Origin of the sequence: Enterobacter sp. DTU_2021_1002640_1_SI_PRY_ASU_LCPMC_013 (assembly GCF_032389435.1) — a bacterium.
GTDB lineage: Bacteria > Pseudomonadota > Gammaproteobacteria > Enterobacterales > Enterobacteriaceae > Enterobacter > Enterobacter hormaechei_C.
On the sequence record NZ_CP135594.1, the window covers coordinates 1,949,819 to 2,411,191 of the forward strand.

At 55.9% G+C, this 461,373-nt stretch carries 429 protein-coding genes and 5 pseudogenes (2 of these 434 only partly in view); 210 read left to right on the forward strand and 224 right to left on the reverse strand.

Annotated elements, in window-relative coordinates; all coding sequences use genetic code 11:
- The 3 genes in view from RS584_RS09320 to eptA are tightly spaced (at most 53 nt apart) and all read right to left on the reverse strand, a layout consistent with a single transcriptional unit that may run on beyond the window.
- Positions 1–946 carry the 5' portion of an alkene reductase gene (locus tag RS584_RS09320; RefSeq protein WP_015570682.1) on the reverse strand. 152 nt of this gene lie to the left of the window's left edge, so 946 of the gene's 1,098 nt are visible here — the first part of the coding sequence; the start codon lies at positions 944–946; the stop codon falls past the left edge of the window.
- A 53-nt stretch (positions 947–999) separates the two neighbouring features.
- A complete protein-coding gene (locus RS584_RS09325) occupies positions 1,000–1,599 on the reverse strand; it encodes a TetR/AcrR family transcriptional regulator (RefSeq protein ID WP_017384602.1) in 600 nt (199 codons plus the stop codon).
- Between the two features lie 41 nt (positions 1,600–1,640).
- Positions 1,641–3,266, reverse strand: coding sequence for a phosphoethanolamine transferase EptA (gene eptA, locus RS584_RS09330; protein ID WP_315749465.1), 1,626 nt, complete (start codon positions 3,264–3,266; stop codon positions 1,641–1,643).
- 147 nt (positions 3,267–3,413) lie between these two features.
- Here eptA and RS584_RS09335 point away from each other — a divergent pair, with 147 nt between their 5' ends.
- The 3 genes from RS584_RS09335 to sodC all read left to right on the forward strand — a co-directional run bounded on the left by RS584_RS09335 (position 3,414) and on the right by sodC (position 5,198).
- Positions 3,414–3,653 carry a DUF1289 domain-containing protein gene (locus RS584_RS09335; protein WP_017384600.1) on the forward strand — a complete coding sequence of 80 codons (240 nt, stop codon included), beginning with the start codon at positions 3,414–3,416 and terminating at the stop codon, positions 3,651–3,653.
- A gap of 48 nt (positions 3,654–3,701) precedes the next feature.
- Positions 3,702–4,598: an aldo/keto reductase family oxidoreductase gene (locus tag RS584_RS09340; RefSeq protein WP_015570678.1), complete on the forward strand. Its 897-nt coding sequence runs from the start codon at positions 3,702–3,704 to the stop codon at positions 4,596–4,598.
- Positions 4,599–4,679: 81 nt separating this feature from the next.
- Positions 4,680–5,198, forward strand: a complete 519-nt coding sequence (sodC, locus tag RS584_RS09345) for a superoxide dismutase [Cu-Zn] SodC (protein ID WP_315749468.1) — start codon at positions 4,680–4,682, stop codon at positions 5,196–5,198.
- On the opposite strand, the gene RS584_RS09350 is transcribed toward sodC, so the two are convergent.
- The 3 genes from RS584_RS09350 to RS584_RS09360 are packed head-to-tail and all read right to left on the reverse strand — an operon-like array spanning position 5,177 to position 8,309.
- Positions 5,177–7,210, reverse strand: coding sequence for an FUSC family protein (locus RS584_RS09350; RefSeq protein WP_165468462.1), 2,034 nt, complete (start codon positions 7,208–7,210; stop codon positions 5,177–5,179). The two genes, sodC and RS584_RS09350, sit on opposite strands and share 22 nt — an antisense overlap.
- Positions 7,210–8,070, reverse strand: a complete 861-nt coding sequence (locus RS584_RS09355) for an HlyD family secretion protein (RefSeq protein WP_047737727.1) — start codon at positions 8,068–8,070, stop codon at positions 7,210–7,212. The genes RS584_RS09350 and RS584_RS09355 overlap by 1 nt, the downstream gene beginning before the upstream one ends.
- Before the next feature lie 2 nt (positions 8,071–8,072).
- Positions 8,073–8,309 carry a DUF1656 domain-containing protein gene (locus tag RS584_RS09360; protein ID WP_180240328.1) on the reverse strand — a complete coding sequence of 79 codons (237 nt, stop codon included), beginning with the start codon at positions 8,307–8,309 and terminating at the stop codon, positions 8,073–8,075.
- 187 nt (positions 8,310–8,496) lie between these two features.
- On the opposite strand from RS584_RS09360, the gene slyA reads away from it, so the two are divergent.
- Positions 8,497–8,937 carry a transcriptional regulator SlyA gene (slyA, locus tag RS584_RS09365; protein WP_006808997.1) on the forward strand — a complete coding sequence of 147 codons (441 nt, stop codon included), beginning with the start codon at positions 8,497–8,499 and terminating at the stop codon, positions 8,935–8,937.
- Between the two features lie 35 nt (positions 8,938–8,972).
- On the opposite strand, the gene RS584_RS09370 is transcribed toward slyA, so the two are convergent.
- On the reverse strand, positions 8,973–10,337 hold the full coding sequence (locus RS584_RS09370; RefSeq protein ID WP_315749473.1) for a GGDEF domain-containing protein: 1,365 nt from the start codon (positions 10,335–10,337) through the stop codon (positions 8,973–8,975).
- Positions 10,338–10,530: 193 nt separating this feature from the next.
- Entirely contained in the window at positions 10,531–10,998 is a 468-nt protein-coding gene (slyB, locus tag RS584_RS09375; protein ID WP_003857604.1) for an outer membrane lipoprotein SlyB, read from the reverse strand.
- A 255-nt stretch (positions 10,999–11,253) separates the two neighbouring features.
- Between slyB and anmK the strand changes: the two genes are divergently transcribed.
- From anmK to pdxY, 5 genes are all read left to right on the forward strand, one after another.
- Positions 11,254–12,378, forward strand: coding sequence for an anhydro-N-acetylmuramic acid kinase (anmK, locus tag RS584_RS09380; RefSeq protein WP_315749475.1), 1,125 nt, complete (start codon positions 11,254–11,256; stop codon positions 12,376–12,378).
- A 93-nt stretch (positions 12,379–12,471) separates the two neighbouring features.
- Entirely contained in the window at positions 12,472–12,795 is a 324-nt protein-coding gene (mliC, locus tag RS584_RS09385; RefSeq protein ID WP_047737586.1) for a C-type lysozyme inhibitor, read from the forward strand.
- Between the two features lie 57 nt (positions 12,796–12,852).
- Positions 12,853–13,509 carry a pyridoxamine 5'-phosphate oxidase gene (gene pdxH, locus RS584_RS09390; protein WP_232945304.1) on the forward strand — a complete coding sequence of 219 codons (657 nt, stop codon included), beginning with the start codon at positions 12,853–12,855 and terminating at the stop codon, positions 13,507–13,509.
- 125 nt (positions 13,510–13,634) lie between these two features.
- Positions 13,635–14,909 carry a tyrosine--tRNA ligase gene (gene tyrS / locus RS584_RS09395; RefSeq protein ID WP_017384594.1) on the forward strand — a complete coding sequence of 425 codons (1,275 nt, stop codon included), beginning with the start codon at positions 13,635–13,637 and terminating at the stop codon, positions 14,907–14,909.
- Between the two features lie 66 nt (positions 14,910–14,975).
- Positions 14,976–15,836, forward strand: coding sequence for a pyridoxal kinase PdxY (gene pdxY, locus RS584_RS09400; RefSeq protein WP_315749479.1), 861 nt, complete (start codon positions 14,976–14,978; stop codon positions 15,834–15,836).
- Between the two features lie 90 nt (positions 15,837–15,926).
- Here the strand turns inward: pdxY and gstA are convergent, their stop codons facing one another.
- The 12 genes from gstA to blr all read right to left on the reverse strand — a co-directional run bounded on the left by gstA (position 15,927) and on the right by blr (position 26,111).
- Positions 15,927–16,532, reverse strand: coding sequence for a glutathione transferase GstA (gstA, locus tag RS584_RS09405; RefSeq protein ID WP_003857598.1), 606 nt, complete (start codon positions 16,530–16,532; stop codon positions 15,927–15,929).
- A gap of 105 nt (positions 16,533–16,637) precedes the next feature.
- Positions 16,638–18,146: a dipeptide/tripeptide permease DtpA gene (gene dtpA, locus RS584_RS09410; RefSeq protein ID WP_003857596.1), complete on the reverse strand. Its 1,509-nt coding sequence runs from the start codon at positions 18,144–18,146 to the stop codon at positions 16,638–16,640.
- Between the two features lie 613 nt (positions 18,147–18,759).
- The gene (nth, locus tag RS584_RS09415) at positions 18,760–19,395 is read right to left on the reverse strand and encodes an endonuclease III (protein WP_015570668.1); all 636 of its coding nucleotides are present in this window, start codon (positions 19,393–19,395) and stop codon (positions 18,760–18,762) included.
- Positions 19,392–20,078 carry an electron transport complex subunit E gene (locus RS584_RS09420; protein ID WP_193041993.1) on the reverse strand — a complete coding sequence of 229 codons (687 nt, stop codon included), beginning with the start codon at positions 20,076–20,078 and terminating at the stop codon, positions 19,392–19,394. The genes nth and RS584_RS09420 overlap by 4 nt, the downstream gene beginning before the upstream one ends.
- A gap of 2 nt (positions 20,079–20,080) precedes the next feature.
- The gene (rsxG, locus tag RS584_RS09425; protein WP_315749481.1) at positions 20,081–20,701 is read right to left on the reverse strand and encodes an electron transport complex subunit RsxG; all 621 of its coding nucleotides are present in this window, start codon (positions 20,699–20,701) and stop codon (positions 20,081–20,083) included.
- 10 nt (positions 20,702–20,711) lie between these two features.
- Entirely contained in the window at positions 20,712–21,764 is a 1,053-nt protein-coding gene (rsxD, locus tag RS584_RS09430) for an electron transport complex subunit RsxD (RefSeq protein WP_315749483.1), read from the reverse strand.
- Entirely contained in the window at positions 21,765–23,786 is a 2,022-nt protein-coding gene (gene rsxC / locus RS584_RS09435; protein ID WP_315749485.1) for an electron transport complex subunit RsxC, read from the reverse strand. It lies immediately after the preceding gene.
- A complete protein-coding gene (gene rsxB, locus RS584_RS09440) occupies positions 23,779–24,357 on the reverse strand; it encodes an electron transport complex subunit RsxB (protein ID WP_193041996.1) in 579 nt (192 codons plus the stop codon). Before rsxB ends, rsxC begins: the two co-directional genes overlap by 8 nt.
- Positions 24,357–24,938: an electron transport complex subunit RsxA gene (gene rsxA / locus RS584_RS09445; protein ID WP_193041997.1), complete on the reverse strand. Its 582-nt coding sequence runs from the start codon at positions 24,936–24,938 to the stop codon at positions 24,357–24,359. Before rsxA ends, rsxB begins: the two co-directional genes overlap by 1 nt.
- Positions 24,939–25,014: 76 nt before the next feature.
- Entirely contained in the window at positions 25,015–25,455 is a 441-nt protein-coding gene (locus RS584_RS09450) for a DUF2569 domain-containing protein (protein WP_315749488.1), read from the reverse strand.
- Positions 25,456–25,540: 85 nt separating this feature from the next.
- A complete protein-coding gene (gene ydgT / locus RS584_RS09455; protein WP_000217941.1) occupies positions 25,541–25,756 on the reverse strand; it encodes a transcription modulator YdgT in 216 nt (71 codons plus the stop codon).
- Positions 25,757–25,985: 229 nt separating this feature from the next.
- Positions 25,986–26,111 carry a division septum protein Blr gene (gene blr, locus RS584_RS09460; protein ID WP_151884424.1) on the reverse strand — a complete coding sequence of 42 codons (126 nt, stop codon included), beginning with the start codon at positions 26,109–26,111 and terminating at the stop codon, positions 25,986–25,988.
- A gap of 239 nt (positions 26,112–26,350) precedes the next feature.
- Between blr and RS584_RS09465 the strand changes: the two genes are divergently transcribed.
- The gene (locus RS584_RS09465) at positions 26,351–27,391 is read left to right on the forward strand and encodes an oxidoreductase (RefSeq protein WP_315749490.1); all 1,041 of its coding nucleotides are present in this window, start codon (positions 26,351–26,353) and stop codon (positions 27,389–27,391) included.
- A gap of 56 nt (positions 27,392–27,447) precedes the next feature.
- Here the strand turns inward: RS584_RS09465 and add are convergent, their stop codons facing one another.
- The 3 genes from add to malX form a co-directional block, all read right to left on the reverse strand.
- Complete coding sequence (gene add / locus RS584_RS09470) at positions 27,448–28,446, reverse strand: adenosine deaminase (protein ID WP_015570661.1); 999 nt, start codon at positions 28,444–28,446, stop codon at positions 27,448–27,450.
- Between the two features lie 96 nt (positions 28,447–28,542).
- Entirely contained in the window at positions 28,543–29,715 is a 1,173-nt protein-coding gene (locus RS584_RS09475; RefSeq protein WP_315749492.1) for a MalY/PatB family protein, read from the reverse strand.
- A 49-nt stretch (positions 29,716–29,764) separates the two neighbouring features.
- Positions 29,765–31,357, reverse strand: a complete 1,593-nt coding sequence (gene malX / locus RS584_RS09480) for a maltose/glucose-specific PTS transporter subunit IIBC (protein WP_315749494.1) — start codon at positions 31,355–31,357, stop codon at positions 29,765–29,767.
- A 179-nt stretch (positions 31,358–31,536) separates the two neighbouring features.
- Between malX and RS584_RS09485 the strand changes: the two genes are divergently transcribed.
- Entirely contained in the window at positions 31,537–32,565 is a 1,029-nt protein-coding gene (locus RS584_RS09485; protein ID WP_017384586.1) for a Mal regulon transcriptional regulator MalI, read from the forward strand.
- A 101-nt stretch (positions 32,566–32,666) separates the two neighbouring features.
- On the opposite strand, the gene RS584_RS09490 is transcribed toward RS584_RS09485, so the two are convergent.
- The gene (locus RS584_RS09490; RefSeq protein WP_315749496.1) at positions 32,667–34,193 is read right to left on the reverse strand and encodes a YdgA family protein; all 1,527 of its coding nucleotides are present in this window, start codon (positions 34,191–34,193) and stop codon (positions 32,667–32,669) included.
- A gap of 99 nt (positions 34,194–34,292) precedes the next feature.
- Positions 34,293–35,468, reverse strand: coding sequence for a mannose-6-phosphate isomerase (gene manA, locus RS584_RS09495; RefSeq protein ID WP_315749498.1), 1,176 nt, complete (start codon positions 35,466–35,468; stop codon positions 34,293–34,295).
- A 199-nt stretch (positions 35,469–35,667) separates the two neighbouring features.
- Between manA and fumA the strand changes: the two genes are divergently transcribed.
- Together fumA and fumC are read left to right on the forward strand one after the other, a co-directional pair.
- Positions 35,668–37,314 (forward strand): class I fumarate hydratase FumA, encoded by a 1,647-nt coding sequence (gene fumA / locus RS584_RS09500; protein WP_315749500.1) that lies wholly within the window; start codon positions 35,668–35,670, stop codon positions 37,312–37,314.
- Positions 37,315–37,496: 182 nt separating this feature from the next.
- Positions 37,497–38,891, forward strand: a complete 1,395-nt coding sequence (gene fumC / locus RS584_RS09505; RefSeq protein WP_017693543.1) for a class II fumarate hydratase — start codon at positions 37,497–37,499, stop codon at positions 38,889–38,891.
- Here fumC and tus read toward each other — a convergent pair whose 3' ends face one another.
- The 3 genes from tus to RS584_RS09520 all read right to left on the reverse strand — a co-directional run bounded on the left by tus (position 38,892) and on the right by RS584_RS09520 (position 41,703).
- Positions 38,892–39,821 (reverse strand): DNA replication terminus site-binding protein, encoded by a 930-nt coding sequence (gene tus, locus RS584_RS09510; protein WP_315749502.1) that lies wholly within the window; start codon positions 39,819–39,821, stop codon positions 38,892–38,894.
- A gap of 74 nt (positions 39,822–39,895) precedes the next feature.
- Positions 39,896–41,194, reverse strand: a complete 1,299-nt coding sequence (gene rstB / locus RS584_RS09515; RefSeq protein WP_193042001.1) for a two-component system sensor histidine kinase RstB — start codon at positions 41,192–41,194, stop codon at positions 39,896–39,898.
- 281 nt (positions 41,195–41,475) lie between these two features.
- A complete protein-coding gene (locus RS584_RS09520; RefSeq protein WP_315749504.1) occupies positions 41,476–41,703 on the reverse strand; it encodes a hypothetical protein in 228 nt (75 codons plus the stop codon).
- Positions 41,704–41,855: 152 nt separating this feature from the next.
- Between RS584_RS09520 and RS584_RS09525 the strand changes: the two genes are divergently transcribed.
- Positions 41,856–42,020: a YnfU family zinc-binding protein gene (locus RS584_RS09525; protein ID WP_213083756.1), complete on the forward strand. Its 165-nt coding sequence runs from the start codon at positions 41,856–41,858 to the stop codon at positions 42,018–42,020.
- A 161-nt stretch (positions 42,021–42,181) separates the two neighbouring features.
- On the opposite strand, the gene RS584_RS09530 is transcribed toward RS584_RS09525, so the two are convergent.
- From RS584_RS09530 to rstA, 3 genes are all read right to left on the reverse strand, one after another.
- Positions 42,182–42,400: a cold shock domain-containing protein gene (locus tag RS584_RS09530; RefSeq protein ID WP_017384577.1), complete on the reverse strand. Its 219-nt coding sequence runs from the start codon at positions 42,398–42,400 to the stop codon at positions 42,182–42,184.
- 387 nt (positions 42,401–42,787) lie between these two features.
- Positions 42,788–43,207, reverse strand: a complete 420-nt coding sequence (gene iraM / locus RS584_RS09535; protein WP_315749507.1) for an anti-adapter protein IraM — start codon at positions 43,205–43,207, stop codon at positions 42,788–42,790.
- A 390-nt stretch (positions 43,208–43,597) separates the two neighbouring features.
- On the reverse strand, positions 43,598–44,314 hold the full coding sequence (rstA, locus tag RS584_RS09540) for a two-component system response regulator RstA (RefSeq protein WP_015570649.1): 717 nt from the start codon (positions 44,312–44,314) through the stop codon (positions 43,598–43,600).
- A 127-nt stretch (positions 44,315–44,441) separates the two neighbouring features.
- Here rstA and RS584_RS09545 point away from each other — a divergent pair, with 127 nt between their 5' ends.
- Positions 44,442–44,777 carry a GlpM family protein gene (locus RS584_RS09545; protein ID WP_032670034.1) on the forward strand — a complete coding sequence of 112 codons (336 nt, stop codon included), beginning with the start codon at positions 44,442–44,444 and terminating at the stop codon, positions 44,775–44,777.
- Here RS584_RS09545 and folM read toward each other — a convergent pair.
- The 3 genes from folM to ydgH form a co-directional block, all read right to left on the reverse strand.
- Positions 44,774–45,496: a dihydromonapterin reductase gene (gene folM / locus RS584_RS09550; protein ID WP_003857550.1), complete on the reverse strand. Its 723-nt coding sequence runs from the start codon at positions 45,494–45,496 to the stop codon at positions 44,774–44,776. The genes RS584_RS09545 and folM overlap by 4 nt on opposite strands.
- Before the next feature lie 39 nt (positions 45,497–45,535).
- Entirely contained in the window at positions 45,536–46,918 is a 1,383-nt protein-coding gene (locus tag RS584_RS09555) for an amino acid permease (RefSeq protein WP_315749509.1), read from the reverse strand.
- A 185-nt stretch (positions 46,919–47,103) separates the two neighbouring features.
- Positions 47,104–48,048, reverse strand: coding sequence for a DUF1471 family protein YdgH (gene ydgH, locus RS584_RS09560; RefSeq protein WP_000769339.1), 945 nt, complete (start codon positions 48,046–48,048; stop codon positions 47,104–47,106).
- Between the two features lie 535 nt (positions 48,049–48,583).
- Here ydgH and pntA point away from each other — a divergent pair.
- The 3 genes from pntA to RS584_RS09575 all read left to right on the forward strand — a co-directional run bounded on the left by pntA (position 48,584) and on the right by RS584_RS09575 (position 52,729).
- Positions 48,584–50,113: a Re/Si-specific NAD(P)(+) transhydrogenase subunit alpha gene (gene pntA, locus RS584_RS09565; protein ID WP_017384575.1), complete on the forward strand. Its 1,530-nt coding sequence runs from the start codon at positions 48,584–48,586 to the stop codon at positions 50,111–50,113.
- Positions 50,114–50,123: 10 nt separating this feature from the next.
- On the forward strand, positions 50,124–51,512 hold the full coding sequence (gene pntB / locus RS584_RS09570) for a Re/Si-specific NAD(P)(+) transhydrogenase subunit beta (RefSeq protein ID WP_003857541.1): 1,389 nt from the start codon (positions 50,124–50,126) through the stop codon (positions 51,510–51,512).
- 107 nt (positions 51,513–51,619) lie between these two features.
- Positions 51,620–52,729 carry a mechanosensitive ion channel family protein gene (locus RS584_RS09575; RefSeq protein WP_017694101.1) on the forward strand — a complete coding sequence of 370 codons (1,110 nt, stop codon included), beginning with the start codon at positions 51,620–51,622 and terminating at the stop codon, positions 52,727–52,729.
- 41 nt (positions 52,730–52,770) lie between these two features.
- Here RS584_RS09575 and uspE read toward each other — a convergent pair whose 3' ends face one another.
- The 6 genes from uspE to RS584_RS09605 all read right to left on the reverse strand — a co-directional run bounded on the left by uspE (position 52,771) and on the right by RS584_RS09605 (position 59,643).
- Positions 52,771–53,721 (reverse strand): universal stress protein UspE, encoded by a 951-nt coding sequence (uspE, locus tag RS584_RS09580; protein WP_006808916.1) that lies wholly within the window; start codon positions 53,719–53,721, stop codon positions 52,771–52,773.
- A gap of 137 nt (positions 53,722–53,858) precedes the next feature.
- Positions 53,859–54,611, reverse strand: coding sequence for a fumarate/nitrate reduction transcriptional regulator Fnr (fnr, locus tag RS584_RS09585; RefSeq protein ID WP_000611906.1), 753 nt, complete (start codon positions 54,609–54,611; stop codon positions 53,859–53,861).
- A 183-nt stretch (positions 54,612–54,794) separates the two neighbouring features.
- Entirely contained in the window at positions 54,795–55,310 is a 516-nt protein-coding gene (gene ogt, locus RS584_RS09590; protein WP_015570643.1) for a methylated-DNA--[protein]-cysteine S-methyltransferase, read from the reverse strand.
- Positions 55,311–55,319: 9 nt separating this feature from the next.
- Positions 55,320–56,846 carry a p-aminobenzoyl-glutamate transporter gene (abgT, locus tag RS584_RS09595; RefSeq protein ID WP_022651040.1) on the reverse strand — a complete coding sequence of 509 codons (1,527 nt, stop codon included), beginning with the start codon at positions 56,844–56,846 and terminating at the stop codon, positions 55,320–55,322.
- A 41-nt stretch (positions 56,847–56,887) separates the two neighbouring features.
- The gene (locus RS584_RS09600) at positions 56,888–58,333 is read right to left on the reverse strand and encodes a M20 family metallopeptidase (protein WP_032653378.1); all 1,446 of its coding nucleotides are present in this window, start codon (positions 58,331–58,333) and stop codon (positions 56,888–56,890) included.
- Positions 58,333–59,643, reverse strand: a complete 1,311-nt coding sequence (locus RS584_RS09605) for a M20 family metallo-hydrolase (protein ID WP_096205761.1) — start codon at positions 59,641–59,643, stop codon at positions 58,333–58,335. Before RS584_RS09605 ends, RS584_RS09600 begins: the two co-directional genes overlap by 1 nt.
- 175 nt (positions 59,644–59,818) lie before the next feature.
- Between RS584_RS09605 and RS584_RS09610 the strand changes: the two genes are divergently transcribed.
- Both RS584_RS09610 and smrA read left to right on the forward strand, forming a co-directional pair.
- A complete protein-coding gene (locus RS584_RS09610; RefSeq protein ID WP_315749514.1) occupies positions 59,819–60,724 on the forward strand; it encodes a LysR family transcriptional regulator in 906 nt (301 codons plus the stop codon).
- Between the two features lie 350 nt (positions 60,725–61,074).
- A complete protein-coding gene (smrA, locus tag RS584_RS09615) occupies positions 61,075–61,638 on the forward strand; it encodes a DNA endonuclease SmrA (protein WP_015570640.1) in 564 nt (187 codons plus the stop codon).
- 32 nt (positions 61,639–61,670) lie between these two features.
- Here the strand turns inward: smrA and tcp are convergent, their stop codons facing one another.
- Positions 61,671–63,332, reverse strand: a complete 1,662-nt coding sequence (gene tcp, locus RS584_RS09620) for a methyl-accepting chemotaxis citrate transducer (protein ID WP_017384568.1) — start codon at positions 63,330–63,332, stop codon at positions 61,671–61,673.
- A 145-nt stretch (positions 63,333–63,477) separates the two neighbouring features.
- On the opposite strand from tcp, the gene RS584_RS09625 reads away from it, so the two are divergent.
- Positions 63,478–64,344: an aldo/keto reductase family oxidoreductase gene (locus RS584_RS09625; protein ID WP_315749517.1), complete on the forward strand. Its 867-nt coding sequence runs from the start codon at positions 63,478–63,480 to the stop codon at positions 64,342–64,344.
- A gap of 46 nt (positions 64,345–64,390) precedes the next feature.
- On the opposite strand, the gene RS584_RS09630 is transcribed toward RS584_RS09625, so the two are convergent.
- Positions 64,391–64,591, reverse strand: a complete 201-nt coding sequence (locus RS584_RS09630; protein WP_003857516.1) for a hypothetical protein — start codon at positions 64,589–64,591, stop codon at positions 64,391–64,393.
- A 327-nt stretch (positions 64,592–64,918) separates the two neighbouring features.
- Here RS584_RS09630 and RS584_RS09635 point away from each other — a divergent pair, with 327 nt between their 5' ends.
- Complete coding sequence (locus RS584_RS09635; RefSeq protein ID WP_003857514.1) at positions 64,919–65,338, forward strand: translesion error-prone DNA polymerase V autoproteolytic subunit; 420 nt, start codon at positions 64,919–64,921, stop codon at positions 65,336–65,338.
- Between the two features lie 346 nt (positions 65,339–65,684).
- Complete coding sequence (locus tag RS584_RS09640) at positions 65,685–68,114, forward strand: glucose/quinate/shikimate family membrane-bound PQQ-dependent dehydrogenase (protein ID WP_315749519.1); 2,430 nt, start codon at positions 65,685–65,687, stop codon at positions 68,112–68,114.
- An 86-nt stretch (positions 68,115–68,200) separates the two neighbouring features.
- Here the strand turns inward: RS584_RS09640 and pqqF are convergent, their stop codons facing one another.
- From pqqF to RS584_RS09680, 8 genes are all read right to left on the reverse strand, one after another.
- Entirely contained in the window at positions 68,201–70,477 is a 2,277-nt protein-coding gene (gene pqqF, locus RS584_RS09645; protein WP_315749521.1) for a pyrroloquinoline quinone biosynthesis protein PqqF, read from the reverse strand.
- 3 nt (positions 70,478–70,480) lie between these two features.
- Entirely contained in the window at positions 70,481–71,623 is a 1,143-nt protein-coding gene (gene pqqE, locus RS584_RS09650) for a pyrroloquinoline quinone biosynthesis protein PqqE (RefSeq protein ID WP_315749523.1), read from the reverse strand.
- Complete coding sequence (gene pqqD, locus RS584_RS09655; protein WP_003857508.1) at positions 71,610–71,888, reverse strand: pyrroloquinoline quinone biosynthesis peptide chaperone PqqD; 279 nt, start codon at positions 71,886–71,888, stop codon at positions 71,610–71,612. Before pqqD ends, pqqE begins: the two co-directional genes overlap by 14 nt.
- Positions 71,889–71,890: 2 nt before the next feature.
- Positions 71,891–72,646: a pyrroloquinoline-quinone synthase PqqC gene (gene pqqC / locus RS584_RS09660; RefSeq protein ID WP_003857506.1), complete on the reverse strand. Its 756-nt coding sequence runs from the start codon at positions 72,644–72,646 to the stop codon at positions 71,891–71,893.
- A gap of 2 nt (positions 72,647–72,648) precedes the next feature.
- Positions 72,649–73,566, reverse strand: coding sequence for a pyrroloquinoline quinone biosynthesis protein PqqB (gene pqqB / locus RS584_RS09665; protein WP_045344727.1), 918 nt, complete (start codon positions 73,564–73,566; stop codon positions 72,649–72,651).
- A gap of 55 nt (positions 73,567–73,621) precedes the next feature.
- Positions 73,622–73,693: a pyrroloquinoline quinone precursor peptide PqqA gene (pqqA, locus tag RS584_RS09670; RefSeq protein WP_002905689.1), complete on the reverse strand. Its 72-nt coding sequence runs from the start codon at positions 73,691–73,693 to the stop codon at positions 73,622–73,624.
- Between the two features lie 138 nt (positions 73,694–73,831).
- Positions 73,832–74,851: a dipeptidase gene (locus RS584_RS09675; RefSeq protein ID WP_315749526.1), complete on the reverse strand. Its 1,020-nt coding sequence runs from the start codon at positions 74,849–74,851 to the stop codon at positions 73,832–73,834.
- A 104-nt stretch (positions 74,852–74,955) separates the two neighbouring features.
- On the reverse strand, positions 74,956–76,221 hold the full coding sequence (locus tag RS584_RS09680) for a Y-family DNA polymerase (protein ID WP_032609083.1): 1,266 nt from the start codon (positions 76,219–76,221) through the stop codon (positions 74,956–74,958).
- 317 nt (positions 76,222–76,538) lie between these two features.
- Between RS584_RS09680 and RS584_RS09685 the strand changes: the two genes are divergently transcribed.
- A complete protein-coding gene (locus RS584_RS09685; RefSeq protein WP_193041902.1) occupies positions 76,539–76,985 on the forward strand; it encodes a hypothetical protein in 447 nt (148 codons plus the stop codon).
- A 67-nt stretch (positions 76,986–77,052) separates the two neighbouring features.
- Here RS584_RS09685 and yajD read toward each other — a convergent pair whose 3' ends face one another.
- Positions 77,053–77,400 (reverse strand): HNH nuclease YajD, encoded by a 348-nt coding sequence (gene yajD, locus RS584_RS09690; RefSeq protein WP_006808895.1) that lies wholly within the window; start codon positions 77,398–77,400, stop codon positions 77,053–77,055.
- A 207-nt stretch (positions 77,401–77,607) separates the two neighbouring features.
- Here yajD and RS584_RS09695 point away from each other — a divergent pair, with 207 nt between their 5' ends.
- Positions 77,608–78,642 carry an LLM class flavin-dependent oxidoreductase gene (locus tag RS584_RS09695; RefSeq protein WP_017384559.1) on the forward strand — a complete coding sequence of 345 codons (1,035 nt, stop codon included), beginning with the start codon at positions 77,608–77,610 and terminating at the stop codon, positions 78,640–78,642.
- Complete coding sequence (locus RS584_RS09700) at positions 78,635–79,582, forward strand: zinc-dependent alcohol dehydrogenase family protein (RefSeq protein WP_017384558.1); 948 nt, start codon at positions 78,635–78,637, stop codon at positions 79,580–79,582. Before RS584_RS09695 ends, RS584_RS09700 begins: the two co-directional genes overlap by 8 nt.
- Here RS584_RS09700 and RS584_RS09705 read toward each other — a convergent pair.
- A complete protein-coding gene (locus RS584_RS09705; RefSeq protein WP_003857467.1) occupies positions 79,579–80,619 on the reverse strand; it encodes an AI-2E family transporter in 1,041 nt (346 codons plus the stop codon). The genes RS584_RS09700 and RS584_RS09705 overlap by 4 nt on opposite strands.
- Before the next feature lie 421 nt (positions 80,620–81,040).
- Here RS584_RS09705 and mdtJ point away from each other — a divergent pair, with 421 nt between their 5' ends.
- Both mdtJ and mdtI read left to right on the forward strand, forming a co-directional pair.
- Positions 81,041–81,403: a multidrug/spermidine efflux SMR transporter subunit MdtJ gene (gene mdtJ, locus RS584_RS09710; RefSeq protein ID WP_015570633.1), complete on the forward strand. Its 363-nt coding sequence runs from the start codon at positions 81,041–81,043 to the stop codon at positions 81,401–81,403.
- Positions 81,390–81,719, forward strand: a complete 330-nt coding sequence (gene mdtI, locus RS584_RS09715; protein ID WP_003857463.1) for a multidrug/spermidine efflux SMR transporter subunit MdtI — start codon at positions 81,390–81,392, stop codon at positions 81,717–81,719. The genes mdtJ and mdtI overlap by 14 nt, the downstream gene beginning before the upstream one ends.
- A gap of 5 nt (positions 81,720–81,724) precedes the next feature.
- Here the strand turns inward: mdtI and RS584_RS09720 are convergent, their stop codons facing one another.
- From RS584_RS09720 to RS584_RS09735, 5 genes are all read right to left on the reverse strand, one after another.
- The gene (locus RS584_RS09720) at positions 81,725–82,546 is read right to left on the reverse strand and encodes a trypsin-like serine peptidase (RefSeq protein WP_003857461.1); all 822 of its coding nucleotides are present in this window, start codon (positions 82,544–82,546) and stop codon (positions 81,725–81,727) included.
- A gap of 102 nt (positions 82,547–82,648) precedes the next feature.
- Positions 82,649–82,732, reverse strand: a complete 84-nt coding sequence (locus tag RS584_RS23385) for a hypothetical protein (RefSeq protein ID WP_057979992.1) — start codon at positions 82,730–82,732, stop codon at positions 82,649–82,651.
- 92 nt (positions 82,733–82,824) lie between these two features.
- Complete coding sequence (gene asr, locus RS584_RS09725; protein WP_017694089.1) at positions 82,825–83,130, reverse strand: acid resistance repetitive basic protein Asr; 306 nt, start codon at positions 83,128–83,130, stop codon at positions 82,825–82,827.
- Positions 83,131–83,279: 149 nt separating this feature from the next.
- The gene (locus RS584_RS09730; protein ID WP_032619769.1) at positions 83,280–84,764 is read right to left on the reverse strand and encodes a carboxypeptidase M32; all 1,485 of its coding nucleotides are present in this window, start codon (positions 84,762–84,764) and stop codon (positions 83,280–83,282) included.
- A gap of 74 nt (positions 84,765–84,838) precedes the next feature.
- Positions 84,839–86,092 carry an MFS transporter gene (locus RS584_RS09735; protein ID WP_017384556.1) on the reverse strand — a complete coding sequence of 418 codons (1,254 nt, stop codon included), beginning with the start codon at positions 86,090–86,092 and terminating at the stop codon, positions 84,839–84,841.
- Between the two features lie 121 nt (positions 86,093–86,213).
- Between RS584_RS09735 and RS584_RS09740 the strand changes: the two genes are divergently transcribed.
- The 3 genes from RS584_RS09740 to bioD all read left to right on the forward strand — a co-directional run bounded on the left by RS584_RS09740 (position 86,214) and on the right by bioD (position 89,286).
- Entirely contained in the window at positions 86,214–87,119 is a 906-nt protein-coding gene (locus RS584_RS09740; protein ID WP_165729922.1) for a LysR family transcriptional regulator, read from the forward strand.
- A 121-nt stretch (positions 87,120–87,240) separates the two neighbouring features.
- Positions 87,241–88,461, forward strand: a complete 1,221-nt coding sequence (mlc, locus tag RS584_RS09745) for a sugar metabolism global transcriptional regulator Mlc (protein ID WP_003857451.1) — start codon at positions 87,241–87,243, stop codon at positions 88,459–88,461.
- A 129-nt stretch (positions 88,462–88,590) separates the two neighbouring features.
- The gene (gene bioD / locus RS584_RS09750; RefSeq protein WP_015570628.1) at positions 88,591–89,286 is read left to right on the forward strand and encodes a dethiobiotin synthase; all 696 of its coding nucleotides are present in this window, start codon (positions 88,591–88,593) and stop codon (positions 89,284–89,286) included.
- Here the strand turns inward: bioD and clcB are convergent.
- From clcB to RS584_RS09790, 8 genes are all read right to left on the reverse strand, one after another.
- Positions 89,221–90,531 (reverse strand): voltage-gated ClC-type chloride channel ClcB, encoded by a 1,311-nt coding sequence (clcB, locus tag RS584_RS09755; protein WP_315749531.1) that lies wholly within the window; start codon positions 90,529–90,531, stop codon positions 89,221–89,223. The two genes, bioD and clcB, sit on opposite strands and share 66 nt — an antisense overlap.
- 105 nt (positions 90,532–90,636) lie before the next feature.
- A complete protein-coding gene (osmV, locus tag RS584_RS09760; RefSeq protein WP_003857446.1) occupies positions 90,637–91,785 on the reverse strand; it encodes an osmoprotectant ABC transporter ATP-binding protein OsmV in 1,149 nt (382 codons plus the stop codon).
- Positions 91,785–92,432 (reverse strand): osmoprotectant ABC transporter permease OsmW, encoded by a 648-nt coding sequence (gene osmW / locus RS584_RS09765; protein ID WP_006808875.1) that lies wholly within the window; start codon positions 92,430–92,432, stop codon positions 91,785–91,787. Before osmW ends, osmV begins: the two co-directional genes overlap by 1 nt.
- Before the next feature lie 8 nt (positions 92,433–92,440).
- Positions 92,441–93,340 (reverse strand): osmoprotectant ABC transporter substrate-binding protein OsmX, encoded by a 900-nt coding sequence (gene osmX, locus RS584_RS09770; RefSeq protein WP_017694085.1) that lies wholly within the window; start codon positions 93,338–93,340, stop codon positions 92,441–92,443.
- An 18-nt stretch (positions 93,341–93,358) separates the two neighbouring features.
- Positions 93,359–94,069 (reverse strand): osmoprotectant ABC transporter permease OsmY, encoded by a 711-nt coding sequence (gene osmY / locus RS584_RS09775; protein ID WP_032648184.1) that lies wholly within the window; start codon positions 94,067–94,069, stop codon positions 93,359–93,361.
- A 250-nt stretch (positions 94,070–94,319) separates the two neighbouring features.
- A complete protein-coding gene (locus tag RS584_RS09780; protein ID WP_047056363.1) occupies positions 94,320–95,069 on the reverse strand; it encodes a YoaK family protein in 750 nt (249 codons plus the stop codon).
- Between the two features lie 146 nt (positions 95,070–95,215).
- Positions 95,216–96,400 (reverse strand): MFS transporter, encoded by a 1,185-nt coding sequence (locus tag RS584_RS09785; RefSeq protein WP_017384552.1) that lies wholly within the window; start codon positions 96,398–96,400, stop codon positions 95,216–95,218.
- A gap of 57 nt (positions 96,401–96,457) precedes the next feature.
- Complete coding sequence (locus tag RS584_RS09790; protein ID WP_045907541.1) at positions 96,458–97,585, reverse strand: alpha/beta hydrolase; 1,128 nt, start codon at positions 97,583–97,585, stop codon at positions 96,458–96,460.
- Positions 97,586–97,699: 114 nt separating this feature from the next.
- Between RS584_RS09790 and RS584_RS09795 the strand changes: the two genes are divergently transcribed.
- The 3 genes from RS584_RS09795 to RS584_RS09805 all read left to right on the forward strand — a co-directional run bounded on the left by RS584_RS09795 (position 97,700) and on the right by RS584_RS09805 (position 99,700).
- Entirely contained in the window at positions 97,700–98,584 is an 885-nt protein-coding gene (locus RS584_RS09795) for a LysR family transcriptional regulator (RefSeq protein ID WP_017384550.1), read from the forward strand.
- 85 nt (positions 98,585–98,669) lie between these two features.
- A complete protein-coding gene (gene catA, locus RS584_RS09800) occupies positions 98,670–99,347 on the forward strand; it encodes a type A chloramphenicol O-acetyltransferase (RefSeq protein WP_315749537.1) in 678 nt (225 codons plus the stop codon).
- A gap of 38 nt (positions 99,348–99,385) precedes the next feature.
- Positions 99,386–99,700: a nitroreductase gene (locus RS584_RS09805; protein ID WP_315749539.1), complete on the forward strand. Its 315-nt coding sequence runs from the start codon at positions 99,386–99,388 to the stop codon at positions 99,698–99,700.
- 114 nt (positions 99,701–99,814) lie between these two features.
- On the opposite strand, the gene RS584_RS09810 is transcribed toward RS584_RS09805, so the two are convergent.
- From RS584_RS09810 to RS584_RS09840, 7 genes are all read right to left on the reverse strand, one after another.
- A complete protein-coding gene (locus tag RS584_RS09810; protein WP_017384548.1) occupies positions 99,815–100,126 on the reverse strand; it encodes a YebG family protein in 312 nt (103 codons plus the stop codon).
- 109 nt (positions 100,127–100,235) lie between these two features.
- Positions 100,236–100,850, reverse strand: coding sequence for a Tat proofreading chaperone DmsD (gene dmsD, locus RS584_RS09815; RefSeq protein WP_315749540.1), 615 nt, complete (start codon positions 100,848–100,850; stop codon positions 100,236–100,238).
- A gap of 44 nt (positions 100,851–100,894) precedes the next feature.
- Positions 100,895–101,749 (reverse strand): dimethyl sulfoxide reductase anchor subunit family protein, encoded by an 855-nt coding sequence (locus tag RS584_RS09820; RefSeq protein WP_045339614.1) that lies wholly within the window; start codon positions 101,747–101,749, stop codon positions 100,895–100,897.
- Between the two features lies 1 nt (position 101,750).
- The gene (locus RS584_RS09825) at positions 101,751–102,368 is read right to left on the reverse strand and encodes a DMSO/selenate family reductase complex B subunit (protein WP_315749543.1); all 618 of its coding nucleotides are present in this window, start codon (positions 102,366–102,368) and stop codon (positions 101,751–101,753) included.
- A 10-nt stretch (positions 102,369–102,378) separates the two neighbouring features.
- A complete protein-coding gene (gene ynfE, locus RS584_RS09830; RefSeq protein WP_315749545.1) occupies positions 102,379–104,817 on the reverse strand; it encodes a selenate/tellurate reductase subunit YnfE in 2,439 nt (812 codons plus the stop codon).
- A 130-nt stretch (positions 104,818–104,947) separates the two neighbouring features.
- Positions 104,948–105,253, reverse strand: coding sequence for a DUF1161 domain-containing protein (locus tag RS584_RS09835; RefSeq protein ID WP_003857424.1), 306 nt, complete (start codon positions 105,251–105,253; stop codon positions 104,948–104,950).
- 102 nt (positions 105,254–105,355) lie between these two features.
- A complete protein-coding gene (locus RS584_RS09840; protein ID WP_003857421.1) occupies positions 105,356–106,210 on the reverse strand; it encodes a benzoate transporter in 855 nt (284 codons plus the stop codon).
- Positions 106,211–106,402: 192 nt separating this feature from the next.
- On the opposite strand from RS584_RS09840, the gene RS584_RS09845 reads away from it, so the two are divergent.
- Positions 106,403–107,113: a YnfC family lipoprotein gene (locus RS584_RS09845; protein WP_315749547.1), complete on the forward strand. Its 711-nt coding sequence runs from the start codon at positions 106,403–106,405 to the stop codon at positions 107,111–107,113.
- Between the two features lie 17 nt (positions 107,114–107,130).
- Here RS584_RS09845 and speG read toward each other — a convergent pair whose 3' ends face one another.
- On the reverse strand, positions 107,131–107,691 hold the full coding sequence (gene speG / locus RS584_RS09850; protein WP_003857416.1) for a spermidine N1-acetyltransferase: 561 nt from the start codon (positions 107,689–107,691) through the stop codon (positions 107,131–107,133).
- Positions 107,691–108,029, reverse strand: a complete 339-nt coding sequence (locus RS584_RS09855; RefSeq protein WP_006808856.1) for a DUF1283 family protein — start codon at positions 108,027–108,029, stop codon at positions 107,691–107,693. Before RS584_RS09855 ends, speG begins: the two co-directional genes overlap by 1 nt.
- 150 nt (positions 108,030–108,179) lie before the next feature.
- Here RS584_RS09855 and RS584_RS09860 point away from each other — a divergent pair, with 150 nt between their 5' ends.
- From RS584_RS09860 to RS584_RS09890, 7 genes are all read left to right on the forward strand, one after another.
- Positions 108,180–108,506, forward strand: coding sequence for a YnfA family protein (locus tag RS584_RS09860; protein ID WP_003857412.1), 327 nt, complete (start codon positions 108,180–108,182; stop codon positions 108,504–108,506).
- A 111-nt stretch (positions 108,507–108,617) separates the two neighbouring features.
- Positions 108,618–109,832, forward strand: a complete 1,215-nt coding sequence (manD, locus tag RS584_RS09865; RefSeq protein ID WP_017384541.1) for a D-mannonate dehydratase ManD — start codon at positions 108,618–108,620, stop codon at positions 109,830–109,832.
- Positions 109,833–109,846: 14 nt separating this feature from the next.
- Positions 109,847–110,866 (forward strand): Zn-dependent oxidoreductase, encoded by a 1,020-nt coding sequence (locus RS584_RS09870; protein WP_023296536.1) that lies wholly within the window; start codon positions 109,847–109,849, stop codon positions 110,864–110,866.
- 73 nt (positions 110,867–110,939) lie between these two features.
- Positions 110,940–112,325 carry an MFS transporter gene (locus RS584_RS09875; RefSeq protein WP_017694076.1) on the forward strand — a complete coding sequence of 462 codons (1,386 nt, stop codon included), beginning with the start codon at positions 110,940–110,942 and terminating at the stop codon, positions 112,323–112,325.
- A complete protein-coding gene (gene uxaC / locus RS584_RS09880) occupies positions 112,322–113,728 on the forward strand; it encodes a glucuronate isomerase (RefSeq protein WP_315749549.1) in 1,407 nt (468 codons plus the stop codon). Before RS584_RS09875 ends, uxaC begins: the two co-directional genes overlap by 4 nt.
- 27 nt (positions 113,729–113,755) lie before the next feature.
- Positions 113,756–115,294 carry an MFS transporter gene (locus RS584_RS09885; protein ID WP_015570613.1) on the forward strand — a complete coding sequence of 513 codons (1,539 nt, stop codon included), beginning with the start codon at positions 113,756–113,758 and terminating at the stop codon, positions 115,292–115,294.
- A gap of 223 nt (positions 115,295–115,517) precedes the next feature.
- Positions 115,518–116,981 (forward strand): mannitol dehydrogenase family protein, encoded by a 1,464-nt coding sequence (locus tag RS584_RS09890; RefSeq protein WP_315749552.1) that lies wholly within the window; start codon positions 115,518–115,520, stop codon positions 116,979–116,981.
- Positions 116,982–117,025: 44 nt separating this feature from the next.
- Here the strand turns inward: RS584_RS09890 and ydfZ are convergent, their stop codons facing one another.
- Entirely contained in the window at positions 117,026–117,229 is a 204-nt protein-coding gene (gene ydfZ, locus RS584_RS09895) for a putative selenium delivery protein YdfZ (protein WP_003857405.1), read from the reverse strand.
- A gap of 287 nt (positions 117,230–117,516) precedes the next feature.
- On the opposite strand from ydfZ, the gene RS584_RS09900 reads away from it, so the two are divergent.
- Positions 117,517–117,948: a universal stress protein gene (locus RS584_RS09900; RefSeq protein WP_032104056.1), complete on the forward strand. Its 432-nt coding sequence runs from the start codon at positions 117,517–117,519 to the stop codon at positions 117,946–117,948.
- A gap of 35 nt (positions 117,949–117,983) precedes the next feature.
- Here RS584_RS09900 and RS584_RS09905 read toward each other — a convergent pair whose 3' ends face one another.
- Together RS584_RS09905 and ydfG are read right to left on the reverse strand one after the other, a co-directional pair.
- Positions 117,984–118,670 carry a GntR family transcriptional regulator gene (locus RS584_RS09905; protein ID WP_003857403.1) on the reverse strand — a complete coding sequence of 229 codons (687 nt, stop codon included), beginning with the start codon at positions 118,668–118,670 and terminating at the stop codon, positions 117,984–117,986.
- 90 nt (positions 118,671–118,760) lie between these two features.
- The gene (gene ydfG, locus RS584_RS09910) at positions 118,761–119,507 is read right to left on the reverse strand and encodes a bifunctional NADP-dependent 3-hydroxy acid dehydrogenase/3-hydroxypropionate dehydrogenase YdfG (RefSeq protein WP_315749555.1); all 747 of its coding nucleotides are present in this window, start codon (positions 119,505–119,507) and stop codon (positions 118,761–118,763) included.
- A 143-nt stretch (positions 119,508–119,650) separates the two neighbouring features.
- Between ydfG and dcp the strand changes: the two genes are divergently transcribed.
- Positions 119,651–121,684 carry a peptidyl-dipeptidase Dcp gene (gene dcp, locus RS584_RS09915; protein ID WP_315749557.1) on the forward strand — a complete coding sequence of 678 codons (2,034 nt, stop codon included), beginning with the start codon at positions 119,651–119,653 and terminating at the stop codon, positions 121,682–121,684.
- A 260-nt stretch (positions 121,685–121,944) separates the two neighbouring features.
- On the opposite strand, the gene RS584_RS09920 is transcribed toward dcp, so the two are convergent.
- On the reverse strand, positions 121,945–123,003 hold the full coding sequence (locus RS584_RS09920) for a YncE family protein (protein WP_017384534.1): 1,059 nt from the start codon (positions 123,001–123,003) through the stop codon (positions 121,945–121,947).
- Between the two features lie 164 nt (positions 123,004–123,167).
- On the opposite strand from RS584_RS09920, the gene fhuE reads away from it, so the two are divergent.
- Positions 123,168–125,336, forward strand: a complete 2,169-nt coding sequence (gene fhuE, locus RS584_RS09925) for a ferric-rhodotorulic acid/ferric-coprogen receptor FhuE (RefSeq protein WP_315749952.1) — start codon at positions 123,168–123,170, stop codon at positions 125,334–125,336.
- Between the two features lie 5 nt (positions 125,337–125,341).
- On the opposite strand, the gene RS584_RS09930 is transcribed toward fhuE, so the two are convergent.
- A complete protein-coding gene (locus tag RS584_RS09930; protein ID WP_033486756.1) occupies positions 125,342–125,587 on the reverse strand; it encodes a hypothetical protein in 246 nt (81 codons plus the stop codon).
- A gap of 327 nt (positions 125,588–125,914) precedes the next feature.
- Between RS584_RS09930 and RS584_RS09935 the strand changes: the two genes are divergently transcribed.
- Positions 125,915–126,829 (forward strand): extracellular solute-binding protein, encoded by a 915-nt coding sequence (locus tag RS584_RS09935; protein WP_045348166.1) that lies wholly within the window; start codon positions 125,915–125,917, stop codon positions 126,827–126,829.
- A 14-nt stretch (positions 126,830–126,843) separates the two neighbouring features.
- Entirely contained in the window at positions 126,844–127,590 is a 747-nt protein-coding gene (locus tag RS584_RS09940) for a molybdate ABC transporter permease subunit (protein ID WP_315749559.1), read from the forward strand.
- Between the two features lie 320 nt (positions 127,591–127,910).
- On the opposite strand, the gene RS584_RS09945 is transcribed toward RS584_RS09940, so the two are convergent.
- Both RS584_RS09945 and RS584_RS09950 read right to left on the reverse strand, forming a co-directional pair.
- Positions 127,911–128,150 (reverse strand): DinI family protein, encoded by a 240-nt coding sequence (locus RS584_RS09945; RefSeq protein WP_003857390.1) that lies wholly within the window; start codon positions 128,148–128,150, stop codon positions 127,911–127,913.
- An 87-nt stretch (positions 128,151–128,237) separates the two neighbouring features.
- Entirely contained in the window at positions 128,238–129,500 is a 1,263-nt protein-coding gene (locus RS584_RS09950; RefSeq protein WP_254309797.1) for an amino acid permease, read from the reverse strand.
- A 632-nt stretch (positions 129,501–130,132) separates the two neighbouring features.
- On the opposite strand from RS584_RS09950, the gene RS584_RS09955 reads away from it, so the two are divergent.
- Both RS584_RS09955 and RS584_RS09960 read left to right on the forward strand, forming a co-directional pair.
- Positions 130,133–130,498: a hypothetical protein gene (locus tag RS584_RS09955; protein ID WP_032104048.1), complete on the forward strand. Its 366-nt coding sequence runs from the start codon at positions 130,133–130,135 to the stop codon at positions 130,496–130,498.
- Positions 130,499–130,508: 10 nt separating this feature from the next.
- A complete protein-coding gene (locus RS584_RS09960; protein ID WP_315749561.1) occupies positions 130,509–132,605 on the forward strand; it encodes a pyrroloquinoline quinone-dependent dehydrogenase in 2,097 nt (698 codons plus the stop codon).
- 73 nt (positions 132,606–132,678) lie between these two features.
- Here the strand turns inward: RS584_RS09960 and RS584_RS09965 are convergent, their stop codons facing one another.
- Positions 132,679–133,269, reverse strand: a complete 591-nt coding sequence (locus RS584_RS09965; RefSeq protein WP_017694065.1) for a DUF4142 domain-containing protein — start codon at positions 133,267–133,269, stop codon at positions 132,679–132,681.
- Between the two features lie 227 nt (positions 133,270–133,496).
- Between RS584_RS09965 and RS584_RS09970 the strand changes: the two genes are divergently transcribed.
- Positions 133,497–133,775, forward strand: coding sequence for a DUF1471 domain-containing protein (locus RS584_RS09970; protein ID WP_315749564.1), 279 nt, complete (start codon positions 133,497–133,499; stop codon positions 133,773–133,775).
- Between the two features lie 292 nt (positions 133,776–134,067).
- A complete protein-coding gene (locus RS584_RS09975) occupies positions 134,068–134,241 on the forward strand; it encodes a GnsA/GnsB family addiction module toxin (RefSeq protein WP_006808842.1) in 174 nt (57 codons plus the stop codon).
- A gap of 178 nt (positions 134,242–134,419) precedes the next feature.
- Here RS584_RS09975 and RS584_RS09980 read toward each other — a convergent pair whose 3' ends face one another.
- Positions 134,420–135,409 carry a 2-hydroxyacid dehydrogenase gene (locus RS584_RS09980; protein ID WP_017384525.1) on the reverse strand — a complete coding sequence of 330 codons (990 nt, stop codon included), beginning with the start codon at positions 135,407–135,409 and terminating at the stop codon, positions 134,420–134,422.
- A 210-nt stretch (positions 135,410–135,619) separates the two neighbouring features.
- Between RS584_RS09980 and RS584_RS09985 the strand changes: the two genes are divergently transcribed.
- Genes RS584_RS09985 through RS584_RS09995 form a run of 3 tightly spaced genes read left to right on the forward strand, consistent with a single transcriptional unit; the run spans position 135,620 to position 138,772 of the window.
- Positions 135,620–138,259 carry a YdbH family protein gene (locus RS584_RS09985; protein WP_315749566.1) on the forward strand — a complete coding sequence of 880 codons (2,640 nt, stop codon included), beginning with the start codon at positions 135,620–135,622 and terminating at the stop codon, positions 138,257–138,259.
- Positions 138,256–138,447: a YnbE family lipoprotein gene (locus tag RS584_RS09990; RefSeq protein WP_003857369.1), complete on the forward strand. Its 192-nt coding sequence runs from the start codon at positions 138,256–138,258 to the stop codon at positions 138,445–138,447. Before RS584_RS09985 ends, RS584_RS09990 begins: the two co-directional genes overlap by 4 nt.
- Before the next feature lie 7 nt (positions 138,448–138,454).
- Positions 138,455–138,772 (forward strand): YdbL family protein, encoded by a 318-nt coding sequence (locus RS584_RS09995; RefSeq protein WP_006808832.1) that lies wholly within the window; start codon positions 138,455–138,457, stop codon positions 138,770–138,772.
- Here the strand turns inward: RS584_RS09995 and feaR are convergent, their stop codons facing one another.
- Complete coding sequence (feaR, locus tag RS584_RS10000; protein WP_315749568.1) at positions 138,773–139,681, reverse strand: transcriptional regulator FeaR; 909 nt, start codon at positions 139,679–139,681, stop codon at positions 138,773–138,775. It abuts the gene before it with no gap.
- A gap of 241 nt (positions 139,682–139,922) precedes the next feature.
- Here feaR and RS584_RS10005 point away from each other — a divergent pair, with 241 nt between their 5' ends.
- Entirely contained in the window at positions 139,923–141,422 is a 1,500-nt protein-coding gene (locus RS584_RS10005) for an aldehyde dehydrogenase family protein (RefSeq protein WP_315749570.1), read from the forward strand.
- Positions 141,423–141,520: 98 nt separating this feature from the next.
- Here the strand turns inward: RS584_RS10005 and RS584_RS10010 are convergent, their stop codons facing one another.
- The 4 genes from RS584_RS10010 to paaZ form a co-directional block, all read right to left on the reverse strand.
- Positions 141,521–142,627 carry a GGDEF domain-containing protein gene (locus RS584_RS10010; protein ID WP_315749572.1) on the reverse strand — a complete coding sequence of 369 codons (1,107 nt, stop codon included), beginning with the start codon at positions 142,625–142,627 and terminating at the stop codon, positions 141,521–141,523.
- Between the two features lie 51 nt (positions 142,628–142,678).
- Complete coding sequence (locus RS584_RS10015; protein WP_315749574.1) at positions 142,679–144,652, reverse strand: alkyl/aryl-sulfatase; 1,974 nt, start codon at positions 144,650–144,652, stop codon at positions 142,679–142,681.
- A gap of 168 nt (positions 144,653–144,820) precedes the next feature.
- A complete protein-coding gene (gene tynA / locus RS584_RS10020; protein WP_315749576.1) occupies positions 144,821–147,094 on the reverse strand; it encodes a primary-amine oxidase in 2,274 nt (757 codons plus the stop codon).
- A 196-nt stretch (positions 147,095–147,290) separates the two neighbouring features.
- Positions 147,291–149,330 (reverse strand): phenylacetic acid degradation bifunctional protein PaaZ, encoded by a 2,040-nt coding sequence (gene paaZ, locus RS584_RS10025; protein WP_315749578.1) that lies wholly within the window; start codon positions 149,328–149,330, stop codon positions 147,291–147,293.
- 285 nt (positions 149,331–149,615) lie between these two features.
- Here paaZ and paaA point away from each other — a divergent pair, with 285 nt between their 5' ends.
- The 13 genes from paaA (at position 149,616) to paaY (ending at position 160,801) form a co-directional block, all read left to right on the forward strand.
- A complete protein-coding gene (gene paaA / locus RS584_RS10030; RefSeq protein WP_023296558.1) occupies positions 149,616–150,545 on the forward strand; it encodes a 1,2-phenylacetyl-CoA epoxidase subunit PaaA in 930 nt (309 codons plus the stop codon).
- A 12-nt stretch (positions 150,546–150,557) separates the two neighbouring features.
- On the forward strand, positions 150,558–150,845 hold the full coding sequence (gene paaB / locus RS584_RS10035) for a 1,2-phenylacetyl-CoA epoxidase subunit PaaB (RefSeq protein ID WP_003857353.1): 288 nt from the start codon (positions 150,558–150,560) through the stop codon (positions 150,843–150,845).
- 8 nt (positions 150,846–150,853) lie between these two features.
- Positions 150,854–151,600: a 1,2-phenylacetyl-CoA epoxidase subunit PaaC gene (gene paaC / locus RS584_RS10040; protein ID WP_045342856.1), complete on the forward strand. Its 747-nt coding sequence runs from the start codon at positions 150,854–150,856 to the stop codon at positions 151,598–151,600.
- Positions 151,601–151,611: 11 nt separating this feature from the next.
- Positions 151,612–152,109 carry a 1,2-phenylacetyl-CoA epoxidase subunit PaaD gene (paaD, locus tag RS584_RS10045; RefSeq protein WP_015570596.1) on the forward strand — a complete coding sequence of 166 codons (498 nt, stop codon included), beginning with the start codon at positions 151,612–151,614 and terminating at the stop codon, positions 152,107–152,109.
- A 7-nt stretch (positions 152,110–152,116) separates the two neighbouring features.
- A complete protein-coding gene (gene paaE / locus RS584_RS10050; RefSeq protein WP_315749582.1) occupies positions 152,117–153,187 on the forward strand; it encodes a 1,2-phenylacetyl-CoA epoxidase subunit PaaE in 1,071 nt (356 codons plus the stop codon).
- Positions 153,184–153,951 (forward strand): 2,3-dehydroadipyl-CoA hydratase PaaF, encoded by a 768-nt coding sequence (paaF, locus tag RS584_RS10055; RefSeq protein ID WP_023303680.1) that lies wholly within the window; start codon positions 153,184–153,186, stop codon positions 153,949–153,951. The genes paaE and paaF overlap by 4 nt, the downstream gene beginning before the upstream one ends.
- On the forward strand, positions 153,951–154,739 hold the full coding sequence (gene paaG, locus RS584_RS10060) for a 2-(1,2-epoxy-1,2-dihydrophenyl)acetyl-CoA isomerase PaaG (protein ID WP_086523888.1): 789 nt from the start codon (positions 153,951–153,953) through the stop codon (positions 154,737–154,739). Before paaF ends, paaG begins: the two co-directional genes overlap by 1 nt.
- Before the next feature lies 1 nt (position 154,740).
- Positions 154,741–156,165 carry a 3-hydroxyacyl-CoA dehydrogenase PaaH gene (gene paaH, locus RS584_RS10065; protein WP_315749584.1) on the forward strand — a complete coding sequence of 475 codons (1,425 nt, stop codon included), beginning with the start codon at positions 154,741–154,743 and terminating at the stop codon, positions 156,163–156,165.
- Positions 156,155–156,577 (forward strand): hydroxyphenylacetyl-CoA thioesterase PaaI, encoded by a 423-nt coding sequence (gene paaI / locus RS584_RS10070; RefSeq protein WP_315749586.1) that lies wholly within the window; start codon positions 156,155–156,157, stop codon positions 156,575–156,577. Before paaH ends, paaI begins: the two co-directional genes overlap by 11 nt.
- Complete coding sequence (pcaF, locus tag RS584_RS10075; protein WP_315749588.1) at positions 156,577–157,782, forward strand: 3-oxoadipyl-CoA thiolase; 1,206 nt, start codon at positions 156,577–156,579, stop codon at positions 157,780–157,782. The genes paaI and pcaF overlap by 1 nt, the downstream gene beginning before the upstream one ends.
- A 26-nt stretch (positions 157,783–157,808) precedes the next feature.
- Positions 157,809–159,125 carry a phenylacetate--CoA ligase PaaK gene (gene paaK, locus RS584_RS10080; RefSeq protein ID WP_315749590.1) on the forward strand — a complete coding sequence of 439 codons (1,317 nt, stop codon included), beginning with the start codon at positions 157,809–157,811 and terminating at the stop codon, positions 159,123–159,125.
- A gap of 134 nt (positions 159,126–159,259) precedes the next feature.
- Positions 159,260–160,195 carry a phenylacetic acid degradation operon negative regulatory protein PaaX gene (paaX, locus tag RS584_RS10085; RefSeq protein WP_032103751.1) on the forward strand — a complete coding sequence of 312 codons (936 nt, stop codon included), beginning with the start codon at positions 159,260–159,262 and terminating at the stop codon, positions 160,193–160,195.
- 9 nt (positions 160,196–160,204) lie between these two features.
- Positions 160,205–160,801: a phenylacetic acid degradation protein PaaY gene (paaY, locus tag RS584_RS10090; RefSeq protein ID WP_315749592.1), complete on the forward strand. Its 597-nt coding sequence runs from the start codon at positions 160,205–160,207 to the stop codon at positions 160,799–160,801.
- A gap of 223 nt (positions 160,802–161,024) precedes the next feature.
- On the opposite strand, the gene RS584_RS10095 is transcribed toward paaY, so the two are convergent.
- Together RS584_RS10095 and catA (RS584_RS10100) are read right to left on the reverse strand one after the other, a co-directional pair.
- Entirely contained in the window at positions 161,025–162,002 is a 978-nt protein-coding gene (locus RS584_RS10095; RefSeq protein WP_315749594.1) for a hypothetical protein, read from the reverse strand.
- Between the two features lie 411 nt (positions 162,003–162,413).
- Positions 162,414–163,091 (reverse strand): type A chloramphenicol O-acetyltransferase, encoded by a 678-nt coding sequence (gene catA, locus RS584_RS10100; protein ID WP_315749596.1) that lies wholly within the window; start codon positions 163,089–163,091, stop codon positions 162,414–162,416.
- Positions 163,092–163,311: 220 nt separating this feature from the next.
- Between catA (RS584_RS10100) and RS584_RS10105 the strand changes: the two are divergent.
- Positions 163,312–163,389 (forward strand): annotated as a pseudogene (locus RS584_RS10105) (YebG family protein); the annotation flags it as partial.
- A 128-nt stretch (positions 163,390–163,517) separates the two neighbouring features.
- On the opposite strand, the gene RS584_RS10110 reads toward RS584_RS10105, so the two are convergent.
- Entirely contained in the window at positions 163,518–163,985 is a 468-nt protein-coding gene (locus tag RS584_RS10110; RefSeq protein ID WP_032669963.1) for a DUF1348 family protein, read from the reverse strand.
- A 103-nt stretch (positions 163,986–164,088) separates the two neighbouring features.
- Between RS584_RS10110 and RS584_RS10115 the strand changes: the two genes are divergently transcribed.
- The 3 genes from RS584_RS10115 (at position 164,089) to RS584_RS10125 (ending at position 165,226) form a co-directional block, all read left to right on the forward strand.
- Complete coding sequence (locus tag RS584_RS10115; RefSeq protein ID WP_315749598.1) at positions 164,089–164,673, forward strand: TetR/AcrR family transcriptional regulator; 585 nt, start codon at positions 164,089–164,091, stop codon at positions 164,671–164,673.
- 111 nt (positions 164,674–164,784) lie between these two features.
- Positions 164,785–164,982 (forward strand): GNAT family N-acetyltransferase, encoded by a 198-nt coding sequence (locus tag RS584_RS10120; protein WP_032669957.1) that lies wholly within the window; start codon positions 164,785–164,787, stop codon positions 164,980–164,982.
- A 16-nt stretch (positions 164,983–164,998) separates the two neighbouring features.
- Complete coding sequence (locus tag RS584_RS10125; RefSeq protein WP_071993554.1) at positions 164,999–165,226, forward strand: DUF1272 domain-containing protein; 228 nt, start codon at positions 164,999–165,001, stop codon at positions 165,224–165,226.
- A 1-nt stretch (position 165,227) separates the two neighbouring features.
- Here RS584_RS10125 and RS584_RS10130 read toward each other — a convergent pair whose 3' ends face one another.
- Entirely contained in the window at positions 165,228–166,001 is a 774-nt protein-coding gene (locus RS584_RS10130; protein ID WP_315749602.1) for a hypothetical protein, read from the reverse strand.
- 1 nt (position 166,002) lies between these two features.
- Positions 166,003–166,200 (reverse strand): hypothetical protein, encoded by a 198-nt coding sequence (locus tag RS584_RS10135; protein WP_032669954.1) that lies wholly within the window; start codon positions 166,198–166,200, stop codon positions 166,003–166,005.
- A gap of 258 nt (positions 166,201–166,458) precedes the next feature.
- Between RS584_RS10135 and RS584_RS10140 the strand changes: the two genes are divergently transcribed.
- The 3 genes and pseudogenes from RS584_RS10140 to RS584_RS10150 form a co-directional block, all read left to right on the forward strand.
- The gene (locus RS584_RS10140; protein ID WP_315749606.1) at positions 166,459–166,893 is read left to right on the forward strand and encodes a nuclear transport factor 2 family protein; all 435 of its coding nucleotides are present in this window, start codon (positions 166,459–166,461) and stop codon (positions 166,891–166,893) included.
- A pseudogene (locus tag RS584_RS10145) lies at positions 166,890–167,138 on the forward strand (SDR family NAD(P)-dependent oxidoreductase); the annotation flags it as partial. The gene RS584_RS10140 and the pseudogene RS584_RS10145, both read left to right, overlap by 4 nt.
- Before the next feature lie 185 nt (positions 167,139–167,323).
- Positions 167,324–167,572 (forward strand): annotated as a pseudogene (locus RS584_RS10150) (DUF3833 family protein); the annotation flags it as partial.
- 43 nt (positions 167,573–167,615) lie between these two features.
- On the opposite strand, the gene RS584_RS10155 reads toward RS584_RS10150, so the two are convergent.
- Positions 167,616–168,074: a DMT family transporter gene (locus RS584_RS10155; RefSeq protein WP_032669947.1), complete on the reverse strand. Its 459-nt coding sequence runs from the start codon at positions 168,072–168,074 to the stop codon at positions 167,616–167,618.
- Between the two features lie 4 nt (positions 168,075–168,078).
- Entirely contained in the window at positions 168,079–168,513 is a 435-nt protein-coding gene (locus RS584_RS10160) for a DMT family transporter (protein WP_315749609.1), read from the reverse strand.
- 99 nt (positions 168,514–168,612) lie between these two features.
- On the opposite strand from RS584_RS10160, the gene RS584_RS10165 reads away from it, so the two are divergent.
- On the forward strand, positions 168,613–169,545 hold the full coding sequence (locus tag RS584_RS10165) for a LysR family transcriptional regulator (protein ID WP_062937754.1): 933 nt from the start codon (positions 168,613–168,615) through the stop codon (positions 169,543–169,545).
- Between the two features lie 68 nt (positions 169,546–169,613).
- The gene (locus RS584_RS10170) at positions 169,614–170,558 is read left to right on the forward strand and encodes a LysR family transcriptional regulator (protein ID WP_315749612.1); all 945 of its coding nucleotides are present in this window, start codon (positions 169,614–169,616) and stop codon (positions 170,556–170,558) included.
- Here RS584_RS10170 and RS584_RS10175 read toward each other — a convergent pair.
- Positions 170,555–171,613 carry an ABC transporter substrate-binding protein gene (locus tag RS584_RS10175; protein WP_315749614.1) on the reverse strand — a complete coding sequence of 353 codons (1,059 nt, stop codon included), beginning with the start codon at positions 171,611–171,613 and terminating at the stop codon, positions 170,555–170,557. The genes RS584_RS10170 and RS584_RS10175 overlap by 4 nt on opposite strands.
- Positions 171,614–171,835: 222 nt before the next feature.
- Here RS584_RS10175 and RS584_RS10180 point away from each other — a divergent pair, with 222 nt between their 5' ends.
- The 3 genes from RS584_RS10180 to RS584_RS10190 are packed head-to-tail and all read left to right on the forward strand — an operon-like array spanning position 171,836 to position 175,955.
- Positions 171,836–173,404 (forward strand): ABC transporter permease, encoded by a 1,569-nt coding sequence (locus tag RS584_RS10180; RefSeq protein WP_315749616.1) that lies wholly within the window; start codon positions 171,836–171,838, stop codon positions 173,402–173,404.
- Positions 173,401–174,144, forward strand: coding sequence for an ABC transporter ATP-binding protein (locus RS584_RS10185; RefSeq protein WP_315749618.1), 744 nt, complete (start codon positions 173,401–173,403; stop codon positions 174,142–174,144). Before RS584_RS10180 ends, RS584_RS10185 begins: the two co-directional genes overlap by 4 nt.
- Positions 174,145–174,167: 23 nt before the next feature.
- Positions 174,168–175,955: an aryl-sulfate sulfotransferase gene (locus tag RS584_RS10190; RefSeq protein ID WP_315749620.1), complete on the forward strand. Its 1,788-nt coding sequence runs from the start codon at positions 174,168–174,170 to the stop codon at positions 175,953–175,955.
- A gap of 42 nt (positions 175,956–175,997) precedes the next feature.
- Here RS584_RS10190 and RS584_RS10195 read toward each other — a convergent pair whose 3' ends face one another.
- Complete coding sequence (locus RS584_RS10195) at positions 175,998–177,029, reverse strand: methionine synthase (RefSeq protein ID WP_062937758.1); 1,032 nt, start codon at positions 177,027–177,029, stop codon at positions 175,998–176,000.
- A 25-nt stretch (positions 177,030–177,054) separates the two neighbouring features.
- Entirely contained in the window at positions 177,055–178,029 is a 975-nt protein-coding gene (locus RS584_RS10200) for a DUF1852 domain-containing protein (protein WP_315749623.1), read from the reverse strand.
- Positions 178,030–178,306: 277 nt separating this feature from the next.
- On the opposite strand from RS584_RS10200, the gene RS584_RS10205 reads away from it, so the two are divergent.
- Positions 178,307–178,846, forward strand: coding sequence for a DUF2058 domain-containing protein (locus RS584_RS10205; RefSeq protein ID WP_315749625.1), 540 nt, complete (start codon positions 178,307–178,309; stop codon positions 178,844–178,846).
- A gap of 7 nt (positions 178,847–178,853) precedes the next feature.
- On the opposite strand, the gene RS584_RS10210 is transcribed toward RS584_RS10205, so the two are convergent.
- Positions 178,854–179,540, reverse strand: coding sequence for an RluA family pseudouridine synthase (locus RS584_RS10210; protein ID WP_315749627.1), 687 nt, complete (start codon positions 179,538–179,540; stop codon positions 178,854–178,856).
- 90 nt (positions 179,541–179,630) lie between these two features.
- Positions 179,631–180,236 (reverse strand): FMN-dependent NADH-azoreductase, encoded by a 606-nt coding sequence (azoR, locus tag RS584_RS10215; RefSeq protein ID WP_315749629.1) that lies wholly within the window; start codon positions 180,234–180,236, stop codon positions 179,631–179,633.
- Positions 180,237–180,439: 203 nt separating this feature from the next.
- On the opposite strand from azoR, the gene hrpA reads away from it, so the two are divergent.
- Positions 180,440–184,342: an ATP-dependent RNA helicase HrpA gene (hrpA, locus tag RS584_RS10220; RefSeq protein WP_315749631.1), complete on the forward strand. Its 3,903-nt coding sequence runs from the start codon at positions 180,440–180,442 to the stop codon at positions 184,340–184,342.
- 186 nt (positions 184,343–184,528) lie between these two features.
- Here the strand turns inward: hrpA and RS584_RS10225 are convergent, their stop codons facing one another.
- The 3 genes from RS584_RS10225 to RS584_RS10235 are packed head-to-tail and all read right to left on the reverse strand — an operon-like array spanning position 184,529 to position 188,662.
- On the reverse strand, positions 184,529–185,908 hold the full coding sequence (locus tag RS584_RS10225; RefSeq protein ID WP_193041947.1) for an efflux transporter outer membrane subunit: 1,380 nt from the start codon (positions 185,906–185,908) through the stop codon (positions 184,529–184,531).
- Entirely contained in the window at positions 185,905–186,987 is a 1,083-nt protein-coding gene (locus RS584_RS10230; RefSeq protein WP_017693458.1) for an HlyD family secretion protein, read from the reverse strand. The genes RS584_RS10225 and RS584_RS10230 overlap by 4 nt, the downstream gene beginning before the upstream one ends.
- A gap of 22 nt (positions 186,988–187,009) precedes the next feature.
- Complete coding sequence (locus RS584_RS10235; protein WP_017384496.1) at positions 187,010–188,662, reverse strand: MFS transporter; 1,653 nt, start codon at positions 188,660–188,662, stop codon at positions 187,010–187,012.
- Positions 188,663–188,876: 214 nt separating this feature from the next.
- On the opposite strand from RS584_RS10235, the gene RS584_RS10240 reads away from it, so the two are divergent.
- The 3 genes from RS584_RS10240 (at position 188,877) to cybB (ending at position 191,927) form a co-directional block, all read left to right on the forward strand.
- Positions 188,877–189,671, forward strand: coding sequence for a YdcF family protein (locus tag RS584_RS10240; protein WP_017384495.1), 795 nt, complete (start codon positions 188,877–188,879; stop codon positions 189,669–189,671).
- Positions 189,672–189,869: 198 nt separating this feature from the next.
- Positions 189,870–191,309 carry an aldehyde dehydrogenase gene (gene aldA, locus RS584_RS10245; protein ID WP_023296575.1) on the forward strand — a complete coding sequence of 480 codons (1,440 nt, stop codon included), beginning with the start codon at positions 189,870–189,872 and terminating at the stop codon, positions 191,307–191,309.
- A gap of 87 nt (positions 191,310–191,396) precedes the next feature.
- On the forward strand, positions 191,397–191,927 hold the full coding sequence (gene cybB, locus RS584_RS10250) for a cytochrome b561 (protein ID WP_015570570.1): 531 nt from the start codon (positions 191,397–191,399) through the stop codon (positions 191,925–191,927).
- 41 nt (positions 191,928–191,968) lie between these two features.
- On the opposite strand, the gene RS584_RS10255 is transcribed toward cybB, so the two are convergent.
- Positions 191,969–193,036, reverse strand: coding sequence for an oxidoreductase (locus RS584_RS10255; RefSeq protein ID WP_315749635.1), 1,068 nt, complete (start codon positions 193,034–193,036; stop codon positions 191,969–191,971).
- A gap of 13 nt (positions 193,037–193,049) precedes the next feature.
- Positions 193,050–193,793: a DeoR/GlpR family DNA-binding transcription regulator gene (locus RS584_RS10260; RefSeq protein ID WP_315749637.1), complete on the reverse strand. Its 744-nt coding sequence runs from the start codon at positions 193,791–193,793 to the stop codon at positions 193,050–193,052.
- Between the two features lie 732 nt (positions 193,794–194,525).
- On the opposite strand from RS584_RS10260, the gene RS584_RS10265 reads away from it, so the two are divergent.
- The 4 genes from RS584_RS10265 (at position 194,526) to RS584_RS10280 (ending at position 217,504) form a co-directional block, all read left to right on the forward strand.
- Positions 194,526–195,863 (forward strand): TolC family outer membrane protein, encoded by a 1,338-nt coding sequence (locus tag RS584_RS10265; RefSeq protein ID WP_023303703.1) that lies wholly within the window; start codon positions 194,526–194,528, stop codon positions 195,861–195,863.
- A gap of 121 nt (positions 195,864–195,984) precedes the next feature.
- Positions 195,985–213,990 carry an Ig-like domain-containing protein gene (locus RS584_RS10270; protein ID WP_315749640.1) on the forward strand — a complete coding sequence of 6,002 codons (18,006 nt, stop codon included), beginning with the start codon at positions 195,985–195,987 and terminating at the stop codon, positions 213,988–213,990.
- A 176-nt stretch (positions 213,991–214,166) separates the two neighbouring features.
- Positions 214,167–216,332, forward strand: a complete 2,166-nt coding sequence (locus RS584_RS10275; RefSeq protein WP_315749642.1) for a type I secretion system permease/ATPase — start codon at positions 214,167–214,169, stop codon at positions 216,330–216,332.
- The gene (locus RS584_RS10280; RefSeq protein WP_032648254.1) at positions 216,329–217,504 is read left to right on the forward strand and encodes an HlyD family type I secretion periplasmic adaptor subunit; all 1,176 of its coding nucleotides are present in this window, start codon (positions 216,329–216,331) and stop codon (positions 217,502–217,504) included. The genes RS584_RS10275 and RS584_RS10280 overlap by 4 nt, the downstream gene beginning before the upstream one ends.
- Positions 217,505–217,537: 33 nt before the next feature.
- Here RS584_RS10280 and RS584_RS10285 read toward each other — a convergent pair whose 3' ends face one another.
- Entirely contained in the window at positions 217,538–218,422 is an 885-nt protein-coding gene (locus tag RS584_RS10285) for a hypothetical protein (RefSeq protein WP_032655601.1), read from the reverse strand.
- Between the two features lie 285 nt (positions 218,423–218,707).
- On the opposite strand from RS584_RS10285, the gene RS584_RS10290 reads away from it, so the two are divergent.
- Entirely contained in the window at positions 218,708–220,165 is a 1,458-nt protein-coding gene (locus RS584_RS10290; protein WP_315749645.1) for an EAL domain-containing protein, read from the forward strand.
- Positions 220,166–220,249: 84 nt separating this feature from the next.
- Here RS584_RS10290 and RS584_RS10295 read toward each other — a convergent pair whose 3' ends face one another.
- The 6 genes from RS584_RS10295 to RS584_RS10320 all read right to left on the reverse strand — a co-directional run bounded on the left by RS584_RS10295 (position 220,250) and on the right by RS584_RS10320 (position 223,112).
- Positions 220,250–220,528 carry a biofilm development regulator YmgB/AriR family protein gene (locus RS584_RS10295; protein ID WP_044596271.1) on the reverse strand — a complete coding sequence of 93 codons (279 nt, stop codon included), beginning with the start codon at positions 220,526–220,528 and terminating at the stop codon, positions 220,250–220,252.
- A gap of 23 nt (positions 220,529–220,551) precedes the next feature.
- A complete protein-coding gene (locus tag RS584_RS10300) occupies positions 220,552–220,851 on the reverse strand; it encodes a hypothetical protein (RefSeq protein WP_032669919.1) in 300 nt (99 codons plus the stop codon).
- A gap of 119 nt (positions 220,852–220,970) precedes the next feature.
- Complete coding sequence (gene ycgZ / locus RS584_RS10305; protein WP_003857265.1) at positions 220,971–221,210, reverse strand: regulatory protein YcgZ; 240 nt, start codon at positions 221,208–221,210, stop codon at positions 220,971–220,973.
- 186 nt (positions 221,211–221,396) lie between these two features.
- Positions 221,397–221,669, reverse strand: a complete 273-nt coding sequence (locus RS584_RS10310) for a YqjD family protein (protein ID WP_003857263.1) — start codon at positions 221,667–221,669, stop codon at positions 221,397–221,399.
- A gap of 168 nt (positions 221,670–221,837) precedes the next feature.
- Positions 221,838–222,461, reverse strand: a complete 624-nt coding sequence (locus RS584_RS10315; RefSeq protein ID WP_032104107.1) for a hypothetical protein — start codon at positions 222,459–222,461, stop codon at positions 221,838–221,840.
- A 339-nt stretch (positions 222,462–222,800) separates the two neighbouring features.
- Complete coding sequence (locus RS584_RS10320; RefSeq protein ID WP_047062800.1) at positions 222,801–223,112, reverse strand: hypothetical protein; 312 nt, start codon at positions 223,110–223,112, stop codon at positions 222,801–222,803.
- Between the two features lie 606 nt (positions 223,113–223,718).
- On the opposite strand from RS584_RS10320, the gene RS584_RS10325 reads away from it, so the two are divergent.
- The 3 genes from RS584_RS10325 (at position 223,719) to RS584_RS10335 (ending at position 226,996) form a co-directional block, all read left to right on the forward strand.
- Positions 223,719–223,994, forward strand: a complete 276-nt coding sequence (locus tag RS584_RS10325) for a metal/formaldehyde-sensitive transcriptional repressor (protein WP_003857256.1) — start codon at positions 223,719–223,721, stop codon at positions 223,992–223,994.
- 32 nt (positions 223,995–224,026) lie between these two features.
- Positions 224,027–225,145: an S-(hydroxymethyl)glutathione dehydrogenase/class III alcohol dehydrogenase gene (locus RS584_RS10330; RefSeq protein WP_315749649.1), complete on the forward strand. Its 1,119-nt coding sequence runs from the start codon at positions 224,027–224,029 to the stop codon at positions 225,143–225,145.
- 159 nt (positions 225,146–225,304) lie between these two features.
- Entirely contained in the window at positions 225,305–226,996 is a 1,692-nt protein-coding gene (locus tag RS584_RS10335; protein ID WP_315749651.1) for a methyl-accepting chemotaxis protein, read from the forward strand.
- Between the two features lie 41 nt (positions 226,997–227,037).
- Here RS584_RS10335 and RS584_RS10340 read toward each other — a convergent pair whose 3' ends face one another.
- Positions 227,038–227,961: a LysR substrate-binding domain-containing protein gene (locus RS584_RS10340; RefSeq protein ID WP_015570563.1), complete on the reverse strand. Its 924-nt coding sequence runs from the start codon at positions 227,959–227,961 to the stop codon at positions 227,038–227,040.
- 227 nt (positions 227,962–228,188) lie between these two features.
- On the opposite strand from RS584_RS10340, the gene RS584_RS10345 reads away from it, so the two are divergent.
- Together RS584_RS10345 and RS584_RS10350 are read left to right on the forward strand one after the other, a co-directional pair.
- The gene (locus RS584_RS10345; protein WP_017384005.1) at positions 228,189–229,532 is read left to right on the forward strand and encodes a VOC family protein; all 1,344 of its coding nucleotides are present in this window, start codon (positions 228,189–228,191) and stop codon (positions 229,530–229,532) included.
- A gap of 42 nt (positions 229,533–229,574) precedes the next feature.
- Entirely contained in the window at positions 229,575–231,080 is a 1,506-nt protein-coding gene (locus RS584_RS10350; RefSeq protein WP_315749653.1) for a carboxylesterase/lipase family protein, read from the forward strand.
- Here the strand turns inward: RS584_RS10350 and RS584_RS10355 are convergent.
- A complete protein-coding gene (locus tag RS584_RS10355) occupies positions 231,067–231,909 on the reverse strand; it encodes a LysR family transcriptional regulator (RefSeq protein WP_315749655.1) in 843 nt (280 codons plus the stop codon). The genes RS584_RS10350 and RS584_RS10355 overlap by 14 nt on opposite strands.
- Positions 231,910–232,022: 113 nt before the next feature.
- Between RS584_RS10355 and RS584_RS10360 the strand changes: the two genes are divergently transcribed.
- The 4 genes from RS584_RS10360 to rimL all read left to right on the forward strand — a co-directional run bounded on the left by RS584_RS10360 (position 232,023) and on the right by rimL (position 236,497).
- Entirely contained in the window at positions 232,023–233,192 is a 1,170-nt protein-coding gene (locus tag RS584_RS10360; protein WP_315749657.1) for a pyridoxal phosphate-dependent aminotransferase, read from the forward strand.
- Positions 233,193–233,202: 10 nt separating this feature from the next.
- Positions 233,203–233,976 carry an ABC transporter substrate-binding protein gene (locus RS584_RS10365; protein WP_315749659.1) on the forward strand — a complete coding sequence of 258 codons (774 nt, stop codon included), beginning with the start codon at positions 233,203–233,205 and terminating at the stop codon, positions 233,974–233,976.
- A gap of 230 nt (positions 233,977–234,206) precedes the next feature.
- Positions 234,207–235,862, forward strand: coding sequence for a glucan biosynthesis protein (locus tag RS584_RS10370; protein WP_315749661.1), 1,656 nt, complete (start codon positions 234,207–234,209; stop codon positions 235,860–235,862).
- A gap of 95 nt (positions 235,863–235,957) precedes the next feature.
- Positions 235,958–236,497, forward strand: a complete 540-nt coding sequence (gene rimL, locus RS584_RS10375) for a 50S ribosomal protein L7/L12-serine acetyltransferase (RefSeq protein WP_017384000.1) — start codon at positions 235,958–235,960, stop codon at positions 236,495–236,497.
- Here rimL and ydcK read toward each other — a convergent pair.
- Positions 236,492–237,472, reverse strand: coding sequence for a YdcK family protein (gene ydcK / locus RS584_RS10380; protein WP_315749663.1), 981 nt, complete (start codon positions 237,470–237,472; stop codon positions 236,492–236,494). The two genes, rimL and ydcK, sit on opposite strands and share 6 nt — an antisense overlap.
- 121 nt (positions 237,473–237,593) lie before the next feature.
- Here ydcK and tehA point away from each other — a divergent pair, with 121 nt between their 5' ends.
- Positions 237,594–238,589: a dicarboxylate transporter/tellurite-resistance protein TehA gene (tehA, locus tag RS584_RS10385; RefSeq protein ID WP_045906709.1), complete on the forward strand. Its 996-nt coding sequence runs from the start codon at positions 237,594–237,596 to the stop codon at positions 238,587–238,589.
- The gene (gene tehB, locus RS584_RS10390; protein ID WP_015570555.1) at positions 238,589–239,182 is read left to right on the forward strand and encodes a tellurite resistance methyltransferase TehB; all 594 of its coding nucleotides are present in this window, start codon (positions 238,589–238,591) and stop codon (positions 239,180–239,182) included. Before tehA ends, tehB begins: the two co-directional genes overlap by 1 nt.
- Here the strand turns inward: tehB and pepT are convergent.
- Entirely contained in the window at positions 239,179–240,408 is a 1,230-nt protein-coding gene (pepT, locus tag RS584_RS10395; protein ID WP_015570554.1) for a peptidase T, read from the reverse strand. The two genes, tehB and pepT, sit on opposite strands and share 4 nt — an antisense overlap.
- A 111-nt stretch (positions 240,409–240,519) precedes the next feature.
- Here pepT and RS584_RS10400 point away from each other — a divergent pair, with 111 nt between their 5' ends.
- Together RS584_RS10400 and RS584_RS10405 are read left to right on the forward strand one after the other, a co-directional pair.
- Positions 240,520–242,115 (forward strand): ABC transporter substrate-binding protein, encoded by a 1,596-nt coding sequence (locus RS584_RS10400; RefSeq protein WP_315749961.1) that lies wholly within the window; start codon positions 240,520–240,522, stop codon positions 242,113–242,115.
- Between the two features lie 134 nt (positions 242,116–242,249).
- Complete coding sequence (locus RS584_RS10405) at positions 242,250–242,924, forward strand: DUF3313 domain-containing protein (protein ID WP_111962067.1); 675 nt, start codon at positions 242,250–242,252, stop codon at positions 242,922–242,924.
- A gap of 33 nt (positions 242,925–242,957) precedes the next feature.
- On the opposite strand, the gene RS584_RS10410 is transcribed toward RS584_RS10405, so the two are convergent.
- The gene (locus RS584_RS10410; protein ID WP_315749669.1) at positions 242,958–243,854 is read right to left on the reverse strand and encodes a DMT family transporter; all 897 of its coding nucleotides are present in this window, start codon (positions 243,852–243,854) and stop codon (positions 242,958–242,960) included.
- A gap of 174 nt (positions 243,855–244,028) precedes the next feature.
- Here RS584_RS10410 and RS584_RS10415 point away from each other — a divergent pair, with 174 nt between their 5' ends.
- Positions 244,029–244,901, forward strand: a complete 873-nt coding sequence (locus tag RS584_RS10415; protein ID WP_315749671.1) for an AraC family transcriptional regulator — start codon at positions 244,029–244,031, stop codon at positions 244,899–244,901.
- On the opposite strand, the gene RS584_RS10420 is transcribed toward RS584_RS10415, so the two are convergent.
- Complete coding sequence (locus RS584_RS10420; protein ID WP_315749673.1) at positions 244,881–246,047, reverse strand: benzoate/H(+) symporter BenE family transporter; 1,167 nt, start codon at positions 246,045–246,047, stop codon at positions 244,881–244,883. The genes RS584_RS10415 and RS584_RS10420 overlap by 21 nt on opposite strands.
- Positions 246,048–246,139: 92 nt before the next feature.
- Here RS584_RS10420 and RS584_RS10425 point away from each other — a divergent pair, with 92 nt between their 5' ends.
- Both RS584_RS10425 and RS584_RS10430 read left to right on the forward strand, forming a co-directional pair.
- Positions 246,140–246,667: a helix-turn-helix domain-containing protein gene (locus RS584_RS10425; protein WP_015570550.1), complete on the forward strand. Its 528-nt coding sequence runs from the start codon at positions 246,140–246,142 to the stop codon at positions 246,665–246,667.
- Between the two features lie 80 nt (positions 246,668–246,747).
- Positions 246,748–248,712 (forward strand): U32 family peptidase, encoded by a 1,965-nt coding sequence (locus RS584_RS10430; protein WP_315749675.1) that lies wholly within the window; start codon positions 246,748–246,750, stop codon positions 248,710–248,712.
- Here the strand turns inward: RS584_RS10430 and RS584_RS10435 are convergent.
- Positions 248,709–248,942, reverse strand: coding sequence for a DUF2554 family protein (locus RS584_RS10435; protein WP_015570548.1), 234 nt, complete (start codon positions 248,940–248,942; stop codon positions 248,709–248,711). The genes RS584_RS10430 and RS584_RS10435 overlap by 4 nt on opposite strands.
- A 243-nt stretch (positions 248,943–249,185) precedes the next feature.
- Between RS584_RS10435 and RS584_RS10440 the strand changes: the two genes are divergently transcribed.
- Entirely contained in the window at positions 249,186–249,548 is a 363-nt protein-coding gene (locus RS584_RS10440; RefSeq protein ID WP_015570547.1) for a hypothetical protein, read from the forward strand.
- Between the two features lie 148 nt (positions 249,549–249,696).
- Here RS584_RS10440 and ftrA read toward each other — a convergent pair whose 3' ends face one another.
- A complete protein-coding gene (gene ftrA, locus RS584_RS10445) occupies positions 249,697–250,695 on the reverse strand; it encodes a transcriptional regulator FtrA (protein ID WP_315749677.1) in 999 nt (332 codons plus the stop codon).
- 73 nt (positions 250,696–250,768) lie between these two features.
- Here ftrA and RS584_RS10450 point away from each other — a divergent pair, with 73 nt between their 5' ends.
- The 8 genes from RS584_RS10450 (at position 250,769) to zinT (ending at position 258,777) form a co-directional block, all read left to right on the forward strand.
- A complete protein-coding gene (locus RS584_RS10450) occupies positions 250,769–251,179 on the forward strand; it encodes a rhodanese-like domain-containing protein (RefSeq protein WP_023300088.1) in 411 nt (136 codons plus the stop codon).
- 156 nt (positions 251,180–251,335) lie between these two features.
- Positions 251,336–252,439 carry a cobalamin-independent methionine synthase II family protein gene (locus tag RS584_RS10455; RefSeq protein ID WP_193042170.1) on the forward strand — a complete coding sequence of 368 codons (1,104 nt, stop codon included), beginning with the start codon at positions 251,336–251,338 and terminating at the stop codon, positions 252,437–252,439.
- 200 nt (positions 252,440–252,639) lie between these two features.
- The gene (urtA, locus tag RS584_RS10460; RefSeq protein WP_315749682.1) at positions 252,640–253,911 is read left to right on the forward strand and encodes an urea ABC transporter substrate-binding protein; all 1,272 of its coding nucleotides are present in this window, start codon (positions 252,640–252,642) and stop codon (positions 253,909–253,911) included.
- A 22-nt stretch (positions 253,912–253,933) separates the two neighbouring features.
- The gene (gene urtB / locus RS584_RS10465; RefSeq protein WP_015570543.1) at positions 253,934–255,508 is read left to right on the forward strand and encodes an urea ABC transporter permease subunit UrtB; all 1,575 of its coding nucleotides are present in this window, start codon (positions 253,934–253,936) and stop codon (positions 255,506–255,508) included.
- Complete coding sequence (urtC, locus tag RS584_RS10470) at positions 255,508–256,581, forward strand: urea ABC transporter permease subunit UrtC (RefSeq protein WP_048973870.1); 1,074 nt, start codon at positions 255,508–255,510, stop codon at positions 256,579–256,581. Before urtB ends, urtC begins: the two co-directional genes overlap by 1 nt.
- Positions 256,581–257,378 (forward strand): urea ABC transporter ATP-binding protein UrtD, encoded by a 798-nt coding sequence (gene urtD / locus RS584_RS10475; protein WP_315749686.1) that lies wholly within the window; start codon positions 256,581–256,583, stop codon positions 257,376–257,378. Before urtC ends, urtD begins: the two co-directional genes overlap by 1 nt.
- A gap of 9 nt (positions 257,379–257,387) precedes the next feature.
- Complete coding sequence (gene urtE, locus RS584_RS10480; protein WP_315749688.1) at positions 257,388–258,086, forward strand: urea ABC transporter ATP-binding subunit UrtE; 699 nt, start codon at positions 257,388–257,390, stop codon at positions 258,084–258,086.
- Positions 258,087–258,138: 52 nt separating this feature from the next.
- On the forward strand, positions 258,139–258,777 hold the full coding sequence (gene zinT, locus RS584_RS10485) for a metal-binding protein ZinT (protein ID WP_315749690.1): 639 nt from the start codon (positions 258,139–258,141) through the stop codon (positions 258,775–258,777).
- Between the two features lie 46 nt (positions 258,778–258,823).
- On the opposite strand, the gene ydeE is transcribed toward zinT, so the two are convergent.
- Positions 258,824–260,041, reverse strand: a complete 1,218-nt coding sequence (ydeE, locus tag RS584_RS10490) for an efflux MFS transporter YdeE (RefSeq protein WP_315749692.1) — start codon at positions 260,039–260,041, stop codon at positions 258,824–258,826.
- A 193-nt stretch (positions 260,042–260,234) separates the two neighbouring features.
- On the opposite strand from ydeE, the gene eamA reads away from it, so the two are divergent.
- Positions 260,235–261,134, forward strand: a complete 900-nt coding sequence (gene eamA / locus RS584_RS10495; protein WP_017693436.1) for an O-acetylserine/cysteine exporter — start codon at positions 260,235–260,237, stop codon at positions 261,132–261,134.
- A 38-nt stretch (positions 261,135–261,172) separates the two neighbouring features.
- Here eamA and marB read toward each other — a convergent pair whose 3' ends face one another.
- The 3 genes from marB to marR are packed head-to-tail and all read right to left on the reverse strand — an operon-like array spanning position 261,173 to position 262,256.
- Positions 261,173–261,388 (reverse strand): multiple antibiotic resistance protein MarB, encoded by a 216-nt coding sequence (gene marB, locus RS584_RS10500; protein WP_015570538.1) that lies wholly within the window; start codon positions 261,386–261,388, stop codon positions 261,173–261,175.
- A 32-nt stretch (positions 261,389–261,420) separates the two neighbouring features.
- Complete coding sequence (gene marA, locus RS584_RS10505) at positions 261,421–261,801, reverse strand: MDR efflux pump AcrAB transcriptional activator MarA (protein ID WP_001303241.1); 381 nt, start codon at positions 261,799–261,801, stop codon at positions 261,421–261,423.
- A 20-nt stretch (positions 261,802–261,821) separates the two neighbouring features.
- On the reverse strand, positions 261,822–262,256 hold the full coding sequence (marR, locus tag RS584_RS10510) for a multiple antibiotic resistance transcriptional regulator MarR (RefSeq protein ID WP_017383983.1): 435 nt from the start codon (positions 262,254–262,256) through the stop codon (positions 261,822–261,824).
- A gap of 256 nt (positions 262,257–262,512) precedes the next feature.
- Here marR and RS584_RS10515 point away from each other — a divergent pair, with 256 nt between their 5' ends.
- The gene (locus RS584_RS10515) at positions 262,513–263,178 is read left to right on the forward strand and encodes a MarC family NAAT transporter (protein WP_058700939.1); all 666 of its coding nucleotides are present in this window, start codon (positions 262,513–262,515) and stop codon (positions 263,176–263,178) included.
- Positions 263,179–263,415: 237 nt separating this feature from the next.
- Here RS584_RS10515 and RS584_RS10520 read toward each other — a convergent pair whose 3' ends face one another.
- Complete coding sequence (locus tag RS584_RS10520) at positions 263,416–264,612, reverse strand: sugar transporter (protein ID WP_017693434.1); 1,197 nt, start codon at positions 264,610–264,612, stop codon at positions 263,416–263,418.
- Positions 264,613–264,788: 176 nt separating this feature from the next.
- Here RS584_RS10520 and RS584_RS10525 point away from each other — a divergent pair, with 176 nt between their 5' ends.
- Together RS584_RS10525 and RS584_RS10530 are read left to right on the forward strand one after the other, a co-directional pair.
- Positions 264,789–265,601 (forward strand): PhzF family phenazine biosynthesis protein, encoded by an 813-nt coding sequence (locus RS584_RS10525; protein WP_315749697.1) that lies wholly within the window; start codon positions 264,789–264,791, stop codon positions 265,599–265,601.
- A 62-nt stretch (positions 265,602–265,663) separates the two neighbouring features.
- Positions 265,664–266,146: a GNAT family N-acetyltransferase gene (locus tag RS584_RS10530; protein ID WP_315749699.1), complete on the forward strand. Its 483-nt coding sequence runs from the start codon at positions 265,664–265,666 to the stop codon at positions 266,144–266,146.
- Here the strand turns inward: RS584_RS10530 and ptrR are convergent.
- On the reverse strand, positions 266,100–266,978 hold the full coding sequence (gene ptrR, locus RS584_RS10535; protein WP_315749701.1) for a putrescine utilization regulator PtrR: 879 nt from the start codon (positions 266,976–266,978) through the stop codon (positions 266,100–266,102). The two genes, RS584_RS10530 and ptrR, sit on opposite strands and share 47 nt — an antisense overlap.
- 99 nt (positions 266,979–267,077) lie before the next feature.
- On the opposite strand from ptrR, the gene sad reads away from it, so the two are divergent.
- The 8 genes from sad to RS584_RS10575 all read left to right on the forward strand — a co-directional run bounded on the left by sad (position 267,078) and on the right by RS584_RS10575 (position 275,847).
- Positions 267,078–268,460, forward strand: a complete 1,383-nt coding sequence (gene sad / locus RS584_RS10540) for a succinate-semialdehyde dehydrogenase (protein ID WP_315749703.1) — start codon at positions 267,078–267,080, stop codon at positions 268,458–268,460.
- A gap of 127 nt (positions 268,461–268,587) precedes the next feature.
- Positions 268,588–270,177 carry a methyl-accepting chemotaxis protein gene (locus RS584_RS10545; protein WP_315749705.1) on the forward strand — a complete coding sequence of 530 codons (1,590 nt, stop codon included), beginning with the start codon at positions 268,588–268,590 and terminating at the stop codon, positions 270,175–270,177.
- A gap of 86 nt (positions 270,178–270,263) precedes the next feature.
- Positions 270,264–271,166, forward strand: a complete 903-nt coding sequence (gene glsB / locus RS584_RS10550; RefSeq protein ID WP_015570529.1) for a glutaminase B — start codon at positions 270,264–270,266, stop codon at positions 271,164–271,166.
- On the forward strand, positions 271,166–271,528 hold the full coding sequence (locus RS584_RS10555) for a DUF4186 domain-containing protein (RefSeq protein WP_003857163.1): 363 nt from the start codon (positions 271,166–271,168) through the stop codon (positions 271,526–271,528). The genes glsB and RS584_RS10555 overlap by 1 nt, the downstream gene beginning before the upstream one ends.
- A gap of 58 nt (positions 271,529–271,586) precedes the next feature.
- Positions 271,587–272,552, forward strand: a complete 966-nt coding sequence (locus RS584_RS10560) for a sensor domain-containing diguanylate cyclase (protein ID WP_032669890.1) — start codon at positions 271,587–271,589, stop codon at positions 272,550–272,552.
- Between the two features lie 82 nt (positions 272,553–272,634).
- A complete protein-coding gene (locus RS584_RS10565) occupies positions 272,635–273,162 on the forward strand; it encodes a GNAT family N-acetyltransferase (RefSeq protein WP_315749707.1) in 528 nt (175 codons plus the stop codon).
- Between the two features lie 117 nt (positions 273,163–273,279).
- Positions 273,280–274,731: a tagaturonate reductase gene (locus RS584_RS10570; RefSeq protein ID WP_315749709.1), complete on the forward strand. Its 1,452-nt coding sequence runs from the start codon at positions 273,280–273,282 to the stop codon at positions 274,729–274,731.
- 201 nt (positions 274,732–274,932) lie between these two features.
- A complete protein-coding gene (locus RS584_RS10575) occupies positions 274,933–275,847 on the forward strand; it encodes a bestrophin family protein (RefSeq protein ID WP_315749711.1) in 915 nt (304 codons plus the stop codon).
- Here RS584_RS10575 and RS584_RS10580 read toward each other — a convergent pair.
- Positions 275,835–276,383, reverse strand: coding sequence for a GNAT family N-acetyltransferase (locus RS584_RS10580; RefSeq protein ID WP_022651192.1), 549 nt, complete (start codon positions 276,381–276,383; stop codon positions 275,835–275,837). The two genes, RS584_RS10575 and RS584_RS10580, sit on opposite strands and share 13 nt — an antisense overlap.
- Before the next feature lie 303 nt (positions 276,384–276,686).
- Between RS584_RS10580 and RS584_RS10585 the strand changes: the two genes are divergently transcribed.
- From RS584_RS10585 to RS584_RS10605, 5 genes are all read left to right on the forward strand, one after another.
- Positions 276,687–277,127 (forward strand): GNAT family N-acetyltransferase, encoded by a 441-nt coding sequence (locus tag RS584_RS10585; protein WP_315749713.1) that lies wholly within the window; start codon positions 276,687–276,689, stop codon positions 277,125–277,127.
- 145 nt (positions 277,128–277,272) lie between these two features.
- Positions 277,273–278,268 (forward strand): alpha/beta fold hydrolase, encoded by a 996-nt coding sequence (locus tag RS584_RS10590; protein WP_047056769.1) that lies wholly within the window; start codon positions 277,273–277,275, stop codon positions 278,266–278,268.
- A gap of 44 nt (positions 278,269–278,312) precedes the next feature.
- Positions 278,313–279,053 (forward strand): response regulator, encoded by a 741-nt coding sequence (locus RS584_RS10595; protein WP_022651194.1) that lies wholly within the window; start codon positions 278,313–278,315, stop codon positions 279,051–279,053.
- Positions 279,050–280,345, forward strand: a complete 1,296-nt coding sequence (locus tag RS584_RS10600; protein ID WP_315749716.1) for an ATP-binding protein — start codon at positions 279,050–279,052, stop codon at positions 280,343–280,345. Before RS584_RS10595 ends, RS584_RS10600 begins: the two co-directional genes overlap by 4 nt.
- Positions 280,346–280,480: 135 nt before the next feature.
- Positions 280,481–281,671: a cytochrome c biogenesis protein/redoxin gene (locus tag RS584_RS10605; RefSeq protein WP_315749717.1), complete on the forward strand. Its 1,191-nt coding sequence runs from the start codon at positions 280,481–280,483 to the stop codon at positions 281,669–281,671.
- Positions 281,672–281,677: 6 nt separating this feature from the next.
- Here RS584_RS10605 and tam read toward each other — a convergent pair whose 3' ends face one another.
- Both tam and RS584_RS10615 read right to left on the reverse strand, forming a co-directional pair.
- A complete protein-coding gene (tam, locus tag RS584_RS10610) occupies positions 281,678–282,436 on the reverse strand; it encodes a trans-aconitate 2-methyltransferase (protein WP_315749719.1) in 759 nt (252 codons plus the stop codon).
- 84 nt (positions 282,437–282,520) lie between these two features.
- Positions 282,521–283,105: an NUDIX domain-containing protein gene (locus RS584_RS10615; protein WP_017382349.1), complete on the reverse strand. Its 585-nt coding sequence runs from the start codon at positions 283,103–283,105 to the stop codon at positions 282,521–282,523.
- A gap of 86 nt (positions 283,106–283,191) precedes the next feature.
- Here RS584_RS10615 and RS584_RS10620 point away from each other — a divergent pair, with 86 nt between their 5' ends.
- From RS584_RS10620 to RS584_RS10640, 5 genes are all read left to right on the forward strand, one after another.
- Entirely contained in the window at positions 283,192–283,950 is a 759-nt protein-coding gene (locus tag RS584_RS10620; protein ID WP_015570520.1) for a DeoR/GlpR family DNA-binding transcription regulator, read from the forward strand.
- 104 nt (positions 283,951–284,054) lie between these two features.
- Positions 284,055–285,347 (forward strand): glycoside hydrolase family 28 protein, encoded by a 1,293-nt coding sequence (locus RS584_RS10625; protein WP_315749721.1) that lies wholly within the window; start codon positions 284,055–284,057, stop codon positions 285,345–285,347.
- A gap of 68 nt (positions 285,348–285,415) precedes the next feature.
- Positions 285,416–285,871: a hypothetical protein gene (locus tag RS584_RS10630; RefSeq protein ID WP_315750048.1), complete on the forward strand. Its 456-nt coding sequence runs from the start codon at positions 285,416–285,418 to the stop codon at positions 285,869–285,871.
- A gap of 126 nt (positions 285,872–285,997) precedes the next feature.
- Positions 285,998–286,963, forward strand: a complete 966-nt coding sequence (locus RS584_RS10635) for a hypothetical protein (protein ID WP_063134590.1) — start codon at positions 285,998–286,000, stop codon at positions 286,961–286,963.
- 15 nt (positions 286,964–286,978) lie between these two features.
- On the forward strand, positions 286,979–287,548 hold the full coding sequence (locus RS584_RS10640; protein WP_063847895.1) for a hypothetical protein: 570 nt from the start codon (positions 286,979–286,981) through the stop codon (positions 287,546–287,548).
- A 50-nt stretch (positions 287,549–287,598) separates the two neighbouring features.
- Here RS584_RS10640 and RS584_RS10645 read toward each other — a convergent pair whose 3' ends face one another.
- The 3 genes from RS584_RS10645 to RS584_RS10655 all read right to left on the reverse strand — a co-directional run bounded on the left by RS584_RS10645 (position 287,599) and on the right by RS584_RS10655 (position 289,331).
- A complete protein-coding gene (locus tag RS584_RS10645) occupies positions 287,599–288,084 on the reverse strand; it encodes a GNAT family N-acetyltransferase (protein WP_315749725.1) in 486 nt (161 codons plus the stop codon).
- Positions 288,072–288,338 (reverse strand): DUF1778 domain-containing protein, encoded by a 267-nt coding sequence (locus tag RS584_RS10650; protein WP_003857131.1) that lies wholly within the window; start codon positions 288,336–288,338, stop codon positions 288,072–288,074. The genes RS584_RS10645 and RS584_RS10650 overlap by 13 nt, the downstream gene beginning before the upstream one ends.
- 63 nt (positions 288,339–288,401) lie before the next feature.
- Positions 288,402–289,331, reverse strand: a complete 930-nt coding sequence (locus RS584_RS10655; protein ID WP_315749727.1) for a LysR family transcriptional regulator — start codon at positions 289,329–289,331, stop codon at positions 288,402–288,404.
- Between the two features lie 129 nt (positions 289,332–289,460).
- Here RS584_RS10655 and RS584_RS10660 point away from each other — a divergent pair, with 129 nt between their 5' ends.
- Positions 289,461–290,843: an MFS transporter gene (locus RS584_RS10660; protein ID WP_315749729.1), complete on the forward strand. Its 1,383-nt coding sequence runs from the start codon at positions 289,461–289,463 to the stop codon at positions 290,841–290,843.
- Positions 290,844–290,864: 21 nt separating this feature from the next.
- Here the strand turns inward: RS584_RS10660 and RS584_RS10665 are convergent, their stop codons facing one another.
- Genes RS584_RS10665 through RS584_RS10675 form a run of 3 tightly spaced genes read right to left on the reverse strand, consistent with a single transcriptional unit; the run spans position 290,865 to position 293,575 of the window.
- Entirely contained in the window at positions 290,865–291,860 is a 996-nt protein-coding gene (locus RS584_RS10665; protein ID WP_315749731.1) for a DUF2891 domain-containing protein, read from the reverse strand.
- 9 nt (positions 291,861–291,869) lie between these two features.
- Positions 291,870–292,856: a DUF979 domain-containing protein gene (locus RS584_RS10670; RefSeq protein ID WP_315749732.1), complete on the reverse strand. Its 987-nt coding sequence runs from the start codon at positions 292,854–292,856 to the stop codon at positions 291,870–291,872.
- Positions 292,853–293,575: a DUF969 domain-containing protein gene (locus RS584_RS10675; protein ID WP_003857121.1), complete on the reverse strand. Its 723-nt coding sequence runs from the start codon at positions 293,573–293,575 to the stop codon at positions 292,853–292,855. Before RS584_RS10675 ends, RS584_RS10670 begins: the two co-directional genes overlap by 4 nt.
- 224 nt (positions 293,576–293,799) lie before the next feature.
- Here RS584_RS10675 and RS584_RS10680 point away from each other — a divergent pair, with 224 nt between their 5' ends.
- On the forward strand, positions 293,800–294,348 hold the full coding sequence (locus RS584_RS10680) for a winged helix DNA-binding protein (RefSeq protein ID WP_063924228.1): 549 nt from the start codon (positions 293,800–293,802) through the stop codon (positions 294,346–294,348).
- Here the strand turns inward: RS584_RS10680 and glgX are convergent.
- The 3 genes from glgX to treZ are packed head-to-tail and all read right to left on the reverse strand — an operon-like array spanning position 294,345 to position 300,688.
- Positions 294,345–296,420: a glycogen debranching protein GlgX gene (glgX, locus tag RS584_RS10685; RefSeq protein WP_315749737.1), complete on the reverse strand. Its 2,076-nt coding sequence runs from the start codon at positions 296,418–296,420 to the stop codon at positions 294,345–294,347. The two genes, RS584_RS10680 and glgX, sit on opposite strands and share 4 nt — an antisense overlap.
- A gap of 15 nt (positions 296,421–296,435) precedes the next feature.
- The gene (treY, locus tag RS584_RS10690; protein WP_315749739.1) at positions 296,436–298,904 is read right to left on the reverse strand and encodes a malto-oligosyltrehalose synthase; all 2,469 of its coding nucleotides are present in this window, start codon (positions 298,902–298,904) and stop codon (positions 296,436–296,438) included.
- Positions 298,901–300,688, reverse strand: a complete 1,788-nt coding sequence (gene treZ, locus RS584_RS10695) for a malto-oligosyltrehalose trehalohydrolase (RefSeq protein WP_315749741.1) — start codon at positions 300,686–300,688, stop codon at positions 298,901–298,903. Before treZ ends, treY begins: the two co-directional genes overlap by 4 nt.
- 131 nt (positions 300,689–300,819) lie before the next feature.
- Between treZ and RS584_RS10700 the strand changes: the two genes are divergently transcribed.
- The 5 genes from RS584_RS10700 (at position 300,820) to RS584_RS10725 (ending at position 305,323) form a co-directional block, all read left to right on the forward strand.
- A complete protein-coding gene (locus RS584_RS10700) occupies positions 300,820–301,347 on the forward strand; it encodes a GNAT family N-acetyltransferase (protein ID WP_032653615.1) in 528 nt (175 codons plus the stop codon).
- 111 nt (positions 301,348–301,458) lie between these two features.
- Complete coding sequence (locus RS584_RS10705; protein WP_017382335.1) at positions 301,459–302,343, forward strand: SDR family oxidoreductase; 885 nt, start codon at positions 301,459–301,461, stop codon at positions 302,341–302,343.
- Between the two features lie 107 nt (positions 302,344–302,450).
- Positions 302,451–303,428 (forward strand): MBL fold metallo-hydrolase, encoded by a 978-nt coding sequence (locus RS584_RS10710; protein WP_315749744.1) that lies wholly within the window; start codon positions 302,451–302,453, stop codon positions 303,426–303,428.
- Between the two features lie 310 nt (positions 303,429–303,738).
- Complete coding sequence (locus RS584_RS10720) at positions 303,739–304,026, forward strand: VF530 family protein (protein WP_315749746.1); 288 nt, start codon at positions 303,739–303,741, stop codon at positions 304,024–304,026.
- A gap of 7 nt (positions 304,027–304,033) precedes the next feature.
- Positions 304,034–305,323 carry a glycoside hydrolase family 10 protein gene (locus RS584_RS10725; RefSeq protein ID WP_315749748.1) on the forward strand — a complete coding sequence of 430 codons (1,290 nt, stop codon included), beginning with the start codon at positions 304,034–304,036 and terminating at the stop codon, positions 305,321–305,323.
- A gap of 38 nt (positions 305,324–305,361) precedes the next feature.
- Here RS584_RS10725 and dsbG read toward each other — a convergent pair whose 3' ends face one another.
- The 11 genes from dsbG to RS584_RS10780 all read right to left on the reverse strand — a co-directional run bounded on the left by dsbG (position 305,362) and on the right by RS584_RS10780 (position 318,284).
- Positions 305,362–306,138, reverse strand: coding sequence for a thiol:disulfide interchange protein DsbG (dsbG, locus tag RS584_RS10730; RefSeq protein WP_315749750.1), 777 nt, complete (start codon positions 306,136–306,138; stop codon positions 305,362–305,364).
- Positions 306,139–306,179: 41 nt separating this feature from the next.
- Positions 306,180–306,737: an RNA polymerase sigma factor gene (locus RS584_RS10735; protein WP_172821117.1), complete on the reverse strand. Its 558-nt coding sequence runs from the start codon at positions 306,735–306,737 to the stop codon at positions 306,180–306,182.
- A 5-nt stretch (positions 306,738–306,742) separates the two neighbouring features.
- Positions 306,743–307,156 (reverse strand): hypothetical protein, encoded by a 414-nt coding sequence (locus RS584_RS10740; protein WP_032609233.1) that lies wholly within the window; start codon positions 307,154–307,156, stop codon positions 306,743–306,745.
- Positions 307,157–307,301: 145 nt separating this feature from the next.
- Positions 307,302–308,852 carry a methyl-accepting chemotaxis protein gene (locus RS584_RS10745; RefSeq protein WP_315749752.1) on the reverse strand — a complete coding sequence of 517 codons (1,551 nt, stop codon included), beginning with the start codon at positions 308,850–308,852 and terminating at the stop codon, positions 307,302–307,304.
- Between the two features lie 95 nt (positions 308,853–308,947).
- Complete coding sequence (locus RS584_RS10750; protein ID WP_017693400.1) at positions 308,948–309,964, reverse strand: LacI family DNA-binding transcriptional regulator; 1,017 nt, start codon at positions 309,962–309,964, stop codon at positions 308,948–308,950.
- A gap of 28 nt (positions 309,965–309,992) precedes the next feature.
- A complete protein-coding gene (locus RS584_RS10755) occupies positions 309,993–311,399 on the reverse strand; it encodes a sucrose-6-phosphate hydrolase (RefSeq protein ID WP_315749755.1) in 1,407 nt (468 codons plus the stop codon).
- On the reverse strand, positions 311,399–312,769 hold the full coding sequence (locus RS584_RS10760; RefSeq protein WP_315749756.1) for a sucrose-specific PTS transporter subunit IIBC: 1,371 nt from the start codon (positions 312,767–312,769) through the stop codon (positions 311,399–311,401). Before RS584_RS10760 ends, RS584_RS10755 begins: the two co-directional genes overlap by 1 nt.
- Before the next feature lie 66 nt (positions 312,770–312,835).
- Positions 312,836–314,353: a carbohydrate porin gene (locus RS584_RS10765; protein WP_315749758.1), complete on the reverse strand. Its 1,518-nt coding sequence runs from the start codon at positions 314,351–314,353 to the stop codon at positions 312,836–312,838.
- A 171-nt stretch (positions 314,354–314,524) separates the two neighbouring features.
- Positions 314,525–315,421 carry an aminoimidazole riboside kinase gene (locus RS584_RS10770; protein WP_315749760.1) on the reverse strand — a complete coding sequence of 299 codons (897 nt, stop codon included), beginning with the start codon at positions 315,419–315,421 and terminating at the stop codon, positions 314,525–314,527.
- An 88-nt stretch (positions 315,422–315,509) separates the two neighbouring features.
- The gene (locus RS584_RS10775) at positions 315,510–316,721 is read right to left on the reverse strand and encodes a diguanylate phosphodiesterase (RefSeq protein ID WP_032671162.1); all 1,212 of its coding nucleotides are present in this window, start codon (positions 316,719–316,721) and stop codon (positions 315,510–315,512) included.
- Positions 316,722–316,808: 87 nt separating this feature from the next.
- Positions 316,809–318,284 (reverse strand): alpha/beta hydrolase, encoded by a 1,476-nt coding sequence (locus RS584_RS10780; protein WP_315749762.1) that lies wholly within the window; start codon positions 318,282–318,284, stop codon positions 316,809–316,811.
- Positions 318,285–318,551: 267 nt separating this feature from the next.
- Between RS584_RS10780 and RS584_RS10785 the strand changes: the two genes are divergently transcribed.
- From RS584_RS10785 to RS584_RS10815, 7 genes are read left to right on the forward strand one after another with little or no spacing between them, the layout of a single operon-like run.
- Positions 318,552–319,406 (forward strand): MurR/RpiR family transcriptional regulator, encoded by an 855-nt coding sequence (locus tag RS584_RS10785; protein WP_003857080.1) that lies wholly within the window; start codon positions 318,552–318,554, stop codon positions 319,404–319,406.
- 12 nt (positions 319,407–319,418) lie between these two features.
- A complete protein-coding gene (ddpX, locus tag RS584_RS10790) occupies positions 319,419–319,991 on the forward strand; it encodes a D-alanyl-D-alanine dipeptidase (RefSeq protein ID WP_017382319.1) in 573 nt (190 codons plus the stop codon).
- Between the two features lie 15 nt (positions 319,992–320,006).
- Positions 320,007–321,539, forward strand: coding sequence for an ABC transporter substrate-binding protein (locus tag RS584_RS10795; RefSeq protein ID WP_315749764.1), 1,533 nt, complete (start codon positions 320,007–320,009; stop codon positions 321,537–321,539).
- Positions 321,540–321,562: 23 nt separating this feature from the next.
- Positions 321,563–322,585, forward strand: coding sequence for an ABC transporter permease (locus RS584_RS10800; RefSeq protein WP_315749766.1), 1,023 nt, complete (start codon positions 321,563–321,565; stop codon positions 322,583–322,585).
- A complete protein-coding gene (gene ddpC, locus RS584_RS10805; protein WP_006810694.1) occupies positions 322,582–323,478 on the forward strand; it encodes a D,D-dipeptide ABC transporter permease in 897 nt (298 codons plus the stop codon). The genes RS584_RS10800 and ddpC overlap by 4 nt, the downstream gene beginning before the upstream one ends.
- Positions 323,475–324,461 (forward strand): ABC transporter ATP-binding protein, encoded by a 987-nt coding sequence (locus RS584_RS10810; RefSeq protein WP_315749768.1) that lies wholly within the window; start codon positions 323,475–323,477, stop codon positions 324,459–324,461. Before ddpC ends, RS584_RS10810 begins: the two co-directional genes overlap by 4 nt.
- Positions 324,454–325,380, forward strand: a complete 927-nt coding sequence (locus RS584_RS10815) for an ABC transporter ATP-binding protein (protein ID WP_015570491.1) — start codon at positions 324,454–324,456, stop codon at positions 325,378–325,380. The genes RS584_RS10810 and RS584_RS10815 overlap by 8 nt, the downstream gene beginning before the upstream one ends.
- Here RS584_RS10815 and RS584_RS10820 read toward each other — a convergent pair.
- Positions 325,377–326,126, reverse strand: a complete 750-nt coding sequence (locus RS584_RS10820) for an SDR family oxidoreductase (RefSeq protein WP_315749771.1) — start codon at positions 326,124–326,126, stop codon at positions 325,377–325,379. The genes RS584_RS10815 and RS584_RS10820 overlap by 4 nt on opposite strands.
- Before the next feature lie 136 nt (positions 326,127–326,262).
- Between RS584_RS10820 and RS584_RS10825 the strand changes: the two genes are divergently transcribed.
- A complete protein-coding gene (locus RS584_RS10825) occupies positions 326,263–327,168 on the forward strand; it encodes a LysR family transcriptional regulator (RefSeq protein WP_017693392.1) in 906 nt (301 codons plus the stop codon).
- Between the two features lie 23 nt (positions 327,169–327,191).
- Here RS584_RS10825 and RS584_RS10830 read toward each other — a convergent pair whose 3' ends face one another.
- Positions 327,192–327,620, reverse strand: a complete 429-nt coding sequence (locus RS584_RS10830) for an OsmC family protein (protein WP_003857069.1) — start codon at positions 327,618–327,620, stop codon at positions 327,192–327,194.
- Positions 327,621–327,689: 69 nt separating this feature from the next.
- Positions 327,690–328,577, reverse strand: coding sequence for a LysR family transcriptional regulator (locus RS584_RS10835; RefSeq protein WP_023303768.1), 888 nt, complete (start codon positions 328,575–328,577; stop codon positions 327,690–327,692).
- Between the two features lie 111 nt (positions 328,578–328,688).
- Between RS584_RS10835 and RS584_RS10840 the strand changes: the two genes are divergently transcribed.
- The 7 genes from RS584_RS10840 (at position 328,689) to adhP (ending at position 335,837) form a co-directional block, all read left to right on the forward strand.
- Entirely contained in the window at positions 328,689–329,540 is an 852-nt protein-coding gene (locus RS584_RS10840) for a Vmh family MBL fold metallo-hydrolase (RefSeq protein WP_023296660.1), read from the forward strand.
- Between the two features lie 51 nt (positions 329,541–329,591).
- On the forward strand, positions 329,592–330,113 hold the full coding sequence (locus RS584_RS10845) for a VOC family protein (protein ID WP_315749773.1): 522 nt from the start codon (positions 329,592–329,594) through the stop codon (positions 330,111–330,113).
- Between the two features lie 141 nt (positions 330,114–330,254).
- Entirely contained in the window at positions 330,255–330,470 is a 216-nt protein-coding gene (gene bdm / locus RS584_RS10850) for a biofilm-dependent modulation protein (RefSeq protein WP_015570485.1), read from the forward strand.
- Between the two features lie 95 nt (positions 330,471–330,565).
- Complete coding sequence (gene sra, locus RS584_RS10855; RefSeq protein WP_000841561.1) at positions 330,566–330,703, forward strand: stationary-phase-induced ribosome-associated protein; 138 nt, start codon at positions 330,566–330,568, stop codon at positions 330,701–330,703.
- Positions 330,704–330,879: 176 nt separating this feature from the next.
- Positions 330,880–332,577 carry an NAD-dependent malic enzyme gene (locus RS584_RS10860; protein WP_006810704.1) on the forward strand — a complete coding sequence of 566 codons (1,698 nt, stop codon included), beginning with the start codon at positions 330,880–330,882 and terminating at the stop codon, positions 332,575–332,577.
- 343 nt (positions 332,578–332,920) lie between these two features.
- Positions 332,921–334,630, forward strand: a complete 1,710-nt coding sequence (locus RS584_RS10865) for an ABC-F family ATP-binding cassette domain-containing protein (protein WP_315749775.1) — start codon at positions 332,921–332,923, stop codon at positions 334,628–334,630.
- A 196-nt stretch (positions 334,631–334,826) separates the two neighbouring features.
- Positions 334,827–335,837 carry an alcohol dehydrogenase AdhP gene (adhP, locus tag RS584_RS10870; RefSeq protein ID WP_006810706.1) on the forward strand — a complete coding sequence of 337 codons (1,011 nt, stop codon included), beginning with the start codon at positions 334,827–334,829 and terminating at the stop codon, positions 335,835–335,837.
- Between the two features lie 39 nt (positions 335,838–335,876).
- Here the strand turns inward: adhP and RS584_RS10875 are convergent, their stop codons facing one another.
- Complete coding sequence (locus tag RS584_RS10875; protein WP_015570482.1) at positions 335,877–336,386, reverse strand: RrF2 family transcriptional regulator; 510 nt, start codon at positions 336,384–336,386, stop codon at positions 335,877–335,879.
- A gap of 130 nt (positions 336,387–336,516) precedes the next feature.
- Between RS584_RS10875 and RS584_RS10880 the strand changes: the two genes are divergently transcribed.
- A complete protein-coding gene (locus RS584_RS10880) occupies positions 336,517–337,719 on the forward strand; it encodes an NAD(P)/FAD-dependent oxidoreductase (RefSeq protein WP_315749778.1) in 1,203 nt (400 codons plus the stop codon).
- 39 nt (positions 337,720–337,758) lie between these two features.
- On the opposite strand, the gene araJ is transcribed toward RS584_RS10880, so the two are convergent.
- On the reverse strand, positions 337,759–338,934 hold the full coding sequence (araJ, locus tag RS584_RS10885) for an MFS transporter AraJ (protein WP_252011925.1): 1,176 nt from the start codon (positions 338,932–338,934) through the stop codon (positions 337,759–337,761).
- Between the two features lie 161 nt (positions 338,935–339,095).
- On the opposite strand from araJ, the gene ppk2 reads away from it, so the two are divergent.
- The 3 genes from ppk2 (at position 339,096) to RS584_RS10900 (ending at position 340,528) form a co-directional block, all read left to right on the forward strand.
- Positions 339,096–339,914, forward strand: a complete 819-nt coding sequence (gene ppk2 / locus RS584_RS10890) for a polyphosphate kinase 2 (protein ID WP_032671172.1) — start codon at positions 339,096–339,098, stop codon at positions 339,912–339,914.
- A 102-nt stretch (positions 339,915–340,016) separates the two neighbouring features.
- Positions 340,017–340,205 (forward strand): hypothetical protein, encoded by a 189-nt coding sequence (locus RS584_RS10895; protein WP_049017617.1) that lies wholly within the window; start codon positions 340,017–340,019, stop codon positions 340,203–340,205.
- Positions 340,205–340,528: a CcdB family protein gene (locus RS584_RS10900; RefSeq protein ID WP_315749784.1), complete on the forward strand. Its 324-nt coding sequence runs from the start codon at positions 340,205–340,207 to the stop codon at positions 340,526–340,528. Before RS584_RS10895 ends, RS584_RS10900 begins: the two co-directional genes overlap by 1 nt.
- 72 nt (positions 340,529–340,600) lie before the next feature.
- Here RS584_RS10900 and fdnI read toward each other — a convergent pair whose 3' ends face one another.
- From fdnI to fdnG, 3 genes are read right to left on the reverse strand one after another with little or no spacing between them, the layout of a single operon-like run.
- Positions 340,601–341,257: a formate dehydrogenase-N subunit gamma gene (gene fdnI, locus RS584_RS10905; RefSeq protein ID WP_032102982.1), complete on the reverse strand. Its 657-nt coding sequence runs from the start codon at positions 341,255–341,257 to the stop codon at positions 340,601–340,603.
- A complete protein-coding gene (gene fdxH, locus RS584_RS10910) occupies positions 341,250–342,134 on the reverse strand; it encodes a formate dehydrogenase subunit beta (RefSeq protein WP_003857048.1) in 885 nt (294 codons plus the stop codon). Before fdxH ends, fdnI begins: the two co-directional genes overlap by 8 nt.
- A gap of 11 nt (positions 342,135–342,145) precedes the next feature.
- Positions 342,146–345,193 (reverse strand): formate dehydrogenase-N subunit alpha, encoded by a 3,048-nt coding sequence (gene fdnG, locus RS584_RS10915; RefSeq protein WP_121363381.1) that lies wholly within the window; start codon positions 345,191–345,193, stop codon positions 342,146–342,148.
- A gap of 220 nt (positions 345,194–345,413) precedes the next feature.
- On the opposite strand from fdnG, the gene yddG reads away from it, so the two are divergent.
- Both yddG and ompC (RS584_RS10925) read left to right on the forward strand, forming a co-directional pair.
- The gene (gene yddG / locus RS584_RS10920) at positions 345,414–346,292 is read left to right on the forward strand and encodes an aromatic amino acid DMT transporter YddG (RefSeq protein ID WP_032102980.1); all 879 of its coding nucleotides are present in this window, start codon (positions 345,414–345,416) and stop codon (positions 346,290–346,292) included.
- A gap of 619 nt (positions 346,293–346,911) precedes the next feature.
- The gene (gene ompC / locus RS584_RS10925; RefSeq protein ID WP_017382300.1) at positions 346,912–347,985 is read left to right on the forward strand and encodes a porin OmpC; all 1,074 of its coding nucleotides are present in this window, start codon (positions 346,912–346,914) and stop codon (positions 347,983–347,985) included.
- Between the two features lie 45 nt (positions 347,986–348,030).
- On the opposite strand, the gene RS584_RS10930 is transcribed toward ompC (RS584_RS10925), so the two are convergent.
- Positions 348,031–349,521: an MFS transporter gene (locus tag RS584_RS10930; RefSeq protein ID WP_315749789.1), complete on the reverse strand. Its 1,491-nt coding sequence runs from the start codon at positions 349,519–349,521 to the stop codon at positions 348,031–348,033.
- A 116-nt stretch (positions 349,522–349,637) separates the two neighbouring features.
- Between RS584_RS10930 and RS584_RS10935 the strand changes: the two genes are divergently transcribed.
- The gene (locus RS584_RS10935) at positions 349,638–350,213 is read left to right on the forward strand and encodes a TetR family transcriptional regulator (protein ID WP_015570471.1); all 576 of its coding nucleotides are present in this window, start codon (positions 349,638–349,640) and stop codon (positions 350,211–350,213) included.
- 79 nt (positions 350,214–350,292) lie between these two features.
- On the opposite strand, the gene RS584_RS10940 is transcribed toward RS584_RS10935, so the two are convergent.
- A complete protein-coding gene (locus tag RS584_RS10940) occupies positions 350,293–350,547 on the reverse strand; it encodes a hypothetical protein (protein WP_315750049.1) in 255 nt (84 codons plus the stop codon).
- Here RS584_RS10940 and RS584_RS10945 point away from each other — a divergent pair.
- The 5 genes from RS584_RS10945 to narI all read left to right on the forward strand — a co-directional run bounded on the left by RS584_RS10945 (position 350,460) and on the right by narI (position 358,530).
- Positions 350,460–351,809, forward strand: coding sequence for a NarK family nitrate/nitrite MFS transporter (locus tag RS584_RS10945; protein WP_315749967.1), 1,350 nt, complete (start codon positions 350,460–350,462; stop codon positions 351,807–351,809). The two genes, RS584_RS10940 and RS584_RS10945, sit on opposite strands and share 88 nt — an antisense overlap.
- A gap of 67 nt (positions 351,810–351,876) precedes the next feature.
- Positions 351,877–355,617 (forward strand): nitrate reductase subunit alpha, encoded by a 3,741-nt coding sequence (locus tag RS584_RS10950; RefSeq protein ID WP_315749791.1) that lies wholly within the window; start codon positions 351,877–351,879, stop codon positions 355,615–355,617.
- The gene (gene narH / locus RS584_RS10955) at positions 355,614–357,158 is read left to right on the forward strand and encodes a nitrate reductase subunit beta (protein ID WP_315749793.1); all 1,545 of its coding nucleotides are present in this window, start codon (positions 355,614–355,616) and stop codon (positions 357,156–357,158) included. The genes RS584_RS10950 and narH overlap by 4 nt, the downstream gene beginning before the upstream one ends.
- Entirely contained in the window at positions 357,158–357,853 is a 696-nt protein-coding gene (gene narW, locus RS584_RS10960; RefSeq protein ID WP_315749795.1) for a nitrate reductase molybdenum cofactor assembly chaperone, read from the forward strand. The genes narH and narW overlap by 1 nt, the downstream gene beginning before the upstream one ends.
- Positions 357,850–358,530 carry a respiratory nitrate reductase subunit gamma gene (gene narI, locus RS584_RS10965; protein ID WP_063138338.1) on the forward strand — a complete coding sequence of 227 codons (681 nt, stop codon included), beginning with the start codon at positions 357,850–357,852 and terminating at the stop codon, positions 358,528–358,530. The genes narW and narI overlap by 4 nt, the downstream gene beginning before the upstream one ends.
- Before the next feature lie 88 nt (positions 358,531–358,618).
- Here the strand turns inward: narI and RS584_RS10970 are convergent, their stop codons facing one another.
- Both RS584_RS10970 and nhoA read right to left on the reverse strand, forming a co-directional pair.
- The gene (locus RS584_RS10970) at positions 358,619–359,068 is read right to left on the reverse strand and encodes a hypothetical protein (protein WP_047365085.1); all 450 of its coding nucleotides are present in this window, start codon (positions 359,066–359,068) and stop codon (positions 358,619–358,621) included.
- Between the two features lie 94 nt (positions 359,069–359,162).
- Positions 359,163–360,008, reverse strand: coding sequence for an N-hydroxyarylamine O-acetyltransferase (gene nhoA / locus RS584_RS10975; protein ID WP_315749799.1), 846 nt, complete (start codon positions 360,006–360,008; stop codon positions 359,163–359,165).
- A gap of 105 nt (positions 360,009–360,113) precedes the next feature.
- Between nhoA and RS584_RS10980 the strand changes: the two genes are divergently transcribed.
- A complete protein-coding gene (locus tag RS584_RS10980; RefSeq protein ID WP_017382293.1) occupies positions 360,114–360,686 on the forward strand; it encodes a flavin reductase family protein in 573 nt (190 codons plus the stop codon).
- Between the two features lie 48 nt (positions 360,687–360,734).
- Here RS584_RS10980 and fusA read toward each other — a convergent pair whose 3' ends face one another.
- Positions 360,735–362,834 (reverse strand): elongation factor G, encoded by a 2,100-nt coding sequence (fusA, locus tag RS584_RS10985; protein WP_315749802.1) that lies wholly within the window; start codon positions 362,832–362,834, stop codon positions 360,735–360,737.
- A gap of 161 nt (positions 362,835–362,995) precedes the next feature.
- Here fusA and RS584_RS10990 point away from each other — a divergent pair, with 161 nt between their 5' ends.
- Positions 362,996–363,295 (forward strand): ArsR/SmtB family transcription factor, encoded by a 300-nt coding sequence (locus RS584_RS10990; RefSeq protein ID WP_111962547.1) that lies wholly within the window; start codon positions 362,996–362,998, stop codon positions 363,293–363,295.
- Here RS584_RS10990 and RS584_RS10995 read toward each other — a convergent pair.
- From RS584_RS10995 to RS584_RS11055, 13 genes and pseudogenes are all read right to left on the reverse strand, one after another.
- On the reverse strand, positions 363,288–363,929 hold the full coding sequence (locus tag RS584_RS10995) for a DNA-binding protein (protein ID WP_032669835.1): 642 nt from the start codon (positions 363,927–363,929) through the stop codon (positions 363,288–363,290). The two genes, RS584_RS10990 and RS584_RS10995, sit on opposite strands and share 8 nt — an antisense overlap.
- Positions 363,930–364,020: 91 nt before the next feature.
- On the reverse strand, positions 364,021–365,022 hold the full coding sequence (locus tag RS584_RS11000; protein ID WP_047732036.1) for a Kdo(2)-lipid IV(A) acyltransferase: 1,002 nt from the start codon (positions 365,020–365,022) through the stop codon (positions 364,021–364,023).
- A 186-nt stretch (positions 365,023–365,208) separates the two neighbouring features.
- A complete protein-coding gene (gene pptA / locus RS584_RS11005; RefSeq protein ID WP_003857012.1) occupies positions 365,209–365,439 on the reverse strand; it encodes a tautomerase PptA in 231 nt (76 codons plus the stop codon).
- Positions 365,440–365,476: 37 nt separating this feature from the next.
- Positions 365,477–366,094 (reverse strand): glutathione S-transferase family protein, encoded by a 618-nt coding sequence (locus RS584_RS11010; protein WP_006810732.1) that lies wholly within the window; start codon positions 366,092–366,094, stop codon positions 365,477–365,479.
- A gap of 41 nt (positions 366,095–366,135) precedes the next feature.
- The gene (locus RS584_RS11015; RefSeq protein ID WP_315749809.1) at positions 366,136–367,023 is read right to left on the reverse strand and encodes a transporter substrate-binding domain-containing protein; all 888 of its coding nucleotides are present in this window, start codon (positions 367,021–367,023) and stop codon (positions 366,136–366,138) included.
- A 9-nt stretch (positions 367,024–367,032) separates the two neighbouring features.
- Positions 367,033–367,806, reverse strand: a complete 774-nt coding sequence (locus RS584_RS11020; RefSeq protein ID WP_017693375.1) for an amino acid ABC transporter ATP-binding protein — start codon at positions 367,804–367,806, stop codon at positions 367,033–367,035.
- On the reverse strand, positions 367,790–368,716 hold the full coding sequence (locus RS584_RS11025; protein ID WP_315749811.1) for an amino acid ABC transporter permease: 927 nt from the start codon (positions 368,714–368,716) through the stop codon (positions 367,790–367,792). Before RS584_RS11025 ends, RS584_RS11020 begins: the two co-directional genes overlap by 17 nt.
- Before the next feature lie 9 nt (positions 368,717–368,725).
- Positions 368,726–369,235 carry a GNAT family N-acetyltransferase gene (locus RS584_RS11030; RefSeq protein ID WP_003857004.1) on the reverse strand — a complete coding sequence of 170 codons (510 nt, stop codon included), beginning with the start codon at positions 369,233–369,235 and terminating at the stop codon, positions 368,726–368,728.
- A 9-nt stretch (positions 369,236–369,244) separates the two neighbouring features.
- Positions 369,245–371,508, reverse strand: a pseudogene (locus RS584_RS11035) (NtaA/DmoA family FMN-dependent monooxygenase).
- A gap of 16 nt (positions 371,509–371,524) precedes the next feature.
- Positions 371,525–372,646 carry an amidohydrolase gene (locus tag RS584_RS11040; protein ID WP_017382285.1) on the reverse strand — a complete coding sequence of 374 codons (1,122 nt, stop codon included), beginning with the start codon at positions 372,644–372,646 and terminating at the stop codon, positions 371,525–371,527.
- Complete coding sequence (locus RS584_RS11045) at positions 372,643–373,644, reverse strand: LLM class flavin-dependent oxidoreductase (protein WP_193042547.1); 1,002 nt, start codon at positions 373,642–373,644, stop codon at positions 372,643–372,645. The genes RS584_RS11040 and RS584_RS11045 overlap by 4 nt, the downstream gene beginning before the upstream one ends.
- A gap of 109 nt (positions 373,645–373,753) precedes the next feature.
- The gene (locus RS584_RS11050) at positions 373,754–374,293 is read right to left on the reverse strand and encodes a shikimate kinase (protein ID WP_017693371.1); all 540 of its coding nucleotides are present in this window, start codon (positions 374,291–374,293) and stop codon (positions 373,754–373,756) included.
- 71 nt (positions 374,294–374,364) lie between these two features.
- The gene (locus RS584_RS11055) at positions 374,365–374,763 is read right to left on the reverse strand and encodes a cupin domain-containing protein (protein ID WP_315749814.1); all 399 of its coding nucleotides are present in this window, start codon (positions 374,761–374,763) and stop codon (positions 374,365–374,367) included.
- A 112-nt stretch (positions 374,764–374,875) separates the two neighbouring features.
- Here RS584_RS11055 and RS584_RS11060 point away from each other — a divergent pair, with 112 nt between their 5' ends.
- Both RS584_RS11060 and ansP read left to right on the forward strand, forming a co-directional pair.
- Positions 374,876–375,766, forward strand: a complete 891-nt coding sequence (locus RS584_RS11060; protein WP_315749816.1) for a LysR family transcriptional regulator — start codon at positions 374,876–374,878, stop codon at positions 375,764–375,766.
- Between the two features lie 327 nt (positions 375,767–376,093).
- Positions 376,094–377,590 (forward strand): L-asparagine permease, encoded by a 1,497-nt coding sequence (gene ansP, locus RS584_RS11065; RefSeq protein ID WP_045339855.1) that lies wholly within the window; start codon positions 376,094–376,096, stop codon positions 377,588–377,590.
- Positions 377,591–377,682: 92 nt separating this feature from the next.
- Here the strand turns inward: ansP and RS584_RS11070 are convergent, their stop codons facing one another.
- Entirely contained in the window at positions 377,683–378,744 is a 1,062-nt protein-coding gene (locus RS584_RS11070) for a YncE family protein (protein WP_017382280.1), read from the reverse strand.
- Positions 378,745–378,990: 246 nt separating this feature from the next.
- On the opposite strand from RS584_RS11070, the gene pqqU reads away from it, so the two are divergent.
- Positions 378,991–381,108, forward strand: coding sequence for a TonB-dependent receptor PqqU (pqqU, locus tag RS584_RS11075; protein WP_017382279.1), 2,118 nt, complete (start codon positions 378,991–378,993; stop codon positions 381,106–381,108).
- Between the two features lie 122 nt (positions 381,109–381,230).
- Here pqqU and RS584_RS11080 read toward each other — a convergent pair whose 3' ends face one another.
- The 3 genes from RS584_RS11080 to RS584_RS11090 form a co-directional block, all read right to left on the reverse strand.
- Positions 381,231–381,899 (reverse strand): GntR family transcriptional regulator, encoded by a 669-nt coding sequence (locus tag RS584_RS11080; RefSeq protein WP_315749819.1) that lies wholly within the window; start codon positions 381,897–381,899, stop codon positions 381,231–381,233.
- 259 nt (positions 381,900–382,158) lie between these two features.
- Positions 382,159–383,193 carry an NADP-dependent oxidoreductase gene (locus RS584_RS11085; protein ID WP_315749821.1) on the reverse strand — a complete coding sequence of 345 codons (1,035 nt, stop codon included), beginning with the start codon at positions 383,191–383,193 and terminating at the stop codon, positions 382,159–382,161.
- A gap of 66 nt (positions 383,194–383,259) precedes the next feature.
- Complete coding sequence (locus RS584_RS11090; RefSeq protein ID WP_017382277.1) at positions 383,260–383,835, reverse strand: helix-turn-helix domain-containing protein; 576 nt, start codon at positions 383,833–383,835, stop codon at positions 383,260–383,262.
- Between the two features lie 148 nt (positions 383,836–383,983).
- Here RS584_RS11090 and RS584_RS11095 point away from each other — a divergent pair, with 148 nt between their 5' ends.
- Both RS584_RS11095 and RS584_RS11100 read left to right on the forward strand, forming a co-directional pair.
- Positions 383,984–384,502: a GNAT family N-acetyltransferase gene (locus RS584_RS11095; protein WP_315749823.1), complete on the forward strand. Its 519-nt coding sequence runs from the start codon at positions 383,984–383,986 to the stop codon at positions 384,500–384,502.
- Positions 384,499–384,948 carry a DMT family transporter gene (locus tag RS584_RS11100; RefSeq protein WP_015570448.1) on the forward strand — a complete coding sequence of 150 codons (450 nt, stop codon included), beginning with the start codon at positions 384,499–384,501 and terminating at the stop codon, positions 384,946–384,948. The genes RS584_RS11095 and RS584_RS11100 overlap by 4 nt, the downstream gene beginning before the upstream one ends.
- A gap of 3 nt (positions 384,949–384,951) precedes the next feature.
- On the opposite strand, the gene RS584_RS11105 is transcribed toward RS584_RS11100, so the two are convergent.
- Positions 384,952–385,185, reverse strand: a complete 234-nt coding sequence (locus tag RS584_RS11105) for a YdcY family protein (RefSeq protein ID WP_017382275.1) — start codon at positions 385,183–385,185, stop codon at positions 384,952–384,954.
- A gap of 101 nt (positions 385,186–385,286) precedes the next feature.
- Positions 385,287–386,885, reverse strand: coding sequence for an ABC transporter substrate-binding protein (locus RS584_RS11110; RefSeq protein ID WP_032669815.1), 1,599 nt, complete (start codon positions 386,883–386,885; stop codon positions 385,287–385,289).
- A 282-nt stretch (positions 386,886–387,167) separates the two neighbouring features.
- Here RS584_RS11110 and RS584_RS11115 point away from each other — a divergent pair, with 282 nt between their 5' ends.
- Genes RS584_RS11115 through RS584_RS11125 form a run of 3 tightly spaced genes read left to right on the forward strand, consistent with a single transcriptional unit; the run spans position 387,168 to position 393,662 of the window.
- Complete coding sequence (locus RS584_RS11115) at positions 387,168–388,505, forward strand: SrfA family protein (protein ID WP_315749826.1); 1,338 nt, start codon at positions 387,168–387,170, stop codon at positions 388,503–388,505.
- Between the two features lie 4 nt (positions 388,506–388,509).
- Entirely contained in the window at positions 388,510–391,491 is a 2,982-nt protein-coding gene (locus tag RS584_RS11120) for a virulence factor SrfB (RefSeq protein WP_315749828.1), read from the forward strand.
- Positions 391,488–393,662 (forward strand): virulence factor SrfC family protein, encoded by a 2,175-nt coding sequence (locus tag RS584_RS11125; protein ID WP_315749830.1) that lies wholly within the window; start codon positions 391,488–391,490, stop codon positions 393,660–393,662. The genes RS584_RS11120 and RS584_RS11125 overlap by 4 nt, the downstream gene beginning before the upstream one ends.
- A gap of 33 nt (positions 393,663–393,695) precedes the next feature.
- On the opposite strand, the gene RS584_RS11130 is transcribed toward RS584_RS11125, so the two are convergent.
- Entirely contained in the window at positions 393,696–394,454 is a 759-nt protein-coding gene (locus RS584_RS11130) for an alpha/beta hydrolase (RefSeq protein WP_315749832.1), read from the reverse strand.
- Positions 394,455–394,540: 86 nt separating this feature from the next.
- Entirely contained in the window at positions 394,541–394,714 is a 174-nt protein-coding gene (locus RS584_RS11135; RefSeq protein ID WP_003856960.1) for a GhoT/OrtT family toxin, read from the reverse strand.
- A gap of 243 nt (positions 394,715–394,957) precedes the next feature.
- Here RS584_RS11135 and RS584_RS11140 point away from each other — a divergent pair, with 243 nt between their 5' ends.
- Genes RS584_RS11140 through RS584_RS11150 form a run of 3 tightly spaced genes read left to right on the forward strand, consistent with a single transcriptional unit; the run spans position 394,958 to position 395,851 of the window.
- On the forward strand, positions 394,958–395,284 hold the full coding sequence (locus tag RS584_RS11140) for a DUF1971 domain-containing protein (RefSeq protein ID WP_023303799.1): 327 nt from the start codon (positions 394,958–394,960) through the stop codon (positions 395,282–395,284).
- 27 nt (positions 395,285–395,311) lie between these two features.
- Positions 395,312–395,665, forward strand: coding sequence for a DUF1971 domain-containing protein (locus tag RS584_RS11145; RefSeq protein WP_315749969.1), 354 nt, complete (start codon positions 395,312–395,314; stop codon positions 395,663–395,665).
- A gap of 3 nt (positions 395,666–395,668) precedes the next feature.
- Positions 395,669–395,851: a DUF1869 domain-containing protein gene (locus tag RS584_RS11150; protein ID WP_315749834.1), complete on the forward strand. Its 183-nt coding sequence runs from the start codon at positions 395,669–395,671 to the stop codon at positions 395,849–395,851.
- 35 nt (positions 395,852–395,886) lie between these two features.
- Here RS584_RS11150 and patD read toward each other — a convergent pair whose 3' ends face one another.
- From patD to RS584_RS11165, 3 genes are all read right to left on the reverse strand, one after another.
- Positions 395,887–397,311: an aminobutyraldehyde dehydrogenase gene (gene patD, locus RS584_RS11155; RefSeq protein WP_017693362.1), complete on the reverse strand. Its 1,425-nt coding sequence runs from the start codon at positions 397,309–397,311 to the stop codon at positions 395,887–395,889.
- Positions 397,312–397,450: 139 nt separating this feature from the next.
- Positions 397,451–398,875 (reverse strand): PLP-dependent aminotransferase family protein, encoded by a 1,425-nt coding sequence (locus tag RS584_RS11160; RefSeq protein WP_017693361.1) that lies wholly within the window; start codon positions 398,873–398,875, stop codon positions 397,451–397,453.
- Positions 398,876–398,957: 82 nt separating this feature from the next.
- Entirely contained in the window at positions 398,958–399,146 is a 189-nt protein-coding gene (locus tag RS584_RS11165) for a hypothetical protein (protein WP_017693360.1), read from the reverse strand.
- A 393-nt stretch (positions 399,147–399,539) separates the two neighbouring features.
- Here RS584_RS11165 and RS584_RS11170 point away from each other — a divergent pair, with 393 nt between their 5' ends.
- From RS584_RS11170 to hslJ, 4 genes are all read left to right on the forward strand, one after another.
- Positions 399,540–400,934: a cytochrome ubiquinol oxidase subunit I gene (locus tag RS584_RS11170; protein WP_315749837.1), complete on the forward strand. Its 1,395-nt coding sequence runs from the start codon at positions 399,540–399,542 to the stop codon at positions 400,932–400,934.
- 5 nt (positions 400,935–400,939) lie between these two features.
- Positions 400,940–401,950, forward strand: a complete 1,011-nt coding sequence (gene cydB / locus RS584_RS11175) for a cytochrome d ubiquinol oxidase subunit II (RefSeq protein ID WP_045329916.1) — start codon at positions 400,940–400,942, stop codon at positions 401,948–401,950.
- Positions 401,950–402,078 carry a DUF2474 domain-containing protein gene (locus RS584_RS11180; protein WP_017693358.1) on the forward strand — a complete coding sequence of 43 codons (129 nt, stop codon included), beginning with the start codon at positions 401,950–401,952 and terminating at the stop codon, positions 402,076–402,078. Before cydB ends, RS584_RS11180 begins: the two co-directional genes overlap by 1 nt.
- A 123-nt stretch (positions 402,079–402,201) precedes the next feature.
- Positions 402,202–402,639, forward strand: coding sequence for a heat shock protein HslJ (gene hslJ / locus RS584_RS11185; RefSeq protein WP_015570436.1), 438 nt, complete (start codon positions 402,202–402,204; stop codon positions 402,637–402,639).
- 1 nt (position 402,640) lies between these two features.
- Here the strand turns inward: hslJ and RS584_RS11190 are convergent, their stop codons facing one another.
- Entirely contained in the window at positions 402,641–402,907 is a 267-nt protein-coding gene (locus RS584_RS11190; protein WP_003856935.1) for a DUF333 domain-containing protein, read from the reverse strand.
- 270 nt (positions 402,908–403,177) lie between these two features.
- Here RS584_RS11190 and nifJ point away from each other — a divergent pair, with 270 nt between their 5' ends.
- A complete protein-coding gene (nifJ, locus tag RS584_RS11195) occupies positions 403,178–406,702 on the forward strand; it encodes a pyruvate:ferredoxin (flavodoxin) oxidoreductase (protein WP_315749840.1) in 3,525 nt (1,174 codons plus the stop codon).
- A 385-nt stretch (positions 406,703–407,087) separates the two neighbouring features.
- On the forward strand, positions 407,088–408,203 hold the full coding sequence (gene ompC, locus RS584_RS11200; RefSeq protein ID WP_315749841.1) for a porin OmpC: 1,116 nt from the start codon (positions 407,088–407,090) through the stop codon (positions 408,201–408,203).
- A gap of 33 nt (positions 408,204–408,236) precedes the next feature.
- Here ompC (RS584_RS11200) and RS584_RS11205 read toward each other — a convergent pair whose 3' ends face one another.
- From RS584_RS11205 to RS584_RS11215, 3 genes are all read right to left on the reverse strand, one after another.
- Positions 408,237–408,659: a GFA family protein gene (locus RS584_RS11205; RefSeq protein WP_032669728.1), complete on the reverse strand. Its 423-nt coding sequence runs from the start codon at positions 408,657–408,659 to the stop codon at positions 408,237–408,239.
- Positions 408,660–408,661: 2 nt separating this feature from the next.
- Entirely contained in the window at positions 408,662–408,859 is a 198-nt protein-coding gene (locus RS584_RS11210; protein ID WP_000790642.1) for a hypothetical protein, read from the reverse strand.
- A gap of 219 nt (positions 408,860–409,078) precedes the next feature.
- Entirely contained in the window at positions 409,079–409,210 is a 132-nt protein-coding gene (locus RS584_RS11215) for a hypothetical protein (RefSeq protein ID WP_017693355.1), read from the reverse strand.
- A 70-nt stretch (positions 409,211–409,280) separates the two neighbouring features.
- On the opposite strand from RS584_RS11215, the pseudogene RS584_RS11220 reads away from it, so the two are divergent.
- Both RS584_RS11220 and ttcA read left to right on the forward strand, forming a co-directional pair.
- Positions 409,281–409,478, forward strand: a pseudogene (locus tag RS584_RS11220) (tyrosine-type recombinase/integrase); the annotation flags it as partial.
- Positions 409,479–409,527: 49 nt separating this feature from the next.
- The gene (gene ttcA, locus RS584_RS11225) at positions 409,528–410,463 is read left to right on the forward strand and encodes a tRNA 2-thiocytidine(32) synthetase TtcA (RefSeq protein WP_001186974.1); all 936 of its coding nucleotides are present in this window, start codon (positions 409,528–409,530) and stop codon (positions 410,461–410,463) included.
- A 43-nt stretch (positions 410,464–410,506) separates the two neighbouring features.
- On the opposite strand, the gene dbpA is transcribed toward ttcA, so the two are convergent.
- The 7 genes from dbpA to RS584_RS11260 all read right to left on the reverse strand — a co-directional run bounded on the left by dbpA (position 410,507) and on the right by RS584_RS11260 (position 417,344).
- Complete coding sequence (gene dbpA, locus RS584_RS11230; RefSeq protein WP_315749843.1) at positions 410,507–411,880, reverse strand: ATP-dependent RNA helicase DbpA; 1,374 nt, start codon at positions 411,878–411,880, stop codon at positions 410,507–410,509.
- 57 nt (positions 411,881–411,937) lie between these two features.
- Complete coding sequence (locus tag RS584_RS11235; protein WP_275427718.1) at positions 411,938–412,084, reverse strand: hypothetical protein; 147 nt, start codon at positions 412,082–412,084, stop codon at positions 411,938–411,940.
- A 280-nt stretch (positions 412,085–412,364) separates the two neighbouring features.
- On the reverse strand, positions 412,365–413,348 hold the full coding sequence (gene zntB, locus RS584_RS11240) for a zinc transporter ZntB (protein WP_017382256.1): 984 nt from the start codon (positions 413,346–413,348) through the stop codon (positions 412,365–412,367).
- A gap of 90 nt (positions 413,349–413,438) precedes the next feature.
- The gene (locus RS584_RS11245) at positions 413,439–414,569 is read right to left on the reverse strand and encodes a methyl-accepting chemotaxis protein (protein WP_315749845.1); all 1,131 of its coding nucleotides are present in this window, start codon (positions 414,567–414,569) and stop codon (positions 413,439–413,441) included.
- 297 nt (positions 414,570–414,866) lie between these two features.
- On the reverse strand, positions 414,867–415,355 hold the full coding sequence (locus RS584_RS11250; protein WP_315749847.1) for a hypothetical protein: 489 nt from the start codon (positions 415,353–415,355) through the stop codon (positions 414,867–414,869).
- A 28-nt stretch (positions 415,356–415,383) separates the two neighbouring features.
- Positions 415,384–415,470 (reverse strand): hypothetical protein, encoded by an 87-nt coding sequence (locus RS584_RS23390; protein ID WP_410493174.1) that lies wholly within the window; start codon positions 415,468–415,470, stop codon positions 415,384–415,386.
- Between the two features lie 257 nt (positions 415,471–415,727).
- A complete protein-coding gene (locus RS584_RS11260; protein ID WP_045343273.1) occupies positions 415,728–417,344 on the reverse strand; it encodes an ABC transporter substrate-binding protein in 1,617 nt (538 codons plus the stop codon).
- A 183-nt stretch (positions 417,345–417,527) separates the two neighbouring features.
- Between RS584_RS11260 and mpaA the strand changes: the two genes are divergently transcribed.
- A complete protein-coding gene (gene mpaA, locus RS584_RS11265) occupies positions 417,528–418,241 on the forward strand; it encodes a murein tripeptide amidase MpaA (RefSeq protein ID WP_126495496.1) in 714 nt (237 codons plus the stop codon).
- Here mpaA and ycjG read toward each other — a convergent pair.
- Complete coding sequence (ycjG, locus tag RS584_RS11270) at positions 418,232–419,197, reverse strand: L-Ala-D/L-Glu epimerase (protein WP_193042483.1); 966 nt, start codon at positions 419,195–419,197, stop codon at positions 418,232–418,234. The genes mpaA and ycjG overlap by 10 nt on opposite strands.
- A 106-nt stretch (positions 419,198–419,303) precedes the next feature.
- Between ycjG and tpx the strand changes: the two genes are divergently transcribed.
- Positions 419,304–419,810: a thiol peroxidase gene (tpx, locus tag RS584_RS11275; protein WP_003856889.1), complete on the forward strand. Its 507-nt coding sequence runs from the start codon at positions 419,304–419,306 to the stop codon at positions 419,808–419,810.
- A 34-nt stretch (positions 419,811–419,844) separates the two neighbouring features.
- Here the strand turns inward: tpx and tyrR are convergent, their stop codons facing one another.
- The 3 genes from tyrR to RS584_RS11290 form a co-directional block, all read right to left on the reverse strand.
- Entirely contained in the window at positions 419,845–421,386 is a 1,542-nt protein-coding gene (gene tyrR, locus RS584_RS11280; RefSeq protein WP_003856887.1) for a transcriptional regulator TyrR, read from the reverse strand.
- A 111-nt stretch (positions 421,387–421,497) separates the two neighbouring features.
- A complete protein-coding gene (locus tag RS584_RS11285; protein ID WP_023296694.1) occupies positions 421,498–422,550 on the reverse strand; it encodes a YcjF family protein in 1,053 nt (350 codons plus the stop codon).
- Entirely contained in the window at positions 422,547–423,944 is a 1,398-nt protein-coding gene (locus tag RS584_RS11290) for a YcjX family protein (protein ID WP_315749854.1), read from the reverse strand. The genes RS584_RS11285 and RS584_RS11290 overlap by 4 nt, the downstream gene beginning before the upstream one ends.
- A 155-nt stretch (positions 423,945–424,099) precedes the next feature.
- Between RS584_RS11290 and RS584_RS11295 the strand changes: the two genes are divergently transcribed.
- The gene (locus RS584_RS11295; protein WP_193042485.1) at positions 424,100–425,110 is read left to right on the forward strand and encodes a LacI family DNA-binding transcriptional regulator; all 1,011 of its coding nucleotides are present in this window, start codon (positions 424,100–424,102) and stop codon (positions 425,108–425,110) included.
- A 33-nt stretch (positions 425,111–425,143) separates the two neighbouring features.
- Here the strand turns inward: RS584_RS11295 and RS584_RS11300 are convergent, their stop codons facing one another.
- From RS584_RS11300 to pspA, 15 genes are all read right to left on the reverse strand, one after another.
- Complete coding sequence (locus tag RS584_RS11300) at positions 425,144–426,058, reverse strand: OmpG family monomeric porin (protein WP_023303821.1); 915 nt, start codon at positions 426,056–426,058, stop codon at positions 425,144–425,146.
- Positions 426,059–426,123: 65 nt separating this feature from the next.
- Complete coding sequence (locus RS584_RS11305; protein ID WP_017383091.1) at positions 426,124–427,206, reverse strand: ABC transporter ATP-binding protein; 1,083 nt, start codon at positions 427,204–427,206, stop codon at positions 426,124–426,126.
- Between the two features lie 13 nt (positions 427,207–427,219).
- A complete protein-coding gene (gene pgmB / locus RS584_RS11310) occupies positions 427,220–427,885 on the reverse strand; it encodes a beta-phosphoglucomutase (protein ID WP_026080595.1) in 666 nt (221 codons plus the stop codon).
- Positions 427,875–430,154 carry a glycoside hydrolase family 65 protein gene (locus RS584_RS11315; protein ID WP_315749858.1) on the reverse strand — a complete coding sequence of 760 codons (2,280 nt, stop codon included), beginning with the start codon at positions 430,152–430,154 and terminating at the stop codon, positions 427,875–427,877. The genes pgmB and RS584_RS11315 overlap by 11 nt, the downstream gene beginning before the upstream one ends.
- The gene (locus tag RS584_RS11320) at positions 430,148–431,206 is read right to left on the reverse strand and encodes a Gfo/Idh/MocA family oxidoreductase (protein ID WP_315749860.1); all 1,059 of its coding nucleotides are present in this window, start codon (positions 431,204–431,206) and stop codon (positions 430,148–430,150) included. The genes RS584_RS11315 and RS584_RS11320 overlap by 7 nt, the downstream gene beginning before the upstream one ends.
- An 11-nt stretch (positions 431,207–431,217) precedes the next feature.
- The gene (locus RS584_RS11325) at positions 431,218–432,006 is read right to left on the reverse strand and encodes a sugar phosphate isomerase/epimerase family protein (protein WP_315749862.1); all 789 of its coding nucleotides are present in this window, start codon (positions 432,004–432,006) and stop codon (positions 431,218–431,220) included.
- Positions 432,007–432,023: 17 nt separating this feature from the next.
- On the reverse strand, positions 432,024–433,076 hold the full coding sequence (locus tag RS584_RS11330) for a zinc-dependent alcohol dehydrogenase (protein ID WP_315749864.1): 1,053 nt from the start codon (positions 433,074–433,076) through the stop codon (positions 432,024–432,026).
- 28 nt (positions 433,077–433,104) lie between these two features.
- A complete protein-coding gene (locus RS584_RS11335; protein ID WP_015570402.1) occupies positions 433,105–433,947 on the reverse strand; it encodes a carbohydrate ABC transporter permease in 843 nt (280 codons plus the stop codon).
- Entirely contained in the window at positions 433,934–434,815 is an 882-nt protein-coding gene (locus RS584_RS11340; protein ID WP_003856862.1) for a carbohydrate ABC transporter permease, read from the reverse strand. Before RS584_RS11340 ends, RS584_RS11335 begins: the two co-directional genes overlap by 14 nt.
- A gap of 21 nt (positions 434,816–434,836) precedes the next feature.
- Complete coding sequence (locus RS584_RS11345; RefSeq protein WP_094089563.1) at positions 434,837–436,129, reverse strand: ABC transporter substrate-binding protein; 1,293 nt, start codon at positions 436,127–436,129, stop codon at positions 434,837–434,839.
- 13 nt (positions 436,130–436,142) lie between these two features.
- On the reverse strand, positions 436,143–437,840 hold the full coding sequence (locus RS584_RS11350) for a sugar phosphorylase (protein ID WP_315749869.1): 1,698 nt from the start codon (positions 437,838–437,840) through the stop codon (positions 436,143–436,145).
- Between the two features lie 195 nt (positions 437,841–438,035).
- Positions 438,036–438,260: a phage shock protein PspD gene (gene pspD, locus RS584_RS11355; protein WP_003856857.1), complete on the reverse strand. Its 225-nt coding sequence runs from the start codon at positions 438,258–438,260 to the stop codon at positions 438,036–438,038.
- A gap of 12 nt (positions 438,261–438,272) precedes the next feature.
- Positions 438,273–438,632 carry an envelope stress response membrane protein PspC gene (pspC, locus tag RS584_RS11360; protein ID WP_006810819.1) on the reverse strand — a complete coding sequence of 120 codons (360 nt, stop codon included), beginning with the start codon at positions 438,630–438,632 and terminating at the stop codon, positions 438,273–438,275.
- The gene (pspB, locus tag RS584_RS11365) at positions 438,632–438,856 is read right to left on the reverse strand and encodes an envelope stress response membrane protein PspB (RefSeq protein WP_003856853.1); all 225 of its coding nucleotides are present in this window, start codon (positions 438,854–438,856) and stop codon (positions 438,632–438,634) included. The genes pspC and pspB overlap by 1 nt, the downstream gene beginning before the upstream one ends.
- 49 nt (positions 438,857–438,905) lie before the next feature.
- Positions 438,906–439,574, reverse strand: coding sequence for a phage shock protein PspA (gene pspA, locus RS584_RS11370; protein WP_022651342.1), 669 nt, complete (start codon positions 439,572–439,574; stop codon positions 438,906–438,908).
- A gap of 151 nt (positions 439,575–439,725) precedes the next feature.
- Here pspA and pspF point away from each other — a divergent pair, with 151 nt between their 5' ends.
- The 6 genes from pspF to sapF all read left to right on the forward strand — a co-directional run bounded on the left by pspF (position 439,726) and on the right by sapF (position 446,086).
- A complete protein-coding gene (gene pspF / locus RS584_RS11375; RefSeq protein ID WP_161799647.1) occupies positions 439,726–440,718 on the forward strand; it encodes a phage shock protein operon transcriptional activator in 993 nt (330 codons plus the stop codon).
- Positions 440,719–440,806: 88 nt separating this feature from the next.
- The gene (sapA, locus tag RS584_RS11380) at positions 440,807–442,447 is read left to right on the forward strand and encodes an ABC transporter substrate-binding protein SapA (protein WP_017383082.1); all 1,641 of its coding nucleotides are present in this window, start codon (positions 440,807–440,809) and stop codon (positions 442,445–442,447) included.
- A complete protein-coding gene (sapB, locus tag RS584_RS11385; RefSeq protein ID WP_033486861.1) occupies positions 442,444–443,409 on the forward strand; it encodes a putrescine export ABC transporter permease SapB in 966 nt (321 codons plus the stop codon). Before sapA ends, sapB begins: the two co-directional genes overlap by 4 nt.
- Complete coding sequence (gene sapC, locus RS584_RS11390; RefSeq protein WP_003856843.1) at positions 443,396–444,286, forward strand: putrescine export ABC transporter permease SapC; 891 nt, start codon at positions 443,396–443,398, stop codon at positions 444,284–444,286. Before sapB ends, sapC begins: the two co-directional genes overlap by 14 nt.
- Positions 444,286–445,278, forward strand: a complete 993-nt coding sequence (gene sapD / locus RS584_RS11395; RefSeq protein WP_193042494.1) for a putrescine export ABC transporter ATP-binding protein SapD — start codon at positions 444,286–444,288, stop codon at positions 445,276–445,278. The genes sapC and sapD overlap by 1 nt, the downstream gene beginning before the upstream one ends.
- A 1-nt stretch (position 445,279) precedes the next feature.
- A complete protein-coding gene (gene sapF / locus RS584_RS11400) occupies positions 445,280–446,086 on the forward strand; it encodes a putrescine export ABC transporter ATP-binding protein SapF (protein WP_003856838.1) in 807 nt (268 codons plus the stop codon).
- Here the strand turns inward: sapF and RS584_RS11405 are convergent.
- A complete protein-coding gene (locus RS584_RS11405; RefSeq protein ID WP_015570397.1) occupies positions 446,083–446,673 on the reverse strand; it encodes a TetR/AcrR family transcriptional regulator in 591 nt (196 codons plus the stop codon). The genes sapF and RS584_RS11405 overlap by 4 nt on opposite strands.
- A gap of 132 nt (positions 446,674–446,805) precedes the next feature.
- Here RS584_RS11405 and RS584_RS11410 point away from each other — a divergent pair, with 132 nt between their 5' ends.
- The 5 genes from RS584_RS11410 (at position 446,806) to pdeR (ending at position 453,636) form a co-directional block, all read left to right on the forward strand.
- Positions 446,806–447,207: a RidA family protein gene (locus tag RS584_RS11410; protein WP_062938837.1), complete on the forward strand. Its 402-nt coding sequence runs from the start codon at positions 446,806–446,808 to the stop codon at positions 447,205–447,207.
- A 280-nt stretch (positions 447,208–447,487) separates the two neighbouring features.
- Complete coding sequence (gene fabI, locus RS584_RS11415; protein ID WP_315749874.1) at positions 447,488–448,276, forward strand: enoyl-ACP reductase FabI; 789 nt, start codon at positions 447,488–447,490, stop codon at positions 448,274–448,276.
- Positions 448,277–448,430: 154 nt separating this feature from the next.
- Positions 448,431–449,417: a CMD domain-containing protein gene (locus tag RS584_RS11420; protein ID WP_193042496.1), complete on the forward strand. Its 987-nt coding sequence runs from the start codon at positions 448,431–448,433 to the stop codon at positions 449,415–449,417.
- 88 nt (positions 449,418–449,505) lie between these two features.
- Entirely contained in the window at positions 449,506–451,440 is a 1,935-nt protein-coding gene (locus RS584_RS11425; protein WP_047725973.1) for an exoribonuclease II, read from the forward strand.
- 204 nt (positions 451,441–451,644) lie between these two features.
- A complete protein-coding gene (gene pdeR / locus RS584_RS11430; protein WP_032672072.1) occupies positions 451,645–453,636 on the forward strand; it encodes a cyclic di-GMP phosphodiesterase in 1,992 nt (663 codons plus the stop codon).
- On the opposite strand, the gene RS584_RS11435 is transcribed toward pdeR, so the two are convergent.
- Positions 453,633–454,502: a crotonase/enoyl-CoA hydratase family protein gene (locus tag RS584_RS11435; protein WP_017384209.1), complete on the reverse strand. Its 870-nt coding sequence runs from the start codon at positions 454,500–454,502 to the stop codon at positions 453,633–453,635. The genes pdeR and RS584_RS11435 overlap by 4 nt on opposite strands.
- Before the next feature lie 191 nt (positions 454,503–454,693).
- Here RS584_RS11435 and RS584_RS11440 point away from each other — a divergent pair, with 191 nt between their 5' ends.
- The 3 genes from RS584_RS11440 (at position 454,694) to osmB (ending at position 456,147) form a co-directional block, all read left to right on the forward strand.
- Entirely contained in the window at positions 454,694–454,876 is a 183-nt protein-coding gene (locus RS584_RS11440) for a hypothetical protein (protein WP_003856825.1), read from the forward strand.
- 37 nt (positions 454,877–454,913) lie between these two features.
- A complete protein-coding gene (locus RS584_RS11445) occupies positions 454,914–455,666 on the forward strand; it encodes a DNA-binding transcriptional regulator YciT (protein WP_017384211.1) in 753 nt (250 codons plus the stop codon).
- 262 nt (positions 455,667–455,928) lie between these two features.
- A complete protein-coding gene (gene osmB / locus RS584_RS11450; RefSeq protein ID WP_017384212.1) occupies positions 455,929–456,147 on the forward strand; it encodes an osmotically-inducible lipoprotein OsmB in 219 nt (72 codons plus the stop codon).
- A gap of 103 nt (positions 456,148–456,250) precedes the next feature.
- Here osmB and yciH read toward each other — a convergent pair whose 3' ends face one another.
- The 5 genes from yciH to pgpB form a co-directional block, all read right to left on the reverse strand.
- A complete protein-coding gene (yciH, locus tag RS584_RS11455; protein ID WP_047740452.1) occupies positions 456,251–456,577 on the reverse strand; it encodes a stress response translation initiation inhibitor YciH in 327 nt (108 codons plus the stop codon).
- On the reverse strand, positions 456,577–457,314 hold the full coding sequence (gene pyrF, locus RS584_RS11460; protein WP_315749878.1) for an orotidine-5'-phosphate decarboxylase: 738 nt from the start codon (positions 457,312–457,314) through the stop codon (positions 456,577–456,579). Before pyrF ends, yciH begins: the two co-directional genes overlap by 1 nt.
- A 184-nt stretch (positions 457,315–457,498) precedes the next feature.
- The gene (lapB, locus tag RS584_RS11465; RefSeq protein WP_003856819.1) at positions 457,499–458,668 is read right to left on the reverse strand and encodes a lipopolysaccharide assembly protein LapB; all 1,170 of its coding nucleotides are present in this window, start codon (positions 458,666–458,668) and stop codon (positions 457,499–457,501) included.
- A 6-nt stretch (positions 458,669–458,674) separates the two neighbouring features.
- The gene (locus RS584_RS11470) at positions 458,675–458,983 is read right to left on the reverse strand and encodes a LapA family protein (protein ID WP_003856817.1); all 309 of its coding nucleotides are present in this window, start codon (positions 458,981–458,983) and stop codon (positions 458,675–458,677) included.
- 148 nt (positions 458,984–459,131) lie between these two features.
- Positions 459,132–459,899, reverse strand: coding sequence for a phosphatidylglycerophosphatase B (pgpB, locus tag RS584_RS11475; RefSeq protein WP_003856815.1), 768 nt, complete (start codon positions 459,897–459,899; stop codon positions 459,132–459,134).
- 197 nt (positions 459,900–460,096) lie between these two features.
- Here pgpB and ribA point away from each other — a divergent pair, with 197 nt between their 5' ends.
- Positions 460,097–460,687 carry a GTP cyclohydrolase II gene (gene ribA / locus RS584_RS11480; protein WP_003856813.1) on the forward strand — a complete coding sequence of 197 codons (591 nt, stop codon included), beginning with the start codon at positions 460,097–460,099 and terminating at the stop codon, positions 460,685–460,687.
- A gap of 37 nt (positions 460,688–460,724) precedes the next feature.
- On the opposite strand, the gene acnA is transcribed toward ribA, so the two are convergent.
- On the reverse strand, positions 460,725–461,373 hold the 3' portion of the coding sequence (gene acnA / locus RS584_RS11485) for an aconitate hydratase AcnA (protein WP_017693321.1). Its footprint extends 2,027 nt past the window's final position; only the last 649 of its 2,676 coding nucleotides appear in the window; its start codon lies beyond the right edge, outside the window — the gene reads right to left on this strand; the stop codon is at positions 460,725–460,727.

A 461,373-nucleotide genomic window follows, 5' to 3' on the forward strand; every position in this document is an offset into this window, starting at 1 on the left:
CTTTACCGATCAAATCCTCGGCTTTCTCTGCCGTATACGCACCCGCCCCGATAATCACGCCGTGGAAGCGCTCGCGCACTTTCTGACGGAAGGCTTCACTGTAAGGCTTGCCGCCTGCCCAGTCCGGCTCGGACATGTGCAGATAGGCGATACCGCGTTTCGCCAGCTCTTCAATCAGATACAGCGCATCTGCTTCTTCGTTCGGACCGTTGTCGACGTTCTGGAAAGTACCGATCGGGGAGACACGAATACCAATGCGGTCTGCGCTCCACTCATTACAAACAGCATCAACCACTTCAAGCACCAGACGCGCGCGGTTTTCAACGCTGCCGCCGTACTGGTCGGTACGCTGGTTGGAAGACGGGGACAGGAACTGATGCAGCAGGTAACCGTGCGCAGAGTGCAGCTCAACCAGGTCGAAGCCCGCTTCACGGGCGTTGGCGACGGCCTGACGGAAATCATTCACGATACCCGGGATCTCGTCCAGCTCCAGCGCGCGTGGCGTGGTGGTGTCGACGCGGATCGCATTACCGTTTTCATCGCGCAGGGAAGTGCGGGTATTGGCGTTCAGGGCAGAGGCAGAAACCGGCGCCTGACCGCCAGGCTGGATGCTGCTGTGTGAGATACGGCCGGTGTGCCACAGCTGAACCGCAATACGGCCATCTTCAGCATGCACGCCTGCGGTGATTTTTTTCCACGCGGCGATCTGTTCCGGGCTGTGCAGACCCGGTGCACCGGCGTAGCCTTTTGCCTGAGCAGAAATCTGCGTGGCTTCGGAGATAATCAGGCCCGCGCTGGCGCGCTGGCGGTAATACTCACCCATCAATGGCGTTGGGATATCGCCCGGCTCGATGCTGCGCAGACGGGTAAGTGGGGCCATAAACACGCGGTTTGGGGCAGTAACGGCACCCACTTTCAGTGGGGTAAACAGCTTTTCAGCGGACATAACGGCTCCTGAGTAGACCAGTCGACTAGTAAAAGGGTAAATAAAAACGCCGGCTACACGCCAGGCGCGGTAATACAGTTTTTCACATGCGCCAGCGCGCTTTCGAGCGGCACGGCGCTGCGAGACATTTTTGCTTGCAGGTTGGCGCCTAACCAGAGGGAATAGAGCACCTGTGCCTGCGTGAGCGGATCGCCGGAGAAGGAGAGCGTTTTTTCATTGCGCCCGCTCTCTAGCGCCTGAGCCAACAGGGCAATAACGCCGCTGGCCCCTTTATCCATTGCGGTGCGCATATCTTCGGAGAGATCGCACACTTCGGCAGACAGTTTTACCGTCAGGCAGCCGCTGATGATGCCCTGCTGACAGAACTGCGTCAGCGTTTCCTGATAGTAGTTCAGAACACGATCCCGGTAGTCACCTTCACCGCTGGCGAAGTGGGTTGCCAGGCGCTGATGGTAGCTGGCGTAGTGCCGCTCCAGCATGGCAACGCCAAACGCCTCTTTGGATCGAAAATAGTGATAAAACGATCCCTTAGGTACTTCAGCGGTTTTTAACAATTCGCTCAGCCCCATACCGGTAAACCCGCGATGCATGCAAAGGCGCTCGCCGGTAGCCAGCAAATGTTCTCGTGTATCGTGTTCTGTGTGTCTGCTCATGCCCTTACTCTAATAGACCGTTCGGTCTAATGCAAGCCCGCTTAGCGACGACATTGCGACAGAATATCCAGCTGCGGTTGATAAACCGCTGATTTCACGTCCATCATGCCCAGAACGGTGGCGAATAAATTGTCCTGTGAAACCGCCTCTTTTGCGGCATGGTCACGCAGGCAATCCGTGTTTACGCCGAAGTTTTTCGCATAATCCGGGGAGAGCCAGAACATAAACGGAATGTGCGTTTGCTGCTCAGGGGCCAGCATATATGGCGTACCGTGCAGGTAAATTCCGCTTTCGCCCAGCGATTCACCGTGATCGGAGAGGTAAATCAACGCCGTGTTCATGGTGGCCTGCCGGGCTTTCAGCGCGTCGATGGTTCGGCTGACCACGCTGTCGGTATACAAAATCGAGTTGTCATAGGTATTGATCAGCGACTGATGATCGCAATCCTGAATTTCATTGGTATCGCAGGTTGGGGTGAACTTGCGAAAGCTGTCCGGATAACGGTTGTAGTAGGCCGGACCGTGGCTGCCCATCAGATGAATAACCAGAACCGTATCCTGCTTTATTCCATCCAGTACGTTGTCCAGACGGTAGAGGTTGACGTCGTCGATACAGGATTTGTCCTTACAGAACTGATCCAGTTTCCACTGGGTCATGTCCGTGTGTGGCACGCGGTCGCAGGCGCCTTTACACCCGCCGTCGTTGTCGCGCCACAGCAGGTTGAATCCGGCATGGTTAAGTACATCGAGCAGACCTTCCTGGTGATGGGCGAGGTCCGCGTCATATTTTTTCCGCGTCATGCCAGAGAACATGCAGGGGACGGAAACGGCGGTTTCCGTGCCACAGGAGGAGGCCTGTGGGAAGTTGATGACATCCTGCTTTTTCAGCTCGGGGTTAGTTTCACGCGGGTAACCATTTAATGCGTAGTTTGCGGCGCGGGAGGCTTCGCCCACCACCACAACCAGCACGGTTTTCTTGTGTTGGCTGGAAATCAGCGCCCCTTTATGAGCATCCTCGCCAATGCGGACCAGCGTCTGGTCGCCGGCAAACCAGCGCATTTTGCTGTATTTCACCACGGCGCTCACGTAATTCGCCGGGGTAACCATTTTGACGATGCTTTTGTTATTGCGGAACAGAGAAGCATAGTCTTTATAAAACACCGCCGCGATCAGGATGATCACCAGCAGCGCACCCAGCATAGCGGCGACACGCGTCAGGAGGGCATACCACCATTTTCCGGTGCGAATGCGCGTCAGGGCTAAAATAATCGATGGAACCAGACCCGCAACGACCAGCCACAGGATCATCTGCGGCGTCACCAGGGCAGTCGCTTCCTGGGAATTAGTTTCGAACACGTTCACAATCATGTTCTGATCGATAACCGTGCCATAGGTATACATAAACCAGGTCGCGGCGGCGCATCCCAGGGTCAGGACAATCATGAGCGGCTTGCGAATAAAGGGAATATTCAGCAGGCTGAAGACAATCACCCAGCCGCAGAACAGCACCAGCGGCACGCTGGCAGCAAACAGGAGATCGTGCAGATGCGCAGGCGCAATGATTGACCAGCTGCGCTGGATAAACAGTGCATTCAGTACGGTGAAGAAAAGTGCACAGCCCAGAGTAAATTTTATATCGTTACAGTGTAACTTTTTAGTGAACCACATGATGACCAGACCATTCGTTATATCAATGCGGCGAGTATAAGAAGGGAAGATTAGCGAAACCTTAATGCTCTGTTTGTGGCGGACATCCTTGCATGCAAGCCATTTAGGGTCTTCACTGTAGGGAATAATGACGTTCTGGAGGTGGGTGTGGCAGAGCAACTGGAGTTTTTCCCTGTCCAGAGCCCGTGCCGGGGTATTTGCCAGGTAGATGAACGAGGATACTGTCGTGGCTGCATGCGCACGCGCGATGAACGTTTTAACTGGCAAAATTTCAGCGACGCGCAAAAGCAGGAGGTCTTACGGCTCTGTCGACAGCGTCTGCTGCGTAAAATTCGTGCAAACAAAGCGGTTGAAAGCGAAGAACCTCAGCAACCTTCACTGTTTTAGCAGGGTAATTGCGTATACTGGTGACATGACTTCCTTGAGGAAAATGTTATGGTTCAGCGTATTACCCTTGCCCCGCAGGGCCCGGAGTTCTCCCGATTTGTTATGGGCTACTGGCGCCTTATGGACTGGAATATGTCTCCGGTCCAGCTGGCGGACTTTATAGAAGAGCATCTCGATCTCGGGATCACCACCGTCGATCACGCTGATATTTATGGCGGCTATCAATGCGAGGCTGCCTTTGGCGAAGCGCTGAAGCGTGCGCCGGCGCTGCGTGAACGTATGGAGATTGTGACCAAATGCGGTATTGCCACCACAGCAAAACCGGAGCATGCGCTTGGGCATTACATCACTGACAGCGCGCATATCGTTAAAAGCGCCGAGCAGTCACTGATTAACCTAGCCACCGATCGTATCGACCTGCTGCTGATCCACCGTCCCGATCCGTTGATGGATGCGGATGAGGTCGCGGAAGCCTTCCTGACGCTGCACCAGAGCGGCAAAGTGCGCCATTTTGGCGTGTCTAACTTCACCCCGGCACAGTTTGCGCTATTGCAGTCTCGCCTGCCGTTTACGCTGGCGACGAATCAGGTGGAGATCTCGCCTGTTCATCAGCCGCTGCTGCTGGATGGCACGCTCGACCAACTGCAACAGCTGCGCATCCGTCCAATGGCATGGTCCTGTCTGGGAGGCGGCCGCCTGTTTAACGATGAGGCATTCCAGCCGCTGCGCAACGAGCTTGAAACGGTGGCGCGCGAACTGAATGCGGAGAGTATCGAGCAGGTGGTTTACGCCTGGATCCTGCGCCTGCCGTCTAAACCGCTGCCAATTATTGGCTCCGGCAAAATTGAGCGCGTCCGCGCTGCGCTTGTGGCTGAGGAGCTGGATATGACGCGTCAGCAGTGGTTCCGCATCCGTAAGGCGGCGCTGGGCTACGACGTACCCTGAGCACGCCTGAACCTGACTTTCCGGTGAAATCTGCGCCGCTGGTATAGACTTAAGGTGCAAAAAATAACCCGTGGAGGTCTTATGAAGCGTTTTGCTCTGGCAATGGTCACGCTGGTTGTTTGCGCAGGTGCGCATGCAGCCAGCGAGGACGTTGAAATGAATCTCGTCACTTCTCAGGGGGTAGGTCAGTCCATCGGGACGGTGAAAATCACCGAAACCGATAAAGGGCTGGAATTTGCTCCCGATCTCAAGGCTCTTCCACCCGGCGAACATGGTTTTCACGTTCATGCCAAAGGCAGCTGTCAACCCGCAATGAAAGAGGGGAAACCAACAGCTGCGGAAGCCGCAGGGGGGCATCTCGACCCGCACAACTCCGGTAAGCATGAAGGCCCGGAAGGGATGGGGCATCTCGGCGATCTGCCGGTGCTGGTGGTGAATAACGACGGTAAAGCCACCGATCCGGTTGTGGCGCCACGACTCAAAAAGCTTGACGAGGTCAAAGGCAAGGCGCTGATGATCCATGTGGGCGGCGATAACATGTCCGATCAGCCTAAACCGCTTGGCGGCGGCGGGGCGCGCTATGCCTGCGGGGTGATCTGATCGCCAATTGTTCCGGGGGGCGGCGCCTGTTCAAGCTGTGACAGGGAGCAGTGCAGCCGCCAGATAATGGACGCCAGATCGCGGGCCGCAGGCTGATGATGGTGCGCCAGCGTATCGCAAATACGCTGAAGCTCGGCGAGCGTGACGCTCAGGGGGCGCTGCTGCACCCCGCGCTCGCTCATCACATCGCGGAGCATAGAAATACAGTTATCACGGACCTGCGACAGCGGATCGGAACGCGTCTCCCAGGCGCGCAACTGCCACACCACGTGCGAACAGTTTAACAGCACCACGCCCCAGCGCAGTAGCCAGCGACGGGAGAGTGAATCCTGGCTGTTGTTCAGCTGGCTGACATGATGGTAAACCAGCGACTCATACTCGCTTTCGCGCAGATGCGGCCTGCGGCTCAGCTGATCGACAAAACCCCTGCGCAACTCCCGAATATGCCTGCGGCTTTTACGCGCGTCCGAGCCCGGGCGTAGCACAGCGAAAGCCAGCCACGCCAGCCCCACGCCGAGGATCTTCGCCAGATTGTCGTTGAGAAAATCAGCGTAATCGTAAACCGGTGGATTCGTTACAGAGATAAATGAGCCCATAAAAACAATCAACTGACCCCACAGACCGGCCAGTTTAGGCATTTGCAGTTTGAGCAACTGCATGGTGGTTAATAGCGGGAAGAGAAACAGCAGAAATTGCCAGAGGTCGGTTATCTGCACCATCAAACCAAATTTCACCACGAAGCTGAACAGCGACAGCAGTACCAGCGTACGCAGCAGAAGCGTCAGGGAATTAAAGGGGGAAGCGGCGACGGAATAGAGCACGCAGCTGATTGCCGCAAGCGTCAGGGCCGCACTGCCCGCATCCCATTGCGTGGTGATGGCCCATGCGCCCACGGCCGTCAACGCGCAAAACGTACGAAAACCGCTCCACAGCGCCTCCATTGCGTCGGTATGCCGCGCCAGAGCAGGACTACCGGGAACGGAAAATTCGGTGACGGGCGTGGCATTCTCGACGGCTTTTAACCAGCGGCTGCTGCGCAGATACAGGCGGCAGAAATAGTTCAGACGCTGCCAGAAGGCACGGTGCCGGTAGTCATATTCATCCGTCGGGGCGAGCGGCGCGATAATGCGCGCAACGGTATAGATATCGGCATCCGGACGCGCAAGGGCGGCGAGCAGCGCCTCGATAATCTCCCGGGTATGGGCTGGCGGTGCAGGCCAGTTCAGCAACATCCGACGAAGGCTTGAGATCGCACTCGTCATCCGCAATTGCTGGTGCAGTAAATAGTTCAGGAGCGTGTTCTGGCGACGAAAACGGTAGTGGCTCCAGAAAGCCTGGATGCGCAGCAGGTTCATGGTCAGGATCTGGCCGATGACCTTTTCGTGCGCGAGGCGGATATCATCGCTGCTGTCAGGCTGCCAGAGCAGGCTGGCATGTTCCAGCAAACGTGCGTGCATCGTTTTAAGGGCGGTGATAAGCGTAGTGCCATCTGAGGTACTGGGCAGGATCATCATCATGACGCCCCCGCACAGAATGCCGACCATCACTTCACACACGCGTGCCTGGGCGATATCCCATAGCTCGGTGGTGTCCAGCACGTTGACGACCGGAAAGGCGATAATGGCCGCGGTGTAACCCGCCAGTTGAAACGCATAGGCAACGTTATTGGTAAAATGGGCGCAGGCCCAGGTACACAGCCCCAGCCATGCCGACATGCTTAACAGAAAGAGCCAGGGATCGTTCAGGGTATGGCCGGCAAGAAGCAGTGCGGCGGTTGCCCCCAGCAGGCTACCCGCCACGCGCCCGAGGCTTTTGCTGATAACGCCCCCGACGGTAGGGAAGCTGACGACCGCCGCAGAGGTCATCGCCCAGTAAGGCTCGTCCAGATTCAGATAATAGGCAACCGTAAGCGCAAGGCACATGGCGATGCCGTTGCGCAGCGCGTAACGCCACTGCGGCCGTGTCGCTTTTATCCACGGCGTATTGCGCCAGGAGAAAGCCCCCAGGTTCATCATCGCGATCCGATGGCGACGGTGCAGGTTGTGCCAGAGACCAGGGTAATGTCTTTCGGCAGTTGATCAAACTCGACGCGAACAGGCACCCGCTGAGCCAGGCGCACCCACGGGACGTTGGGTTTGATGTCAGGCACCAGGCCAGAATCGGTTTCCACGCTCTGATCGTATATTGCCCGACCTATGCTGCTAACGTGACCCTGTAACGTTTCTGCGCCGCTGTAAAGCGTGATCCGGGCAGGCGCACCCTCGCGGATATGGCGCAGCTTGGTCTCTTCAAAATAACCTACAACATAGAAAGAGTGGCTATCGACCAGGGCGAAGACCGGCTGGCCTGTGGTGGCGTAATCACCCACACGGGTAGACAGGCTCGTGATCCATCCATCCACCGGGGCTTTGACCACGGTCTGGGTCAGTTGCCATTCGGCCTGTTTCAGCGTTGCCTCAGCAACCTTCAGGCTGGCCTGCATGGCTTTTACATTGATATTGGCGGTATCGAGATCTTCCGCAGAGATGTAATTTCTCGACAGATGGCGGCGGCGTTCGGCTTCGTTATTGGCTTTTGCCAGATCTGATTGAGCTTTTGCAAGCTGAGCCTGGGCATTAAGCACCGCAATGTGGAAAGGGGTCTCATCGATATGGAATAGCACATCGCCCGCATGAACGTACTGGTTGTCCTTCACCAGAAGCGCGCTGATACTGCCGGACACCTGTGGCGTGATGCTGACCTGTTCCGCGCGGATCTTGCCGTCACGCGTCCAGGGCGACTGCATGTAATAATTCCAGAGCCACCAGCCGGCCATCACCGCCAGCGCTAAAACGAAAAGAGTGGAAAAATATTTTAACGTTTTCAATGCTATTCTCACCACACGGTTAACACGGCAAGGCCAATACAGACGGAGAGGGTAAACAGGGAGAGATCCATTAACATCGGGTGCCAGATTTCACCGGAATACATCCAGTCGCGCAGCAGACGATGCGCAATGAGCCAGATTACAAAACCGACCATCACGGCTTTAAACAGTGGCGGAAAGTAGACCGATGCGCCAACAATCAAATCCTGGAGGGGCAACCCTGCGGAGAAGGAAAACAACGTCACAAGCAGCGATCCTTTGCGGTGGAATGAGGGCCACAATGGCATATTTCAATGCGATGGCGCATTACCGTTCAGTGTAAATCATCCTTTAAGGAATGATGAATACCGTGATTGCATTTGTTTTGGCAATACAAATACTGCAAACTATTCTAAAATCACTATAATCACTTAGCAAGCTAATTATAAGGAGATGAAATTGGAATCGCCATTAGGTTCTGATCTGGCAAGGTTGGTACGCATCTGGCGTGCTCTGATTGACCATCGCCTGAAACCTCTGGAACTTACGCAGACGCACTGGGTTACGCTGCATAACATTCATCAGCTCCCGCCCGATCAGTCACAGATCCAACTGGCAAAAGCGATTGGTATTGAGCAGCCTTCTCTGGTGCGTACCCTTGACCAGCTGGAAGAGAAGGGACTCATCTCCCGACAAACCTGCGCCAGCGATCGTCGCGCCAAGCGGATTAAATTGACGGAAAAAGCGGCCCCGATTATTACTGAGATGGAAACCGTCATCAGTAAAACGCGAGGGGAGATCCTGGCCGGTATTTCCCCCGCTGAGCTGGAGATGCTGATCGGACTCATCGCCCGTCTTGAACAAAACATCCACGATTTACAGTCACGCGACTGACGTTGTTCACAGGCCTTGCTGGTGCAAGGCCTTTGTCATGTTCTGAATACCACCACCCGGTTGCGGCCCGTCTCTTTTGCCTCGTACATGGCTTTATCCGCGCTTTCCACACAGGTTTCAGCGCTGGTTTCCGGCGAGGTGGCGGTGAATACCCCCATACTAATGGTAATCGGTTCCGGGAGATAACCGCCGCTGCTGACGTTGTCGAAACCGCTCAATTTGAGACGTATGCGTTCGGCAACCTGTTGCGCAAGATCGGAAGAGGTATTTGTCAGCATGAGCACAAATTCTTCGCCGCCGATCCGCGCCGCGATATCCTGCGGTCGCACTGAATCGGTCAACAGGTTTGAGACAAACTGTAAAACCTTATCCCCCTGCAAATGGCCGTAGCAGTCGTTAATGCGTTTGAAACGGTCAAGATCGCTCACGATTACCGATACCGGGTGCGCCATCGATGCTGTACTCAGCGCCTGATTTAATGAATCATAGAAATAGCTGCGATTATACAGACGGGTGAGGGGATCGCGGATCGAGTTTTGATAAGACTGCTGATATTTAACATGCGAGTCACGATACAAATTAAATACGTCGGAAAGTAAGATGAAAATAATCATCAGCGTAGCGACAGTTTCGAATAACCGTGCGCGGTACCATGAAACATCTTCTGCATGTCCGCCTAATAAAAGCATTAGCAGAGTGACGATATAACAGACGCATAAAAAATTGCCGCCGACCCAAAACAAATTCCTTACGCGGGTAATGGCCATCAGGGTGATTAACGTTACTACCCACAGGACGATCAAAATGATATTAATCGCCTGGCTCCAGAGAACCATAAACTGTCGGGTTTCATTGTCCACCAGGTCCAGTGTGAGCAGGGTTGAATGGCTGGAATAGAACAATGCCAGCCCAAGCATACTGCCCGTAAAGAGCGAGGCGCCGACAACGATACCGATGTGGGTGCTTCGTGAGAGAGCGGACGTACGCAGGGTATACAGCAATGCCGAGATGATTATCAGCACCGCCATTAAAAAGTGGCGGAACATATAGAAAATCATGGCGTCATTATAGTTCGCCACGTTGAACTGATAGAGATCAAGCCAGGCCGGGAAGCTGGACAGTGTCCCCACCATCAATAACGCTGAGCCGGCAAAGGCCAGGGCAATGGGAACAAGATATAATCGCCTTCTGTCGCACCAGTATTTCATTGCCATAAAACAGGCAATAAACAGATGAAACACCAGAAGAAATATCGTCAGCGTAGGGAAAAACAAAGGTGAAAACGAAGGAACCCATTCAACAAGTTTTATAAAAAAAGCTTGTAATATGGCAACGATAACAATGCACCCAAGCGCGAAGACCACAAAGCGGTTCTTTACAAATCGACAGATCGCAAGCATAGAGAACTTAAAAATTAAAAAAGAAAAAGAGATTGCGAAGAGTCTAAGCGAGGGAAATAAAAAATACTTTGCGCACGGACAAGAACAGATGAAATGAATAATTCACCATGTGAATGTATTGTGCAAATATATTGTTGGAAATGATGATTTTGTTAAATGGATGCGGTCTGAACAGACCACATCCATCAGGATATTAGCGCGGGGAGACGGTAACCTGGCTGCCGTTGCTTGCCAGTACAACACGCTGGCCAGCAGAGAAGCGGGTGTTACCCTGTTTCTGCACAACCATAATGGTGCTGCCATCGTCTTTACGGATTTCCAGCTCAACGCCCTGAGTTTTGTTCATCGCACCCTGAACGCCCTGACCCGCTACGCCGCCTGCAACTGCACCCGCTGCGGTAGCCAGAGAACGTCCGGTGCCGCCGCCAATGGTATTACCCAGGAAACCACCCAGCACAGCACCACCGATTGCGCCCACCACGTTCGTGTCATCGCCACCCTGAATCTGAACAGGACGGGCATTAACGATAGTACCGTATGTCACGTTCTGTACCTGTTTAGCTTCAGAAGCACTATATACGTCGCCGGAGAGTGAACTGTCATTCACACAACCCGCCAGTGTTAAACCAATCAGCGAAACGCCCAGTACACGTAAAATCATTTGACTCTCCTGTTCACCAAAAAACGCCCGGTTGGGGCATCCGTTATGGCTAAATTATATGGCATTCCTGACCACAGTTCATATCTTTGCATGCCGAATAGATAAATTTTACTTGAACAGGGCTTAACGGGACATAAACAAAAACCGTCTGTGCTACAGGTCTGAGATTGTTAAAAAATATTATCACCGCATAGCAAAGCCGCGTTATTTATGATGGAGTGTTTGCACTTAGCCCATGTAACGTAAGGAAAGCGCATGAAATCGGGTCGCTATATCGGTGTGATGTCTGGTACCAGTCTTGACGGTGTGGATGTCGTTCTGGCCGCCATTGATGAAAACATGGTGGCGCAGCAGGCAAGCCTGACCTGGCCTATTCCTGTCTCGTTAAAAGAAGAGATCCTGAGCATCTGCCAGGGGCAACAGCTGACGCTTTCCCAACTGGGCCAACTGGATGTGCGTCTGGGGGCGCTGTTTGCTGAGGCGGTACTGGCCCTGATGCAGCAGGAAAGACTCCACCCGCAGGATATCGTGGCAATAGGCTGCCATGGGCAGACCGTCTGGCATGAACCTGTCGGCGAGGCGCCGCACACAATGCAAATTGGCGATAACAACCAGATTGTGGCAAAAACCGGCGTGACGGTGGTGGGTGATTTCCGTCGTCGCGATATGGCCCTCGGCGGGCAGGGGGCGCCGCTGGTTCCGGCATTTCATCAGGCGCTGCTGGCGCACCCGGTAGAGCGCAGGATGGTCCTGAACATCGGCGGGATCGCCAACCTGTCGATGCTTATTCCCGGGCAGCCCGTGCGGGGGTACGATACCGGACCCGGTAATATGCTGATGGATGCCTGGATTTGGCGTCAGAGCGGTAAAGCCTATGACAAAGACGCGCAGTGGGCCAGCCAGGGGAAGGTGATCCTTCCCTTGCTGCAAACCCTGTTAAGCGATCCTTTCTTTGCCCTGCCCGCGCCGAAAAGCACGGGGCGGGAATATTTCAACTACGGCTGGCTTGAACGTCAGCTGGCGCGCTTCCCCGGCCTTGCGCCTCAGGATGTGCAGGCTACGCTGACGGAGCTCACCGCGGTGTCGATCTCTGAACAGGTGTTGCTGAGCGGCGGATGTGAGCGCTTGCTGGTATGCGGAGGCGGAAGCCGCAACCCGCTGGTGATGGCACGCCTCGCCGCCTTGCTGCCAGGCACCGAAGTCACGACCACAGATGAAGCCGGGATCAGCGGAGACGACATGGAAGCGCTGGCCTTCGCCTGGCTTGCCTGGCGTACGGTTGCCGGTCTGCCGGGGAATTTACCCTCCGTAACCGGTGCGCGGGAGGCGAGCGTCCTCGGGGCCATTTTCCCCGCAAACCCGCGCCATAATCAGAGTTAACTGAAATTCAGCGGGAGGCGTAACCCGTAAAATAGGGAAAAACAGGAGGGCGGTTAGGCCCTCCAGGACCAGGATAGTCTTCGGAATCTGCCCATGAAAAAACTTCTTCTCATTGCTGTACCTTTTCTTATGACCGGATGCAGCGTCTATAACCAGTTCGTTGAGCGTATGCAAACCGATACGATGGAATATCGTTGTGATGAAAAACCGCTGACGGTGAAGCTGAACAACCCGCGTCAGGAAGCCAGCTTTGTTTATGACAATAAGTTGTTAACGCTGAAGCAGGGAATGTCGGCCTCCGGTGCGCGCTACTCGGACGGGATCTACGTCTTCTGGTCAAAAGGCGACAGCGCCACCGTCTACAAGCGTGACCGCATTGTGCTGAACAATTGTCAGCTTGAAAATCCGAAGCGTTGAGATTTTTGAAGGGGGCGCGCACAATAGCGCCACCCAATCTCACTTTCAGCTAACGCCATGTCAGATAACGACGAACTACAGCAAATTGCGCATCTGCGCCGTGAATACACCAAAGGCGGTCTGCGCCGCCAGGATCTTCCCGCCGAACCGCTGGTGCTTTTTGAACGCTGGCTGAAGCAGGCCTGCGAAGCGAAACTGGCTGACCCGACGGCAATGGTCGTTGCCACGGTTGATGAAAATGGTCAGCCGTATCAACGCATCGTTCTTCTCAAGCATTATGACGAGAAAGGGCTGGTGTTCTACACCAACCTTGGCAGTCGTAAAGCGCATCACCTTGAAAATAATCCGCGTATTAGCCTGCTCTTCCCGTGGCATATGCTGGAGCGCCAGGTGATGGTCACCGGCAAGGTGGAGCGCCTCTCTACGCTCGAAGTGGTGAAATATTTCCACAGCCGCCCACGCGACAGTCAGATCGGTGCCTGGGTCTCTAAACAGTCCAGCCGAATCTCAGCCCGCGGCGTGCTGGAGAGTAAATTCCTCGAACTCAAACAGAAGTTTCAGCAGGGTGAAGTACCGCTGCCGAGTTTCTGGGGCGGGTTCCGCATCCCCATTGAGCAGATGGAATTCTGGCAGGGCGGTGAACACCGCCTGCACGACCGCTTTTTATACCAGCGCGACAACGGTGGCTGGAAAATCGACAGACTGGCACCGTAATCCCCAAAATTTGTTGATTTAAGCGCTAGCGCACACTGCGCTGGCGCTTTATTCTATGGTCCTTTCGCATCAGGCGAAAAGTCGTGTACCGGCAAAGGTGCAGTCGTTTATACATGGAGAATTTGATGGCAAGCAGTAACTTGATTAAACAATTGCAAGAGCGGGGCCTCGTGGCCCAGGTGACGGACGAGGAAGCGTTAGCAGAGCGACTGGCGCAAGGCCCGATCGCGCTCTATTGCGGCTTCGATCCCACCGCTGACAGCTTGCATTTGGGGCATCTTGTTCCATTGTTATGCCTGAAACGCTTCCAGATGGCGGGCCATAAGCCTGTTGCCCTGGTGGGCGGCGCGACCGGTCTGATTGGCGACCCAAGTTTCAAAGCCGCTGAGCGTAAGCTGAATACTGAAGACACCGTGCAGGAGTGGGTGGATAAGATCCGTAAACAGGTTGCACCGTTCTTGGATTTCGACTGCGGTGACAACTCTGCGATTGCGGCGAACAACTACGACTGGTTTGGTGGCATGAACGTGCTGACGTTCCTGCGTGACATCGGCAAACACTTCTCTGTTAACCAGATGATTAACAAAGAAGCAGTGAAGCAGCGTCTTAACCGTGACGATCAGGGTATCTCTTTCACCGAGTTCTCCTACAACCTGTTGCAGGGGTATGACTTCGCCTGCCTGAACAAGCTGCACGGCGTCTCTCTGCAAATTGGCGGTTCCGACCAGTGGGGTAACATCACCTCCGGTATCGATCTGACCCGTCGCCTCCACCAGAATCAGGTGTTTGGTCTGACCGTGCCGTTGATCACCAAAGCCGACGGTACCAAGTTCGGTAAGACCGAAGGCGGCGCGGTATGGCTGGATCCGAAGAAAACCAGCCCGTACAAGTTCTACCAGTTCTGGATCAACACGGCGGATGCCGATGTTTATCGCTTCCTGAAGTTCTTCACCTTTATGGATATCGAAGAAATCAATGCGCTCGAAGAAGAAGACAAGAACAGCGGTAAAGCACCACGCGCCCAGTACGTGCTGGCGGACGAAGTGACCAAACTGGTTCACGGCGAAGAAGGTCTGGCGGCGGCGAAGCGCATCACGGCGAGCCTGTTCAACGGGACCCTGAGCGATTTAAGCGAAGCGGATTTCGAACAGTTGGCGCAGGATGGCGTGCCGATGGTAGAGATGGAAAAAGGCGCCGATCTGATGCAGGCGCTGGTGGACTCCGAGCTCCAGCCGTCTCGCGGTCAGGCGCGTAAAACCATTGCCTCTAACGCGATCACCATTAATGGCGAAAAACAGGCCGATCCGGAATACACCTTTACCGAGAACGACCGTCTCTATGGTCGCTACACGCTGCTGCGTCGCGGTAAGAAAAATTACTGCCTGGTCTGCTGGAAGTAATTAAAAGTATGCAGGGGCGTGGGAAACCACGCCCCTTTTGTTTTGACAGGGTTTGGTAAGTACAACATGAAGAACATCCTCGCCATTCAGTCCCACGTTGTGTTTGGACATGCTGGCAACAGCGCTGCGGAATTCCCGATGCGCCGCCTCGGCGTTAACGTCTGGCCCCTCAATACCGTCCAGTTCTCGAATCACACCCAGTACGGTAAATGGACCGGCTGCGTGATGCCGCCGTCGCATCTGACGGAAATCGTTCAGGGGATTGCGGATATCGACCAGCTCAAACGCTGCGATGCCGTACTGAGCGGCTATCTGGGTTCGGCGGAGCAGGGGGAGCATATCCTCGGCATTGTGCGCCAGGTGAAAGCGGCAAACCCCGCGGCGAAATATTTCTGCGATCCGGTCATGGGGCATCCTGAAAAAGGCTGCATCGTAGCGCCGGGCGTTGCGGAGTTTCATGTCCGTCATGCATTGCTCGCCAGCGATATTATTGCCCCCAACCTGATTGAACTTGAGATCCTGTGCGAGCATCCGGTCACCAGCGTAAAAGAGGCTGTAAGCGCCTCTCGCGAGCTGATCGCCCAGGGGCCAGAGATTGTGCTGGTTAAGCACCTGGCACGCGCAGGGTTGAGCCAGGACCGTTTTGAAATGCTGCTGGTGACGAAGGATGAAGCCTGGCATATCAGTCGACCGCTGGTGGATTTCGGTGCACGTCAGCCTGTCGGGGTCGGGGATGTGACCAGCGGTTTGCTGCTGGTGAAGCTATTGCAGGGCGCGAGCCTGCGCGATGCGCTGGAGCACGTCACCGCAGCCGTTTATGAAATCATGATTGCGACGAAGACGATGCAGGAATATGAGCTCCAGGTCGTCGCGGCGCAGGATCGCATCGCGAAGCCGGAGCACTATTTTAGCGCAACACAGCTTTAGAAAACGCCCGACGGCGCTGCGCTTGCACGGGCCTACGGAATTTGTAGGCCGGGTAAGCGTCAGCGCCACCCGGTAACCCAGGCCTTTCGGTTAATTCAACCCTTCCGCTTTCAGCGCCGCCGCCACCGCAGGACGCTCCGCCACGCGCGTCATATACGATGCGACATGGTCTAATCCTTCCATGTTCAGCTTAACCGCGCGCGCCCAGCGCAGAACGGTAAACAGATAGGCATCGGCGATGGTGAAACGCGAGCCACAGATCCACTGGTCGTCTTTCAGCGCGTCGTTAACGTACTGCAACTTTTTCTCCAGCAGCGCGCGCACGGTAGGTTTGTACTCTTCCGGCGTGTCCGGGCGGAACAGGGGCGTAAAGCCTTTGTGCAGTTCGGTGGCAATATAGTTCAGCCACTCCAGCGTTTTATAACGCGCAATGCTGCCGGTGGGGGCAAGGAGCTGACGATCCGGTACGTTGTCCGCCAGGAATTGCATAATCGCCACCCCTTCGGTCAGCAGGGTGCCATCATCCAGCAGCAGGGCCGGAACCTGGCCTTTTGGGTTAATCGCAAAAAAGTCATCCCCGTTTTCCAGGCGCTTTTTCATCAGGTCAACGCCGTCCAGCGTGAAATCTTTACCGCTCTCGCGAAGCGTAATATGGGAAGCAAGAGAGCAGGCGCCCGGTTTATAGAACAGTTTCATCGGTAACTCCTTTTTGCTGAGGTTCAAGCTATGTTAGTGCGCGCTCGGATAAAAAAAAAGCCGCTAATTACTTAGCGGCTTCTGTTCAGTCGTTTCCCGATGACATTACGCGTTCGCGGTTTTAATCGCTTTAGCGGATTTGTCGTCGTCCTGCGTCATACGATTCAGTTTAGGTGCGGTCAGCAGCATCAGCACGGCAATCACGGCGGTCGCGATACCAATTTGCATGAACACGGTGCCGTAGACATTCAGGGAAACCAGCGGGTCGGTAACGTTGTCTGGTACCGCCATCAGGTTCGCAATCTTACCTGCGATGATAGCCGCGCCAGCGGTGGTCAGGAACCAGCTGCCCATGATGAAGCCCATCAGACGCTGAGGGACCAGCTGCGCAACCATCGCCAGGCCCAGACCGGAGATCATCAGTTCACCGATGGATTGCAGCGCATAGCTCAGGATCAGCCAGTTAACAGACACGATACCCGCGTCGGTCGCGAATTTCGTCCCCAGCGGCAGCACCAGGAACGCGCCAGAGCACAGCACCATACCGATAGCGAACTTGTGCGGCATAGGCAGACGGTCGCCCATCTTGTTATAGATAGCGGCCAGAATCGGGCTACCAATCATGATCCAGAACGGGTTCAGGGCCTGATACTGCTCCGGCTCGAACGCGATACCAAGGATGGAGTGCTCAACGTTGCGGATAGCGAAGAAGTTCAGAGACGTTGGCATCTGGCTGTACAGAACGAAGAAGATGATCGCTTCCAGCATCAGGATGAACGCCACAATCATCTTACGACGTGCCGCACCCTGCATCGCAAAGGCTTCTTTCGCGAAGATGATCACGATACCCAGCGCAACCACGCCCAGTACGGCACGTGCAACGCCCTGGTTGTGCAGCAGCCAGGTGGCGACAGCGGCCAGGATCACGATGCCGACGATGGTTGCCAGCAGTTTGCCCATGTGCACGGGTTCGAAGTCTGGTTTTGAACCATAGTCTTTAACCCAGCTACGGCAGAACAGGAAGTTCACAACGGTGATCAGCATACCCACGAAGCTCAGCGCAAACGCTACGCTCCAGCCGAATTTTGCGGCCAGCCATGGGGTTGCCAGCATAGAGAAGAAGGAACCGATGTTGATGGACATGTAGTACATGGTAAATGCACCGTCCAGACGTGGGTCATCTTTGCTGTAGCAGGTAGAGAGCAGGGAAGACGGGTTCGCCTTGAAGAGGCCGTTACCTACCGCGATGGTAGCCATGCCCATGTAAACCACACCTGCATCGTGCCCGGACCAGGCAACCAGCCCATAGCCAATCGCCAGAACAACGGCACCCAGCATAATGACTCGTTTAGTACCGAGGACTTTATCGCCTAACCAGCCGCCGATAGCAACCAGGCCATACACCAGGGCGCTGAAGGAAGAGAACAGCGTGATGGAATCGGCTTCAGACATACCCAGCTGTTTAACCAGGTAAACCGCCATGATCCCTTGCAGGCCGTAGTAGCCAAAACGTTCCCATAATTCGATAGAGAAAATGAGATAGAACGCTTTAGGCTGTTTGAAAGCGTTAAGACTTACGCTCTCATCTGTTGGTTTATTGTTTGCAGTAGACACATATACCTCTTTTTTTACATCCCATATTAACGGGGGTGTTCATAGCGTGATGACCGTAGTCCATCCGCTTTATAGTTATATTGGGAGGGGAAACGGCGGGTAATGTTCACTATCCAGTCCCATCTGGCAATACGTTTGTAATAATCTGTTACATTTAACTCTGGCGGTATAATCATCGGTTCACGCAAATGTTATGCAGCGTTAAATTTCATTGGTTGAAAATAAGTGGTTTTTTTCACTGTAAAAGACCCTGTTCAACGGCTGTATGGCGATATGTTCTGCTATTTTGGGTGATTGGCAGTGATATAGCCCATATTCTGAAAAATGACTGGTCTTATGTGCGGTATGGAATCGATGAAATCTTGTCTGACAAAGGGGTTGAGCGGGTTTTAACAACAAAAATCCAACATCAAGTTATCAGAGTGATCGCGATCACAGATGTATAGAAATTTTTGGTGATGAAAAAACTATTAACCTGTTTGAGTGTTAAATGACCGAAGAATCGACAATCCGTAAAGGAGAAAGAGAGGGCAATTTATGGTCAATCGGGAAGATATCAGAGCCCTTGTTAATTTTAAGGGCTTAAACCGATAAGAAGTAAGATGGTTTACGCTCAGGGATAGACTTTTTCTTTGTATTCGCAGAGATCTTCGATAATGCAGGAACCGCAGCGTGGCTTACGGGCAATACAGGTATACCGTCCGTGCAGGATCAGCCAGTGGTGGCAGTCCACCTTAAATTCCGCCGGGACCACTTTTAACAGCTTCTCTTCCACCTCTTCCACGTTTTTACCCGGCGCGAACCGGGTACGGTTAGAGACGCGAAAGATATGGGTATCCACGGCGATAGTCGGCCAGCCAAACGCCGTGTTCAGCACCACATTTGCCGTTTTACGCCCGACGCCCGGCAACGCTTCCAGCGCAGCGCGGTCTTCCGGGACTTCACCGCCGTGCTGCTCCAGCAGGATCCGGCAGGTCTTAATGACGTTTTCGGCCTTGCTGTTAAACAGGCCAATGGTCTTGATATAGGATTTCACACCTTCAACGCCCAGCTCCAGCATGGCCTGCGGCGTATTGGCGACAGGGTAGAGCAGGGCCGTGGCTTTGTTGACGCTCACGTCCGTCGCCTGTGCAGAGAGCAGCACCGCGATCAACAGTTCAAACGGCGAGTTAAAGTTCAGCTCTGTCGTAGGATGAGGATTCTCATCGCGCAGGCGCGTCAGGATCGCAATGCGTTTCTCTTTATTCATACTGCTTTCTCGGGGATCCCTTCCTGTACGCTGCGCTCAGCGGCGCGGCGTTTACGTTTTTCATCAATCAGGTATTTTAACGCCAGCATCATTCCAAGGCCAATGAAGGCGCCAGGCGGCAGCATGGCCAGCAGGAACGGAGTGTCCGTATGGAACACCTCAATACGCAGCGACTTCGCCCAGCCGCCAAGCAGCGCATCTGCGCCGTCAAACAGCGTGCCGTTGCCTAATATTTCACGCAGCGATCCCAGCACGAACATCGCGCAGGTCGCGCCCATTCCGATAGCGAAACCGTCCAGGGCAGACATAGCAGGGCTGTTTTTTACCGCAAAGGCTTCTGCGCGGCCAACGACGATACAGTTGGTGACGATCAGCGGAATGAAGATCCCAAGCGATTGATAAAGCCCAAACGCATAGGCGTTGATCAGCATCTGTACCACGCTCACCACCGAGGCGATGATCATGACATAAATCGGAATGCGGATCTCCGACGGCGTCCAGCGGCGCAGGGCGGATATGGACAGGTTTGTCAGGGTCAGCACCAGTGTGGTTGCCAGCCCCAGACCCAGTGCGTTGGTGGCGGTCGATGTGACGGCCAACAGCGGACACATCCCCAGCAGCTGAACCAGCGCAGAGTTGTTTTTCCATAGCCCCTGAACGATAACCTCTTTAACCTGGTTCATGATTACTCCTCGCAGGCCTGAAGACCGTTGATCTGCGCGGGCAGCGTTTGTGCATACAGCCCGGCTCGTTTTACGGCGTTAACCACGGCACGCGGGGTAATAGTCGCGCCCGTGAACTGGTCAAATTCGCCGCCGTCTTTTTTTACCGCAAAGGCAGCATCGTCTTCACCGTGGATAACTTTACCGGCAAAGTGCAGTATCCAGTCGCTTAGACGTGTTTCAATTTTGTCCCCCAGGCCCGGCGTTTCGTGGTGTTCAGTCACGCGGGTGCCCAGTACGGTACCTGAGAAATCAGCCCCTACGAGCAGCTGAATGGCCCCTGAATAGCCATCCGGCGCAGTCGTTTCCAGCACTGCGCCCACTGCGTTATCCCCTTTACGGGCAATGAAGACGCGATGCATGCCATTGCCAAGCTCCGGTGCGTCTACAACAAAGCAGCTTTTTTGCAGGTCATTATCGTAGAAGTCGGATGGGATCACCTGATCGAACAGCGCCTTTTGCTGCTTCATTGCCTGCTCTGCAATGGTTGTTTTCGTCAGTTCATTTACCAGCGCGGTCAGCCCGGTGAGGGCGGCAGCGAAGATCGCCAGCGTAACGCCGTGTTTTTGCATTGTTTTTAGCATGGCGTGATCCTTAGCGATGACCGTACACGCGTGGCCGCGTGTAGTAGTCGATGAGCGGAACGGTGATGTTAGCCAGCAGCACGGCAAATGCCACGCCGTCCGGATAACCGCCAAAGCTGCGAATAAGCCAGACCAGCAAACCCGCCAGCGCGCCGAAAATCAGGCGGCCTCGGTTGGTGGTAGACGCGGTGACCGGATCGGTCAGAATAAAGAATGCCCCGAGCATGGTCGCGCCGGAGAGCAGATGGAGCTGCGGGCTGGCCAGTGACTCTGGTGAGATGACCCAGCCGAGCGTCGAGCAGATGGCCAGCGTCACCAGGAAGCTCACCGGAATATGCCAGCGGATCGCCTTCTGTTGCAACAGGAACGCGCCGCCCAACAAATAGGCCAGATTGACCCACTGCCAGCCAGCACCCGCCAGTACGCCGCTGTAAATAGACGATTTCATCACCTGCTCCACGCTGTGTCCGGCACGCAGGGAGGTTTTGAAGGTATCGAGCGGGGTGGCCTGGCTGATGCCGTCCACGCCCATGCGAAGCGCGTTCATATCTGCGCCCAGCGCGGTGTGGCCGGTAAAGATAACGTGCAGGGCATCCATAAAGCCGGGGACGGTGGCGGCGATCTCATGCGGCGGCAGCCAGCTGGTCATCTGTACCGGGAAGGAGATCAGCAGTACCACGTAGCCAATCATCGCCGGGTTAAACGGGTTATGGCCCAGCCCGCCGTACAGCTGCTTGGCGATGATCACCGCAAACACCGTTCCCAATACCACCATCCACCACGGGGCGAACGGGGGAATGCTGATGGCCAGCAACAGGCCGGTCAACAGGGCGGAGTTATCGCTCAGGATGCGAGTCACTTCCATTTTGCGCAGCTTCAGGATCGCTGCTTCCGCTGCGACGGCACTGGCGCAACCCAGAACTAACTGGAAAAGCGTACCCCAGCCGAAAAACCAACACTGTACGGCAATACCTGGCAGCGCGGCCAGGCACACCAGCATCATAATACGCGATGTCTGGCGCTGGTTATGGGTATAAGGGGAACTTGCAATTCTGAAAACCATTTAATCCTCGTTAACGGCTTGCTGCGCGGCTTTCTTTGCCTGAACGCGCGCAATCGCGGCGGCGACTGCGGCTTTGCGTGGATCGTCGTTGGCGGCCGCAGGCCGTTCGTCCTGCTGTGCCGCTTTTCGTGCTTTGGCACGGGCGATGGCCGCTTCAACGGCGGCTTTACGCGGGTCGACAGGCGCTTCACTCTCTTCGGCTGGCTGAACCTGTGCCGCTTTTCGTGCTTTGGCACGGGCGATAGCGGCTTCAACGGCCGCCTTGCGCGGATCCGTCGCTTCCTGTTCAACCACCACTGTCTGCTGACCGGCCTTACGGGCTTTTGCCCTGGCGATAGCCGCTTCCACTGCCGCTTTACGCGGGTCGATATCGGCTTCCGGTTTGGCGTGTTGCGCTTTCTCCGCCTGACGCGCGCGAGCTTCGGCTTTACGCGCTTCGCGGGCCGCAATCGCTTCGCTGTTGTCCGGTCTTTCTCCCGGAGCGATCACAACCGTCTGGGCGGCGGTGGCTTTCTTCTCGCGCACGCGGGCCAGGGCTGCGTTAATGGCATCCTGATCTTTCGCCGCAGGCTGCACGGCAGCCTGCTTATGGCGTTCCTGACGGGCTTGTTTCTCGCGCTCCAGTCGCGCCTGACGTGCTTCAAAGCGGGCCTTCGCTTCAGCGGCACGTTTTTCTTCCATGGAGATGGCGTAGATTTCGGCTTTCTCCTGACGGAAGTATTGCACCAGCGGAATATTGCTTGGGCAGACCCAGGCGCAGGCACCGCATTCAATACAGTCAGCCAGGTTATGCGCCTGGGATTTATCGTGCAACTGGCCTTTGCTGTACCAGTACAACTGCTGCGGCAGTAAATCTGCCGGGCATGCGTCCGCACAGGCGCTACAGCGTATGCAGCCTTTCTCTTCCTGCGTTTCGCCCATCTCCGTTGGGGAAGGGGCGAGCAGGCAGTTGGTAATCTTCACCACCGGCACATCCAGCCACGGCAGGGTAAAGCCCATCAGCGGGCCACCCATAATGACCAGTTGATCGCTACCCGGGCAGAAGCCAGCCTGTTCCAGCAGATGACGCACCGGCGTACCCAGACGCGCCCAGACGTTGCCGGGACGGGAGACGGACTCGCCGGTCAGCGTGACGACGCGCTCGGTCAATGGCTCGCCGTCAATCACCGCACGTTTCACCGCGTAGGCGGTTCCCACGTTTTGCATCAGCACGCCGATGTCGGACGAACGGCCCCCGTGGGGGACCTGTTTGCCGGTCAGGATCTGCGTCAGCTGTTTTGCCCCGCCGGACGGGTATTTGGTCGGGATCACGCGCAGGGCGATATCGTGGCTGTCTGCCAGTACCGCACGCAGCATCGAAATGGCCTGCGGTTTATTGTCCTCAATACCGATCAGCACTTCGCGGGGTTGCAGAATATGCGCAAGAATGCGAATCCCTTCCACCACCTGCGCGGCACAGTCCTGCATCAGACGGTCATCGGCGGTGATGTACGGTTCGCACTCGGCGGCGTTGATGATCAGCGTTTCGATTTTATCGCCGCCGCCGTGAAGCTTAGCGCCGGTCGGGAAGCCTGCGCCCCCCAGACCCGCCACGCCGAACTGATGAATGCGTTCAATCAGCGCTTCACGGCTGTGGGAACGGTAGTCGCTCCAGCCGTCACGATCGATCCAGCGGTCTTCACCATCGGCTTCAATGATCACGCTCAGCTCAGACAACGCCGACGGATGGGCAACGGTATGGGGGGCAACAGCTACCACCTTACCGGAAGTCGGGGCATGTATCGGCAACATCCGCCCGCGACCAAAGGTCAGCGGCTGGCCGCGAAGAACGCTATCGCCTTCTTTCACGCACAGTTCACCTTCCTCGCCGATATGCTGTTTAAGGGGCATAACGTAACGGGTCGCCAGCGGGATCTGGCGCAGCGGCGTGCCGTTAGACTGCGATTTCATCTCAGGCGGATGAATGCCGCCGTCGAAATCCCAGATCTTCTCTTTTCTGAAGGCAGAAAATAACTTAAGCATGTTGTTCCACAGGAATATTGCGAACCGGAATGGTCTGAAGGTCCCACTTCCAGTTTTCGGTAGTCGTTTCAACCGGGCGTAGTTCTATACACTGCGTCGGGCAGGGCGCCACGCAGAGATTACAGCCAGTGCACAGATCCGCCACAACGGTGTGCATCGCGCGCGTTGCGCCCACGATGGCGTCAACAGGACACGCCTGAATACATTTGGTGCAGCCAATGCAGTTGGCTTCGTCGATGACAGCAAGGGCACGAACGGGCTCTTGCGCCTGTTCATCGCCGTCGACAGGCTGGGGATCGACGTTCAGCAGGGCAGCTATTTTAAGCATGACCGCTTCTCCACCCGGCGCGCAGCGGTTGATCTTTTCTCCCTGCACGCCCACCGCCTCAGCGTAAGGGCGGCAGCCAGGGTAGCCGCACTGCCCGCACTGGCTCTGCGGTAAAAGTTCATCAATTTTTTCAACCACCGGATCGTCCTCCACCGCAAACCGGCGGGAGGCATAACCCAGAATGATGCCAAAGACGAGTCCCAGAACGCTGATGGACACGATGGCAATCCAGATAGCACTCATTACAACTTCACCAGACCACTAAAGCCCATAAAGGCCAGAGACATTAAACCTGCGGTCACCAGAGCGATGGCGTTACCGCGAAACGGCGCGGGAATATCCGCCGCGGCCAGACGCTCGCGAATCGAGGCGAACAGGACCATAACAAAAGAGAAACCGACCGCCGCGGAAAAACCGTACAGCGCCGATTGCAGGAAGTTATGCCCGAGGTTGATATTCAGTAGCGCCACGCCCAGCACCGCACAGTTGGTGGTGATGAGAGGCAGAAAAATACCCAACAGGCGATACAGGGCAGGGCTGGTTTTCCGCACCACCATTTCGGTAAATTGCACCACGACCGCAATGACCAGAATAAAGGCCAGGGTGCGCAGGTAGAGCATGTCGAGCGGGATCAGGATCCAGGTATCAATCAGCCATGCGCAAATGGAGGCTATCGTCATCACGAAGGTGGTGGCTAGCCCCATGCCCATTGCCGTCTCCAGCTTTTTGGAGACGCCCATAAACGGGCACAGGCCAAGGAACTTCACCAGTACGAAGTTATTAACCAGCACAGTTCCGACAAAGAGCAGTAAGTAATCGGTCATTATTTAGCCTGAAATAAAATAGCTGCCTATTATCGGATAAACAACAACAGGCCACAACAGGTTAACTGTAAGGTTATTACGGGTTAACGAAGGTCTTTTTAACGCGCGTCGAACGCTTGAAATAAGGGACCAGAAGCGCCGTCGCCAGTAGCGGAAACAGTAACTGTCTAACCGCCAGTGCGTCAGAGACCGGCGAGAAAGCGAATGCTTTGACGGCCAGCAGCACGGAGACCAGCAGCCAGATAATGTAATGTTTTGGCACGCTTTTGCGGCGTTTGAAGAAGGCGATGGTCAGCCACAGCGTGTAGTACCACATCGCGATCGCGAAAACGAACGACACAAACCACGTCGCAATATTGAGCGCCCTCTGGGACATCAGTGTCTGGATAGCATGAGGCGTAACCAGTGCAGTGGTGTAAAGCAACAGCGCCAGCGAAGCGCTTAATAATGCCACCAGCAGCCATGCCAGCGGGGCGATTAACCAGCCCCCAATCCTCTCTCCAGGCAATGCGGTCATACGCTCTCCCATAGTCTGCGCGAAATGTTATACAGAAATTTGCAGGGCGGAGAGTATATAACATTTCACGCCGAAGGCTACTTACTTATACAACGTAACGCCATACGGATTTAGGCACTTCCCCAACATTGAACAGACGACCGCCAGAGACCAGTTCGGCGCGACGATGGTCCGCAGCGCGGTACATGTTGATGATGTCCTGATTATCCGACAGCGTGTAGTTCAGATGGTCAAACAGTTTTTCCAGGCTTTCAAGGGAATTGATCTTGCGAAATTTTAATAAATAGTCCTGAACTGTCATATTAATAAGTTTCCATATAAAAGGGTAATACCCATAAAGGTAATGCGTTCGAATAATAAACGGATTAATAAAGACGTAAACTGTCCACTCGGGTAACGCGACGAAATTAGGAGTTTTCTTTGCGAAGAATCAGGCATCAGCAGATGCCTGGAAGAGAAGGGTAACCCCGTTCATTACGGCTGGCAATACGTTCCATGACGTAATGTGTCACGCTTTATGACGATGCGGCTTACTTTTGTTGTGCGACAGTAACAGGCTCCGGCGGCTGGTAGTTATCGATATGGCTGGCAATGCCGAGCAACACGACTGAAACGCCAAGGACAATCCATCCCGCTAATTCAATGATTCGATTAATTATTGACGACATAATTTGTGTTTGTAATTTATCCATAAATACAGATTACAAATGTTACAGCGCCCTTTTCGCCAGAGCAAGTGCTTTGGGAACGATTCCCCGGACCCACATGCACACTTTAATGCGAGGTAACAAAAAACGCTGTCGCGAGATGCTATTTTAGCGCACAGGGCACATTATTAATGTGTGCGTTAAGCACAAGGCCAGTGATAAATAAGCGCACAGCGAGGGGGCACACGATGAGTGAAAACATCCGCGTCGGTCTTATTGGCTACGGGTACGCAAGTAAAACCTTTCATGCACCGCTGGTTGTCGGCACGCCGGGAATGGAACTGGCGGCTATCACAAGCAGCGATGAGACTAAGGTCCACGCCGACTGGCCAGCCGTGCCGGTGGTAACGGAGCCTAAGCATCTGTTTAACGATCCTAATATTGACCTTATTGTCATTCCTACCCCTAACGACACTCATTTCCCCCTGGCGAAAGCGGCGCTGGAGGCAGGGAAACATGTTGTTGTCGATAAGCCCTTCACCGTGACGTTGTCACAGGCGCGCGAGCTGGATGCGCTGGCGCGAAGCCTGGGTCAGTTATTGTCGGTCTTTCACAACCGGCGCTGGGACAGCGATTTCCTGACGGTCAAAGCGCTGATAAACGAAGGTACGCTCGGTGAAATTGCCTTTTTTGAGTCGCACTTCGATCGTTATCGTCCGCAGGTGCGAGATCGCTGGCGCGAGCAGGCGGGACCGGGTAGCGGCATCTGGTATGACTTAGCGCCGCATCTTCTCGATCAGGCCGTTCATCTGTTTGGTTTGCCCGTGAGCATGACGGTCGATTTAGCGCAGCTCAGGCCGGGGGCGCAGACCACCGACTATTTCCATGCCATTTTGAGTTATCCGCAGCGGCGCATTGTGCTGCACGGGACAATTCTTGCGGCGGCGGAATCGGCGCGCTATATCATTCACGGGGCGCGCGGCAGCTATGTGAAGTTCGGCCTGGATCCGCAGGAAGAGCGCCTCAAAAATGGCGAATGCTTACCGCAGGAGGACTGGGGCTACGACATGCGGGATGGGGTGGTGACGCGTGCGGAGGGTGAGGTACTGGTTGAAGAGACGGTATTGACCCTGCCGGGGAACTATCCGGCGTATTACGCCGCAATTCGTGACGCGCTGAACGGTTCAGGTGAAAATCCGGTTCCCGCAAGCCAGGCAATCCAGATTATGGAGCTCATCGAGCTGGGGATCGAATCTGCCAAACATCGTGCAACGCTCTGTCTGGCATAAGTGCCAAACGCTTTCGTAGGCCGGGTAAGCGCAGCGCCACCCGGCAGTAAAGAGGACTACTGAGCAACTTTATCGCGCAGCGCCTGTTTCTCTTCAGGCGTCAGGAAGGCGATCTCCAGCCCGTTGATTTGCGCCTGACGGATCTGCTCGCGGCTCAGCCCGGCCTGTGGTGCGGCGATGTTGTATTCGTGAATAATATCCACGCCCTGAACCGCCGGATCGTCCGTGTTCAGCGAAGCCAGCACCCCGTGTTCGAGGAAGGTTTTCAGCGGGTGTTGCGCCAGCGACGCCACTGTACTGGTCTGAATATTGGAGGTCAGGCAGGATTCGATTCCAATACGTTGTTCGGCGAGGAAATCCATCAGCGCGCGATCTTCAATGGCTTTCACGCCATGACCTATACGTTCCGCACCCAGCTCACGAATGGCCTGCCAGATGCTTTCCGGCCCCGCGGCTTCCCCCGCATGAACGGTAATATGCCATCCTGCATCACGTGCGCGGTTGAAATGAGACAGGAACAGACTGCCCGGGAAGCCCAGCTCGTCACCGGCCAGGTCGATGGCGGTGATCTGGTCGCGATGCGCCAGTAATGCTTCCAGTTCCTGAAGACAGGCCGCTTCACCGAAGGTACGGCTCATAATGCCGATCAAACGCGCCTGAACGTCAAAGGTTTTGCAGCCTTCGCGCACGCCTTCAATGACCGCTTCAACCACGCCCGCTACGGGGAGGTTGTGGGTCATCGCCATATAGCCCGGGGAGAAACGCAGTTCAACATAGTGCAGGCCGTTACGCGCGGCATCTTCGATGTTTTCAAAGGCGACACGGCGACAGGCATCGACCGAGGCGAGCATCTTCACGCCCCAGTCGAGCTTGCTCAGAAAACTCACCAGATCCGGTTCGTTCGACGTGACCTGAACATGCGGGATCAGGGTTTCAAGCGTTTCGGCAGGGAGGGTTAAATTGAACTGGCGACCAAGATCGAGAATGGTTTGGGCACGAATGTTTCCGTCGAGGTGGCGGTGAATATCAGTTAAAGGCAGGCGTGTATCAATCATGGTCGCACTCTTTGCTGGTTAAAGTGCGCCATATTATAAAAACAAAACGGGGTAAAAAGCTATTTGCGCAAGGGAATATTCCGTTGCGCAAATGATTTACAGCAGAGTGTTGATGCCGGCGATAAGGCGTTGAACGCCCTGTTCAAGCTTACTACGCGGACAGCCAGCGTTCAGACGCACATACCCTTTACCTTCATCCCCATAGGTATATCCCGGCATGATGGCCACTTTTTGCTGATCAATCAGCACGTTTTGCAGCGTATTGTCATCAATGCCAAGCGGGCTGAGATCGATCCATGCCAGATAGGTGGCCTCGGGCGGTTGCCAGTTGAGTGCCGGAAATGCAGTATTCAGTTCGTCAGCAATGTAGCGCAGGTTTTCTTCGAGATAGGTCCGCAGCGCGTCCAGCCAGGGTTCTCCCTGTCGGTAGGCAGCAATGTGCGCGGTCAGCGCCAGCACGGAAGGGGAAGAGAGTCCGTCCCGACCTTTTAATGCATTCAGATAGGCGTTACGGCTGGCGTCATCGGCGATAAGCCCCCAGGCACCCGTCAGCGCCGGAATGTTGAAGCTTTTGGAACCCGAGGTCAGCAGCGCCCATTTACCGCGCGCAACCTCATTCCACGGGGTATGACGATGCGTGCCCCATACCATGTCCATATGAATTTCGTCGCTGATCACCGCTACGTCATAACGTTCACACAGGGCCGCCATTGTGGTCAGCTCCTCCCGCGTCCAGACTTTGCCGGTCGGGTTTTGCGGGCTACACAGCAGCAGCACCTTGTTTTCCGGTTTTGACAGCGCCGCTTCCAGCGCGGCCATATTGCCCTCCCAGCCATGCGCTGTTTTCTGCATCGGCACGGAAACAACGGTACGCTGGTTGCCGTCGATGGCTTTATAAAAGGCATCGTAAGCCGGGGTATGAACCACCACGCCGTCGCCAGGCGAGGACCAGAGGCGGATCAGCTCCGAGACCATATAAATGACCGACGGCCCATACACCACGGTTTCGGTATCAATCTGACTGTTAAAGCGTTGCCGGAACCAGTGCGCCACGGCGGCCAGAAATTCGTCATTTTTCCAGCGACTGTAGCCAAACACCCCGTGGTTTATTCGCTGGTGCAGCGCATCGGTAATGCAGGGGGCAGTGGCGAAATCCATATCAGAGATGGTGAAGGGCAGCAGGTCGGCGGCGCCAAAACGGTCAGCGACATAATCCCACTGGGTACACCAGGTGCCGTGTCGATCCACGACGGTTGAAAAATCAAACATGACGGTGCTCCGTAAAGTAAAACCCCCTCATGACGAGGGGGGCGAGGCATCAGGCTTCGACGGTTCGCATCAGGGTTGCCAGCTCATCCTTCACTGACTGTACCTGCGGGCCAATGACGACCTGCAAATTGTGTTGATTTAACTGTACCACGCCGATAGCCCGGTTAGCTTTAAGTGCGTTGGTATCCACTTTGGACATGTCCGCCACCGACAAACGCAGGCGGGTGATGCAGTTATCCAGAGAGGTAATGTTATCCGCACCGCCCAGCGCCGCCAGAATAGCCGGCGTGTTATATCCGGATTTCCCAACGGTACCGGCTACCGCCTGTTCAACGCTGGTGGCCGTATCGGTATCGCGGCCAGGCGTTTTCAGGTTAAAGCGGGTGATGGCGAAGCGGAAGATCCCATAGTAAACCGCGAACCAGATGGCGGCCACAACCGGCACCAGATACCACTTGGTGGACAGGCCGTGCAGGATACCGAAGACCACGAAGTCAATCACGTTACCGTCGGTGTTACCGATGGTCACACCGAGCACAGCCATCACGGTAAAGCCCAGGCCCGTCAGTACGGCGTGGATGAGGTACAGTACCGGCGCTACGAACAGGAACAGGAATTCGATAGGTTCTGTCGTACCGCCCACCACGCAGGCAATAACGCCGGAGATCAGCAGACCTTTAATTTTATGACGATTTTCCGGACGGGCACAGTGGTACATCGCCAGCGCTGCGCCCGGCAGGCCGCCGAGGAAGGCAGGCATTTTACCCTGAGAGAGGAAACGCGTCGCACTTTCAGAGAAGCCGTGAGTGGCCGGGCAGCTCAGCTGGGCCTGGAAGATGGTCAGCGCGCCGCTAACGGAATGACCGCAAACGTCCATGGTGCCGCCGGCTTCCGTAAAGCGGATCAGGGCAACCAGGATGTGCTGTAAACCAAATGGCAGCAGCAGACGTTCACCCGTACCGAAAATCATCGGGCCGAAATCACCCGCGCCGTTGATAATGCGGCCGATACCGGTGATCCCCATGGCAAAAATCGGCCAAATCAGAGGGATGATCAGACCAAACAGACCCATCACAACCAGCGTAATGATTGGCACAAAGCGGGTCCCGCCGAAGAAGGCCAGCGCATCGGGCAGGCGGATGTTGTGGAAGCGCTCGTGCAGCATCCAGATAATCACCCCCGCGATCACGGCTCCAAGGATCCCGGTATCGATGGACTGAATACCGAGCACGCTCTGAATGTTATTGGCTTTCAGTACTGCCGCGTCGGTCGTCGGCAGGATCCCTTTGGCAGTCAGCCAGAAGTTAACCGCAAGGTTCATCACCGCATAGCCAACGAAGCCCGCAAACGCCGCCACGCCTTTGTTTTCGCGCGCCAGACCCAGAGGAATGGCGATACAGAACATTACCGGCAGGAAGCTAAAGGCAAAAGAGCCGACCTTGCTCATCCAGATGAAGATCGCCTGAAGTACCGGATTTCCGAGGAAAGGGATCAGGGTAATGACGTCGTGGCTGCTTAACGAGCTGCCGATCCCCAGCATGATCCCGCAAAAAGAGAGAAGTGCCACGGGCAGCATAAAGGTTTTACCCAGTTGCTGGAAAAACTCCCACAGCGATATTTTCTGTGCTGCTTTCGTCGTCATAAAACGACTCCTTAAATGGTAGAAAGAGATTTAACGACCTCGATGGGGCGAGAAGATAAAACGTTTTATCAAACTTTAGTGCGCGCTAAATCACATTCTCAGGCTTTTACTGGTAGTATAAAGATAACGTATTGATAAAACGTTTTAGCGATCTCATTATCAAGGAGTCACGCCACCACATGGCTGTAGCGAAAAAGATCACCATCAACGATGTCGCGCTGGCGGCGGGGGTTTCCGTCAGCACCGTTTCGCTGGTATTAAGCGGGAAGGGGCGCATCTCTCCTGCAACGGGTCAGCGCGTCAACGAGGCCGTTGAGCAACTGGGCTTTGTGCGTAATCGCCAGGCGTCGGCGCTGCGCGGTGGACAAAGCGGGGTGATAGGGCTGATCGTTCGCGACCTCACGTCGCCGTTTTATGCAGAACTGACCGCCGGGCTTACCGAGGCGCTTGAAGCACAGGGGCGAATGGTTTTCCTGCTCCACGGTGGGCGCGAACCGGAGCAGCTGCTCTCCAGGCTGGATATGCTGCTGACGCAAGGGGTGGATGGGGTGATCGTGGCCGGCGCGTCCGGCGTGGGCAGTGAATTGTGTGAGCGCGCGGCGCAGAAAGGCGTACCGCTGGTGTTTGCGTCGCGCGCCAGCTATCTCGACGAAGCCGATACCCTTCGGCCGGATAACATGCAGGCCGCGCAAATGCTGACCGAGCATCTTATTCATCGCGGCCATCAGCGCATCGCCTGGCTCGGCGGTAAAAGCTCGTCCCTGACGCGTGCCGAGCGGGTGGGCGGTTACTGCTCCACGCTCATCAAATACGGTCTGCCGTTTCACAGCGAATGGGTGGTGGAGTGTGAATCCAGCCAGAAAAAAGCCGCGGAAGCCATCGGCACGCTGCTTCGCAACAGCCCGACGATCAGCGCGGTGATTTGCTATAACGACGTCATTGCGATGGGGGCGTGGTTCGGTTTGATCCGCGCCGGACGCCAGAGCGGTGAGGGCGGGGTAGAAACGTTCTTCGGCCATCAGGTGGCGCTGGGGGCGTTTGCGGATGTCGGTGAAAATGCATTAGACGATCTCCCCATCGTCTGGGCGACGACGCCGGCTCGTGAAATGGGGTACACCCTGGCAGACAGGATCATGCAGCGCATTGAAAATACGGACGTGCAGGCCGGGCATCAGATTGTGGCTGCGCGGTTAGTGACGGTGAAGTAAACGCTTTGCTTCCACGGGCCTACAACGACTCAGGATCGGAGGCCGGGTAAGCGTCAGCGCCACCCGGCAATAAAAAACCCCTCATGCGAGGGGTTTTTCGTTTACTGCTGCGGTACTGCCGGCGGCGCTGCCGGTTCAGCCGGTGCCGGAATGCCCAGCGTCGGCATACCAAACATACCGACAAACTCTTCCAGCGGCATTTTGTCGCCGTTGAGCGTCACCTGGCCATTAGCATATTGCAGGCTGGTGGAAATGGTGTTGTCTTCCACCTTCGTGATGCGGAACATCTGGCCCATCGCCGCCAGGCCTTTCACCTGTTGGTTTGCCAGTTTCCCTGCATCTTCTTCACCATACCCTTCAAGTTTCGCAATCTGCGTCATGAACTCGGTCGCCATATCCATCGGGATGGTCAGCTTGCTGTCGAGCGATTTCACGCTGCGGTCAACTTCCTGCGCCAGGGTCTGCGGTTCGTCGGTCGCAGCGGCCGGATCCTTCAGGAACAGCGACAGGTTGAAGTTGGTTTCGCCTTTGCCGTTTTTCCAGCTCAGTGGCGCAACGGTAATCACCGGCTCGCCCTTCAGCAGGATCGGCAGGTTATTAAACAGCACCGTCATCGCCTGCTGCTGGTACGCCTGCGGGTTCTGTTGCAGGGCGGCATCGGTCAGCAGAGCCTGGCTCTCTTTACTGTATTTCTGACTGAATTCATGCCACGCCTGGCCGTCAATGTTGCCGATTTTCAGAGACAGCTTACCGGTACCCAGATCCTGATTCTGTACTTTCAGGCTTTTCAGGCTGTAATCCAGCTGGGTGTTGATGCTTTTACCGTCTTTGGACACGTCAGACTTACCGTCCAGATCCATGCCTTCAAGCACCGCCATCTCTTTACCTTCGATCGCAATGGCGATCTTATCGAGGCTCAGTTTCTGGTCGCCGATACGCTCATCAAAATCGGTCATACGGCTATTGCCGCTGGCTTTCAGGTTGTTGAAGGTAAGCTGAACCTTCTGGTTATATTCATTGACTGAATTCACCAGGCCGCTGGCGGCATCGCCGGTCAGTGAGACATTCTTGCCGTCGCGATCGGCATCAAGCTGGAAATTACCGCCGCTGAAGGCGACTTTGTCGGTGCCTTGTTCGTAATTCAGGGCTTTCAGGTCGATGTCGGAATGCGTATCACCGGCATAGCTGATGCGGGTATTGATCTCAAACGGCGACTCATTTTTCGCCATATCGAAAATCGGCTTCGTCACCTCGTTGTTCACCAGTACGGTTCTGGCGGATGCCATAGAGGGGATCAGGTTAAACTTTTTCAACTGCGCCAGCGGGAACGGACCGTGGCTGACCACTTCATCCAGCACCACACTCTGGCCCGGTTTCAGCCAGGCGTTCTGATTACCCGCAACCGGCTTCACCACCACCTGCATATGGCTGGTAAACACGCCACGCTGGTAGTTCTGATAGCTCAGCTCCAGACCTGCTTCAGGCGCGCTGCGCTTAATCTCGCTGTTTGCCTGCGCCATCATCTCTGCCAGACGGCTTTCCAGCTGTTTCCCGGTATACCAGGAAGCACCCGTCCAGATCACGCCTAAAGCAACAATCACTCCTACCGCTACGACCGATTTTTTCATTGCGATTATCCCTAAAATGAAACCAGGCGGTTAAAACCGCCTGGTGTTACAACGCCTGTTACTAGCTTAGCAAGAGTTGTTAAAAAATTCAGTAAGTCCCTAAAGCTTATTAAAAACACGCGCCAGGCGACCGGTGCCGCTCACCCGGACAGGCGACTCGTTTGCCGCGACAAAGGCGGATTCACCCGGTTTAAGCACCAGACGCTCGCTATCTTTATGCAACGTCGCTTCGCCTTCTACACAGAACAGGATCGCGGCGCTCTCCTGTGCAATGGCGGTTTCGCCTGCGCTGAGGTCGTGCAGCGAGAAGGCAAAATCGTCAACCGGAATCGGGAAGTCCAGCTCTGCGCCGTTTTTCACCGGCTGAGTAAGCAGCTCCGCAGCAGGTTTTGCCACGAACTTAACGTTGGCAACCAGCTCAGGGATGTCGATGTATTTTGGCGTCAGGCCCGCGCGCAGTACGTTATCGGAGTTAGCCATCACCTCCAGTGCCACGCCGTTCAGGTAGGCGTGCGGGGTTTCAGCGAACAGGAACATCGCTTCGCCCGGGTTGAGCTTCACCACGTTCAGCAGCAGCGGAGAGAAGAGGCCGCTGTCGTCCGGATAAAACGCGGAAATTACGCGAATGGTGTCCCATGGCTCACCCTGCTGGCTGTTCAGCGCGGCTTTCAGCACCGCCAGCGCGTGGGATTTTTCCTCGGCCTGCATATTCAGCAGGCTGGCAAACAGCTCGCTCAAGGCTTCTGCGTTCGGGTTTTCCAGGAAATGGGCGATCGCGTTGTGAGCCCCGGCGACAGGTTGCAGCAGGGAGATGATTTCGGAAAACTCGCGGAAGGCATTCATCGCCAGGAAAGGGGTAAGGGCGAAAACCAGTTCTGGCTTGTGGTTAGGATCTTTGTAGTTACGCTCTGCGGCGTCTAACGGAATACCGGCGGCATTTTCTTTGGCAAAGCCCAGCTCAGAGGCTTTTTTGTTCGGGTGAACCTGAATGGAGAGCGGCTGGTCGGCGCACAATACCTTGAACAGAAACGGCAGCTCACCAAAACGATTCGCCACTTTATCGCCGAGCAGTGCGGCTTTGTCGGCGTCGATGACGTCACGCAGGCTGCGAACCTGGCCGCTGGCATCTTCAATTTTTGAGCTGCTCTTCGGATGCGCGCCCATCCACAGCTCTGCCATCGGCAGGTTGTCCGGGTTGGCGATACCGTAGAGATCCGTTAACGCAGTTTTACTTCCCCAGGCGTAGTTTTGCACTGAGTTGATGAGTTTTTGCATTATCAAGCCCTGATTCATATGTGGAATTAACTCCGCGTATTAAAGCAATAAACCGAATGGAAGTAACCTGCGGATGTAAAAAGTCGTACTAGTCTCAGTTTTTGTTAAAAAATTGTGTAGGATAAGCTGACTCGCTTTTAAGCCGGGCAGCGGAACATCTGCCCTGAATAAACAGACCGAAGCAGTAAGTGAGAGAACAATGTCGAATAAACCCTTCCATTATCAGGATCCTTTCCCCCTCAGTCAGGATCGGACCGAGTATTACCTGTTAACCCGCGATTACGTTTCTGTCTCTGAGTTTGAAGGGCAGGAGATCCTCAAAGTTGACCCGCAGGCGCTGACGTTGCTGGCGCAGCAAGCCTTCCATGATGCTTCCTTTATGCTCCGTCCGGCGCATCAGCAGCAGGTTGCTGATATCCTGAGCGACCCGGAAGCCAGTGAGAACGATAAGTACGTTGCCCTGCAATTCCTGCGTAACTCTGATATCGCGGCGAAAGGCATTCTGCCGACCTGCCAGGACACTGGCACGGCGATTATCACCGGTAAAAAAGGCCAGCGCGTCTGGACTGGCGGCGGTGACGAAGCGGCGCTGGCGCGCGGCGTTTACAATACCTACACCGAAGACAACCTGCGCTATTCGCAAAACGCGGCGCTGGATATGTACAAAGAGGTGAACACCGGCACCAACCTGCCTGCGCAGATTGACCTCTACAGCGTCGACGGTGACGAGTACAAATTCCTCTGCATCGCCAAAGGTGGCGGTTCAGCCAACAAAACCTATCTTTACCAGGAAACCAAAGCGCTGCTTACCCCGGGCAAGCTGAAGAATTATCTGGTCGAGAAGATGCGCACCCTCGGCACCGCGGCCTGCCCGCCGTACCATATCGCGTTTGTGATTGGCGGTACGTCTGCCGAAAGCACCCTGAAAACCGTTAAGCTGGCCTCAACCAAATACTACGATGGCCTGCCAGCGGAAGGTAACGAACATGGTCAGGCGTTCCGGGACGAGCAGCTTGAGCAGGAACTGCTGGCCGAAGCGCAGAATCTGGGCCTGGGCGCGCAGTTTGGCGGCAAATACTTCGCGCATGACATTCGCGTGATCCGCCTGCCGCGCCACGGTGCTTCCTGTCCGGTGGGCATGGGCGTCTCATGCTCGGCGGATCGCAACATCAAGGCGAAGATCAACCGCGACGGCATCTGGATCGAGAAGCTGGAGAACAACCCGGGCAAATATATTCCTGAAGAACTGCGTAAAGCGGGCGAGGGGGAAGCGGTTCGCGTGGACCTGAATCGTCCGATGAAAGAGATCCTCGCGCAGCTTTCGCAGTATCCGGTTTCAACGCGCCTTTCCCTGAACGGGACGATTATCGTGGGCCGCGACATCGCCCATGCGAAGCTGAAAGAGCGCCTGGACAACGGCGAAGGGCTGCCGCAGTACATTAAAGATCACCCGATCTACTACGCAGGCCCGGCAAAAACGCCTGACGGGTATGCTTCCGGCTCGTTAGGCCCAACCACAGCGGGCCGTATGGACTCCTACGTCGACCAGTTGCAGGCCAACGGCGGCAGCATGATCATGCTGGCGAAAGGCAACCGCAGCCAGCAGGTGACGGACGCGTGCCACAAGCACGGCGGCTTCTACCTCGGCAGCATAGGCGGCCCGGCAGCGGTGCTGGCGCAGGGCAGTATCAAGAGCCTGGAGTGCGTGGAGTACCCGGAACTGGGTATGGAAGCGATCTGGAAAATTGAAGTGGAAGACTTCCCGGCGTTCATCCTCGTGGATGACAAAGGTAACGACTTCTTCAAACAGATCCAGTCTTCCCAGTGTTCGGCGTGTGTGAAGTAATTCTGTAAATTGCCGGGTGGCGCTGACGCTTACCCGGCCTGCATTCTCGTAGGTCGGGTAAGGCGCAGCCGCCACCCGACATCAAAAAGAGCGCACAAAGCGCCATAACGTTTCTCAGAAGTCATCAATACTTATCTCTTAAGCATGTGAGCAATCCCATCTTTGTTATCAAGGAGTAAGTAATGACAATGCATCGCCGCGAGAAAGACTCCATGGGCGCCATCGACGTCCCGGCCGACAAGCTATGGGGCGCACAAACCCAGCGTTCGCTGGAGCATTTCCGCATTTCGACAGAGAAAATGCCCGTCTCGCTAATCCAGGCGCTGGCGTTGACCAAACGCGCTGCCGCCAAAGTCAATCAGGATCTGGGCCTGCTGGATGCCGATAAAGCCACCGCCATCATCAATGCCGCCGACGAAGTGCTGGCGGGCAAACATCCCGACGAATTCCCCCTTGCCATCTGGCAGACCGGCTCAGGCACCCAGAGCAACATGAACATGAACGAGGTGCTGGCGAACCGCGCAAGCGAGCTTCTTGGCGGCGTGCGCGGCATGGAGCGCAAGGTCCACCCGAACGATGACGTGAACAAAAGCCAGAGTTCCAACGACGTGTTCCCGACGGCCATGCACGTGGCGGCCGTCATCGCAATCCGCGAGCAGCTTATCCCGCAGCTCAACGTGCTTAAATCTACGCTTAACGAGAAAGCGCAGGCCTTCCGCGACATCGTTAAAATTGGTCGTACGCACCTTCAGGACGCCACGCCGCTGACGCTTGGTCAGGAGATCTCCGGCTGGGTGGCAATGCTGGAGCACAACCTTAAGCATATCGACAACAGCCTGCCGCATCTGGCGGAGCTGGCGCTCGGCGGGACGGCGGTGGGCACTGGCTTAAACACCCATCCCGAGTACGCGGTGCGCGTGGCCGAAGAGCTGGCGAAGATCACCGGGCAGCCGTTTGTTACCGCTCCGAATAAATTCGAAGCGCTGGCGACCTGTGATGCGCTGGTGCATACCCATGGCGCGCTGAAAGGGCTGGCGGCCTCGCTGATGAAAATTGCCAACGACGTGCGCTGGCTGGCCTCCGGCCCGCGCTGCGGCATCGGCGAAATCAGCATTCCGGAAAACGAGCCGGGCAGCTCCATTATGCCGGGCAAAGTGAACCCGACGCAGTGCGAAGCCATGACCATGCTGTGCTGTCAGGTGATGGGTAATGACGTGGCGGTTAACATGGGCGGCGCGTCGGGTAACTTCGAGCTTAACGTCTATCGCCCGATGGTGATCCACAACGTACTGCAATCGATTCGTCTGCTGGCCGATGGCATGGAGAGCTTTAACGAGCACTGCGCGGTGGGCATTGAGCCTAATCGCGAGCGAATCAGCCAGCTGCTGAATGAGTCTCTGATGCTGGTAACGGCGCTGAACACCCATATTGGTTATGACAAAGCGGCCGAAATCGCTAAAAAAGCGCACAAAGAGGGGCTTACCCTGAAAGCCTCTGCGCTGGCGCTGGGCTACCTGACGGACGCCGAGTTTGATGCCTGGGTCCGCCCGGAAGCGATGGTGGGCAGCCTCAGATAATCACTGCGCCACATACAGGTGCAGCCGCGGAATAATCAGCTGTAGCGGCTGCGCCTGGGGTTTATAGCGATGCTGAACGTTTTCAGCATCGTAATTCAGCAGTTCCCCGATATCCGGCACCACCGCACCCTGATCGGCATCGTAGAGCGCAATCAGCGGCGTCGGGCAGGCGTATTGCACCTGCTTTTGTTGTCCGGCGTACCAGACGCGGGCGATAGGCTGTACCTTCACCGGACGCTTTATTTTAAGACGGGTATCAGCTGGCAGGGAGGCAATGCTGTGGTACTCCTGCTCCAGCCGTTCAATCCACTGTTCCCGCGACCACGGGGCGACCGTTCGCGGCGATTTCAGGCTTTTCTCCAGCTGAGCGAGGATCTCATCGCGCGTGAAATTTTTAATGATGTGCTTGTTGGCCCAGCCGAAGCGCAGCGTGGCGGGGTGGCGCAGTACCGTCAGCGTGCGGTAAGCATTCAGGGTGATCAGCCCCGGAAGCTGGCGATGCACCCATTCAAAACGGGCAGCCGGCGCCAGCCCGGACTCAACGGTTACAATCTTCTCAAAGGCGGCTTTCAGCGTATTGATACGCGTAATCTGCGCCTCAATTCCTTCACGCGTTGCGGCATCCGTTTGCAGACAGATGACGCCGGGCAGGCGAACGGCGGCCTTACTGCTGCGATTTTCGGACTGCTGCTGGATAAAAAGGCGACGATAGTGCTGTAACGTCATTTCCAGCGCCGCCTTGCCAATATGCTGCGACACCTCAATGGTGTTCAGCGGGTCGTGCTCCGCACCTTTCGCCACCTCGGGCAGAGAAAAGACGCGGGCGGCCAGCAGGCGGCAGTCCTGAAGTTGCCCCGTGAGGGTCAGTAACGCCTGCTCTATTTCCCGAAATGTGGTGTTAAGCCTTTCGATGAGATCGTAAGTTGCCATGGCAGCCCTTAATTAGTTACAACATACTTTTGATATAGCACAACACGCCGGGTCAGGCCAGCGTGCGGTTTAGGTCAGGCAGGTACGGGAAGGGGAATATTGTGATAGATCGGCCAGCTAAAGACGAACCGGGCCCCACCCAGCTCGCTCGCTTCGCAGCGAACCGAACCGCCCATCGCCTGGGCAATAGAACGGACAATTGCCAGCCCCAGACCACAGCCGCCGGTAGCCCGATCGCGGCTGGGATCGAGGCGCACAAACGGCTCAAAAACTTTTTCACGCTCCGCCGGCTCAATGCCGGGGCCATCGTCTTCCACACACAGAATCGCCTGGCTTCCCTGCAAATCTAAACCTATGCGCAGCGTCGTTTCGCTGTAGCGCATGGCGTTGTTCATCAGATTATCCAGCACGCGTTCCATCAGCCGCATGTCCAGTGCGCCGTACGCGCCGGGGGTAATGGCTGTCAGCAGTTTTCGCTGAGGGTTAACGCTCTGCACATCGTTAATATGCGTCTGTAGCCAGACGGGGAGATCCGGTGTACTGAGGTGCAACTCCGTCTGAGGCCGATCGAGGCGGGCATAGGTGAGCAGCTCTTCAATCAGCGCTTCAAGCTGGCCAATATCCCGATTGAGCGCCTGCGATTCCGCACTGGTGAGGTTCTCGCTCATCTCCAGGCGATAACGCAGGCGTACCAGCGGAGTGCGCAGTTCATGCGCAATGCCATCGATCAGCTGCTTCTTGCTGGCAATCAGGGCATTAATGTTATCGGCCATCTGGTTGAAGGCAATACCGAGCCGGTCAAAACTGGAACCGCTGTCGAAATGTATTCGTTCAGTTAAATGACCCTCCCCAAAACGCTGTGCGGCGGATTCCAGTTTCAGCATGTCCTGCCAGTGCGGTCGCATCCAGATGAACACAGGTAAAGCGAGCGAAATGGCAATAAAGCCCAGCAGAGCGAGATCCAGCAGGCGCATCTGGTGCAGGTAATAGAGATAGGGCACTGGCCCGACGGCCAGAACATAATGGCTGCGTGGAATACGCTGAATGAAGGTATATTTCTCGTCCAGTGCGACGATGTCTCCGTCGCGCAGACGCTGCATCGCAGGCGGCGCTAAGTCAAAATCCTTCATGGGTTCGATACGCAAATCAAACGACAGATTCAGATCCAGCTCTTTTAACGTGCGCGCCCAGTCATGAGGAGGAATTTCTCGCAGCTCGCTACGCATCAGGTAGAGCGAGCTTTTCATCAGATCGTCCAGGGATTGCCTGCCCGCGCGCTCTGCGGTGAATTTGTAGACCAGCCCGACCAGCATGGTCATCACCAGAAAGCAGACAAACAGCAGGAGATAAAACTGTACAAACAGCTTTTTCATTGGATAGCACCGCTAAATCAATCAATTAAGAACCTGGCTTTACTTCGTCAGCCCTGCGTGGACATCCATATCACCACAGGAGTGAAGAAGGTTGATGATACACTTTCTTCGGAAACAGAGGGAGCAAAGTGAACAGCACGATTATGCGGAATCGTTAAATTTAAAGGGCAATGTCGTAAAAAAGCCTGCATTTTGCAGGCACTAATAATGATGGATTGTAATTTTTCTCATTCTGAGTGAAATAAATGCTGTGTTGTTAACCGGACTAGTGACAGAAAATATTATAAATATTGTTTGGCAGCATCAGATATTTCCTGAGAGGTAAGTTCTCTGTCTGAAGCAACATAGATAGAATTATGATCTCCCGTCAACGACGGAAAGCTTGCAGTCATGATCTGAAGATTAATGTCTTCACCATCTGGATATGTCTGGCGTACAGACATTATGCCCTTAAGCACGATAATGACTTTGCTGGGGTTGGCATTAAAAAAAACGATCACCTTTTTCATATATCACTCTATATCTCTTTGTGATTGTGCAAGGTAAGAATGTTCCAGAAGCGTGGCTCCTTTCCATTTTTTTGCGCGCTTTGGGAAATAAAAGCAAGCAATATCCTGCCTTAACGTGTATGGTGGCAATCCTTTTCATTCAGGAGCAGCCTATGTCGGGACGTAAAAACTCGCAACTTCGTCGCAATTATTTAGTCAAATGTTCATGTCCAAACTGCGCTAAAGAGTCAGAGCACAGTTTCACTCGCATACAAAAGGGGGCCCAACTTGTCTGTCCCTACTGTAGCGCTTTGTTTAAATCCTCTCAGCGTCTCTGAAGAAATACTCATACAAGAAGTGGAAGAGACGATGTTTTTCGCGGCCGCCTGACCTCAATAACACTTTAATGATTTACAAGCAGTTAGCATCGGATTGTAGACTGCTTGTGCAGTCCACGAGCCAGAAGCAACATCATCGTCAACGCGGCTGTGTGCTGATATTATTTATCGCAAAGCGTTACATTCGCAGCAGCAGGGCCTTTATCGCCGCTTACGATGATAAATTCGACTTTCTGACCTTCAAAAAGTGTTTTGAAGTTCTCTCCCTGAAGGGCAGAGAAATGCACGAAAACATCTTTGCTGCCATCTACAGGGGAGATAAAACCAAAGCCTTTATCTTCCTTAAACCACTTAACCAGACCTAAAATTTTTGATGACATAAAGACTCCATTTGAACATTTCCGAAGTGATATAAAAGCTAATAAACATATAATGCTAAGGTGTGGACTCAAAAGGAGGGGATATCAGCGATAGCGCCTGGTTATGAGAATTGTCATGCAACTTGTCCAACTATTATTGGATCGGACTAACGAGACCATTAATGCACGGGCAGGGTTAATTAGCAATTTTTATTTTAGCCTTCCGGATGGCTTGCTTAAAATTGCACGATAAAAATTAATTTGGTACAAGAAGCCAGAGTTGCCAGGCGTGACTACAGCCCAAATGTCCCCACAGGAGCATTTGGGCTGTAGTCACGGAGATTTATCCGGACAAAGGCGGTGCAGCAGAAATATTAATTATGTTGATCTCAATATTTCCGATTTTCGCTAATGTCTGGATTTACCTGTGCTGACAATCAGTGGGTTGGTGGCAAACCCATGCGGGCATTTCCGCGCGTTGCAATGCACCGCGTAAGTGCATATCTCCTCGTGCTGGTTTCGATTGTATGGGCAGGCCATCTTGTTTTTAATTTCACTCCACAACATTTCGTTGTAAGGTGATATGTTGTATATCGATATAGGCTTGAAAATACCATTTATGAAGACGCCATTTTTTGTCGGATATATCCTGTCACCGGGGTACAAATAGACATCGCTTTCATACCAAATGATGAGTTTCAAGAACTTGAGTCCCAAGATGCTTGAATAAACGATTCCCGTGTTAGGACAAATTACCGAGCTAATGACTCTCCATGACATTGCTACACCTCTTTCATTAAATAATTGAGAGAGTATAAGGTTTAGCATGAGAATTAGATTTCTGCAAACACGTAAGCTATTGAAAAAGATCGATATTATTTATATGTTCGCCATTATCCCCTTTGTTTTCATAAGGATAAGATAATGATTAAGTCAATTGTAAAGATCATTTTTAGCCTAATGTGCATTTAAGTGACGGATTTTTGATCGATGATGGTGCCTGCTCTGCTGAATATATATTGTACTATAGCAATCAAATACATTAGCGCTACTTTTGTTTACGCGAAAAATGCACATCGAAATAGAACTGGAGAGAGGAATCAGACCAGGGGATATTTCATAACTGACGATGCATATAATCGATAACTTTCGACGAACCCCGATAACAATTCCGATGCATCGTCAGTTATTTTTCGAATATTCCTGTTTGCTCCTTTTTCAGGTTTCCCAGGCGTGCGGTGCAAACAGATAGCCCTTATTGCGTACGGTTTTGATGCGGTAAGGTTCCGTGGCGTTATCCAACAGTTTTTTACGCAGTCGTGAAATCGCCACATCAACGCTACGATCCATTCCGTCGTAACTTACGCCGCGCAGATTTTTCAGTAATGCATCCCGGTCCATAATTTGTCCGGCATGGGTTGCCAGCTCCCATAGCAGGTCAAAATCTGCGGTTGAGAGCGCAATCAGCTCCCCGGAAAGCATAACCTGTCGGTTGACCGGGTCGATAGAAAGTGTGCCGAAACGCATCGCTTTATGCGGCGTTAAAGAGGGCGCAGGCGCTTCACGCTCAGCGCTGGCACGCTGACGCAGATGGAGGCGCAAACGGGCTAGCAGAACCGCCGGCGGCGTGGTTTTCAGGATGTAGTCGTTTGCGCCCATCTCAAGCGACAGAATATGATTCATATCGCTGTCGAGAGAGGTCAGCAGCACGATCGGGCCGTCCCACTTCGCGCGCAGATCCCGGCAGAGCGTCATACCATCTTTCCCGGGCAGCATGATGTCCAGCAACACCAGATCCGGATTTTCGCGGTTGACGACGTCTTCAGCGCGATCGCCACGAGGTTCGACAACCACTTCCATATCATGTTTACCCAGATAAGCGGCGATTAATTGCCCCACCTCGGGTTCATCTTCAACATAAACAATCTTATTCATACAACGTCTGTCATCGCGAAAAACGTCAACATACACCGCGCAACCTTAACCTTCCATTAATCTTTCAAAATTAGCCGGAGTTCCGTTATCCTGCACGGGAATGTTATTTGATTGTTAAGGGAAAATAATGGGGCTGGTGATAAAAGCCGCGCTGGGTGCGCTGGTCGTGCTGCTGATTGGGGTGCTGGCTAAAACGAAGAACTACTACATTGCCGGGCTGATCCCGCTGTTTCCCACCTTTGCGTTAATCGCGCACTATATTGTGGCCTCTGAGCGGGGCATTGAGGCGCTGCGCGCCACCATTGTGTTCGGGATGTGGTCGATCATCCCGTATTTTATTTACCTGCTGTCGCTGTGGTACTTCACCGGTTTTCTGCGTCTGCCCCTGGCGCTGGGCGGGGCGGTGGTCTGCTGGAGCCTCAGCGCCTGGGTGCTCATCTTCTTCTGGAGCCGCTTTCACTAGCGCAGCGGGCGGCCACCATCCACGGCAAACGTTCGGCCCGTGACGTAACAGCTGGTCAGCAGATAATCGATCAGGTCGATCACCTCTTTCTCGCCGGGCGCAATTTTCATTAGCGACTTATTGAGCGCCTGCTGACGATACTCGGCATCATCGCCTTCGTTAAATAAAATCATCGCTGGAGCAATCGCGTTGACCTTTACCTCGGGCGCCAGCTTGCGTGCGAAAGAGCGGGTCATATTATCCAGCGCGGCTTTGCTGGCCGCATAGGCGATGTGTTTGTCGCTTCCTCGTTCCACCACGTAATCGGTGAAATGGATAATGTCGCCTGCGGCATGGCCGTGTCCGCGCAGCAGATCCTGTAGGGCATGGTTGAGAAGATAAGGTGCATTAACGTGGATCTGCATCATGCAGGCGAGCGTTTCGCTGAGTGAATGTCCTGCTTTTTCGGGAAGCCAGGTACTGGCGTTGTGAATAACCGCTCGCAGTCCGTGGGTGGTCGACTTCACTTTGTCCGCGAAGGCGAGAATACCTTCATCTGTGGAGAAATCCGCCTGAATGCAGACTGCTCCGGCATTTCGTAGCCCTTCAATGGAAGGATATTCTGTGCGGTAACTGACGATAACCGGATGGCGAAGATTGAGAAAGTGATGGGCGAGGGCGAGGCCAATGCGACGGCCAGCGCCAGTGATCAATATTGGGCGTTGCTGCGTGTGTCCCATCGTAATCTCCTTTTCAGTTCAACAATGGGACAGGCGGCGCTATCCCATTAACATCCACGTTGCCGGTACGGCAGCGACTAACAGCAAACCTATCAATGCCATTTCGCGGCGCTTAAGGGCATTATCAAGCTGATGTGTACGGCGAGCGTAGATAAACACCAGCAGGCCCGGCGCGTAGAGCACCACGGACAGCAGCAGATGCATCGGTCCGGAAGCATACAACAACCATAGACCGTAAATACAGGCGCCGACGCCTACCGCATAGTGTGCCGGGCGGGTCGCAATTTTTAACAGATATGCGCCCACTAAGAAATAGGGTACCAGAATCATCTCGGAGGCGATGGTCAGCAGCGTGTTATAGTCCGATCCTGTGAGCCAGATCAGCACCAGACAGACCTGCACGCTGATGTTGGTGAGCCACAGAGAGGCCGATGGCGCACTGTTTTTGTTCTGACGGGCAAACAGGCGCGGGAACGCTTTGTGCGTGGCGGCCAGGAACGGGACTTCCGCTGCCATAATGGTCCAGCTCAGATAGGCGCCGCAAACGGAAACAATCAGACCCGCCGCGATAATCACGTCCCCCCAGGGACCCAACATTTTCACCATCAGCCCGGCCATGGACGGGTTACGCATTTCCGCAAGTTCAGGGCGAGCTACCACGCCGAGCGACAGCAGCGTCACCAGCAGATAAACGCCCAGCGCCGCCAGTACGGCCAGCAGCGTGGCGCGTCCCACATCGCGCTTGTTACGCGCGCGGGCAGAGACCACGACGGCACCTTCAACGCCGATGAACACCCACAGGGTGATCAGCATGGTATTTTTCACCTGTTCCCAAACGGGGACGCCCAGCGCAATGCCGCTGAAATCGAGCGTAAAGACATCGAGACGGAAGGCGAGGAAGGCCAGCACGACGAACAGGCCAAGCGGCACCAGCTTGGCCAGCGTCGCCACCAGGTTAATGCTGGCTGCGGTCTGGACGCCACGCAAAATCAGCCAGTGAACTATCCACAGCAGGACCGAGGCGCCGACGATGGACTGCCAGGTATTGCCGTCGCCAAACAGGCGCAGTTGGGGCGTATCGGTAAAGAAGCTGAGCGCCGAGAAGACGATAACCAGATAGGAGACGTTGGCGATCACCGCGCACAGCCAGTAACCCCAGGCGGAGCAGAAGCCGATCAGCTCGCCGAAACCTTCCCGGGCGTAAGTGAATATTCCGCCGTCCAGATCCGGTCGGATACGGGTCAGCAGCAGCATGGCGAACGCCAGCAGCAAAATCCCGACACCGGTAATGCCCCAGCCAATCAGTAATGCGGCCGGGCTGGCGACGGCCGCCATGTTCTGCGGCAAACTGAATACGCCCGCGCCCAGCATTGAGCTCAATACAAGTGCAGTTAAAGCACTCAGGCCAAGTTTCTTTTCCATTGGCTTCCTGTTATGAAAAGTCCAAATCCAGAATAATTATTTCGCTAAGGCGCATAAAAATGGTGGATCACGCTAAGGCGCGGGATTTTACGGAGTGTGAAGGGTGCATGCAATGACGTGTGGCAGAAATCAGAAAAAAAGTAACAAAAAAGGCGGCACTGCGCCGCCTTTATGAAACCGTTTTGTTACTTGTACAGATCGGCGCTGATGGTCAGGTTGTTACCACGTTCCTGCCACTGGCGGGTGATGTGGTAATACTTCGCGCCTTTCTTCGCAGCACGCTTCGCCACCTGATAGGAGATTTCCGTCATGTTGCCATAGTTGCCCGTAAACTTGATGCTGTCGAACGGAACCATCTGCGCGGCAGTGGCTTTGTTCAGCTCTTCAATTTTCGTGCCGTCTGGTAACGTAACGGTATAACGACCGCCTTTGGTGGATTGGGTTTCAAAGAAACGACCCACTTCAGCGCTTGGTGCCGCCGAGGTTGCAACGCCCGGAATTTCCACTTTCTTCGCTTCTTCACCGCCTTTCGCTAACGCGGCACGTCCCGCATCTGAATCCGCTGGAATGGCATCCGGGCTTTGTACTACGCGTTTTTTCGCATCTTGCTTATAGATGAAGGCGGTGATGCGCTGGTTTCCGCCCTGGTTGGCATCAACCTGACGCACGATATAGAACGCGTAAGCGCCTTTTTCTCTCGCGGCTTTGGTGATGGCATCGTTAACTTCAGGCTGGCTGCGGTAGAAGCCCTGAACGGTCACGGTGTCATACGGTTCCAGCTGAACAGCCTGATCTTTCGGCAGTTCAACAATGCCGTTAATCACGCGGTTTTTCTGTTCATCTGCTTTTGGGGCATTCTCTTTGTACAGCGCAATCGTCACGCGCTGGTTGCCGCTGTTGCCCTGATCGGACTGGTCAACAACGTAAAACGAGGCAGCGCCGTTTTTATCGGCGGCTTTTGATGCGGCGGCGACGGCATCGCCAATAGAGTTATAGCGACCCACAATGACCGTATGGTCAAAAGGTTTTAACGCTGCCGCTTGCTCCGGCGTCAACTCTGTCGCGGCATTCGCAGACAGGGCGGTCGCGGAAAGAAGTGCGGACGCCAGGAGTGTGTTCTTAAGCTTCATAAAAATAATCCTTCGCCTTGCGCAAACCATGTACTGGTGTTGTTGTTAATTTGAGACGGTCCCGATTATGGCATTTAACACCCGTCGCTGTCTGCGGCATTTTTCACAGCCTGTGCTCACCAAAGGACCTGATTCGATAACATTTTGTGATATGTGGAAAAAACAGGCGTTTCACAAGCAAAACTGATTAAGCATATGACTTTTACAAGTTAATTTAATGTTAATGAGTTGTTCTTTTATGGCGCTATATCATGTTTTTACCGCTTCGCTTGCGCGATTTATCGGTCCTGAAGGCGAATTTAAGGTAAATATCTCTGTCAGTGACCCCGATCGCTTATTTTTCACAGATAAAGTAAGAAATAGTGTTTTCTGGCGGTAGATCACGGGCGCTATTTTCAGTAGGTTATAGAAAGTTTGTTACTGTTTTATTTTCCGGGGTTAATCATTCTCCGTCGATATCTCGATGGTGAAAATTGATACAAACCGTGGGCAATTATCGACAAACCATCATCAAAAACCGATGGAAGGGAAAACTATGCGTATTGGGGTACCAAAAGAACGGTTAGCCAATGAAACCCGCGTAGCGGCAACACCAAAAACGGTGGAGCAACTGCTTAAACTGGGTTTTACCGTCGCGATTGAAAGCGGCGCGGGCAAACTGGCGAGTTTCGATGACGAGGCCTTTACTCAGGCTGGCGCGGACGTAGTGGACGGTGCTGAGGTCTGGCAATCACCCATCATTCTGAAGGTCAACGCACCGGAAGAGAGTGAAATTGAACTGCTGAACGCGGGCACGACGCTTGTGAGCTTTGTCTGGCCAGCCCAAAACCCGGAGCTGATGGAGAAGCTGGCAGCACGCGGTGTCACCGTGATGGCGATGGACTCCGTGCCGCGTATATCGCGCGCGCAGTCTCTGGATGCGCTGAGCTCCATGGCGAACATTGCCGGCTATCGCGCCATTGTCGAAGCTGCGCATGAGTTTGGTCGCTTCTTTACCGGTCAGATTACGGCGGCAGGTAAAGTACCACCCGCGAAGGTGATGGTGATTGGTGCCGGTGTGGCAGGTCTTGCCGCTATCGGGGCCGCAAATAGCCTGGGCGCTATTGTTCGCGCGTTTGATACCCGGCCGGAAGTGAAGGAGCAGGTGCAGAGTATGGGCGCCGAATTCCTTGAGCTGGACTTCAAGGAAGAAGCGGGCAGCGGTGATGGTTACGCGAAGGTCATGTCTGAAGCCTTTATTAAGGCGGAAATGGCGCTCTTTGCGGCGCAGGCAAAAGAGGTGGACATCATTGTCACCACCGCGCTTATTCCGGGTAAACCGGCGCCGAAGCTGATCACCCGTGAGATGGTGGATTCCATGCAGCCGGGCAGCGTTATTGTCGATCTGGCGGCGCAAAACGGCGGTAACTGTGAGTATACCGTGCCAAACCAGGTCACGACGACCGCGAACGGCGTGAAGGTGATCGGTTATACCGACCTGCCAGGGCGTCTGCCAACCCAGTCCTCTCAGCTGTACGGCACGAACCTCGTTAACCTGCTGAAGCTGCTCTGCAAAGAGAAAGACGGCAACATTACCGTTGATTTTGATGATGTGGTGGTGCGTGGCGTTACCGTGGTGCGTGAAGGGGAAATCACCTGGCCTGCACCGCCGATTCAGGTTTCCGCTCAACCTCAGGCTGCGCCGAAAGCGGCGCCAGAGCCCGCGGAGCCCGCAAAACCTGCGTCGCCGTGGCGCAAATACGCCATCATGGCGCTGGTTATTATCCTGTTTGGCTGGCTGGCGGATGTCGCGCCAAAAGAGTTCCTTGGCCACTTCACCGTCTTCGCGCTCTCCTGCGTGGTGGGTTACTACGTCGTGTGGAACGTTTCTCATGCGCTGCATACCCCGCTGATGTCGGTCACCAATGCCATCTCCGGGATTATCGTGGTCGGGGCATTGCTGCAAATTGGTCATGGCGGCTGGATCAGCTTCCTGAGCTTCATTGCGGTGCTGATCGCCAGTATCAATATTTTCGGTGGTTTCACCGTGACTCAGCGCATGCTGAAAATGTTTCGTAAAGGCTAAGGGGTAGCATATGTCTGGAGGATTAGTTACAGCCGCATACATTGTTGCTGCAATCCTGTTTATTTTCAGTCTGGCGGGGCTTTCCAAACACGAAACGTCTCAGCAGGGAAATAACTTTGGTATCGCCGGGATGGCGATTGCGCTGATTGCCACCATCTTTGGGCCGGACACCGGCAACGTGGCGTGGATCCTGGTGGCGATGATCATCGGCGGCGCGATTGGTATTCGTCTGGCGAAACGCGTTGAAATGACCGAGATGCCGGAGCTGGTTGCCATTCTGCACAGCTTCGTGGGTCTGGCGGCGGTGCTGGTGGGCTTCAACAGCTACCTGTACCACGAACCGGGCCTGGAGCCGATTCTGGTGAACATCCACCTGACCGAAGTGTTCCTCGGCATCTTCATCGGTGCGGTGACCTTCACCGGGTCGATTGTGGCGTTCGGCAAGCTGCGCGGGAAGATTTCTTCCAAACCGCTGATGCTGCCTAACCGCCACAAGCTGAACCTGGCGGCGCTGGTCGTTTCCTTTGTGCTGCTGGTGGTCTTCGTACGTACCGAAAGCGTAGGCTTGCAGGTGCTGGCGTTACTGGTGATGACCATCATCGCGCTGGCCTTCGGCTGGCATCTGGTGGCGTCTATCGGCGGGGCAGATATGCCGGTGGTGGTTTCCATGCTGAACTCCTACTCCGGTTGGGCGGCTGCGGCGGCAGGCTTTATGCTGAGCAACGACCTGCTGATTGTCACCGGTGCGCTGGTCGGTTCTTCCGGTGCGATCCTGTCTTACATCATGTGTAAGGCGATGAACCGTTCGTTTATCAGCGTCATCGCGGGTGGCTTCGGTTCTGACGGCTCATCAACCGGTTCTGATGAGGAAGTGGGTGAACACCGTGAAATCAGCGCGGAAGACACCGCAGAGATGCTGAAAAACTCGCATTCCGTCATCATCACCCCAGGCTATGGCATGGCGGTGGCGCAGGCGCAGTACCCGGTGGCGGAAATCACCGAGAAACTCCGCGCGCGCGGCATCAAGGTTCGCTTTGGTATTCACCCGGTGGCGGGGCGTCTGCCAGGCCACATGAACGTGCTGCTGGCGGAAGCGAAGGTGCCTTACGACATTGTGCTGGAAATGGACGAGATCAACGATGATTTCGCCGACACCGACACCGTGCTGGTGATTGGCGCGAACGACACCGTTAACCCGGCGGCGCAGGACGACCCGCGTAGTCCGATTGCGGGTATGCCTGTTCTCGAAGTGTGGAAGGCGCAGAACGTCATTGTCTTCAAACGCTCTATGAACACCGGCTATGCTGGCGTGCAGAACCCGCTGTTCTTTAAAGATAACACCCACATGCTGTTTGGCGACGCCAAGGCCAGCGTGGATGCGATCCTGAAAGCGCTGTAATTGCGCTTCATCCTGACAAACCGCCCCCTGGGGCGGTTTTCTTATTTCTGCGGCCAGCTTTTCTCCTCTGTCTATACTTTACCCTTTGTGTAATACGAGGAGGTGTAATGCGATTTTTGTCCCGCTTCGACATCATCGAGCTGATGATGACGCCATCTTTCTGGATCGGCGTCGCCACGGTGGTTTTTGTGACTCTGCTGGTGTACTGGCTGCTGACGCGTCTGATCGCCTTCGTTAAGAAAGGGATCACTACCTGGGGCGACAAGCACCCCACCACCAACCGGATGCGTTTTATCCTGACGGATATGCTTAACCGCACCAGCCGCTTCCTGCTTTTTGTCGTGGCGCTGTTGTTCAGCCTGCGTTTCGTCGACTTACCGGATCATCTCTTTGGTACCGTGAGCCACGCCTGGTTCCTGGTCTTCGCTATCCAGGTGGCGCTGTGGATGGATCAGGGGGTGGTGTCGTGGCTTCGTCACGTCATGCTGGCGCCGGGAAGCCATAAAAACCCGGTGACGCTGGTGATCACGGGGCTTATCCTCCGTGCCATAGTCTGGTCAGTGATGCTGCTGTCTATTCTTGCTAACGCGGGCGTCAACATCACTGCTCTGGTTGCCAGCCTTGGGGTAGGGGGTATTGCTATCGCCCTCGCGGTGCAAACGATCCTGAGCGACGTGTTTGCATCGCTTTCCATCGGTTTTGATAAGCCGTTCGAAATTGGCGATTTTGTGGTGTTTAACGATGTCGCAGGGACAGTAGAGCACATTGGCCTGAAAACCACCCGTATCCGCAGCCTGAGCGGGGAGCAGATTGTCTGCGGGAACGCCATTCTGCTGCAACAGACGCTGCATAACTACAAACGGATGCAAACGCGCCGGATCGTCTTTACCTTCGGGGTTGCCAGCGACACGGCGCCGGATAAACTGCGTTCAGTGGGTGATATGGTCAAACAGATCATTACCGACGTCGGGGAAACGAAGTTTGACCGCGCCCATTTCCTGGGCTTCGATCGCGATCGCCTGACCTTCGAGGTGGTCCATATCGTTAATACGGCGGACTACAACAAGTACATGGATATTCAGCAGGAGATCAATATCCGTATTCTGGAGGGGCTGAACCAGCAGGAGATCAAGCTGGCGCTGCCGAGCATGGTTCTGCACGCGCCCTGGATGAATGCCGGCGACGAGGCACCGACGCAGCGGTTGAGCGAAGCGTAAAAAAAAAGCCCGCCGTTACCGGCGGGCTTTTATTTTGGGGGTCAATCGTCTTCCTCATCGTCCAGTTCAACCGGCGTTTGATACTGATCCGGTTTGATGACCAGAAGGTCGCAGCGCAGATGGTCGATCACCTGCTCGGCGGTATTTCCCAGGAACGCGGCAGAAATACCGGTCCGGCCAATGGTGCCCAGCACCACAATCCCGGCCTGCAAATGCTCCGCCAGATCCGGAATAACCTCTTCCGGTAACCCTTTTTCTACGTGCGTCATATTCTCATCGATACTGAATTTCTGGCGCAGCGCTTTCATGGCCAGCAGATGCTGACCGCGAATCGCGTCGTTATACACGCTCGGGTCAAATTCAGGCAGCTCGATGGCGATATTGATTGGCGTAACCGGATAGGCACCCACCAGATGGACTTCGGTGTGGTTAACCTGGTCGGCAAGCTGGATGGTTTCCTTCACCAGCTTCTCGTTCAGCGAATTGTGATAATCCTCTTCGCTGGCCAGATTCACCGCTACGACGGCTTTCCCGCCCTCAGGCCATGGCTGATCTTTCACCATCCATACCGGACAAGGGCATTTGCGCAGCAGGTGCCAGTCGGTTGGAGTGAAAATCACGGATTCCAGTTTGTCATGCTGGTGCGCCATTTTCAGCAGCAGGTCATGCCCACCGGCCACCACTTCCTGAATAATGGCTTCGAAAGGTCGGTTGTGCCAGACCACTTTGATATCAATCGGTACGCCCGCTTCCAGGTAATATTTCGCCTGCTCGCGGATCCACGCGGTACGCTGGCTGATCACTCCCTGACGCATAGCGGTGCGCTCGTCAGGCGACAGAAGGGTGGTCATCTCGTATGAGAAGTCATAAATCGGCAAAAAGGCTTTAATTTTGCCACCAATCCGTTGATGTAAATACACAGCACGTCGTAATGCCGGCTGATCGTCCTGATTAGGATCGATAGCCACCAGCATGTTTTGATACTTTGCCATACAGGTCTCCTTACTACTGTCACCACAGTCTGTAAGTAAAAGAGTAACCTATATATCTTGAATGAAACAGGGGGGAAGTTTTTGCCAGATCAATAATCATGAAAATTTATCGACCTGGCATAAGATATCCGGGAGAGTTATGCCACGTTACGTGAGTGACCCGCCAGAATGGCCAGCGCTTCACCGTTTTCGATGGTGATGTACTTTCCTTTAACCGCCAGCATTCCGCTCTTCTGGAAGCGACCCAGCAGACGGCTGATGGTTTCCACGGTCAGGCCCAGATAGTTGCCAATATCACCGCGCGTCATGGTCAGACGGAATTCACGCGGGGAGAAGCCACGCTCCGCGAAACGGCGGGAGAGGTTATAGATAAAGGCGGCCAGACGCTCTTCGGCATTCTTTTTGGAAAGCAGCAGGATCATATCCTGATCGCCTTTAATCTCACCGCTCATCAGACGCATCATCTGCTGACGCAGGTTCGGCATCTTACCGGACAGATCGTCCAGCGTCTCAAACGGGATTTCGCAGACCATAGAGGTTTCCAGCGCCTGAGCAAAGCTCGGGTGATGGCCACTGCCGATGGCGTCAAAGCCGACTAAATCGCCTGCCAGATGGAAGCCGGTGATCTGCTCGTCGCCCTGTTCGGTAATGGTGTAGCTTTTGATGGTGCCAGAACGGATAGCATAGAGCGATTTCAGTTCGTCTCCCGCCTTAAACAGCGTCTGCCCTTTCTGAATAGGCTTTTTGCGCTCGATGATATTGTCAAGCTGATCGAGTTCGTGCTCATTCAGAGTAAACGGGATACAGAGCTGGCTGATGCTGCAATCCTGGCAATGGATAGCACAACCGCCAGACTGAATGCGTCGTATAATTCGCTTTTCCGGGATCATAGGTTTGCTCAAGCCTTAATTGATATTGGTCAATTTTAACATCTTTTTGGTAAGGACGTAAGTCTGGCAAACCCCCAATAAAGACAAGAGACGGCAGCGTGTTGCCATCTCCTTGAAATTCCACAGAATGATTAAGGATTATGAACCTAACAGGAAGAAAATTAAGCACAAAAAGCCTGGGAATTACAGCAGAAAATACCCTTCGTGACGCAGCAGCCACTCTTTGCGCTGTACGCCCCCGGCATAGCCGGTGAGGGTGCCGTTGCGCCCGATCACGCGATGGCAAGGCACCACAATGCTGACGGGGTTAGAGCCATTTGCCGCACCGACCGCGCGCGCCGCGCCGGCACGGCCAAGCTGTTCTGCCAACTGACCGTAGTGCATCACCTGCCCGCAGGGAATATTACGCAGCGCCTGCCACACCTCGCGCTGGAAAGGGGTGCCCGCCGTGGCGGTTGGCAGGGTATTAATAATGCTGAGATCGCCCTCGAAGTAGGCCGTCAGTTTATCGCTCAGCCCGCCAGGATTACGGGCAGTAATACGCTCGTAACCCTCGGCGCGATAATGGATGTTGAGCAGCTCAACCATCCGGTCGCTGTGCTCTTCCCATTCAACCGCGCGCAGATTGAACGCTTCATCCGCGATAACCCACAGCGGCCCCAGCGGCGTCGCAATCTTATCTTCGAGTAATCTCAGCATCAGTACTCCTTAGTTCAGCCTCGGGTAAACACCCGGTCCAATCGGCAGGCCGACAAGATACCACGCCACCAGCATCACCAGCCATACCCCTAAGAAGATAAGCGGATAGGGCAGAACCAGCGAATAATAGGTACCCAGCTTAGCCTCCGGTCTGTAGCGTTGCAGGAAGCCTAAAAACAGCGGAACGAAGGGTGACACGGGCGCCAGCGGGATCACCGAGGAATCGGCGACACGGAACAGGATCTGGGCGAACGCCGGATGGAAGCCGAGCATCATAAACATGGGGACAAAGATGGGCGCCAGAATTGACCAGATGGCCGACCCGCTGGCAATAAACATGCACAGCAGGGACGACAGCAGCGCCAGGCCGACAAACGCCGGAACACCGCTCAACCCCGCCGCCTCCAGCGCGTCCGTCAGGCTCACGGCCATAAACTTGCCCATGTTGCTCCAGTTAAACATGGCGACAAACTGCGCCAGCGGGAACACCATCACGATAAAACCCGCCATCTCCTTCATCGGCTCGATCATCAGGTGCGGCAGATCTCCCTGACGGCGGATTTTGCCGGTGGCAATGCCGTACGCGAGCGAAACGACGAAGAAGAAGAGAATTATCAGCGGCACAATGCCCTGAATAAACGGCGAGGGCAGTACGGTGTGTTTGATCGGATCGCGCAGCACGCCATTCTCCGGCACCACCATCAGCGCCACCACCGCAATGAACGCCAGCGAGACGATCCCGGCTACGCGCAGGCCGAACTGCTGCTCTTTGCTCAGCGTCTCCAGCTTTTCATCGCTCCGGCCTTCCCATTTACCCAGGCGCGGCTCAATGATCTTATCGGTAATCAGCCCCCCGACAATCGTCAGGACAATCACCGAACTGGCCATAAAGTACCAGTTGTCGATCACGCTGACGTGCATAGTCGCATCGATGGTGCTGGCTGCCTCCGTACTGATGCCGGAGAGCAGCACATCGGTGGTCACGATAAGCAGGTTAGCGGTAAACCCACAGCCGACGCCCGCAATCGCCGACAGCAGACCCGCAACAGGATGACGGCCAACGGCGAGGAAAATCAGCGCCCCCATCGGCGGCATGATCACCAGCGCCGCGTCGGACGAGATATGGCTGAAGAAGGCAATAAACAGCACCATATAGCTGGCATAACGCGCGCTGACGTGCGAGGCCATTTTCACCATCAGCGCGGGCAGCAGACCCACGCGTTCGGCCAGTCCCGCGCCTAACACCAGCGCCAGGATGGCGCCCAGCGGCGCAAAACCGCTGAAGTTTTTAATCACGTTCGGCAAAAACCAGTGCAACCCTTCAACGCTGAGCAGGTTTTTCACTGCTACCATACTGCCGTCGGCCGGGCTGCGCACGCTCACCTCAAAGGCGGACAGCACGGCCGTCGCGACCATCAGGATGACAATTAAATAGATAAAAAGCAGGAAAGGGTGCGGCACTTTATTGCCGATCCTTTCAACCCAGCCATAGAGCTTACCGGATGGGGAATGCGAAGGTATGGAAGACATACTCATGGGCGTTCCTCGGGACTGTTGTTGTGTTGTGTTGTGTTTTTTTATTTTAAAGGTGACGGTGTCACGCCCTGCGGGATCGGACACTCGTACGGTTTTTCTGTTATGTGTTGTTCGAACTCTTCCCGGCATTTTCGCAACAGGTCGGCATCCTGAAGCAGATGCAGCGCGGTCGCGCCCATCACTTTTCCGGCCAGCAACATGCCCTTATGGGCAATTGAGGTACGCCCCTGCGCCACTAATTGCCAGGTATGCAGTGGGGTGCCGACGGTAAAACAGGGGCTAAAGCACTGTGCGACAGGCATCTTCCAGCTGACATCCCCCACATCGGTGGAGCCTGCCAGCACGTTATCGGTGATGGCGTAAGGGGCAACTTCATCCACCAGCAGCGTCTCCTGATGGCGTCGGGCAAACGCTTTTCCCTCTTCGCCCCCCGTTGCGGCAATGTTTTTCAGGCTGTTTTGCAGGTCGTTTGCCGTGAGCGTGGCGCGGATTTCACGGGCAAATTCGCGTTCCTCTTCCGTCCAGGCCGGCGTGCCATAATGCTGCAATGCGCGGTACATCGCCGCTTCGAGCGTACGGTTCGGCAGATAGCTGGAGCAGGCTTTATCAAAGCGGCACTCGACGGTGGTTTCGGTCATCATCGCCGCACCCTGGGCGATTTTCTCGATGCGCGCGTAGATCTGCTGCGCATCGGCCATCTCCGGGGCGCGGATCAGGTACAGCACCTCGGCCTGGGCCTGTACCACGTTGGGCGAAATCCCGCCGGTATCGGTGATGGCGTAATGAACGCGCGCTTTTTCAATGATGTGTTCGTTGAGGAAATTTGTACCGGTGGTCATCAGCGTCACGGCATCCAGCGCGCTGCGCCCCAGATGTGGGGAGTTTGCGGCATGAGCGGCGATCCCCTTAAACCGCCAGGCGGCCTGAATATTGGCCAGCGTGCTGACGTTAAACATCCCGGCAAAGGCTTCCGGGTGCCATGTCACGGCAGCGTCCACGTCGTCAAACAGACCTTCACGCACCATAAAGGTTTTACCGGAGCCGCCTTCCTCGCCGGGACAGCCGTAAAATCGTACCGTTCCGCTGCCGCCGTGCTGCTCCAGCCAGCTTTTCACCGCCACCGCACCGGCGAAGGCAGCAGTGCCTAACAGGTTATGCCCGCAGCCGTGGCCGTTCGCCCCCGGGGTGGCGGATTGCGCCGTCGCGCAGTGCGCCTGCTGGCTTAGCCCGGCCAGGGCATCGTATTCGCCCAGAAGGGCGATAACGGGCTTGCCGCTACCGTAGCTGGCAATAAAGGCATTGGGAATGCCTCCGGCTTCCCGCGTCAGGGTAAAGCCCTCGGCTTCCAGCGCGCTGGCGAGCCGTTCGGCGGACCAGAACTCTTCGAAGCGCGTTTCGGGATGATCCCAGATGTCGTCGGCAATATCGGTAAACGTCTGACATCGCGTGTCGATGGCATCGGCGATAAAAGCGTAGTTCTCCTGCATTACACACCTCGCGTCCACGGGAAATTAAGCGCAGTTCGCGCCAGCGTTTCGATGGCAACGTTCATCACCTGCTCATCAAAATCGAATTTTTCGTTGTGATGTCCGGCGCTCAGTTCCGTGCCGAAGACCATATACGACGCCATGCCGCCGTTCTGCTGAACGCGGGCCATCATTAGCGTGGCGTCTTCGGAGCCTGCTGGCGCTTTGACCTTATCAATGGCATGAGTCACGCCGGGCACCTGGCTTGCCTGTTCGCGCAGATAATCGACCCAGGCCGGGGAAGGGGCGCTGGAGGTCGCCGCCCCCATCAGGTTTATCCCGGCTGTTACGCCGTAGAGCGCCGCCGCGCCGGTAATTACCGCCTGCGCGCGATCGAAGACATACTGATTAATGGCCTCGCTTTCGCCGCGGGTTTCAACCTTAAGTAACGCATCAGCCGGAACCACGTTGCGTCCGCTGCCCGCCTGCATGACCCCGACGTTAACCCGGGACGCGCCTTCGCTGTGTGGCGCGATGCCATGCAGCGCGATGGCGGCCTGGGCAGCCGCGAGCAGGGCGTTACGGCCCTCTTCTGGTTTACCGCCAGCGTGTGCGGCGACCCCGGTAAAGCGCACGTCAAATTTGGTGGTCGCCATGAAGTTATCGCTGCCGCAGATCACCGTCCCTTCCGGAACGCCGGTCCCAATATGAATGGCGGTAAAGTAGTCCACGCCGTCCAGCGCGCCTGCGGCGACCATAGCCCGCGCGCCGCGGGTGCCTTCTTCGGCAGGCTGGAAAATTAGCTTGATGGTGCCGTTGAGCTGCGCTTCATGCTGCTTAAGCACCTGCGCCAGCCCCAGACCAATGGTGGTATGGCCGTCGTGCGCGCAAGCATGCATCATTCCCGCATTGCAGGAGGCAAAACCGTCGCGGAAGGGGCGATGACTTTCGTCAAGCGCTTCGCTTAAATCAAGTGCATCCATGTCTACCCGAAACGCCAGCGTCGGGCCGGGGCGGCCGGTATTCAGGGTCGCGACAATGCCGGTGAACCCGCCCTCAAACGGCGCCAGCCATTTCTCCGGCGCACCCTGCGCCCGGGCGCGGGCAAACTCTCGTGAAAGGGTGGCGTCATCGGGCAGTCCCATACGGCTTTCGGCATCGACCACGTCGCGCCCCATCGCCAGTTCGTAGCCCAGCGAGTCGAGGATCTCCGCGACTTTCGCGGCTGTTCGAAACTCCACCCAACCGGATTCCGCGAAATGGTGGAAATCGCGACGCCATGCGCTCAGTTGTGGAGCTAATGTCTGAATGTACTGCGCCAGTGCGTTCATATCTTTTCCTGTCATCATTAAAATATGTGAACTGCTTCACGCTGTGATAGTTTTTACTTATCACTAATCGTTTTTTCACAGTTTTAACCGTTCAGGAATTACCCTCGCACATCCGTTTCCATTAAAGTAGATGACAGTTTCTTTACTCTGATAAACAACGGTTATCGGTCTCGTTATGTCATTTCAGATTAAATTTCATCAAATCAGGGCGTTTGTCGAAGTGGCGCGACAGGGCAGTATTCGCGGCGCCAGCCGGACGCTTAATCTTTCGCAGCCCGCGCTGACCAAATCCATTAAAGAACTGGAGGAGGGTATGGCGGCCCAGCTGTTTGTGCGCCGGAGTAAAGGCGTCGCGCTGACCGAGTGCGGGGAAGGGTTTTTTCACCGCGCTAATTTGATTCTGGAAGAGCTGCGTGCAGCGCAGGATGACATCCGCCAGCGACAGGGCGAGCTTGCCGGGCAGATCAATATTGGGATGGGGGCCAGTATTTCACGCAGCCTGATGCCGGCCGTCATTACGCGTTTTCATGCGCAGCATCCTCAGGTCAACGTCCGGATTATGGAAGGCCAGCTGGTGTCGATGATTAATGAATTACGTCAGGGTGAGCTGGACTTTACCATCAATACCTATTATCAGGGGCCGTACGATCATGAATTTACCTTTGAAAAGCTGTTCGAAAAGCCTTTTGCCGTATTTTGTCGGGCAGGTCATCCGGCGACAGGGGCGACCTCAATTAATGAGCTTCTGCAATATAACTGGACGATGCCTACGCCCCGGGGAAGTTATTATAAGCAGTTGCAGGATACTTTTAACCACCGCTCTCAAATACCGCGAATTGGCGTTGTCTGTGAGACCTTTTCCTCCTGTATTAGCCTCGTCGCACAAAGCGATTTCATCAGCATTTTACCGCAGGAGCTGGGCTGCGATCCGCTTCTGGCGCACCGTCTGATAATGGTGCCGGTTGTCGAAACCCTGCCTAAAGCAGCATATTATTTAATTCAGCGTCGTGATTCTCGCCAGACACCGCTTGCCGAATCATTAATCACGCAGTTTCGAAGGGAAGCCAGGAAATTAATTTAATAAAAATAACAACAATAAAAAAATAGAGTCTGCCCGACATCAGACAGACTCCACAGTACACACAGTCGTGCATCCTTTCGCGGATCCTACATGCATTATCCATTGGGCAGGTTTATTAAGTTATAACAGCTTTTTCTTAAAAGAGAAGGACGTGGAGTGATTGATTTCACGATTTTTTAACGTAAATTATTTAATTAATTACGGCTGAAATTTAAGTTAAGGTTAGATTAAATTTATTGCGTCTGCGATTATCTGTTCCTTAAGCCATTATTTGAACCTGTGCCTGGATGATTGAGACCCGCAACGGGCGCAGGTATAGTACATCACTCAGATGTAGCCGGAGGATTTCCATGAACCCTGACGACAAATCACTTTTTCTTGACGCCATGGAGGATGTCCAGCCGCTCAAACGCTGCGCGGATATTCACTGGCAGCAGAGCCGCAACACGCGGGCGCGTCAGGAAATAGATACTGAGCAGCTCGATAACTTTCTGACGCTGGGGTTTCTGGAACTGTTGCCCCTTGCCGAGCCGCTCATGTACCAGCGCGAAGGGGTACAGCAGGGGGTATTTGATAAGCTGCGTTCCGGCAAATATTCCCGTCAGGCCAGCTTAACGCTGTTACGCCAGCCTGCGGAGCAATGCCGCCAGCTGGTCTATTCCTTTATTCGCCAGGCCGGACGTGACGGGCTACGCAACCTGATCATCGTGCATGGTAAAGGGCGTGAACAGCAGTCGCATCCTAACGTGGTGCGCAGCTATCTTGCGCGCTGGCTTACCGAGTTCGACGAAGTACAGGCCTTTTGCGAAGCGCAGCCGCATCACGGCGGCAGCGGAGCATGCTATGTCTCGTTGCGTAAGTCAGAGGATGCGAAGCGAGATAACTGGGAGCGCCACGCCAAGCGCAGCCGCTAATCAGGAAGGCGGGCGAGATGCCCGCCTGTCACTCAGAAGGTTTCCCAGTTCGCGTCAGCTGTATTCGCGCCTGCCGCTGACGGGCGCAGCAGTACGGGCGTTTTCACGTTTTTAGGGCGAGCCGCCAGCGATGCCTGAGCGTTCAGCCGGAATGCCGCCACGGCCTGACGCAGCTGTTCAGACTGATCTTCCAGCGCTGCCGCCGCCGTTGCCGACTCCTGTACCAGCGCGGCGTTTTGCTGCGTGACGCTGTCCATCTGCGAGACCGCCAGGCTGACCTGCTCTATACCGCGGCTCTGCTCGTCAGACGCCGAGGAAATCTCAGCCATAATATCGGTTACGCGCGTCACGGCCGCGACGATCTCTTTCATGGTCGCACCCGCCTCGCTCACCTGTTCCGAGCCGGTATTCACCCGGCTGACAGAGTTCTCGATAAGCCCTTTGATCTCTTTTGCCGCCTGCGCGCTGCGGCTGGCCAGCGTCCGTACTTCACCTGCCACGACCGCAAAGCCGCGACCTTGTTCCCCGGCACGGGCGGCTTCAACCGCCGCGTTGAGCGCCAGAATGTTGGTCTGGAAGGCAATGCTATCGATAACGCCGGTGATGTGCGCAATTTGCTGAGAACTGTCGGCAATGTCATTCATGGTACGCACCACGTTATCCACCACCTGACCGCCGCGTGCGGCGGTTTCAGACGCATTCTTCGCCAGCAGCGTCGCCTGACGGGCGTTATCCGAGTTCTGTTTCACCGTGGCAGTCAGCTCTTCCATACTGGCGGCGGTCTCTTCCAGCGAGGCTGCCTGCTGCTCGGTTCGCGCGGAAAGGTCGTTACTCCCGGCGGCAATTTCTCCTGCGCCCGTGTAGATCGAATCGGTGCTGCCGCGCACGGCGCTGACGGTGCTCACCAGCGACTGCTGCATCTCGTGCAGACCAGCAGCCAGCTGGCCCATCTCGTTGCGCCCGGTAATCGCGACATTTTGCGTCAGATCGCCGCTCGCAATGGTGCGAATATGGTTCATGATGGCGTTGAGCGGTTTCAGGAGCAGGTGCTGTAAACCCTGCCAGATCACCACCAGCACGGCGATCACAGTCAGGAAGATCGCCGCCAGCGTCCACTGCATCTGGGTAAAGCTGCTCTGATTCTCTTCGGCGGCGGCTTTCAGCAGCACGTTGTTTTCAGCGCGCCAGCGGGTATAGACCGCCTCCATCTCATCCTGCGCCTGTTGGGCATCCAGGTCGCCATAGGCCTGATAGTTATCGGCGCGCAGATACTCAATGGACAAGCGCATCACCTCGTGCATTTGCTTCCAGGCTTTCTGCATCTCTTCGGTGAGCGCGGCATTCTGGCCCTTCACCTGCGAAATCGCCTGCCAGTTTTTGTAATAGTCTTCGGCTTTGGTCAGCGAACCGTTCGCGGTGCCCAACAGCGTGTTGATTGCTGCGAGAGAGGCCGGATCGCGCTGGTTTTTCAGGTAGCGGATCGCCACGCGGGTGACGGTAACGCGCGTTTTCACCAGCGTGTTCACGCTGTCGCTCAGGCTCTCCTGTTGGGCATTGAGTAACCCGGAGTTCTGAAAGTTGTGACGATCGTTGTTAACGGCAGAGTAGAACAACCCTCCCGTGACAACTTGCAGCAGACAGAATATGGTGAGGGCAAAGATAATACCGGTAATCACGTGCAGATTTTTCAGCATGGCGGTCATCCGTAAGAGAAGAGGCAGGGTTACATCAATACTATCGTCGTAGCGAATTTAAACTTTAATTTTACTATTGCTTAACTAATGGTTTCGTTGCGGAACCTGTTGTAAATCCGGATCATTTTTTATGAGGAAGGTCAGCATGAGCAGCATAGATAAAAGCGGAACGTTCACGCTCGGAACGCGTACGGTTAAACGATTTGGCTATGGCGCGATGCAGCTTGCCGGGCCTGGCGTTTTTGGTCCGCCAAAAGACAAAAATGCGGCGCTGGCGGTGCTGCGTGAAGCGGTGGCGTCGGGTGTGAATCACATTGATACCAGCGATTTTTACGGACCTCATGTGACCAACCAGCTTATCTGCGAGGCGTTTCATCCGTACCGGGACGACCTTACGATTGTGACCAAGATCGGCGCCCGACGCGGCGAGGATGCCTCCTGGCTGCCGGCGTTTTCCGCGCAGGAGCTGACGCAGGCGGTGCATGACAACCTGCGTAACCTGAAGCGGGATGTGCTGGACGTGGTTAACCTGCGGATCATGTTTAGCACCCACGGACCGGCGGAAGGCTCGATTGCCGCGCCGCTGAGCACCCTTGCGGAGCTGCAACAGCAGGGGCTGGTTCGCCATATTGGGCTGAGCAACGTCACCGCTTCGCAGGTCGCTGAAGCGCAGAAGATGGTTTCCGTGGTGTGCGTACAGAATATGTACAACGTTGTGAATCGCGGTGACGATGCGCTGGTCGATTCGCTGGCGCAGCAGGGGATTGCCTGGGTGCCGTTCTTCCCGCTGGGTGGTTTCACGCCACTGCAATCTTCCGGACTACAGGCGGTGGCGGATTCACTGGGCGCGACGCCGATGCAGGTGGCGCTGGCATGGCTGCTGCAACGCTCGCCAAATATCCTCTTGATCCCGGGAACCTCGTCGGTGGCGCATCTGCGTGAAAACCTGGCGGCAGCCGATCTGGTATTGCCGCCTGAGGCGCTGGAGACGTTAAATTCGCTGGTGGGGTAATCCCGATGGCAGCAAAAGCCCGGAGGATTTTTCGGGCTTTTGCTGTTTATGATCCAATCTGACTTCTTTGGCGGTGAAGCGCTAATGCTTCCGCCACAATTTCCTGCTTACTTTTCCGTGTTTCATACGCAGTAATGCGGATGTACTCCATCAGCGCAGGATCGATGCGCGCGCTTAACATCCTGAGTTCGGCCTCCTTTGCGACACCGCGAGCAACACGCTTATCGGGATAATCACGGGCGGGCATAGAAAACGTCCTCCAAAAATTGTCTTGTTAATTTGTGCTGTAAAATATGCGCCAGTCTAAATAGAAAGTCAACGGATAGTGATTATGCAGTGAGGCTAAGTTGTGTTTTGTGTATTTAGAAGTCATCAGTAAGTGATTTAATAGTGATGTTTTATGACGCGTTAAGCTTGCCCATACGTAAAAATTTACAAAGCAAATAATCTTCATTGCTATAGGGGGTTATAAGCGAAGCGGTTAAGGCGTAGCCAGCCGCTTACGCTGACATGGCTTGATCGATACCTCAGTTAAAACTACTGTATATAAAAACAGTATGGGGGGGTATTTATCATGATCTTTTTCAGACCCGCAGAGTTGCGTGAAATCGTTGCTATTCCACTTTTCAGCGACTTAGTACAGTGCGGCTTCCCCAGCCCGGCAGCGGATTATGTAGAGCGGCGTATCGATTTAAACGAGTTATTAGTCGCCCATCCCAGCTCCACTTACTTTGTCAAAGCCGCCGGTGACTCGATGATAGAAGGGGGGATCAATAACGGTGATTTGCTGGTGGTGGACAGTTCCCGCAAGCCTGAGCATGGCGATATCGTGATTGCGGCGGTAGAGGGCGAATTTACCGTGAAGCGCCTCCAGTTGCGTCCCAATATTCAACTCAACCCCATGAACAGCGCCTATTCACCGATTATTGTCGGCAGCGACGATACGCTCGATATCTTTGGTGTAGTGACGTATATCGTGAAATCCGCGAGCTGATCGCGTTTGTGAAGCTTAATTAATAGGCAATAAGTTAATTCTCATCATGCAAAAATCTTACGTTATCGGGGCTGTCTTGTCGGCAAACCTGATATTCATCGCATAAGCCGGAACTGACTGGTCAAATATTCTGGTATTGGCGAATTACAGAGTGATATCCCATTTTTTTATTTTGTTATGTTCCTGCACTTTAGTGAGTTTTCTTTTCTTCCGACAGAATACATTTTGTCTACATTATAATTTTAATTTATGATTCGCACACGAACAATTGATGTTATGCAGGGTTTTAGCATCGTGGCAGTCAATAAAACCCTGCTGTTATAAAGTAATCAGGAGATTCATTTTTATGTCAGACAATAATCCCCGCCCATCCGGCTGGTTAGGCCCGTGGTGCCTGCTGGTGGGTGTGATACTTCTTGTAACGGGGCTCTTTTTTGCCATCGGCGGTTTTAAACTGGTTTCCCTGGGGGGGAGTTGGTATTTTCTCATCGCCGGGGTTATCACTCTGCTCTCTGCGATTCAGTTCTTCCGCCGCAAGTCCTCTGCCGTGGGGCTGTTTGCCCTGGTGTTTCTTGGCACCCTGATTTGGGCATTTTTCGATGCCGGGCTCGACTTCTGGCCGCTGGTTTCCCGTTTAATGGTACCCGCCGGGCTGATGGTGCTGGCAGCCGCCACCTGGCCTGCATTGCGTAAACGTGAAGGAAAACCGTCCTGCGCAAAAGGGGCCCTGGGGGTCTGCGCGGTCCTTATTATCGCCATGGGCGTCACCTTTGTTCAGATGTTTCAACCCCATCCGACCGTGCCGTTTAGCGGTGAAAAACGCCCGCTGGTGCCGGTAAAAGATGATGCGAAACAGCAGAACTGGGATCACTACGGTAATACGGCTGGCGGTAGTCGCTTTGTGGCGCTGGACCAGATAACCCGTGACAACGTGAAAAACCTGAAACCGGTCTGGACCTACCATACCGGTGACGTACCGGAAAGTCCGGACGGCAATGGCGCAGAAGATCAGCAAACGCCGCTACAGGTTGGTGATCGTGTCTTCCTCTGTACGCCGCATAACAACGTGATCGCCGTGGATGCCGATAGCGGGAAAGAGATCTGGAAAGCGGAAATCAACGCCAAGTCTGCAATCTGGATGCGCTGCCGTGGTCTGGCGTACTTTGATGCCACCAAACCGCTGGCGCAGCCAACGGTAGCCGGCTCCACGCCGGTTCTGCCAGCGCAGGTGGCACCGGGCGCTGCATGCCAGCGCCGTATCCTGATGAACACCATCGACGGTAAGCTGATCGCGTTAGACGCCGATAACGGCAAGTTCTGCCCGGACTTCGGTACTAACGGCAGCGTTAACCTGCATGAAGGGATGGGCGACGCGTCAGATCCCACCTACGTGCTGACGTCGGCCCCGACGCTGGCGGGTACGACGGTTGTCGTTGGCGGCCGCGTTGCGGATAACGTCAGCACCGATATGCCGGGAGGCGTTATACGTGGTTATGACGTGATCACCGGCCAGCTGCGCTGGGCGTTCGACCCGCGTAATCCGGATCCGAACTATGTTCTGAAGCCGGGTGAACACTACAAACGTAGCTCTGCAAACTCCTGGGCCCCTATGTCCTGGGATGCGTCGATGAATACCGTGTTTATCCCGATGGGAAGTTCCTCTGTCGACCTGTGGGGCGCTGACCGTATTCCGGAAGATCATAAATACGCCACCTCAATCCTCGCGCTGGATGCGACTACCGGGAAAGAGAAGTGGGTATACCAGACCGTGCATAACGACCTCTGGGATTTCGATATCCCGATGCAGCCGAGCCTGGTTGATTTCCCGACGAAAGAGGGCAACAAGCCCGCGGTGGTGGTGGGCACCAAAGCGGGGCAAATTTACGTTCTTGATCGCCTGACGGGTAAACCGCTCACTGAAGTGAAAGAGGTTCCGGTAAAACCAGCGGATATTCCACGTGAACAATACCCGGCAACGCAGCCGCGCTCTGTGGGAATGCCGCAGATTGGCGCGGAAACCCTGAAAGAATCGGATATGTGGGGGGCGACGCCGTTTGACCAGCTGGCCTGCCGTATCAGCTTCAAATCAATGCGTTATGACGGTCTGTACACGATGCCGGGAACCGATATTTCCCTGAGCTTCCCGGGCTCGCTGGGGGGAATGAACTGGGGCAGCTTGTCCACCGATCCGAACAACCAGTACATCTTCGTCAACGACATGCGTCTGGGTCTGTGGGTCCAGCTGATTAAACAAGATCCGCAGAGCGCGGTGGCAAACACGGGCGGTGAAGCCGTGAACGCCGGGATGGGCGCCGTTCCGATGAAAGGAACGCCGTATTCGGTCAACAAAAACCGTTTCATGTCACCGCTGGGCATTCCGTGCCAGAAACCACCGTTTGGCTCCCTCTCCGCCATTGACCTGAAAACGCAGAAAATCGTCTGGCAGGTGCCGGTCGGTACCGTTCAGGATACCGGTCCGTTTGGGGTAAAAATGCGCATGCCAATGCCTGTCGGTATGCCGACGCTGGGCGGTACGCTGGCCACGCAGGGCGGTCTGGTCTTCATTGCGGGAACCCAGGATTACTACCTGCGCGCCTTTGATTCCTCTACGGGGGAAGAAGTGTGGAAAGCGCGTCTCCCGGTGGGTAGCCAGGGCGGACCTGTCAGCTATGTATCACCGAAAACCGGCAAACAGTACATTCTGATCTCTGCCGGCGGTGCACGCCAGTCGCCGGATCGTGGTGACTACGTGATTGCCTACGCGCTGGATAAATAACAGCGAAATAAGCAGCCCGGCCCCGTCGTAGTACGGGGCTTTTTTTTGACTAAAAACCACGCACAGGAAGAAAGCGCCGGTTCCGGTCAGCCCGTGAAAAGCACCCGCCAGCGTCGGCGACGGCGAGTCATCTCGCGCCATAGCGCGATTATCTCGTCAGGTTGCAGGGCATCAATAGCCTGCGGCGTTAACACCGGCAAACCATAGCGCTGGCGCAGGGCGGCCACTGCCGTGGCGCTGGCATCCATCGGTGAGCGGATCTGCGTCGCCAGCTGCTGTCGCAACACGCTGAACGCTGCCTCATCGCACGGCGTCAGCTCACGCAAAAATCGTTTGCAGCAACCCAACAGGTTCACGGGAGAACGGTCAGGCGACTGTAACGCCAGCAGCAGGCCATCGCGATCGGCAATACGCTGATAACGACAGCTGACAACATAGCCAATCTGCTGTTCCACGCGCAGGCGCTGGAAAAATTGCGGTTCGCAGCATAACGCCAGCAGCCGCAGCGCGGCGAGCGACGCGCCCGGCGGCAGGGGAATAAACACCAGCAGCGCCGAATCCGCGCTGGCGTGCGGAATGTGTTCGATCCCGCCGGGACAACCGCTTAACGGCAACGGCTTAGCGTTAACCGGCGTCCGGAGCAGGCCAAGTTGCCGGGCTAACCCGTGCGCGTGTCCGGTGCGGCCGCCAACTAACGCCGCCAGCCAGCCGTCCCGTGGCGGATCCGAGGCCAGACGTTCAGGCAATTGCTGAAGCAGCTCACGGATGGCAATGCCTTCTGGCACTGACGTAGTAGCCGGAGCAGGGTGGGAGAGGCGATCGATTATCGCCCCGATGATGGGTTCCGCCGTCACCATGGCGTCAGGAAGCCGCAGGGTGAGCTGCCAGCTACCGTCAACCGTTTGCCACTCGCCGCTGCCGTCGATATGGCGCAGTTCAGCAAGAAGAGGGCGTAACTGTTTGCCCATCGCCACCCCCTGAGACCTGTCCACGCGCGAATAAAAAGGCCTGCGCAGGATCAGCGTCGGCGGTTGTGTCTGCGCCGACAAATGCAGCAGTGGAGCGGCTTCTGACGTCGGGGCTGGCGCAGCATACCTGGCAGTCTGCGGGTAGAAGGAAAACGCGATGGGGCTATCATCTGCAACCGGCTGGCGACGCCAATGGCTAAGCGGCAGGGCAAAACCCTGGCTGGCAATAATTTCAGCGGTTTCCATTTTTTTGCAGGCCAGATACGAGACTGGCGCCGCCAGTAAGTCAGCACAGAAGGCGGAAAAACCTACGGGCGCCGCGCCGGGCGCAAAACCAAATGCCCGCTGGCGCAGCTGCTCCAGCGTCGGCAGGGCGCTGAAACGCTGCTGTGCCAGCCGATAATAATGCCGCTGCTGCTCATCCGTCGTTTGCTGTAGCGCCCGTAGCCAGTGGGTAATATGCGGGTCAATGTCCTCGGGCTGTTCGCTATCAACCGTTAGCGCCAGCCAGCCGTAATCGTTATCCTGATAAAGCCAGTTCAGGGCTACTTCTTCAGCCAGCCCGCGCGCCCGTAGCCCGGCAATCAGGCTTCCGGGGGCGTCGTCCAGTAAAAACTCCCGAAACAAAGTGACGTTGTCACTTTTTCGAATTAACGGACAACGCCACAGTGCAGGTCGCTCCGTCACCGCCAGCTGATAATCAGCTTCAGCGCTAAGACGCAACGGGGAAGCGGTTTCAGGCATGCCGCCTGACGCAAAACCTGACGCAAACGTATGGGCAAGCTCGGCCAGCGCATCCAGCGTTTGCGGCCCTTGCAGCCACAATTGCAGGTGTCCGGCCACATAATAGCGACGATGAAAGTCGCGCAACGCGGCTGGCAGCGATCCCGGGTCCTGCCCGAGAGACTCCTTGCTACCCACCTGAAAACGGCGAAAAACCGCAGGTTCTTCCATCGCGTGGCGCGCCGCCGCTTCGCGCCTGGCGGAATCATGTTGCTGGATGAGCCGGTTTTCCGCATCAATGACCGCCACCTCGCGCTGTATGTCATGCGGTGAAAGCAGCGGCGCCTGCAACATATCCCGCAGCCGCGCGACACCGTCGGACAGGTTATCGGCGGCAACGTCGAAGAAAAAAGCGCTGTGGCGAGCCAGCGTGGTGGCATTGACGCTGCCGCCCTGGCGCTGGACCCAGGCCATGAGTCGATCATCGCCCTGATAGCGCTGGCTACCGCGGAACAGCAGGTGCTCAAGCAAATGCGCAAGACCGGCGAAGCGCGGTGGCTCGTGATGGCTTCCGGCACTCACGCGCGCCAGCGCCGCCGCGCGTGTCGCCTGCGGCTGATGCACCAGCGTTGCGCGTAAACCGCCTGCCAGTTCCACGATGCGGGTGGTCATTATCTACAGTTCCCGGGTTTTGTAGATAAGCTGAGAACGGGTACGGTTGCGGAACTGAAGTTGACCGATCTTCATATCACTACAGGCTGCTTCGCGTCGCGCCTCGAGGATTTTATGATGATGCGGCGATTTGCTGCACACCGGATCGGCGTTATCCGCATTCCCGGTGAGCATAAAGGCCTGACAGCGGCAGCCGCCGAAGTCCTTCTCCTTTTCATCGCAGGAGCGGCACGGCTCCGGCATCCAGTCAAACCCGCGATAGCGGTTGAAGCCGAAAGAGTCATACCAGATGGATTCCAGACTCTGCTCAAGCACCGACGGGAAATCCACCGGCAGCTGGCGCGCGCTGTGGCAGGGCAGCGCCGTGCCTTCCGGGGTCACGCTGAGGAAAATCGACCCCCAGCCGCCCATACAGCCTTTTGGTCGCTCTTCGTAATAATCGGGGGTGACGAACAGCAGGTTGGCCAGATTGCCGCTGGCGGCCATTTTTTGCCGATATTCGGCAACCACGCGTTCCGCGCGGGCGATCTGTTCCCGCGTCGGCAGAAGCCCCTGACGATTAAGGAACGCCCAACCGTAGAACTGGCAGGTGGCAAGTTCGACATCGTCGGCGTCCAGTTCGATGCACAGCTCGATGATTTTATCGATCTGATCGATATTATGCCGGTGCAGGACGAAATTCAGCACCATCGGGTAATCACGGGCTTTGACCGCTTTGGCCATCGCCAGCTTCTGCTGGAAGGCTTTTTTATTCCCCGCCAGCGCAGCGTTGAGCACTTCATCGCTGGCCTGGAAGCTAATCTGGATATGGTCCAGACCGGCCTCGCTGAACGCGTCGAGCTTGCTTTCCGTCAGGCCAATTCCCGAGGTGATCAGGTTGGTATAAAAACCGAGATCGCGGGCGGCGCGGATCAGCTCCGGCAGATCTTTACGCGTCAACGGTTCGCCGCCGGAAAAACCTATCTGCACGCTGCCCATCGCCCGCGCCTGGCGGAAAACCTCAATCCACTGTTCGGTGGTCAGCTCCTGATCCTGCCGGGCGAAGTCCAGCGGGTTAGAGCAGTAAGGACACTGTAGCGGACAGCGATAGGTCAGCTCCGCCAGCAGCCACAGCGGTGGATTGACGGCGGGTTTATTCTGGCTCACGGAAAATAATCCACTTCTGTTGATAAGCGATTTGCAGGAATTCTACGACATCGTCATCCACGCCGCCGGCTTCCGGGAACCGTTCGTTGAGTATGGCAATGATGGCCGCCGCGTCGCGTTGGCCATCGACCAGTTCGAGGATCGCGGCCGCGGTCTCATTGAGTTTAGCCATGCCTTCCGGATAGAGGATGACATGGCTGTCCTGAGCGGCTTCCCATTGCAGGCGATAGCCGCGACGAAAGGCGACGATGGAGTTTTTTTGCATGCTTATACCAGTCGGGTTGTGTGCCAGGCCGCTTTGTCGGTGACCGTGTGATAAGGCGGACGCTGTAGCGCGTAGGCCATGGTCATCGCGTCGAGCATCGACCACAGGATATCGAGTTTGAACTGAAGGATCTCCAGCATCCGATTCTGCTTTTCCGCGCTATCGCAGTAACGCTTCGCCAGCTCCAGACCGTGTTCAACGTCGCGGCTGGCCTGGCTGAGGCGGCTGCGGAAATAAAAATAGCCTTCCTCTTTGATCCACGGGTAGTGCTGTGGCCAGCTGTCGAGACGCGACTGATGGATTTGCGGGGCGAACAGTTCGGTGAGCGAGCTGCATGCCGCCTCCTGCCAGTTGGCACGGCGGGCGAAGTTAACGTAAGCGTCGACGGCGAAACGGACGCCGGGCAACACGTGGCGTTCGCTGATTAAGTCCTCGCGGCTGAGCCCCACGGCTTCGCCCAGCTGTAGCCAGGCTTCGATACCGCCGTCATGACCGTTGCTGCCGTCGTGATCGAGGATCCGCTGCACCCATTTGCGACGCGTGTGCGGATCCGGGCAATTCGCCATAATTGCCGCGTCTTTCAGCGGGATCGTCGTCTGGTAGTAAAACCGGTTCGCCACCCAGCCCTGGATCTGCTCGCGGCTGGCCTCGCCGTTATGCATCGCGATATGGTACGGATGGTGAATATGATAGTAGGCGCCTTTCGCCCGAAGGGCGTGCTCAAACTCTTGCGGCGAGAGCGTTTCGCGAATGTGCATAGTTAGTCCTGAAGCGTGATGTTCATCCCGTCCCAGCTCACTTCTATTCCCTGCTGCGCGAGGGCGTGACGCTGCGGCGACTGCTCGTTAAGGATCGGGTTGGTGTTATTAATGTGGATCAGAATCTTGCGCTTTGCCGGCAGCGAGGCCAGCAGCGCCATCATGCCGTGTTCATCGCCGAGCGCCAGATGGCCCATGTCGCGGCCGGTATTGCGCCCGACGCCGGTGGCCTGGAGTTCATCGTCCTGCCAGACGGTGCCGTCAATCAGCAGACAGTCCGCTTTTTTAAGCCACGGCAGGATGGTGTCATCGGGTTCACCGAGACCCGGTGCGTAGAACAGCGTCTGACCGTTGCGGCGGTTTTCGATAAACAGCGCCACGTTATGCCCCGGCAGCGGGCGGTCGCGCCACGGCGAATAGGGCGGTGCGTTACTGGCGATGGGGACAGCGGTAAACTGCAAATCAGGGCAGGCTTCCACGCTAAAGGCGGTGAGCGGCGCGATCGGGTGATGAATCAGGCCACCGTTCCAGTGCCGGAGCATGGTAAAAATCGGGAATCCGCTGGAAAGATCTTCATGCACCTCCGGCGTACACCATACCTGATGCGGGCACCCTTCGCGCAGGCTGAGCAGCCCGGTGGTGTGGTCAATCTGGCTATCGGTGAGAATAATGCCGCCAATATGTGTGCCGCGCAGAACCTCTTTCTTATTCAGTTCTGGCGTATGGGCAATCTGCTGGCTGATATCGGGGGAGGCGTTACACAGCACCCACTCTTTGCCGTTATCGCTGACGATGATCGACGACTGGGTGCGAGGGGTCGCCTGAAGGGTACCGTTGCGCAAACCCTGACAGTTGGCGCAGTTACAGTTCCACTGGGGGAAACCACCGCCAGCGGCGGAACCGAGGACTTTAATAAACATGAAGATGGGCCAGGTAGTCAAACAAAAATGCCCGCACGGATGGCGGGCAGAGCGATTAGCGGTTGGAAATGTACAGGGTCACTTCCAGGCCAAGACGTAAATCAATAAAAGCAGGTTTCTTCCACATCGTTTTTTCCTCTTTAAAAAAGCAGCACCAACGCCATTGTTTGTGCCAGTTTTGTGATGGTCATCAAATAATGCGTCACAGGAGGGCAAAGCTCAACCCGAAAGATGTAAGGAATTAACTTAATGTTTACAACGTAACCTATTGTTGCCAAACATTTTGCAATACCTTTTGCCAGTTGCCCCACAGCAGCTTATTCAGCACAAATTGATCATAGCCGCTGTCACGCAACGCGCTGATTAGCCGCGGTAAACCACTCACATCGTGTAAGTCATCAGGCAACGTAATGCCGTCAAAATCGGACCCCAGCGCGACATGATCGTCACCCATGATATTAATAAGATAGTCGATATGGCGAACAATCGTACTCAGCGGGGTATCGCTATCGCGTTTACCGTCGGCGCGCAGAAACGCGTTGCCGAAATTGATGCCTGCCACGCCGCCGCTGTCGCGGATAGCCAGTAGCTGCCGATCGGTCAGATTGCGCGGTTGCGGGCACAGCGTATGGGCGTTGGAATGGGTGGCGACCAGCGGTGAAGAGGAATGACGAGCGGTATCCCAGAACGCTTTTTCATTCATATGCGAAACATCAATCAGCATGTTCAGGACGTTAGCGTGCTTAATGAGGGCGATACCCTCAGCGGTAAGCCCTGGGCCGCTGTCCGGGCTGCCGGGAAACGCCCCGTTAACGCCGGTGCCAAAACGGTTAGCAATGTTCCAGAAAGGCCCAATGCTGCGCACCCCGGCGGTATAGAAAGCCTGTAGATCGTCTCCCTCGCCGTCAAAACCGCCCGCGCCCTCAATATGCGCCACCATCGCCAGCACCTTATCCTGACGGCAGCGTTCGATATCCGCCGCGCTCAGGCACAATCGCGCCCGACCATCGGAGTGGGCGACAAGCTGCTTAAGGATCGTCAGCTGCTGCCAGAGAATGTCGACCGGCTGCCACGGCTCGCTGGCGTATTGTGGCGCCATGCGGGCGATATACTCCTGCGGCGGCACGAACAGCGCGAACAGCCCGCCGGAAAATCCGCCTTGCTGCATGCGTGGATAATCGAGGTGTCCCTTCTCAATGCCGGAGAAGAAGGCCGTTACCGGATCCTGGCGATGGTGAAGCCATAAATTAAGCAACAGGTCATTGTGACCATCAAAAATCGCCATAGCGCATCCCACTGTCTTTTATTGCTGCGAAAGTTGCCTGGCACGATAACCGATTTGTCCGGTCCGGCAAGGGGAAAATTACAACTTAGCAGCAATTGTTAATATCACTTAACAGTGAGGAGATCCGCAAAGCGGGTGGTGTAGCGGGGTGAAAGCATTTCCCGTTTCATCTGCCACGGCTGCTGTATACCCTGTCCCGCGAAGTAAAGCGTGCCACGGCCATTTTCAGCATTCAGATGGTCTAATACATCCATTAACTTTTGGCTGTTTTTCCTGGGTGCGTTGTCGTCAAACAGATTAAGTTGCGCGACGCCCTGGCTATAAAAATCTCCCAGCATCACTCCGGCTTTCTGGTACCGATGGCCGTTCTTCCAGACCGCATCCAGACAACGAACTGATGCGCCGATAATATCCCGGCTATCCTGGGTTGGGGTGAGCAGTTTTACCGACGCGCTATTGCCATAATATGGCTCGTTAAGCGCGAAGGGCGAGGTTTTAACAAATACGGAGATAAAGCGGCAATGCTGATGCTCATTGCGAAGTTTTTCTGCTGCCCGGGCGGCATAACTACAGATGGCCTGGCGTACATCGTCATATTCGGTGATGCGTTCGCCAAACGAGCGCGAACAGACGATTTCTTGCTTTACCGGGGCAAACTCTTCCAGTTCAAGACACGATTCGCCCCGTAATTCACGCACCGTTCTCTCCAGCACGACATTGAAATGTTTTCTTATGAACCGGATATCGGTGTCTGCCAGTTGCAGGACGGTCTTAATCCCCATCATCTCAAGCTTCTTCGCTATGCGACGTCCTACACCCCAAACGTCTTCGACGGGTAGCGCCGCCATCAGCTTTCTCTGACGATCCACATTGGATAAATCAACAACTCCTCCCGTCTGGCGCTGCCAGCGTTTCGCCGCGTGATTTGCCAGTTTCGCCAGCGTCTTTGTGGGTGCGATGCCCACTCCGACGGTCAGATGGGTGCGTTGCAGTACGGTCGCTCTCATTTCATGCCCAAAGTCGGAAAGATCGCGACAATTACGCACCCCGGTAAGATCGCAAAAGATCTCATCAATTGAGTATATTTCGCTACGAGGCGACATCTCTTCAAGCGTGTTCATTACCCGGTTGGACATATCCGCGTAAAGTTCATAATTACTGCTGAAACAAACCACGCCATGATGCCTGAAGAGATCTTTCTGTTTGAAGTACGGTTCACCCATTTTCACAAAGGGTTTGGCTTCAGCGGAGCGAGAGATGACGCACCCATCGTTATTGGACAACACGACCACCGGTCGTCCCTTCAGGTCCGGGCGAAAAACCGTTTCACAGGAAGCATAGAAAGCGTTCACATCACACAGTGCAAACATGGTCAGCTCGCAGATGTCACGATACAGGTCACTACGCCGCGAGCCTTCGTGGGCGCGCTTATACGTTCATTCAGAACGTAAGGAACAGGGTCATTGAATAGGGGAAGGGCCACGCTCCGGCGTCGCTCTGATGGCGTGAAAAACTGCATGATGATCACCGTCAATTAATACTGTATTTATATACAGTATTGTATGTCGATAGCAAAGATCAAGGGTAACAAGGCATCATGGCGTACGGGCGTAGAAGGGCAATTATCACGACCAGACTATTTGGGTATACTTCTTCACTTATAACTATGCATGTCAGGTAACGAAATATGCGGGAGAGCATTAACGTTCTTTTTGTGGTGCTGTCTTTTGTGGCACTGATTATGCTGATACGCTTTTTCGTCAGGCGTATTCGGCATCCAACGCGCATCGTTGCCGACAGCCGGGGAATGAAAAAAATCTCAACCCATCCTGTCTGGTTTGGCGGCTCGTCAGGTAAAACCTACTTTTATGATGAGCAGTATTTATACGAGGTTATAAAGAGCAGCACCCGTAAAATTGAGCTGGCGGCTATCATAAAAATTAAACCAGGCTCGATAGTGATAAATAACAGGCGGATCTGGTCTGTGAGTTATCTTGAGGGAACCCGTGAAAAACAGGTGCAATTTTATAATAATCTGACGGTGTTTAATCAAAACTTCGCTGCGTTTTTAGAGGCAGTAAAACGCGTGAACCCTGAGGCAGATATTAAAGCCGTGTCATTGTTCAACCTGTGACTGGAATACAACATATGTGGCTTTCTGACTGCCCATACGACAGGTATGGGCAGTGAAGCCGTCGATATTACTTCTTCTTGTTCATCATCGCCTTGAGATCGGCAAAGGGGTTAAACGTGGCGACACCCACGTCTTTTTGCGCATCCTCACCCGCAACAACGGTGGTGCCATACTGATCCGCTTCGGTGTACTTTGAGTGTTCGTGATCGTGACAAAACAGGCACAACAGCTCCCAGTTACTGCCATCTTCCGGGTTATTGGTGTGATCGTGGTCGATATGGTGAACCGTGAGTTCACGAAGATTTGAATAAACAAACTCACGCGAGCAGCGTCCACAAACCCAGGGGTAGATTTTTAGCGCTTTTTCACGGTAGCCGCTTTCCAGCCGTGCGTAGTTTTTAGGGATCAGAGCCATTGCTGATGTTACCTGTTAAAAAGAGAATAGTTCACACTATATCCCATTATGAGATGTCAGGAGAATGCCTCCTCTGCGGGAAGGCAGCGTGCGATTTGCGTATTTCTGTCAGTTTATTTGAAGCATTCCGTTAAATAATCACCATTTATTCTCATCCGTTAATGCGTAGAGTAGGGATAACGCAATGCTTTATCAGGATACTCCACTATGAAAAAGATCGGATTTTTGTCGTTTGGTCACTGGACGCCGTCACCCCAGTCCGGCACGCGAACCGCGGCTGACACACTGCTACAGTCCATCGATCTGGCGGTCGCCGCCGAAGAGCTGGGCGCGGACGGGGCTTATTTCCGTGTGCATCACTTTGCCCGCCAGCTCAGTTCGCCATTCCCCTTGCTGGCTGCAATAGGCGCGAAAACCAAACGCATCGAAATCGGGACGGGCGTGATCGACATGCGGTATGAAAATCCGCTGTATATGGCGGAAGATGCTGGCGCGGCAGATCTCATCTCCGGCGGGCGATTACAGCTTGGTATCAGCCGGGGTTCCCCGGAGCAGGTGATTGATGGCTGGCGTTATTTTGGTTACGTGCCGCAGGAAGGGGAAAACGAATCAGATATGGCGCGCCGCCACACTGAGGTACTGCTTGATGTATTACGCGGTGAAGGGTTTGCAAAGCCTAACCCACAGCCGATGTTCCCAAACCCGCCGGGATTGTTGCGTCTGGAGCCGCATTCAGAAGGCTTACGCGATCGTATCTGGTGGGGGGCTGGCTCTAATGCAACGGCAGTATGGGCGGCAACACTGGGGATGAACCTGCAAAGCTCAACGCTGAAAGATGATGAAACCGGCGAGCCGTTCCATATTCAGCAGGCAAAACAGATCCGTGCCTACCGACAGGCCTGGGCTGAGGCAGGGCATACCCGTCAGCCACGCGTTTCGGTCAGCCGCAGTATTTTTGCCCTGATGGACGATCGCGACCGGATGTATTTCGGCTCAAGCCGCAATGAAAGCGACAGCGTGGGCTATCTGGATGAGAAAACGCGGGCCATTTTCGGACGCAGCTATGCCGCAGAGCCAGACAAGCTGATTGAACAGTTGAAAAAGGATGAAGCGATCGCGGAAGCGGATACGCTGTTACTTACCGTGCCGAATCAGCTGGGCGTGGAATACAACGCACATGTGATCGAGTCCATCCTGAAACATGTCGCACCGGAAATGGGATGGCGCGATCGCAATGCTTAATCTGGCTCTCTGGTATCGCCGGTTTGGTGAGCCTGAATCGGTACTGCAAGCGGAAACTACACCATTGTCGCCGCGACAGCCGGGAGAGATACGTGTGCGCATGCTTTTTTCCCCGGTGAACGCCTCCGATCTCATCCCCATCACCGGAGCATATCGCCATCGCACGCCGCTGCCTGCGATAGCCGGTTATGAAGGGGTCGGAATAGTGACCGAAACGCCCGCCGCTTATCCGGCGCTGCTGGGCAAGCGGGTCCTGCCGTTACGGGGGCAGGGAACCTGGCAGCGCTATGTCGACTGCCCGGCGGCGTATGCGGTTCCCGTCCCGGACGACGTCGACTCGCTACTTGCCGCGCGGGCGTATATCAACCCGCTTGCCGCACAGATGATGCTGGACCGCTATCCTCCGGTCGGGAAAACGGTGCTGCTCACCGCTGCCGGTTCTGACTGCGCCGTTCTGCTCGGGCAATGGGCACGCCAGGCGGGTGCGGAGGCGGTTTACGGGATCCATCGCTCGCCCGTGCACGCTCAACGTCTGGCTGAAATGGGGATCGTCCCGATTGCGCAACATGATACGACCGCCGTCAACGCTGCCGCCGCGCAAGCGGAGGTGGTGTACGACGCCACGGGCGGCAGCCTGGCGGAGACGATCCTGAGCGTGATGCCCGAAACCGGCACCTTTGTCTGCTACGGGCTACTCTCCGGGCAGACCTTCCGGCAGCAGCGGCCGTTGCCGCGCGTGGCGTGGTTTCACATTCGTAACTATCTGGACGCGCTGAGCGCTGAGGCGTGGCAGGCGGAGTTTCGGCGCATCTGGCCTAAACTGCGCGCCAGCCAGTGCAGCGATGTCACCCTCTACCCGCTGTCGGAATGGCAGCGGGCAGTGGGCAACTATCGCGAAGCGGGAAGAACGGGCAAGCCCATGCTGTCGATGGACAATTAATCGGCCTTATGGCTCATGTCGCTCAGCAGTACAGCGATACTTTGTCCACCGGCGGTCTGCTCCAGGCCAATTTTGACAATAATTGTCAGCGGAACGGAGAGCAGCATGCCGACAGGCCCGAGCAGCCAGCCCCAGAAAATCAGGGACAGGAACACAACAAGGGTTGAAAGCCCCAGCCCGCGTCCCATTATCCGTGGTTCGAGAATGTTCCCGAAGACAAGGTTAATCACCAGATAGCCTGCCAGCAGAATCAGGGCATCATACAAACCGCTGAAAACCAGCACCTGAAGGATAGGGGGGATCGCCGCCAGCACGGAGCCGATGTTAGGAATATAGTTGAGCGCAAAGGCCAGCAGCCCCCAGACAAAGGCAAAACGCACATCCAGCGCGGCGAGCATCCCCCAGACCACTAATCCCGTCACCAGGCTGATGGCCGTTTTCAGCACCAGATAGCGTGAAACGCTGTCGAGCGCGCGCTGAATGGCGCCCATTCCCTCTACCGGACGCACCATGATGTGCTGGAGCTTTGCAGGCAGCTGTGGAACTTCCAGCAGCATAAACACAACCGTCAGGAACAGCAGGAAAATCGAGGTCATGGCGTTGGAGAGTTGTGCCAGCAGGCTGGTGACAATCGTCATGGCGGCATTCGGATCGATGTATTTAAGCAGTTCCTCAACCGAGACTTCGATACCCGCGCGTTGCAGCCAGGGTTCAATTTGCAGCAGCGGGGTCGCCAGGGAAGAGCGGTATGTCGGTAGCGTCCGCGCCAGCTCGTTCAGGGAGGTTCCCAGATAGGCGACTAACAGCACCATCGCAACGATAATAATACTGATAAGCAGGCTTATCGCCAGCACACGCGGGATGCGCAGCCGCACCATTCGCTGCACCAGTGGATTGAGGATCACCGCGATAAAAAGCGCCAGGATAAAAGGCACGATGATATCGGCCGCAAAACGAACGCCGGTCAGAATGATCACCAGCATGCCCAGCATGATGACGATCTTAAGCCCGTTGAGGGTGATAATAGGTTTGGCCATGGACGTTCCTGAACAGTTTTTTATTTATAATAGAGGGGAAAGCGGATTAAAAAAACTAACCAAAATCAAACAGACTGGGTAAAGAAATGAAAAGGCTTTGAGTAAATTCCTGGCTTATGATACAAATCAGGCGTGTTCAACTACCGAGGACAATTTTCATCCGCAAAGACGAGAAGCAACACCGCGGATAATTGTAATTTTATGGACAATTTGTTCAGGACGTATTTTTCAAACAACTCTGCTCTGTTTTCAACCTCCCTCTGCCTGCTTTCTGGTGAGCAACACTGGCGTTCCGCGCTATAGTCACGTCTTCTGCCTGAGCTGGCGCTATGCGCTTAGCTAACTGATTTAATTCCCAATTTTTTGGTTTGCTGTCCGCAGCGAGCCTCGATGGATTATATTCTCAAGCAGGAGAAAAAACATGTTTTACTGGATTTTATTAGCTCTGGCGATCGTCGCTGAAATTACCGGCACCTTGTCGATGAAATGGGCAAGCGTGAGTGATGGCAGCACCGGTTTTATTTTGATGCTGGTCATGATTACGCTTTCCTATATTTTCCTCTCTTTTGCGGTTAAAAAAATCGCGCTGGGCGTGGCATACGCATTGTGGGAAGGTATTGGTATTTTATTGATTACGCTGTTTAGCGTCATGTTATTTGATGAAACCCTGACGACAATGAAAATTGCCGGGCTGACGACCCTGGTCGCAGGTATCGTGCTGATTAAATCGGGTACACGCAAACCGGCAAAACAGCAGAAGGAGCAGACCCATGCAGCAGTTTGAATGGATCCACGCGGCCTGGCTGGCTTTCGCCATCGTTCTGGAAATTATTGCCAACGTCTTTCTGAAGTTCTCCGACGGTTTTCGTCGCAAAGCCTACGGCCTGTTATCGATTGCCGCGGTTCTGGGGGCGTTTAGCGCCCTGTCGCAGGCGGTGAAAGGCATCGATCTGTCCGTGGCCTATGCGCTGTGGGGGGGCTTCGGTATTGCCGCCACCCTGGCGGCAGGCTGGATTATGTTCGGGCAGCGTTTAAACAATAAAGGCTGGATAGGGCTGGTATTACTGCTCGCCGGCATGATCATGATTAAACTGGCCTGAGTGACCTACTGCTGCGCCAGGGCTTCCAGCCGGTCGCGAAAACCGGTCACCGACAACGCCCGGTTATCGGCGCGCCAGCGGTCTTTCGCCGCTGGCGCAGAACTCTGAACGCCAATCAGCTGCCAGCCGTTATCGGTTTTTAACATCAGGGGCGATCCGCTATCACCCGGTAGCGTATCGCACTGATGCGACAGTACGCTGTTTTGCGCCCAACCCGTCACCACGCAGTCCGTATGGGTGTACAGCGAATCGAGGTGATCAACAGGATAACCTGATTGCGTCACTTTTCGATCGGCGGCTTTCAGGGCGGCGGTGAGCGCGGCCTTATCGCCATCAAAGAGCGGCAGCGGGGTGATCCCGGACGGCGGATAACGTAAAACGATCAGCCCGAAATCCCAGGAGGCCGCCCCGGGCGGCACAATCCAGCCATCGCCATCCGGTTTCAGGCGTTTGCCAAGCGACGGATCCACTCGCCCCTCAATACCGTGAATTTCGTAGCGCCATATTCCTTTTTGCGACACAAAGCGCAGGGCGATCGCTTTATCCGGTTTGCCTTCAGGCGGCATTAACAGGCAATGACCCGCCGTCAGCGCAAGGCGTGGCGTAATGAGGGTTGCGGTACATAAATTGCCGCTGGCGGTTTCCAGTTGCCCGATGGCATCCCAGGGCGATTCGGTAGGATCGGTGACACGCGTACGATCGTCATGACCAAAAAACAGCGTCTTTACCTCTTTGGCGCTAATGGCGTCATCGTCGCCATCATCCGCATGTGAAAAGCCAGCAAAAAGGCTAAACGTTCCCAGTAACAACACAACAGATTTACGCATATCACACTCTGGTGGGGGTAATTATGATTATTAAAAGTGAACCCTATGAAAATACTATAGACGCGACGGCGAGAAAGTGGGAGTAAAATCAGCGTGCTACATTCAGGAAAGATAAAAGTGGCTGGCGATGAGCGCGCATAAAATTAGCAGGATAAGAATGAACTCAAACCGATAGCGCCGCAGCATACGCCCTCCGGATAAAAAAACGGCGCTGACCGCAAACCCGTTCAGCGCCGGTTTACCAACGTGCCCCGAAGGGCACGGTTAAGCTTGTACTCTTACGCTGCTGGCTGTGCAGCAGGTTTAGTCGCTTCGTGTTTTGCTGCTTTTTTGTGATGCTTTTTAGCCGCCTGGGCTTTCTGCTCTACCGCAGGTTTTGCCGCTTTTTTGTGGTGCTTTTTCGCGGCCTGCGCTTTCTGTTCTGCCGCTGGTTTAGCCGCTTTGTGATGTTTTTTATGGTGAACCGTTTTGGCCGGAGCAGCGGTGGATGCCGCAGGCGCTGCGGTGGCGGTAGTTTCAGCCGCGAATGCAGCGGAAGACAGACCCATAGCAGCGGCAACAACCAGAGCTAATACTTTTTTCATTTTCATACCCTCGAATTTGGTTTCTCATTTAACCCCACTGCGGGGCCGTTGAAATAACTATATCCCTGTAAATTCGGGGTTTCCGTGAGTGATTGGTATCGGCGTGTAACCATATGTACAACGCCGGGGTGGGCCCCCGGCGCGTTCGGTTACAGGTAGCGGGACGTCAGGTGTTCGCGGAAGTAGCGGATATTCAGATCTTCACCCGTGGCCTGGGTGATGAGCTGCGATGTGCTGAAACGGCTGCCGTGCTGCCAGATATTCTGACGCAGCCAGTCAAACAACGCCGAGAAATCGCCCCCGGCGATGGATGCCTGCAACCCGGGCAGCGCAGTTTTGGCGGCATGGAACAGCTGTGCCGCATACATTGCCCCCAGCGTGTAAGACGGGAAGTATCCAAAACCGCCGTCGGTCCAGTGGATATCCTGCATACAGCCGTTGCGATAGTTATCTTTGGTGGATAACCCAAGCCACGCCTGCATTTTCTCATCCCATAACGCGGGAATATCATCGACTTCAATTTCGCCATTGATTAGCGCACGCTCGATCTCATAGCGCAGCACCACATGCGCCGGATAGCTCACTTCATCCGCATCAACGCGGATATAGCCCGGCTTCACGCGCTGGTTCCAGGCAATAAAATTCTCTTCGCTGAATGCCGCCTGGCTGCCGAAACGGGCATGAACCGCCGGAAGCAGATGCTTCAGGAAAGCGTCGCTGCGGCCCAGTTGCATTTCAAAGAACAAGCTCTGGGATTCATGGATCGCCGTAGAGCGCGCCAGCGCAACGGGCTGGCCGGCCCACGCTCGCGGAAGGTTTTGCTCGTAGCGGGCATGTCCGGTTTCGTGGATCACGCCGAAAAGCGCGCTGAGCAGTTCATCTTCATCGTAACGCGTGGTGATACGCACATCTTCCGGCACGCCGCCGCAGAACGGGTGAGCGCTAACGTCCAGACGACCGCCATTAAAATCGAAGCCAAGCATTTTCATCGCTTCCAGGCCCAGCTCGCGCTGCGTGGCGGTCGGGAAGGGACCCTGTGGCGGAACGAACGATCGTTGAGCCTGTTTTTCCACAACCTTTGCCAGCAGCTCCGGCAGCCAGGACTTCAGATCGCCGAACAGCACATCCAGGCGAGCGCTGGTCATGTCGGGTTCAAAGATATCCAGCAGCGCGTCGTAAGGCGTGCAGCCTTTAGCCTCAGCGCGCAGGCGGGCCTCTTCACGACTGAGTTTCACCACCTCTTTCAGGTTGGCTGAAAAGCCCTGCCAGTCGTTGGCCGGACGCTGAGTGCGCCAGGCGTGTTCACACCTGCTGCCCGCCAGCGATTTGGCCTCCACCAGCGATTCCGGCAGTAAAGTGGCCTGCTGGTAGTGGCGTGTCATTTCACGCAGGTTGGCTTGCTCAACGTCATTCAGATCTTCGTCTGCCGCCGCCGCCAGCCATTCACCCATTTTTTTATCGGTCAGGATCTGATGTTGTAGGACGCTCATCTCCGCCAGCGCTTCACCGCGCGCGGCGCTGCCGCCTGGCGGCATCATGGTGAACATGTCCCAGCTGGCGATAGAGGAGAGGTGCGAGAAGCGGGAGAGGCGCTGGAAGGTGCGGGTGAGTTGTTGATAGTTATTGTTTTTCATGAAGTCCTCGTGTCTGAATCAGCCGATGACAAAAATTAGCATCGGCTCGATTTAAACACGAAGAGGGCTGAATGTTAATGCAGTCGTTTATGCAGGCTCGCGCCCACCAGCAGTGCCGCGCACAACATCAGCGCGATAAATCCGCCCACGCCGTTCCAGCCGTAGTTATGCCAGAACACCCCGCCGAGCGTACCGGCTATGCTGGAACCGAGATAGTAACTGAACAGATACAGTGACGAAGCCTGACCTTTGGCGCGGCGCGCGCGTGGGCCAATCCAGCTGCTGGCAACGGAATGCGCGGCAAAGAAGCCCGCAGAGAAGAGCAGCATTCCGGCAAAAATCAGCCACAGGGAAGAGAAAAGCGTCATCAGCAGTCCGAACAGCATCACGGCGGTGGAAACCAGCATCACCGGACCACGACCGAAGCGCGCGGTCATGGCGCCCGCTTTTGGCGAACTCCATGTCCCGGTGAGATATGCCACAGAGAGCAAACCCACCAATGCCTGACTAAGATGCCACGGTGAAAGCATCAGACGATAGCCGATGTAGTTAAACAGCGTCACGAACGAGCCCATCAGCAGGAAACCGGTCAGGAACAAACGGGGCAGCCCTTGATCGCGCCAGTGCAGACGAAAGTTGATAAATAACGTTTTCGGACGCAGGGAGGTCGGGCGGAAATGGCGCGATTCCGGCAGGATTTTCCAGAACATCAGCGCCGAAGCGAGGGCGAAGCAGCCGATAACGGCCAGCGCAATGCGCCAGTTAAAGAAATCAGTAAACACACCGCTGAGCAGGCGTCCGCTCATCCCGCCGATAGAGTTCCCGCTAATGTATAGCCCCATGGAGAAGGCCACGAAGCTCGGGTGGATCTCCTCGCTGAGATAGGTCATCCCGACCGCCGCCACGCCGCTGAGGGATAACCCAATCAGCGCGCGCATGACCAGAATGCCGTGCCAGCTGGTCATCATGGTGGACAGCAAGGTACACACGGAGGCCAGCATTAACGCCGTTACCATGACCTGCTTACGTCCGATGGCATCCGAAAGTGGCCCGGTGAACAGCAGACCGATCGCCAGCATCCCGGTTGAAATGGAGAGCGAAATACTGCTGCTGGCTGGCGACACGCCAAATTCATGCGACAGGACCGGCAGGATCGGCTGAACGCAGTAGAGCAGGGCAAAAGTGGCGAGACCCGCTGAGAAGAGCGCCAGCGTGACGCGCATAAACTGGGGGGTACCACGTTTAATAAACTGAACCGGCTGCGGTGCTGCGGGTAAATCATCAATGTCGCTGGCCGGCGCGATATCAACGGTCGTTGTACGGCTCACACATAATCCTTGCTTAAACATCCCCGTGGTTTCTGGTGACGGGTATGACCACAAGATTAGGGTAGGAAAATGTAAATATTCTGTCTAATATATTAATAATCTCAAATGATACTTTAAAAATATGAATATCGAGCTGCGCCATCTGCGCTATTTTGTCGCCGTCGCCGAAGAGCTGCATTTTGGTCGTGCGGCGGCAAGGCTGAATATCTCTCAGCCACCGCTAAGCCAGCAGATCCAGATCCTGGAGCAGCAGGTCGGGGCGCGTCTGCTGGCGCGAACCAACCGCAGCGTGAGCCTGACGGCGGCGGGAAAACAGTTTCTCGCCGATAGCCGGCAGATCCTGAGTATGGTGGAGGACGCCGCCGCCAGAGCGGAACGGCTTTATCTTGGGGAGACGGGGGAGCTGCGCATCGGGTTTACCTCATCGGCCCCCTTTATCAGCGCTGTTTCACAAACGCTATCCTCGTTTCGCCGTAATTTTCCGGATGTGCATATTCAGACGCGCGAAATAAATACCCGGGAGCAGATATCGCCGCTTAACGAAGGATCGCTCGACCTGGGGCTGATGCGTAACACGCAGTTGCCTGATACCCTGGCGTGGCAGGCGATCCTCCGCGAACCGCTGATGGCGATGATCCCCCGGGATCATCCGCTCGCCGCGCAGCACAGCGTCACGCTGGCTGAACTGGCGAAAGAGCCGTTTGTCTTTTTTGACCCACAGGTGGGTACCGGGTTGTATGACGATATTCTTGGTCTGATGCGGCGATATGGCCTTGTCCCGACTATCGCGCAGGAGGTGGGGGAAGCCATGACGATCATTGGTCTCGTTGCCGCAGGGCTTGGCGTGTCGATTCTCCCCGCCTCATTTAAACGGGTACAACTGGCGGAAATGCGCTGGGTGAAGATAGCCGAGCAGGATGCAGTCTCAGAGATGTGGCTGGTGTGGTCTAAACATCATGAACAGAGCCATGCGGCACAGCGTTTCAAAGAACAATTAATTACCGCTTCTCGCGGGCGTTATTTATAGGGAAAAGTGGGCGAAAATGTGCAGTAAATCACATGGCTAAGTAAAAATTTGACGTCAGCCATTGAAGTGCTTCACCATAGCCCTCAGTTTATTTCGAAGCTCGAAAATAAGGGAGTACGAGGTGGTTGCTGATAGTCAGCCAGGGCATATCGATCAAATCAAGCAGACCAACGCGGGTGCCGTTTATCGCCTGATTGATCAGCTTGGTCCGGTTTCGCGTATCGATCTTTCGCGTCTGGCACAACTGGCACCCGCCAGTATTACCAAGATTGTCCGCGAAATGCTGGAAGCCCATCTGGTTCAGGAGACAGAAATTCAGGAGCCGGGCAGCCGTGGCCGTCCGGCGGTAGGGCTGGTGGTGGAAACGGAAGCCTGGCACTACCTGTCGCTGCGGATTAGCCGCGGGGAAATCTTCCTCGCGCTGCGCGACCTCAGCAGCAAGCTGGTGGTGGAAGACCGGCTGGAACTCCCGCTTAATGCAGAGCAACCACTTCTCGATGCCATTCTGACCCACATCGACCAGTTCTTTATTCGTCACCAGCAGCGTCTTGAACGTTTAACGGCGATTGCGATCACCCTGCCGGGAATTATTGATACCGAAAATGGCATTGTTCACCGCATGCCGTTTTATGAAAACGTCAAAGAGATGCCGCTGGGCGACGTGCTGGAAAACCACACCGGTGTGCCGGTCTACATTCAGCATGATATCAGCGCCTGGACGATGGCGGAGGCATTGTTTGGTGCCTCCCGGGGCGCGCGCGACGTAATTCAGGTGGTGATTGATCATAACGTTGGCGCAGGTGTGATCACCGACGGGCGTCTGTTGCATGCTGGCAGCAGTAGCCTGGTGGAGATCGGCCATACGCAGGTCGATCCGTACGGAAAACGCTGCTACTGCGGTAACCATGGCTGTCTGGAGACGATTGCCAGCGTCGAAAGCGTGCTGGAGCTGGCGCAGGTGCGGCTCAGCCAGTCGATGAGCTCCACGCTGCACGGTCAACCGTTAAGCGTCGAGGCACTGTGCGCTGCGGCAAGGCAGGGCGATCTGCTGGCGAAGGACATTATTACCGGCGTGGGCAATAATGTCGGGCGCATTCTGGCCATTATGGTGAACCTGTTTAACCCGCAAAAAATACTGATCGGCTCCCCGCTCAGCCAGGCGGCGGATATCCTCTTTCCGGCGATTTCCGCCTGCATCAATCAGCAGGCGCTTCCCGCGTACAGTAAAAACATCGTGGTCGAAAGTACGCAATTTTCCAACCAGGGTACGATGGCCGGCGCCGCGCTGGTAAAAGATGCGATGTACAACGGCTCGTTACTGATTCGTTTGCTACAGGGCTAACTCTTTTCCAGAGATGTACGAAAAATTGCGCTATCTCAAGCCCGGTAGCGCACGCATCCCGTAGACTTTCCCCACTGAATTATTTACCTGGTTTATATTTTGAAGCATACCCAAGAGGTGGAATGAGTCATGCTTAAGCGTTTCTTTATTACTGGTACGGATACGTCTGTCGGGAAGACAGTCGTATCCCGCGCGTTACTTCAGGCCCTGGCGGCAAGCGGTAAACGCGTTGCAGGATACAAGCCGGTTGCAAAAGGCAGTAAAGAGACGCCAGAAGGGCTGCGCAATAAGGATGCCCTGGTTCTGCAAAGCGTCTCGTCTCTGGAACTGCCTTATGATGCCGTTAATCCTATCGCCTTAAGCGAAGAGGAAAGCAGCGTCGCTCACAGTGGGCTTATCAACTACAGCCTGCTTTCTGATGGCCTGGCAAATCTGAGTGAAAAGGTTGACCACGTTGTCGTTGAAGGGACCGGCGGCTGGCGCAGCCTGATGAACGATTTACGTCCCCTTTCCGAATGGGTGGTGCAGGAGCAGTTGCCGGTGATTATGGTCGTGGGCATTCAGGAAGGGTGCATCAACCATGCCTTGCTGACGGCGCAGGCTATCGCTAATGACGGCCTGCCGCTGATTGGTTGGGTGGCGAACCGTATTAACCCGGGCCTTGCGCACTACGCTGAAATCATCGATGTGCTGAGCAAAAAGCTGCCTGGCCCGCTGGTGGGCGAACTGCCTTATCTGCCCCGCGCCGAGCAGCGCGAATTAGCGCACTATATCGATCTCTCGGCTTTCGGCGGTATGCTGGCCGTAGATCGAGTCGTGGCGTAGCGTTCTCGACAATACCGACGCCACAACACAGGCAACCAGCAAACCGGGAAGTAAAAAATACAGCCCGGTCATCTCACATACCATCAAGGCCGACATGATTGGCGCATGCGTTGTGGCGGCGAGCAGCGTCGCCATACCCGCCAGCCCGAGCAGGATCGCCGTCTCAGAGCCAGGAAACCACAGCGCAAAGATCTGCGCAAACAGCATTCCCGTTGCCATACCGACGAACAAGGTTGGCGTGAACACGCCTCCCGGCGCGCCGGACCCGCTGCTTGCCAGCACCGCCAGCAGCTTGCAAATAAAGACGCCAGCAATCACCGACAGCAGCGGCGGCGACTGCAAAAACGCCTGAACCACGCTATAGCCATTCCCCCATACCTTCGGCGTTAGCAGCGACAGCAGCCCGACGATCAGACCACCCAGCGCCAGCTGCCACGGCGGTGAAAGTTTGAGACGCAGAAACAGCCTGTGGCTGGCCGCCATCAGCCACATCAGCAGCGGGCCGCAAACGCCAGCCAGCAGACCCACGCCAACGATCAGGAAATAATCCACCGCCGTAAGCATCTCGCTGAGATGGACATCATATAGCGTATTCGCGCCGGGACTTAACAGGCGCGTGGTCAGCAGGGCCACTACAGCAGCAATCACCACCGGGCCGAGGGAGGCCAGCATCAGCGTGCCAAACAGGATCTCTGCGATAAACAGGCTGCCCGCCAGCGGCGCATGATAGGCGCTGGCCATCCCGGCGGCGGCACCGCAGGCGATCCACAGTTTCCATTCGGATTTCGGCGTACAACGTTGTGCAAAAAAGGAGGCGGCGAGGGCGGCGAGCAGGATCATGGCGCCTTCACGGCCGATGGCGCTGCCGCTGGCAACCACCAGCAACGACGCGAGGGATTTCACCAGGCTGGCGCCGTAATCAAACTGGCCGTCACCCGTCTCAAGCGCTTCCATATAATCGGTGGGGGCGTGGGGACGTTGTGCCGTCATGCGCTGCCATCCCCACAGTAGCATTCCCGCGGCCAGACCACCCAGCGCAGGCGTCAGCGCCCGCCGCCAGGGCGATAACGCGGCTGCGGCGTTCACCAGACTTCCGCTTTCGTTGCTGAGAAATAGCCACTCCAGCAGATACATGCTGTGGCGGAACACCGCAACGGCCAGCGCCGCCAGCACGCCGGTGACGGTAGCAATCAGGAGACGACGAAACATCGCGCGGATGTCGGGGTAAGCGTGAAGACGTTGCATGAAGTCGTGATTTAACGGGGACGATACAATATTGTGGCGGTAAATCGGGAGGTTAGCAAAAGGTATGCGTGCGGAAAAAGGCCGGGCAGTACCCGGCCTGAATGCTTAACTCTCGCTATGAATATTCAACGCCCGGCGCGTACGCCCTGAGCTCAAATATTCCGCAATATAATCCTGGGATATTTCGCCGTTATAGCGTCCGTCCTCGTCCACAATCGGCATCCAGCTGGTGTTGCTCTCATACAAGCGAGAAAGCACCACGCGCAGGTTATCCTCGGCCTTACCGGTCATGCGGAACGGATGCAGAATATCCCCGCAGCTGCCGCTGGCGTTACGCGCTTCGCGGCGCTTCACAAAGCCGAGCGGTTTGCCGTGCTCATCAACCACGGTAATGGCGCGAATATCGTTGTCATCCATGGTGGCGAAGGCCTCCGGCAGCGGCGTCGATTCGCGTACCGTAATGGTAGGCTGCTGGTCGGTGACGTCGCCCGCCGATACCAGCAGCAGGCGTTTCAACGTCCGGTCCTGGCCAACAAACGAGCCAACAAACTCATTCGCGGGTTTCGCCAGCAGCTCGTCCGGGCTGGCGCACTGCACGATACGTCCCTGACGGAAGACGGCAATACGGTCGCCCAGCTTCAGCGCTTCGTCAATATCGTGGCTCACCAGCATCACGGTCTTTTTCAGCTTGCGCTGCATCTCCAGGAACTGGTTCTGGATCACCTCACGGTTAATCGGGTCGACCGCGCCGAACGGTTCATCCATCAGCAGGACCGGAGGATCCGCTGCCAGCGCGCGGATGACGCCGATACGCTGCTGCTGACCGCCGGACATTTCGCGCGGATAGCGGTGAAGGAATTTATGCGGATCCATTGCCACCATATCCATCAGCTCCTCGGCACGGGATTTACAGCGCGCTTTATCCCAACCCAGCATGCGCGGCACGACGGTAATGTTCTCTTCGATGGTCATGTTGGGGAACAGGCCAATTTGCTGGATCACGTAGCCAATGTTGCGACGCAGGGTCACGGTGTCCATTCCGCTGGTGTCTTCGCCGTTAATCAGGATCGTCCCGCTGCTTGGCGTAATGAGACGGTTGATCATCTTCAGGGTAGTGGTTTTCCCGCAGCCGGACGGGCCGAGCAGCACGCACATTTCCCCTTCAGGCACGTTCAGGTTGACGTTGTCGACGGCCTTAAACGTCTGGCCGTGTTTCTGTGAAAATTGTTTGGTGAGGTTTTCCAGTTTTATCATTATCGAATCCCCTTCGGAGTCAGTACCACCTGCAAACGGTGCAGCAACCAGTCGAGCACAATCGCTAAAAGACAAATCATCAGCGCGCCCGCAATCAACATACGAATATCACTCCCGCCAATACCGTTAAGCAGCAGCAGGCCCAGCCCGCCCGCGCCGATCACGGCGGCAATCGCCATGACGCCGATGTTCATCACCACGGCGGTGCGGATGCCGCCAAAAATCACCGGCAACGCCATCGGGATTTCCACCCAGCGCAGACGCTGCCAGAAGGTCATGCCGATGCCGCGTCCCGCTTCACGCAGGCCCGGCGGCAGGCTGTCGAGCGCCGTGTGGGTGTTACGCACAATCGGCAGCAGCGAATAGAGGAACACCGCCGTAATCGCGGGCAGGGCGCCAATGCCCTGACCGATCAGCGAAAAGAGCGGGATCATCAGGCCGAAAAGCGCAATTGACGGGATGGTGAGCACAATGGTGGCAATTCCCAGCACCGGCGTTGCCAGCCATTTATGGCGGACAATTAAAATGCCCAGCGGCACGCCAATAATAATCGCCAGGCCCACGGCGAGCGCCACCAGCCACAGGTGTTGCAGCGTCAGGGTTAAGAGATAGTCCCAGTTGTCGAGAATATAGTGAATCGTCTCCATAGCGCCTCCTACAGCAACTGTTTGCTACGCAGGAAATCACGGGCGACCTGCTGCGGTGACTGATGGTCGATATCCACCTTCTTATTCAGTTCGGTGATAACGTCGTTATTGAGCTGGGCTGAAAGGGTGTTCAGCGCCTCCTCCAGCCCCGGATTAGCCTCCAGCGTGTCTTTCCGAACAACTGGCGTCACGGCATAACTCGGGAAGAAGCCTTTGTCATCTTCCAGCACTTTAAGATCGAAGCCCTTTACGCGCCCGTCGGTGGTGTAGATCAGCCCCGCATCGACAAACCCGTCGCGCACCGCGTTATAGACCAGGCCCGGATCCATCTGGCGGATCTGCGGGCGGTCCAGCTCCATGTTGTAGGCTGCCTGCAACGGTTTCATCCCGTCGCTGCGCCCGGCAAATTCCAGGTCAAGGCCCAGCAGCCAGTTGTTATCCGGATCGGTTTTACGGATCTGCTCAATCTTTGCCACCATCTCAGACATGGTATTGATATGTTCAGCCTCGGCGCGTTTGCGCTGCATGGCAAAGGCATAGGTATTGTTCATATCGGCAGGTTTAAGCCACACCAGACCGTGCTTCGCATCGAGGCGTTTGACCGTCTCGTACGATTCCTGCGGCGACATGCGTTTGTTGATGTGGTTGAAGATGATCAGCGAGGTGCCGGTATACTCCCAGGTCATATCAATCTGCTTGTTGATCATCGCGTTACGGGAAATCACCGTTGCAATATTGGTCTGAGGCTGTACCTGAAACCCTTTCTTTTGCAGATACTGCACGGTCATGGCCGAGAGAATGTGCTGCTCGGTAAAGCTCTTGGTGGCCAGGATCAGCGGCGCGGCGAGCGCCTGGCTGGTGAAGAGCGCGGCGGCGCATAGCGCCGTCAGCCCGGAAAACAGTCTCATAGAAGCTCCTTGTTATAATTATCGCGCGAGATGCGGGCTCAGTAATCGGCCCAGTGCCGCCAGCAGCGTATCCAGAATCAGGGCGAACAGAGCGGTGGCCGCCGCGCCCAGGATCAGCGTCGGGAAATCATTCAGATAGATCCCCGGGAAAATCAGCTCGCCGTAGCTGCTGGCGCCAATCAGGAATGCCAGCGGTGCGGTACCGACGTTAATCGCAGTGGCAATGCGAATACCGGAAAGCATCACCGGCCAAGCGTTTGGGATCTCAACCTGACTCAGGCGCTGCCATTTGGTCATGCCGATACCGTTTGCCGCTTCCAGCAACGACGCGGGAACAGAGCACAGCCCGGCATAGGTGTTACGCACAATCGGCAGCAGAGAGGCCAGAAAGAGGGCGATAATGGCCGGTTTATCACCGATGCCAATCACCACCATCGCCAGCGCCAGAACGGCCAGCGGCGGCAGGGTGTTGCCCACGTTAAAGATTTGCATCACATATTCGGCGATACCACGTGCGGCCGGACGGCTCAGCAGAATACCGCTTGGAATGCCCACCAGCAGGGCAAAGAACATGGATGAAAAGACCAGAATCAGGTGCTGTTGCCCGAGGTAAATCAGGTCAACCTGGCGCGCCTTAATCGTTTCCAGTCCTATTCCCCAGGTGAGGAGAGCGAGAACCACGATAATCGCGCCGACAAAAAGCAGCGAACGTTTAAGTAATGGGTGCATTGCGGTGTGTCTCCCTGTGCGCATGCGTTATAGCAACCACCGGTTGCCTGTTGTTATGCCATGTTTCGGCAGGGGTACTTCACCTATAGCAAGCGAAACGGAAGGGTTCCAGCGAAGGGGGTAAATCAGTAACCCTATGAAATTAGTGACAACCTGAGTGAAGCCTTATGGCATAAGGGCTGTCAGTGGGAAGGCAGAATAGTCTTAAAGAAGTATGCCTTACGTGACAACGTCACATAAAGCGTGCTGATTATATCTGTCGACTGAGCGCGGCGCGCACCTTGCGTACGCGCCACGAGATGCGGACGATAGAGAAGGCGGCGACGATTACCAGCAACAGGCCCAGCGCCAGCATCGCGTGGAATCCAAACTCTCTGAACAGGATCAGCCCCGCGATCCCGCCGCTGATAAAGGAGAAAAGGGTAGTTAAATGGGTTTTGAGCTGACTCTTTTGCGCGGCCGTATCTTTGGAGTAATCCCGGCGCAGCATGGCGACCATAACGGAGGCCAGCGAAATGCCCGCATCGGTCAGCGTGCCGGTGATGTGCGTGGATCTCACCCGACCGCCGGATAGTTGAGTGGAGGTGGAATTATGAATTCCCATCAACCCGCACAGGAAAATAATAATCTCCTGATTCGTGGCGAAGGAGTGAAAATACATTTCGTACAGGGATACCCCGGCCAGTAATAGCCCTTCAACAAACAGAACCTGGCTGAATACCAGCCTGACGTTATGGATAATCCCCCAGATAACAATAATCCGCGCAGCGATGGCACCTGAGACAAACGAAAGAATAATGGCACCAAAGAAAAGAATATCGCTGAGATCGGTGGAGGAAACTTCGCTGGATAGCTGCGAGGTATTGCCCGTCATATGCGAGGGAAAAAAACCGAACGCGCCCAGCGCAATGGCATTCAGCAGTCCCGCGGAGGTCGCCAGCCAGAGGGCAAGACGACGATCCTCCTGATGCGTTCGTTCTTTCTTTAATTTAATCAGCAAAGAATACCTCCGGTTTGAGCTTTGCCTGAACGCTCAAGCTAACAAAGCGATGTCGCTGGCTGACCAGGATATTGCTTAATTATTATTTCAACGGGAGGTGAGCGAGGTTTTGTAATTAAATAAAACAACCCTGTTAATATAATGCCTTATTTCCGATGGCGCGACGTCGTAAAAGTCAGCACCCCTGCACTCAGGAGTAATATGCTGCTTAAAGCGAAGGTGCTCTGCCAGCCAAAGGTATCAAACACCACGCCACCCGCCGTTGAGCCAAGCGCAATGGAGAGTTGGATCACCGCGACCATTAGCCCGCCGCCAGCCTCGGCATCTTCCGGTAACGTACGGGCGATCCACGTCCACCAGCCGGTGGGGGCCGCAGTTGCCAGCATTCCCCAGAAACCTAACAGCAGGGCCACGATCCACAGGCTGTCCCCGGTGAGCATTAATACCCCTGCAATCAGCGCCATAAGCAGCGGTATGGCCATTAAGGTGAGGTAAAACGCGGCATTCAGGACCAGCGCGACGATCAGCGTGCCGATGAAACCTGCGATACCGATAGTGAGCAGGATCAGCGATAAGCCGGAAGGACTGACGTGGGTGACGGTTTCGAGGAAGGGGCGCACATAGGTAAATAACGCAAACTGTCCCATGAAGAACAGGCCGCACGCCATCAGACCCACCGAAACCGCAGGCTGGTGGAGCAGGCGAAATACGCTTTTACGTGGCGACGGCCGCTGGTTCCCGCCCATGTTGGGCAGGCTAAAATATTGCCAGATGAACGCCACAATCGCCACGGGAACCAGGCAAAGAAACGCGCCGCGCCAGCCAATGGTCGAGCCGAGATAACTGCCCAGCGGGGCGGCGACCACCGTCGCCAGCGCGTTGCCGCCGTTAAAAATCGCCAACGCACGAGAGACCTGATGCTGAGGCACCAGCCGAATGGCGGTGGCAGCAGACATCGACCAGAAACCGCCGATGGCGATGCCGATCAGTGCCCGGCCTGCCATATACATCAAAGCGTTTGGGGCGAAGGCGATAATGATCCCTGACAGCGCCATCAGGACGGTCATGCCTGAAAGAAGATGTTTGCGATTCATATTCCCGGCAAGCCGGGAAAGAAAAAGGCTGGTCAGGACAGCCAGCGCACCAGAGAGGGCGATCCCCTGGCCAGCCGTCCCCTCTGTCACCCCTAAATCTCTGGCGAGGGGCGTGAGCAGACTGACGGGCATAAATTCCGAGGCAATGAGGACAAAAACGCACAGGGTCATGGCAAAAATACCGCCCCAGTGTGCACGCTCAGCATCACGGGATGAGGTTTGATTCAGTGTGGACATAGGTGTAATTCACGGCGAAGAGAAGATAAGCCCCCTGATTGCCGGGGGCTAAGAGAATTAATCCAGACTGGTTTTGAAAAACTGCCCGAACTGCGCGAACGGGATTTTCCCTGCGACGTTATCGTAGAGATCAACGTGATTCGCACCGGGAACAATCACCAGTTCCTTCTGTTTGCTGCCGACAGCTTTAAACGCATCTTCCGCAAAATAACGTGAGTGCGCGTTTTCACCGGTCACAATCAGCGTTGGGATGGTGATCTCCCCGGCATAGCTCAGCAGCGGCATATTCATAAAGGACAACGGCATGGTCGCGGTCCATGCGCCGGTGGAGTTTACGGAACGGGCATGGAAGCCGCGCGGCATACGGTAGTAATCATAGAACTCTTTCAGTACCGGATGCGGATCGGCGGGCAATGCTTCCGGCAGAATACGCCCGGCCGCCGTTACCTTACCGTTTTCATCGACATAAATATCGTGGCCGCCATGGGCGAAGGTGCCGCTTTCAGCATCTTTCCAGCGTTGCGCGTTCAGATACTGCAACACGGCCCGGCGATCGGCCGCTGAATAACGATCTCTCCCGTCGCCCACGCCGTGACCCATCGCGCGGCTCATATCGTACATTACGCTGGTGGCGACCGCCTTCACGCGGGTATCCATGGATGCCGCGTTCAGCGCCATACCGCCCCAGCCGCAGATCCCGAGAATGCCGATACGGTTACGGTCGACTTCTTTCTGTAATCCGAGGAAATCCACTGCGGCGCTAAAGTCTTCGGTGTTGATGTCAGGGGAGGCAACGTTACGCGGCTGGCCGCCGCTTTCACCCGTGTAGGATGGGTCGAAGGCCAGGGTCACGAACCCCTGTTCAGCCAGAGTCTGGGCATAAAGACCACTGGATTGTTCTTTAACCGCACCGAATGGTCCACTGACGGCAATCGCCGCCAGCTTCTGGTCGCCGCTGTTCCTGGGAATGTACAGATCGCCGACCAGGGTGATCCCGTATCGGTTCTCGAACGTCACCTTGCGGTGGTCGACTTTATTGCTCTCGACGAAGGTCTTATCCCAGGTTGTCACCATCGAAACGGGGGCGGCAGGATTTCGTGTTTCTGCATAACTCATTGTTGTCACTCCACTTAATGATGCGCATAGCAGCAGCGCAACGGACAGTTTTTGGGTGAATGTTTGCATAAGAGGTACCGTGTGTTGTTGTAATGCGGTCATTATAGTTAGCAGAAATAGTGCTGATTAGAGGCCAAAGGCTGCTAGGATTAATATCATATTGTTATGAATTGATGAGGCATGATGGCGAAGCGGGAAAACTACAATGAGCTGTATCTGTTTATCCAGGTGGTGCGGGAGGGAAGCTTCACGGCAGCCGCGCAACGGCTCGGGCTGGCACAATCCGGGATCAGTCGATCGGTTCGCGAGCTGGAAGAGCGGCTGGGCGTTCGGCTTCTGGTGCGTACAACGCGCAAACTGTCGCTGACCCACGCCGGGGAGCAACTTTACCAGACCGCTGGTTCAGCCTTTGATGCGCTCGATACCGGGCTGACCAGACTGGCGCATTACCGCCAGACGCCATCCGGCACGGTGCGTATTAATGCCAGCCAGCACGCCATCGAAAAATGCCTGCTGCCAAAGCTCGCTATCTTCAAACAGCGTTACCCGGATATCCGTCTGGAATTGATGAATGAGAGCCGGTTCGTGGATATCATTGCCGAGCGATTCGACGCGGGCGTCCGGCTTGGGCCGGAGGTGGGACAAGGAATGATTGCCGTGCGCATCACGCCCGATATGGAGATGGCTGTGGTTGCCGCTCCGGCGCATTTTCGGCGCTATGGTTTCCCGCAGACGCCCGCCGATCTGGATGCTCATCCCTGCATTGCCTACCAGTTTGCCGACGGTAACCACTATCAATGGGAGCTTGTTCAGGACGGGAAGCATGTTACTCACCGCCCGGAGGGGCAATGGGCCTTTTCCGACAGCTACATGGAGGCCGAAGCGGCCCGGCTGGGACTCGGGCTGGCCTATGTCCCGGTTGAGCTGGTGGCTGACGATCTGGAGCGTGGCACGCTTATACGCGTCTTACAGCGCTACAGCCTGCGGATGGACGGACTGTACCTCTATTATCCACACCGCAACGTATCCCCGGCGCTGAGAGCGGTGATTGATACGCTGAAAATTTAGGGTGCCTCTTCGCTACGGTCTATACAGCCCCTACGTTTGTGATACGCTACTATTTTATATAGCGCAGCTCAACTAAGGCTCTGAAATGACAAAAATAATGCCAGAATATACGGTAGTTGACTTATCACGTTGGGCAAGAAAGGAACACTTTGAAGTATTTCAGGGCTTTGCTCAATCTACATTTAACCAAACGGTTCAGCTGGACATTACCGTGCTGCTAAAGCATATCAAAGAGGTTGGCTGGAAATTTTATCCTGCGATTATTTCCCTTATTTCTGACGTCGTAAACCGGCATCCGGAATTCCGTATGGCCATGAAGGATGATGAGCTTGTAATATGGAATGAGGTTCATCCAAGCTATACCCTTTTCCATAAAGAAACGGAGACATTTTCATCGTTATGGAGTCATTACGATGGAAATATTCACCATTTTCAGCGCGTTTATGCAGAAGATGTTGCCCGCTATGGCAATATCCTTGCTTACTGGCCTAAAGAAGAGTCCTGGGAGAATATATTCTTCATATCGGATATTCCGTGGGTCAGTTTTAGCAGTTTTAACGTCAACGTCGCTAACATGCGGAATTTTTTTGCGCCCATGTTCACGTTTGGAAAATACTATAACCAGGATGGAAAGGTCTTGTTGCCTTTCGCCGTTCAGGTCCATCATTCTGTCTGTGACGGTTTCCATGTGGCCAGGCTGATCAACGAGTTACAAGAGTTGTGTGATAATTTACCGCACCATTCAGAGGCGCTCAACGTGTGATTCACGTGTTTTTAACATACGCCTGACGAGGGGAAATAATGGAACCGAATTTTACGCCAGAACAGATTGAAATGATTAACCGCATTGTTTTCGAGCAGATCGAGATCATGCATGAGAAAGTAGCTGAAATAATCGCAGATACAGAGACGGTGGCGCATCAGCGCCTGAAGGATAACGGGATCACTATGACAGATTTCTACCCTGCGAATAAAAACTTCCTGATGATGGCCCTTGTACAGGATCTGATAGATAAAGTGCACGGGGGCGATAAGGACCTGGCCAAAACAATGATAACCATGGAAGCAAAAAGGCTGAATATCAGCGTAAACGTTGAGGCGGACAAATCAAGATAACAGGACGTATTTTCAGGGTTACGGTTGATGAATATAAGGTTCAGCCGACCTTAATAAAGCCGCGAGCCGTTTCCGGCCCGCGGCGGCAGGACAGGTGATCAGACGTTCTGACGATCAGGCGGCTTTGACGGCCCGGATTTTTTTGCTGCTGTCCGCATCTGATGCTGTTTTATCCGTTTCAGCATTGAGCTCGGGAAGCTTGCTGGTACGCAGGATATGCTGCACGGACTCTTTCTGCTCGGCGAGATAAAGACCAAGGTTCTCCGCCTGCGTTTCATCCATCTGCATTCCGCTTTGCAACAGCCAGTCGGTAAACGCTTCTGCCATATCGAGCAGCTTGTCGTGAGCGTCAGCCTCTTTCTTACTGGCAAATGTCATTTTTTCTTCACCTTTTCTTACGACAACAAATTTTGTTTCAACAGCCATTGTGCATCCTCGTATACTGTAATTATATACAGTATAGCAGTTGTGACGTTGTGTTGCAGCAAAAATGTGCGAGCCTGGCCTGCACAACGGGTGGACAAGCCAGGTGCTGTTATCGGTACAGCGTTTTTTCGACAATCGGGATCAGCAAAGTGGACTGCCATTCCGCCAGCGTCAGCTGGGCAAGTTTACCCAGCGCGGTGTAGAACGGATGGGCCGCGTTTTCAACGAATACGCTAAGGAAACGCGTGCTCCATGGCAGCAGATGCCAGGCAAGAAGCTGGTCGCGGTCTGTTTCGCGACCGTTCTCGGCAAGCCATGCCGCCAGCATCAGCAACGTTCCGAAATGATCTTCGGGCTCATTCTGCTGCATCTCAAAGGCGATATGGTTTTCACGCATCCACTGACGCAACGCGAGGGTCGAATCGCCAAACAGCACGGACTCGCGATCAAGCCAGACCGAGCCCCACGGGGGGGCGGGCAGGGCATATGGGCCAATAAACAGACGCTGCCAGGCGTCTTTCAACGCTTCATCCGATGGGGTCTTAAACATACTGGCGACAGGCAGCAGATTTTCCTCCGCCAGCGGCCAGTCCTGAACCCAGTCACCTGCGGTCAGGGCACCCACCAGCGGCGCGGTCTGCTCGCTGTCTGGAGCGAAATAAAACAGCGCGCCCAGTACCCGGGCGCTGAACGCGAACGATTCGCGGCGTGAGACGTCATTCATTACAACTTTCCTTACTTGCGCGCGGGTAGCCCCGCGCACCTGTGTTAACCTGCAATTGCTAACCCTGCGGTCATATGCAGACCATAAAATAGCCCACGGCCAATCAGTTCACCCAGCGCCACCAGCACGACACCTGCAAACAGGCCGAGCGTTTTTGGCTCCTGACGACGAATCAGCGGGCAGATCCAGCAGCCTAAACCCGCCGCCAGCAACGCGATGCGCCATACCTGAAGCGAACCATAATCCGGAAGCAGGGCGTTAGCCTGCTGGATGGAACTCTGTATTGTCCCCAGCGTATTGCTTTGCAACACGACGACCGCCACGCAGACGATGAGTGCCAGTACGCTGACTGACGCAGCAAGAGTACCTTTGAATGTCACGTTTGCAACGCGCAGCAGCAGCGCGGCCAGCAGAGGACCAGCCAGAACCATCGTCAGGAAGAAGCTCAGCGTGGTGTAACCCGTATACCAGGTCGGGACAGTCTCAATCTGATAGACCCGGGTCATCGCCCAGACAAAAACGATGCCCAGGATCTGGCTGACAACCAGCCAGATTTTGCCCAAAGCTGGGGGCATTTTACCGATAACCGACACCAGCCACCAGAAACCGCCCACGGCAAAGAAGATCGAACCCGCCGCGATCTCATTACTCAGCGCTGACGCGCCCACGCGGTTAAGCGAGTTGAAGGCACGCAGCGGGGAGCCAAGATGCAGTACCGAGGCCATAAACCCAATACCCATTACCAGCCAGAGAAAAAACAGGCTGCGCACGATGCGCATTCTGGCCTTGTCATCATTTTCCTTAAGCCAGACGAAGCCCATCACGATTAACGCGCCGGCCACGCACTGCCCGAAAACGGTGAAGATCACCAGCGGCCATTCATGCCATCCACTTCCCATCTCACACCTCCTTCGGGTTTGCCAGGTAGCCGGTGGTGTCACCCGTCGGACGGCTGTTGGCGTTAGGTTTAATCACAATACTCGGCTTCGTGAAGTGCGTAGACGGCAGCGGCGCGACGGCAGCAAGTTGACCGTGTTTTTTGCGCAGCTCTTCAATCGGGCCAAAGTCCAGCGCGCGCAGCGGGCAGGATTCGACGCAGATGGGCTTTTTGCCGTCCGCCACGCGGCTGTGGCAGCCGTCGCACTTGGTCATGTGGCCTTTGGCGGCATTGTACTGCGGCGCGCCGTACGGGCAGGCCATGTGGCAGTAGCGACAGCCGATGCAGACATCCTCGTCCACCACCACAAAACCGTCGTCGCGCTTGTGCATTGCCCCGCTCGGGCAGACCTTGGTGCAGGCCGGATCTTCGCAGTGGTTGCAGGCAATCGACAGGTAATAGGCGAAGACATTCTGATGCCAGACGCCGTTGTCCTCCTGCCAGTCGCCGCCCGCATATTCATAAATACGCCGGAAGCTGACATCCGGGGTCAGGTCTTTGTAATCCTTGCAGGCCAGCTCGCAGGTTTTACACCCGGTGCAGCGGCTGGAATCAATAAAAAATCCATACTGGGTTGTCATCGGTTAATCCTTATGCCTTTTCGATCTGCACCAGGTTCGTGTGCTGCGGGTTGCCTTTCGCCAGCGGTGACGGGCGGTGCGTGGTCAGGGTATTGATGCAGGAGCCGTGATCGACACGATCGCCGTTCATGTTGGCGTCATGCCAGGCGCCCTGGCCCATCGCGCTTACGCCGGGCATGATGCGCGGGGTGACTTTCGCGGCAATACGCACTTCGCCGCGGTCGTTGAAGACGCGCACCATATCCCCGTTTTTGATTCCACGTTGCTCCGCATCCACAGGGTTAAGCCACACCTCCTGGCGACAGGCGGCCTGGAGCACATCCACGTTGCCGTAGCTGGAGTGGGTACGGGCTTTAAAGTGGAAACCGAACAGTTGCAGCGGGAACTTGCTGCGCTCGGGCGCGTCCCAGCCTTCAAAGGTTGAGGTATAGACCGGCAGCGGGGTGATGGTTTCGTCTTTTTGCAGTTCCCAGGTTGCCGCAATATCCGCCAGCTTGCTGGAGTAGATCTCGATTTTGCCCGACGGGGTTTTCAGCGGATTGGCATCCGGATCGTCACGGAATTTTTTATAGGCCACAAAATGTCCGTTAGGATCTTTGCGCTTATAAATACCCATTTTTTTCAGCGCATCGTAGGATGGCAGCAGCGGATCTTTGGCGACCATTTTGGCGTACAGGTAGCGCAGCCACTGCTCCTGCGTACGGCCTTCGGTGAATTTCTGATGGATATCCGGTCCGAGGCGTTTCGCCACTTCACTCATGATCCAGTAGATGGGCTTGCGCTCGAACTTCGGGGCGGTAACCGGCTGGAGAAAAATCAGGTATCCCATGTTGCCGGCGTAATCGTTGGGGATGATATCTTCCTGCTCGACGGTCATCAGATCCGGCAAAACAATATCGGCATACTTCGCGGACGAGGTCATAAAGTTGTCGATGACGACGATCGTTTCGCACTTGCTCTCATCCTGCAAAATGTCGTGAGTTTTGTTGATATCGGAGTGCTGGTTGATGATGGTATTACCCGCGTAGTTCCAGATGAACTTGATCGGCACATCGAGCTTATCTTTGCCGCGTACGCCGTCGCGCAGGGCGGTCATCTCCGGTCCACGCACGATGGCATCCGTCCAGCTGAAGCAGGAGATTTGCGTTTTCACCGGATTTTCCGGCAGCGGCATGCGTTCGATGGTGATGGTGTAGGTCGATTCGCGCGCGCCGCTGTTGCCGCCGTTAATGCCGACGTTGCCGGTCAGGATCGGCAGCATGGCGATGGCGCGGGACGTTTGCTCCCCGTTGGCCTGGCGCTGCGGGCCCCAGCCCTGGCAAATGTAGGCCGGTTTCGCCGAACCGATTTCACGGGCCAGCTTAATGATGCGATCGGCAGGGATGCCCGTTATGCGAGACGCCCACTCCGGGGTTTTCGCGGTTTTGTCATCACCCTGGCCGAGAATATAGGCTTTGTAATGACCATTAGCCGGTGCGCCTTCCGGCAGGGTTTTTTCGTCATAACCCACGCAGTATTTATCGAGGAAAGGTTGATCGACCAGATTTTCATTAATCAGCACCCACGCAATACCTGCCACCAGCGCGGCATCGGTGCCCGGACGAATCGGGATCCACTCGTCTTCACGCCCTGCGGCAGTGTCGGTATAGCGCGGATCGATAACGATCATCCGCGCGTTTGACCGTTCGCGCGCCTGCTCAAGGTAGTAAGTGATCCCGCCGCCGCTCATGCGCGTTTCCGCCGGATTATTACCGAACATCACGACCAGTTTGGTGTTTTCGATATCCGATGTGCTGTTGCCGTCGTTGCTGCCGTAGGTGTAGGGCATTGCGCAGGCGATCTGCGCGGTGCTGTAGGTGCCGTAGTGGCTGAGGAAGCCGCCGTAGCAGTTCATCAGGCGCGCGACCAGCGAGGCGTAAGGGGAGGAGCGGGTGATGTTGCCACCTACAATTCCGGAGGAGTAGTTAATGTAGACCGCTTCATTGCCGTATTTTTCGACCACGCTTTTCAGGCTCACGGCGATGGTGTCCAGCGCTTCTTCCCAGGTGATACGCTCAAACTTGCCTTCTCCGCGTTTGCCCACGCGTTTCATCGGATAGTTCAGACGGTCTGGGTGATTAATGCGACGGCGAATTGAACGGCCTCGCAGGCAGGCGCGAACCTGATGGTTGCCGTAAATATCCTCGCCGGTATTATCCGTTTCAACCCAGTAGACTTCGTCGTCGCGAACGTGCAGACGCAGGGCGCAGCGGCTACCGCAGTTCACCGAGCAGGCGCCCCAGACAACTTTGTCTTCTGCGGGCTGAATAGCGGTCTGCACAGCGGCGGCGGCACTTTTCAGACCAAAAGGTAATGCGATCCCACCGGCGGCAAGCGCCAGGGATCCTATGGCAGTCGATTTAACCAGAGTTCGACGGCTTATACCGCCGTGATGTTCAACTTCGGACATAACTCACCCCATCATTGTTAATAATTATTTTCACCCGTGACTACAACCGGGCTAATGATGGGGGGAGTGTTACTTATTTAGAGGTATTAAATATTAATCCTCGTCAAATCAGGGGAATTGAGTGGGAAAATCATTGCGGCTCAGCGGGCGCATTCTCTTGCGTACCTGCGCCGCTCACCGGGTAGTTGCCGCTACTGGTGCGGGTGTACAAAATTTTGAAAGTATCGTTGGCACAATGCCCAACGACCTGCGCATCCGGCTGATCGGCCTGATCGTTCGGGACGATGTTCAGGGTAAAGCCAGACTCCGGTACGCCGTTGTTGATAATCTTCTGCTGAATGTCGCTTTTCACGCGCTCGCAGGAGTCCGGGGCCGCAAGAAGAGCGGGTGAAGCACTCATTAACAGCAGGGCGGTAATCCAGGGTAACCGTTTCATCTGTAGCTCCTTTTCACTGTGTGGACTGTAAGCATAGCAGGGTTAGGGTAAGCTTTTGTTTTTGGACCTGTCTTTCTGAATTGTCCTGGAGCCCTGCCTGCGTCATAAAATAAATTGCGAATAATGGTGCTGATTGTCTACCAGATAAGAAGGCAGGGTGCGTTTTGATACCTCTTGCCTGACCAGTTTTCGGTCTCGTCCCCAGATATCTTCGGCGTTGGTAATAACCTTCATAATATGTTCCGGGTTATTAAATTCCGGCAGATCGTATTCGGTATGAGAAATGGTAGACATTTTTTCGGAAATTCTTTCTGGAGTCATTACCCATGAGAAATGCCAGCCGCCATCTTTCACAATTTTATTATTGATTTTTAGCCAGTTCCATTTAAACCATGACCAGTTTTTATCTTTGCGCGCACGCTTCCAGTTTCTGAAAGATTCAGGCTCACCGTGGAAGAAATGCTTAAGGTTGTAATAGGACGTCGCGCGGGGCAAGGTACATTTTCTCGGCGTACCATCCGTGTTGTGAACCTGGAGATTAAACTGATAGTTGAACACGTTTTGATGAATAGTCGTGCAGAGCGCGCGCGGATTAATGGCCCTGACCGTGTCGGGAGAGAAGATTTCGTCAACGTCTGACACCAGAATCAGATCGTCGTCTGCCGCGTCTTTTAACCCGTTCATAATGGAGTTGCGCAGCGCTGCTTCATTTGCCCATGCATCAACCTGGTTATTATCCGCACGGTTTAAAATAGGCTGCGCGTCAAAAGGCACGTAAATGATTTTGTCTTTGAATTTGGCAAACTTTGTAATATCGAAATGCAATTCTCTCGGTATGCCCGTAAAAGAGTGTGTTGCTTCTACAATGACAAAACGGTCAACGACATCAGCGAGAGTATGTAATCTGATGTCGAGCAACATATCTTCGTCATAGTATAAAAAACAGTCGTAAATCATGATGTTAACCCGAAAATTTAAAAATCTAATTTTATAATAGTGTGGAATCTTCCGCGCCCAAAGTAGCCACTTTGGCAGGTCTCGTCAATGCAAACGACGGATTTATACAGCGCAAAGAGTCAAATGAAGTGCTGTTATGTAAGTTGCTGTATTTGCTAATATGATTGTATCTCTCTTTGAACGGTAAATGATGTGAACAAATACGCAGCGATAACGCTACTGGCAACGGTACTGGTGGGATGCGACAACAACACCGCGCCGCTGTCATTTACGCCGGAGATGGCGAGTTTTTCGAACGAGTTTGACTTTGATCCTCTGCGCGGGCCGGTGAAGGATTTTACCCAGACGCTGTTCAACGATAAGGGTGAAGTCTCTAAACGTGTGACCGGCACGATGTCAACGGAAGGGTGTTTCGATACGCTTGAACTGCACGATCTCGACGCTAATACGGGCGTTGCGCTGGTGCTGGATGCTAACTACTACGTCGATGCGGAAACCCAGCAGCAGAAGGTAAAGTTGCAGGGAAAATGTCAGTTGGCGGAACTGCCGTCTGCCGGCCTGACGTGGGACACCGACGATAACGGGTTTGTGGTTGCCGCGCACAGCAAAGAGATGGAAGTGAAGTACCAGTATGACGCCGACGGCTACCCGCTGGGTAAAACTACGGTTTCCGGCGACCAGCGTTTATCCGTCAAGTCGGTGCCGTCGAAAGATCTGCGCAAGCGCATGGATTATACGGCGGTAAGCCTGTTGAACGATAAACCGATGGGCAATGTAAAGCAGAGCTGTGATTACGATCGCCACAATAACCCGGTGAGCTGTGAGCTGGTGATCACCGATGACAGCGTCAAACCTGCCGTTGAGCACAACTACACCATCAAAAACAGCATTGAATATTATTGAGAATAAAACCGCGCAGGTTACTGCGCGGTGGGTTTAAGCAGGCTGGCGGAGGAGGACTTATGCCCGGCCAGATGCTGATGCTGGAAAATGCACATGCGGATGGTGTTACGGTATTCGCCGTTAATAAAGAACTCATGGATCAGTTCACCTTCCACCATAAAGCCCAGCTTACGGTAGATATGAATCGCTTTTTCGTTCTCTTTGTCGACGATAAGGTAAAGCTTGTAGAGATTCAGGACGTTAAACCCGTAATCCATCGCCAGCTTTGCCGCCCGCGACGCAAGACCTTTCCCCTGGTGCTCCGGTGAAATAATGATCTGAAATTCCGCCCGACGGTGAACGTGGTTGATCTCAACCAGTTCAACCAGCCCGGCTTTCTCACCTTCGCACTCCACCACAAACCGGCGTTCACTCTGATCGTGGATATGCTTGTCGTAAAGATCGGACAGCTCGACAAACGCCTCATAAGGCTCTTCAAACCAGTAGCGCATCACGCTGGCATTGTTGTCGAGCTGGTGAACAAAGCGTAAATCTTCGCGCTCCAGCGGACGGAGCTTAACGTCACACGGCGTCGACATTACGGTGCTACCGTGCGGCCAGTGCGACGATCCAGACAGCGCAGGGTGTTAGGCTCCCAGTAAGCGTTGACGTTGGCACTTTGCTGGCATTTGTCGCGGGCATCAAACGCGACGTCTTCTTTATCCCACTCTTTTTCCACGCGCTTATTCACTTTCTGACGCAGGCTGCGGGTGTCATTCCATTGTTCTTTGTCCATGGCGGCGTTCTGACGGCTTTGCGCGCTGTCACCAGACTCAATGATGAGTTTGCTGGTTTCGGCTGATGCCGTTGCGGCGAAGGCGAACGATGACAGCGCCAGTACGGCTGTCAGACAAAGGCGTTTGCTTAATGTAGTCATAGCGTTTCCTTTAAACGGGTGCAGACAATCGGATTACCCCGTTGGATTCTACACCAATCCGAAAGGGTGTCATACCCGCGCGGCAGGTATGGGAACGATGTGAACATTATCGCGTATGATGTATAAATCAATCCTCACGAAACGAGAAAAATGTTCAAAACGACGCTGCTTTTTTTCGCGACCGCGCTGTGCGAAATCATCGGATGCTTTTTGCCGTGGCTCTGGCTAAAGCGGGGCGCTTCCGCGCTGCTGCTGATCCCGGCGGGTGTGTCCCTGGCCCTTTTTGTCTGGCTGCTCACCCTGCATCCGGCCGCCAGCGGGAGGGTATATGCGGCCTACGGCGGAGTGTACGTCTGTACCGCGCTGCTGTGGCTGCGCGTTGTCGATGGCGTCAGGCTAAGCCTGTATGACTGGGCAGGCGCGCTGATTGCCCTGTGCGGCATGTTGATCATCGTGGCCGGTTGGGGACGCGCATAAGCGTCCTTATAGTGTGATCGCCCGCTGATTTTACGATCATTATACTTGTATGGTAGTAGTGTAGTTGCGTAAATTTCCTGCATCACAACGAGCGATGTAAGGAAATGGATTATGAAGATTGTCGGGGCTGAAGTATTTGTCACCTGCCCGGGGCGTAACTTTGTCACCCTTAAAATCACCACCGATGAGGGCATTGTCGGCCTGGGTGATGCCACGCTGAACGGACGTGAACTTTCCGTTGCCTCCTACCTGAAAGATCACCTGTGCCCTCAGCTGATTGGCCGCGATGCGCACCGCATCGAAGATATCTGGCAGTTCTTCTATAAAGGCGCTTACTGGCGTCGTGGTCCGGTCACCATGTCAGCGATTTCTGCCGTGGATATGGCGCTGTGGGACATTAAGGCGAAAGCCGCGAACATGCCGCTCTATCAGCTTCTGGGCGGAGCCTCCCGGGAAGGGGTGATGGTTTATTGTCACACCACCGGGCACACCATTGACGACGTGCTGGAAGATTATGCCCGTCATAAAGAGATGGGCTTCAAGGCAATTCGCGTGCAGTGCGGCGTGCCGGGAATGAAAACCACCTACGGCATGGCAAAAGGAAAAGGGCTGGCGTATGAGCCAGCGACCAAGGGCGCCTGGCCGGAAGAGCAGCTGTGGTCCACTGAAAAATACCTCGACTTCACGCCGAAACTGTTCGACGCAGTGCGCAGTCAGTTCGGCTTCAATGAACATCTCCTTCACGACATGCACCACCGTCTGACGCCCATCGAAGCGGCGCGATTCGGCAAAAGCATTGAAGAGTACCGTCTGTTCTGGATGGAAGATCCGACTCCCGCTGAAAACCAGGAGTGTTTCCGCCTGATCCGCCAGCACACCGTCACGCCAATTGCGGTGGGGGAAGTGTTCAACAGCATCTGGGACTGCAAGCAGCTGATTGAAGAGCAGCTCATTGACTATATCCGCGCCACCATAACCCATGCGGGCGGCATCACCGGGATGCGTCGCATTGCGGACTTTGCCTCACTTTATCAGGTGCGTACCGGCTCACACGGCCCGTCGGATCTGTCGCCGATTTGCCACGCCGCGGCGCTGCATTTTGACCTGTGGGTACCGAACTTTGGCGTGCAAGAGTATATGGGGTATTCGGAGCAGATGCTGGAAGTGTTCCCGCACAGCTGGCGCTTCGATAACGGCTATATGCACCCGGGCGACAAGCCAGGGCTGGGCATTGAGTTTGATGAGAAGCTGGCGGCGAAATACCCGTACGATCCGGCTTATCTGCCGGTGGCTCGTCTGGAAGACGGCACCCTCTGGAACTGGTAAACGAGGAGCGAATGATGAAAAGCGTAGTGATCCAACAGCCGGATGTGCTGGTGATTGAAGAGCGTCCTCTCCCGTTGCCGGGCGCAGGCGACGTCCGCGTCAAAATTAAGCTCGCCGGTATTTGCGGTTCAGACAGCCATATCTATCGCGGGCATAACCCGTTTGCAAAATACCCGCGGGTAATCGGTCACGAGTTCTTTGGCGAAATAGACGCGGTTGGCGAAGGCGTGGAGGGCACCCGACTGGGCCAGCGCGTTTCGGTTGATCCGGTGATCAGCTGCGGGCACTGCTACCCGTGTTCCGTTGGAAAACCGAACGTTTGTACTTCGCTGGTGGTGCTGGGCGTCCACCGTGACGGCGGCTTCAGCGAATACGCCGTGGTGCCGGCGAAAAATGCCTGGCGCATTCCGGATGCGATCCCTGACCACCACGCGGTGATGGTTGAGCCATTCACCATTGCCGCCAACGTAACGGGGCAGGCGAAACCCACCGAACAGGACGTAGCGCTGATTTACGGCGCAGGCCCGATGGGGCTGGTCACCGTGCAGGCGCTGAAGGGCGTTTACAAGGTGAAGCAGGTCATCGTGGTGGATCGCATTGATGAGCGGCTGGAGATGGCGCAACGCAGCGGCGCAGACTGGGTCTTCAACAACGGCGAGCATTCTTTACAGGCCGCGCTGGATGAAAAAGGCATCAAGCCGACGTTAATCATCGATGCTGCCTGTCATCCGTCCATTTTACAGGAAGCGATTACGCTGGCGTCTCCGGCGGCGCGCATCGTGCTGATGGGCTTCTCCAGTGACCCGAGCCAGATCGTGCAGCAGGGGATCACCGGCAAAGAGCTGTCGATCTTCTCTTCACGCCTGAATGCCAACAAATTCCCGGTGGTCATTGACTGGCTGGAAAAAGGGCTGATCGACCCTGAAAAACTGGTCACCCATACTTTTGACTATCACCACGTTACAGACGCCATCGAACTGTTTGAAAAAGACCAGCGGCAGTGCTGCAAAGTCTTGCTCACGTTCGACCAATAATAATTCACGCGGTTAAGAGCCTGCGAAGACAGGCTCTCAGTGGTACGCATCTTACCTTGCAGAGATAGCCATTATGACTCAAGCACAACCTCAAAGAAGTACGTCAGATCTGGTGAAAGCCGCCGTATCTGGCTGGCTGGGCACCGCCCTGGAGTTTATGGATTTCCAGCTCTACTCCCTTGGCGCCGCGCTGGTGTTTCATGAAATTTTCTTCCCTGAGCAATCGGCGGCCATGGCGCTGATCCTGGCGATGGGCACCTACGGCGCAGGCTACATCGCGCGTATCGTCGGGGCATTTATCTTCGGCAGAATGGGCGACAGAATTGGCCGTAAAAAAGTGCTGTTTATCACCATCACCATGATGGGGATCTGCACCACCTTAATCGGCGTCCTGCCAACCTACGCGCAGATCGGGATTTTCGCACCGGTGCTGCTGGTGACGCTGCGTATTATTCAGGGGCTGGGCGCGGGGGCTGAAATCTCCGGCGCAGGCACCATGCTGGCCGAATACGCCCCGAAGGGTAAACGCGGCATCATCTCCTCGCTGGTGGCCATGGGCACCAACTGTGGAACGCTGAGCGCCACGGCGATCTGGGCCGTGATGTTCTTTGCCCTCGATCGTGAAGAACTTATTGCCTGGGGCTGGCGCGTGCCGTTCCTCGCCAGCGTGGTGGTGATGATCTTCGCCATCTGGCTGCGTATGAACCTTAAAGAGAGCCCGGTGTTTGAGAAGGTAAACGATGCCGAAGCCGTTGCGCCGGTTGCTGCGCAGGATACCTCGGTCGGCGCGATGTTTAAGAGCAAATCGTTCTGGCTGGCGACGGGGCTGCGCTTTGGTCAGGCCGGTAACTCTGGGCTTATCCAGACCTTCCTTGCCGGGTACTTGGTACAGACGCTGTTATTTGATAAGGCGATCCCAACCGATGCGCTGATGATCAGTTCGATTCTTGGCTTCGTCTCCATCCCGCTGCTGGGCTGGCTGTCCGATAAAGTGGGGCGCCGTCTGCCATATATCATCCTTAACATTTCAGCCATTATTCTGGCTTACCCGATGCTGTCGATTATCGTCGATAAGAGTTACGCGCCGGGCGTGATTATGCTCTCTATCATCGTTATTCATAACTTTGCGGTGCTCGGGCTGTTTGCGCTGGAAAACATCACCATGGCGGAGATGTTTGGATCGCGGAACCGCTTTACCCGCATGGCGATCTCCAAAGAGGCGGGCGGTCTGGTGGCGGTAGGCTTTGGTCCGGTGCTGGCGGGGATCTTCTGCAATATGACCGGGTCCTGGTGGCCGATTGTGGCGATGCTGGTGGCGTACTCGCTGATTGGGCTGGTCTCCGCTTTGCTGATGCCAGAAGTGCGCGACCGCGATTTGAGCCTGGTGGAAGATGCAGCTGAACCCCTGCGCCAGAGCGATACCGCAGCGAAGCAGCGGAAATATGGAGCCCTGTCATGAGTTTTATTAACGATAACTTTATGATTGGCAATGCGAGAGGTGTTGAACTTTATCGTAACGTCGCGAAAGCGCTGCCAATTATTGATTATCACTGTCACCTGGACGCGAAAGATATCTTCGAGAATAAAAATCTCGATAATATTACCGAACTCTGGCTGGCTGGCGATCATTATAAATGGCGGGCCATGCGCGCCAACGGTATTGACGAAAAATACATTACGGGCGATGCCCCGGCGGAGGATAAATTTGCGGCATGGGCTGAAACGGTCGAAGCGAGCTATGGAAATCCTCTCTATCACTGGACTCATTTAGAACTTCACCACTATTTTAACTGTGACGAACCGCTGGGCAGGCATAACTGGCGTGAAATAATGGAGCGCTGTAATCTGCTATTGCAGCAGCCTGATTTTACGCCGAGGGAACTCATTAAACGCTCCAGGGTAGAAGTTATTTGTACGACAGATGCTCCGCTTGATGATTTACGCTACCATCAATTATTGCGTGATGACGCGACGTTCAACGTTAAGGTATTACCGACCTTTCGTCCGGACGATGTTTTTGCGCAAAACGCGGAACAGTTTGCCGACTTTATCGATCGATTAGGTGAGACGACAGGATCTAAAATCCAGTCATTCAGCGATTTTGTCAAGGGAATGAGCCAGCGTATTGCCTGGTTCCACGAAATGGGGTGCCGAATTTCCGATCACGGACCCGTGGAGATCCATTTTCAGTCAGCAGATGAAAGACAGGTGGAATCCGTGTTTGCCCGAAAGCGCCGGGGTGAAAATCTGGACGCCCGTAATAATGCGATTCTTGACAGTGCCATTTTTATTATGCTGGCGCATAATTACAGGCAGCATAACTGGGCAATGCAGATACACTTCGGTGCGATTCGCAATAATAATTCCCGCATGTACCGTTCTTTGGGTAGTAATACTGGTTTTGACTCGCTGACCGATCAGTCGAATCTTGCGGCCAATCTCAACCAACTCCTGGATGCAATGGCGCAGGCTGAAGCTTTGCCCAAAACCATTCTATATAACCTCAACGCCAGCTATAACGATATTGTCGCGACGACTATCGCTAATTTTCAGACTGCGGAATTGGGCGTTAAATCGCCGATACAGTTTGGCTCCGGATGGTGGTTTAACGACACTCAACGCGGAATGGAAAACCAGCTACATAGCCTTGCGGATCAGGGGCTATTAATGAATTTTGTCGGTATGTTAACCGATTCCCGTAGTCTGGTTTCGTATACTCGCCACGATTATTTCCGTCGTATTTTGTGCAATATCATTGGTGGCTGGGTGGAGCGTGGTGAAGTTCCGGATAATAACGCCATCCTAACGAAGATGGTTAAAAATATTTGCCATGATAATGCTGAAAACTATTTCAGATTCTAAATTCTACTCACTGAGTGGGGATGGAACATGTCTCGTACTGCAAAAAAAATTACTATTCCGGTTAGTATCGGCTACGGACTAACGGATATTATGGGCGGCGGTGCCTTTACCGTTATCGGCGCCTGGTTATTATTCTTCTATACGACATTTGTTGGGTTGTCACCGGTTGAAGCGGCGTCTATTGTTGCTATAGCGCGCATTGTCGATGCTATCGTTAGTTTGTTTATGGGAAGTTTCACTGATCATTTTTACAAAAACTATTTTGGTAAAAAATTTGGTCGCCGACGTTTCTTTTTGCTGATCGGTGCACCGTTGATGCTGGTCTATGCATTGCTGTGGCTTGATGGTATGACATACGGCTTTTATCTCGCCGTCTATCTTGCATTTGAAATTATTGCTGCAATGGTACTGATCCCCTGGGAAACGTTACCGTCAGAAATGACAAAAGACTTTAACCAGCGGACCAAACTCTCTACCTGTCGCATGTTTCTTTCAGCGTCCGGGACGTTTCTGGCGACATTTATTCCCGGATTACTGATCGGCTATTTCGGGGAAAACAGCGCCCATGCCTACCTCATAAACGGCGTTATTTTTGCTGTACTGTTTATGGTATGTGTATTCATCTCGTGGAAAGTGACCTGGGAACGCGAGTTGACGCCGGAAATGCTCTCCGGGCTAGAAAAAAACACACGCCCACAAACAGCAGGGGAGAAGCTGGCTGCCTTTGGACGACTTTTTAAGGAGTATGGTTCCACCCTGAAAATCCGGGCCTTCAGGAAACATCTCGCCATCTATCTGCTGTCGTTTACCGGCAAAGATGTCTACAACACGGTATTTGTATTTTTCTGCGTCTACTGTCTGAATGTCTCTTCCTCACTGGCAGGCACGCTGCTGTCGATGAGTATTGTGGGGCTGCCCGTCACGTTAATTGCGGGTATAGGGATCATCAGATATGGGCCATCAAAGCTATATGTATTTGCCTATTCACTGATGTTGCTCTGTTTGGGGGGCTTCTTTGCCGTGTACCAGATCCCTGCGCTGAATACCGTCGCGACGCTGGTCATTCTGGCCGGGGTGTATCAGGTGGGGCGCTGCGTCCTTGAGTTTACACCGTGGAACGTGTTCCCGTTCATTCCAGATATCGATGAAATGGTCAGCCGTCAGCGTCGTGAGGGACTGTTTGCCGCGGTAATGACATTCTCCCGAAAAACCACGGTCGCTATTGCCACCTTTATTGTGGGTCTCCTGTTACAAAGCGGCGGATTTGTAAAAGGGAGCCAGACGCAGCCAACCGAAGCCATCCACACCATCGCAATGCTGATGTTCATCGGCACTGCTGCCTTGCTTATCCTGGCCCTGTGGCAGGCTCTGACATTCAACCTTAACAAGCGTACGCACAAAATCTTTGTGGATGAGCTGGATCGCCTGAAAGCCAACGGCTCTCCCCAACGCGTATCCGCCGAAGCTCGCCGGGTCGTGGAAGATTTAACAGGCTATTCCTACGACAGGTTGTGGCGTGAGCCGACGGTCCGGTCCGGCGAGCAGACGGTGCGCACCCCTGTATGAGCTGGTTTATATCTTTTGCCAGATGTCACACAACTTGATTTTTATATCACACCACTTGGCCGAAAGTTAATGTAAATCAATGTTCATGGCAGCATAACCAGTATTGTGATCGGCAGGATAAAGTAATGACACTGCCATTCTAGTTGGTTTAGTCAACCGGCGCAGCCGCACTGTCACCAGAGCGGCTGCGGATCTCAGCGTTCATAATTAACGAGTCTCAATCATGGAAAACCGTTTATTACAGGCGAAGGCAACGCGTCCTCAGTACGATCGCGACAGCCTCAAGGCACGCATTGTTCATTTAGGGTTTGGCGCGTTTCACCGTGCGCACCAGGCGGTGTACACCGATATACTCGCCGCAGAACAGGGCAGCGACTGGGGTTACTGCGAAGTTAACCTGATTGGCGGCGAACAGCAGATCGCCGATCTGAAGGCACAGGATAACCTTTATACCGTAGCAGAGATGTCTGCCGATGCGTGGACGGCGCGCGTGGTCGGCGTCGTCAAAAATGCGCTGCATGCGCAGGTCGACGGCCTTGAAACCGTGCTGGCGGCGCTGTGCGAGCCGCAGGTCGCCATTGTTTCCCTGACCATCACCGAGAAAGGGTATTGCCACTCCCCGGCAACCGGACAACTGATGTTCGATCATCCGTTAATCGTTGCCGACCTGCAAAACCCCCATCAGCCGAAATCTGCGCCGGGCGTAGTGGTTGAAGCGCTGGCGCGGCGTAAGGCGGCGGGGCTGCCAGCATTCAGCGTGATGTCATGCGATAACATGCCGGAAAACGGCCACGTGATGCGCAATGTCACCTGCGCCTACGCGCGCGCTGTTGATGGCGAACTGGCCGACTGGATTGAAGCGAACGTCACCTTCCCGTCAACCATGGTGGACCGTATTGTGCCCGCCGTCACGGCTGAAACGCTGGATAAAATTGAACAGCTGACCGGCGTACGCGATCCGGCAGGTGTCGCCTGCGAGCCGTTCCGCCAGTGGGTGGTTGAAGATAATTTCGTCGCCGGACGTCCACAGTGGGAAAAGGCCGGTGCGGAACTGGTTTCTGATGTCATTCCGTTTGAAGAGATGAAGCTGCGTATGCTTAACGGCAGCCACTCGTTCCTGGCCTATCTCGGCTACCTGGCCGGTTATCAGCACATTAACGACTGCATGGAAGATGAACATTATCGCGCAGCCGCGCATGCGCTGATGCTGAAAGAGCAGGCGCCGACGCTGAAAGTGAAGGGGGTGGATTTAGCTCACTATGCCGACCAGCTGATCGCACGTTACAGCAATCCGGCCCTGCGTCACCGCACCTGGCAAATCGCCATGGACGGTAGCCAGAAATTGCCGCAGCGGATGCTCGATTCCGTGCGCTGGCACCTTGTCCACCAGAAACCCTTCCCGCTGCTGGCCCTCGGTGTTGCGGGCTGGATGCGTTATGTCGGCGGTGTGGATGAGCAGGGTAACGCGATTGAGGTGAGCGATCCGCAGCTGGCGGTGATTCAGGCGGCGGTAAACGGTAGCGCTGAAGGCGAAAGCCGCGTTAGCGCGCTGTTGGGCATTGAGGCTATTTTCGGTAACGAGCTGCCGAAGGACGCGGTGTTTGTGGCTGCGGTCATGCAGGCCTATCAAACGTTGCTGCAAAAAGGCGCGAAGGCCACGGTTGCTGAGTACGCCTCCCGGCTTTAACACGATGACATGCCGCCGTCCGCGGCGGCATGTCGGGGCGCAGCTTAGTGCATCCCCAGGCGAATCAGCTCAATCGGTTCGAACTTACCTTCGCATCCCTCGACTTCAACCGTTTTACCACGGCGCACCTGCTCGGCATTAAGGCCGTCGCTGTGGATCGCTTTAATCACGCCGAACTGGCCTGTGCCGCTAATCATGACGCGGCTGCCAGTGGTGATTGCATTTCGGTTACGGTCGTATGTCATCATGGTATTTTCTCCTCTCGTACTTATCCGTTACGGCGCTAATTCAACGGCTGCCGTTCACGGGGCACTATTAATACGCCTCTCTTTAACGAAATTATTTGCTTTTGATCAAGCTCACACTTTTTTCTTATTTCATGCAGGCGTTGACGGTTCAGGACACCACTTTACAAAGCGGACAGTTATTTTCCTTAACTGATAGTTTCCAGGAGCAAGTGTTTAGGTTTTGTTTATATGCACAATGTCATTCTGGAGGCAGAAAATAACCCTTCATCGGAAAAGGAGTCAGGCTTATGTATAAGAAAATTTTGATGCCTGTTGATGTGTTTGAAATGGATTTGAGCGATAAAGCGGTACGCCACGCGGTCAACCTCGCGAAGACGGAAGGCGCGACGATCACCCTGGTCAACATTCTTCCTAACAGCAGCCGTTCGTTACTGCGGGGGTTCAATGCCGATATTAAAAAGTTCGAAGAGTATATGACCGCCGAGTCTGATAAGAAGATGAAGGCGCTGAAACGGCTCTTTGATATGTCCCCGGACAATATTGACTGTGAAGTTCGCTTCGGCAACGTACGCGATGAAATCATCAAGCTCAGCAAAGAGGGGAAATATGATGTCATTGTTATCGGATCAAAAAATCCGAGCATTACAACCCATCTGCTGGGTTCGAATGCTGAAACTATTCTGCGCTACGCCACTATTCCGGTATTAGTGGTCCGCTAACTACTTCGCCGCAACCGAAAGGGGGCGGCGAAGTTTTATTCTTCGCTGAACCACTCGCGGTTTTCCTGGCGAATTAACTGAACTGACTCACTAATTTCCTGAAGGTGAAGCGTCATCGCTTTATCTACGGCTTCCACGTCGCGTTTTTCCAGCGCGCTGAAAATATCATGATGCTGGCGCAGCAACATCTCTGGCGGAGAAACATGGTCGAGGCTCATGTAGCGCACGCGGTCGATGGTAGCTTTGATGTTTTCGACGGTATCCCACGCGAGCTGGCACTCGGCGATCTGCGCCAGTTTCTGGTGAAACTCGTCGTCCAGCTGGAAAAAGTCGTTTAGCTGTTTGCGGTCGATGGCGATTCGTTGCTGATGCAGGTTTTGCTCCAGCAGGTAGCACTGGTTATCGTTGATGAGCGATGCGGCGCGACGCACCACGGCGCACTCGATGGCCTGGCGAACAAAACAGCCATTCCGTACCTGCGAAAGCGAAATTTTATTTACATAGCTGCCGCGCTGAGGGCGGATCTGAATAAGGCCGTTTTCTGCAAGCTTAATAAACGCCTCACGTACGGGCTGACGGGAAACGTCAAAACGTACCGAAACCTCTTTTTCTGAGAGTGGCGTTCCCGGTGGGATCAGGCAGCGAACAATATCACGGCGTAAGATGCGATATATTTGCTGATTAACGGGCTGGGTAGGATTAAGTTGCGATTCAGCGGCCATGGGTTGTGATTTCTCAGAGAGTTAACCTGAACATACTACCATTCTTTTCCCTGCCATCACATACCCGGCCCGCAGGCCGGGTGGGGTAAATTAACCGCGATGCACGCTGAGTCCGGCATAGGTCTGGCTGACGGGCATCATCTCAACCGTATTGATGTTGACATGCTTCGGCAGATTCGCGACCCACCAGACGGTTTCGGTGATATCTTCCGGCGTCAGCGCATTCGCGTTTTCATAGGTTTTATCCGCTTTGGCGTCGTCGCCTTTGAAACGCACGTTGGAGAATTCAGTTCCGCCTACCAGACCCGGTTCAACATCGGTCACGCGGATCGCGGTTCCGTGCAGGTCGGTGCGCAGGTTCAGGCTGAACTGGCGGACAAAGGCTTTGGTCGCGCCATAGACGTTGCCGCCCGCGTAAGGCCAGCTTCCGGCGGTGGAACCGATGTTAATGATATGGCCACGGTTACGTTCAACCATGCCCGGCAGCACGGCGCGGGTCATGTACACCAGCCCTTTGTTGTTGGTGTCGATCATGTTTTCCCAGTCTTCCACGCTGGCTTTGTGGGCAGGCTCCATGCCCAGTGCCAGGCCAGCGTTATTGACCAGCACGTCAATTTCACGCCATTCGGCAGGCAGGTTGGCAATCATCTCTTCAATGGCGGCGCGGTTGCGCACGTCCAGCTGTGCGGTCAGGACGCTGTCACCCAGCTCGTCTTTTAGCTCCTGTAAACGCTCCTGACGACGCCCTGTTGCAATCACTTTGTGTCCGTTGGCGACGAAGCGACGCGTGATGCTTTCACCAAAACCCGCTGTCGCCCCGGTAACTAAAATAATCATCTCACTGTTCCTCAACGCTTTTTGTGTTGTACTAACATAGCACGCTCTCCGGCACGTCGTTAAGGCAACATTTGTATGACGCCATTGCAGGCCGGCGCAGGCTGGCCTACTCTGGGGAGAAATACCGTGCTCAGGAGTAAACGATGTCGGTCAACAATCCTTTTTTTGAAATTAGCCTGTTGCCTTATCAGGCGCCACGTTTTGATGCGATTAACGACAGCCATTATCGCCCGGCGTTTGATGAAGCAATGCGCCTGAAGCGTGCAGACATTGACGCGATTATCGCGCAGCGCGCCGCGCCGGACTTCGACAATACCGTGCTGGCGCTGGAAAAGAGCGGGGCCATGCTGTCGCGCGTGAGCAGCGTGTTCTTCGCCATGACGTCCGCACACACCAACGATGATCTTCAGGCACTGGACGAGCAGTTCTCCACCGAACTGGCCGGGCTGGCGAACGATATCTGGCTGAACGATGCGCTTTTCGCCCGCGTGGAAGCCGTCTGGCAGGATCGCGAGGCGCTGGATGCCGAATCCCGACGACTGACGGAGGAGATGTATCAGCACTTTGTTCTTGCGGGCGCGCGTCTGAACGCCGATGAAAAAGCCGAGCTGAAAGCCCTGAATACCGAAGCCGCCACCCTGACCAGCCAGTTCAACCAGCGCCTGCTGGCGGCGAACAAGGCGGGAGGGCTGGTGGTGGACGATGTTCACCAGCTTGACGGGCTCAGTGCGGAGGAGGTGGCTGCCGCGGCTCACGCTGCCGCAGAAAAAGGGCTGACGGATCGCTGGCTGATCCCGCTTTTGAATACCACGCAACAGCCCGCGCTGGCGGCGCTGTCGTTGCGTGAGACCCGTAAAAAGTTGTTCAGCGCGGGCTGGGAACGCACTCAGAAAGGCGACGAAAACGATACGCGCGAGCTGATCCGCCGGCTTACCGCGTTGCGGGCAAGACAGGCGCAGCTGCTCGGCTTTGACAACTATGCGAGCTGGAGCATTGCCGATCAGATGGCGAAAACGCCTGAAGCCGCGCTCGAATTCATGCGCGGGATAGTTCCTGCGGCACGCGGCAGGGCCGCGCTGGAGCAGGCGGATATTCAGAAGGTCATCGACGACGAGCAGGGTGGTTTTACGGTACAGGCCTGGGACTGGGCGTTTTATGCCGAACGCGTGCGCTCAGCGAAATACGCGCTGGATGAGTCGCAGATCAAACCCTATTTCGCGCTCAATACCGTGCTGGAAGATGGCGTATTCTGGACCGCCACGCAGCTGTTCGGTATCCGCTTTGTCGAGCGTTTTGATATTCCGGTTTACCACCCGGATGTTCGCGTGTGGGAGATTTTCGACCACACGGGTGAAGGCATGGCGCTGTTCTACGGCGACTTTTTCGCGCGTGATTCCAAAGCGGGCGGCGCGTGGATGGGGAATTTTGTTGAGCAGTCTTATGAGTTTGCCGCGCGTCCGGTGATTTATAACGTCTGCAACTATCAAAAACCGGCGAACGGGCAGACCGCGCTAATCTCCTGGGATGATGTGATTACCCTGTTCCACGAGTTTGGCCATACCCTGCATGGCCTGTTTGCCAGCCAGCGCTATGCCACGCTTTCAGGCACCAACACGCCACGTGATTTCGTTGAATTTCCTTCGCAAATCAATGAACACTGGGCCAGCCATCCCCAGGTGTTTGCGCACTTTGCTCGTCACTATCAAACAGGCGAACCGATGCCGGATGCGCTGCGGGAAAAAATGCTCAATGCGACCCAGTTTAATAAGGGTTATGACATGACGGAGCTATTGAGCGCCGCGCTGCTGGATATGAACTGGCACGGCATTCAGGAGCCCATTGAAGACGTGGAAGCCTTTGAAGCCGCCGCGTTGAAAAAAGAGGGGTTGGATCTTCCAGCCGTACCGCCGCGCTATCGCAGCAGCTATTTCGCCCACATCTTCGGCGGCGGCTACGCGGCAGGGTATTACGCCTATCTCTGGACGCAGATGCTGGCGGACGATGGATATCAGTGGTTTGTCGAGCAGGGCGGTTTGACGCGCGTGAACGGACAGAAATTCCGCGAGGCGATTTTGTCCCGCGGCAACAGCACTGATTTAGCTGAACTTTACCGGAACTGGCGCGGGCACGATCCGAAGATCGAACCGATGCTGGAGAATCGCGGATTGAGTGCGTAAGGCTTTTTAGTGTGGGAACAGAACCGGGCGCGAGGCCCGGTTTTTTCTTTCCCAAAATGAATCCTTAATTCTGCGAAATTTGCAGGAGGATAGGGGCCAGCTTCACGTAGCTACACCTTTACTTTTACCCAGTAAGGATCCCCGCGACTTTAGAACATCTGGCGCTTTAACCCGACTTTATCCGTTGGCCGGACTAAAGATACTGCTTCAGCGTTCACGTTTATAAGTCAGCCATCCCTCACAGGATGGCTGTATATTGTTTAATTTAATGAAATACGAACCACACTATCCGGGCCTTTCGTCGTGTTGTCGTCATTGAAGTCCTGCTTCACGGTTACGTATAACGTTTTACCGTCCGGTGTTACCAGAAGACTGTTGGGATGGCTGGTGAACGTCCAGCTGTTTTTCACAGCATAGCTCCCGGCGTCAAGCTGCAACACCTTCCTGGATTCGCGCTGAGTGATGAAAATTTCGTTGCGCTCAGCGTTAAACTTAATTCCCAGCGCATCGCCTTTAAGACGCTTGATAACTTTCCCGCTGCGCTCATCAAATACCAGTGTGGTTTTGGCTTTTGAATCATCAGTCACGAACAGGCGCCCGGTGGCCGGATCTTCTGCCATATTCAGGAACAAATACGCTTTTTTATCTCCCGGCGTCCAGCGCTGTTCGATTTTATACGTCTCCGGGTTAATCACCAGAATTTCACCGCCGCCATTGGCGGCATAAAGGCGGTCTGTCAGCGGCGAATAAATAATCCCCGTCACCCATTTCCCGGCATTTTCGATTCGGGCTTTTAGCGTCATGGTGTTGGCATCAACCACGGAGATAAACCCAGGGTCGGCAACGCCGCCGATAAACAGTTGTCCCTTGTGGAAGAGGATTTCACGCGCACCAACCGGGTCGCCATCCTTGTCTTTGCCTTCAAACATCAGGCGCTGTAGCACCTTGCCGCTTTGCACGTCCACTTTCGATACCCCGCCATCAAGGGTGTTGGTGGTGTAGTAGACCTTGCCATTATCGTCCGCTGCCATGCCGAAGTTTTTCAGGTCGGTGTGGGTTTCACCTTGCGTGGCAAGCGTTGTGGGATCCAGTTTATAGAGCACCCCGCCGTTGACGTTTTTGAAACTCTGCGCGCTCGCAACGTACAACGCGTTTGCCGTTGGGGAGTAAACCATCTCATACAGACCGTCAGCGAGTTCGCGCTGCTTGAGCTCAGCCGAATCCGGGAGGGCTGCTGACGCCGTTGCGCTCAGGGTTAACGCCGCGGTAAGAATGCTTAAGCCCCATGTCTTTCCTTTTAGCCAATGGAATGTGTTCATTTTTTGTTCCTGTCATGCGCGAGCCGCGCTGATTTTGATAAATATACATTTATTTACATTTAACTTACAAAATTACCTGTGCATAATAAAGCAAATAATTATCATTTCCATTCTTATTTGGATGAATGATTTGCACATAACGACAACAACAGACAGGTAACATGATGATTTTTGAAGGCAGGGCTAATCGCGCGAAAGCGCCCGCAGGGTTAATTCCTGCTCCTTTATCACTTTCACTGCTTGCGCTGGCAATGTCCGCCGTCATGCACCCGGCACAGGCGGATGAAAATACGCAAGAACAAGAGATGGTTGTCTACGGTGACGGGAACGGGAGCGCCGACTCGCAGCAGGATTATGCGGTAAAAACCACGCGTTCAGGCACCAAAATGCTGCTGACCCCGCGCGATATCCCCCAGTCAGTCAGCGTCGTGACGCGCCAGCGTATGCAGGATCAAGACCTGCAAACCATTGACCAGGTACTTACCAATGCCACCGGCGTTTCGTCGCAGCAGGTTGATAGCGAGCGTTCCAGCTACTTTTCCCGCGGATTTGAAATCACCAATTTCGCCTACGACGAGATCCCCACATCAATGGGCGACGCGTGGAACTTTGGCGATGCGCAGGAAGATACTGCCATTTATGATCGTATAGAGATTGTGCGTGGCGCAAACGGCCTGATGACCGGCGCTGGCGATCCGGGAGCAACGGTGAACATGGTGCGTAAACGTGCCGACAGTAAAACCTTCAGGGGCAACGTCAGCGCAAGTTACGGAAGCTGGAACAAACAGCGTTATGTGGGCGACATCTCCGCGCCCCTCAATTCCGACGGCAGCCTGCGTGGGCGCGTCGTGGCAGGTTATCAGGATCAGGACAGCTGGCTTGACAGATATGGCAAGCGCAAGAAATTTCTCTATGGCGTCATTGAAGGCGATGTAACGGAACACACGACGGCCTCGCTGGGCTGGGACTATCAGCAAACAAACACAGCCAACCCGACCTGGGGCGGATTACCCAGCCTGTACAGTAACGGCAGCCGTACCCATTACGATCGCAACGTCAATACCTCGGCAGACTGGACGGGATACTCCGTTGAGTCGCGTAAAGTTTTTGCTAACCTCACCCACAACTGGGATAACGGCTGGTCGGTGCGTTTCAATGGAACCCACGGCGAGCAAACGTTCAATGATACCCTGCTTTATGTGATGGGCAATCCGGACGCCACCACCGGAGAAGGCGCATCAGGCTGGGGTAGTAAGGATCGCGGCAAGCGCACTCTGGACGCCTTTGATGCCTACGCCAGCGGGCCTTTTGAACTTCTCGGGCGTCAACATCAGCTGATGGTCGGAGCCAACTATAGCCGACAGCACAATGCTACCTTCAGCAAAGACGGGCCAATGGACAGTGCTCAGATTGGCATCTTCAACAACAGCTGGGACGGCAGCGTGGCCGAGCCGGAGTGGGGCGACTGGTATCAAAATGCGGATGATATCGTGCGGCAAAAATCGGCGTATACGGCGGCACGCCTGTCGCTGGCGGATCCGTTGTCGCTAATCGTTGGCGCACGTTATACCCAGTACAGCTCAGATGGCAGCAGCGGCGATATGCGTAAATACAACACCACCCCTTACGGCGGGCTGGTGTATGACATCAACGACAGCCTTTCCGCTTACGCCAGCTATACCTCAATTTTTGCCCCGCAAACCAAACGCACGAAAGAGGGTGCATGGCTCTCTCCCGTCACCGGTAAAAATTATGAAACCGGCCTGAAGGCAGACTGGATGGACGGTCGACTGACCACCAACGTTGCCGTATTCCGCATAGAACAGGAGAACGCGGGGGAGGAAATCAGCGGGGTATTCGTTAATGGATCCAGCGAACAAGCTTATCGCGCAACCAAAGGCGCAGTGAGCAAAGGGGCGGAATTTGAGGTGAACGGTGCCGTTACCGACAATCTACAGCTTACCTTCAGCGCGACCCGCTATGTTGCCCGTGATTCAGATGGCCGCTTCAACAGCTTTGCGCCGCAGACGCAGCTTAAGCTGTTCAGCCGTTACCGCGTCCCGGCGCTTCCGGATCTGACCGTAGGCGGCGGCGTGAACTGGCAGAATCAGGTGTACAAAGATGTCACCGGTCCGGACGGCGAGACGCAGCGCCTCTATCAGGGCAGCTATCCGCTCGTCGACTTGTTCGCGCAGTATCAGCTGACGAAACAGCTGGCGGTGCAGGTAAACGTTCGTAACCTGTTCGACCGCGAATACTACTCATACCTTGATGACTCTGCCGTCTATGGCGAACCGCGTAGCGTCTCGGTAAGCATGAGTTACACATTCTGATCTAATCAGCTTATCGCTATCCTGGCCATCACCTGTTCCGAAATGCGCTTCGGCCCCACCAGCGGCAACGACACGGCGATGGCCGCCATGCCATTGCCATCCTGGTAACGAATAATATGCCGGTTTGAACGGGTGACGAGCCAGGTGCCGGAAACATTGGTCCAGTTAAAGAAGACGTATGTTGGATAGACGCAAAAGCGTAAATATTCAATGAACAGGACGCCCTCAGACTCGAGGGTAATCCTGAGCAATACACAACTCCTCAAGTTATTTAATCACTATGTATCTATCTATATAGCGAGTTGGGCTACAACTGTGCAAAAGACATTGATGACAATGAGTTCAAGATTCTTCTACGCAAAGCCACGAGGAGTTTACGCAGCATGTTTCATGAATAATTGCCCACATTTGGATGACAACATCTGACTAAGTCGACCATGCACCACCCAGACCGATTTCCTTTAATTCAACCTTGCATCAACGGCGCGCTTGAGGAGGTTGTCATTGCGGTGATTTTTCTGGAAAATTCGATATATAAAAGAATACATAACGAGAGGGTGTTTATGGCCAGGAAACGAATGCAGGTTGCGCTGGTGGCGGTTGCGCTGCTGCAAATGCCATCCATGGCGCTGGCAAAGGATATCAGGGTGACTTATGCCGGTTCCATGGGCAAAGTAATGGACCAGGGGTTAGGTCCGGCTTTTTCCAGAGCAAATAACGACGGCTATCAGGGGCAGGGCCAGGGTGCATACGGGATGGCACGCCTGCTTGCAAGCCACAAAATTGAGGCCGATGTGTTTGTCTCCATCACCCCGGGGCCGATGCAAATTCTCAAAGACGCCGGGCTGATAGATGAGGCGGTCCCTGTCGCCAGTACCAGCATGGTGGTCGCTTACAGTCCTGAGGGTAAATATGCAGCGCAGTTTGAACAGGCCAACAGAAAGAAAGACGGCTCGTGGCTGACTCTGCTGACGCAGAAAGATGTCTTATTTGGCCGCACCGATCCTTATGTCGACCCAAAAGGCCAGAATATTGTGTTTAGCCTGATGCTGGCGGAAAAGTATTACAACAAGCCGGGCATCACCGATAAAATTTTAGGCTCGCTGCAAAACCCACAGCAGACTCATCAGGAAGGAGGGCTGCTGGCGCGTCTGGAAAGCGGTCAGGTGGATGCAGCAGCGGGATACGAGAGTGAAGTTCGCTCAGCGCATTTGCCGTATGTCGCGCTGCCGGATGAAATAAACCTCAGCAACCCGGCGATGACGAAACAGTGGTATGACACCGTCAGTTTTACCATTAAAGACAGCAAAGGCCAGGATCAAATTCTGCACACTCAACCAATGGTGTTCTATGCGGCGGTGCTGAAAAACGCGCCGAATGGTGTAGAACAGGGACAAAAGTTCGTATCGTTCATGCAAAGCGCCGAGGGGCAGAAATTGTTCAAAGCGTTTGGCTACGCCGAACCTAAAGGAGACAGCTTATACGCCCGCTAAGAAAACCGGTCTGGGTGGCGGGGTGGTTATCTCTGCCCGCTATCCTGCTGTTAAGTATCCCCTTTATCACGCTGATTAGCGTCACGCCCTGGCATCATCTGAAGCTGGCCTGGCGCGACGACAGCGCCATTGCCGTCTCAATGGGACTGGGTGTACTGGCGCTCGGAATTATCATTCTTATCGGCATGCCAGTGGCATGGTGGCTGTCACAAGCCACGGGTCGAAAACGATTGATCGGTGAACTGCTGGTGATGATCCCTCTGCTGACGCCACCGCTGGCAATGGGGATTTTGCTGGTTTCGGCTTTCGGGCCTTATGGCGTGATTGGCCGCTGGCTTTCACTGTTGGGAGCTACGCTGGTAAATAATCCGGCGGCGTTTGTGCTGGCTCAGGTTTACGGCGCTTTGCCTTATTTTATCGTGGTGTCACGTTCGGCGTTTGCCACTGTTCCCAAAAATATTCTTGAAGCGGGACAAACGTTGGGAGCTTCTCCCTGGAACCGCTTTCGTTTTCTTACATTACCCCTGGCATTGCCTGGGCTGGCTTCTGCCGTAACACTCGCCTGGGTTCGCGCGGTAGGCGAGTTCGGGATCGTGATGATCTTTGCTTATTTCCCGCAGGGTATACCGGTAAAGCTGTATACCAATCTGCAAAATGACGGGGTGGACACAGTATATACTTTGCTATGGATGCTGCTGGTAGTGACGCTTCCCCTGCCAATGGTCTGCTTTACTCTTGGCAAACGAATGGACAGGAAATGAACATCCCTTAGATCGTCCGTTCCTCGTTCATAGCGGATGAGCTTGCTCACGTTTCCATTTCAGCGGGCTACCTCGAATAACCCCAAACCGGATTCTTCATAAAAGGCCACACACAGAAACCTCCAGTCAGTCAGGCTGAATGTACAGGGCAGGAAGAAAATGTGGCGCGCGCTGGATATGTCTTACAATCGGATCGGTGGGATTATGCTGGGGGAACCATAGAGGCGTAAATCGGTACGTCGCGATAGCGGAAGAAATTACGCAAAGTTAACGTTGTATGCTCTTTGTCTCCCGAAGCCAGAACCGGGCTTTGCGCCCGGTTACTCTTGTATTAACCACATGTCCGACTCTTCGAACATCTCCTCAAGCATGCGGTTGAGCTTTTCACGGTCGCTTTTGCTGGCGTCGCTGTTCAGGCCGTTCGCCTGCATTGGCTTAACCGTCACGCTGGCATCAGGAAAAATCCGGTGCACGCGTTTTGTCAGTTCAGCCAGAATGATTTCCCTGGCTCCCTCCAGCCCCTGTACGTTTCGCTTGTCATAAACCAGTTCCACAAACATGATTGTTTACCTTATGGATATTACGCATGTGATTCAGCCTGAACGTAAAATACTACTGTATATGGGTACAGTCAAACGACGTTCAGACTAAAGCATTGTCCAGAGCAATGCAGACAGCGTTGCCAGCCCCCCCAATACGACCAAAAACACCGTCACGCCGCGAAGCTCTGCCAGCGAGGGGCGGGTGTATATGAGGTACGCCGGGATAAGGAACAGGATCACCGCGATCAGTGGTCCGCAGAACATTTCAATCAGGCTGAGCACATCCGGATTGGCATAAACAATGCCATAGGTCAGCAGGAACAGCGCCAGAGAGGCCAGCCGCTTGCTGGCGTTGGCCTTTTTGCCGGATACGCTGGCAGCCAGCTGACCAAACGTTTGTGCGACCGACAGACCTACGCCGAGGAAGGATTTCGTCATACCGATGATAGCGATGAGCGGGGCAATGTGGTAAATCAGGCTGAAATCACCGTTTCCCTTCATCACCGACAGCACATTCAGGTTTTCCGCCTTCGCTCGCACAAAGTTGTCATGGGGGATCCCCAGCACGCAGCTCAGCACGAAAAAGAGGATACTGGCGAAGATAGCTAAGTAGGCGATACGGATCACGAACAGTGCCTTTTTCTCACCCTCCGCTTTCCTCTCCCGGTAGTAAGAGCTCAGCGGGGAGACCATAGGCGCACAGCAAAACGAGAAGGTAATAAGCGGCAGCGTCAGCCAGATATTTTTCAGCGTTACCGGCAGCGGCGTGGCGTTCATTTCAGCGGCCGTATCGGTCAGGTTAGACAGATGCCATCCCGGGATAAGTGATACGGCGATCAGCAGTACAGATGCCGCGAACGGCAGCGCCAGTGCGCTCATAATGGCCACGACCCTGTCCCGACCCTTGCTCAGTACCACATACAGTGCAGCAACCACGATAAACGACAATGGCCCACGGCTGAGGGCGGTAATATGCAGATGCTCCACCAGTAAATTATCCAACGCATTAATCAGCGCCACCCCGTAAACCAGGGTTACCGGGAAGAAGGTCACACAATAGAACAGGGTGATCAGCTTTTCACCCCGTCCGCTGAAGAAGGAGCCGAAGATTGGCAACGTGCCGTTTTCAGTCTTCTCTTCTCGCATATACACACGACAAAGGAGTAAATGGGGGATCAGGGATAACGGCAGCCCCAGCAGGAGCATAACCAGAAAAATAACCGGACCACGGGTGCCGATTTCCACGGGAAGGAACAGTGTTCCCGCTCCGACGGCTGTACCATAAAGGCCCAGCGTCCAGATATTATCCTGCCAGTGCCAGTTAGAGCGTGTTGTAATATTAGCTGAGAGAGTTGTGGCTTTATTCATCATATTTTACCGTGTTGTTAGAGGGGCGACGACTTATTTAGTTTTTATCTGTCTGTAGTCGTCGCTGCGCCATTACGTCACGGGTGGGAGGGGTTTGATGTTGCATACCGAAAACCTTATGTGTATGCCTGCAATAACTCTCGTTATTCTTTGACGATGCTTTAACAGGCGGTTAATTAAGAAAGGGATTTGTTAAATTAACGAACAAATAACGACTGACTTTCCCTGCCTGCACGTCTGTTAATTAAAGAATAAACACCCTGTTTTATTAAGTACCATAAGGCGCCATCATATTGAAGGGGGGCTTATTTAATTATTTTATTGGGCGTGAAATTATCCCGTTATGCCTGAAATTAAAAAACAGAATGTAGACAATCGTGTAACCCGCTCGTAGCTTTCGAACCGTCTTGTAACATAACGCTCTCTTTATGGTGGCGAAGGGGTTCAGGATGTCGTATGCCTGCTATTAAACGCCCCATAAGAAAATCCTCTTCTATACTCAGTTACGTTTAGTGAAATATGCCGCCGCTCCACACGTCGCGTTCTCTTAATAGCGGCGGGCAGCAGGGGTATATATTCACGAAAACGCCTTAATAATGGTCAATTTTGCATTTTAGAGGGGGTTTCCTGGTATGTTGCATTCTCAATCCTCGCGGGTCGGCAGCATTTTGCTGCTGCTGACCGCGATAATAGCCTTCGCGGTAGCGCTATACGCCTGGTGGACGCCGCTTACCGGCGTCACTGGCACCATTGGCGCACTGGGCGTGGTCATTGCCAGCGTAGTGCTGGCGATCCTGACCTTTATGTTACGTGCGGCATCGCGTCGCGGGGCGCGCGTTTTTCTGATTATTGTCACCCTGGTGGTGTTGGCGGGTATTGCTTTCGCCGCCGCGCTGCTGCACCAGTACATCATAACGGCAGCCATGGTGGTCGGCCTGATTGGTCTGATTATGCTGAGCAGCCATTCCGCTCGTTACAACCATCCCGTCAGAAGCTGAGGAGCCGCCCGTGCACAACGATAAGCATTATCCCTTCATAAAAGTCAGCATGACGGCGCTGGCGCTGCTGGTCGCTCCGCTCGCGCTACAGGCGCAGGATAAGGCCGCTGAAGCCTCGCAGGGGACCCAGGAATCACTGAACATTGATGCGGCCGATCAGCAGGCGCCCGGAACCACAAAAACCACCGACGATGCCTCAACCGGCAACGGTGATGGAAAGAAAGTCGCCTCGGCCAGCCAGCCAGCGACGCCGCTGGTGCCCGGCACCGCCACCTGGGACAGCTTCCACGGCCAGCTTAACGCGCAGAAATACAGTCCCCTGACCCAAATTACGGCGGATAACGTCGGGAAATTAACGAAAGTCTGGGAGTTCCATACCGGCGACGTCTCGGACGGTAAAGGCGATACGCCAGCTACCGTCTGGTCCGCAACGCCCATTTTCGCCAACGATACGCTCTACATCGGCACGCCATTCGATCGCCTGATTGCGCTGGATCCGGGGACGGGTAAAGAGAAGTGGCACTATGACACCAAATCGTCGCGCAAGGCGCTGACCCAGCCGGTGCTGAAAAATCGCGGCGTTTCCTACTGGCAGGCCAAAAATCCGGTGACAGGTGAGGCTTGCCAGAAGATGGTCTATATGGGCACCGTTGACGGCAAGCTTTTTGCGCTGGACGCCGATTCAGGCAAACCGTGCAGCGGCTTTGCGAACAACGGCGTGCTGGATCTGAACCAGTGGAACACCGTTAATGCGAAGTATCCGCTCTCTGTCCTGCAACCGCCAACCGTTGTCGGCAACCATCTGCTGATCGGCTGGGCCGGGAAGGACTGGGCCTACGCCGAAGCCCCTCCGGGCACCGTATTTTCAGTCAACGCCCAGACCGGTAAGCTTGAATGGACCTTTGAGGCGATCCCGGCAGAGATCCGCAAGCGTACCGGTACCGCCAACGTCTGGACGCACATGTCCGCCGACGAGGCTAACGGGCTGGTCTATCTCCCGGTCTCATCGCCGTCTCCCAACTATTGGGGCGGCAACCGCGTAGACGCTATTCCGCTTGGCACCTCGACCACCGCGCTGGACATCAACACCGGTAAAGTGGTCTGGTCCCGTCAATGGGTACACCACGACGTCTGGGATTACGATATCAACTCCGCCCCGACGCTGATGGACATCACCGTAGACGGCAAGCAGATCCCGGCGCTGATTCAGGCCACCAAGCAGGGTTTCCTGTTTGTGGTTAACCGCCTGACGGGGGAGGACGTATGGCCAATCGAAGAACGTCCGGTTCCGCAGGGTGATGGGTCGGTCCAGGGCGAAGTTCTCTCGCCCACGCAGCCATTCCCGACCAAACCCGCGCCGCTGCTCGACCAGTCGAAAAAACCGGAAATCTGGAAGCTGGCGGATATCGTCGGTGGCGGCCAGTGCTCCCGCCTGTGGGATAACCTGACCTATGAAGGAATGTATACCCCGCCGACCACCAAAGGCGAAGGCACGCTCACCTATCCCGATAGCGCCGGCGGCGTCCAGTGGGGCGGGGTAGCGTTCGATCCGCAAAAACAGATCGCCATCGTCAACACCTCGCATATCGTCCAGTACGTGAAGCTGTACAGCCGTGAGGATTACGATAACGCAGACAAAGACTCCGGCAACGAAAGCGGCTTTGCCCCACAGGAAGGCGCCCCGTACGGTATGCGTCTGCTGGTGGCGAGCAACTGGCTTGGCATGCCGTGCTGGCAACCGCCGTTTGGTGAAATCGTGGCGCTGGACATGCACACGGGCGATGTGAAATGGCGTCGTCCGGTTGGCGCCTCCCAGCAGTATGGCTTCTTCATGCCGGAAAGCTGGGGGTCGCCTACCATTGGTGGTCCGGCAGTGACGGCGGGCGGCGTGATCTTCATCGGTGCTTCAATGGATGCCAAAGTGCGTGCCTACTCGGTAGAGAGCGGTGAAGAGCTGTGGTCCGATCAGGCCGAAGCTCCGGCGGTAGCGAACCCGTCCGTCTATGAATATAAAGGTCGCCAGTATGTGGCCTTCGTGGCAGGCGGGAATACGATCCTGAAGGATCAGGTGGGCGATCAGGTGGTGGTCTACGCCTTGCCGGAATAATTCATCAGGAAGGGGAAATAAAGTGGGGCCTGCGGGCCCCACTTTATTTTGCAGTAGTCGTTTTACCGACGCGTTATTTATCGGCTGATGCGCCTGCACGCGTTGACATCTGCTCGGCGGACTTCAGATGCTGCTCAACGACCGGAGTGTGCTCGTTGGCCAGAGCCTTCACATCCGGATCGTCGATTTTACTGGCGTCGCTCTTAAGCTTCGACAGCACCTTCTCGTGGTCCTTCACGCCAGCATATTCCATATACATCTTGTCAAAAGCGTCACCGCGCTGGTTTTCCAGCCTTGAGTTCAGGGCTTTATGCGCGGCGTCTGGTTCGGTCGGCAGCTCCACGCCCTTTTTCTGGGCAACGGTCTTGACTTTGGTCAGCGCGGCGCCGTGATCGTCGACCATTTTCTGGGCGAATGTTTTCACTTCACTGGTTTGGGCCTTGTCCAGGGCGAGCCTGGCGGCGGCAACTTCGTTGATATTGGCCTGCGCCATGTCCTTCAATGCTTTCTCGTCGCCGGAGCTGAGTCTGGCGTCCGGTTGAGCCTGGCCCGCAGTTTGAGTTTGCGCGGCGCTGGTTGTCTGGGCTTGTACGCCAACGGTGCTGAACATTGCTGCAACTGCTGATACGGCTAGCAGCCTTTTCAGGGTTTTACTCGTGTGCATATTGTTCTCCTGATGGTCATGGTACAGGTAAGTTTCAATTGCTTCAGGCGCAACCGGCAGATAAATGACGACTGCACAGGTCAGTATAGTAGATGAACCTGCTGCACCCGCTGTTCAGGTCAGTGATGGCTGGTCGTGATGCTCAATCCTTCTACAATATTGATACGCATCATTTACATATTTGCTGCTAATGTTAAATATATAGATTCATCAACAGGAGGAATGATATGAAAAAAGCACTATTAGGGAGTGTATTGGCTTTAACAGTAGCAAGCTTCGGCGCATCTGCGGCAGATATGATTTCCAAGGATGAAGCGCACCACTTCAAGCTTGAATACCTTGGTAATGTATCTGTAGGGGCTTCAGGTGGACAAATTTCTTCACCTTCAGATCTTCATCAAAAACTCTCAAAACTGGCAGACGAGAAGGGCGGGAAATACTACGTCATCATCGCTGCCCGCGAGCATGTCCCTAACTTCCAGGCCGTCGCAGAAGTCTTTAAATAATTTTCTCGGATAACACAAAAACCCGCTTATGGCGGGTTTTTGCTTACAGACAGCCAAAAAAATGCCCCTGATGCGGGGCGAGTGTGAGTCAAAACTTTTCTTATGTTTATCTGTTTTGTGCTCTAAGGCTTTGGGACAATAACACCCTGTTCAAATAATGCAATCTAAATGCGACGGCAGCATACGTTACACAGATAGTCTACTCTTTACATACAGTTATGGTGAAAGGCAGTTAATCGTTAGCTGTCGCCTGCTGGAGAATGGAAACAGTAAACGGTTGCAAGAGGTAAACATGAACGTTGACGCACTGACGCAAAAGGCAGAAGAAGAAATTTCAGCGCTTATAACCAAAAAAATTTCAGAGTTACGTAAAAAAACAGGGCAGGAAGTGTCTGAAATTGAGTTTATCGCTCGTGAAGCCATGACAGGCCTCGAGGGATATGAGGTAAAAATCAAACTTATTTAATCAAAATTATTACCTGTTTCGGGACACTGGATAAAGCAGAGCGGCAAACGTCAGCTAAGACTATCCTGCGCGTGGCAGGATTGAAGCCAAAAAGCCCGGTGACGCTGCGCTTACCGGGCCTACAATTAACGCAATCCACAGGCCGGGCAGGGCGTAGCCGCCACCCGGCTTACCAGGCTTACACTATCGCGTTCGGGCACGCTTCGCCCTTTTCGAGTTGACGCAAATTCCCCAGCGTGGTTTCCGAAATGCTGATCAGCGCTTCGGCGGTCAGGAACGCCTGGTGTCCTGTGAACAACACGTTGTGACAGGCAGACAGGCGACGGAACACGTCGTCCTGGATCACGTCATTAGATTTATCCTCAAAGAACAGATCGCGTTCGTTCTCGTACACATCCATACCCAACGCGCCGATTTTTTGCGTTTTCAACGCTTCGATAGCCGCCTGAGAGTCGATCAGCCCGCCGCGGCTGGTATTGATGATCATCACGCCGTCTTTCATCTGGTCGAACGCCGACTGGTTAAGCAGATGATAGTTCTCCGGGGTCAGCGGACAGTGCAGGGAGATAACGTCAGACTGCGAGAAGAGCGTTTTCAAATCGACATACTCCACGCCCAGCTCCAGCGCAGCGGCGCTTGGGTACGGATCAAACGCCAGCAGGCGCATGCCAAATCCTTTCAGGATGCGAAGGGCGGCCACGCCAATTTTGCCGGTACCGATCACGCCTGCGGTTTTACCGTACATGGTAAAGCCGGTCAGCCCTTCCAGAGAGAAGTTAGCATCACGGGTTCGCTGATAGGCACGGTGAATACGACGGTTGAGCGACATCATCATCCCGACCGCATGTTCTGCCACGGCTTCCGGAGAATAGGCCGGGACGCGAACGACCTTCAGACCCAGCTCTTTGGCGGCATCGAGATCGACGTTGTTAAAGCCCGCGCAGCGCAGGGCAATGTATTTCACGCCCTGTTTTTTTAACTCTTCCAGCACCGGTCGGCTACCGTCGTCGTTAACGAAGATACACACGCCTTCGCAGCCGTGGGCGGTTTTAGCCGTCTTTTCAGTTAGCAGAAAGTCGAAAAATTCAAGATCGAAACCGTACGTCTCGTTAACATGTTGCAGATACTTTTTGTCGTACTGCTTTGTGCTATATACCGCGAGTTTCATAAGACTTTCTCCAGTGATTTTGGAACCACGTTAGCATGTTTAAAATTATCTTACAATTTTTCAAAATTCATTGAAATCAATAAGTTCTATGAATTATTGTAGAGCATCTACTCTTAAAAATGGCATTACCTTCAACTGACTGGCTAAACATGCGACAATGAGCGGCAAGAACGGCTTATTTTTTTCGCAAAATCAGGATATTAACTGCCCATGAAGGGTAAATACAAAGCCGCAATCGCGCTATTACTGCTGCTATTTCTTGTGCCGCTGACGCTGCTGATGACGCTCGCCCAGTGGGTACCCACGCTCGCCGGGATCTGGCTCCCCGTTGGAACGCGCATCGCGTTTGAAAAAAGCCCACGGCTCACGCGTCACGCCCTGATCATCCCCGATCTCCGCTATCTGGTAGAAGAGTGTGAAATTGCCCGCGTGGAAAACGTGACTCTGTCACACCCCAGCCGCTGGGATCTGGATATTGGCGCACTTGAACTTAACTCTGTCTGCCTGAGCAAATTACCGCAATCGGCGCCATCTACGGTGGCGCCGAAAACGCTGGCGCAGTGGCAGGCCATCCTGCCCAACACCTGGCTGACCATCCATCGCTTTACCCTTTCTCCCTGGCAGCAGTGGGAGGGTGAACTGCAAGCTTCTCTGACGCCAGCCCGCCAGGACATCACCTATAACGGCGAGCAGGTGAGCATTAAGGGGCAGTTGCGCGGCCAGACCCTTTCCATCAGCCAGTTCGATGTGCAACTGCCGGATCAGCCGCAGCCCGTGAAGCTGGTTGGTGAATTTACCCTGCCGCTGGTGCCGGACGGCGTGCCGGTGAAAGGGCATACGGTCGCGACCTTTAACGTGCCACAGTTATCCTCGCTGGTCGATGCCGATCTGGACTGGGAGGACAATCAGGGCCAGCTGGTGGTCATGACGCGGGACAACCCCGATCCGCTGCTCGATTTACCGTGGCAGATCACCGCTCAGCAGTTGACCATCAGCGACGGACGCTGGAACTGGTTAGCCTCCGGCGTGCCAATGAGCGGACGCGTCGGGCTGAAAGTGGATAACTGGCAGCAGGGGCTGGAGAAAGCCACCTTCACGGGGCGGCTCAACGTGCTGACCCAGGGGGATGCGGGGAAGGGCAACGCGGTGCTGAATATCGGTCCCGGCTCGCTCAGTATGGATAACAGCGCTATGCCACTGCACCTGAGCGGGGAAGCCAAGCAAAACGATCTGATCCTGTATGCCAGGCTCCCGGCGATGCTGACCGGCAGCCTTTACGATCCGCAGCTTACGTTTGAACCCGGCGCTTTATTGCGCTCGCGCGGGCGCATCATCGACTCGCTGGATATCGATGAGATCCGCTGGCCGCTGGCGGGCGTGAAGCTCACGCAGAAGGGCGTGGACGGCCGCCTGCAAGCCATTCTGCGGGCTCATGAAAACGAAATGGGCGATTTTGAGCTGCATCTGGACGGCCAGGCTAACGACTTTTTACCGGACAACGGTTTGTGGCAGTGGCGCTACTGGGGTAAAGGGAATTTCACGCCAATGAACGCGCGCTGGGATGTCCGGGGAACCGGGGAGTGGCGCGACAACGTTATCGAACTGACCGATCTTTCCACGGGGTTCGACAAATTGCAGTACGGTACGATGCTGGTCAGCAAGCCGCGCCTGGTGCTGGATCACCCGGTGCGCTGGTCGCGGGACCCGGATAACCCCACCTTTAGCGGCGCGCTCGCGCTTAACGCCGGGCAAACAAGCTTTTCAGGCGGAAGCGTGCTGCCGCCGTCCGTTTTGACCTTCAGCGTTGACGGGACAGACCCGACGGTGTTCCAGTTTAAAGGGAACCTGCATGCGGACGACATCGGCCCGGTCCAGGTGAATGGACGCTGGGACGGCGAACGCCTTCGCGGTCAGGCCTGGTGGCCAAAACAGTCTCTTACGGTGTTTCAGCCGCTGATCCCGCCAGACTGGAAAATGACCCTGCGCGGCGGCGAAATGTACGCGCAGGTGGCTTTCTCCGCGGCCCCCGATCAGGGGTTTGAGGCCGGGGGGCACGGGGTGCTGAAAGCGGGCAGCGCGTGGATGCCGGATAACGAGATCAACGGCGTGGATTTTGTTCTTCCGTTCCGCTTAAGCCAGGGTACCTGGTCGCTGGGCACGCGCGGGCCGGTAACGTTACGAATCGACGAGGTGAAAAACCTGGTCACAGCCCGAAATATCACCGCGGATCTCCAGGGCGATTATCCCTGGACCGAAGCGAACCCGCTCCTGCTCACCAACGTGAAGGTGGAAGCGCTCGGCGGGAAAATCACCATGCAGCAGTTGAGAATGCCGCAGCACGATCCGGCTTTACTGCGCGTGGATAATATATCCTCCAGCGAACTGATAAGCGCGGTGAATCCGAAGCAGTTTGCCATGTCCGGCCCGGTGAGCGGCGCGCTGCCGTTCTGGCTGAACAATGAAAAATGGATCATTAAAGATGGCTGGCTGACCAACCCGGGGCCGATGACGCTGCGCATCGACCAGGACACGGCGGATGCCATTGTGAAAGACAACATGGTTGCAGGGGCGGCGATCAACTGGCTCCGCTATATGGAAATTTCGCAGTCGTGGACAAAACTCAATGTAGATAATCTGGGTGTGTTAACCATGCAGGCGGCCATTAAAGGCACCAGCCGCGTCGAGGGCAAAAGCAGTTTCGTAAACCTGAATTACACCCATGAAGAGAACATTTTTACCCTCTGGCGCAGCCTGCGCTTTGGGGACAATCTGCAAACATGGTTTGAGCAACATGCGGCGATACCCCTTCTCCGCGGTTCGACAGGCAAGGAAAGTGAGGAACAACAATGAAAAAGAGGGCTGGTGTACTCACCGTGGCCGTCGTCGCGCTGCTGTCAGGCTGCACGCCGCGCATTGAAGTGGCGGCGCCCAAAGAGCCGATCACCATCAACATGAACGTGAAAATCGAGCATGAAATCCATATCAAGGTGGATAAAGACGTTGAAGCCCTGCTGAAATCCCGCAGCGATCTGTTCTGAGGATGTCATGAAACGATTAGCTCTGATGTTACTGGCGCTGGGGATGAACGTTCACGCCGCCACGCTTACGCTCAACGATGCGCGTGCCCAGGGGCGCGTAGGGGAAACCCTGAGCGGCTATCTTGCGCCCGTTCAGCACGACGCTGAAACCCTGGCGCTGGTGAACCGTATCAACGCCGCACGCACGGAAAGTTACCAGCAGCTGGCTGACAGTAATAATTTACCCGTCGACGAGGTGGCGAAAATGGCGGGACAAAAGCTGGTGGCCCGCGCGCAGCCGGGTGAGTACGTGAAGGGAATTAACGGCAAGTGGCTGAAAAAATAGCTAGCGATAACGCCTGCGGTATTCGCCCGGCGAAACCCCGAAACGCTGCTTAAAGGCGGTGGAAAAATGGCTATGGTCGGTGAAACCCCAGCTGTAGCCAATCCCCGCCAGCTTTTCGTCATCCCTGATGGAACGCAGCGCCTGAGCGCATAAATCGAGGCGACGGTTCTTAATATACTGCGCTACCACCAGCCCTTTCCCGGCAAACATGCGGTACAAGCTACGCACGGACATGCCGCTCTCTGAAGCTATCCACTCCGGTCTTAACGCCTCCGACTGAATATGATCATCAATCAGGGACAGAACGTGGCGGAACTGACGCTCCTTGCGCGGCAGCACCTCGTCACGCTGCTGGAAGGCCGGACGCAGCAGACACACCATCGCCTCAAGCGCCGCTTCGCTTTCACTGGCGCTGAGATCGGCATTGCCCATGCTCTCCTGTAGCAGTCGGTAGCTCAGCTGTACGGTAGGCAGACTGCGGGAGAGGGGCAGCGCGCATCTCACTTCCTGAAAACGCGCGTGTTGCTCAATGATTTGTCGCGGGAGCAGGAGCGAAATCTGGCGGGAACGCTCCTGCCAGTAAATGGAGCACGGGCGGGAGGCGTCAATCAGCGTGATATCCCCGGCTTTCAGCATCGCGCGCTGGTCGTCCTGTTCGATTCCGGCGCTGCCTTCCAGCTGAAACACGGTGTAGAACCAGGCGTCGTTGCCGTTTTTGATCTCCTGACGGGTGCGAAACAGGTTAACGCCTGCGGCGGTCACCGTGCTCAGCTTCAGACTTTGGGTGTAGCTGGTTTCCAGCTCGCCGAGAAACGCCCCCTCTAACGGACGTGCCGCAAAGCGCCCACAAACCTGGTTAATTTGCGCCAGCCACTGCTGAAAATTGTCCTGTTCGCTTGCACACGCCATTGATGTTCTCGCTGCACCGTCACTGTTTTCGCATTGTTGCATTTATGTTGCATTTTGTCAGGGCCACGAGGCTGACTATAGGAAAGAACACTCAACGGTTACAGCGATATAAGCGGGAATTATCACGATTTGCGGACCCTGTCACAGCTGGCAAAGCGAATGTCACACAGACAAAAGCAGGAATGCGAATCCCCTCTTAGACTGCATACACACCCTGCGAAGCATAACGAAGGAGTATCCTATGTCCGAATCACACGTCGCCATCCTGCCAGGCGTGCAGCAGTTTTTAGATCGCCAGCACGGCCTGTGGATTGAAGGGCGTCAGGCGGCATCCGATAGCGAAAAGCGTCTGAACGTCTACAACCCGGCGACCGGAGAGGTTATTGCCTCTACCGCCGATGCCAGCGTCGATGATGTCGATCGTGCGGTGATGTCTGGCTGGCGCGCCTTTGTCGCCCGAAGCTGGGCCGGACGGCTGCCGGCAGAGCGGGAACGTATCCTGCTGCGGTTTGCGGATCTGGTGGAACAGCATGGCGAAGAGCTGGCACAGCTCGAAACCCTGGAGCAGGGGAAATCTATTAACATTTCCCGCGCCTTCGAGGTGGGATGCACCCTGAACTGGATGCGCTACACGGCAGGGCTGACCACCAAAATTGCCGGTAAAACCCTCGATCTCTCGATTCCACTGCCGCAGGGCGCGCGTTATCAGGCGTGGACGCGTAAAGAGCCGGTGGGAGTCGTGGCGGGGATTGTGCCGTGGAACTTCCCGCTGATGATTGGCATGTGGAAAGTGATGCCCGCGCTGGCGGCAGGTTGCTCCATCGTGATCAAACCCTCGGAAACCACGCCGCTCACCCTGTTACGGGTGGCGGAACTGGCGAGCGAGGCGGGGATCCCGGAGGGTGTGTTCAACGTGGTGACCGGCAGTGGCGCCGTCTGTGGCGCGGCGCTGACCTCGCACCCGCGCATTGCCAAAGTGAGCTTTACCGGTTCGACGGCGACGGGCAAGCAGATTGCCCGCGCGGCGGCGGACACGCTAACGGGCGTGACGCTGGAGCTGGGCGGCAAAAACCCGGCCATCGTGCTGAAAGATGCCGATCCGGCGTGGGTGATTGAAGGGCTGATGACCGGCAGCTTCCTGAACCAGGGGCAGGTCTGCGCGGCCAGCTCGCGCATTTATATTGAGGCTCCGCTGTTCGACACGCTGGTCAGCGGGTTTGAACAGGCCGTGAAATCCCTCAGCGTCGGGCCGGGCATGTCGCCGGAGGCGTTTATCAACCCGCTGGTGTCGCGCGCCCACTGCGATAAGGTTCAGGCGTTCCTGGATGAGGCGAAGGCGCACAATGCGGAGCTGATCGCCGGGAACCGGGGGCCAGACGGCAAAGGCTATTACGTTTCGCCAACGCTGGTGGTCAACCCGGATAATCATCTGCGGCTGACGCGTGAAGAGGTCTTCGGGCCGGTGGTGAACCTGGTTCGTGTGGACGACGGGGAAGAGGCGCTTCAGCTGGCGAACGACACCGAATATGGCTTAACGGCCAGCGTCTGGACGCAGAACATCAGTAAAGCGCTGGCGTATACCGACAGGTTACAGGCCGGAACCGTGTGGGTGAACAGCCACACGCTGATAGACGCCAACCTGCCGTTCGGCGGCATGAAGCAGTCCGGCACCGGGCGCGATTTCGGCCCCGACTGGCTGGACGGCTGGTGTGAAACCAAGTCGGTATGTGTGCGGTATTAAAAAAAACGCCGGGTGGCGGCTACGCCTTACCCGGCCTACGGGATCGAGGAAAAGGTGGGTTTTGTAGGCCGGGTAAGCGCAGCGCCACCCGGCGTAACTTACAGCGACCACCGATCCCGCCCGGCCTCCTTCGCCCTGTACAGCGCCGCATCGGCGCGGGCGATGATTTCCGGGCCGGCCAGCCCTGCGGTATAGCCTGCAATGCCCATACTCGCCGTCACACATTCACTCACCTTCGACGCGCTGTGCGGAATGGCTGCGTTGCAAAGGCCAGCCTGGATCCGCGCGGCGACTTTCTCAGCAATGCTTTCTTCGCAGTCAAAGAGGATCACCACAAACTCCTCGCCACCGTAGCGCGAAACCACATCCTCTGGCGTGCGCACCGAGGTGTTCAGCACTTCTGCCACCCGCGCGAGACACGCATCTCCCGCCTGGTGACCGTAGGTGTCGTTATACAGTTTGAAGTAATCGACATCCAGCATCAGCACCGCGAAGCGTTTGCCTTGCTCTACGGCATTTTCCAGCACCAGCTCCATCGCCCGGCGGTTGGCCGTTTTCGTCAGTGGATCCTGATGGGCCAGCGCATCCAGCCGCGAAATTAAACGCTGATTCTGCTGGTTGCGACGCCACGCCTCTTCAAACCAGCTCAACAGGATATAGCGCCCGCACACGAGAATGAACGTGAACACCACCCACAGCCCGGCAAAGCGATAATTAATTTCCTGATTCAGCAGCATGCTTGCAACGGGCAGGCTTACCCATAGCGGAACGGTGAAGCAGAGCAGTGCCACCGGGTGAAAATAGAGCGCGGTCATACCGGCCATCAGCAGGGTAACGAATATAGGCCAGGGATGAGGAAGCTGTAACACGTTGATAAACCAGTAACAACTTATCGACCACAGCAGGCTGCACATAAACAAAACGGCGCTGACGCCGCGGATGTGGCGCCAGGCCATGATCACCAGCGCCACGGAAAGGATCACCACGCCCAGCATGGAGGCGTCAATCATCTGCCGCAGAGGGGGGCTGATGTGCAGGAGGGCATCGATATGGCCGAACAACGAATTGCGCAGCAGGACCATAAGGGCAAAGCTGGCATTCACAAAGGCGAGCCACGGCAGGTTCACGGCCAGCCCGTGAACAACCATTGATTTACGGGTAGGCCATATCGCGGGTTCGGGTGTGGCTGGATGTCTTTTTTCCATTGAAGAGAATTTTCCTTGAGCGGGCGGAACGTCCGCCCGCGAGTGCTGCCTTTACGGGGTCACAATGTTAAACCAGAATTCAAATTTATCCATGTAACCGAGCATGGCATCAAGTTTTGCGGCATCGCCGGTCACTTTGATATCGCCGTTATCCTGCGCCTGTTTAAGCGTCACTTCTTTCAGGATGATTTTATTCAGCGTATCGCGGTTGAGGGTCACGGTCGCGTCAGCGTCTTTCGCTTCGGCGTTCGCCGTGTGGTTCAGCACGCCATTTTCCAGCTCCAGCTTGTATTTGCCGCCGTCGCTGCCGAGGTCGATGTTAAACACCGATTTTGCATCCGCCGCTTTTTCACCGTTAATGTGCACCGCCAGATAGTCAAAGAACATTTCTGGCGTCATCGCGCGCACGGTATCCGGGCTGGCGGTGTTCGGGGTCGGTCCTTTCACCACGCCGTTACGCAGCTCCTGTGCGCCGGTCAGGTAGAAGTTACGCCACGGGCCTGATTCAGCCTGATAACCCAGCTGCTCCAGCGCATCCGCTTCCAGGTTTCGCGCGGCCTGATTATTTGGATCGGCAAAGACCACCTTGCTGACCACCTGAGCCACCCAGCGGTAGTTCCCCTGGTCAAAGTCGGTTTTCGCTTTGCTCAGGATGGCATCCGCGCCGCCCATATAGTCCACAAATTTCTTCGCGGCTTCTTCAGGCGGCAGTTCGTCCAGGGTCGCCGGGTTGCCGTCAAACCAGCCTAAATAGAGCACGTAGGTTGCTTTAACGTCATGGCTGACAGAACCGTAATAGCCACGGTTTGCCCAGGTATTGGCCAGGGAGTTTGGCAGTTTGAAGTTGGCGGCAATCTCGTCACGGGTCAGCCCTTCGTTCGCCATGCGCAGGGTCTGGTCGTTGATGTAGCGATACAGGTCGCGCTGGCTTTTCAGCAGGTTAATCACGTTGTCGTTGCCCCATGTCGGCCAGTGGTGCTGCGCCATAATGATTTCGGCTTTATCACCCCAGCGTACAATCGCCTGGTTGATGTATTTCGACCATGGCAATGGTTCACGAATTTTCGCGCCGCGCAGGGAGTAGGTGTTGTGCAGGGTATGGGTGACATCTTCCGCAGACTCGATCAGCTTTTTCTCTTCGATATACCAGAGCATCTCGGAAGGCGCTTCCGATCCCGGCGCGAGCATAAAATCATAGGTCAGGCCGTCGATCACCTCTTTCTGACCATCTTTCTCGATGATATTGGTCGGGGCGATCAGGGTCACCGTCCCGGCGGAGGTGGTGGTGCCGAGACCTGCGCCGACCTGGCCCTTCGCATCCGGCTTCAGCAGGTTGCCGTACATATAGCTGGCGCGGCGGCTCATGACGTTACCCGCCATGATATTCTCCGCGACGGCGGCCTCCATAAATCCGGCGGGCGCGTAGATTTTCACCTTACCGGACTTCACATCTGCTTCGTCCACCACGCCGCGCACACCGCCATAGTGGTCAACGTGGCTGTGGGTGTAAATAACGGCGACCACAGGCTTATTACCGCGATTTTTATAGTAAAGATCCATCCCGACTTTGGCTGTTTCCGCCGACACCAGCGGGTCGACCACGGTAATGCCTTCTTTACCTTCAATAATGGTCATGTTTGACAGGTCGAGGTTACGGATCTGGTAGACGCCTTCGGTCACTTCAAACAGACCGCTGATGTTGATCAGCTGGGACTGACGCCATAAGCTCGGGTTAACCGAGTCGGGCGCCTTATCGCCTTCTTTGATAAAAGCGTACTGCTGCGGATCCCAGACGGTGTTGCCTTGCTCACCTTTGATAATGTCCTGAGGCAGCGGGGCAATAAACCCTTTGTGGGCGTTGGTAAAATCGGTGTTATCGGAGAAAGGAAGCTGGTTGAAGAGTGCGTTGTTGGCCTGTTGCGTTGCTGCGGTGGCATCCTTAGGTGCTTCTGCGGCCCAGGCGGAACTGGCAGAAATAAAACATCCCGCCATCGCGAGACTCCTGACGATCTCATTGATTCTCATCCTAAAACCTCTCAGTAAACTGTGACGTTGTTTGTGGAGACGTCGAATCCTGGTGAAAGTGTGTCAAGAAAGGCAAAAGGATTAAGCGAGGTAACAATAACTATAATCGGGGAGAGTAATTCAGCAAGTAAGCGGATGAAAAACCGGGCATTACGCCCGGTCGGTGGGTTATTTCTGCTCTTTTTGCTTGCCGAGCGTTGGCGTCTCGTCAAAGAAATTCCACGGCTTGAGTAACGTATGCACCCATTCCGTCGGCATTATCGGCCACTCCTCGGCACGGGCGACATGGGTGGTGCCGGTGGTCATCCAGATGACGTTATCCTGGCCGTTCAGCGACTCGTTATCTTTGCTGTACTGGCCTAGGCCGGTATCGTGCGTGGAACGGTTCGGGTATTTTCCCTCCGGGTACATCTCGTCGGGATGGTAACGCGTCACCCAAAGCTGTTTATCCATAAAGCTCAGGCGGTGATAAATCCACTCGTCCGGGGCAAACTTCGCGCCGGACGCTACCGGGTGTGTACCGCCCGCGTAAGGGATGATCTGATACGAGACCGGGTTGCCCATGCGGTTCTCTTTGCTGGTATTGCTCAGCAGGCGGATGGTGCCCGGGTCAAACTTCTGCGCCGCCTGCTGTTCGGTGTCAATATCATACTGATTAACCTGCATGGTGCTGGTGCGCGGTCCGCCAGCGGTGTTCGGTTTGACGTCCGGATCCATGGCCACCAGCTTGTTGTTGATGCCATCCACGTCCATATCCAGACGGAAGTTGTAGATGTGCTGGTGGGTGGTACCGACAATATTATGGTCGATCAGCGTTCCGTATCGGGTGTCATCCTTCGCGGTGGCATCATGCATGGTTTTCGTCTGCACGCCTTTCACCGCTTCAATGCCCGTAGCCCCTGCATCAATGCCGATAGTGCCGTTTTCGTGGAATACCCAGTCGAAGATGTAATCGTAGTTACCCACGGTGCTGACCCAGCGTACCACCAGCTCGCGGCGTTCGGCGCTGACGTTGGGTTTACCTAACTCCTGATGCTTATATTCCGGCCCGGCGTAACGCTCGAAAATGGCGATCGCCCGGGGGATCTCCATTGGCGCGCCGGTATAATCCGGGATGGTTTCGTTGAGCATCACGGCGTTAGACGGAACATCCTTGCCGCGCACCAGCGGGGAGGTCAGGGTACCCATGCCGTAATCGCCGGAGTCCAGGTAGGCTTTAAAGTACCAGCCGATATCCGGGTCGCCGTACGGCACAATCATGCCGCCGAGCGACCCCTGATACATCACCTGTCGTTTTTTGCCGTTGTCGTTATAGGTCACGGTGGAAATTATCGGGCCGACGCGTGAGTCCAGGCTCAGATGAAAATCCCAGTTCTGCCAGTGCACCCTATCCCCGGTGATGGTGTAGTTCTTGCCTTCCGGCTCGATAATCTCCAGCGGTTTTTTCACCGTTTCAACGCGGTCGCGGCCATCATAAGGGCGCGGCGTGAGCGGCACCGGCACGACCGGGCCTTCCTCAATCTTCTGGATTTTCTTCTGCTCGAGATCCACCACCGCAACCAGGTTTTCGATCGGGTGCGCCCAGTAGTTACCGTCGCCCACGTCGAGATAGCTGATCACTTTCAGCAGGCGGTCTTCCTGTTTCAGCCCATCCTTGCCGTCAAAAAAGCCGACGGTAAGCGGAGTGGTGATCACTTTCTTCGGGTCGGTAATGCCGCGCTTTTTCAGCACGGCGGCAAACTCCGGGCTTTCATTGATGATCTGCTGCACGGTATTGAAGTCATCCAGCAGCACCATGCCGTGCGCGTCTTTGATCGGCTCCCAGCGGAGGATCTTTTTCTCCTTCAGATCCACCCGGCTTTCGATGATGTGTTTACCATCAAGCATGATGATATTGGCCTGGCGGGGCGCATCCACCGCCGTGCCGTTAAGCACAAAGTCCCAGACTTTGGCCTTTTCTGGCTCCGCCAGCGCAATCTGGGTAAAGCGGGTATTGGGTTTAAAATCCGCAGAGGCTTTCACAATGGCTACGGCCTGGTTGATTTCATCAGCCGTCAGCGCGTTTAACGGGTGGGGGCTTTTTTCAACCTGGAATGTCTGATCAAGACCGGACTGAAAAACATCGTTGATAAAGGTCTCCGGGATAAACGCCTTATTGTTCTTCATCACCACGGGCACCTGGAGCGTCAGCGGTTTGCCGTTAACGATGGCGGTGTTTGCGCCGGGTTTGACCTTCACAAAGGCACCGTCTTTGACGATGGTGAACATCTGGGCGTAATCATCCCACTGCACGTCCGCGCCAAACGCCTGAAGCGTTTTGTCCATCGGGACCATATGCGCCTCGCTGCCGTGAGCGTAAACAGGGGATTGCCAGGCGCAACAGAGCGCAACGGCCATGGCCAGTGCCGTTCTACGGGCAGAAAAAGAAGAATTGCTTCCCATCGCAGACCTCATCTTGTTGTGTTTATTGTGTTGTGTCAGCCTTATCCTGACAGGCGCGCACGAAAAGCGTTTGCCTGCATCTGCCAGGTTGTTTGTCAGTCTTGCCAGGTTAAAAAAAGAGCGGGGGTGCATCACACCCCGGTCAGGTAGTTGTAGGCCGGGTAAGCGGAGCGACACCCGGCAAGAAAGAGGTGCGTCAGAAGTCACCCTGCTGGCGCGCCACCAGCGTCAGGATGGAGTAGAGCGCCACGGCCTGCTGGTGCTGGTTGAAGATCTCCACCGCCCATTCCACCACGCCGGTGGGTTTTTCCTCGGCAGTGCGCTGTTTCTTCAGCGTTTTACGTTTACAGGTCAGGCGCACCTGAATGGTATTGCCCGGCTTGACCGGCTCGATAAAGCGCAGGTTTTCCATGCCGTAGTTGGCAATAACCGGCCCAACCCCGGCATCGACAAACAGCCCCGCCGCGGCGGAAATCAGGAAATAACCGTGTACCACGCGCTCACCAAAAATCGACTCCGCCGCGCCAATTTTGTCCATATGGGCGTAGAAATGATCCCCGCTCAGGCAGGCAAAATTCACGATATCCGCTTCCGTCAGGGTACGACGCGGGGTCAGCAGGCTGTCGCCCGGCTGTAACTCCTCGAAGTATTTACGGAAGGGATGAACGCGATCTTCCTGCACCTCCGCGCCACGGACCCACTGTTTACCGATCGCGGCGAGCATGGACGGGCTGCCCTGAATGGCCGTGCGCTGAAGATAGTGCTTCACCGAGCGCAGGCCGCCCAGCTCTTCGCCGCCGCCCGCACGTCCCGGACCACCGTGCACCAGCTGCGGCAGCGGTGAACCGTGGCCGGTGGATTCTTTCGAGGATTCCTGGTTGAGGATCTGAATGCGTCCGTGGGCGCGCGCGGCACCGGCAATAAACTGCCGCGCCACGCGGGTATCTGCCGTAACCAGCGTTCCCACCAGGCTGCCGCCACCCGCCCGCGCCAGCTGCATGGCGTGTTCGGTGTTGCGGTACGGCATCAGGGTTGCGACGGGGCCAAAGGCTTCGATGGCGTGGACGGCCGGGGTTTCGTCCGGCTGCGGGCAGAACAGCAGGGTGGGCGGGAAGAATGCGCCAGCCGCCTGCAAATCAGCTTTACCACCCAGACGGATCTGACAGCCCGCGGCAAGGAGATGATCGACTTTTTCCTGCACGTCAGCACGTTGCTCACCGTTGACGAGGGCCCCCATCTTCACCCCTTCCTGGGCCGGATCGCCGACGACCACTTTCTCCAGCCGCGCAATCAGCGCCTGGCTGACGGCGTCAACCTGCGCTTCCGGCACGATGATGCGGCGGATGGCGGTACATTTTTGTCCGGCTTTGGCGGTCATCTCGCGCACCACTTCTCGGATAAACAGCGCAAACTCCGGGTGCTCCGGCGTCACGTCCTCACCCAGCACGCAGCAGTTGAGAGAATCTGCTTCCATGGTAAACGGAATGGAATGCGCGACGATATTCGGGTGGACGCGCAGACTCTGCCCGGTGCTGGCCGATCCGGTAAACGTCACCACGTCCTGGCTGTCGAGCTGGTTCAGCAGATCGCCCGCGCCACCGCAGATCAGGCTGATGGCGCCGTCGGGCACCAGTCCGCTCTCGACGATCGCTTTCACCATCGCCTGAGTCACCTGCGCGGTGGCGGTGGCGGGCTTGATGATGGCGGGCATCCCGGCAAGCCAGGTGGGCGCGAGCTTTTCCAGCATCCCCCAGCACGGGAAGTTGAACGCGTTGATATGCACCGCCACGCCGGATTTCGACGTTAACACGTGACGTGCCGCAAAGCCGCCTTCCTTCGACAGCGGGATCAGTTCATCCTCCGGCCACAGGGTATCGTCCGGCAGCTCACGGCTGCCGAGGCTTGCGTAGGTGAAGAGGGTGCCGATACCGCCTTCAATATCCACCCAGCTGTCGGCCTTCGTCGCGCCGGTCTGGGCTGACAGGGCATAAAACCGATCCTTCTGGCTCAGCAGATGTTTGGCCACCGCCTTCAGCATGGCGGCGCGCTCGATAAAGCTCATTGCGCGGAGCGCTTCCCCGCCGTGTTCAATGGCGTAACGGCGCGCGGCCGCCATATCCAGCCCTTCGCTGGTGACTTCAAATAGCGTTTCCCCGCTGATGGCGTGGGTGATGGTGCGCTCGCGGCCCCGGCCTGATTGCCAGGTGCCGGACAAGAAGCTGGCTAACTGCTGCATTTCTTCTCTCCAGGTGTTTCGTAATTTCACTATAAATAGTTTGATCGTGAATCATAAAAAGCAAGTCGAGTTTTAATGAATTGTTAACGCTGTGATCTGTATTGCTTAACCTGACCACCCGAAAGCCTTGCATTATCGGCCTTTCATGAAAAGGCTTGCGAGCGTCGTCACAAAATAAACAAACGCTTCTTGGGGTTATATTTAACCTTTGTGTAACTTTTAAGAAACCAAATGATTCACCATTTTGCTATTTGTGGTGATTTAACGAATCACAAAGGTGGTTATGTGACGCAAGAACAACGCTTTGAGCAACGCATCGCACAGGAGACGGCCATCGAGCCGCAGGACTGGATGCCGGATGCCTACCGCAAGACGCTGATCCGCCAGATTGGACAGCACGCCCACTCTGAGATTGTCGGCATGCTGCCGGAAGGGAACTGGATCACCCGCGCGCCGACGCTGCGCCGGAAAGCCATTCTGCTGGCGAAGGTGCAGGACGAAGCCGGACACGGCCTGTACCTCTACAGCGCGGCGGAAACGCTGGGCTGCGCCCGGGAGGACATCTATCAAAAGATGCTCGACGGCAAGATGAAATACTCCTCCATCTTCAACTATCCGACCCTGAGCTGGGCCGATATCGGCGTCATTGGCTGGCTGGTGGACGGGGCGGCCATTGTGAACCAGGTGGCGCTGTGCCGTACGTCTTACGGCCCGTATGCCCGGGCGATGGTGAAGATCTGTAAAGAAGAGAGCTTCCACCAGCGTCAGGGTTTTGAGGCCTGTATGGCGCTGGCGCAGGGCAGCGAAGCCCAGCGGCAGATGTTGCAGGACGCCATCAACCGTTTCTGGTGGCCCGCGCTGATGATGTTTGGACCCAACGACGACAACTCCCCAAACAGCGCCCGCAGTCTGGCCTGGAAGATCAAACGCTTTGGCAACGATGAGCTTCGCCAGCGCTTCGTGGACAACACGGTGCCTCAGGTGGAGATGCTCGGTATGACCGTGCCGGACCCCGACCTGCGTTTCGATGAAGCGAGCGGCCACTACCGCTTCGGCGAAATCGACTGGCAGGAATTTGACGAGGTGATCAACGGGCGCGGGATCTGCAACCACGAACGTCTGGCCGCAAAACGTAAAGCCTGGGACGACGGCGCATGGGTGCGTGAAGCCGCTCTGGCCCACGCGGAAAAACAACGCGCCCGCCAGGCCGCATAAGAGGAATCAACCATGAGCAATGTTTACTGGCCGTTATACGAAGTTTTTGTCCGTTCGAAGCAGGGGCTGTCGCACCGGCATGTGGGCAGCCTTCACGCTGCCGACGACCGCATGGCGCTGGAAAACGCGCGCGATGCCTATACCCGCCGCAGCGAAGGCTGTTCCATCTGGGTGGTGAAGGCGAGTGAAATCGTCGCTTCCCAGCCGGAAGAGAGCGGGGAGTTTTTCGATCCGGCGGAAAGCAAGGTCTACCGCCATCCGACGTTTTATACCATCCCTGATGGCATCGAGCATATGTGAGGTTGGGGATGAACAACGTATCTGCTTATGCCCTGCGTCTGGGCGACAACGGTCTGGTGCTCTCACAGCGTCTGGGCGCCTGGTGCGGCCATGCGCCGGAGCTGGAAATTGACCTGGCGCTCGCCAATATCGGCCTTGATCTGCTCGGGCAGGCGCGCAATTTCCTGACCTACGCCGCTGAACGGGAGGGTAAGGGCGATGAAGACACCCTGGCCTATGGCCGCGATGAGCGTCAGTTCCGCAATCTGCTGCTGGTGGAACAACCAAACGGCAGCTTCGCTGACACCATTGCCCGTCAGTATCTGATGGATGCGTGGAACGTGGCGCTCTACGAGCGGCTGATCCATAGCAGCGACAGTCAGCTTGCAGCCATCGCGGCAAAAGCCATTAAGGAGGCACGCTATCACCTGCGCTTTAGCCGCGGCTGGCTGGTGCGGCTGGGGGACGGAACAGAAACCTCCGCACAAAAAATGCAGCAGGCGGTGGATAGCCTGTGGCGCTTTACGGCTGAACTGTTCGACGCCGACGACGTCGAGCTGGCGCTGATTGATGACGGCGTGGCGGTTGATCCGCGCGACCTGCGGGACCCGTGGGAGCGCGAAGTGTTTGCTGGCCTGGCGGAAGCCACCCTCCGCGTGCCCGGAGAGGTGGCGTATCGCACGGGCGGCAAGAAGGGGCTACATACTGAACACCTCGGGCCGATGCTGGCAGAGATGCAGTATCTCCAGCGCGTTTACCCCGGCCAGCAGTGGTAAAGGAGGACGCCATGCAACGCCTCGTCGACATCGCGCCTGCACAAATCCCGCAGATTTGGGCGCTGTTAAGCCAGATCCCCGACCCGGAAGTGCCGGTGCTGACCATCACCGACTTAGGCATGGTGCGCAGCGTGAAGGCGCAGGGGGAAGGCTGGGTCATCGGCTTCACGCCAACCTATTCGGGCTGTCCGGCAACGGAGCATCTGCTGGGGGCGATCCGCGAAACCCTGACCGAAAACGGCTTTAGCCCGGTACATATTGTGCTGCAACTGGAGCCCGCCTGGACCACCGACTGGATGACCGACGATGCCCGCAGGCGCCTGCGTGAATATGGCATCAGCCCGCCTGTCGGCCATAGCTGCCATGCCCACGTTCCCGCTGAGGTGAGCTGCCCGCGCTGTGCGAGCACCGATACCTCGCTTATCAGTGAATTTGGTTCTACGGCCTGCAAAGCGCTCTACCGCTGCAATACCTGCCGTGAGCCCTTCGACTATTTCAAATGTATTTGAGGCTGCCATGACAACGTTTCATTCATTAACAGTGGCAAAAGTAGAACCCGAAACCCGCGACGCGGTGACCATTACCTTCGCGGTGCCGCAGGCGTTGCAGGAGGCGTACCGCTTCCGTCCCGGTCAGCATCTGACCCTGAAAGCCAGTCCTGGCGGGGATGAACTGCGCCGCTGCTACTCCATCTGCCGGAGCACCGCGTGCGGTGAGATCAGCGTAGCGGTCAAAGCCATCGAGGGCGGACGTTTTTCCCGCTATGCCCGGGACGAGATCAAACCGGGCATGGCGCTGGAGGTGATGGTGCCCCAGGGGCAGTTTGGCTACCAGCCGCAGGCCGAACGCGAAGGCCACTATCTGGCGATTGCCGCCGGGTCCGGGATCACCCCGATGCTGGCGATTTTGTCCGCTACGCTGGCCACTGAAGCCCACAGCCACTTCACCCTGATTTACGGCAACCGCAGCAGCCAGAGCATGATGTTCCGCCGGGCACTGGCGGACCTGAAAGATAAATACCCGCAGCGTTTGCAGCTGATCGCCATCTTCAGCCAGGAGACGCTCGATAGCGATCTGCTCCATGGCCGCATTGACGGGGAAAAGCTCCAGGCGCTGGCAAAAACGCTGGTGAATTTCCGTCAGTACGATGAAGCCTTCATCTGCGGCCCGTCGGCGATGATGGATGAGGCCGAATCGGCGCTGCAAGCGCTGGGTATGCCGGAAAAAGCGATCCATCTTGAGCGCTTTAACACGCCAGGTACCGCCGTTAAACGGACAGCCAGCGTGCAGGCCGACGGGCAGAAGGTCACCGTCCGTCAGGACGGGCGCGACAGGGAGATCACCCTGACGGCGGACGACGAGAGCATTCTTGACGCGGCCCTGCGTCAGGGGGCGGATCTGCCTTATGCCTGCAAGGGCGGCGTATGCGCCACCTGCAAATGCAAAGTGCTGCGTGGAAAAGTCGATATGGCGACCAACTACAGCCTGGAGCCGGACGAGCTGGCCGCAGGCTATGTGCTGAGCTGTCAGGCGCTGCCGTTAACCGCCGATGTTATCGTCGATTTTGATGCGAAGGGGATGGCATGAGTGAACTGATTGTCACCCGTCACGGTCGCGTGTTGCAGCTGACGCTTAACCGTCCGGCGGCGCGCAACGCGCTCAACAATGCGCTGCTCCTGCAAATCGCGGAGCAGCTTGAGGCCGCCGCCGCGGATGCTGAGATCGCCGTCTGCGTGGTGTACGGCAACGAACGCTGCTTTGCCGCCGGGGCCGATCTCAACGAAATGGCGGAGAAAGACCTGCCCGCCACCCTGAACGATATCCGTCCGCAGCTGTGGGCGCGGATCAACGCCTTCACCAAACCGCTGATTGCCGCCGTGAACGGCTTCGCGCTGGGGGCAGGCTGTGAGCTGGCGCTGCTCTGCGATGTCGTGATTGCCGGCGATAACGCCCGTTTTGGCCTGCCGGAAATCACCCTCGGGATCATGCCGGGCGCAGGGGGCACCCAGCGGCTGATCCGCAGCGTGGGCAAATCGTTGGCCAGCAAAATGGTGCTGACGGGCGAAAGCATCACGGCGGTTCAGGCGCACAGCGCCGGGCTGGCCAGCGACGTCTACCCGGCCTCGCTGACGCTGGAGTACGCCCTGAAGCAGGCGGCGCTGATGGCGCGCCACTCGCCGCTGGCGCTACAGGCGGCGAAGCAGGCGCTTCGCCAGTCGCAGGAAGTCCCGCTTCAGGCCGGGCTGGCGCAGGAGCGTCAGCTGTTTGCGCTGCTCGCGGCCACCGACGATCGCCGGGAAGGTATCAACGCCTTTTTACAAAAACGCACCCCAGACTTTAAAGGACGCTAATTGTGGAATCTATTCTGAGCCATGTTGAGCAGGGCGTAATGACCATTACGCTGAACCGCCCGGAGCGCCTGAACAGCTTTAACGACGTCATGCACCAGCAGCTTTCCGAATGCCTGAAGCAGGCCGAGCGCGATGACGCCATCCGCTGCCTGCTGATCACCGGGGCAGGACGCGGTTTCTGCGCCGGGCAGGATCTTAACGACCGTAACGTCGACCCGAACGGCCCCGCGCCCGATCTGGGCATGTCCGTTGAGACTTTTTACAACCCGCTGGTGCGCCGCCTGGCAAAACTGCCGAAGCCGGTGATTTGCGCGGTTAACGGCGTGGCGGCGGGCGCGGGGGCCACGCTGGCCCTCGGCTGCGACATGGTGATTGCGGCCCGTTCAGCCAGCTTTGTGATGGCCTTCAGCAAGCTCGGGCTGGTACCGGACTGCGGCGGAACCTGGCTGCTGCCGCGCGTGACCGGACGCGCCCGCGCCATGGGGCTGGCATTGCTGGGCGATAAGCTCAGCGCCGAGCAGGCACAGGCCTGGGGAATGATCTGGCAGGTGGTGGACGATGAGCAGCTCTCCGCCACCGCACAGCAGATGGCGCTGCATTTTGCCTCGCAGCCGACCTTTGGCCTGGGTTTGATCAAGCAGGCGATCAACGCCGCAGAAACCAATACCCTTGACGCCCAGCTTGATCTGGAGCGCGACTATCAACGTCTGGCCGGACGCAGCGACGACTACCGGGAAGGCGTCAGCGCGTTCCTGGCAAAACGCGCGCCGAACTTTACGGGGAAATAAGATGGTGAATATCCATACGGTCGCCGTCATTGGCAGCGGCACCATGGGCGCCGGTATTGCCGAAGTGGCAGCCAGCCACGGTCATCCGGTTCTGGTGTACGACATTGATGCAGCGACGATTTCCCGCGCCATCGACGGCATTCGTCAGCGGCTCTCCTCTCGCGTTGCGCGCGGAAAACTCTCTGCCGACGCCGGGGAACAGATCCTCGCCCGCCTGACGCCGGTGACGACTATCAGTGCTCTGGCGAAAGCCGATCTGGTGATCGAGGCGGCCTCCGAGCGGCTTGAGGTAAAAAAAGCGCTGTTTACCCAGCTGGCAGAGATCTGCCCGCCGCAGACGCTGCTTGCCAGCAATACCTCGTCCATTTCCGTTACCGCGATTGCGGCGGAGATAAACCACCCTGAACGTGTCGCCGGGCTGCACTTCTTCAATCCTGCCCCGGTGATGAAGCTGGTGGAAGTGGTCAGCGGGCTGGCGACCTCTCCCGAAGTGGCCGATGCACTGTGCGAGCTGGCGCTGAGCTGGGGAAAGCAGCCGGTACGCTGCCAGTCCACGCCGGGGTTTATCGTCAACCGCGTGGCGCGCCCGTTCTACTCGGAAGCCTGGCGTGCGCTGGAAGAGCAGGTGGCAACGCCCGAGGTGATCGACGCCGCCCTGCGAGACGGCGGAGGCTTCCCGATGGGGCCGCTTGAGCTGACGGACATGATTGGTCAGGACGTCAACTTTGCCGTGACTTGCTCCGTGTTTAACGCCTTCTGGCAGGAGCGTCGTTTTCTGCCGTCGCTGGTGCAGCAGGAGCTAGTGCTGGCGGGGCGTCTGGGTAAGAAAAGCGGGCAGGGCGTTTACCGTTGGCTGGAGGAGAAACCCGCCGTCAGCTGGCTCGCCCCGGTCAGCGACAGCTTCAGCCCGATGCGCGTACAGCGAAGAAGTGACGGTGTCACGGAAATTGACGATCTGTTGCTGATCGAAACGCAGGGTGAAACTGCGCAGTCGCTGGCGCTGCGCCACGGCTGCCCGGTGGTGGTGGTCGACCGCATCGAGCGGGATGTGGCCGTGATAGCCGCCGCACCCGGCAACCCGCACGCCGCCACGCAGAAAGCCATTTACTGGTTGCAGCACCAGGAGAAACGGGTGGTACAGATTGCCGATTACCCCGGTCTGCTGGTCTGGCGCACGGTAGCGATGATTGCCAACGAAGCGCTGGACGCCCTGCAAAAAGGGGTCGCCAGCGAGCAAGACATCGATACCGCCATGCGCTTAGGGGTCAACTATCCCTGCGGGCCCATCGCCTGGGGCGAGCGCCTTGGCTGGCAGCGTCTGTTAACGCTGCTGGAGAATCTGCAACGTCACTACGGCGAGGAACGCTATCGCCCCTGTTCACTGCTGCGCCAGCGTGCGCTTCTGGAGAGTAGCTATGAGTCATAACGCCTGGCATAACGCCCGCACGATGTACGAACGGGACGCCTGCGCGCAGGCGATGGGGATGGACATTATCGACATGGGCGAGGGCTACGCGGTGGTGACCATGACCATCACCCCGCAGATGCTCAACGGGCATAAAACCTGTCACGGCGGACAGCTGTTCTCGCTGGCCGATACCGCCTTTGCCTACGCCTGCAACAGTCAGGGGATGGCGGCGGTGGCCTCAGGCTGCGCCATCGATTTTCTGCGTCCGGGCTTTGCCGGAGATAAGCTCACCGCCACCGCGCGGGTGAAGCATCAGGGCAAACTGACCGGCGTCTACGACATTGAAATTCAGAACCAACAACAGAAAACCGTCGCTCTTTTTCGCGGGAAATCGCACCGCACTGGCGGCAGTGTGACAGGAGAAGCCTGATGCGTGACGCATTTATTTGTGAGGGGGTGCGTACCCCGGTTGGTCGCTACGGCGGAGGATTATCCAGCGTGCGCGCCGATGACTTAGGTGCCGTGCCGCTGCGTGCGCTGCTGTCGCGTTACCCGCAGCTCGATCTGGAGCGCATAGATGACGTGATCTTCGGCTGCGCGAACCAGGCCGGGGAGGATAACCGCAACGTGGCGCGCATGTCGGCGCTGCTGGCCGGGATGCCGCAGACGGTATCCGGCACCACCATTAACCGCCTGTGCGGCTCCGGTCTGGATGCCATTGGCTTTGCGGCGCGCGCCATCAGGGCCGGGGATGGCGATCTGCTGATCGCCGGTGGCGTCGAATCCATGTCCCGTGCGCCGTTCGTGATGGGCAAAGCCACGGCGGCGTTTCAGCGTCAGGCGGAGATCTTCGACACCACCATCGGCTGGCGATTTGTGAATCCGCTCATGCATCAGCAATACGGAACTGACAGCATGCCGGAAACGGCAGAGAATGTAGCGGAATTGTTAAATATAAGCCGTGCCGATCAGGACGCATTTGCCCTGCGCAGCCAGCAGCGCACCGCGCGGGCGCAGCAGAATGGCGTTCTGGCGCAGGAGATTATCCCGGTACAGGTGGCGGGGAAAAAAGGTGCGGTAACGGAAGTGAGCGTGGACGAGCATCCGCGCGCCGAAACCACCCTGGAACAGCTTGCCGCGCTGAAAGCCCCGTTCCGTAAGAACGGTGTGGTGACGGCGGGGAACGCCTCTGGCGTCAACGACGGGGCGGCGGCGCTGATTATCGCCAGCGAGCCGATGGCGCTTGCCCAGGGGTTAACCCCGCGTACCCGCATTGTGGCCATGGCGACAGCGGGCGTCGAGCCGCGCCTGATGGGATTAGGCCCGGTGCCCGCAACCCGCAAGGTGCTGGAGCGTGCCGGACTCAGTATCACCGATATGGACGTCATTGAGCTTAATGAAGCCTTCGCCGCACAGGCGCTGGGCGTGCTGCGTCAGCTGGGCTTGCCGGATGACGCGGAGCATGTCAACCCGAACGGCGGGGCGATCGCGCTAGGTCATCCGCTGGGAATGAGCGGTGCCAGACTGGCGCTGGCCGCAAGCAATGAATTGCACCGACGCGGCGGGCGCTACGCGCTGTGTACGATGTGCATCGGTGTGGGTCAGGGCATTGCCATGATCCTTGAGCGTGTTTGAGCGAACAATAATGTGAGTACCCTGCGATGATAAATACAACAAAGCTTGATCCGATCGAAACCGCGTCCATTGATGAATTGCAGGCGTTGCAGACCGCGCGCCTGAAGTGGACGCTGCACCACGCCTACAACAATGTTCCGATGTACAAACGCAAGTTTGATGCCGCGGGCGTTCACCCTGACGACTTCACCGAGCTGGCGGACCTGCAAAAATTCCCGTGCACCACCAAGCAGGATCTGCGCGACAACTACCCGTTTGATACCTTTGCGGTGCCAATGGAACAGGTGGTACGCATCCATGCCTCGTCGGGCACCACCGGAAAGCCGACCGTGGTGGGGTATACCCAGAATGATATCGACAACTGGGCCAATATCGTCGCCCGTTCCCTGCGCGCCGCCGGGGGCAGCGCGAAGGATAAAATTCACGTCGCCTACGGTTACGGGCTCTTCACCGGCGGGCTGGGGGCGCACTACGGTGCCGAGCGTCTGGGAGCGACGGTGATCCCGATGTCCGGCGGCCAGACGGAGAAGCAGGCGCAGCTGATCCGCGATTTCCAGCCGGATATGATCATGGTGACGCCGTCTTACTGCCTGAACCTGATTGAAGAGCTGGAGCGTCAGATGGGCGGCGATGCCAGCGCCTGTTCCCTGCGCGTCGGCGTGTTTGGCGCTGAGCCGTGGACGCAGGCGATGCGCCGCGAAATTGAAAAACGGCTGGGCATTACCGCGCTGGATATCTATGGTCTCTCCGAAGTGATGGGGCCGGGCGTGGCGATGGAGTGTCTTGAAACCGCTGACGGCCCGACCATCTGGGAAGATCACTTCTATCCGGAGATCGTCAACCCGAATGACGGCACGCCGCTGGCCGACGGCGAGCAGGGCGAGCTGCTGTTCACCACGCTGACCAAAGAGGCGCTGCCGGTGATCCGCTACCGCACCCGCGACCTGACGCGCCTGCTGCCGGGCACCGCACGCACCATGCGGCGTATGGACCGCATCAGCGGTCGCAGCGACGACATGCTCATTATTCGCGGCGTGAACGTCTTCCCGTCTCAGCTGGAAGAGGAGATCGTTAAGTTCGAACACCTTTCGCCGCACTATCAGCTGGAGGTGAACCGCCGCGGGCATCTTGATTCACTTTCGGTGAAGGTCGAGCTGAAACAGAGCAGCTTAACGCTGACCCATGAACAGCGCTGTCAGGTGTGCCACCAGCTGCGCCACCGCATTAAATCGATGGTGGGGATCTCAACGGACGTGACGATCGTCAACTGCGGCAGCATTCCGCGCTCGGAAGGGAAAGCCTGCCGGGTGTTTGATTTGCGCAAGGTTGCGGCCAACGGTTGAATTTCCCTCCCCCCAGCCCTCTCCCAAAGGGAGAGGGTGGACAACGTTCCCTCTCCCTTTGGGAGAGGGTTAGGGTGAGGGGGAAACCCCAAATTCCTGTGCTATGATTCATCCAGGAAAAAAATAACAACAGAATGAATCACATGAATAAACTTGATGCCTTTATCCAGCACGCAGTCAGCTCTGTTCCCGTCAGCGGAACGTCGCTTATCTCCTCGCTGTATGGCGATGCGCTTTCCCATCGCGGCGGAGAGATCTGGCTCGGCAGCCTGGCGGCTCTGCTGGAAGGGATGGGTTTCGGGGAGCGCTTTGTGCGCACCGCGCTGTTTCGCCTCAACAAAGAGGGCTGGCTGGACGTGTCCCGCATTGGCCGTCGCAGCTTTTACCGTCTCAGCGATAAGGGGCTGCGTTTGACCCGCCGCGCGGAAAATAAAATCTACCGTGCGGAACTGCCGGCGTGGGATGGTAAATGGCTGCTGCTGCTTTCCGAGGGGCTGGATAAAACCACGCTCGCGGACGTGAAAAAACAGCTCATCTGGCAAGGGTTCGGCACGCTGGCGCCGAGCCTGATGGCCTCGCCGTCGCAGAACCTGGCGGACGTGCAGTCTCTGCTGCATGACGCGGGCGTGGCGGAAAACGTCATTTTCTTTGAAGCCCATTCGCCGCTGGCCTTGTCACGCGCGGCGTTACGATCCCGCGTGGAAGAGTGCTGGCAGCTGACCGAACAAAATGCGATGTACGAAACGTTTATCAACTCGTTCCGTCCGCTGCTGCCGCTGCTGAAAGAGGCGCCGCCTGAGGATTTGACTCCGGAACGCTGCTTCCAGATCCAGCTGTTACTCATTCATTTTTATCGTCGCGTGGTGCTGAAAGATCCGCTGTTGCCGGAGGAGTTACTTCCTGCGCACTGGGCGGGACAGAGCGCGCGACAGCTGTGTATTAACATCTATCAGCGCGTGGCGGCGGGAGCCCTGGCGTTTGTCAGTGAGAAGGGGGAAACCTCCGTGGGCGAGCTGCCCGCTCCCGGCACGCTTTATCACCAGCGTTTTGGTGGTCTGAATATCACATAAGGAGAGGGTATGCCTGTTTATCAAATTGATGGTCTGACGCCGGTCGTGCCTGACGAGAGCTATGTTCACCCGACCGCGGTGCTGATTGGCGACGTGATCCTCGGAAAAGGTGTTTACGTGGGCCCTAACGCCAGCCTGCGCGGTGATTTTGGCCGGATCGTGGTGAAAGACGGCGCCAACATCCAGGATAACTGCGTGATGCACGGTTTTCCGGAGCAGGACACGGTGGTGGAAGAGGACGGGCATATCGGCCACAGCGCGATCCTGCACGGCTGCATTATCCGCCGTAATGCGCTGGTGGGGATGAATGCGGTCGTGATGGACGGGGCGACGATCGGCGAAAACAGCATCGTCGGGGCGGCGGCGTTTGTGAAGGCCAAAGCGGAGATGCCTGCGAATCACTTAATTCTTGGCAGTCCGGCGAAAGCGATTCGTGAGTTAAGCGCGCAGGAAATAGAGTGGAAAAAGCAGGGCACGCGGGAGTATCAGGTACTGGTGGATCGCTGTAAGCAGACGCTGCATCAGGTGGAGCCGCTGCGCGAGGCGGAAGAAGGGCGCAAGCGGCTGACGTTTGATGAAAATTTACGCCCGAAGTCTGCCACGTAAAAAGAGCGTCAGTCAGCTCGCGCTGGTATAACCCCAAAAGAAAAAACATAAATGCCCTTCCGGGCATTTATGTTTTGGCTACTCTCATGACGTACGTTTAAAAGGCCTGTTGCTACACGTGCATCAGTGGAAAAACAGGGCAATCAAAATAATAATTGGAATGGGTACCCCTAGAAAGAACAGTAATAAAGAGCGCATTTAAAACCTCCCGCATTTTTAACGATTATAAATCACGTTGACGACCACCAAAGGTCGCGCACAGGCTGGCGACGAAGGCACCTGCCAGCAGAGAAATGAACGTCCAGAGCATCAGATAGCTCGTGGCTTTGCGTGCGGCATCCGCAGCCTGCTGAGCTTTCTCCTTCGTTTCTTTTAATTTAGCCTGGGCTTTGTCATAGGTACTCTGCACCCGCTGTTCAGCCTCCTGCTGGCTGATACCCGTATTTTGTGCGATCAACCGAGCGACATACTGACGATCTTCCTGGGGCAAGGTCCCGCTGGTAATGCTGTTTACAAATATCCCCGACACCTCGCTCAGCTGTGCAGGAGAGACGGGCTGTTGAGATGCTGAAGGCGTTGCCGGAGCGGCTGGCGATGCGGGAGCGTCAGCGTTGCCTGAGGAGGTGCCTGGGGCATTCGACCTGAACATCGAATTGACGAAATACTGCATCGACGAACCCTGTTCGTCCTGGGACCCGTTAGCCATGCTTGCGGCACCCGCCGCCGTAGTTAGCGCTGCTCCGCCGGCAACATTCCCCACGATTTTAGCTCCCCCTCCGACGACGGCGCTTATGGCGCTCGTGAACAGCGCAGCGGATATGAGCGCCGCTACGGCCCAGGCTAAAAATCCATGTGCAGTATCCCGGAAATAGACTTCATCGCCACGCGTATCGACCCATTTGGTGCGCAGTCGCCCGGATAAATAGCCGCCCATTCCTGACGCAACAATTTGAGTAAAGGTTAACCACGCTATAGCGGCAATACCCACCTTACCTGCGTCAAGCCCGCGACTTTCCCATGGCGAAACAGACGTAAGACCTAACCCGGCGCCCAGCATAAGTAAAATCAAAGAGAGAGAGGCCGCAGCTGCTGCGCCGGCGAAGATTGCGCCCCATGATACAGCGCTGCTGCTCGCGGCGGGCAGCGTCAGACGAGTGTCGGGTGTCGTGCTGTTTATGGCGCTTTCGTGAATGTGAGTCATAACGGTTGTCCTTTAAATAATATATGCGTTCGGAACCAGGAACTGATTGAAGAAACAGGAAATATAACCACCTTCAACACCTGTGCTCTAAAGGAGCCGGGTAGTCCATTTATAAAAAGAAATCCGGTAAAACGTGAAAAAATTCCCATCAGGATGGAAATTCATTCCTTGCACTAAGAATAGTAGATGATTTTTCGCTAAATGGATTTTGAACTTTAAAAATCCGCTACCGACTCACAACGGCAGCGGAATTATTCAGCATCGGCACTGCTGATGAATAACCGATCTGGTCAGAGACAGGTGAATACGTTTTAAACGCCAGCAGAACGTTCAGGGGGGGGGCTGTAATAACGTGGCGGGAAACAGCCATTAAAAGTGGTTACGCTAGCCTGCCTGCTGGCAAACGGCTAATCAGGCATTGAGTTCGTCTAAATGCTTCAGCAGGTCATGGCATGTCTCTTGTAACTCGTTGATCATTCTTGCCACATGGAAACCGTCGCACACGGAGTGATGGACAAGAACGGCGAGTGGCAACAGTATTTTCCCCTCCTGCTCAACGTATTTCCCAGGCGTAAACATGGAGGTGAAAAAATTCTGCATCTTCGCGACGTTGGTATCAAAACTGGTAAAACTTACCCAGGGGATCGCCGATACGAAAAATATATTTTCCGGAGACTCGCTCTTCGGCCAGTAAGCAACGTTGTTGCCATAGCGGGCAACGTCTGCTGAATAGGCGTCCAGGAAGTGGAGAATATTGCCATCATAAGGGCTCCATAATGATGAGAACGTTTCCGTCTCATTATGGAAAATGGTATAGCTGGGGTGGACTTCATTCCAGACTATAAGTTCATCATCCTTCATGGCCATACGGAATTCAGCATGCCGGTTCACAGCCTGTGAAAGGAGAAAAATTATTGTAGGGTAAAATTTCCAGCCAAACTTTTTTGTATTTTTTAGCAGCCCGGTAATGTCTAACTGAACGGTCTGGCTGAACGTGCATTGCGCAAAAGACTGAAAGACCTCGAAATGTTCCTTTCTTGCCCAGCGGGATAGGTCAACAGGTGTATATTCTGGGGCTGTTTTTTTCATTTCTTAACCTTTTTTGAGCAATCGTAAATCAGATGTTTATCTGATTTTTCAGGAGGTAAGAAAGGGGACAGGCACTGAACCGCTTGGGTTGCGAATGCTGCTGTGAGAGTAGCGTATCCCTGTACGGCTGGAAAGGAAATGTGCCCTGTGAAACACATTTTGGCTGCAACATTAGCTGGTGCTATTATACTGTATATAACCACAGTGCAAGGGGCGTATCATGGCTGTTGAAATAAAATATATTGTCGTAAGAAAAGGTGAAGAGAAAATGACATTTGCCAGCAAGAAAGAGGCTGACGGGAAAAAAATCAGAGCCGTGAAGGCTGCCTGATCGCCCGTACCCATCTTCATTCAGGGGACGTCTCGCTGCCGTTCCCCCGAATGATGCTCAGAAAGGTGTGATTGAAGATCCCCTCGCGACTCAACCTATAACCCAAGATCGCTTAAAGAAGGATGGTCATCTGGACGTCTGCCCAGCGGCCAGTGATACAGACGCTCTGATTCTTCGATCGGCATGTCATTTACGCAGGCGAAACGACGCGTCATCAGGCCATCCTGGTCAAACTCCCAGTTTTCATTGCCGTAAGAACGGAACCAGTTGCCCGAATCATCATGCCATTCATAGGCATAGCGCACGGCAATACGGTTTTCTGTAAACGCCCAAAGCTCTTTGATCAGGCGATAGTCCAGCTCTTTTTTCCATTTGCGGTCCAGGAAGGCCTGGGCTTCTTCGCGGTTAGCGGCAAATTCCGCACGGTTTCGCCATTTTGTATCCACGGAGTAGGCGAGGGCAACTTTTGCGGGGTCGCGGCTGTTCCAGCCATCTTCTGCCAGCCTGACTTTTTCGATAGCCGTTTCACGGGTAAAGGGCGGTAACGGTGGGCGTGTGTTCATCTGAATGACCTCTGGTTGATAGCATGTAGACAGATCTGTCTACTTGCGTTAATCTAGGCCTGAAAAATAACGCTGTCAACAACTCAATTGAGGCTTGAACGTGGTGAAAACATCCATTGCGAATAAAAACGAAAAAATTAGCGTCAGAGAGAAAATAGTACTAACCGCGCATGAGCTGTTTTATTCCACGGGGTTTAAAGCAACGGGTGTAGATACCATCATCAGGCAGGCTCACGTGACGAAAGTAACTTTTTATCGTCATTTCCCCAGTAAAAACTTGCTCATTCTTGCCTATTTGCATTATCGGCACGAAATATGGATAGACTGGTTTGAGACCGCGCTGCGCCTGAATGTTGACGAAGGGAGAACTGCGTCGGATGCCCTGGCAGCAACGCTTCACGCGTGGTTTGTGATGCCTTCATTCCACGGTTGCGCATTTATTAACGCCAGCGCAGAAGCGAAATCCGAAGAGGTTGAAAACGAAATAAAAGAAATTTGCCGCATCCATAAATTAGAGACGAAAGAAAAAATTGCGGCCCTGACGGCTATTTCCGATGAACAACGGCTTAATGAAATTATGATATTGATCGACGGAGCCATCATTCATGCCCAGATGGGAATGGATGTCGACGCGGTTATTCACGGGCTGAAGAGTGGGCTGGAGAAAATAACCGGGCAGGCGGCGTAGAGCGAGGCGTCATCGGCTCGGCAGAATGAGCCGTTTACACGGTTTTTCCCGGTCGGCGGCAGGGGGATTTACCTGGACTCAGCTGAAACGGGCAAACACTATGGTAAGTTGATGTTTGAACACGCCGTACAGCTGGCCAGAAATAACGGCAAGCGCTCTTTATGGCTGGAAGTGCTCGAGCAAAACGAAGGCGCTTACAGGTTCTATCAGAGACAGGGCATGCTTTGCGTCAATGAAGTGGTGTTTGAGACGGCATCACAGCAGAGCGTACTCAAAATAATGAGAATGCCTCTTCAGGCGTCTATCTAAAAAACAGGTAAACCCCATGCTTGAACTTCGCCCTAACTGTGAACGTTGCGATAGAGATCTCCCGCCCGATACATCCGAAGCCTACATTTGCTCGTTCGAATGCACCTTTTGCAACGAGTGTGTCACTCAGGCGCTGAGCGGGCGCTGTCCAAACTGCGGCGGTGAGCTTGTCCGCCGTCCGGTACGTCCTGAGGCGGCGCTGCTGAAGCACCCGGCATCCACGCTGCGCCGCTATACAAAGTAGGCTACCGCTCGTCGTTGTCCTCCTCCGGCGCCATCTCCAGCGCGCTGGCGCTGGCGGGATCGAAGAGCGAAATACTCTCAATCTGATTGAGCAGGATGACTCTGCGGAAGTCCATGGCGCTTCGGGGATCCGAATCAAGCGTGATGTCATGCTCGTGGTACCACCTGCTGTAGTTATTTTCGATGCGAAGATTCATCGTTTTTTCATCGCGATAGCCGCTTAGCATCGGGATCAGCACGATATTGGCCGTCTTTTCATATTCCAGCGTGGCGGTATGGATCATGCCGACATAGATTCGCCGAGACCTCAGCGCCACCTGCGCCAGCTCCCCTTGCTCCATGCACTGGTAAAGGAGCTGTTCAATGCCGCTTGATTGCGCCAGGCGCTTGTAGAGTTTTTTCCGGCCCTCGCCGTCGAGCCTCGCGCTGCCCGCCCAGTTAGAACGATAGAGACAGAACAGAATGGCGAAGGCCAGCATCACCACTACCGGCGCCTGGATCCCCAGGAAACTCCAGTTGATGAAATCTATCTGCCAGTCGGCATATTTCTGCGAGGTAAAGTGAAAAGTATTGTCCGCGGCTGACAGCGCGAACAGCAGCAGCCAGAGGAGGCCGGTGGCGATCACGCCCTGTAAAACGAAAATACAGCCATAAAGCGCGACGAGGAAATACACGTCCCAGCCGAAGGAACGCTTAATTTTAAACCGCGTCGAGAGATCGCGGCTGGTATACCAGTACCCGCACACCATCAGCACCATAAATATCGCCGTTCCCATATCACGCCCTCTTCAGCGCAGTGACGTGGCGCAGAAAATCCTGGCGAACCTCATTGCTTTTGTAGTTCACCGAGGCGTTTCCGTCCTGATCGATAATAATGCGGTCCCCGTCCTCCACGGCTTCAATGATCTCCTGCTGCGTCATCACCTGAAGCAAAGATTCCGGGCTTGAAAAGAGTGAGAGAAAGAAACGTCTCATCGCGAAGCATCCTTATGAATAAAAAGGATAAGCCTGGAGGATAAACGGCGAGTCTGCCTTAAGGTTTTCCTTAAAATCAGCAGCTGCTGGGCACGGGAACTCATCCCGATCTCAAAAATGGCTTTTGTTGTCATTTTTAACCCTATGTAAATATTGGTTAAAAAAATATATTCACCAACAAACTTGGACAAATAACGGTGATTGTGTAAGTTTTAATTATGCGATTACGCCACGTTGTTTACAGCCAGGATGTGACCCATGAGCATGTTGCCCTCCGTCGTCAGTCGGTTTTTTGATTACTACGCCGCGCTGGATGCCCAGCCACCGTCGGCGCTGGCAGGGCTTTACCACCCTGACGCCACGCTTATCGATCCCTTCGGTGAGCATCACGGGCTGTTTGCGCTCCAGCGCTACTTTACCCATCTGCTGGCTAACGTGGACAACTGCCGCTTTTCCATCGACCCCCCGCTGAGTGGCGACAGCCGTTTTGTCGTCACATGGACGATGCACTGGTCGCATCCGCGCATTGCCGGGGGAGATCCGCTTGAGATGCCGGGCTGTTCCGTGGTGGACACGGAAAATAACTTGATTGTGCGCCAGCGGGACTATTACGACGCCGGAGAGATGATCAATGAACATCTTCCCGTGCTCGGCTGGGCGGTACGCGGCGTGAAGCGCAGGGTGAAATCATGAAAACCGTACTGATTACCGGCGCGAGTTCCGGCATTGGCGCCGGGCTGGCGAGGTCCTTTGCGGATGACGGCTATCACGTCATTGCCTGCGGGCGTGACCCGGCGCGCCTTGAAGCCCTGCATCAGCACAGCCCCAACGTCACGGTTCGCCTGTTCGACATAACGGACAGGGACGCCTGTCGCCAGGCTCTGACGGGGTGCTACGCCGACGTCGTTATCCTCTGCGCCGGAACCTGCGAATACCTCAACTTTGATATGGGGCCAGACTACGCCCGCACGCTGGCCCACCTCATCGGTGAACGGCTTGGCACGATTGAGTTTCTGGAGCCGACCTTTATCGTCGTCAGCTGGATGCCGACTGGCTCGGCTGGCGCAAGGTGGGAAGCGCCACGCTCACCTGGGGGCCTTTTACCGTTTACACCTCGCAGCTACTGACGCCGGACGGGCGCTATGACGGCAAAAACGGAGATATCATCGCGGCTTTTGCCCTGACGATGCTGCTGGCGGGCTGCCGCACGGAGGTAACGGAGTACCGTCAGCAGCAGCCGAAGCTGGACATTTTCACCTATTTCCAGGGGAAAACCGAGGCGTGGGGCATGGTGCAGGATCGCAGCGGGAAGCAGATCCGCCGCGTGGCGGCAGACCGCTATGAAGGGACGGCTGGCGATATCGAAGGCGTCACCGTCGCCACGGTGACGCTCTTCTTTACCCGTAAAGCGTGATTCAGTCGCTGGCGGGGCGGGATTTATTGCTGGAGTAAATAAAATACAGGGCAATACCCAGGCAGATGACGGCAGCCAGGCGGCTCGTTGAAAACGGAATGGCTTCATTGTTGAGCCAGCCAAAGTTATCAATCAGCATGCTCATAGCCAGCTGGCCCAGGATAACCGCCACCGTCGCGACGGCCGTGCCGATACGCTGCACGGCGAGCACCATCACGACGATGTACGGCACGCCGCACAGCGCGCCCAGCAGCTGCCATTTCGGCACGTCCATCAGGCTGACCGCCTGTTTTGGCTCAAAGAAGAAAATGAGCAGGGCGGTCACCAGCGCGCCGACGGAAAAGGTGAGAAACGCGCTTTTAAATACGCCCACGCGGCTGCCCAACTGTCCGTTAATGGCGGCCTGGACGCTCAGCGTTGCGCCGCCGATAACGGCTAACATAATCATAATGACGGTCATAACGTTACCCCTGCGCCACGAGAATAAGCGCGGCAATAATGAACGCCAGCGCGATAATGCGTTTCGTATCGATCCTGCGGTGCAGTGTACCCAGCAGGCCGTAGTGGTCGATGATCAGGCTTTTGAATACCTGTCCCGCCAGAATACCGATCATCGTCATGGCGATGCCGATGACCGGCGTGGCGATGGTCAGAATAACCACGTAAACCGGTCCAAGCACGCCGCCCAGCAGCTGCCAGGATGGCTGCGCGAAAAACGACGGGCTGTTGCGCGGGCTGAAAAACAGCATCAGCACAAACGTCAGTGCGGCTCCGACGCCAAATATGCTGAACGTCGCCCACAAATCCCCGACCTGTTCGCCCAGCGGCCCCAGCAGGCCAGCCTCAACGGACAGCCCCATCCCGCCGGCAATCACCAGTAAAATCAAAAAAAATTGCATAGTACTTCTTCTCCCTTATTCCAGGCCGAGAAGATTACGCCTTACCATCGATGAGAAAAATGCCATAATGCAGGAAACACCTGTGCAGGATATGCATTAATGATTGATGCCGGAAACATTAGCATTCGCGCGCTGCTGATCTTCATTGAGGTTTATGAAGCGCAGAATTTCTCCGTTGTCGCGCGCCGGGAAGGGGTCTCCGCTTCGCAGGTTTCACGCGTGATCCACCAGCTTGAGGACGCGCTCGGCCAGCAGCTTTTTTACCGCAACACGCGTGCCGTTATTCCGACCGAAAGCGGGCATCTATTTATTCGCTATGCCCGGGCGATGGCGGGAAACCTTGAGGAGGCGCGACGGGAGCTGGACGAGCGGTCCCTGGAGCCCACGGGCCTGATCCGAATTAACTGCCCGGTCTTTTTTGGACAACGGCACGTGGCTCCCGGGCTGGCCGGCCTTTCAGCGCGCTATCCGCGGCTCAACATTGAGCTGACGCTCACCGACGACTTTATCGATCCGCACCGGGATGCCGCCGACGTGCTGTTTCGCATCGGCACGCTGACGGATTCCTCGTTTCACGCGCGGGTGCTCGGGCAGCAGTTTTATCATCTGGCGGCGTCGCCGGTCTATTTGCAAAAGCACGGCGTGCCTGAGGCGCCTGAGGATTTTGCGCATCACCGCTGCCTCGTCTACCGCGGATCGTCCGGGCCTAACCGCTGGCTGATGCGTCGGCCGGGCGAGGCGTGGGTTCACTATCCCGTTGCGCCGCTGATGACCTCCAACAACGCCGAAACGCTGCTGATTGCCGCGCTGGGCGGAATGGGGATCGTGCTGTTCCCCGACTGGCTGGTGAGTGAAAGGCTGAAAAGCGGCGAGCTGGTGTCGCTCCTGCCGGAGCATGAATGCGGAATCAACACCGAGCCGCAGACCATTGCGGCGATCTACCCGAACGCGCGTCATCCGCCTCTTAACGTCAGGGCGGTGATTGACTATTACGTAGAGCGCTTCGGCACGCCGCTTTACTGGCAAAGATGAACCTGCGATTGCGTGACCTGGCCGCTATCCCGTACTGTAGCGAAAACGTTAAAGGATAATCCGGGACTATGCATCTAGACTTTCGCCAACTGCGCAACTTCGTCGCGCTGGTTGAATACGGCAGTTTTAATCGCGCGGCAGAGGCGGTCTGCCTCTCGCAGTCTGCATTTAGCCGCAGCATTCAGGCGCTGGAGCAGAGCGTCGGGCATCCCCTGTTTGACCGGCAGAGCAAACTGGCCACCCTGACGCTGCACGGACAAACGCTGCTGCCCTACGCCCGACGATTTCAGGAGCTGAACGTTGAGCTCAGCAGCCAGATGCGCGAAGCGGAGGAGGCGCAAACTGGCGAAGTGACGTTCGGCTGCGGTCCGGCACCGGCTGCTCGCCTGATCCCCGCCGCCGTGGGGGCGTTTCATCGCAGTATGCCGCAGGCGAAGGTGCGCTTTCAGATCGATAACTGGTTCACGCTGCATCAGGCGCTGAACACGCAACACTTCCCGTTTGTCGTGGCCGATAGCTGGCAGGCGGAGCTGGATCCCCAGCTGCGGGTGCAGCCGCTGAGCCCGCAGCGCTGCTTTTTTATCTGTCATGCCGACCATCCGCTGGCGCAGCAGGATACCGTATCCGTGCAGGCGCTCCTGCGTTACCCCTTTGCGGCACCTTATTTACCGCCGGGGGTGCGCAAAGTGCTGGCCACCCTCAGCCAGCAGCAGGATTTTACCCCCGCAATCCAGTGCGACCACGTCTATGCGTTGCTCTCTACGCTCGCCTGTACCCACGCGATAAGCTTCGCCAGCGAGGATAGCTTTGCGCTGTGCCAGCACAGCCACCGGCTGGTGAAGCTGGAGATAAGCGACCTGCCCGAAGAGTGGCGGCTGATGCAGACCCGGTTTGCCATTATTTCCCCGGTCCATGCTGCCCAGCCGCCGCTGGTGGAAAAGATGATTGAGACGATCCTCCATGCCGACCGCCAGCATCAGAATCAGCTGCTGGCGCAGGAGGAGGGGAGTTAAAGCGGCTGGCCCTGAGTATTATACTGCGGCCACCGGTTTTCCAGCTTTTGCGCCCTAAGGGCCTGCTCGACGAAGGCGCCATCAAACCACTCTTTGGCACTGAAGGCGCTGCGGATCAGGCGCCCCGAATGCGCCTGCTCGACGCTGTTGGTAAAGCTGTCGGTCAGGAAGGGATCGATGCGCGGTGAGGTGGTGAAGTTAAGATCCTGCGGCTGCAGTTCCTCAAGGAACAGCGCTTTAGGGATTTGGCTTTGCTGCGCCATCTCCGCCGACCAGGCTTCACGATTGTTCGGGTCGCTGATTTCTGCCGCGTTTTTCACCAGCACGTCGATAATCTGCTGCGTCGCCTGCGGCCAGGCGTCAATAAAGGTTTGCGTCCCCAGGAATCCCGCCTGCGTGGTGTTCTGACGACCGGAATCCCCGCTCTTCACCACCACGTCGATCTTATCGCCCCGCAGCGCCAGAAGAGACACGCCGCCCCAGACGGCATCCACGCGGCCCGCCGCCAGCGCCGCTTTTCCGGCATTCCAGTCGAGATTAATGACCTGCAGGTTTCTTTCCGTAAGCCCCGCGGACTGCAGTGCGCGATCGAAGGCCAGCTGGTCAGCGGTACCGCGATACACCGCGACCCGTTTACCCTTTAAATCTTCCAGTTTTTTTATGCCCGAGGCGCGGGTCGCCGCCAGGTAAGACTCCGACCCGCGGCTGCCCAACAGCAGGCGCGTGGGAAGGCCGTTCGCTTTGCCGATGATGGCCGCCAGATCGCCAAGGTAGACAAAATCAAGCTGTTGGTTAGCCAGGGCTTCATTCACCGCTGGACCCGCGCCCTTAAAGAACTGCCACTGGATTTCAACGCCCTGGGGTTTGAACACCGCCTCAAGCTGGTGGCGGATGTACGCCATGCCGACCGGGCCCTCAATAAAAGGCTTACTGCCCGCACTTTGATCCGGCACGCCGATGCGAATGGCGTGCAGCGCTTCGGCGCTTGCGTTCCCCATCAGGGCAAAGGCGGCCACCAGCGGCAGCAGAGCGCGGCTAAAAATTGCTTTCATCATAACAAGTTACTCCAGTGTGTTTTTTCTCACCCTAATGAGCCGCCCGGCCCGCTGTTAAATGCTTTTATTGGAAAAGGACAGGTGAAAATGAGCTAAATCAGCGCCAGCGAGTCCGGCAGGATGAAATGCATTTGTTGCATCGGGATTATTCGCGTAACGCAATGACGAAGGGGAACGGGGCGGGTTTTTATAAAGGCATGACGGGTTTAAACGTGAAGCACTATGTCGCAAATAATTTTAAAAACGGGCTCATCCGGAAGGCTGAAAGTACGACTTAACGGCTGGCCGTGGATATTGCCCGCGCTACTGCTGCTGCTGTGGTCCATCGCGGCAGAGCGCCACTGGATGCCGGAACAAATTTTACCCGCGCCTTCGGTGGTCGCCGACGCGGCGCTCTCGCTCCTGGCAGGAGACCTTCTCTCCCAATGGGCGTTTAGCCTGCAGCATCTGCTGCTGGGCCTGCTGGCAGGCGCCTTCGCCGGCACGCTGCTGGGCGCGCTGTTCGGCCTGGTTCCCGGCGCGGCGCGTCGCGTGGAGCCGCTGTTTTACGCGCTGGCGCAAATCCCGACGCTGGGGTGGATCCCGCTTTTTATGGTGCTGTTCGGGATCGATAACGGCCTGAAGCTGGCGGTAATCATCAAGACCACCATCGTGCCGATGACGATCAACACGCAGCAGGCGGTTGCCAGTGTGCCCCATACCCTGAGCGAGGCCGCCAGGGTGATGAATTTTTCCCGCTGGCAGCGGCTGCGCTGGCTGGTGATCCCCGCGGGACTTCCCGGCTGGTTTACCGGCCTGCGGCTGGCGCTTTCTCAGGCCTGGGTGTCGCTGATCGTTGTTGAACTGCTCGCCTCGTCGGAGGGCATTGGCTACCTGATGGTCTGGGGGCGCCAGCTGTTCCAGCTGGATATCGTTTTCGTCACCATCGCGGTGGTAGGCTTTAGCGGCATGCTGATGGAGTGGGCGGCGAATCGGGCCTTTTCCCGTCTGGTGTTCTGGCCCCAGCCCGCCGTCGGGCGTCTTGCATGGAAACCGCAGGCCAGCTGGCAGGCGCTGCACCTGCCGATCCTGCTGCTGGCGCTGTGGCAGCTGGCTAGCCTATGGGGATGGATCGATGCGGCGCTGTTCTCTTCGCCGCTGGCGGTCGCCGGGCGCTTTATGCAGGGCGCGGCAAGCGGGGAGCTGGCGACGGCGATGCTGGCGAGCCTCGGGCGCGCCTTTGCGGGCGGGGCGGCGGGTATTGCCGGTGGCCTGTTCTGCGGGCTGCTGCTGGCGCTGCGGCCGCGCGCCGGACAGATCGTGACGCCATCGCTCAACGTGCTGCGCCATATTGCCCTTTTTGCGTGGCTACCGCTGCTGACCGCGTGGGTGGGCAACGATAACGTCGGCAAAATCGTCTTTATTGCCCTGGCCTCGTTCTTTCCGATGTTCTTTAGCACCCTTCAGGCCGTGCTGCAGCGCAGCCCGCAGCTGGACGAAGCGGCGCGCGTCCTGCGTTTAGGCGGCCTGACGCGCCTGAGGGTGCTGATCCTTCCCGGCGCGGCGCCCGGTATTTTCGCCGGGCTGCGGCTGGCGATGATCTACGCCTGGCTTGGCAACATTGGCGCAGAATACTTCATGTCCTCGGGCGCCGGGATCGGCAGCCTGATGATCAACGCCCAGCAGCTGCTGGATATGCCCACCATTCTCTGCGGCATGGTGCTGGTCGGTCTCACCGGCGCAGCGCTGGATAAAGCCGGACGTTTACTGGAACTTCGCGCCACCCGCTGGCGCCAACAGGAGCCATCATGACCGCCCAAACTCTGGTCTCATTTCAACATGTGCGTAAAACCTGGCAGCAGGTCACGGCGCTGCAAAATTTTAGTCTCGACATCGCTGCCGGTGAACTGGTGGTGCTGGTGGGCAGCAGCGGCTGCGGTAAGTCGACGCTTCTGCGCATGCTGGTCGGCCTTGAAGAGACGACGCAGGGCGAAATTCGCATCAGCGGCAAGCGGGTCACCGGCGTGGGCAAAGAGCGCGGCATCGTGTTCCAGGAGCCGCGGCTGTTCCCCTGGCTGAGTGTAATCGACAACGTCATGCTGGGGCTGGCGGACGAAAAACTGAGCCGGACCGCCAAACGCCAGCGCGCGCGGGAGATGCTGGCGCGGGTGCAGCTCACCGAGTTCGAGAGCGCGCTGCCCGCGCAACTTTCCGGCGGGATGGCCCAGCGCGTCGCTATTGCTCGCGGCCTGGTAGCCCGCCCGCAAATTCTGATGCTGGACGAGCCGTTCGGCGCGCTCGATGCGCTGACGCGTCACACCCTGCAGCAGGCGCTTTTGCATATTCACAGAAGCGAGGGAACCACCACGCTGCTGGTGACCCATGACGTTGAAGAGGCGGTCGCCCTGGCCGACCGGGTCGTGGTGCTTTCCCCACGTCCCGGCCGCATTCGCGAGGTGGTGAACCTCACGCTGCCGCACCCGCGACAGCGGGACGACGCTGCGTTCGCCGACGCCTGCCGTCATATTCGTCATCTTATTACCTCTGCCTGATAACGTTTACTAAGGAGCAAAACATGGGTCATCCTTCCATTTTCCCGACCGGCGCGACGCTTTACGATCCTGCGCGCGCGTGGAGCGGCTATACCCTTTTCCAGGCCACCGAGCACGGCGCGGTGCTTGTCGATATGAACGGCGCCGTGGTGCGGGAATGGCCTGAGCTCCACGGCTTCCCCAATAAAATTCTGCCGGGCGGGGCAATCCTCGGACACAGCGGCGAGCGCGACCCGCGCTACGGTATGCAGGATATGCTCGATCTGATCCAGGTTGACTGGGAAGGCAATGTGACATGGTCCTTCGATCGCTATGAGAAAGTGAGCGATCCGGGCAATGAAACCCGCTGGATGGCGCGGGCGCACCACGACTATCAGCGCGCTGGCAATCCGGTTGGCTACTACGCGCCGGGGCTGGAGCCGCAGGTCGAAGGGGGGAATACGCTGATCCTCGCCCACACAAACCTGGTCAACGAGGCGATATCGGACAAGGTCCTGCTGGACGACACCATTATTGAGGTCGACTGGGAGGGAAACGTGGTGTGGGAATGGCGCTGCAGCGATCATTTTGAGGAGCTGGGCTTCGACGATGCGGCGCGCACCGCGCTGTACAATAACCCCAACATGCGCGCCAGCGGTGGCGGAATGGGCGACTGGATGCATATCAACTCGATGTCCACGCTGGGGCCGAATAAATGGTATGACGCCGGAGACAGCCGATTCCACCCTGACAACATCATCTGGGACGCCCGCGAGTCCAACATCATCGCCATCATCGATAAGCAGACCGGCAACATCGTCTGGCAGCTTGGCCCGGATTACAGCACGCCAGCGCTAAAACACATCGGCTGGATCATCGGCCAGCACCACGCGCATATGATCCCGCAGGGGCTGCCCGGCGCGGGCAATATCCTTATTTTCGATAACGGCGGCTGGGCGGGGTACGGCGCGCCGAACCCGGCCTCGGCGGACGGGGTGAAAAACGCCTGGCGCGACTATTCGCGGATCCTCGAAATTAACCCCGTGACGCTGGATATCGAGTGGCGCTACTCGCCGTATGAAGCGGATCTTCCCCAGCCAACCGACTCTTATCGTTTTTATAGCCCCTATATCAGCAATATGCAGCGCCTCGAAAACGGCAATACGCTGATTAATGAAGGCTCCAACGGGCGTATTTTTGAAGTGACGCGCAATCATGAAATTGTCTGGGAATACGTATCGCCGTTCTGGGGCAAGACGCTTAACAACAACATGGTGTACCGCGCGTACCGCATTCCCTATGGCTGGATCCCGCAGCTTCCTCAGCCGCGGGAAACGCCGATAGTCCCGGTGGATGTTCGAACCTTACGCCAGCCGGGCGCGGCGGCGGCGGGCCCGGCGCAAAGCGTGGTGCGGGTCGCAGGCGTGAAGCCTTACAGCAAAAGTGCCGATGCGCTGTGCGTCGCGACGGATAACGACACGCTTCGCCGCAGCCCAAAACTGTTCCGCGTGGCGGAAAGCGCGTTTAAAACGGTGAGCACGTCGAGCGAGCTGGAAGGCAATGGCCCGATACTGCTGTTTGTCGGGGCGGAGCGCTGCGTGCACTGCCGCAGGCTCTGGCAGCTGCTGGCGAACGAGAAGCTGATTCCACTGACGGCGCGGTTTGATACCCGCTATCTGGACGCCGATCTGAACTCGGAACTGGCAGGCCAGCTGGGCGTGCGCGGTCTGCCCACGCTGCTGGTGATCGGGCATGGGCAGGCGGTCTCGCGTGGGCCCGCGCAGCAATCGGTAGAAAGCGTAGGTGAGTGGTTGAGCGGCGTGAGTGAGTAATGCGTTTCCCGGGAGAGCGAGCCTCTCCCGGGAGGGGCGAGGCTATTTTGCCAAAATCTCGCGGCGAACAATCTCAGCGCCCGCGCTCAGCGCCTTCAGCTTGCCGTTAGCAACCTGACGGGAGAGCGGGGCCATTCCGCAGTTGGTGGACGGATAAAGCTTGTCGGCATCGACAAACTGCAGCGCCTTGCGCAGCGTGTCGGCGACCTCCTCAGGCGTTTCGATATGGTTCGTCGCCACGTCGATAGCGCCGACCATCACTTTTTTGCCGCGGATCAGCTCCAGCAGATCCATCGGCACGCGGGAGTTGTGGCACTCCAGGGAAATAATGTCGATGTTTGAGGTCTGCAGCTTAGGGAAGGCCTCTTCGTACTGTCGCCACTCGGAGCCGAGCGTCTTTTTCCAGTCGGTATTGGCCTTAATGCCGTACCCGTAGCAGATGTGCACCGCGGTTTCGCACTTCAGCCCTTCAACGGCGCGCTCCAGCGCGGCGATACCCCAGTCGTTTACCTCATCGAAAAAGACGTTAAAGGCCGGCTCGTCGAACTGAATAATATCGACGCCTGCGGCTTCCAGCTCGCGCGCTTCCTGATTGAGAATTTTGGCAAATTCCCAGGCCAGCTTCTCGCGGCTTTTGTAGTGGGCATCATAAAGGGTGTCGATCATGGTCATCGGGCCCGGCAGCGCCCATTTGATCGGCTTGTCGGTGAGCTGACGCAGGTACTTTGCATCGTCAACAAAAACGGGCTTTTGGCGTGCAACCGCATCCACCACGGTCGGCACGCTCGCGTCATAGCGGTTGCGAATGCGCACGGTCTGGCGGTTCTCAAAATCCACGCCGCTGAGGTGCTCAATAAAGGTCGTTACGAAGTGCTGACGGGTCTGCTCGCCATCGCTAACGATATCAATCCCGGCGCGAACCTGTTCATCCAGCGACAAACGCAGCGCATCCTGTTTACCGGCGATCAGTTCGTCGTCCTGTAATTTCCACGGCGACCACAGGGTTTCCGGTTGAGCCAGCCACGTTGGCTTAGGCAGGCTGCCTGCCGTTGACGTTGGGAGCAATGTTTTCATAATAAAAAAGACCTTATTCGATTAATTAAAGCGTGAAGTTACGGGACCACTGCTCAAGACGTTGCTGGAAGGGCTTAATAAATTGCTCTTCCGTATATTTGCCCTGTTGAATCGCTAGCTGGCTGCGCTCTTCACGGTCATAAACAATTTTCGTTAATGAATGATCCTGCTGGTTCAGATCCGGCTGATAGCACTGTCCCGCTGTCGAGTTAGCGTTATAAATTTCAGGACGATAAATCTTCTGGAATGTTTCCATGGTGCTGATGGTCCCAATCAGTTCAAGATTTGTATAATCAGCCAGCAGATCTCCGGAATAGTAAAAGGCGAAAGGCGCCGCGCTGTTCTCAGGCATGAAATAGCGGACCTTCAGGCCCATTTTGCCAAAGTATTGTTCAGTCAGGGATGTACCGTCCGGCTGGTACTCGATGCCCAATACAGGGTGCGTGTTGCCCGTACGCTGGTAGGTATCTTTGCTGGAGACGCTCAGGCAGATCACCGGCGGCTTCTTAAAGTGTTCCCGGTATTCGGCAGAGTGGGTGAAGTGCTTGAAAATATTGCCGTGAAGTTCACCAAAGTTCTCAGGAATACTAAAGGTGGAGCGATCCTTATTGTGATCGAGCAGCAATACGCTGAAATCATAGTCGCGCACGTAGGATGAGAAGTTATTCCCGACGATACCTTCGATGCGCTCGTTGGTTTTTTTATCGACAATAAACGTCTGCAGTATTTCAATGGCCGGGAAGCTATTTTCTCCATCGATGTTCATATCAACGGAAATAATTTCAAGCTCAACCGCATAACGATCGGCTTTTGGATTATCCCAACGCGCCAGGGCGTTAAAGCGGTTGTTAATCATCACGAGCGTGTTGCGCAGATTTTCCTGACGCTTTTCCCCACGCGCCAGGTTGGCAAAGTTGGTGGTGGTACGCGTATTCTCGGAAGGGTTATAGTTCTCATCGAAGCAACTGCGCTTAAGCGTAAATGTAAAAGCTTTACTCATGGTGGTTATGCATCCTAAGTTCATGTTGCCAGGAAGTTATCAATGCATAATTTATGCCTTAGCCTGTGGCTGAGGGGAAGTGACTTAATTTCACTGCAACATGAGGGAAGTTCATGAAGTGTAATGCTCGATGTGTCGCTGCCATCTTGCCGGGTGGCGCTGCGCTTACCCGGCCTACGGTTCAGCGTCGTTAACCGGCTGTAGGGGAGTGGGATTTTTTATTTCCGTTCATTTCCCGCTATAATCCCCAAAATTTCAAACCGGTTTAGAAACAATCATGACAAAACTCACCTTACAAGAGCAGATGCTGAAAGCGGGCTTAGTCAGCAGCAAGAAAGTGGCAAAAGTGCAGCGCACGGCAAAGAAATCACGCGTTCAGGCGCGTGAGGCCCGTGAAGCGGTTGAAGAGAACAAGAAGGCGCAGATCGAGCGCGACAAGCTGCTGAGCGAGCAGCAGAAGCAGGCCGTACTGGCGAAAGAGTTTAAAGCCCAGGTGAAGCAGCTGATTGAGATGAACCGCATTACCGTTACAAGAGGCAACATCACCTTTAACTTCACCGACGGCAATCTGATTAAAAAGATCGAAGTCGACAAGCAAACCCAGGCCCAGCTGATCAACGGCCGTCTGGCGATTGCCCGACTGGTGATTAACGCGAATGGCGACTGTGATTACGCGATTATCCCGGCGGTAGTGGCGGATAAAATTGCCCAGCGCGATGCGGACAGCATTGTGTTAAACAGCGCCTTGAGTCAGGAAGAGCAGGACGAAGACGATCCGTACGCAGACTTCAAAATCCCTGACGATTTAATGTGGTAATCCCCGCTCAGAATGGCGCGGCGTGACGGGCGTTCATCGTCTCGCCGCTCAGCGGATGAATAAAATTCAGAACGCTGGCATGCAGCATCAGCCGGGGCGTTTCTTCCGCGCCCGGCCATTCCAGACCACCATACAGATCGCACCCCAGAATAGGATGGCCTAACTGCTGGCAGTGAATGCGCAGCTGGTGGGTGCGCCCGGTCTCCGGGGTAAGCTCTACCCGCGTCACTGGCATTGTCGTATCCTGGTAAATACGTTCCATCACCCGATAGCGGGAGCGAGCGGGCTTACCGGTGCGGGCACAGATCGTCATCAGCGGAAACAGCGTCGGATCTTTGGCAATCGGCGCATCCACGGTCCCTTCGTCCTGTTCCACATGTCCGCACAACAGGGCGGTGTAAACCTTGTTCACGGCGCGCTGACTGAACTGGTGGCAAAGCGCGGCGTTGATCGCTTTGTTACGCGCAATGACCATCAGACCCGAAGTGCCAAAATCAAGACGATGCACCAGCGTGCAGCCGGGAAAGGTTTGAACAAGACGGTGGTGGACGGAATCGCGGTTTTGCGGATTTTTCCCCGACAGGCTGAGCAGACCGGAAGGTTTGTTGATCAGCAGCAGATGCTCGTCCTGCCAGAGGATCTCAATGTCGTCGTGACAGGGTGGTGCAATAAACGTATCGATAATGACAGACATCAGGCCGCCGGGCTGGAGAGTGGGTGCGGATGATAACGAAATACGGGGAAAAAGAAAAACCCTCCCACCGGGCGGTGAGAGGGGGAAAACTTAGGCAGCGACCAGGCTGTCGATAACGGCTTTCGCGTCGGTCTGCGCTTTGGTGGCCACTTCCGGACCGTAAGCGATACCTTCAGCGAACACGAAGTTCACGTCGGTAATGCCGATGAAGCCCAGGAACAGCGTCAGGTACGGTGCGACCAGGTCGGTAGGGGTATCTTTGTGAATACCGCCGCGGCTGGTCAGGACGATAGCGCGTTTACCTTTCACCAGACCTTCCGGGCCGTTCTCGGTGTAACGGAAGGTTACGCCAGCGCGCGCCACCAGGTCGAAGTAGTTCTTCAGCTGGGTAGGAATGTTGAAGTTGTACATTGGGGCGTTGATCACGATAACGTCGTGCGCCTGCAACTCAGCAATCAGCTCGTCGGAGAGCGCCAGGGCTTCCTGCTGACGTGGGGTAAGAGGCGCATCGCTCGGACGCAGCGCGCCAACCAGCTCGCCGTCCAGCACAGGAATTGGGTTTGCCGCCAGGTCACGCACGGTGATTTCATCCGCGCTGTGCTGTTCACGCCACTGTTCAACGAAATAGTCAGACAGCTGACCAGACTGTGAATACCCTGCCAGAATACTGGATTTCAACACTAATACTTTGCTCATGGGAAATTCCTGTTTTGTATTTGATTGAGGGGGTTGCCCCGTTGCTTGTTGACACTTTATTCACAATCCTGCCACAGGGATAGCGCAATATATCGAAGCCTATGTTCGAATTTTTTGAATAAGGCGCGAAAAGCGCTGATGTGGTACTCTATACCAATCATTAAAAAGAGATTTTATCCGGCAGTGCACTGCCCGTTAACGCTATGACAGAACACCAAAAATTGACCTTCCCGATGCTGATGCAAAAGCTTGATTCGCTGATGCTGCGCGATAAACAGCGGTTTGCGCGCCGTCTGCACGGCGTTAAGAAGGTTAAAAATCCTGATGCACAACAGGCCATTTACCAGGAGATGGCCAACGAGATTGAACAGGCGGCAGGGAAAGTTGTGCTGCGTGAAGCCGCACGTCCGGAGATTACCTATCCGGAAAATCTGCCCGTCAGCCAGAAGAAACAGGACATTCTTGAGGCCGTACGCGACCACCAGGTGGTGATCGTCGCGGGGGAAACCGGTTCAGGTAAAACCACTCAGCTGCCGAAAATCTGCATGGAGCTGGGCCGCGGGGTGAAAGGGCTGATCGGTCACACCCAGCCGCGTCGTCTGGCGGCGCGCACCGTGGCGAACCGTATTGCGGAAGAGCTGCAAACGGAGCCGGGCGGCTGCATCGGCTACAAGGTGCGATTCAGCGACCACGTCAGCGATAACACCATGGTTAAGCTGATGACCGACGGTATCCTGCTGGCGGAAATCCAGCAGGATCGTCTGCTGATGCAGTACGACACCATCATCATCGATGAAGCGCACGAGCGCAGCCTGAACATCGACTTCCTGCTCGGCTACCTGAAAGAGCTGCTGCCCCGGCGTCCGGATCTGAAAATCATCATCACCTCCGCGACCATCGACCCGGAGCGCTTCTCAAAACATTTCAACAATGCGCCGATTATCGAGGTGTCAGGACGCACGTATCCGGTGGAAGTGCGCTATCGCCCGATTGTGGAAGAGGCGGACGATACCGAGCGCGACCAGCTTCAGGCCATCTTTGATGCCGTCGACGAGCTGGGCAACGAGAGTTCTGGCGACATTCTGATCTTCATGAGCGGCGAGCGCGAGATCCGCGATACCGCCGATGCGCTCAGCAAGCGCGATCTGCGCCATACCGAGATCCTGCCGCTGTACGCGCGCCTGTCGAACAGCGAGCAGAACCGCGTGTTCCAGCCGCACAGCGGGCGCCGCATCGTGCTGGCGACCAACGTGGCCGAAACTTCGCTGACCGTACCGGGCATTAAATACGTGATCGACCCGGGTACGGCGCGCATCAGCCGCTACAGCTACCGCACCAAAGTTCAGCGCCTGCCGATTGAGCCGGTTTCCCAGGCGTCGGCTAATCAGCGTAAGGGCCGCTGCGGCCGCGTGTCGGAAGGGATCTGTATTCGTCTCTATTCGGAAGACGATTTCCTGTCGCGCCCGGAGTTTACCGATCCGGAGATCCTGCGGACCAACCTGGCATCCGTTATCCTGCAAATGACCGCGCTGGGGCTGGGCGATATCGCCGCCTTCCCGTTTGTGGAAGCGCCGGATAAGCGCAATATTCAGGACGGGGTGCGGTTGCTGGAAGAGCTGGGGGCCATCACCACCGACGAACAGGCGACGGCCTACAAGCTAACGCCATTGGGCCGCCAGCTTAGCCAGTTGCCGGTCGACCCGCGTCTGGCGCGCATGGTGCTGGAGGCGCAAAAACACGGCTGCGTGCGCGAGGCGATGATCATCACCTCGGCGCTCTCCATTCAGGATCCGCGCGAGCGTCCGATGGATAAGCAGCAGGCGTCGGATGAAAAACACCGTCGCTTCCACGATAAAGAGTCCGATTTCCTCGCCTTTGTGAACCTGTGGAACTACCTTGGCGAGCAGCAAAAAGCGCTCTCCTCGAACCAGTTCCGCCGTCAGTGCCGGGTGGATTTCCTCAACTATCTGCGCGTACGCGAGTGGCAGGATATCTACACCCAGCTGCGCCAGGTGGTGAAAGAGCTGGGTATCCCGGTGAACAGTGAACCGGCGGAGTACCGCGAAATTCATATCGCCCTGTTGACCGGCCTGCTGTCCCATATCGGGATGAAGGATGCGGATAAGCAGGAATATACCGGCGCACGCAACGCGCGTTTCTCCATCTTCCCGGGCTCCGGTTTGTTTAAGAAACCGCCGAAGTGGACCATGGTCGCCGAGCTGGTGGAAACCAGCCGTCTGTGGGGGCGTATCGCCGCGCGTATCGATCCGGAGTGGGTTGAACCGGTGGCGCAGCACCTGCTGAAACGCTCATACAGCGAGCCGCACTGGGAGCGCGGGCAGGGCGCGGTGATGGCGACGGAAAAAGTCACCGTCTTCGGCCTGCCGGTGGTGGCCGCGCGTAAGGTTAACTATAGCCAGATCGATCCGGCGTTGAGTCGCGAGCTGTTTATCCGCCACGCGCTGGTGGAAGGCGACTGGCAGACGCGTCATGCGTTCTTCCGCGAAAACCTGAAGCTGCGCGCCGAGGTGGAAGAGCTTGAGCACAAGTCCCGCCGTCGCGACATTCTGGTGGACGACGAGACGCTGTTTGAGTTTTACGATCAGCGCATCAGTCACGATGTGATCTCGGCGCGCCATTTCGACAGCTGGTGGAAGAAAACCAGCAAAGAGGCCCCGGACCTGCTCAACTTCGAAAAAAGCATGCTGATCAAAGAGGGCGCGGAGTCGGTCAGCAAACTCGATTACCCGAACTTCTGGCATCAGGGCAACCTCAAGCTGCGTCTGACCTATCAGTTTGAGCCGGGCGCGGATGCCGATGGTGTGACGGTGCACATTCCGCTGCCGCTGTTAAACCAGGTGGAAGAGAGCGGGTTTGAGTGGCAGATCCCCGGCCTGCGCCGCGAGCTGGTCATTGCGTTAATCAAATCCCTGCCTAAACCGGTGCGGCGTAACTTTGTGCCGGCGCCGAACTACGCCGAAGCGTTTTTAGGCCGCGTCACGCCGCTGGAGCTGCCGCTGCTGGACGCCCTGGAGCGTGAGTTCCGCCGCATGACCGGAACCACCATCGACCGCGACGACTGGAACTGGGATCAGGTGCCCGATCACCTGAAAATCACATTCCGCGTGGTGGACGATAAAAACAAAAAACTGCTCGAAGGCCGTTCTCTGACGGAGCTGAAAGAGGCGCTGAAAGGTAAAGTCCAGGAGACGCTCTCTGCGGTGGCCGATGACGGCATTGAGCAGAGCGGGCTGCACATCTGGAGCTTTGGTCAGCTCCCGGAAAGCTACGAGCAGAAGCGCGGGAACTACAGGGTGAAAGCCTGGCCCGCGCTGGTGGATGAGCGCGACAGCGTGGCGATTAAGCTCTTTGACAATCCGCAGGAGCAACAGCAGATGATGTGGCGCGGGCTGCGTCGACTGCTTCTGCTTAACATCCCGTCGCCGATTAAGTATCTGCACGAGAAGCTGCCGAACAAAGCCAAGCTGGGGCTTTACTTTAACCCATACGGCAAGGTGCTTGACCTGATCGACGACTGCATCTCCTGCGGTGTGGATAAGCTGATCCACGAGGCGGGGGGGCCGGTCTGGACGGAAGAGGCCTTTGCTCAGCTTCATGAAAAGGTGCGCGCGGAGCTGAACGACACCGTGGTCGAGATTGCCAAACAGGTCGAGCAGATCCTCACCGCCGTGTTCAATATCAACAAGCGCCTGAAGGGGCGGGTAGATATGACCATGGCCCTGGGTCTGTCGGACGTCAAGGCGCAGATGGCGGGGCTAGTGTATCGCGGCTTTGTCACCGGCAATGGCTTTAAGCGTCTGGGCGATACGCTGCGTTATTTGCAGGCGATAGAGAAGCGTCTGGAGAAAATGGCGGTCGATCCGCATCGCGATCGTGCGCAGATGCTGAAAGTCGAAAACGTGCAGCAGGCGTGGCAGCAGTGGCTCAACAAACTGCCGCCGGCGCGTCGCGATGATGACGACGTGCGGGAGATCCGCTGGATGATCGAGGAGCTGCGCGTCAGCTTCTTCGCTCAGCAGCTGGGAACGCCGTATCCCATTTCGGATAAGCGTATCTTGCAGGCGATGGAGCAGATTTCCGGCTAAAACCGTTGCCCGGTGGCGCTGCGCTTACCGGGCCTACGGGAGAACATGTTGGCCGGGTAAGGCGTAGCCGCCACACGGCTTTTTATCGATTCTCGGGGTAAAACCGTTGCCCGGTGGCGCTGCGCTTACCGGGCCTACGGGCGAATATGTAGGCCGGGTAAGGCGTAGCCGCCACCCGGCATGTTTTCACGCACTGCTCCAACCGCCGCCCAGCGCTTTATACAAATCAATTTGCGCCAGCAGCAGGTTGTTTTTCACCTGTACCACGCTGGTCTGCACCGAGAACAGCGTGCGCTGCGCATCGAGCTCATCCAGATAAGAAGAGTACCCGTTGCGGTAGCGGTTTTGCGCAATCCGCAGCGTCTCCTGCGCGACCGTCTGCTGTGCCAGCAGCTCGGTAAGCTGTTCCTGATAGCGGGTGATGGCATCAAGGCTGTCATTCACCTCAGCAAACGCGTTACGCACGGTTTTTTCGTAGCTATACAGCGCCTGATTCCGCTGGGACTGAGAGATATCTACCTGCGCATTCAGCGCCTGACGGTTCAGCAGCGGCGCAAGAATACTGCCGCCCACGCTCCAGAGCTGTAGCGGGTTATCCAGCAAACCCGACAGCGTGCGATCCTGTACCGATCCCGTGGCCGTGAGGTTGATCGACGGCAGCAGGCTGGCGCGCGATGCCGCCAGCGTCGCGTCCGCCGCAATCAGCTGACGTTCAGCCTGGACGATATCCGGGCGTCGGCTCAGTAGCGTCGACGGCAGCTGGGAGGGCAGTTTCAGCGGCGTCAGGGCATCAAAGCTTTCACCGCGCGCAACGTCACCCGGGTTGCTGCCCAGCAGCAGGCTAAGCGCATTCTCCTGCTGCGCAATCTGGTGCTGAAGCAGTGGAACCTGGGCGCGGGTGGCGCGCAGCTCAGAATCCGATTGCATCAGCTCAAGGCGAGAACTGTATCCCGTCTCAAACTGTCGCTTGGCGAGGTTGAACGCCTCTTCACGCGACTTCAGCGTGGACTGGGTGACGCGAAGCTGTTCGTCCAGCGACAGCAGGGTGACGTACCCGGAGGCCACCGAGGATGCGACGGTAAGATCAGCCGCCGCGGCCGCCGCCTTTTGTGCCTCCAGCGACGCTTCAGCGGCACGGGAGGTGCTGCGGTTTACGCCCCAGATATCCACGTCGTAGCTGGCGGTCAGGCTGCCTTTGTACAACGTACCGTATACCGGAAGCCCCGTGGCGGCGGACTGCGAGCGCGCGCGCGTCCCGGTCACGCCCGCGTCAAGCGACGGGAACAGGCTGCCGTCAGCGGCGTACACCCGGGCCTGGTACTCGTTAATCCGCTCGCGGGCAATCAGCACGTCGCTGTTATTCTTCAGCGCCTGGTCCACATAGCGATTCAGATTGCTGTCGTGAAAATTTCGCCACCAGAGCTGCTCTGTCGGGCTGGCTGGCCCCGACGTCGCGCGCCACTGGGCCGGTATGTGCAGGGACGATTTGGCGGGCTCAACGTCTACCGACTGGCATCCCGCCAGGATAGTCATTATCAGCAGGCCGGCTATCGGGCGAAGCGTCATTGTTTCGCCTCCCGCGTGTCGATGGTCACCTGCACCGACATGCCAGGACGCAGCAGCCGGTACGCCTCCGGCTCACCGAGTACCTCAATGCGTACTGGGATGCGCTGGGCGATTTTAACAAAGTTGCCCGTGGCGTTGTCCGGGGTGATAGCGCTGAACTCGACCCCTGTGGCCGGGGATATGCTCTCTACGCGGCCCTGATAGGCTTTATCGTTTAAGGCATCGACGGTGAATTTCACCGGCTGTCCGACGCGTAAATTCGCCAGCTGCGTCTCTTTGATATTGGCGATCACCCAGTGCTGCGGCGGGACCAGCGTGGTAAGGTGCGTCCCGGCGGTGACGTACGCCCCCAGACGCACCGCAATCTGCCCGAGCTGACCGTCACGCGGCGCGACAATCCGGGTGTTTTGCAGATCGATTTGCGCCAGCTCCAGCGCGGCTTTCGCATTCTCAACGTCCGCTTCCAGCGAACCGCGATTGACGATGACCGTTTGTAAATCCTGGCGCGACATCTCAAGCGTTGCTTTCGCCTGGTCGATATCGGCGCTCCCCTGGGCGGCACTGGCCAGCGCCGAATCGCGCTCGCGAATGGAGAGGGAGCCGTCCGCGGTCAGCTCTTTCACGCGTTTCAAATCCGCCTGGGTTTTCAGACTTTGGGCACGGGCGTTTTTCAGCGCCGCCTCGTTTTTGGCAATCACCGCTTCCGCGCTTTTGCGCTGTTGCAGGTTGTTATTCAGGGCTGCAATTTTCATTGCCAGCTGCGCCTCGGCCTGATGGACGCGCTGGCGATAGATGCGGTCATCTATCTGCAACAGCAGCTCGCCTTTTTTAACCTGCGCGAAATCCTGAACATGGACCTCGGTAATGTAGCCGTTTACCTGGGGACTGATGAACGTGGTCTGGCCGCGCACGTAGGCGTTATCGGTAAACTGGGCATGACGCGTGAACGGGGGCAGCTGCCAGGCATAAAGGATCACCAGTACCCCGACAATGCCGATAGCCGCGGCGGTGAAAATGGAAACGACGCGCACATTTTTGCGGGTGTTGGCCTGCTCTTTGGCGGCATCCTGCTGACTCATAACTTCTCCTGAAAAATAGTTATTACTTGTTGCCAGTGGCGTTCTTAAGGGCCATACGGGCGGTGATGCGCAGACGCAGCAAGCGCCATAAAATCCAGACCAGCGTGGCAGTGGCAATGCTCGCCGTCAGGAGATAAGTATCGTTGTAAGCCAGAATATTCGCCTCAAGCGTCGTCACCGACTGAAGCTGAGTTATGGCCTGGGTTCCCAGCAGGGAACTGTCGCCTACCAGGCTTTTGTACATCTGGGTGTAAAGCTGTATGCGTTCGTTCACCAGCGGGTTAAGGGTGGTGAGCTGGTCAGCCAGCAGGCTGGAATGGTACTTCTCGCGCCAGGTCTGGAAGGTGCCGAGGATCGCGGAACCCAGCAGGCCCCCAAGGTTCTGACTCATGCCAAACATCACGGAAAAGCTGACCAGATTGCGCGGATCGGCGATCACCCCGCCAATGGCGGCCAGCATCGCAGGCGCAAGGAAGAACGCGCTGCCGAAGCCCAGCAGGAACTGGCTGAATATAAGCTGATCCGGCCGGGTCAGGTTGTTGGACTGGCTGTCCAGCAGCGAGGCAACGATCATCAGCGCCAGCGAGGTGATAATCGGCCAGGCCAGTTTAGTGGGCTTAATCGTCAGACAGCTGGTGACGATACCGCAGACGATCCCGGCGAAAATAGCCCACGCCAGATGGGTCATCTGTTCATTCTGTAGGCCCACATATTGCAGCCAGCCGATGACGCCCGTGTTCTGCTCCGCCAGTACGATGCGGATCAGCAGCATAATCAGCCCCAGGCGTACGATGCTGCCGCTGGAGAGCCAACGGGTATTAAGCAGCGGGTTGTTGCGGTTATGTTCAAACACGATCGCGGAGACAATCAGCACCAGCGAGAGAGCCAGCGCCCAGCCGATCCACGGCGCTTCAAACCACCAGTCCAGACGCCCTAACGACAGAACCGCGCACAGCAGCGCCATGCCGGGCGCAAGCAAAAAGAAGGTGATGAAATCTTTCTTCTCGAAGACCTTGCGTCGATCGCCCGGCGGCAGCTTGAGCGCCATCACGCAGGCCAGGGAGATCAGGGCCAGACCCAGCTCGAAGAAGTACAGCCCGCGCCACTCATCAAGCTGTAACAGCTCGGTGGAGAACAGCCGCGCCAGCGGGATCGCCAGCGACGACCCGGTTATGCCGATGGTCAGCGCCTTCAGTCGGTGCTTCGCGGGCCAGGCCTGTATCTGGTAATAAATGCCGAGCGAGCTGAGCGCGGCGGCGACCATCCCGTGTGCCGCCCGTACCATCAGCGCCGAGCTGAGATCGTTCACAAACAGGTGGAAAAAGGTGACCAGCACATACAGCACCAGGAAGCCTTCCGTAAAGGCGCGCAAACCGTACTGCTGGCGAAATTTTACCAGCAGCAGGTTGATGGAGACGTTGGTCATGACATAGACGGCGGGGAGCCAGGCGATTTCAGTCGACCAGGCGCCAAAGGTGCCTTGCAGATTTTGCAGATTGGCGGTGACGACCGCGTTACCCAGAGCCCCGGTCAGACACACCAGCAGGCCGACCACGCCATAGGCGATTCGTTTCGACGTTGGATGTTCCGGGGTGGAAGGGGAACCCAGCAGGGCGGGTTTCTCGTGTGGCTGCCACTCGCGAGGAGCATAAGGGTCGCGTTGGGGCAGGCGCATAACGGGGTTTACCTTTCAAAAAGTTGAATTGTGAGCGGGCTAATGATTCTAAGGCTGACGCAAATCATAATTCAAGTGAATACGATTTTCTCACGTTAATCAAATGTGAGTGCTTTTTGAGCACATCCCGGCCCGTTTTTTCAGCATTCATGCCATAGCATGACGCAAAGAAAGGGGGATAATCGATGGCTCTGTATGCTGTAAGGAGGTAACGATGACAATGGCACTTTTCCCCTGTCTGCCTGGCACAACCCTCGACGCCGTGAATACCGTTGGGGCGTGGCTTGCTCAGGACGACTATCAGGACAACCAGCCCGTTGATCTGGTGATTCTGGCGGGTAATGCGGTGATCCCCGCGATTGATGCTGCCTGTAAAATCGCGGCTGAACAGGGTGTTCCTCTGATCATCAGCGGCGGGATCGGTCACTCGACGACCTTCCTCTACGCCGCGATTGCGAAACACCCCCGCTATAACAGGATACCCACCACCGGACGTGCTGAGGCGGCTATTCTGGCCGACATCGCCCGTGAATTCTGGAACATTCCGGCCGAGCATCTTCACGTTGAGGATCAGTCGACCAACTGTGGCGAAAACGCCCGCTTCAGCCGGGCGTTGATGAAACAATCCGGACTGAACGCCGCCCGGGTGCTGGTGGTGCAGGACCCGACAATGCAGCGTCGCACAATGGCTACGTTTGCCCGCGTTTGCCGCGACGAGGCCGCATCGCCCGCATGGGTGAGTCATCCCGGCCTGACGCCCGTGCTGCAAAACAGCGACGACGGTCTGGTGTTTAGCGGCCCGGTCGAGGGGTTATGGCCGGTAGAGCGCTACTTGTCGCTGGTGCTGGGTGAATTTCCGCGACTCAGGGATGACATCAACGGCTACGGTCCGGCGGGACGTGATTTCATTGCCCATGTCGATATCCCTGCCGACGTGGACGCCGCGTGGCAGATCTTGCGAAACGACGTCATTCTCACCGACGCGCTGGTGAGCCGTTCCCTGCTGTGATGCTCTGCCCGTTTGCGCCATCTTTTACGCAAACGGGCATCCTGTGTTGCCGATTTGTGATTTTGGAAACGGGCTGACCCGTTTCTTTTATGAGATATCTCACAAAAACAGACTCATAGAGTAGGCAATTGCCCCGGTAATTATAGTTTTTAACATTAAGTTTACTTGTTAAAAACAGTGTGATTACAGGAGCAGGTTATGACAGTACCCGTACAACATCCTATGTATATTGATGGACAGTTTGTTGCCTGGCAGGGTGATGCATGGATTGACGTGATCAATCCGGCCACGGAAGAGGTCATTTCCCGTATTCCCGATGGCAGCGCCGAGGACGCCCGCAAGGCCATTGACGCGGCAGATCGCGCGCAGGCTGGCTGGGAGGCGCTGCCTGCTATTGAACGCGCCAGCTGGCTACGCAAAATTTCCGCCGGGATCCGCGAGCGCGTCAGTGAAATCAGCGCGCTGATTGTGGCCGAAGGCGGCAAGATCCAGCAGCTGGCGGAAGTGGAAGTGAACTTTACCGCTGACTATATCGACTATATGGCCGAGTGGGCGCGCCGTTATGAAGGGGAAATCATTCAGAGCGACCGTCCGGGCGAAAATATTCTGGTGTTTAAGCGTGCCCTGGGCGTCACCACCGGCATTCTGCCGTGGAACTTCCCCTTCTTCCTGATTGCCCGTAAGCTCGCTCCCGCGCTGCTCACCGGTAACACCATCGTTATCAAGCCGAGCGAATTTACCCCAAACAACGCCATTGCGTTTGCCAAAATCGTCGATGAGATTGGCCTGCCGAAAGGCGTCTTTAACCTTGTGCTGGGCCGGGGTGAAACCGTCGGACAGGAGCTGGCCGGGAACCCGAAAGTGGCGATGGTCAGCATGACCGGCAGCGTCGGGGCAGGTGAAAAGATCATGGCTGCGGCGGCGAAAAACATCACCAAAGTGGGGCTGGAGCTGGGCGGTAAAGCCCCGGCCATCGTGATGGACGATGCCGACCTCGAGCTGGCCGTGAAGGCCATTGTGGATTCACGCGTCATCAATACCGGACAGGTGTGTAACTGTGCGGAACGTGTCTATGTCCAGAAGGGGATCTACGACCGCTTTGTGAATCGTCTGGGCGAGGCAATGAAAGCCGTCCAGTTTGGCAATCCGGCTGAGCGAACGGATATTGCCATGGGGCCGCTGATCAACGCCGCCGCGCTGGAGCGCGTGGAGCAGAAGGTGGCGCGCGCGGTGCAGGAGGGGGCTAAAGTGGTCCTTGGCGGTAAAGCGGCAGAAGGCAAAGGGTATTTTTATCCCCCAACGCTGCTGCTGGACGTACGTCAGGATATGGCCATCATGCACGAAGAGACCTTTGGCCCGGTGCTGCCAGTGGTGGCATTCGACACCCTGGAAGAGGCGCTGAACATGGCCAACGACAGCGACTACGGTTTAACCTCGTCTGTTTATACGCAGGACCTGAACGTCGCGATGAAAGCCATTAAGGGGCTTAAGTTCGGCGAGACCTACATTAACCGTGAAAACTTTGAAGCGATGCAGGGCTTCCATGCAGGCTGGCGTAAATCCGGTATCGGCGGGGCGGATGGCAAACACGGTCTGAATGAGTATTTGCAGACGCAGGTGGTCTATTTGCAATCGTAATCAGGAGCCCCCTCCATGCGAGGGGGTTCACATTTTCAGGAAAGGTGGTTATGTTGGCGCGATAATGGTTCTTTATCGGGAAACAACATGCGCACAAAATATACGGGTCTGCAAATCAGCATTCACTGGCTGGTTTTTCTGTTAGTCATTATGGCCTATTGCGCCATGGAGTTCAGAGGGTGGTTCCCAAGAACCGATCGTCCGCTTATTAATATGATCCACGTTTCCTGCGGGATCAGCATCCTGGTGCTGATGGTGGCGCGCCTGCTTATCCGCCTCAAATTCCCGGCTCCGCCTATTCAACCGAAACCAAAAGCGATGATCACCGGGCTGTCCCATCTCGGGCATCTGGTAATCTACCTGCTGTTCATTGCGCTGCCGCTGATCGGCATGGTGATGATGTATAACCGGGGAAATGACTGGTTTGCGTTTGGCCTGACGATGCCGCATGCGGCGGAGGGGAATTTTGACCTGGTGGATACCCTAAAGGAGTGGCACGTAACGCTGGCGAATCTGGGGTACTTCGTGATTGGTTTGCACGCCTTTGCCGCGCTGATGCATCACTACTTCTGGAAGGACAACACGCTGCTGCGCATGATGCCGAAAAAGCGTCAGTAACCGATAATGCCCTGCGACCCCGCAGGGCATTTTTTTGCGGCTTATTGCAGTTGCGCGCGCTCCTGCGCCGTTAAGTCCAGTTCCTGAGTTGAACCCGTTTCCGAAGATTTTACCGCCGCTTCCAGCACCGCCATCACCGCCAGGGCTTCCACCGGATGGACCGGGTTGTCAATCTTGCCGTTCAGGGCATCGCGCACATTTATATAGTACTGCCGCTGGTCGCCTTTTGGCGCAGGGATAGCGCTGGCTTCACCCTGGGCATTAAACAGCACCATATCGTCGCTGTCTTCACCCCAGCTTTCGCTACCCGGAATGACGCCTGCCAGCAGCTGGGCTTCCTGCTGGTCGATGCGTGCTTTCACCACGCTGGCCTTATCGCCGTGGACGGTAAAGCGGGCAACGCCACCCGCCACCAGCATGCTGCAATGGAGGACCACTTTGTGTTCTGGATAATTCAGCACCACGTGCGCCCAGTCGTTAATCTCCGCGCCGTCACGCAGGGTGGCGATGTTGCCCTGTACCGACAGCGGCAGACCAAAAAGCTGTAGCGTCTGGTCAATCATGTGCGGGCCTAAGTCGAACCACAGGCCGCTGCCGGGCACGTTTTGCTCTCTCCAGCGCACGCGAACCTCCGGGCGGAAACGATCGATATGCGACTCAAAATGTTTCACCTTGCCGATACGGCCTTGCTCAATCACCTGCTTAATACCGAGAAAATCGCTATCCCAGCGGCGGTTATGGAAGACCGAGAGCAGGCGCTGTTTTTCTTGCGCAAGCGCAATCAGATCTCGCGCTTCCTGCATATCCAGCGTAAACGGCTTATCCACTACCACATGCTTGCCGGCATTGAGCGCCAGGGTGGCCAGCGGCGCATGGGTCGCGTTAGGGGAGGCGATAACCACCAGGTCGATATCCGGATGCTGAATGGCCTCTTCCGGCGTGGCGACAACGAGGACGTCCGGCAGGTCGCGTTTCACTTTCTCTTCATCCCGGGATGAGACCACCGCCAGCTTCAGGCCTTCGACGGACTGGATCAGCGGGGCATGGAACGTCTTACCTACAAAACCATACCCGATCAGCGCAATATTCATTGTCTTCACTTTATTCATGACCTTCTCCACGTTAATGCGCGCAAACGGTAACCTGCAAGGCGCTATGGTCCCCGAGCTCTGCCCAGGGACGATCTAAAAACAGTTGATGAATCTCGGATAACCCTGACACCAGATACGGTTCGCACTGGTTGAGTTTTAGATGGTCGGCGACGACCCAGTGCGCCTGGCTTGCGGCCAGCATGGCACGCTTCACTTCGGCATCCGCCTCCTGACTGGCGCTCAATCCGAGCCCGGCATGGATGGCGCATGCGCCAAGGATGGCAATATCCGCCCGGTAGCGAGAGAGCAGGGAGAGGGTGGCGCTTCCGGCAAACAGGCGTTGTTTCTGATCCCACTTTCCACCGAGCAGGATCAGGTCAATATCTTCCCGATCGCTAACCTGCTGGGCGATATCAAGAGAAGGGGTGATGATGGTCAGCGGTCCCTGTAGGAAAGAGGCAACGGCCAGCAGTGTGCTTCCGGCGTCCAGAAAAAGCGTCGAGCCCGCAGGCACGCATTGCGCAACCTGTTTACCCAGCCGCTGCTTAATTTGAGGGAGCAAGCTATTCCTGCTTACTCGGGTCATCGTCGAGAGATTTAGCGCGATGGCGCCGCCATGGTTTTTTTGTGCCAGTCCCTGTTTTTCCAGGTCGGTCAGATCGCGACGGATGGTGTCCGCCGAAACCTGCAATCGCTCTGCCAGCTCGGTAATGCTGGCCTGGCCTTGCTCAGTAATGATATCAAGCACATATTTCTGTCTGGCGGTTTTATGCATGGGGCAGTATCCTGCAAAATGTCGCAATTAATCGCAGTTTACAGCATTTGGCAGGAAAGGGAATCGCGACAGGTGCGGGATGTTATCCAAAAACAGTTTAATGATGTGATTATTGATATCGCATTAATCAGTCATCAAAAACATGTATGTATCTTTTAGGCATGTTGTTATCGCTATGTTTTACTTGAAAATTTGGCTTAAGTTGCCGAATTATTGGCTCTAATTGGAATTCTAAACTAATTTGTAATTAAAAATGAGTGCATATAACTATGATTTGTTGTTTTGAAAGTAAAGTAATTCAATTTTATTCGGTGTGTTACTTAAGTTGACATTTCTTTGAAAATCTTTGTGTCTGATTCGGGGTGAAATTAACGCAAAAATGTACACCGGGGCATTTTAGAATTTTCTTTATATTACAGGGGGTTTATTTGTTTCATCTTAAAGGCCTTTTATAACGTTTTGTCCAGAAACCCCATCTTTTTTCTTATTTGTAACACCGCATTAACATTGCGGGTGTGGTTGCTCATATCACATTTTGTTATGCTGCGAATCAATAAATATTTAAGTAAATTCTTAAAAGAAAAAAAGAGATTGAACGGCTCTCAACTCAATTGAAATGAGCTTGGGGAACTATTACCCAAATTAATCGAGAAGAGGTGAGGGATTTCTGAAGAATTATTTGTACCTCTTCCTGGGTATTTATTTGGCTATCACCTGGAGTCGGGGGATATTATGAAGATGAAATGCAATAACAGGTTGCTCAGATTATCTGTCTCCCTGACCTTAATTTCGCTGGTGGTGACTGCGGCTAATGCAAATAACGGCCAGGCGGGGATATCTCCCGTTGCGGCAATGACGATGAAAGAAAGTATTCTTTTCGCTCTCGATCGCGACCCCTCGGTGAGCCAGCAGGCAGCGCAGCTGGGGATCGGCCAGGCACAAATAGACGAAGCGCGCAGTGGCTGGATGCCACAAATAGCCTTGAACGGGAGTACAGGTCATAGCCAGACCACCGATTCAAGCGGCTCGTTGCGAAATTCCGCAGCCTGGGGCCTGAGCCTGACGCAGCTGGTGTACGATTTTGGCAAGACCAATAACAGCATCAGCCAGTCTTCAGCTCAGCGTGACAGCTATCGCTACCAGCTGATGAGCACGATGTCTGCCGTCGCGGAAAAAACGGCCCTCAGCTATGTGGAAGTAAAACGCTACAGCGATCTGTTGCAGGCGGCAAAAGAGAACGTGCAGGCGCTTAAAAACGTTGAACAGCTGGCAAAACTCCGCGCCGATGCTGGCGTAAGCTCCACCTCTGATGAGCTTCAGACCCGCACCCGTATCGCCGGGATGCAGGCGACGGTAGAGCAGTATAATGCGTCTCTGAACAGCGCCCGTGCGCGGCTGGCGGTATTAACTGGCATACAGGCTGAACGCTATTCACCGGTTCCGGGAGGTCTGGCCGTGGAACCTGATTCTCTCAATCGGATTGATTATTCACTGATCCCAACGGTGATGGCCGCGCAGAACATGGAGCGTTCAGCCCAGTACGGCGTAGAAACCGCCAGGTCTCAGCACTGGCCGACCTTAAGCCTGAAAGGGGGCCGCACCCGCTATGAGTCTGATAATCGCGCGTACTGGGATGATCAGATCCAGCTCAATATTGACGCACCGCTTTATCAGGGCGGCGCGGTCTCGGCGCGCGTCCGTCAGGCCGAGGGCGCAAGGGCAATGGCATCGTCCCAGGTCGATCAGGCCCGTTTTGATGTCCTGCAAAAAGCCTCCGTCGCACAGGCCGACTGGACCGGGGCGCGTGGACGAATGGAAGCCGGGAAACGTCAGCTGGAAAATGCGTTGCGCGCCCGCGATGTCTACAAAAATGAATATACCCTGAGCAAGCGCAGCATTAACGATCTGCTCAGCGTGGAGCAGGATGTCTGGTCTGCCACCTCAGCGAAAATAATGGCTGAATACGATGGCTGGAGTGCGGCGATTAATTACGCCTCTGCGGTGGATAATCTCTTGCCGCTTATCGGAATAGAGAAAAACGCTGCCGCGAAATTACCTGATTTAAGTTAAAAAAAGGCGCGCCTTTCTGCGCGAAATAAGTCAGACAATAATGGGTGATTTTTCCCAAGGATAGCTACATCCCTCTGGTGGACATATCCACAGGAATACGCGCACCTGCAAGGAGAAGAATATGAGTACCGCAAAAGTTGTTGATGTCATCATTCGCAAAACGGCAGAGAAGACGAAATTAACCGGTGAAGGGAATCTCTCGGTCTCTATTTCCTCACCGAGCGTGATTGAAATTCAGGGTTCTGCTCAGGACGTGGTGCGTTATGTCCGCCAGGGGAATGACCTCCTCATTTATATGAAAGATGGCAGCGTGATCCGCTGCAATAATTATTTTGTCGAAGACACGGAAACCCATAATCATTCCGAACTGGTATTTAACGATAACCAGGCGTTGACGCATATTTCATTTGCCGATGCCGGGGAAGCATCAGGCGTTGCCGCCACCGAATTAACCGCCCAGGCTGCACCCATTAGCAGCATTGAACCTTTCCTGGAGCAGGGAAGCGTCTTAAGCGATGCGCCGTGGGGCTGGATTGCCGGTGCGGCGTTAGGGGGCGGTGCGATCGGCGCACTGTTGGCTCACGGCGGCGATGGCGAAACCAAAACCAGGGTTATTGATAATACAAAAGAAGTCGAAAGCGCCACGCCGACATTTTTGCTGACGGACAACGCGGGTGACAAGCAGGGCGTGCTGAGTGCAAAAGAGGTCACGGATGACAACACCCCCACCTTCAGCGGTACCGGGGAGCCGGGCGCGACCATTCAGGTTAAAGACGGCAGCGGCAGCACCATCGCCAGCACCATGGTTGCGAAGGACGGCACCTGGACGGTAACACTCCTGACCCAGGCGGACGGGGAACATACCTGGTCCGTCGTACAGATCGACGGCAGTAAAACGACCTCTGCGGGCAGTATTACCGTAACCGTTTCTACAGCGGATACCAGCGTGACGCTCGCCACCACGGCGGGCGATAACGTGATCAACGCCAGCGAGCAGGCCGCTGGCTTTACGCTGTCCGGCACCAGCAAAAACCTGGCGCAGGGAACGGCGCTTACCGTCACGCTCAACGGTAAAACCTATACCGCAGAAGTGGGGGCAAACGGCGCATGGAGCGTGAAGGTCCCTGCTGCCGACGCACAGGCGCTGGGCGATGGTACCTGGACGGTCAACGTCAGCGGAAAAGACGCGGCGGGCAACACCGTGTCCGGCAGCCAGACGATTGGCGTGGATACCGCCTCGCCAGTGATCTCTGTCGACACGATCGCCCAGGACAACATCATCAACGCGGCTGAACATAATCAGCCGCTGACGCTGACCGGGAAAACCGATGCGGAAGCGGGCCAGATTGTGACGGTCACGCTAAACGGCAAAAATCACACGGCGACCGTGGGCAGCGACGGCAGCTGGTCCGTTACGCTTCCGGCCAGTGAAGTACAGGCGCTGGCTAACGGCGAGCACACCCTGACGGTAAACGTCAGCGACAAAGCGGGTAACGGGTCATCCACCACCGCCGATTTCACGGTCGATACCGCAGCTCCAGTGGTCACTATCAACACCGTCGCGGGCGACGACATTCTGAACACCAGCGAGCAGGGGCAGGCGCAGATTATTTCCGGCCAGGCGAACGGCGCGGCGGAGGGCGACATTGTCACCGTGACCGTTGGCGGCAAGACCTTTACCGGTGCCGTCCAGGCAGACGGCAGCTGGAGCGTCGGCGTGCCTGCCTCCGTCATTGGCGCGCTGGGGGAAGGTAGCCACAGCATTTCGGTCTCCGTGACCGATGCGGCGGGCAACACCGGCAGCGCGACGCACGGCATTACGCTGAGCGGCAACCCGCCGGAATTTACCCTTGACCCCATCAGCCAGGATAACGTCCTGAATGCGCAGGAGGCCATGCAGCCCCTGAGCCTGAGCGGGACCAGTAATCTGCCGAACGGCAGCGCTGTCACCGTGACGCTGAACAACGTTAACTATCAGGCCACCGTTGAGAACGGTCGCTGGTCCGTTCAGGTGCCGGTTTCCGACGTGCTGGATCTGGCGAATACCCTTTACACCGTCAGCGTCAGCGGCACCGACAGCGTGGGTAACAGCGGCTCCGCCGAGGCGAATCTGCTGGTAGACACCGTGCTGCCGCAGGTGATCGTCAACACCTTTGCCGGGGATAACCTGGTCAATAACGCCGAAGCGGCGGTTGACCAAACCCTCAGTGGACGCGTCACCGGCGCGGCGGCGGGCGATACCGTCTCTGTCACCGTGGGCGGCAAGAGCTACACCGCGACGGTTGGCAGCGACCTGAAATGGAGCGTGACGATCCCATCGGCCGACCTCCAGGCGTTTGGCGACGGCGATTTAACCTTCAGCGCCTCTGTCACCAATGCGCACGGCAATACCGGCACCGGCGAACGTGATATCAACATCAACGCCGAACTGCCGGGCCTGCGCGTGAACACGATCTCTGGCGATGACGTGATTAACGCCATCGAGCAGCAGCATGATCTGGCCGTAACCGGCTCCAGCACTCATCTGGCCGAAGGCACACAGATCACCGTTACCATCAATAATGTCGAATACGTCACCACGGTTAACGCCAGCGGCAACTGGCAGATTGGCGTGCCGGCGGCGGACCTTCAGGCATGGACGGCGGGAGGCATGACCGTCAGCGTCAGCGCGGAAGATGCCTGGGGCAACACCGTGGCGGCTGAACACCCGATCGAGCTTGACCTGAATGCGGTGGCCGTCACCATCGATACCGTAACCACTGACGATATGCTCAACGCGGCGGAAAAAGGCGCGGATGTCACGCTTTCTGGTCAGACGCAGGGCGTGGAGGCCGGGCAGACCGTGGTGGTGAAATTCGCGGATCAAACCTTTACTGCACAGGTGCAGCAGGACGGCTCCTGGCACCTGACCGTTCCGGCGAGCGCGATGGAAACGCTGATCGACGGGCGTGCGCAGGTGAGCGTCAGCGTGACTAACGTCAACGGCAACAGCGCGGACGCCTCACGCGTGGTGATCGTCGATACGCAGCCGCCAGCCATTACGCTTGATAACCTGACCGACGACAACATCATTAATGCGGCAGAAGCGCAGCAGGATCTGGTGCTCAGCGGCAGCACAACCGCTGAAGCGGGCCAGACGGTCACCGTGACGCTGAACGGTAAATCTTACCAGACCACGGTACAGGCGGACGGTCGCTGGCAGCTGAACGTGCCTGCCGCCGACGTAGGCGCGCTGACCGATGGCAATGTCACCGTGACGGCCACCGTCAGTGACGTGGCGGGCAACAGCAGCAGCGCGGACCGCGTTGGGCTGGTGGATGCCACCGTGCCGCAGGTGACCATCAACGATTTCGTCACCGACACCAACACCGTTAACCAGCTGGCCCATTCGCAGGCGCAGATCCTGAGCGGCTCCGTCACCGGCGCGGCGGCGGGTGATTTGGTCACCATAACCATCAATAACGTGGACTACACCACCGTGGTGGATGCGGCAGGCAACTGGAGCCTCGGCCTGCCTGCGTCCGTCGTTCAGGGGCTGACGGACGGCACCTGGACCATTAACGTCTCCGTGACCGACCAATCCGGCAACACTGGCAGCAGTTCAGTGGATGTGGTGGTCAATACTGTGACGCCCGTTATCGGTATTAACACGCTGGCCGCGGATGACGTGATCAATGCGGCAGAGAAGGGCGAAGATCTGCTGCTTTCCGGTACCAGCAACCAGCCGGAAGGAACCACCATCACCGTTAATCTGAACGGTATCAACTACACCGCCACCACCGACGCCAGCGGCAACTGGAGCGTTACCGTCCCCGCCTCTGCGGTGAGCGCGCTGGGTGAAGCCAATTACACCGTGACGGCGAGCGTCACCGATAATGTGGGCAACAGCGCCGCTGCCACGCACGATGTGCTGGTGGACAGCTCGCTGCCGGTTGTTACCCTCAACAACTTCGCGGGCGACAATATCGTCAACGCGGCGGAAGTGGCCGCAGGGCAAACCCTGACCGGAAAGGTTTCTAACGCGGCATCGGGCGATACCGTCACGATTATCCTCGGCGGGCAGACATACACGGCCACCGTACAGGACGATCTAACCTGGAGCCTGCCGTTAACCCAGAGTCAGTTAACCGCGCTCGGTAACGGCGACCTGACCGTATCGGCCAGCGTGACGAACGCGCACGGCAATACCGGATCGTCTTCCCTGGATGTCACCATTGACGCCCAGCTGCCCGGCCTGCGCATTGATACCGTCGCCGGTGACGACGTCATTAACGTTATGGAACACGCGCAGAACCTGGTTATCTCCGGCACCAGCACCGACCTGGCGGCGGGTAGCACCGTCACCGTGACCATCAACGGCAAGAGTTATTCCGCCTCGGTACTGGCGGATGGCACCTGGCAGGCTGCGGTTCCGGCTGCCGACGTCTCCCGGTGGGCGGACGGGTCGCTCACCATCAGCGCCAGCGCGCAGGATACCTCCGGCAACCCGGTGAATATCGGTACCGTTGTGGATGTCGATCTCGCCCCGGTGGCGATAAGCATCAACAGCGTGACGGACGACAACGTGCTTAACGCGGCAGAAAAAGGCCAGGATCTGGTGCTGTCCGGCTCCTCCTCGAACGTTGAAGCGGGCCAGACCGTTACCATTATCTTTGCGGGTAAAACCTGGACCACGACGGTCGATGCCAACGGCGACTGGACCTGCACCGTACCGGCTGCCGATCTGAGCGGCCTGAAGGACGGCGACGCCAGCGTACAGGTCAGCGTCACCAACGTGAACGGCAACGCGGCCTCTTCCTCGCAGGTATTCAGCGTCGATACCGCCGCGCCAGCGGTCACCATCAACACCATCAGCGGCGACAACATGCTGAATGCGGCAGAGGCGGCGCAGGATCTGACCCTGAGCGGGACGTCTACTGCCGAAGCAGGCCAGACGGTCACCGTGACCTTCAACGGCAATCAGTACATCGCCCAGGTGCAGGCGAACGGCAGCTGGACGCTGGACGTTCCGGCGGCGGATCTGGCGGGGATCGCCGACGGCAGCGCGGCGGTCACGGTGACCGTGTCCGATAAAGCGGGCAACCCGGCCAGCGCGGGGGCGTCCGTGCTGGTCGACACTACCGTGCCGCAGATTACCTTCAACATTGTGGCGGGCGACGACATTGTTAATATTGCCGAGCACGGCCAGGCGCTGATTGTCACCGGCAAGGTGACGGGCGCGCAGGCGGGCGATGTGATTACCCTGAGCCTGAACGGGAAAGACTACACCGCGATGCTGGATGCGTCCGGCAACTGGAGCGTGGGCGTTCCGGCGACGGACGTGGGCGCGCTGGCTAACGGCGATCAGACGATCTCCGCGACACTCACCGATAAAGCGGGCAACAGCACCAGCGCGACGCACGCGTTTGACGTCTCCCTGACCGCGCCGGTGATTGCCATCAATACCCTGGCGGTTGACGACGTGATCAACGCGACCGAAAAAGGCCAGGACCTGTTGATCTCCGGCACCAGCAACCAGCCGGGCGGGACCCGCATCACCATAACCCTGAACGGTATCAGTTACGCCGCCACCACCGATGCCAGCGGTAACTGGAGCGTCACCGTTCCGGCGGCAAACGTCTCGGTACTGGGCGAAGCGAGCTACAGCGTGACGGCCAGCGTGACCGATACCGCGGGTAATAGCGCGAATACCAGCCATAGCGTGCTGGTCGACAGCGCGCTGCCGCAGGTCACCATTAATGCGGTTGCCACCGACGACGTGATTAACGCGGCGGAAGTGGCTTCCGGACAAACCCTGAGCGGGAAAGTGAGCGGCGCGGCGAGCGGTGACACTGTCACGATCGGTGTCGGGGGCAACACCTATACCGCGACGGTTCAGGACGACCTGAGCTGGTCGGTTAACGTGGCGTCTGACGTCTTAACCGCTATCGGTAACGGCGATCTCACCGTAACAGCGAGCGTGACCAATGGCCACGGCAACACCGGCACCGGCGAACGCGACATCACGATTGATGCCAGCCTGCCGGGCCTGCGCGTGGATACCGTAGCAGGCGACGATGTGATCAACAGCATCGAACATGGTCAAAACCTGATTATCACCGGCTCCAGCGACGGGCTGGCGAGCGGATCGGCGCTGACGGTCACCGTCAACGGCAAAACCTACGCGGCAACCGTGCTGGAGGATGGCACCTGGACGGCGGCTATTCCGGCGGCGGACGTCGGCGCACTGAGCGCAGGCACAATCACCGTGACCGTTGACGGCCAGAGCGCGGCGGGTAACCCGGTTTCCATCAGCCACGACGTGAAAGTGGATCTGGCGGCAGTCGCCATCAGCATTAATCCGATTGCCTCTGACGACGTAATCAACGCGGCTGAGAAAGGCGCGGACCTGGTGCTGTCTGGCTCGACCACCAACGTGGAAGAAAACCAGACCGTTACCATCACCTTCGGCGGCAAGTTGTACACTGCGACGGTGGATGCCAGTGGCAACTGGACGGCGACCGTACCGTCTGCCGATTTGGGCGGACTGAAAGACGGCGACGCCAGCGTGCAGGTCAGCGTCACCAACGTGAACGGCAACAGCGCCTCGGCGGGCCGCGAATACAGCGTGGACGCCACCGCGCCGACGGTGTCCATCGAGATCGTCAGCGACAACAACATCATCAACGCGGCCGAAGCGCAGCAGGATCTGGTCGTTAACGGTGTCTCCAACGCCGAAGCGGGCCAGACCGTGACCGTGACGCTGAACGGCGTGGACTACACCACCACCGTACAGGCGAACGGCAGCTGGAGCGTGACCGTACCGTCTGCGGATATCGGCGCGATTACCGACGGCGATTACACCATCACGGCAGCCGTCGCGGATAAGGCGGGTAACCCGGCCTCGGCGGACCGCGATGTGCTGGTGGATACCACGGTGCCACAGCTGACCATTAACACCGTTTCCGACGACGACGTGATCAACAGCGCCGAGCACGCGCAGGCGCTGATTGTCACCGGTTCCGTGACCGGTGCGGCGGCGGGCGACGTGGTGACCGTCACCATCAATAACAAAGATTACACCGCGACCCTGGACACTTCCGGCAGGTGGAGCGTGGGCGTGCCTGCGGCGGACGTGAGTGCCCTGGCCGCCGGGGATTACACCATCACCGCGGCGCTGACCGATAAAGCCGGAAACAGCAACAGCACAACGCACGAGGTTGAAGTCAACCTCACCGCGCCGGTGCTGACCATTGACACCGTGTCCGGTGACGATGTGATCAACAGCAGCGAGAAAACGCAGGATCTGACCATCACAGGTACGGCTTCCGGGCTGGCAGCGGGCGCGGTGGTCACCGTGATGCTCAACGGCAAAGCGTACAGCGCCACGGTGGACACCAATGGCCAGTGGACCACAACCGTTCCGGCGAGCGAGGTGGGGCAACTGGGTGAAGCGCTTTACACCGTGTCGGCCTCCGCGACGGACAGCGTCGGCAACAGCTCCAGCACCTCGCACACCGTGAACGTGGAATCCGTGCTGCCTGGCGTCATCATCAACACCGTGGCGGGCGACGACGTGATCAACGCAGCGGAGCTGGCAACCGGCCAGACCATTAGCGGCACAGTGGTGAATGCCGAAGCGGGCAACACCGTGACTGTGTCTGTTGGCGGCCACAGCTACACCGCAACGGTACAGGACAATCTCACCTGGTCCGTCAGCGTACCGGAATCTGTGCTCACCGCGCTGGGCAATGGCGATCTGACCGTGACCGCCAGCGTCACGAACGGCGTGGGCAACAGCGGCAGCGGCGAGCGCGATATCACTATCGACGCGAATCTGCCGGGCCTGCGCGTGGACACCGTAGCGGGCGATGACGTGATTAACAGCATCGAACACGGGCAGAATCTGATTATCACGGGTTCAAGCGACGGCCTGACGGCGGGTACGGCGCTGACCGTCACCGTAAACGGTAAAACCTATCCGGCTACCGTGCTGGCAGACGGCACCTGGAGCGCGGCGATCCCTTCTGCGGACGTGAGTGCCCTTGCCGCAGGCACGGTCACCGTGAACGTTGAAGGCCAGAGCAGCGCGGGCAATCCGGTGACTATCAACCATGATGTGACGGTGGATCTGGCAAACGTCGCCATCAGCATTGACGCCATCGCTTCCGATGACGTGATCAACGCCGCCGAGAGGGGTGCGGATCTGGTGCTCTCCGGCACCACCTCGAACGTCGAAGAAAACCAGATCGTCACCATCACCTTCGGCGGCAAGAACTACACCGCCACGGTGGACGCTGAGGGTAAATGGACCGCCACGGTGCCGTCTGCGGATCTGACCGGTCTGAAAGACGGCGACGCCAGCGTGCAGGTCAGCGTCACCAACGTGAACGGCAACAGCGCGTCTGCGGGACGCGAGTACAGCGTGGATGCTACCGCGCCGTCCGTGACCATCAACACGATTGCCACCGACGATATCCTGAACGCCTCAGAAGCGCAGTCCGACCTGGCAATCTCCGGCACCAGCACCGCCGAAGCAGGCCAGACGCTGACCGTATCGCTGAACGGCAAAGATTACACCACAACCGTCAGCGCGAACGGCAGCTGGACGCTGAACGTGCCGGCAGCTGACCTTGCAGGATTAACCGACGGCAGCGTCACCGTGACCGCGGCCGTCAGCGACAAGGCGGGTAACCCGGCGTCGGTGGACCACACCCTGACGGTGGACGTCACCGTTCCGGCAGTGACCATCCACACCGTGGCAGGCGACGACGTGATTAACGTGGCTGAACACAATCAGGCGCAGATTATCAGCGGCTCCGCCACCGGCGCGGCGGCGGGCGATACCGTTACCGTCACCATCGGCGACCAGACTTATACCACCGTGCTGGATGCGGCGGGTAACTGGAGCGTGGGCGTACCGGCGAATGTGATTTCCGGCCTCAGCGACGGCAGTGTGACCGTCACTGCGTCAGTCACCGACGCGGCGGGCAATACCGGCAGCGGCACGCATAATGTGACCGTCGATACCGGTCTGCCATCGGTCAGCTTCAACGCCATCAGCGATGACAACGTCCTGAACGCCGTTGAAAAAGGCCAGGATCTGAGCGTCAGCGGCACCAGCGCCAACCTGGCGGAAGGCACCGTGGTCACCGTGACCCTGAACGGTAAAAACTACACGGCGACAACTGCGGCAGACGGCACCTGGAGCCTGACGGTTCCGGCTGCGGATCTGGCCGGTCTCGGTCAGGCCAGTTACACCCTGAACGCGACGGCCACCAACGGCGTGGGCAACAGCGTGAGCAGTTCTGCGAACCTGCTTGTCGACACCGCGCTGCCAACCGTCACCATCAACACCGTGGCGGGCGACAACGTCATCAACGCGGCGGAAGTGGCGGCAGGCCAGACACTGAGCGGCACCGTGGCGAATGCCGAAGCGGGCAACACCGTGACCGTGACTATCGGCGGCCACAGCTACACCGCAACGGTGCAGAATAATCTGTCCTGGTCCGTCAACGTGCCGTCTGACGTGCTGACCGCACTCGGCAACGGCAGCCTGAGCGTGACGGCGACCGTCACCAACGGCCACGGCAACACCGGCACCGGCGAACGCGAGATCGCTATCGACGCTAACCTGCCGGGCCTGCGCGTGAATACCGTGGCGGGTGACGACGTGGTCAACACCATCGAGCACGCGCAGAACCTGATTGTTTCAGGCTCCAGCGACGGGCTGGCGCCGGGCACGGCGCTGACGGTTACCTTCAACGGTAAAGATTACGCGGCAACGGTACTGGCAGACGGCACCTGGAGCGCGGCGATCCCGTCCACCGAAGTGAGCGCGTGGCCGGAAGGCACCGTGAAAATCAGCGTTACCGGTGACAGCGCGGCGGGTAATCCGATCACCATCAGCCACGACGTGACCGTGGATCTGGCTACCGTTGCCATCAGCATCAATGCGCTTGCCAACGACGACGTGATTAACGCGGCGGAGAAGGGCGCGGATCTGGTGCTGTCCGGTGCGACCACCAACGTGGAAGCCGGGCAGACCGTGACCATCAGTCTGAACGGCAGGATCTACACCACCACCGTGGACGACAGCGGCAACTGGACTTATACCGTGCCGTCAGCGGATCTGGCTGGCCTGAAGGATGGCGACGCCAGCGTGCAGGTGAGCGTCACCAACGTGAACGGCAACAGCGCGTCTGCGGGACGCGAGTACAGCGTGGATGCTACCGCGCCGTCCGTGACCATCAACACGATTGCCACCGACGATATCCTGAACGCCACGGAAGCGCAGTCAGACCTGGCAATCTCCGGCACCAGTACCGCCGAAGCAGGCCAGACGCTGACCGTATCGCTGAACGGCAAAGATTACACCACAACCGTCAGCGCGAACGGCAGCTGGACGCTGGACGTGCCGGCAGCTGACCTTGCAGGATTAACCGACGGCAGCGTCACCGTGACCGCGGCCGTCAGCGACAAGGCGGGTAACCCGGCGTCGGTGGACCACACCCTGACGGTGGACGTCACCGTTCCGGCAGTGACCATCCACACCGTGGCAGGCGACGACGTGATTAACGTGGCTGAACACAATCAGGCGCAAATTATCAGCGGCTCCGCCACCGGCGCGGCGGCGGGCGACACCGTCACCGTCACCATCGGCGGCCAGTCGTACACCACCGTGCTGGACGCGGCGGGTAACTGGAGCGTGGGCGTCCCGGCCAGCGTCATTTCCGGCCTCAGCGACGGCACTGTGACCTTCACTGCGTCAGTCACCGACGCGGCGGGCAATACCGGCAGCGGCACGCATAATGTGACCGTCGATACCGGTCTGCCGTCGGTCAGCTTCAACGCCATCAGCGATGACAACGTCCTGAACGCGGTAGAAAAAGGCCAGGATCTGAGCGTCAACGGCACCAGCGCCAACCTGGCGGAAGGCACCGTGGTCACCGTGACCCTGAACGGTAAAAACTACACGGCGACGACTGCGGCAGACGGCACCTGGAGCCTGACGGTTCCGGCTGCGGATCTGTCAGGCCTCGGTGAAGCCAGCTACACCCTGAGCGCGACGGCCACCAACGGCGTGGGCAACAGCATCAGCACTACGGCGAACCTGCTTGTCGATACCGCGCTGCCAACCGTCACCATCAACACCGTGGCGGGGGACAACGTCATCAACGCGGCGGAAGTGGCCGCAGGCCAGACCATTACCGGTAAGGTGGCGAACGCGGACATCGGTAACACCGTGACGGTGAACATCGGCGGCAACACCTATACCGCGACGGTGCAGAGCGATCTGACCTGGTCCGTTAACGTGCCGGAATCCGTCCTGACCGCGCTGGGCAATGGCGATTTAACGGTGTCAGCAACCGTCACTAATGACCATGGCAATGCGGGAACGGGCGAGCGCGATATCACTATCGACGCCAGCCTGCCGGGCCTGCGCGTGGATACCGTCGCGGGCGACGATGTGATTAACAGCATCGAGCATGGACAGAACCTGATTGTCACCGGCTCCAGCGACGGACTGGCGGCAGGCACTACGCTCACCGTGACCGTCAATGGCAAGACCTATGCCGCGTCGGTACTGGCAGACGGCTCCTGGACCGCGGCGATCCCGGCGGCAGACGTGGGTGCTCTGGCCGCAGGCACGGTGACCGTCACCGTAGCGGGCCAGAGCGCGGCGGGCAACCCGGTCTCTATCAGCCACGACGTCACCGTCGATCTGGCAGCCGTGGCGATCAGCATTGATGCCATCGCCACCGACGACGTGATTAACGCGGCGGAGAAAGGTGCGGATCTGGTGCTTTCCGGCAGCACCTCCAATGTGGAAGAGAACCAGACCGTGACCATCACCTTTGGCGGCAAGTCTTACACCGCCAAAGTCGACGCCGACGGCAACTGGACGGCCACCGTGCCTTCCTCGGATCTTGCGGGTCTGAAAGACGGCGACGCCAGCGTGCAGGTGAGCGTTACCAATGTGAACGGCAACAGCGCGTCTGCGGGCCGGGAGTACAGCGTCGATGCCACGGCGCCAACCGTGACCATTGACACGGTAGCCGGCGACAACGTGATCAACGGCAGCGAAGCGGCTGCGGGCGTGGCCATTTCCGGCACCACCACGGCTGAAGTCGGTCAGACGGTAACCGTTAACCTCGGTGGAAACAGCTATACCGCACAGGTTCAGCAGGGCGGCGTCTGGAGCATTAACGTGCCGGCCGCCGATCTGTCCACTCTGGCGGATAACGGCTACACCGTGCAGGTGAGCGTGAGTGACGCCGCGGGTAACCCGGGCAGCGCGGGCAAAGCGATTACGCTCGATACCACGCCGCCGACCGTCAGCTTTAACGTCGTGGCGGGCGATGACGTCATCAACAGCGTTGAGCACGGGCAGGCGCAGGTCGTCAGCGGCACCGCAACCGGCGCCAGCGTCGGCGATAAGCTGGTCATCACGATAGGTTCGAACCAGTACACCACCACCGTTGACGCCAGTGGCAAATGGAGCGTGGGCGTTCCTGCCAGCGACATTTCTGCCCTGACCGACGGCACCGTGACCCTCAGCGCGACAATCACCGACAGCGCGGGCAACAGCAGCACCCAGACCCATGACGTGGTGGTAAATACCGCATCGGTCGCGCTGACCGTCAACACCCTCAGCGGCGATGACGTGATCAATGCGGCAGAAGCGGGGGCGTCGCTGGTCATCAACGGCTCCAGCGCGCAGTTCGCCAGCGGTACGCAGGTCACTATCACCCTGAATGGTAAGAGCTATACGGCCACTATCAAGAGCGATGGCTCCTGGACAACCACCGTACCGGCCGCCGACGTGGGCACCCTGGCCGACGGCGCGCGCTACCAGGTTTCTGTTTCGGCGCAGGACAGCGCCGGGAACAGCGCCTCGGCGACGCACACCATCAGCGTGGACACTACCGCGCCGGTGATTAGCGTGAACACGTTGTCGGGCGACGATGTGCTGAATGCGGCGGAAGCCCAACAGCCGCTCACCGTACACGGCTCTTCCAGCGCGGAAGCAGGCCAGACGGTGACCGTCACGCTGGGCGGGAAAACCTACACTGCGCTTGTGGCAAACGACGGCACCTGGACGCTCGACGTCCCGGCCGCCGATCTTGCCAACCTGAGCGAAGGCGCGCTGACGGTCACCGCGTCGGTGAACGACAAGGCGGGTAATAACGGCCAGACGACGCATACCTTAACGGTCGATACCGTCGCGCCAGCCGTGACCATCAGCACCGTGGCCGATGACGATATCGTCAACAACGCCGAGCAGCTGGCGGGACAGACCATCAGCGGGACCACCACCGCGGAGCAGGGCCAGACGGTGACCGTCTCCTTCAACGGCCACAGCTATCAGGCGACCGTGGCGGCGAATGGCTCCTGGTCCGTCTTCGTGCCGGGACGCGACTTCCTCGGACTGAGCGACGGGGATTACACCATTACGGCTACGGTGAGCGATAAGGCAGGTAACCCGGGCAGCGCAACGCACGACGTGACGCTGAACGGTGACGTGCCGACCATCGCCATTAACACCTTTGCGCAGGATGATATCGTCAACGCCGCCGAGCACGGCACGCCGCTGGTTATCAGCGGCACCACCGATGCGCCAACGGGCCAGACGGTGACCATTACGCTTAACGGTAAAACCTACACGGCTACCGTTCAAAATGACGGCACCTGGAGCTATACGGTCGGCAGCGCAGACGTGACCGCGCTGGCGGACGGCGGTTCGTACGTGATTAACGCGCAGGTGAGCAACGCCATCGGCAACAGCGCCAGCGATAACCATACCGTTACCGTGGATCTCACCGCACCGTCGATGGGGATCAGCATTGATTCCCTGCAAAACGATACCGGCCTCAGCGCGAATGACTTCATCACCAACGACAGCCAGGTGGTGGTGAATGGTTCCCTGACCGCGCAGCTCGGCAATAACGAGAAGGCGCAGATCAGCCTTGACGGCGGTACCACCTGGATTGACCTGACCGTCACCGGCACCACCTGGCGCTACACCGATGGCCGTACCCTGACCGACGGTACGTACCAGTACCAGGTGCGCGTGATCGACAATGCAGGCAACGTTGGGGCAACGGACAGCCAGGACGTGGTAATCGATCTGACGAAGCCTGCGGCGGCGACTATTACCGTGGATTCCGTCTCGCAGGATACCGGCCTGTCCGACAGCGACTTTATTACCAGCGACAACCAGATCAGCCTGAAAGGGACGCTCGGCGCGGCCCTGGGCAACGGCGACCACGCTCAGATCAGCCTCGACGGTGGCGCAACCTGGACTGACGTGAGCGTCAGCGGCCTGAGCTGGACCTACGTTGACGGCCGCACGCTGGCCGACGGAGACTACAACTATCAGCTGCGGGTGATTGACGACGCGGGGAATATCAGCGCCACTACCAGCCAGGTGGTGACCATTGATACCGTCGCGCCGGACGCCAGCAAAACGATCGCCATCGACAGCATCAGCGACGATACCGGCCTGAGCAGCAGCGACTTTATCACCAATGATACCTCCCTGACGCTGCACGGCTCGCTCGGCGCAACGCTGGCCGACGGCGAATATGCCCAGATCAGCATCGACGGCGGGGTCACCTGGCAGAACGTGATCGTCACTGGCAACAGCTGGTACTACGTGGACGGCCGTACGCTGGATAACCAGACCTACGACTACTATGTTCGCGTAGTGGACGCGGCGGGCAACGTGGGATCCAGCGCCCATCAGCAGGTGACCGTCGATACGGTTGCCCCGGATGCGGCGATTACGGTGACCGTTGATAACATCACCGTTGATACCGGCTTCGATAACAACGACTTCCTGACCAGTTCGACCTCGTACACGCTCAACGGGACGCTCGGGGCCGAACTCGGGGCGGGTGAGTATGTGCAGGTGAGCATGGATGGCGGCACCACCTGGGTTTACGCCACGGTAAGCGGCACCCGGTGGAGTTATAACGACACCCGCACCCTGGCCGACGGCGACTACCGCTATCAGGTGCGGGTTGTCGATCAGGCGGGCAACGTCGGGGCCACCACCACGCAGGACGTGACGGTGGATACCCAGGCGCCGCAGTACGGCATCACCATTGACAGCATCAGCGAAGATACCGGGCAGTCGGGGAGTGATTTCATCACCATGGACACCTCGCTGACGATCAACGGCTCGTTGGGCAGCGCGCTGGCCAGCGACGAGCGCGTACAGATCAGCCTCGACGGCGGTAATACCTGGATTGACACTACCGTCACTAACCAGCGCTGGAGCTATACGGATACCCGCGATCTGGCAGATGGGGATTACACCTACCAGGTGCGGATCATCGACCAGGCGGGCAACGTCGGCTCAACCTCTTCGCAGGTGGTAACGGTTGATACCACGCCGCCTGACACGGTGGGAACGGTGGTCAGCTATACCGACGGGGAAGGTGAACGTACAGGCACGTACGGCGCATCAGTCGCGACGGACGATACCTCGCCGCTGATCAACGGTACGCTTAACCGCGCTCCGGAAGATGGCGAAATCGTGCAGCTTTACCGGGACGGGATCTTGCTGGGTCAGGTCACGATGAACGGCAGCGCAAGCTGGTCCTATCAGGACAACGGCCTGCTCGACGGGAATCACACCTACATTCTGCGCGTCACCGACAAAGCCGGTAACTACACGGAATCGGATGGCTTTGTGCTGAACGTCGATACCAGCATCCCGACCACCACGGCGGCGATTACTGCCCAGACCACCTCGGATACCACGCCGATTGTCAGCGGTACGGTCTCCGCAGACCTGGTGAACGGTGAATACCTGGTGGTGACGGTGAACGGGAAAACCTACACCTCCCAGACCGGCGGTGCGGTGGTCGTCGACCCGGATCACAATACCTGGTATCTACAGATCCCGGACAGCGATGCCCTGAGTGTGGCGAGTTACGACGTAACCGCGCAGGTGAAGAGTAGCGCGGGCAACGGTAACACCACCGGTACGGCAACCGGTAGCCTGGTGATCGATACCACCTCGGTGAATACCGACTGGGCGACCACGGCGGGGAACAGCAACAACTCCACCATGACCCTCGGCATGAACAGCAGCGGGCTGTGGAATATCATTGCTAACGGACAGTCTTATTCCAGCAGCGATGATTCAACCTATGCCGGGAATACGTTAACTAACACCCGTAGCTACTATGTGGTGAGCCAGACGGCAGCTGACTTTGACCGTAACGGCACCCAGGATATTTTCGCAACTGAGAACACCTACGCGGGCTCTACGCAGGTGATGTGGACCTACGATGGCAGCAGCTACACCGCCAGCCAGCTGGCGATGGGGACCACCATCTGGTACGGCGGCGTAATTGCCTACGACAAAACCGGCGATGGCTATCTTGATCTGGCGTACGGCGATGCCGGTATGGACTCCCTGACCTACCTGGTGAATACCAACGGCGTTCTGTCGCCGGACGGCACCGGCGGGGAAGGTGGATTCTACGGCCAGTTCGATTCCGGGCGTGAAATCTCCGGCGTCGACCTGAACAACGACGGTACCGTGGACATCGTGCAGCACACCAACCGCAGCGGGGCGTACTCGCTCACCGTGATTAACAACAACGGGAACGGTACGCTTTCCATTGGCCAGAACCTGACCAACGTGTTTGTGGCCAACGCCTCGAATACCACCACGGCGGCCTCCATGACGTGGGCGGACTTTAACGGCGATGGCTACATGGATCTGTACCTCGGCAGCAGCTACAACAACAACGGCGGGGTGATTTACTACAACGACGGTACCGGGCAGCTTTCCACGACCAAAAGCGCGGTGGAAGCCTCTAACGCCACGGCTGGCTATCTGTCGGTGGCGGTAGACTGGAACGGTGACGGGCAGATGGACATCATCAAGCTCAGCACCTACGGCAGCTCACAGACGGCGACCCTGTTCACCAACAACGGCTACGGCTCAACCTGGACTTCAAGCCAGCTGGCTTCTGGGCTGGCCAACGTCACCGGTGTCGCCGCGGTGGACTACAACTGGGACGGTGCGCAGGATCTGCTGGTGTCTCAGCAGAACGGTAAGGTGGTGCTGGTGCAGAACAATGCGGAGATCGCTGACGGTACCGCGATGCATCTGCACATTGTCGATAGCGAAGGCATCAACGCGTACTACGGCAACACGGTCAATCTGTATAACGCTGCGGGCGTGCTGGTGGCCTCGCAGATCATCAACGCTCAGTCCGGCATTGGTTCGAACGATACCTCTGCGCTGGTGAGTTTCTACGGGCTGGATCCGAACGAAACCTACTCGGCGGAGATCGTGAAGATCACCAACGGCGTGTCGGATAACGTCACCTGGACCGGCCTGGACGCGGGCAACGGCAAAGAGGGTTATGTTCTCACCGCCGAAGCGGCCACCGGCGGCCACAGCGGAACCATTACCGGTACCGGGTATAACGACACCTTTATCGCAGAGGATGGGACCTATACCTATAACGGCTCCGGCGGCTGGAATACCCATTCCGACTACGACACCTGGAGCAATACCGGCGGCATGGACGTGGTGGATTACCGTAATGCCACCTCTGGGATAACCGTTGATTTGCGCCTCTCAACGGCGCAGGACACCGGATTCGGTACCACGCGGTTGTTGAATATTGAAGGGATTAACGGCTCCGACTATGACGACGTGATCACCGGCAACAGCGGTGATAACCAGTTCGAAGGCCGGGGCGGGAACGACACCTTCAACATCGGCAGCGGCGGTCACGATACGTTGCTCTATAAGCTGATCAACGCGTCTGACGCGACGGGCGGCAACGGTAGCGATGTGGTGAACGGCTTTACCGTCGGCACCTGGGAAGGGACGGCGGATACGGACCGTATCGATCTGCGCGACCTGCTTTCCGACAGCGGCTATACCGGCACCGGCTCGGCGAGCTACGTGAACGGCGTGGCGACGCTGGACAGCAGCGCGGGTAACATCGCCGACTACATCCGCGTTGTGCAAAACGGCAGCAACACCGTGATCCAGGTTGACCTGGACGGGACGGGCGGTCAGTTCACGCCCACCACGCTGGTAACGCTGAACGGCGTGCAGACGGATCTGGCGACGCTGTTGGCCAATCATCAACTGTTAATTGCGTAAAACAACGCCGCGGGGAGCGATCCTCGCGGCCTTTTGCGTTTCTTTACAACACCAGGCATAACCCTATATTTCACAAGATTATTTTGCGGGCTCGTTTAGGCAGTGTTCGATTTCTAATCATCCCGGAAAGGTATCATTTCAGTGCGAAATCATCGCCCTGAACAGGACGTAGCATTATGAAGACACATCCACAGTACGAACCCTGGTTGCAGGGCATGCTCATCATCGCGAAATATTATCGGCTGGATTTTTCGGCGGAGCATGTTCGGGTCACGATTAACCATGAAAGCCAGTCTCCACGCCAGCTGGTGCTGGAGGAGATGGCGCGCCAGCTTGGGCTGGGGATGCGTTGGGTGGCGGCGGGAGCCGTAGCGCTCGATCCGTGGCGTTTACCGCTGCTGGCGGAGTTCACCGGCGGGCAAATTGCGGTCATCAACCGTATGGACAACGAAGGGAACGTCAGCGTGCAGTTTAGCGGCGACGGGGGCCTGGAGACGACGCTGACGCGCGACGAACTCGGTTCGCGGTTAAAGGGGCTGATGGTGCTGCGTCCCCTGGAGTCCACGCCGGATGCGCGCGTGGATGATTACATCAAACCCTATGAGAAAAACTGGTTCTGGCAGCTGGCGCTGAAAGACTGGCGTCGTTACAGCGACATAATGCTGGTGGCGCTGGTCGCCAACGTGCTGGCGCTCTCCGGCATGGTCTTTTCCATGCAGGTGTATGACAGGGTGGTGCCGTCCCAGTCGGAGGCCACGCTGTGGGTGCTGTTTGGCGGTGTGATGATCGCCATCGTGTTTGAATTCATCATGCGCATGCTGCGGGTGCATATTTCGGACGTGGTAGGGAAACGCGCCGACCTGCGTATTTCCGAGCGCGTGTTTGCCCACGCCCTGAGGATTAAAAACGGCGCACGGTCGAAATCGACCGGGTCATTTATCGCCCAGATCCGCGAGCTGGAGTCGGTGCGGGAGCTGATCACTTCCACCACCATTGCCGCTATCTCCGATCTGCCGTTTTTCCTGCTGTTCGTCTTCATTCTGTGGATGATTGGCGGCCCGCTGGTGCTGGTGGTGCTGCTGGCCGTACCGCTGCTGCTCATTCCCGGCCTGCTGGTGCAGCGCCCGCTGGGAAAACTCTCCAGCGAAGGGATGCGTGAATCGGCGATTCGTAACGCCACGCTGGTGGAAGCGGTGCAGGGGCTTGAGGACATCAAGCTAATGCGCGCCGAGCAGAGGTTCCAGAACCAGTGGAATAACACCAATGACGTTGCCGCGAGCGTCGGCATGAAGCAGCGCTGGCTGACGGGGCTGCTGCTGACCTGGACCCAGGAGGTGCAGTCTATCGTCTACGCCGTGGTGCTGCTGGTGGGGTGTTATCTGGTCATCAGCGGCGACATGACCACCGGTGCGCTGGTGGGCACCTCGATTCTGGCGTCCCGGACCATTGCGCCCCTGTCGCAGATTTCCGGCGTGCTCTCCCGCTGGCAGTCGGCAAAGGTGGCCCGCAAGGGACTGGATGACCTGATGCAGCGCCCGATTGACGATCCCCAGCACGGCAAAAAAGTGCATAAAGCCCATCTGCGCGGTGATTATCGGCTGGACGACGTCGGGTTTTATTACGACGAAGAAGAGAAGCTTACCGTGCTGAATATCAGCAAACTGCGCATTCGCGCCGGGGAGCGCGTGGCGGTGCTCGGGCGGAATGGTTCGGGGAAAAGCACCTTGCTGCATCTGCTGGCGGGAATGCAGGAGCCACAGCAGGGCAGCATTTTGCTGGACGATATTGCTCTCAATCATCTTGACCCGGCCGACATGCGCCGCGACATGCAGTTGCTCAGCCAGCAGGCGCGGCTGTTCTTCGGCTCCGTACGCGACAACATCCTGATGGGTAATCCGCTGGCGACAGACGAGGAAATCCATCAGGCGCTGGTCAACAGCGGCGCGCTGGAGTTTGTGCGCAAGCAGAAAATGGGGCTGAACACCATCATCAATGAGGGCGGAACGGGGCTTTCCGGCGGGCAACGTCAGGCGCTGCTGCTGGCGCGCGCGTTGATCACCTCGCCGAATATTCTGCTGCTGGATGAACCCACCGCCTGGCTGGATGAGGTCAGCGAGAAGCAGTTTATCCAGCATCTGCACCAGTGGCTCGGTAAGCGCCGGACGCTGGTGGTGGCGACGCATCGTCTGCCGATTCTGGACCTGGTTGACCGCATCATCGTCCTGGAAAACGGCAAAGTGGTGATGGATGGCCCTCGTGATGCCATTTTACGCCAGCACGGAATGGCCCCGCAGCAGGCGCCGCAGCGCACGGTTAAACTGAAAACGGAGGGCGTGGCATGAATGATTTCTCCCGCTTTAACAGCCGGCTGAAGGAGCCCCGCCTGCCACGATCGTCGCTGGTGGCATGGTCGCTGTTTGCCCTGCTGGTGGTCTTTATTACCTGGGCCAGCCTGTTCCAGCTGGATGAGGTCACGACGGGTAGCGGCAAGGTGATCCCGTCTTCACATGAGCAGGTGATCCAGTCCCTTGAAGGGGGGATTATCCACAGTCTGATGGTGCGCGAGGGCGATATCGTCGAACGTGGTCAACAGCTTGCCCAGCTCGACCGCACGAAAACCGAGTCCAGCGTGCTGGAGAGCGAGTCTCGATTAAACGCCGCGATGGCAACGGCCGCGCGGCTGAACGCCGAGGTGAACGACACCGCGCTGGTCTTCCCGGCGGAGCTGGATGACGACGTTGAGCTGGTCAAACAGGAAACGGCGCTTTATCAGTCGCGTCGCGAAAGCCTTGAAAAAGGGCTGGCGGGTTTACGCCAGGGAGCAGATCTCGTGCAGCGTGAACTGGCATTAACGCGCCCGCTGGTGACGCAGGGGGCGGCCAGTAAGGTCGAAGTCTTACGCCTTGAACGTCAAAAAAATGAGCTGGAGAGCAAAATCACCGAGATGAAAAACCAGTACTACGTTCGCGCCCGCGAAGAACTGGCTAAAGCGAACGCGGAAATGGAAGCGCAGCGTTCGGTCATGAAAGGACGCGAAGATTCACTCACCCGCTTAACGTTTAATGCGCCGGTGCGTGGCATCGTGAAGGACATTGACGTGACGACGGTGGGCGGAGTGATCCCGCCGAACGGCAAACTGATGAGCCTGGTACCGCTTGATGACCAGATGGTGATAGAAGCGAAAATCTCGCCGCGCGATGTCGCGTTTATCCATCCCGGGCAAAAAGCGCTGGTGAAAATCACCGCCTATGATTACTCCATCTACGGCGGGCTGGAAGGGGAGGTGACGATGATTTCCCCGGATACCCTTCAGGACGAGGTTAAACGGGATGTTTATTATTATCGCGTTTATATCCGTACGGACAGTAACCATCTGACCAACAGGCAGGGCAAGGAATTCCCGGTGTTCCCGGGCATGATAGCCACAGTTGATATCAAAACCGGCAGTAAATCCGTCATTGATTATCTGCTGAAACCGTTGAATAAGGCAAAAGAGGCGCTGCGCGAGCGATAAAAAAGGCGTTCAGCAAACCGAACGCCCGTCAGATCAGAGTGTAGGCGTCATGTTGACAACATGGCGTCGTTCTTTTGGTACCACATTAATGTAATGTGTGACATACGCAAAATATAATCCGGCATAATTTTCGACAAGCTCGATAAAGGCCGGATAAATCGACATCCGGCCATCGCCGCGATCTTTAAGATAACCTGCCTCCTGCGCCGATTTGATAATCCGTTTAACATGAATACGCGAAACGAAAAATTCTTTTGCCAGCGTGCTGGCTGAATACGCTATTATGGCACCATGTGCTGTTTTGTTTTTGATGGCCTGCAAATAGAGATAGAGCATAATCATTCGGCCACCATCCTTATCAATAAATAAACCCACCTCCGGAAGCACTTTCCTGAATGTTAATCCGCGGAAAAGGTACTCTGCGGCGCGCCGGAAAAAGTTGTGCCTCAGAATATCATTGTCCAGAAGGTTAGCATTTATATTGAATGTCGGAAAAAGAATGCTAACAGGCGTAAACGCCCCGGACATATAGCGTTTCAGCTCATCCAGTCCTTTTTCCGTTGGTGCGATTTTTGTTTTTCGGCGATCTTCGGTACAGCGCCAGGTCTTAATTCGCCCGGTGGTCTTAAGTATGGTGATGATCGCGATAACACTGTTAGGGCTGGCGATATTATAGCGGGTACACAGTGCCTTTATCTCTGAAACTGACTCAGCCTGATTACCAAAAACAAAACAACACATGGACAGTATTATGTTGAAGCGTGATTCCTGAAGCATCGTTTTATAGAACAAGGGTTGTTTTTTATAAATGGCATCATTGATTCTGTAGTGCTCTGTTATAGCTTCACCAAATCGCGGGTTGTTTTTAATAACATCCCTTCGATGTAGCAAAGCCCTGGATGAAATGTGATTATCCATAGCATTTTCTCTTTTTGTCTGGGCCGATAAGATGAAGTGTCTGGTCTTCTTTTTCGGAATTTTCATTATACCTTGTGAAGTGCATATTTACTGTCGTTATATGAAAAGAAAGTAATATTTATGCTGCATATGGATGAGTGGGTTGATTAACGCAAAGATGTTCCCGTGCATAACATTGATAACGGTTTATTAACCAAATGGGGTGCGGTAAAATTATTCAATGCGACAAAGAATATTGGCTTTAATCACATTTGGGAATGATATTTACATTCTCAGGAGCAGGTTATGTCTCAAAACTTACCTTTTATGCAAGGTACTTGCTACAAGCAACGATTCGTTATTTCAGCCTGCGGTTTCACCTTCGAGGGGTATAGCCTGCTTCTGAAGTCTCGTGGCGTAAACGCCACGCGGCTCCATTTTGAAGAGGATGAAGTTTGCTCAGGCGATGTGCAAAAAATGATGCAAAATCAACAGCCTGAAGTTTCTGTTTTTCTTGGTCGCGACGTGACTGCCTTTCTTGAAAGCCTGAAACGGTTGGTCTCGGTTCTGAATGCACTGCCGGTTATTTGTAGCGTGACCCTGTATGGTGCAATACCAGAAAGGTGGCTTTATGCCACGCTGAAAAGTCTCGTTAATAATACCAGATCGTTGTCGAGGATCAGGGTGGCGAATATTTCAGAGGTAATGAATTGTGTAGAGAATATTTCTGAAGTACATGCCGATTCGTCACGTTTATTGCGTGAAGGACCTGAGAAAGAAGGTAAGGAAAGCCTGCATGGTTTATCAAAACGTGAATTAATCGTATTGCTGAATTTTTATCGAGGTATTTCGATAAAAGAGCAGTCAGCGAGGTTAGGTTTGTCAGATAAAACCATTTATACTCATCGTAAAGTGGGGTTGGGTAAATTATATCTTATCAGAGTGTGGTTTAGCGATGCACGTGTCTTAAGGGATGAGGTCTGTGCAGTAAAAAACAAAGCGCAGGGGTTTTCGGAAGCAGAAATAAATATATTGCAGGCGTTACATAAGCGGGAAATCTTTGCGGCTTATCAAATTATTACCGATAGCGATAAAAAAGGAGTAGGCTTTGAAATTCTGCTGCGCTGGCATAAAAACGGTCAGGTCCTGAAACCAGGCCAATTTCTGGATGGGATAAAAAATGGCGAAATTTGGCTCAAGCTGACGGCGTTAGTCATTCACGCGGCCGTGTCAGGTATCAACAGATACAATGGAAAATATTATTTTTCGGTTAATATTCCTCCTCAATTGGCTGCCGGGAATGCGCTGCCGGGAATGGCGAAAAAAGCCGTTGAAATGTTACTGAAGCCGCAGTGGGCCGGGAAACTTGTCTTCGAATTAGCTGAAACCATTGATGTAACAAAGGATCCAAATATTCCTGTCACTCTCCAGCGTTTACGCGCCGAGGGGTGTCGGCTGTTTCTGGATGATTGCTTTTCCAGAGATTACGCTATGTTACCCATCCGACAGATTAATTTTGATGGACTGAAGCTTGACCGCGATATAGTTGAGCACTTTGTTGCTAACGACAATGACAATAGCATTATTAAAGCGATACAGATATACAGCGACATGACGGGAAGGGAATGCGTTGCTGAAGGCGTCGATAGCGAAGAAAAATTTGAAAAACTTATCGCGTTAGGGGTTAAACGCTTCCAGGGATATTATCTTTCCCGGGCGGTTAAAGAAGAAGAGCTGGATCGAATGGTACGGCTGTTTAGTTAATGGGTTCACTATGCTGGTGGTACGACAGACTTAACTCTTCGACCACCCGCAAAAACAGTCACTCACCAGGGCAATAATCTGTTATCAGATATCATCGCGCGTAAAACCGACAACAATTTCAAGCGTGTTTCGAATGACATCGCAGGCTTCGGGCTCCTCGGTAATTTCGAGGGCGTGAATCAGTTGCAGGATAATCTCTTTATTTGAGAGATTGTCACCGGTCAGCATAATACAGCGTATTGCCGAGCCCAACACTTCAACCTCACCACTGAGATGCTTTCCAGCATTAAGAAAATGTTCCGCCAGTCCTTTATCGTGCAGGGCTTCAAAATTATACGTCTGCTGCATAATCGCTTTACTCATGGTGGTCACCGTTTCGGTTAAAATTAGTGTTTCTTGTCTGGGGTCAGAAGCGTGTTGTGAGTAAAGAGAGAGCGCATGCGCCCAATATCATAATCGCCCATCACTCTTCCCCGGTCGTGCGATACGCCGGTTACACGCTGGCGTACTTCATCTTCAGCGGCAATCAATGCATTTTTGCGTTCATCATTTGATTCAACGTTAGCCATCGCTCGCAGGCGACCAGCAAGAGACGCAAAGGTAATAGGTCCGTTCTCTTTCAGTATGGATAATACGGCCTCACCGATAAGGTCATCCTTAAGTCGTTCAAATTTAGTTCTATGCATAGCTTCAATCTCACTCTGCTACACGCAGGAGGCTGTAGCATGGGGTTAGTCATCGCATTCAGGAGCTCTATTCTCACTCAGCATGACTAACTTAGTAAGTTAAAAAAACAGTGTTCAGGTTAACGCTCGAAGAAGAGGGCTATCAGACCGTTATAGTGCGCTTTCTCAACGTCAGACGTTGACTCTTCAATTCTGCGCAACAGCTTTGTACAGATTGTCATTCTGCTCAGTTGTACATTTTCTTTGATGATCTCACTGACGATAGCACCAAGGGTTTCCTGCTGTGTTGGGACGTTATCCTTGTTAAAATACAAGGTGATAGCGCTTTCTGCTGTAGAGGGAGCATGGTTGCGACGCATAATTTTCCACCGTTAACAAACAATTTTGTAACATCAGTGGCATTGAATTTATACTATTCGATCAAATCTGTACATTAAAATTGTACAACTTTTCACGTGGATCGTGTTTTTGTCAGGAAAACTATCAACAATAGGGGGGAAAGAGCAGGAAAGAGGGGAAAAGGAAAGGCCCCGAAGGGCCTGAAATTATTTACGTCCCAGCAGAAGTCCCAGAACGATACCTACCGCACCCGCAGCGATTAAGCCCGTTAAGGGATTGTTTCTGACGGCTTCAGTGACATCCGAGACGGCATCACTGGCCTGGGCAGCATATTTTTTCGCTGCACCTTTCACCTGGTGTTTAGGGGAATCAACGAATTCACCAAACTGCTGCTGCGCAGAGCCGGATAATTCATCAAGTTTGTTTTTGGCTTTATCGCCAGCGTACTGTGCATTTTTATCAGTGTCGAAATCAGACATTCCAGCCTCCTTTTGTTGGTAGTCTAAGGATAGACGCTGATTGCAGGAGTGAGCGAGAATTCGCTGAATTCGACGACAGATTGCCCCTTTTTAGGACATGTCTTTCTTACATGACCACCATAACGTCCAAAAAATGTCATTGATAAATATTTCCCTCGCCATCGTTCTCTACGCAGCGCGAAGAGACTGTTTCTGCCGTGCGTGAGTGCGAAAGGTAACGTAATAGCCAAGGGATGCGGCCAGGCACAGCATATAGCCGAATGATTCCGAACCTTCCTCCACGGCGTTTTTCACGACACGCATATAGCCATGCTCCAGGATGTCGTGCCACAGCACCTGCATTCCAAAGAGGCGGGAGAAGACCAGTACAGCCAGCAGGCCGCTCAACAGAATGCCGTACCAGGGGGATTGGGTATATTTTGCCAGCTGTTCCAGGGTAGCGCGAAAATGCATAACGGGGCGAATTAACGCCAGCAGAGCGGTAATCAGCGCGAACCACACCCAACTCCCATGAGAAATGAGATCAAAAAGCGCGTCCAGTTCACGAATTAGCATTGTCAGGAAAAATCCGCCCACCAGAATATTACAGTAACGCATGGATTCGTCCATTTTCGCCAGACGAAAATGGAGAAAGACAATAGTCGCTAATACCGTTTCCTGCATAATTTCGGTCAGTGATAATTCCGGAATATCATGGCCGACAAACCGCATATCAACCCAAAGACACAGTACGATAAGTGCGCAAGCGGCCGCTGCGCCAACGAAGAATAAAAAGCTCTTTAGTACAATCATTAACACCACCATTTTGTTTGTAGCGGGTATGTTAGGTGATGAGAATGTTATTTCTGTTCACATTGTGCCATATAAGTGCGGATTTTTAACATTTTGAGCTAAATAGGGTTGGTCACGACGAGACGAAAGCGTAAATATCGTCAGCCTCGTCTGTGCTGTTTAGGCGGGCGCTGTCATTACGGAGGGTGCCTTCAGGCAACGGGATGTTAGGGTATTGAGGGACCAGCGAGAGGTGGAAAACACAGCTGCGGAACTATCTTGTCGATGTTTTTTTAAGAACGAACTCTGATAGAGAAAGCGTTCAGTTCCACAAAAAATGCTGTTTCTCCACCCTGGCAATTATTTTTCTTCTGTGTACTCACCTTTTGATTTCAGTTTATCTCTAACAAGGTTGGCGCAACTGGTTGCATTCTGTAAACTCTGATCGTTTACAATAGAGGACCGAGATTTTAAAACTTCGTTGTAAGCATCTTTAACTTTCGGACTGACTGTTGCAGCATAACTATCTGGCGGGAAATCACCCAAAGGTTCTTTGTCACCGCTTAAGGCCTTAGCGCAAGCATTATTAATTTGGTCATCAATGCTTAATTGATTTGCGTTAGCAGATAACGAAAAAGCTAAAACCAAAGAGGCGAGAACAATTCTTTTCATACTTAGTCATTCCTTAATGATGAAGCGTTGTGATCCGAATTCAATTTGTGAAACCCAATTGTGATAGTAATATTTATTAAAGTGTATAGAAGTTCTATTAGATAAACCGGATCCGAACCAGTTTCAGCAATGTTTTCTGTCCGAACATGCTGTATCCGAGTTATTTTGTTTACTACAGGCTAAATGTTATCAACGATAAATATATCCAACATGTATTAGTCTATTCTTTTTCGTATTCTTATGACACCTACATTCTTTAGTGGGGGGTAGTGTGCTTGCACAAGTCTTTAAAAGTAGGATTTTTAAGGGAGAATGACGTTGTATGACTTCATCTGTACCACACTTGCATTACACTTAATAACAAGAACAACCAACACGTTAATTTTAAAGGGACAGTGCATGTCTGCCATGGATTTATCCGATCTACTTTTCGCTCATGACGCACCTGATTGCCCACTTCTGGTATATCAGCGAGTCACCAATATTAACTCCAGACGCTGATTTTTCACATTACCTACGGCTCTACTTAAAACCCACACTAAACTTCATGTTTACATAAAATCGTATTAACAGATACAATACCCCCCTACAGTATCAGGAGGGCGTATGCCGCATTCACCCGAAGATAAGAAACGTATTCTGACCCGCGTCCGCCGCATTCGGGGCCAGGTTGATGCCCTTGAACGCGCCCTGGAATCGGGCGATCCCTGTCTCGCCATTTTGCAGCAAATTGCCGCCGTGCGCGGCGCTGCCAATGGTCTGATGGGGGAAATGGTCGAAATTCACCTCAAAGATGAGCTGGTGACGGGGGAGACCACCCCGGATCAGCGGGCAGTGCGGATGGCGGAAGTCGGCCATTTACTGCGCTCTTATCTAAAATAAACCCACACACCTCACAACAAGGGAAAGACATCATGAAATCTCGCGCAGCTGTCGCGTTCGGCCCAGGCCAGCCGCTGAAAATCGTTGAAATTGATGTTGCTCCGCCGAAGAAAGGCGAAGTGCTGATCAAAATTACCCACACCGGCGTTTGCCATACCGATGCGTTTACCCTGTCCGGTGACGATCCGGAAGGCGTATTCCCGGCGGTGCTCGGCCACGAAGGGGGCGGTGTGGTGGTGGAATTGGGTGAAGGCGTCACCAGCCTGAAGCCCGGCGACCATGTGATCCCGCTCTACACCGCAGAGTGCGGCGAGTGTAAGTTCTGCAAATCCGGCAAAACTAACCTCTGCCAGGCCGTGCGCGCCACGCAGGGCAAAGGACTTATGCCGGACGGCACCACCCGTTTCTCCTATAACGGCGAGCCCATTTATCACTACATGGGTACCAGCACCTTCAGCGAATACACGGTGTGCGCCGAAATCTCACTGGCGAAAGTGAATCCGCAGGCCCCGCTGGATAAAGTCTGTCTGCTCGGCTGCGGTGTCACCACCGGTATCGGCGCGGTGCATAACACGGCGAAAGTGAAAGAGGGGGACACCGTGGCGGTGTTCGGCCTGGGCGGGATCGGTCTGGCGGTTATCCAGGGCGCGGTACAGGCGAAAGCTGGGCGTATCATTGCTGTGGATACCAACCCGGAGAAATTTAAGCTCGCAGGTGAGATGGGGGCGACCGACTTCATCAACCCGAAAGACTACGACAAACCGGTTCAGGACGTGATCGTTGAGCTGACCGACGGCGGCGTGGACTTTAGCTTCGAATGTATCGGCAACGTCAACGTAATGCGCTCAGCGCTGGAGTGCTGCCACAAAGGTTGGGGCGAGAGCATCATTATCGGTGTGGCCGGCGCGGGTCAGGAGATCAAAACCCGTCCCTTCCAGCTGGTGACAGGGCGCGTATGGCGCGGGTCAGCATTTGGCGGCGTGAAAGGCCGTACTCAGCTGCCGGGCATGGTTGAAGATGCGATGGTCGGTAAAATTCAGCTTGACCCGTTCATTACGCACCGCCTGCCGCTGGATCAGATCAACGAAGCCTTCGATCTGATGCACGAAGGAAAGTCCATTCGTACCGTTATCCATTTCGGCGACAACTGATTATTCTGCCAGCGGTTTTTTCCGCTGGCATTTCTTCCCTGATCTTCTCTAAAGTGTGACCTGTCCGGCGCTTTTAGACGTAATTTAATTCCCTGGCGTGCCGATGACTCTTTTACAGGCGTGTTATTACGCATCTTACCTATAAGAGAGTCGACGGTCATGGACAACACAACATCGATGCAGGCGCAGCCTAAGCTGAGTTTCTTGCATCACATCCGGCTGGTTCCGCTGTTTTCCTCCATTCTCGGTGGCATTATTCTCCTGTTTGCATTGAGCTCAGGTCTGGCAGGCTATTTCCTGCTCCAGGCCGATAACGATCAGCAGGATGTCACGGCAGAAATCCAGGTGCGCACCGGTCTGTCAAACAGTTCCAACCATTTACGCACCGCCCGTATCAACATGATCCACGCGGGGGCGGCGAGCCGTATCGCGGAGATGGAGGCGATGAAACAAAACATCGCTGAGGCTGAGATCCGCATCAGGCAGTCGCAGGATGGATTTGCCGCCTATATGAAGCGCACCGTTCGTACCACGGCTGATGAAGCGCTGGATGGCGATCTGAAAGCCCGCTATGACGCCTACATCGCCGGTATGCAGCCGATGCTGAAATATGCCAAAAATGGCATGTTTGAAGCCATTATTAACCACGAAAATGAGACCGCGCGTCCGCTGGACGATGCCTATAACGCGGTGCTGCTGAAGGCGATAAAAATCCGCACCGAACGCGCCAACGCGCTGACGGCACAGGCTCACACCCGCACCCGGCTGGGGCTGATGTTTATGTTCGGCGCGTTTGGCCTGGCGCTGGCGCTGGCGGTGATCACCTTTGTGGTGCTGCGCCGTACGGTGATAAACCCGCTCCAGCGAGCCGCTACGCGTATCGAAAATATCGCAAAAGGCGATTTGACCATGCCGGACGAACCGACCGGACGCAGCGAAATTGGCCGCCTGACGCGCGATCTGCAAACGATGCAGCACGCGCTGGTGACAACCGTGGGCACCGTGCGGCAAGGGGCGGAGGAGATCTACCGTGGAACCAGCGAGATCTCCGCGGGTAACACCGATCTCTCTTCCCGTACCGAGCAGCAGGCGGCGGCGATTGAACAGACGGCGGCCAGCATGGAGCAGCTCACCGCGACGGTGAAACAGAACGCCGATAACGCGCATCATGCGAGTAAACTGGCAGAAGATGCCTCCGGTAAGGCCAGCCGCGGGGGGCAGATGGTCTCCGGCGTGGTGAAAACCATGGGTAATATTTCCACCAGCTCGAAGAAGATCTCTGAAATTACCGCCGTGATTAACAGTATCGCGTTCCAGACCAATATTCTGGCGCTCAACGCGGCGGTCGAGGCGGCGCGTGCGGGTGAACAGGGACGCGGCTTTGCGGTCGTGGCGAGTGAAGTCCGCACCCTGGCAAGCCGCAGCGCGAATGCGGCGAAAGAGATTGAAAGCCTGATTAATGAATCTGTGTCGCTTATCGATCAGGGTTCCGGGGAAGTGGTTGCGGCGGGCAATACCATGAATGAGATCGTCGAGGCGGTTAAACGCGTCACCGATATTATGCTGGAGATTGCAGCGGCGTCCGATGAGCAGAGCCGCGGCATTGTTCAGGTGAGCCAGGCGATTTCCGAGATGGACAAGGTGACGCAGCAGAATGCCTCGCTGGTGGAAGAAGCTTCTGCGGCGGCGGCCTCGCTGGAAGAGCAGGGCGCACGTCTGACGGAGGCCGTTGGCGCGTTTCGTCTCATCGGGGCAGGGGCTGGACGGACTACAGCCCCTGCAACCGCAGCGAAATCCGCGCCTTTAACCCCGGCGGCGGCCGTCTCAGGTGATAACTGGGAAACGTTCTGAGTAAGACAGACCCGCCCTCGCGGCGGGTTCTGCGTTTAGGGTCAGAGAGGCATTGATTTACGAATGGCGCTTAACAGCGTTTGGGCGCCTTCAGAGAGCGGGGCATCTACCCGCGTCAGGATCCCAATCGGTTCTCCCGCGCCGGGCGATGTTACCGGCAGCGCCGTAAGCACGCCGCGTCGCAGATCGTCCTTCACCGCGCCGGACGGCACAAACCACACGTAGTCGTAATCCACCGTAAGCTGGCGCGACAGCGATGCCGAGAGCGTTTCAATACACCCGGAAGGCAGCGTGCAGCCCTGCATTTGCAGCAACGCTTCCGCATTCTGACGCGGAACGGTTCCTTTTGGTGAGACCACCACCGGCCACTCCATCACGCGGCTCAGGGTCACGGTGTCCTGCAACAGGGGATGATTCGGACGCACGACCAGCTTCAGCGATTCCAGGAACAGCAGCTCGTAATTCAGGCCGCTCATCAGTTCCGGATCGGACATCCGCCCAATGCCCAGATCCAGCTCGCCTGACTTCAGGCCCGCCAGCAGCATGGTATTATTCATGGTCGCGACCTGAAGCGTGGCGTGCTTTTGCTGACGGTGGAACTGGCCGATCGCCGCAGGCAGTATACCCAGCGCCGCCGTTGGCAGCGCGCCCACGCGCACGATGTCGCTGGCCGACTCCTCTTTACGGTTGAGCGCCTGACCGGCGGTATTGAGGGCATCGAGAACTTTAACGGCATGCGTCAGGAACTGTTCACCCACGAGAGTAAGCTGAGCGCCCAAACGGCCGCGATCGAACAGGCGGGTTCCGGTAAGCTGTTCCAGTTCGTTCAGCGTTTTGGATAGTGCAGGCTGACTGAGGTTAAGGGTTTCAGCCGCTCGCCCCAGCGTTCCCTGTTGAGCGACGGCCACAAAAGTATGCAAATGGCGCAAGCGTATGCGCTGACTGAACAGACCATTTTTTTCCATAGGCGATGTTAAAAACAGAGCGACGCGGGTGACAAGTTAAGATGTTTGAATTTGATAACCTGATAGCAAAATATTTTTAACATTTGATCCATTTGAGTTACAACCGTTTTTCGAAAATGCCCACGCTTTGACCACTCGTCTGCCTGGATCACAAATCGTAAATTCTTCCCAACGAAAGGAACGGGCTTCTCTACACTCCAGGTAGTATTCACTGGAGGCATGACATCATGGCGAACACCATCACGGCTGATGATATTCGGGAACACTTTTCGCAGGCTATGTCGGCGATGTACCAGCAGGAAGTTCCGCAGTACGGCACCTTGCTGGAACTGGTGGCGGACGTTAACCTGGCGGTTCTGGAAAATAACCCACTTTTACATGAACAACTAGCAAACGCAGACGAACTGGCGCGCCTGAATGTTGAACGTCACGGTGCGATCCGCGTTGGCACCGCGCAGGAGCTTTCCACCCTGCGCCGGATCTTCGCCATTATGGGCATGTACCCGGTCAGCTATTACGATCTCTCCCAGGCGGGCGTGCCCGTCCACTCGACGGCGTTTCGTCCGACAGACGATGCGGCGCTCTGCCGTAATCCGTTTCGCATTTTTACCTCGCTGCTGCGCCTGGAGCTGATTGAAAACGTTGCGCTGCGCGAAAGGGCGGCGGAGATCCTCTCCCGGCGCAACATCTTTACGCCGCGCTGCCTGGAACTGATCGACCTGCATGATGCGCAGGGACACTTTACTGAGGCACAGGCGCGCGAATTTGTGCAGGAAGCCCTGGAAACCTTCCGCTGGCATCGCCATGCGACGGTCGATCAGGAAACCTATCTGGCGTTGAGCAACGAACATCGCCTGATTGCCGACGTGGTCTGTTTCCCGGGGTGCCATATCAACCATCTCACGCCGCGCACGCTGGATATCGACCGGGTGCAGGAGCTAATGCCGAAGTACGGCATTGAGCCGAAAATTCTGATTGAAGGCCCGCCGCGCCGCGAGGTGCCGATCCTCCTGCGCCAGACCAGCTTTAAGGCGCTAGAGGAGCCGGTGCTTTTCGCGGGAGAACACAAGGGCACCCATACCGCGCGTTTCGGTGAGATTGAGCAGCGCGGCGTGGCGCTTACGCCGAAAGGGCGCGAGCTGTACGACAGTCTGTTAAATCAGGCCGGGACCGGCAAAGACAACCTGACCCACCAGCTTCACCTGCGCGAGATCTTCAGCGCCTTCCCGGACAGCGAAATGTTCCTGCGCCGTCAGCGGCTGGCTTATTTCCGCTACCGTCTGACCCCGACAGGTGAGGCGCATCGCCACGCATTTCGTCCCGGCGACGATCCGCAGCCGCTGATCGAACGCGGCTGGGTTGTGGCACAGCCCATCACCTACGAGGATTTTCTGCCCGTCAGTGCGGCGGGGATCTTCCAGTCGAATCTTGGCAATGAAACGCAGGCGCGCAGCCACGGCAATGCCAGCCGCAATGCCTTCGAAGCCGCGCTCGGCTGTGCGGTGTACGACGAGTTTTCGCTTTACGAGGAGGCGGAAGCGCGCAGCAAACAGCGTTGCGGTTTGCTCTGAAACCGTTACTCTGCAAGGGTGTGATGGAAAAAGAAGGTTGGTATGGAAAATCCCTCCGCCCCTGTGGTTGAAACGCGCCAGGGCGCATTGATTGGTTTTACTGAAGGCGATACTCACGTGTGGTGCGGCATTCCCTATGCGGCACCGCCCGTAGGCCAGTGGCGGTGGCGCTCCCCGCGTCCTCCCGCGCGCTGGGATGGCGTACGTCCGGCGACGGCGTTCTCCGCCTCCAGCTGGCAGAGCAGCGAAAGCTGTCAGGAGCTGGGTGGCGGCGATCCCGGCCAGTTCTCTGAAGACTGCCTGTACCTTAACGTCTGGTCGCCGATCGAACGCGCCGATCCGCTTCCGGTGATGGTCTGGCTGCACGGCGGGGGCTTTACCCTCGGCGCTGGCGGGCTGCCTCCGTATAACGGCAGGGCGCTGGCGAAGCGCGGCACGGTGGTGGTGACGATCAATTACCGTCTCGGACACCTCGGCTTTTTTGCCCATCCGGCGCTGGAGGGGGAAGAAGAGCGCGTGGTGCATAACTTTGCGCTGCTCGATCAGATCCAGGCCCTGGAATGGGTGCGCGATAACATCGCCGCGTTCGGCGGCGATCCTGAGAACATCACCGTATTTGGCGAGTCGGCCGGCGCGCGCAGCGTGCTGTCGCTGATGGCCTCCCCGCTTGCGGGAGGACTGTTCCATAAAGCCATTGTGCAAAGCGGGTACACGCTGCCCGACACCCCACGCGGGCAGGCCATGCATAAAGGCGAAGCGATTGCCGCCCATTTAGGCCTGCAAAATGCCACCGCGGAACAGCTTCGCGCGATCCCGCCTGAGGCGTTCTGGCCGCTGACCTCACCGCTGAATATCGCCCCTGCGCCCATCGTGGGTGACTGCGTTTTGCCTGAGGCCATGCTCGACGTTTTCTTCGCGGCTCGTCAGCATCCTGTACCGGTGATGATTGGGTCGAACAGCGACGAAGCCAGCGTGATGTCGGTATTCGGGGTCGATCTGGCCGGGCAGATCCAGAAGCTCCGCCGCGAGCGGCGTTTTGGCCTGGGGCTGATAAAGCTGCTTTATCCTGGCGTGAAGGGCGATGAGGAACTTGGCAGGCAGGTATGCCGCGACATGGCCTTTACCACCATGGGATACGTGGTGATGCAGGCCCAGCAGCGGGCGGGCGGCCTGTGCTGGCGATACTGGTTTGATTATGTGGCCGAAGCGGAGCACGCGACGTACATCAACGGCGCCTGGCACGGCAACGAAGTACCCTACGTGTTCGATACCCTTGGACAGGTGGAACCCTCGAGGCAGTATGTAAATGAACGCGATCTGGCCTTCGCCGCTCAGGTGGCGGATTACTGGGTGAGCTTCGCCCGGGATGCGGGGGGACGTGATAGCCTGACAGGGCCCACGCGCTGGCCCGCCTGCCGGAAAGGGCGAGACGTGCTGTTACGTATCGGTGTGAATAAACATGCAGGTTTTCGGCTTGAAAACCGCTTCATGCGTGCCCGTATGAGCCTCTTCAAACGGGTGATGAAACACCACGTCAGCCTCGACTGAGCAGACAGGCGCGAAACGCATCCAGTCCGTTTTCCGGGCCGGGTGCGTCGCGTAATACCAGCCGGTAGCTCGCCCCCGTCTTTATGCTTGTGTCAAAAGGCCGCATCAGCCGTCCGGCGCGCACGTCCTCCTCCACCAGCGTTTCATCCGCGATGGCGATGCCCAGCCCCTGAATGGCGGCGGTAATGGCCAGATCCATGGTTTCGAAGTGTTGATTTTTGAGCATGGCTGGCGGCGGACCCGGCTGTTTCGCCAGCCACAGCGTCCAGTCCGTTTTGTCCCGCGTGGGGTGAAGAAAGGTGAGTGCTTCCAGCGCAGAACCGGCCCGCAGCGGGCTCATCACCGGGGTTAAGGCCTCTTCGAACAGCAGATCGCCGGCGCTCATGTGCGTCCCAAACACAATCGCCGCGTCACAGGATTCGGTTTTGAAATTGACGTTATGATCGGTGGTGGTGGTCAGCGCAATCTGGAGTTCCGGCTGTTCGCGCTCCACCTGTAGCAGACGCGGCACCAGCCAGCGCATCGCGCAGGTAGGCGCTTTCAGACGAATAACGGTCTGGTGCGTTCGCGCCTGTTCAGCAACGTTCCGCAGGTGCTCAAACGCAGATTGCAGCTCCGGCAGCAGGGCGCTTCCCTGAGAGGAGAGACGCAGGCCGCGCGCATGGCGCTCGAACAGCGGGAAGCCGAACCAGCTTTCCAGCGAGGCGATTTTGCGGCTTACCGCCCCCTGCGTCAGACAAAGCTCCTTCGCGGCATGGGTAAGATTCAGGTGACGCGCGGTCACGATAAATGTCTCTACGGCGTTGAGCGGAAATGATCGACGCGACATATCTCACCTTAGCTATGCGTTTTTGTCATGGCTATTATGACAACAATTCGATTGTCCCGGCAATGAAGTTGTTGTTTGAATAGTTATGCATTCACCACGAGAAGGGACAGAGGATGACTTTGAAAACGCCGGTGCAGACACGATCCAAATTGCCCGATGTGGGAACCACCATTTTTACCGTTATCGGCCAGCTTTCAGCCCGGCATAACGCCATCAACCTTTCTCAGGGTGCGCCGAATTTTTCCTGCGACCCAAAACTTATCACCGGCGTGACCCGCGCCATGGAGGCAGGGCATAACCAGTACGCCTCCATGACCGGGCTGCAACCGCTCAGGGAGCGCATTGCGGACAAAATTGCCACGCTCTATGGCACGCGCTATGACCCGGCGAGTGAGGTACTGGTGACCGCCAGCGCCAGCGAAGGGCTTTACTCAGCCATCAGCGGGCTGGTTCATCCTGGTGATGAGGTGATCTATTTCGAGCCCTCCTTTGACAGCTATGCGCCGATTGTGCGTCTGCAAGGGGCGACGCCGATTGCCATTAAACTGACGGTACCGGATTTTGCCGTGAACTGGAATGAAGTCCGGGCGGCTATTACCCCGCGCACGCGGATGATCATCGTCAATACGCCGCACAACCCGAGCGGACAGGTGTTTTCAGCCGCCGATCTGCATCAGCTGGCAGCGCTGACGCGCCACACCGACATCATCATTTTGTCTGACGAAGTGTACGAGCACGTCGTTTTTGATGGCGAACCGCACCACGGAATGGCGACGCACCCGCAGCTGGCGGAGCGCAGCGTGATTATTTCTTCTTTCGGAAAAACCTATCACGTCACCGGCTGGCGCGTGGGTTATTGTGTGGCACCCGCGGAGCTGATGGATGAGATATGTAAAGTCCATCAATTTTTAATGTTCTCGGCCGATACGCCGATGCAGTACGCGTTTGCCGAACACATGTCCGATCCGCAAACCTGGCTGTCGCTGGCGGCGTTTTATCAGCGCAAGCGCGATCTGCTGCAAAGTTTGCTCGCCGACTCACCGTTCAGGCTGCTACCAAGTGCCGGTTCGTTCTTCCTGCTGGCGGATTACAGCGGCTTTAGCGACGAGCGCGACAGCGAGATGGTGAAAAGGCTGATTGTCGAGTACGGGGTTGCCACCATTCCGCTGTCGGCGTTTTATGCCGATGGCACGGACAATAAACTGATCCGTCTCTCTTTTGCGAAGGATGAGGCGACGTTACGGGCAGGTGCCCAGGCCCTTTGTCGGGTTACACCACGTTAAGGAATTTGAGATGAAATTACGCGCGTTAGTTGTCGGCATGGGACTGCTGTGTTCAATCTCGTCGTTTGCCGCTACCGAGTTGCGATATGGGCTGGAAGCGGAATATCCGCCGTTTGAAAGCCGCAATGCGTCAGGCGAGCTGGAAGGGTTTGACGTAGAACTGGGAAATGCCATCTGTAAAGCCGCCGCGCTGAAGTGCAGCTGGGTTGAAACCTCGTTTGATGCGTTGATCCCCGGTCTAGTGGCGAAAAAGTTCGACGCCATAAACTCGGCGATGAACATCACCGAACAGCGTCGCAAAAGCATTGATTTCACCCAGCCCATCTATCGCATTCCCTCCCAGCTGGTGGGCAAAGCCGGTTCTGCGGTAGAGGCTACCCCCGAAGGGCTGAAGGGCAAAACCATCGGCGTTCTTCAGGGTTCAATTCAGGAAACTTACGCCAAAGAGCACTGGGAAAAGCACGGTGTCACCGTGGTGTCTTATAAAGATCAGAATATGGCCTGGGGAGATCTGCTGAATGGCCGCATCGATGCCTCGCTGGTCATGTCAGCGGCCGGGCAGGCAGGTTTCCTCAGTAAGCCGCAGGGTAAAGGGTTTGGCTTTATCGGCAAACCGGTGTCGGACGACACCATCCTCGGCAGTGGGATCGGCTTTGGGCTGCGTAAGGGGGATGAGGCCACCAAAAAGCAGCTTGATGCCGCAATTGATAAAGTACGTGCCGACGGCACGATCGCTAAACTGGCTGATAAGTACTTCCCGAGTATCGATGTCAGCGTAAAATAACCGCCTCGTTGGTCCCGGCTGTTGATGTCCAGCCGGGACACTTTTATACATAACTTTACCCCTTTTTCAGGCCGTTCTGGTCGACAGAAAATATTTCTCGGTTTGTTCAGATAATCACCCGCCAACAATTGGATTCTTAACCGTTTTTGTTTAGGCTGTGCGTTCTTTCTTGCCGTCATTTCGCTGCGCGCGAAACTCATTCACACGACCATAAGGACGTTTTCTCAGGCATGAATCGCAGACGTTTTCTCAAAGGTTCCCTGGCAATGGCTGCCCTGAGCGGCACTTCTGGCCTTGCTTCTCTGTTTTCCCAGGCGGCGTATGCTGCTGACTCCGACATTGCCGACGGTCAGAGCCGTCGCTTTGACTTCTCTGTTCTGCAATCCATGGCGCACGATCTGGCGAAAACCGCGTGGGGCGGTGCGCCGCGTCCGCTGCCGGAAACGCTGGCCACCATGACGCCGCAGGCGTACAACGCCATCCGTTACGATGAGAAGCAGTCGTTGTGGAATAACATTGAAGGCCGTCAGCTGGACGCCCAGTTCTTCCATATGGGGATGGGGTTCCGCCGCCGCGTGCGCATGTTCTCGCTGGATCAAACCACCTCTCAGGCGCGTGAGATCCACTTCCGACCTGAGCTGTTCAGCTACGGCGATACGGGCGTGGATACCCGCCAGCTTGAAGGGCAGAGCGACCTCGGCTTCGCCGGATTCCGCGTCTTTAAAGCGCCGGAGCTGGCGCGACGCGATATCGTTTCGTTCCTGGGCGCGAGCTACTTCCGCGCGGTGGATGATACCTACCAGTACGGCCTCTCTGCGCGTGGTCTGGCGGTGGATACCTTTACCGACACCCCGGAAGAGTTCCCGGATTTCACCTCCTTCTGGTTTGAAACCGTGAAGCCGGGTGATACCACCTTTACCGTCTATGCGCTGCTGGACAGCCCGAGCATTACCGGTGCCTATAAGTTTGTGATCCACTGTGAGAAGAGCCAGGTGATCATGGACGTCGAAAACCATCTCTATGCGCGCAAAGACATCAAGCAGCTCGGCATCTCGCCAATGACCAGCATGTTTAGCTGCGGCAACAACGAACGCCGCATGTGCGACACCATTCATCCGCAGATCCACGATTCAGACCGCCTGGCGATGTGGCGCGGTAACGGGGAGTGGATCTGCCGGCCGCTGAACAACCCGCAAAAGCTGCAATTTAACGCCTACCAGGATAAAAACCCGAAAGGCTTTGGTTTGTTGCAGCTTGACCGTGACTTCTCCCATTACCAGGACGTCATGGGCTGGTATAACAAGCGACCAAGCCTGTGGGTCGAGCCGCGCAACAACTGGGGGAAAGGTTCCATTGCCCTGATGGAGATCCCGACAACCGGCGAGACGCTCGATAACGTGGTCTGCTTCTGGCAGCCAGAGAAACCGGTGCAGGCGGGTGATGAGCTGGACTTCAAATACCGTCTCTACTGGAGCGCACAGCCGCCGGTGCGTTCCCCGCTGGCAAACGTCTACGCCACCCGTACCGGTATGGGCGGCTTCCCGGAGGGCTGGGCGCCGGGTGAAAATTACCCGAAAGTGTGGGCCCGTCGCTTTGCCATTGATTTCGTCGGGGGCGATCTGAAGGCCGCCGCACCGAAGGGCATTGAGCCGGTGATCACCCTGTCCAGCGGTGAAGCGAAGCAGGTGGAGATCCTCTACGTCGAGCCGTTCGACGGGTATCGCATTCTGTTTGACTGGTATCCAACCTCTGACTCCACCGAGCCGGTGGATATGCGCCTGTTCCTGCGCTGTCAGGGCGATGCCATCAGCGAGACCTGGCTGTACCAGTACTTCCCGCCCGCGCCGGACAAACGTAACTACGTTGACGACCGGATCATGCGCTAGTCCTTATGGGTTTGTGCCGGGTGGCGACCCGGCCTGCTCCGGACGCATTTGTAGGCCGGGTAAGCGTTAGCGCCACCCGGCAATTAAGAGGCACCATGTCTTCAGAAATCATCCCCGTTAACCAGGAAATCGAGCTTCGCGCCGTCGAAGAGCGCTATACCACCGATCTGCATAACCTCGTAATCAAAAACAAAACCTGGCTGCAAACCGCCTTTGACTGGGCGCAGCATGTCGGCAGCGAAGAGGACACGCGCCGCAACGTGCAGAGCAACCAGATGTTGCACCAGCGCGGTTACGCCAAAATGTTCCTGATTTTTATGAATGACGAGCTGATAGGCGTGCTCTCCTTCAACGCGATCGAGCCTGCGAATAAGGCCGGGTATATCGGCTACTGGCTTGACGAAGCGCATCAGGGGCAGGGTATTCTTTCTCAGGCGCTCCAGGCGTTTATGCGCTATTACGTTGAGCGCGGTGAGATCCGCCGTTTTGTGATCAAGTGTCGCGTGGATAACCAGAGCAGTAACCGGGTGGCGCAGCGCAACGGTTTCACGCTGGAAGGTTGTTTGCGGGAAGCGGAAATGCTCAACGGTCGCTACGATGACGTGAACCTGTACGCCAGAATCTTCCCGCTATAGCGCCCCCAGCAGCGGCGTCCGGGTGATCCGCGTGTCGCCGTTGATCACTTTGGCTCCCCGGACGTGAATGCTTTCACCCTCCAGCGCCTCGATAACCGCATCGTCCGTTATTTCCACCTGATGCTCAATCAGGACATCGCCGCTGATACGCGCCCGCCCCTGAATGACCACTTTGTCATCAATCAGGATCGGCCCGCCGCGTAACCACGCCTCGCCGCCTATTAATACGTGGTGTTTAATGACGCAGTTGCCTTCGACGAGGGCGTTTTCCGCGACCTGTGAACTGTACCGCACGGTCGGGATGGCATCATCCTCCAGACCGGCCAGCAGACGGGCGTTGCCGTACACTTTGGCGCAGTCGCACACCCAGACGTTATTCAGCGCGTTGCCCTCAATAATGGCGCGATCGAACACCTCGGCGCGGTGCTCAACAAAGGCCCAGGTCACCATGGCATCGCCGTAGATTTGCGCCTGATGCACAATACGCGACTGGCTGACCGTGGCTCGGTCATAGATTTGCAGGATCTGCTCACGGTCGGGTGTCAGCCCTTTGGCTGCAATCACCAGGCTGTTATGCAGCACCCGCGCGTCACCCGCGATACGACATTCCCCGCGTACGGTGGAGTGCTGAATGGTGACGTTGTCACTTATTACCGCCCCGTGACTCACCTCTGCCGCGTCAAGCCAGCCGTTGCCGCCAACGTGTGCGCGGTGGCTTACGATGCAGGGTTGGGTGAGGCGGGCGTTACCGGATATCTTGGCCCCGGCAAACACCACGCTGTTTTCATCGTAAACCCAGCAATCCCCGTCCTGGGCGAGCGCGTGTTCATCCTCAACCCAACCGCCTTTAGTCCCGCTGGTCACATCGTTAAAATCCTTCACGGCAATAATTTGTCTGAGAGGCGTTGTGCACGGCGTTGAGCCGTCCTGCCAGCGCCAGAGACGCGTTTCATTGCTAAGCCGATATTTTGTCATCGTGATATCCCTGAAAAGCCTTTCAATAAACGTAGCAAAGTTTTGGTTTTTCGAAGTGCTGGCGTCCGCTCAGGAAACCCCTTAAAATGGCATTTAAAATACATTTTAAAGTTTAAAAAAAATGCATAACCAAAACCAACGCGTTCTTAACTTGCCCGCCGGGTATTTCGGTATGGTCCTCGGGACCATAGGCATGGGGTTCGCCTGGCGTTACGCCGGCACCATCTGGCCGGTGACACGCTGGCCGGGCGAGATCCTGGTGGCGATGGCGGTAGCGATCTGGTTCCTTCTGAGCGTGGCGTTTCTTACCCGTGCGGTACGGTTTCCACATAGCGTGCTGGCCGAGATGCGGCATCCGGTAATGAGCAGTTTTGTCAGCCTGTTTCCTGCCACAACGCTGCTGGTGGCCATCGGCTTTGTGCCGTGGTACCGCCCGGTGGCGCTGGGGTTGTTTAGCGTGGGCGTGGTGATCCAGCTTGCGTATGCCGCCTGGCAAAGCGCCGGGCTGTGGCGCGGCAAGCATCCGGAAGAAGCCACGACGCCGGGACTGTATCTGCCGACGGTGGCGAACAATTTTATCAGCGCGATGGCCTGCGGTGCGCTGGGTTTCCACGACGCGGGGCTGGTGTTCCTTGGTGCCGGGGTCTTTTCCTGGCTGAGCCTGGAGCCGGTCATTTTGCAACGCCTGCGCAGCGCGGGCGAACTGCCCGCTGCCCTTCGTACCTCGCTCGGGATCCAGCTTGCGCCTGCCCTGGTGGCCTGTAGCGCCTGGTTTAGCGTCAACGGCGGCGAAGCGGACACTTTCGCCAAAATGCTTTTCGGCTATGGTCTGTTGCAACTCCTGTTTATGCTGCGTCTGATGCCGTGGTATCTGTCGCAGCCGTTCAACGCGTCGTTCTGGAGCTTCTCGTTCGGGGTGTCGGCGCTGGCGACCACCGGTTTACATCTGGGGCAGAGCAGTCCGTCAGGGTTCTTTCATGCCCTCGCGGTTCCCCTGTTTATTTTCACCAACGTCATCATCGCGATGCTGCTGGTCCGTACTTTTATCTTGCTGATGCAGGGCAAACTTCTGGTGCGCGCTGATAAGGCACTGCTTATGCAATCTGAGGAAAAATAATGACTGTCGATGAAAACTACTTTACTGAGAAATATGGGCTGACCCGCACGCACTCAGAGGTGCTGCTCAGCGCGGACATTGTTAAGCCCGGTAAAACGCTCGATCTGGGTTGCGGAAATGGCCGCAACAGCCTCTACCTCGCTGCCAACGGCTATGACGTGACGGCGTGGGATAAAAACCCGATGAGCATCGATAACATTGAGCGCATTAAGGCGGCGGAAGGGATCGCGAATCTGGAAACGGCGATTAAGGATCTGAACAACCTGACCTTTGACGGCGAATACGACTTTATTCTTTCCACCGTCGTGTTGATGTTCCTCGAAGCGAATACCATCCCTGGTCTTATCGCCAATATGCAGCGTTGCACCAGACCAGGCGGCTATAACCTGATCGTTGCTGCCATGGATACGGAGGATTATCCGTGCACAGTCGGTTTCCCGTTTGCCTTCAAAACCGGTGAACTGAGCAACTACTACGAAGGCTGGGAGCTGATCAAGTACAACGAAGAGGTAGGGGAACTCCACCGTACCGATGCCAACGGGAACCGTATCAAGCTGCGCTTCGCTACCATGCTCGCACGCAAGCCCGCTTAACGCGCCGCCAGCAGACAGAGTTGCAGGGCCGTGCGACAGGAGGCCTCGAACGACGACAGCGGTAAAAACTCAAACTTCGAGTGGAAGTTATGGGCGCCGGTGAAGAAGTTCGGGGTGAGCAAGCCTTTGGCTGACAGGGCCGCCCCATCCGTGCCACCGCGCATGGGGATCGGTTTTGGGGTGATGCCAAGCGATTCCATCGCCTCGAACATCAGGTCGATCGCGCGGCGGTCTTCGCCAATCGCATTGCTGATATTGCTGTAGGTATCCTCAATGCGGTATTCCACGTTTGCCGTGGGATGCTGTGCGGCTATTTGCGCCGCCACATCGGCAATGTGCTGCTTGCGGGCGGCGAAACCATCTTTGTCAAAATCACGAATATTGGCTTTCAGTATCGCTTCGTTCTGCCCGGCCTGGATGCCGTTAAACCAGATATAACCTTCGCGCCCCTCGGTGCATTCCGGGGTTTGCCGGCGATCGAAATGGCTGATGAAATCCGTTGCCATCAGCAGCGGATTGACCAGTACCCCTTTGGCGGACATCGGGTGAGCCGTGACGCCGGTAAAGCGAATTTCAGCCGCCGCCGCGTTAAAGTTCTCGTAAACAATCTCCCCCAGCTCGCAGCAGTCGATGGTCCAGGCAAAATCGACGTCGAAGCGCTTCAAATCCAGCGCTTTCGCGCCGCACAGGCCAATCTCTTCATCGGGCACAAACGCCACCACAATATCGCCATGCTTATGTTCAGCGGTGAGGTTTTCCAGCACCGTCATGACCACGGTGACGGCCGCTTTATTATCTGCGCCTAATACGCTGGTTCCGTCGCTGAAAATAATCTCCTCATCAGGATAAGCCAGAATTTCCGGGTGCTCATTTACGCGCAGCCAAATATCTTTCTCTTTATTCAGGCAGAGATCATCCCCCGTAAACGTTAATATTTGTGGATGAATATCCGGGGATAAACCGACGTCGACGGTGTCGATATGGGTAATAAAACCAATCCGCGGCGCGCCGGGAACATTGCCTTTTTTGACGGCGGTAACGGTGGCGAACTCATCAATCACAATATCGTCTAACCCCAGCGTTTCCAGCTCCTTCGCCAGCTCCCGCGCCATGTCGTGCTGACCCGGGGTGGAGGGCAGGGTTTTGACTTTCGGGTCGCTCTGGCTGGTGATGGCGAGATAGCGGAAAAAGCGTTGGGTTAATTGTCTGGAGAGTTCTGAGCCCATAGTGTTTCCTTCTGTATTTATTTTTCATGTGTTTGCGCCATCACTTTAATGTTATTTATGAAATGGCAAAAGAAGTAATTAGCCGTCGAATTAAAAAGACAGGAATAAATGATGAAAAGCACATTCACAATGATAACGCTGGCGCTTGCTGCACTGACGGTCAGTTCCACCGTCGCGGCAAAAACGCTGGTGTATTGCTCCGAAGGATCGCCGGAAAATTTCAATCCTCAGCTCTATACGTCGGGGACCAGCGTGGACGCCAGCGCCGTACCGGTTTATAACCGTCTGGTCGATTTCAAACCGGGCACTACCGAATTGGTGCCGAGCCTGGCGGAAAGCTGGGAGGTAAGCGACGATGGCAAGATCTATACCTTCCACCTGCGCAAGGGGGTGAAATTCCACAGTAATAAGCTGTTCACGCCGACGCGCGACTTCAACGCGGACGACGTGATTTTTTCGTTTATGCGCCAGAAGGATGTGAATCATCCCTACCATAACGTCTCCAACGGCAGTTATTCCAACTTCGAAAGTCTGGAGTTCGGCAGCCTGATTACCGCCATTGATAAAGTTGACGATCGCACCGTGCGCTTCACCCTGGCGCATCCGGAAGCGCCGTTTGTCGCTGATCTGGCGTGGTACTTTGCCTCCATTCTGTCGGCGGAGTATGCCGATGCCATGCTGAAAGCGGGCACGCCAGAAAAGGTCGATATGCAGCCGATTGGCACCGGGCCGTTTAAGCTGGCGCAATATCAGAAGGATTCCCGCATCCTCTTCACCGCTTTCCCTGACTACTGGCAGGGAAAATCGAAGCTGGATCGTCTGGTGTTCACCATCACGCCGGACGCCTCGGTGCGTTTTGCCAAAGTCGAGAAGAATGAGTGCCAGGTGATGCCGTTCCCGAATCCGGCGGACCTGCCGCGTATGAAGGCTAACAAAGACATCAACCTGATGAGCAAGGCCGGTCTGAATACCGGTTTCCTGGCGTTTAACACGCAAAAGCCGCCGCTGGATAACGTAAAAGTGCGCCAGGCGCTGGCGATGGCGATTAACAAACCCGCCATCATTGAGGCGGTGTTCCACGGCACCGGCACGGCGGCGAAAAACCTGCTGCCGCCAGGCGTCTGGAGTGCCGACAGCGAGCTGAAAGACTACGATTACGATCCAGAAAAAGCGAAAGCGCTGCTAAAGGAGGCGGGATTTGCCAACGGCGTAAGCATCGAGCTGTGGGCCATGCCCGTGCAACGGCCGTATAACCCGAACGCGAAGCGTATGGCGGAGATGATCCAGGCGGACTGGGCGAAAGTGGGCGTGCAGACCAAAATCGTGACCTACGAATGGGGCGAATACCTGAAGCGCGTGAAGGGCGGGGAGCATCAGGCCGCACTGATGGGCTGGACAACGGCGACGGGCGATCCGGATAACTTCTTCGGCCCGCTGTTTACCTGTACGTCCGCCAACGGCGGGTCGAACTCGGCCAAATGGTGCTATAAGCCGTTTGATAACCTGATTGCCGAAGCTAAATCGATAACCGATCGCGAAAAACGCGTGGCGCTGTACAAGCAGGCGCAGCAGATGATGCACGATCAAATGCCGGCGGTAATGATTGCCCACTCGACGATTTTTGAGCCAGTCCGTAAAGAGGTCACGGGCTATGAAATCGATCCCTTCGGCAAGCACCTGTTCTGGCAAGTGGACCTGAAGGAGTAATTTTTCACTGCCCGGTTTCGGTCGGGCAGTTTTTTCGCTATTTGTGCTGTCTTCGTCATTTTTTGCCACAACACATCGCCCGGTTTTTTGTTATAACTTCAAGTGCATACTTGCAGATAACATGGAATACCATCATGCGTACTCACACTTTTTTTAAAGTTGCAGTGCTTTCTGGTCTGTTGGCCCTTTCCGGCTGTGCGTCAAAAGTCGCAGCCCCCGATCAATATTCAGGCTTTTTAAAAGATTACTCCGGCTTGCAGGAGATGAAATCTGCAACCGGGAAGCCAACCCTGCGTTGGGTTGACCCGTCCTATAATGAGGCGAATTACGACAGCATTATCTGGACGCCGATAACCTATTATCCGACGCCAAAACCGACCACTCAGCTTGGGCAAAAAACGCTTGATGAGCTGTTGAATTATACCAATACCAAACTGAAAACCGCGATTGGCCAGCGTAAGCCGATTGTGACGACGCCGGGCAAACATAGCCTGATCTTCCGCGGCGCCATCACGGGTGTGAGCTCAGACAAAGAAGGTTTGCAGTTCTATGAAGTGGTGCCTGTGGCGCTGCTGGTTGCGGGTACGCAGATGGCAACGGGCCATCGTACCATGGATACGCATCTGTTCTTCGAAGGTGAGCTGATCGACGCGGCCACGAACAAACCGGTGGTTAAAGTTGTTCGTAAAGGTGAAGGGAAAGAGCTGGCGAACGAGAATACGCCGATGGGCTTCGGCACCCTGAAACAGGTTGTGGATGACATGGCGACGGATGCCACCATGTTTGATGTTCATCAGACAGCAAATTAATACAAATGGCCTGCATTTTCGCAGGCCGTTTTTTTATGCCGTCCGCAGGCGGCGGAACCAGGTTTCCGGCTTCGTAAACATCACCATATTCCCGCCCAGTATCAACAGCAGGCCGACGATCCCGTTGAGATGCCACACGTAACCCTCGTACACCGTTGAAATCGACAGCGCCACCAGCGGGAACAGCAGCGTGCTGTACGCGGCTTTACCGGGACCAATGCGGCCTACCAGCGTAAAGTAGGCACCGAAGGCAATCACCGAGCCAAACAGCGCAAGATAGAGCAGCGCCCCCATATAGCTCACCGTCCATTCCGGCATAAAGCTATCGCCCCTGAAGAGCGCGATAAGGCCCATCACGACGGTGCCGTACAGCATCGCCCAGGCGTTGGTGGTCATAGTTTCCAGCCCGTTTCGCTGATGACGCATGCTGATCATATTCCCCAGCGAGAAGCCGTAGGTGCCGAGGGCGGAAAGCCCGATGCCCGTAAGCAACGACGCGCTCCAGCCGCTGGCGAGCAGATCGTTCCAGAAAAGGGTAATGATCCCGATAAGCCCCAGCGCTGCCGCCGTCCAGAAGCGTGCGGGTGGGCGCTGGCCGAAGAAGATAAAGCTGTTGATGGCGTTATACAGCACGGCCATCGAGAAAATCACCGACTCAAGGCCGGTATTGATATGGGCGGCAGCGGTGTAAAAGCACCGGAAGTTGAAACAGAAAACGCAGCAGCCCTGAAGCATGCAATAGAGATGATCCCGCAGCGCCAGCCTGCGCAGGCGGCGAAGGGCGACCAGGACGATCATCATCGTGGCGCTGGCCACGGCGAAGCGCCAGAAAATGGAGACCGGCGCTGCAACCGGCCCCTGTTGTAAAAAAATGGCGATCCAGGTCGTGCCCCAGATCACAACGACCAGCCCATAGAGTAATGCGTTCATGGTGTCTCTCTTCTCATACCGTGAAAAACGACAGTGTGGCGAAAGAAGGGGGGGCCGGCTTTCATCGCCTTGCGCCGGACTTGCAAATTCTTGCGCTTTTTTCTCGCACAATGGCTGGTAACAGGCTGCAACACTTCTTAGACTGACAGTCTGATTAATCACCTGTTTACGGCCATGTCTCTCGTTTACGACACCTTTGAAACGTTACGCCAACAAAATGCAGTGCTGCGGGAAACCGTCGCGCTCAATACTGGCATTCAACTGGCGGCGTGGTACAACAAGCACGACACGATCACGGTGAAAAGCAACCATCACACCCTTAGCCTGTACGTGGCGGATGGCTATGAAAGCTATCAAAAAACGCCGGGTGGCTGGAAAAATGGCGGCGGGCCGGACCGTTTTTGTCTGATGCCGGAAGAGAGCGAATCCACGTGGGATATTCGTGACGACCTGTCGTTTGTGCACCTCTACTGCACCGATGAACACCTGCGGGACGTGGGGGAGAAAATCTGGGATAAACGACCGCTATCGCTGACGCTGGAGGAAAAAATCTTCGGCAGCGATCCGAAAATCACCGCCCTTTATCGCCAGTTTTTGCTCGGCTGCGACTGGCAGCAAAACGCCAATCAGCTCACCCTGAGCACCGCGTCGACCTTATTGCTGACGCATTTGGTCCAGCACTATTCCAGCGTACAGTGGAAGCTGCCGGTAGTGACCGGCGGGTTATCACCGTTTGTACTGCGCAACGTGCTGGCCTTTATCGAGGAAAACCTTGCGCAACCCTTAACCCTGGCGGAACTGGCGGGCCAGGCCGCACTCAGTGAATATCACTTTGCGCGGATGTTCCGCCAGTCGATGGGGCTGGCGCCGCATCAGTACGTTATGCAGCGCCGCATAGAGAAGGCCAAAGCGCTGGTGCAGCACACGACCACGCCGCTCACCGACATCGCGCTGGCCTGCGGATTTAACTCCGCCAGCCATTTCAGTAACCGTTTTCGCAGCATGACCGGCATTACGCCGTCACAGTTACGCGCGGCGAAGGCGTGAGAAGACGGCGTAACAGATCCCTCCCAGCACCAGCCCCCAGAAGGCGGAGCCAATTCCCAGGAGCGTGACGCCGCTGGCGGTCATCAGGAAGGTAACGATCGCCGCGTCGCGTTCTGCTTCATGGTTCAGTGCCTGATACAAACTTCCGCTGATAGTGCCGAGCAGGGCCAGCCCGGCCAGCGTCTGGATGCCGCTCAGCGGCAGGGCGGCCATCAGCCCGGAAATCGACCCGCCGAACACCCCCGCCAGCAGATAAAACCCGCCTGCCGCCGCCGCGGCCAGCCAGCGTTTACTGGCATCCGGATGGGCGTCCGGGCTCTGGCAGATGGCGGCAGTGATGGCGGCGATGCATATAGAATAAACGCCGAAGGGGGACAACAGCAGTGCCAGCCCGCCGGTGGCAACGATCAGCGGTGAGACCGCCAGCGGATAGCCCGATGCCTGCATGGTGGCGAAGCCGGGCGCATTCTGCGACGCCATGGTCACCAGGAAGAAGGGTAAGCCGATACTGATCAGGCTGGTGAAGGTGAACGCAGGGGCAATGAATTCCGGCATGATGACTGATAACGTCATCCTGTTCGTGACAACGTCACCTCCGGCCCATGCCACGAACACGCCCACCAGCAGCGTGGCGACAATGGCGTACCGGGGCGCTACGGCTTTGGTTACCAGCCAGGCGGCCAGCATACTGCCGCAAAGAAAAATGTGTCCCTCAAGATTGCTGAATGCCTTCAGGCCAAACTGTAACAGCACGCCCGCCAGCATAGCGGCGGCAAGCGAGTGCGGGATTAGTTTCATTAACCGGGCAAACAGGCCGGTGACGCCGCACAGCAGAATCAGCGCATTCGCGAATATAAATACCCCGATGGTTTCCGCCAGCGTCACGCCTTGCAGGCTGGTGGCGAGCAGCGCCGCGCCGGGCGTCGACCAGGCGGTCAACACGGGGGCTTTATACCACCACGACAATGCCAGCGTGCTGATCCCCATCCCGAGCCCCAGCGCGGTCATCCATCCGGCAATTTGCTGTGTACTGGCGCCAGCCGCCGCAGCCGCCTGCCAGATAATGGCGGCAGAGCTGGCATAGCCCACCAGCACGGCAACAAAACCGGCCAGCACGGCAGGAAAGAGAGAGGCAGTCGATCGCATGGAAACTCCGTTGTGCGTTATAACGTCCGGGATAAGGTATCACTGTGCGCTATAGCGTACAAGTGGTATGCTTTGCCGCAACGGGAGGAACTATGGATATCACTCAACACCTGGCAACCACACTGAAAGCGCTGCGTCAGGCGCGGGGCTGGAGTCTGTCGAAACTGGCGGAAGAGACGGGCGTGTCGAAAGCGATGCTTGGGCAAATCGAACGCAATGAGTCCAGCCCGACGGTCTCTACCTTGTGGAAAATCGCCACCGGGCTGAACGTACCTTTTTCGGCGTTTATCACTCCAGAGAGCGAACCGCAGGCGGTATTCGATCCGCAGCAGCAGGCGATGGTGGTGAAACCGCTTTTCCCCTGGGATGAGCAGCTTAAGTTCGACCATTTCTCCATCACCCTGTCGCCCGGCGCGCTGAGTGAGTCCACGCCGCACGAAGCCGGGGTGATCGAGCACGTGGTGGTGATAAGCGGTGAGCTGGACATGCAGATTGACGGTGTCTGGCGCACGCTATACGCTGATTCCGGCGTGCGTTTTGCCGGCGATAAACCGCACGCGTACCGCAACAGCAGCGCCCGGACGGTGCATTTCCACTCTCTGATCCATTATCCCCGCTAAAGCGTCGCAAAACGGTTTCACTGGCACAGACTTCTGACTACAATAGCCGCCATTTTGACCATAACGGATAACGACGAAGTATGCGCCTGCACTCCCATCATCTTGAACTGCTAAGCCCGGCCCGCGACGCCGCCATTGCCCGTGAAGCCATTCTTCACGGAGCAGATGCCGTCTACATTGGCGGCCCTGGCTTCGGTGCCCGTCATAACGCCAGCAACAGCCTGCGCGACATTGCCGAGCTGGTCCCGTTCGCCCACCGTTTCGGGGCGAAGGTGTTCGTGACCCTGAACACCATTCTTCATGATGATGAGCTTGAGCCCGCGCAGCGTCTTATTACCGATCTCTACCAGACCGGCGTTGACGCCCTGATCGTTCAGGATATGGGCGTTCTGGAACTGGATATCCCGCCGATTGAGCTGCACGCCAGCACCCAGTGCGATATCCGCACCGTTGAGAAGGCGAAGTTTCTTTCGGACGTCGGGTTTACGCAGATTGTTCTGGCGCGCGAGCTGAACCTGAACCAGATCCGCGATATCCACCAGGCGACCGACGCGACCATTGAATTCTTTATCCACGGTGCGCTGTGTGTGGCGTATTCCGGGCAGTGTAATATCTCTCACGCCCAGACGGGGCGCAGCGCTAACCGGGGCGACTGCTCTCAGGCCTGCCGTCTGCCTTATACCCTGAAAGACGATCAGGGCCGCGTGGTGGCATTCGAAAAACACCTGCTGTCGATGAAAGATAACGATCAGACGGCCAACCTCGGCGCGCTGATCGATGCCGGTGTACGCTCCTTCAAAATTGAAGGGCGCTACAAGGACATGAGCTACGTGAAAAATATCACCGCCCATTATCGTCAGATGCTGGATGCCATCATCGACGATCGCGGTGACCTGGCGCGCGCGTCCGCCGGTCGTACAGAGCATTTCTTTATTCCGTCGACGGACAAGACCTTCCACCGCGGCAGCACGGACTATTTCGTGAATGCCCGTAAAGGGGATATTGGCGCGTTCGATTCACCGAAGTTTATCGGTTTACCGGTGGGTGAAGTGCTGAAAGTGGCGAAAGATCATCTTGACGTTCAGGTTACAGAGCCGCTGGCGAACGGCGATGGTCTCAACGTGATGATCAAACGTGAAGTAGTGGGTTTCCGCGCCAATACGGTGGAGAAAACCGGCGAAAATCGCTATCGCGTCTGGCCGAACGAAATGCCTGCCGATCTCTACAAAGCCCGTCCTAATGCAGCGCTTAACCGTAACCTGGATCACAACTGGCAGCAGGCCTTGCTCAAGACCTCCAGCGAGCGCCGCATTGCGGTGGATATCGCGCTGGGGGGCTGGGAAGAGCAGCTGATCCTGACCATGACCTGCGAAGACGGTATCAGCGTGACGCATACGCTCGACGGCCTGTTCGAGGTGGCGAACAATGCGGAGAAAGCGCTTAGCAACCTCAAGGATAGCGTGGCGAAGCTGGGGCAGACCATTTATTACGCGCGCAATATTGAGGTGAATCTGCCGGACGCGCTGTTCGTGCCGAACAGCCTGCTGAACCAGTTCCGCCGTGAAACGGCAGAGATGCTGGATGAAGCACGGCTGGCAAACTATCCGCGCGGCAGTCGTAAGGCCGAAACGGTGCCTGCGCCGGTCTACCCGGACACGCATCTCTCGTTCCTCGCGAACGTTTACAACCACAAAGCGCGTGCGTTTTACCATCGTCACGGCGTGCAGCTGATTGACGCCGCGTATGAAGCGCATGAAGAGAAGGGCGATGTGCCGGTGATGATCACCAAACACTGCCTGCGGTTTGCCTTTAACCTTTGTCCGAAACAGGCGAAAGGCAATATTAAAAGCTGGAAAGCGACGCCGATGCAGCTGGTGAATGGCGATGAAGTGCTGACGCTGAAGTTTGACTGCCGTCCGTGTGAAATGCACGTTATCGGCAAGATGAAGAATCACATCTTCAAAATGCCGCCTCCGGGAAGCATTGTGGCCTCCGTCAGCCCTGACGATTTGATGAAGACCCTGCCGAAGCGTAAAGGCAGCTAACCCGCAGAGTGGGTATCCGGTTTGCGCGATTTCTGCCAGGCATGGTGCTCGCGCAACCCCTCCGCAGACTCCTCAGCCGCGCTGCGTAACTCGTCGCTGTCAGCTTCATGACGAAGCTGATGGTCGGCGTTTTTCACATACACAAATTCATGCCCTTTGTGCTCCGCCATAATCTGCCCTGAGAACAGGGCGCTAATCACCAGCAGTAGCGAAAATTCTTTTCTGAACATCCATTATCCCCTGAAAATACGCTACGGTCATCGTAGGGATAATTTCATAGAGTAATTATTCGACTGTTTAAATTTGAGAAAATAGACTGTCAAAAATTGTGGTCGCAATAAAACTCACTTAAGACTATTCTTAAAAGCAATATCGCCGTTGTAAACTCCCATTTCTGGTATGCAAAGAGAAGCTAGATTTATTGGGAAATCATTTACAATAAGATTTTTCTGGCTAAGGATTGGATCGAATAAATGAAAAAAATAATCGTGCTATCACTTCTGGGCGTAGTGGTTGCGGTGGGTGCTGCGGCCAGCATCTATTCAAATGAAGAACCAGAATATATTCAGTCAGCAAAAAGCCGTGTCGGATCGTATTTAACCAGCGATTACGGACGTGTCGAATGTAATAGCACCCAGGTAAGTGAAGATCGCTGGGAGCTGGGCTGTACCAATAAGGCGAGAGGCAAAACCTTCCAGTTCGCCGTTTACCCATCCGAGCAGGCGCCGTATGGGGTCTCTCGTGCGTTTTATCTCGAAGCGATTAATGATGATGCCCGCCAGAGTGCAGAGCAGGGGCTGATGCGTTATCTGCAAATTAATACCAAAGCGGGTTAATCGATTCGTTTATGCTTCGTTGAGGCTCACAGTGGTAGATTACAGATGATCCACATCCCGGTATGGAATACCGGAGCGTAGATACCAAAATACAAATCTATCCATGCAAGCATTTACCGCCAGATTATGGCGGTTTTTTTTTGCCCGTTTATCGTACCGGCTGTGAAAATTGTTTGCGATATTGCGCGGGCGAAAGCGCAAATTGCTGCCGGAAATGGTGGCGCAGCGTGGCGCTTTGTCCAAATCCGGTTTGTTCCGCAATATTGTCGATGCTGAGCCGACTGTTTTCGAGATAATCTTTTGCCCGCTGCAATCGCGCAGTCAATAACCAGCGCGCGGGCGTTGTTCCGGTCGCGTCCTGGAAACGGCGCAGAAAGGTGCGCTGACTCATACCCACCCGCAGGGCCAGCGATTCGACGGTATGGGAAACGGCCAGATGCTGGTGAAGATAATCAAACAGCTGGCCCAGGCGCTGGCTCTCCCGCAACTGAGCCACCGGTCGGCTAAGCTGCTGGGTTTGCGAGCCGTCCCGATGGGGCGGGATCACCAGCCGACGCGCCACGCGGTTTGCTGCCTCCATCCCGTAATTCCGGCGCACCACATGCAGACACAGATCAATCCCTGCGGCGCTGCCTGCCGAAGTGAGAATATCGCCTTCGTCCTGGTACAGCACATCGTCGACCACGGTGATGGCGGGATAGCGCGTTTTCAGAGCTTGCGTATAGCGCCAGTGGGTGGTTGCCTTCCGCCCGTCAAGCAGGCCTGAGGCTGCCAGAACGAAAACGCCAGAACAGATCGAGAGTAGCTGACAGCCGCGGGCATGCGCCGCGCGGAGCGCCTGGCAGAGCGCGTCGGGTACGGGGTCATCCAGCCCTCGCCAGCCGGGTACGACAACCAGATCCGCCGTCTCCAGCAGACGCAGATCGCCATCGGCCAGAATACGGATCCCGCCCGTTGCCCGGAGCTCGCCGTCATCCACGCTCGCCACGGCGAACTGATACCAGTCCTCGCCCATCTCCGGGCGCGGCAAGCCAAAGATCTCTACCGCCACGCCAAACTCAAAGGTACATAAACCGTCATATGCCAGCACGACCGCGCGCGGCGAGGGATGTCTTAAGTTTGTCATCTTTTTGCTGTTTTCTGGCATAGGCGGACGCATTCATGGGCTGAATTAAGGGATAAAGTAGTGTTAACACAAACACCACAAATGAGGAAGATTCATGAGCTATGTTACTGAATTTCCGGCTGCTGAGCCGCAGGAAGCCGTGGGGCATTTCCTGCGTCGTCTGAGCGTCGAGACGGACTGCGCCGATGTCCATCACGCGGTATCCAGCGGTGAGCAGGACTTTGTTCTGCTGCACGTTGTCGGAAAACCTGAACATTTTGCCCGGCGGCATCTGCCCGGCGCGCTGCATTTACCCTGGAGCCAGATCACCGCCGAGCGGATGAAAGCGTGGCCAGAGGGCACGCTGTTTGTCGTCTATTGTGCAGGCCCGCACTGCAACGGGGCGGACAGGGCGGCGCTGAAGCTGGCGCGTCTGGGTCTGCCGGTCAAGATTATGCTCGGGGGCATGACCGGCTGGGAAGATGAGCGGTTCGCGTTTGCAGGATCTTCATCACCCGCCCTGTGAACATGAATTTATTTCAACACAGATGAAATTTTCTCGTTTGTCGGCGGCGAGCCGGTATGACATCTTTTCAGGACGTTTAGACATCCAGAAGTCTAAAGATTCAAGAGATGAATTATCACTGTGGGCAATTAACGCCGACAGACAGAGGAGATTTCCATGCAGCGACACCATGCCCCGTACCGCGCCGATGTAGTCGGCAGTTTTTTACGCCCGGATTCTGTTAAACAGGCCCGTCTGCAATTTGCCAGCGGTGAGATCGATGCCGGTCAGCTTCGCGCGGTTGAGGACGAGGCCATTCGCCATGTTGTCGCGCAGCAGTGCGCCTGCGGTCTGCATGTGGTAACGGACGGTGAATTCCGCCGCGCCTGGTGGCACTTTGACTTCTTTGACGGGCTACAGGGCGTAGAGCGTTATGATTCCCAGCAGGGCATTCAGTTCAACGGGGTGCAGACCAAAGCCCATGGCGTGCGCGTAACGGGCAAACTGGGCTTCGGCGATCATCCTATGCTGGAAGATTTCCGCTACCTCAAAAGCATCAGCGGTAACGCACAGCCGAAGATGACCATTCCGAGCCCGAGCGTGCTGCATTTCCGCGGTGGCCGCAAGGATATTGATGCCACGGTCTACCCGGATCTGAAAGATTACTTTGACGATCTGGCGACCACCTGGCGCGATGCCATTCGGGCCTTTTACGATGCAGGCTGCCGCTATCTGCAACTGGATGATACCGTCTGGGCCTACCTTTGTTCAGAAGACCAGCGCCGGCAGATCCGCGAGCGCGGTGATGATGCAGACGAACTTGCCCGAACCTATGCCCGGGTGCTGAATAAGGCGCTGGAGGGCAAACCGGACGATCTGACCATCGGGCTACACGTCTGCCGCGGCAACTTCCGCTCAACCTGGATTTCCGAAGGCGGCTATGAGCCGGTGGCGGAGGTGCTGTTCGGCACGGTGAACGTCGATGCGTTCTTCCTGGAGTACGACAACGACCGTAGCGGCGACTTCGCGCCACTGCGTTTTGTGCGCCCGGGTAAACAGCAGGTGGTTCTGGGGCTAATCACCACCAAGCACGGTGAACTGGAGAACCCGGAAGGGGTGAAAGCGCGTCTGGAAGAGGCCGCGCGCTACGTGGCGAAAGAGCAGATTTGCCTCAGCCCACAGTGCGGATTTGCCTCCACGGAAGAGGGTAACAGCCTGAGCGAAGCCCAGCAGTGGGATAAAGTTCGCCTGGTGACGCAAATCGCCAGCGATGTCTGGTAACATCGTTCACAGCGCTGCATTATTACAGTGCAGCGCTGTACCATTCTGAGTCGTTTCCCGTAGATCCTGTCTTCGAACCTGTTTAAATCCTGCCTCTGCAACCTGGCACCCTTTTTGCTCCCCTGAAACTGACGTTACTTTTTCTGCGTCCGGGCGGTAACGGACGTCTTCGCACAGCTTTCTTTTTCAGGAGTGAAAATATGCACCGTCGTACCTTTATAAAAGCGTTCGCCTTGTCCGCCTCCGTGGTCGCCATGGGGGTCAGTTTTGGCGTCCAGGCCGCAGAGACCATTAAAGTCGGGATCATGCACTCACTCTCCGGCACGATGGCCATTTCAGAAACGCCCCTGAAAGATGTCGCCCTGATGGCCATCGACGAAATCAACGCCAAAGGCGGCGTGCTCGGGAAAAAGCTGGAGCCGGTGGTGGTTGACCCGGCATCCAACTGGCCGCTGTTTGCCGAAAAGGCCCGTCAGCTTCTGAGCCAGGACAAGGTGGCCGTCGTGTTTGGCTGCTGGACCTCCGTATCGCGTAAATCAGTTCTGCCGGTTTTTGAGGAGCTGAACGGTTTGCTGTTCTATCCGGTGCAGTATGAAGGTGAAGAGATGTCACCTAACGTCTTCTATACCGGCGCGGCGCCTAACCAGCAGGCGATCCCGGCGGTGGAGTACCTGATGAGCGAGGACGGCGGCAGCGCGAAACGCTTCTTCCTGCTGGGAACGGACTACGTTTACCCGCGCACCACGAACAAGATCCTGCGCGCCTTCCTGCACTCGAAAGGCGTGGAAGATAAAGATATTGAAGAGGTCTACACCCCGTTTGGTCATAGCGATTACCAGACCATCGTCGCCAGTATCAAGAAATTCTCCGCGGGCGGTAAAACGGCGGTGGTCTCAACCATCAACGGTGATTCCAACGTGCCTTTCTATAAAGAGCTGGCGAACCAGGGGCTGAAAGCCACGGACGTGCCGGTGGTGGCGTTCTCGGTGGGCGAGGAAGAACTTCGCGGCATTGATACCAAACCGCTGGTGGGTAACCTGGCGGCGTGGAACTACTTTGAATCCGTCGATAACCCGACCAACCAGACCTTTGTCGCGGCCTACAAAGCCTACGCGAAAGCCCATAAGCTGCCGAATGCCGATACCGTCGTCACCAACGATCCGATGGAAGCGACCTATGTCGGCCTGCATATGTGGGCGCAGGCGGTTGAAAAAGCGGGGACAACCGACGTGGACAAAGTGCGCGCGGCAATGGCGGGCCAGTCGTTCAACGCGCCGTCCGGCTTTACGCTGACCATGGATGCCACCAACCACCACCTGCATAAGCCCGTCATGATTGGTGAAATCGAAGGCAACGGCCAGTTCAATGTCGTCTGGCAAACCGAACAGCCGGTACGCGCTCAGCCGTGGAGCCCGTTTATCGCCGGGAATGACAAAAAACCTGACCAGCCGATGAAAACCGCCAGCAACTAAGCCACCACCAGGGAGAGACGTCATGAACGCCATGCGCATAATTATTGCGATTGTGTGGCTTACCGGACTGCTGCCAGGGATGGTGCAGGCATCGGATGCCGATGATTTCGTTGCCGCTAGCCGCAGCCAGCAGACCGCCATGCTGACCCGCTGGGCAGCCACGCCGGAACCTGCACGTTTGCCGCTGCTTAAAGCGCTGCAACAGGAGAACCTCTACACCGACAGCCAGAAGAAGGCTTTTACCCGCATCGACGGCGAAATGGTTGCCCTGGGCGCGGCAAAGAGCGCCGAAGGAACGACCAAAGCCGTGCGGCTGACCAACCGGCTGCGCGTGTTAACCGTCACGGCGTTGGCAACGCATCAGCTTGTCAGTGACAGTGTCACCGAAAGGCGTCATGCCGCGCGGCAACTTCAGCGTGACGCCCAGCCGGATATGCTCGGGTTTCTGCAACAGCGGGCTAACCGCGAAACGGATGACGTCACCCGACAGTCGCTGAGGCTGGCGCTGGCAAATCTTCAGCTGGCGAGTCCGCAGGCGGAAACGCGCCTCAACGCGGTTGAACTGTTGGGACAGTCTGACGATCCGGACGTTCAGGCCACGCTGACGCCGTTCACCCGGGCGCAAACCGAGCCGGACGCACGGGTACGTGCCGCCGCCGCTGAGAGCCTGGACCGTATTCAGCACCGGCTGATGTGGGGCGAACTGCTGGGGCAGGCCTTTATGGGCCTGTCGTTGGGTTCGGTACTCTTGCTGGCCGCGCTCGGGCTGGCTATCACCTATGGTCTGCTGGGGGTGATTAACATGGCCCACGGCGAAATGCTGATGCTCGGGGCGTATGCCACCTGGATGGTGCAGCAGGTGATGGCGCAGTGGATGCCTCAGTGGCTGGCGCTTTATCCGGTGGTGGCGCTGCCGGTGGCGTTTTGCCTGACGGCAGGTATCGGGATGGTGCTGGAGCGCACGGTGATCCGCCATCTGTATGGCCGCCCGCTGGAAACCCTGCTCGCCACCTGGGGGATCAGCCTGATGCTTATCCAGCTGGTGCGCATGACCTTTGGCGCCCAGAACCTTGAGGTCGCAAACCCGGCCTGGCTGTCCGGCGGGGTGCAGGTTTTCGCCAACCTGACGCTACCGTGGAACCGCATTGTGGTGCTCGGGTTTGTGCTGATGGTGCTGTTCTTCACCTGGCTCATTCTGAATAAAACGCGTCTGGGGCTGAACGTGCGGGCGGTGACGCAAAACCGCAGCATGGCGGCCTGCTGCGGCGTCCCCACCGGACGGGTAGATATGCTGGCGTTTGGCCTCGGGTCCGGTATTGCCGGGCTGGGCGGCGTGGCATTGTCCCAACTGGGGAACGTGGGACCGGAGCTGGGCCAGGGATACATCATTGATTCGTTTCTGGTGGTGGTGCTCGGCGGCGTCGGCCAGCTGGCCGGTAGCGTCGCGGCGGCCTTTGGTCTGGGGATCTTCAATAAAATTCTTGAACCGCAGATGGGCGCCGTGCTGGGCAAAATCCTGATTCTGGTGGCGATCATTCTGTTTATCCAGAAACGTCCGCAGGGGTTATTCGCACTTAAAGGGAGGGTGACAGACTGATGAGCCAGCCATTGACCTTAACACTGGCGCGCAGGGCACCGCGCTCCACGCAAATCTTCGGCAGTCTGCTGGTTGCGGCGCTGCTGGTGCTGCCTTTTCTCGCGCTGTTACCCGCAACGCATCCGCTGGCCGTTTCTACATGGATGTTGACGCTCATCGGCAAGATCCTCTGCTACGCAGTTGTCGCCGTGGCCCTCGATCTGGTCTGGGGCTATGCCGGTATGCTCTCGCTGGGGCACGGCATATTCTTCGCCCTGGGCGGCTATGCGATGGGCATGTACCTGATGCGCCAGGCGGCCGGGGACGGACTGCCCGCGTTTATGTCTTTTCTCTCGTGGAGCGAACTGCCCTGGTTCTGGTGGGGAACGCAGCATTTCGCCTGGGCTCTGGTGTTAATTGTGACGATCCCCGGCCTGCTGGCGCTGGTCTTCGGCTGGTTTGCTTTTCGCTCGAAGATCAAAGGGGTCTATTTCTCCATCATGACCCAGGCGCTGACCTACGCGGGCATGCTGCTGTTCTTTCGCAACGAAACCGGCTTTGGCGGCAATAACGGCTTTACCGGCTTTACCACGCTGCTCGGGTTTTCCGTCACGGCGACCACCACGCGGATCGCGCTGTTTCTCGCAACGGTCGTGCTGCTGCTTCTGGCCCTGGGCACAGGCTACGCGCTGGCGAAGAGTAAATTTGGCCGCATTTTAACGGCGGTGCGCGATGCGGAAAACCGTCTCACGTTCTGCGGCTACAATCCGCGCGGTTTCAAGCTGCTGGTCTGGACGCTTTCCGCCGTGCTGTGTGGCCTGGCGGGAGCGCTGTACGTTCCGCAGGTGGGCATTATCAACCCGGGTGAAATGTCGCCGACCAACTCGATTGAAGCGGCCATCTGGGTAGCGCTGGGTGGACGCGGCACTCTGGTGGGCCCGGTGATTGGCGCGGCGCTGGTCAACGGTGCGAAGAGCTTTTTCACCGTGGCGATGCCGGAGTACTGGCAGCTGTTTCTGGGGCTGATTTTCATCGCCGTGACGCTGTTTTTACCGCGCGGCGTGTTCGGTCTGTTTCGTAAGGGAGAGAATTAATGCAGCCCTCTGAAGGACTCTTTACCCGCCAGCTACCGGGCGACCGTTACCGCGAGCAGACCGATCCGGTGTTGCAGCTCGAGGCCATTAACGTCAGTTTCGACGGTTTTCAGGCGTTGACCGATCTCTCGCTGAACATCGGCGTCGGAGAATTGCGCTGCATCATTGGCCCTAATGGCGCCGGTAAAACCACGCTGATGGACGTGATTACCGGCAAAACCCGGCCAAAAAGCGGGAAAGCTATTTACGATCAGTCCATCGATCTGACTGCCCTGGAACCGGCGACCATCGCCCGTCAGGGCATTGGCCGTAAGTTCCAGAAGCCGACCGTGTTTGAAGCGCTGACCGTAGGGGAAAACCTCGAAATCGCCATGAAAGCCGACAGGTCCGTCTGGGCGAGCCTGCGGGCCACGCTCAGCGGCGAGCAGCGCGACCGCATTGATGAGATGCTGGTTTTGCTGCGGCTTGGCAGCGAGCGCGATCGCCGTGCCGGACTGCTTTCCCACGGACAGAAGCAGTTTCTGGAGATCGGCATGCTGCTGGTGCAGGACCCGCACCTGTTACTGCTGGACGAACCCGCCGCCGGTATGACCGACGCAGAGACGGAATATACTGCCGAGCTTTTCCGAACCCTGGCAGGCAAGCATTCGCTGATGGTGGTTGAGCACGATATGGGTTTCGTCGAGACCATCGCCGACCACGTCACGGTGCTGCATCAGGGGCGGGTACTGGCGGAAGGTTCGCTTCGCGAGGTACAGGCCAATGAACAGGTAATTGACGTCTATCTGGGACGTTAAGGAGAGGTGATGTTACAGGTTAGCGAACTGAATCAGTACTACGGCGGAAGTCATATTCTGCGCGGGGTGAGCTTTGAGGCGGTCGTCGGGGAGGTTACCTGCCTGCTGGGGCGCAACGGGGTGGGCAAAACCACGCTGCTGAGGTGCCTGATGGGGCTGATCCCGGTGAAAGCCGGGGAGGTGGTCTGGCAGGGAAAGAGCATCACTCACAGTAAACCGCACCAGCGGGTGCAGTCCGGCGTGGCCTATGTTCCGCAGGGGCGGGAGATTTTTCCGCGTCTGACCGTAGAAGAAAACCTGCTGATGGGGCTGTCACGCTTCTCCGCGGGAAACGCAAGGAGCGTACCGGAGGAGATTTGGCAGCTTTTCCCGGTGCTGAGGGAGATGAAGCACCGACGCGGAGGCGATCTTTCCGGTGGTCAGCAGCAGCAGCTGGCGATAGGTCGCGCGCTGGCGAGCCGTCCACGGTTACTGATTCTGGATGAACCCACGGAAGGTATTCAGCCGTCGGTGATTAAAGAGATTGGGCTCGTGATCCGCAGCCTGGCGAACCGGGGGGATATGGCGATCCTGCTGGTGGAGCAGTTTTATGATTTTGCGGCAGAGCTGGCCGACAGCTATCTGGTGATGTCGCGCGGCAGCATCGTCCAGCAGGGACGCGGGCAGAACATGGAGCATGAGGGCGTTCGCGGGTTGGTTGCGATCTGAAATGTTATAATATAACATCCTCATTCTTATAAAACGGAATGAGGATTTTGCTGTGGCTGCACAACTTGCAAAAATTGCGCTGACTCTGGGAACGCTGCTGGTAAGCGGCTCGCTTTTTGCCCATTCGCACGGTCATCAGATGACAGAGGCGGAACAGAAGGCGGCAAACGGCGTCTTTGAGGATAAAGACGTTAGGGACAGGAAGCTGTCTGACTGGGACGGGACCTGGCAGTCCGTTTATCCGTTCCTGCTTGATGGTTCGCTGAATCCGGTTTTCGAAAAGAAAGCGCAGAAGGGAGAAAAATCCGCTGCCGAGGTGAAGGCCTACTACCGTAAGGGGTACGCGACGGACGTGGACGCCATCGGCATTGAAAACAACGTGATGGAATTCCACCGAGGCAAAACGGTGAGCAGCTGCCGCTACGACTACAGCGGCTACAAAATTCTGACCTATGCGTCGGGGAAAAAAGGCGTGCGCTACCTGTTTGAATGCAAGGATAACGCGAGCCAGGCGCCTAAGTTTGTGCAGTTCAGCGACCATATCATCGGGCCGAAAGCCTCTTCACACTTCCATATCTTTATGGGCAACACCTCCCACGAGGCGCTGCTGAAAGAGATGGATAACTGGCCGACCTACTACCCGAATGAGATGTACAAAGAGCAGGTGGTGGAGGAGATGTTGCACCACTAGGCTGTTGGTTTTGCCGGGTGACGGCTTCGCCTTACCCGGCCTGGGATTAGGGTTTTGTCGGTCGGGTAAGCGCAGCGCCACCCGACACGCTATCTTCACTTTTCACGCGCATCCCGCGCAATATCATCAGCCAGGCCGCAATGATGGCGGCCATCATAATGATAAATAATGACCAGTGCGGCAGATGGGTCAGGATGAGCCCGGTGATCATCGGGTTCGCTGCCGCGCCGAGCCAGCCCAGCGCCTGGGCGGAGAAATAGCTCGCCTTCATGCCCGGCGGGGCGATATTGTCGATCAGCATGTATTCACCCGGTGCATAAATAATTTCACCCAGGGTGAAAATCGCCGCCGCGATCCCCCAGTAAATCAGGTTCTCGCCGGAAAGCATAAACCCGCCCAGCCCGAGGATGAAAAAAAGCGTCGCGGCGGTCATTAACGGACGAATATTGCTGGCGGTGATCTTACGTCCAAGCGCGTATTGCAGGGTGACGACCACCGCCGCGTTGACGGGCAGCACAACGGCCACCACCTTTTCTGCAAAATCGCTGTCCGCATGTGCGGCGAGAACATACTGAGAAATGCAGGTGGCGAACGATCCACCCACATACGACGCCAGCAGGCCGGAGAGCGTGTACCAGAACAGCGCCTGGTCTTTCAGCAGCACCGAGGGCTGCCACGGCATTTTCTCCTCAGGGCTGTCTGAGGCTATGCTTTTCTGCACAAAGAAATGGATAAACCCGAGCGGCAGTGCGGCGCAGAAGGCGGCCAGCCAGAACGGCAGTTGCAGGCTGTACATCACCAGCAGGGTGCCGATCGGCGGCCCGATCGTCCAGCCAATGTTCAGGAAACTGTAGTTGAGTGAGAAAACGCGCGCCTTTTCGCTGGAGGTCAGCACGTCGGCAAACCATGCTTTCAGCACCGTTGAGAAGACGGAATAGGCGCAGTTAATCAGGGCAAAGAACAGCACCACCAGCGTCACGTTATTCACCAGCGGAATCGCCACAAACCCGGCGATAAAGGCCACGATGGCGATCAGCATATAGCGTTTTTTGTCGAACTTATCCGCCAGGATGCCAAACCCCAGGCTAAACACCACGCCAATGGTCAACGCCACGGTAAGGGCATAGCCAATATTCTCCACGCTCATATCGTACACGCGTGTGAGATATATGGTCATAAAGGGCAGCGTTGCCCCGCGGCCAATTGTTAATAACAATGACGATGCCAGCAGCGCTGCGGTTGAGCGCCTGATTGATGGTTTCATTTTCCTGCCCGACAAATGCTTATGCTTTTTTTGTTGTGTTATTACAGGATTATCATGGGATCGGCAGCTTGTATAGCACCCAATTTATCCGCAGGTGCTTCACTCCAGTACCAGAATTAATGATCTTCTCGCGGGGCTATTTTTTCTGTTACCTTGAAGTGTTTACAAAATTTTAATAATTCAGGGGCGGAAAATGACGCGGAAAGACGGGCTGTTAGCGTTGCTGGTTGTCGTGGTGTGGGGACTCAATTTTGTGGTCATCAAAATGGGGTTGCACAACATGCCTCCACTGATGCTGGCGGGGCTGCGCTTCCTGCTGGTGGCCTTCCCGGCGCTGCTGTTCGTTGCCCGCCCGAAAATTCCCCTTAAGCTGCTGCTGGGCTACGGCCTTACCATCAGCTTTGGTCAGTTTGCGTTTCTTTTTTGCGCCATCAAATTCGGTATGCCTGCGGGCCTGGCTTCGCTGGTGCTTCAGGTGCAGGCGTTCTTTACCATCATTCTCGGCGCATTTGTCTTCGGCGAACGCTTGCAGGGCAAGCAGCTGGCGGGCATTAGCCTTGCGGTCTTTGGCGTGCTGGTGCTGATTGAAGGCAGCCTCAACGGTCAGCATGTCGCGCTGCTAGGCTTTATGCTCACCCTGGCGGCGGGGCTGAGCTGGGCGTGCGGCAATATCTTTAACAAACTGATAATGCAGCACGAGACGCGTCCGCCGGTGTTATCGCTGGTGGTCTGGAGCGCATTGATCCCAATCGTGCCGTTTATGGCCGCGTCGTTTATTCTGGATGGTCCGCAGGCGATGTTGAAAAGCCTGGTGGAGATCGACCTGACGACCATTTTGTCGCTGATCTACCTGGCGTTAGTCGCCTCAATCATTGGCTATGGTATCTGGGGATCGCTGCTCGGACGCTATGAAACCTGGCGTGTGGCGCCGTTATCGCTGCTGGTACCGGTGGTCGGGCTTGCCAGCGCCGCACTGTTGCTGGATGAAACGCTCAGCGCGCTGCAACTGTGTGGCGCAGGGCTGATTATGGCCGGGCTGTATATCAACGTCTTTGGCTTGCGGGTGCGTCGGGCAACGCGGGTGCGGGGTTAAGGCAGAAAAAAGCCCCGCATTAGCGGGGCAAAAACGAATTACAGGTCGTGGTTGTAATACGGCACGCCTAATTCGTCGGATTTGTCGCTGCCAGCGCCCATGTGATTGAAGTCCCAGGGCGACTGGTTTTGCGTGGACGGCATAATCATGGTGTCACGATTATTTTGCTGCCCCGCATTGGGGGTTTGCTCCGCGAAGCTCTGGCCGGAAACCAGCACCAGCAAGGTGAGGGCGGCGGAGGCGATAAATTTCATGATTTCCTCGGTTACGTCTTAACAGGCGATGATTAACTGCAATGTTTTAGCGGATACAGATAACGGGATTCACCCGGCATACTGGTAATACGGTACTTATGAGGCGGCACGTCAAAGTAGTTCTTGAACGTACGCGTCAGGGTTTGTTGCGATTCAAATCCGTAGCGTTCCGCCAGATAGAGGATCGGCTCATTGCTTTCTTTCAGTTTTTGGGCAATCTCCGTCAGCTTGCGGCTGCGAATATATTGTCCTAATGAATGGCCGGTCTCTTTTTTAAACATCCGTTGCAGGTGCCATTTTGAGTAACCTGAACGCTCAGACACTTTCTCAAGAGAGAGTGGAGATTCCAGGTTATCTTCGATCCAGTCCAAAATGCTATGAATGGTGATAGCGTCAGTATTGCGTCTGGACATCGTCATACCTCTTTTTCTGTTTACGGCAGGATTTTCTTGAGTAAGAGCTCAAGCGTTGCCACTTCATCTGCCGATAAGTTTTTTGTCAGTTCCTGGTGCAGTGTTTGTCCTACTAATTGATGACATTGCTCACACATGGCCGCGCCATCGCTGGTCAGTTTCACCAGTACGCCACGTTTGTCATTCGGGTTAGGGCTTCGTTCTATCCATCCTTTACAGACGAGACGATCCAGCATGCGGGTTAACGCACCCAGATCGACAGAGAGCACCTTTTTCAGCTCAACCGGCGTGATACACACTTCGCAGCGAATGGAACACAGCACTTTGAACTGTGTTGCGGTGATATCCAGCGGTGACAGATAGTCATTGAGCAGGCGATCTTTTTTCTGGTTAACCATATGAATAAGACGACCCAGTGGGATTATGTCGTTAAAGAGGTCACTGGTGCTTTTCACAATGGTTGCCCTGGCAAGTAGTTTAGTCACGGCAGATATTATTGCTCAGGCAAGTATAAGTCAACTGAATGAATCGGCCGATGCCACGAAATGCTAAAACGCTTCAGGAACTTATTCTGTACGCTTTTAAATCATACGGATAATCTGGGGTTATCAATTACGCGAGACAATTATGGTTACGCTGCGTGGATGGCTCCGGACGAGGATTTGCCCCTATAATTGCGATGTTGAATAAGGATAAGGACTGCGGTGCATTATGTTGGATTTGATTAAAGCAGTGGGGCTTGGGCTGGTGGTGTTGCTGCCGCTGGCGAACCCGTTAACGACGGTGGCGCTTTTTCTGGGGCTGGCGGGGAACATGAACAGCGTAGAGCGCAATCAGCAGTCGATGATGGCCTCTGTCTATGTCTTTGCCATAATGATGGTGGCTTATTACGCCGGGCAACTGGTGATGAATACATTTGGTATTTCGATTCCCGGTCTGCGTATTGCTGGCGGGCTGATTGTGGCCTTTATTGGTTTCCGGATGCTGTTCCCGGCGCACAAAGCGCACGAATCCCTGGAAGCCAAAAGCAAATCGGAGGAGCTTGAAAGCGAACCGAGCGCCAACATCGCGTTTGTGCCGTTAGCCATGCCGAGCACGGCGGGGCCGGGGACGATTGCGATGATCATCAGTTCCGCCTCAACGGTGCGTGATGGGTCGACATTCCCGCACTGGGTTATCACCGTTGCGCCGCCGATCATTTTTGCGCTTATCGCTATTATCGTCTGGGGGTCATTGCGCAGCTCCGGGGCGATTATGCGCTGGGTGGGCAAGGGGGGGATTGAGGCTATCTCCCGTCTGATGGGCTTCCTGCTGGTCTGTATGGGCGTGCAGTTTATTATTAACGGCGTGCTGGAGATTGTTAAGACGTATCATTGAGAACGTTGCCGGGTGGCGGCTTCGCCTTACCCGGCCTACTCGCAATGGATATAATTCTTATGAATATAAAGCGATGCGTCTTCTGCAACCACTCCTCTGGCAACGAGAATCGGTATCTATGATTGTCAGACCAAAATGACAGATGAAAGATTCCGTTATCTTGGCGGTGATGAAGAACACGGATATTAATGCTTCGTAGGCCGGGTAAGGCGAAGCCGCCACCCGGCATAACAAACGTCAACCGTGGCTGGACTGTTCTTCCATCGCGACCGGCCATTTACGGAAGATAAGCACCGACCAGATCAGCGCGATCAGCGCCGGAATCGCCCCGAGATAACCAATGGCCGACATCGATACATGCAGGCTGATCTGATTTCCCACCAGCGCACCGGCTCCAATCCCCAGATTAAAAATCCCGGAGAAGAGCGACATCGCTACGTCCGTGGCGTCCGGGGCCAGCGCCAGCACTTTGACCTGCATTCCCAGACCAATAATCATGATTGCCACGCCCCAGAACAGACTGAGGATCGCCAGATGACTCTCGCTGCCTGCCGCAGGCATCAGTAACAGCAGGCATGCCAGCAGCAGACCAATCGCACTGCTTACCAGCGCAGACGCGTGCTGATTGCCCAGCTTACCGAACAGGATGCTGCCGATAATTCCCGCGCCGCCCAGGATCAGCAGCAGAACGGTGGCGAAGTTAGCGCTAAAGCCCGCCACAACCTGAACAAACGGCTCAATATAGCTGTAGGCCGTGTAATGGGCGGTCACCACAATCACGGTCAGCAGATAGATGCTCATCAGCGCCGGTCGACGCATCAGCAGCGGCAGACTTTTCAGCGAGCCGGAGTGTTCGCTGGGCAGTTTTGGTAGCAGTTTGATCAGACACACCAGGGTGATCAGCGCCCCCATGCCGATGGCAAAGAAGGTGGTGCGCCAGCCGAAGTATTGTCCCACAATGCGCCCGATCGGCAGGCCTAACACCATCGCCAGCGCCGTTCCGGTGGCAATCAGGCTCAGCGCCTGGGCGCGTTTTCCCGCCGGAGCCAGACGAATGGCGAGCGACGCGGTGATCGACCAGAAAACGGCATGGGCAAACGCGATGCCGACGCGGCTGATGACCAGCACGGTAAAGTTCCATGCCATAAATGACAGCACATGGCTGGCAATGAACACCACAAACAGCCCAATCAGCAGCTTACGACGTTCCATCTGGCTGGTCAGCAGCATAAACGGCAGCGACATCAGCGCCACCACCCATGCATAGATGGTTAACATAATGCCAACCTGTGCCGTTTCCATATGGAAGCTGGCGGCGATGTCGGACAGCAGCCCTACCGGAACAAATTCCGTGGTGTTGAAAATAAACGCTGCGATGGCGAGCGTGACCACGCGTAGCCACGCGACCCTGCGGGAAACCGTGTGTGTTGTCATAGGGATATCTGGGATTCGTTGCCTGAAAGATGAGGAGACGATCTTAAAGCCTTAAACGGCGAAAACTCAACCGTTATGTGATATGAATCACAAGATTTACCTTCATGCGGCGGTAGCGAACGGGGTTGTTTTCATCGAAGATAAAGAACAACACAACAAAAACAGGCGGTAACTCAATGCAGGAAATTGATTTTTATCTGGTAGATGCCTTCAGCGACAGGGCGTTCGGCGGCAATGCGGCGGCGGTGTGTCCGTTGGAAGCGTGGCTGCCGGATGAGACGCTGCTGAAGATGGCGAAGCAGCATAATCAGTCAGAGACGGCGTTCTTTGTCCGAACGGATAACGGGTTTGAACTGCGCTGGTTTACCACGCAGGATGAAATTAACCTCTGCGGCCACGCAACCCTCGCGGCTTCTCACGTTATTTTCGAATACCTGGATTATCCGCATACGGAAATCACCTTCACCACGCGCTTTGTCGGCGATCTGACGATACAACGCAGCGGCGACTGGCTGACGCTTAATTTCCCGGCGTGGTCAACCGAGGTGGTCGATACTCCCCCCGCAGTGCTGTTCAGCGCGCTGGGCATTAACGCGGCAAAAGAGGTGCGTGTGGGGCGTGATTACCTGGTAGTGCTCGACAGCCAGCGGCAGGTGGAGGCGCTGACGCCGGATATCGCGGCCATGCTCCCGCTCGGGAAAATGGTCTGCGTTACGGCGCCGGGGGATGAGTATGATTTCGTCAGCCGCTTCTTCTGCCCGGGGGAAGGGGTGCCGGAGGATCCGGTGACGGGATCAGCTCACAGCATGCTGATCCCGTACTGGAGCGAAAAGCTCGGAAAAACGCAGATGTCGGCCCGCCAGGTCTCCTTGCGCGGCGGGGATCTGCGCTGCGAGCTGAAAGGCGACCGCGTGCTGATTGGCGGGCAGGCCACACTGTATATGAAGGGGAAAATCTTCCTTCGACTCCAGGATTACGGTCATCATTAAAAACTATGACGCCGGAATACAGGGCGGGCGGTATGTTGAACGAAAACGACAAGGAGCCTGCCATGTATTCTATTACCGTTGAATCCGCCCATCATCCAGATATTCTCGCCCTGATTACGGCGCTGGACCGTTATCAAAGCGTTCTCTATCCCGCGGAAAGTAATCATCTGCTGGATTTAACCGAACTGCCGGACGACTCGCTGATCCTGATGATTATTCGTGACACTCAGCTTAACGCCGTCGGGTGTGGCGCTGTCGTTTTGAACGGGGACGGGACCGGGGAAATGAAACGGGTCTATATTGACCCAACCCATCGCGGGCAACGGCTGGGTGATAAATTACTGGCGGCGCTGGAAGATGAAGCCCTCAGCCGCTGCTGCCACACCGTCCGGCTGGAGACGGGGATCAAACAACACGCCGCCATTCGTCTGTATCAACAGTGTGGATACGTACGGCGCGCCGCGTTTGCCCCCTACAACGAGGATCCGCTGAGCCTGTTTATGGAGAAGACGCTGGTGGCTGACGTTCGTTTAGCAGCCCTATAAACGCCTCAAGCTGGCGGGTCATCGCCCCGCGTCGCCACACCAGCCAGGTGGTGAGCCAGCGCCAGTTTTCCGCCAGCGGCCACGCCGCCACCTGATGATGGCCCGGCATGCTCTCCAGCATTGAGCGGGGCATCAGCGCAATGCCTGCCCCGGCAATCACACAGGCGAGCATCCCGTGATAGGACTCCATCTCATGGATCCTTCCCGGCGTTACGCGGTCGGCATGGAACCAGCTCTCCAGATGACGCCGGTAAGAACAGTTGGCGCGAAAGGCATACACGTCGCTGCCGCTCACCTGCGTGGCTTTTGATACTTCTACGTGACCCGCAGGGGTGACCAGCATCATCTCTTCCCGGTAAACCGGCATCCCTTCCAGTTCCGGGTGCGAGAGCGGCCCGTCGACAAAGGCAGCGCTGAGCGTCCCCTCAAGCACGCCGTCAATCATCGTACCGGAAGGCCCGGTGGATAACGCAAACTGAATGCGCGGATAGCGCTGGTTAAACCGCGCCAGACTTTCCGGAATGCGTACGGCGGCGGTACTTTCCAGCGCGCCGAGCGAGAATAATCCCTGCGGTTCATCCCCGGCGACGACCATTCGCGCTTCGTCAACCAGCGCCAGGATCTGCTTGCTGTAGCGCAAAAAATTGTGCCCGGCGGGGGAAAGCCGCAGGCGCTGATTCTCGCGAATAAACAGTTCCACGCCGAGATCCGCTTCTAGCTGTCGGATGCGGGTGGTGAGGTTTGACGGCACCCGGTGTACCTTCTGCGCCGCCTGGGTAATGCTGCCGGTCAGTGCGACGGCGTTAAACATCTCAAGCTGAGTTAAGTCCATACCGTTCTCGATTTGTGAATAAGGTGGTGAGTATTATTCATTTTTAAGAAATAGCAGAGTAGGCCACAATCAATCAACTGTTATTACGTGGAGAACATCATGACTTATTCATCTGCTACCCATGCCCACTCTGTCAACCCGGCTACCGGCGAAACGCTGGCTGCTTACCCGTGGGCAACGTCCGGTGACGTTGAGCGTGCCATTGCGCAGGCGGATACCGGTTTTCGTCAGTGGCGACGCGAAAGCGTGGCGCACCGGGCGCAAAAACTTCGCGAACTGGGTACGGCGCTGCGTAGTCGTGCGGAAGAGATGGCGCAGACTATCTCCCGGGAGATGGGCAAGCCCATTATGCAGGCGCGTGCGGAGGTGGCTAAGTCCGCAAGCCTTTGCGACTGGTACGCTGAACACGGCCCGGCGATGCTGCATCCGGAATCTACCCAGGTCGAAAATGCGGTGATTGAGTACCGCCCGCTTGGGCCCGTTCTGGCGGTGATGCCGTGGAACTTTCCGCTCTGGCAGGTGCTGCGCGGTGCGGTGCCGATCCTGCTGGCAGGGAACAGCTATCTGCTTAAACATGCGCCTAATGTGCTCGGCTCGGCGGAGCTGATCGGGAAGTTGTTCGCGGATGCCGGTTTCCCGGAGGGGGTCTTTGGCTGGGTGAACGCGACGAATGACGGCGTCAGCCAGGCGATTAACGATCGTCGTATCGCGGCGGTGACCGTAACCGGCAGCGTTCGGGCTGGTGCGGCGATTGGCGCGCAGGCGGGCGCGGCGCTGAAGAAATGTGTGCTGGAGCTGGGCGGTTCCGATCCGTTTATCGTTCTGAACGATGCCGATCTGGATCTGGCTGTCAACGCGGCGGTGGCCGGACGTTATCAGAATACCGGGCAGGTTTGCGCGGCGGCGAAACGCTTTATTGTGGAAGCGGGTGTGGCGGACGCCTTTACCCAACGCTTTGTTGACGCGGTCAAGGCGCTGAAGATGGGCGCACCGGATGAGGAAGATAACTATATTGGCCCGATGGCGCGATTTGATCTTCGCGATGAACTGCATCAGCAGGTGCAGGCTACGCTGGCGGAAGGAGCGACCCTGCTGCTGGGCGGAGAGAAGATGTCCGGGACCGGTAACTATTATGCCCCAACCGTACTCGGCGGCGTCACCCCACAGATGACGGCCTTCCGTCAGGAGCTGTTTGGTCCGGTGGCGGCAATTACCGTTGCGAACGATGCGGCGCATGCGTTGCAGCTGGCTAACGACAGCGATTTTGGCTTATCGGCGACGGTCTTTACCGCGAACGATGCGCTGGCTGAAACCTTTGCGCGCGAGCTGGAGTGCGGCGGGGTCTTTATCAACGGCTACAGCGCCAGCGATGCGCGCGTCGCGTTTGGCGGGGTGAAGAAGAGCGGCTTCGGGCGAGAGCTTTCTCATTTCGGTCTGCACGAGTTCTGTAATGTGCAGACCGTGTGGAAGGATCGCGTCTAGTCTTGTTGCCGGGTAAGGCCAGGCCGCTACCCGGCAATTCACGTTTCCTGTCATTTTTACGTAATGGTTCTGTCATTTTCGTTTCGTAGACTCGCTCGCGCCTAACGTATTGTTACAGAAGAAAATCATGAACCTAACGCAAATTTTTCGCCGTCTTGCGCCGCGCTTTATCCCTCGTCAGTTTGGCCTGCTGACCGGCATCTTTTGTATTATTGGCCTTTTCTCCGCCCTGCAACTCTCTTCATCCTTCCTGCTGACCGCCTCCCTCAAAGAAGCCCAGCGTAACGAACAGCGCAATCAGCTGGCCTGGCAGCAGCAAAGCAGGCTGGATCAGGCCCGTATTTCTCTGCTGGCGGCCAGCGATCTGCTCAACCGCTCCGGCGTGTACTTTATGCAGGATAAAGAGACCGGCTCGGAAGGGAGCTGGCATAGCCTGATGGACGAGGCGCAAAAATCCCTGGCGACGTCACAGCAGGCATGGCAGGCCTGGCTCGCGCTTAACCCGCCGAAAGACGACGGGCTGGTTAACAGCTATCAGCTGTTTTTCGACGCCATCCGAGAGCAGGCGGAGGGGTTGGTGAAAACCAACAGCATCGACCTCTTTTTCGCCGTACCTGCCCAGGCGTTTCAGACCGATTTTAATGACAACTTCGCACGCTATCAGCAACGGAGTGAGAAGCAGGCGATACAGGGGCGTCAGTCGCTCATGGAACAACTCTCAGGCCTGCAACGGCTGTTCCTGTTTGCGCCGCTGGTGCTGCTGACCATTGCCATAGCCGTCTGGCTCGGAATGGCGAAGTGGGTGATATCCCCGCTACGCCGTCTGATTATCCATATTAACCAGCTTGCGGCAGGGGATTTGTCAGGCACGCCGCCTGACGTTGTGCGCTTTAACCGTGAAATCAGCCAGCTCAGCGGCAGTATTACCGCCATGCAGCGCGGGCTACAGCAGCTGGTGACCCAGGTCAGCGAGGCCACTACCTCCATGGTTGAAAATATCGGATCGCTTGCGCAGGGAAATCAGAAGCTTTATCAGCAGTCAACGCGACAGGCCAAAGAGCTGGAGGAGGTGACCGCACACATCGCCGATCTCGAAACCCACGTTGAGGGGAACACGGGTTATGCTAAACTCGCCCGCTCGCGCGCGGATGAAGCCCGACAGGCTGCCGCTGGTGGGGAGCAAATGATGTCAGCGGTGAATGGCTCGATGCAGACGATCGTCGACCGATCCTCAGAGATGCGCGGGATCGTCGCGATGATCGACAGCGTGGCGTTTCAGACCAACATTCTCGCCCTCAATGCTGCCATTGAAGCCGCCCATGCCGGGGAGCAGGGGCGCGGGTTTGCAGTGGTTGCCCGGGAAGTGGGGCTGTTGGCCAGAAAAAGCAGTCACTCTACGCAAACCATCCAGGCGCTAATTAACCACTCGCTACAGGGCATTGAAGAAGGTTCTCAGGTGGTAAACCGTCTGGAAGAGAATTTGCAACAGGTCACCGGGCTGGTGGCGAATCTGAGCAGCCTGCTGAATGATATTTCGCTGGCTACCCTGAATCAGGGGGACAGCATTCATCAGATGACCCGTCAGCTTCAGGCGCTGAATCAGGTATCGCGTCGGACCGATGTGCTGGTTAGCGAAGCGTCAAATGCCTCTGAGCGCCTGCATCAGCAGTCCGATCTTTTGTTGCAGGCCGTCTCGCGTTTCCGTCTCCCTGCCTGACGTGACGTATAAGCCTCTGTTATACTCGCTGCCCGTTTTAGCCTGAGGGCAAGGAGCAAAGTGTGGCTGCGGTCATCCATAATGAGATGCTGGACGAGATTCTGGCGCAGGTTCGTCCGTTACTGGGGCAGGGTAAGGTTGCCGATTACATTCCCGCGCTGGCCTCGATCAGCGGTAATAAGCTCGGCATTGCCATTTGTACTGTCGACGGTCAGCGTTTTCAGGCGGGAGACGCGCTGGAGCGCTTTTCGATTCAGTCGATCTCAAAAGTGCTTAGCCTCGTTGCCGCCATGCGCCAGTATGACGAGCAGGAGATCTGGCAGCGGGTGGGCAAAGATCCGTCCGGTCAGCCGTTCAACTCCCTTCTCCAGCTGGAAATCGAACAGGGTAAGCCGCGTAACCCGTTTATTAACGCCGGGGCGCTGGTGGTGTGCGACATGCTGCAAAGCCGGCTGAGCGCGCCGCGCCAGCGGATGCTCCAGATTGTGCGGCAGCTTTCCGGCGTGCAGGACATCGCCTACGATCCGGTGGTAGCGCGCTCTGAGTTTGAACACTCGGCACGTAATGCCGCCATCGCCTGGCTGATGAAGTCCTTCGGCAACTTTCATAATGACGTTGCCACGGTGCTGCAAAACTATTTTCATTACTGCGCGCTGAAGATGAACTGCGTCGAACTGGCGCAGACTTTTCTGTTTCTGGCGCATCAGGGCCATGCCCCGCATCTGGGCGAGGACGTTGTCTCCCCGATGCAGGCCCGGCAGATCAACGCCTTAATGGCAACCAGCGGAATGTATCAGAATGCCGGGGAGTTTGCCTGGCGCGTGGGGCTGCCGGCTAAATCCGGCGTTGGCGGTGGGGTCGTGGCGATTGTCCCCCACGAGATGGCGATTGCCGTCTGGAGCCCGGAACTGGACGAGACCGGAAATTCACTGGCGGGCGTGGCGGCGCTGGAACAGCTGACCAAACGCCTTGGACGGTCCGTATACTGATGTCCACGTTAGATCCTCTCTTCGCGCGCCTGGCTCGCTCCACGTTTCGTTCACGATTTCATTTAGGGACGAAAGAGCGGCAATACTGCTGGGATAAGGGCGCGGAGACTATCGATAAGCATGCCGCCGATTTTGTCGCCGCGCGGCTGGCGCCTGCACACCCGGTGAATGACGGTAAGCAGACGCCGATGCGCGGCCATCCGGTTTTTATCGCCCAGCATGCCACGGCAACCTGCTGTCGAGGCTGTCTGGCTAAGTGGCACGCTATCCCGCAGGGCGTGCCGCTGAGTGCGCAGCAACAACAGTATATCGTCAACGTAATCCATCATTGGCTGGTCATTGAGGTAAATCGTGCCTCCTGAACTGACAATGTCTCTGTTTAAGCTACGCTTTTACTAATGCTCAGCGTCAGGAGACGTTATGAAGGCACCTCAAATTCCCGTTAATGAAGCGGAGCGCATGAATGCTCTGCGCGAGTCCGGTCTGCTTGAGATCGACAATTACCCCGCGTTTGATCGTCTTACGCGGCTGGCAACACGCTTTTTCAGGGTGCCGCTGGCGATGATAACGCTGGTGGATGAACACGCCGCGATCGTGAAGTCTGCCGACGGCCAGGTACCCGCCACCCAGCCTCGCGATCTCTCGTTTTGTGGTCATACGATACTGGGTGACGCGCCGCTGGTGGTGAGTGACACGCTGCTGGACGAACGCTTTGCGGATAATCCGCAGGTGGTGGGAGACCCGGGCGTGCGCTTTTACGCCGGTTTCCCGCTGCGTTTACGTGACGGGGCATGCGTGGGATCGTTGTGTCTCATTGATTACGCGCCTCGTGAGTTTACCGCGGCGGATGCCGCCGTACTGGCCGATCTCAGCGCGCTGGCAGAGGATGAATTTGCGGCTGTTAGCGCGGCCACAACCGATGAACTCACGGGGCTGTTTAACCGTCGCGGGTTTAACCAGTTTGCGCAGTTTGCACTGTCGGTTTCGCAGCGTCGGGCAGAACCGTTAACCCTTGGCTGGCTGGATCTGGACCATTTCAAAACCATTAACGATCGCTTCGGGCATCAGGAGGGTGACAAAGCTCTGAAAGCGATGGCCGCCCTGATGCGTTCCTCGTTCCGCGAGGCCGATCTGCTGGTACGTTTCGGGGGAGATGAGTTCGCGGTGCTGTTTGCGGATACCGATGAACCTGGCGCCTGGATCGCCATGCAGTATCTCGTCGAACAAACGGAAAAGTATAACGCGCGTCAGCTGCATCCCTGGTCGTTACAGTTCTCCTGGGGGCTGAGCGAGTTCGATCATCACCGCAACGATATGCAGGCATGGCTAAAACACGCGGATGCGCAAATGTACGCCATGAAGCGGCAACACCACGGCGAGAAATGACATAACGAAATCCTATGTCATCACTTATTGCGTTACAAATATGTTAATAGCAAAGTGGAGAGCTTCAACCTAAGGACGCGCAATGAACTCTCCCATGCTGATTAAACCTCTCTCCCGGCAGGACATCCTCACCCACATTGATGCCCTCAACGATATTCTCGTCAACTGTGTCAACGGCGGCGCCTCCGTCAGCTTTATGCTGCCTTTTTCTGGCGGGAAAGCCCAAACCTTCTGGCTCGGCGTCGCAGACAGCGTCGGGCGCGACGAGCGTACCGTCCTGGGTTGTTTTGATGCGGAGCAGGGGCTGGTTGGCACGGTCCAGCTGATCACCGATCAGCCTGAAAACCAGCCGCACCGGGCAGATGTCGCGAAACTGCTGGTTCATGAGAAAGCGCGCCGTAAAGGGGCGGCAATGGCGCTGATGGAAGCCCTGGAGGCGGTTGCACGTGAAAAAGCGCTTACGGTGCTGGTGCTTGATACCTCAACTGGCAGCGGCGCGGAAACGTTTTACCAACGTGCGGGCTGGCAAAAGGCGGGGGAGATCCCACGCTACGCCCTGATGCCGAACGGGGACATGACGGCGACCTCGGTGTTCTATAAATTTCTGTGATTATTTTTCACCATCGCATCCTGAGTTGATCCAGACAGGGGTTATGGTCCTGAAGTTTTGATAAGTTATCACACCAATCTTATCAGGCTGTATGACTAATCATAAAGGACCTCCATTGTGAACACACTCAACCGTCGTGATTTCCCCGGTGCGCGCTATCCTGAACGTATCATCCAGTTTGGCGAAGGTAACTTCCTGCGCGCGTTCGTTGACTGGCAAATCGACCTCTTAAACGAGCATACCGATCTCAATGCCGGTGTGGTGATTGTGCGGCCGATCCAGAGCGATTTTCCCCCGTCGCTGAGCACCCAGGATGGTCTGTATACCACGATTATTCGTGGTCTTAATGAGCAGGGAGAAGCGGTAAGCGATGCGCGTCTTATTCGTTCCGTGAATCGTGAAATCAGCGTCTACAGCCAGTACGATGAATTTCTGAAGCTCGCCCATAACCCGGACATGCGGTTTGTCTTCTCCAATACCACGGAGGCGGGGATCAGCTATCACGCGGGGGATAAGTTTGACGATGCGCCAGCTGTAAGCTATCCGGCCAAACTGACGCGTCTGCTGTTCGAGCGTTTTACCCACTTTAACGGGGCAGCGGATAAAGGCTGGATTATCATTCCTTGCGAACTCATCGACTACAACGGCGATGCCCTGCGTGAACTGGTGCTGCGCTATGCACAGGAGTGGGCGCTGCCGGCGGCATTCATTGCGTGGCTGAATGATGCTAACACTTTCTGTTCGACGCTGGTTGACCGCATTGTTACCGGCTATCCGCGTGATGAGGTGGCAGAGCTGGAAGCCGGGCTGGGCTATCACGACAGCTTCCTCGACACGGCGGAACATTTCTATCTGTTTGTTATTCAGGGGCCGAAATCACTTGCAGCTGAACTGCGCCTGGATAAATACCCGCTCAACGTCCTGATTGTTGACGATATTAAACCGTATAAAGAGCGTAAGGTGGCGATCCTCAACGGCGCGCACACGGCGCTGGTTCCGGTCGCTTTTCAGGCCGGCCTGGATACGGTAGGGGAAGCCATGAACGACGCGGAAATTTGCGCGTTCGTAGAGAAGGCTATTTATGAGGAGATTATTCCGGTCCTGGATCTGCCGCGCGACGAGCTGCACTCCTTCGCCAGTGCCGTAACGGGGCGTTTCCGTAATCCGTACATTAAGCATCAGCTGCTGTCGATTGCACTGAACGGGATGACCAAGTACCGCACACGCCTTCTGCCGCAACTGCTGGCAGGGCAGAAGGCGACCGGCAAACTGCCAGCTCGTCTGACCTTTGCTCTGGCGGCGCTGATTGCATTTTACCGTGCCGAACGCAACGGTGAGTGCTATCCGGTTCAGGACGATGCGCACTGGCTTGAACGTTACCAGCAGCTGTGGACGCAACATCACGACAAACAGGTCACTACCCGTGAACTGGTATCGTCGGTGTTAAGCATGAGCGAACACTGGGAACAGGATCTCACTCTGATGAACGGACTGGTAGAACAGGTTGCGCTGGATCTGGATGCGATTTTAAGCAAAGGCATGCGCGATGCGGTGAAACCGCTCTGCTAATCATACGCCCGGCGTTGGCCGGGTTTTTTACAGACCACCTTTAGTTACAACATACTATATGTTCTTTTTTATAAAAAGCACGTGCAGCACCGTGCGGTTCAGGCTTAACAGGTCAGAAAATGCAATGAGTTATTAACATGCTTGCAACCGTGAGGGGGATCACGTTTAATAGCCGCGCTCTTTACTTTTCTGAAGCTGATTATGATTGTTCGTCCTCAACAGCACTGGCTGCAACTGATTTTTGTCTGGCATGGTTCGGTACTTCCCAAAATTTATACCCGACTGCTGCTTAACTTCCTGCTTTCCATCGCCGTGATTGTCATGCTGCCGTGGTACACCTCGCTGGGTATCCGGTTTACCGTCGCGCCGTTCAGCATTCTGGGCGTGGCTATCGCCATCTTCCTGGGATTTCGCAATAACGCCTGTTATTCGCGCTATGTTGAGGCGCGTCTGCTTTGGGGGCAGTTGATGATAGCGGCGCGCTCGCTGTTTCGCGAGGTAAAAAACACCTTACCGGATGATAAACATCTTGGAGAGTTTGTTCGCCTGCAAATCGCGTTTGCTAACTGTCTGCGAATGTCCCTGCGCAGAGAAACCAATGCCGATCAGCTGTCCCGCTATCTGGCTCCAGACGATTTACGCAAAGTGATGGACGCCAACTCGCCGGCGAACCGTATCCTGCTGATCATTGGGGAGTGGCTGGCCGTGCGGCGGCGCAGCGGGCACCTTTCAGACATCTTGTTTCACAGCCTTAACAACCGCCTGAACGATATGTCCATCGTGCTGGCTGGCTGCGAGCGTATCGCCAACACGCCAGTCCCGTTTGCCTATACGCTGATCCTGCACCGGACGGTGTATCTGTTCTGCATCATGCTGCCGTTTGCGCTGGTAGTTGATCTGCATTACATGACGCCCTTTGTCTCTGCGCTGATTTCCTACACCTTTATCTCGCTGGACACGCTGGCGGAAGAGCTGGAAGATCCGTTTGGGACAGAAGATAACGATCTGCCGCTGGACGCCATCTGCAACATGATGGAGCGCGATCTGTTGCAGATGAACGATGAAGAGAATATCCCTGAAAGACTGATGCCGGATAAGCATTATCAGCTGACCTGACGGGCATTCCACTCGTCGCGGGTGATTTCCCACAGCTCCGAATCCAGCAGGCCGCTGACATAGGCTTTCTTCTCCGTCCTGATGAGCCGCATGCCGCTGCTGTCTGAAATACGTCGGGAGCGGCTGTTGGCCGCCGCTTTCGGCGCGCGTAACACCGGTTTGTTGAGCGTATTGAACCAGTAATCCGTGGCCGCAATACTCGCCTCGCGCATATATCCCTGGCCCTGAAATTCCGGCGCGAGCCAGAAGCCCCGATTGTTGTCCTCCACGTCATACAGGCAAATCAACCCCATCAGTTCGTCAGGCGCTTCGCGACGGCGAATCGTCCAGAACCACGCAATCCCTTTGGCCATATCGGGCAGTGCAACGTTGTTGACATAATTTTCTGCACCGTTTTCCGGGTAGGGCCAGGGGACTGAAGCCACCATATAGCGGACAATCTCCCAGCGCGGATAGCGTTGCTGGATCTGGACGGCATCTTCTGCAATCAGGGGGCGTAATATCAGGCGCTCGGTGGTAAGCGTGGGTATGGTCATCCGCTGATCTCCATAATTAAGCGTTATGCTTTTGTTTGGGTTCTGGTATTTTCATCAATATCACATTCTATTTGGTCGTGCTTTTGTTATTCAGGTTTATCCATAAAAGGGGTTATATGATGCAGAGAAAAGCCAGGCCCGAAGAAGCCGAAACACTCTGGCACGTCCGTAACGAAGCGATTCGCCATGGCTGCAAAATCTAGTGGGTTTTGCCATGCTGGGTGAAAATACGCATTACTCGCGTATGGCCGACGCGCATTTACGCTGTATTGAAATGGTAATTGATTTGTAAGGTCAGAACAGATGACGCTAACCGTACGTCCTTTATGCGCAGAAGATTACCCACAATGGCGACCGCTGTGGGATGGCTATACCCATTTTTATGAGTGCTACCTTGACGAGTCCGTTACCACGGCCACCTGGGACAGGGCGCTCTCAGGTTCATCATCCCTGTTTTGCCGGGTCGTGGAGAAAGACGGCAGCGTCATCGGCTTCGCCATGTGTGTCCTGCATGAAGGGACCTGGTCAACCGCGCCCGTTTGCTATCTGGAAGATCTGTTTGTTGACGCTGCCGAACGTGGCGCAGGGGCGGGTAAAGCGCTTATCGACGCCCTGATCGATGAAGGCAAGCGGGAAGGGTGGTCAAAACTCTACTGGGTAACCCGCATGAACAATCCGGCGCGTAAGCTGTATGACCACTATGGTGAAGCTGACGATTACGTCCGGTACCGAATCTCGCTTTAGTCGCTTAATACCTGGGTTTGTATCACACTGTATCTGCCTCTGCGGTACATACACAGGTATGCAATAAAACCGTATCCCCACACATCTCCTATACAAACGCATGGTGATATATCTCCGTCAACTCAACTTATCCGGAGATAACATCATGTTTAATAAACTCGCATACTCAGCCGTCGCCCTGACCGTTTCACTTGGCACCGTGATGTCCTGTCAGGCAGAAGCGACGGGTAAGAATTACGCGTCGGCCTTCAACCAGGTAAAACAGATTAACGCTGGCGATTTGAACGTCGGTTACGTCGATATCGGGCCAAAAGAGGGGCAACCGGTGATCCTGCTGCATGGCTGGCCGTACGACATTCACAGTTATGCAGAGGTGGCCCCCGCGCTGGCCGCGAAGGGGTATCGTGTCATTGTGCCGTCCCTGCGCGGGTACGGCACCACGCGCTTTATTTCTGATAAAACGCCGCGAAACGGCCAGCCTTCGGCAATGGCAAAAGACATCGTCAACCTGATGGACGCCCTGAATATCAAACAGGCGGTGTTTGCCGGTTATGACTGGGGGGCGCGTACGGCGGATATCGTTGCGGCGCTCTGGCCGGAACGCGTGAAATCGCTGGTCTCGGTGAGTGGCTACCTGATCAGCAGCCAGGCGATTGGCAAACAGCCTTTACCGCCGAAGGCAGAGGTTCAGTGGTGGTATCAGTTCTATTTCGCCACGCCGCGCGGTGCGGAAGGCTATGCTAAAAATACGCACGATTTTGCCCGGTTGATCTGGTCCCAGGCTTCGCCTGACTGGAAATTCAGCGATGCCACCTTCAATGCGAGCGCCAAATCCCTCGATAACCCGGACCACGTTGCCGTCACGCTCAGTAATTACCGCTGGCGTCTGGGGCTGGAGAAGGGGGAGCAGAAATATGACGCCTACGAACAAAAACTGGCTAAGCTGCCGAACATTACGGTGCCGACCATCACCATCGAGGGCGGTAACAACGGAGCACCACATCCTGCACCCGCCGCCTATGCGGGAAAATTCACCGGAAAATATGAGCACCGTACTTTCGGCGCAACGGTTGGCCACAACCCGCCGCAGGAAGATCCGCAGGACTTTGTTAACGCGGTTGTCGACGCGGATAAGCTCTGATATGTGCTATTTTCAATCCGTTACCTCTTAAACAGGAGCCTGCGGTGGAGCATATTGATCACATCCTTGTCGTCGATGACGACAGGGATATTCGTGAACTGATTGTCGATTACCTCGTGAAATCCGGCTATCACGCCTCTGGCGCAGCGAACGGGAAAGAGATGCGCGTAGTGCTCGACAAACAGCATATCGACCTGGTGGTGCTGGACGTGATGATGCCCGGCGATGATGGCCTGACGCTGTGTCGGCAGCTGCGCAGCAGCAGGCATAAGGATCTGCCGATCCTGATGCTCACCGCGCGCAACGAGGACACGGACCGCATCCTGGGGCTGGAGATGGGCGCCGACGATTACGTGGTGAAACCGTTTGTGGCCCGCGAACTGCTGGCGCGTATCAAAGCCATCCTGCGTCGTTTTCGTACGATGCCGCCTAATCTTCAGGTGACCGAGGCAGGGCGCCTGGTGGTGTTCGGTGAATGGCAGCTGGATACCGTGGCGCGTCATCTGATTGATAACGAGGGGATGGTTGTGGCGCTCAGCGGGGCGGAATATCGCCTTTTGCGCGTATTCCTCGATCATCCTCAACGGGTGCTGACCCGCGACCAGCTGCTTAACCTGACTCAGGGACGTGATGCCGAGCTGTTTGAGCGTTCGATTGATCTCCTGGTGAGCCGCGTGCGACAGCGTCTGAATGAAGATGCCCGCACGCCCGCCTACATTAAAACCGTTCGCAGCGAGGGCTACGTCTTTACCATGCCGGTGACCATCGTCGAGGCCAATGAATGACGCTGTGGCCCCGCACCTTACTCGCCCGGCTGCTGATCATTGTGCTGCTTGGACTCTTGTTGGCTAACGCGCTCAGCCTGACGCTGGTCATGGTTGAGCGAATGCGCAGCGCGCGCACGGTTATGCTGGGCAATCTTGAGAACGACGTGGCGACCAGCGTGGCCATTCTCGACCGGCTTCCGGCCAAAGAGCGGCCAGAGTGGCTGGAACGGCTCAGTCGCGGTAATTATCGTTATATCCTTGGCCCCGGCGAGGCAGGCGCCGCGCCAACGGACAAGCGCTCGCGGGATGCGATTCGAACTCTGAAAGAGACGCTTTCAGCCCAATATCCGCTTCAGTTTACGGCGGTGCCGGGGCCTGTTTCCCATATTCAGGCCCATCTGACGCTCCGCGACGGCGCACCGCTCACTATCGATCTGATCCCGCGCATGCCGCCTATCGCCAGCTGGCTGCCCGTGGTGCTGGTTCTTCAGCTGTTACTTGTCGCGCTCTGCTCCTGGATTGCCGTGCGCCAGGTTGTCCGGCCCTTCCTGCAATTCACGCGCGCGGTTGATTCCCTCGATCCTGCGGCCCATTCTCCGATGACTGAAAAAGGTCCGGTTGAGGTGCGTCAGGCAGCGCATGCTTTTAATGAGATGCAGTCGCGGATACAGACGTATCTGCGTGAACGCGCGCAGATTCTGGCATCCATTTCTCACGATCTTCAGACGCCTATCACGCGCATGAAGCTGAGGATCGAAATGGCGGATCAGCCCGAACTCCGCGATAAGCTGCTGAGCGATCTGGATAATATGTCGCGCCTGGTACGGGAGGGGATTGCCTATGCCCGGTCATCAGAATCCCTGGAAGAGACCACGCTGAAACTGGAGCTGAATGCGTGGGTTAACAGCATTGCCAGTGATTATCAGGACATTGGTAAAAACGTGCAGTTTCATGCACGCAATGCGCGTCTGCCGATCGTCACTCGTCCCCAGGCATTGCGCAGGGTCATGACCAATCTGCTCGATAATGCGCTGAAGTTTGGCGATAGCGCGGTAATAGAGATTGATGAAGATGAAAGGCAGGTAGCGATCCGCATTATGGATAACGGCCCTGGCATCCCGGAGGCAGAACTGGAGGCGGTGTTACAGCCGTTCTACCGGGTTGAAACGTCGCGCAACCGGGAAACGGGCGGCACCGGGTTAGGCCTCGCCATTGCCGCGCATCTCACCGCCCAGCTTGACGGGAAATTGCATCTTGCAAACCGGGCTGAGGGAGGGCTGGCCGTAATCGTGACCCTTCCGCGCGGTTAATTGTACGCCTGTGTATCTGCACCCCGCGCCGATACGCAGGCAGACAAAATCCAGCTTTTCACACACGGCCTGAACACATTCATCCGATGAAATGACCTCACTGCATCTACGCAGCAACCGTATCGTGAGGTCGTTATGTTTATGATAATCGCTTTTTTAGGCGGCATGATTAGCCTGCTCAGTCCGTGCACGCTTCCCGTCATTCCTCTGCTGTTCGCCGGCTTTCAGGGGCAGCGCAAACACATTCTGGCGCTTCTGGCGGGAATGATTGTGATGTTCACGTTGGTGGCGATGGTAGTAACGGTTGCCAGCGAGTGGATCGCTGACGCCACCGTTATCGGTCGCTGGATTGCGCTGCTGGTACTGAGCATTGCCGCCCTGGCCCTGATCTTCCCGCAGTTCGCTCAGCGCATTGCCCGCCCGGCGGTCAGCGCGGGAAACGTTCTCAACACCCACAGCATGCAGCGACGCGGCCTGGTTTCGGCTTTTCTGGCAGGGCTGGCCGTTGGGCTGCTGTGGTCCCCCTGTGCCGGACCGATTCTCGGGGCGATCTTCAGCATTAATATTGCGGGCCACTCGGCCATCGCAACCGGAGCGCTGTTAGCCGCTTACGGCAGTGGGTGCGCGTTGATGCTGGGGCTGCTTGTCGCGGGGGGCCGTAAGCTGATAACCCCTCTGAGAGCCAAATCCGCATTGATGGCGCGTTTGCGTCAGGGAGCGGGAGTGATGATGTTAGCCGCCGTTGCGTTCAACGCCAGCGGGATGACCTCCGCCCTGAAAGGCGCCAACGGTGTTGCCGACCAGCTGGAAAACGCCCTGTTGAGCTTTGCGCAACCATCCTCCACACAGGTGAAACTGCAACCTGTCGCTGACGCAACCCCGGGCAGCCAGCTACCGTCATTAAGCGGCGGTACGGGTTGGGTAAACGGTGACGCTGTCACTTCTGATGACTTGCGCGGGAAAGTTGTGCTTATCGATTTCTGGACCTGGGACTGTATCAACTGCCAGCACACGCTTCCGCACGTGCGTGACTGGGCGAAGAAATATCAGGCTGAAGGTCTGGTGGTGATTGGCGTCCACACCCCAGAATACCCCTGGGAAAAGCCGTTATCATCGGTGAAAAACGCGGTCAACAAATGGCAGCTGCCGTACCGCGTAGTGACGGATAATAACTACAAAATATGGAGCGCGTTCGGAAATCAGTACTGGCCTGCGCATTACTATTTCGATGCGAAAGGGCAACTGCGTTACACCGCGTTTGGCGAGGGTAACTACGACAAGCAGGAGGCCGTCATTCAGCAGTTGCTCAAGGAAGCGCGTTCCTGATCCGGCTTACGGAACCCGCTGAGCCACCATAAACAGGCGCGGAAAAGCCAGCAGTATCTGCCCGTTCTCCTGAAGCGGATACTGCTCTTTCAGCAGCTCAAGGTAGCGTTTCAGATAGTTTTTCTGCTCGCTTTCGTTGAGTTCCTGTAACCACGGGCGTAACCCTGTCGCGCTGACCCAGTCAATAATCGCCTGATGAGAGCTCATCTGATGGAAGTAAGTGGTGCGCCAGATATCCACGTCGCATCCCGCTTCCGTCAGAATATCGTAGTAGGCATGGATACCCGGCAATGGCTCGCGGCCACGATCGGGGTAGCCCTGTTCCCAGGCAACTTCACGCATCAGGGCGTGCGTCGGCTCAAGCCAGTTGTCAGGCATTTGCACCGCCAGCACGCCGTTTAACTGGAGCAGTGAAACCAGGTGTGGCAGAAGGTGGTAATGGTCCGGGATCCATTGCAGTGAGGCGTTGGCGTAGATCAGGCTGAGCGGCTGGTCAGGTTTGTAGTGCCGGATATCCGCCTCAACAAAGTGGAAGTCTGGCAGGGCCTGTCGGGCTTCCTCCAGCATGGCCGGGGAGTTATCCACGCCGGCGATCTGCGCAGAAGGCCAGCGCTGTTTCAGCAGCGCGGTGCTGTTGCCTGGCCCGCAGCCCAAATCCACGCCAGAGGTTATGTCAGCAAGCGGCACCCGGGCGAGTAACTCAGCGGCGGGACGTGTGCGTTCTGCGCTGTACTGTAGATAAAGAGAGGGATCCCAGTCGGCCATTTTCGCATCTCCATGTTGAGGTGTTCAGCAAGGATAGCACAGGCAAATACCTGCGCCGGGGCAGGTATCTGGCTAATGGTGAGATTATAAAATGCCTTTCAGGGCCAGGTGATAGAGCAGCATGATGGTTTTTCCGTCAACAATCTGCCCATTTTCAATGCCCCGAAGCGCGTCGTCCAGCGTCATTTCCAGTACGTCGATATCTTCTCCCTCTGCTTTAACGCCGCCGCCCGCGCTGGTCCGATCCTGCGGATGATATTCCGCCAGATAGAAGTAGAGTTTCTCGGTAACCGAGCCCGGGCTCATATAGGCCTCAAAAATTTTCTCTACGCGCGTCACCTTATACCCGGTTTCTTCTTCCGCTTCGGCCTTAATCCGGCTTTCCGGGTCAAGGTTATCGAGCAACCCGGCGGCCGCCTCAATGAGATCCTCTTCGTGACCATTTATAAACACCGGGAAACGGAACTGACGCGTCAGAATGACGGTTTTGCTGTCGCGATTATAGAGCAGGATCGTCGCGCCATTCCCCCGGTCATACACTTCACGCTCTTGTCGCTGCCAGTCGCCATCGCTGCGCTGGAGGTCAAAAGTGTATTTTTTCAGGTTATACCAGTTGTCGGACAACGTTTCGCTGTTGATGATGCGTATATCTGCACGTTTTGATTGCACGTTTGGCTCTCCTCTCGTAGAGTAAGCATCATAAACAGCACTATCGTGCAAATACAAGGCATATCGTGCAACAACAGGAATAATTCATGCTCACAAGCCAGCGTAAACAGTTGATTCTGGAAAAACTGGAGGCGGAAGGTCAGGTCCAGTCTACTGCGCTCAGCCTCTTTTTCTCGGTGTCTGAGGACACTATCCGCCGGGATTTACGTGAACTGGCGGCAGAAGGGCGTTTGCAGCGTGTTCACGGCGGCGCACTGCCAGCATCGTCAGCGATTGCGCCTTTTGCCGAGCGTCAGTCCGTTAAAATGGATGCAAAAAAACGCGTGGCACGGCGAGGCGCGCAGCTTATTTCACCGGGGCAGGTGGTGATCATTGATGGCGGGACGACCACCTCCGAACTTATTACGTTCTTACCACCCGATTTACGGATAACCGTGGTGACGCACAGCCCGGGTATCGCTTTGGGGCTGGTCGACCATCCATGCATAGAGGTGATCCTGATTGGTGGTCGTTTGTATAAACACTCCATCGTCACGGTCGGCGCGGCCGCTATTGAAGGCATCAATAATATTCATGCGGATCTGTTCTTCATGGGGGTCACCGGCGTTCATCCTGAGGCCGGGCTGACCACCGGAGATTACGAAGAAGCGTGCATCAAACGTGCATTTTCCGGCAGAGCGGCGGAAACGGTGGTATTGGCCTCACCGGAAAAGATCAACACGGCCTCGGCGTTTGTGATTGGCGACCTGTCGCTGGTGAATACGCTGGTTGTTGAAAACACAACGGATGAACGCTGGGTAAGCGCGCTGAAAGAAAAGGGCGTTGCGGTGATCGCAAGCCAGTAAATATCTGCTTTTTTGCCAGCCTGACCGCGTGGCTGTCAAACAGACAAAGGTTATCCTTCACGCGGATTTCTAGACTAAGGCTTTCATCTGTTTAAGGACAAGCCATGAAAGCGGTCTCCATTCTGACGTGCGGCGCGGACCCAACCGCGCAACGCCTGTCAACGTCTGCCATTCAGCAGGCCATAAATAGCGCTCAACAGAACGATGTCATTGTTATTCCGCAAGGCCGTTTTCTGACCGGAGCACTGTTCCTGAAAAGCGGTGTTTCGCTTCGCCTGGACGCTGGCGCACAGCTCGTTGGAAGCCAGGATCTGGCTGATTATCCGTTGATAAACACCCGGGTGGCCGGCATTGATATGCGTTGGCCGGCAGGCATTATTAATATCATCGATTGTGAAAACGTCAGTATTACCGGTACAGGCACGATAGACGGACAGGGTGTCATCTGGTGGCAACGCTTCTGGGGCGATGACGAGCGCAGCGGTATGGTCGGCGATTACAGCGCCAGAGGATTGCGCTGGGTGGTTGATTACGACTGTCAGCGCCCGCGCAATATCCTGGTCTTTGAAAGCCAGCGTATTCTGCTGCGTGATTTTACCAGTCGGGAGTCCGGATTCTGGAACATGCACCTTTGTTATTCGCGCCATATCACGGTTGAGGGCGTGCAAATCAGCAATTCTGCGGGGCCGAGCACCGACGGGATTGATATCGATTCTTGTGAACAGGTGCGGGTTGAACGCTGCATTGTTTCCTGTAATGACGACAATATCTGCATAAAATCAGGACGAGGACGCGAAGCGGCGCAAAAAGCACGTACCGCAAGGGATATCGTGGTTCGCGGATGTACGCTGAATAAGGGGTCCGGGATCACGCTGGGGAGCGAAACTTCAGGCGGCATTGAACGCGTCCTGATAGAGGATAACGCGTTTAACGGTACGGGCGTCGGGTTTCGCATTAAGTCGGCCCGCAACCGGGGCGGGTTTATCCGTGATATCACCGTCCAAAATTTACATCTTACGGACGTACGTTTTCCGGTGCTGATCCAGCTGAACTGGTTTCCTCAGTACAGCTATGCCGACCGGGGAAATTTATCTGATAAACCAGAACACTGGCGCAAGCTGGCTGAAGGTGTTGAGGGCGAAGCCGGTCTTACTGCGGTCAGCGGACTGACGATTAAAAATATGACGGCGCGTCGCTCAGACAACAAATATTTCTCGCGGGCATTTTTCATTGAGGGGTATCCGAAGCGTCCTGTGACCGGGTTAACGCTGGACGGAATTTTGATTGACGCGTCAGAGTTCGGGAAAATTTCCGGTGTGGATGGGTTGCGCTTTAAGGATGTGCAGGTGACTGCCGTGGAGAACACGCAAGACCGTAACGACAGTTATGAGCGTTGATGTATTGCACGGTGAAGGCGTTAACGTTACTGTTAGAGAGCTACAAGCAAAGAAATCAGGGGCTTACCGTGAAGAAAGAGATAAAAACACTGGAATCGAGACAGATTTATCGTAACCGCTGGATGTCGCTAAAGGAAGACCGGATTCTGAGAGCCGATGGGAGCGAGGGGCTTTATTCCGTCATTGAAAAAGATGATTTCGTGGTCATCATTCCGGTTGAGAATGATGAAATCTATCTGGTTGAACAATACCGATACCCTCTGGGCCAGAGAACCACAGAACTCCCTACCAAGGCGCTGCGCGGCCATCAGTGTGGTCAGACGCTGGACGACAACGTCCTGAATGATTTTGAGTCGGTTAACTTTGTCCATAGTGAAAAACTCCGCTGCGGGTGCCGTCATCAGAATCCCTCGATGGTGAATCTACGTGACGGACATCTTAACTTAGCCCAGAACGGACATTACAACTTTGCTATTACAACATTGGTGCGCATAATGTATATTATGTTAAATTACCTGTGGTGATAATGAGTTTGTGATTTGATCGCTGAGTTAACACTGCTATTATCTAAGTCTTAAGGTTGGAATCATAAATTTTTCAATAAATTACCCTGCTAATTCACAGTCCTCACGGGATGAAGGAGCTCTCTGATGAATCTACCCGGTCAGCAGTCGCCTGACAGCACCCTTCCCTCTTATAATCTCTCTCGAAGCCTTGGCCTACAGGCCGGTACTGATATCGACTTTAAAAAGCTAGCCGCGCAGCTCGACTGTACACGTAACTTTTACAATGTCGGCATCATTTTCGATGATGGCAAGCAACGCTGGCTGGTTCGTCCGTCACGACGCATTGCTGATGTGAATCAGAGCACCGTCAGCCATGTGGTCATCAGTAAAATTCCGGATGCTAAGGAAACCAGTGCGGAAAAAGCCGTGGTGGCGACGTTAACCACGCCGTCACTTGCGACTGAAATCACTTCAACCGGTTTCGCCTGTGGCGCGATGATTGTTACGCTTGTCATGGCGTTTGGTGCCGGTGCGGCTGTGCCTTTTACCGCTGGCGGATCCGGCGTGATTGCGGCGATTAGCCTGTCCGGCACGTTGGCTACGGGAGCACAATGCATGATTGGCGCGGGCCGTCTGCTGGCTATCCATAACGACCATGGTTCCGATGTTGCCTGGCTCGACAGCCAGGACTGGTACGTTGCCACCACAACGGTTCTGGATGTCATTTCGCTGACTGCGGCAGGAACCGCGCTACGAGGTACTTTAGAAACGTACAAGCTGATGAAAGCGGCATCTTCAGGTAAAGTTACCGCCTGGTTCCAGAGCATGAGCCGTGCCGAGCGTAAGCGCATCACGGAAGAGATTATTAAAGCGCAGAATCCAGGCATCTCCAGTGCTGGCGTAAAGGCCGCGATCCGTGCAGGTGTTTATCCGAAACGTTTCCCCAGCGAATCGTTACAAAAATCACTGCAGCGCGAGTTAATGAGTGCGGTCAACAACGCATCGGCCTTTGTGGGGAGTTCACTCACAGGGACTATCCGCAACCCACAAAATACCGTCCAGTCAGGGCGTTATGTAGTTGGTGTGCTGCAGTCATTTTTACCTAACTAAACGCTGAGTATATAAATGTTTAAAGTTTTAACCCGTCGCCTGCAATATTGTAACGAGGTGTCCGCCAGCATAAAAAATGCCGCCCCGACACAGTTGCAGCAGCTTAAGACGCAGTTGGCTGAAGATATGGTTAAGCCTGTGGGACTACATACCATGGGTATTCCGGCGGCGGTCAGTACGCTCGGGGTGATTGTCAGTTTCGCCATTCCGCAACTGTGGCTGGGGTATGGCGTACTCGCCGCACTCGGCCAGCCAGCAGAGCGCGTATTCGTGTGGGTCGTGCTGATCGCCCTGCTCTTCGCTGGCATCAACGGAGTGACGATGTTTATGATTGGCAAAGGTAGCATGCGTGCCGTGCGGTTACATCTTACGCTGGCGGTGCTAAGCCTGGTATTAACGGCAGCCTATCTGCTGGCCGCGCTGAGCGGTAGTTCTTCTCCGGGCGTCAGTCTGACCGCGGCGCTGGTAAGTATTGTCATGCTTGGGCTTAGCGGTATCTGTATCCTCTCTACCGCTTTCTATAAGATGCTGCTATTTACTTTGCATAACAGAGTCTGGCGCAAGCTTATCAGCCAGACGCGCTAAACATTCATTCCATTAAAATCCCGCCGCTACGTGCGGCGATCCGACTATCGCTACTGAGGAAGCCGGAGAAACAGTGTCCGTTCCTGAGTCTGCGATGCTTTAAAACCATGGTGGATATAAAACGCTTTGGCTTCCTCAGTGAGTGTATGAACCATAATCGCCCGCACCCCGATATTCTCAGCTACCCGATAACAGCGTAAAACCGCATCGTGGAGTAAATCGGCTCCCAACCCGTTTCCGCGTAACGAGACATCGACAGCCAGACGGGCAAGTACAATCACGGGTATGGGATCCGGCATGTTACGCCGCAGATTCCCTGTCGCTTGCGTATGGTTAACGCTGCCGGTAGCCAGAGAGTAAAATCCCGCGACCTGCTTCGTGCCCGTTTTACAAACGACAAACGTTCGGGCTGCGCCGAGCGCCTGGTTTTTCAGACCTCTTTGTTTTAGCCATTCGTCAAGCACGGCCTCTCCGCTGACGAACTCCGCCAGTTGATGGACGCTGTATAAGGGCTCTGGTGCTGTTACACGTCCCACTGCGGTTTCCTTGCCAGCAGTTTTTCTATGGCAGGATCGTCCGCGACCGGGGCATCGAGCATGTCAATGAACTCTGCGTACTGTTCATCGTTAAAATTGAATACACGTCGATCGAGGATCACATTCTCGGCTGCCTGACAGGCCATCTCCAGAATGAAGTCTGTACGTGATTTATGGAGGATCTCTGCGGCGGCATCGATAAGCGCCCGCTGGGATTCTTTGGCTCTGAGATTGAGTTGAACATCTGATTTCATGGGTATACCTCTTGTATAGCAATTGCTTTACAAGCATAGCATAAGCGCCGTGTATATCAATCGCTATACAGAGCCCTTAATCATGTCTGACCTCTCCACACCGCATATCGCAAGAATTTGCTCTCTCAGCCAGCGGTGACCAGGATCGCGTTCCATTCTTGGGTGCCACATCTGCGATACCGTAATACGACGGCTTCTGAACGGCAGCTCGAAAACGTGTATCTGGTCCGTTACCTGCTGATTGAGTAAATAGAGCGCGGGTATCATGGCGATAAGATCTGATTCCAGCGCCACGGACAGTGCCGTCGGAAATCCCGGTACGACGCTGGCGATTTTACGTTTTGTCCCCAGTTCGGCCAGCGCATCGTCAACGGAACCGTGCAACGCGCCCTCGGGTGACGCTACCACATGACCCCAGGCGACATAATCCTTCACGCCTATTTCTGCCTGCTTAGCCAGCGGGTGTCCCTTACGCACGACGCCCACAAACCGATCCTCAAACAACCGTTGCAGCCGTATTTCAGGCCCCATATTGCTCTGGACGCCAATCTCCAGATCAACCAGCCCTTCCCGAAGATAGCGCGACGTTTTTTCCGGCTTAGGCGCGAAGCGTATACAGACGTCCGGCGCGGCATCGGCCACAGCCGCTATAAGCGCTGGCCCAAACGCCACCACAAAACCATCGTTTGCCCTGATGGTAAAAAGACGCGCCAGACTTTGCGCACTGAACGTTTCAGTTGAGGGCTGCAATACCGCCCTCGCCTCGTGCACTGCACGCCTGGCGCGATCCCGGGTCGCTTCGGCCCACGGGGTTAGTACCATGTTACGCCCGGCGCGCACCAGGATCGGGTCGCCTGTAACGTCGCGTAACCTGCTTAATGTCCGGCTCATGGCCGAGGTGCTGAGGTTCAGACGACGTGCTGCACCTGCGACACTCGCTTCGCTCAGCAATATGTCGAGTGCAATCAGTAAATTAAAATCAGGATCGGTCATAGCGCTCATTCCTGCACCTTCAGATAAGGCGTTTCGTGCAACGATAAAGTGCAAATGGTGCGCCTTCCGCCCTGTAAAAGCCATCTTTATAGTTTTGTCATCCATACACTCTTCTCAGAGGACAACATAATGACGCTCTTTTCCAGTCAACCCGGCGACGAAGGACTTCCCGGCCCGGCGCGCGCACGGGTGATGGCCGCAATTATGACCACCACCTTAATGGGCGTGTTTGATGGCACCATGATCAACATTGCCCTGCCCTCCATGGCTCAGGAGATGCAGGTACCTGCCAGTATTGCCGTCTGGTTCGCCAACGGGTATCTGCTGGCGGCTGCGATGACGCTGGCGATATTCGCGGCGCTTGCGGCCCGCCTGGGTTATCGCCCCGTATTTCTGGCAGGTCTGACGACCTTTACCCTGACATCACTGGGTTGCGCGCTGGCGAATACACCCGAAGTGCTTATCGGTATGCGCGTGCTTCAGGGGATTGGCGGCGCGGCGACGCTGAGTATTGCCCCCGCAATCCTGCGGTCCGTATTTCCCGGGCGATTGCTTGGCCGCATTCTGGGGTTGCACGCCCTGCTCATCGCCTCCAGCTCCGCTATCGGCCCGGTATTGGGCGGGACGATCCTTCACACCCTGAGCTGGCAATGGCTGTTTGCGATAAACGTTGTTCCCGGCACCCTCGCCTTACTGCTGGCGGTCAAAGCGCTGCCGCGGGATGCGGTTCGAAAGCAAGCGCCTTTCGACACCCCGGGCGCCATATTGTCGGCGCTGCTGTTGGGGTCGACGATCATGGCGGCGAACAGCCTCCAGGACTATCATCCCGGTAGCCTTTGCTGGACAATGCTCGCTGCGCTGAGCGGCATGGCGTTTATCTGGCAGATCCGCCGCGCGGATAACCCCTTACTGCCGCCGATGATGTTTAAAAATGAACGTTTTACCCTCGCGGCCTTCACGTCGATGATTGCTTTTGTCAGCCAGGGGATCACCTTTATTGCGCTGCCCTTCCTGTTTCAGAGCGAATACGGCTACAGTCCGGTGTTGTCTGCCCTGCTGTTTACGCCGTGGCCGTTAGGGATCGTGCTGATTGCGCCGCATGCAGGCCGGTGGGCGGACACGATTTCAGCCCCGGCGATAGCCACCCTGGGGCTGGTAATTTTTGTCGTCGGTTTGATCCTGCTGGCAACGTTACCCGACCGCCCTTCAATGTGGGATATCTGCCTGCGGAGTCTGGTGTGCGGAGTGGGGTTTGGCTGCTTTCAGAGTCCCAATAACCGGGAAATGCTCTCCAACGTTATTCGTGAGCATGCGAGCTATGCATCCGGTGTTTTATCCATTATGCGCACTTTCGGGCAGTGTCTGGGCGCCGCCGCCGTGGCCGTTCTGCTGGCCGCAGATGAAAGGTCAATTCATGTTGCGCTGTGGGTCGCCGCCGCAGCTTCTGCGGTAGCGGTCGTCGTCAGCGCGAGCCGGTTGCGTAAAATCACTCATCCTGCGGAAACAGGATGAGCACGAAAATATAACTAAGCGCTACTCCAGCGCCAGCAGCGCAAAACTCGCCAGCCAGTGGCCGCCGCTGTAGTGACTGCCGACAACATGCTCCACGCTTGCCGAGAGATGGCGCGCAACGGCATCCTGTAACGCCTGTTGCGCCGGGTGGTTTTCCGGCAAAGCGCGGGCAATGTGCTTCATACACCACGCGCGGCTGAGGTTAAGCCCGTCCAGATGTGCGATTTTCGGGTCGGTGCGGTCGCTTACCTCAGCCGGGTTCATCAGCGCTGAAACGGCACCCACTTCAGGCAGAAACGCATCGAACCAGGCCGGGAAATTCTCTACCACCTTACTCATCAGTAACGCCTCGGTCAGCGCCCCGGAGATATACTCGTCGCCGCCCGGCTCATAATGCGCCGGATATTGCGTGTCCGTATGATAAAAGCGCGTCGCCGCGACCAGGATCGCCTGTTCAAGCCCGTCATCCGTCACCGCCCGGGCATAATCCAGCCCCAGCGCGAGCGCAAACGCCGTGTTGTAATGTGTTCCGACGCGGATGGGATAGGTGAGCTTGCTGAGGTAATCCACCAGCCGCTGACGAATATCCCGCGTTAACGGTTGCAGCGTCTGGTACCAGCGCTCCGCCTGTGGCAGTGACGACTGTTTCAGCTCCTGCGCCAGCGCCAGCAGCCAGCCGTAGCCATAAGGCCGCTCAAACGACGCGCGGAACGGCGCGGTAAAATAGGCCAGCTCCTTCGCCACCTTCTCGTCGGTCAGGTGTTCTTCGAACAGAGTGATGATCTCTTCCCGGCACGGCAGTTCGGGCCAGAGACGCAGGCAGCGCAGCAGCAGCCAGTAGCCGTGCACCGCAGAGTGCCAGTCAAAACAGCCGTAAAAGATCGGGTGCAGCTCGCGAGGCGGCAGAACGTCGCCGTCATCGTTGAGCAGATGCATAATGTGGTTCGGGTATTCCTGACGTAAATAGGTCAACGGCATTCTGGCGAAGGCGTCAGCCTGATGTTGCGTTAATTCCATTGCAGCTCCTTAGCGAAACACGAGGAAATACATTAAGAACACGTTCACCACCAGCAGGGTTAACGCGGTCGGGATCTGGATCTTGATAACCTGATATTTGTCTTTTAGCTCCAGCAGCGCGGCGGGCACAATGTTGAAGTTGGCGGCCATCGGCGTCATCAGCGTGCCGCAATAGCCTCCGTACATACCGATAGCCAGCAGCGGCGCCGGGTTACCGTGATGGACGTTAATCAGGAATGGCAGAGCGATACCGGCGCTTAACACCGGGAAGGCTGCGAAGGCATTACCCATGATCATGGTAAACAGCGCCATCCCCACGCAGTAAATGACCACCAGCATGAAGCGGCTGTCCGGGTTCACAAACAGGCTGACCACCTTTTGTACCGATTCGCCGGTATTCGCCACCACAAACACCCCGCCGAGCATGGCGAGCATCTGCGGCAGGATCACCGCCCAGCCAATGGTATCGACCAGCCGACGCGACTGACGCACCGCATGCAGCGGCGTACCTTTTGTCAGCCACCAGCCGGTAAGGATAGCCGCCACGCAGGCCACGCACAGCGCCGCCAGCGTAAGCTGTTTCTGGTCGAGCAGATAAACGCCGCCAGTCGACACGCCTTTCAGAAACAGCGTCCCGATGACCGTTACCACGGGGATCATCAGTGCCGGTAAAAACAGCCAGTTTTTCAGCCGGTTCGACGAGGCAACACGCTCCTCCTCGGTGGACATTTTATAATGCCCCTTCCCGACCAGCCCGAAACCGGCCAGCAGCGCAATCACGATAACGGCGCCGCCTATAATGCGATACGCCAGCGACTTACCCAGCTCCTGCACCATCAGATCGCCAAACAGGAAGATCCCGCCGAACAGAAACCAGAACAGCGCGGTGGTATAGCGTTTCGGGTTAGCGCGGTCGCGAAGGGTCATCACAACCAGCAGCATCACGACGAAGCCGATCAGGTAATACACGCGGTTAATGGTGATGAGGGTCATCATGGTGCGATCTCCTGCGTACCCTGCTCTGCTTTCCAGGCCATCACGTCGCGACGAATGCTGGCATCGAGGCGCAGCAGACGCGTCATATGGATGATCAGTGCCGCAATAGCGGTCGGAATGGCCCACAGGCCGATATGCAGCGGTTCGATCCCCTCGATCCCGTTCTCTTTCAGGAACGCATCAATCAGCAGTACCGCGCCAAAGGCGATAAAGATATCTTCCCCAAAGAAAACCGCGATATTGTCACACGCGGCGGCATGGGCTTTGATTTTGTCGCGGATAGTCTGCGGCAGTTCGCCGTATTCATTCAGGGCCGCCCCTTCCGCCATCGGCGCCAGCAGCGGACGCACCGTTTGCGCGTGGCCGCCAAGGGACATCAGGCCCAGCGCAGCCGTCCCTTCGCGGGCGACAAAGTAGAGCATCAGGATACGCGCCGAGGTGGCGCTGGCGATCTTCGCGACCCAGGCCTGGGCGCGCTCTTTCAGCCCGTAATACTCCAGCAGGCCAATCACTGGCAGGATCAGAATGAAGGTGGCAAGCGATCGGCTATTCACGAACTTTTCGCCAAAGGTTTCCAGCAGCATACCGAAATCCATGCCAACCAGCAGGCCCGTCGCCAGCCCCGCCACCACGACAACCAGCAGCGGGTTGAAACGCAGTGCAAAACCAATAACCACCACCGGAATCCCGATAAGTGGCAACAGTGTAGAACTGTCCATAAACGTTACCCTATCCAAAGTGAGCGTTGCGCGCCGACGGCTATTTTTTATACTTCGCAGCAGAGCGAAGCCGGTGCATTACGGCGCGCGATGTTGTGTTTTGCGTCAGGCTCCACAGAACCTGCACTAAAAAGCTATATCTGAACGTCAAAAACATGTAAACAATTTATCAATAAAATGTTCTTATTTTATCGACGGGTTTACATTTCGGGGGAAGGATCGTTATGACAGTAAAGAAAAAGACGACAGCGTTAAACCACGACGATATTGCGGACGGGCGAATCGTCTCCTCCCGTCATCTCGTCTCAGAGCGGTGTGCTGAATTATCAGAGCTGGAATATGCGCTGATCATGACCAGCAATGCGTTTAACAAATGGATGGTGCGCTGCATGACCGCTGCGGGTGAACCGGATATGGGGGCCTTTGACGTTTCGCTTCTGCACCATGTGAATCACCGCAACCGCAAGAAAAAGCTGGCCGACATCTGCTTTGTGCTGAACGTGGAAGATACCCACGTGGTGACGTATGCGCTGAAAAAGCTGGTCAAGGCGGGATATGTCACCAGCGAGAAAGCCGGAAAAGAGCTTTTTTTCTCCACCACGGAGGAGGGAAAAACGCTGTGCATGAAGTACCGGGAGGTGCGGGAGGCCTGCCTGATCAACATTCATGCGGAAAGCGGCATTCCGGGAGCATCAATTGGCGAGACCGCGCAGTTACTCCGCGCGATCTCCTCCCTGTATGATACCGCCGCACGCGCGGCGGCCTCGCTTTAAGGACGGCGGAAAAGCGTCATACTCCGCCCGGCCAGTTCATAATCGACGGATTCCGTGATGATTTCCCCTGTGGGGGCCTCATCCGCCGTCGAAAGCTCCAGCACCCAGCCCCCTTCACCAAACTGCGGGATCTGGAATGGCACCGTACCTTCAAACGGGTTAAACAGCATCAGCACGTCGTGCCAGACGCCCTCTTCCTGCTTAAGATCCGGGCGGCTGATGGCAAGACCAAGGGTGGAACCCTCGTCCCATTGTTCCGACTGCTGCGGTCCGCCGCCGGCGTTAAACCAGCGGATCTCCAGCCCGTCGCGCCAGTTCTCACGTCGCAGCAGCGGCTGCGTCGCGCGCAGGGCAATCAACCGACGGGTAAAGTCGCGCAGCTTCTCGTCGTTTTCAGAGAGCCCTTTCCAGTTTACCCAGGAGATCTCGCTGTCCTGACAGTAGCCGTTATTATTGCCCTTTTGCGTCCGGCCAAACTCATCCCCTGCCAGCAGCATCGGCGTACCGTGCGAGAAGAAGAGCGTGGTGAGGAAGTTGCGCTTTTGCCGCTCGCGGGTGGCGATGATATCCGGGTTCTCCGTCGGCCCTTCTTCGCCGTAGTTATACGACCGGTTATCGTTATGTCCGTCGTTATTATCTTCCCCGTTATCGGCGTTATGTTTCTCGTTGTACGACACCAGGTCGTTCAGCGTGAAGCCGTCATGCGCGGTAATAAAATTGACGCTGGCCCACGGACGACGCCCGCGCAGATCGTACAAATCACCGGACCCTAACAGACGGGCGGCAAAATCGTTAGAGACGTTATCCCCCTTCCAGTATTCACGTACCGTATCGCGGTATTTGTCGTTCCACTCACCCCAGCCTGGCGGGAAGCCCCCCACCTGATACCCGCCGGGGCCGATATCCCACGGCTCACCGATGAGCTTCAGCTTCGACAGCACCGGATCCTGGGTCACGGCATCGAAGAAGCCGCCGCGCGGATCGAACCCCTCCGGCTCACGTCCGAGAATGGTCCCGAGGTCAAAGCGGAAACCGTCAATCTGCATCGATTCTGCCCAGTAACGCAGGGAGTCCATGACCATCTGCAATACGCGCGGGTGGGAAGTATTAACGGTGTTCCCGGTGCCGGTGTCGTTGATGTAATACCGGTGCTGATCCGGCATGGTGCGGTAATAGCAGAAGTTATCAATCCCCTTAAACGACAGGGTTGGCCCCAGTTCGTTGCCCTCCGCCGTGTGGTTATAGACCACGTCGAGGATCACCTCGATGCCCGCGTCATGATAGGCACGCACCATGTCGCGGAAACCCTGGATCCCCGCCGGGCCGTAATAGCGGGACGCTGGCGCAAAGAAACCGAGCGAGTTATAGCCCCAGAAATTTTTCAGGCCGCGATCGAGCAGGTGCTGATCGTCAGGGAACCAGTGAACCGGCAGCAGCTCGACCGAGGTAATGCCGAGGCTTTTGATGTAGTCCACCGACGCTTTATGCCCCATCCCCTCAAACGTACCGCGCAGTTCAGGCGGAATAGCCGGGTTAAGCTGGGTAAAGCCTTTTACGTGGCTCTCATAAACCACGGTATGCGGCCACGGAATATCGGGCCGGCGGGAGTCTTGCCAGTCAACGGCATGAGGGTCGATGACCTTGCATTTGGGCGTAAACGGCGCGCTGTCTCGCGTATCAAAGCTGAGATCCAGCTCGTCGTGTCCCAGCTCATAGCCGAAGTGGGCATCGTTCCACTCAATGTCACCCACCAGTTCACGGGCATAGGGGTCAATAAGCAGCTTATTGGGGTTGAACCGGTGACCGTTCTCCGGATCGTAAGGGCCATACACACGGTAACCATACAGCGCCCCCGGTTTCAGATCCGGCACATAGCCGTGCCAGACCTCATGGGTATATTCCGGCAGTTCCAGCCGTGTGATTTCTGTTTTTCCCGATGGGTCAAACAGACACAGCTCCACCCGCTCCGCATGGGCGGAAAACAGGGCGAAATTCACTCCTTTCCCGTCATAATTTGCGCCCAACTGTTGGCCATGACCGGCCCGAATTTCAAACGTTGTATCCTTTGGCATTTTTGTTCTCCTCGATTATTCGCAGGTAAGCAGAACCAACAAACATCCCTTTTCAGACGTTAAATCCAGCGTCTCTGGCAGAAGGCGACGCTCACCGGTAAACAGATCCCGGTAGTGCTTCCCGGCCAGCTCCTGGGGTATGGCCACCATAGTATTGGCCCACAGCATCGCATTGTCGGTGACGTCAAACACCAGACGCGGCACGGCGACGATCAGCGCCTCGTCATCTTTTATGCGGGCATAAACGATCAGATTCTCTTCCCGCTCGCCGGTCACCTTCAGCGGCAGCCAGTCGCCGTAGCGGAAAAGCGCGGGGTAATGCGGCCGCAGCCGTAACAGCGTGGCGGTGACGTACTGCTTCACGCTGCCGTCTCGCCAGCGTTGCGCATCGTTAAAAATGGTTCCATCCGCTACGCTGAGGTTTTCCGCCAGCGCGGTGAAATCCGGTTCGCGGCGGTTATCCGGGTCGACCAGGCTGAAGTTAAGCCCTTCGCTGCCCTGGTAGATGTCCGGTACGCCTGGCGCAGTCAGCTTGATCACCGTCTGGCTCAGGCTGTTCATTAACCCAGCCCGAATAAACGGCTGGAGTGCGGCACTGAAATCACGCAGGAACAGGGTGTTATCCGGGGAGAGCAGATGGCGCACGTAGTCCAGCACCACGCTCTCGTACCCTTCGTTGCTGTCGATCCAGTCGGTACGCTGCTTGGCCTCGCGCAGGGCTTTCTCAATAAAGCCGAGGAAACGCTCTTCCAGTGACTTAAGACCATCACGATCGTCTGGCGACAGCGTGGCTGGCCAGACGCCCGCCAGCGCCTGGAAGATCATCCAGGTGTCGGCGGCGTTCGGCGCGGTGCCGTCGTTGAGGAATCGAACCTGCGTCTGGTTCATCTGGCGCCAGCGCGCCAGGTTTTCCCCCCACAGATCTGGCGCTTCCGTCAGCGTGTATAGTCGCGCTCGCGCATCCTCGCCGCGTTTGGTGTCGTGGGTGGAGGTTCCCAGCAGCGCATCGGGCTGGCGGGCAAGACGAATGCGCATCTCCTGATGAAAACGGGAAAGTGAAAATGCGCGCGGCGTCGGGTCAGCGCCGACTTCGTTCAGGGCCAGCTCCAGGTTATGGCGGAAGAACAGCGTATCCTCTACCGATTTCGCCATCAGCGGCCCGGTCAACTGCTGAAAACGGGTGCGGAAAAGCGAGGCCAGCGCGTGGTCATCCTCCGGCAGATCGCCGGTAAGAATACGCACGATCAGGCTCAGGGCGGGTTCAGAGGTGTCGACGCTGGCGACCACGCGACTGAGCAGCGCCACATCCGGTGGCGTCAGCCCCTCTCCGGTGCCGTAGGTGCGATACACCGGAAACGCGATAAGCAGCTCGCGCAGGGCATGGCGGATATCCTCATGCTCCACTTCGGCGCCGTTATGCCCGGCCAGCTCGCTGGCGATTTTGAGCAGCGTGGTAAATTCACCTTCAAAATTACGATCGGTCATCAGCCCTTTGGCTTTGCGAAGTTCCGCCTGCCTGTCCACGGTCGTACCCAGCGTCTCGTCGTAGAGCGTCTCCAGTCGCGAGAGGTTGGTATCATCCACCAGCACTTCCGCCAGCGAGGCAATAAACTCATAGCCCGTAGTACCCGAGACCGGCCACTCCGGAGGAAGCTGTTCCCCTTTGGCGAGGATCTTCTCTACCGTGATGTAGCAATCCGGTCCGGTCGCCGCACGCAGGCGCTGCAAATAGCCCAGCGGATCGGCAAGCCCGTCCACATGGTCAATGCGCAGGCCGTCGACAACCCCGGCGTGAACAAGCTCAAGGATCAGGCGGTGCGTGTCTGCGAAGACCGCCTCATCCTCTACCCGCACGCCGACCAGCCCGGTGATTTCAAAAAAGCGCCGCCATGAAAGCTGTCTCGGCGCTTCCCGCCACGACATCAGACGCCAGCTTTGCGCTTCGTGGATCTCAGCGATGCTCTTGCCTTCGTCATACGTGCCGGGATTAAGCGGATAGGCGGTATCATAGTAAACCAGCGCTGCGCTATTGGTGACACTGTCACGCTTTAAGGTGATAGCCCCCCGCTCCAGCTCGGCTTCAAAGGTGTCGCCAAGAAACGGTAACGTCAGCGGTCGGGACCAGTCGATATCAAAATACGCCGCATAGCGGCTCTGCCTGCCTTGTTCGATAACATCGCGCCACCAGCGGTTTTCCAGCGAGGTCGACATATGGTTAGGAACGATATCCAGAATCAGTCCCATCCCTGCCTGCTTCAGCGCCACCGCCATGCGGTCAAACCCTTCCCGCCCGCCAATCGCCGGGTCGATTTCGTTGGGGTCGGTCACGTCATAGCCGTGGGTGGAATCCGTGGTTGCGGTGAAAACAGGCGACGCGTAAAGATGGCTAATTCCAAGGTCTTTCATATACGGAATCAGGTCCACCACGCGATCGAAGGTCATGCCGTTGCGAAACTGAATTCGGTAAGTAGAGGAAGGGATCATAGCGCTGCGTCTCCATCAGCAAAGCGAACAACAATGCTGTTTGGCGGCAGGTTATCGACTGCCTCCGGCCAGCTAAAGATTGTTTTTCCGGGCAGGTCCGGTAAGGCTAGCGGCTTCTTGCCGATATTCAGTGCCAGCGACAGCGTGCCGGACGGAAAACGCCAGCTCACGGCAACCATGCCGAGCGCCGTTTGCAGGACGTTACCCTCCACGGCGCCCCGCTGTTTAAGTAACGGGACGATAAAGCGCTGACGCAGCGCAATCAGTTCGCGCGTAACGTGCAGCCACGCCCTGCCTTCCTCCGTGTCTGCCTTGTTCCAGTCAAGCTTCGACCGCATAAAGGTATTTACGTCATTGGGGTCCGGTACGGTTTCATCGTGCCCGGCATGGCCGGTAAACTCTTTCGCGCGCCCTTCCCGCACGGCTTTCGCCAGGTCGCCGTGGAAGTCGGTGAAAAAGAGGAACGGATGCGTTTCGCCATACTCCTCGCCCATAAACAGCAGCGGAATATGGGGCGACATAAGCAGCGCCGCAAACAGCACACGCGTTTTATCCGCGCCTGCCAGAGAGATAAGCCTCTCCCCCTGGGCACGGTTGCCGACCTGGTCGTGATTCTGAATAAAATCGACAAAAAACAGCGGAGGTTGCTCGCGACACTCTACCCCGCGCGATTTTCCGGTCTGAAGCGAGATTTCCCCCTGGTAGACAAAGCCCTCTGCCAGCGCCCGCGCCAGTTTTTTCTCCGGCTCAAAGGCAAAATCCTGATAATAGGCGTGTGATTCCCCTGTCGCGAAGACATGCGCGGCGTTGTGAAAATCATCATTCCATTCGGCGGTGAAAAGCGGCGTCTGACCATGCTCATCGCGCGGATGCAGGAAAATCACGTTGCGACTGTCTTCGGTGGTCAGATGGATATGCCGATCCGGAAATGCGTCGCGGATCCGTTGCGCTATCTCGGGAAGAATATGGGTCTCAGCGTCGTCATGGATCTGGTCGATGGCGTCGAAGCGCAGACCGTCAAGATGATACTCCGAGAGCCAGAATAACGGCGCCTCGGCGATGTATTGCCGGACGGCCTCAACCTCATAGGCAATACCGTTGCCCCACGGGGTCATATGATCCTGATGGAAAAACGCTGGCGAGAGCAACGGCAGGTAATTCCCTTCCGGGCCAAAGTGGTTGAGTACGATATCCAGCACCACGGAAAGCCCGAGCGCGTGGGCGGCATCAATGAAGGCATGAAAATCATCCGGTGTGCCATAAGCCGAGTGCGGGGCATACAGCAGTACGCCGTCATACCCCCATCCGCGCGCGCCCCCGAACTGGGACACGGGCATCACTTCCAGTTGCGTAATACCCAGCCCGGTCAGATAAGGCAGTTTGTCGATGGCCGCCCTGAAGGTTCCTTCCCCGGTGAAGGTGCCGATATGCAGCTCGTAGATCACCGTCTCATCCCACGGTCGTCCTTGCCATTCCCGCTGAGTGGGCTGGCTGCGACGCGGGTCGATCACCACCGACGGGCCGTTGACGTCAGCCTGCTGCGCGCGTGAGGCCGGATCCGGCACCGCCATTCCATCCTGTAAAACAAACTGATAGGTCGTACCGTGCCTGACGCCGGGCACGTCAATCTGAAACCAACCGTCGCCCACCGCCGCCATGGGAATGTCGGTATCGGTTAAACGTAATGTGAGATCTTTCTGCCCTTCTGCCCAGACGCGAAAACGTACAACGTCATCGGAAATAAACTCAGCACCCCAGTGCCTGCGACATGTTCTGAATTCCATTCATTGTCCTCGAATGACCACCTTTTACGCGGAACGAAATACAAGCTTAGACCAGGATCTACAGAGTGTTATGCCAGCAGGGGATGCCGCTTCGTCTATTATCTATTTATAACTCCCACTTAAGGAATACTATGCATATTCGAAAAGGATTAAGTACAGACCTCGCCCGCCTTGAATGTTGTGATTTTTCTTTCAAGGTTGATGAGATTGCAAGAGAGCCATTTCTCAATGGTGATTTGCATATCGAGGCGCTGACCGAACCTTATCTTAAAACCTATGAACTTGATCTCCAGACGCTGGAAAATCATTGCGTTAATCCGGATTCAATATTTCTTATCGCCGAAACGGATGACGGTGAAATCGCCGGTTTTATTACCGCGTCCTGCAACTGGAATAAATTTATTTCGGTGGATTACATTGCCGTCGAGCGTTCAAAACGCCGTACGGGCGCGGCGCACAAGCTGATGTCCGCCACCCACGTCTGGGCGCGAAGCCTCAATGCGCCCGGGTTACGGCTGGAGACGCAGAACGTTAATGTTTCTGCCTGTCAGTTCTATCGTCACTATGGGTTTATTCTCGGCGGTTACGATCGCTACCTTTACAACGCCCTGCCGGAAAAAGATGAGGTCGCCCTTTTCTGGTATTACATGCTGGCTTGAGAAAATATTTTATATCCGCTACCAGAAGATAGATTTGTCTGAATTTGTCAATTTTGCCCGCTTACGTTTAATTAACGACTAATCTTGGAATTCACTATTAAGGAGGCCGGTATGTCTACAGGAAATAATCACACGCTGCATTACCCTCGTCCACCGTTTGCTGAACAACCGCAAAGGGCCCCCGGGCTGGCATCGGAAATGAAGCCAATACCGGATCACGGTGAAACAAGTTATATCGGATCAGGCAAACTGGCAGGAAAAAAAGCGCTGATTACCGGCGGTGATTCCGGAATTGGTCGCGCGGTAGCGATCGCCTATGCCCGTGAAGGTGCAGATGTGGCTATTGGCTATCTCCCGGAAGAGGAGTCCGATGCGGCATCGGTCATTGCGCTGATTCGGGCCGAAGGCCGTAAAGCGGTCGCCATTCCCGGCGACATTCGCGTGGAGTCGTTCTGCGATACGCTGGTGGAAAAAGCCGTCGCGGAACTGGGTGGCCTGGATATCCTGGTGAACAACGCTGGACGCCAGCAGTACTGCGAATCGATCGACGATCTCACCACGGCAGATTTTGACGCGACGTTTAAAACCAACGTCTATGCCCCCTTCTGGATCACCAAAGCTGCGCTGCGCCATTTGCAGGAAGGCGCCGTGATCATCAACACCACTTCCGTTCAGGCGTTTAAACCGAGCGCGATCCTGGTGGACTATGCGCAGACCAAAGCCTGTAACGTGGCCTTTACCAAGTCTCTGGCTCAGCAGCTGGGGCCGCGTGGCATTCGGGTGAATGCCGTCGCGCCAGGTCCATACTGGACGCCTCTTCAGTCCAGCGGCGGTCAGCCGCAGTCCAAAGTTCAGAAGTTCGGGGAAGATACGCCCCTGGGCCGACCGGGCCAGCCGGTTGAAATCGCACCGCTGTATGTGCTTTTTGCCTCAGATACCTGCTCATACGCCTCCGGACAAGTATGGTGCTCTGACGGCGGTACCGGCGTGCTGTAAAGCATCCTCTCAGACCTATCCATTTCATGGATAGGTCACATTCACTTCCCTGCTGTTCTCAAAAATCTCAGTTGAACTATGATGAACTTACTATTGAGGAGCCCATCATGTTTACTGTGAAAAAACTTGCGATATCAACCCTGTTGACCGGTTCGGTTTTATTCTTTCCCGCGATCCACGCGGTGGCCAGCGTTCCGCAGCATGTGGTGAAACAGCAGGCTGGCGGCTACAGCGTTCAGGTTGGCGATACGATTGTCACCGCCTTTACGGACGGCAGCGTGCCGCAGGACCTGCACGCCTTACTGCGCCGGACGACGGCGGAAAATACCGATGCGTTACTGGCCAAAAACTTCCAGGCCAATCCGGTGGAAGCATCGATTAACGCGTTCTATATCGCTATGCCCGGCCACAAAATTCTGGTGGATACTGGTTCCGGTCAGCTCTTTGGCCCCGGTAAAGGCGGGCGGCTGATTGAAAGCCTGGCGACGCAGGGTATCAGGCCGCAGGACATCACCGATATCCTGATCACCCACGCGCACTCCGATCATGCAGGCGGCCTGGTCAAAGACGGTCAGCGCGTGTTTACCCACGCGCAGGTGTATGTCGGCAAACCGGATATCGATTTCTTCTTTAACGACGAGAACCAGAAAAAATCTGGCTATGACCAGAACTACTTCGACGTCGCGCACAAGACCTTAAAGCCCTATCTGGATGCCGGAAAAGTGAAGACTTTCTCCGGGACGGAACAGCTTCTGCCGGGCATCAGTGGTACGGTTCACCCGGGCCACACCCCAGGGTCCGCGTTCTACACGCTGGAGAGCAAAGGTGAAAAAATTACCTTTGTCGGCGACATCATTCACGTTGCCGCGGTTCAGTTCCCACAGCCCAACGTGACGATTGCTTACGATGAGGATCAGGACGGAGCCGCCCGGGTACGCAACGCAGCGTTCGCTGAGTTTGTGAAAAACAAAGATCTGATTGCGGCGCCACATCTGCCTTTCCCCGGGATCGGGTATGTGAAGAAAGGTGAGCGGGAAGGCTACGCGTGGGTTCCGGTGACCTATACCAACCGGGACGCCCAATAAGAGAGTCTCTGCGTCCCAGGCTAAATATTTCAGCCTGGGACCGCTATCTCACGCCCAGGGCCCCGCGGCCGGGTATTAACCAGCCGGCGAAATCTGTCCGGCCCTGCGCTCAACCTGTCAGACAGCCAGCCATTTTTTTGCGTTCGCTTTCATATTCGCTTCTAGTTCACTGTCACGCGTGGCAAATACGCGGCCGAGGGGGAAACTTCACGGGTGAAGAACCTCACGCTGAAATTGCCGCGTCCCCTGCTTTCTTGTAACCTTTGAGCGTTTATCACAACCCCATAAAAAATGAGACTACCGGACGCCTATGACAGCACATATTTCCAACGATCCTTTGCATGGCGTAACGCTCGAAATGCAGGTTAACACGCTGGTTGCGCGATATGGCTGGAATGAACTGGGCAACCGAATCAAAATCAACTGTTTTCGCAAGGACCCGAGTGTTAAATCGAGTCTGAAGTTCCTGCGCCGCACCCCATGGGCGCGGGCGGAAGTTGAAGCCCTCTACCTCGACTCTCTTCACGATGACGGTAATGGGGAACAGGACGAACCGGCGTTTAATCCCTGGACGGATAGCCGGACACCCAGGAGCTAACACGCAAATGATGCGACACGTAAAACGGACTGGCGCGCTGCTTGGCTGCGCGCTTTTACTGGTAAGTTGCACTTCCAAACCACCCAAATCACTCGTTACCCCGCTGCCGCAGGCGAAACCTCTACAGCAGACTAACGAACCCATGCGCGGGATCTGGCTGGCGACCGTCTCCCGTCTCGACTGGCCTCCCGTGTCATCGGTGAATGGCCGTAGCGCGGACCAGCGTATCGCCCAGCAACAGCGGGCGCTGACGGACAAGCTCGATAAGCTGAAAAATCTTGGGATCAACACCGTCTTCTTTCAGGTAAAACCGGACAGTACGGCGCTGTGGGCCTCTAAAATACTGCCGTGGTCAGATACCCTGACGGGGACTATCGGGGAAGATCCCGGTTACGATCCGCTCCAGTTTATGCTGGATGAAGCGCACAAGCGCGGGATGAAGGTTCATGCCTGGTTTAACCCGTACCGCGTTTCCACCAACACGAAGCCGTCGACCATCGCCGCGCTTAACCGCACCTCGTCGCTTCATCCTTCCAGCGTGTACGTCCAGCATCCGGAGTGGATCCGCACCTCGGGGGATCGTTTTGTTCTCGACCCGGGCATTCCCGACGTGCGGGACTGGATAACCCAGGTGGTGATGGAAGTGGTAAATCACTACCCTGTCGACGGCGTTCAGTTCGATGACTATTTTTACACCGAGACGCAGGGGTCCACCCTGAATGATGCCTGGACCTTCAGGCGCTATGGCGAAGGATTTGCGTCAAAAGCGGACTGGCGTCGACACAATACGCAGCAGTTGATTGTGCAGGTCTCAAGGGCGATCAAGCAGGCTAAACCTGAGGTCGAATTTGGCGTTAGCCCGGCGGGGGTCTGGCGCAATCGCTCCTTCGACCCGGCAGGCTCGGACACGCGCGGTGCCGCAGCCTATGATGAATCCTACGCTGACACGCGCAAATGGGTACAGCAGGGTTTACTGGATTACATTGCGCCGCAGATCTACTGGCCCTTCGCCCGCGACGCGGCACGTTACGATGTGCTGACAAAATGGTGGGCTGACGTGGTGAAACCGACCCATACCCGCCTGTATATCGGGATCGCGTTCTACAAAGTGGGCGCACCTTCCAGAAACGAACCGGACTGGACGGTGAACGGCGGCGTACCGGAGCTGAAAAAACAGCTCGACCTCAACGATTCACTGCCAGACGTTAAGGGCACCATCCTGTTCCGTGAAGACTATCTTAACCAGCCGCAGACGCAGGAGGCGGTAAATTACCTCCGGGGACGCTGGGGTAGTTGACTTAAAAAAGGCAGAAACGTCCTGTTTCTGCCTTTCTTTTACGGCTTCGGCCCGAACATCGCCTCAAGCTGTTTTGCGTCTGGCATACCCACGACCTGTTGCAGTTCGTTTTGCTCATTCAGGTAATAAATAGCCGGTGTGGCATTCGCGCCGAGACTGTCCATTAGCGTCTGGTGATTTTGCAGGATCTCAACGGTTTCCCGGGAAGCCGCAGCTTCAGGTTTCGGCAGCTTTTTACCGCCGGACAGCTCGTACGCTTTCCAGGCCGACACCGGATCTTTCGCATTCAGGATCGCGGAGGCGTTACGCCCGCTGTTCGGGTTAAGAAACGCAACCAGCAGCGTGTTGAGCTGAACCTTGCCGGCCTTCACCCACGGCTGTGCTTCAGCCCAGAACTGCTTGCAGTACGGGCAGAACGGGTCGGCAAAGACGAAGACTTTGCGCGGGGCACTCTCCGCGCCCTCTTTCAGGAGATGCGCCGCATTGAGCTTTTTCCACATCTCGCGGCCCATCGGGGCGTAGATCTCTTTCTGGAAAAAGGCCTCGCTGAGGTTGGTTCCCTTATCATCATACAGATAGCCAGACACGACGTGCTTTCCGTCAGGGGTCAGAAAGAGCGTCACGCCCATGTCCTGATATTTCCCCAGCCACGCTGGCGCGCCGCCGGGGGCGGCAATTTTCTTGATGATTTTGATGTCCTGCTGTTCACTGAAGTGCTTCACCACATCCGGAAGCGACTCCTCTGCCCTGACCAGCCCTGAAACCATCAGAGCAGAGAGTAACAGCACCTTTTTCTTTGCTAACCGTTGAAGCATAACGACCCCTTTAAAATATTGTTTTTCAGAGTGGTCGAAGTTTATTGCCCTGTCAACGCTTCATAAATATCCTTGAGGCGACTACGCAAAAATCGCACGGCTTTGTGTTTGCGGGATAATAACGCCTGCACACTGTCGCCTGTTTCCTCTGCCAGCACCTTCATGCTGTAGCCCTCAAATTCCGTTTTTTCAAACACCTCGCGCTGAGGTGGCGGCAGTTCCGACAGGGCTTGCCCCAACTCTTCCCATAGCAGCATGTTGAGATACTCCTCCTCCGGCGTTTGCGGTACGCCGAATAACGTTTCTGCAATCTCCTGCTCCGGAAAGTCCTCGTCATCTGCTGTCAAGTACCCCGGCAGTGAAACCTCGTGCTTTTTTCGCGCCCGGTCGATCATCTCATTTCGTGCGGCGCGAAACAGCCAGGCGGCGACGTTCTCGACCGGTTGTTCCACTTTCATCAACTGCCAGGTCACTTCCTGAAGAATATCATCGACATCATCACGAACCGCAGTCCGTCCGCGAATGAAGGCTTTTAGCCGCGCGCGGCAGGCATTGAGTGCCGAGATCAGTAATGATTCCCCCGCCTCACCGGCTTTCATATCGCTCACTCGGCTTCCGGCGCTTTCGCACCGTTATCATCTCGCTTTTCATCCCGGCCATCGTGCCACCGGCAATGACCGTGGCGCCCAAATCCCGCCCGACGCTGCTGAATGAAGGCCTCACGTTGTTCGGGGCTCATATTCATCCATTGTTCGTGCATACGGCGGTGCGCACCGAACATGCCAGGACGGAAACCCAGCCCACCGAAAAGAATGCGGCTCAGCAGCAGGATCCCCAGCGCCTGCCAGAAGCCAATGGCTTTAACCCCCAGGATGGCCGGGAGCAACGCGTTCCACAGGGACATGACCAGCAGGCCAAGCACCACGAACAGGACTGTGCCAATCACGATGCCCTTACCCATACGATGGCGGCCCAAACCACGCCCGTGACCTTTTCCGTGCATATCAAAATTTCTCATGTGTACCTCGTTTATGTTGAATGATTATGGTCTCTGATGAGGTAGACGGATGAGAAACAGAAATATTGCCGGGGAAAGATAAAATTCATGTGATAGCGGCTGAATGCAGACATTAAAAAGGCTCCCTCAGGAGCCTCTCTGAACATCACGCCGTAGCAGGCAAACTAAAGCTCGAGATACTCTGGGACAGCTGCTGCGCCTGCTCCTCCAGCGAGGCCGCGGCGGCGGCGGATTGCTGCACCAGCGCCGCGTTCTGCTGGGTCACACCGTCCATCTCCGTTACGGCCTGCCCAACCTGACCAATCCCGCGGCTCTGCTCTTCTGAGGCAACCGAAATCTGTTCCATCAGCGTATGCACTTTATTCACAGAGCTGATAATAGAATCAATCACCTCTCCCGAACGATTCACCAGTTGTGCACCGTTTTTCACGCTGGAAACAGACTGGGCGATAAGGCTTTCGATATCCTTCGCCGCCACCGCGCTTTTTTGTGCCAGGGTGCGCACTTCACTTGCTACCACGGCAAATCCTCGCCCCTGCGCGCCAGCACGCGCCGCTTCAACGGCCGCGTTTAGCGCCAGAATATTAGTCTGGAAAGCAATGCTGTTGATGACGCTGGTGATGTCCTCAATACGCTTCGAATTGGACGCGATAGTATTCATCGTTTCGATGACTTCACGGGTTACCGCTTCACCGGTATGGGCATTTTTCACGGCATCCTGCACCAGCTTACCAGCCTGGAAAACGTTGTCGGTGTTATTCGCCACCGTCGCGCTCAGCTCTTCCATGCTGGCGGCCGTCTGGGTCAGGGCCGAAGCCTGTTGCTCGGTACGGGAGGCCAGGTCGATATTGCCGGAGGCAATTTCCTGCGCCGCATGCGTCACAGTGTGGCTGGCATCGCGCACCTGAGAAATGGTGGAGAGCAGCGCCTGGCGCATCTGCTCCATCGAGGACATCAGGTGATCGATTTCATTCCCGGAATCACGCTTGATCGGTACCGGTACGTCCAGCTTCCCGGCCGCAATCTGGCGACAGTGCTCGCGCGCCAGGTTCACCGGCGCAAAGACCACGCGTTTCATCAGCAGGCTGACGGCGAAGATCACCACCACGAACAGCACCGCAATGCAGGCGATAATAACCAGACCCGACACGAAATTATGGCTCGCATCCTCGTTCAGCGTTTTGGCGTACTTCTGGTGAACGGAGAGAACCTGATCGAGCACAATTTCATATTGGCGATCGAGTTGAGACACCACGGGAATAAGAGCGTTGAACCGCGACACATCGTGAGCGGCGGCAGCGGCGATGAGAGGCGCCAGTCCCTGGTTACGGTAGTTTTGCCACGCCTCCTGGTAGGCAGTGACCAGCGGGGCTTCGTCCGGCAAACGCGGCGAGGCCATAAACGCCGAATATGCACTATCGGCTTTGGTCAGCGCCTCTTTAACCGAGGCCAGTTTCGCAGACGGGTCGGTAGCGTCCCCCGCTTCCACCATTTTCACATACTCCATAACCCTGACCCGCAGGGTTCGGCTGTGGTTAATGGGATCAATAATGGACAGAACCACCTGAATTTCTTTGTTCACATTATCCAGCGAAGTATTACTTTTAATGATGAGCCCAACGCTGGTGATAGTGCTGGCCACAAAGAAGAAAAGCAGGGAAAACAGGATAATCAGGGATGATTTTTTCAACGACATAACACACCTCAGGGATATAATTTCCCTTTGGTTATCGGCTGAATCCAATCTTTAATTAATTAAAGTTATTGATGTCACCCTCAGACGTTACCCTGTCACTCTACGGCCTTGTATCGCCGTTGCAGGGTGGCATCCAGCTTACGCTGGATCGGCTCCGGCGTTTCCCCTTCAATCAGTTTGCCAATCAGATCAAAGCAGTGCCAGGCGAGCTGGCGGTTATCCTGACGAACGGTATCGACAGGAATGGTCAGAGAATCATAGAGATAGTGATCGTCAAAGCTGGCCAGACGCATATCGCTTTGCAGCAGATTATGTTGCCCCATATAGCGCAACACCCCTTCCAGCAGACCGCAGGCGGCGGTAAAAAGGGCTTTTGGCGGGCGGCCCAGGCGTGCGCAAAGCTCGGCAAACATTTCGTAGCCGGAGCTCGGATGGTAATTACCATGAATGATCCACTCCGGACGTAACTCGACGCCAGCGTCACGCAGCCCCTGCTTAAACCCTTCAAGACGGTCACGCGTCGGGGAAAGCCGCGGCTGACCGCCGAGGAAGTAGAACTCATCCGGATGCTGGCGCGCGATGTCGGCCACCAGTGTGGCGGTTGGGGTAATCGAATCGGTGAGAACCAGCGGCAGAGAACTGTCGTTCATATGACGGTCAAAGAGCACAACGGGCAACTGTTCGCTCAGCTTTTGGTAGTCCGCGTCGTTGAGCATGCTGGAGGCGACAATCAGCCCGTCCACCTGGCGGGCCACCATGTTATTGACCACCACCGTCTCCTGGCCCGGATTTTCATCGCTACAGGAGATCAGCAGCTGAACACCCGCCTCGCGGCAGAGGGTCTCCAGCTCATGAGAAAAAACGGCAAACCCGTAGTTGGTGATTTCCGGCACCACCAGACCAATGGTGTGGCTGCGGTTGTCCCGCAGCGAACGGGCGTGAATGCTGGGCTGATAATGATGTTCTTTGGCAATCGCCAGCACACGCTCGCGTGTCTCCTCCGCCACCCGAAGCTCTTTGCTGCGGCCGTTCAGAACCAGGCTGGCGGTGGCTTTTGATACCCCCGCGAGCTCCGCGATATCTTTAATGGTGACGCGTTTTGTTTTTCTCACAACGACTTAGATCCGGCTGCCAAAACCTCTATTCTATCATGCAGCTGCGCAGCGACCAGTAGCGTAATGTGATATCGGACGCACCTTCGAAGCGTACCTGGGCCGGATGGTCAGGAAAATAGCGGCTGCTCATGACGCCTTCACCGTGATTGATGAAAATTTCGACGCTGGAACAGTCGCACAGCACGCGTAAATGATGAACATTGCCCTGCCAGTAGCGGGTCAGCGTGTCTGTGGTTTTCAGACTGGCGCGTTCCAGACGGATCCCCTCATCATCCACAATCAGCCGCAACGCGCCGGCAAAATCCACGTACACGCTCGATGCGCTCAGTTCGAACTCAAGACGCGCTCCCGCCAGCACCGGGGCATCGCTGGCGCGTCCCTGCCAGTGATGTTCATCCTCGCGCAGCGTTTCCAGCTCACGGACCGGGGTTTGCCAGAGCTTACCGTCGCGGTAGCGCAGCTCGCGAGGACAGGTCATCTGGTGGATCCAGCCGTGCGCCCGCGTAGGCTGGAGCATCTCTTCGCCGTCCGGCACGCCCATCCAGCCGATGAGGATGCGGCGGCCATCTTCTGCCACCGTGGTTTGCGGCGCGTAAAATTCGAAACCGGCGTCAAGCTCATGCAGCTCGCCGTGCGCAAATGCAGGCGTTTGATAATCAAATGCCCCGCTCATCCAGACGGCCGGATAGGTGTTGAGATAGCGATGCGCTTCGCGCGCCAGCCCCTGCGGGCAGCAGATCAAGACGTGTGTGCCATCAAGCGCAAACAGATCCGGGCACTCCCACATATAGCCCGCGTCCGTGAGTCCGTTGACGCCGTGACCGGCGATTTCGCCGCAGGACGCCCAGGTGTGTAAATCGGCTGACGTAAACAGCAGCACCTTGCCGCGCTGCTGTCGATCCTGCGCGCCGAGCACCATGTACCACAGCCCGTCATGCCACCATACTTTCGGATCGCGGACGTGCCCGGTGTACCCGTCCGGCAGGGGCAACACCGGTCCCAGTTTGGCAAACGTGCCATCGTCATTTTGCACCGCCAGACACTGCCAGGCGGTGCGGCCGCCATCGTCAAACTTAACGTTGCCGGTATAGCACAGGGTCAGCACGCCGTTGTTATCCACGGCGCTGCCGGAGTAACAGCCATTGCGGTCATACTCTTCGTCAGGCATCAGCGCCATTGGCTCGTGCTGCCAGTGCACCAGATCTGCTGAGCTCCAGTGCCCCCAGCACTTGTAGCGATGATCGCAGCCCAGCGGGTTCCACTGATAAAACAGATGGTAGCGCCCGGCAAACCAGATAAACCCGTTCGGATCGTTCATCAGCCCTGTCACCGGTGCGGGATGCCACTGCGGATAGTGGCTGTCCGCCAGCGCACGCGGCTGGCCTTGCATCACGGCCTGCAACACGGCAGGCCAGCGGGAAGTTAAGGTCATTATTCAGAGTCCGTTTTATATTTCAGCAGCAGAGAGACGGTGAACGCCACGCCAAAGGCAATCACCATGCCGATAATATAGTTGAGCAGCGAGCTGGCCTGGACAATCGCCATGCCGGGAAGCGCCGTCAGGCCAACAGCGGTCATGTAGACATGCACCGACACCACCCAGGCACCGCCCGCCGCACCACCGATCAGCGCCGCGATAAACGGCTTCACAAAACGCAGGTTGATGCCAAAAATTGCCGCTTCGGTGATGCCCAGCATCGCGGAAAACGCCGACGGTAAGGTAATGGCTTTGATTCTGGCATCGCGGGTTTTGAACCACACCGCCAGACACGCCCCGCCCTGCGCCACGTTCGCCATCGCCCAGATCGGCAGCAGGAAGTTAACGCCAATCGACGGATTACCCAGCAGCCCGGCTTCAATGGCGTGGAAGCTGTGGTGAATGCCGGTAATGACAATCACCGAATAGAGCCCACCAAACAGCAGCCCGGCCAGCCAGCCCGCGTGGGCAATCAGAGTGCTAAGAATGAAGGAGATCCCGTCGCCCAGCGCGCGTCCCGCCGGGCCAATAATCAACAGCGCGATAAAGCCGGAGATAATGACGGTCAGGAACGGCGTCAGGATCAGATCTAACGCATCCGGTATTGCCCGGCGCAGCTGTTTTTCCACAATGCTCATAAACCACACCGCCAGCAGCACCGGGAAGACGGTTCCCTGATAGCCAATCATGGCGATTTCAAGACCGAAGAAGTTCATGGTGTGGAAGCCGGACGCTACGCCCCAGGCGTTGGTCAGCGCCGGATGAGTCAGGATGCCGCCGAGCGTTGCCCCCAGATACGGGTTGCCGCCAAACTCCCGCGCGGCGGTGAAGCCAATCAGGATCGGCAGAATAATAAACCCCGCCGAGCTGCACATATCCAGCATGATATAGAGCGCGTTATCCGGATTAACCCAGCCGTAGGTTTTAACCATCCCCAGCAGGCCCATCAGCAGACCCGAGGCCACGATCGCCGGGATAATAGGCACGAAGATGTTGGAGAGCAGACGCGCGATACGCTGGAACGGGTTCAGCTTGCGGGCCGCAATATCCGCCGCTTCCGATTTACTGGACTCGCTAATCCCAGCCGCCTGAATAAACGCAGCGTAAACCTTATTCACCACCCCGGTGCCAAAGATCACCTGCATCTGCCCGGCGTTTCGAAAACAGCCTTTCACGCCATCAACCTTGCCGATAGCCTGCTGGTCGGCAAGCGTATCATCGACCAGCACCAGACGAAGGCGCGTGGCGCAATGTGCCGCGCTGGCAATGTTCTCTTTGCCACCGAGCAGCGGAATAAGCTCGCGCGCAATATGATTAAAATCCATAGATACCTCTTCCTGACCTCTTTTTATGGTGTTCGAAACGCCCCCGCGATGCGGGAGCGTGAAGGGTTAAAACCAGGTTTCCATCTGCACCCCAAAGTTCCATTCCCCGCCCGCGTTGAAGCCGCTGCTGCCAAAGGCGTCATCGCTGGCGTAGTTATCCAGCTTGCTGCTCCAGTCCATCCAGGTGGCGAACAGGCGCAGCTCCGGACGGCTGAAGAAATCGCCAATTTTGCCCGCCTTTAACGTCGGGGCGAAGGTCAGCTTGTAGAAGCTACCGTTAACCGCATTGCGATCCTTGTAGCCTTCCGGGCTTAAATCCATGTACTGATAGCTGCCTTCGAACGCGAGGGCGAAATTCTGGGTCACCTCTTTGATCAGACGCGTATTGAGCGTGACCCACTCATAGCTGTCGCCCTTCACGTAGCGGTCCTTACTGCTTTGCGCCAGCACGGCGGGCGCAATGTGCCAGCCATCGCCCAGCGGCGTGACACCGTAACTTGCAAAACGCCAGGTATCGGCTTCTGACAGCAGCGCGCCGTCTGAACCAATGCTTTTCACCTCGGCGCCCAGACCGTGGCCGTAAAGCAGCGCCGTTTTGGCGGAACCTTCCCACAGGCCGTAGAAACTCTCGTTATGCAGACCAACCAGCGCATGTACCCCGTTATTTGCCGCGTCGGTTTTAATCGGATCGCCGTTGCTGTCCTTACGGTCGTCATTATCTTTTGCCCGTAATCCGCTGACCATCATCTGCACCGGCCCGGCGAAGTGATTCATGCTGAGGATGTAGTTCTGAACGTTGTTGTCGATCTCCTCTTCGCTGCCGAAGTTACGGCCATAAAGGGAGAAGTTACTGCGCAGCGTATCGTTCCACTTCACGTCGTAGACGCCGCCGCCGGTCCCGGCGAGAAACACCACGTCGGAATCCAGCCAGTGAATGTCGAAGTTGTCGCGGTCAAAACGCTTACCCGCCCAGAAGGTACTGCCCTTCAGCGCACCGGTAAAGTCCGGCAAATTGCCCAGCTCGGCAAAGGCCTGACGAATGTTCAGGTCGCTGCTGTCTGCCGACCAGTCGTTATAGGTTTTCTGGCCGTCGGCCAGCATCGCCTTAAAGCGCGTCGTCGCACCATTCTCCAGCGTCTGTTTGTGCTCAGCATTCAGCTCAACGTAGGTATCCGCTTCGTTCCCCAGACGCCCGATGGCCCCGCCCGTTTCCCCGGCGGGCGTCAGATAAGGGCCGCTTTTGCTGCTGGAGGCCGCGTCGTTCATCAGCAGGCCGGAACGGGCGTAACCGTGAAATTCAAAACCGCCTGACCGGTCGGCTTTTTCTTCCAGCACCGTGGTACGTTGCGCCACCGCCTGTGTGGAGGTTTGCGCTTCCTGCTGCGCAGCCGCCAGCTGCTGTGTTTTCTGTTCCGCTGCCGTGGCGCGCTTTTCAGCAACCTGCGCGCGGGTTTCCGCCTCCTGCAAACGCTGCTCCAGCGCTGCCAGGCGCGCTTCGATACGTGTCATATCCGTCTGGGCAAAAACAGAGGTACTCCCGGCCAGCATGCCTATCATCACGGCAAGTCTGCGTTTTTTATACATTTTGTCGCATCCCTAATAACTATCGGTGAAAGTGCTAAATTGCTAAACCGGTTTAGGCTGATGATACTAAACCGTTGAATTTTGGATCGGCAACGTTTTTTGCTAAACCGTTTTAGTAAGTGTGATCGAGGCGACAATTCAGGCCGCCGACCGGTGGCCTGGAGAGGTGAATTACAGTTCGTGATGATAAGGCAGCGCGGTCATTGCCCCTTTTGCGGTTGTCGCCAGCGCCCCACAGCGCTGCGCCAGCGTGATGACCTCTGAAAGACGGGCCTGGCCATCACGAGCCAGACCGAACAGCAGCCCGGCGACGAAAGCATCCCCCGCGCCGGTGGTATCAATGCATTCCACGGGTGATGCAGGATAGTGCGTCAACGCGCCTTTCTGCCAGGCGGTTACGCCCTCTTTTCCCTGCGTCACCAGCACCAGCCTGGCCGGACAGGTGCGCATCAGCGCCGCCAGCCCCTCATGGACCTGCGCATTTCCGGTTAAGAACGCCAGCTCTTCCACCGAGATTTTCACCACATCTGCACAGGCTAATGCCCGCACAAGACACTGACGCAGCTCGACTTCATCGTGCCAGAGATCGGCGCGGATATTGGGGTCAAAGCTGACAAATCCCCCCGCCAGTCTGATAGCGGACATCGCCTGAAACGTCGCGGAACGGCTGGGTTCGGCGCTGAGCGCGATAGAGCAGACGTGCAGCCACTCCCCGGTGCGGAATGGCGGGAGATCGGCAGAGTCGAGGAATAAATCAGCGCTCGGGCGAACCATAAAGGTAAAGGAACGTTCACCGTCGTTATCGAGATCCACCACCACCGTGGAGGTGCGATGCTGCGGGTCCAGGCGCAGCCATTCTGTATTAACCTGCTCATCCGCAAGCGTTTTTTGCATAAAACGCCCGAAGGGGTCGTCGCCCACCCGGCCTATAAAGGCGCTTCTGCCGCCCAGACGCGCAACCCCTACCGCGACATTGGCCGGTGCGCCGCCAGGACATTGCAGCAGTTTGCCCTCTCCGTCGGGCAACAGATCCACCACGGCATCGCCAAGTACCCAGATCGTCTCCATATCACCTTCTTAGCTAAATCATGTTAAACCGGTTTAGCTATTTAAGCACAGGCAGGGTGTCGGGGAAATATGGCGACGGAAAATTTGCTTAACCCACCCGATGGGGCCAGTGGATATCACCTACGCCATTGAGCTGCGGGCGGGCGAACAAAAAGCCCTGGAAGCGGCGAATACCGACGGATTCAAGCCAGCACCACTCTTCTATCTTCTCAATGCCTTCTGCGACCAGCGTAATCTCCAGATCGGTGCAGCAGCTGATTATCGACTTCACAATCGCCTGCTTGGGCCCGCTCAGGTGGATATCGCTGACGATCTCTCTGTCGATTTTGAGCTTATCCGGTTGAAACCGGGTGAGCAGTGAAAGACCAGCATAGCCGGAACCAAAATCATCTATCGCCAGCCCAACCCCTTCCGCGCGCAGCTGTTTAATGGCGCTGTTAAACTGGTTAAAGCCGGAAATCATCTCGCTCTCAGTGACTTCAATGACCACCTGCTCAGGCTGTAGATTGTACTTTTTGATCTGCGTTACCAGGAACTCTACCGCGCCCGGCACGTTAACCAGCGACATTGGCAGCAGGTTCACCGCCAGTTTGTGGCTGCCGATGCCGAGCTTTTGCGCCAGCGCAAAGGTCCAGGCTTTGGTTTGCAGGTCGACTTCGTAAATCTGTTCACGATCGAGACTACGGAAGAAATGCTCCGGGCTGCCGCCGTCGTTTCCGCGTATAAGCGCTTCGAGAGAACTGATTTTGCCTTCGGACGGCTCGACAATGGGTTGCAGCGCAAACTGGCAGGGCTGTCCCGCCAGCAGACCTAACCCTTTACCAAACGGCGCGCGCTCTCGCGAAAGCGTCCATTTATCAGGCTCATAGTCCGAAGCGGGTGGGATAGCGGTTTTGCCGGTGATAAAGGTCTGAATAAATTTGAAGACCCGATCCTCAGAAGTCAGATAGCTTTCCAGCTTGCTGTAATGCAGAACCGACGCCAGAACCGCTTTCGGGGTCTGAACGTCCAGGTCAAACAGCAGCATTCCCACGTCTTCGAAACGTCTGCGCGGGCCGTAATCGCGCATCAGCTCCACCACGCCGGTATGCCGGTCATCCGCACGGATGGTGTTAAAAAGCGCGACGACGCGCTGTTCCGTGCCTTCGAGAATTTGCAGAACGTCACGTCCACGGGAGAGAAGAATGCCTGAGATGCCCTGCTCCGTATTACGGATCCTGGCCTGTTCAACCAGCGCGCTTAACGCTGCGGAGGTGCAGGTTAAGCTCAGCTGGCTTCGATAAATAAGAGTTGTCAGCACAGAAACGGGGTCCGGTATGGGGTATACGCCTGAACGGTACTGTTTAACACAGTTCCCCGGTGTGACCTAATCTATTCCACGTTGGGCTTAATTCTCCCCGATACGGCTGTCGATCCGCGTCTGCATATAATCGTAGAACGGATTCGACGTCACGCGCATCAGCGCATCTTTGCCGACGCTCAGAACCGATGTTTCTCCCCACAGGGCTATCGTCCCCAGGCTGATACCGTAGTGGTTTTTCACCTCAGGATGGCGGCCATACAGATCGTCATCAGGCGGGAACGGAATAGCAACATGCGACAGGGAATAAACCTCCTGCGGATACGCGACCGACAGCGGCATCACCGTTTCCCGGGTGCTACCCGCTGGCGTCGTCTTTGCCACCATATCAAACCTGTCGGGGCTGGCATTGGTCACAATTGTGACACTGTAACGCCTTTTTGCCTCGGGCAGCAGGTCAGCCACCGCCGTCCAGGATGATGGCCTGAACAGTGGACGGAAACTCCCGGCCTGGTTGATATCAAAAACTACCAGTTCGCTGCCGTTTGCCGGAAGCTGGTCAAACAGCCCGCTGACCACGGCGCGGGTACTGACCGTTGAATCCATGACCGACTGAAACGCCAGCACCGGCGGAAGCTGCGCCAGTTTGTGATCATGAACATCGCGGTTTATCTGCTCATGAAGCGCCTGGGTAAGCAGCCAGGACTGACGTGCTGCATTCACCGGGAACGAATTGTATTTATAAGGATTATATTCCGGCGAAATATTGAGCCACGCGGCTTTGGCAAACGCCGGTAACATGGCCGGTAGCCCGGCGAATCCGGCAAAGCGCGCAAACGCCGTGACGCCAATCATCGGTGAGAGCAAAACGATCTGCTGAGGTTTACGCAGTTCAGGCGCATCAAGAGCGTCGAGGGCGTATTTCATCGCCAGCGCCCCGCCGTTGGAGTAGCCCACCAGATGCAGGGGAAGATCGTTCCCCGTCAGGCGTGTCGCTTCACGAACCGCAAGGCGTGATGCGGCCAGCCAAGCCTCCCAGTCAACGTCTGTCAGCGCGCCCGGCGCCGTGCCGTGTCCGGGCAAACGAGGCACTACGGCCACAAAGCCGTGCTGTTGATAATTATCTGCCAGATGCCTGACGCTGTAGGGCGAGTCCGTCAGACCGTGCAGCAATACCACCGCCCCGCGCGGCTTTCCGGCAGGCATCAGCACGAACGACCGGTTTGCATCCGGGGAAAAGTGTCCTGGCCACACCAGGCTCTGGCGGTAATAACGGTTCAGCGGCGTGCGCTCTGCGGGTGTGACATTCGCCGTCACCTCAGCGTCGAGAGCGGTGAAGATGGCGTTTTCCCGCGCGACATACGCTGCGAAGGTCGCGTTATCCATCTCCTGCACGGACATTTCGTCAGCCCGCCAGGTGTGCCAGTGATGCAGGGCCGGCCCCTGCTGCGAAAGATAAACCCGCACCGCCAGCAGCACGAGCACAATGATCCCGATGACCATCGCTATTTTTTTTGCGAGAGCCATCAGGCGCACGCTGACCCGCCAGGGCAAATTCGCCATGTGAGGCTCCCTCTCTTATCCACAGAGCGTTCATCTTACCAAAAAATGTGAAGAGGCTGACGTATTCACCAAATAGATACCGCTCAGGCCGGACACTGCACCAAAAGTGAACTACGCTGCACAAATGTTGAGCGTCTGTTAAACAAATATTGCATTAACTTTGCTGCACAGCGCGTTTTCGCCGCAATGTGAACATGGCACGCGTCCTGCATTGTTAATCCGGTAACAGAATCCCGGCCTTTGACAGCCAGTTAACAGCGAGGCGGTATGACGACCAAACCTGAGGTGTTGAGCCGTATCGAAGCGACCTTTAGCCAGCTCACCCCGAGCGAAAAGCGGGTGGCAAGCTGGATGCTGGCGCACGTCGGGCAGATCCCCTTTGAAACGGCAGAGAGCGTGGCGCTGGCCACGGCCACCAGCGGGATCACCGTCGGACGCTTTCTGCGCAAGCTGGGCTATCGCAACCTGGACGACGCCAAAAAAAGCCTGCGCGATCCCCACCAGCCCTGGGGCATTAACGAGCGTCTCGACTCCTGGAAGCAGCAACAGCCGCTGTCGGATCGCCTTCAGCACTCCCTGTCGCTGGAGGTGGACGCCATTGCCCATGTCTACCAGCTGGCGCAAAGCGAAACGTTCAGGCAGGTGGTCCAGCAACTTACCCATGCCGACGCCGTCTTCGTGCTGGGGATCCAGTCCACGCGCGGGATCGCCAATGCGTTCTTCAGCCATCTGGAGTATCTGCGCCCGCGGGTGAGCTATTCCGAAGGGCTCTCCGGTAGCTGGGTGGAGTCGCTTAACTCCGGCTTTGCGAACCCGTATATCGTGCTGACGGATACCCGCGCCTACTCCGCCATTGCCCGCCAGTACTGCCGCGTGGCGAGCGAAAAAGGCCTGGCGATGGCGCTGATCACCGATATCTGGTGCCCGTGGGCGCGGGATTACCCGATTGATTTGCTCCAGGTGAAGACCGATACCGGCCATTTCTGGGATTCGCTAGCGCCGGTGAGCTGTCTCTTCAACCTGCTGCTGTCGGGCGTTGTGGAGGCGCTGGGCGATGCGCTGCCGGAACGTCTGGCAATCAACCGACAACTACAACAAGAGTTTGGTCAATTTGAACGCTAAAGGAGCGGAGCTATGCCTGAAGAGAGTCAACTGATTGATGTGGCGAAAACCTTTCCCACGCTGCATATCGATCTGAAATACGCGACCGCCGATAACATCACTGGCCGCCCGATCTACCAGCACGCCGCGTGCCTGTTGCATACGGATGCCGCCACCGCGCTGGCGAAAGCGATCAGCATCGCCGCGCTGGCCGGTCTGAAGCTGGTGGTTTACGACGCCTACCGCCCCCAGCAGGCGCAGTCGCAACTCTGGGATGCCTGCCCCAATCCGGAATACGTGGTGGATGTCGCAATTGGCTCTAACCACAGCCGGGGCACCGCCATTGACGTCACGCTGATGGATGAACACGACAACGTGCTGGATATGGGCGCCGGGTTTGACGAAATGCACGACCGTTCTCATGCCTGGCACCCTTCCGTTCCGCCCGAGGCGCAGCGAAATCGTCTGCTCCTGAACGCCGTGATGTACGGCGGCGGTTTTGTGGGCATCAGCAGCGAGTGGTGGCATTTCGAACTGCCGAACGCCGCCAGCTACCCGCTGTTAGATGACCAGTTCGCCTGTTATCCGACCACACACTCACTCTAATTCTGGAGCCCGGCCATGAAAACTACGCTGCTTACAACCCTGATTGCCGCTACGCTCGCCCTGAGCGCCCCTCTCGCGCTGGCGGCGGTGCCAAAAGATATGCTGGTGATTGGGAAAGCTGCCGATCCGCAAACGCTGGATCCGGCGGTCACTATCGATAACAACGACTGGACGGTGACCTACCCCTCGTACCAGCGTCTGGTGAAATACAAGCCTGGCACCACGGAGGTGGAAGGCGATCTGTCGACGGGCTGGAAGGCGTCTGACGACCAGAAAGAGTGGACGTTCACCCTGGCAGATAATGCAAAATTTTCCGACGGCACGCCGGTGACCGCCGAAGCGGTCAAGCTGTCGTTTGAACGTCTGCTGAAAATTAATCAGGGACCTTCCGAAGCGTTCCCGAAAGATTTGAAAGTGGACGCGGTGGATGAGCATACGGTGAAATTCACCCTCAGCCAGCCGTTCGCCCCGTTCCTCTACACGCTGGCCAATGACGGCGCGTCGATCGTCAACCCGGCGGTGCTGAAAGCCAATGCCGCCGACGACGCGCGCGGTTTCCTGGCGCAAAACACCGCGGGTTCAGGACCGTTTATGCTGAAAAGCTGGCGGAAAGGTCAGCAGCTGGTGATGGTGCCCAACCCACACTGGCCGGGTGAAAAGCCGCACTTCAAGCGCGTCTCGGTGAAGATTATCGGTGAAAGCGCCTCGCGTCGCCTGCAACTTTCCCGTGGCGATCTGGATATCGCCGACGCCCTGCCGGTGGATCAGCTTGCTGCTCTGAAGCAGGAAGGCAAAGTGGCCGTGGCGGAATACCCGTCCCTGCGGGTGACCTACATCTATCTGAACAACAGTAAGCCTCCGATGAATCAGGTGGATTTGCGCCGCGCGGTCTCCTGGGCCACCGATTATCAGGGGATGGTGAAAGGCATTCTCAGCGGGAACGGCAAGCAGATGCGCGGCCCGATCCCGGAGGGCATGTGGGGCTTCGATGCGAACGCCATGCAGTACAGCTTTGACGAGGCTAAGGCCAAAGCGGCGCTGGAGAAAGTCAACGATAAACCGGCCAGCCTGACGTTCCTCTACTCCGATAACGACCCGAACTGGGAGCCTATCGCCCTCTCCACGCAGGCGAGCCTGGGCAAGCTGGGGATTAACGTCAAGCTCGAGAAACTGGCGAACGCCACCATGCGCGACCGCGTCGGCAAAGGTGATTATGACATTGCGATTGGTAACTGGAGCCCGGACTTCGCTGACCCGTACATGTTCATGAACTACTGGTTCGAATCGGACAAAAAAGGGCTGCCGGGTAACCGCTCATTCTATGAGAACAAAGAGGTCGATGCATTGTTGCAGGCGGCACTGAAAACCACCGATCAGGCGGAACGCACCAAAGATTACCAGCAGGCGCAGAAAGTGGTGATTGACGAGGCGGCTTACGTTTATCTGTTCCAGAAGAACTACCAGCTGGCGATGAACAAAGAGGTCAAAGGCTTCACCTTTAATCCGATGCTTGAGCAGGTCTTTAACATCGCCATCATGAGTAAGTAACGGCCCACGCCGGGGGGAAGTGTATGACGTTCTGGAGCATCGTGCGCCAGCGCTGCTGGGGGTTAATCCTGGTGGTGGCCGGTGTCTGTATTATTACTTTTATTATTTCACACCTGATCCCCGGCGATCCGGCCCGCCTGCTGGCCGGTGACCGCGCCAGCGATGAAATCGTGCAGGGCATCCGCCAGCAGCTGGGGCTGGATCAACCACTCTATATTCAGTTTGGCCGCTATGTAGAGGCGCTGGCGCACGGCGATCTGGGCACCTCCATTCGCACCGGTCGCCCCGTTGCGGAAGATTTGAAAGCCTTTTTCCCCGCCACGCTGGAGCTGGCCTTCTGCTCTTTGCTGCTGGCGCTGGTGATTGGCGTACCGCTGGGCATTTTATCGGCGGTGTACCGTAACCGCTGGCTGGATCACCTGGTGCGACTGATAGCGATGACGGGCATCTCGACGCCTGCCTTCTGGCTGGGACTGGGGGTAATCGTTCTGTTCTACGGGCAACTGCAAATTCTGCCCGGCGGCGGCAGGCTGGACGACTGGCTCGATCCGCCTGCCCACGTTACCGGCTTTTATCTGCTGGACGCCCTGCTGGAAGGCAACGGCGAGGTGTTTTTCAACGCCCTACAGCACCTGATTCTACCCTCCCTGACCCTGGCCTTTGTGCATCTGGGTATTGTGGCGCGTCAGGTGCGTTCCGCGATGCTGGAGCAGCTGAGCGAGGATTATATTCGTACCGCCCGCGCGAGCGGGTTGCCGGGCTGGTACATCGTGCTGCGCTACGCCTTACCCAACGCCATGATTCCCTCCATTACCGTGCTCGGGCTGGCGCTGGGCGATCTGCTGTATGGGGCAGTCCTTACCGAAACCGTGTTTGCCTGGCCGGGAATGGGAGCCTGGGTGGTGACCTCCATTCAGGCGCTGGACTTCCCTGCCGTCATGGGCTTCGCGGTCGTGGTATCGCTGGCCTATGTCTTCGTCAATCTGGTGGTGGATCTGCTGTATCTGTGGATCGACCCGCGAATCGGGCGCGGAGGTGCCGAATGATGTTAACTCAGGAAACGCCCGTCCCCGTCAGCACCGCCAAACAGCGCATCAACTGGGCAAAGCTGTTCTGGATGTTACGCAAAAGCCCGCTCACGCTGATCGGCGGGGTGATTATGATCGTGATGCTGCTGATGATGGTGGTCTCGCCGTGGATAGTCCCGCACGATCCGAACGCGCTGGATCTGACCGCGCGATTGCAGGCGCCTTCAGCCCAGCACTGGTTTGGCACCGATGAGGTGGGCCGGGATCTGTTCAGCCGCGTGCTGGTGGGCAGCCAGCAGTCCATCACGGCGGGGCTGGCGGTGGTGGTGATTGCAGGCGGCATCGGTTCTCTGCTCGGCTGTTTGTCCGGCGTACTCGGCGGACGCGGCGACGCCATCATTATGCGTATCATGGACATTATGCTCTCCATCCCCTCGCTGGTGCTGACGATGGCGCTGGCCGCCGCGCTCGGCCCAAGCCTGTTTAACGCGATGCTGGCGATTGCGATTGTACGCATTCCGTTTTACGTGCGGCTGGCACGCGGGCAAACGCTGGTGGTGCGCCAGTTCACCTACGTGCAGGCCGCCCGCACCTTTGGCGCGTCGCGCTGGCACCTGATCAGCTGGCATATCCTGCGTAACGCCCTGCCGCCGCTGATCGTACAGGCGTCGCTGGATATCGGCAGCGCCATTCTGATGGCCGCCACGCTGGGCTTTATTGGATTAGGCGCGCAGCAACCCACCGCCGAATGGGGCGCGATGGTGGCCGTGGGGCGTAACTACGTGCTTGACCAGTGGTGGTACTGCGCGTTTCCGGGGGCGGCAATTCTGATCACGGCAGTTGGGTTTAATCTGTTTGGCGATGGTCTTCGCGACCTGCTGGATCCCAAATCAGGAGGGAAGCAGTCATGAGTGATTCCGTATTATCAATTGAAGATTTGCACCTGAGCTTCCCCATTTTTCGCGGTGACGTCCACGCGCTCAACCACGTTTCGCTGGAGATTGGCCGGGGTGAAATTGTCGGCGTGGTGGGCGAATCCGGCTCGGGAAAATCGGTCACCGCGATGCTGGCGATGCGCCTGCTGCCGGAAGGCAGTTACCATATTCACCATGGACGGGTCACGTTCCTCGGGGAAGATGTCCTGAACGCGTCGGAAAAACAGCTTCGTCAGTGGCGCGGCGCCAGGGTGGCGATGATTTTTCAGGAGCCGATGACGGCGCTCAACCCCACGCGCCGGATTGGCAGGCAAATGGTGGAGGTGATCCGCCAGCATCAGTCGCTTTCCCGCCGCGACGCGCAGCAGAAGGCGATCGCCCTGCTGGGCGAGATGCAAATCCCGGATGCGGCACAGGTGATGGATCGCTATCCGTTTGAGCTTTCCGGCGGCATGCGCCAGCGGGTGATGATCGCCCTTGCCTTCTCCTGCGAGCCGGAGCTGATCATTGCCGATGAGCCGACCACCGCGCTGGACGTGACCGTTCAGCGTCAGGTGCTGCGTCTGCTGAAACACAAAGCGCGCGCCAGCGGGACGTCGGTGCTGTTTATCAGTCACGATATGGCGGTGGTGTCGCAGCTTTGTGACCGGATGTACGTTATGTACGCGGGCAGCGTGATCGAAAGCGGCAGCACGCAGACCTTGATCCACCATCCTGTGCATCCCTATTCGATTGGCCTGCTGCGGTGTGCCCCGGAAAATGGTGAACCGCGCGAGATCCTCCCGGCCATTCCCGGCACGGTGCCTAACCTCAGCCACCTCCCGCGCGGATGTGCCTTTCGCGAACGCTGTTTTGCTGCCGGGGCGAAATGCAGCGAAACGCCGCGCTTAATTTCCACGGGCGCAGAAGGCCAGCAGGCTGCCTGCTGGTACCCACAACAGGAGAGACGCCATGTCTGAGGTACTGCTGGAACTGGATAGCGTGCATGTGAATTTTCCTGCGCGCAAAAACTGGCTGGGGCGCGTGACGGAGCAGGTACACGCCCTCAACGGCATGGATCTCCGGATCCATCGCGGCGAAACGCTGGGCGTTGTGGGGGAATCCGGCTGTGGAAAGAGCACGCTGGCGCAGCTGCTGATGGGCATGCTCAAACCGAGTACCGGTGCCTGTCAGCGCGCGAATGCGGCAGGCGGTATGCAGATGGTATTTCAGGACCCGCTCTCGTCCCTCGACCCGCGTTTACCCGTCTGGCGCATCATTACCGAGCCGGTGTGGATACAGCAACGCCGCAGCGAACGGGAGCGTCGTCAGCTGGCTGAGACGCTGGCGCAGCAGGTGGGCATTCGGGCGGAATATCTTGACCGCCTGCCGCATGCGTTTTCGGGTGGACAGCGCCAGCGCATCGCTATTGCCCGGGCGCTCTCTTCGGATCCGGACATCATCGTGCTGGATGAACCCACCAGCGCGCTGGATATTTCCGTCCAGGCGCAGATCCTCAATTTGCTGGTTGCCCTGCAACAGCAGCGAAATCTGACCTACGTGCTGATCTCGCACAACGTGTCGGTGGTTCGTCACATGAGCGACCGGGTGGCGGTAATGTATCTGGGGCAGATCGTGGAGCTGGGTCCGGCGGACCAGGTGCTGGGCAAGCCACGGCATCCGTATACGCAGCTGCTGCTTGACTCCGTTCCCCGTACCGGAGAACCGCTGGACGAAGATCTGGCATTACGCAAAACCGATCTCCCCGGTAATCGCCGCCTGCCCGATGGCTGCTACTTCCGCGACCGCTGCCCGCTGGCAGCTGAAGGATGCGAACGGCCGCAGCCGCTTCAGCCCGCAGCCGGAGACCGAAGCGTACGCTGCTGGCGTAACCGCTAGATTTGCGCCATCCCGCCATCGACAAACAGCTCCGTGGCGTTTATAAAGCTGGCGGCATCGGACGCCAGAAACGCCACGGCTTTTCCGACTTCGCCCGGCGCGCCCAGGCGACCCAGCGGCACCTGGGCCGCCAGCGCATCGTATAATCCCTGACGCTGTTCTTCGGGAACCAGATCGCCAAGACCGGGCGTTTTCACGGGGCCAGGGCTGACGACGTTGACGCGTATCCCGCGGCCCTTTAAGTCCAGCGCCCAGGAGCGGGCAAAGTTACGCACGGCGGCTTTACTGGCGCTGTAGACGCTAAAATTCGCCGTCCCCTTAATTGAAACCGTCGATCCGGTGAGGATAATGGATGAACCAGAGGAGAGCAGCGGCAGCGCTTTCTGGACGGTAAACAGCACGCCGCGCACGTTGGTGGCAAAAATCCGGTCAAACTGCTCCTCGGTGATGGCGCCCAGCGGCAGCATGTCGCCGCCCCCGGCGTTGGCGAACAGAATATCGAGTCGTCCTTCTTCTTTAGCAATCTGCGCGTAAACCGCATCCAGATCGGCCATTCTGGAGACGTCCGCGCGGATAGCTACCGCCGCGGCGCCAATGTCTGCCCGCGCAGCATCCAGTTCGGCCTGACGACGTCCGGTGATATAGACCTTCGCTCCCTGCGCCGCCAGCTCCTGTGCCGTTGCGAGACCAATACCCGTGCTGCCGCCGGTCACCAGAGCGATTTTTCCTGCAAGCGTTGTATTCATACTCATAACCTTCTGTTGTATGTAAAAGAGGAGCGTTTGCCCGCGTCAGGCAGACTTTAGATCTTGCGGGATTCGTGATAAACGGGCAAAAATGAAAATGAATTTTCACAGCAGGAAATAATCAGAGGAGATCTGTGTGGATCAGCTAATGGCAATGCGCGCCTTTACGCGGGTGGTTGAATCCGGAAGCTTTACCCGAGCGGCAGACTCCCTGAACATGCCGATAGCTACGCTGAGTAAGCTGGTAAAATCACTTGAAGCGCACCTGGAAACACGGCTGCTGCATCGTACTACGCGCCGGGTGGTCACGACGGCAGAAGGCATGGAATACTACGAGAAAGCGCTGCGGGTATTAATTGATATAGAGGACATTGATACCGCCTTTCGCGCATCGTGCTGCACGCCTAAAGGCCATTTGCGTATCGACGTGGGGGGTTCAACCGCCCGGGACGTGTTGATCCCCCTGCTGCCGGATTTTTTTCAGCGCTACCCGGACCTGCGCATCAACCTGGGGGTAGCCGACCGTCCGGTAGACTTAATCAGTGGAAACGTAGACTGCGTGATCCGCGGCGGCCCGCTGGATGACTCTTCGCTTATCGCCCGGCATATCGGTGACGCCCGGATGATAGCCTGCGCGACGCCGGGCTATCTTAAGACTCACGGCATCCCTGCCTATCCGCAGGAGCTGCGCAACGGCCATAAGCTGATTAGCTACCTTTCCCCCGTTACCGGACGCGCATTCCCGTTTCGGTTCCTCGATCGGGGTGAACCGCTGGAGATCAGCGTTCCGCACCATCTTGGAGTCAATGAAAGCAACGCACACCTGGCCGCGGCGCTGGCGGGTTTAGGGATTATTCAGACGTTTGGCTATGCTGCGAGAGCGCATCTGGAAACGGGCGCGCTGGTAGAGATCCTGAGCGACTGGCGTCCTAAGGCGTATCCTTTTCACGTGGTCTATCCACAGAGTCGGCATTTAACACATCGCCTGAGAGTGTTTATTGCGTGGCTTGCCGAGGTCTTCCCTGCGGCGGTGAAAGGTTAGCCGGGCATTTGCCCGGCCTAATATCAGTTCAGTTTGTAATCGAGCGTGATTTCGGCTTTCAACAGCTGCGACACCGGACAACCCGCCTTCGCTTTCTGAATAATGCCGTCGAACTGCTGCGGATCGATACCCGGTACCGTCACCTTGCTTTGCAGCGCCACTTTGCTGATGGCAAAACCACTGTCGGTTTTATCCAGCGAGACATCCGCCGTGGTATCGATGGAATCGGCGGTATAACCCGCTTCGCCCAACATTAGCGACAGGGCCATAGAGAAACAGGCCGCGTGCGCTGCGCCAATCAGCTCTTCCGGGTTGGTCCCTTTTTCGCCCTCGAAGCGGGTGTTAAAGCCGTAAGGTTGCTGGTTAAGGACGCCACTTTCTGTTGAGACCGTCCCTTTGCCGCGTTTGATGTCGCCAGACCAGTGTGCTGAACCGTGCTTATGAATCGTCATTCTTGCTCTCCTTTTGGCTTACAAAGGGATAAGTATAGGACGCATAATCCATTTTGCAGGGAAGACAGATTAGTCCGAGCGCGTGGCAAGGTGGTTTGCCAGCGCGTCGAGGAACACACGCTGCGCCGCAGGCTGATAGTCTCGCGACTGATAAATACCAAAAATACCGATTGGTTTTGGCGTAAAGGCGCTGAGCACCGGCACCAGGCTGCCCTGCCGTAGCGCCGCGTCCGCCTCGCGCTCGGGCAGCATGGCAATACCACAGTGGTTTATCGCCGCCTCCATCAGCAGTGACGAGATGCTGGCGCTGAGATTGCCGCTGACCGCCGTCGTGATCGGCTCCCCTTCGGGCGTCAAAAAACGCCACGACTGACCGGCAAAAAAGCTGTAATGCAGGCAGTTGTGCCGGGCTAAGTCCTCCAGCTGCTCTGGAACGCCCCGGCTGGCAAGGTAGTGCGGCGAAGCGCAAAGTACGGACCGACACTCTCCCAGTCGGCGGGCGATCATGCCCGGTTCGGGGTTATCGGTGATGCGGATCGCCACGTCAATTCGCTCGCCCACCAGGCTTACCGGATGGTTATTAACATCCAGCTCAATGCGCAGCTGAGGGTAACGCTGCAACAGATCGGGCAGCACCGGAGCGATAATCTGCATCGCAGTGAAATGCGCGCAGGCGACGCGAAGCGTGCCTGAGGGTAAATCCTTCACTGACTGATCTTCAATTTCCTGAGAAATTTGCGAGAGCGTACGCGTCTTTTGCAGGACCTTCTCTCCCGCCGCCGTCAGCGTCAGCTTGCGGGTGGAGCGGTTCACCAGCCGCGCCCCGGCCCACTTCTCCATCTGCTCCAGATAACGGCTCACCATCGGACGGGAGATCCCCAGCGCCCGCGCCGCCGCGCTTAAACTCCCCAGCTCACAGATGCGGTTGTACACCTGGGCAGCAATAACGCGATCCATTTTGACCTCCATTTGCTCGATTTATGAAACTAAGCATCTCCTGTTTCAGGAATTCTGGCAAATGAAGAGATCCGTACAATAGAGACTTTCCTGAAGAACAGAGAGATGACCATGACCATCGCCCGCCTTGCTTTGCTGACAACCCTTTTCACTCCGGCCGTCTTTGCCGCGCCGTTGACCGTTGATACGTACAACCCGCAGGAAAAAGGCATTTTTGCCGTTTCTTCCACCCTGGTGTCTGGCCCGAAAGAGGCGGTACTGTTTGACGCCCAGTTCAGCGTGAAAGATGGCGAAGCGCTGGTAGAAAAAATTCGCCACAGCGGTAAAACGCTGAACAAAATCGTGATCACTTCCGGCGATCCGGATTTCTATTTCGGCCTGCAACCGCTGGTGAAAGCCTTCCCTAATGCCAAAGTTGTCGCCACGCAACAGGTGGTGGACCATATCAAGGCCACAAAAGACGCGAAGCTCGCCTTCTGGGGGCCACAGATGAAAGACGGCGCGCCGACGCAGCTCTACGTGCCGCAAGTGCTTGCCTCAACCACCTTTATGATTGACGGTGAGAGAGTGAATATTGAAGAGCCTGAGAGCTATGCGGCGTATGTCTGGATCCCATCCGCAAAAACCATCCTCGGCGGCACGGGCGTCTCATGGGGCATTCACGTCTGGACGGCAGATACCCAAACGCCGGAAAGCCGCAAACAGTGGCAGCAGACGCTGGATAGCATGGCAGCCCTTAAGCCCGAACACGTTATTCCGGGCCACTACCTGGGGACACCGCCAGCAGGTACCGGCGCTATCGACTTTACCCGTCGCTATCTACAGCAGTTTGAACAGGCCCTCACGGCAGATAAAGCGTCAACCGGCGTCATCAACACAATGAAAAAACAGTGGCCGAATCTGGCGGAAGCCAGTTCGCTGGAACTGAGTGCCAAAGTGAATACCGGCGAAATGAAGTGGTAATAGCCTGATTATCTCCTGCTATATTTAAATTTTTTATAGCAGGAGTTAACTATGCCATCTTCAGTAAGGGGCATCGACCATATCGGTATTACGGTGCCCGACATTGAAAAAGCCACCCTATTTTTTGAACGCGCTTTCGACGCCCAGGTTTTATATCATTCTGTCGATGCGCAAACCGATAATATTGATCAGCCCGCCCAGCAGCACACCTTAAAATTATTTCCCGGCACAAAAATTCACGCCATTCGCATGCTCGTCATGCCCCACGGACCCGGCATAGAACTTTTCGAAATGCATGGCCCTGAACAGGGAATGCCCGCCCGCGCCAGCGACTTTGGCCTCCAGCATTTTGCTGTTTATGTTGACGATTTTGATAAGGCGATAGCCGCTTTCACCGCTGCCGGCGGGGAGATGTTTACCGCGCCAAAGCCGCTCTCGTTTCCGGATGAGCAAGGTGAAGGTAATGCTTTCTACTATGGGCAAACCCCCTGGGGCAGCATTGTAGAATTGATTTCCTGGCCAACGCCCATGCCTTATGAAAAAACGACAAATTTACGCCGCTGGAAACCCTGAATTTTATTTCTGTGCTACGGGAGATGATATTTTTATTTCCAGGACGAATCTGAACCACAACGGCAAAAATATTTGCCAATCTGAATGCGAATTACGAATTTGCACGCCGTAACATTAAACAGAAAACGACACGGAGGCAGCATGTTTACTTATTACCCGGCACATACCACAGCAGCACAACCCGAACTCGTTAACGCGATTGCGCAGGGGCTTCAGGCGGAGCACGGTGTTGTTACCGAAGATGACATTTTGATGGAACTGACCAGGTGGGTGGAAGCCACAGACAATGACATCCTCAGTGACATCTACCAGCAAACCATCAACTATGTCGTTAGCGGGCAAAATGCACCTTTGTAAAAACCTGCTAAGCTGGATCTGCAACCTAAGGGGTTACATTTCGTTTGCGTGAGCAAACTTGTCCTTAAAACTATCAACGGGATTGAGGAGTTAATATGAAATCGAACCGTCAGGCACGCCACATTCTGGGACTGAACTACAAGCTCTCTAACCAGCGCAAAGTGGTTATTGAAGAGGGGAGCGAAACGCAAGTGACCCACGCCACCGGCAGGAAACGTCAGGCAGGCAAGTAAGTTCCAGTACGAAATCCACAACACCATCGGTTACCCCGGTGGTGTTTTTGTTTATGTGTTGCGGTAATTAATATTTAGCTCCTTTATAATACCGCCCGACCGCACCCCGTAGCACAGGCCAGAAAGATGACAAACAGCAGTGTCAGGGACGGATCTTCTTAAAAAGAGTGAGTGACATGGACAACAAACTGAAAAAACATCGTTCCCTTTATATTCCTTACGCCGGTCCGGTTTTACTGGAGTTTCCCCTTCTGAACAAAGGCAGCGCCTTTAGCATGGAAGAGCGCAGCAGCTTTAACCTGCTGGGTCTGCTGCCTGAAGTGGTTGAAACCATTGAAGAACAGGCGGAACGCGCCTGGATCCAGTATCAGGGCTTTAAAACCGAAATCGATAAGCACATCTACCTGCGTAATATCCAGGACACCAACGAAACCCTCTTCTACCGCCTGGTGCAGAACCATCTCGAAGAGATGATGCCCGTCATTTATACCCCAACCGTCGGCGCGGCGTGTGAACGCTTCTCAGAGATCTACCGTCGTTCCCGCGGCGTGTTCATCTCCTATCAGAACCGTCACAACATGGACGACATTCTGCAAAACGTGCCTAATCACAACATCAAGGTGATCGTGGTAACCGATGGCGAACGTATTCTGGGCCTTGGCGACCAGGGCATTGGTGGGATGGGGATCCCCATCGGTAAGCTCTCGCTGTATACCGCCTGCGGCGGGATCAGCCCGGCCTACACCCTGCCGGTTGTGCTGGACGTGGGGACCAACAACCAGCAACTGCTGAACGATCCGCTGTACATGGGCTGGCGTCACCCGCGCATTACCGACGACGAGTACTATCAGTTTGTTGATGATTTCATCCAGGCCGTGAAGCACCGCTGGCCGGACGTGCTGTTGCAGTTCGAAGACTTCGCACAGAAAAACGCCATGCCGCTGCTGAACCGCTACCGCGATGAGATCTGCTCGTTCAACGATGACATTCAGGGCACTGCGGCAGTGACCGTGGGGACGCTGATTGCCGCGAGCCGTGCGGCAGGCAGCCAGCTCAGCTATCAGAAAATTGTCTTCCTGGGTGCAGGCTCCGCGGGCTGCGGCATCGCCGAGCAAATTATTGCCCAGACCCAGCGCGAAGGCTTAAGCGAAGAGCTGGCTCGCTCCCGCGTCTTTATGGTGGACCGTTTTGGCCTGCTGACCGACGGTATGCCAAACCTGCTCCCGTTCCAGACCAAACTGGTGCAGAAGCGTGAAAACCTGAAAAACTGGGATACGGATAACGAAGTGCTCTCGCTTCTTGACGTGGTGCGCAACGTGAAGCCGGACATTCTGATCGGCGTATCCGGGCAGACCGGCCTCTTCACGGAAGAGATTATTCGCGAGATGCACAAGCACTGCGAACGCCCTATCGTGATGCCGCTGTCTAACCCGACTTCACGCGTGGAGGCAACGCCGCAGGATATCATCGCCTGGACAGAAGGTAAGGCACTGGTCGCGACCGGCAGCCCGTTTGATCCGGTGCTGTGGAAGGACAAACTCTATCCCATCGCACAGTGCAATAACTCCTATATCTTCCCGGGTATTGGTCTGGGGGTTATCGCCTCCGGCGCGTCACGCATCACCGACGAAATGCTGATGTCCGCGAGCGAAACGCTGGCAGGTCACTCACCGCTGGTGAATAACGGTGAAGGCCTGGTACTGCCGGAGCTGAAAGACATTCATAAAGTGTCCCGCGCAATTGCCTTCGCGGTAGGCAAAATGGCGCAGCAGCAAGGCGTCGCGGTGAAAACCTCTGCCGATGCGTTGCAGCAGGCGATTGACGATAACTTCTGGATGCCGGAATACCGTAGCTATCGTCGTACTTCTATTTAAGCATTGCCCCTCACCCAGCCCTATCCCCAAAGGGGAGAGGGTTAGGGTGAGGGGAATATACGGCACCTCCCACTAGCCAAACCCATTTTCCCCCGCTACACTCCCTTCATCCATTAACCTACTGAATATATAAGGAGGCCAATTATGCTGTACTGTGAAATTTTCAATGTTTCACATACATTTGGTGATCGCACCAGCTCAAGCGTTATCGGTATCGTGCTGCGATAACTTCCGCTTGAGCGAAGACACCAACCCCTGAAATCCCTTCTCTCGGGCTTACTGAGTTATCGTCAGCGATGTTTGACGAGGCATAAACATGCCTGTAACTCCTGGGTAAGCAACAATGAGCACTTTACTCACTGCACATTCTTTACGCGTTGATACGGCGTTCGGCACGCTCTTCGACTCTCTCTCCTTTACGTTGAAAAAAGGCGATCGCATCGGCCTGCTGGGTGATAACGGCTGCGGAAAAAGTACGCTGCTGAAAATCCTCGACGGGACGCAGTCCCCTGCTGCCGGAACCGTTTCACTGGCGGGGCATTGCCTGCTGGCGCGCGTGGAACAACATCTGCCGGAGGCCCTTTATCCCCTGACCATGCTGGATGCGGTGCTGGCGCAGCTGCCGATTGGTGAGCGCGACAGTTTGCGCTGGAAAGCCGAGACGCTGCTGGCCGGAATGGGCTTCACGACGCAGGAAATGGCGTTAACCTCCGCCACGCTGAGCGGCGGCCAGCATACGCGGTTGCTGCTGGCACGAGCGCTGATAAGCGATCCGGATCTGCTGCTTCTGGACGAACCGAGCAACCACCTTGACCTGCCGACCCTGCTGTGGCTGGAGCAGTTTCTACAAAACTGGTCCGGCAGCTTTGTGCTGGTCTCACACGACAGGCAACTGCTGGACGCGGTAACCAACGGCAGCTGGATCCTGCGCGATAAAACGCTGCACGCCTTTGCCCTTCCCTGCACTGCCGCCCGTCTGGCGCTCGACGCAAAAGACGAAAGCAATGCGTTGCGCCATAAGGCAGAGCAAAAAGAGATCGACCGCGTCACGGCCAGCGCACGGCGTCTCGCGACCTGGGGCAAGGTCTATGACAACGAAGATCTCTCCCGTAAGGCTAAGCAGATGGAAAAACAGGTCGAACGCCTGAAAGAGACCCAGACGGAACTGACGGCGGGAAGCCCGTGGACCTTAACCCTGCGCGGGGACGCGCTTCGCGCCGACCGCCTGCTGGAAATGACTCACCTCGGCGTCCCCCCGGCGCCGGGTCTGCCAGACCTGTTTACTCTCGACAGCGCGCGGCTGAAGAGCGGCGATCGCGTGGCGATTGTGGGTCGTAACGGCTGCGGAAAATCGTCGCTGCTGAAGCTTATCTGGCGACATTTTCGCGACGAGATCGCGGACGAGCGGCTTAAGCGTCATCCGCGCGTCTCACCCGGCTACTACGATCAGACGCTGCACCAGTTGCCGGACGATGCGGCGCTGCTTGATGCGCTGGAGCCTTTCGCGCCAGATTCGCAGACACGTAAAATGGCGCTCATCAGTGCCGGGTTCCCGTGGGCGCGTCATGGGCAAAAAGTCAGTACGCTGAGCGGCGGGGAACGTTCGCGCCTGCTGTTCGTCGGCCTGACGCTTGCCCGTTATAGCCTGCTGATGCTGGATGAACCGACCAACCACCTGGACATGGAAGGCAAAGAGGCGCTGGCGGAAACGCTGCAACAGTTTGAAGGCGGAGTGCTGCTGGTAAGCCACGATCGTCAGTTAATTAGCCAAAGCTGTAACCGCTTCTGGCTGATTGAGGACGGCAGGCTGAGCGAATGGCACGATGCGGAGGCGGCGTTTGAGCGCCTGCGTGAGGACACCGGCCCGGTTGTACCTGAAGCGTCGAAGCCCGCATCGAAGGCACCCTCTTTAGCGTCTGACGATCTGCTCGAACGCCTGGTTGCCCTGGAAACGCTGCTGGAAGAGGATTTGGCGCGCAAGCCAAAACATCAAAAACCGCAGTTACAGGCGCAATGGCGAAAAGAGATTGAGGTGATAGAAGCGCAACTGTAAATCTGAGCCCGGCGGTGACGTCGCCGGGCCAGTGTTTTTCACCCCAATTTATGCGTGGTACGCCCTTTTCTTAATCCGAAAATGCATCAAATAATGACATTATGTTGCGGTTGCCTTGCATTACAGCGCTAAAGTATTAATCCTTAATGGGTAATCAGACCTGCTATGCAGATACTCATCATGAAAGGAGAAACACATGAAGGCTGCTGTTGTCACTCAGGATCATCAGGTTAATGTCACAGAAAAAACCTTACGCGCGCTCAAACATGGCGAAGCGCTGCTGAAGATGGAGTGCTGTGGCGTTTGCCATACCGATCTCCATGTTAAGAATGGCGATTTTGGCGACAAAACCGGGGTGATCCTCGGCCACGAAGGAATTGGTATCGTCAAAGAGATTGGTCCTGGTGTCACGTCGCTAAAAGTAGGCGATCGTGCAAGCGTGGCGTGGTTCTTCGAAGGCTGTGGCCACTGTGAATATTGTAATACCGGCAACGAAACGCTGTGCCGTGACGTGAAAAACGCGGGTTACTCCGTTGACGGCGGCATGGCGGAAGAGTGCATCGTAACCGCGGATTACGCGGTTAAAGTTCCGGACGGGCTGGACTCTGCGGCGGCCAGTAGCATTACCTGCGCCGGGGTCACCACCTACAAAGCGGTAAAAGTCTCTGACATCAAACCCGGCCAGTGGATTGCGATCTATGGCCTGGGCGGTCTGGGCAACCTCGCGCTGCAATACGCCAAAAATGTCTTCAATGCGAAGGTTATCGCCATTGACGTGAATGACGAGCAGTTGAAGCTCGCTGCCAGCATGGGCGCAGACTTAACCGTGAACTCCCGCAGTGAAGATGCGGCAAAAGTGATTCAGGAGAAAACCGGTGGTGCACATGCGGCGGTGGTGACGGCGGTGGCGAAAGCGGCCTTCAACTCTGCCGTTGACGCAGTTCGCGCCGGAGGCCGCGTGGTGGCTGTTGGCCTGCCGCCGGAAGCGATGAGCCTGGATATTCCACGTCTGGTCCTGGATGGGATTCAGGTAGTGGGTTCCCTGGTGGGTACCCGTCAGGATCTGCTCGAAGCCTTCCAGTTTGCGGCTGAAGGTAAGGTGAAACCGAAAGTTACAATGCGCCCACTGGAAGATATCAACGCCATCTTCAAAGAAATGGAACAGGGCCAGATCCGTGGCCGTATGGTGATTGATTTACGTTCTTAACCGCGGTGGCCGGGTAGCGGCTCTGCCCTGCCCGGCTTTTCACGTGGACGAACGGCGATCGGAAATCCATTCCTGAACCTCGATCTGGAACGTGTCCGGCGCTTTTCGATACATCTTCCGCGCCAGATCCAGGATGGTATGGCGCCCTAACTCCTCTTCCATCCGCTGCTGCGCGCTGTCCATGACCGAGCGCACCCCACACGGGCCGTCACAGACCCAGGCAGGTGGCGTTTCATCAAACACCGCCAGGCGCTGACGCACTTCCCGACACTCAAACATATTCTTCTCGCCGTCGATGGCGTGCGCCACGTCCAGCACGCTGATCAGCTCTGCCGGACGCGCCAGCCGGAAGCCTCCCCCTTTGCCTTCGGTGCTGATGACCAGCCCCGCGCGTGATAAACGGGTGAAGATTTTTCCAAGATAGTCGTACGGCACGCCCTGCAAGGCCGCCATCTCCCGGACGCTCATCTCACGTTCATTGCCTTTTGCATCCACCATACACATCAGGCTATGAATGCCATATTCCACACCAGAACTGTAAAACGCCATGGCTCACTCCGGGTCATTGTTCGCTGCATTATAACGATTTTTAACTCAGAAAGAAGTTGTCGCAGTTAACTCCGACAAGTATAGTGGCAGTTATGTCAGACATACAGCCTGACGCACTAAAGGATCGAGTATGAAAAAGCAGATTATAATTGTGGGTAGTGGGTTTTCCGGTATGTGGGCTGCGGTCAGCGCCGCGCGCCTTTCTGCTCTGGAGGGTAACAATAGCCTCAGCATTGCCGTGCTGGCCCCTGTTGCGGAACTGCGCGTTCGCCCACGCTTTTATGAAGAGAACGTGTCGACGATGGTCGCGCCGCTGACCGAACTGTTTGCTGAGCTGGGTATCGCCTTTATTGCGGGCGAAGCACAACGTATTGATACCTCGTCTAAAACCGTTTTGTATCGCGATTCAAAAGGCGCGATTGCTGACGTCGCCTGGGAACGTCTGATCCTCGCAACCGGTAGCCAGACTAAACGTCCTCCTGTTGCCGGTCTGGCTGAATACGCCTTTGATATCGACCAACTCGACTCCGCCAGATTATTCGAGCAGCATCTTGATTCGCTGGTTTCGCGCCCCTCCACCCCGGAGCGTAATACCGTGGTCGTGTGTGGCGGCGGCTTTACCGGCATCGAACTGGCAACGGAACTCCCTGCCCGACTCCGCACTCGCTTCGGCGCTGATACAAAGACTAAAGTAATCGTAGTTGAAAGAGGTGCAACCATCGGCGGGCGTTATAGCGAGGCGCTGCGTAACACAATTGAAGAAGCAAGCAACGCGCTCGGCGTTGAATGGCGTTTAAACAGTGAAATTGAAGCCATCGATGCCAGCGGCGTAACGCTGAAAAACGGAGAGCGCATTGCCAGCGCCACTGTAGTGTGGACGGCAGGGGTAGAAGCTAACCTCCTCAGCCTGCAAATTGACGGGGAACGCGATACTCAGGGACGGCTGATCGTCAACGACACGTTGCAGGTTCCTGCGCATCCGGAGGTTTACGCGACGGGTGATATGGCGCACGCCAAAACGGACGATGCGGGCAACACGGCGCTGATGACCTGCCAGCACGCGATCCAGCTGGGGAAATTCGCCGGACACAACGCGGCGGCCAGCCTGTTAAATCTGGAGCCGTATCCTTACCGTCAGGTGAACTACGTCACCTGTCTGGATTTAGGTGGCTGGGGCGCGGTGTACACCGAGGGCTGGGAACAGCGCGTTAAATCCGTGCGCGAGGAAGGCAAAAAGATCAAAGTCGCCATCACCAACGAACTGATTTACCCGCCAGCAGCAGACAAAGCGGTCGCTTTTGCCGCCGCTGACCCACTGGCGAAATTCGTTTAGTCCCCTTCTGCGCCCGCGACCAGCGGGCAAAGTGTGCAATCAGGCCAGCGCACCTGCGTTGGCCTGACGCTTTTTGGCACATAAATAACCATACATCAGCAGAGAGGTCATCGCAGAGAAAGATAAAATCGCTGCCGGCAGCGTGACATAGCTCCAGCTAAAGCCGAGCGTAATCATCAATCCACCGAAATACGCGCCAATTGCGCTGCCGAGGTTAAACGCCATTTGCCCGCCTGCGGCCCCCAGCATCTCGCCGCCTTTCGCATTTTGCAGCAGCAGAATTTGCAGCGGCGCAGAGAGCGCAAACAGCCCGGCGCAACAGATGAATCCCATGACCAGTGAAGCTGTTTTAAGCTCGCCAAAGGCAAACAACGCCAGCAGCGAAGCCACAATCACCAGGTCGGTGGTGGCAGCAATGCGCAGCGGGCTAAAGCGTGACGACAGCTTGCCGCTGAAGACATTACCCAGCACCATGCCCAGCCCCATCAGCATCATGATCGCGGTCATGACGCCCTCGGAAAAGCCTGACACATTGACCATAAACGGCTTCACGAAGCTAAACCAGGCAAACACCCCGGCATTGCCAAACATCGTAGCGGCAAAAATCAGCCACGGTTCCGGTTTCTTCAGGAAGTGGAATTGTTCTGTCAGCCGGGTGGTTGTCGTGTCGTGAATGTCAGGCACCCACAGCAGAACAGACAGGATCACCAGCGCGTCAAAGACCGCAATCAAAAAGAAGGTGTAACGCCAGTTAAATTCATGTCCCAGCCACGTCCCGAGCGGCACGCCAAGCAGGTTGGCAACGGTCATCCCGGCAATCATCCCGGCCACAGCGACCGTCACTTTACCCGGCGGTGCGATTTTTGACAGGATTATCGCCCCCACACCGAAAATCGCGCCATGCGGGAAACCAGAGATTAAGCGCCCCGCCGCCAGCCCTACATAGGAGTCCGAGAAGGTAAAGAGCGCGTTACCGACGACGCACATCGCCACCAGAAACAGCAGCGTTGTTTTCAGCGAAAATTTGCTGGAGAACAGCGCCACAATCGGCGCGCCGATCACCACGCCAAAAGCGTAAAACGAAATCATATTTCCGGCGGAGGGAATCGAAATGCCCGTATCATGAGCCAGTTCGGTCAGCACGCCCATAATGCCAAACTCAGCCATCCCCAGGCCAAAGGTACCCAGTGCTAACGAAAAAATTGTCTTTTTCATACCGCGACCACTGTTAAAAAATATGCAGCGTGCATTATTGATTAAACTTGTATGGTGAACCAGTTCAAATCAGCTTTCTGACACATTAATCCATTCATTCAGGCCGATTACACTCTGAGTACGGCCTCGATCCCGCGACCGGATACAAAGGGAGACCCACCATGGTCAGTAAGAAGAAAACCCGTGTTGTTGATGATGTCGTTAAAAACGCGCCGCTCAAAACCAAAGCGTACGAGCAAGAGCTTCGCCGCCTCCATGTTGAACTGGTTAAGCTCCAGCAATGGGTGGTCGCCAAAGGGTTAAAGGTTTGTATTGTTTTTGAAGGACGAGACGGCGCCGGTAAAGGCGGCGCTATCAAAGCCATCACCGAACGCGTCAGCCCTCGGGTGTTTCGCGTTGTTGCGTTACCGGCCCCCACCGATAAAGAGAAAAGTCAGCTCTATTTTCAGCGTTACGTTCCCCATCTGCCCTCTGCCGGGGAAATCGTTATTTTTGACCGCAGCTGGTACAACCGCGCGGGCGTGGAAAGAGTCATGGGTTTCTGTACCGAGGAGCAGGCCGAAAAATTTCTTGATGGAACGCCGGTAATGGAAAAAGCGATGGTCGATGCCGGGATCATTTTGTTGAAATACTGGCTTGAAGTAACGCCAAAAGAGCAGGAGCGCCGTCTGCGCGATCGCATTAATGATGGTCGCAAGATCTGGAAGCTGTCTCCAATGGATATTAAATCTTTCAATCTGTGGGATGAGTATACCCTCGCCCGCGACGCGATGTTTAAAGCGACCGACACCGCCTGGGCGCCGTGGTTTGTGGCGCGCTCAGAAGATAAAAAACGGGTGCGGCTGAATATTATTTCGCATCTGCTTTCCCAGATCCCCTATAAAGAAATTCACGTAGACAAGGTGGATTTACCGAAACGCAAGATCGGCAAAGTGAAGCCTACAAAATATCCCTTCCGGTATATTGCAGAGCGATTTTGATATTACTGGAAGACGGCTCGCATAATGTAGATTACCAGGGGAAACAGTATTGTTTTTTGTTGGCTGCGGTTGATAATGACCGCACCAACAAAGGAGAAACCGATGAAACGCACGGCAGAATCGACCCCTTCCAGACCTAAAGCAGCAACAAAGCCTACAACACATGCTAAGCCAGGCTCGACACCATCACATCAGCTATCAGAAGCGGATCGTGCATTTATACGAGCAATGAATGAGTTTGTGGAGAAACATGGAACTATCACTGATGATGAGTTTTTCAGGGTGCTTTAATGCTGAGACAATTTAATGTTTATCGTAATACGTCTGCGGCAACGCGGGACCAGCTTCCTTATTATATGCTTATCCAGGATGATTATTATGACGATCTCCCCACTCGCGTCATTGTACCCCTCGCGAGAAATAACAGGCTACCGCTATGGCAGAGCCAGCTGGCTTCAGGAGTAAATATTGAATTTGAAACCTTTCTGATTTATTCGCCAATGATAACCAATATTAATAACCAGAAAATTAATCCAAAAGACTTTGTTTGTAATTTACGTAACGCTCGTCAGGATGTTATAGCAGCAATTGATCGCTTATTGACTAACACATGACGCCAGCCTGCCAGGCAGTTATTCCTGCCCGCGCAAGTGCAGCGCCGCCGGACAATGCCGACGGCGCAAGGTTTACTTCAACCCTTCCGAACTCTCTTTTTGCGCTTCAAGTCGCTCAACGTCCCGATACCAGCGCGGATGGTGTTTTTGCGCCCAGCGGCGGCTCACCTTCCCTTCAATCATGCCTTTAATCGATCCTTTCACCCAGAAGGCCATATACATATGGATCAGGATGGCGTGGATCAGAATAATGGCCGAGGTCGCGTGGATCAGCAGTGCGTAGCGCACCACCTGGATCGGGAAATATTGGGCAAAATACGGACGCCAGATAATCACTCCGGTTACCAGCAGCACGAAAATCATGCTCATGATGGTCCAGAACATCATCTTCTGCCCGGCGTTGTATTTGCCCACCTTCGCGACTTTATGCTCGTTGCCTTTCAGAACCTCAACAATCCCTTTAATCCAGGGAATATCCTGCTTGTCAGGGATGTTGTGATGAACGAAACGCACGAACATAAACATCAGCACCACGAAAATCAGCACGCCGAAGAACGGATGCAGAATGCGTCCCATCTGCGGTGTCCCGAAGGTTTCCGTGAGCCACTGTAGCGTCGGGAAGAAGAACGAAATGCCGGATACTGCCACCAGGAAGAAGCAGATGACCACCGTCCAGTGACAGGCGCGATCGACAAATTTTGTGCGCACTATCATTTTCGACTTATTCATGATGCTCCTCCTCGTCGTCATCCACCTCTTTATTCGGCCCGATACCGATGTAGTGATAAATCAGCCCGGCAAAGGTGGCGATAAAGCCCGCCGCTGAGAGCGGCTTAAGCGCCCCTTTCCAGAGGTTGATCGAGGTATCGATCGCCGGATCTTTCGGCAGATTGTGATACAGCTCCGGCTGGTCATTGTGGTGCAGAACATACATGACGTGCGTACCGCCCACGCCCTGCGGGTTATAAATCCCGGCCTTGTCATAGCCGCGCGCTTTGAGCTTATCCACCCGCTGCTGCGCCACTTCCAGCATCTCTTTTTTGGTGCCGAAGTGGATCGCCCCGGTAGGACAGGTCTTCACGCAGGCAGGCTCCTGGCCGACGCTGACGCGATCGACGCACAGCGTGCATTTATAGACCCGGTTATCCTCTTTATTGAGGCGCGGGATATTAAACGGACAACCTGCAATACAGTAACCGCAGCCGATGCAGTTATCCTGCTGGAAGTCGACGATCCCGTTGGCGTACTGAATGATTGCCCCGGCAGACGGGCATGCCTTCAGGCAGCCCGGATCTTCACAGTGCATACAGCCGTCTTTACGGATCAGCCACTCCAGCTTGCCATTCTGGTCGGTTTCGCTAAAGCGCATCACCGTCCAGGACTTGGCGCTCAGATCAGCAGGATTGTCATAGACACCAACGCAGTGCCCCACCTCGTCGCGAATATCGTTCCACTCCGAGCAGGCCACCTGGCAGGCCTTACAGCCCACGCAGGAGGAGACATCGATCAGCTTGGCGACTTCTGCCTTGTAATCCCGCGCACGAGGCGCGGGCGTTATCGGGTTGGTCGCGGAGCGTTTAATAATGTCTTGTGTTTCCATCGCCATTTAATCGCTCCTTACGCTTTCTCGATGTTGACCAGAAACGCTTTATACTCCGGCGTTTGCGAGTTGGAATCGCCGACGTTTGGCGTCAGGGTATTAGCGATGTAGCCTTTCTGCGCCACCCCTTCAAAGCCCCAGTGCAGCGGTATGCCGACGGTTTCCACCTGCTGGCCATGCACGTTCAGCGTTTGCAGACGACGGGTGACCACCGCCACCGCGCGAATAAAGCCGCGCTTGCTGCTGACCTTCACGCGATCGCCGTTGGCAATGCCTTTCGCCTTCGCCAGCGTTTCGCTTATCTCCACAAACTGTTCCGGCTGCGCGATGGCGTTAAGCCGCGCGTGCTTGGTCCAGGTATGGAAATGCTCGGTCAGGCGGTAGGTGGTGCCGACATACGGGAACTTGTCCTTTTTACCTAAACGCAGCACGTCGTCTTCATAGATGCGTACCACCGGACTGGAGACCACATTCGGGTGCAGCGGGTTAGTGCCGAGCGGCGTTTCCATCGGCTCGTAGTGTTCCGGGAACGGCCCTTCCGCCAGTTTGTCGATAGCAAACAGACGTCCCAGCCCTTCCGGCTGCATGATAAACGGCCCGGTGTTGCTGCCCGGCGCGGCGGTGTTGAAGTCCGGGATATCGTTCCCCGTCCACTTCGTGCCGTTCCACTCGATCAGCATGCGTTTCGGATCCCAGGGCTTACCGTTCACGTCTGCGGAGGCACGGTTGTACAGTACGCGGCGGTTCAACGGCCACGCCCATGCCCAGCCCAGGGTATTGCCCAGGCCTGACGGATCGGCGTTATCGCGATTGGCCATCTGGTTACCCTGCTCCGTCCAGCTGCCGGTGTAGATCCAGCAGGAAGAGGCCGTGGTACCGTCGTCACGCAACAGCGCGAAGCTATTGAGCAGCTGTCCTTTCTTCGCCACCAGATTACCGTTGGCATCGTACAGGTCGGCCAGCGCCACGCCGTTGTTCTCTTTTGCCACCTCTTCGGACTCAGGATGATCCGGCTGCTTGTAGTTCCAGCTCATCTTCAGCAGCGGCTCAGCGCCTTTGCCGCCTTCGGCGCGGTACATCTCGCGCAGACGATGGTAAATCCCGGCCAGAATTTCGCCGTCATTACGCGCTTCGCCGGGCGCATCCTGACCTTTCCAGTGCCACTGTAGCCAGCGGCCAGAGTTGGCAATAGAACCGTCTTCTTCCGCAAAGCAGGTCGATGGCAGGCGGAACACCTCGGTCTGAATCGCTGCCGGATCGACATCGTTTGATTCACCGTGGTTCTGCCAGAACGTAGACGTTTCGGTGACCAGCGGATCGATAACCACCATGTACTTCAGCTTGCTCAGACTGCGAACGACTTTGTTTTTATCCGGGAATGACGCCACCGGGTTAAAGCCCTGGCAGATGTAACCCGTGACGTCGCCCTTATCCATCATGTTGAAATACTTGATGACATCGTAAGCCTGGTCCCATTTCGGCAACCACTCAAAGCCCCAGTCATTCTCTTTCTGCGCCGCGTCACCGTAGAACGATTTCATCAGACTGACGGCAAACTTCGGATAGTTACTCCAGTAGTTCACCTGGTCCGGACGCGTCGCTTTTGGCGTGTTGGCGTCAAGCCAGCTTTGCCAGTCGGTCTGCTTCTCGGACGGCAGGGTCAGGTAACCCGGCAGGCTGGTCGACAGCAGGCCGAGGTCGGTTAAGCCCTGAATGTTAGAGTGCCCGCGCAGGGCGTTCACGCCGCCACCGGCCATCCCCATGTTGCCGAGCAGCAGCTGGATCATCGCCATGGTACGGATGTTCTGCGCGCCCACGGTATGCTGCGTCCAGCCCAGCGCGTACAGGAATGTAGTGGTTCTGTCGGCGGCACTGGTGGAAGCCAGCACTTCACATACTTTCAGGAAGTCCGCTTTCGGCGTACCGCAGATGTTTTCCACCACGTCCGGCGTATAGCGGGAAACGTGCTGTTTCAGCAAGTTCCACACGCAGCGCGGATCGCTCAGGGTCTCATCGCGTTTCGCGTAGCCGTTTTCGTCGAACTGATAGTTCCAGGACGATTTATCGTACTGACGTTTCCCGGCGTCATAGCCGCTGAAGAGGCCATCTTCGAAGGCGAAATCTTCCCTTACCAGCAGGCCGGCATTGGTGTAATGCTTAACGTATTCCGCGTTAATTTTGTTATTTTCGATCAGGTACAACAGCACGCCGGACAGGAACGTGATGTCCGTACCGGAGCGGATCGGCGCATAGATATCAGCCACCGATGCCGTACGCGTAAAGCGTGGATCGACGACAATCAGCGTCGCATCGTTGTTGTTTTTCGCTTCCATCGCCCAGCGGAATCCCACCGGATGGGCTTCAGCGGCGTTACCGCCCATTACCACCACGACGTTAGCGTTTTTGATATCAACCCAGTGGTTGGTCATCGCACCGCGACCAAATGTTGGAGCAAGACTTGCTACCGTTGGTCCGTGTCAGACGCGCGCCTGGTTATCAACCGCCAGCATGCCGAGGGAGCGCACAAATTTTTGCGTCAGCATGCCGGTCTCATTACTTGCCGCAGAGGCACACAGCATCCCGGTGGAGGTCCAGCGGTTTACCGTGATGCCCTGCTCGTTCTTCTCAATAAAGTTGGCGTCGCGATCCGCTTTCATCAGTTTTGCAATTCGGGAGAAGGCTTCGTCCCAGGAGATACGCTGCCATTTGTCAGAGCCCGGTGCACGATATTCCGGGTAGCGCAGACGGTTTTCACTGTGGACGTAGTCCAGCAGCCCCGCCCCTTTCGGGCAAAGCGCCCCGCGGCTCACCGGATGGTCCGGGTCCCCTTCAATATGATAAATCGCTTCTTTGGCGTTCTTTGCGCCATCACCCAGGCTATACATTAATAGCCCACAACCCACGGAGCAGTATGTGCAGGTGTTACGGATCTCTTTCGCGCGCAGCAGTTTATAGTTGCGTGCCTGAGCCAGCGCCATTTTGGGAGCGAATCCCAGCATTGCGGCTGTTGTTCCGGCCATACCGCCCGCGCAGATTTTAAAAAATTGTCTGCGGCTGACGTCCATTGCTGTCCTCGTTATCTGATAAGACTTCGCGCCGCAAACTAACAGCAAAGCCCCTGTTTTTTTTGCGTCAAATCAAGGTCGTCAGACTTCGCCCCCTTAATAGTCACTGCCGGTACGATTTGCTAATCCTTTCGGGTTAACAGGCTCTTTGAAAATTCGCCAGGTGTAGCAAATAGATGCTATAAGTTTTTCCTTTGATTTTTAGAAGACTGGCAGGGTAATGGACAGAAAAAGAGCAACGCTGACAGGCCTGGCGGCCATATTGTTGTGGAGCACCATGGTGGGTCTCATCCGCAGCGTCAGTGAAGGACTGGGCCCGGTGGGCGGCGCGGCGATGATTTACACCGTCAGCGGGCTGTTGTGTCTGGTGACGGTGGGTTTTCCCGATCTTCGGCGTTTTTCCACGCGCTATCTCATTGCGGGCAGCATCCTGTTTGTCAGCTATGAGATGTGCCTGGCCCTGTCGCTGGGGTATGCCGCGACGCGCTCACAGGCGATTGAAGTCGGTATGGTCAATTATCTGTGGCCAAGCCTGACGATTGCGTTCGCGATTTTGTTCAACGGGCAAAAAACCACCCTGTGGGTGATCCCTGGGCTTCTCATCTCGCTGTTGGGGGTGTGCTGGGTTTTAGGTGGCGAAAACGGTCTGCAACTGAATGACATCATGCAGAACGTCGTTTCCAGTCCGCTAAGTTATGGGCTGGCGTTTGCTGGCGCTTTTATCTGGGCCGCCTACTGCACCGTCACCAGCAAGTATGCCAAAGGGCAAAATGGCATTACCCTTTTCGTCCTGCTGACCGCCCTGAGCCTGTGGGTCAAATATGCCGTCAGCGATCAGCCCGAAATGGTGTTCAGCGTCCCGGTTGTGGTGAAGCTATTGATGTGTGGGGTTGCGCTTGGCTTTGGCTACGCCGCCTGGAATATCGGTATTCTTCACGGTAACGTCACGGTGCTTGCGGCTGTCTCTTATTTCACGCCAGTTCTTTCCGCCGCACTGGCGGCTATTCTGCTGAGTTCTCCGCTTTCACTCTCATTCTGGCAAGGGGCATTGATGGTGTGCGCCGGATCGTTACTGTGCTGGTATGCCACCCGCAAATAGTTTTTTGCCGGGTACCGAATATGCCCGGCAAAATATTAACAACATTTTAATATGTGATCACACCCTCGAATATAATTCATAACATTAGAGAGTAATTAAATCTCTGTATAGAGTGCTGTCAGAAAGCCAGAGTTGTTGTGGAAATTGACATAAACTGACAACGCAGGTAATTAATTCAGCGCCAATATTCCCGCGCTATATAGCACAAAGTGCAATAGTTTATTTCTGAATATTTCTCTTAAAAAACAGGTTCTGGTTTCCCGAGAAAATTATAATCAACTGTTTTAAAAAAGGTTATCCTGCCACATGCTTTGACATTCCCTGCCAAACCCTTTTAATCCCACCAAAAAACTAAAACGTCCGACAACTATTCACAGCCATATTATCCTGATTAGTTAATAATCACTTTATGTCTACATATTAACCTGATTGGCCGATTTAAGGGCAATTTATCCGATCAGGATCACACTAATTGAAATTATCTTTAATATTTTGAAACTTATTATTGAAAGCAGTCTACGGAATTTTAAAAATAGTCTGCCATTGACGATAAGCCTCGTTTAAAAATCGCTCAGGTGGCTTAGGAAATACCTAAATAAAATTATAAGGATTATTTAAGATGAAACTTAAATTAGTTGCAGTGGCAGTGACTTCCATGTTGGCAGCTGGCGTTGTTAACGCGGCTGAAGTTTTTAACAAAGACGGTAACAAACTGGATCTGTACGGCAAAGTTACTGGTCTGCACTATTTTTCTGATGATGCTGGTAGCGACGGCGACAAAACGTATGTTCGTCTGGGCTTCAAAGGTGAAACTCAGATCAACGATCAGCTGACCGGATACGGTCAGTGGGAATATGAGTTCAAGGGCAATCGCTCTGAAGCTCAAGGTTCCGACGGCAACAAAACCCGTCTGGCGTACGCTGGTCTGAAATTCGATGAATTCGGTTCCTTCGACTACGGTCGTAACTACGGTGTGGCTTATGACATCGGCGCATGGACTGACGTTCTGCCAGAGTTCGGTGGCGATACCTGGACGCAGACTGACGGCTTCATGACCGGCCGTACCACTGGCGTTGCAACCTATCGTAACACCGACTTCTTTGGTCTGGTTGACGGCCTGAACGTGGCTGCTCAGTACCAGGGTAAAAACGACCGTGACGATATCACCGAATCCAACGGTGACGGCTGGGGTCTCTCTTCTACCTATGAATTCGACGGCTTCGGTGTGGGTGCGACCTACGCGAAATCTGACCGTACCGACCGTCAGGTTCGTGCTGCAAGCAACCTGAACGCCGGTGGCGAAAACGCAGAAGTCTGGGCTGCTGGCCTGAAGTACGATGCGAACAACATCTACCTGGCAACCACCTACTCTGAAACCCGCAACATGACGGCGTTCGGTAACGGTCACGTTGCCAACAAAGCGCAGAACTTCGAAGTTGTGGCTCAGTACCAGTTCGACTTCGGTCTGCGTCCGTCCATCGCTTACCTGAAATCCAAAGGTAAAGACATCGGTTCTTATGGCGACCAGGACCTGGTTGAATACGTTGACGTTGGCGCGAGCTACTACTTCAACAAAAACATGTCCACCTATGTTGATTACAAAATCAACCTCGTGGATGACAGCCAGTTCACCAAAGATGCCAAAGTGGCTACCGACAACATCGTAGCTGTAGGTCTGACCTACCAGTTCTAAGATCTGTTAGTTCAAAAGGCCAGCCCTCGCGGCTGGCCTTTTTTATTACTGCTGCCCTCCGACCTTCGCCAGACTAAACCAGATCCCGACCGCCAGAATCAGCAGCATGCCTCCCGCGCTGCCCAGGGCCACGCTGTGCGAGGTGATGAACGCGGTTTTCGCCGCCGTCATCACCGGCTCGGCCAGAGACGGCGTCAGCTCCTGCGCCACCTTCATCGCTTCACCGATGGACGACGAGGCTTTATCGGTCAGCGACGCGCTCAGCCCCTGCGGCAGTACAATAGACGCCGAAAAGCTGCGGGTTAACAGCAGACCGAAAATGGCGATCCCCAGACCAGCACCCAGCTCGTAGGACATGGTTTCGATCGCGCCTGCGGCGGCCGCTTTCTCTTTCGGCGCGGCAGCCATGATCGCTGACGTCGATGCCAGCAGTGCGCTGGCGGCACTGAAGCCCAGCAGCACCATCAGGCTCCACGCCTGCCACTGTTGGGTGCTGAAATCGAGCGTCGACAGGCCGATAAAACTGACCGCGCTAAGCCCCATACCTCCGGCCGCGACAATGCGCAGCCCCAGACGCCCGACCAGCACGCCCGCGATCGGCCCGCTAAATCCGCTCGCCACCATCACCGGCAGCATAAATATCCCTGCTTCAAACGGCGTAAAACCATGCACGAACTGCAACTCCTGCGCCATCAGCAGTTCAAAGCCCACCAGCGCAATCATGGCGGTCATCGCCATGACCACGCCGCTTAAAATAATGCGATGGCAAAACAGGCGCATGTCGATCATCGGCACGCACGCGCGTAGCTGGATACGGACGAAGATAAACAGCATTACCGCTCCGGTAAGCAGCGTACAGGCCACCATCCACGGCGACAGCACCCCTTTCAGGGCGGTTTTGGCGCTATAGACCAGCAGTAAAATCGCCACAATCAGCATAATGGCATGGCTGATATTGAGCGGCTGCTCGGGCCGCCCCTGCTGAGCAGGCACCAGGCGCGCAGCAAGCGAAACCACGATCAGCACGATCGGCACGTTAATCAGGAACACCGACCCCCAGTAAAAGTGCTCCAGCAGCATGCCGCCAATCAGCGGGCCAAACGCCGCGCCGCCCGACCCAACGGCAGCCCAGACGCCGAGGGCGATATTACGGTGCCGCACGTCAATAAACAGGGTGCGGATCCCTGCAAGCGTAGCCGGAATGATCATCGCCGCGCCAATCGCCAGCGACGCGCGGGCGGCAATCAGCCAGCCCGCGGACGGCGCAAAAGCCGCCGCTAACGATGACAGGCCAAACAGCACGCTGCCGATCATCAACAGGCGCTTAAAACCTATGCGATCGCCCAGCGCGCCCATCGGCAGCACCATTCCCGCCATCACCAGCGAGTAAATATCAATAATCCACAGCAATTCGTTGCCGCTGGCACCCAGCGTCATGCTCAATGTTGGCGCCGCCACGTGCAGCACCGTCGCGTCAATCGCCACCGGGATATACACCAGCACGATAATCACTAACGCTAACCACTGACGAAACATAAATTTCCTTTTTAGTTAAAAACTGGACACATGTCCAGATTGCGATCCTACGTAAAGTTGAACACTTGTCCAGCTCTTTGTTACACTCGTTTCGTTGCCATTGAGAGTGAGAAATTATGCGTTATCTGAGCAAGGACGAGCGGCGGGAAGAGATCCTCCAGGCCGCGATGCGCGTGGCGCTGACCGAAGGATTCGCTGCGATGACCGTGCGCCGCATCGCCACCGAAGCGGGCGTCGCCACCGGGCAGGTGCATCACCACTTTGCGTCGGCGGGCGAGCTTAAGTCGCTGGCGTTTGTCCGGCTAATTCGCGATTTGCTGGATGCTGAAATCGTTGGTGAAAACGCCGGCTGGCGCGAGCGCCTGCATGCCATGCTCGGCAGCGATGACGGCGGGTTTGAGCCCTACATTCGACTGTGGCGCGAGGCGCAAATTCTCGCCAGCCGGGATAGCGATATCAAAGGCGCCTACGTTTTAACCATGGAGATGTGGCACCAGGAAACGGTCGCGATTATCCGGGCCGGGGCGGAGGCCAACGCCTTTACGCTTGCTGACCAGCCGGAAAATATCGCCTGGCGCTTAATTGGTCTGGTATGTGGCCTGGATGGCATCTACGTATTAAATATGCCTGAAATGGACGACGCAGCATTTAATAAGCATCTGGATAAACTTATCTCCCTCGAATTGTTTTAATACTCCCATTGGGGTATTAATTTCCGAAAACAGTTACAATTAGTAACACATAAAGCGAACCCTGATTCCCATTCCAAACTCAGGGATTCGCTTTTTTATCTATCCTTTCAGATGTATCCCATAACATCCAATAATTTCTACAAACTGCCGACAGATATCTTTCTGTTTTTACTTCTTTTTTCTCTCCATTTTGGTAAGCAAGAGGGTGATATGTCACATCAAAGCGAGAAGAGTAATCAGCATCTGTTGAGTAACTGGAAACCGGAAAACGCGCAATTTTGGGAGAATAAAGGGAAACATATCGCACGAAGAAACCTGTGGATTTCCGTGGCATGTTTGCTTCTCGCGTTTTGTGTCTGGATGTTGTTTAGCGCTATTGCGGTAAATCTTAATAAGGTCGGATTTAATTTCAGCACCGATCAGCTTTTTATGCTAACGGCATTACCTTCTCTTTCCGGCGCGATATTGCGTGTCCCCTACTCTTTTATGGTGCCGATATTTGGCGGACGTTACTGGACCGTGTTAAGTACCGTTATCCTGGTCGTACCCTGTGTCTGGCTTGGGATCGCCATCCAGAATACCGCCACGCCTTACTGGGTCTTTATCATCATCGCACTGCTTTGCGGATTTGCCGGCGCCAACTTCGCTTCCAGCATGGGAAACATCAGCTTCTTCTTCCCGAAAGCCAGACAGGGCAGCGCGCTGGGCATTAACGGCGGGCTGGGTAACCTGGGCGTGAGCGTGATGCAGCTGGTTGCGCCGCTGGTGATTTTCCTGCCGATGTTTACCTTTCTCGGCGTTCACGGCGTCCCCCAGGAGGATGGCTCGACGATGTGGCTGGCGAACGCGGCGTGGATCTGGGCCCCGCTGCTGATTCTTGCTACCCTTGCGGCGTTTTTTGGCATGAACGACATCGCCAGCTCGAAAGCGTCCATTGCCAGCCAGCTTCCGGTGCTTAAACGCTTTCATCTCTGGCTGCTGAGCCTGCTTTATCTGGCAACCTTCGGCTCGTTTATCGGTTTCTCGGCAGGCTTTGCTATGCTGTCGAAAACCCAGTTTCCGGACGTAAATATCCTCCACCTCGCCTTCTTTGGTCCGCTGATCGGCGCTCTGGCGCGTTCGGCGGGCGGGATGATTTCAGACAGGCTGGGCGGCGTACGGGTGACGCTGATCAACTTCGTCTTTATGGCCATCTTTAGCGCCCTGATTTTCCTGACGCTCCCCGGGTCAGGTTCAGGCAGTTTTATGGCCTTCTATCTGGTCTTTATGGGCCTGTTCCTCACCGCAGGCCTGGGCAGCGGCTCGACCTTCCAGATGATCGCGATTATCTTTCGCCAAATCACCCTCGACCGCGTGAAAAAACAGGGCGGAAGCGACGAACAGGCACAGCATGAAGCGGTGACCGAAACGGCTGCCGCGCTGGGCTTTATCTCTGCCATCGGTGCGGTGGGCGGGTTCTTTATTCCCAAAGCCTTTGGCACATCCCTGGCGATGACCGGTTCCCCGGTGGGCGCCATGAAAGTCTTCCTCGTGTTTTACATCGTCTGCGTGCTCGTCACCTGGCTGGTGTACGGCCGCAAATCCTCACAAAAATAATAACTACCTCTTCGCCGGAACGTGATGTCTCACCCTCCGGCCATGCTATCGAAGCAGGAGAAATGTCATGAGCAAACTGTTGGACCGCTTCCGTTACTTCAAAACAAAAGGCGACAGTTTCGCCGATGGGCACGGGCAGGTGTACCACACCAACCGCGACTGGGAGGACAGCTATCGTCAGCGCTGGCAGTTCGACAAGATTGTGCGATCCACCCACGGCGTTAACTGCACCGGCTCCTGTAGCTGGAAGATTTATGTCAAAAATGGCCTGGTGACCTGGGAAACCCAGCAGACCGACTATCCGCGCACCCGCCCTGACCTGCCTAACCACGAACCGCGCGGCTGCCCGCGTGGCGCAAGCTACTCCTGGTATCTCTACAGCGCCAACCGTCTCAAGTACCCGCTGGTACGCCGCAGGCTGATCGAACTCTGGCGCGAGGCGCTGGCGCAGCATACCGATCCGGTGCTGGCCTGGGATGCCATCCAGAACGATCCGCAGAAAGCGCAGAGCTACAGGAAAGCGCGCGGAAAAGGCGGTTTTATCCGCTCAAACTGGAAAGAGCTTAACCAGCTGATTGCTGCCGCCAACGTCTGGACCATCAAAAACTACGGCCCGGATCGGGTAGCCGGTTTTTCCCCCATCCCGGCCATGTCGATGGTCTCTTATGCCGCCGGTACGCGCTATCTCTCCCTGCTCGGCGGCACCTGCCTGAGCTTCTATGACTGGTACTGCGATCTGCCACCGGCGTCGCCGATGACCTGGGGCGAACAGACCGACGTGCCGGAATCCGCGGACTGGTACAACTCCAGCTATATCATTGCCTGGGGGTCGAACGTGCCGCAGACGCGCACCCCGGACGCCCACTTCTTTACCGAAGTGCGTTACAAGGGCACCAAGACCGTCGCCATTACGCCGGACTTCTCGGAGGTGGCGAAGCTCAGCGACCAGTGGCTGGCCCCCAAACAGGGTACCGACAGCGCCCTTGCCATGGCGATGGGCCATGTGATCCTTAAAGAGTTCCACCTCGATAACCCGAGCGAGTACTTCCTCAACTATTGCCGCCGCTACACCGACATGCCGATGCTGGTCCTGCTGGATGAACAGGCTGACGGTCGCGTGGTGCCGGGCCGCATGCTGCGCGCGTCGGATCTGGCCGACGGGCTGGGTGAAACCAATAATCCGGAGTGGAAAACCATCGCCTTTGACGTGGCCGGAAATCTGGTGGCGCCGAATGGTTCCATCGGCTTCCGCTGGGGTGAAAAAGGCAAATGGAACCTGGAGTCGCTGGCTGCAGGACAGGAAACCGAGCTGACGCTTTCCCTGCTCATCACCCACGACAGCGTGGCAGACGTGGCCTTCCCTTACTTCGGGGGCAACGAGAATCCGCATTTCCGCAGCGTGAAGCAGGAGCCGGTGCTGACGCGCCGCGTACCGAGTAAAACCCTGACGCTGGCCGACGGCAGCCAGAGACGCGTGGTTAGCGTGTACGATCTGGTGCTGGCAAACTACGGCCTCGATCGCGGTCTGGAAGACAGTAACGCGGCGACAAACTACGCCGAGATAAAAGCCTATACCCCGGCCTGGGGCGAACAAATTACCGGCGTCCCCGCTTATCTGATAGAAAAAATCGCCCGTGAATTTGCCGACACGGCGCACAAAACTCACGGTCGTTCGATGATCATCCTCGGGGCCGGTGTGAACCACTGGTACCACATGGACATGAACTACCGCGGGATGATCAACATGCTGGTCTTCTGCGGCTGCGTCGGGCAGAGCGGCGGCGGCTGGTCGCACTATGTCGGCCAGGAAAAGCTGCGCCCGCAAACCGGCTGGCTGCCGCTGGCCTTCGCGCTGGACTGGAACCGTCCGCCGCGCCAGATGAACAGCACATCGTACTTCTACAACCACGCCAGCCAGTGGCGCTATGAGAAGCTCACCGCACAGGAACTGCTTTCTCCCCTTGCAGACGCATCGAAGTTTACCGGTCACCTGATTGATTTCAATGTCCGCGCCGAGCGCATGGGCTGGCTGCCGTCGGCTCCACAGCTTAATCTCAACCCGCTGCACGTTAAGGCCCGGGCGGACGCCGCCGGCATGTCGCCGCAGGACTACACCGTTCAGGCGTTAAAATCGGGCGATATCCGCTTCGCCTGCGAACAGCCGGATAACGGTAAGAACCACCCGCGCAACCTGTTTGTCTGGCGTTCTAACCTGCTTGGCTCGTCCGGGAAAGGCCATGAATACATGCTGAAATACCTGCTTGGCACCGAGAGCGGTATTCAGGGTGAGGATTTAGGCTCAACGGACGACGTGAAACCTGAAGAGGTGGAATGGCAAACCGCCGCCATTGAGGGCAAGCTGGATCTGCTGGTGACGCTTGATTTCCGTATGTCCAGCACCTGCCTGTTCTCGGATATCGTCCTGCCCACCGCCACCTGGTATGAAAAAGACGATATGAATACCTCGGACATGCATCCGTTTATTCACCCGCTTTCCGCAGCCGTTGACCCGGCGTGGGAGTCCCGCAGCGACTGGGAGATTTACAAGGGCATCGCCAAAGTCTTCTCTGAAGTGTGCGTCGGACATCTCGGTACCGAAACTGACGTGGTGCTACAGCCGCTTCAGCATGACTCACCGGGGGAGCTGTCGCAGCCTTTTGATATTCTGGACTGGCGCAAAGGCGAGTGCGATCTGATCCCCGGCAAAACCGCGCCAAACATTGCAGTCGTCGAGCGCAACTATCCGGAAACCTACGAGCGCTTCACGGCCCTTGGGCCGCTGCTGGATAAGCTCGGCAACGGCGGAAAAGGCATATCGTGGAACACCCAGAATGAGGTCGATTTCCTCGGCAAGCTCAACTACGTCAAGCCTGACGGCCCGGCGAAAGGTCGTCCGCGCATCGAGACCGCCATTGACGCTTCAGAGGTGATCCTCGCCCTTGCGCCGGAAACTAACGGTCAGGTCGCGGTCAAAGCCTGGGAAGCCCTCGGCGAACTGACCGGACGCGATCACACCCATCTGGCGCTCAACAAAGAAGATGAGAAAATCCGCTTCCGCGATATTCAGGCGCAGCCGCGCAAAATCATCTCCAGCCCGACGTGGTCCGGCCTTGAGAGCGAGCACGTCTCCTATAACGCAGGCTATACCAACGTTCACGAGCTGATCCCGTGGCGCACGATTTCGGGCCGCCAGCAGCTGTATCAGGATCATGCCTGGATGCGCGCCTTCGGGGAGAGTCTGGTGGCCTATCGTCCACCGATTGACACCCGCAGCGTTACCCATATGCGCGAAATCCCGCCGAACGGATTCCCGGAAAAAGCGCTTAACTTCCTGACGCCGCACCAGAAATGGGGCATTCACTCCACCTACAGCGAAAACCTGCTGATGCAAACCCTGTCGCGCGGGGGGCCAATCGTCTGGATCAGCGAAACCGACGCGCGCGTGCTGGGCATTGAGGACAACGACTGGATCGAAGCCTTTAACGCCAACGGCGCCCTCACCGCCCGCGCGGTGGTCAGCCAGCGCGTGCCGCCGGGCATGACCATGATGTACCACGCTCAGGAGCGCATCCTCAACATTCCGGGGTCAGAAGTAACCGGACGGCGCGGCGGGATCCACAACTCGGTCACCCGCGTCTGCCCGAAACCGACCCACATGATCGGTGGCTACGCGCAGCTGGCGTACAGCTTCAACTATTACGGCACCGTCGGCTCGAACCGCGACGAGTTCATCATGATCCGTAAAATGAAAAACATTAACTGGCTGGACGGCGAAGGTCGGGATCAGGTACAGGAGGCGAAAAAATGAAAATACGCTCACAGGTTGGCATGGTTCTGAATCTCGATAAATGCATTGGCTGCCACACCTGCTCGGTCACCTGTAAGAACGTCTGGACCGGGCGCGAAGGGATGGAGTACGCGTGGTTCAATAACGTCGAAACCAAACCGGGTATCGGCTATCCGAAAAACTGGGAAGATCAGGATGAGTGGCAAGGCGGCTGGATCCGCGGTATTCACGGCAAGCTGACCCCGCGCCTCGGCGGAAAAATGGGCGTGCTGTCGAAGATTTTCGCTAACCCCGTCCTGCCGCAGATTGACGATTACTATGAACCCTTCACCTTCGATTACCAGGATCTGCACCGCGCGCCAGAGGGCGATCACCTCCCTACCGCCCGCCCGCGCTCGCTGATTGACGGCAAGCGGATGGATAAAATCGAATGGGGGCCAAACTGGGAAGAGCTGCTGGGCGGCGAGTTCGAAAAACGCGCCCGCGACCGCAACTTCCAGAAGATCCAGAAGGAGATGTACGGTCAGTTTGAAAACACCTTCATGATGTACCTGCCGCGCCTGTGCGAGCACTGCCTGAACCCGAGCTGCGTCGCCACCTGCCCGAGCGGTGCGATTTACAAGCGCGAAGAGGACGGCATTGTGCTGATCGACCAGGACAAATGCCGCGGCTGGCGTCTGTGCATCAGCGGCTGCCCGTACAAGAAAATCTACTTCAACTGGAAGAGCGGCAAGTCAGAGAAGTGCATCTTCTGCTACCCGCGCATTGAGTCCGGTCAGCCGACCGTCTGTTCGGAAACCTGCGTCGGGCGCATCCGCTACCTTGGCGTGCTGCTGTATGACGCGGACCGTATCGAGGAGGCCGCCAGCACCGAGCATGAAACCGATCTGTACGAGCGCCAGTGCGACGTGTTCCTTAACCCGAACGATCCGGCGGTCATTGAAGAAGCGCTAAAACAGGGTATTCCGCAGAACGTCATCGACGCGGCACAGCGTTCCCCGGTTTACAAAATGGCGATGGACTGGAAGCTTGCCCTGCCGCTGCATCCGGAATACCGCACCCTGCCGATGGTCTGGTATGTGCCGCCGCTGTCACCGATCCAGTCCTACGCGGACGCCGGCGGCCTGCCGCAGAGTGACGGCGTCCTGCCTGCCGTAGAGAGCCTGCGCATTCCGGTGCAGTATCTGGCGAACATGCTCAGCGCAGGCGATACCGGGCCGGTGCTGCGCGCCCTGAAGCGCATGATGGCGATGCGCCACTACAAACGCTCCCAGACCGTGGAAGGCGTGACCGACACCCGCGCCATCGAAGAAGTGGGCCTGACCGAAGCGCAGGTTGAAGAGATGTACCGCTATCTGGCGATCGCCAACTATGAAGACCGCTTCGTGATCCCGACCAGCCACCGGGAAATGGCGCGCGACGCCTTCCCGGAGAAAGACGGCTGCGGCTTCACCTTTGGCGACGGCTGCCACGGCTCCGACACCAAATTCAACCTCTTCAACAGCAGCCGCATCGACGCGATCAACATCACCGAAGTGCGCGAACACGGGGAGGGAGAATAATGCAGATCCTCAAAATCATCGCGCTGCTCATTGAGTATCCCGATGAGCTGCTGTGGGAAAACCGTGAAGAAGCGCTTTCCCTGGTGGAACAGGACGCGCCCATGCTGCTGCCGTTTGCGCAGCAGCACCTGAGCGCCCCGCTGCTGGATAAGCAGGCCGAATGGTGCGAAGTGTTTGAACGCGGGCGCGCAACGTCGCTACTGCTGTTCGAGCACGTTCACGCCGAGTCCCGCGATCGCGGTCAGGCGATGGTAGACCTGATGAGCCAGTATGAGAAAGCCGGCCTTCAGCTTGACTGCCGCGAGCTGCCGGACTATCTGCCGCTCTATCTGGAATATCTCAGTATCGTCAGCGATGACGAGGCGCGTGAAGGGCTGCAAAACGTCGCGCCGATCCTGGCGCTGATTGGCGGCCGGCTGAAACAGCGCGAGGTGGCGCATTACCAGCTGTTTGACGCCCTGCTGACGCTGGCCGGTACACGGCTTTCCAGCGACAGCGTGGCGAAGCAGGTGTCTGGTGAAAAACGGGATGATACCCGTCAGGCGCTGGACGCCGTGTGGGAAGAGGAACAGGTGAAGTTTATCGAAGACAACGCCACATCGTGCGACAGCTCGCCGATGCAGCAATATCAACGACGCTTTAGCCAGGACGTCGCGCCGCAGTACGTGGACGTCAGCGCCGGAGGCCCAAAATGACACATTACCTGAACGTGTTTTTCTATGACATTTATCCGTACATCTGCGCCACCGTGTTTTTCCTTGGCAGCTGGTTGCGCTACGACTACGGGCAATACACCTGGCGCGCCTCGTCGAGCCAGATGCTCAGCAAACGCGGTATGAACTGGGGCTCTAACCTGTTTCATATCGGGATTTTGGGGATCTTCTTCGGGCATTTGTTCGGCATGTTAACCCCACACTGGATGTACGCCTGGTTTTTACCCGTCGCGGTTAAGCAGCAGCTGGCGATGATGGCGGGTGGTGTGTGCGGCGTATTGACGCTGATTGGCGGGTCGATGCTGCTTTACCGCCGCCTGTTCAACCAGCGGGTGCGCGCCACGTCCACCACGCCGGATATTATCATCATGAGTATCCTGCTGCTTCAGTGCATCCTTGGGCTGTCGACCATTCCTTTCTCCGCTCAGTATCCTGACGGAAGCGAGATGATGAAGCTGGTCGGCTGGGCGCAGGGGATCGTGACGTTTAAGGGAGGCTCGTCAGAAATGCTAAGCGGCGTCGCGCCGATCTTCCGCGTGCATCTGGTGCTGGGGATGACGATCTTCCTTATCTTCCCATTCACCCGCCTGGTGCACGTGTGGAGCGCGCCGTTTGAGTACTTCACCCGTCGGTATCAGGTAGTGAGATCGCGCCGTTGATTTTGTCGGGTGGCGGCTACGCCTTACCCGACCTACGTTTCAAGCCGCTGTAGGCCCGGTAAGGCGTAGCCGCCACCGGGCCGCACTGTCAGAACAGTGTACTTCCGCTGACGACTGAAATAACCAACAGCAGCAGCAACACTGCGACGATCAGACCAAAAGCCAGTAACGCCGCATGAAAAGCGAGCGTAGCCCCAGAAAAAAACAGTGCGCCACTCACCCCCCATCGGTTCTCTTTGCGCATCCCACCCGTGAAGGCAAGCCCTAATGCCACCACAGACAAAATTACTCCGCTATTGATAAGAATACTGTCGATATCGACCGTTTTCTTTTTCGCCTCAACGGTCGGTTGTTCCCCTTTGATGCCAGCAATAATCCCTTTTTTCACCGCCGAAACCTTTTCAGCCACAACAATTTCAAGCGCTGTCGACTTTGTTGAAAAAGGACCAAAGGTGAACTGCACTAATGAGACAAGCAGTGCAATAACCCCGAGTAACATTCCCACTGAACTGAATTTATTCCGCAACAAGATTTCCATATCAGCATGCCTTCGATGATGTTTAAACTAACCCGCCGAATGGCGGCCTACGTTCGGGCACCCGTAGGCCCGGTAAGGCGTAGCCGCCACCGGGCTATTTACCCGCCTGCGGATGCGTATCAAACCCCGCCATCACGGCCGTCAGCTCGGCCAGGGTAAAGCCGTGCTTCGGGTCATCAACGCCCAGGCCAAACCACGCCTGCATCAGCTTATACAGCGCCTCCGCATCCGGCAAATGGATCTGCTCCTCCACATGACCGTTCTGCCAGTGGGTAAAATTAAAGTTGGTCAGCGTCAGCTTGCCCCCGTCCGGCAGGTGGCGACACATCAGCAGGTGATGACGGAAATGGGACTGCGGCCAGTGCGCCGACCAGAAGTTTCCCATCACGTAATCGTTGAAGTACTGGGTCGCCAGGTCGAAGTGGTACATCGACTGCCAGTGCTCGTGATGGCGGAATTGCAGTACCCAGTCGTTACCCTCGCTCAGCAAACGATAACTCCCGTGCGGGGTTTCCTGTTCCTCGTTGGCGATCAAACGAATCGGCGCCGTCAGCGTTTGTCCGCCAAATCCCACATCGGCGATCCAGCGCTCGCCGTTCAGCTCAACCAGCAGCAACCGGTGCGTACGCGGCGGCATCTGCGACGGATTAGCCAGCACAACCCGCCCCAGCACGCTGCGCACCGTAAAACCGACTTCGCGCAATACCCGCTCAAACAGGCCGTTTTGCTCGAAGCAATACCCCCCCCGACGCGCGGTGACCAGTTTATCCACCAGACACCCGTCGTCCAGATGGATTTCCCGCGGCAAAACGACGTCAATATTTTCGAAAGGGATCGCGCAGTTATGGTGTAAATGCAGCCCCCGCAGGGTATCGATATCAACCTGTACGGGCTGCTGCCAGCCCGTGCGGGCGAAATAAGCACTCAGAAATGGGGACATGATTTGCTCCAGGATGTGATATCCCCTGTTTATAAACTATTTTCCCTTATGCATATGCGCAAAAGTGCTTTTTCGTCATACTCATCGTGTACATGAGGAGATCCTATGAACCACTTTCGCCCTGTTGAATTACGCCATGCCAGCCGTCTTCTGAATCACGGTCCAACCGTGCTCATCACCAGCCGGGATGAGACCATCGATCGTCGCAACGTCATGGCCGCCGCATGGTCTATGCCGGTGGAATTTGAACCCCCGCGTATCGCGATTGTGGTAGACAAAAGCGCGTGGTCACGGGAGTTGATCGAACGCAGCGGGAAATTCGGCATTGTGATCCCCGGCGTGGCGGCAGCCAATTGGACCTGGGCGGTCGGCAGCGTCAGCGGGCGCGACGAGGATAAATTTAACTGCTACGGGATCCCGGTTATTTATGGCCCTGAGCTTGGGCTGCCGGTTATAGAAGAGAAATGTCTGGCGTGGATGGAGTGCCGGTTATTACCTGTAACCTCTGCGGCCGAGAAATATGACACTCTGTTTGGCGAAGTGGTTTCCGCCGCGGCGGATGAACGCGCATTTGTCGCCGGACGCTGGCAGTTTGACGGGGATAAGCTGAATACGCTGCATCATCTGGGTGCGGGTACGTTTGTCGCGAGCGGGAAAATGGTGAAGGCGCTGGATTAACGCACCTCAAAAAAGAAAAGCCCTCTTCCTGAGGAAGAGGGCTTTTTATTACTTAACACGCTTCGCAATAATCTCATCCGCCACATTCCGCGGAGCTTCCGCAAAATGATGGAATTCCATCGTATACGTCGCGCGCCCCTGGGACATCGAGCGCAGCGTGGTGGCGTAGCCAAACATCTCAGCCAGCGGGACGTCAGCGCGAATAATCTGGCTGCCGTACTGCTCTGCCATCCCCTGCACCAGGCCGCGACGGGAGGAGAGATCGCCCATAATGTTCCCGGCGTACTCTTCCGGCGTTTCCACCTCAACGTGCATCACCGGCTCAAGAATAACCGGATCCGCCCGCCGTGCGCCCTCTTTGAAGCCGAGGATCGCCGCCATGCGGAAGGCCATCTCCGAGGAGTCAACGTCATGGTAGGAACCAAACGTCAGGGTCGCTTTCACATCCACCACCGGATAGCCCGCCAGCACTCCCGTATTCATGGCTTCTCGCAAGCCTTTTTCCACCGACGGGATGTACTCCCGCGGCACCACCCCGCCTTTGGTGGCATCTTCAAACACAAAACCACTCCCGGCGGCTAACGGCTCAAGGCTCAGGACCACATGACCGTACTGCCCTTTCCCGCCGGACTGTCGGACAAATTTACCTTCAATATCCTTCACCGCTTTACGCAGAGTTTCACGGTAGGTGACCTGCGGACGACCAATGTTCGCCTCAACGCCAAACTCACGCTTCATGCGGTCAACGATGATCTCCAGATGCAACTCGCCCATCCCGGAGATAATGGTCTGTCCGGACTCTTCGTCCGTGTGCAGGCGAAACGACGGATCCTCCGCCGCCAGGCGCTGTAGGGCGATCCCCATTTTCTCCTGCTCGGCCTTGGTTTTCGGCTCAATCGCCAGCGAAATAACCGGGTCCGGGAACTCCATCCGTTCAAGGGTGATCACCGCATTCGGGTCGGTCAGCGTGTCACCGGTGGTGACGTCTTTCAGCCCGACACAGGCTGCGATATCCCCTGCGCGCAGCTCGTCCACCTCATGGCGATCGTTGGCATGCATCAGCACGATGCGCCCGATACGTTCTTTCTTACCCTTCACCGGGTTGTACACCGCGTCGCCTTTACGCAGTATGCCGGAATAGACGCGGATAAAGGTCAGCTGGCCGACGTACGGATCGCTCATCAGCTTGAAGGCCAGCGCCGAGAACGGTTCATCATCGCTTGGGTGGCGCTCGGCGTGCTGTCCGTCTTCGTCTACCCCATCAATAGCGGGCACGTCCAGTGGAGACGGCATTAATTCAATCACCGCGTCGAGCATGCGCTGCACGCCCTTGTTCTTGAAGGCGCTGCCGCACAGCATGGGCTGTATTTCGCCGGAGATAGTCCGGATCCGCAGCCCTTTGATGATTTCCGCTTCATCCAGTTCGCTCGTCTCAAGGTACTTATCCATAAGCTCATCGCTGGCTTCTGCCGCAGCCGAAACCATTTTTTCTCGCCACGCCTGGGCGGTGCTCAGCAGATCGTCAGGCACTGGCGCATAGCTAAACGCCATGCCCTGCGTCGCATCATCCCAAAGAATAGTGCGCATCCTGATGAGATCCACCACGCCGGTGAAGTGTTCTTCTGCCCCCACGGGGATCACAATCGGGACCGGATTGGCTTTCAGCCGCTCCTGCATCATCCGCACCACGCGGAAGAAATCCGCACCCGGGCGGTCCATTTTGTTGACAAATGCCAGGCGCGGGACGTGATATTTATTCGCCTGACGCCAGACGGTTTCCGACTGCGGCTGCACGCCACCGACGGAGTCATAGACCATCACCGCGCCGTCGAGCACACGCATGGAACGTTCCACCTCAATGGTGAAATCCACGTGCCCGGGGGTGTCGATAATATTGATGCGGTGCGGTTCAAAGCCTCTGTCCATACCGGGCCAGAAACAGCTTACCGCCGCCGACGTAATGGTGATCCCGCGCTCCTGCTCCTGCGCCATCCAGTCGGTGGTTGCCGCGCCATCGTGTACTTCACCCAGCTTGTGGCTCATCCCGGTGTAAAACAGGATGCGCTCAGTGGTGGTTGTTTTGCCCGCATCGATATGCGCGGAGATACCGATGTTGCGATAACGTTCGAGTGGAATGGGTCGGGGCATGATATTTCCTTAAGTCTTCATGACTGGTTTGTGACGACCGGGATGGTCGCGTGTTCGTTCGTTTGTTATAATAGTCCTATTGTACGAGTATTATCGAACTATTTTTTAACGGTTGACCTATTGTTGATATAGCTCAATCTCACGCGAGACGCAGGAAAACGATGATCCCAAACCACCCGGAACCTGAACAAATAGTGTTGGAAAATGTGCTGTTCGCCCTCGGCAATCCGCTGCGATTATCGATTATCCGCAGGCTGGCCGACGGCAGCGAACTGAGCTGTAACGCGCTGCGCCCGGAAGAGGTGGTGAAATCTACTATGACTCACCACTGGCGCGTGCTGCGCGACAGCGGCGTGATCTGGCAGCGCCCGCAGGGGCGCGAGAATATGATCTCACTGAGAAGAGAGGATCTGGACGCCCGCTTTCCGGGACTGCTGGCGATCCTGCTTCAGGCTAAGTAGCGGCAGCGTCCTCAAGACGATAAACCGGAATGCGCCGTGTTGTTCCGGTAAGGGTGTCGAACACCTCCGTATCGGACGTCACTATTCTCATCCCGGTCTTCCTTAACCGCTGCACCTCGGCGGCTATGCGCTGGAGGCCAAACCAGAAAAGCCCGTCAAGCGCGGTGACCGCAAGCCCCTGTTCCAGCGCCAGCTGGAGGCGCTCGCGGGGGGCTTTCACCTGCTGAGCGATTTGCCGGTAAGGCACTTCCGAACCGCCGGACGCATCGATCCGCTGAATACGGGTCTTCAGGTGGTAGGTAAATTCATCGGGAATGCCGTTCAAATCCCGTTTAAGGCTGTAGACGCAGCCAAACCGCTTCCCGTTGAACAGGACATTTTTTTGACTGAGCTGAAACTCATTTCTGATGCTATCAATCAGCTGCGGTGCACGGGTAAGAAGTAACCGGAAGGGAAGCTCAAAGCTGGTCACATAATCCACATTCAGCAGCGCGAGACGCAGCCGCTCTTCTGCCCCGGATTTCTGGTCATGACATTCGCGCATCACCTCGGCCCACTGGCGCGTCAGACGTTCCGGCTCGCCGGCTTCGGTGAGGACGTATTTTTCCAGATGATAATCGACTCTTCCGGTCATGTGGGGCATCCCGTCAATATGGATGCGGTAATTCTATCCAGCGCGGCAGGATTTATAAAGGGCGGAGCGCACCGGCATCCGCCCTGCCGGGCTACTGCTGGATACTCGACCGGTCCGAAATATCGCTGGCAGAAAAGGTTCTTGCAGTAGACGCGACCTGTTTTTTGCGTTTATACCGGTCCGGCTGGCCTTCAGGGCGGGTTTTGAACCGGCGATGCAGCCACATATATTGCTCAGGCGCCATCATCACGGCGCGCTCAATCGCTCTGTTCATTTGCGTGGCCACCGACGCTTTGTCGCCTCCCTGCAAGGTATCGCTAATATCTTCCAGAATAATCAGCTCATACCCTGTGCCGTCTGCTTTTCTGCGCGGTACAAACGGGATCACGGCCGGTCTGGCACTTTTCACCAGCATGTAGCTCCCGGCAGTTGTCGCGGCGTCCGGGACGGCAAAAAACGGCACAAACACGCTATTCGTTTTGCCATAATCGTGGTCCGGGGCATACCACAGGATCTCGTTTTGCTTCAGCGCGCGGATCATGCCCTTCAGGTCATAGCGGTCAAGCATGGTTTTATTGGAACGCAGACGACCACGCGTTTGCAGCCAGTCGAGCAACGCATTATTGTTGGGACGATACACACCAATACCCGCGTTAAGCATGCCAAAGATGCGTGCGCCTAATTCCAGCGTGAGAAAATGCATGCCAATGAGCACCACGCCCCTTCCTTGCGCCCGCGCCTGTTCCATATGTTCATAGCCGGTTACGCTGAAGTGTTTCCGTACGCGCCAGTCTGGCCAGAACCACGCTATCCCCGTTTCGATGACGCCCATTCCAACCGATTCAAAATTACGCTCAAGTAAACCCTCGCGCTCGTCCTCTTTCATATCAGGAAAGCAAAGCTCAAGATTTCGTCTGGCGATCTCCACGCGGCGTGGAAGCAGGCGCATAGCCAGACGCCCAAGCCCGTGACCTGTTTTCAACAGCAGCGGGTACGGAAGCTGAACCGTGCACCAGAGCGCGGCAATGCCTGCCCAGCTGAGCCAGTAACGAGGATGAATAAAGGCGAGTGAAAACTGAGGTAATTTTGTCATGGAAAAATTATCCTTTTACTAATTTGTACTTAATCTGGTGCAGTTGCAGTGCTTACCTGCTGATTTAACGAATATTGTTCGGAAGGATGAATTGTAGCGGAATCGTTATGGTTTTTATTATCGATTTTTGCGAAAGGGAATAAAAGCGAGGAGCGCCGGGTGATATTGCACCACCCGGCAGGCAAGTTACATCGAATAACCGGGCTTCTTAATCAGTTCATCCAGTTTCGGGCCGATCTCGGTATCCCAGACCTGCGCCTTCCAGTCAGCTTCCTGAACCTCCTGAAGCGCCACGGAGATTGAGCGATCTTTGCTGTTCAGATGACGGGCGATCGCTTCGGCGATATCCGCCGCCAGGGCCGTTTTTTGTTCGTCAGTCAGATCGCGTGGGAAACATTTGATATCAACGTGTGGCATGGGCAGGGCTCCTTTTATAGATGAGCGTTCCACGTTATCAGATTATATCGTTAGCTTTTAGCACCTTGTGCAGTTCCGGCAGCGCGCAGACGGCATCCGCGACGGCGGTAATATTAGGCGTGTTAGTGGCAAACCACTCATGACGTGGCCCCCAGGTACGCGCAACGGCAATATAGACGTCAAGCAGCGTCAGCTGTTTGCCAAACGCAAACGGCGAGGCGCTGAGCTGGCTGTCGAACCACAGATAGAGCGATTTTCGGTACTCAATGCAATTTTTCTTCAGCTGTTCCGGGGCATCAGGCACCCAGCGTTCCGGGTAATCTGCATACGTAAAGGTGGGATAGACGTTCGCCACAAACCAGATGAGCAGGCGCTGAAACTGCTGGCGCTCGGCCTGCCCTACGGGCGGCGCGAGGTCGGGACGTCTGTCGAGCACCATCAGGGCGATCGCTGCGGTTTCCGTCACGATCGCCCCATTTTCCAGCTCCAGCGTCGGCACCTGGCACAGCGGGTTCAGTTTCAACAGCAATTCGCGCTGCGGGCCGGGCTGGTCAAACCCGTCCACGTTGACGAACTGATACGGGATGTCTGCCAGAGTCAGCATCACTTCACTGATTGCCGATCCCCAGCCGGGTACGCCATAGAGTTTGATCATGTTGCCCCCTCAGGGATGAAAACCCTAAGTGTAGAGCACCATTAGTAGGTTATCCCGGGCGGGTTAACGTCAGAAGACGTCACCGCTTCGCCCGCCTCCCCCCAGCGCGCCAGCACCTTTTGATACTCCCCGCGCTTAATCGCACCGTCCAGCGCAGCCTGCAACGCATACACCAGCCCATTACCTTTTTTGGTTGTGGTGGCGACATAGGCTTTCTTCGGCCCTAATCCCACGACGCGGGTTTTGCCGGTTAACGCGGCTTTGTAGGCCGAAACGGACTGCGGTCCAAAGAAAACATCCGCCCTGCCGGACTGAATATAAAGATTGCCTGAGGCGTCGTCGGTCAGATAAACCGGCAACGCAGGCTCGCGCCCGGCCTTTTTATTCTCTTCGTTCCAGCCCAGCAGAATACGTTCCTGATTGGTGCCTGACCCGACAATCACCTTTTTACCGGCCAGATCTTTCGCACGGGTGATCGACTGTACGTTGCTGGTGGATTTCACCGAGAAGGCGAGGGAATCGACGCGATAGGTCGCAAAATCGAACTTCGCCTTACGTTGCTCGGTGACGGCGATATTCACCAACGCTACGTCATAACGCCCGGAAGTGATCCCCAGCGGCCAGTCTTCCCACGCCGTTGGCACCAGCTTCAGCTTCAGCCCCAGACTGCCCGCCAGCAACCGGGCGATATCCGGGTCGCTGCCAATACGGGTGCGGTTATCACTGGCCAGCAGCGCCAGCGGCGGAGAATTCAGGGCTGAAATCGCCACCGTGAGGATACCCGGCTCAACAAATTTATAGTTCGCCGGGATTTTCGCCACTGCCTGTTGATCAACCGTCACCGGCAGCGGCTGTTCGTTGGCCTTTAAATCAATGCTGGCGTAGCTCGCCGTCGTGAAGACCAGCCCCGCCAGGAGTCCATATTTCATCTGCGCTCCTTACAGCACTTTTGAGAGGAACTGGCGCGTTCGCGGATGCGACGGTCGGTTTAACACGTCGTCGCTGCTGCCCTGCTCCACAATTTTACCGTCGACCATAAATACCACCTGGTCCGCCACTTCCCGGGCAAAGCCGATCTCATGGGTGACCACCACCAGCGTAGTGCCGGAACGGGCGAGCTTTTTAATCACGTCCAGCACTTCGCCAACCAGTTCCGGATCCAGCGCCGAGGTGGGTTCATCAAACAGCATCACGCGCGGGCGCAGCGCCAGCGCGCGGGCAATGGCGATACGCTGCTGTTGGCCGCCGGAGAGGTGACGCGACCAGGCATCGGCTTTATCGCGCAGACCTACCACATCCAGAAGGCTGTAGGCGTTTTCAACAGCCTCTTTTTTACTGAACTTTTTATGCGCGATGGGTGCTTCAATCAGGTTTTCCAGCACCGTGAGATGCGGAAAAAGATTGAAGTTCTGAAACACGTACCCAACGTTGACGCGCTGTTTAAGGATCTCTTTCTCTTTGAGCTCGTAGAGTTTGTCACCCTGACGGCGATAGCCGATGTAATCCCCGTCAATCTGAATAAAGCCTTCGTCTACGCGCTCAAGATGGTTAATGGTGCGCAGCAGCGTCGATTTTCCCGATCCAGAGGGGCCGAGGATCACCGTCACGGAGCCCGGCGGGATCTCAAGCGTGACGTTATCGAGCGCTTTATGTCGGCCAAAAAACTTACTGACGCCGGTAATGGAAATGTGTCCTTCAGGAGAGGCTTGCATGAACAGGCTCCTGTGCTGGCGAAGTGGTGACGGAGCGCGCGCGGCTGGTCGCCCGGTTGTGGTTTACGGCGGAGCGGCGATCGCTGCGGGCGAGTCCACGCTCAATAACATGCTGGATGGCAGACAGTACGGTGGTGATCACCAGATACCAGACGGCCCCCACCATCAACAGCGGGATCACCTCCTGGGTGCGGTTGTAGATCATCTGGATCGTGTAGAACAGTTCCGGCATCGCCAGCACGTAAACCATCGCCGTCCCTTTGGCGAGGCTGATGATTTCGTTAAACCCGGACGGCAGGATGGTGCGCAGCGCCTGGGGGAGAATTATGCGCACCGTGCGACGCCACGCCGGCAGACCCAGCGCAGCGGCCGCCTCATACTGACCGTGGTCGACCCCAAGGAAGCCCCCGCGAATGATCTCCGCAGTATAGGCGCTCTGCACCAGCGTCAGCCCCACGATGGCGGTAGAAAACTGCCCGAGAACATTGATAGTTTCAAAGCTGCCCCAGGTAATGCCGGTAAAAGGCACGCCGAGAGAGAGCGTGTCGTAGAGATAGGAGAAGTTATAGAGGATAATCAGCACCACGATCAGCGGCAGGGAACGGAACAGCCAGATGTACCCCCACGCCAGGCTGCTCAACAGCCATGATGACGAGAGCCTCGCCAGCGCCAGCATGCCGCCAATCACCACGCTCAGTACGGTGCTTATCAACGTCAGCAGCAGCGTCTGGCCGACGCCTTCGAGGATCACCGGGTCGAAGAACCAGCGGGCAAATACCGCCCATTCCCAGCGCGGATTAAAGGCCACGGACTGGATTACGACCGCCAGCACAAACAGCGCCACCACGGCGCCAGCAGCACGCAGCGGATAACGTGCCGGGACCACTTTTATGGTTTCAACGTTGCTCATCGTCGCTCCTTATGCGGTTTTGCTGAGCGCTTCGCGGATCAGCGTCTTGGTGAAACGCAGCCGACCGTCGAACGGCGGCTGGCTGTACTCTTCCGGGTCACGGTTAAGATCGAACTGCGGCTGATACCCCTGACTGAGATAGAGCCGCACCGCCTCCGGCTGACGAAACCCCGTGGTCAGGTAGATGTGGCTGTAGCCCGCCAGCACCGCCCGGCGCTCCAGCTCCTGTACCACGCGCGCGGCCAGCCCCTGCTGGCGCAGCGTTTTATTCGTCCAGATGCGTTTGATCTCTGCGGTATGTTCGTCGAAGGGCTTGTACGCACCGGTGGCGATGATCTCGCCATCGCGCTCCAGGACGATAAACAGCCCCTGCGGCGCCAGGTACCACTCTGTCAGCTCGACTTCCGCATCCTTTGAAAAGTAGTCGCCGTAACGAGCGGCGTACTCACCGAAAAGCCCCTCGATAATGGGCTGAAGATCGGCATCTTCCGGCGAAACGTCACGAAATTGTTCGCGCATAGCGCCTCCTTAATCGCCCAGACCCGCCGGGTTAACTTCGGAACTGGGGATACGCTCCACGCCTTCCCCCCAGCGGTTCAGCACTTTGTCGTAATCTCCGTTCTTGATCGCGCCGTTCAGCGCGGTTTGAACCGGTTCGACCAGGCCGCTGCCTTTTTTCAGCGTCACCGCGATATGCGCCGCCTTCGGCCAGCCGCCGTCGACGCTGCCGACCAGTTTGGTTTTACCGTTAAGCGCCGCTTTCCAGGCACCGATCACGTTCGGGCCAAAGTAGGCGTCCGCGCGTCCGGACTGAAGCGCCAGCGTTTGGGCCGCGTCGTCTTTGGTGTAGATCGGCGTAAAGGGTTTAAGCCCTTTTTTGAGGTTCTCTTCGTTCCATGCCAGCAGGATGGCCTCCTGGTTGGTGCCGGAACCCACGATGATGCGCAGCCCGGCGATATCCTCTGCCTTCACAAGCGAGTTGATCGGACTGGTGGATTTCACGTAGAAGCCAAGTGAATCCTTGCGGTAGGTGGCGAAGTCGAACTTCTCTTTGCGCGCTTTAGTGACGGTGATGTTGCTGATAGCCGCGTCGTATTTCCCGGAGGCAACCCCCAGCGGCCAGTCCTCCCAGGAGGTGGGCACCACGTTCAGCTCCAGTCCGAGGCTGTCCGCTACCAGACGCGCGATGTCGACCTCACTTCCCAGCAGAGTTTTGTTGTCGTCGGAAAAGACCGTCAGTGGCGGTTGATTCAGTCCCGCCACCGCCACGGTAAATTTCCCCGGCACGGCAAAACGATAGTCTTTCGGCAGTTGCGCGATCGCATCGCTGTTTTTGGCGGTATTGATCGGCGTTTTATTGGCCTCAATGCTCACGCCGGTGCCGTTAATATTGACGTTCTCTGCCCAGACGGCAGGGGTAAAGGCCAGCGCAAGCGCCAGAATAAGCGATGATTTCTGCATAGCATTTTTCTCTTTTATTGTTGTGTGAACTGATTTTTGGGCTCGTCTAAGCCCAGACTTTCGCGCAGCGTGGTGCCGGGATAGTCGGTGCGGAACAGGCCGCGCGCCTGTAAAACGGGCACCACCTGGTCGACAAAGCGCGGGAAGGTGTCCGGCGTGCCGCCCTGAATGATGAAGCCATCCGCCGCCTTCTCTTCGAACCAGGCCTGTAAACCATCGGCCACCTGCTCCGGTGTGCCGGAAAAACGCGGGCGCGGCGATGCGGCTTCCAGCGCGACCTGACGCAGAGTTAAGTTGCGCTCACGGGCGTTACGCTTGATTTCATCGGTGGTGCTGCGGAAGCTGTTTTTGCCCAAATCGCCAATATCCGGGAACGGCGCGTCGAGGGGATACTGGCTGAAGTCGTGATGCTCGAAATAACGTCCGAGGTAATTCAGCGCATCATTAATGGAGACCAGTGCCGCCGTAGTTTGATACTGGTTTTCTACGTCATCGGCGTCGTTTCCAACAATCACGCTGACGCCCTGGAATATATGTAAATCCTCTGCGCGACGGCCGTGACTTTCCAGCTGCTGTTTAACATCGCGGTAAAAAGCCTGGGCTTCTTCCCGCGTGTCATGGTGGGTAAAGATGGCGTCAGCGTGTTTTGCCGCCAGCTTTTTACCGTCGTCGGACGCACCAGCCTGAAAGACAATCGGACGTCCCTGCGGCGTGCGGCCAATATTCAGCGGGCCGGAAACCTGGAAGAAATCACCGTGGTGATCAAGAGTATGCAGTTTCGACGCATCAAAGAACTGTCCGCTCTCTTTATTGCGGATAAAGGCATCCCCTTCCCAGGAATCCCACAGCCCCTTCACCACGTCGAGATACTCATCGGCAATGCGGTAGCGCAGCGCATGCTCCGGGTGTTTTTCGCGGGAGAAGTTCCTGGCTGACCCTTCCAGCGGTGACGTCACCACGTTCCAGCCCGCGCGTCCGTTGCTCAGGTGATCGAGGCTGGCGAACTGGCGTGCAACGGTGAAAGGCTCGCTGTAGGAGGTGGATAACGTGCCGACCAGCCCCAGGCGCGAGGTGATACTCGCCAGCGCGGACAACACCGTCAGCGGCTCAAAGCGGTTTAAAAAATGCGGAATGGATTTCTCGTTAATATAAAGGCCGTCGGCCACAAATATAAAGTCGAGCTTGCCCTCTTCTGCTTTTAAAGCCGTTTCTTTAACGAAATCAAAATTAATGCTGGCATCCGCGACCGCCGCCGGGTGGCGCCAGGCAGACATATTTCCGGATGCACCATGCAAAATGGTCCCCAGCCGCAATTGACGATGTGCAGACATATTCACCTCAAATTAATTAAACGTGTTGCAGGGCTTTTTCCGCGAGCTGAGCAAAATAGCGGGCAGCGGGTTCGATTAATGCTTCGTCCGGGTTAAATGCCGGGTGATGTAACCCAAACGGACTGTTGCTGCCAATGCTGACAAACGCGCCGGGTATGTTTTGCAGATAGACCGCGAAATCCTCCCCGCCCATGTGCAGTTCCGCATGCCGGGTTTCATATCCCGCTTCGCGCGCGACCGAGGTGGCAAACCCGGCCCAGTGCTCATCGTTCACCAGCGCGGTGGGCCCGGCGTACCAGGTGATGTTGATTTGCGCGCTAAAGGCGCTGGCAAATCCGGCGGCGATTTCACCGACGCGCGCTTTTACGTTCTGCTGCACTTCCGTGCGGTGCGTGCGCAGCGTGCCCTCCAGCTCAACGCTTTCCGGCAGCACGTTCCAGGTATTCCCCCCGGCGATGCGCGTCACGCTCAGAACAACCGAATCCAGCGTGTTGACGTTACGGCTGGCTACGCTTTGCAGCGCGGTTACCAGCTGGCTTGCCAGCACGATGGCGTCGTTGCCTTCATGGGGACGTGCGGCATGCGCGCCTTTGCCGGTCACGTGAATAACGAAGCGATCAACGTTGGCATAGAACGGGCCGCCGCGCGTGGCAAACTCGCCGACCGGCAGTGACGGCTCGTTATGCATCCCGAAAATCGCGCGTACGTCGCGTAACGCCCCGGCCCGCACCATGCTTTTCGCTCCGCCGAAATTCTCTTCCGCTGGCTGGAACAGGATCCGCACGCGACCGTTGAGCGAGGCTTCCCGCTCTTTCAGCTTTAGCGCGGCGCCGAGGATCACGCTGGTGTGAATGTCGTGTCCGCAGGCATGCATCACCCCGGCGCGCCGGGAGCTAAACGGCACCCCGCTGCGCTCGTCGATGGGTAACGCGTCGATATCGGCGCGCAGCGCAACCAGTGCGTTGCCCGTGCCGATCTCCGCAACCAGCCCGGTCTGGAGATCGTAAGGCAGCGGGGCAATCCCGGCTGCCGTCAGCCACTCGCGCAGGCGCGCCGTTGTTTCGACCTCCTGACCAGAGAGTTCAGGGTTCTGGTGCAGCTCACGGCGCCAGGCAATCAGTTGTTCGCTAAAGCTCATACGGTAACCTCCCTGTCAGGACGCGCCTCGGCCAGCAGTCGCAGGGACTGTACGCGCGTTGCGCCATCAGCGACCGGCGTGTCGATGATAAATTCGTCAATCCCCCACTGCTGATGCAACGCGTTGAGCTGTTCAAGCACCGACGCCGCCGTTCCGGCCAGCAGAGACTGCGCCCGACGCGCGATGCGCACCGGTTCACTCCCCGCCTGCCGCGCAAAGGCGTAGGCCTGTTCTTCGCTGGCGACGGTGACGCGCTGTCCGTTTGCCAGCTCCACGCCCCACACTTCAACCTTCTGCGCCAGCGCATCGGCCTCAGCCTGGGTTGGGGCAACAATGGCCTGCACGGCCACAATCACCTCCCGGACGCTGTGTTGACGCCAGGCTGTGACGACCTCGCGCAGCAGCTCAGGATCACCGTTCAGATGGGCGGCAAAGACAAAATGCCAGTCGAGGGAGGCCGCCAGCAGCGCGCTTTCTGTGCTGGCGCCCAGCAGAAACCCCCGGGCAGGCACCGGCGGCAGCGGCGTGGCGAGAACGTCCTCCTCCGCTGACTGATTTTCAGGGCGGATCCAGCGATCGAGCTGCGTCAGTTGTTCAGCAAAGCTGCCTTTTTCCTGCGGATTAAGGCCGTGCTGCAAGGCGCGGGTAGAGAGCGGCAGACCGCCGGGCGCTTTGCCAACGCCCAGATCAACCCGGCCCGGCGCAATGGCGGCCAGTACGTTAAAATTTTCGGCGACTTTATAGGGGCTGTAATGTTGCAGCATGACGCCGCCTGAGCCCACGCGAATACGTTTTGTTTGCCCGAGGATCCAGGCAATCAGCAGCTCCGGCGAGGGGCTGGCAAGCTGCGGGGTATTGTGGTGTTCGGCAATCCAGAAGCGGTGATAACCCAGCGTTTCTGCCTGTTGCACCAGTGCTAAGGTTCGCGCCAGCGCATCGGCGGCTGTTTCGTGTTCTGCGACGGGGCTTTTATCCAGAATGCTGATTCGCCATGACATGTTGCGTTCTCGTTTGACTTAACATGTCGTCATTATTAAAGGTGGATTTCACCTCTGAGAAACAATTAATTTACATTTGGATTGCCGGAAAACGGCAATAGAGAGTCTGTCATCGGCGTGATTTGAGCGATGTAATGAGTCTTTCCGCATCCTGCCGTCGGGTAATGCGGAGAAAGCGAATGTGTGCGTACTGCGGGTTTTGCATATCCGCCTCATATCGTTTGCGGTTGCTGCGCCAGGTTTTGATCGTCCAGATGATAATAGAGTCCTTGCTAAGGAACGACCGACGAAAGCTTTCGCGGTTCCCCGTGCCGGGCCAGAGTTCCTGTTTGTGCCAGGCGCGTCTGGAGGCCCGCGTCACCGCCTGCCAGAGCGTGCGGATAAACCCACGATCTATCCACACCACCAGATCGACGTCGCGCCACTTAACGTCGCGTGTGCGGTTGTAATTCCCGTCCAGGACCCAGTCAGGCGAGGCGGCGAGCGCTTTTTCCAGGGTTGCAAGAAACTCATCATCCGGTGTTCCCTGCCAGTTCGCTCGCCAGTAAAGCCTGTCCATCTCAATGTAAGGGATAGCCAGCGCCTCCGCGATTCGCCTGCCAAACGTGCTTTTCCCACTTCCGCTGGTGCCTATGATATTGATTTTCACCGTTCCGCCTGCACATGCTGAAGAAAACGGATCGAATCATAACGTTAATAATTTGTTTACGAAACGCCAGACTACTCGTTTGGATACTGCTCGTCGGTGACCTTCTCCAGCCATGCCACCGGGCTCCCGTCGACAGCTTCTGCGATGGCGATATGGGTCATGGCCGTCTGCGCGCTTGCGCCGTGCCAGTGCTTCACGCCGGGTGGGATCCAGGCGATATCACCCTGATTCAGCGGTTCCGCCTCTTTCCCCCACTCCTGTAACCAGCCGCGCCCCTGCGTCACGATCAGCGTTTGTCCAAGAGGATGCGTATGCCAGGCGGTACGTGCGCCGGGTTCAAAGGTGACGGTCGCGCCGCCGACTTTTGCCGGTTCAGTCGCCTGGAAAGGCGCGTCAATGCGCACGCAGCCGGTAAACCAGGTCTCTGGCCCCTGAACGGAAGGTAACGAACCGCTACGGATAATTTTCATGATTAACTCCTCGTTTGCTGTTGCGTTAACAGTAGCGTAAAGCCATGGGGAGCATTAGAGTGCATAATCAGAAAGGAACCATGAATTCATTTCATAAATCGAGTAAACCACCATGTTAAAAGACAACTTCAACGATCTGCTTTCCTTTATGGTCGTCGCCCGGGAGCGCAGCTTTACCCGCGCCGCGGCGCAGCTTGGGGTATCTCAGTCGGCGCTCAGCCACGCAATGCGCAATCTGGAAACGAGGCTGGAAGTCCGTCTGTTAACCCGCACCACCCGTAGCGTGGCCCCTACCGAGGCCGGCGAGCAACTCTTCATGCGCTTAAGCCCCCATCTGCTGGAGATCGAGCAGGAACTCACCGCGCTGCGTGATACCCGCGACAGACCTGCCGGGAATATTCGCCTTACCGCCGGGGAGCACGCCATGTCTGCGGTGCTGTGGCCTGTGCTTAAACCCTTTATGGTGCAGTATCCTGACATCAACGTTGAAGTCACGGTGGACAATGGGCTGACTGATATTGTCGATGGCCGCTTTGACGCGGGGGTGCGTCTGGGTGAGCAGGTGGCGAAAGATATGATTGCGGTACGTATTGCGCCGGACATGCGTATGGCGGTCGTCGGGTCGGCAGAGTATTTGCAACGTTTCGGCGTACCGGAAACGCCGGAGCAGCTTGATCAGCACCGCTGCATTAATATGCGCCTGCCCACACGCGGCGGATTATATGCCTGGGAATTTGAACGGGACGGACGTGAGCTGCGCGTGCGGGTTGACGGCCAGCTGATCCTCAACAGCCTGCCGCAACGCATCGATGCCGCCGAAAACGGTCTGGGGCTGGCGTACGTCCCGGAAGATGCGGTTCAGGACGCCCTTGCTGAGAGCCGGTTAGTGCGTGTGCTTGAAGCCTGGTGCCCGGCTTTTACGGGATACCATCTGTACTATCCGAGCCGCCGCCAGCACACTACCGCGTTTGCATTACTTATTGCAGCCCTGCGGCATTCATAAGCTCTACCTATAAGTAACTATTAAGTAAACCTGATGATTAAATCAGCATTCGCAGACCTTTTTGCCTAAAAAAACGTCACGATTCAGCGCGTTGTGATCGCCGTCTGCTCTGACCACACGATTTCCTTCGACGAGCATCACTTTCGACACGGTTATATTTTGCGTCGCTTAACAATTGCGGGTAGGATGCCTCGCCATGTTTTGTCTTATCCATACACAGAATGACTGGAAAGGCAGCATGTGTCTGCGCAGAAGCAATCGTTTGTTTCGGCATCTGCCAGGCAGGACTATCACGTTAATGGTTCAGACAGGCAAACAGGTAACTCAATGAAAACAAGCAATAAAAGCGCAGCCGATCATCATGCTGCGAAACGTCGCTGGTTGAACTCTCATGAAGAGGGCTATCACAAGGCGATGGGCAACCGTCAGGTGCAGATGATCGCCATCGGCGGCGCTATCGGTACAGGTCTGTTTTTAGGTGCAGGCGCACGTCTGCAAATGGCTGGCCCCGCTCTCGCCCTGGTCTATCTGGTGTGCGGGATCTTCTCTTTCTTCATCCTTCGCGCCCTCGGCGAACTGGTACTCCACCGCCCTTCCAGCGGCAGCTTTGTCTCTTACGCCCGCGAGTTTCTTGGTGAAAAAGCCGCGTATGTCGCGGGCTGGATGTACTTCGTTAACTGGGCGATGACCGGTATCGTCGATATCACCGCCGTTGCGCTGTACATGCACTACTGGGGCGCGTTTGGCGATGTGCCGCAGTGGGTGTTCGCCCTTGGGGCGCTGGCAATTGTCGGGACCATGAACATGATCGGCGTGAAATGGTTCGCCGAGATGGAGTTCTGGTTCGCACTGGTGAAGGTGCTGGCCATTGTGATCTTCCTGGTGGTCGGGACCGTATTCCTCGGTACCGGTAAACCACTGGACGGTAACGCAACCGGCTTCCACCTGATTACCGATAACGGTGGTTTCTTCCCGCACGGCCTGCTGCCAGCGCTGGTTCTGGTGCAGGGGGTGGTGTTCGCCTTTGCTTCCATCGAACTGGTCGGTACGGCGGCTGGTGAATGTAAAGATCCGCAGACGATGGTGCCAAAAGCCATCAACAGCGTGATCTGGCGTATCGGTCTGTTCTATGTGGGTTCCGTGGTGCTGCTGGTGCTGCTGCTGCCGTGGAATGCATACCAGGCGGGGCAAAGCCCGTTTGTAACCTTCTTCTCTAAGCTGGGCGTGCCGTACGTGGGCAGCATCATGAACATCGTGGTACTGACCGCCGCGCTCTCCAGCCTGAACTCCGGGCTCTATTCGACGGGCCGTATCCTGCGCTCCATGTCGATGGGAGGCTCTGCGCCGAAGTTTATGTCGAAGATGAGCAGGCAGCAGGTTCCTTATGCGGGGATTCTGGCCACGCTGGTGGTTTACGTCTTTGGCGTGTTCCTGAACTATCTGGTGCCGTCCCGCGTATTTGAGATCGTTCTGAACGTGGCTGCACTGGGGATTATCGCCTCCTGGGCCTTTATTGTGGTCTGCCAGATGCGTCTGCGCAAAGCGATCAAAGAAGGCAAAGCGGCTGATGTGTGCTTCAAGATGCCGGGCGCACCGGTGACCTCCTGGCTCACCCTGCTGTTCCTGTTCAGCGTGCTGGTACTGATGGCGTTTGACTACCCGAACGGTACTTACACCATCGCGACGATCCCACTGCTGGCGGTTCTGCTGATTGCTGGCTGGTTCGGCGTGCGTAAGCGCGTTCACGAGATCCACAGCACCGCGCCGCTTCATCACGACGATGAAAAGCACGACGCACCGCTGGTAGAAGAAATCTCGCGTTAATAAAAAAGCCGGGCGGCGGCTTCGCCTTACCCGGCCTACATCTCATGGTTTTGTAGGCCCGGTAAGCGCAGCGCCACCGGGCAATTCCACCATCACAGCGCGATACGAATCACATCGTCAGGCTGGGTCGCTTCCTGCTGACGGGTTGATTTCTGTTTCACCGTTACATACAGCGTTTTACCGTCCGCAGACAGCGCCAGGCTGTTCGGGTAAACCGGGGTATCGTAGGTCCTGGTCACTTTGTAGGTTTTGGCGTCAATCACGCTCACCTTGCCCGCCTCGCGGTGCGTCACATAGGCTTCGTTACGCGCCGGGTTAAACAGTACGGCCAGCGATGCTGGCGCGGCGATTTTCTGCATCACGCTGCCATCTTTCAGATTCACCACCAGCACTTCTGGCTGTTTTGAATCCGTCACAAACGCACGCTGGCCGGCAGTGTCCAGGCTCAGGTTCAGGTAGAAGTGCTCTTTTCCGTCATCCTGCACTTTTTTACGACTGAGGATTTTGTTAGTTGCCGTATCAATGGTCACCAGCTCGCCGTCCGCATTGGTGGTATACAGGCGTTTTGCCTTCGCATCCAGGGCCAGACCGGTGCTGAACGTGCCGGTATTGGTGATGGTGTCCTTCAGCTTCAGCGTTGCGCCATCAACAACCCAGATCACGCTCTCCTTGCCGATACCGGTAATGTAAACCGTATTGGTCGTGTCATCGGCCACCAGCTGGCGCGGCTGAAGCGGCTTCACCGTGTCGCTACGCTTGCGATCGTCCAGCACCAGGCGCCCTTTCACCTCGCTCGTTTTGGCGTCAATCGCCGTCACGGCGCTATTGACGGTGTTACCGAACCACAGCGTCTGGGTGGCGTTATCGATCGTGGCGCCAAACGGCTTGAGATCGTTATGAATCGCCTGCGTCACTTCCAGCGTGACCGGATCCAGACGATAGACCACGCCGCCCTTATCGGTTTTGCGGCTTTGTGACGTCGCAACCCACAGCGCGTTTTCCTGCTGGCTGACGGCCATTTCATACGCGCCCTTGCCGACCGCTTTGCGCAGCATCTCTTCAGCGGCATGAACCTGGAACGTACCGGCAAACAGTAAAGAGCCCAACAGCAGAGACCCACGCAGGCGCGGCGAGCACAGATGACGTAAAGACATAACAATTCCTTTTTAAATGAGGAGATTTACCGCTGACATCACTTCCGGTGGGCAAAGTCATCGCTTTGCCGTTATTTTAATGAGAATAGTAATCATTAATGAGTTGAATGTGGAGTATTTCTTTCCTTCAAAACCTTACATTCACGAAATGTGCGGTTATAGTTTTCATAACATTTACAAAGGATTTAACATATATACACAGGTTCCAGTTGATTTGGTTCGAATTTTTCTTAACCGGTTTACTCCATGAAAATTATTACTGCCCGTAAGGCATCACTACCACTGCTCTTCGTTCCCGTCATTTTTGGCCCGCTGAGTGCGATGGCCGCGGATGAACAGACCCTGATCGTCAGCGCCACGCCGCAAACCGTCTCCGAACTGGACACCCCGGCCGCAGTCAGCGTGGTGAGCGGCGAGGATATGCGACATGCCACACCGCGCATCAACCTTTCTGAATCCCTTGGGAGCGTACCAGGCCTGCAAATCCAGAACCGCCAGAACTATGCTCAGGATCTGCAACTTTCCGTTCGCGGATTCGGCGCGCGTTCGACCTTCGGCGTACGCGGGATCCGCATGTATGTGGACGGCATTCCGGCAACCATGCCCGACGGCCAGGGGCAGACGTCAAACATTGACCTCAACAGCATTGAGAGCGTCGACGTGCTGCGCGGCCCCTTCTCTGCCCTGTACGGCAATGCCTCCGGCGGCGTGATCAACATCAACACCCAGACCGGACAACAGCCAGCCACAATTGAAGCCAGCAGCTATTACGGCAGCTACGGCACCTGGCGTTACGGCATGAAGGCCACCGGTGCGGTGGGCGACGGGACTCAGGCGGGGGATGTGGATTATGCGGTATCCACCACCCGTTTCACCACCCATGGCTATCGTGACCACAGCGGCGCACGGAAAAACCTCGCCAATGCGAAACTGGGCGTGCGCATTGATGATGTCAGCAAGCTAACGCTGATTTTTAACAGCGTGGACATGAAAGCCAACGATCCGGGCGGACTGAGTTATCAGGAGTGGCAGAACAACCCGCGGCAGTCACCCCGTGGCGATCAGTACAATACGCGTAAAACCATTAAGCAGACCCAGGCCGGGATCCGCTACGACCGCCAGCTGAGCGAACAGGACGACCTCAGCGTGATGATGTACGCCGGTGAGCGTGAAATGACCCAGTACCAGTCCATTCCGGATACCACGCAGACTGAAAATCCTGCGCATTCGGGCGGCGTAATTGATATGCAGCGCCACTATCAGGGTATTGATACCCGCTGGACCCACCGCGGCGAGCTGCTGGTGCCGGTAACGTTTACCACCGGCCTTAACTACGAAAATATGAGTGAAAATCGCCGCGGGTATGAAAACTTTGTGATGAACAACGGCGTGCCGGATTTTGGCGTGAAGGGTAACAAACGCCGTGACGAACGTAACCTGATGTGGAACCTTGATCCCTACCTGCAAACCCAGTGGCAGCTCACGCAAAAGCTGTCCGTTGAGGCGGGCGTGCGTTACAGCTCCGTCTGGTTTGACTCCAACGATCATTACATTACCCCGCAAAACGGCGATGACAGCGGTGACGCCAGCTACCATAAATGGCTCCCGGCTGGTGCGGTGAAATACGCCGTGACCGACGCCTGGAACCTGTATGCCGCGGCGGGACGTGGATTTGAGACCCCGACCATCAACGAACTCTCATACCGTTCTGATGGCAAAGGCGGCCTCAATATTAATCTGCAACCGTCAACCAACAACACCTATGAGATTGGCAGCAAAACCCGCATCGGCAATGGCATCCTGACGGCGGCGCTGTTCCGCACGGATACCGACAACGAGATCGTGGTGGACGAAAACAAAGATGGTCGCACTACCTACAAAAATGCGGGGAAAACGCGCCGTCAGGGTGTGGAAATTGCGCTCGACCAGCAGTTTGCCGAAAACTGGAAGCTGAAAATGGCGTGGACCTATCTCGATGCGACCTACCGTACCAACGTCTGTAGCAATGCAGACTGTAGCGGCAACCGGATGCCGGGGATTGCCCGAAACATGGGGTATGCGTCGTTTGGCTGGGAGCCTGAGGAAGGCTGGTACGCGGGGGCAGATGCCCGCTACATGAGCGACGTGATGGCAAACGACACCAATACCGCCAAAGCGCCCTCTTATACCGTGGTCGGTCTGAATACCGGGTATAAACTCAATTACGGCAAATGGGGAATGGACATCTTTGGTCGCGTCGATAACCTGTTCGATAAAGAGTACGTCGGCTCAGAGATTGTAAACGCCGGCTACAATCGCTATTACGAACCCGCCCCTGGCCGTAACTATGGCGTGGGCCTGTCGGTCTCTTATCGCTTTGAGTAAAACATTTTCCGGCAGCGCACGTTGCCGGTAAAAAATAATATCATTCCCGGTAGCCTGAAGCGCCGGGAATATACTCAGGGAAGTTTAAAACGAATAAAAAAATAAGTGCGCCAGTGCGATCCTTAACTGTAGTATTGCCGTTGCAGGAGGATATTAGCTTCATCAATGGCTCGGTCGATCGCTTCCCGACTGGCCGTCACGTCCCTTTGCTCAAGCGCAGAAAGCAGATCGGCATAATGGTAAGTCGTTGCAGGGATATCTTTCATCTCTTCGTGCAGGTAGTTGATACACGGACCAATCCGTACCCAGATCTGCTCAATCAGCGAGTTCAGGGTCGGCATTTCGGCATACTGATAAAGCGTAAACCGGAACACGCGGTTGGCATGGATCGCCTTCTGCACGTCGCCCTGATGCATGGCGGTGCTGAAGTTATCTGACAGCGCGCGTAATGCATCCAGTTTGGTCTCGGTCATATTCTGACACGCCGCCGCAACGGCCATCGGCTCAAGCTGTTTTCGAATGGCGTTAATTTCGTTATAACGCTCCAGCGTAACCTCTGGCACCAAAAACGCCTGAGCAGGCGTGGCCTGTAATGCGCCTGCCGACACCAGGCGCAGCAGGGCTTCGCGCACCGGTGTGATGCTGGTGCCTAATTTATCCGCAATCTCTTTCGTGATGAGTCGAGCCCCAGGTTTTAATGAGCCCGTAATTAACGCTCCCTTTAAACTGTTCTCAACTTGCATCGTCAGACTGATTCTTTGTGCTTTTTCCAGGTTTTCCAAATCAAGCATGTTTAATTCCCGTAGCCAAAACAAAATGCCATTTTCAGCGACTGTTTAAAAAAACATCGCCGGTTTGATATATCCTGTATCGTCATGCCTGGTATGAAGGGCGCGCGTTAAAATAAAAATTGTTCAATTAATATTACGTTTACCACTTCTGGCTCAGCTGGGCCGATGGCGCGCAATGCTTATGGATTAATTAAAGACAATATATCGTATCTTCACAAATAATTATGGCGGACTTTGCCCGCCATAACCGATGCTCTGTTTAGTCCGCCGCCACGCGGATCACGACCTTGCCGAAGTTTTTCCCTTCCAGCAGCCCAATCAGCGCCTCCGGCGCCGCGTCCAGCCCTTCGGTGACCTGCTCGCGATAGTGAATTTTGCCTTCCTTCACCCAGCGTCCCATTTCCTGCTGGAACTCGTCGATACGATGACCATAGTCCTGAGCGATGATAAAGCCCTGCATGCGGATGCGTTTTTTGAGGATAGTCCCCATCAGCAGCGGCAAGCGATCCGGACCATCCGGCAGGTTGGTCGCGTTGTAGCCGCTGACCAGTCCGCAAACCGGCACGCGCGCGGAGGTATTCAGGAGCGGCAGCACGGCGTCAAAGACTTTACCGCCGACGTTTTCATAATATACGTCAATGCCCTGCGGGCAGGCTTTCGCCAGCTGTTCGGCAAAATCATCCGCATGGTGATTCAGACAGGCGTCGAAACCGAGCACGTCGACCGCATGACGGCATTTCTCCTCCCCGCCGGCCACGCCGATGACCCGGCACCCTTTGATTTTACCGATCTGCCCCACCGTTGCACCGACCGGCCCCGTGGCTGCCGCCACGACAAGCGTTTCCCCCGCCTGAGGCTGGCCGATATCAAGCAGCCCCATATACGCGGTGAAGCCCGGCATTCCCAGCACGCCGAGTGCCCACGAAGGGTGCGACGGGTTTTCACCCAGCCTGACCAGTCCTTTCCCGTCGGAAAGTTCATACTCCTGCCAGCCGCTGTAGCCCAGAACCCACTCGCCCTCTTTATAATCCGGATGGCGGGAGGTCTCGACGCGGCTTACCGTGCCGCCCACCATCACCGCGCCAATCTCGACAGGAGGTGAATAGGATGGGGCATCGCTCATACGGCCACGCATGTACGGATCAAGCGAGAGCCATACGGTGCGTAATAACACCTGCCCCTCTGCGGGCGAGGGGATCGGCTGCTCTTCCAGGCGGAAATTTTCGGCAACCGGTGCGCCGTGTGGACGGGAAGCCAGTACCCAGCGTCGGTTTTGCGTAGTTGATTGACTCATTCATCGCTCCTTACAGCTGAAAATGTCATTCAAGTCTGGCACGTTATCCTGCGGATCGCCTTTGCATTATGAGCCGGACTGATTAAGCCGCACGACCAGATAAAGGCACGATTCATCCGTTTCGTTAATAAACCGGCAGTCGTTCGGCGGCCCGAGTTCCAGACAATCTCCGGCCTTCATTTCATGGCGGGTGTCCCCCTCCAGAAAGACCAGTTCACCTGCCTGCAACCAAATCAGCTGTCGCGCCAGCGCATAAGAGGAGGCGGGCATCGGCACATCGCTGCCCGCGGGCAGTTCCACCTGTACGAGGTCGATTGGCATATCGCTGCGCGGCGACACATGACGACGCAAATAGTGGGTTTGCGGATCGCGCCAGACGGGCTGGTTCGCCAGACGTAACAGTTTGCCCTCCTGCATTTCCGCGCGCGCAATTAGCGTAGACATGCTAATACCGAAGGCACCGGATAACCGGGCAAGCAGCGTCGCCGTTGGGCTACTGTCCCCCCGTTCAATCTTATGGATCATGGCGCGTGAAATACCTGCCCGTTCGGCCAGTTCGCTTAATGACCACCCTCGCGACTCGCGTTCAAGGCGTATGCGGGCGCTAATGCGTTGATTCATATTGTCTGTCATTGTGTTCATGACGTCATACTATAGTGTACGGATGATTTTTCGGGGCAGTTTGGTGACAAAAAAATAGGGATTTTGTCGTAGCGATGCAACACAAGAACTGTGTAATATTGTGAGTAAATCGTACTACTATAGTAAACAACACAGCCAGAGGTTAACCATGATCGTTCGTCATGCCTGCAAAGAAGATTGTGCCGCTATCGGTGAAATTTATAACCATGCGGTGCTGCACACCGCCGCCATCTGGAACGATACAACTGTCGACACCGATAACCGTATTGCATGGTTTGAGGCGCGCACGCTGTTGAGTTATCCGGTGCTGGTCAGTGAAGAAGAAGGTGTTGTGACGGGATACGCCTCATTTTGCGACTGGCGAGCGTTCGACGGTTTTCGCCATACGGTGGAGCACTCGGTTTACGTTCATCCCGATCATCAGGGCAAAGGCATCGGTCGGCTGCTGATGACGGAATTAATCAAGGAAGCCCGCCAGATTGGTAAACATGTGATGGTTGCCGGTATCGAGGCGCAGAACCAGGCGTCGATTCATCTGCACGAAACCCTGGGCTTTGTTACCACCGGTAATATGCCGCAGGTGGGAACCAAATTCGGTCGCTGGCTGGATTTAACCTTTATGCAACTCCAGCTCGATGAGCGCAGCGATCCGGATGCTCTGCCATGAATCAATCGTTGACGTTAGCGTTTCTGGTGGCCGCCGGGATTGGGCTGGTGGTGCAAAACACCCTGATGGTGCGCATTACGCAATCCTCTTCCACTATTCTTATCGCCATGCTGCTGAACTCGCTGGTGGGGATTGTGCTGTTTGTCAGCATTTTGCTGGTGAAAAATGGCCTGGCGGGGTTTAGCGAACTGGCGTCGACGGTGCGCTGGTGGACGTTGATCCCCGGCCTGCTGGGGTCATTTTTTGTCTTTGCCAGTATTAGCGGGTATCAGAATGTGGGCGCGGCAACGACCATTGCCGTGCTGGTAGCAAGCCAGCTGATTGGCGGCCTGGTGATGGACATCCTCAAGAGCAACGGCGTTCCCCTGCGGGCGCTGGTTGGCCCGGTCTGCGGCGCAGTGATGCTGGTGGTCGGCGCCTGGCTGGTGGCACGGCGCCAGTTTTAACCCTTACAGGATAGTCCCACCCTGCGTGAGGTGGGCATGGCGCGCCTCCGCCTCTTCTTTATGCTGCTTACCATGATGCGCAATCGCGGTACGCAGGCGCTGCTGCTGGGTATAGCGATCTTCACGGCTGAGCTCTGCATCGTCGCTTAATTCGATCAGCAGTTCGTTCATGTGGGTAATTATGCTCTCTTCGATGGCGGCATCGACGCGGGCGATAACATCGTTTAAATGTGACATTGTCACTCCTTTCCAAATGCCCGGTGGCGCTACGCTTACCGGGCCTACGGGTGGTAACTGTAGGCCGGGTAAGGCATAGCCGCCACCCGGCAAGAATACGATCAGTTCAGCTTCGCTTTCGAGAAGTCACTGCCCATCAGACTCACGCTGTACCCGGTCACGTTGCTGCGGGTCGCGTAGAACGTTTTGCCGTTAGCTAACGCAATCCACGGTGCCTGCTGGTAGAAAATCTCCTGTGCCTGGCCATACAGCTTCGCACGTTCGTCCGGGTTGCTGGTCAGTTTGGCCTTTTGCACCAGCTCATCATACCCCTTATCACACCAGCGCGCGGCGTTAGATCCGGTTTTGATGCTGTTACAACCCAGCAGCACATCGGCGAAGTTGTCCGGATCGCCGTTATCAGACATCCAGCCGAACAGCGCGGAATCATGCTCGCCTTTACGCATGCCGGAGAGATATTCCCCCCACTCGTATGAGACGATTTTCGCCTTCACGCCCACTTTCGCCCAGTCAGCCTGGATCATCTCCGCAATGCGTCGCGAGTTCGGGTTGTACGGACGCTGAACCGGCATGGACCAGAGGGTCACTTCCGCGCCCTTATCCAGACCCGCCTGCTTCAGCAGCGCTTTCGCTTTTTCCGGATCGTAGCCGTAATCCTTCAGGTCTTTGTTAAAGCCGAGCATGTTCGGCGGGATCGGCGATTTAGCGACCGTACCAGACCCCATAAAGACCGCGTTCACAATGGCCTTTTTGTCCGTTGCGTAATTCAGAGCCTGGCGCACCAGCACGTTATCAAACGGTTTTTTCTCCGTGTTGAACGCCAGGTACCCCACGTTCAGCGCATCTACCGAGTGCAGGGTCAGGTCTTTGTTTTTCTTGATCGCTTCAAACTGCACCGGCGACGGCGCAGGAATGATCTGACACTCGTTCGTTTGCAGCTTAGCCAGACGCGTCTCAACGTTTGGCGTGATGGAGAAGATCAGGTGTTTGGTCGGCACCTCTCCCTCCCAGTAGTTCGGATTGGCGACGTAGCGGATCAGCGAATCCACCTTGTACTGCTGAAGCACATACGGGCCGGTGCCGATTGGCCAGGTGTCCACATTTTCAGGCGTGCCCTTTTTCAGCATCGCGTCCGCGTACTCGGCAGAGAGGATCGAGGCGAAGTCCATTCCCCAGTCGGCCAGGAACGCCGCGTTGGGTTCACTCAGCGTGAACTGAACGTGATAATCGTCGATCTTTTTCACATCCTGAATGAGCTTGTCGAGGCCCACGTCATTAAAGTATTCGTAATTACCCTGGGAAACATTGTGATAGGGATGCTTAGGGTCTTTCTGACGCATAACGGAGAAAATAACGTCATCAGCGTTAAAATCACGGGTCGGTTTGAAGTATTTATTGCTGTTGAACTTTACCCCTTTACGCAGGGTAAACGTGTATGTTTTGCCGTCTGGCGAAATGGTCCACGACTCGGCCAGAGAAGGCACCGGCGTGTTTTTTACCGGGTCGAAGTTAATCAGACGGTTATACAGCGTTTGCGAGCTGGCGACAAACGAGGGCCCAGAGCTGGCGATCTGCGGGTTAAACGACTCCGGCGACGCCTCGGAGCAGTAGATAATGGTGTCTTTGTTTTCCGCCCATGCGGCGCTTGCCGGTAGTAGCGCGCTCAGCGCGAGGGCCAGCACGGTTTTCCCTGTAGACATGGTTATTACCCTTTCGGTTTTATTATAGTGAACAGTAATAACAGCACAGACGTTTTGGCCTGACAAATAACGAATCACTATCAGGTTATTCTAAAGCCGTACATTTCGCTGGTTTTAGCATCAGCCCGCAGAAACCGATTTGCCTTAAGGTCCATTATTCGTCAAGCACAACCGTTACGATCAATGCCGCAAGAAATCGTCCCTTTTGCCGTCTCCTCAGCCGTTTGCTTGCTTACCTGATTCGCTAAAGTAATGGCGTGAAAAAGTCTACAGGACCAAATCGTGGCAAAAACACTTTTACGCAGCGGTAATCTGGATGATTTTCAGGCCGTTGGCGGCGGCGGACAGGCCGTTTTTGAATCAGCGCTGCAAATCCGCGAAGCGCTTCGGTTGCGCAAACAACAGGCTATCGTTGATTGCCTGGCCATCCCCCAGGTCAACGACGGCGGCGATCGCGTTGACTGGTACTCCCCGGTTGAGGGAACCGTCTCCAGCTGGAAGGCGGCGGATGAAGATGATCGTTATCGCGCCCTGCGCTATCTGGAAAACACGCTCGCCAGCGTGGAGTCGCTGAGTAAAAAATGCCTTCAGTCACCGAAAACGGCGCGGCAACTGTTTGGCTCTCTGCTCTCAAAAGCCTTTCAGTTTCCCGGTGAAAACTTTGTTTTCCTGGTGGATGGCAAACCGGTGATCTGCTTCTGGGGTTTCGTCAACCTTAACGAGAACGCGCGCGACGACGTGCTGGACTGCCTGCGCGAATCGTTGGTCCCTGAACCTGAGCCAGTGGTGATTAACGAGCCTGAGCCTGAACCTGAGCCAGAACCGGCCCCGGTGGTGACCTTTGAGCAGGCCGACGCGCCGCTTATCACGCCTGTGACTACAGTCCGTATCACCGACGATGAACTGTATACGCCAGAGCCGGTGCGCATGAACGCCGCGCCGCCAGAGCCCGCACCGGCGGCCATACAGAAAAAACGTCGCTCCCCCCTGTGGTTGCTGCCGGTTGCCGCCGTCATTATTGCAGCCATCGCCACCCCGCTGCTCTGGCCAAAACAGGCCCCGATCGCAGCGCCTGTTGCCACACCAGCGCCAGTACCCGTCGCCATTGCTCCGGCCCCCATAAAGACGGTTGAGCCGCTTGAACTGAAACTCCCGCTGCACCAGGCCGAAGTGGTAGAGCCGAAGGTGAAAACGCCTGCCCCGGCAGCCGAACCGGTGGTCATTACCGCGATACCGAAAGATGCGATGGTGATGGAGGCAAACCAGGTCAAAGCGGGGTTAACGCGCTTCCTGAACGGCACCTGGCGCGCGTTTCTCGATGTGCAGGATCCGCTCACCGGCAAACCGCCGTCGCTGCGCTACCAGATCCAGAACAATAAAGGTTTCGCCCGGGTCGTGCATGGCGACAACATTGTCTGCCGGGTAGACGTCTTTTCCGGATTACACAGCAACGGCGAGCTGTTGATCAAAACGCGCGGAAACGCGCGTTGCACCGACGGTTCACGCTATCCGATGCCGGAAGTGACCTGTAAGGCAGGTGCCAGCGATGTGGCGGAATGCACCGCACGTTACGATGCCAACACCGTCGTTCCTCTGACGTTCAAGAAAGCAGGTGTCTGATCCTATGCTGGTTAATCTTTGCGACTATAAACAGAGCGTGACGCTGATTGCTAACAGCGGCGTGCAGTTTCTCGATTTTGGCCTGACTCCGCAGGACACCGCCAGCAACGGGCGTTTCGTGCGTAAAACAGCAAATGGCCCGCTGCTGCGTCTGGATTTTGACCTGGTTAACGGCCGGTACACGCTCCCTGCCACCGATGGCGGGCAGCCGGAAGTGGTCAAGCCTGAAAGCACCATTCCACTGCATGACTCCCTGACCGTGCTGGACGGCGTCTGGCTGCCGATCCCTTTCCTGCGCTTTAACCCGCCGCGGACGTTTGTTGAAGGCCCGGATAACTGGGCGCGCGTCCAGGTACGAAAGCTTTCCACGCCCGACGCAGCTGGCAATACGCACCGGGTCACCGTCGCGCTCGACAGCCAGATTGCAGAGCATGCGACGTCTGCCCTGTCGCCGGTTGAAAACGATATCCTGAACGGCACGCGTTTCGCGCTCGCCTGGCGCGACAGTGAGGTTGAGAGTTTCCTCGACCAGACCTGGATTGACGGCTGGCTGCGCGAAGCCTTCACGCAGTTTGCCGACGGGGTTGAAAAACGCTCCGAGCGCGAGCTGCATCAGGCCATGCGCAGCTTTGAATATCAGGCGCACTGGCTCAACCTGCTCTCCATGCTCGGTGAACAACTCACCGTGCCGGAAGTGAAGTTTGTCACCCATACCCTGAGCACCCCTGCTATTCCTGTCGATTTGATCCTTGACGTAGGCAACACCCATACCTGCGGCGTGATTATTGAAGATCATGGTGATGCCAACGACGGCCTGCGCCAGACGGCTGAACTTCAGGTACGATCTCTGAGTGAGCCGCAGTTCCTGAATGAGCCGCTGTTTACCAGCCGTCTTGAATTTTCCGAAGCGCGTTTTGGCAAACAGCACTTCTCCGTGGAAAGCGGCCGGGAGGATGCATTCGTCTGGCCGTCGATTGTCCGCGTGGGTGATGAAGCGCGTAAGCTGGCGATGCAGCGTCTGGGCACCGACGGCAACAGCGGCATCTCCAGCCCGCGTCGCTATCTGTGGGACGAGACACCGGTGGTGCAGGACTGGCGCTTTAGCCAGATGAACAGCAAAACCCAGCGCGAACCGCTGGCAACTGCGTTTCCGCTGATGAACCTGATGAACGACGACGGGGAACCGCTCTTTACGCTGCCGCAGGATGAGCGCCTGCCGGTGTTCTCTCCGCAGTACAGCCGCAGCACCCTGATGACGCACATGCTCTGCGAGCTGCTGGCTCAGGCGCTTGGCCAGATTAACAGCGTGGCCACCCGCCTGCGGCTCGGCTTCCCGGCCTCTCCCCGCCAGCTGCGGACGCTGATCCTCACCCTGCCTTCGGCAATGCCGAAACAGGAGCGCGAGATTTTCCGTCGCCGCATGTTCGAAGCCATCGCCATCGTCTGGAAAGCGATGGGCTGGCACCCGCAGGATGAAGATTTTGCCAGCCGCAAGCAGCAGGAAAAAAGCGTGGTGCCGGTCCCTGAGATCCAGATGGAGTGGGACGAGGCCAGCTGCGGCCAGCTGGTGTGGCTGTATAACGAAGCCATTTCCCATTTTGGTGGCCAGACCGAGGCCTTTTTCGCCTCCCTCGCCCGTCCGGATCGCGCGCCTGAGCCTGGCGTCCAGCCGGGGCGTGCGCTGCGCGTGGCCTCGATTGATATCGGCGGCGGCACGACGGATATGGCTATCACGCACTATCAGTTAGATGATGGTTCCGGGAATAACGTCAAAATCACCCCGCAGCTGCTGTTCCGCGAAGGGTTTAAGGTAGCCGGTGACGACACGCTGCTGGACGTGATCCAGCGCTACGTTCTGCCCGCCCTGCAAACCCAGCTTCAGAAATCCGGCATAGCCGATGCCTCCCAGCTGATGGCATCCCTGTTCGGTGACTCCGGGCGGATCGATACTCAGGCGGTCCTGCGCCAGCAGACGGCGCTTCAGCTCTTTATGCCGATCGGTCACGCGATCCTGGCGGCGTGGGAATCGAGCGATGTTGACGATCCGCTGGCCGGGCTGCATGCCACCTTTGGCGATCTGCTTGCGCAAAAACCGACGCGCAACGTGATGAATTATCTCCAGCAGGCGATCGACCATGCGTTGCCTGCCGGCTCAGAACACTTTGATCTGTTCAGCGTACCGCTGCACGTCAGCTTCCGGGAGATGCGGGACGCCATGCTGGCGGGTCAGTTCACGCTTGCCGCCCCGCTTCATGCGGTATGTGAGGCGATCTCTCATTACAGCTGCGATATCCTGCTGATCACGGGACGGCCGGGCTGTCTGCCGGGCGTTCAGGCCTTGATTCGCCACCTGCAACCGGTGCCCGTCAACCGCATCGTCTGGCTGGATAAATACCAGGTTCATGAATGGTATCCGTTCAGCCAGCAGGGACGGATCGGCAACCCGAAATCCACCGCTGCGGTGGGAGCGATGCTCTGTAGCCTGGCGCTGGATCTTCGTCTGCCGCGCTTTAACTTTAAAGCAGCGGATATCGGCGCGTACTCTACGGTGCGCTATCTGGGCGTGCTGGATAACACGATCAATACCCTGCGGGACGAGAACGTCTGGTATCACGATATCGACCTCGATAAACCCGGCGCGAAACTGGACGCCCGTCTGCACTTCCCGCTGCGCGGCAACGTTACGCTCGGCTTCCGGCAGTTGGCCAATGCCCGCTGGCCCGCGACGCCGCTCTATACCCTGAGCATCAACTCAGCCGAGCTGGCGAAAGCCATTGCGGGCGACGGCGTACTGAACGTGCGCCTGAAGCTGCGTGGCGGCACTAAGCAGGAAGGCCCGGAATCTTTCGAGCTGAGTGATGCCTGGCTACAGGACGGCACGCCAGTGCCGCCGGATGCCCTGACCTTTAAACTGAATACTCTGGCCGATCGCCGACACAGCGGCAGCCACTACTGGATCGACAGCGGGAGCGTATACCTTAAATGACTGCGACGACTGCCACCACTCAGGCCTTAATCGGGTGGATCAACGAGACGCGACAGCACGCCCCGATGCTGGATAACGAAGCCGACGCCCTGCTTGCCCGCCTTAACGCAGTAAGCGCGCGTGAAGAGGCGCTCGATCGCGCCCTTGTCAGCCAGGGCAGTATCGGCTTATATGGCCACTCGCAGGCCGCGAAAGCGCACCTGCTGGCTGCACTTTGCGGCAGCGGGGACGAACGGCTGAACGTTACGCCGGGTCAACGCACGTTTGATTACTTCTCGCATATTAACCCCGGGCATGCACCGACCAACATGGCCGTGCGTTTCAGCAGAGCGTCCCGCGAGGTCGCAGACGACGCGTTTCCCTTACGCCTGCGCCTGGTAACGGAGGCCGAGCTGGTACAGCTGTTTATCGCGCGCACCACGCTGGATCCGCAGATCCGCGCGGTGGATAAATCGGTGATTGAAGCCCGGCTTGAGAAGTGGCGGGCGCTGCGTCAACCGCAGAGCGTGCCGGGAATGACGGCGCGGGAAGTCGCGACCATTGCCCGGTTCTGGCAAAGCGTAGTACCCGGCGCTAAGCAGCATATTGATGATGCCCTGTGGCACCAGTTTGCCCTGCTGGTTCCGTCGCTTGATCTCAGCACCCGCGCCAGCGTCTGGTCTCTGCTGTGGGGTGAGCAGCAGGAGTTAACCCAGCAGTGGCTTAAATTCGCCCAGGTGCTGCATCAAACCAGCCATGCCAGCGCGCTTGCGGCGCCGTTGAGTCTGCTGGTGGACAGCTTTGGTCTGCCCTGCGAAGGCTTCCTTACGCACGGGGCGTTTACCCTGCCGGAAGCACAGGAAACACTGCTTCATCCGGTAAAAAACGGCGAGCTGCTTAACGCCATTAGCCTGCCCGTCGATGTACTGGCATCTCTGACCCGCGAAGTGGTGCTGCCCGTTGAGAACTGCGTGCTGGATAACGTTGACGTCATTGATATCCCTGCCATTTCTGAGGAAAACACGCCGCTGATGATGCAGGCAAAATGCCTGTGGTTGCTGGAGCATTATCGTCAGCACATTCAGCCGGATGTCCTGGTTATCTGTAATGCGACGGCGCACCACCAGCAGACCGCAAAAACGGCCAGGCTCCTGCAAAACTGGATCAAAGAGACTCAGCCGGTTGAAGAATCCGCATTGCCGGGGCTGGTCTGGGCCATTACCCCTCATGATGCGCGGTTTACCACAAAGCAGAATCTGGACGAAGCGGTGCAGCAATTGCTGGGCCAGCCGGGCCTGCGCTGGGGCACGCTCCAGGCGCTCGATACCCACAGCATGCAGCGGGTGATTGAGTGGCTGTCGCAGGCTACCCTGCCGGCACAGCGCCAGAAGCGTCTCCGCGCGCTAAAAAGGCTGTTACAAGAGTCGGTGTCGACGCTGATGCGCCCATATGTCGCGCCTCTCACTCAGGAGCCAGGCGCAGGGCGGGCACAGGCCGAAAAAATGGTCCGAACGCTGCAAGGCAGTGCCGCTCGTCATGGTGAACTGCTTGAGGGGCTTCTGCCGCCGTTAAACGCGTTTGAGACGCTGCTGACCGTTCACCAGCCTCGTGAGGAACAGGTCAACGGCCTGTTTAACGATGTTATCGATCTGTTTGCGGAAGAGCCGCAGGAAAATCCAGGCGCGTTGCAGACCAAAGACAAGGCGCGGCTGGCCCATAACGTGTGGGTTAACCATCTTCGTCAGTGGAGTCGCAACGACGCGGCGGCTGCCCGTCTGGGCCTGGACGCAGAGGTATTACAGCAGATTGCGGATGTGCTGATCGTTACCAGCTACCGGCTGGATCTGCCGCTGCAACTGCAACGCATTGCAGAAAAAGATAAAAGCAGTGCCGCGCAGCTGCATGCCGCGACAGGCAATTTCATTAGCTGGCTTGGCTATGAAATGACGCCCGTTTCTGAACGGCCTGCAAGCCGGATCCGCAAAGGTCAGCCAATTTTTGTGACGCCAGTTGTGAGCAGCGCTTCTCCCCGTCTTACCCGACTTGGCGAGCAGCCTGTCCATGCGGCGACAGCCTATGTTTATGACTGGCTGGTTGCGCTCTACACCCGCGCGATTGAGAACGTGGATTATCAGTGCCCGTATGACGTTCAGCCTGCTGCGCGGAAAGCCTTGTCTGCCCTGCTGTCTTAATCATTGCAGCCCGCAGCAATGCGGGCTACCCCTTCATGAGCCGTTTATGAAGCCAGATAAAGCCTGAGCCAACGCTGACGGGTTTTCCCAGGACATTGAATGGCCCGCATCAGGGATAATTTTTACAGCAACGCCGTTTTGTTGCAGGCGATTAAAATCGTCATCAGGCAGGGATCGCTCACCAAAAACTAACATTACCGGGCAGCTCAATGACAAGAACAGGTGTGCCCAGTCAGGTTTAACGCCCTCGACCAGGCTTGTTGCGCCGCGCCAGACGGCCCAGGGGGCATTGCTTTGAAGGCTTCCAGCCCACGGCGACGTTTCCGCCCGCAGCATGTCATCATAGCCCTGAGCCAGAAAATGTTGTTCCGTTTGGGCCGCAATTGCTCGGCTGAACATCCCGCCACCCGCATGAAAATTGGGTTCAGATACTATCAGGCCCTTAACGCGCGACGTTAACAGTGCTGCCGTTTCGATCGCGATACTCCCCCCCATGCTATGACCATACAGCCATAGACTATCCAGGCCGAGATGGTTTAACAATTCAACCACCACCTGCGCCTGTTCGCTCGTGCGATAACGGTAGTTGTCAGGTTTGTCACTGTAACCGCTACCGGGAAGATCGATCAGAATGGCTCTGCGCCCCCCGAAACGGGTATCACAGACAATACGAGGATATTCATACGACGATGCACAGCCCAACCCGTGGATAAACACAACCGGGTCACCGACACCGGGAAGATCTTGCCAGCGCACAGTGCAGCCTGCTTGCTGCGAATAGAAACTGTTCATAAGCACTCCATGTATGAAGGACTGTATATTTATACAGATTCAATGTATGGAATGCTATATCTTGATGCCGATTCTGGAAGCGTGCTTCAGAAAAGAGAGATCAACAGGGCAACAGGAAAGCTCATCGGCCAGGTGGAACCCACCAGGAATGCGCTCAACAGGCGAATACGTTTACGATCTTTAGACAGGAACCAGGTGATTAATGCGCAGATGGAGGCCATGATTGCGTAGAACACCAACATCTTTTGATACAACGTCATTCTGTTTACCTGAGCCGAAAAATAACCGCACGCAATATGCGTCATATGTTGACACAGATCAAGTTTTTTCGTTACATCATAACCACTTAAATACTAAGGATAATAACAACTGAGTACCTTGTGTAACAACGCCGGGTAAAGCAAAACGGTTATTATTGATAAGATGCATATTAAATGCACTTTTTGATAAATCCATCCCCTCAGAAAGCAGTTTAATAACAGCAGGCTTTTAAGGGAGGAAACATGCTACGCATTCCGCAGAGTTGCATTCACACCCGTTCCACGCCTTTCTGGAACAAAGAAACGGCCCCCGCCGGCATTTTTAAACGTCACCTTGATACGGGCACGCGTCCGGGCGTTTACCCTCGCCTGTCGGTGATGCGTGGCGCAGTGCGTTATCTGGGCTATGCTGATGAATTTACCTCTGAGCCTGACAGCGAGCTCGTCATTGAAGCGGGTCGTTTCGGCGTTTTCCCGCCAGAGAGATGGCACCACATTGAGGTGATGACCGACGACACCCTGTTCAATATTGAATTCTTTGTTGAACCTGAGGTGCTTAAGTCCCTTTAAGCGCCCGACAACATGAAGGAAACTATGATGTTACGTATTCCTGAAAACTTTGTTCATACCCGCTCGACGCCGTTCTGGAATAAAGAGACCGCCCCAAAAGCGCTTTTTACCCATCACAACACCAAAGCCGGCGTGTACGGTCGGTTGTCCGTCATGAAGGGTGCAGTGCGTTACTTTGGCTTTGCCGATGGCGACGCCACCGAACCCGATCTGGAAGTGGTCATTGAGGCCGGTTCTTTTGGCATCTCCCCACCACAAAAATGGCACCGCATTGAGCTACTGACCGACGACACCTATTTTAATATCGACTTTTTCGCGGATCCTGCCGTCACGCTCAGCGGTGCGGGCATCGGTAAAGTGGTCAACACGCATAAGGAGTAAATAATGGGTAAGGCTACCTATACCGTGACCGTCACCAACAACAGCAACGGCGTGTCGGTGGAATATGAAACAGAAGCGCCAATGGAGCTGTTGATCCCGGACGTCGCGGCAGATGTCGTGAAGGATCTGGTGAACACCGTTCGCGCCTACGATACGGAAAATGAACACGAGGTCTGTGGCTGGTAAGCTGAATCGCCCGGCACTGCGCCGGGCATGAGGGTTTAGTGTTTGATCATTACATGCCGGACTACCGTGTAATCCTCAAGTCCGTAGACCGACATATCTTTGCCATAACCAGATAACTTCATCCCGCCGTGCGGCATTTCGCTCACCAGCATAAAATGGGTATTGACCCAGGTGCAGCCATACTGCAACCGTGCGCTGAGGCGATGGGCGCGTCCGACGTCTTTTGTCCAGACGGACGAGGCCAGGCCGTATTGCGAATCGTTGGCCCAGTTCAGCACCTGCGCTTCATCCTCAAATTCTGTCACGCTGACCACCGGGCCAAACACTTCTCGCTGGACGATCGCATCTTCCTGCTTCGCCCCGGCCAGCAGCGTTGGCTGGAAGTAATATCCTGCCCCCTCTCTTTTACTGCCACCGGTGACGACGCGGATATGTCCAAGGGTTTTGGCTTCGTCCACGGCAGCACAAACGCGGGAAAGATGCGCTGCGGAGCTGAGCGGGCCCAGCTCGGTTGACGCATCGTCCGGCGCGCCCATTTTCAGGCTGGCAACGGCTGCGCCCAGCTTTTCGACCAGCGCGGGGTAAATCCCCTTCTGGGCATAGATACGACAGGCTGCGGTACAATCCTGACCAGCATTGTAGAAACCAAACGTACGCACGCCTTCAACCACGGCATCCAAATCAGCATCGTCAAAGACAATGACCGGGGCTTTTCCGCCCAATTCCATATGGGTACGTTTAACTGAAGATGCGGTATGCCCGATAATATGTTCTCCGGTAGCAATAGAGCCGGTGAGAGAAACCATACGGACTTTTTCGTGGCCGGTCAGCGGATCTCCTACGGTTTTTCCGCGACCAAACAGCACGTTCAGCACACCTGGCGGGAAGATATCTTTCGCCAGTTCCGCCAGCTTCAGCGCCGTCAACGGGGTAATTTCAGACGGCTTGATGACGACACAGTTTCCCGCCGCCAGCGCGGGCGCCAGCTTCCACGCCGCCATCATCAGAGGGTAGTTCCAGGGCGCAATAGAGGCGACAACCCCAACCGGGTCGCGGCGGATCATTGAGGTATGTCCTTCGAGGTATTCTCCGGCAGCCAGCCCGTTCAGGCAGCGGGCGGCCCCGGCAAAGAAGCGAAACACATCGACCACGGCCGGGATCTCATCTCCCTGAACACAGTGCAGCGGTTTCCCGCAGTTAAGGGACTCCACTTTTGCGAACGCGTCAGCGTTGGCTTCTATCACATCAGCCAGTTTCAACAGACATTCGGCGCGCGTTTTCGGCGTCGTTTGTCCCCACTCTGTGAACGCGCGATCGGCAGCCTGGACGGCAGCGTCCACCTGTGCTGCCGACGCTTCAGCAATCTCCAGCAGCACTTCACCCGTGGCAGGATTATAAACCGCCTGCTTCTCACCTTCGCCGGTCACCAGTTCACCATTAATCAGCAATTGATTTTGCATAGCATCGTCCTGTTGAAATCGACATTGTTTTCGCTGTCAGCACACGTTCTGGCGGGCAGAAACGTGACAACGTCACGTTACCAATCCGCGCTCCCTTACTAAAGGTAGACCGCGCGTCATGTCGCTTCAGGAATTTTCATCAAGGTGTGACTGGGTGCAGCATCATTTCGCGGATTAACCCCGCCAGCTGGACGACCGCCTGCTCCTCCCGCTCGCCCCAGCCCCATGAGGTATTGAAACGGAAAAACGGTGTCCAGATATTGGAGGTGGAAAACATCTTGCCGGGCGCAATGCTGATTTGATGGGTTAACGCCTTCTCACTCAACCGCCCCGCATCCAGCTGTTCAGGCAGTTCAAGCCATAAAAAGTAGCCGCTGTCGTTATGATGGATTTTGACGCCGGCAGGCATATGACGCAAAAGCGATTGCCAGGCCTGCTGTTTGCGTTCAGCAAGCGTGCGTCGCAGGCGACGAAGGTGGGCGTCGTAACGTTTGGTCGCCAGGTAATCCACCAGCGCCAGCTGCATGGGAGAGCTGGTGGACAACGTACTCATCAGCTGCAACTGCTGAATACGGCGCGCATGTTTTCCCGCCGCCACCCAGCCAATACGGAAACCGGCCACCAGACACTTGGAGAATGAGGAGCAGTGCAACGTCATATCCTGCTTATCCCAGGCCTTTGCCGGAAGCGGCTTTTCGCGGCCAAAGTAGAGTTCGCTGTAAACATCGTCTTCAATCAGCGTGACGTTATGCCGGGTGAGTAAGGCCACCAGCTGAGCTTTCTTCTCTGCACTCAGCGTGAAGCCGAGCGGGTTCTGACTGTTGGTCATCAGCCAGCAGGCTTTCACCGGATAATCATTTAACGCCTGCTCAAGGGCACTGAGATCGATGCCCTCACGCACGTCAGTGGCAACCGACAGCGCTTTCAGTTTCAGACGTTCAAGCGCCTGGAGTGCGCCATAAAAACAGGGGTTTTCAACGATAACCCAGTCCCCTGGTTCAGTCACAGCCTGCAAACTAAGGTTGAGCGCCTCAAGCGCGCCCGCGGTGATCACAATTTCATCCGGGGAGATATTCATTCCCTGCTGAGCGTAGCGACGGGCAATGGCATGACGTAAGTCGACGTTACCCGGCGGCAGGTTTTCAATCACGCTCATGGCGGTAGCCGTTTTGCTGACGTTAGCCAGCGATCGGTTGAGTTGCTGAAGCGGGAAAAGGCGCGGATCGGGAAATGCCGAGGCAAAAGGGACAACGGAGGGGTCGCGGCTGGCCTGTAGCACGTCGAAAATATAGGTGTTGATGTCGACCACTTCATCGCGCATCACCTGCGCGGGCGGTGCAGGCTGGTGTGTGGTCGGGCGGGCGGCAACGTAATAGCCTGACTGCGGTCTGGCAACAATGCGCCCCTGACTTTCCAGCATCTGATACGCGTGGCCCACGGTCATAAAACTCATGCCGCTGCTTGCCACCTGCTCTCGCAGAGAAGGCAGCTTATCGCCCGGCAACCATACGCCAAGCTCAATCTGCGAGATAATTTGTTGCGCCAGACGCTGGTATTTTTTCATCAGATTCTCCTTATTGCGGACAGTGTATATCAGCAGGAGAAAAAGAGAAGATTTTGCTAACTGTTATAGGAAACGCGGCAGATTACTTGCGGTACTCTGTAATGTGATTCTGAGCAGAACGCGCTGCGGCCAGGTGGTCGAGCGTGATCATCGACGATTTGCAGAAAATGCATTTCGCGCCGAACGGATTTTTGTCAGACACATCAAAAGCTGAGGTGCGGTACTGCGAGCCATGACAGCATGGGCAGCGGAAATGGATATAAGAAGTCATAGGATTCTCCTGTAAACGTAAAAACGTAAATTACTCATGAGCCGATCAGGCAATAAATGGTTCGATACAAAACTAATCGGAATGTAGATAAAGACCCAAGAGAGGCTGCGGAGAGGCACAACGTGATGAGAACTGCTTTATAAAACTACGTCAGATATTTATTTGGATTCAAAACCAGAAATCCATTAACGCATGTTGCTGGCGACAAAGCAAGCTGTTTAATGCGTAAAAATCATAAAAAGAAATTTTTTATTCTTCCTTGTTACCTATATCAGCCAGATAAAGTTCAGCTTTTCCCACAACTGTTATAGATAAATTATCGATTTCTGCTTCTGATATCTCACTTGCCGCCTCTCTATCATAACAGTACACCGTTTAACATTGAGGCAGTGCATGTTTGGTCCAGATGCGTTTCATCTTGCGCGAATACAGTTCGCCTTTACCGTATCCTTTCATATTATTTTTCCGGCGATAACCATTGGCCTGGCGAGCTATCTCGCCGTGCTGGAAGGGCTGTGGTTGAAAACAAAAAATCCCGTCTGGCGCTCGCTGTACCATTTCTGGTCGAAGATCTTCGCCGTCAACTTTGGGATGGGCGTGGTCTCCGGCCTGGTGATGGCTTATCAGTTTGGCACTAACTGGAGTGGGTTTTCCCAGTTCGCGGGCAGTATTACCGGCCCCCTGCTGACCTATGAAGTGCTTACCGCGTTCTTCCTTGAGGCGGGGTTCCTCGGGGTAATGTTGTTTGGCTGGAATAAGGTCGGGCCGGGGCTGCACTTCTTTTCGACCTGCATGGTCGCACTGGGGACCCTCATGTCTACGTTCTGGATCCTCTCGTCAAACAGCTGGATGCAGACACCGCAAGGGTATGAAATCATCAACGGTCAGGTCGTTCCGGTGGACTGGTTTGCCGTGGTGTTTAACCCCTCCTTCCCTTACCGCCTGCTGCACATGTCGATAGCGGCATTTCTCAGCAGCGCGCTGTTTGTCGGTGCCTCCGCGGCCTGGCATTTACTGCGCGGAAACAACACGCCCGCTATTCGCACCATGTTTTCCATGGCGTTGTGGATGACGTTGATCGTGGCTCCAGTCCAGGCGCTGGTGGGTGATATGCACGGGCTTAACACCTTAAAACACCAGCCAGCGAAAATAGCCGCCATTGAAGGCCACTGGGAGAATCCGCCGGGTGAGCCTACCCCACTGCTGCTGTTTGGCTGGCCGGATATGGAGCAGGAACGGACCCGTTTTGGCCTGGAAATTCCCGCTCTCGGCAGCCTGATCCTGACCCACAGTCTCGATAAACAGGTTCCGGCATTGAAGGAGTTCCCAAAAGAAGATCGCCCGAACGCCACCATTGTCTTCTGGTCTTTCCGCATCATGGCCGGCCTGGGAATGTTGATGCTGCTCCTGGGCGTGACGGCGGTCTGGCTGCGTTATAAACAGCGCCTTTATACCTCACGTTCCTTCCTGTGGTTTGCCCTGCTGATGGGGCCGTCCGGGCTGATCGCGATCCTCGCCGGATGGGTAACAACGGAGGTCGGCCGCCAGCCCTGGGTCGTCTATGGTCTACAGCGTACAAAGGATGCGGTTTCCGCGCATGGCGATCTGCACATGAGCGTCAGTTTGCTGGCCTTCTTCGTGGTTTATACCGCGGTATTCGGCGTGGGTTACAGCTATATGGTGCGTCTGATTAAAAAAGGGCCGCAGCCCCATGAATCCTTCGCGACTGAATCCGATGGCCGCCCTGCTCGTCCGCTTTCTGCCGTCACCACTGAATTTAAGGAGTAACCGTAATGGGTATCGATCTTTCCATTATCTGGTTCGTGATTATCGTTTTCGCCACGTTGATGTATATCGTGATGGACGGTTTTGATCTGGGGATAGGCATCCTGTTTCCGGCAACGCCGAATGCGGACGACCGCGACGTGATGGTCAATAGCGTGGCTCCCGTCTGGGATGGCAACGAAACCTGGCTGGTGCTTGGCGGTGCGGCCCTGTTTGGCGCCTTTCCTCTCGCCTATGCGGTTATCATCGACGCGCTAACCATTCCACTGACAATAATGCTGATCGGGCTTATATTTCGTGGCGTCGCCTTCGAATTTCGCTTCAAAGCGACTCCGGCGCACCGCCCGTTCTGGGATAAGGCCTTTATTGGCGGATCAATTGTGGCGACCTTCAGCCAGGGCATCACCGTCGGCGCGGTCATCCATGGGTTCAGCGTCACTGGTCGCGCTTACAGCGGTGGTCCGTTTGACTGGTTTACCGCGTTCAATTTTTTCTGCGGTGCGGGTCTTGTAGTGGCTTACGCGCTGCTAGGTTCAACGTGGCTGGTAATGAAAAGCGAAAATGCCCTGCAACAGCGGATGCGTCAGGTATCGAAAGTGCTTCTGCTCCTGCTTCTGGTATTCATTGCAGTAATCAGTATCTGGACCCCTCTCGCCCAACCAGCTATTGCTGCGCGCTGGTTTACGCTGCCGAATCTGTTTTATCTGCTGCCCGTTCCTGCGCTGGTTGCGATCCTGAGTCTGTGCCAGTGGCGCTGCCTGAACGATCCTGCGAGCCATACTCTGCCGTTTATTATGACATTAGGGCTGGTTTTTCTTGGCTTTAGCGGGCTTGGGATCAGCATCTGGCCGCATATCATCCCGCCGGACATTACCCTGTGGCAGGCCGCTGCGCCAGCCCAAAGCCAGGGCTTTATGTTAGTGGGTGCACTGTTGATCATTCCCGTGATTCTGGTCTACACCTTCTGGAGTTATTACGTTTTTCGCGGAAAAGTACAGCATGGGGAGGGTTATCACTGATGCAACAACCTGTATGGAAACGTTTGATGTGGCTTGCCATCATCTGGGGCGGCAGCGTTCTGGCGCTGGCCTGCGTAAGTATGCTCTTTAAAATGCTGATGGCCGCAGCCGGATTTAAATCGCACTAACTCACTGACCGGGTGCGGCGCCGCCCGGTCCCTTCCCGCACTTTCAGATAAACCCCATTAACACCCAGGAGGGTATGGTTACACTGAAAAAATATTTACGGTATTGATAGTTTGAGAAAAAAAATGAAAAAGCTCGCGGCAGTAAGTTTAATCAGCCTCGCACTGGCTGGATGCGTTAATCCTGGTAAAGCCTCCGTTCAGACCGAACAGTTAGAGAATCATCGTTTCGTTCTGGAAAATGTGGATGGCAAAGCGGTTAAAGGCGGGAAAACCCAGCCTGAAATTCGCTTCAGTGCGCAACCCAATATCAGCCTGATTAACAACATTGTCGTCTCCGGCACAATGTGCAACGGCTTCAACGGCCAGGGGAAACTGTCCGAAGGAGAGTTGACGGTCAAAACGCTGGCAATGACGCGGAAACTCTGCACCGAGCCGCAGCTAAATGAACTGGATCAGACCATCGCCGATATGCTACGCACAGGCGCACAGGTAGACCTGACCGAAGACCAGTTAACCCTGGCGACAGCCAATAAGACATTGATGTTTAAGCGAGTTGAATAACTCAGTAGCTTCCGCACGAACCTACGGCAAGCGACTGCTCACTACAGCGTTTGCCATTTGGCAATGCGCACATGCCGATGGCGGAGCCGTCGAGCTGACGGGCAACGGAGAGTGAACCGCCGATCATTGCGCAGTTGGCCTGACCTGAACTGGACATCGCCGCTCGCATACCTGGCGTAACGTGTGCCGCTGTCGCCTGCTGTACAGGTTCATTGCTGCATGCCGACAACAGTAACGCGGCACATCCGACCCAAAATGCTGAACGCATACCTTCCTCCCCATAATTAACGCGAAACCTATGCATAATAGGCATCACGCGCCGCATCGTCGAGAGCGGATGTGCGTATTTATGCGCCCTGGTAACAATTTCTCGCAATTTTTTAACGCGAGTAGCCATCGAGTCATTGATACAGCGCATACCAAGGACACAAAAGCGAAAATCGTAAAACCTGAGCTTTGCTAAAATACACAGATAATATTCAGGGTCTGTCGTCGTTTTTCAGGCCCCTCTTTTTGCGCAATGTAAGGGTGTTGTCCTATGCAAACTATTGACGGCAATGGTGCAGTCGCGTCTGTTGCGTTTCGTACCAGCGAAGTGATCGCCATCTACCCCATCACTCCCAGCTCCACGATGGCTGAACAGGCTGACGCCTGGGCTGGTAATGGGATAAAAAACGTCTGGGGCGATGTCCCGCGGGTTGTAGAGATGCAGTCCGAAGCCGGTGCCATTGCCACCGTGCACGGTGCGTTGCAGACCGGTGCCCTGTCGACCTCGTTTACGTCGTCTCAGGGGCTGCTGTTGATGATCCCCACGCTTTACAAGCTGGCAGGGCAATTAACGCCATTTGTGTTACACGTCGCCGCACGCACCGTAGCCACTCACGCTCTCTCTATTTTTGGCGACCACTCAGACGTGATGGCCGTGCGTCAGACCGGCTGCGCTATGCTCTGCGCCAGCAGCGTGCAGGAAGCGCAGGACTTCGCGCTGATTTCGCATATCGCCACGCTGAAAAGCCGAGTGCCATTTATTCATTTCTTCGATGGTTTTCGCACGTCCCACGAGATCAATAAAATCGTTCCGCTGCCGGACGACACCATTCTGAATCTGCTGCCGCAGGCTGACATCGATGCGCATCGCGCTCGCGCCCTCAATCCGGAACATCCGGTGATCCGGGGTACCTCTGCGAACCCGGATACCTATTTCCAGTCCCGCGAGGCGACAAACCCGTGGTACAACGCGGTCTATGAGCACGTTGAACAGGCGATGGACGATTTTGCCGCTGCGACGGGCCGCGAATATAAGCCGTTTAAATATTACGGTCATCCGCAGGCCGAGCGCGTGATCGTTCTGATGGGCTCCGCCATCGGCACCTGTGAAGAGGTGGTCGATGAGCTATTGACGCGTGGTGAAAAAGTTGGCGTGCTCAAAGTTCGCCTCTACCGTCCCTTCTCAGCGAAACACCTGCTCGCAGCCCTGCCGGACAGCGCGCGTGCCGTGGCGGTACTGGACCGCACCAAAGAACCTGGGGCACAGGCTGAGCCACTTTATCTGGATGTGATGACCGCTCTGGCTGAGGCGTTTAACCGCGGTGAGCGCGAAACGCTGCCGCGCGTCATTGGCGGGCGTTATGGGTTGTCTTCCAAAGAGTTCGGACCGGAGTGCGTCCTGGCGGTATTTGCTGAACTCCGCGAGGCAAAACCGAAGCCGCGCTTTACGGTCGGCATTTATGATGACGTGACTAACCTTTCTCTCCCCTTGCCGGAAAACACCCTGCCCTCCAATGCGAAACTGGAAGCGCTGTTCTACGGTCTGGGCAGCGACGGCAGCGTCTCGGCGACCAAGAACAACATCAAAATTATCGGCAACTCTACGCCGTGGTATGCGCAAGGATATTTCGTCTACGACTCCAAAAAAGCGGGCGGACTGACCGTCTCCCACCTGCGCGTCAGCGAACACCCGATCCGCTCGGCATACCTGATTTCTCAGGCAGATTTTGTTGGCTGTCACCAGCTCCAGTTCATTGATAAATATCAGATGGCCGAGCGCCTGAAGCCCGGCGGTATTTTCCTGATCAACACCCCTTACAGCGCCGACGAGGTCTGGGCACGCCTGCCCCAGGAAGTGCAGGCAGTGCTTAACCAGAAACAGGCGCGCCTGTATGTCATTAACGCCGCGAAGATCGCCCGCGAATGCGGCCTGGCGGCGCGCATCAATACGGTTATGCAGATGGCGTTCTTCCACCTGACCAATATTCTGCCGGGCGACAGCGCACTAATGGAACTCCAGGGGGCGATCGCCAAAAGCTACAGCAGCAAAGGGCAGGAACTGGTTGAGCGCAACTGGCAGGCGCTGGCGCTGGCCCGCGAATCGCTGTTCGAGGTGCCGTTGCAGCCGGTCAATGCCAGCAGTCCGAACCGGCCGCCAGTGGTGTCTGACGCCGCCCCGGATTTCGTCAAAACCGTCACGGCGGCGATGCTTGCCGGACTGGGCGACACCCTTCCCGTCTCTGCGCTTCCGCCTGACGGCACCTGGCCGATGGGCACGACCCGCTGGGAAAAACGCAACATTGCCGAAGCGATCCCTATCTGGAAAGAAGAGCTGTGCACCCAGTGCAACCACTGCGTGGCGGCCTGCCCGCACTCGGCCATTCGCGCCAAAGTGGTGTCGCCAGAAGCGTTAGATGGCGCGCCGGAAAGTTTGCACTCGCTGGATGTAAAATCCCGCGATATGCGTGGTCAGAAATATGTCCTACAGGTGGCGCCGGAAGACTGTACCGGCTGTAACCTGTGCGTCGAGGTGTGCCCGGCGAAAGATCGTCAGGACCCGTCAATCAAAGCCATCAATATGATGTCGCGTCTTGAACATGTTGAAGAAGAGAAAGTGAATTATGATTTCTTCCTCGACCTGCCTGAAATCGATCGCAACAAGCTGGAACGCATTGACATTCGTACCTCGCAGCTCATCACCCCGCTCTTCGAGTACTCCGGGGCGTGCTCCGGCTGCGGCGAAACACCGTATATCAAACTGCTCACTCAGCTTTACGGTGACCGAATGCTGATTGCCAACGCGACGGGCTGCTCGTCAATCTATGGGGGTAACCTGCCGTCCACGCCGTACACCACCGACGCGAACGGTCGCGGCCCGGCGTGGGCAAACTCCCTGTTCGAGGACAACGCAGAATTTGGTCTGGGATTCCGTCTGACGGTCGATCAGCACCGCGCCCGCGTAATGCGTCTGCTGGCACAGTTTGCCGATAAGATCCCGGCAGAACTGAATGATGCCCTGCATGCGGAGGCCACACCTGACGTTCGTCGCGCGCAGGTTGCTGAACTGCGCAACGCGCTTAAGGGTGTTGAAGGGGCTGAACAACTCCTGACTGATGCTGACGCGCTGGTTGAAAAATCTGTCTGGCTGATCGGCGGCGACGGGTGGGCCTACGATATTGGTTTCGGCGGTCTTGATCATGTCCTGAGCCTGACCGAAAACGTCAATATTCTGGTGCTTGATACTCAGTGCTATTCCAACACCGGCGGACAGGCCTCGAAAGCAACGCCATTGGGGGCGGTCACGAAATTTGGTGAGCACGGCAAGCGCAAGGCGCGTAAAGATTTGGGCGTCAGCATGATGATGTATGGACACGTCTACGTCGCGCAGATTTCGCTGGGGGCGCAACTCAACCAGACGGTGAAAGCCATTCAGGAAGCGGAAGCGTATCCAGGGCCGTCGCTGATCATCGCCTACAGTCCGTGTGAGGAGCATGGCTACGATCTGGCGCTCAGCCACGACCAGATGCGTCAGCTCACCGCAACCGGCTTCTGGCCACTGTACCGCTTCGACCCGCGCCGTGCCGATGAAGGGAAATTGCCGCTGGCGCTGGATTCGCGTCCGCCGTCAGACGCCCTTGCCGAAACTCTACTTCAGGAGCAGCGTTTCCGCAGGCTGAACGCCCAACAGCCAGAAGTGGCAGAGCAGCTATGGAAGGATGCGGCAGCGGATCTACAGAAGCGTTATGACTTCCTGGCGCAACTGGCGGGGAAAGCCGAAAAATCGACCAGTGAATAACTTTATGCCCGGCTTGTCCGGGCATTTTTTTGCCAAAAAAAGCCCGATGCACGTGCACCGGGCGAATCCAGAAGATCGGTGAAAATTGCCTCAATGTTCTGAACAATATTCACGTAAATTATGGATGAAAAAATCTTAAAGGCATATAACGGCGTGGAGGTTACCTTGTTTTCCACGTAATTAATAATTTTTATTTTGTATTGATTATAATAATTCATTCATGGCATCAATCGTTATTTCTACCGCATCATTTAGTTTAGATTTTACTTAACCCGTAACAATTATATTTTATTCATCCGCCGTCAGAGTGATTTAGCATGGGACAGCTTTCCAGCCCGGAAAGTTCACGAAGTAATAAAAAAATAACTGCAAAGGAATAATCAAAATGCAAAGAAAAGTACTGGCACTGATGATCCCCGCTTTGTTAATGGCTGGCGCCGCTCACGCAGCTGAAATTTATAATAAAGACGGCAATAAACTGGATCTGTATGGCAAAGTAGATGGTCTGCATTATTTCTCTGACGACGCGTCTAAAGATGGCGATCAAACCTATATGCGACTGGGCTTCAAAGGTGAAACCCAAATCAACGACATGATGACCGGCTTCGCACAATGGGAATACAACATTCAGGCAAACAACACCGAAGGTTCTGACAATCAGTCCTGGACGCGTCTGGCCTTCGCGGGTGTGAAGGTGGGCGATTACGGCTCCTTCGATTACGGCCGTAACTATGGCGTCCTGTACGACGTTGAAGGCTGGACCGATATGCTGCCAGAATTTGGTGGCGACTCTTATACTTATGCCGATAACTTTATGACCGGTCGTGCAAACGGCGTGGCGACCTACCGTAACACCGACTTCTTTGGTCTGGTGCAGGGTCTGAACTTCGCGGTGCAGTATCAGGGTAATAATGAAGATGCCAACAACAATCAGGAAGGCACTAACAACGGCCGCGATGTACGTCATGAGAATGGCGACGGTTATGGTCTCTCCGCGACTTATGATTTTGGCATGGGCTTCAGCGCGGGCGCGGCATATGCGTCATCTGACCGTACCAACGATCAGGAAATGCATACCACTGCGGGTGGTGATAAAGCTGATGCATGGACTGCTGGTCTGAAATACGATGCAAACAACATCTATCTGGCGGCGATGTATTCCGAAACACGTAATATGACGCCATACGGTGATGCTCATGACGAAAACACCGTGGCAAACAAAACCCAGAACTTTGAAGTCACCGCACAATATCAGTTCGATTTCGGTCTGCGTCCGGCTATTTCCTATTTACAGTCCAAAGGTAAAGACCTGGGCAATGGCCAGGACGATAAAGATCTGGTGAAATACGCTGACGTCGGTGCTACCTACTATTTCAACAAAAACATGTCCACCTATGTTGATTATAAAATCAACCTGCTGGATGAAGATGATTCGTTCTACAAAAACAATGGCATCGGTACGGATGACATCGTAGCGTTAGGTCTGGTTTACCAGTTCTAATCCCGTTAGCCCGCAGCAATCTGCGGGCTTATTTTATCGCTGTTTCGCCTGTTCTTTGCGGAAAGAGAGATAGCCAAATACCCCGCTGTCGCCATCCATAGGGTGATTTACTCCATCCATTACCACCACTTCCGGGAAGTCGAATGGCGTGACATTTTCCAGACAGGCGACATTCACACCATATTCATTGGGATTGGAACGTCGTTGATGGAACGTGTAAATACCGCAAATCGAACAGAAGAAATGGCGCGCCGTGCCGGTGTTGAAACGGTACTCTGTGAGCGTGTCCGCGCCCTGCGTCACCTTAATGCCCGTCAAAGGCGCTGAAACCACTACCGCCCCACGCATCCTGCAAAACGAGCAGCTACATCGACGAGCGGTATTCAGGCCGTCCGACAGTTCAACCGTAAATTTCACCGCCCCACAATGACACTGTGCATGACGAATGTCAGCCATCGTTATACTCCTTTTCTCACTAACTCAGCCGCTTTTAAAAAGACCTCATCTTCGACACCATCCCCCTTCTGCCTGCCGAGCCTTACCAGCTCAGCGACAATACTTTCACGGTTGATGATCTTCTGGGATGAGACCAGCCCGATAACGGCGGCACCAATCGCCAGCCCAACTAATCCTGTCTGCTCGTCTTTATTTTTCATAGAAGCGCTCCCTTGTCCCCCTCAAAAGCGTAGCAGGAGAACTGTAAAACGCGCTGGTACGCGGGAATGAGATCCGTGCTGTATCTCAGCTGTTCGCCAGGCAAAACAGGAGGGGTGCTGAGCGGTTATCAGACAACGTTGATGAGAACAACATGAATAGCGGTGCGCGTAGAGAGGCCGAATGGGTGTTAAAACCGCCTTCGAAAAGGCGGCAGGTCATTACTCTGGATCTTTATCGCCTGATTCAGGCGCTGAGCCAGGATCATCTTTCGGTTTTTTTCCATCCTTGTCCGGGTTATCCGGGCTGGGATTATAATCAGGATGGTCACCATTAACGGGACGGTCAGTCATTTTCACCTCCGTTTTTACTGCGTAAGCTGTAAGTGTAGACAACCCTTCAGTCTTAACCAAACTTCTCCTGTGGAGCTCATTTGTAAATCGTGCTGGCATTCGGCGCTGCAATCCGTACCATACACGACACACTTTCGCATGCTGGTTTTTACCGGTAGCCGCAAACCCGTCTTTTATCGCTAACCAGATGGGGCACGTACATGCGCAGATGGTGTATGAAATCTATGCTACATGGATAGAAGAGATGAACACGAAGCTGACGCTTTGAAATCGTTTTCCTCACCCTGTGCCCCATTTGAGATCTGAGTAACGAATAGATGCAACAAAATCAAGAAATTAACAAGAAAGAACAGTACAACCTGAATAAACTGCAAAAGCGACTGCGCCGTAACGTGGGCGAAGCCATTGCAGACTTCAACATGATTGAAGAAGGCGATCGCATCATGGTCTGCCTGTCGGGCGGTAAAGACAGCTACACCATGCTGGAGATCCTGCGCAATCTACAGCAAAGCGCACCGGTGAACTTTTCCCTGGTCGCGGTTAACCTCGATCAGAAACAGCCGGGCTTCCCGGAGCATATCCTGCCGGAGTACCTTGAGAACCTGGGCGTTGAGTACAAAATCGTAGAAGAGAATACCTACGGCATTGTTAAAGAGAAGATCCCAGAGGGCAAAACGACCTGCTCGCTCTGCTCACGTTTGCGTCGCGGCATTCTGTACCGCACCGCAACCGAACTGGGCGCCACCAAGATTGCGCTTGGTCATCACCGGGACGACATTCTGCAAACGCTGTTTCTGAATATGTTCTATGGCGGCAAAATGAAGGGAATGCCACCGAAGCTGATGAGCGACGATGGCAAACACATCGTGATCCGCCCACTCGCCTACTGCCGCGAGAAAGACATTGAGCGTTTCTCTCAGGCCAAAGCCTTCCCTATCATTCCGTGCAATCTATGCGGCTCACAGCCGAACCTGCAACGTCAGGTCATTGGCGACATGCTGCGTGACTGGGATAAACGCTATCCGGGCCGCATCGAAACCATGTTCAGCGCCATGCAGAACGTGGTGCCTTCGCACCTCGCCGACGTTGAACTGTTCGATTTCAAAGGGATTAACCACGGTTCAGAGGTGGTGAATGGCGGGGATCTGGCGTTTGACCGCGAAGAGATCCCGATGCAGCCTGCTGGCTGGCAGCCAGAGGAAGAGGATGCGCAATTCGATGAACTGCGCCTGAACGTGGTAGAAGTCAAGTAACCTGGCAGCGTCTCAGATATCATTTCTGAGACGCGTTTTAAGCTTATTTCAGCAGTCGAACGCGGCAGGTCTTCCCTTTAATCTTCCCGCCCTGCAACTGTTTCCAGGCCTTATGCGCAACCGACTGGCGAACCGCTACGTAGACATGCGCAGGATGGACCGTGATCTTGCCAATATCTGCCCCGTCGAGACCGATATCCCCAGTTAACGCCCCCAGAACGTCACCGGGACGCATTTTGGCCTTTTTACCGCCGTCGATGCACAGGGTGGCCATTTCCGCCGCCAGCGGAGCGATGCTGATATTACCCGGGGTATTCACCCAGTTGAGTTTCAGTTGCAACATTTCCGCAAGAATATTTGCGCGCTGCGCCTCTTCAGGTGCGCAGAAGCTGATGGCGAGACCACTGTTACCTGCGCGCGCGGTACGCCCGATGCGGTGGACATGCACTTCCGAATCCCATGCCAGTTCGAAATTCACCACCAGCTCAAGCGATTTAATATCCAGGCCACGGGCCGCCACATCCGTTGCAACCAGCACGCGTGCGCTGCCGTTAGCGAAACGCACCAGCGTCTGATCGCGATCGCGCTGTTCCAGATCGCCATGCAGCGATAATGCGCTCTGTCCGGCATCATTCAGGGCATCGCACACCGCCTGACAATCTTTTTTGGTATTACAGAACACCACGCAGGACGCTGGCTGGTGTTGGCTCAGCAATTTTTGTAGCAGTGGAATTTTGCCCTGCTGCGATGTCTCGAAGAATTGCTGCTCAATCGCCGGTAACGCATCGACAGTATCGATTTCAATGGTCAGCGGGTTCTTCTGCACGCGCCCGCTGATCGCCGCAATCGCCTCGGGCCAGGTGGCAGAAAAGAGCAGCGTCTGGCGTGTGGCTGGGGCAAAGCGGATCACTTCGTCAATCGCATCGCTGAAGCCCATATCCAGCATGCGGTCAGCTTCATCCATCACCAGCGTTTGCAGTGCATCGAGTGAAACAGTGCCTTTTTGCAGGTGATCGAGCAGACGGCCCGGCGTTGCCACAATGATATGCGGCGCGTGCTGAAGGGAATCGCGCTGCGCACCGAACGGTTGCCCGCCGCAGAGCGTTAAAATTTTAGTGTTAGGCAAAAAACGCGCCAGACGACGCAGCTCACCCGCGACCTGATCGGCCAGCTCGCGCGTCGGGCAGAGTATCAGGGACTGGGTCTGAAACAGGGTTGCATCAATGTGTTGTAACAGGCCTAGCCCAAATGCAGCCGTTTTTCCACTGCCGGTTTTCGCCTGCACGCGCACGTCACGGCCTTCAAGGATAGCCGGCAGCGCGGCGGCCTGGACAGGGGTCATAGTGAGGTAGCCCAACTCATTCAGGTTAGTCAGTTGGGCTTCAGGCAGAACGTTCAGCGTGGAAAAAGCGGTCACAATATACTCTCGTGGTAATGATTGCAGTCAGATGGCGCGTATCCTCGCAGATCTGCGCTAACGATGCGACAATTTAATCGGTTCTTCATCCGGCGGCGGATCCGGCATCGGCTGCGGACGTGGGACAGGATCGGGTATCGGCGTAGGATCGGTGGGCACCGGATCGGACTGCCAGGTGTTAAGGCGTTGCAGGGCAAGTAGCATACTCATCTTTTCCTCCAGATTAGGGTGCTTACTCCTAAAGGGTAGACGCAGATAAACAGGAGGCAAAAAAAAGCCGACTATGAAGTCGGCGTCGTACGAATCAATTGTGCTATGCAGTAATTCAAAAAAAGGAAGTAAGACAATATGGAGCGCAACGCCCATCGCTTGACGTTGCATTCACCTGCGGGAGTAATATTGCACCTAACATGGTCGGAGTTTATTGACTTCGCTCAATTAAAATGTCGTTTTGAAGCCGACTCTGCCTCAGAAAAGCGTAAATTTACAGCCATTTACTACGATGCAACCACCATGCAACACCCCCAATCAAAACCACTAACATGACGCAAAACGTGGTGAAGCCATAGTGATATTCACCGCCGGGGATCCCTCCGAGGTTTACGCCAAACAACCCCGTCAGGAAGGTACTCGGTAAAAAGACCATCGCCATCAGCGACATGGTGTACGTTCTCCTGGCTAACGACTCCTGCATCACCTGGGCTATCTCATCCGCCATGACTGCCGTTCTGGCAATACATGAGTCAATCTCGTCCAGTCCACGTCCGAGCCGGTCAGCGATATCCTGCATTCTGCGGCGTTGATCGTCGTTCATCCAGCTCATGCGTTCGCTGGCCAGCCGCGCATAAACGTCGCGCTGAGGGGTCATATAGCGGCGCATCACGATGAGCTGCTTACGCAGCAGCGCCAGAAAACCACGTGGGGGGATTTGCTGATCGAGCAGGTTATCTTCCAGATCGATGATTTTATCGTGAAGTTCTTCAATAAACTCGCTGGCATGATCGGTCAGCGCATCACACACATCCACCAGCCAGCTGCCGCAATCCGTAGGCCCCGTGCCCTCTTTCAGATCGTTAATGACGTCATCCAGCGCCAGCACTTTTCTCTGGCGGGTGGAAACAATCAGCCGTTCATCCATATAAACACGCATTGCCACCAGCTGATCCGGACGCTCATCCGTACTGCCGTTTATACAACGCAGCGTAATTAACGTCCCCTCACCCATGCGGCTGACGCGGGGTCTGAGACTTTCTCCCGCCAGCGCATCCCGAACGTTGTTGGGCAGTAGCGGCGTCGACGCGAGCCACTCGGCGCTGTCCGGGTGCGTGTAGTTGAGGTGCAGCCAGCATGGATGTTCGCTGTCGATGTGATCCTGATCTTCAAGCGGCCTTGCGCCGCCTTGTCCATCAAACACCCATGCAAAAACTGCGTCAGGTACGTTAACCTCAGACCCTTTAATGCTCTCCACAGCGCCTCCACCGTTTTATCTCTTTCGGTGTCAGTCTAGCTTTCGCCGAGGGTTAAGCAATAATTATGTGAGGCATCGTCCTGAATACGTTCAGGAATTCACCGCCCATTCGCGGCTTCTTAATGCATTATCAGTCTGGAACTCATTTTCCAGACGGAAATTACGTGTTCGTGTCTGGAGCTCAATCACCTGTTTGCGCAGCACATCTGACGATCCATTGAGTTCCTCAACCATCGACACGTTGCTCTGCGTTACGCGTTCAAGCTCTGACAATGCCTGCGTAATTTGTGAAATACCTTTTTCCTGTTCTGATGTTGAGGCGGATATTTCATCCATCAGTCTGCTCACATTGCCCGAACCGGTAACAATGTCATGCATGTTTTTTTCGGCTTCAGAGACCACGTTAACGCCCTGCGTCACGTTATAGCTGGTAACCTCAATCAGTGACTTAATATTTTTTGCCGCTTCGGCGCTACGATGCGCCAGGCTTCTCACCTCACCCGCGACCACAGAAAACCCTTTACCATGGTCGCCCGCTCTTGCCGCTTCAACGGCGGCGTTAAGCGCCAGAATATTGGTCTGAAAAGCGATTCCGTCAATCAGCGAGATAATCTCTGTCATTTGCTGGGCGCAGTCGGTAATCGACTGCATATTGTTCGCGACCTGCCCCATTAATTCTCCGCCTTTACGCGCCTGCAACGTCGCGATATTCGCCTGCTCGCTGGCTAAACGGGTATTGTCAGCATTATTTTTTGTACTTGCAGCCATCTCTTCCATGCTGGCTGCCGTTTGCACCAGCGAAGCTGACTGCTGTTCTGTTTTGACGGAAAGCTGCGCGCTGCGTGAAGAGAGTTGATCTGAAAGGGTCATCGCGGTTTGCGATGAGGCGCGGATCTCACGGACCAGCGTTGCAATGTTGCTGGAGAGACTATTAATCCCCGGGATCAGTCGTCCCGCACAGTTGTTGCCAAATTCAGGTATCGACACGCCAAGTTTGCCTGACGTCACTTCTTCAATACTTTTTTTCACAGTATTGATCGGCGTCACAAGATATTTTGTCATGTACGCCCAGAGTAAAAATAAGGCGATGAATTGTACAATTACGACTGCAATAAAAAGCGAAGAATTCCGTGAAAATAGCGCTATAACTCCATCACTTACCAAAAATACACATAAAAGGAAATACACAATGAACGTTCTGACACTAATATTTCTTAGCATACGTTTTCCTGGGACATTATATTTTGGTTGGCATTAAGGGTTATAGCATTGCCATAGAAATTTGTCCTCACGTTCGTCGCTGGTTTGTTGTTTTGCAGTTTGATTTCCGCAGTTTTACTTAAGGCGGACAAAAAGCATGTTTTACGGTAAATATCTGGCTTGTCGTTTGGTTGCTGATACCCCTTCAATAACGGTAATTATATATTTAAGGAGGGGTACTGTAGGACGCCGTTGTTTAGTGGTGCTTAATAAGTTAACGTAGTTAATACGCGTCCCTCCCGTTAGGGTGGCTTACGTTCAGGCCAGACAGTCGATAGTCTGGAAAAAACAGTCCTCTGTCATGAGGATATTCTCTTTTGCACTTTGATGCCCGCGACGAATATACCAGCCTGTTTCAGGCGCCATGCTTAAATGGAATATCTTCGCCCCCGATAGACTATCGGGGACATTAATACTCATCGTCACACACCCCTTCTCCGGCCCCCTGATCACCTGTTCTGGCATAATGGTGACGCTGCGATCCCCATTTTGCAAAATGATCGTCGTAATGGCATAACGACATATACCGCTACTGAGGCTGTAGCCAACCGTACTTAAATCGGTGATATGTTTTTTAGATAAAAATATTTCAATACCAGAACCTTCAAACCATGTAATGATTTGCTGCGCAAGGTCTTCCATCCGCTCACAAAAAGCCCTGACTTCGGCCTCAGCCGTATTAACATAGATCGGTTTGTCCCCGATACTCCGCTGCACTTTCTTAAAAAAACGCTCTCTTGCTGACATGTCAACTCCGTGTTTTTCGCCAGTCTCATTATTCTTTTTGGTGCTTCAGCAGGGCATAGCTGGCATTCAACTGCTGAAGATGCTGTTCGGTCTGGTTTAGCTGCGCTGCTGACACGGGTTGCCCGGCAGGTAAAATGGAAAGCAGACGAAGCTGCTCCTCAAGCGGAACGGTATGGCGAATAAATGACTACGCGTTTTTCGATAAACGGGAGAAAGAATCTCTCTGAAGATATTCATCATGACAATATGTGATGGGCTGATATGAAGGGGATATTCGGTAATAACCAGGCTGTAAAACTATCAACCCTTAGAGCGGGCGCTTATGCGGTTAATGGATGTTTACCATAATCACGTAGCGCCCTGACCTCTTTTTTAATGCTTTTCAATATACATTGTACGGCTGTACGCAACATCCTCTGGGTTATTTATCGGATAACCTTTAACCCAGGGCTTGATGAGACGGCCATTGGTGTACTGATAAATAGGGGCAATCGGTGCTTTCTCGGTGAGGATCTTCTCGGCCATGTTGTAGTCGGCATTACGCGCTTTTTCAGTGGTTTCGAGCGTCGCCTGATGAATAATCTTATCGTAAGCAGGATCGTTGAATCGTGAGATATTCCCGCTGTGGGAGGAGGTCAGCAACGACAGGAATGTCGACGGCTCGTTGTAGTCCCCTACCCACGATGCACGGATGACGTCAAAATTCCCGGTATTGCGGCTGTCGATGTAGGTTTTCCACTCCTGATTCTGCAACTTAACATCAACACCCAAATTTTTCTTCCACATGGATGCAACGGCAATCGCGATTTTCTGGTGGTTTTCAGACGTGTTGTACAGCAGCGTTAATTTAAGCGGGCGCTGTGGGCCATAGCCTGCCGCCTGCAACAACGTTTTCGCCTGCGCATTCAGCTCCTGTTGCGACATCTGCTCAAATGGCGAGGTTTCCGGCGTAAAACCCGCAGTGACATCGGGAGTAAAATGCCAGGCCGGTTTCTCACCGGTCCCCAGGACTTTTTCCGCCATAATACGTCTGTCGATGGTCATGCTGAGCGCGAGACGTACGCGGGCATCCGCGGTTGGTCCTTTTTGCGTGTTAAACGCGTAGTAGTAGGTCCCAAGCTGTGGCGGTGTATATACCTGTCCCGGAATATCTTTAAGCAGCTTCTGGTACATGTTTTTCGGAAACGATTCTGTAATATCGATATCGCCCGCCAGATAGCGTTTGGTCGCTGAGGACTCCTGGTTGATCGGCACAAAGGTGACTTTTTTAAGCACCGTCCTGGCGTTATCCCAGTAATGAGAATTCGGCTCAACCACCAGTTTTTCATTCACCACGCGATCTTTCAGCACATACGCACCGTTGCCAATGAGCGCGCCAGGGCGGGTCCATTCCTTACCGCTCTCCACATTGGCCTTTTGAACAGGATAAAACGCGAAATTAGCCGTCAGATTACTGAACCAGGGTAGCGGTTTGTCCAGCTGCACGCGCAGCGTTTTAGCATCGACCGCCGTCACGCCGAGCGTATCCGGAGCAGCTTTGCCATCGATGATGGACTGGGCATTGTTAATGCCCGCCAGCGCCGCAAACCAGGCGAAAGGTGACGTTGTTTTAGGATCAACCAGACGACGCCAGCTATAGACAAAATCTTGTGCCGTCACCGGGGTTCCGTCAGACCACTTAGCGTTATCCCGCAACGTGAACGTCCAGACGCGGTTGTCATTGCTCTGCCAGCGCGTCGCCACGCCGGGAACTAACTCCCCTTTTTCGTTCTGATTTACCAGCCCTTCATAGAGGTCGCGGATCACCTGTATCTCGGGCAACCCCACCGCTTTTGCCGGATCGAGCGAAGCGGGCTCATCTTTAATATGTCGAACCAGCTCCTGCTTTTGCGCCAGAACCGTTCCTTCGGGAACCTCCGCGGCATATGAAAGTGAAGAAAGCCCGCACAGCCACAGCGCAGTACAAAGAAGCGAAACAGGATGCTTCATACGATCCCCTTAATGATGTCAGGTAACAGGCAGATGCGTAATTATTTGTTTCGAAACGGAGAAATGCAAATGCTTCCTCCGGAAAGTTGATGTCAGGCAATTTTCCACACACACGGAAACTATTTGATTAAGCGCGGCTTTTGCACAACACTGCCAGAAGTGACTTTATCATCAGGGTTTACTATGGCAACTACCCGACCAAGAACGGAACGCGGCGCCTTCCCGCCCGGGACTGAACATTATGGACGCTCGTTTTTAGGCGCGCCGCTGATCTGGTTTCCGGCACCCGAGGCCGATCGCAATAGCGGCTTAATCATTGCGGGCACGCATGGCGATGAAAACTCGTCTGTCGTGACGCTCTCGTGCGCGCTACGTACGCTGGCCCCCGATTTACGACGTCATCATGTGATTTTGACCGTCAACCCGGACGGTTGTCAGCTTGGATTACGGGCGAATGCACGCGGCGTTGACCTGAACAGGAACTTCCCGGCGGCAAACTGGCGCGCCGGTGAAACGGTGTATCGCTGGAACAGTTCAGCGCAGGAGCGAGATGTGGTCCTGCTCACGGGAGACAAACCCGGTTCCGAACCGGAGACTCAGGCGCTGTGCCAGCTTATTCATAAGATCCATCCGGCCTGGGTTGTCTCTTTCCACGATCCCCTCGCCTGTATTGAAGATCCTCGTCATACGGCGCTCGGGCAGTGGCTGGCGGATGCGTTTGCTCTACCTATGGTGAGCAGCGTTGGCTATGAAACACCCGGGTCGTTTGGCAGCTGGTGCGCGGACCTTAGCCTTCACTGTATCACCGCAGAGTTTCCGCCCATCTCCTCGGATGAAGCGAGCGAAAAATACCTGCGGGCGATGACAGATCTCCTGCGCTGGCAGCCTCAAAGATGAAGTACGCCGGAGGTAAAATTCAGGGCGGGTGATACGTCAACCGCCAGCCAGGTTGGGCCGTCAAGATCGGCAAAACGCACGCTGTTCACCAGCGGGAGTGCAGCGCCGATCGCTCTGGACGTGCACAACATACAGCCCAGCATCAGAGTAAAGCCTTGCGCCTGTGCATCTTGTGCCAGTGCCAGGGCCTCGGTTAACCCACCTGTTTTATCCAGCTTAATGTTCACCATTTCGTAGCGTCCCTCGAGAGCTGACAGGCTCTCACGGGTATGACAGCTTTCATCTGCACAGACGGGAAGCGGATGAATAAAATTCGCCAGCGCGGCATCGTCTTCTGCCGGGAGGGGTTGCTCCAGCATGGCAACGCCCAGATCGGCAAGCAGCTGACAACGGGCTGCCAGCCCTTCGCTGTGCCATGATTCGTTCGCATCGACGATAAGAGTGGCATCAGGCACCGCCGCACGAATGGCGACCATGCGTTCGCTAATCAGACGATCGTCGAGCTTCACCTTTAATAATGTTGCACCGGTGGCATACAACGCCTGAGCGCTGGCGGCCATTTGCTCTGGTTCACCGATGACCACCGTTTGCGCGGTGACGATCGATTGCGGCAGCGTAACGTCCAGCAGCGCAGGCAGCGGTTTTTGTTGTTTCGCCGCTTCCAGACTCCAGAGTGCGCAGTCAATCGCGTTGCGTGCCGCGCCGGCCGGCAACCGAAGCTGAAGATCCTCACGCGTCAGGCCCGCCTGCAACTCGGGCACTACCGTCATAATTTGCGCCATGACTGACGCCAGGCTTTCTCCGTAGCGAGGATAAGGGGTACATTCCCCGACGCCTTTTACGCCGTCCTCTTCACATTCAACCACGACCACACAGGCCTCATTACGGCTGCCACGCGAGATCACAAACGGGGTGTGCAATGGCCAGGCTTCTTCATAGACCTTAACGCTTCTCATCACTGACTCCTTGCAGGCCGGAAAGGCAGAAAATTGGTTTGCCGTGCTAACTGCGGATGACATACACTAGCCACGACGTTAACTATTTGTAAACAGGAAGATATCTATGTCACAACTCGTTCATTTCCAGGGCAACCCGGTTGCTGTTGCAGGTTCCATCCCACAGTCTGGCAGCAAAGCACAGCCTTTTACTCTGGTGGCTAAAGATCTGTCTGACGTCACGCTGAGCCAGTTTGCCGGCAAACGTAAAGTCCTGAACATTTTCCCAAGCATCGATACTGGCGTTTGTGCTGCATCAGTGCGTAAATTCAACCAGCTGGCGACCGAAATGGACAACACCGTAGTGCTGTGCATTTCTGCTGACCTGCCGTTTGCCCAGTCCCGGTTCTGCGGCGCTGAAGGCCTGAGCAACGTCATCACCCTTTCCACTCTGCGCAGCCCGGATTTCCTGGAAAAATACGGTGTTGCCATTTCCGAAGGCGCGCTGAAAGGTCTGGCTGCTCGTGCGGTGCTGGTGATCGACGAAAACGACAACGTTGTTTTCAGTGAGCTGGTCAACGAAATCACTACCGAACCGGATTACACCGCTGCACTTGAGGCGCTTAAAGCCTAAACGTAAAAAAGCCTCTGCAAAGAGGCTTTTTTATTTATTCGTCACCCTTCTTCTGATTTAACCCATACTCGCGCAGCTTATTCGCAATCGCGGTATGTGACACTCCAAGACGTTTAGCCAGCTTGCGCGTGCTCGGATAGCTGCGATAAAGCTGCGTTAATACCGAACGCTCGAAACGGCTGGTGATGTCATCCAGCGAGCCTTCCATTGCCTCTTCGCCTACCGAGACCGTCCCGGCATCGTAATCCGGCAACAGAATATCCTGAGGACGCAGTTCATACCCTTCAAGCTGAGTTAATGCGCGATAGACCGCATTTTTAAGCTGACGAATATTGCCCGGCCAGCCGTAACGCGTCAGCACGGTGCCCAGGTCGGCAGAGAGCTTCGGACGCGGCACGCCCTGCTCGTCGGCAAAACGGGCCACGAACAGTTCCGTCAACGGCATGATGTCCTGCGGGCAATCGCGCAGCGGCGGAATATTGAGCGTCAGAACGTTGAGACGATAGTAGAGATCTTCGCGGAATACCCCTTTCTGCACCAGCTCCACCAGGTTTTTCTGGGTGGCGCAGATGACGCGCACATCCACGTGCACTTCATGATCTTCCCCCACGCGGCGGAACGTGCCGTCATTGAGAAAACGCAGCAGTTTCGCCTGCATGCGTGGCGACATTTCGCCAATCTCGTCCAGCAGCACCGAGCCGCCGTTCGCCTGTTCAAAGAAGCCTTTTTTGCCTTCCGGCGCATGCCCGAACAGTTCACTTTCCACCGCATCTTCAGGAATAGAGGCGCAGTTCAGCGCCAGATACGGTTTTGCCGCACGCGGGCTGGCCATGTGCACAGCATGCGCCAGCAGATCTTTCCCCGTACCGGTATCCCCGGTAATCAGCAGCGGTGCCGTAAGATTTGCCAGCTTGCGCGCCTGGTCGATTACATGACGCATCTTCGGGCTCACCGCAATAATCTGGCTGAATGCGCCGACGTCCTGGCTGGAAAGATTCTGTAACTGGCGTCCCATGCGCACCGTGGAGCGCAGCATGATCACCGCGCCGGTGAGCACCCGCGCGGCATTTTCCCCTTTCAGGTAGACCGGCGTGATCTCCATCAGGAAATTCTGTCCGTTGATGACGACATGCTCGCTATGGGTATTTTGCGGGTTGCTGTCCAGCCAGCGCTGGAAATTAAACCCGGTGATCAGTTGCGTGGCGTGGTGCCCAATAAGTTTTTCCTGAGTCTGCGCAAACAGCTGGCAGCTGGCCTGGTTAACGCGCTCGACTTTATTTTTCAGATCGAGAGAGAGAAACGGCTCCGGCATTGCTTCCAGCAGCGCGCTCAGCGCAAGATGTTCCCGCTCGGACGGCATCCAGGGGATGGTGCGTACATCCGTAACGCCAGCGATACGGCGGATTTCCGCCATCAGGCTACTGAAGGTATTAAATTCAATTTCGGCAAAATTGAGGTAAATTCGCCCGACAGGGTCGATCTCTATGCCACGTAAATCAATGCTACGTAAAACAAGAAGATCGAGTAACTCGCGGGTCAGACCGAGACGGTCCTCACAAAAGACTTCCAGACGCATGGGAAATTCACCGTTTAAGCCAATAACAGTAAAATGATATGTCAGATCACGGTATTCGGGAAGGTGGCTGTCAACAAATATTGACAGCCCGCACGATTAGTAAACAAAACCTCACTGAGCAGGTTTTTTATTGAGCGTCTCTTTAAGCTGGCCAATCAATTCGCGACGGAAATCCCCCAGCCGCGGCTTATCGCCATCGATCCAGGGGAGTGGACGACAAACCTCCATCGCTTTGATGCCCAGGCGTGCCGTCAGCAGACCGGCACCAATCCCCTGCGCCGCCCGGGCAGAGAGACGCGCCGCAAGATCCTGTGACATCCAGTCCATCCCGACCTCCCGCACCAGTTCGCTTGCCCCGGCGAAGGCGATATTCAGCAATACCAGTTTGAACAGGCGCAGCCGGCTGTAATAGCCAAGCTCAATGCCATACAGTCTGGCGATGCGGTTGATCAGGCGCAGGTTGCGCCAGGCGATAAAGGCCATGTCCACCATCGCCAGCGGACTGACGGCGATCATCAGGGTAGATTCCGCCGCCGATCGGCTGATCTCACGACGAGCCTGCGCATCCAGTACCGGCTGAACAATGTGGGCATAGAGCGTGACCACTTCCTGGTCATTCTGGGTTTCGTGGATCGCCGCATACCAGCGCTGAAGCGCCGGATGAGAGTGATCTATCCCGGCCTGGGCCGCAAGTTTTTCACAAAAAGCACGCCCTTTTCCTGTGCCGTGACTGTGCAGCAGATCCCGCGCTTCATCGCGTTCGTGGGCACGCTGACGCAAACGCCAGAGGCGACGCCACTCGGTGACGACTGAGCCAACGCCCGCACCAACAATCAACGCCCCGGCGGCGCATCCCCCCAGCGCCACCCAGTCCTGCGTTTGCCAGGCATTGACGCCCCACTGCACGCCCTGGCCGATTACGCTCACACCAAAAAGGGCTAACCCGGCGGTCACCATCTTGCGCCACAGGCTGCGTTTCGGGCGCAGTGCCGCATCAACCACCGCTTCCGCCTGCCCCTCTTCAGCCAACGGCTCGTCTGCCAGCACGGGAGCAAAGTTGTCGGCCTGCGGGCCACTGAAGGTTTGCGCCGTTTTAAACGCCTCGTGCGGGGACTGCTCAAGCTGGCCGGTAAAATCAATGCGTGGTTTTAACGGTTCCGTCATCGCAATTTATCTCCAATTAAAAACTCCAGCGCGGCATCCAGACGGATATGCGGCAATGGCTGGTCAACGTTCATGCTCTGCGGACGGAAGGCTTCGAACTGAAAACCCTGGCTTTGCCAGAAAGCCTGGCCCGGCAGACGCGCCGGGACTTCCCCCGGATAGACCGTGAGCGGCTCACCGTCGCTGAGACGGTTGCCCCGCAAGGCCGGAATTTTCTCGCCATTCAGATCAATCAACCCACTCTGCGTAGCCTGTACGGACGCCAGCCCCAGACAGTCCATGCTGATCCCTTCGAAGGCCGCATTCTGCCAGGCATCCTGCACCAGCTGTTGCAGTAGGGATACCATGTTGGCGTGCTGATCGACCGTCACATGGTCAGCTTTTGTGGCGGCAAACAGCAGCTTGTCGATGACCGGCGAGAACAAACGGCGAAACAGCGTACGCTGGCCATAATGAAAGCTTTGCATCAGCTGCGTAAGTGCCAGCCGCATATCATTGAACGCCTGCGGCCCGCTGTTAAGCGGTTGCAGGCAGTCCACCAGCACGATCTGGCGGTCAAAGCGTAAAAAGTGATTTTTATAAAAGCCCTTAACCACCTTTTCACAGTAATAATTGTATCGCTCTCGGAGCATACCGGCGTTGGTGGTCTTGTCCGCCTGCGCCAGTTTCGATTCACCGATGCTGTCAACGTCCGGCCACGGGAAAAACTGTAGTGCGGGAGCACCGGATAAATCACCCGGCAGAACAAAGCGGCCCGGCTGAATAAAATGCAACCCCTCCTGCTTGCACTGATGCAGGTAATCCGTCCAGGCTTCGGCTATGACGGCCAGACGGTTTTCATCCGCCGGTGCCAGCGGATCCAGCCCTTCGCAAAGCTGGCGCCATTTGGTCGACCACTCTGCCCGCTGCCCCTGCAACAGACCGGTCATCTGTCGGGACCAGCTCAGGTAATCCTGCGCCAGCATCGGTAAATCGAGCAGCCATTCTCCCGGGTAATCCACAATTTCGAGATAGAGCGTGGACGTTTCTTTGAAGTGACGCATCAGGGATTCATTCGAGCGGAAACGAAGCGCAAGACGGATTTCGCTCACGCCACGCGTCGGGGTGGGCCAGGCGGGAGGCTCCCCGTATAACTGCGCCAGACCTTCATCATAGGTGAAACGGGGTATGCCAAAATCACGTTGCGGTACGCGTTTCACCCCAAGCAACCGCTCCTCGCGCACTGCGCTAAGCAGTGGCAGGCGCGCCCCTGCATGCAGGTTCAACAGCTGATTGACCATCGCCGTAATGAATGCTGTCTTACCGCTGCGGCTCAGCCCCGTCACGGCAAGACGCAGATGGCGATCAACGCCACGGTTCACCAGAGAATTGAATTCGTTTTTAAGTCGCTTCATCGCCGTCCTTCATTGCCTGGAACCCTGAAAAAAGTCACTTCAGAATACAGTAAATTGGGGCAGATCGTTGATTATCAATTCTTAATTATTGCTATTGCCGTTTTCTCTCCAGTAAGATGGGCGCAATTGCTGTCCGTCTGGAGTGAGTAAGGTGTATGTCACCCACCATCTATGATATTGCCCGCGTTGCTGGCGTTTCGAAATCAACCGTGTCGCGCGTTCTGAATAAACAAACGAATATTTCTCCTGAAGCGCGCGAAAAGGTGTTGAAGGCGATAGAAGAATTAAATTATCAACCGAATAAACTTGCCCGCGCACTCACCTCTTCTGGCTTCGATGCCATTATGGTTATTTCGACCCGTTCAACCAAAACCACCGCAGGCAATCCTTTTTTCTCTGATGTACTGCATGCCATTACGGCAAAAGCAGAAGAAGAGGGTTTTGATGTTATTTTACAAACGTCCAAAAGCAGCGAAGATGATCTGCAAAAATGCGTAGGTAAAATAAAGCAGAAGATGATCAAGGGGATCATCATGCTAAGCTCGCCGGCGAACGAGTCTTTTTTCGCGACGCTGGACGAATACGGCGTGCCCGTGGTCGTTATTGGTAAAGTGGAAGGCAATTACCAGAATATCTATTCTGTCGACACGGATAATTTCCGCGACAGCGCCATATTAACCGACTCATTTATCACACATGGTCGCACTAAAATTGCCTGCCTGCATGCCCCGCTCGATTATCACGTTTCTATCGATCGCCTGGCGGGCTATAAATCGAGCCTTAAGAAGCAGGGTATTGCAATTAATCCGGACTGGGTTATTGATGGCGGATATACCCATGAAAGCGCGCTTCAGGCGGCCTGTCAGCTACTCTCTTCAGACAACCCCCCCGATGCGGTTTTTGCGACGGACAGCATGAAATTGCTGAGTCTTTATCGTGCCGCGGATGAGCTAAACCTGACGATCCCGGAACAGGTCGCAATGGCAGGATACAGCGACCCAATGCTATCTCTCATTTTAACCCCTGCGCCTGGCGGCTTTGATATCCCCACCAGAAAGCTGGGCGAAGAGAGCTGCGATGTGTTGTTCAGGTGCATTGCGGGTAAACCGGCCCCGCATAAGATATTGGTTGAAACGCATTTTTCAGATGCAGCTTCATTACGCTAAAAACCAGGGGCAAACGCCCCTGGTGAAGTGTTATCAAAACGCGTAATTCACGCCGATACCAGCATAGTGGAAACGGTCACTTTCCCCTTCGTCATGGTTTTCCCATTCGTAGGCATATTCCAGCGTCATGGATAAACCATTGTTAAAATCATAGGCGTACAGCATACCCAAACGGTTGAAATCATGTCCTTCACGCTCAGGATCGTCTTGCCAGTCCCAGTTTGACCAGCGATCGAGTCCCAGACGGGTATAAGGCGTTAACGTCGTCTGACCCAATGAAATCGGCAGATAGGCGCGAATTTCCTGAGTGGAGAATTCACCGTTATTACGTGAACCGTCCATATTAAAACCGCGCTCTAAATAGTAATTAACTTTTGCCGAGACCGTTTCGTTAATTGTCCAGGTAAAACCGGTTTCGGTCTCGACGCGGCTGTCAGAATAGCCGGTTTTTTCCAGATCGTTGGCAAACTGATACATGGCAAACCAGCCGCCAAAACGCCAGTCGTCGGTTAGTTTAATATCCCAGTCAGGCTGAACTTTATAGCGCTGCATATTAGCACTACCGTCTTTAGCACCATGCTCATCCTTAAAGTGATAGCCATAATTACGGAAGCCACCGGTCAGGCCGAACGTAAAATCATCGGTGCCGATAAAACGATAGCGTAATTCTACTTCAGGACGATCGAAATAGGTGCCGCGCGTCATGCTACTGTAATCGACCGGCCCTTCCTGATACATAGCCAGCGAAATGGTCCATGCATCCCATGTGGCATTAAACCACACGGAGGGTTCATATAATCCATCTTTATCGTCGGCCTGACCTTCGACGTTTTCAATTTCATACATGGCGCCAATATTAAATTCCCACTGTTTGGCTGATTCAGTTGCTTGCGCGCAGCTCACCCCTGCGCACAGAACGAGCGCAGCACTTCTTAGTAGAGTACTCATTAAAATATTCCTTTATAATTAACACACAAAAAACCGGAAACTTTCATTTCCGGCGAACACCTTTCTTATCTAATAGCTGTTTCAGTATCAGCATCGAAGAAATGGCACTTATTCATATCGAACTGGATGCCGATATTCTCTCCGGCAACGTAATCATCCGCCGCTCCCGCACGGACAACCAGTTCATGCCCACCCACGGTGGCATAAAGCATAAATTCAGCCCCGGTCAGCTCAGCAACGCTGATCTTCGCCGTGATGTTTTCACCAGTTCGCTGCGGGGTAAGAATATCTTCCGGACGGATCCCAAAGACGACCGCTTTACGCTGGTAACCTTGCGCATTAAGCACGGCCAGCTTGTCCTCCGGGATCTCCAGATGCAGCGTTTCGGTCACAAAGTAGCGGTCGTCGATCGCGCCACGAATGAAGTTCATCGCCGGTGAGCCAATAAACCCTGCAACGAACATATTCGCCGGCTCGTTGTAGACCTGCTTCGGCGCGCCCACCTGCTGAATGATGCCGTCTTTTAAAATCACGATGCGGGTTGCCATTGTCATGGCTTCCGTCTGATCGTGCGTCACGTAAATCATGGTGGTATTAAGCTTCTGGTGCAGCTTGCTGATTTCAGCGCGCATCTGCACACGAAGTTTGGCATCGAGGTTGGATAAAGGCTCATCCATCAGGAAGACCCCCGCTTCGCGCACTATCGCCCTGCCTAACGCCACGCGCTGGCGCTGACCGCCGGACAACGCGCCAGGTTTACGCTGGAGATAGTCGCGCAAGCCCAGGATCTGTGCCGCCCAGGTAACGCGTTCTTCAATGACGGAGGGCGCAATTTTTTGCATTTTCAGGCCAAACGCCATGTTGTCGTAGACCGTCATATGCGGATAGAGCGCATAGTTCTGGAAGACCATCGCGATATCACGGGACTTGGCGGGAACATCATTCATGCAAACCCCGTCAATAATCAGTTCACCCGCGCTGATCTCCTCAAGGCCGGCAATCATTCGCAGCGTCGTGGATTTCCCACAGCCCGATGGACCGACGAAGACAATAAATTCTTTGTCTTCAATTTCGAGGTTGAAATCCTTCACCACGTGGACTTGGTTATCATAGATTTTCTGAATGTGTTTCAGAGACAGTTGAGCCATTATTAATTCCTTATCAATACGCCCGGGATGCCCAGAACGCCGTCAGGCGTTCCCAGGTCAGTTCCTGCGTTGAATGAAGTTGTAATCCCGCATGGTTCAGGCCAGGCCCAATCCCCACCGACAGCATTCCTGCGGCGTTAATCGCATCTACTCCTGCGGCGGCATCTTCGATACCAATGGCCTCTTCAGGACGCACGTTCAGTCCTTTACAGGCCGCAAGGAAGATTTCCGGGTCCGGCTTTGAGCGGCAAATGCGCGAAGCATCGGCGCAAAAATCGAAAGCCTGATGAATACCCAACGCGTGCAAAATCCCAGGAGCATTAAGCGATACGGATGCCAGGCCAATTTTGACCTTCGCGGCGCGAATATCCGCCAGCACGTCGCGAATACCCGGCAGCAGCGAATCCTGCGTCAGTGATGCCAGCGACTGGACGTAAAGCGCGTTTTTTTTCGTCGCCAGCGCCAGGCGCTGCTCGTCACTGAACATCCCCTCTTTCCCGCCATGTATCAGAATGCGCTGGAGGGAGTCCATACGGCTTATTCCCTTCAGCTGTTCGTTAAATACTTCGTCGAAGGTGATACCAATCTCCTCCGCCACGGCGCGCCAGGCCAGAAAGTGAAGATGCGCGGTATCGGTGATCACCCCGTCCAGATCGAATACAACAGCGTTAAGCGTCATGGCGCCCCTCCGTGGTAGCGGTCCCATTAACAGATGCAAGAAAGTCCTTACGCGCGCAGACCTTTCGCCCTGATACGTGCAGCGTTTTACCCCACAGCGTCAACGTGACAGGTGCGGTGGTTTCAATGGTTAACTGGTCATCTTCACAGGTAACGTGCATTGTTGCGTCCCGCCACCGCAGCGGGAAGGCGAGTTTCTGCCAGTGAACAGGCAGCTTCGGCGCAAGATGCAGCTCCCCTTCGCTAATGTGCAGGCCAGCAAATCCCTGAATGGCGCCCAACCAGATCGCACCGGTGGCGGCGGCATGAATACCGTCATCACTGCTGTGCGGGTCGTCCCCCAGATCGATGGCGATACCATCGCGCCAGAAGGTATACGCCCCCTCAGTGTCACCGCAGCGTGCGAGCACAATGCCGTGAATGGCTTTACTCAGGGATGAATCATGGATCGTGCGTGGCTCGTAGAACGCCAGATTGGCGGCACATTGCTGCGGCGTAAACCGTTCCGGCAGCAGGTAGTTAAGCATCACCACGTCGGCCTGCTTCAGGATCTGCATCTCGTTCACTTCCGCGCGAGAGTAATCAAGCAGAATGGTTTGCTTACCCGCTTTGGCTTTATAGCGGCTCAGATCGATGGCAGGTTTTGCCATGAAGGTATCATCCTGCGGGATCACACCCTCTGCGTCGGCCTCTGGCAGCCACAGGCGCGCCAGGAACGTCCCGGCATTCTCCGTAAAACGCGCATCTTCACGCCCAAACATCGTCATAAACTGACGCGCGCAGGCAACGTTGTGCCAGGCCAGATAGTTGGTGTAGGCGTTGTTGTTGACATGCTCGGTGTATTCATCCGGTCCGATTACGTCATGGATCTCAAGACGACCATTAATTTCCGTCGCGCGTCCCATCCAGAACGAAGCGGTTTCCATCAGCAGCGTCAGGCCCTCATTGCGCATAAAGGCATCGTCGTGTGTTGCCTGCCAGTAAGCGACAACGGCCCAGGCAATATCAGCCACGATGTGGTGTTCAGCGAGTGCGGAGGCGACCTTCTGGCGAACCCCGGTGCGGATGTTAATGGCCGCGAATTCTGGCGTCTCTTCCTGTCCGCTGGCGGCGCTTTCCCACGGGAACAACGCGCCCGGCCAACCGTTACGGCGTGCTTTTTCACGCGCGCCCGAAAGATTGAGCCAGCGATAGCGCAGCAGACTGCGGGCAATCTGTGGACGGGTAAACAGATGGAACGGCAGCAGGAAAATTTCGGTATCCCAGAAGACGTGTCCCTTATACCCCTCACCCGTCAGCCCTTTAGCCGCAATACTGCTTCGCTCATCATGAGCAGGCGTCATTGTCGTCAGATGCCAGACGGCGTAATCCAGCGCCAGCTGATCCTGCTGTTCTGCACAAGTCACTTCCACCCGAGCATCACGCCAGACCGCTTCCCAGGCGTACGCTGAGCTCTCAAGCAACGCATCGTATCCTCTTGCCGCGCAGACTTTGAGATCGGCCAGCGCGTTGCGGGCGAAAGACTCCTGCGAGAGCGATTTATCGCAGCGATGCGTCAGCCAGACGATTTTCTCAAGCGTGACAGTGTCACCTTGCGAGATAGTCAGAGAATGATGAACGCTGAGGCGACGATTTTTGGCGGTGAAACAGCTGTCGCTCTTAGCGGAGAGCTGACAAAACGCCGAAACAACAACTTCAGACGCCCGGTCCTGCGTTTCATACACACCCTGCATGTAGTGCTGGTCAAAGACCCTGACCGAGATTTCATCCAGATGCTGCCTGCCGCTGTTCGTTTGTGTCGCATCTATGCCGGTTTTCAGCACGGCCTGAGCGGCGCCATCAAGCGGTGTGATCGATAGCTGCATTGCCACTAAGGGCAACTGGTCCAGCGAAACAAAACGACGGCTTTCCAGGCGATAGCGTTTACCGTCCGGCGAACGCCAGACAACGTTACGATGCAGTTCGCCGTTAGCAAAGGCCAGCTCGCGTTGCCACTCAAGAATTTCGCCTGAAAGGAGCGTGAAATTGACGCCGTCCAGCTCAACTTCAATCCCGGTGACATCCGGCAGATTGATCAGCTCAGTGGTTTCATTGCGTCCCGCGCGATGATACAGCCCGGCGAGATACATGCCTCTGGTCTGCTGGGTGTAATCTTCTTCATGCGTGGCGCGAATGCCCATGTAGCCATTGCCGCAGGCCATAATGGACGCGTACTTATTCAGGCTATGCGGGCAAAAGCCCGGATCGGTTAATACAGACTGGTTCAGCATAACGTCACGCTTTCCCCTGTTTCCGCGGCTTCATATAACGCCGCGACTAATTGCTGGATCACCAGCCCCTGCTCCGCATCGGCAATCATGACCGGCTCGCCCAATACGTGGCGAACAAACGCGTCCATACTGCGCAGATGTCTCCGATCGTCAGCTTCTTCACGCTGGATCAGCGTCTGCAAAACACCCGCTTCGTCGTTATAAATGTGTGCCGGGAACAGCGTTGCACCCGCCTTCTCACCGCAGAAAGAGACGTTCATGATCGACTGCTCGCGGATATTAAGCGCAAAAGAGGTGTCCAGACGCAGAATGCCACCGTTGCAGAACTCAATCGTGCCAAACAGGGCATCTTCCACGGTAAACTGCGCAGGATCCCATTCGCCAAACTGGCCGGTGTGTTTCCGGTTCCCCAGTCTCCGGAAGCTGTGCGCGGTTACCCGCTTCACGGCCGGGAAGCCCAGCACATACATCGCGGCATCCAGCATATGAATGCCGATATCGATCAGCGGCCCGCCGCCCTGAAGCGATTTATTGGTGAACACGCCCCACCCCGGCACACCGCAGCGACGCAGCGCCTGCGCGGAGGTGAAGTAAATTTCACCGAGCGTTCCGTTCATAACCGCATCGCGCAGGAGCTGGGTATCCAGGGCAAAGCGATGGTGAAAATCGTACGCGAGGACTTTTCCAGCCTTGCGCGCCGCCAGACGCATCTCATCTGCCTGGTGCGGCGTCATCGCCGGCGGCTTTTCACACATCACATGACAGCCTGCTTCGAGAGCCGCCATCACATGTTCAAAATGGAACCGGTTAGGCGAACAGACGCTCACCACATCCGGTTTTACTTCCTGCAACATCTCGTGAGCGTCCTGCCATGCCGATGGAATAGCATAACGTTCCGCAAACGCCTGTGCCTGCTCAACGCGGCTGTCCATGACAGCCACCATTTGAACATCACTGCGCGTGGCGTAATACGAGGCATGCACTTTGTCTGCAACCTGCCCGGCGCCAATGATGGCGACGCGCAGAGGCAAAGGTGTAGAAGCACTCATCACGCTCGTCATCCTTAGCAATCACGCAAGTAAGTGAGAGAGTCCTTATAGGCCTGAGCCGGATCGTCGGCACGCACCCGGCACTCGTACACGACGTAACCCTGATAATTATCGGCACGCAGCTGATCGAACAGGCTGGCGAAATCGAGGCTGCCGCTGCCCGGCTGATAGCGGTGGTTATCAGCAATGTGCACATGACCCAGCAGGTCGCGGTTGTGATGCAGCGCTTCCGTCAGGGAGTCTTCTTCAATATTCATGTGGTAGAAATCACCGATGATCTGCACGTGCTTCAGGCCGTTCTCTTCGATATAACGACGCGCGTCGGCCAGGGTGTTGATCATATGATCCTGATAGCGGTTCAGCGGCTCCAGATAGACGGTAGTGCCGGTGCGCGCTGCCACCGCATCCAGCCAGCGTAGGGAAGCGCTAACCGCTTTGCGATCGCCGTCCAGGCTACGTGGCGAAGTCATTGGCGGCAGACGGAAGGTAAACATCCCCCAGGCAGCCGGAACGATAATCCCCTTGCCGCCCACTTCTGCCAGCGCTTCCAGAATGCGTTCAATCTGCTGCAAGCCGTTCAGGCGGCGTTCTTCGATGAAATCCCCGATCCAGCCATCGTATCCGCCACAGGCCGTCGTGACCGGCAGGCCGGTGGCTTTGATAGCCGCTTTTACTTCGTCGAGGTTTTCCACCAGCAGTCGGCCATCAATTTCGTAGCCATCGAATCCCATCGCTTTGATGTATTCGAATTTTTCCATGATAGCGGTCGGGAAAAAGGCCTGGTTTTGTGTTGCGATTTTCATGATTTGCTGTCCTTAGCTTAAAAAGTGACGCCCATTTTGATACTGAGTTCCGGGTGCTGATCGACATACTTCATATAGCTTTCCGGGCTGGTGGTGAAGGTGACGACCGGGTCGATCAGATCTTCGCAATTGAGATAACCGTTCATCAGCAATTCCCAGCAGGTCTCTTCAATACGCTTGCGGCTCCAGCGCGGATAATCCGGGTTGGGTTCACTGCATGCGCGGGAGAAGACAATTTTGGCGTTGTTGAAGTGTGCCTCGCGACCAAGGTTGAAGCCTGCCGCGAACGGCTTGGCGAAGGCCACGTAGGAGATCGTTCCGCCGTAGGCGAGACCGCGCAGCGCAGATTGCAGCGCATCAGCAAATCCGCTGGTCTCGATGATCACATCCGCGCCCTGCTTACCGGTCAGTTTCTTAATTTCCAGACCGACATCGGTACCGATTGGGTTCAGGCAGTGGTCTGCACCGTGACGGCGGGCGATCTCACAGCGATGTTCGATAGGATCGACACCAATAACCACTGACGCGCCGGCTTTTTTCGCCAGCTGAATCGCAATCTGGCCAATCGCGCCCAGCCCCACAACCACGACGAAATCCCCTACGCGGACGTTAGCATCACGCACGCCGCTCATGGCGAATTGCGCCGGATCGTAACAAACGGCGTTTTTCCAGGATGCGCCCTGCGGCATTTTGCGCAGCTTATAGTTGTTCACCGCGTTAACGATGACCGTTTCCTGCAACGGGCCGTAGCAGCAGACGCTGTCGCCGATGTGGTATTCCGTCACGTCCGCACCACATTCGATGATGTCGCCGACGATCATGTTCCCCAGCTGGAATTTACCAAATTCGATGCCGCGCGCTGCACCTTCTTCACGCGGGGTAAACATCTGCCACTCAGCGTTGAACTCTTCATCGATGAACGGGCTTGCCGCGCGGAAATCCACGACTTCAGTACCGTGTTTCGGGGCGCCATAACGGGCACGAATCTTCACCTCGTGTGCTGCAACAGGACGATCTTCGTATTCCACCAGCGCCGCTACACGAGGCGCTGTCGCAACTAATTTTTTCATGACTGACTCCTTGTTAAAATCGGCCGCCTCAGCCCTTCACGCCGCCGGCGGTCAAACCACTTTTAATGAAACGTTCAGACAGGGCATACATAATGACGACCGGAAGTGCCGTTACCAGCGATGCAGCCATCATGCGACCCCAGATGTAATCTGGCGTACTGAAGAGCGTGTTCAGCCCGACCGGCAACGTGAAGTTGCTGGCGCTGGACAGGAAAATGGAGGCGAACAGATAGTCATTCCACGCCACCATGAAGCAGTAGACAAAGACCGACACCAGACCCGAGATCGCCAGCGGCACGGTGATGCGGAAGATGATTTGCAGGCGGTTCAGGCCGTCCATCATCGCGGCTTCTTCGATTTCGTCCGGGATGGTGTCGAAATAGCTGCGCAGCATAAAGACCGCGGTAGGCAACGTCTGCGTCACCATGGTGATGATCAGCGCCAGTTCGGTGTCATAAATGCCGAGCGCGGTGATGATTTTGAACAGCGGCACCACCAGCAGGATCCCGGAGAACATATAGACGGTGTAGAAGCTCGCATTGATCGTAGTGCGCCCTTTAAAGCGCAGTTTGGATAACGCATACGCGCCCAGCGTGCCGAGAAACACCGCAATGACCGAGGAGGTCAGCGACACCACCATGCTGTTACGGAAGTAATCCACAAACGGGAAAATCAGCGGGTTAAAGATGTCGATGTAGTGCTGTAGCGTCCACTCCTGCGGCAGAATGGTCGGGTGCAGCGAGATCGCCTCTTTCGCGCTTTTGAACGACGTCATCAACATCACAAAAAACGGAAACAGCGTGATAATCAGAAATAGCGCCAGTCCCAGATAAAAACCGATACGGCCCAGAACGCGTTTATTTGTTGCCATTGAGGTTTACCCTTTTTCTGGTCAGCAGAATGACCGCGAAGATGATCACAAACAGCACAACGGAAATGGCGGCTGCTTTACCCAGGTCATTGAACGCAAAGGCGGTTTTGTAGAGATATACGCCCAGAATGTCGACCTTGGTGGTGAGCAGATAAACATCCGCAAACATGTAGAACATCCAGATGGTTCGCAGCGTGACCACCGTGGCCAGCACCGGCATGATGGCGGGCAACGTCACGATACGAAAACGCTGCCAGGCATTTGCTCCGTCCATCTCTGCCGCTTCGTACAATGATTTATCAATGGTCTGTAAAATCGCGAGGAACGAGATAAAGGCGTACGGGAAGTAACGCCAGATGGCGAACAGCACAACCAGCACAAAACTGCTGCCAGGATTATCGAACCACAGCGGCGCCTGATCGTAGAGATGCAGCAGATCAACGCCCAGATAGTTCACAATCCCGTAGCCGTTGTTGAACATGTATTTCCAGGCAAATACCAGTGAAATAGACGGCGTCACGTAGGACAGGATCACCAGTGAACGAGCCGTTTTCCGCATGCGGAATTCACGGTTAAAGAAGATCGCTACGGCCAGTCCCAGCCCGGTGCTGCCGAGCACGACCAGCGCCGTATACCAGAACGTCATCCACAGGGAGTGCCAGAACGCAGCATCGCCCAGAATGCGAATGTAGTTATCCAGGCCGACAAACACCGCATCAATACGCGGGTTCAGCGGTAAACGTAAAAAACTGATTTCAATGTTGGAAATCATTGGCCAGGCCACCAGGCCCCCCAGCAAAATCAGGCTGGGGGCCAACAGCAGCATGGCGAAAGGCATATCTGAACGACCAGAAAACAACGTCTTCATAATTCCCTTCGCAAAGCGCTCCTATCGTTGTGATATCAGGTCAGTCAGTTTCTTCTGGCTGTTGCTTAACGTCGCACTGAGATCTTTTTGTCCCACCGTCACGTTATGCACCATGGAACTGATAATGCCGGACCCGGTAACATCTCCCATGCGGGTAAAGTTTTTGTCGCCTACGGCGCCAAATACCTGGACGTTCGGGAACTGCGCAATCAGCTCGTAAGGCAGCTGACCAAAGGCTTTGATCACGTCGTTGTTTTTCCAGCTCTCAGTGCCCACCACGAGTTTGTTCACCGGCAGCGCCGCACCAGGGGACATCATCACCCAGTCAGACGCGTTTTGAGCCTGCTCCATCCAGGTCACAAACTTTTCTGCCGCCTGCGTTTCCTCTTCGGTCTGGCCGGTCGTGATCGTCAACGAGGTGATCATGCCGTACACGGCTGATGATTTTTCCGTCGGGACCACGAACCCCAGGTTGGCCGGATTGCCATCTTTGTAGACCGCGGGCAGGATATAGGTGGAGTAAACGGCCATAGGCGCAGAGCCGTTCATGAAGGCGTCTTTGATCTCCATGACATCATTGGAGCCCGGCATGGTGTTCGCGGCCATTGCCCGATAAAACGCCAGCGCTTTCGACATTTCAGGGGTATCGATTTTCACGTTGCCGTTTGCATCAAAGACGTTGGCTCCGCCTGACAACGCAAACTGCGAGAAGGCCTGCTCCGTCATGACGCTTTCTGCGGTTGGAAGCGCGATACCGTAATGTTTTTTCGCCGGTTCGTTGAGCGCCTGACTGGCTTTCAGCAGTTGCTCCCAGTTGTGCGGTTCTTCGATTCCCGCTGCCGCGAGCGCATCTTTGTGATACCAGACGCCGGACAGCCACGCGCTAACCGGCACCCCCGTCCATGCCTTGCCGTCTTCGGTGCGAACAACGCGTAAAATACCGTCGTAAAAGGTATCTTCACCGACGGCTTTAATCGCGTTGCCGATCGCGTCACGGTCCAGCAGTTGCTCTTTATCCATGACTTTGGCGTAGTCATGGCTGACTTCAATCACTTCCGGCAGCGCGCCGGTACGGGCCAACGTAATGACCTTGGTGTTATAGGCATCTTCCTCAACGGGGACCTGTTTCACCGTAATAGTCGGGTTTTCTTTCTCGAATTTTTCGATCAGTTTCGTAATAACTGCCTGACGCTCCTGTTCTACCGACGAGTGCATAAACTCAATGGTGACCTGAGATGCTTTATCGTCCTTACAGCCTGATAACAGGGCGCACGAAACCAGTGCTGATAACAGCACAATTTTGGGCATTTTCATTTTAGGGTCCTTTTTAGTTTTCTTTAATCCAAATTACCTGCCATGGATTGAGGGTCAGTTCCGTACCGCTAATATCTTGTCCTGAGAGTAATTCCCTACCAAAGAGCGTTTGTCCATAAACGGTCTGCATTTTATTGCTAAAATTAAATAATGCTGTCATTCGCTCGCCATTTTCAGCAACACGAACAATTTTAAGAATATGTTCACCGATTGCGTCAAAAATAGCCTGACTATCCGGATGGAACGCACGCTCGCCGCGACGAATAGCAATAAGCTCACTCAAACGAGAATAAATCTGATAACGTATACTCTTATTATTATTAAGCTCCCGATCAACCTGACCTGCGGTGTATTTCTTCCTGTTTATCGCGCGATTATATCCGAGACGTTCGACACCTTCATAATCGTTACGCGAACCAAGAATGCTTTGAATATATACAGCCGGTACGCCAGGAAAACTTAACAACACAGCATGCGCCAGGATGAACCGCGCAATGCGCTCATCATCTGAGCTGTCTCGCAAACTCAACGCATCAAGATAGGTGACATTAATTTCATAGGGGCTTCGCGTTCCGTCAGGATTATTTTTCCAGTTGACCAGCGCGCCTTCCTGCTGAAGCTTTTCGACCAGCGAGAGGATCTCTGATTCCGGAAGGATGCCGCGTAACGGGTTCAATCCGATACCATCATGTGAAGCCAGGAAATTAAACCAGGTGGTGTGAGCTGAAGGCAGCGCCAGCGAGCCCGCCCACCGACACAGGGCTTTAACATCCTGACGATGAACGGCGTGCAGCACCAGCGGCGGTAAGGAAAACTGATAGACCATCTGGGCTTCATTTTCACCATCACCGAAGTAAGAGATATTGTCTTTGTGGGGAACATTTGTCTCAGTGATGATCACCGTTCCAGGCGCCACGGCGTCCGTAATGGCGCGGAACAGCTGGATAAGGCAATGGGTTTGTTCCAGATGGATACAGGTGGTTCCCGGGATCTTCCACATAAACCCGACCGCATCCAGACGGATATAACGCGCCCCTTCCATAAGGTAATGGAGCAGAACGTCAACCATGGCAATCAGCACCTGCGGCGAGGCGAAATTGAGATCGATCTGGTCATCGCTGAATGTGGTCCACAGATGACGAACGCTGCCATCATTAAGCGTGAACGGCGTCAGCAGCGGTAATGCGCGGGGACGCGTCACCGCCGATAAATCGGTTTCGGGATCGACAGAAATAAAGAAATCTTCGTATCCCGGCTTCTGCGCCAGATAATTAGCAAACCATTCGCTTTTCGCTGACATATGGTTGCAAACGAAGTCAAACATTAAGCTGGCTGACTGTTTTAATTCCGCGACATCTCGCCAGGTTCCGGTTTCAGGTGCAACCTCGTGATAATCAATAACGGAAAATCCATCATCCGACGACCAGGGATAAAACGGTAACAGATGGACATGAGAAAATGTGCGAGAAAGCCATTCATTATAGAACCGGGTAAATACCGGCAACGCTTTCTCCCCTTTCGCGGAGAACTGATCGGCATAGGTAATCAGCACAACGTCTTTTTCATCCCAGCCTGACTTACGCTTTTCCGTAATATTAACCGCCGCCTTTTCAAGCTTAGTTAATAACACGTTAAGGTGTGCATCTGAAAATGATTCACCGTAAATATGATTGATAAGTTTTTTAATTTTTGCGTTCACATTATTTTCCATGGTAGCGGTCCCACGGATTGGCAATCTACTCCCATGAAAAATATCTGTCAACGGACCCGGGGGCAGAAAGCAGCAATCTCAGCGCAGCGCAACGCATTATTGTGAGCTGCCGCAAAGAAAGCAGAAAAGCAGAAGAAACGCAGAAGGGAAAGTCATGCCCCTTCTCTGGGCGAGAAAGGGCTTATGCGGGAGGAACTAGCGTGACAGGTAGCGCCGGGAAACGCGTTTTGCCAGCTTCTGTAACAGCGGCTCCAGAGCGACCGCCAGCATCATTCTGACCGGCTTGCGGGCAACAGACTTGATCGCCCAACCCGCCACACCGGCCGGGCCATAACGTAACGCCGTCATCAGAACCAGTTTACCTGCGATTTTCAGGCCGGGTTTTACCTTCTGACCGGCCTGTTGCCAGTTTTGTTTCATGTAAGTTCTCTCTTAAAGCTGACGAAAACGACTTCTCAGCGTAAAGGTATCGGAGGTGACATAACGTTCCATCTCGCGCAATCGCTTCTCCCCTGCGCTCAGTTGTTCATCCACCGCGTTCAGGAGATCGCTGCTGGTTGGCGTGTTCTCCGCATCCAGCTCACCTTCCGGCATAGGATCGAGTACAAACGACAGAATGATGTATGCCACCAGTGTAATAAAGGCCAGGCCGAAGAAAATCGACAATACCGTGACCACACGCACCAGTTTTACCGGAACATCCAGATAGTGCGCCAGCCCGGCGCAAACACCCCGAACCATGCCCTGCTGTGGGATCCGCCACAGTTTTTTATTCAGATTCAGTCCAGCCATTACCGTTCCCTCCAGTTCGGGTGTTCCGCGTCCAGGATCGCTTCCAGCGCCTGAATACGTTCGCGCATTTTATTTGCCTCGGCAGAGAGCTGCGCCAGCCGCTGTTGTTCACTCTGCGACAGCTCACCGCGTGAAGAGCGGTTGCTATAGTGCAGCCATAACCAGATGGGCAGAACAAACAGCACGAAAATGGTCAGGGGTATAGCCAGAAAAAGCGCGCTCATGTGTACTCCTTGTCTTACGATGCGGCACGCTCAGGTGCCGCAGGAATTATTATTGGTTGTCTTGTTTCATTTTGGCTTTCAACGCAGCCAGTTGCTCGCTAATTTCATCATCGGCTTTCAGGTCAGCAAACTGCTGATCGAGGGTTTTCTGTTTACCGATGCTGTGGCTTTCGGCTTCCGCTTCCATGTGGTCGATACGGCGTTCAAACGATTCGAAACGGGCCATCGCTTCATCCAGTTTCCCGCTGTCCAGCTGGCGACGCACGTCGCGGGACGAGCTTGCAGCCTGGTGGCGCAGCGCCAGCGCCTGTTGACGTGCACGGGTTTCGCTGAGTTTGTTTTCAAGCTCACCAATCTCTTTCTTCATACGCGTCAGAGTATCATCCACCAGCGTCACTTCGTGTTCCAGCGTGGCAACCATGTCGGTCAGCTTCTGCTTCTCAATCAGCGCAGCGCGGGCCAGATCTTCTTTATCTTTACGCAGCGCCAGTTCCGCTTTTTCCTGCCATTCGTTAAGCTGGGCAGTTGCCTGCTCGATACGACGCGTTAACTGCTTTTTCTCTGCCAGCGCGCGGGCGGAGGTGGAGCGTACTTCAACCAGCGTGTCTTCCATCTCCTGAATCATCAGGCGCACCAGCTTCTGCGGATCTTCCGCTTTCTCCAGCAGCGAGTTGATGTTGGCGTTCACGATGTCGGCAAAACGAGAAAAAATACCCATAATTCAATCCTCATAGTTCTGTTATCGGGCGATGCCCTGCTGAGTAGTTAATACAAATCCCATGCCAACTTTTTATCTTATTGATTTTACTGAGTGTGATTGATATTTATCCAGCCAGCGGCTATTCTCACCTGGTGAATATCACTAAGGAGTGGTTAATTTCATCATGGCTGAATATAAAGATAATTTGCTTGGCGAGGCCAACAGCTTCCTGGAAGTTCTTGAACAGGTATCGCGCCTCGCGCCGCTGAATAAACCGGTGCTGATTATCGGTGAGCGCGGAACGGGTAAAGAACTTATCGCTAACCGCCTGCACTTTCTGTCTGGCCGCTGGGACGGCCCTTTTATTTCCCTTAACTGCGCGGCGCTGAATGAAAACCTGCTCGACACCGAGCTGTTTGGTCATGAAGCTGGCGCCTTCACCGGCGCACAAAAACGCCATCCCGGACGCTTTGAGCGCGCCGATGGCGGAACGCTCTTTCTCGACGAGCTGGCGACCGCGCCGATGCTGGTGCAGGAAAAGCTGCTGCGCGTCATTGAGTACGGTGAACTGGAACGCGTTGGCGGCAGTCAGCCCCTCCAGGTCAACGTTCGCCTGGTATGCGCCACCAACGCCGACCTGCCCGCGATGGTGGCTGAGGACAAATTCCGCGCCGACCTGCTGGACAGGCTGGCTTTCGATGTTGTACAGCTGCCGCCGCTGCGGGAGCGGCGCAGCGATATCATGCTGCTGGCCGATCAATTTGCCATTCAGATGTGCCGGGAACTGGGTCTGCCTCTCTTTCCGGGCTTCAGCGAACGGGCCACCGGGACCCTGCTCGGTTACCACTGGCCGGGCAATATTCGTGAACTGAAAAACGTGGTGGAACGGTCCGTTTACCGGCATGGCAGCAGCGAGACCGAACTGGACAACATTATTCTCGATCCTTTTCGGCGTGAGGATAAACAGCCCCCGGCTCCGGCGACGCGCCAGCAGGCTCCGGCGTTGCCGCTCGATTTACGCCAGTTCCAGCATCAGCAGGAGCAACAGTTGCTTGAGCAGAGCCTGAAAGAGGCGAAATATAATCAGAAACGGGCAGCTGAACTGCTGGGCCTGACCTACCATCAGTTAAGGGCATTGCTCAAAAAACATCAAATGCGCTGACATTATCAGCACTTACCCCCAGACATTTTTACGAAGCAGGCGTAAGTGCGATACACTTTGCAGATCGAATCTAAAAACCTTAAAAACTATGCGCCTGGTTTTATCGTCCCTGTTTGCACTCGGTTTGTTCAGCAATCTGGCCTTTGCTGCGCCCGATCGCGCTGTGCCTCCTGATATCCGTGATAGTGGTTTCGTCTACTGCGTCAGCGGTCAAGTTGATATTTTTAATCCGCAAAAAGCGGGGAGCGGCCTGATTGTCGATACGCTGGCCGCACAGCTCTACGATCGCCTGCTCGACGTCGATCCTTATACCTATCGGCTGGTTCCGGAGCTTGCTGAAAGTTGGGAAGTGCTTGATAACGGCGCCACATACCGCTTTCGTCTACGCGATGATGTCGCATTTCAGCACACCCCGTGGTTTACCCCAACCCGTAAGCTCAACGCGGATGACGTGGTTTTCACCTTCCAGCGCATATTCAACCGCAATCATCCGTGGCATAACGTTAATGGCGGGAACTTCCCCTATTTCGACAGTCTGCAATTCGCGGACTCGGTCAAAAGCGTTCGCAAACTGGATAACCGTACGGTTGAGTTTCGTCTGAATCGCCCGGATGCCTCCTTCCTCTGGCATCTGGCGACGCACTACGCCTCGGTCATGTCAGCCGAATACGCGGATCAGCTGACGAAAAAGGATCGTCAGGAACGTCTCGATCGTGAGCCTGTAGGCACCGGTCCGTTCCAGTTAGCAGAGTACCGCGCCGGACAATACATTCGCCTGCAACGCCACGATCGTTTCTGGCGCGGCAAGCCGCTGATGCCGCAGGTTATTGTTGATCTGGGCTCAGGTGGGACAGGCCGACTCTCCAAACTGCTGACCGGCGAGTGCGACGTGCTTGCCTGGCCTGCGGCCAGCCAGTTGACCATTTTGCGCGACGACCCACGCCTGCGCCTGACCCTGCGCCCGGGCATGAACATCGCTTATCTGGCGTTTAACACCGATAAGCCGCCGCTGAATAATCCGGCCGTGCGCCATGCGCTGGCGTTAGCGATCAACAACCAGCGTCTGATGCAGTCGATTTACTACGGTACCGCGGAAACCGCCGCCTCTATTCTTCCGCGCGCCTCCTGGGCCTATGACGGCGAGGCGAAGATTACGGAATATAATCCGGCGAAAGCGCGCGAACAGCTTAAAGCGCTGGGGGCAGAAAACCTGACGCTACAGCTGTGGGTGCCCACCAGCTCTCAGGCGTGGAACCCCAGCCCGCTGAAAACGGCTGAGCTGTTGCAGGCTGATATGGCGCAGGTGGGCGTTAAGGTGATCATCGTGCCTGTCGAAGGCCGTTTCCAGGAGGCGCGTCTGATGGACATGAATCACGACTTAACGCTGGCTGGCTGGTCTACCGACAGTAACGACCCGGACAGCTTTTTCCGTCCGCTGCTGAGCTGTGCGGCAATCAACTCCCAGACCAACTACGCCCACTGGTGTAACCGGGAATTTGATGCCGTGCTGCAAAAAGCGCTGGCGTCTCAACAGCTTGCCTCACGCATTGAGGCCTACGATGAAGCGCAAAATATTCTGGCCAGAGAACTTCCCGTGTTGCCACTTGCCTCTTCCCTGCGCCTCCAGGCCTACCGTTACGATATTAAAGGGCTGGTACTCAGCCCGTTTGGTAACGCCTCCTTCGCGGGCGTGACCCGTGAGAAAGAACAAGAGGTGAAGAAACCATGATTATATTTACCTTGCGTCGGCTGCTGTTACTGCTGGTCACCCTGTTCTTCCTGACTTTTGTCGGCTTTAGCCTGAGCTACTTTACGCCACACGCCCCGCTTCAGGGCTCATCTCTCTGGGATGCCTGGCTGTTCTGGTTTAATGGCCTGCTGCACTGGGATTTTGGCGTGTCCAGCATCAACGGACAGCTCATCTCCGAACAGCTGAAAGTGGTTTTCCCGGCCACCATGGAGCTGTGTATACTCGCCTTTGGCTTTGCCCTCATGGTGGGGATCCCGGTGGGAATGCTGGCGGGAATTTATCGTAATAAATGGCAGGATAAATTTATCAGCGCGCTTGCCTTAATTGGCTTTTCCATCCCTGTTTTCTGGCTGGCGCTACTGCTTACCCTCTTCTTTTCACTGACGTTAGGCTGGCTGCCGGTATCTGGCCGTTTTGACTTGCTGTATAACGTGCAAACGGTGAGCGGCTTCGCCATCGTTGACGCCTGGCTTTCTGATTCAGTCTGGCGCGACGAAATGATCGTGAGCGCGCTGCGCCACATGGTGCTGCCGGTGCTTACGCTGGCCGTCGCGCCGACGACCGAAGTGATTCGCCTGATGCGCATCAGCACTATCGAAGTCTTCGATCAAAACTATGTGAAAGCCGCCGCCACGCGCGGACTGTCTCGCCTGACGATTCTACGTCGCCATGTGCTGCACAATGCGTTGCCCCCCGTAATCCCACGTCTTGGGCTGCAATTCTCAACCATGCTGACGCTGGCGATGATCACCGAGATGGTTTTCAGCTGGCCGGGCCTTGGGCGCTGGATGATCAACGCCATTCGCCAGCAGGATTACGCGGCGATCTCCGCCGGCGTGATGGTGATTGGCTCTCTGGTCATTATTGTTAACGTTATTTCCGATATTTTGGGTGCCATGGCCAACCCATTGAAGCATAAGGAATGGTATGCCTTACGATAACGTCTACAGCGAAAAGCGCACGCCCGGTGCGCTACGCACCGTGTGGCGTAATTTTTACGGCGACACCACGGCGATGATCGGCTTTTACGGCTGCATTGGCCTCGTGTTGCTGTGCGTTTTAGGTTCGTGGTTTGCACCGTATGGCATCGATCAGCAGTTCCTTGGCTATCAGCTGTTACCGCCGTCGTGGTCGCGCTACGGGGAGGTTTCGTTCTTCCTGGGGACTGACGATCTCGGACGCGACGTGCTAAGTCGTTTACTTAGCGGCGCCGCACCTACGGTAGGCGGCGCGTTCGTGGTCACCCTGGCTGCCGCGATCTGCGGCCTGGCGCTGGGCATTTTTGCCGGCTCAACCCACGGATTGCGGTCGGCCGTGCTTAACCATATTCTTGATACCCTGCTCTCTATTCCTTCGCTGCTGCTGGCGATTATCGTCGTGGCCTTCGCGGGGCCGCACCTCACACATGCGATGTTCGCCGTCTGGCTGGCCATTCTGCCGCGCATGGTGCGCTCGGTTTACAGCCTGGTTCACGACGAGCTGGAGAAAGAGTATGTCGTCGCCGCCCGTCTGGATGGCGCCACCACGTTTAATATTTTGTGGTTTGCCGTGCTGCCTAACATTGCCGCTGGGCTGGTGACCGAGATCACCCGCGCCCTGTCGATGGCGATTCTGGATATTGCAGCGCTGGGCTTCCTGGACCTGGGCGCGCAGCTCCCCTCTCCGGAATGGGGCGCTATGCTCGGCGATGCGCTGGAGCTGATTTACGTTGCGCCGTGGACGGTCATGCTGCCGGGCGCGGCCATCATGGTGAGCGTGCTGCTCGTTAACCTGCTGGGCGACGGGATCCGCCGCGCAATCAATGCGGGGGTGCAATAATGCCGTTACTCGATATCCGCAACCTCACGATCGAAATTAAAACGGGCGAAGGCTGGGTCAAGGCCGTGGATCGCATCAGTATTACGCTCGCAGAGGGCGAAATCCGCGGGCTGGTGGGCGAATCGGGTTCAGGGAAAAGTCTGATCGCCAAGGCCATTTGCGGCGTGTCAAAGGACAACTGGCGGGTGACCGCCGACCGTATGCGTTTCGACGACATCGATCTGTTGCGTCTCTCCCCGCGCGAACGCCGTAAACTGGTGGGCCATAACGTCTCGATGATTTTCCAGGAGCCGCAATCCTGTCTCGACCCGTCCGAGCGCGTCGGTAAACAGCTGATGCAGAACATCCCCGGCTGGACCTATAAAGGCCGCTGGTGGCAACGTCTCGGCTGGCGTAAACGCCGTGCCATTGAGCTGTTGCACCGTGTCGGGATCAAAGACCATAAAGACGCGATGCGCAGTTTCCCCTACGAACTGACCGACGGTGAATGCCAGAAAGTGATGATTGCCATCGCCCTGGCGAATCAGCCGCGTCTGCTGATTGCGGACGAACCAACGAACGCGATGGAGCCAACCACCCAGGCCCAGATTTTCCGCCTGCTCACGCGTCTGAACCAGAATAATAACACCACCATTTTGCTGATCAGCCACGACCTGCAAATGCTGAGCAAGTGGGCGGATAAAATTGATGTAATGTATTGCGGCCAGACGGTAGAAACCGCGCCAAGTGAAGACCTGGTGACGACGCCACATCATCCCTATACGCAGGCGCTGATCAGGGCGATACCGGACTTTGGCAGCGCGATGCCGCACAAAAGCCGTCTGAATACGCTGCCTGGCGCGATACCGCTGCTGGAATCGCTGCCCATTGGCTGCCGTCTGGGACCGCGTTGCCCGTATGCTCAGCGTAAATGCATTGAAACACCGCGCCTGACAGGGCCGAAAAACCATCTGTTTGCCTGTCATTTCCCGCTGAACATGGAGAGAGAGTGAAATGGTCGAAACCTTACTGGAAGTACGTAACCTGAGTAAGACCTTTCGCTATCGTACCGGCCTGTTTCACCGTCAGACCGTCGAGGCGGTAAAACCGCTGAGCTTTACGCTGCGCGAAAAGCAGACGCTGGCGATTATCGGTGAAAACGGCTCGGGCAAATCGACCCTGGCAAAAATGCTCGCGGGCATGGTCGAGCCAAGCGGCGGTGAAATACTGATTGACGATCATCCTCTGGAATTTGGGGACTACTCTTTTCGCAGTCAGCGCATCCGGATGATTTTTCAGGATCCGTCGACGTCCCTGAACCCGCGCCAGCGTATTTCCCAGATCCTGGATTTCCCGCTGCGGTTGAATACCGACCTGGAGCCGGAAGCGCGTCGCAAACGGATTGTCGAAACCCTGCGTCTGGTAGGCCTCCTGCCCGACCATGTCAGCTATTACCCACACATGCTGGCCCCGGGCCAAAAACAGCGTCTCGGTCTGGCCCGCGCGCTGATCCTGCGCCCGAAGGTCATCATCGCCGACGAAGCGCTGGCGTCGCTGGATATGTCGATGCGTTCGCAGCTCATTAACCTGATGCTGGAGTTACAGGAAAAGCAGGGGATCTCGTATATCTACGTGACTCAGCACCTGGGCATGATGAAGCACATCAGCGATCAGGTGCTGGTAATGCACCAGGGAGAAGTTGTTGAGCGCGGCAGTACCGCTGACGTGCTGGCCTCCCCGCTCCACGATCTGACAAAACGCCTGATTGCCGGCCACTTTGGTGAAGCGTTGACGGCGGACGCGTGGCGTAAAGATCGTTAGCCGCTGCGTAACCCGCTTGCCAGCAGAGTAAACACCTCTATGGCATGCGGGAGGGTCTTCTGCGGTTCATCACTCGCGGCAATCAGCAGAGCCGCATTCAGAGCAGCGCCATTCAGCAGATGGGCTGCGACTCTGGCATCCATCTTTTTGATTACGTTGCACTCCATCATTTTTTCGATGGTCTGACGGGTCGACTCAAGGCAGCTGTTCTGGCTGGGCCATTGCGCCGGGTCGCCCAGAACAGCCGGGCCGTCAAGGAGGACGATACGCTGAACTTCCGGAACGAGCGCCATTTTGATATAGGCGATGCCCTCCGCCAGCAGTCGCTCCCAGTCATCTTCGGCGGCGGCGGCAATCGCTTTTGCGTTTGCTGCCATTTCGCTGTCTATCTGCGCGACCACCGCCGCCAGTAGTCCCTTCTTGTCGTTGAAATTATGATATAGCGCGCCGCGTGTTAACCCCACGCTTGCCGTGAGTTCATCCATTGACGCTGCGGCATAGCCTTTTTCAGCAAATGCCTTTCGCGCCGCCTGAATCATTTTCTCGCGATTTTCCTGGGCCGTTTCAGCGCGACGTTTTGTAGCCATGGGACTTCCTTAATTAAGCGATAACTATAATTTGACATACGCGATGTATGTGAATTACATTTTTCACATACATCGCGTATGTTACTTCTACCGCGTAAGCACAACAATACCCCTGACAGAAAAGGAAAAGCCATGCATCCACGTGATCCCGTTTTCCCGGCTAATCGCCATGCCCTCTATGAAGAGCATGGCTATTCAGCTGCAATCCGCTCTGGCGATCTGTTATTTGTTTCCGGTCAGGTTGGCAGCCGCAGCGATGGCACACCTGAACCCGACTTCCCCGCTCAGGTGCAGCTGGCGTTCGATAATTTACGGGCGACCCTGGCGGCCGCGGGTTGTACTTTTGACGATCTGATTGATGTCACGACGTTTCATACCGATCCTGAAAACCAGTTCCCCGTTATCATGGAGGCGAAAAAACTGGCATTTCCCCACGCTCCTTACCCAAACTGGACAGCAATAGGCGTTAACTGGCTTGCGGGTTTTGATTTCGAAATTAAGGTTATCGCCAGAATCCCCTCGTCAGCGAATTAAGATCCGGCTGTATAAGCGTGAAGCTCCGGGCAGTCTCTGGTTGGATGAGGCGAACCCTGCGTGCGGTGATATACTGCTGGGATACACACGAAACAGCCTGATGCAGAGTCAGTTCAACCTCTTCCGTGAGCCCATTCACGGCGCATGAGCGAGAAATATCGTGACACAAGGGGCTGTGAGTGGGCTATAATTTCGAGCTAATTTCGAATGATTTTGAAATACTGCCTGTAACGCTATGAATTACAAGGCAAAATAAGCAATGAATATAAGGATTAAAGCTATGGGTTTTCTTTCCGGTAAGCGCATTCTGGTGACTGGCGTTGCCAGCAAACTGTCCATCGCATACGGCATCGCACAGGCAATGCATCGCGAAGGCGCTGAGCTGGCGTTCACCTACCAGAACGACAAGCTGAAAGGCCGTGTTGAAGAATTTGCCGCGCAGCTGGGTTCCAGCATTGTTCTGGAATGTGACGTTGCACAAGACGAAAGCATTGATGGCATGTTTGCTGAACTGGCAAAAGTATGGCCGAAATTCGACGGTTTTGTTCACTCCATCGGCTTCGCTCCTGGCGACCAGCTGGACGGCGACTACGTGAACGCGGTTACCCGTGATGGCTTCAAAATCGCCCACGACATCAGCTCCTACAGCTTCGTTGCAATGGCAAAATCCTGCCGCGCGATGCTGAACCCGGGCGCAGCCCTGCTGACCCTGTCCTACCTCGGCGCAGAACGTGCTATCCCTAACTACAACGTTATGGGTCTGGCGAAAGCGTCTCTGGAAGCCAACGTGCGCTACATGGCGAACGCGATGGGTCCTGAAGGCGTGCGTGTTAACGCTATTTCTGCGGGTCCAATCCGTACTCTGGCCGCTTCCGGTATCAAAGATTTCCGTAAAATGCTGGCACACTGCGAAGCGGTTACCCCGATTCGTCGTACCGTTACCATCGAAGATGTGGGTAACTCTGCGGCATTCCTGTGCTCTGACCTTTCCGCGGGCATCTCCGGCGAAGTGGTTCACGTTGACGGCGGCTTCAACATCGCTGCAATGAACGAGCTGGAAATCAAATAAGCTTGTCACTCTCTCTTCCCGCCAGGGAAGAGAGTTCCCCCCCACCCCGCCCCTCGTTATTCCGTTCAGCTATTTGTTATCACCTAACAATATTTTTCCCCTCATCCGCCTTACGCCAGGATATTGATCGCCATTTTGAGATCAAGGAACGCCCATGGAACAACGCCGTTTTTCCGGCAAAGGCCACTGGTATCATGAAACCCAGTCGAATCATTCGCAGACGGACGTTCTGCCGCTGGTGCCCGAAGCCGCTAACGTCGACGACCGTTTTTTGCTCGATTTAGCCCTGCCTGAAGACATTCTCGCAAGCTGCGCTGGTTGGCTTACGCCTGCCCGAACCCTGTGTCATCTTTTGTTCCCGCTTGATACTCCCGTGAACCGTCTGCATACGCTCAGCGCCTACGACAGGCTGAGTACGGCATTAACGGTTGCCCAGGCGTGTGGCGTTCAGCGGCTCTGTAACCACTACGCTGCTCTGCTCGCCCCTCTTCCGGGGCCGGACTCCTCCCGGGAAAGCAATCGACGCCTTGCAGAAATTACCCAGTATGCCCGCCAGTTAGCCAGCTCACCCGATGTCATCGATGATAAAGCCCAAAACCAGCTTGATGAGGTTGGACTCACAACGTATGACATTGTGCTTATCAACCAGATCATCGGCTTTGTCGGTTTTCAGGCGCGAGTGGTCGCGGTATTTCAGGCATTGCTTGGCCATCCGGTACGCTGGCTGCCCGGGCACCACATTCAGCCCCATACGCTGCCGGTCAGTTTCAGCAGATGGACCGCCACGCTACCCGCGGTTGAGCTAAAATATGCCAGTGCGCTTCAGCTTGAGGCGCTCTCACGCTGGCAGGCGGAACCGGCGCTTGAAGCGCTTACTCCTGTGCTGTGTCATGAGCCGATGCTGCTTGATCTGACGGGCGAAATTCTGCTTAACCATCCGCGAAGTGAAGGCCCTGCGTCTTCGATGCTTTCAGCCGCTCGTGCGCTGCTCGTCGCCTCTCCGGATCGCTTTAGCGCCGCCCAGTTAACGCCCCTGACCGGGTCAGGACTCTCGCCAGAGAAGGCCATCAACCTGCTTACCCGAGATGCATTTTATGGCTGGCTGGACCGTCTGCGCGTGGCGCTCGGCAAAGAGGAATAACCATACTCTTTACCTAAAGAGCGCTTGCTGTAGCAGTGAGATTCGCGTAAAACTGTCAGCCGCTCAATGGCTACGAAAATAGAACATTATGTTTCAGGACAACCCGCTGCTAGCGCAGCTTAAACAGCAACTGCATTCCCAGACGCCGCGTGCAGAAGGGGTCGTAAAAGCCACGGAAAAGGGCTTTGGCTTTCTTGAAGTTGACGGGCAGAAGAGCTACTTCATTCCGCCTCCTCAGATGAAGAAAGTGATGCATGGCGACCGCATTTCGGCCGTTATTCATACCGAAAAGGAACGAGAGTCTGCCGAGCCGGAAGCACTGATCGAACCTTTCCTGACCCGCTTTGTCGGGAAAGTGCATAAAAAAGACGATCGTCTTTCTGTCGTGCCGGACCATCCTCTCCTGAAAGATGCTATTCCGTGCCGCGCCGCGCGTGGCGTTGAGCATGATTTTGTTGAGGGTGACTGGGCGGTTGCTGAGATGCGCCGTCATCCTTTAAAAGGCGATCGCGGTTTCTACGCCGAGCTTACCCAATACATTACCTTCGGCGACGACCATTTCGTCCCATGGTGGGTGACGCTGGCGCGCCACAACCTCGAAAAAGAAGCGCCTGAGGGCGTGGCGACTGAAATGCAGGACGAAGGTCTGGAACGTCGCGATCTGACGGCACTGGACTTTGTCACCATCGACAGCGCCAGCACTGAGGATATGGACGATGCGCTGTATGCCGAAGAGACAGCCGATGGCAAACTGCATCTGACCGTCGCAATTGCCGACCCTACCGCATGGATTGTCGAAGGCAGCAAGCTGGACGAGATGGCCAAAGTGCGCTCGTTCACCAACTACCTGCCGGGTTTTAACATTCCGATGTTGCCGCGTGAACTCTCCGACGATCTTTGCTCGCTGCGTGCGCACAAAGTACGTCCGGTGCTGGCCTGTCGGATGACCATTGCGGCTGACGGTACCATTGAAGAAGATATTGAATTCTTCGCCGCCACCATCGAATCCAAAGCCAAGCTGGCCTATGACGACGTGTCCGACTGGCTGGAGAACACGGGCAGCTGGAAACCCGAGTCCGACAACATTGCCGCACAAATTCGTCTGCTGCACCGCGTCTGCCTGAGCCGCAGCGAATGGCGTCAAACTCACGCGCTGGTCTTCAAAGATCGTCCGGACTACCGTTTTGTGCTGGGTGAAAAAGGTGAAGTGCTGAATATCGTCGCTGAGCCGCGCCGTATTGCCAACCGCATCGTTGAAGAAGCGATGATATCCGCCAACATTTGTGCCGCCCGCGTGCTGCGCGACAAATTAGGCTTTGGCATTTACAACGTGCACACCGGGTTTGATCCGGCGAACACCGAAGCGCTGGCTGCCCTGCTGAAAACCCATGACGTACACGTCGATCCTGAGGAAGTGCTGACCCTGCAAGGTTTCTGCAAACTGCGCCGCGAGCTGGACGCGCAGCCTTCAGGGTTCCTTGACAGCCGTATTCGCCGCTTCCAGTCCTTTGCGGAAATCAGCACCGAGCCAGGCCCGCACTTCGGCCTTGGCCTTGAGGCTTACGCGACCTGGACCTCCCCGATCCGTAAGTACGGCGACATGGTTAACCATCGTCTGCTGAAAGCGATCATCAAAGGGGAATCTGTTGCCCGCCCACAGGATGATACGACGTTGCAGATGGCAGAACGTCGCCGTCTCAACCGTATGGCGGAGCGTGATGTCGGCGACTGGTTATACGCGCGCTTCCTGAATGATAAGGCAGGGACTGACACCCGTTTCCCGGCTGAAATCATTGACATCAGCCGCGGCGGTATGCGCGTTCGTCTGGTGGATAATGGCGCCGTTGCCTTTATTCCTGCCCCGTTCCTGCATGCCGTTCGCGACGAACTGGTTTGTAGCCAGGAAAACGGGACCGTGCAAATTAAAGGCGAAACGGTTTACAAGGTCACTGACGTGATTGATGTCACCATCGCTGAAGTGCGCATGGAAACCCGCAGTATTATCGCGCGCCCTGTCGCCTGATAACCGCGTAAACTTCCGGCCGTTCCGTTAAGGGGTGGCCGGGAGTTCTCTTCTGTATTATCTCCCGCAAAATCATCGTTTTTTCTCACACTTTTCTGTTTCCCATCGCCACATTTCGCCAGAATTATCTACAGTAAAAGAGAGCCGTCATTGTCGACTGCAAATGAATAATTTGTGCGCTACTCAGCAGCCGCGGGAGAAAACGTGATGGACGATCTGGAGCAGAATTTGCTGTTTCGTTACATGGGTACGCATAGCCCCTGGTGGCGACTGACAGCAGACAGCAATGCTCTTCATCTTGCTGCCAGTGAAAGCGCTGACATCATTCAGGTGGTGGCGCTGAATGATGAGCAGGCCGCGCTAATCCGCCAGCTCACCGTGATAACCTCCAGCATTGCCATGACCCTGCCCTTGTACGGTGTGGACGTTCCCGTTCATCTTGTCGGCCGTAAAATTAACAAAAATGAGTGGGCAGGAACGGCATCAGCCTGGAACGATACTCCTTCCGTGGCGCGGGACCTGGCGCAGGGGCTCTCCTTCGCCGAACAGGTAGTGTCCGAGGCTAACTCCGTGATTGTGATCCTCGACCAGAACGGGAATATTCAGCGCTTCAACCGTTTAAGTGAAGAATATACGGGCCTGAAGGAACAGGAAGTTATCGGGCAAAACGTGTTCAAACTGTTTATGAGCCGTAGCGAAGCCGCGGCCTCCAAACGCAACATCACCGGTTTTTTTCGTAACGGCAGCTCGTACGAAGTTGAACGCTGGATCAAGACCCGCAAAGGGCAGCGCCTGTTTCTCTTCAGAAATAAATTTGTTCACAGCGGCAGCGGGAAAAATGAAATTTTCCTCATCTGTTCAGGTACCGACATAACCGAAGAGCGTCGGGCCCAGGAGCGCCTGCGCGTACTCGCCAATACGGATACGATTACCGGTTTGCCTAACCGAAACGCCATCCATGAGCTGATCTCTGATGCCATCACCGCTCGGGGTGACACCCAGGTAGGCGTGGTTTATCTCGATCTGGATAACTTTAAAAAAGTGAACGATGCCTATGGGCATATGTTTGGCGACCAGCTGCTACAGGCCGTTGCGCTGGCGATCCTGAGCTGCCTGGACGAAGGACAAACCCTGGCGCGCCTGGGTGGGGATGAATTTATCGTGCTAGCCACCGATACCTCGCAGGGCGCGCTGGAAGCCATGGCATCGCGCATACTGACCCGACTTCGTCAGCCTTTCCGCATTGGACTGATAGAGGTTTACACCGGCTGCTCGCTGGGCATCGCGCTTGCGCCCCAGCACGGTAACGATCGCGAAAGCGTCATTCGTAATGCCGACACCGCCATGTACACCGCCAAAGAAAATGGCCGGGGCAAATTCTGCGTCTTCTCGCCAGAGATGAACCAGCGCGTATTTGAATACCTGTGGCTGGATACCAACCTGCGTAAAGCGCTGGATAACGATCAGCTGTTAATCCACTACCAGCCCAAAATAACCTGGCGCGGCGAAGTCAGAAGTCTGGAGGCGCTGGTGCGCTGGCAGTCCCCAGAGCGTGGCCTGATCCCGCCGATGGAGTTTATCTCCTATGCTGAGGAGTCAGGGCTGATTGTGCCCCTGGGCCGCTGGGTTATGCTTGATGTGGTGCGCCAGGTGGCAAAATGGCGCGACAAGGGGATCAACCTTCGCGTCGCGGTCAACGTCTCCGCCCGTCAGTTGGCGGACCAGACCATCTTCAGCGACCTGAAGCAGGCGCTGAAAGACCTGAATTTTGAATACTGCCCGATTGACGTGGAATTGACCGAAAGCTGTCTCATTGAAAATGAAGAGCTGGCCCTGTCAGTGATCCAGCAGTTTAGCCGCCTGGGAGCGCAAATTCACCTGGATGACTTTGGTACGGGGTACTCTTCCCTGTCGCAGCTGGCGCGCTTCCCTATCGATGCCATTAAGCTTGACCAGTCTTTCGTGCGGGACATTCATAAGCAGTCTATTTCACAGTCGCTGGTGCGTGCGATAGTCGCCGTGGCGCAGGCGTTAAATTTGCAGGTCATTGCTGAAGGGGTGGAAAGTGCAAAAGAAGACGCCTTTCTGACGAAGAATGGCGTCAACGAACGGCAGGGTTATCTTTTTGCTAAGCCCATGCCCGCTGCCGCATTCGAGCGATGGCTAAAGCGCTATCAGGCCAGAAATGTCCGTTAGCTGGCTTTGCGTAAGCCCGTCGCCTGATGGCGATTTTGCAGCATAACCAGCCGCTCCATGTAGGCGATATCCTTCGGTTCAAGGCAGAAGGCGGCATCAACCCAATCCTCGGTAATGTCCATCAGCTCGCTTCGCGGAAGTGGCAGCACGCGCGTACGCGCACGCAGCATGGCCCTTACGCCGTTGAGCTTCGGCTGTAGCGTGTCGATAAACGTCCGCACCGAAACATAGCTCTGTAACGGCTCGAATAAGAGATCCACAAGACCATACTGCTCATACCATTCCGCCGTATGCGTCTCACCTTTGTAGATCAGCGCCTCCGCCATTTTCATGCCGGCACGACGCGCCACCAGTGAATAGCCGCCCATGCCCGGGAACAGATTGAACGCGATTTCCGGAAAGCCTAATCGGGCATCGCGCTGGGCCAGAATGAAATGATGCGCCAGCGCGGCTTCAAACCCGCCCCCTAACGCGCTTCCTTCCACCATAGCCAGCGTGACAGCTCCGGTATCAAACCCTCGCGAGGCGGCATGAACGCAGTCCACACAGGCCCGGGCATAGGCGCGTAACGCTTCGCGTCGGTTGTTTTTGATGCACTCAACGAAGAACTGTAAATCACCGCCGGTATTGTAGATGTCGGGGACCAGCGATCCGGTGACCCAAAAATCAACGACAAATCCGGACTGTCGAACCAGCCAGGAGAGATTCATGATCTCCTCGATCAGCGCATGATTGAAGCAAGGCCGTGGCGTGGCACGTAACATCATCCACACCGTACGCCGTTCGGCCTCATAATAAGCCGCCAGTTGAGTGAATCGTTCAGCATCAGTAAACAATGTGCAGGTTGTCTGGTTGATAACTGTCATAGTCGAATTCCTCTTATAAAAAAGCGCGTTGCGCGCAGTTTTAGACTAATCCACCCCTACAACCCGCAGCATACGGGGGCCAAATTTATCACTTTCATTTATGAACTTTGGTTATTGCATTTTTTACCTTCTCTTTTGAATCAATTTTCTGCATCATTGATAATATTAACTTTTCGCTTCAGGGTGAGCTTATGTCTAACATTGATGCAACAGCCGTGGCACAGCGTATTGATACTGTGCTGGATATTCTTGTCGCAGGCGATTATCACTCTGCTATCCGTAACCTTGAAATCCTCAAGTCTGAACTGCTGGCTGAGAACGGCGCTGATAACGCTCCAGAATCCACTCAACCTAAAGCCCCGTGGGAAGTGTAGCCACGTCGTTTCCGCCCTTGCCTTTTAAATGGATGCTATGAATTCCCGACAACAAATCATTTTGCAGATGGTGATCGATCAGGGACGCGTAAGCGTGGTCGATCTCGCTAAAGCCACCGGCGTTTCTGAAGTCACCATTCGTCAGGATCTGAATCTGCTGGAAAAACAGAGCTACCTGCGGCGTGCGCACGGATATGCCGTTCCACTGGACAGCGACGACGTCGAAACCCGCATGATGAACAATTATGCGCTCAAGCGGGAGCTGGCGGAGTTTGCTGCATCCTTAGTGAATAACGGTGAGACCGTCTTTATTGAAAATGGCAGCAGTAATGCCCTTCTGGCGCGCACGCTCGCCGATCAAAAAGACGTTACCATCATCACCGTAAGCAGCTATATCGCCCATCTGTTGAAGGAAACTCAGTGCGAGGTGATACTGCTGGGCGGCATTTACCAGAAGAAAAGCGAAAGCATGGTGGGGCCATTAACGCGTCAATATGTTCAGCAGGTTCACTTCAGTAAAGCATTCATTGGTATTGACGGCTGGCAGCCCGACACCGGCTTTACCGGTCGCGACATGATGCGTTCAGACGTGGTTAACGCAGTGCTCGCCAAAGAGTGTGAAGCGATAGTGCTGACCGACAGCTCTAAGTTTGGCGCCGTACACCCTTATACGATGGGTCCGGCTTCGCGCTTCAGCCGTGTGATTACGGATGAGCGTTTGCGCGATGAATATCGCCAGCAATTAGAACAAGACGGCCTGACTGTCGATATTGTGAAAAAAACGGCCTGATTATCCTGCTGCGCCCGAATAATGGGCGCACTTAAACCTTTCTCTGAGAGTATTCTGACCCTGCCTTTAAGAGTTTTTACCTGTTGAAACCGTTCTAAACACGTAAAATTAATATTAGCGATATAACAGGAAGTGACTATCACCTGCGTGATGATGAAACACCTGCGCGACCAGCTTTCACGGGAACAGAATTTAAGTATGGATATTGTCTATACTTAAAGTGCATTCCTTTCCGTGAATCGATAATTCAGGAGAAAGTATTATGACCTTTACCAGCAAAAAATTAGCCGCCGCTGTTCTGGCAATCACTGTAGCAATGTCCCTGAGCGCTTGCTCTAACTGGTCTAAACGTGACCGTAACACCGCGATTGGTGCCGGTGCTGGTGCGCTTGGTGGTGCAGTATTAACGGATGGTAGTACGCTGGGTACATTAGGTGGTGCTGCCGTAGGTGGTGTTATCGGTCACCAGGTGGGCAAATAATCACCACAACGGCTCTCACCGGTATAATAATATATTTTGTATTTTCAGGTCTGACTTACGCACGTAAAAAAAGAGCCACGGCAATGTCCGTGGCTCATTTATTTTAGCCGCCCGCCAGTTTGACTTTCATACCTTTGGCTTCCAGCAGCGTTTTAATTAAATCCCGTTTATCGCCCTGAATCTCAATAATGCCGTCTTTTACTGCCCCACCGCATCCGCACTTCTTTTTAAGCTCAGCGGCGAGTTTTACCAGGTCTGCATCATCCAGGTCAATGCCGGTGATAAGGCAAACCCCTTTCCCTTTTCTGCCGCTGGTCTGGCGCTGAATTCGTACGATACCATCGCCTTTCGGACGTTCAGCTTTCTCTTTTGGCTCTTCAATGCGCCCGGTATCCGTTGAATAGACCAGACGACTGTTGGCGTCACGCATTATGCCCCCTTTTTCAGTGATGCATTAATCGCTTTCAGGGTCTTTGCCGGATGAGCGGATTGCGTCACCGGGCGACCAATCACCATATAGTCTACACCCGCGCTCAGCGCCTGCTCTGGCGTCATGATGCGTCGCTGATCCCCAGACTCGGTGCCTGCCGGACGGATACCTGGCGTTACCAGTTTAAAGTCGCGGCCTAGCACAGATTTGAAGCGAACCGCCTCCTGAGCCGAACAGACCACGCCATTGAGACCACACTGTTGCGTGAGGCGCGCCAGACGCTCCGCGTGTTCGGCAGGTGACAACGTCACACCCAGATCGCGCAGGTCGGATTCATCCATACTGGTCAGCACGGTGACAGCGATTAGAAGCGGAGCGTCATTGCCAAACGGCACCAGCGCTTCGCGCGCAGCCGTCATCATGCGTGCCCCGCCGGATGCATGAACGTTAACCATCCACACGCCCAGTTCAGCCGCCGCAGCTACGGCGTGCGCAGTGGTATTCGGAATATCATGGAATTTCAGGTCGAGGAAAACGTCGAAGCCACGCTGGTGCAGATCGCGGACGATTTGTGGGCCGAACAGCGTAAACATCTCTTTGCCTACTTTCAGACGGCAGTCGCGGGGATCAATGCCATCAACAAAGGCCAGTGCGGCGTCACGGTTATTGTAATCCAGAGCAACAACTACGGGAGAATCGGTAACTACGCGGGAAGTGGAGGATGTAACAGACGTCATGACCAGCCCTTTTCGTCTATGGGCGCGCAGCGGCGCGGAACAGATAAACGGCGTGCATTCTACCTGCCCTCGGGGTAAATGAACAGAATCGAATGATTTTCCTGCCGAACCCCAGACCGCACGGTGCTGACGAAATCACTGCAACCATTAGTATGTTGTAACTAAAATGCGGCGTTTTAAAAAATCACTGCCCGTCCAGACCTCGGATTGGCTTAATGGTGGACCACGCCCGGCAGGAAGGGCAATGCCAATAAAGCGAATAGGCGGTGAAGCCGCATTTCTGGCAGCGATAGCGCGGTTTGCTCCGCACCTGTTCACCCACCATGTCTCGCAGCACCATCAGGCTCTCTTTAGCACGCCCTTCTTCTGCGTCATTAAGGTGGTAATCCATCAGCTTATGGAATACCCGCATGGTAGGATGACGCTGCAACTGACGGGTAATGTAAACCTGGGCGGTATCACTCCCTTCGTGCTCTTCAACGACGTCGGATAGCATCAGTTCGGCTGTGGCACCGGTGTTTTCTTCAACGCAGCGACGCAGAAACGCAACCCACTCGTCCTGCTTACCTAACTGCTGATAGCAGGTTTGCAGCATTTCCAGCGTTTCGCTGACCAGCTCTTTGTCCTGATCGATAACGCGAAGCAGGCTCTCCACGGCTTTGGCGTAATCACCGTTAGCCATAAAGACCCGCCCCATCATGATCGAGATGCGCGCGCTGTTGCGATCGGCCGCGGCGCCTTTCTTTAACAATGCCATGGCTTTATCCATGTCATCGCTACCCATCTGCTGGAGAGCCAGCTCGCAATAGAAGTGGGCAATTTCGACGCGCTGTTTGTCTTTGCCGAGTTTGACCAGCCGTTCGGCGGTATCAATCGCTTTTTGCCAGTCGCTGGTGGCCTGATAGATTTGCAGAAGCTGCTGAAGCGCACCGATACGGAAGTCCGTCTCATCCACCAGCTGAGAGAACATATCCTCGGCGCGATCGTAAAGCCCCGCGGCCATGTAATCCCGCCCAAGCTGCTGCACGGCCAGCAACCGTTGCTCATAGGTCAACGAAGCGCTTTCCATCAGGGTCTGGTGGATACGAATGGCACGGTCAACCTCTCCGCGCGAGCGGAACAGGTTTCCCAGGGTGAGATGCGCCTCAACGGTGCCGGTATCCTCTTTAAGCATGTCGAGGAACAGATCCACCGCTTTGTCCTGCTGATTGCTCAGCAGGAAGTTCACCCCCGCTACGTAGTCACGGGAGAGTCGGTTTGCTTCATCCTGTTTTGTTTGTTGCGCGCTTCTGCGGCCCATATACCAGCCATAGGCTGCGGCGACAGGCAAAAGCAGAAACAACAACTCCAGCATATTCGATTATTCCTTGACTACCGGCACACCAGAGCTCGCCGGAATGTCAGACGCAGGCGTAAGTTGATGTTCAAGTCGTTTAATTTTACGTTCAGCGCGAACAAGAGAAACACGAACTTTAAGCCAGAACAGGCCGCATACAAGCCAGCCGATGACAAAACCCGCCGCGAATAACACCGCCAGCAGGCTCGACACCCGGTACTCGCCCTGCGCCAGCAGATAGTTAAAACTTACCTGTTGATCGTTTTGCGCGCCCAATGTGACTGAAATGACAAAAATCGCCAACACCAGTAAGAAAATGAGTAAATATTTCACATGACTTCCCGTTATGTGGTTCGAGCGTATAAAGCGTGTTCAACTCACTGCAATCAGCCTTATAAGCTACCATTTTAGTGGCGGGCGCGAAATGGAAAAAGTAACGCGCCCTACATGGATTTATGGTCAAAATGCGGAATATCAACCTTCAGGTTCCGCCAGACTCCCTTTCGGCTATTTCTTCCTTCTCTTCCGGCGGCGGCGTCAATGGTCCACAAAAACGTTGTGCAAGCCAGGTCGCCAGCGTCACCAGTACCCACGAGATCAGCGTTGCCACCACCAAATCACGCGGCCAGTGCATCCCCAGCAGCATCCGGCTGCCCATTACGCCTGTCGCCCAGACCAGCAAAATCGCAATCGTGAGGGTACGCCGACGCGGCCACAGCAGTCCCACGCCAAGTAGCGCCCAGCTGGCAGCAAACATCGTATGCCCGGAAGGAAACGCAAAGCCGGTCTCTTTTTGCCAGTGTTTGCGTAAAAAGGTCGGGATATCCTGCTGTTCTGCAAGCTGCTCCTTTACCAACGCACCGCGATCTTTACGCTTTAAATTGTAGAACTCATCCACCGGAACATGATGCGTTTTTTCCAGCCAGACGACGAAAGGACGGGGTTCCTGCACGCGATCCTTGACCCACGACTTCACCCCTTGCCCGATAAGTATGGCGCCGCCGAGAATAGCGAACAGTACCAGCGCCGCGCGAAGGCGAAAGCGCAGGCACCACAGGAACCAGCCACAGAGCAGCACGTGCGTAATAATCCCCCACGGCTGGGTGACCGTCTCGGTTATCCAGTATAAGGCTTTCAGCCACGTCTCGTTTTGTCCGGGCTGCCACATCCAGCCGGAGAACCAAACGACCAGGGGTATAACGAGCAATACGGCGGCACCTGCGGCCGTTCGTCTGGCAATTGAAAGCATGTCCTCTCCTTTTTCACTAAGCACCACAATCATAACTGAATTTCATCATTCTGGTGGATATGTCGGATTGTGCGTTTAACGTTTGTAAAGCGTGGTGGTGATTAGGTGAAGTTGCCGGGCTTGTGGCAAAATAGTCCGATACAGAAAGCATAATGGGGCAAAGGCACGAAACGTGTCAGCCTGGTCTGGAGAATCACATGCAGCTTAAACGTGTGGCAGAAGCCAAACTGCCAACCCCATGGGGCGATTTCCTGATGGTGGGTTTTGAAGAACTGGCAACCGGGCAAGATCACGTCGCCCTGGTTTTCGGCGACATTTCGGGGCAAACGCCGGTGCTGTCCCGCGTTCATTCAGAGTGTCTGACCGGTGACGCGCTGTTCAGCCTGCGGTGCGACTGCGGTTTTCAGCTTGAAGCCGCCCTTTCTCATATCGCAGAGGAAGGTCGTGGCGTTCTGCTGTATCACCGTCAGGAAGGACGCAATATCGGCCTGCTGAATAAAATCCGCGCCTACGCGTTGCAGGATCAGGGCTACGATACCGTCGAAGCGAACCATCAGCTCGGCTTTGCTGCTGACGAGCGCGATTTCACCCTGTGCGCGGATATGTTCAAGCTGCTGGGCGTTGACGAAGTGCGTCTGTTGACCAATAACCCGAAAAAAGTGGAAATCCTCACTGAAGCGGGCATCAATATTGTGGAACGCGTACCGCTGATTGTCGGCCGCAACCCAAAAAACGCGCACTACCTCGATACCAAAGCTGCCAAAATGGGGCATCTGCTGAGCGAGTAAACGCAAAACGCCCGGCACATGTGCCGGGCGAGTTTTATCAGTCCAGCATCTTACGAATTACATAATGTAAAATGCCGTCGTTCTGGTAATAGGTCAGCTCTGTTGCCGTATCAATACGACACCGGCAATCCAGCACTTCTGTCGTTCCATCTGCGCGCGTTAACTTCACCGGAACGGTTTTACCCGGTTGCAGATTTTGCAGACCGCTGATATCAATCTGCTCTTCCCCGGTCAAACCCAGCGTTTTACGCGTTACGCCCTGCGGAAACTCCAGCGGCAGGATCCCCATCCCGATCAGGTTTGAGCGGTGGATACGTTCAAAGGATTCGGCAATCACCACGCGAACCCCGAGCAGACGCGGACCTTTTGCCGCCCAGTCGCGACTGGAACCGGAGCCGTACTCTTTACCGGCAATAACGGCCAGCGGCGTACCCTGCTGCTGATACTTCATGGCTGCGTCATAAATTGAAATGACCTCTGTATCCGGCAGGTGGCGCGTCATACCCCCTTCCACGCCTGGGACCATTTCATTGCGAATGCGGATGTTGGCAAAGGTCCCGCGCATCATCACTTCGTGGTTACCGCGGCGCGAACCGTAGGAGTTGAAATCGCGACGTTCCACGCCACGACTTTGCAGATACCGACCTGCCGGACTGTCCGCCTTAATGCTCCCCGCCGGAGAGATA

What these genes read in the sequence shown, in the direction of transcription:
- RS584_RS11190 (WP_003856935.1), bottom strand. Translation starts at nt 402,907, where the DNA reads ATGCGTTCAGCATTTTGGGTCGGATGTGCCGCGTTACTGTTGTCGGCA.
- RS584_RS10745 (WP_315749752.1), bottom strand. Translation starts at nt 308,852, where the DNA reads ATGTCGTTGAAAAAATCATCCCTGATTATCCTGTTTTCCCTGCTTTTC.
- tam (WP_315749719.1), bottom strand. Translation starts at nt 282,436, where the DNA reads ATGGCCGACTGGGATCCCTCTCTTTATCTACAGTACAGCGCAGAACGC.
- RS584_RS10720 (WP_315749746.1), top strand. Translation starts at nt 303,739, where the DNA reads ATGACAGCACATATTTCCAACGATCCTTTGCATGGCGTAACGCTCGAA.
- nifJ (WP_315749840.1), top strand. Translation starts at nt 403,178, where the DNA reads ATGCAAACTATTGACGGCAATGGTGCAGTCGCGTCTGTTGCGTTTCGT.
- pqqC (WP_003857506.1), bottom strand. Translation starts at nt 72,646, where the DNA reads ATGCACATTCGCGAAACGCTCTCGCCGCAAGAGTTTGAGCACGCCCTT.
- urtD (WP_315749686.1), top strand. Translation starts at nt 256,581, where the DNA reads ATGCAGCCCTCTGAAGGACTCTTTACCCGCCAGCTACCGGGCGACCGT.
- urtA (WP_315749682.1), top strand. Translation starts at nt 252,640, where the DNA reads ATGCACCGTCGTACCTTTATAAAAGCGTTCGCCTTGTCCGCCTCCGTG.
- RS584_RS10430 (WP_315749675.1), top strand. Translation starts at nt 246,748, where the DNA reads ATGCGCCTGCACTCCCATCATCTTGAACTGCTAAGCCCGGCCCGCGAC.
- RS584_RS09680 (WP_032609083.1), bottom strand. Translation starts at nt 76,221, where the DNA reads ATGTTTGCACTGTGTGATGTGAACGCTTTCTATGCTTCCTGTGAAACG.
- RS584_RS11305 (WP_017383091.1), bottom strand. Translation starts at nt 427,206, where the DNA reads ATGGCTCAACTGTCTCTGAAACACATTCAGAAAATCTATGATAACCAA.
- RS584_RS10450 (WP_023300088.1), top strand. Translation starts at nt 250,769, where the DNA reads ATGAGCTATGTTACTGAATTTCCGGCTGCTGAGCCGCAGGAAGCCGTG.
- RS584_RS10005 (WP_315749570.1), top strand. Translation starts at nt 139,923, where the DNA reads ATGTCCGAATCACACGTCGCCATCCTGCCAGGCGTGCAGCAGTTTTTA.
- RS584_RS11295 (WP_193042485.1), top strand. Translation starts at nt 424,100, where the DNA reads ATGTCACCCACCATCTATGATATTGCCCGCGTTGCTGGCGTTTCGAAA.
- RS584_RS11210 (WP_000790642.1), bottom strand. Translation starts at nt 408,859, where the DNA reads ATGAAAAATAAAGACGAGCAGACAGGATTAGTTGGGCTGGCGATTGGT.
- paaE (WP_315749582.1), top strand. Translation starts at nt 152,117, where the DNA reads ATGACAACGTTTCATTCATTAACAGTGGCAAAAGTAGAACCCGAAACC.
- RS584_RS10605 (WP_315749717.1), top strand. Translation starts at nt 280,481, where the DNA reads ATGTTTATGATAATCGCTTTTTTAGGCGGCATGATTAGCCTGCTCAGT.
- RS584_RS09325 (WP_017384602.1), bottom strand. Translation starts at nt 1,599, where the DNA reads ATGAGCAGACACACAGAACACGATACACGAGAACATTTGCTGGCTACC.
- RS584_RS10560 (WP_032669890.1), top strand. Translation starts at nt 271,587, where the DNA reads ATGAAGGCACCTCAAATTCCCGTTAATGAAGCGGAGCGCATGAATGCT.
- pcaF (WP_315749588.1), top strand. Translation starts at nt 156,577, where the DNA reads ATGCGTGACGCATTTATTTGTGAGGGGGTGCGTACCCCGGTTGGTCGC.
- RS584_RS09685 (WP_193041902.1), top strand. Translation starts at nt 76,539, where the DNA reads ATGCGGGAGAGCATTAACGTTCTTTTTGTGGTGCTGTCTTTTGTGGCA.
- RS584_RS09340 (WP_015570678.1), top strand. Translation starts at nt 3,702, where the DNA reads ATGGTTCAGCGTATTACCCTTGCCCCGCAGGGCCCGGAGTTCTCCCGA.
- bdm (WP_015570485.1), top strand. Translation starts at nt 330,255, where the DNA reads ATGTTTACTTATTACCCGGCACATACCACAGCAGCACAACCCGAACTC.
- ompC (WP_315749841.1), top strand. Translation starts at nt 407,088, where the DNA reads ATGCAAAGAAAAGTACTGGCACTGATGATCCCCGCTTTGTTAATGGCT.
- narH (WP_315749793.1), top strand. Translation starts at nt 355,614, where the DNA reads ATGAAAATACGCTCACAGGTTGGCATGGTTCTGAATCTCGATAAATGC.
- RS584_RS10265 (WP_023303703.1), top strand. Translation starts at nt 194,526, where the DNA reads ATGAAGATGAAATGCAATAACAGGTTGCTCAGATTATCTGTCTCCCTG.
- fusA (WP_315749802.1), bottom strand. Translation starts at nt 362,834, where the DNA reads ATGCCCCGACCCATTCCACTCGAACGTTATCGCAACATCGGTATCTCC.
- RS584_RS10585 (WP_315749713.1), top strand. Translation starts at nt 276,687, where the DNA reads ATGACGCTAACCGTACGTCCTTTATGCGCAGAAGATTACCCACAATGG.
- rsxG (WP_315749481.1), bottom strand. Translation starts at nt 20,701, where the DNA reads ATGCTAAAAACAATGCAAAAACACGGCGTTACGCTGGCGATCTTCGCT.
- ftrA (WP_315749677.1), bottom strand. Translation starts at nt 250,695, where the DNA reads ATGCCAGAAAACAGCAAAAAGATGACAAACTTAAGACATCCCTCGCCG.
- tus (WP_315749502.1), bottom strand. Translation starts at nt 39,821, where the DNA reads ATGGCAACTTACGATCTCATCGAAAGGCTTAACACCACATTTCGGGAA.
- RS584_RS11040 (WP_017382285.1), bottom strand. Translation starts at nt 372,646, where the DNA reads ATGAGCTTTAGCGAACAACTGATTGCCTGGCGCCGTGAGCTGCACCAG.
- RS584_RS10520 (WP_017693434.1), bottom strand. Translation starts at nt 264,612, where the DNA reads ATGACAACACACACGGTTTCCCGCAGGGTCGCGTGGCTACGCGTGGTC.
- RS584_RS09490 (WP_315749496.1), bottom strand. Translation starts at nt 34,193, where the DNA reads ATGAAAAAATCGGTCGTAGCGGTAGGAGTGATTGTTGCTTTAGGCGTG.
- RS584_RS11160 (WP_017693361.1), bottom strand. Translation starts at nt 398,875, where the DNA reads ATGAAAAAATACCAGCGTCTGGCGCAACAAATTATCTCGCAGATTGAG.
- ycjG (WP_193042483.1), bottom strand. Translation starts at nt 419,197, where the DNA reads ATGAGAAGCGTTAAGGTCTATGAAGAAGCCTGGCCATTGCACACCCCG.
- slyB (WP_003857604.1), bottom strand. Translation starts at nt 10,998, where the DNA reads ATGATTTTACGTGTACTGGGCGTTTCGCTGATTGGTTTAACACTGGCG.
- RS584_RS10110 (WP_032669963.1), bottom strand. Translation starts at nt 163,985, where the DNA reads ATGAACACACGCCCACCGTTACCGCCCTTTACCCGTGAAACGGCTATC.
- RS584_RS11120 (WP_315749828.1), top strand. Translation starts at nt 388,510, where the DNA reads ATGCTGGTTAATCTTTGCGACTATAAACAGAGCGTGACGCTGATTGCT.
- RS584_RS10940 (WP_315750049.1), bottom strand. Translation starts at nt 350,547, where the DNA reads ATGCCACGGAAATCCACAGGTTTCTTCGTGCGATATGTTTCCCTTTAT.
- RS584_RS09700 (WP_017384558.1), top strand. Translation starts at nt 78,635, where the DNA reads ATGCTTAATCTGGCTCTCTGGTATCGCCGGTTTGGTGAGCCTGAATCG.
- RS584_RS11025 (WP_315749811.1), bottom strand. Translation starts at nt 368,716, where the DNA reads ATGAGCAACGTTGAAACCATAAAAGTGGTCCCGGCACGTTATCCGCTG.
- RS584_RS11440 (WP_003856825.1), top strand. Translation starts at nt 454,694, where the DNA reads ATGTCTAACATTGATGCAACAGCCGTGGCACAGCGTATTGATACTGTG.
- RS584_RS10400 (WP_315749961.1), top strand. Translation starts at nt 240,520, where the DNA reads ATGAAAAGCACATTCACAATGATAACGCTGGCGCTTGCTGCACTGACG.
- RS584_RS10705 (WP_017382335.1), top strand. Translation starts at nt 301,459, where the DNA reads ATGTCTACAGGAAATAATCACACGCTGCATTACCCTCGTCCACCGTTT.
- RS584_RS10640 (WP_063847895.1), top strand. Translation starts at nt 286,979, where the DNA reads ATGTTTAAAGTTTTAACCCGTCGCCTGCAATATTGTAACGAGGTGTCC.
- RS584_RS11235 (WP_275427718.1), bottom strand. Translation starts at nt 412,084, where the DNA reads ATGCTACTTGCCCTGCAACGCCTTAACACCTGGCAGTCCGATCCGGTG.
- RS584_RS09640 (WP_315749519.1), top strand. Translation starts at nt 65,685, where the DNA reads ATGTCAGACAATAATCCCCGCCCATCCGGCTGGTTAGGCCCGTGGTGC.
- pgmB (WP_026080595.1), bottom strand. Translation starts at nt 427,885, where the DNA reads ATGACGCTTAACGCTGTTGTATTCGATCTGGACGGGGTGATCACCGAT.
- speG (WP_003857416.1), bottom strand. Translation starts at nt 107,691, where the DNA reads ATGTCGACGCCGTGTGACGTTAAGCTCCGTCCGCTGGAGCGCGAAGAT.
- RS584_RS11015 (WP_315749809.1), bottom strand. Translation starts at nt 367,023, where the DNA reads ATGAAATATGGACTCCTGGCGGGGCTGGTCTTCACGACGGCGAGCTAC.
- pspC (WP_006810819.1), bottom strand. Translation starts at nt 438,632, where the DNA reads ATGGCTGGACTGAATCTGAATAAAAAACTGTGGCGGATCCCACAGCAG.
- RS584_RS09370 (WP_315749473.1), bottom strand. Translation starts at nt 10,337, where the DNA reads ATGCTTGCGATCTGTCGATTTGTAAAGAACCGCTTTGTGGTCTTCGCG.
- RS584_RS11105 (WP_017382275.1), bottom strand. Translation starts at nt 385,185, where the DNA reads ATGTCACATTTAAACGATGTTATCGCCCGCGTCGATGCCGCCATCGAA.
- RS584_RS10815 (WP_015570491.1), top strand. Translation starts at nt 324,454, where the DNA reads ATGTCTGAGGTACTGCTGGAACTGGATAGCGTGCATGTGAATTTTCCT.
- RS584_RS09545 (WP_032670034.1), top strand. Translation starts at nt 44,442, where the DNA reads ATGGGGCTGGTGATAAAAGCCGCGCTGGGTGCGCTGGTCGTGCTGCTG.
- pdxH (WP_232945304.1), top strand. Translation starts at nt 12,853, where the DNA reads ATGTCAGATAACGACGAACTACAGCAAATTGCGCATCTGCGCCGTGAA.
- paaH (WP_315749584.1), top strand. Translation starts at nt 154,741, where the DNA reads ATGGTGAATATCCATACGGTCGCCGTCATTGGCAGCGGCACCATGGGC.
- RS584_RS09900 (WP_032104056.1), top strand. Translation starts at nt 117,517, where the DNA reads ATGTATAAGAAAATTTTGATGCCTGTTGATGTGTTTGAAATGGATTTG.
- narW (WP_315749795.1), top strand. Translation starts at nt 357,158, where the DNA reads ATGCAGATCCTCAAAATCATCGCGCTGCTCATTGAGTATCCCGATGAG.
- RS584_RS10155 (WP_032669947.1), bottom strand. Translation starts at nt 168,074, where the DNA reads ATGACCGTCATTATGATTATGTTAGCCGTTATCGGCGGCGCAACGCTG.
- catA (WP_315749537.1), top strand. Translation starts at nt 98,670, where the DNA reads ATGACAAAAATAATGCCAGAATATACGGTAGTTGACTTATCACGTTGG.
- RS584_RS11445 (WP_017384211.1), top strand. Translation starts at nt 454,914, where the DNA reads ATGAATTCCCGACAACAAATCATTTTGCAGATGGTGATCGATCAGGGA.
- bioD (WP_015570628.1), top strand. Translation starts at nt 88,591, where the DNA reads ATGCTTAAGCGTTTCTTTATTACTGGTACGGATACGTCTGTCGGGAAG.
- RS584_RS09875 (WP_017694076.1), top strand. Translation starts at nt 110,940, where the DNA reads ATGACTCAAGCACAACCTCAAAGAAGTACGTCAGATCTGGTGAAAGCC.
- rsxA (WP_193041997.1), bottom strand. Translation starts at nt 24,938, where the DNA reads ATGACCGATTACTTACTGCTCTTTGTCGGAACTGTGCTGGTTAATAAC.
- RS584_RS09705 (WP_003857467.1), bottom strand. Translation starts at nt 80,619, where the DNA reads ATGGCCAAACCTATTATCACCCTCAACGGGCTTAAGATCGTCATCATG.
- pqqU (WP_017382279.1), top strand. Translation starts at nt 378,991, where the DNA reads ATGAAAATTATTACTGCCCGTAAGGCATCACTACCACTGCTCTTCGTT.
- ydfG (WP_315749555.1), bottom strand. Translation starts at nt 119,507, where the DNA reads ATGATTATTTTAGTTACCGGGGCGACAGCGGGTTTTGGTGAAAGCATC.
- osmV (WP_003857446.1), bottom strand. Translation starts at nt 91,785, where the DNA reads ATGATAAAACTGGAAAACCTCACCAAACAATTTTCACAGAAACACGGC.
- RS584_RS10275 (WP_315749642.1), top strand. Translation starts at nt 214,167, where the DNA reads ATGAAGACACATCCACAGTACGAACCCTGGTTGCAGGGCATGCTCATC.
- RS584_RS09810 (WP_017384548.1), bottom strand. Translation starts at nt 100,126, where the DNA reads ATGGCTGTTGAAACAAAATTTGTTGTCGTAAGAAAAGGTGAAGAAAAA.
- pyrF (WP_315749878.1), bottom strand. Translation starts at nt 457,314, where the DNA reads ATGACGTCTGTTACATCCTCCACTTCCCGCGTAGTTACCGATTCTCCC.
- dcp (WP_315749557.1), top strand. Translation starts at nt 119,651, where the DNA reads ATGTCGGTCAACAATCCTTTTTTTGAAATTAGCCTGTTGCCTTATCAG.
- RS584_RS11020 (WP_017693375.1), bottom strand. Translation starts at nt 367,806, where the DNA reads ATGCAAGCCTCTCCTGAAGGACACATTTCCATTACCGGCGTCAGTAAG.
- RS584_RS10195 (WP_062937758.1), bottom strand. Translation starts at nt 177,029, where the DNA reads ATGAAAACATTGCTCCCAACGTCAACGGCAGGCAGCCTGCCTAAGCCA.
- marA (WP_001303241.1), bottom strand. Translation starts at nt 261,801, where the DNA reads ATGTCCAGACGCAATACTGACGCTATCACCATTCATAGCATTTTGGAC.
- RS584_RS11290 (WP_315749854.1), bottom strand. Translation starts at nt 423,944, where the DNA reads ATGAAGCGACTTAAAAACGAATTCAATTCTCTGGTGAACCGTGGCGTT.
- RS584_RS09965 (WP_017694065.1), bottom strand. Translation starts at nt 133,269, where the DNA reads ATGCACACGAGTAAAACCCTGAAAAGGCTGCTAGCCGTATCAGCAGTT.
- RS584_RS09675 (WP_315749526.1), bottom strand. Translation starts at nt 74,851, where the DNA reads ATGGCGATTTTTGATGGTCACAATGACCTGTTGCTTAATTTATGGCTT.
- RS584_RS10190 (WP_315749620.1), top strand. Translation starts at nt 174,168, where the DNA reads ATGGGTCATCCTTCCATTTTCCCGACCGGCGCGACGCTTTACGATCCT.
- RS584_RS10800 (WP_315749766.1), top strand. Translation starts at nt 321,563, where the DNA reads ATGACGTTCTGGAGCATCGTGCGCCAGCGCTGCTGGGGGTTAATCCTG.
- RS584_RS11145 (WP_315749969.1), top strand. Translation starts at nt 395,312, where the DNA reads ATGTTACGTATTCCTGAAAACTTTGTTCATACCCGCTCGACGCCGTTC.
- sra (WP_000841561.1), top strand. Translation starts at nt 330,566, where the DNA reads ATGAAATCGAACCGTCAGGCACGCCACATTCTGGGACTGAACTACAAG.
- RS584_RS10360 (WP_315749657.1), top strand. Translation starts at nt 232,023, where the DNA reads ATGACTTTGAAAACGCCGGTGCAGACACGATCCAAATTGCCCGATGTG.
- RS584_RS09935 (WP_045348166.1), top strand. Translation starts at nt 125,915, where the DNA reads ATGCAGGTTGCGCTGGTGGCGGTTGCGCTGCTGCAAATGCCATCCATG.
- RS584_RS10755 (WP_315749755.1), bottom strand. Translation starts at nt 311,399, where the DNA reads ATGACCTTAACTTCCCGCTGGCCTGCCGTGTTGCAGGCCGTGATGCAA.
- RS584_RS11350 (WP_315749869.1), bottom strand. Translation starts at nt 437,840, where the DNA reads ATGGAAAATAATGTGAACGCAAAAATTAAAAAACTTATCAATCATATT.
- RS584_RS09625 (WP_315749517.1), top strand. Translation starts at nt 63,478, where the DNA reads ATGAGCAGCATAGATAAAAGCGGAACGTTCACGCTCGGAACGCGTACG.
- osmW (WP_006808875.1), bottom strand. Translation starts at nt 92,432, where the DNA reads ATGGAGACGATTCACTATATTCTCGACAACTGGGACTATCTCTTAACC.
- RS584_RS09945 (WP_003857390.1), bottom strand. Translation starts at nt 128,150, where the DNA reads ATGTTTGTGGAACTGGTTTATGACAAGCGAAACGTACAGGGGCTGGAG.
- RS584_RS10200 (WP_315749623.1), bottom strand. Translation starts at nt 178,029, where the DNA reads ATGAGTAAAGCTTTTACATTTACGCTTAAGCGCAGTTGCTTCGATGAG.
- folM (WP_003857550.1), bottom strand. Translation starts at nt 45,496, where the DNA reads ATGGGACACACGCAGCAACGCCCAATATTGATCACTGGCGCTGGCCGT.
- RS584_RS10015 (WP_315749574.1), bottom strand. Translation starts at nt 144,652, where the DNA reads ATGAGAATCAATGAGATCGTCAGGAGTCTCGCGATGGCGGGATGTTTT.
- sapD (WP_193042494.1), top strand. Translation starts at nt 444,286, where the DNA reads ATGCCGTTACTCGATATCCGCAACCTCACGATCGAAATTAAAACGGGC.
- RS584_RS11250 (WP_315749847.1), bottom strand. Translation starts at nt 415,355, where the DNA reads ATGTCAGCAAGAGAGCGTTTTTTTAAGAAAGTGCAGCGGAGTATCGGG.
- RS584_RS10760 (WP_315749756.1), bottom strand. Translation starts at nt 312,769, where the DNA reads ATGGATTTTAATCATATTGCGCGCGAGCTTATTCCGCTGCTCGGTGGC.
- RS584_RS10880 (WP_315749778.1), top strand. Translation starts at nt 336,517, where the DNA reads ATGAAAAAGCAGATTATAATTGTGGGTAGTGGGTTTTCCGGTATGTGG.
- RS584_RS10235 (WP_017384496.1), bottom strand. Translation starts at nt 188,662, where the DNA reads ATGCGCCTGCCCCAACGCGACCCTTATGCTCCTCGCGAGTGGCAGCCA.
- uspE (WP_006808916.1), bottom strand. Translation starts at nt 53,721, where the DNA reads ATGGCAAAGTATCAAAACATGCTGGTGGCTATCGATCCTAATCAGGAC.
- RS584_RS11045 (WP_193042547.1), bottom strand. Translation starts at nt 373,644, where the DNA reads ATGTCATGGCGAATCAGCATTCTGGATAAAAGCCCCGTCGCAGAACAC.
- RS584_RS11140 (WP_023303799.1), top strand. Translation starts at nt 394,958, where the DNA reads ATGCTACGCATTCCGCAGAGTTGCATTCACACCCGTTCCACGCCTTTC.
- RS584_RS09995 (WP_006808832.1), top strand. Translation starts at nt 138,455, where the DNA reads ATGAAACGATTAGCTCTGATGTTACTGGCGCTGGGGATGAACGTTCAC.
- fdnI (WP_032102982.1), bottom strand. Translation starts at nt 341,257, where the DNA reads ATGAATAAGTCGAAAATGATAGTGCGCACAAAATTTGTCGATCGCGCC.
- RS584_RS09890 (WP_315749552.1), top strand. Translation starts at nt 115,518, where the DNA reads ATGGAAAACCGTTTATTACAGGCGAAGGCAACGCGTCCTCAGTACGAT.
- sapA (WP_017383082.1), top strand. Translation starts at nt 440,807, where the DNA reads ATGCGCCTGGTTTTATCGTCCCTGTTTGCACTCGGTTTGTTCAGCAAT.
- RS584_RS10210 (WP_315749627.1), bottom strand. Translation starts at nt 179,540, where the DNA reads ATGTCTGTCATTATCGATACGTTTATTGCACCACCCTGTCACGACGAC.
- pepT (WP_015570554.1), bottom strand. Translation starts at nt 240,408, where the DNA reads ATGGGCTCAGAACTCTCCAGACAATTAACCCAACGCTTTTTCCGCTAT.
- nhoA (WP_315749799.1), bottom strand. Translation starts at nt 360,008, where the DNA reads ATGTCCCCATTTCTGAGTGCTTATTTCGCCCGCACGGGCTGGCAGCAG.
- RS584_RS11055 (WP_315749814.1), bottom strand. Translation starts at nt 374,763, where the DNA reads ATGAAAATTATCCGTAGCGGTTCGTTACCTTCCGTTCAGGGGCCAGAG.
- RS584_RS09600 (WP_032653378.1), bottom strand. Translation starts at nt 58,333, where the DNA reads ATGCAGGAGAACTACGCTTTTATCGCCGATGCCATCGACACGCGATGT.
- hslJ (WP_015570436.1), top strand. Translation starts at nt 402,202, where the DNA reads ATGAAAAAGCTCGCGGCAGTAAGTTTAATCAGCCTCGCACTGGCTGGA.
- RS584_RS11170 (WP_315749837.1), top strand. Translation starts at nt 399,540, where the DNA reads ATGTTTGGTCCAGATGCGTTTCATCTTGCGCGAATACAGTTCGCCTTT.
- treY (WP_315749739.1), bottom strand. Translation starts at nt 298,904, where the DNA reads ATGATCCCTTCCTCTACTTACCGAATTCAGTTTCGCAACGGCATGACC.
- RS584_RS10415 (WP_315749671.1), top strand. Translation starts at nt 244,029, where the DNA reads ATGTCTCTCGTTTACGACACCTTTGAAACGTTACGCCAACAAAATGCA.
- ttcA (WP_001186974.1), top strand. Translation starts at nt 409,528, where the DNA reads ATGCAACAAAATCAAGAAATTAACAAGAAAGAACAGTACAACCTGAAT.
- RS584_RS11110 (WP_032669815.1), bottom strand. Translation starts at nt 386,885, where the DNA reads ATGTCTACAGGGAAAACCGTGCTGGCCCTCGCGCTGAGCGCGCTACTA.
- rsxB (WP_193041996.1), bottom strand. Translation starts at nt 24,357, where the DNA reads ATGAGTGCTATCTGGATTGCCATCGTGTCCATCAGCGTTCTGGGACTC.
- ydeE (WP_315749692.1), bottom strand. Translation starts at nt 260,041, where the DNA reads ATGAAACCATCAATCAGGCGCTCAACCGCAGCGCTGCTGGCATCGTCA.
- RS584_RS09610 (WP_315749514.1), top strand. Translation starts at nt 59,819, where the DNA reads ATGTCATTTCAGATTAAATTTCATCAAATCAGGGCGTTTGTCGAAGTG.
- RS584_RS10130 (WP_315749602.1), bottom strand. Translation starts at nt 166,001, where the DNA reads ATGGGAACGGCGATATTTATGGTGCTGATGGTGTGCGGGTACTGGTAT.
- RS584_RS09905 (WP_003857403.1), bottom strand. Translation starts at nt 118,670, where the DNA reads ATGGCCGCTGAATCGCAACTTAATCCTACCCAGCCCGTTAATCAGCAA.
- RS584_RS11070 (WP_017382280.1), bottom strand. Translation starts at nt 378,744, where the DNA reads ATGTCTTTACGTCATCTGTGCTCGCCGCGCCTGCGTGGGTCTCTGCTG.
- tynA (WP_315749576.1), bottom strand. Translation starts at nt 147,094, where the DNA reads ATGGGAAGCAATTCTTCTTTTTCTGCCCGTAGAACGGCACTGGCCATG.
- osmY (WP_032648184.1), bottom strand. Translation starts at nt 94,069, where the DNA reads ATGCACCCATTACTTAAACGTTCGCTGCTTTTTGTCGGCGCGATTATC.
- marB (WP_015570538.1), bottom strand. Translation starts at nt 261,388, where the DNA reads ATGAAATTTATCGCCTCCGCCGCCCTCACCTTGCTGGTGCTGGTTTCC.
- araJ (WP_252011925.1), bottom strand. Translation starts at nt 338,934, where the DNA reads ATGAAAAAGACAATTTTTTCGTTAGCACTGGGTACCTTTGGCCTGGGG.
- lapB (WP_003856819.1), bottom strand. Translation starts at nt 458,668, where the DNA reads ATGCTGGAGTTGTTGTTTCTGCTTTTGCCTGTCGCCGCAGCCTATGGC.
- RS584_RS09855 (WP_006808856.1), bottom strand. Translation starts at nt 108,029, where the DNA reads ATGACTACATTAAGCAAACGCCTTTGTCTGACAGCCGTACTGGCGCTG.
- rimL (WP_017384000.1), top strand. Translation starts at nt 235,958, where the DNA reads ATGTCTTCAGAAATCATCCCCGTTAACCAGGAAATCGAGCTTCGCGCC.
- RS584_RS10280 (WP_032648254.1), top strand. Translation starts at nt 216,329, where the DNA reads ATGAATGATTTCTCCCGCTTTAACAGCCGGCTGAAGGAGCCCCGCCTG.
- RS584_RS10320 (WP_047062800.1), bottom strand. Translation starts at nt 223,112, where the DNA reads ATGAAAAGAATTGTTCTCGCCTCTTTGGTTTTAGCTTTTTCGTTATCT.
- tehB (WP_015570555.1), top strand. Translation starts at nt 238,589, where the DNA reads ATGACTGTCGATGAAAACTACTTTACTGAGAAATATGGGCTGACCCGC.
- RS584_RS10340 (WP_015570563.1), bottom strand. Translation starts at nt 227,961, where the DNA reads ATGGAAAAAAATGGTCTGTTCAGTCAGCGCATACGCTTGCGCCATTTG.
- RS584_RS09985 (WP_315749566.1), top strand. Translation starts at nt 135,620, where the DNA reads ATGAAGGGTAAATACAAAGCCGCAATCGCGCTATTACTGCTGCTATTT.
- iraM (WP_315749507.1), bottom strand. Translation starts at nt 43,207, where the DNA reads ATGCTAAACCTTATACTCTCTCAATTATTTAATGAAAGAGGTGTAGCA.
- paaD (WP_015570596.1), top strand. Translation starts at nt 151,612, where the DNA reads ATGCAACGCCTCGTCGACATCGCGCCTGCACAAATCCCGCAGATTTGG.
- RS584_RS10185 (WP_315749618.1), top strand. Translation starts at nt 173,401, where the DNA reads ATGACCGCCCAAACTCTGGTCTCATTTCAACATGTGCGTAAAACCTGG.
- RS584_RS10285 (WP_032655601.1), bottom strand. Translation starts at nt 218,422, where the DNA reads ATGGATAATCACATTTCATCCAGGGCTTTGCTACATCGAAGGGATGTT.
- RS584_RS10530 (WP_315749699.1), top strand. Translation starts at nt 265,664, where the DNA reads ATGTATTCTATTACCGTTGAATCCGCCCATCATCCAGATATTCTCGCC.
- ppk2 (WP_032671172.1), top strand. Translation starts at nt 339,096, where the DNA reads ATGGTCAGTAAGAAGAAAACCCGTGTTGTTGATGATGTCGTTAAAAAC.
- treZ (WP_315749741.1), bottom strand. Translation starts at nt 300,688, where the DNA reads ATGGAATTCAGAACATGTCGCAGGCACTGGGGTGCTGAGTTTATTTCC.
- ansP (WP_045339855.1), top strand. Translation starts at nt 376,094, where the DNA reads ATGAAAACAAGCAATAAAAGCGCAGCCGATCATCATGCTGCGAAACGT.
- catA (WP_315749596.1), bottom strand. Translation starts at nt 163,091, where the DNA reads ATGAAAAAAACAGCCCCAGAATATACACCTGTTGACCTATCCCGCTGG.
- RS584_RS10620 (WP_015570520.1), top strand. Translation starts at nt 283,192, where the DNA reads ATGCTCACAAGCCAGCGTAAACAGTTGATTCTGGAAAAACTGGAGGCG.
- fnr (WP_000611906.1), bottom strand. Translation starts at nt 54,611, where the DNA reads ATGATCCCGGAAAAGCGAATTATACGACGCATTCAGTCTGGCGGTTGT.
- RS584_RS10545 (WP_315749705.1), top strand. Translation starts at nt 268,588, where the DNA reads ATGAACCTAACGCAAATTTTTCGCCGTCTTGCGCCGCGCTTTATCCCT.
- RS584_RS11335 (WP_015570402.1), bottom strand. Translation starts at nt 433,947, where the DNA reads ATGGCAACAAATAAACGCGTTCTGGGCCGTATCGGTTTTTATCTGGGA.
- RS584_RS10290 (WP_315749645.1), top strand. Translation starts at nt 218,708, where the DNA reads ATGTCTCAAAACTTACCTTTTATGCAAGGTACTTGCTACAAGCAACGA.
- urtB (WP_015570543.1), top strand. Translation starts at nt 253,934, where the DNA reads ATGAACGCCATGCGCATAATTATTGCGATTGTGTGGCTTACCGGACTG.
- RS584_RS10665 (WP_315749731.1), bottom strand. Translation starts at nt 291,860, where the DNA reads ATGGAATTAACGCAACATCAGGCTGACGCCTTCGCCAGAATGCCGTTG.
- RS584_RS09860 (WP_003857412.1), top strand. Translation starts at nt 108,180, where the DNA reads ATGTTCAAAACGACGCTGCTTTTTTTCGCGACCGCGCTGTGCGAAATC.
- RS584_RS10725 (WP_315749748.1), top strand. Translation starts at nt 304,034, where the DNA reads ATGATGCGACACGTAAAACGGACTGGCGCGCTGCTTGGCTGCGCGCTT.
- fdxH (WP_003857048.1), bottom strand. Translation starts at nt 342,134, where the DNA reads ATGGCGATGGAAACACAAGACATTATTAAACGCTCCGCGACCAACCCG.
- RS584_RS10175 (WP_315749614.1), bottom strand. Translation starts at nt 171,613, where the DNA reads ATGATGAAAGCAATTTTTAGCCGCGCTCTGCTGCCGCTGGTGGCCGCC.
- ptrR (WP_315749701.1), bottom strand. Translation starts at nt 266,978, where the DNA reads ATGGACTTAACTCAGCTTGAGATGTTTAACGCCGTCGCACTGACCGGC.
- RS584_RS09950 (WP_254309797.1), bottom strand. Translation starts at nt 129,500, where the DNA reads ATGAATAAAGCCACAACTCTCTCAGCTAATATTACAACACGCTCTAAC.
- RS584_RS10785 (WP_003857080.1), top strand. Translation starts at nt 318,552, where the DNA reads ATGACGACCAAACCTGAGGTGTTGAGCCGTATCGAAGCGACCTTTAGC.
- RS584_RS09955 (WP_032104048.1), top strand. Translation starts at nt 130,133, where the DNA reads ATGTTGCATTCTCAATCCTCGCGGGTCGGCAGCATTTTGCTGCTGCTG.
- RS584_RS10590 (WP_047056769.1), top strand. Translation starts at nt 277,273, where the DNA reads ATGTTTAATAAACTCGCATACTCAGCCGTCGCCCTGACCGTTTCACTT.
- RS584_RS10670 (WP_315749732.1), bottom strand. Translation starts at nt 292,856, where the DNA reads ATGATGACCCTCATCACCATTAACCGCGTGTATTACCTGATCGGCTTC.
- RS584_RS10170 (WP_315749612.1), top strand. Translation starts at nt 169,614, where the DNA reads ATGCATCTAGACTTTCGCCAACTGCGCAACTTCGTCGCGCTGGTTGAA.
- eamA (WP_017693436.1), top strand. Translation starts at nt 260,235, where the DNA reads ATGACGCGGAAAGACGGGCTGTTAGCGTTGCTGGTTGTCGTGGTGTGG.
- ydgH (WP_000769339.1), bottom strand. Translation starts at nt 48,048, where the DNA reads ATGAAGCTTAAGAACACACTCCTGGCGTCCGCACTTCTTTCCGCGACC.
- yajD (WP_006808895.1), bottom strand. Translation starts at nt 77,400, where the DNA reads ATGGCTCTGATCCCTAAAAACTACGCACGGCTGGAAAGCGGCTACCGT.
- RS584_RS10795 (WP_315749764.1), top strand. Translation starts at nt 320,007, where the DNA reads ATGAAAACTACGCTGCTTACAACCCTGATTGCCGCTACGCTCGCCCTG.
- RS584_RS11205 (WP_032669728.1), bottom strand. Translation starts at nt 408,659, where the DNA reads ATGGCTGACATTCGTCATGCACAGTGTCATTGTGGGGCGGTGAAATTT.
- RS584_RS10970 (WP_047365085.1), bottom strand. Translation starts at nt 359,068, where the DNA reads ATGGAAATCTTGTTGCGGAATAAATTCAGTTCAGTGGGAATGTTACTC.
- RS584_RS10950 (WP_315749791.1), top strand. Translation starts at nt 351,877, where the DNA reads ATGAGCAAACTGTTGGACCGCTTCCGTTACTTCAAAACAAAAGGCGAC.
- mliC (WP_047737586.1), top strand. Translation starts at nt 12,472, where the DNA reads ATGAAAAAACTTCTTCTCATTGCTGTACCTTTTCTTATGACCGGATGC.
- RS584_RS09790 (WP_045907541.1), bottom strand. Translation starts at nt 97,585, where the DNA reads ATGCAAACATTCACCCAAAAACTGTCCGTTGCGCTGCTGCTATGCGCA.
- RS584_RS10410 (WP_315749669.1), bottom strand. Translation starts at nt 243,854, where the DNA reads ATGAACGCATTACTCTATGGGCTGGTCGTTGTGATCTGGGGCACGACC.
- eptA (WP_315749465.1), bottom strand. Translation starts at nt 3,266, where the DNA reads ATGTGGTTCACTAAAAAGTTACACTGTAACGATATAAAATTTACTCTG.
- RS584_RS11030 (WP_003857004.1), bottom strand. Translation starts at nt 369,235, where the DNA reads ATGCGCGAACAATTTCGTGACGTTTCGCCGGAAGATGCCGATCTTCAG.
- RS584_RS11245 (WP_315749845.1), bottom strand. Translation starts at nt 414,569, where the DNA reads ATGCTAAGAAATATTAGTGTCAGAACGTTCATTGTGTATTTCCTTTTA.
- RS584_RS09825 (WP_315749543.1), bottom strand. Translation starts at nt 102,368, where the DNA reads ATGACAACCCAGTATGGATTTTTTATTGATTCCAGCCGCTGCACCGGG.
- RS584_RS10295 (WP_044596271.1), bottom strand. Translation starts at nt 220,528, where the DNA reads ATGAGTAAAGCGATTATGCAGCAGACGTATAATTTTGAAGCCCTGCAC.
- rsxD (WP_315749483.1), bottom strand. Translation starts at nt 21,764, where the DNA reads ATGGTTTTCAGAATTGCAAGTTCCCCTTATACCCATAACCAGCGCCAG.
- RS584_RS09555 (WP_315749509.1), bottom strand. Translation starts at nt 46,918, where the DNA reads ATGGAAAAGAAACTTGGCCTGAGTGCTTTAACTGCACTTGTATTGAGC.
- hrpA (WP_315749631.1), top strand. Translation starts at nt 180,440, where the DNA reads ATGACAGAACACCAAAAATTGACCTTCCCGATGCTGATGCAAAAGCTT.
- pqqB (WP_045344727.1), bottom strand. Translation starts at nt 73,566, where the DNA reads ATGTTTATTAAAGTCCTCGGTTCCGCCGCTGGCGGTGGTTTCCCCCAG.
- RS584_RS09835 (WP_003857424.1), bottom strand. Translation starts at nt 105,253, where the DNA reads ATGAAACGGTTACCCTGGATTACCGCCCTGCTGTTAATGAGTGCTTCA.
- RS584_RS11405 (WP_015570397.1), bottom strand. Translation starts at nt 446,673, where the DNA reads ATGGCTACAAAACGTCGCGCTGAAACGGCCCAGGAAAATCGCGAGAAA.
- sapC (WP_003856843.1), top strand. Translation starts at nt 443,396, where the DNA reads ATGCCTTACGATAACGTCTACAGCGAAAAGCGCACGCCCGGTGCGCTA.
- RS584_RS10420 (WP_315749673.1), bottom strand. Translation starts at nt 246,047, where the DNA reads ATGCGATCGACTGCCTCTCTCTTTCCTGCCGTGCTGGCCGGTTTTGTT.
- RS584_RS10455 (WP_193042170.1), top strand. Translation starts at nt 251,336, where the DNA reads ATGCAGCGACACCATGCCCCGTACCGCGCCGATGTAGTCGGCAGTTTT.
- RS584_RS10315 (WP_032104107.1), bottom strand. Translation starts at nt 222,461, where the DNA reads ATGATTGTACTAAAGAGCTTTTTATTCTTCGTTGGCGCAGCGGCCGCT.
- RS584_RS10835 (WP_023303768.1), bottom strand. Translation starts at nt 328,577, where the DNA reads ATGGATCGCGTTATTGCTGCCCAGGTGTACAACCGCATCTGTGAGCTG.
- mdtI (WP_003857463.1), top strand. Translation starts at nt 81,390, where the DNA reads ATGCAGCAGTTTGAATGGATCCACGCGGCCTGGCTGGCTTTCGCCATC.
- RS584_RS11090 (WP_017382277.1), bottom strand. Translation starts at nt 383,835, where the DNA reads ATGAACACAATGACAGACAATATGAATCAACGCATTAGCGCCCGCATA.
- RS584_RS09885 (WP_015570613.1), top strand. Translation starts at nt 113,756, where the DNA reads ATGTCTCGTACTGCAAAAAAAATTACTATTCCGGTTAGTATCGGCTAC.
- RS584_RS10425 (WP_015570550.1), top strand. Translation starts at nt 246,140, where the DNA reads ATGGATATCACTCAACACCTGGCAACCACACTGAAAGCGCTGCGTCAG.
- RS584_RS10370 (WP_315749661.1), top strand. Translation starts at nt 234,207, where the DNA reads ATGAATCGCAGACGTTTTCTCAAAGGTTCCCTGGCAATGGCTGCCCTG.
- RS584_RS10165 (WP_062937754.1), top strand. Translation starts at nt 168,613, where the DNA reads ATGATTGATGCCGGAAACATTAGCATTCGCGCGCTGCTGATCTTCATT.
- RS584_RS10230 (WP_017693458.1), bottom strand. Translation starts at nt 186,987, where the DNA reads ATGAGTCAGCAGGATGCCGCCAAAGAGCAGGCCAACACCCGCAAAAAT.
- RS584_RS10440 (WP_015570547.1), top strand. Translation starts at nt 249,186, where the DNA reads ATGAAAAAAATAATCGTGCTATCACTTCTGGGCGTAGTGGTTGCGGTG.
- RS584_RS10330 (WP_315749649.1), top strand. Translation starts at nt 224,027, where the DNA reads ATGAAATCTCGCGCAGCTGTCGCGTTCGGCCCAGGCCAGCCGCTGAAA.
- fumC (WP_017693543.1), top strand. Translation starts at nt 37,497, where the DNA reads ATGACAATGCATCGCCGCGAGAAAGACTCCATGGGCGCCATCGACGTC.
- RS584_RS09840 (WP_003857421.1), bottom strand. Translation starts at nt 106,210, where the DNA reads ATGATTTACGACTGTTTTTTATACTATGACGAAGATATGTTGCTCGAC.
- feaR (WP_315749568.1), bottom strand. Translation starts at nt 139,681, where the DNA reads ATGGCGTGTGCAAGCGAACAGGACAATTTTCAGCAGTGGCTGGCGCAA.
- RS584_RS11180 (WP_017693358.1), top strand. Translation starts at nt 401,950, where the DNA reads ATGCAACAACCTGTATGGAAACGTTTGATGTGGCTTGCCATCATCTGG.
- RS584_RS10765 (WP_315749758.1), bottom strand. Translation starts at nt 314,353, where the DNA reads ATGTATAAAAAACGCAGACTTGCCGTGATGATAGGCATGCTGGCCGGG.
- RS584_RS10675 (WP_003857121.1), bottom strand. Translation starts at nt 293,575, where the DNA reads ATGGACAGTTCTACACTGTTGCCACTTATCGGGATTCCGGTGGTGGTT.
- paaY (WP_315749592.1), top strand. Translation starts at nt 160,205, where the DNA reads ATGCCTGTTTATCAAATTGATGGTCTGACGCCGGTCGTGCCTGACGAG.
- RS584_RS11150 (WP_315749834.1), top strand. Translation starts at nt 395,669, where the DNA reads ATGGGTAAGGCTACCTATACCGTGACCGTCACCAACAACAGCAACGGC.
- RS584_RS10700 (WP_032653615.1), top strand. Translation starts at nt 300,820, where the DNA reads ATGCATATTCGAAAAGGATTAAGTACAGACCTCGCCCGCCTTGAATGT.
- RS584_RS10900 (WP_315749784.1), top strand. Translation starts at nt 340,205, where the DNA reads ATGCTGAGACAATTTAATGTTTATCGTAATACGTCTGCGGCAACGCGG.
- RS584_RS10140 (WP_315749606.1), top strand. Translation starts at nt 166,459, where the DNA reads ATGAGCATGTTGCCCTCCGTCGTCAGTCGGTTTTTTGATTACTACGCC.
- RS584_RS10740 (WP_032609233.1), bottom strand. Translation starts at nt 307,156, where the DNA reads ATGAGAAATTTTGATATGCACGGAAAAGGTCACGGGCGTGGTTTGGGC.
- RS584_RS09795 (WP_017384550.1), top strand. Translation starts at nt 97,700, where the DNA reads ATGGCGAAGCGGGAAAACTACAATGAGCTGTATCTGTTTATCCAGGTG.
- RS584_RS10325 (WP_003857256.1), top strand. Translation starts at nt 223,719, where the DNA reads ATGCCGCATTCACCCGAAGATAAGAAACGTATTCTGACCCGCGTCCGC.
- RS584_RS09805 (WP_315749539.1), top strand. Translation starts at nt 99,386, where the DNA reads ATGGAACCGAATTTTACGCCAGAACAGATTGAAATGATTAACCGCATT.
- tyrS (WP_017384594.1), top strand. Translation starts at nt 13,635, where the DNA reads ATGGCAAGCAGTAACTTGATTAAACAATTGCAAGAGCGGGGCCTCGTG.
- RS584_RS09450 (WP_315749488.1), bottom strand. Translation starts at nt 25,455, where the DNA reads ATGACCGCATTGCCTGGAGAGAGGATTGGGGGCTGGTTAATCGCCCCG.
- RS584_RS10895 (WP_049017617.1), top strand. Translation starts at nt 340,017, where the DNA reads ATGAAACGCACGGCAGAATCGACCCCTTCCAGACCTAAAGCAGCAACA.
- RS584_RS10225 (WP_193041947.1), bottom strand. Translation starts at nt 185,908, where the DNA reads ATGACGCTTCGCCCGATAGCCGGCCTGCTGATAATGACTATCCTGGCG.
- RS584_RS09635 (WP_003857514.1), top strand. Translation starts at nt 64,919, where the DNA reads ATGATCTTTTTCAGACCCGCAGAGTTGCGTGAAATCGTTGCTATTCCA.
- RS584_RS10780 (WP_315749762.1), bottom strand. Translation starts at nt 318,284, where the DNA reads ATGGCGAATTTGCCCTGGCGGGTCAGCGTGCGCCTGATGGCTCTCGCA.
- abgT (WP_022651040.1), bottom strand. Translation starts at nt 56,846, where the DNA reads ATGAGTATGTCTTCCATACCTTCGCATTCCCCATCCGGTAAGCTCTAT.
- RS584_RS10860 (WP_006810704.1), top strand. Translation starts at nt 330,880, where the DNA reads ATGGACAACAAACTGAAAAAACATCGTTCCCTTTATATTCCTTACGCC.
- RS584_RS11165 (WP_017693360.1), bottom strand. Translation starts at nt 399,146, where the DNA reads ATGACTTCTTATATCCATTTCCGCTGCCCATGCTGTCATGGCTCGCAG.
- pspB (WP_003856853.1), bottom strand. Translation starts at nt 438,856, where the DNA reads ATGAGCGCGCTTTTTCTGGCTATACCCCTGACCATTTTCGTGCTGTTT.
- RS584_RS11285 (WP_023296694.1), bottom strand. Translation starts at nt 422,550, where the DNA reads ATGACGGAACCGTTAAAACCACGCATTGATTTTACCGGCCAGCTTGAG.
- RS584_RS09485 (WP_017384586.1), top strand. Translation starts at nt 31,537, where the DNA reads ATGGCTGTAGCGAAAAAGATCACCATCAACGATGTCGCGCTGGCGGCG.
- RS584_RS10990 (WP_111962547.1), top strand. Translation starts at nt 362,996, where the DNA reads ATGATCCCAAACCACCCGGAACCTGAACAAATAGTGTTGGAAAATGTG.
- tehA (WP_045906709.1), top strand. Translation starts at nt 237,594, where the DNA reads ATGCATAACCAAAACCAACGCGTTCTTAACTTGCCCGCCGGGTATTTC.
- RS584_RS10515 (WP_058700939.1), top strand. Translation starts at nt 262,513, where the DNA reads ATGTTGGATTTGATTAAAGCAGTGGGGCTTGGGCTGGTGGTGTTGCTG.
- RS584_RS10555 (WP_003857163.1), top strand. Translation starts at nt 271,166, where the DNA reads ATGTCCACGTTAGATCCTCTCTTCGCGCGCCTGGCTCGCTCCACGTTT.
- ompC (WP_017382300.1), top strand. Translation starts at nt 346,912, where the DNA reads ATGAAACTTAAATTAGTTGCAGTGGCAGTGACTTCCATGTTGGCAGCT.
- RS584_RS09525 (WP_213083756.1), top strand. Translation starts at nt 41,856, where the DNA reads ATGTCGGGACGTAAAAACTCGCAACTTCGTCGCAATTATTTAGTCAAA.
- RS584_RS10580 (WP_022651192.1), bottom strand. Translation starts at nt 276,383, where the DNA reads ATGACCATACCCACGCTTACCACCGAGCGCCTGATATTACGCCCCCTG.
- paaB (WP_003857353.1), top strand. Translation starts at nt 150,558, where the DNA reads ATGAGCAATGTTTACTGGCCGTTATACGAAGTTTTTGTCCGTTCGAAG.
- RS584_RS10355 (WP_315749655.1), bottom strand. Translation starts at nt 231,909, where the DNA reads ATGTCGCGTCGATCATTTCCGCTCAACGCCGTAGAGACATTTATCGTG.
- RS584_RS10180 (WP_315749616.1), top strand. Translation starts at nt 171,836, where the DNA reads ATGTCGCAAATAATTTTAAAAACGGGCTCATCCGGAAGGCTGAAAGTA.
- RS584_RS09980 (WP_017384525.1), bottom strand. Translation starts at nt 135,409, where the DNA reads ATGAAACTCGCGGTATATAGCACAAAGCAGTACGACAAAAAGTATCTG.
- glsB (WP_015570529.1), top strand. Translation starts at nt 270,264, where the DNA reads ATGCTGGACGAGATTCTGGCGCAGGTTCGTCCGTTACTGGGGCAGGGT.
- pqqF (WP_315749521.1), bottom strand. Translation starts at nt 70,477, where the DNA reads ATGACCACCCGCATCGTGGAACTGGCAGGCGGTTTACGCGCAACGCTG.
- RS584_RS10840 (WP_023296660.1), top strand. Translation starts at nt 328,689, where the DNA reads ATGACCATCGCCCGCCTTGCTTTGCTGACAACCCTTTTCACTCCGGCC.
- RS584_RS10205 (WP_315749625.1), top strand. Translation starts at nt 178,307, where the DNA reads ATGACAAAACTCACCTTACAAGAGCAGATGCTGAAAGCGGGCTTAGTC.
- smrA (WP_015570640.1), top strand. Translation starts at nt 61,075, where the DNA reads ATGAACCCTGACGACAAATCACTTTTTCTTGACGCCATGGAGGATGTC.
- paaK (WP_315749590.1), top strand. Translation starts at nt 157,809, where the DNA reads ATGATAAATACAACAAAGCTTGATCCGATCGAAACCGCGTCCATTGAT.
- RS584_RS10820 (WP_315749771.1), bottom strand. Translation starts at nt 326,126, where the DNA reads ATGAATACAACGCTTGCAGGAAAAATCGCTCTGGTGACCGGCGGCAGC.
- RS584_RS10625 (WP_315749721.1), top strand. Translation starts at nt 284,055, where the DNA reads ATGAAAGCGGTCTCCATTCTGACGTGCGGCGCGGACCCAACCGCGCAA.
- RS584_RS10125 (WP_071993554.1), top strand. Translation starts at nt 164,999, where the DNA reads ATGCTTGAACTTCGCCCTAACTGTGAACGTTGCGATAGAGATCTCCCG.
- aldA (WP_023296575.1), top strand. Translation starts at nt 189,870, where the DNA reads ATGACAGTACCCGTACAACATCCTATGTATATTGATGGACAGTTTGTT.
- tyrR (WP_003856887.1), bottom strand. Translation starts at nt 421,386, where the DNA reads ATGCGTCTGGAAGTCTTTTGTGAGGACCGTCTCGGTCTGACCCGCGAG.
- RS584_RS11325 (WP_315749862.1), bottom strand. Translation starts at nt 432,006, where the DNA reads ATGAAAATCGCAACACAAAACCAGGCCTTTTTCCCGACCGCTATCATG.
- dsbG (WP_315749750.1), bottom strand. Translation starts at nt 306,138, where the DNA reads ATGCTTCAACGGTTAGCAAAGAAAAAGGTGCTGTTACTCTCTGCTCTG.
- RS584_RS11410 (WP_062938837.1), top strand. Translation starts at nt 446,806, where the DNA reads ATGCATCCACGTGATCCCGTTTTCCCGGCTAATCGCCATGCCCTCTAT.
- mdtJ (WP_015570633.1), top strand. Translation starts at nt 81,041, where the DNA reads ATGTTTTACTGGATTTTATTAGCTCTGGCGATCGTCGCTGAAATTACC.
- ydgT (WP_000217941.1), bottom strand. Translation starts at nt 25,756, where the DNA reads ATGACAGTTCAGGACTATTTATTAAAATTTCGCAAGATCAATTCCCTT.
- RS584_RS10255 (WP_315749635.1), bottom strand. Translation starts at nt 193,036, where the DNA reads ATGAATAAAGTGAAGACAATGAATATTGCGCTGATCGGGTATGGTTTT.
- RS584_RS10010 (WP_315749572.1), bottom strand. Translation starts at nt 142,627, where the DNA reads ATGGAAAAAAGACATCCAGCCACACCCGAACCCGCGATATGGCCTACC.
- RS584_RS10810 (WP_315749768.1), top strand. Translation starts at nt 323,475, where the DNA reads ATGAGTGATTCCGTATTATCAATTGAAGATTTGCACCTGAGCTTCCCC.
- RS584_RS10710 (WP_315749744.1), top strand. Translation starts at nt 302,451, where the DNA reads ATGTTTACTGTGAAAAAACTTGCGATATCAACCCTGTTGACCGGTTCG.
- manD (WP_017384541.1), top strand. Translation starts at nt 108,618, where the DNA reads ATGAAGATTGTCGGGGCTGAAGTATTTGTCACCTGCCCGGGGCGTAAC.
- RS584_RS11095 (WP_315749823.1), top strand. Translation starts at nt 383,984, where the DNA reads ATGATCGTTCGTCATGCCTGCAAAGAAGATTGTGCCGCTATCGGTGAA.
- rstA (WP_015570649.1), bottom strand. Translation starts at nt 44,314, where the DNA reads ATGAATAAGATTGTTTATGTTGAAGATGAACCCGAGGTGGGGCAATTA.
- RS584_RS10660 (WP_315749729.1), top strand. Translation starts at nt 289,461, where the DNA reads ATGACGCTCTTTTCCAGTCAACCCGGCGACGAAGGACTTCCCGGCCCG.
- dmsD (WP_315749540.1), bottom strand. Translation starts at nt 100,850, where the DNA reads ATGAATGACGTCTCACGCCGCGAATCGTTCGCGTTCAGCGCCCGGGTA.
- urtE (WP_315749688.1), top strand. Translation starts at nt 257,388, where the DNA reads ATGTTACAGGTTAGCGAACTGAATCAGTACTACGGCGGAAGTCATATT.
- RS584_RS09695 (WP_017384559.1), top strand. Translation starts at nt 77,608, where the DNA reads ATGAAAAAGATCGGATTTTTGTCGTTTGGTCACTGGACGCCGTCACCC.
- paaX (WP_032103751.1), top strand. Translation starts at nt 159,260, where the DNA reads ATGAATCACATGAATAAACTTGATGCCTTTATCCAGCACGCAGTCAGC.
- osmB (WP_017384212.1), top strand. Translation starts at nt 455,929, where the DNA reads ATGACCTTTACCAGCAAAAAATTAGCCGCCGCTGTTCTGGCAATCACT.
- cydB (WP_045329916.1), top strand. Translation starts at nt 400,940, where the DNA reads ATGGGTATCGATCTTTCCATTATCTGGTTCGTGATTATCGTTTTCGCC.
- yciH (WP_047740452.1), bottom strand. Translation starts at nt 456,577, where the DNA reads ATGCGTGACGCCAACAGTCGTCTGGTCTATTCAACGGATACCGGGCGC.
- sapB (WP_033486861.1), top strand. Translation starts at nt 442,444, where the DNA reads ATGATTATATTTACCTTGCGTCGGCTGCTGTTACTGCTGGTCACCCTG.
- RS584_RS10365 (WP_315749659.1), top strand. Translation starts at nt 233,203, where the DNA reads ATGAAATTACGCGCGTTAGTTGTCGGCATGGGACTGCTGTGTTCAATC.
- RS584_RS10565 (WP_315749707.1), top strand. Translation starts at nt 272,635, where the DNA reads ATGAACTCTCCCATGCTGATTAAACCTCTCTCCCGGCAGGACATCCTC.
- RS584_RS10875 (WP_015570482.1), bottom strand. Translation starts at nt 336,386, where the DNA reads ATGGCGTTTTACAGTTCTGGTGTGGAATATGGCATTCATAGCCTGATG.
- slyA (WP_006808997.1), top strand. Translation starts at nt 8,497, where the DNA reads ATGAAATTGGAATCGCCATTAGGTTCTGATCTGGCAAGGTTGGTACGC.
- RS584_RS11345 (WP_094089563.1), bottom strand. Translation starts at nt 436,129, where the DNA reads ATGAAAATGCCCAAAATTGTGCTGTTATCAGCACTGGTTTCGTGCGCC.
- pspA (WP_022651342.1), bottom strand. Translation starts at nt 439,574, where the DNA reads ATGGGTATTTTTTCTCGTTTTGCCGACATCGTGAACGCCAACATCAAC.
- RS584_RS09720 (WP_003857461.1), bottom strand. Translation starts at nt 82,546, where the DNA reads ATGCGTAAATCTGTTGTGTTGTTACTGGGAACGTTTAGCCTTTTTGCT.
- RS584_RS09975 (WP_006808842.1), top strand. Translation starts at nt 134,068, where the DNA reads ATGAACGTTGACGCACTGACGCAAAAGGCAGAAGAAGAAATTTCAGCG.
- cybB (WP_015570570.1), top strand. Translation starts at nt 191,397, where the DNA reads ATGCGCACAAAATATACGGGTCTGCAAATCAGCATTCACTGGCTGGTT.
- RS584_RS11425 (WP_047725973.1), top strand. Translation starts at nt 449,506, where the DNA reads ATGTTTCAGGACAACCCGCTGCTAGCGCAGCTTAAACAGCAACTGCAT.
- fabI (WP_315749874.1), top strand. Translation starts at nt 447,488, where the DNA reads ATGGGTTTTCTTTCCGGTAAGCGCATTCTGGTGACTGGCGTTGCCAGC.
- pptA (WP_003857012.1), bottom strand. Translation starts at nt 365,439, where the DNA reads ATGCCACACGTTGATATCAAATGTTTCCCACGCGATCTGACTGACGAA.
- add (WP_015570661.1), bottom strand. Translation starts at nt 28,446, where the DNA reads ATGATTGATACACGCCTGCCTTTAACTGATATTCACCGCCACCTCGAC.
- RS584_RS10120 (WP_032669957.1), top strand. Translation starts at nt 164,785, where the DNA reads ATGTTTGAACACGCCGTACAGCTGGCCAGAAATAACGGCAAGCGCTCT.
- ribA (WP_003856813.1), top strand. Translation starts at nt 460,097, where the DNA reads ATGCAGCTTAAACGTGTGGCAGAAGCCAAACTGCCAACCCCATGGGGC.
- anmK (WP_315749475.1), top strand. Translation starts at nt 11,254, where the DNA reads ATGAAATCGGGTCGCTATATCGGTGTGATGTCTGGTACCAGTCTTGAC.
- RS584_RS09920 (WP_017384534.1), bottom strand. Translation starts at nt 123,003, where the DNA reads ATGAACACATTCCATTGGCTAAAAGGAAAGACATGGGGCTTAAGCATT.
- RS584_RS09475 (WP_315749492.1), bottom strand. Translation starts at nt 29,715, where the DNA reads ATGTTTGATTTTTCAACCGTCGTGGATCGACACGGCACCTGGTGTACC.
- tpx (WP_003856889.1), top strand. Translation starts at nt 419,304, where the DNA reads ATGTCACAACTCGTTCATTTCCAGGGCAACCCGGTTGCTGTTGCAGGT.
- RS584_RS11215 (WP_017693355.1), bottom strand. Translation starts at nt 409,210, where the DNA reads ATGACTGACCGTCCCGTTAATGGTGACCATCCTGATTATAATCCCAGC.
- malX (WP_315749494.1), bottom strand. Translation starts at nt 31,357, where the DNA reads ATGACGACGAAAGCAGCACAGAAAATATCGCTGTGGGAGTTTTTCCAG.
- nth (WP_015570668.1), bottom strand. Translation starts at nt 19,395, where the DNA reads ATGAATAAAGAGAAACGCATTGCGATCCTGACGCGCCTGCGCGATGAG.
- RS584_RS10770 (WP_315749760.1), bottom strand. Translation starts at nt 315,421, where the DNA reads ATGGAGACGATCTGGGTACTTGGCGATGCCGTGGTGGATCTGTTGCCC.
- RS584_RS09420 (WP_193041993.1), bottom strand. Translation starts at nt 20,078, where the DNA reads ATGAACCAGGTTAAAGAGGTTATCGTTCAGGGGCTATGGAAAAACAAC.
- RS584_RS10300 (WP_032669919.1), bottom strand. Translation starts at nt 220,851, where the DNA reads ATGCATAGAACTAAATTTGAACGACTTAAGGATGACCTTATCGGTGAG.
- RS584_RS11340 (WP_003856862.1), bottom strand. Translation starts at nt 434,815, where the DNA reads ATGAAGACGTTGTTTTCTGGTCGTTCAGATATGCCTTTCGCCATGCTG.
- pntB (WP_003857541.1), top strand. Translation starts at nt 50,124, where the DNA reads ATGTCTGGAGGATTAGTTACAGCCGCATACATTGTTGCTGCAATCCTG.
- RS584_RS11080 (WP_315749819.1), bottom strand. Translation starts at nt 381,899, where the DNA reads ATGCTTGATTTGGAAAACCTGGAAAAAGCACAAAGAATCAGTCTGACG.
- RS584_RS10335 (WP_315749651.1), top strand. Translation starts at nt 225,305, where the DNA reads ATGGACAACACAACATCGATGCAGGCGCAGCCTAAGCTGAGTTTCTTG.
- RS584_RS11135 (WP_003856960.1), bottom strand. Translation starts at nt 394,714, where the DNA reads ATGACGTTGTATCAAAAGATGTTGGTGTTCTACGCAATCATGGCCTCC.
- RS584_RS10980 (WP_017382293.1), top strand. Translation starts at nt 360,114, where the DNA reads ATGAACCACTTTCGCCCTGTTGAATTACGCCATGCCAGCCGTCTTCTG.
- RS584_RS09350 (WP_165468462.1), bottom strand. Translation starts at nt 7,210, where the DNA reads ATGAACCTGGGGGCTTTCTCCTGGCGCAATACGCCGTGGATAAAAGCG.
- manA (WP_315749498.1), bottom strand. Translation starts at nt 35,468, where the DNA reads ATGCAAAAACTCATCAACTCAGTGCAAAACTACGCCTGGGGAAGTAAA.
- ogt (WP_015570643.1), bottom strand. Translation starts at nt 55,310, where the DNA reads ATGCTGAGATTACTCGAAGATAAGATTGCGACGCCGCTGGGGCCGCTG.
- urtC (WP_048973870.1), top strand. Translation starts at nt 255,508, where the DNA reads ATGAGCCAGCCATTGACCTTAACACTGGCGCGCAGGGCACCGCGCTCC.
- RS584_RS11300 (WP_023303821.1), bottom strand. Translation starts at nt 426,058, where the DNA reads ATGAGTACTCTACTAAGAAGTGCTGCGCTCGTTCTGTGCGCAGGGGTG.
- asr (WP_017694089.1), bottom strand. Translation starts at nt 83,130, where the DNA reads ATGAAAAAAGTATTAGCTCTGGTTGTTGCCGCTGCTATGGGTCTGTCT.
- ydfZ (WP_003857405.1), bottom strand. Translation starts at nt 117,229, where the DNA reads ATGATGACATACGACCGTAACCGAAATGCAATCACCACTGGCAGCCGC.
- RS584_RS10655 (WP_315749727.1), bottom strand. Translation starts at nt 289,331, where the DNA reads ATGACCGATCCTGATTTTAATTTACTGATTGCACTCGACATATTGCTG.
- RS584_RS10575 (WP_315749711.1), top strand. Translation starts at nt 274,933, where the DNA reads ATGATTGTTCGTCCTCAACAGCACTGGCTGCAACTGATTTTTGTCTGG.
- RS584_RS09520 (WP_315749504.1), bottom strand. Translation starts at nt 41,703, where the DNA reads ATGAAAAAGGTGATCGTTTTTTTTAATGCCAACCCCAGCAAAGTCATT.
- RS584_RS11100 (WP_015570448.1), top strand. Translation starts at nt 384,499, where the DNA reads ATGAATCAATCGTTGACGTTAGCGTTTCTGGTGGCCGCCGGGATTGGG.
- RS584_RS10435 (WP_015570548.1), bottom strand. Translation starts at nt 248,942, where the DNA reads ATGTTCAGAAAAGAATTTTCGCTACTGCTGGTGATTAGCGCCCTGTTC.
- RS584_RS10095 (WP_315749594.1), bottom strand. Translation starts at nt 162,002, where the DNA reads ATGACTCACATTCACGAAAGCGCCATAAACAGCACGACACCCGACACT.
- rsxC (WP_315749485.1), bottom strand. Translation starts at nt 23,786, where the DNA reads ATGCTTAAGTTATTTTCTGCCTTCAGAAAAGAGAAGATCTGGGATTTC.
- RS584_RS09970 (WP_315749564.1), top strand. Translation starts at nt 133,497, where the DNA reads ATGAAAAAAGCACTATTAGGGAGTGTATTGGCTTTAACAGTAGCAAGC.
- RS584_RS10310 (WP_003857263.1), bottom strand. Translation starts at nt 221,669, where the DNA reads ATGTCTGATTTCGACACTGATAAAAATGCACAGTACGCTGGCGATAAA.
- yddG (WP_032102980.1), top strand. Translation starts at nt 345,414, where the DNA reads ATGGACAGAAAAAGAGCAACGCTGACAGGCCTGGCGGCCATATTGTTG.
- azoR (WP_315749629.1), bottom strand. Translation starts at nt 180,236, where the DNA reads ATGAGCAAAGTATTAGTGTTGAAATCCAGTATTCTGGCAGGGTATTCA.
- RS584_RS11260 (WP_045343273.1), bottom strand. Translation starts at nt 417,344, where the DNA reads ATGAAGCATCCTGTTTCGCTTCTTTGTACTGCGCTGTGGCTGTGCGGG.
- glgX (WP_315749737.1), bottom strand. Translation starts at nt 296,420, where the DNA reads ATGCCAAAGGATACAACGTTTGAAATTCGGGCCGGTCATGGCCAACAG.
- RS584_RS11085 (WP_315749821.1), bottom strand. Translation starts at nt 383,193, where the DNA reads ATGAGTCAATCAACTACGCAAAACCGACGCTGGGTACTGGCTTCCCGT.
- sodC (WP_315749468.1), top strand. Translation starts at nt 4,680, where the DNA reads ATGAAGCGTTTTGCTCTGGCAATGGTCACGCTGGTTGTTTGCGCAGGT.
- ddpC (WP_006810694.1), top strand. Translation starts at nt 322,582, where the DNA reads ATGATGTTAACTCAGGAAACGCCCGTCCCCGTCAGCACCGCCAAACAG.
- ycgZ (WP_003857265.1), bottom strand. Translation starts at nt 221,210, where the DNA reads ATGCGTCGCAACCATGCTCCCTCTACAGCAGAAAGCGCTATCACCTTG.
- RS584_RS09990 (WP_003857369.1), top strand. Translation starts at nt 138,256, where the DNA reads ATGAAAAAGAGGGCTGGTGTACTCACCGTGGCCGTCGTCGCGCTGCTG.
- pgpB (WP_003856815.1), bottom strand. Translation starts at nt 459,899, where the DNA reads ATGCTTTCAATTGCCAGACGAACGGCCGCAGGTGCCGCCGTATTGCTC.
- RS584_RS10650 (WP_003857131.1), bottom strand. Translation starts at nt 288,338, where the DNA reads ATGAAATCAGATGTTCAACTCAATCTCAGAGCCAAAGAATCCCAGCGG.
- paaZ (WP_315749578.1), bottom strand. Translation starts at nt 149,330, where the DNA reads ATGCAGCAGTTAGCCAGCTTCTTGTCCGGCACCTGGCAATCAGGCCGG.
- RS584_RS10865 (WP_315749775.1), top strand. Translation starts at nt 332,921, where the DNA reads ATGAGCACTTTACTCACTGCACATTCTTTACGCGTTGATACGGCGTTC.
- RS584_RS11000 (WP_047732036.1), bottom strand. Translation starts at nt 365,022, where the DNA reads ATGACAAAATTACCTCAGTTTTCACTCGCCTTTATTCATCCTCGTTAC.
- RS584_RS10525 (WP_315749697.1), top strand. Translation starts at nt 264,789, where the DNA reads ATGCAGGAAATTGATTTTTATCTGGTAGATGCCTTCAGCGACAGGGCG.
- RS584_RS10260 (WP_315749637.1), bottom strand. Translation starts at nt 193,793, where the DNA reads ATGCATAAAACCGCCAGACAGAAATATGTGCTTGATATCATTACTGAG.
- mpaA (WP_126495496.1), top strand. Translation starts at nt 417,528, where the DNA reads ATGGCAACTACCCGACCAAGAACGGAACGCGGCGCCTTCCCGCCCGGG.
- fumA (WP_315749500.1), top strand. Translation starts at nt 35,668, where the DNA reads ATGTCGAATAAACCCTTCCATTATCAGGATCCTTTCCCCCTCAGTCAG.
- RS584_RS10680 (WP_063924228.1), top strand. Translation starts at nt 293,800, where the DNA reads ATGACAGTAAAGAAAAAGACGACAGCGTTAAACCACGACGATATTGCG.
- paaF (WP_023303680.1), top strand. Translation starts at nt 153,184, where the DNA reads ATGAGTGAACTGATTGTCACCCGTCACGGTCGCGTGTTGCAGCTGACG.
- RS584_RS10350 (WP_315749653.1), top strand. Translation starts at nt 229,575, where the DNA reads ATGGAAAATCCCTCCGCCCCTGTGGTTGAAACGCGCCAGGGCGCATTG.
- clcB (WP_315749531.1), bottom strand. Translation starts at nt 90,531, where the DNA reads ATGCAACGTCTTCACGCTTACCCCGACATCCGCGCGATGTTTCGTCGT.
- RS584_RS10830 (WP_003857069.1), bottom strand. Translation starts at nt 327,620, where the DNA reads ATGACGATTCATAAGCACGGTTCAGCACACTGGTCTGGCGACATCAAA.
- patD (WP_017693362.1), bottom strand. Translation starts at nt 397,311, where the DNA reads ATGCAAAATCAATTGCTGATTAATGGTGAACTGGTGACCGGCGAAGGT.
- RS584_RS10240 (WP_017384495.1), top strand. Translation starts at nt 188,877, where the DNA reads ATGACAATGGCACTTTTCCCCTGTCTGCCTGGCACAACCCTCGACGCC.
- RS584_RS11125 (WP_315749830.1), top strand. Translation starts at nt 391,488, where the DNA reads ATGACTGCGACGACTGCCACCACTCAGGCCTTAATCGGGTGGATCAAC.
- RS584_RS11315 (WP_315749858.1), bottom strand. Translation starts at nt 430,154, where the DNA reads ATGCTGAACCAGTCTGTATTAACCGATCCGGGCTTTTGCCCGCATAGC.
- paaI (WP_315749586.1), top strand. Translation starts at nt 156,155, where the DNA reads ATGAGTCATAACGCCTGGCATAACGCCCGCACGATGTACGAACGGGAC.
- RS584_RS10345 (WP_017384005.1), top strand. Translation starts at nt 228,189, where the DNA reads ATGGCGAACACCATCACGGCTGATGATATTCGGGAACACTTTTCGCAG.
- RS584_RS09730 (WP_032619769.1), bottom strand. Translation starts at nt 84,764, where the DNA reads ATGAAAAACAATAACTATCAACAACTCACCCGCACCTTCCAGCGCCTC.
- RS584_RS09465 (WP_315749490.1), top strand. Translation starts at nt 26,351, where the DNA reads ATGAGTGAAAACATCCGCGTCGGTCTTATTGGCTACGGGTACGCAAGT.
- ddpX (WP_017382319.1), top strand. Translation starts at nt 319,419, where the DNA reads ATGCCTGAAGAGAGTCAACTGATTGATGTGGCGAAAACCTTTCCCACG.
- osmX (WP_017694085.1), bottom strand. Translation starts at nt 93,340, where the DNA reads ATGAGACTGTTTTCCGGGCTGACGGCGCTATGCGCCGCCGCGCTCTTC.
- tcp (WP_017384568.1), bottom strand. Translation starts at nt 63,332, where the DNA reads ATGCTGAAAAATCTGCACGTGATTACCGGTATTATCTTTGCCCTCACC.
- RS584_RS11435 (WP_017384209.1), bottom strand. Translation starts at nt 454,502, where the DNA reads ATGACAGTTATCAACCAGACAACCTGCACATTGTTTACTGATGCTGAA.
- RS584_RS10635 (WP_063134590.1), top strand. Translation starts at nt 285,998, where the DNA reads ATGAATCTACCCGGTCAGCAGTCGCCTGACAGCACCCTTCCCTCTTAT.
- pntA (WP_017384575.1), top strand. Translation starts at nt 48,584, where the DNA reads ATGCGTATTGGGGTACCAAAAGAACGGTTAGCCAATGAAACCCGCGTA.
- RS584_RS09740 (WP_165729922.1), top strand. Translation starts at nt 86,214, where the DNA reads ATGAATATCGAGCTGCGCCATCTGCGCTATTTTGTCGCCGTCGCCGAA.
- RS584_RS11130 (WP_315749832.1), bottom strand. Translation starts at nt 394,454, where the DNA reads ATGAACAGTTTCTATTCGCAGCAAGCAGGCTGCACTGTGCGCTGGCAA.
- fhuE (WP_315749952.1), top strand. Translation starts at nt 123,168, where the DNA reads ATGATTTTTGAAGGCAGGGCTAATCGCGCGAAAGCGCCCGCAGGGTTA.
- ynfE (WP_315749545.1), bottom strand. Translation starts at nt 104,817, where the DNA reads ATGTCCGAAGTTGAACATCACGGCGGTATAAGCCGTCGAACTCTGGTT.
- RS584_RS09605 (WP_096205761.1), bottom strand. Translation starts at nt 59,643, where the DNA reads ATGAACGCACTGGCGCAGTACATTCAGACATTAGCTCCACAACTGAGC.
- rstB (WP_193042001.1), bottom strand. Translation starts at nt 41,194, where the DNA reads ATGAAAAAGCTGTTTGTACAGTTTTATCTCCTGCTGTTTGTCTGCTTT.
- gstA (WP_003857598.1), bottom strand. Translation starts at nt 16,532, where the DNA reads ATGAAACTGTTCTATAAACCGGGCGCCTGCTCTCTTGCTTCCCATATT.
- RS584_RS10405 (WP_111962067.1), top strand. Translation starts at nt 242,250, where the DNA reads ATGCGTACTCACACTTTTTTTAAAGTTGCAGTGCTTTCTGGTCTGTTG.
- RS584_RS10270 (WP_315749640.1), top strand. Translation starts at nt 195,985, where the DNA reads ATGAGTACCGCAAAAGTTGTTGATGTCATCATTCGCAAAACGGCAGAG.
- RS584_RS11010 (WP_006810732.1), bottom strand. Translation starts at nt 366,094, where the DNA reads ATGATCAAACTCTATGGCGTACCCGGCTGGGGATCGGCAATCAGTGAA.
- RS584_RS09785 (WP_017384552.1), bottom strand. Translation starts at nt 96,400, where the DNA reads ATGTCCACACTGAATCAAACCTCATCCCGTGATGCTGAGCGTGCACAC.
- sad (WP_315749703.1), top strand. Translation starts at nt 267,078, where the DNA reads ATGACTTATTCATCTGCTACCCATGCCCACTCTGTCAACCCGGCTACC.
- RS584_RS11420 (WP_193042496.1), top strand. Translation starts at nt 448,431, where the DNA reads ATGGAACAACGCCGTTTTTCCGGCAAAGGCCACTGGTATCATGAAACC.
- RS584_RS10135 (WP_032669954.1), bottom strand. Translation starts at nt 166,200, where the DNA reads ATGAGACGTTTCTTTCTCTCACTCTTTTCAAGCCCGGAATCTTTGCTT.
- sapF (WP_003856838.1), top strand. Translation starts at nt 445,280, where the DNA reads ATGGTCGAAACCTTACTGGAAGTACGTAACCTGAGTAAGACCTTTCGC.
- RS584_RS10600 (WP_315749716.1), top strand. Translation starts at nt 279,050, where the DNA reads ATGACGCTGTGGCCCCGCACCTTACTCGCCCGGCTGCTGATCATTGTG.
- pspD (WP_003856857.1), bottom strand. Translation starts at nt 438,260, where the DNA reads ATGAAACAAAACTGGCAACAGGCCGGTCAGAAGGTAAAACCCGGCCTG.
- RS584_RS09630 (WP_003857516.1), bottom strand. Translation starts at nt 64,591, where the DNA reads ATGCCCGCCCGTGATTATCCCGATAAGCGTGTTGCTCGCGGTGTCGCA.
- pqqD (WP_003857508.1), bottom strand. Translation starts at nt 71,888, where the DNA reads ATGCAAAAAAACTCCATCGTCGCCTTTCGTCGCGGCTATCGCCTGCAA.
- RS584_RS10930 (WP_315749789.1), bottom strand. Translation starts at nt 349,521, where the DNA reads ATGTTTCGTCAGTGGTTAGCGTTAGTGATTATCGTGCTGGTGTATATC.
- RS584_RS10735 (WP_172821117.1), bottom strand. Translation starts at nt 306,737, where the DNA reads ATGAAAGCCGGTGAGGCGGGGGAATCATTACTGATCTCGGCACTCAAT.
- pdxY (WP_315749479.1), top strand. Translation starts at nt 14,976, where the DNA reads ATGAAGAACATCCTCGCCATTCAGTCCCACGTTGTGTTTGGACATGCT.
- RS584_RS09870 (WP_023296536.1), top strand. Translation starts at nt 109,847, where the DNA reads ATGAAAAGCGTAGTGATCCAACAGCCGGATGTGCTGGTGATTGAAGAG.
- RS584_RS10160 (WP_315749609.1), bottom strand. Translation starts at nt 168,513, where the DNA reads ATGCAATTTTTTTTGATTTTACTGGTGATTGCCGGCGGGATGGGGCTG.
- RS584_RS09530 (WP_017384577.1), bottom strand. Translation starts at nt 42,400, where the DNA reads ATGTCATCAAAAATTTTAGGTCTGGTTAAGTGGTTTAAGGAAGATAAA.
- paaC (WP_045342856.1), top strand. Translation starts at nt 150,854, where the DNA reads ATGAACAACGTATCTGCTTATGCCCTGCGTCTGGGCGACAACGGTCTG.
- RS584_RS10995 (WP_032669835.1), bottom strand. Translation starts at nt 363,929, where the DNA reads ATGACCGGAAGAGTCGATTATCATCTGGAAAAATACGTCCTCACCGAA.
- uxaC (WP_315749549.1), top strand. Translation starts at nt 112,322, where the DNA reads ATGAGTTTTATTAACGATAACTTTATGATTGGCAATGCGAGAGGTGTT.
- RS584_RS23385 (WP_057979992.1), bottom strand. Translation starts at nt 82,732, where the DNA reads ATGCTGCGGCGCTATCGGTTTGAGTTCATTCTTATCCTGCTAATTTTA.
- RS584_RS11060 (WP_315749816.1), top strand. Translation starts at nt 374,876, where the DNA reads ATGTTAAAAGACAACTTCAACGATCTGCTTTCCTTTATGGTCGTCGCC.
- RS584_RS09820 (WP_045339614.1), bottom strand. Translation starts at nt 101,749, where the DNA reads ATGGGAAGTGGATGGCATGAATGGCCGCTGGTGATCTTCACCGTTTTC.
- RS584_RS09575 (WP_017694101.1), top strand. Translation starts at nt 51,620, where the DNA reads ATGCGATTTTTGTCCCGCTTCGACATCATCGAGCTGATGATGACGCCA.
- RS584_RS11330 (WP_315749864.1), bottom strand. Translation starts at nt 433,076, where the DNA reads ATGAAAAAATTAGTTGCGACAGCGCCTCGTGTAGCGGCGCTGGTGGAA.
- RS584_RS10845 (WP_315749773.1), top strand. Translation starts at nt 329,592, where the DNA reads ATGCCATCTTCAGTAAGGGGCATCGACCATATCGGTATTACGGTGCCC.
- narI (WP_063138338.1), top strand. Translation starts at nt 357,850, where the DNA reads ATGACACATTACCTGAACGTGTTTTTCTATGACATTTATCCGTACATC.
- adhP (WP_006810706.1), top strand. Translation starts at nt 334,827, where the DNA reads ATGAAGGCTGCTGTTGTCACTCAGGATCATCAGGTTAATGTCACAGAA.
- ydcK (WP_315749663.1), bottom strand. Translation starts at nt 237,472, where the DNA reads ATGACAAAATATCGGCTTAGCAATGAAACGCGTCTCTGGCGCTGGCAG.
- RS584_RS10935 (WP_015570471.1), top strand. Translation starts at nt 349,638, where the DNA reads ATGCGTTATCTGAGCAAGGACGAGCGGCGGGAAGAGATCCTCCAGGCC.